This is a genomic window from Sphingobacterium sp. B29, assembly GCF_001952815.1.
Taxonomy (GTDB): domain Bacteria; phylum Bacteroidota; class Bacteroidia; order Sphingobacteriales; family Sphingobacteriaceae; genus Sphingobacterium; species Sphingobacterium siyangense.
On the sequence record NZ_CP019158.1, the window covers coordinates 2710556 to 3171928 of the forward strand.

The 461373-nt window shown below is 39.3% G+C and carries 405 protein-coding genes, 1 tRNA gene and 7 pseudogenes (2 of these 413 only partly in view); 239 read left to right on the forward strand and 174 right to left on the reverse strand.

Annotation, left to right across the window (positions count from 1 at the left end):
• The 4 genes from pheT to rny all read left to right on the forward strand — a co-directional run.
• A protein-coding gene (gene pheT, locus BV902_RS11165) for a phenylalanine--tRNA ligase subunit beta (RefSeq protein ID WP_075994724.1) crosses the window boundary here: on the forward strand, positions 1-1396 show its 3' portion. The gene continues 1001 nt to the left of window position 1, outside the view; 1396 of the gene's 2397 nt are visible here — the last part of the coding sequence; its start codon lies off the left edge, out of view; the stop codon is at positions 1394-1396.
• Positions 1397-1436: 40 nt separating this feature from the next.
• Positions 1437-1742, forward strand: a complete 306-nt coding sequence (locus BV902_RS11170) for a hypothetical protein (protein WP_046675830.1) — start codon at positions 1437-1439, stop codon at positions 1740-1742.
• 54 nt (positions 1743-1796) lie between these two features.
• Positions 1797-2087, forward strand: coding sequence for a cell division protein ZapA (locus tag BV902_RS11175; protein WP_046675831.1), 291 nt, complete (start codon positions 1797-1799; stop codon positions 2085-2087).
• Between the two features lie 354 nt (positions 2088-2441).
• A complete protein-coding gene (rny, locus tag BV902_RS11180) occupies positions 2442-3995 on the forward strand; it encodes a ribonuclease Y (RefSeq protein WP_075991992.1) in 1554 nt (517 codons plus the stop codon).
• A gap of 119 nt (positions 3996-4114) precedes the next feature.
• On the opposite strand, the gene BV902_RS11185 is transcribed toward rny, so the two are convergent.
• On the reverse strand, positions 4115-4768 hold the full coding sequence (locus tag BV902_RS11185; RefSeq protein ID WP_075991993.1) for an HAD-IA family hydrolase: 654 nt from the start codon (positions 4766-4768) through the stop codon (positions 4115-4117).
• 141 nt (positions 4769-4909) lie between these two features.
• On the opposite strand from BV902_RS11185, the gene BV902_RS11190 reads away from it, so the two are divergent.
• On the forward strand, positions 4910-5437 hold the full coding sequence (locus BV902_RS11190) for an Mpo1-like protein (protein WP_075991994.1): 528 nt from the start codon (positions 4910-4912) through the stop codon (positions 5435-5437).
• A 237-nt stretch (positions 5438-5674) separates the two neighbouring features.
• Here the strand turns inward: BV902_RS11190 and BV902_RS11195 are convergent, their stop codons facing one another.
• Complete coding sequence (locus BV902_RS11195; RefSeq protein ID WP_075991995.1) at positions 5675-7000, reverse strand: ABC transporter permease; 1326 nt, start codon at positions 6998-7000, stop codon at positions 5675-5677.
• Complete coding sequence (locus BV902_RS11200) at positions 6993-7928, reverse strand: ABC transporter ATP-binding protein (RefSeq protein WP_075991996.1); 936 nt, start codon at positions 7926-7928, stop codon at positions 6993-6995. Before BV902_RS11200 ends, BV902_RS11195 begins: the two co-directional genes overlap by 8 nt.
• Before the next feature lie 305 nt (positions 7929-8233).
• On the opposite strand from BV902_RS11200, the gene yihA reads away from it, so the two are divergent.
• The 3 genes from yihA to BV902_RS11215 all read left to right on the forward strand — a co-directional run bounded on the left by yihA (position 8234) and on the right by BV902_RS11215 (position 11492).
• A complete protein-coding gene (gene yihA, locus BV902_RS11205; RefSeq protein ID WP_075991997.1) occupies positions 8234-8863 on the forward strand; it encodes a ribosome biogenesis GTP-binding protein YihA/YsxC in 630 nt (209 codons plus the stop codon).
• A 17-nt stretch (positions 8864-8880) separates the two neighbouring features.
• Complete coding sequence (locus tag BV902_RS11210; protein WP_075991998.1) at positions 8881-9735, forward strand: UbiA-like polyprenyltransferase; 855 nt, start codon at positions 8881-8883, stop codon at positions 9733-9735.
• An 80-nt stretch (positions 9736-9815) separates the two neighbouring features.
• Positions 9816-11492: a PNGase F N-terminal domain-containing protein gene (locus tag BV902_RS11215; RefSeq protein ID WP_075991999.1), complete on the forward strand. Its 1677-nt coding sequence runs from the start codon at positions 9816-9818 to the stop codon at positions 11490-11492.
• Between the two features lie 76 nt (positions 11493-11568).
• Here the strand turns inward: BV902_RS11215 and BV902_RS11220 are convergent, their stop codons facing one another.
• Positions 11569-12027 (reverse strand): Lrp/AsnC family transcriptional regulator, encoded by a 459-nt coding sequence (locus BV902_RS11220; protein ID WP_046675839.1) that lies wholly within the window; start codon positions 12025-12027, stop codon positions 11569-11571.
• A 160-nt stretch (positions 12028-12187) separates the two neighbouring features.
• Here BV902_RS11220 and BV902_RS11225 point away from each other — a divergent pair, with 160 nt between their 5' ends.
• The 3 genes and pseudogenes from BV902_RS11225 to BV902_RS11235 all read left to right on the forward strand — a co-directional run bounded on the left by BV902_RS11225 (position 12188) and on the right by BV902_RS11235 (position 15473).
• Entirely contained in the window at positions 12188-13255 is a 1068-nt protein-coding gene (locus BV902_RS11225; protein WP_075992000.1) for a PLP-dependent cysteine synthase family protein, read from the forward strand.
• 99 nt (positions 13256-13354) lie between these two features.
• Positions 13355-15041: pseudogene (locus BV902_RS11230) on the forward strand (protein-disulfide reductase DsbD family protein).
• A gap of 123 nt (positions 15042-15164) precedes the next feature.
• Positions 15165-15473, forward strand: a complete 309-nt coding sequence (locus BV902_RS11235) for a hypothetical protein (protein WP_075992001.1) — start codon at positions 15165-15167, stop codon at positions 15471-15473.
• Between the two features lie 69 nt (positions 15474-15542).
• Here the strand turns inward: BV902_RS11235 and BV902_RS11240 are convergent, their stop codons facing one another.
• Together BV902_RS11240 and BV902_RS11245 are read right to left on the reverse strand one after the other, a co-directional pair.
• Positions 15543-18140 (reverse strand): DUF5686 and carboxypeptidase-like regulatory domain-containing protein, encoded by a 2598-nt coding sequence (locus tag BV902_RS11240; RefSeq protein WP_075992002.1) that lies wholly within the window; start codon positions 18138-18140, stop codon positions 15543-15545.
• 301 nt (positions 18141-18441) lie between these two features.
• The gene (locus tag BV902_RS11245) at positions 18442-20121 is read right to left on the reverse strand and encodes an RluA family pseudouridine synthase (RefSeq protein WP_075992003.1); all 1680 of its coding nucleotides are present in this window, start codon (positions 20119-20121) and stop codon (positions 18442-18444) included.
• 338 nt (positions 20122-20459) lie between these two features.
• Here BV902_RS11245 and BV902_RS11250 point away from each other — a divergent pair, with 338 nt between their 5' ends.
• From BV902_RS11250 to BV902_RS11290, 9 genes are all read left to right on the forward strand, one after another.
• Positions 20460-20933: a Dps family protein gene (locus BV902_RS11250; RefSeq protein WP_075992004.1), complete on the forward strand. Its 474-nt coding sequence runs from the start codon at positions 20460-20462 to the stop codon at positions 20931-20933.
• A 149-nt stretch (positions 20934-21082) separates the two neighbouring features.
• Complete coding sequence (locus BV902_RS11255) at positions 21083-23542, forward strand: glycoside hydrolase family 31 protein (protein WP_075992005.1); 2460 nt, start codon at positions 21083-21085, stop codon at positions 23540-23542.
• 2 nt (positions 23543-23544) lie between these two features.
• Positions 23545-25503 (forward strand): 1,4-alpha-glucan branching protein GlgB, encoded by a 1959-nt coding sequence (glgB, locus tag BV902_RS11260; RefSeq protein ID WP_075992006.1) that lies wholly within the window; start codon positions 23545-23547, stop codon positions 25501-25503.
• A 153-nt stretch (positions 25504-25656) separates the two neighbouring features.
• Positions 25657-27069, forward strand: coding sequence for a glycogen synthase (locus tag BV902_RS11265; protein WP_075992007.1), 1413 nt, complete (start codon positions 25657-25659; stop codon positions 27067-27069).
• A gap of 6 nt (positions 27070-27075) precedes the next feature.
• Positions 27076-28359 (forward strand): glucose-1-phosphate adenylyltransferase, encoded by a 1284-nt coding sequence (locus BV902_RS11270; protein ID WP_075992008.1) that lies wholly within the window; start codon positions 27076-27078, stop codon positions 28357-28359.
• 168 nt (positions 28360-28527) lie between these two features.
• On the forward strand, positions 28528-29289 hold the full coding sequence (locus BV902_RS11275; RefSeq protein ID WP_075992009.1) for a hypothetical protein: 762 nt from the start codon (positions 28528-28530) through the stop codon (positions 29287-29289).
• Position 29290: 1 nt separating this feature from the next.
• A complete protein-coding gene (locus BV902_RS11280) occupies positions 29291-30073 on the forward strand; it encodes a zinc-dependent peptidase (RefSeq protein ID WP_075992010.1) in 783 nt (260 codons plus the stop codon).
• A gap of 154 nt (positions 30074-30227) precedes the next feature.
• A complete protein-coding gene (locus tag BV902_RS11285) occupies positions 30228-32009 on the forward strand; it encodes a DUF4091 domain-containing protein (protein ID WP_075992011.1) in 1782 nt (593 codons plus the stop codon).
• 301 nt (positions 32010-32310) lie between these two features.
• On the forward strand, positions 32311-34044 hold the full coding sequence (locus BV902_RS11290) for a thiamine pyrophosphate-dependent enzyme (protein WP_075992012.1): 1734 nt from the start codon (positions 32311-32313) through the stop codon (positions 34042-34044).
• 155 nt (positions 34045-34199) lie between these two features.
• Here the strand turns inward: BV902_RS11290 and BV902_RS11295 are convergent, their stop codons facing one another.
• Positions 34200-34388, reverse strand: a complete 189-nt coding sequence (locus tag BV902_RS11295; RefSeq protein WP_075992013.1) for a hypothetical protein — start codon at positions 34386-34388, stop codon at positions 34200-34202.
• A 265-nt stretch (positions 34389-34653) separates the two neighbouring features.
• Here BV902_RS11295 and BV902_RS11300 point away from each other — a divergent pair, with 265 nt between their 5' ends.
• Entirely contained in the window at positions 34654-35142 is a 489-nt protein-coding gene (locus tag BV902_RS11300) for a hypothetical protein (RefSeq protein WP_083663565.1), read from the forward strand.
• Here BV902_RS11300 and BV902_RS11305 read toward each other — a convergent pair.
• Entirely contained in the window at positions 35125-35508 is a 384-nt protein-coding gene (locus tag BV902_RS11305) for a diacylglycerol kinase (RefSeq protein ID WP_075992014.1), read from the reverse strand. The two genes, BV902_RS11300 and BV902_RS11305, sit on opposite strands and share 18 nt — an antisense overlap.
• Before the next feature lie 181 nt (positions 35509-35689).
• Between BV902_RS11305 and BV902_RS11310 the strand changes: the two genes are divergently transcribed.
• Positions 35690-36868, forward strand: coding sequence for a MalY/PatB family protein (locus tag BV902_RS11310; protein WP_075992015.1), 1179 nt, complete (start codon positions 35690-35692; stop codon positions 36866-36868).
• A 178-nt stretch (positions 36869-37046) separates the two neighbouring features.
• Here the strand turns inward: BV902_RS11310 and BV902_RS11315 are convergent, their stop codons facing one another.
• Positions 37047-39209: a S46 family peptidase gene (locus tag BV902_RS11315; RefSeq protein ID WP_075992016.1), complete on the reverse strand. Its 2163-nt coding sequence runs from the start codon at positions 39207-39209 to the stop codon at positions 37047-37049.
• Positions 39210-39435: 226 nt separating this feature from the next.
• On the opposite strand from BV902_RS11315, the gene BV902_RS11320 reads away from it, so the two are divergent.
• Both BV902_RS11320 and BV902_RS11325 read left to right on the forward strand, forming a co-directional pair.
• Positions 39436-40374 (forward strand): hydrogen peroxide-inducible genes activator, encoded by a 939-nt coding sequence (locus BV902_RS11320; RefSeq protein ID WP_075992017.1) that lies wholly within the window; start codon positions 39436-39438, stop codon positions 40372-40374.
• A 6-nt stretch (positions 40375-40380) separates the two neighbouring features.
• Positions 40381-42180 carry a chloride channel protein gene (locus BV902_RS11325; RefSeq protein WP_075992018.1) on the forward strand — a complete coding sequence of 600 codons (1800 nt, stop codon included), beginning with the start codon at positions 40381-40383 and terminating at the stop codon, positions 42178-42180.
• A 91-nt stretch (positions 42181-42271) separates the two neighbouring features.
• On the opposite strand, the gene BV902_RS11330 is transcribed toward BV902_RS11325, so the two are convergent.
• The 7 genes from BV902_RS11330 to BV902_RS11360 form a co-directional block, all read right to left on the reverse strand.
• Positions 42272-42862: a riboflavin synthase gene (locus BV902_RS11330; RefSeq protein ID WP_075994726.1), complete on the reverse strand. Its 591-nt coding sequence runs from the start codon at positions 42860-42862 to the stop codon at positions 42272-42274.
• A 675-nt stretch (positions 42863-43537) separates the two neighbouring features.
• A complete protein-coding gene (locus BV902_RS11335; RefSeq protein WP_075992019.1) occupies positions 43538-44131 on the reverse strand; it encodes an RNA polymerase sigma factor in 594 nt (197 codons plus the stop codon).
• 198 nt (positions 44132-44329) lie between these two features.
• Complete coding sequence (locus BV902_RS11340; RefSeq protein WP_216640462.1) at positions 44330-45808, reverse strand: arylsulfatase; 1479 nt, start codon at positions 45806-45808, stop codon at positions 44330-44332.
• Positions 45809-45817: 9 nt separating this feature from the next.
• The gene (locus tag BV902_RS11345; protein WP_075992020.1) at positions 45818-47341 is read right to left on the reverse strand and encodes a sulfatase-like hydrolase/transferase; all 1524 of its coding nucleotides are present in this window, start codon (positions 47339-47341) and stop codon (positions 45818-45820) included.
• 55 nt (positions 47342-47396) lie between these two features.
• The gene (locus BV902_RS11350) at positions 47397-49052 is read right to left on the reverse strand and encodes a RagB/SusD family nutrient uptake outer membrane protein (RefSeq protein WP_075992021.1); all 1656 of its coding nucleotides are present in this window, start codon (positions 49050-49052) and stop codon (positions 47397-47399) included.
• A 17-nt stretch (positions 49053-49069) separates the two neighbouring features.
• Positions 49070-52459, reverse strand: coding sequence for a SusC/RagA family TonB-linked outer membrane protein (locus BV902_RS11355; protein WP_172840665.1), 3390 nt, complete (start codon positions 52457-52459; stop codon positions 49070-49072).
• Between the two features lie 223 nt (positions 52460-52682).
• Complete coding sequence (locus tag BV902_RS11360; RefSeq protein ID WP_075992022.1) at positions 52683-53858, reverse strand: FecR family protein; 1176 nt, start codon at positions 53856-53858, stop codon at positions 52683-52685.
• 372 nt (positions 53859-54230) lie between these two features.
• On the opposite strand from BV902_RS11360, the gene BV902_RS11365 reads away from it, so the two are divergent.
• Positions 54231-54656, forward strand: coding sequence for a hypothetical protein (locus tag BV902_RS11365; protein ID WP_075992023.1), 426 nt, complete (start codon positions 54231-54233; stop codon positions 54654-54656).
• Here BV902_RS11365 and BV902_RS11370 read toward each other — a convergent pair.
• The 4 genes from BV902_RS11370 to BV902_RS11385 all read right to left on the reverse strand — a co-directional run bounded on the left by BV902_RS11370 (position 54637) and on the right by BV902_RS11385 (position 57745).
• Positions 54637-55509, reverse strand: coding sequence for an EamA family transporter (locus tag BV902_RS11370; RefSeq protein WP_075992024.1), 873 nt, complete (start codon positions 55507-55509; stop codon positions 54637-54639). The genes BV902_RS11365 and BV902_RS11370 overlap by 20 nt on opposite strands.
• The gene (locus BV902_RS11375) at positions 55496-56314 is read right to left on the reverse strand and encodes an alpha/beta hydrolase (protein ID WP_075992025.1); all 819 of its coding nucleotides are present in this window, start codon (positions 56312-56314) and stop codon (positions 55496-55498) included. The genes BV902_RS11370 and BV902_RS11375 overlap by 14 nt, the downstream gene beginning before the upstream one ends.
• 74 nt (positions 56315-56388) lie before the next feature.
• Complete coding sequence (locus BV902_RS11380; RefSeq protein ID WP_075992026.1) at positions 56389-56964, reverse strand: Crp/Fnr family transcriptional regulator; 576 nt, start codon at positions 56962-56964, stop codon at positions 56389-56391.
• A 112-nt stretch (positions 56965-57076) separates the two neighbouring features.
• Positions 57077-57745 (reverse strand): hypothetical protein, encoded by a 669-nt coding sequence (locus BV902_RS11385; protein WP_075992027.1) that lies wholly within the window; start codon positions 57743-57745, stop codon positions 57077-57079.
• Between the two features lie 463 nt (positions 57746-58208).
• On the opposite strand from BV902_RS11385, the gene BV902_RS11390 reads away from it, so the two are divergent.
• Genes BV902_RS11390 through BV902_RS28450 form a run of 3 tightly spaced genes read left to right on the forward strand, consistent with a single transcriptional unit; the run spans position 58209 to position 59381 of the window.
• Positions 58209-59048 carry a class I SAM-dependent methyltransferase gene (locus BV902_RS11390; RefSeq protein WP_075992028.1) on the forward strand — a complete coding sequence of 280 codons (840 nt, stop codon included), beginning with the start codon at positions 58209-58211 and terminating at the stop codon, positions 59046-59048.
• The gene (locus tag BV902_RS11395) at positions 59038-59250 is read left to right on the forward strand and encodes a hypothetical protein (RefSeq protein WP_075992029.1); all 213 of its coding nucleotides are present in this window, start codon (positions 59038-59040) and stop codon (positions 59248-59250) included. The genes BV902_RS11390 and BV902_RS11395 overlap by 11 nt, the downstream gene beginning before the upstream one ends.
• Positions 59250-59381 (forward strand): hypothetical protein, encoded by a 132-nt coding sequence (locus BV902_RS28450; RefSeq protein WP_257787019.1) that lies wholly within the window; start codon positions 59250-59252, stop codon positions 59379-59381. Before BV902_RS11395 ends, BV902_RS28450 begins: the two co-directional genes overlap by 1 nt.
• Before the next feature lie 93 nt (positions 59382-59474).
• On the opposite strand, the gene BV902_RS11400 is transcribed toward BV902_RS28450, so the two are convergent.
• The 4 genes from BV902_RS11400 to BV902_RS11415 all read right to left on the reverse strand — a co-directional run bounded on the left by BV902_RS11400 (position 59475) and on the right by BV902_RS11415 (position 63357).
• Positions 59475-59547, reverse strand: a tRNA-Lys gene (locus BV902_RS11400).
• A gap of 141 nt (positions 59548-59688) precedes the next feature.
• Complete coding sequence (locus BV902_RS11405) at positions 59689-59967, reverse strand: lipopolysaccharide assembly protein LapA domain-containing protein (RefSeq protein ID WP_075992030.1); 279 nt, start codon at positions 59965-59967, stop codon at positions 59689-59691.
• Positions 59968-60022: 55 nt separating this feature from the next.
• Positions 60023-62773, reverse strand: a complete 2751-nt coding sequence (locus tag BV902_RS11410) for a heavy metal translocating P-type ATPase (RefSeq protein WP_075992031.1) — start codon at positions 62771-62773, stop codon at positions 60023-60025.
• A gap of 257 nt (positions 62774-63030) precedes the next feature.
• On the reverse strand, positions 63031-63357 hold the full coding sequence (locus BV902_RS11415; protein ID WP_075992032.1) for a hypothetical protein: 327 nt from the start codon (positions 63355-63357) through the stop codon (positions 63031-63033).
• Positions 63358-63533: 176 nt separating this feature from the next.
• On the opposite strand from BV902_RS11415, the gene fbp reads away from it, so the two are divergent.
• Together fbp and BV902_RS11425 are read left to right on the forward strand one after the other, a co-directional pair.
• Complete coding sequence (gene fbp, locus BV902_RS11420; protein ID WP_075992033.1) at positions 63534-64544, forward strand: class 1 fructose-bisphosphatase; 1011 nt, start codon at positions 63534-63536, stop codon at positions 64542-64544.
• Positions 64545-64740: 196 nt separating this feature from the next.
• Positions 64741-66108, forward strand: a complete 1368-nt coding sequence (locus BV902_RS11425) for a L,D-transpeptidase family protein (RefSeq protein WP_075992034.1) — start codon at positions 64741-64743, stop codon at positions 66106-66108.
• A gap of 40 nt (positions 66109-66148) precedes the next feature.
• Here BV902_RS11425 and BV902_RS11430 read toward each other — a convergent pair whose 3' ends face one another.
• Positions 66149-67549, reverse strand: a complete 1401-nt coding sequence (locus tag BV902_RS11430) for a DUF3943 domain-containing protein (RefSeq protein WP_172840666.1) — start codon at positions 67547-67549, stop codon at positions 66149-66151.
• A 233-nt stretch (positions 67550-67782) separates the two neighbouring features.
• On the opposite strand from BV902_RS11430, the gene BV902_RS11435 reads away from it, so the two are divergent.
• Positions 67783-69315 carry a SulP family inorganic anion transporter gene (locus BV902_RS11435; RefSeq protein ID WP_075992036.1) on the forward strand — a complete coding sequence of 511 codons (1533 nt, stop codon included), beginning with the start codon at positions 67783-67785 and terminating at the stop codon, positions 69313-69315.
• Here the strand turns inward: BV902_RS11435 and BV902_RS11440 are convergent.
• Complete coding sequence (locus tag BV902_RS11440) at positions 69299-69907, reverse strand: methyltransferase domain-containing protein (protein WP_075992037.1); 609 nt, start codon at positions 69905-69907, stop codon at positions 69299-69301. The genes BV902_RS11435 and BV902_RS11440 overlap by 17 nt on opposite strands.
• A gap of 254 nt (positions 69908-70161) precedes the next feature.
• On the opposite strand from BV902_RS11440, the gene BV902_RS11445 reads away from it, so the two are divergent.
• The 5 genes from BV902_RS11445 to BV902_RS11465 all read left to right on the forward strand — a co-directional run bounded on the left by BV902_RS11445 (position 70162) and on the right by BV902_RS11465 (position 78519).
• Positions 70162-70620: a hypothetical protein gene (locus tag BV902_RS11445; RefSeq protein WP_075992038.1), complete on the forward strand. Its 459-nt coding sequence runs from the start codon at positions 70162-70164 to the stop codon at positions 70618-70620.
• Positions 70621-70871: 251 nt separating this feature from the next.
• Positions 70872-72143 carry a glucose-1-phosphate adenylyltransferase gene (locus BV902_RS11450; RefSeq protein WP_075992039.1) on the forward strand — a complete coding sequence of 424 codons (1272 nt, stop codon included), beginning with the start codon at positions 70872-70874 and terminating at the stop codon, positions 72141-72143.
• A gap of 232 nt (positions 72144-72375) precedes the next feature.
• Positions 72376-73116: a phosphatase PAP2 family protein gene (locus BV902_RS11455; RefSeq protein ID WP_075994728.1), complete on the forward strand. Its 741-nt coding sequence runs from the start codon at positions 72376-72378 to the stop codon at positions 73114-73116.
• 376 nt (positions 73117-73492) lie between these two features.
• Positions 73493-76738, forward strand: a complete 3246-nt coding sequence (locus BV902_RS11460; protein WP_083663568.1) for a SusC/RagA family TonB-linked outer membrane protein — start codon at positions 73493-73495, stop codon at positions 76736-76738.
• 11 nt (positions 76739-76749) lie between these two features.
• Entirely contained in the window at positions 76750-78519 is a 1770-nt protein-coding gene (locus BV902_RS11465) for a RagB/SusD family nutrient uptake outer membrane protein (protein ID WP_075992040.1), read from the forward strand.
• 119 nt (positions 78520-78638) lie between these two features.
• Here the strand turns inward: BV902_RS11465 and BV902_RS11470 are convergent, their stop codons facing one another.
• Complete coding sequence (locus BV902_RS11470; RefSeq protein WP_172840667.1) at positions 78639-79043, reverse strand: metallophosphoesterase; 405 nt, start codon at positions 79041-79043, stop codon at positions 78639-78641.
• 356 nt (positions 79044-79399) lie between these two features.
• Between BV902_RS11470 and BV902_RS11480 the strand changes: the two genes are divergently transcribed.
• The 8 genes from BV902_RS11480 (at position 79400) to BV902_RS11515 (ending at position 97129) form a co-directional block, all read left to right on the forward strand.
• A complete protein-coding gene (locus BV902_RS11480; protein ID WP_075992043.1) occupies positions 79400-79990 on the forward strand; it encodes a YdeI/OmpD-associated family protein in 591 nt (196 codons plus the stop codon).
• Between the two features lie 529 nt (positions 79991-80519).
• The gene (locus tag BV902_RS11485; protein ID WP_075992044.1) at positions 80520-84530 is read left to right on the forward strand and encodes a hybrid sensor histidine kinase/response regulator transcription factor; all 4011 of its coding nucleotides are present in this window, start codon (positions 80520-80522) and stop codon (positions 84528-84530) included.
• A 182-nt stretch (positions 84531-84712) separates the two neighbouring features.
• A complete protein-coding gene (locus BV902_RS11490; RefSeq protein ID WP_237242104.1) occupies positions 84713-87577 on the forward strand; it encodes a glycoside hydrolase family 31 protein in 2865 nt (954 codons plus the stop codon).
• A gap of 27 nt (positions 87578-87604) precedes the next feature.
• The gene (locus tag BV902_RS11495) at positions 87605-90742 is read left to right on the forward strand and encodes a SusC/RagA family TonB-linked outer membrane protein (protein ID WP_216640463.1); all 3138 of its coding nucleotides are present in this window, start codon (positions 87605-87607) and stop codon (positions 90740-90742) included.
• A 12-nt stretch (positions 90743-90754) separates the two neighbouring features.
• Complete coding sequence (locus BV902_RS11500; RefSeq protein ID WP_075992046.1) at positions 90755-92383, forward strand: RagB/SusD family nutrient uptake outer membrane protein; 1629 nt, start codon at positions 90755-90757, stop codon at positions 92381-92383.
• A gap of 49 nt (positions 92384-92432) precedes the next feature.
• Positions 92433-93368 carry a hypothetical protein gene (locus BV902_RS11505; protein ID WP_075992047.1) on the forward strand — a complete coding sequence of 312 codons (936 nt, stop codon included), beginning with the start codon at positions 92433-92435 and terminating at the stop codon, positions 93366-93368.
• Between the two features lie 4 nt (positions 93369-93372).
• Entirely contained in the window at positions 93373-95817 is a 2445-nt protein-coding gene (locus tag BV902_RS11510; protein WP_075994731.1) for a glycoside hydrolase family 2, read from the forward strand.
• Positions 95818-96373: 556 nt separating this feature from the next.
• Positions 96374-97129 (forward strand): copper resistance protein NlpE, encoded by a 756-nt coding sequence (locus BV902_RS11515; RefSeq protein ID WP_145327425.1) that lies wholly within the window; start codon positions 96374-96376, stop codon positions 97127-97129.
• Here BV902_RS11515 and BV902_RS28675 read toward each other — a convergent pair.
• Positions 97041-97547 (reverse strand): CPBP family glutamic-type intramembrane protease, encoded by a 507-nt coding sequence (locus BV902_RS28675; protein ID WP_083663570.1) that lies wholly within the window; start codon positions 97545-97547, stop codon positions 97041-97043. The two genes, BV902_RS11515 and BV902_RS28675, sit on opposite strands and share 89 nt — an antisense overlap.
• Positions 97548-97814: 267 nt before the next feature.
• On the reverse strand, positions 97815-99194 hold the full coding sequence (gene mnmE / locus BV902_RS11525; protein WP_075992050.1) for a tRNA uridine-5-carboxymethylaminomethyl(34) synthesis GTPase MnmE: 1380 nt from the start codon (positions 99192-99194) through the stop codon (positions 97815-97817).
• Between the two features lie 177 nt (positions 99195-99371).
• On the opposite strand from mnmE, the gene BV902_RS11530 reads away from it, so the two are divergent.
• Positions 99372-99857 (forward strand): hypothetical protein, encoded by a 486-nt coding sequence (locus tag BV902_RS11530; protein ID WP_120334634.1) that lies wholly within the window; start codon positions 99372-99374, stop codon positions 99855-99857.
• A 67-nt stretch (positions 99858-99924) separates the two neighbouring features.
• On the opposite strand, the gene xpt is transcribed toward BV902_RS11530, so the two are convergent.
• The 3 genes from xpt to BV902_RS11545 form a co-directional block, all read right to left on the reverse strand.
• Positions 99925-100500, reverse strand: coding sequence for a xanthine phosphoribosyltransferase (gene xpt, locus BV902_RS11535; RefSeq protein ID WP_075992052.1), 576 nt, complete (start codon positions 100498-100500; stop codon positions 99925-99927).
• Between the two features lie 53 nt (positions 100501-100553).
• Positions 100554-102332: an AMP-dependent synthetase/ligase gene (locus BV902_RS11540; RefSeq protein ID WP_075992053.1), complete on the reverse strand. Its 1779-nt coding sequence runs from the start codon at positions 102330-102332 to the stop codon at positions 100554-100556.
• A 265-nt stretch (positions 102333-102597) separates the two neighbouring features.
• Positions 102598-103791, reverse strand: coding sequence for a proline dehydrogenase family protein (locus BV902_RS11545; RefSeq protein WP_075992054.1), 1194 nt, complete (start codon positions 103789-103791; stop codon positions 102598-102600).
• 95 nt (positions 103792-103886) lie between these two features.
• On the opposite strand from BV902_RS11545, the gene BV902_RS11550 reads away from it, so the two are divergent.
• The 3 genes from BV902_RS11550 to BV902_RS11560 all read left to right on the forward strand — a co-directional run bounded on the left by BV902_RS11550 (position 103887) and on the right by BV902_RS11560 (position 106049).
• On the forward strand, positions 103887-104093 hold the full coding sequence (locus tag BV902_RS11550) for an RNA-binding S4 domain-containing protein (protein WP_075992055.1): 207 nt from the start codon (positions 103887-103889) through the stop codon (positions 104091-104093).
• A gap of 50 nt (positions 104094-104143) precedes the next feature.
• Positions 104144-105211, forward strand: a complete 1068-nt coding sequence (gene aroB / locus BV902_RS11555; RefSeq protein ID WP_075992056.1) for a 3-dehydroquinate synthase — start codon at positions 104144-104146, stop codon at positions 105209-105211.
• A gap of 121 nt (positions 105212-105332) precedes the next feature.
• Positions 105333-106049, forward strand: coding sequence for a ThuA domain-containing protein (locus BV902_RS11560; protein ID WP_075992057.1), 717 nt, complete (start codon positions 105333-105335; stop codon positions 106047-106049).
• 154 nt (positions 106050-106203) lie between these two features.
• Here BV902_RS11560 and BV902_RS11565 read toward each other — a convergent pair whose 3' ends face one another.
• Positions 106204-108090: a TonB-dependent receptor plug domain-containing protein gene (locus tag BV902_RS11565; RefSeq protein ID WP_075992058.1), complete on the reverse strand. Its 1887-nt coding sequence runs from the start codon at positions 108088-108090 to the stop codon at positions 106204-106206.
• A gap of 101 nt (positions 108091-108191) precedes the next feature.
• Entirely contained in the window at positions 108192-109103 is a 912-nt protein-coding gene (locus BV902_RS11570) for a zinc dependent phospholipase C family protein (RefSeq protein ID WP_232475749.1), read from the reverse strand.
• Between the two features lie 219 nt (positions 109104-109322).
• On the opposite strand from BV902_RS11570, the gene BV902_RS11575 reads away from it, so the two are divergent.
• The 3 genes from BV902_RS11575 to BV902_RS11585 are packed head-to-tail and all read left to right on the forward strand — an operon-like array spanning position 109323 to position 111939.
• The gene (locus tag BV902_RS11575; protein ID WP_075992060.1) at positions 109323-110309 is read left to right on the forward strand and encodes a glycosyltransferase family protein; all 987 of its coding nucleotides are present in this window, start codon (positions 109323-109325) and stop codon (positions 110307-110309) included.
• A 6-nt stretch (positions 110310-110315) separates the two neighbouring features.
• Positions 110316-111047 (forward strand): FKBP-type peptidyl-prolyl cis-trans isomerase, encoded by a 732-nt coding sequence (locus BV902_RS11580; protein WP_075992061.1) that lies wholly within the window; start codon positions 110316-110318, stop codon positions 111045-111047.
• On the forward strand, positions 111034-111939 hold the full coding sequence (locus BV902_RS11585; protein WP_075992062.1) for an aldo/keto reductase: 906 nt from the start codon (positions 111034-111036) through the stop codon (positions 111937-111939). The genes BV902_RS11580 and BV902_RS11585 overlap by 14 nt, the downstream gene beginning before the upstream one ends.
• A 6-nt stretch (positions 111940-111945) precedes the next feature.
• On the opposite strand, the gene kdsB is transcribed toward BV902_RS11585, so the two are convergent.
• From kdsB to mazG, 4 genes are all read right to left on the reverse strand, one after another.
• Complete coding sequence (gene kdsB / locus BV902_RS11590; RefSeq protein ID WP_075992063.1) at positions 111946-112689, reverse strand: 3-deoxy-manno-octulosonate cytidylyltransferase; 744 nt, start codon at positions 112687-112689, stop codon at positions 111946-111948.
• 88 nt (positions 112690-112777) lie between these two features.
• Positions 112778-113395 (reverse strand): deoxynucleoside kinase, encoded by a 618-nt coding sequence (locus BV902_RS11595; RefSeq protein WP_075992064.1) that lies wholly within the window; start codon positions 113393-113395, stop codon positions 112778-112780.
• A 12-nt stretch (positions 113396-113407) separates the two neighbouring features.
• Positions 113408-114406, reverse strand: coding sequence for a tryptophan--tRNA ligase (trpS, locus tag BV902_RS11600; protein WP_075992065.1), 999 nt, complete (start codon positions 114404-114406; stop codon positions 113408-113410).
• A gap of 75 nt (positions 114407-114481) precedes the next feature.
• Entirely contained in the window at positions 114482-115294 is an 813-nt protein-coding gene (mazG, locus tag BV902_RS11605) for a nucleoside triphosphate pyrophosphohydrolase (protein ID WP_075992066.1), read from the reverse strand.
• Positions 115295-115430: 136 nt separating this feature from the next.
• On the opposite strand from mazG, the gene BV902_RS11610 reads away from it, so the two are divergent.
• The 4 genes from BV902_RS11610 (at position 115431) to BV902_RS11625 (ending at position 117909) form a co-directional block, all read left to right on the forward strand.
• A complete protein-coding gene (locus BV902_RS11610; protein ID WP_075992067.1) occupies positions 115431-115730 on the forward strand; it encodes a hypothetical protein in 300 nt (99 codons plus the stop codon).
• 19 nt (positions 115731-115749) lie between these two features.
• Positions 115750-116259 carry a hypothetical protein gene (locus BV902_RS11615; protein ID WP_157626015.1) on the forward strand — a complete coding sequence of 170 codons (510 nt, stop codon included), beginning with the start codon at positions 115750-115752 and terminating at the stop codon, positions 116257-116259.
• A 107-nt stretch (positions 116260-116366) separates the two neighbouring features.
• A complete protein-coding gene (locus BV902_RS11620; RefSeq protein ID WP_075992069.1) occupies positions 116367-117050 on the forward strand; it encodes a hypothetical protein in 684 nt (227 codons plus the stop codon).
• A 109-nt stretch (positions 117051-117159) separates the two neighbouring features.
• The gene (locus BV902_RS11625) at positions 117160-117909 is read left to right on the forward strand and encodes an SDR family NAD(P)-dependent oxidoreductase (RefSeq protein WP_075992070.1); all 750 of its coding nucleotides are present in this window, start codon (positions 117160-117162) and stop codon (positions 117907-117909) included.
• Between the two features lie 58 nt (positions 117910-117967).
• Here BV902_RS11625 and BV902_RS11630 read toward each other — a convergent pair whose 3' ends face one another.
• From BV902_RS11630 to BV902_RS11650, 5 genes are all read right to left on the reverse strand, one after another.
• A complete protein-coding gene (locus BV902_RS11630; RefSeq protein WP_083663808.1) occupies positions 117968-119431 on the reverse strand; it encodes a sulfatase family protein in 1464 nt (487 codons plus the stop codon).
• A 13-nt stretch (positions 119432-119444) separates the two neighbouring features.
• On the reverse strand, positions 119445-121004 hold the full coding sequence (locus BV902_RS11635; protein ID WP_075992072.1) for a sulfatase family protein: 1560 nt from the start codon (positions 121002-121004) through the stop codon (positions 119445-119447).
• A gap of 152 nt (positions 121005-121156) precedes the next feature.
• On the reverse strand, positions 121157-121741 hold the full coding sequence (locus BV902_RS11640) for a YdeI/OmpD-associated family protein (RefSeq protein WP_232475750.1): 585 nt from the start codon (positions 121739-121741) through the stop codon (positions 121157-121159).
• Positions 121742-121749: 8 nt separating this feature from the next.
• Complete coding sequence (locus BV902_RS11645) at positions 121750-122214, reverse strand: SRPBCC family protein (RefSeq protein ID WP_075992073.1); 465 nt, start codon at positions 122212-122214, stop codon at positions 121750-121752.
• Position 122215: 1 nt separating this feature from the next.
• Positions 122216-122536: an ArsR/SmtB family transcription factor gene (locus BV902_RS11650; protein WP_075992074.1), complete on the reverse strand. Its 321-nt coding sequence runs from the start codon at positions 122534-122536 to the stop codon at positions 122216-122218.
• Between the two features lie 213 nt (positions 122537-122749).
• On the opposite strand from BV902_RS11650, the gene BV902_RS11655 reads away from it, so the two are divergent.
• The 9 genes from BV902_RS11655 (at position 122750) to BV902_RS11695 (ending at position 130840) form a co-directional block, all read left to right on the forward strand.
• Positions 122750-123382: a hypothetical protein gene (locus BV902_RS11655; protein ID WP_075992075.1), complete on the forward strand. Its 633-nt coding sequence runs from the start codon at positions 122750-122752 to the stop codon at positions 123380-123382.
• A gap of 148 nt (positions 123383-123530) precedes the next feature.
• Positions 123531-125177 carry a carboxylesterase/lipase family protein gene (locus BV902_RS11660; protein WP_237242106.1) on the forward strand — a complete coding sequence of 549 codons (1647 nt, stop codon included), beginning with the start codon at positions 123531-123533 and terminating at the stop codon, positions 125175-125177.
• A gap of 297 nt (positions 125178-125474) precedes the next feature.
• Positions 125475-126608, forward strand: a complete 1134-nt coding sequence (locus BV902_RS11665) for an NAD(P)/FAD-dependent oxidoreductase (protein WP_075992076.1) — start codon at positions 125475-125477, stop codon at positions 126606-126608.
• Positions 126599-127312 carry a methyltransferase domain-containing protein gene (locus tag BV902_RS11670; protein ID WP_075992077.1) on the forward strand — a complete coding sequence of 238 codons (714 nt, stop codon included), beginning with the start codon at positions 126599-126601 and terminating at the stop codon, positions 127310-127312. Before BV902_RS11665 ends, BV902_RS11670 begins: the two co-directional genes overlap by 10 nt.
• On the forward strand, positions 127309-128361 hold the full coding sequence (locus BV902_RS11675; RefSeq protein WP_075992078.1) for a type III polyketide synthase: 1053 nt from the start codon (positions 127309-127311) through the stop codon (positions 128359-128361). Before BV902_RS11670 ends, BV902_RS11675 begins: the two co-directional genes overlap by 4 nt.
• Positions 128362-128375: 14 nt before the next feature.
• On the forward strand, positions 128376-128816 hold the full coding sequence (locus BV902_RS11680) for a 3-hydroxyacyl-ACP dehydratase FabZ family protein (protein ID WP_237242108.1): 441 nt from the start codon (positions 128376-128378) through the stop codon (positions 128814-128816).
• Positions 128813-130084, forward strand: a complete 1272-nt coding sequence (locus BV902_RS11685) for a beta-ketoacyl-[acyl-carrier-protein] synthase family protein (RefSeq protein ID WP_075992080.1) — start codon at positions 128813-128815, stop codon at positions 130082-130084. The genes BV902_RS11680 and BV902_RS11685 overlap by 4 nt, the downstream gene beginning before the upstream one ends.
• A 4-nt stretch (positions 130085-130088) precedes the next feature.
• Positions 130089-130343, forward strand: a complete 255-nt coding sequence (locus tag BV902_RS11690; RefSeq protein WP_075992081.1) for an acyl carrier protein — start codon at positions 130089-130091, stop codon at positions 130341-130343.
• Positions 130340-130840: a 4'-phosphopantetheinyl transferase family protein gene (locus BV902_RS11695; RefSeq protein ID WP_075992082.1), complete on the forward strand. Its 501-nt coding sequence runs from the start codon at positions 130340-130342 to the stop codon at positions 130838-130840. Before BV902_RS11690 ends, BV902_RS11695 begins: the two co-directional genes overlap by 4 nt.
• Before the next feature lie 268 nt (positions 130841-131108).
• Here BV902_RS11695 and BV902_RS11700 read toward each other — a convergent pair whose 3' ends face one another.
• From BV902_RS11700 to BV902_RS11715, 4 genes are all read right to left on the reverse strand, one after another.
• Entirely contained in the window at positions 131109-132167 is a 1059-nt protein-coding gene (locus BV902_RS11700; RefSeq protein ID WP_075992083.1) for an alpha/beta hydrolase, read from the reverse strand.
• Positions 132168-132349: 182 nt separating this feature from the next.
• The gene (locus tag BV902_RS11705) at positions 132350-133573 is read right to left on the reverse strand and encodes a hypothetical protein (protein ID WP_075992084.1); all 1224 of its coding nucleotides are present in this window, start codon (positions 133571-133573) and stop codon (positions 132350-132352) included.
• 204 nt (positions 133574-133777) lie between these two features.
• Positions 133778-135085, reverse strand: coding sequence for a serine hydrolase domain-containing protein (locus BV902_RS11710; RefSeq protein ID WP_075992085.1), 1308 nt, complete (start codon positions 135083-135085; stop codon positions 133778-133780).
• Between the two features lie 74 nt (positions 135086-135159).
• Positions 135160-135984, reverse strand: coding sequence for a helix-turn-helix domain-containing protein (locus BV902_RS11715; RefSeq protein WP_157626017.1), 825 nt, complete (start codon positions 135982-135984; stop codon positions 135160-135162).
• A gap of 216 nt (positions 135985-136200) precedes the next feature.
• Between BV902_RS11715 and BV902_RS11720 the strand changes: the two genes are divergently transcribed.
• On the forward strand, positions 136201-137013 hold the full coding sequence (locus tag BV902_RS11720; protein WP_232475752.1) for a class I SAM-dependent methyltransferase: 813 nt from the start codon (positions 136201-136203) through the stop codon (positions 137011-137013).
• Positions 137014-137040: 27 nt separating this feature from the next.
• Here BV902_RS11720 and BV902_RS11725 read toward each other — a convergent pair whose 3' ends face one another.
• Positions 137041-137457, reverse strand: a complete 417-nt coding sequence (locus BV902_RS11725; protein WP_075992087.1) for a DUF1801 domain-containing protein — start codon at positions 137455-137457, stop codon at positions 137041-137043.
• Positions 137458-137694: 237 nt separating this feature from the next.
• On the opposite strand from BV902_RS11725, the gene BV902_RS11730 reads away from it, so the two are divergent.
• The 8 genes from BV902_RS11730 (at position 137695) to BV902_RS11765 (ending at position 150008) form a co-directional block, all read left to right on the forward strand.
• A complete protein-coding gene (locus BV902_RS11730; RefSeq protein WP_157626019.1) occupies positions 137695-138303 on the forward strand; it encodes an RNA polymerase sigma factor in 609 nt (202 codons plus the stop codon).
• Positions 138304-138369: 66 nt separating this feature from the next.
• On the forward strand, positions 138370-139497 hold the full coding sequence (locus BV902_RS11735) for a FecR family protein (RefSeq protein WP_075992089.1): 1128 nt from the start codon (positions 138370-138372) through the stop codon (positions 139495-139497).
• Between the two features lie 77 nt (positions 139498-139574).
• Positions 139575-142925 (forward strand): SusC/RagA family TonB-linked outer membrane protein, encoded by a 3351-nt coding sequence (locus BV902_RS11745; RefSeq protein ID WP_216640464.1) that lies wholly within the window; start codon positions 139575-139577, stop codon positions 142923-142925.
• A 14-nt stretch (positions 142926-142939) separates the two neighbouring features.
• Entirely contained in the window at positions 142940-144817 is a 1878-nt protein-coding gene (locus tag BV902_RS11750) for a RagB/SusD family nutrient uptake outer membrane protein (RefSeq protein WP_075992090.1), read from the forward strand.
• Between the two features lie 268 nt (positions 144818-145085).
• Positions 145086-147173: a CBM96 family carbohydrate-binding protein gene (locus BV902_RS11755; protein WP_075992091.1), complete on the forward strand. Its 2088-nt coding sequence runs from the start codon at positions 145086-145088 to the stop codon at positions 147171-147173.
• Between the two features lie 274 nt (positions 147174-147447).
• Complete coding sequence (locus BV902_RS11760) at positions 147448-148569, forward strand: vWA domain-containing protein (protein WP_075992092.1); 1122 nt, start codon at positions 147448-147450, stop codon at positions 148567-148569.
• Between the two features lie 6 nt (positions 148570-148575).
• Positions 148576-148965, forward strand: coding sequence for a hypothetical protein (locus BV902_RS28560; RefSeq protein ID WP_335682268.1), 390 nt, complete (start codon positions 148576-148578; stop codon positions 148963-148965).
• Positions 148962-150008 (forward strand): sigma 54-interacting transcriptional regulator, encoded by a 1047-nt coding sequence (locus BV902_RS11765; RefSeq protein ID WP_335682269.1) that lies wholly within the window; start codon positions 148962-148964, stop codon positions 150006-150008. The genes BV902_RS28560 and BV902_RS11765 overlap by 4 nt, the downstream gene beginning before the upstream one ends.
• Positions 150009-150098: 90 nt before the next feature.
• Here BV902_RS11765 and BV902_RS11770 read toward each other — a convergent pair whose 3' ends face one another.
• Positions 150099-150821 (reverse strand): DUF3667 domain-containing protein, encoded by a 723-nt coding sequence (locus BV902_RS11770; protein ID WP_075992093.1) that lies wholly within the window; start codon positions 150819-150821, stop codon positions 150099-150101.
• Between the two features lie 311 nt (positions 150822-151132).
• On the opposite strand from BV902_RS11770, the gene BV902_RS11775 reads away from it, so the two are divergent.
• The 14 genes from BV902_RS11775 to BV902_RS11850 all read left to right on the forward strand — a co-directional run bounded on the left by BV902_RS11775 (position 151133) and on the right by BV902_RS11850 (position 167288).
• Positions 151133-151549, forward strand: coding sequence for a MarR family winged helix-turn-helix transcriptional regulator (locus tag BV902_RS11775; protein ID WP_075992094.1), 417 nt, complete (start codon positions 151133-151135; stop codon positions 151547-151549).
• Between the two features lie 17 nt (positions 151550-151566).
• Positions 151567-151911: a GIY-YIG nuclease family protein gene (locus BV902_RS11780; RefSeq protein WP_075992095.1), complete on the forward strand. Its 345-nt coding sequence runs from the start codon at positions 151567-151569 to the stop codon at positions 151909-151911.
• A 1-nt stretch (position 151912) separates the two neighbouring features.
• Positions 151913-152338, forward strand: a complete 426-nt coding sequence (locus BV902_RS11785) for a DUF1330 domain-containing protein (RefSeq protein WP_075992096.1) — start codon at positions 151913-151915, stop codon at positions 152336-152338.
• A 255-nt stretch (positions 152339-152593) separates the two neighbouring features.
• Entirely contained in the window at positions 152594-154534 is a 1941-nt protein-coding gene (locus BV902_RS11790; RefSeq protein ID WP_083663571.1) for a family 43 glycosylhydrolase, read from the forward strand.
• A 599-nt stretch (positions 154535-155133) separates the two neighbouring features.
• Positions 155134-156045, forward strand: coding sequence for an AraC family transcriptional regulator (locus tag BV902_RS11800; RefSeq protein WP_075992098.1), 912 nt, complete (start codon positions 155134-155136; stop codon positions 156043-156045).
• Between the two features lie 277 nt (positions 156046-156322).
• Positions 156323-157462 (forward strand): efflux RND transporter periplasmic adaptor subunit, encoded by a 1140-nt coding sequence (locus BV902_RS11805; RefSeq protein WP_075992099.1) that lies wholly within the window; start codon positions 156323-156325, stop codon positions 157460-157462.
• 14 nt (positions 157463-157476) lie between these two features.
• On the forward strand, positions 157477-160617 hold the full coding sequence (locus BV902_RS11810) for an efflux RND transporter permease subunit (protein ID WP_075992100.1): 3141 nt from the start codon (positions 157477-157479) through the stop codon (positions 160615-160617).
• Between the two features lie 21 nt (positions 160618-160638).
• Positions 160639-162054 carry an efflux transporter outer membrane subunit gene (locus BV902_RS11815; protein ID WP_075992101.1) on the forward strand — a complete coding sequence of 472 codons (1416 nt, stop codon included), beginning with the start codon at positions 160639-160641 and terminating at the stop codon, positions 162052-162054.
• Positions 162055-162071: 17 nt separating this feature from the next.
• Complete coding sequence (locus BV902_RS11820; RefSeq protein ID WP_075992102.1) at positions 162072-162326, forward strand: hypothetical protein; 255 nt, start codon at positions 162072-162074, stop codon at positions 162324-162326.
• A gap of 25 nt (positions 162327-162351) precedes the next feature.
• Positions 162352-162615, forward strand: a complete 264-nt coding sequence (locus BV902_RS11825) for a hypothetical protein (protein WP_075992103.1) — start codon at positions 162352-162354, stop codon at positions 162613-162615.
• Between the two features lie 467 nt (positions 162616-163082).
• Positions 163083-164963, forward strand: a complete 1881-nt coding sequence (locus BV902_RS11830; protein ID WP_075992104.1) for an MGH1-like glycoside hydrolase domain-containing protein — start codon at positions 163083-163085, stop codon at positions 164961-164963.
• Between the two features lie 132 nt (positions 164964-165095).
• Positions 165096-165962, forward strand: coding sequence for an AraC family transcriptional regulator (locus BV902_RS11835; protein WP_232475753.1), 867 nt, complete (start codon positions 165096-165098; stop codon positions 165960-165962).
• A 259-nt stretch (positions 165963-166221) separates the two neighbouring features.
• Positions 166222-166746, forward strand: a complete 525-nt coding sequence (locus tag BV902_RS11845) for a hypothetical protein (protein ID WP_075992107.1) — start codon at positions 166222-166224, stop codon at positions 166744-166746.
• 188 nt (positions 166747-166934) lie between these two features.
• Positions 166935-167288: a YtxH domain-containing protein gene (locus BV902_RS11850; protein WP_075994736.1), complete on the forward strand. Its 354-nt coding sequence runs from the start codon at positions 166935-166937 to the stop codon at positions 167286-167288.
• 139 nt (positions 167289-167427) lie between these two features.
• Here the strand turns inward: BV902_RS11850 and BV902_RS11855 are convergent, their stop codons facing one another.
• The 5 genes from BV902_RS11855 to BV902_RS11875 form a co-directional block, all read right to left on the reverse strand.
• Complete coding sequence (locus BV902_RS11855; protein ID WP_075992108.1) at positions 167428-168351, reverse strand: helix-turn-helix domain-containing protein; 924 nt, start codon at positions 168349-168351, stop codon at positions 167428-167430.
• Between the two features lie 9 nt (positions 168352-168360).
• Positions 168361-169257, reverse strand: a complete 897-nt coding sequence (locus tag BV902_RS11860; protein WP_075992109.1) for an SDR family oxidoreductase — start codon at positions 169255-169257, stop codon at positions 168361-168363.
• A gap of 176 nt (positions 169258-169433) precedes the next feature.
• Positions 169434-171239 (reverse strand): ABC transporter ATP-binding protein, encoded by a 1806-nt coding sequence (locus BV902_RS11865; RefSeq protein WP_075992110.1) that lies wholly within the window; start codon positions 171237-171239, stop codon positions 169434-169436.
• Positions 171239-172981 (reverse strand): ABC transporter ATP-binding protein, encoded by a 1743-nt coding sequence (locus BV902_RS11870; RefSeq protein ID WP_075992111.1) that lies wholly within the window; start codon positions 172979-172981, stop codon positions 171239-171241. Before BV902_RS11870 ends, BV902_RS11865 begins: the two co-directional genes overlap by 1 nt.
• A gap of 24 nt (positions 172982-173005) precedes the next feature.
• The gene (locus tag BV902_RS11875; protein ID WP_075992112.1) at positions 173006-173827 is read right to left on the reverse strand and encodes a hypothetical protein; all 822 of its coding nucleotides are present in this window, start codon (positions 173825-173827) and stop codon (positions 173006-173008) included.
• Positions 173828-174314: 487 nt separating this feature from the next.
• Here BV902_RS11875 and BV902_RS11880 point away from each other — a divergent pair, with 487 nt between their 5' ends.
• Together BV902_RS11880 and BV902_RS11885 are read left to right on the forward strand one after the other, a co-directional pair.
• Positions 174315-175604 (forward strand): glycoside hydrolase family 71/99-like protein, encoded by a 1290-nt coding sequence (locus BV902_RS11880; RefSeq protein WP_075992113.1) that lies wholly within the window; start codon positions 174315-174317, stop codon positions 175602-175604.
• A 340-nt stretch (positions 175605-175944) separates the two neighbouring features.
• Entirely contained in the window at positions 175945-176517 is a 573-nt protein-coding gene (locus BV902_RS11885) for a glutathione peroxidase (RefSeq protein ID WP_083663810.1), read from the forward strand.
• An 11-nt stretch (positions 176518-176528) separates the two neighbouring features.
• Here the strand turns inward: BV902_RS11885 and BV902_RS11890 are convergent, their stop codons facing one another.
• Both BV902_RS11890 and BV902_RS11895 read right to left on the reverse strand, forming a co-directional pair.
• A complete protein-coding gene (locus BV902_RS11890; protein ID WP_075992114.1) occupies positions 176529-177071 on the reverse strand; it encodes an SMI1/KNR4 family protein in 543 nt (180 codons plus the stop codon).
• 74 nt (positions 177072-177145) lie between these two features.
• Positions 177146-179818 (reverse strand): DEAD/DEAH box helicase family protein, encoded by a 2673-nt coding sequence (locus tag BV902_RS11895; RefSeq protein WP_075992115.1) that lies wholly within the window; start codon positions 179816-179818, stop codon positions 177146-177148.
• 549 nt (positions 179819-180367) lie between these two features.
• Here BV902_RS11895 and BV902_RS11900 point away from each other — a divergent pair.
• Positions 180368-180826 (forward strand): hypothetical protein, encoded by a 459-nt coding sequence (locus tag BV902_RS11900; protein WP_075992116.1) that lies wholly within the window; start codon positions 180368-180370, stop codon positions 180824-180826.
• Between the two features lie 62 nt (positions 180827-180888).
• On the opposite strand, the gene BV902_RS11905 is transcribed toward BV902_RS11900, so the two are convergent.
• The 4 genes from BV902_RS11905 to BV902_RS11920 all read right to left on the reverse strand — a co-directional run bounded on the left by BV902_RS11905 (position 180889) and on the right by BV902_RS11920 (position 183928).
• Positions 180889-181455 carry a hypothetical protein gene (locus BV902_RS11905; protein ID WP_075992117.1) on the reverse strand — a complete coding sequence of 189 codons (567 nt, stop codon included), beginning with the start codon at positions 181453-181455 and terminating at the stop codon, positions 180889-180891.
• Between the two features lie 144 nt (positions 181456-181599).
• Entirely contained in the window at positions 181600-181998 is a 399-nt protein-coding gene (locus tag BV902_RS11910) for an STAS/SEC14 domain-containing protein (RefSeq protein WP_075992118.1), read from the reverse strand.
• 126 nt (positions 181999-182124) lie between these two features.
• The gene (locus tag BV902_RS11915) at positions 182125-182721 is read right to left on the reverse strand and encodes a DNA-3-methyladenine glycosylase (RefSeq protein WP_075992119.1); all 597 of its coding nucleotides are present in this window, start codon (positions 182719-182721) and stop codon (positions 182125-182127) included.
• Positions 182722-183109: 388 nt separating this feature from the next.
• Entirely contained in the window at positions 183110-183928 is an 819-nt protein-coding gene (locus BV902_RS11920) for an alpha/beta fold hydrolase (protein ID WP_237242111.1), read from the reverse strand.
• A 337-nt stretch (positions 183929-184265) separates the two neighbouring features.
• Between BV902_RS11920 and BV902_RS11925 the strand changes: the two genes are divergently transcribed.
• From BV902_RS11925 to BV902_RS11945, 4 genes are all read left to right on the forward strand, one after another.
• Positions 184266-185198, forward strand: coding sequence for an SPFH domain-containing protein (locus tag BV902_RS11925; RefSeq protein WP_075992121.1), 933 nt, complete (start codon positions 184266-184268; stop codon positions 185196-185198).
• Positions 185199-186286: 1088 nt separating this feature from the next.
• Positions 186287-186601, forward strand: coding sequence for a hypothetical protein (locus BV902_RS11935; RefSeq protein WP_145327383.1), 315 nt, complete (start codon positions 186287-186289; stop codon positions 186599-186601).
• Positions 186602-186668: 67 nt separating this feature from the next.
• Positions 186669-187445: a GLPGLI family protein gene (locus BV902_RS11940; protein WP_075992124.1), complete on the forward strand. Its 777-nt coding sequence runs from the start codon at positions 186669-186671 to the stop codon at positions 187443-187445.
• Entirely contained in the window at positions 187426-190116 is a 2691-nt protein-coding gene (locus tag BV902_RS11945) for a hypothetical protein (RefSeq protein ID WP_157626020.1), read from the forward strand. The genes BV902_RS11940 and BV902_RS11945 overlap by 20 nt, the downstream gene beginning before the upstream one ends.
• 184 nt (positions 190117-190300) lie before the next feature.
• On the opposite strand, the gene BV902_RS11950 is transcribed toward BV902_RS11945, so the two are convergent.
• Positions 190301-191110, reverse strand: coding sequence for an alpha/beta fold hydrolase (locus BV902_RS11950; protein WP_216640465.1), 810 nt, complete (start codon positions 191108-191110; stop codon positions 190301-190303).
• A 123-nt stretch (positions 191111-191233) separates the two neighbouring features.
• Here BV902_RS11950 and BV902_RS11955 point away from each other — a divergent pair, with 123 nt between their 5' ends.
• Positions 191234-191602 (forward strand): MerR family DNA-binding protein, encoded by a 369-nt coding sequence (locus tag BV902_RS11955; protein WP_075992126.1) that lies wholly within the window; start codon positions 191234-191236, stop codon positions 191600-191602.
• Between the two features lie 577 nt (positions 191603-192179).
• Here the strand turns inward: BV902_RS11955 and BV902_RS11965 are convergent.
• The 4 genes and pseudogenes from BV902_RS11965 to BV902_RS11975 form a co-directional block, all read right to left on the reverse strand.
• Entirely contained in the window at positions 192180-193721 is a 1542-nt protein-coding gene (locus BV902_RS11965) for a protein adenylyltransferase SelO (RefSeq protein ID WP_075992128.1), read from the reverse strand.
• Positions 193722-193891: 170 nt separating this feature from the next.
• A pseudogene (locus BV902_RS27310) lies at positions 193892-194110 on the reverse strand (luciferase domain-containing protein); the annotation flags it as partial.
• 12 nt (positions 194111-194122) lie between these two features.
• Positions 194123-194317, reverse strand: coding sequence for a hypothetical protein (locus BV902_RS27110; RefSeq protein ID WP_157626024.1), 195 nt, complete (start codon positions 194315-194317; stop codon positions 194123-194125).
• Between the two features lie 15 nt (positions 194318-194332).
• Complete coding sequence (locus BV902_RS11975) at positions 194333-195259, reverse strand: hypothetical protein (protein WP_075992129.1); 927 nt, start codon at positions 195257-195259, stop codon at positions 194333-194335.
• Between the two features lie 583 nt (positions 195260-195842).
• Between BV902_RS11975 and BV902_RS11985 the strand changes: the two genes are divergently transcribed.
• From BV902_RS11985 to BV902_RS12015, 7 genes are all read left to right on the forward strand, one after another.
• Entirely contained in the window at positions 195843-196883 is a 1041-nt protein-coding gene (locus BV902_RS11985; RefSeq protein WP_075992131.1) for an endonuclease/exonuclease/phosphatase family protein, read from the forward strand.
• Positions 196884-197037: 154 nt separating this feature from the next.
• Positions 197038-197697: a SanA/YdcF family protein gene (locus BV902_RS11990; RefSeq protein ID WP_216640466.1), complete on the forward strand. Its 660-nt coding sequence runs from the start codon at positions 197038-197040 to the stop codon at positions 197695-197697.
• Positions 197698-197786: 89 nt separating this feature from the next.
• Positions 197787-198386 (forward strand): hypothetical protein, encoded by a 600-nt coding sequence (locus tag BV902_RS11995; RefSeq protein ID WP_075992132.1) that lies wholly within the window; start codon positions 197787-197789, stop codon positions 198384-198386.
• A gap of 350 nt (positions 198387-198736) precedes the next feature.
• On the forward strand, positions 198737-200290 hold the full coding sequence (locus BV902_RS12000; RefSeq protein ID WP_075992133.1) for a serine hydrolase: 1554 nt from the start codon (positions 198737-198739) through the stop codon (positions 200288-200290).
• A 353-nt stretch (positions 200291-200643) separates the two neighbouring features.
• Complete coding sequence (locus BV902_RS12005; protein WP_075992134.1) at positions 200644-201024, forward strand: carboxypeptidase-like regulatory domain-containing protein; 381 nt, start codon at positions 200644-200646, stop codon at positions 201022-201024.
• 50 nt (positions 201025-201074) lie between these two features.
• Positions 201075-203069 (forward strand): outer membrane beta-barrel family protein, encoded by a 1995-nt coding sequence (locus BV902_RS12010; protein ID WP_335682277.1) that lies wholly within the window; start codon positions 201075-201077, stop codon positions 203067-203069.
• 101 nt (positions 203070-203170) lie between these two features.
• Positions 203171-203407, forward strand: a complete 237-nt coding sequence (locus BV902_RS12015; protein WP_075992136.1) for an endonuclease/exonuclease/phosphatase family protein — start codon at positions 203171-203173, stop codon at positions 203405-203407.
• Between the two features lie 180 nt (positions 203408-203587).
• Here the strand turns inward: BV902_RS12015 and BV902_RS12020 are convergent, their stop codons facing one another.
• From BV902_RS12020 to BV902_RS12035, 4 genes are all read right to left on the reverse strand, one after another.
• Positions 203588-203989: a (R)-mandelonitrile lyase gene (locus BV902_RS12020; RefSeq protein WP_083663811.1), complete on the reverse strand. Its 402-nt coding sequence runs from the start codon at positions 203987-203989 to the stop codon at positions 203588-203590.
• A gap of 132 nt (positions 203990-204121) precedes the next feature.
• Positions 204122-204700 carry a sugar O-acetyltransferase gene (locus BV902_RS12025; RefSeq protein ID WP_075992137.1) on the reverse strand — a complete coding sequence of 193 codons (579 nt, stop codon included), beginning with the start codon at positions 204698-204700 and terminating at the stop codon, positions 204122-204124.
• A gap of 46 nt (positions 204701-204746) precedes the next feature.
• On the reverse strand, positions 204747-205802 hold the full coding sequence (locus tag BV902_RS12030) for an alpha/beta hydrolase (RefSeq protein ID WP_075992138.1): 1056 nt from the start codon (positions 205800-205802) through the stop codon (positions 204747-204749).
• An 88-nt stretch (positions 205803-205890) separates the two neighbouring features.
• A complete protein-coding gene (locus BV902_RS12035) occupies positions 205891-206769 on the reverse strand; it encodes a helix-turn-helix domain-containing protein (protein WP_075992139.1) in 879 nt (292 codons plus the stop codon).
• A 471-nt stretch (positions 206770-207240) separates the two neighbouring features.
• On the opposite strand from BV902_RS12035, the gene BV902_RS12040 reads away from it, so the two are divergent.
• Both BV902_RS12040 and BV902_RS12045 read left to right on the forward strand, forming a co-directional pair.
• Positions 207241-208116, forward strand: a complete 876-nt coding sequence (locus BV902_RS12040; protein ID WP_172840670.1) for an AraC family transcriptional regulator — start codon at positions 207241-207243, stop codon at positions 208114-208116.
• 132 nt (positions 208117-208248) lie between these two features.
• Positions 208249-209400: an iron-containing alcohol dehydrogenase gene (locus BV902_RS12045; RefSeq protein ID WP_075992141.1), complete on the forward strand. Its 1152-nt coding sequence runs from the start codon at positions 208249-208251 to the stop codon at positions 209398-209400.
• A 153-nt stretch (positions 209401-209553) separates the two neighbouring features.
• On the opposite strand, the gene BV902_RS12050 is transcribed toward BV902_RS12045, so the two are convergent.
• Together BV902_RS12050 and BV902_RS12055 are read right to left on the reverse strand one after the other, a co-directional pair.
• Positions 209554-209967, reverse strand: coding sequence for a hypothetical protein (locus BV902_RS12050; RefSeq protein ID WP_075992142.1), 414 nt, complete (start codon positions 209965-209967; stop codon positions 209554-209556).
• Positions 209968-209979: 12 nt separating this feature from the next.
• Complete coding sequence (locus BV902_RS12055) at positions 209980-210759, reverse strand: AraC family transcriptional regulator (protein ID WP_075992143.1); 780 nt, start codon at positions 210757-210759, stop codon at positions 209980-209982.
• A 92-nt stretch (positions 210760-210851) separates the two neighbouring features.
• Here BV902_RS12055 and BV902_RS12060 point away from each other — a divergent pair, with 92 nt between their 5' ends.
• From BV902_RS12060 to BV902_RS12085, 6 genes are all read left to right on the forward strand, one after another.
• The gene (locus tag BV902_RS12060; protein ID WP_075992144.1) at positions 210852-211103 is read left to right on the forward strand and encodes a hypothetical protein; all 252 of its coding nucleotides are present in this window, start codon (positions 210852-210854) and stop codon (positions 211101-211103) included.
• Positions 211090-212424, forward strand: coding sequence for a TolC family protein (locus BV902_RS12065; protein WP_075992145.1), 1335 nt, complete (start codon positions 211090-211092; stop codon positions 212422-212424). Before BV902_RS12060 ends, BV902_RS12065 begins: the two co-directional genes overlap by 14 nt.
• Before the next feature lie 10 nt (positions 212425-212434).
• A complete protein-coding gene (locus tag BV902_RS12070) occupies positions 212435-213481 on the forward strand; it encodes an HlyD family secretion protein (protein WP_075992146.1) in 1047 nt (348 codons plus the stop codon).
• Positions 213482-213483: 2 nt separating this feature from the next.
• Positions 213484-215073, forward strand: a complete 1590-nt coding sequence (locus BV902_RS12075; protein ID WP_075992147.1) for an MFS transporter — start codon at positions 213484-213486, stop codon at positions 215071-215073.
• 274 nt (positions 215074-215347) lie between these two features.
• On the forward strand, positions 215348-215935 hold the full coding sequence (locus BV902_RS12080; protein ID WP_075992148.1) for a Crp/Fnr family transcriptional regulator: 588 nt from the start codon (positions 215348-215350) through the stop codon (positions 215933-215935).
• 54 nt (positions 215936-215989) lie between these two features.
• The gene (locus BV902_RS12085; RefSeq protein WP_075992149.1) at positions 215990-216700 is read left to right on the forward strand and encodes an MBL fold metallo-hydrolase; all 711 of its coding nucleotides are present in this window, start codon (positions 215990-215992) and stop codon (positions 216698-216700) included.
• A 284-nt stretch (positions 216701-216984) separates the two neighbouring features.
• Here BV902_RS12085 and BV902_RS28085 read toward each other — a convergent pair whose 3' ends face one another.
• Positions 216985-217254 (reverse strand): DinB family protein, encoded by a 270-nt coding sequence (locus tag BV902_RS28085; protein WP_237242113.1) that lies wholly within the window; start codon positions 217252-217254, stop codon positions 216985-216987.
• Positions 217255-217378: 124 nt separating this feature from the next.
• On the opposite strand from BV902_RS28085, the gene BV902_RS12095 reads away from it, so the two are divergent.
• Both BV902_RS12095 and BV902_RS12100 read left to right on the forward strand, forming a co-directional pair.
• Positions 217379-218521: a hypothetical protein gene (locus BV902_RS12095; protein ID WP_157626026.1), complete on the forward strand. Its 1143-nt coding sequence runs from the start codon at positions 217379-217381 to the stop codon at positions 218519-218521.
• Complete coding sequence (locus BV902_RS12100; RefSeq protein WP_157626028.1) at positions 218454-219020, forward strand: hypothetical protein; 567 nt, start codon at positions 218454-218456, stop codon at positions 219018-219020. The genes BV902_RS12095 and BV902_RS12100 overlap by 68 nt, the downstream gene beginning before the upstream one ends.
• Positions 219021-219207: 187 nt before the next feature.
• Here the strand turns inward: BV902_RS12100 and BV902_RS12105 are convergent, their stop codons facing one another.
• The 3 genes from BV902_RS12105 to BV902_RS12115 are packed head-to-tail and all read right to left on the reverse strand — an operon-like array spanning position 219208 to position 220639.
• Positions 219208-219741 (reverse strand): hypothetical protein, encoded by a 534-nt coding sequence (locus BV902_RS12105; RefSeq protein WP_075992152.1) that lies wholly within the window; start codon positions 219739-219741, stop codon positions 219208-219210.
• Complete coding sequence (locus BV902_RS12110; protein WP_075992153.1) at positions 219716-220150, reverse strand: hypothetical protein; 435 nt, start codon at positions 220148-220150, stop codon at positions 219716-219718. The genes BV902_RS12105 and BV902_RS12110 overlap by 26 nt, the downstream gene beginning before the upstream one ends.
• A 9-nt stretch (positions 220151-220159) precedes the next feature.
• The gene (locus BV902_RS12115) at positions 220160-220639 is read right to left on the reverse strand and encodes a hypothetical protein (RefSeq protein ID WP_075992154.1); all 480 of its coding nucleotides are present in this window, start codon (positions 220637-220639) and stop codon (positions 220160-220162) included.
• A gap of 274 nt (positions 220640-220913) precedes the next feature.
• On the opposite strand from BV902_RS12115, the gene BV902_RS12120 reads away from it, so the two are divergent.
• Together BV902_RS12120 and BV902_RS12125 are read left to right on the forward strand one after the other, a co-directional pair.
• Positions 220914-221660 carry a nucleotidyltransferase domain-containing protein gene (locus tag BV902_RS12120; RefSeq protein WP_075992155.1) on the forward strand — a complete coding sequence of 249 codons (747 nt, stop codon included), beginning with the start codon at positions 220914-220916 and terminating at the stop codon, positions 221658-221660.
• Positions 221657-222724: a DNA polymerase beta superfamily protein gene (locus BV902_RS12125; RefSeq protein ID WP_075992156.1), complete on the forward strand. Its 1068-nt coding sequence runs from the start codon at positions 221657-221659 to the stop codon at positions 222722-222724. Before BV902_RS12120 ends, BV902_RS12125 begins: the two co-directional genes overlap by 4 nt.
• Before the next feature lie 122 nt (positions 222725-222846).
• On the opposite strand, the gene BV902_RS12130 is transcribed toward BV902_RS12125, so the two are convergent.
• The 9 genes from BV902_RS12130 to BV902_RS12170 all read right to left on the reverse strand — a co-directional run bounded on the left by BV902_RS12130 (position 222847) and on the right by BV902_RS12170 (position 230486).
• Positions 222847-223611, reverse strand: a complete 765-nt coding sequence (locus tag BV902_RS12130; protein ID WP_075992157.1) for a LytR/AlgR family response regulator transcription factor — start codon at positions 223609-223611, stop codon at positions 222847-222849.
• Complete coding sequence (locus BV902_RS12135; protein ID WP_075992158.1) at positions 223592-224608, reverse strand: sensor histidine kinase; 1017 nt, start codon at positions 224606-224608, stop codon at positions 223592-223594. Before BV902_RS12135 ends, BV902_RS12130 begins: the two co-directional genes overlap by 20 nt.
• Before the next feature lie 120 nt (positions 224609-224728).
• Positions 224729-225127: a DoxX family protein gene (locus tag BV902_RS12140; protein ID WP_075992159.1), complete on the reverse strand. Its 399-nt coding sequence runs from the start codon at positions 225125-225127 to the stop codon at positions 224729-224731.
• A gap of 26 nt (positions 225128-225153) precedes the next feature.
• Positions 225154-226197 (reverse strand): alpha/beta hydrolase, encoded by a 1044-nt coding sequence (locus tag BV902_RS12145; RefSeq protein WP_075992160.1) that lies wholly within the window; start codon positions 226195-226197, stop codon positions 225154-225156.
• Between the two features lie 43 nt (positions 226198-226240).
• Entirely contained in the window at positions 226241-226681 is a 441-nt protein-coding gene (locus tag BV902_RS12150; RefSeq protein WP_075992161.1) for a hypothetical protein, read from the reverse strand.
• Positions 226678-227658: a heme-binding domain-containing protein gene (locus BV902_RS12155; protein ID WP_075992162.1), complete on the reverse strand. Its 981-nt coding sequence runs from the start codon at positions 227656-227658 to the stop codon at positions 226678-226680. Before BV902_RS12155 ends, BV902_RS12150 begins: the two co-directional genes overlap by 4 nt.
• Before the next feature lie 127 nt (positions 227659-227785).
• Positions 227786-228559: a DUF1223 domain-containing protein gene (locus BV902_RS12160; RefSeq protein ID WP_075992163.1), complete on the reverse strand. Its 774-nt coding sequence runs from the start codon at positions 228557-228559 to the stop codon at positions 227786-227788.
• 33 nt (positions 228560-228592) lie between these two features.
• Positions 228593-229051: a protein-disulfide reductase DsbD N-terminal domain-containing protein gene (locus BV902_RS12165; protein ID WP_075992164.1), complete on the reverse strand. Its 459-nt coding sequence runs from the start codon at positions 229049-229051 to the stop codon at positions 228593-228595.
• A 136-nt stretch (positions 229052-229187) separates the two neighbouring features.
• Positions 229188-230486 (reverse strand): epoxide hydrolase family protein, encoded by a 1299-nt coding sequence (locus tag BV902_RS12170; protein ID WP_075992165.1) that lies wholly within the window; start codon positions 230484-230486, stop codon positions 229188-229190.
• Positions 230487-230864: 378 nt separating this feature from the next.
• Here BV902_RS12170 and BV902_RS12175 point away from each other — a divergent pair, with 378 nt between their 5' ends.
• Positions 230865-231812: an alpha/beta fold hydrolase gene (locus BV902_RS12175; protein ID WP_083663576.1), complete on the forward strand. Its 948-nt coding sequence runs from the start codon at positions 230865-230867 to the stop codon at positions 231810-231812.
• A 417-nt stretch (positions 231813-232229) separates the two neighbouring features.
• On the opposite strand, the gene BV902_RS12180 is transcribed toward BV902_RS12175, so the two are convergent.
• The gene (locus BV902_RS12180; RefSeq protein WP_075992166.1) at positions 232230-232451 is read right to left on the reverse strand and encodes a hypothetical protein; all 222 of its coding nucleotides are present in this window, start codon (positions 232449-232451) and stop codon (positions 232230-232232) included.
• A gap of 314 nt (positions 232452-232765) precedes the next feature.
• Between BV902_RS12180 and BV902_RS12185 the strand changes: the two genes are divergently transcribed.
• Together BV902_RS12185 and BV902_RS12190 are read left to right on the forward strand one after the other, a co-directional pair.
• Entirely contained in the window at positions 232766-233623 is an 858-nt protein-coding gene (locus BV902_RS12185; protein WP_075992167.1) for an AraC family transcriptional regulator, read from the forward strand.
• Between the two features lie 76 nt (positions 233624-233699).
• Complete coding sequence (locus BV902_RS12190; protein ID WP_083663577.1) at positions 233700-234416, forward strand: FAD-binding oxidoreductase; 717 nt, start codon at positions 233700-233702, stop codon at positions 234414-234416.
• A gap of 193 nt (positions 234417-234609) precedes the next feature.
• Here BV902_RS12190 and BV902_RS12195 read toward each other — a convergent pair whose 3' ends face one another.
• The 5 genes and pseudogenes from BV902_RS12195 to BV902_RS12220 all read right to left on the reverse strand — a co-directional run bounded on the left by BV902_RS12195 (position 234610) and on the right by BV902_RS12220 (position 238231).
• Positions 234610-235455 (reverse strand): sialate O-acetylesterase, encoded by an 846-nt coding sequence (locus tag BV902_RS12195; RefSeq protein ID WP_157626030.1) that lies wholly within the window; start codon positions 235453-235455, stop codon positions 234610-234612.
• A gap of 14 nt (positions 235456-235469) precedes the next feature.
• Positions 235470-236027, reverse strand: a complete 558-nt coding sequence (locus tag BV902_RS12200; RefSeq protein WP_075992168.1) for a TetR/AcrR family transcriptional regulator — start codon at positions 236025-236027, stop codon at positions 235470-235472.
• Positions 236028-236620: 593 nt separating this feature from the next.
• A pseudogene (locus tag BV902_RS28680) lies at positions 236621-236824 on the reverse strand (tetratricopeptide repeat protein); the annotation flags it as partial.
• Positions 236825-237041: 217 nt separating this feature from the next.
• Entirely contained in the window at positions 237042-237782 is a 741-nt protein-coding gene (locus BV902_RS12215; protein WP_075992170.1) for a class I SAM-dependent methyltransferase, read from the reverse strand.
• Between the two features lie 89 nt (positions 237783-237871).
• Positions 237872-238231: a winged helix-turn-helix transcriptional regulator gene (locus BV902_RS12220; protein ID WP_075992171.1), complete on the reverse strand. Its 360-nt coding sequence runs from the start codon at positions 238229-238231 to the stop codon at positions 237872-237874.
• 107 nt (positions 238232-238338) lie between these two features.
• Between BV902_RS12220 and BV902_RS12225 the strand changes: the two genes are divergently transcribed.
• Both BV902_RS12225 and BV902_RS12230 read left to right on the forward strand, forming a co-directional pair.
• On the forward strand, positions 238339-239130 hold the full coding sequence (locus tag BV902_RS12225) for an MBL fold metallo-hydrolase (RefSeq protein ID WP_075992172.1): 792 nt from the start codon (positions 238339-238341) through the stop codon (positions 239128-239130).
• 235 nt (positions 239131-239365) lie between these two features.
• On the forward strand, positions 239366-239752 hold the full coding sequence (locus BV902_RS12230) for a hypothetical protein (RefSeq protein WP_075992173.1): 387 nt from the start codon (positions 239366-239368) through the stop codon (positions 239750-239752).
• Positions 239753-240042: 290 nt separating this feature from the next.
• Here the strand turns inward: BV902_RS12230 and BV902_RS12235 are convergent, their stop codons facing one another.
• The gene (locus tag BV902_RS12235; protein WP_157626032.1) at positions 240043-240972 is read right to left on the reverse strand and encodes a hypothetical protein; all 930 of its coding nucleotides are present in this window, start codon (positions 240970-240972) and stop codon (positions 240043-240045) included.
• A 192-nt stretch (positions 240973-241164) separates the two neighbouring features.
• Between BV902_RS12235 and BV902_RS12240 the strand changes: the two genes are divergently transcribed.
• From BV902_RS12240 to BV902_RS12345, 21 genes are all read left to right on the forward strand, one after another.
• On the forward strand, positions 241165-241482 hold the full coding sequence (locus tag BV902_RS12240) for a hypothetical protein (RefSeq protein WP_075992175.1): 318 nt from the start codon (positions 241165-241167) through the stop codon (positions 241480-241482).
• Between the two features lie 586 nt (positions 241483-242068).
• Positions 242069-243487 (forward strand): NADP-dependent phosphogluconate dehydrogenase, encoded by a 1419-nt coding sequence (gndA, locus tag BV902_RS12245; protein WP_075992176.1) that lies wholly within the window; start codon positions 242069-242071, stop codon positions 243485-243487.
• Between the two features lie 8 nt (positions 243488-243495).
• Positions 243496-244977, forward strand: a complete 1482-nt coding sequence (zwf, locus tag BV902_RS12250) for a glucose-6-phosphate dehydrogenase (protein ID WP_075992177.1) — start codon at positions 243496-243498, stop codon at positions 244975-244977.
• Positions 244978-244994: 17 nt separating this feature from the next.
• Entirely contained in the window at positions 244995-245705 is a 711-nt protein-coding gene (pgl, locus tag BV902_RS12255; RefSeq protein WP_075992178.1) for a 6-phosphogluconolactonase, read from the forward strand.
• Between the two features lie 132 nt (positions 245706-245837).
• On the forward strand, positions 245838-246956 hold the full coding sequence (locus BV902_RS27730) for a TlpA family protein disulfide reductase (RefSeq protein ID WP_083663578.1): 1119 nt from the start codon (positions 245838-245840) through the stop codon (positions 246954-246956).
• A gap of 202 nt (positions 246957-247158) precedes the next feature.
• A complete protein-coding gene (locus BV902_RS12270) occupies positions 247159-247401 on the forward strand; it encodes a hypothetical protein (protein WP_157626034.1) in 243 nt (80 codons plus the stop codon).
• Positions 247402-247432: 31 nt separating this feature from the next.
• A complete protein-coding gene (locus BV902_RS12275; RefSeq protein WP_075992180.1) occupies positions 247433-248224 on the forward strand; it encodes a hypothetical protein in 792 nt (263 codons plus the stop codon).
• 189 nt (positions 248225-248413) lie between these two features.
• Positions 248414-249007, forward strand: coding sequence for an RNA polymerase sigma factor (locus tag BV902_RS12280; RefSeq protein ID WP_075992181.1), 594 nt, complete (start codon positions 248414-248416; stop codon positions 249005-249007).
• 88 nt (positions 249008-249095) lie between these two features.
• Positions 249096-250178 (forward strand): FecR family protein, encoded by a 1083-nt coding sequence (locus BV902_RS12285; protein WP_075992182.1) that lies wholly within the window; start codon positions 249096-249098, stop codon positions 250176-250178.
• A gap of 67 nt (positions 250179-250245) precedes the next feature.
• On the forward strand, positions 250246-253287 hold the full coding sequence (locus tag BV902_RS12290; RefSeq protein ID WP_075992183.1) for a SusC/RagA family TonB-linked outer membrane protein: 3042 nt from the start codon (positions 250246-250248) through the stop codon (positions 253285-253287).
• A gap of 11 nt (positions 253288-253298) precedes the next feature.
• Positions 253299-254990 (forward strand): RagB/SusD family nutrient uptake outer membrane protein, encoded by a 1692-nt coding sequence (locus BV902_RS12295; protein WP_075992184.1) that lies wholly within the window; start codon positions 253299-253301, stop codon positions 254988-254990.
• A 6-nt stretch (positions 254991-254996) separates the two neighbouring features.
• The gene (locus tag BV902_RS12300; RefSeq protein WP_237242116.1) at positions 254997-257003 is read left to right on the forward strand and encodes an FAD-dependent oxidoreductase; all 2007 of its coding nucleotides are present in this window, start codon (positions 254997-254999) and stop codon (positions 257001-257003) included.
• Positions 257004-257009: 6 nt separating this feature from the next.
• Positions 257010-258659, forward strand: a complete 1650-nt coding sequence (locus tag BV902_RS12305) for an FAD-dependent oxidoreductase (protein WP_075992186.1) — start codon at positions 257010-257012, stop codon at positions 258657-258659.
• 31 nt (positions 258660-258690) lie between these two features.
• Positions 258691-260529 carry a carbon starvation CstA family protein gene (locus BV902_RS12310; protein WP_172840671.1) on the forward strand — a complete coding sequence of 613 codons (1839 nt, stop codon included), beginning with the start codon at positions 258691-258693 and terminating at the stop codon, positions 260527-260529.
• Positions 260530-260773: 244 nt separating this feature from the next.
• The gene (locus BV902_RS12315; RefSeq protein ID WP_075992187.1) at positions 260774-264760 is read left to right on the forward strand and encodes a hybrid sensor histidine kinase/response regulator transcription factor; all 3987 of its coding nucleotides are present in this window, start codon (positions 260774-260776) and stop codon (positions 264758-264760) included.
• Positions 264761-264929: 169 nt separating this feature from the next.
• Positions 264930-268058, forward strand: coding sequence for a SusC/RagA family TonB-linked outer membrane protein (locus BV902_RS12320; RefSeq protein WP_083663579.1), 3129 nt, complete (start codon positions 264930-264932; stop codon positions 268056-268058).
• Between the two features lie 4 nt (positions 268059-268062).
• The gene (locus BV902_RS12325; protein WP_075992188.1) at positions 268063-269640 is read left to right on the forward strand and encodes a RagB/SusD family nutrient uptake outer membrane protein; all 1578 of its coding nucleotides are present in this window, start codon (positions 268063-268065) and stop codon (positions 269638-269640) included.
• Between the two features lie 23 nt (positions 269641-269663).
• Positions 269664-270590, forward strand: coding sequence for a DUF5017 domain-containing protein (locus BV902_RS12330; protein WP_075994745.1), 927 nt, complete (start codon positions 269664-269666; stop codon positions 270588-270590).
• A gap of 83 nt (positions 270591-270673) precedes the next feature.
• Complete coding sequence (locus BV902_RS12335) at positions 270674-271942, forward strand: glycoside hydrolase family 88 protein (protein ID WP_075992189.1); 1269 nt, start codon at positions 270674-270676, stop codon at positions 271940-271942.
• A 1-nt stretch (position 271943) separates the two neighbouring features.
• Complete coding sequence (locus BV902_RS12340; RefSeq protein WP_172840672.1) at positions 271944-273353, forward strand: alpha-L-fucosidase; 1410 nt, start codon at positions 271944-271946, stop codon at positions 273351-273353.
• A gap of 59 nt (positions 273354-273412) precedes the next feature.
• Positions 273413-274654 carry a glycosyl hydrolase family 28-related protein gene (locus BV902_RS12345; protein ID WP_075992191.1) on the forward strand — a complete coding sequence of 414 codons (1242 nt, stop codon included), beginning with the start codon at positions 273413-273415 and terminating at the stop codon, positions 274652-274654.
• 194 nt (positions 274655-274848) lie between these two features.
• On the opposite strand, the gene BV902_RS12350 is transcribed toward BV902_RS12345, so the two are convergent.
• A complete protein-coding gene (locus BV902_RS12350; protein WP_075992192.1) occupies positions 274849-275916 on the reverse strand; it encodes an outer membrane beta-barrel protein in 1068 nt (355 codons plus the stop codon).
• A 289-nt stretch (positions 275917-276205) separates the two neighbouring features.
• Between BV902_RS12350 and BV902_RS12360 the strand changes: the two genes are divergently transcribed.
• The 11 genes from BV902_RS12360 to BV902_RS12410 all read left to right on the forward strand — a co-directional run bounded on the left by BV902_RS12360 (position 276206) and on the right by BV902_RS12410 (position 288703).
• Positions 276206-276739 (forward strand): helix-hairpin-helix domain-containing protein, encoded by a 534-nt coding sequence (locus BV902_RS12360; protein ID WP_157626036.1) that lies wholly within the window; start codon positions 276206-276208, stop codon positions 276737-276739.
• 73 nt (positions 276740-276812) lie between these two features.
• Positions 276813-277352, forward strand: a complete 540-nt coding sequence (locus tag BV902_RS12365; protein WP_157626038.1) for a hypothetical protein — start codon at positions 276813-276815, stop codon at positions 277350-277352.
• A 132-nt stretch (positions 277353-277484) separates the two neighbouring features.
• A complete protein-coding gene (locus BV902_RS12370; protein WP_075992196.1) occupies positions 277485-278435 on the forward strand; it encodes an Rpn family recombination-promoting nuclease/putative transposase in 951 nt (316 codons plus the stop codon).
• A 1012-nt stretch (positions 278436-279447) separates the two neighbouring features.
• The gene (locus BV902_RS12375) at positions 279448-282291 is read left to right on the forward strand and encodes a PAS domain-containing hybrid sensor histidine kinase/response regulator (RefSeq protein ID WP_172840673.1); all 2844 of its coding nucleotides are present in this window, start codon (positions 279448-279450) and stop codon (positions 282289-282291) included.
• Between the two features lie 138 nt (positions 282292-282429).
• Positions 282430-283389, forward strand: coding sequence for a helix-turn-helix domain-containing protein (locus BV902_RS12380; protein ID WP_075992198.1), 960 nt, complete (start codon positions 282430-282432; stop codon positions 283387-283389).
• A 90-nt stretch (positions 283390-283479) separates the two neighbouring features.
• The gene (locus tag BV902_RS12385; protein WP_075992199.1) at positions 283480-284673 is read left to right on the forward strand and encodes an MFS transporter; all 1194 of its coding nucleotides are present in this window, start codon (positions 283480-283482) and stop codon (positions 284671-284673) included.
• Positions 284674-284851: 178 nt separating this feature from the next.
• Complete coding sequence (locus BV902_RS12390; RefSeq protein WP_075992200.1) at positions 284852-285220, forward strand: nuclear transport factor 2 family protein; 369 nt, start codon at positions 284852-284854, stop codon at positions 285218-285220.
• Between the two features lie 133 nt (positions 285221-285353).
• A complete protein-coding gene (locus BV902_RS12395) occupies positions 285354-286109 on the forward strand; it encodes a helix-turn-helix domain-containing protein (RefSeq protein ID WP_075994746.1) in 756 nt (251 codons plus the stop codon).
• Between the two features lie 35 nt (positions 286110-286144).
• Entirely contained in the window at positions 286145-287296 is a 1152-nt protein-coding gene (locus tag BV902_RS12400; RefSeq protein WP_075992201.1) for an FAD-dependent oxidoreductase, read from the forward strand.
• A 355-nt stretch (positions 287297-287651) separates the two neighbouring features.
• Positions 287652-288230: a hypothetical protein gene (locus tag BV902_RS12405; protein ID WP_075992202.1), complete on the forward strand. Its 579-nt coding sequence runs from the start codon at positions 287652-287654 to the stop codon at positions 288228-288230.
• Positions 288230-288703 carry a DUF5694 domain-containing protein gene (locus BV902_RS12410; protein ID WP_075992203.1) on the forward strand — a complete coding sequence of 158 codons (474 nt, stop codon included), beginning with the start codon at positions 288230-288232 and terminating at the stop codon, positions 288701-288703. The genes BV902_RS12405 and BV902_RS12410 overlap by 1 nt, the downstream gene beginning before the upstream one ends.
• A gap of 349 nt (positions 288704-289052) precedes the next feature.
• Here BV902_RS12410 and BV902_RS12415 read toward each other — a convergent pair whose 3' ends face one another.
• Positions 289053-290195, reverse strand: coding sequence for a TlpA family protein disulfide reductase (locus BV902_RS12415; protein ID WP_075992204.1), 1143 nt, complete (start codon positions 290193-290195; stop codon positions 289053-289055).
• A gap of 180 nt (positions 290196-290375) precedes the next feature.
• Here BV902_RS12415 and BV902_RS12420 point away from each other — a divergent pair, with 180 nt between their 5' ends.
• Positions 290376-290549 carry a hypothetical protein gene (locus BV902_RS12420; protein ID WP_157626040.1) on the forward strand — a complete coding sequence of 58 codons (174 nt, stop codon included), beginning with the start codon at positions 290376-290378 and terminating at the stop codon, positions 290547-290549.
• Here the strand turns inward: BV902_RS12420 and BV902_RS12425 are convergent.
• The 8 genes from BV902_RS12425 to BV902_RS12455 all read right to left on the reverse strand — a co-directional run bounded on the left by BV902_RS12425 (position 290546) and on the right by BV902_RS12455 (position 294980).
• Complete coding sequence (locus BV902_RS12425) at positions 290546-291394, reverse strand: alpha/beta fold hydrolase (RefSeq protein WP_083663580.1); 849 nt, start codon at positions 291392-291394, stop codon at positions 290546-290548. The two genes, BV902_RS12420 and BV902_RS12425, sit on opposite strands and share 4 nt — an antisense overlap.
• Before the next feature lie 42 nt (positions 291395-291436).
• Entirely contained in the window at positions 291437-291910 is a 474-nt protein-coding gene (locus BV902_RS12430) for a PaaI family thioesterase (protein ID WP_075992207.1), read from the reverse strand.
• A 67-nt stretch (positions 291911-291977) separates the two neighbouring features.
• Positions 291978-292508 (reverse strand): DinB family protein, encoded by a 531-nt coding sequence (locus tag BV902_RS12435; protein ID WP_075992208.1) that lies wholly within the window; start codon positions 292506-292508, stop codon positions 291978-291980.
• Between the two features lie 10 nt (positions 292509-292518).
• Complete coding sequence (locus BV902_RS12440; RefSeq protein WP_157626042.1) at positions 292519-293058, reverse strand: alpha/beta hydrolase; 540 nt, start codon at positions 293056-293058, stop codon at positions 292519-292521.
• Between the two features lie 141 nt (positions 293059-293199).
• Positions 293200-293328, reverse strand: coding sequence for a hypothetical protein (locus BV902_RS28455; protein ID WP_257787021.1), 129 nt, complete (start codon positions 293326-293328; stop codon positions 293200-293202).
• Positions 293329-293343: 15 nt separating this feature from the next.
• Complete coding sequence (locus BV902_RS12445; protein ID WP_075992210.1) at positions 293344-293796, reverse strand: VOC family protein; 453 nt, start codon at positions 293794-293796, stop codon at positions 293344-293346.
• 52 nt (positions 293797-293848) lie between these two features.
• On the reverse strand, positions 293849-294283 hold the full coding sequence (locus BV902_RS12450; protein WP_075992211.1) for a GNAT family N-acetyltransferase: 435 nt from the start codon (positions 294281-294283) through the stop codon (positions 293849-293851).
• A gap of 100 nt (positions 294284-294383) precedes the next feature.
• Positions 294384-294980: a TetR/AcrR family transcriptional regulator gene (locus BV902_RS12455; protein WP_075992212.1), complete on the reverse strand. Its 597-nt coding sequence runs from the start codon at positions 294978-294980 to the stop codon at positions 294384-294386.
• A 208-nt stretch (positions 294981-295188) separates the two neighbouring features.
• Here BV902_RS12455 and BV902_RS12460 point away from each other — a divergent pair, with 208 nt between their 5' ends.
• Both BV902_RS12460 and BV902_RS12465 read left to right on the forward strand, forming a co-directional pair.
• Complete coding sequence (locus BV902_RS12460; protein WP_075992213.1) at positions 295189-295449, forward strand: hypothetical protein; 261 nt, start codon at positions 295189-295191, stop codon at positions 295447-295449.
• A 229-nt stretch (positions 295450-295678) separates the two neighbouring features.
• Positions 295679-297214, forward strand: coding sequence for a DHA2 family efflux MFS transporter permease subunit (locus BV902_RS12465; protein WP_075992214.1), 1536 nt, complete (start codon positions 295679-295681; stop codon positions 297212-297214).
• A gap of 223 nt (positions 297215-297437) precedes the next feature.
• On the opposite strand, the gene BV902_RS12470 is transcribed toward BV902_RS12465, so the two are convergent.
• The 3 genes from BV902_RS12470 to BV902_RS12475 all read right to left on the reverse strand — a co-directional run bounded on the left by BV902_RS12470 (position 297438) and on the right by BV902_RS12475 (position 298904).
• Positions 297438-298130: a DJ-1/PfpI family protein gene (locus tag BV902_RS12470; protein ID WP_237242118.1), complete on the reverse strand. Its 693-nt coding sequence runs from the start codon at positions 298128-298130 to the stop codon at positions 297438-297440.
• A 61-nt stretch (positions 298131-298191) separates the two neighbouring features.
• Positions 298192-298320 (reverse strand): hypothetical protein, encoded by a 129-nt coding sequence (locus tag BV902_RS28460; RefSeq protein WP_257787022.1) that lies wholly within the window; start codon positions 298318-298320, stop codon positions 298192-298194.
• A 305-nt stretch (positions 298321-298625) separates the two neighbouring features.
• On the reverse strand, positions 298626-298904 hold the full coding sequence (locus BV902_RS12475; protein WP_075992215.1) for a hypothetical protein: 279 nt from the start codon (positions 298902-298904) through the stop codon (positions 298626-298628).
• 383 nt (positions 298905-299287) lie between these two features.
• On the opposite strand from BV902_RS12475, the gene BV902_RS12480 reads away from it, so the two are divergent.
• The 6 genes from BV902_RS12480 (at position 299288) to BV902_RS12505 (ending at position 302965) form a co-directional block, all read left to right on the forward strand.
• Complete coding sequence (locus tag BV902_RS12480; protein WP_075992216.1) at positions 299288-299944, forward strand: response regulator transcription factor; 657 nt, start codon at positions 299288-299290, stop codon at positions 299942-299944.
• Between the two features lie 83 nt (positions 299945-300027).
• A complete protein-coding gene (locus BV902_RS12485; protein ID WP_075992217.1) occupies positions 300028-300513 on the forward strand; it encodes a CinA family protein in 486 nt (161 codons plus the stop codon).
• A 440-nt stretch (positions 300514-300953) separates the two neighbouring features.
• Complete coding sequence (locus BV902_RS12490; RefSeq protein ID WP_075992218.1) at positions 300954-301553, forward strand: DMP19 family protein; 600 nt, start codon at positions 300954-300956, stop codon at positions 301551-301553.
• A gap of 16 nt (positions 301554-301569) precedes the next feature.
• A complete protein-coding gene (locus BV902_RS12495) occupies positions 301570-302043 on the forward strand; it encodes a hypothetical protein (RefSeq protein WP_075992219.1) in 474 nt (157 codons plus the stop codon).
• Between the two features lie 143 nt (positions 302044-302186).
• On the forward strand, positions 302187-302600 hold the full coding sequence (locus tag BV902_RS12500; protein ID WP_443019324.1) for a nucleotidyl transferase AbiEii/AbiGii toxin family protein: 414 nt from the start codon (positions 302187-302189) through the stop codon (positions 302598-302600).
• A 2-nt stretch (positions 302601-302602) separates the two neighbouring features.
• Positions 302603-302965 (forward strand): hypothetical protein, encoded by a 363-nt coding sequence (locus BV902_RS12505; RefSeq protein ID WP_075992221.1) that lies wholly within the window; start codon positions 302603-302605, stop codon positions 302963-302965.
• Here BV902_RS12505 and BV902_RS12510 read toward each other — a convergent pair.
• Together BV902_RS12510 and BV902_RS12515 are read right to left on the reverse strand one after the other, a co-directional pair.
• Entirely contained in the window at positions 302943-304127 is a 1185-nt protein-coding gene (locus BV902_RS12510; protein WP_075992222.1) for an IS256 family transposase, read from the reverse strand. The two genes, BV902_RS12505 and BV902_RS12510, sit on opposite strands and share 23 nt — an antisense overlap.
• Positions 304128-304331: 204 nt before the next feature.
• The gene (locus tag BV902_RS12515) at positions 304332-305846 is read right to left on the reverse strand and encodes a TlpA family protein disulfide reductase (protein WP_083663581.1); all 1515 of its coding nucleotides are present in this window, start codon (positions 305844-305846) and stop codon (positions 304332-304334) included.
• Positions 305847-306119: 273 nt separating this feature from the next.
• On the opposite strand from BV902_RS12515, the gene BV902_RS12520 reads away from it, so the two are divergent.
• From BV902_RS12520 to BV902_RS12565, 9 genes are all read left to right on the forward strand, one after another.
• On the forward strand, positions 306120-306593 hold the full coding sequence (locus tag BV902_RS12520) for a hypothetical protein (RefSeq protein ID WP_075992224.1): 474 nt from the start codon (positions 306120-306122) through the stop codon (positions 306591-306593).
• A complete protein-coding gene (locus BV902_RS12525) occupies positions 306571-307083 on the forward strand; it encodes an SOS response-associated peptidase family protein (RefSeq protein ID WP_075992225.1) in 513 nt (170 codons plus the stop codon). Before BV902_RS12520 ends, BV902_RS12525 begins: the two co-directional genes overlap by 23 nt.
• A gap of 128 nt (positions 307084-307211) precedes the next feature.
• Positions 307212-307682 (forward strand): hypothetical protein, encoded by a 471-nt coding sequence (locus BV902_RS12530; RefSeq protein ID WP_075992226.1) that lies wholly within the window; start codon positions 307212-307214, stop codon positions 307680-307682.
• Between the two features lie 617 nt (positions 307683-308299).
• Complete coding sequence (locus tag BV902_RS12535) at positions 308300-308773, forward strand: hypothetical protein (RefSeq protein WP_075992227.1); 474 nt, start codon at positions 308300-308302, stop codon at positions 308771-308773.
• Positions 308774-309324: 551 nt separating this feature from the next.
• A complete protein-coding gene (locus tag BV902_RS12545; RefSeq protein WP_075992229.1) occupies positions 309325-310326 on the forward strand; it encodes an L-histidine N(alpha)-methyltransferase in 1002 nt (333 codons plus the stop codon).
• Between the two features lie 12 nt (positions 310327-310338).
• Positions 310339-311532, forward strand: coding sequence for an ergothioneine biosynthesis protein EgtB (gene egtB / locus BV902_RS12550; RefSeq protein ID WP_172840674.1), 1194 nt, complete (start codon positions 310339-310341; stop codon positions 311530-311532).
• A gap of 1 nt (position 311533) precedes the next feature.
• A complete protein-coding gene (locus BV902_RS12555) occupies positions 311534-312454 on the forward strand; it encodes an ABC transporter ATP-binding protein (RefSeq protein WP_075992230.1) in 921 nt (306 codons plus the stop codon).
• Positions 312451-314016: an ABC transporter permease/substrate-binding protein gene (locus BV902_RS12560; protein WP_075992231.1), complete on the forward strand. Its 1566-nt coding sequence runs from the start codon at positions 312451-312453 to the stop codon at positions 314014-314016. The genes BV902_RS12555 and BV902_RS12560 overlap by 4 nt, the downstream gene beginning before the upstream one ends.
• A 283-nt stretch (positions 314017-314299) precedes the next feature.
• The gene (locus tag BV902_RS12565) at positions 314300-314572 is read left to right on the forward strand and encodes a hypothetical protein (protein WP_075992232.1); all 273 of its coding nucleotides are present in this window, start codon (positions 314300-314302) and stop codon (positions 314570-314572) included.
• A gap of 67 nt (positions 314573-314639) precedes the next feature.
• On the opposite strand, the gene BV902_RS12570 is transcribed toward BV902_RS12565, so the two are convergent.
• From BV902_RS12570 to BV902_RS27545, 3 genes are all read right to left on the reverse strand, one after another.
• A complete protein-coding gene (locus BV902_RS12570) occupies positions 314640-315134 on the reverse strand; it encodes a hypothetical protein (protein ID WP_157626044.1) in 495 nt (164 codons plus the stop codon).
• Between the two features lie 199 nt (positions 315135-315333).
• Entirely contained in the window at positions 315334-316107 is a 774-nt protein-coding gene (locus BV902_RS12575) for an Fpg/Nei family DNA glycosylase (RefSeq protein WP_075992234.1), read from the reverse strand.
• Positions 316108-316160: 53 nt separating this feature from the next.
• Positions 316161-316319 carry a hypothetical protein gene (locus tag BV902_RS27545; protein WP_172840675.1) on the reverse strand — a complete coding sequence of 53 codons (159 nt, stop codon included), beginning with the start codon at positions 316317-316319 and terminating at the stop codon, positions 316161-316163.
• Between the two features lie 93 nt (positions 316320-316412).
• Between BV902_RS27545 and BV902_RS12580 the strand changes: the two genes are divergently transcribed.
• The 3 genes from BV902_RS12580 (at position 316413) to BV902_RS12590 (ending at position 317423) form a co-directional block, all read left to right on the forward strand.
• Complete coding sequence (locus BV902_RS12580) at positions 316413-316595, forward strand: DUF3606 domain-containing protein (protein WP_075992235.1); 183 nt, start codon at positions 316413-316415, stop codon at positions 316593-316595.
• 4 nt (positions 316596-316599) lie between these two features.
• The gene (locus BV902_RS12585; protein WP_075992236.1) at positions 316600-316857 is read left to right on the forward strand and encodes a hypothetical protein; all 258 of its coding nucleotides are present in this window, start codon (positions 316600-316602) and stop codon (positions 316855-316857) included.
• 119 nt (positions 316858-316976) lie between these two features.
• Positions 316977-317423: a hypothetical protein gene (locus tag BV902_RS12590; protein ID WP_075992237.1), complete on the forward strand. Its 447-nt coding sequence runs from the start codon at positions 316977-316979 to the stop codon at positions 317421-317423.
• A gap of 26 nt (positions 317424-317449) precedes the next feature.
• Here BV902_RS12590 and BV902_RS12595 read toward each other — a convergent pair whose 3' ends face one another.
• Complete coding sequence (locus BV902_RS12595; protein WP_075992238.1) at positions 317450-317917, reverse strand: hypothetical protein; 468 nt, start codon at positions 317915-317917, stop codon at positions 317450-317452.
• Positions 317918-318260: 343 nt separating this feature from the next.
• Between BV902_RS12595 and BV902_RS12600 the strand changes: the two genes are divergently transcribed.
• Both BV902_RS12600 and BV902_RS12605 read left to right on the forward strand, forming a co-directional pair.
• Positions 318261-318497 carry a hypothetical protein gene (locus BV902_RS12600; RefSeq protein ID WP_075992239.1) on the forward strand — a complete coding sequence of 79 codons (237 nt, stop codon included), beginning with the start codon at positions 318261-318263 and terminating at the stop codon, positions 318495-318497.
• Positions 318498-318644: 147 nt separating this feature from the next.
• Complete coding sequence (locus tag BV902_RS12605; RefSeq protein ID WP_145330417.1) at positions 318645-318902, forward strand: hypothetical protein; 258 nt, start codon at positions 318645-318647, stop codon at positions 318900-318902.
• Between the two features lie 5 nt (positions 318903-318907).
• Here the strand turns inward: BV902_RS12605 and BV902_RS12610 are convergent, their stop codons facing one another.
• A complete protein-coding gene (locus BV902_RS12610; protein WP_075992241.1) occupies positions 318908-319861 on the reverse strand; it encodes a helix-turn-helix domain-containing protein in 954 nt (317 codons plus the stop codon).
• A gap of 102 nt (positions 319862-319963) precedes the next feature.
• On the opposite strand from BV902_RS12610, the gene BV902_RS12615 reads away from it, so the two are divergent.
• Together BV902_RS12615 and BV902_RS12620 are read left to right on the forward strand one after the other, a co-directional pair.
• Positions 319964-321118, forward strand: coding sequence for an FAD-dependent monooxygenase (locus BV902_RS12615; protein ID WP_257787026.1), 1155 nt, complete (start codon positions 319964-319966; stop codon positions 321116-321118).
• Positions 321119-321121: 3 nt separating this feature from the next.
• Positions 321122-321517, forward strand: a complete 396-nt coding sequence (locus BV902_RS12620) for a hypothetical protein (protein ID WP_075992243.1) — start codon at positions 321122-321124, stop codon at positions 321515-321517.
• 284 nt (positions 321518-321801) lie between these two features.
• Here BV902_RS12620 and BV902_RS12625 read toward each other — a convergent pair whose 3' ends face one another.
• Positions 321802-326310, reverse strand: a complete 4509-nt coding sequence (locus tag BV902_RS12625; RefSeq protein ID WP_075992244.1) for an AAA domain-containing protein — start codon at positions 326308-326310, stop codon at positions 321802-321804.
• A 262-nt stretch (positions 326311-326572) separates the two neighbouring features.
• Between BV902_RS12625 and BV902_RS12630 the strand changes: the two genes are divergently transcribed.
• Positions 326573-327319 (forward strand): hypothetical protein, encoded by a 747-nt coding sequence (locus BV902_RS12630; protein WP_075992245.1) that lies wholly within the window; start codon positions 326573-326575, stop codon positions 327317-327319.
• Positions 327320-327400: 81 nt separating this feature from the next.
• Here the strand turns inward: BV902_RS12630 and BV902_RS12635 are convergent, their stop codons facing one another.
• Both BV902_RS12635 and BV902_RS12640 read right to left on the reverse strand, forming a co-directional pair.
• Positions 327401-327928: a DUF4468 domain-containing protein gene (locus BV902_RS12635; RefSeq protein WP_075992246.1), complete on the reverse strand. Its 528-nt coding sequence runs from the start codon at positions 327926-327928 to the stop codon at positions 327401-327403.
• A 152-nt stretch (positions 327929-328080) separates the two neighbouring features.
• A complete protein-coding gene (locus BV902_RS12640; protein WP_075992247.1) occupies positions 328081-328320 on the reverse strand; it encodes a hypothetical protein in 240 nt (79 codons plus the stop codon).
• 205 nt (positions 328321-328525) lie between these two features.
• Here BV902_RS12640 and dinB point away from each other — a divergent pair, with 205 nt between their 5' ends.
• The 6 genes from dinB (at position 328526) to arr (ending at position 336063) form a co-directional block, all read left to right on the forward strand.
• Entirely contained in the window at positions 328526-329707 is a 1182-nt protein-coding gene (dinB, locus tag BV902_RS12645) for a DNA polymerase IV (RefSeq protein WP_075992248.1), read from the forward strand.
• On the forward strand, positions 329688-332624 hold the full coding sequence (locus BV902_RS12650; RefSeq protein ID WP_075992249.1) for a DNA polymerase III subunit alpha: 2937 nt from the start codon (positions 329688-329690) through the stop codon (positions 332622-332624). The genes dinB and BV902_RS12650 overlap by 20 nt, the downstream gene beginning before the upstream one ends.
• 132 nt (positions 332625-332756) lie before the next feature.
• Positions 332757-333683 carry an Rpn family recombination-promoting nuclease/putative transposase gene (locus BV902_RS12655; protein ID WP_075992250.1) on the forward strand — a complete coding sequence of 309 codons (927 nt, stop codon included), beginning with the start codon at positions 332757-332759 and terminating at the stop codon, positions 333681-333683.
• 354 nt (positions 333684-334037) lie between these two features.
• On the forward strand, positions 334038-334511 hold the full coding sequence (locus BV902_RS12660; RefSeq protein ID WP_157626046.1) for a hypothetical protein: 474 nt from the start codon (positions 334038-334040) through the stop codon (positions 334509-334511).
• A 111-nt stretch (positions 334512-334622) separates the two neighbouring features.
• Positions 334623-335420: an SOS response-associated peptidase gene (locus tag BV902_RS12665; protein WP_075992252.1), complete on the forward strand. Its 798-nt coding sequence runs from the start codon at positions 334623-334625 to the stop codon at positions 335418-335420.
• 130 nt (positions 335421-335550) lie between these two features.
• Positions 335551-336063, forward strand: coding sequence for an NAD(+)--rifampin ADP-ribosyltransferase (arr, locus tag BV902_RS12670; RefSeq protein WP_216640467.1), 513 nt, complete (start codon positions 335551-335553; stop codon positions 336061-336063).
• A gap of 103 nt (positions 336064-336166) precedes the next feature.
• On the opposite strand, the gene BV902_RS12675 is transcribed toward arr, so the two are convergent.
• The 8 genes from BV902_RS12675 to BV902_RS12710 all read right to left on the reverse strand — a co-directional run bounded on the left by BV902_RS12675 (position 336167) and on the right by BV902_RS12710 (position 342628).
• Complete coding sequence (locus BV902_RS12675; protein WP_075992253.1) at positions 336167-336835, reverse strand: flavin reductase family protein; 669 nt, start codon at positions 336833-336835, stop codon at positions 336167-336169.
• 104 nt (positions 336836-336939) lie between these two features.
• Positions 336940-337368 carry a hypothetical protein gene (locus BV902_RS12680; protein WP_157626048.1) on the reverse strand — a complete coding sequence of 143 codons (429 nt, stop codon included), beginning with the start codon at positions 337366-337368 and terminating at the stop codon, positions 336940-336942.
• A gap of 11 nt (positions 337369-337379) precedes the next feature.
• Positions 337380-337910: a hypothetical protein gene (locus BV902_RS12685; protein WP_075992255.1), complete on the reverse strand. Its 531-nt coding sequence runs from the start codon at positions 337908-337910 to the stop codon at positions 337380-337382.
• Between the two features lie 98 nt (positions 337911-338008).
• Entirely contained in the window at positions 338009-338446 is a 438-nt protein-coding gene (locus BV902_RS12690; RefSeq protein WP_075992256.1) for a carboxymuconolactone decarboxylase family protein, read from the reverse strand.
• Positions 338447-338673: 227 nt separating this feature from the next.
• Complete coding sequence (locus BV902_RS12695; protein ID WP_075992257.1) at positions 338674-339309, reverse strand: hypothetical protein; 636 nt, start codon at positions 339307-339309, stop codon at positions 338674-338676.
• Positions 339310-339649: 340 nt separating this feature from the next.
• Positions 339650-340525, reverse strand: coding sequence for a helix-turn-helix domain-containing protein (locus BV902_RS12700; protein ID WP_075992258.1), 876 nt, complete (start codon positions 340523-340525; stop codon positions 339650-339652).
• 17 nt (positions 340526-340542) lie between these two features.
• On the reverse strand, positions 340543-341064 hold the full coding sequence (locus BV902_RS12705) for a GNAT family N-acetyltransferase (protein WP_083663584.1): 522 nt from the start codon (positions 341062-341064) through the stop codon (positions 340543-340545).
• Between the two features lie 469 nt (positions 341065-341533).
• The gene (locus tag BV902_RS12710) at positions 341534-342628 is read right to left on the reverse strand and encodes a cadherin repeat domain-containing protein (RefSeq protein WP_075992260.1); all 1095 of its coding nucleotides are present in this window, start codon (positions 342626-342628) and stop codon (positions 341534-341536) included.
• 148 nt (positions 342629-342776) lie between these two features.
• On the opposite strand from BV902_RS12710, the gene BV902_RS12715 reads away from it, so the two are divergent.
• On the forward strand, positions 342777-345125 hold the full coding sequence (locus tag BV902_RS12715) for a TonB-dependent receptor (protein WP_237242126.1): 2349 nt from the start codon (positions 342777-342779) through the stop codon (positions 345123-345125).
• An 816-nt stretch (positions 345126-345941) separates the two neighbouring features.
• On the opposite strand, the gene BV902_RS12720 is transcribed toward BV902_RS12715, so the two are convergent.
• Positions 345942-347093 (reverse strand): HlyD family secretion protein, encoded by a 1152-nt coding sequence (locus BV902_RS12720; RefSeq protein ID WP_075992261.1) that lies wholly within the window; start codon positions 347091-347093, stop codon positions 345942-345944.
• A 7-nt stretch (positions 347094-347100) separates the two neighbouring features.
• Positions 347101-349287, reverse strand: a complete 2187-nt coding sequence (locus BV902_RS12725; protein WP_257787023.1) for a peptidase domain-containing ABC transporter — start codon at positions 349285-349287, stop codon at positions 347101-347103.
• A 612-nt stretch (positions 349288-349899) separates the two neighbouring features.
• On the opposite strand from BV902_RS12725, the gene BV902_RS12730 reads away from it, so the two are divergent.
• The 5 genes from BV902_RS12730 to BV902_RS12750 all read left to right on the forward strand — a co-directional run bounded on the left by BV902_RS12730 (position 349900) and on the right by BV902_RS12750 (position 354396).
• On the forward strand, positions 349900-350643 hold the full coding sequence (locus BV902_RS12730) for a glycosyltransferase (RefSeq protein WP_075992262.1): 744 nt from the start codon (positions 349900-349902) through the stop codon (positions 350641-350643).
• A gap of 627 nt (positions 350644-351270) precedes the next feature.
• Positions 351271-351489: a hypothetical protein gene (locus BV902_RS12735; RefSeq protein WP_075992263.1), complete on the forward strand. Its 219-nt coding sequence runs from the start codon at positions 351271-351273 to the stop codon at positions 351487-351489.
• A gap of 56 nt (positions 351490-351545) precedes the next feature.
• Positions 351546-353024 (forward strand): TlpA family protein disulfide reductase, encoded by a 1479-nt coding sequence (locus BV902_RS12740; RefSeq protein WP_075992264.1) that lies wholly within the window; start codon positions 351546-351548, stop codon positions 353022-353024.
• A 50-nt stretch (positions 353025-353074) separates the two neighbouring features.
• Complete coding sequence (locus BV902_RS12745) at positions 353075-353722, forward strand: hypothetical protein (protein WP_075992265.1); 648 nt, start codon at positions 353075-353077, stop codon at positions 353720-353722.
• A gap of 5 nt (positions 353723-353727) precedes the next feature.
• Positions 353728-354396 (forward strand): hypothetical protein, encoded by a 669-nt coding sequence (locus tag BV902_RS12750; RefSeq protein ID WP_075992266.1) that lies wholly within the window; start codon positions 353728-353730, stop codon positions 354394-354396.
• A gap of 105 nt (positions 354397-354501) precedes the next feature.
• Here the strand turns inward: BV902_RS12750 and BV902_RS27735 are convergent, their stop codons facing one another.
• From BV902_RS27735 to BV902_RS12800, 9 genes are all read right to left on the reverse strand, one after another.
• Positions 354502-355620 (reverse strand): TlpA family protein disulfide reductase, encoded by a 1119-nt coding sequence (locus tag BV902_RS27735; protein WP_083663586.1) that lies wholly within the window; start codon positions 355618-355620, stop codon positions 354502-354504.
• 437 nt (positions 355621-356057) lie between these two features.
• A complete protein-coding gene (locus BV902_RS12765; RefSeq protein ID WP_075992267.1) occupies positions 356058-356834 on the reverse strand; it encodes a thioredoxin domain-containing protein in 777 nt (258 codons plus the stop codon).
• A complete protein-coding gene (locus BV902_RS12770) occupies positions 356818-357699 on the reverse strand; it encodes a vitamin K epoxide reductase family protein (RefSeq protein ID WP_075992268.1) in 882 nt (293 codons plus the stop codon). Before BV902_RS12770 ends, BV902_RS12765 begins: the two co-directional genes overlap by 17 nt.
• A 1252-nt stretch (positions 357700-358951) precedes the next feature.
• Positions 358952-359515 carry a hypothetical protein gene (locus BV902_RS12775; RefSeq protein WP_075992269.1) on the reverse strand — a complete coding sequence of 188 codons (564 nt, stop codon included), beginning with the start codon at positions 359513-359515 and terminating at the stop codon, positions 358952-358954.
• A gap of 155 nt (positions 359516-359670) precedes the next feature.
• Complete coding sequence (locus BV902_RS12780) at positions 359671-360054, reverse strand: hypothetical protein (protein WP_075992270.1); 384 nt, start codon at positions 360052-360054, stop codon at positions 359671-359673.
• 138 nt (positions 360055-360192) lie between these two features.
• Entirely contained in the window at positions 360193-360909 is a 717-nt protein-coding gene (gene istB, locus BV902_RS12785; RefSeq protein WP_201668617.1) for an IS21-like element helper ATPase IstB, read from the reverse strand.
• 48 nt (positions 360910-360957) lie between these two features.
• Positions 360958-362460 (reverse strand): IS21 family transposase, encoded by a 1503-nt coding sequence (gene istA, locus BV902_RS12790; RefSeq protein ID WP_216640387.1) that lies wholly within the window; start codon positions 362458-362460, stop codon positions 360958-360960.
• 882 nt (positions 362461-363342) lie between these two features.
• A complete protein-coding gene (locus BV902_RS28685; RefSeq protein WP_075992272.1) occupies positions 363343-363579 on the reverse strand; it encodes a PLDc N-terminal domain-containing protein in 237 nt (78 codons plus the stop codon).
• Between the two features lie 10 nt (positions 363580-363589).
• Positions 363590-364543: a hypothetical protein gene (locus tag BV902_RS12800; RefSeq protein ID WP_075992273.1), complete on the reverse strand. Its 954-nt coding sequence runs from the start codon at positions 364541-364543 to the stop codon at positions 363590-363592.
• A gap of 587 nt (positions 364544-365130) precedes the next feature.
• On the opposite strand from BV902_RS12800, the gene BV902_RS12810 reads away from it, so the two are divergent.
• Positions 365131-366033 (forward strand): glycosyltransferase family 2 protein, encoded by a 903-nt coding sequence (locus BV902_RS12810; RefSeq protein WP_172840676.1) that lies wholly within the window; start codon positions 365131-365133, stop codon positions 366031-366033.
• Positions 366034-366044: 11 nt separating this feature from the next.
• Here the strand turns inward: BV902_RS12810 and BV902_RS12815 are convergent, their stop codons facing one another.
• From BV902_RS12815 to BV902_RS12825, 3 genes are read right to left on the reverse strand one after another with little or no spacing between them, the layout of a single operon-like run.
• Entirely contained in the window at positions 366045-368327 is a 2283-nt protein-coding gene (locus BV902_RS12815) for a hypothetical protein (RefSeq protein WP_075992276.1), read from the reverse strand.
• 3 nt (positions 368328-368330) lie between these two features.
• On the reverse strand, positions 368331-369287 hold the full coding sequence (locus BV902_RS12820) for a hypothetical protein (RefSeq protein WP_075992277.1): 957 nt from the start codon (positions 369285-369287) through the stop codon (positions 368331-368333).
• 54 nt (positions 369288-369341) lie between these two features.
• The gene (locus BV902_RS12825) at positions 369342-370235 is read right to left on the reverse strand and encodes a hypothetical protein (RefSeq protein WP_075992278.1); all 894 of its coding nucleotides are present in this window, start codon (positions 370233-370235) and stop codon (positions 369342-369344) included.
• Positions 370236-370385: 150 nt separating this feature from the next.
• Here BV902_RS12825 and BV902_RS28090 point away from each other — a divergent pair, with 150 nt between their 5' ends.
• From BV902_RS28090 to BV902_RS12850, 6 genes are all read left to right on the forward strand, one after another.
• Entirely contained in the window at positions 370386-370748 is a 363-nt protein-coding gene (locus BV902_RS28090) for a cysteine peptidase family C39 domain-containing protein (protein ID WP_237242129.1), read from the forward strand.
• Entirely contained in the window at positions 370696-372603 is a 1908-nt protein-coding gene (locus BV902_RS12830; protein WP_443019314.1) for a peptidase domain-containing ABC transporter, read from the forward strand. The genes BV902_RS28090 and BV902_RS12830 overlap by 53 nt, the downstream gene beginning before the upstream one ends.
• A gap of 6 nt (positions 372604-372609) precedes the next feature.
• Entirely contained in the window at positions 372610-373932 is a 1323-nt protein-coding gene (locus BV902_RS12835; protein ID WP_075992279.1) for an HlyD family efflux transporter periplasmic adaptor subunit, read from the forward strand.
• Positions 373929-375242, forward strand: a complete 1314-nt coding sequence (locus BV902_RS12840) for a TolC family protein (protein ID WP_075992280.1) — start codon at positions 373929-373931, stop codon at positions 375240-375242. The genes BV902_RS12835 and BV902_RS12840 overlap by 4 nt, the downstream gene beginning before the upstream one ends.
• A gap of 225 nt (positions 375243-375467) precedes the next feature.
• On the forward strand, positions 375468-376073 hold the full coding sequence (locus BV902_RS12845) for an SOS response-associated peptidase (protein WP_075992281.1): 606 nt from the start codon (positions 375468-375470) through the stop codon (positions 376071-376073).
• Between the two features lie 11 nt (positions 376074-376084).
• Positions 376085-376453 carry a hypothetical protein gene (locus BV902_RS12850; RefSeq protein WP_075992282.1) on the forward strand — a complete coding sequence of 123 codons (369 nt, stop codon included), beginning with the start codon at positions 376085-376087 and terminating at the stop codon, positions 376451-376453.
• A 28-nt stretch (positions 376454-376481) separates the two neighbouring features.
• Here BV902_RS12850 and BV902_RS12855 read toward each other — a convergent pair whose 3' ends face one another.
• Together BV902_RS12855 and BV902_RS12860 are read right to left on the reverse strand one after the other, a co-directional pair.
• Positions 376482-376934 (reverse strand): hypothetical protein, encoded by a 453-nt coding sequence (locus tag BV902_RS12855; RefSeq protein ID WP_075992283.1) that lies wholly within the window; start codon positions 376932-376934, stop codon positions 376482-376484.
• 9 nt (positions 376935-376943) lie between these two features.
• Entirely contained in the window at positions 376944-377381 is a 438-nt protein-coding gene (locus BV902_RS12860; RefSeq protein WP_075992284.1) for a RidA family protein, read from the reverse strand.
• A 349-nt stretch (positions 377382-377730) separates the two neighbouring features.
• Between BV902_RS12860 and BV902_RS12865 the strand changes: the two genes are divergently transcribed.
• Positions 377731-379305, forward strand: a complete 1575-nt coding sequence (locus BV902_RS12865) for a hypothetical protein (RefSeq protein ID WP_075992285.1) — start codon at positions 377731-377733, stop codon at positions 379303-379305.
• 51 nt (positions 379306-379356) lie between these two features.
• Positions 379357-380649 (forward strand): hypothetical protein, encoded by a 1293-nt coding sequence (locus BV902_RS12870; protein WP_075992286.1) that lies wholly within the window; start codon positions 379357-379359, stop codon positions 380647-380649.
• Between the two features lie 169 nt (positions 380650-380818).
• Here BV902_RS12870 and BV902_RS12875 read toward each other — a convergent pair whose 3' ends face one another.
• The gene (locus BV902_RS12875) at positions 380819-381559 is read right to left on the reverse strand and encodes a hypothetical protein (RefSeq protein ID WP_075992287.1); all 741 of its coding nucleotides are present in this window, start codon (positions 381557-381559) and stop codon (positions 380819-380821) included.
• On the reverse strand, positions 381549-382277 hold the full coding sequence (locus tag BV902_RS12880; RefSeq protein WP_083663588.1) for an MAC/perforin domain-containing protein: 729 nt from the start codon (positions 382275-382277) through the stop codon (positions 381549-381551). Before BV902_RS12880 ends, BV902_RS12875 begins: the two co-directional genes overlap by 11 nt.
• Before the next feature lie 687 nt (positions 382278-382964).
• Here BV902_RS12880 and BV902_RS12885 point away from each other — a divergent pair.
• Both BV902_RS12885 and BV902_RS12890 read left to right on the forward strand, forming a co-directional pair.
• Positions 382965-384863: a hypothetical protein gene (locus BV902_RS12885; RefSeq protein WP_075992289.1), complete on the forward strand. Its 1899-nt coding sequence runs from the start codon at positions 382965-382967 to the stop codon at positions 384861-384863.
• Positions 384864-385290: 427 nt separating this feature from the next.
• Positions 385291-385776: a hypothetical protein gene (locus BV902_RS12890; protein WP_075992290.1), complete on the forward strand. Its 486-nt coding sequence runs from the start codon at positions 385291-385293 to the stop codon at positions 385774-385776.
• Between the two features lie 973 nt (positions 385777-386749).
• Here BV902_RS12890 and BV902_RS12905 read toward each other — a convergent pair.
• From BV902_RS12905 to BV902_RS12915, 3 genes are read right to left on the reverse strand one after another with little or no spacing between them, the layout of a single operon-like run.
• The gene (locus tag BV902_RS12905; protein WP_075992293.1) at positions 386750-387208 is read right to left on the reverse strand and encodes a hypothetical protein; all 459 of its coding nucleotides are present in this window, start codon (positions 387206-387208) and stop codon (positions 386750-386752) included.
• A gap of 48 nt (positions 387209-387256) precedes the next feature.
• Positions 387257-387658 (reverse strand): (deoxy)nucleoside triphosphate pyrophosphohydrolase, encoded by a 402-nt coding sequence (locus BV902_RS12910; RefSeq protein WP_075992294.1) that lies wholly within the window; start codon positions 387656-387658, stop codon positions 387257-387259.
• Between the two features lie 2 nt (positions 387659-387660).
• Positions 387661-388053: a hypothetical protein gene (locus tag BV902_RS12915; protein ID WP_157626050.1), complete on the reverse strand. Its 393-nt coding sequence runs from the start codon at positions 388051-388053 to the stop codon at positions 387661-387663.
• 96 nt (positions 388054-388149) lie between these two features.
• Between BV902_RS12915 and BV902_RS12920 the strand changes: the two genes are divergently transcribed.
• The gene (locus tag BV902_RS12920) at positions 388150-388464 is read left to right on the forward strand and encodes a hypothetical protein (protein ID WP_075992296.1); all 315 of its coding nucleotides are present in this window, start codon (positions 388150-388152) and stop codon (positions 388462-388464) included.
• Between the two features lie 4 nt (positions 388465-388468).
• Positions 388469-388897, forward strand: coding sequence for a hypothetical protein (locus BV902_RS12925; RefSeq protein WP_075992297.1), 429 nt, complete (start codon positions 388469-388471; stop codon positions 388895-388897).
• Positions 388898-389116: 219 nt separating this feature from the next.
• Here BV902_RS12925 and BV902_RS12930 read toward each other — a convergent pair whose 3' ends face one another.
• From BV902_RS12930 to BV902_RS12950, 5 genes are all read right to left on the reverse strand, one after another.
• Complete coding sequence (locus tag BV902_RS12930; RefSeq protein WP_083663589.1) at positions 389117-389647, reverse strand: hypothetical protein; 531 nt, start codon at positions 389645-389647, stop codon at positions 389117-389119.
• Positions 389648-389953: 306 nt separating this feature from the next.
• Positions 389954-390658: a LytR/AlgR family response regulator transcription factor gene (locus tag BV902_RS12935; protein WP_075992298.1), complete on the reverse strand. Its 705-nt coding sequence runs from the start codon at positions 390656-390658 to the stop codon at positions 389954-389956.
• Positions 390659-390761: 103 nt separating this feature from the next.
• Positions 390762-391013 carry a hypothetical protein gene (locus tag BV902_RS12940; RefSeq protein ID WP_075992299.1) on the reverse strand — a complete coding sequence of 84 codons (252 nt, stop codon included), beginning with the start codon at positions 391011-391013 and terminating at the stop codon, positions 390762-390764.
• On the reverse strand, positions 390991-391713 hold the full coding sequence (locus BV902_RS12945) for a histidine kinase (RefSeq protein WP_075992300.1): 723 nt from the start codon (positions 391711-391713) through the stop codon (positions 390991-390993). Before BV902_RS12945 ends, BV902_RS12940 begins: the two co-directional genes overlap by 23 nt.
• Before the next feature lie 346 nt (positions 391714-392059).
• A complete protein-coding gene (locus BV902_RS12950) occupies positions 392060-392353 on the reverse strand; it encodes a hypothetical protein (RefSeq protein WP_075992301.1) in 294 nt (97 codons plus the stop codon).
• A 1474-nt stretch (positions 392354-393827) separates the two neighbouring features.
• Here BV902_RS12950 and BV902_RS12960 point away from each other — a divergent pair.
• The 4 genes from BV902_RS12960 (at position 393828) to BV902_RS12980 (ending at position 396229) form a co-directional block, all read left to right on the forward strand.
• Entirely contained in the window at positions 393828-394244 is a 417-nt protein-coding gene (locus BV902_RS12960) for a hypothetical protein (RefSeq protein WP_075992303.1), read from the forward strand.
• A gap of 84 nt (positions 394245-394328) precedes the next feature.
• Positions 394329-395159 carry a hypothetical protein gene (locus BV902_RS12965; protein WP_157626054.1) on the forward strand — a complete coding sequence of 277 codons (831 nt, stop codon included), beginning with the start codon at positions 394329-394331 and terminating at the stop codon, positions 395157-395159.
• A 201-nt stretch (positions 395160-395360) separates the two neighbouring features.
• The gene (locus BV902_RS12970; RefSeq protein WP_075992305.1) at positions 395361-395756 is read left to right on the forward strand and encodes a hypothetical protein; all 396 of its coding nucleotides are present in this window, start codon (positions 395361-395363) and stop codon (positions 395754-395756) included.
• A 221-nt stretch (positions 395757-395977) separates the two neighbouring features.
• A complete protein-coding gene (locus BV902_RS12980) occupies positions 395978-396229 on the forward strand; it encodes a hypothetical protein (RefSeq protein WP_075992307.1) in 252 nt (83 codons plus the stop codon).
• A 421-nt stretch (positions 396230-396650) separates the two neighbouring features.
• Here the strand turns inward: BV902_RS12980 and BV902_RS12985 are convergent, their stop codons facing one another.
• The 7 genes and pseudogenes from BV902_RS12985 to BV902_RS28690 all read right to left on the reverse strand — a co-directional run bounded on the left by BV902_RS12985 (position 396651) and on the right by BV902_RS28690 (position 402131).
• A complete protein-coding gene (locus tag BV902_RS12985) occupies positions 396651-397076 on the reverse strand; it encodes a (deoxy)nucleoside triphosphate pyrophosphohydrolase (RefSeq protein ID WP_335682278.1) in 426 nt (141 codons plus the stop codon).
• A 30-nt stretch (positions 397077-397106) separates the two neighbouring features.
• Positions 397107-397700: pseudogene (locus BV902_RS12995) on the reverse strand (IS256 family transposase); the annotation flags it as partial.
• Between the two features lie 201 nt (positions 397701-397901).
• The gene (locus BV902_RS13000) at positions 397902-399224 is read right to left on the reverse strand and encodes a glycosyltransferase (RefSeq protein ID WP_172840677.1); all 1323 of its coding nucleotides are present in this window, start codon (positions 399222-399224) and stop codon (positions 397902-397904) included.
• Positions 399142-399630, reverse strand: coding sequence for a glycine-rich domain-containing protein (locus tag BV902_RS13005; protein ID WP_075992310.1), 489 nt, complete (start codon positions 399628-399630; stop codon positions 399142-399144). Before BV902_RS13005 ends, BV902_RS13000 begins: the two co-directional genes overlap by 83 nt.
• Before the next feature lie 209 nt (positions 399631-399839).
• Positions 399840-400556 (reverse strand): hypothetical protein, encoded by a 717-nt coding sequence (locus tag BV902_RS13010; protein WP_075992311.1) that lies wholly within the window; start codon positions 400554-400556, stop codon positions 399840-399842.
• Between the two features lie 184 nt (positions 400557-400740).
• Positions 400741-401280 carry a hypothetical protein gene (locus BV902_RS13015; protein ID WP_075992312.1) on the reverse strand — a complete coding sequence of 180 codons (540 nt, stop codon included), beginning with the start codon at positions 401278-401280 and terminating at the stop codon, positions 400741-400743.
• 317 nt (positions 401281-401597) lie between these two features.
• Positions 401598-402131, reverse strand: a complete 534-nt coding sequence (locus tag BV902_RS28690; RefSeq protein WP_443019317.1) for a DUF1896 family protein — start codon at positions 402129-402131, stop codon at positions 401598-401600.
• 209 nt (positions 402132-402340) lie between these two features.
• Between BV902_RS28690 and BV902_RS28695 the strand changes: the two genes are divergently transcribed.
• On the forward strand, positions 402341-402592 hold the full coding sequence (locus BV902_RS28695; RefSeq protein ID WP_075992313.1) for a transposase family protein: 252 nt from the start codon (positions 402341-402343) through the stop codon (positions 402590-402592).
• A 22-nt stretch (positions 402593-402614) separates the two neighbouring features.
• On the opposite strand, the gene BV902_RS13030 is transcribed toward BV902_RS28695, so the two are convergent.
• Both BV902_RS13030 and BV902_RS27740 read right to left on the reverse strand, forming a co-directional pair.
• A complete protein-coding gene (locus BV902_RS13030) occupies positions 402615-403325 on the reverse strand; it encodes a transposase (RefSeq protein ID WP_216640468.1) in 711 nt (236 codons plus the stop codon).
• Entirely contained in the window at positions 403322-403579 is a 258-nt protein-coding gene (locus BV902_RS27740) for an IS110 family transposase (RefSeq protein ID WP_216640469.1), read from the reverse strand. Before BV902_RS27740 ends, BV902_RS13030 begins: the two co-directional genes overlap by 4 nt.
• A 252-nt stretch (positions 403580-403831) precedes the next feature.
• On the opposite strand from BV902_RS27740, the gene tnpA reads away from it, so the two are divergent.
• Complete coding sequence (tnpA, locus tag BV902_RS13035) at positions 403832-404119, forward strand: IS66 family insertion sequence element accessory protein TnpA (RefSeq protein ID WP_237242131.1); 288 nt, start codon at positions 403832-403834, stop codon at positions 404117-404119.
• Complete coding sequence (tnpB, locus tag BV902_RS28700; protein ID WP_075992314.1) at positions 404119-404451, forward strand: IS66 family insertion sequence element accessory protein TnpB; 333 nt, start codon at positions 404119-404121, stop codon at positions 404449-404451. The genes tnpA and tnpB overlap by 1 nt, the downstream gene beginning before the upstream one ends.
• Positions 404452-404466: 15 nt before the next feature.
• On the opposite strand, the gene BV902_RS13045 is transcribed toward tnpB, so the two are convergent.
• Positions 404467-404832 carry a helix-turn-helix domain-containing protein gene (locus BV902_RS13045; protein WP_075992315.1) on the reverse strand — a complete coding sequence of 122 codons (366 nt, stop codon included), beginning with the start codon at positions 404830-404832 and terminating at the stop codon, positions 404467-404469.
• A 169-nt stretch (positions 404833-405001) separates the two neighbouring features.
• Here BV902_RS13045 and BV902_RS28705 point away from each other — a divergent pair.
• From BV902_RS28705 to BV902_RS13090, 10 genes and pseudogenes are all read left to right on the forward strand, one after another.
• Positions 405002-405226: pseudogene (locus BV902_RS28705) on the forward strand (transposase family protein); the annotation flags it as partial.
• Between the two features lie 52 nt (positions 405227-405278).
• On the forward strand, positions 405279-406628 hold the full coding sequence (locus BV902_RS13055) for an ISL3 family transposase (RefSeq protein ID WP_237242134.1): 1350 nt from the start codon (positions 405279-405281) through the stop codon (positions 406626-406628).
• A 69-nt stretch (positions 406629-406697) separates the two neighbouring features.
• Positions 406698-406937, forward strand: a pseudogene (locus BV902_RS13060) (DUF3408 domain-containing protein); the annotation flags it as partial.
• An 11-nt stretch (positions 406938-406948) separates the two neighbouring features.
• Positions 406949-407581: a conjugal transfer protein TraD gene (locus BV902_RS13065; RefSeq protein WP_075992318.1), complete on the forward strand. Its 633-nt coding sequence runs from the start codon at positions 406949-406951 to the stop codon at positions 407579-407581.
• Between the two features lie 156 nt (positions 407582-407737).
• Positions 407738-408031: a helix-turn-helix domain-containing protein gene (locus tag BV902_RS13070; protein WP_075992319.1), complete on the forward strand. Its 294-nt coding sequence runs from the start codon at positions 407738-407740 to the stop codon at positions 408029-408031.
• 4 nt (positions 408032-408035) lie between these two features.
• The gene (locus tag BV902_RS27125) at positions 408036-408854 is read left to right on the forward strand and encodes a site-specific DNA-methyltransferase (protein WP_083663595.1); all 819 of its coding nucleotides are present in this window, start codon (positions 408036-408038) and stop codon (positions 408852-408854) included.
• Between the two features lie 223 nt (positions 408855-409077).
• Positions 409078-410085: a DNA methyltransferase gene (locus BV902_RS27130; protein ID WP_083663596.1), complete on the forward strand. Its 1008-nt coding sequence runs from the start codon at positions 409078-409080 to the stop codon at positions 410083-410085.
• Positions 410086-410087: 2 nt separating this feature from the next.
• Positions 410088-410852, forward strand: a complete 765-nt coding sequence (locus BV902_RS13080; RefSeq protein ID WP_075992320.1) for a hypothetical protein — start codon at positions 410088-410090, stop codon at positions 410850-410852.
• A gap of 7 nt (positions 410853-410859) precedes the next feature.
• Positions 410860-413619, forward strand: a complete 2760-nt coding sequence (locus BV902_RS13085) for a restriction endonuclease (RefSeq protein WP_075992321.1) — start codon at positions 410860-410862, stop codon at positions 413617-413619.
• A 20-nt stretch (positions 413620-413639) separates the two neighbouring features.
• Positions 413640-418487 carry a DEAD/DEAH box helicase gene (locus BV902_RS13090; RefSeq protein WP_075992322.1) on the forward strand — a complete coding sequence of 1616 codons (4848 nt, stop codon included), beginning with the start codon at positions 413640-413642 and terminating at the stop codon, positions 418485-418487.
• 265 nt (positions 418488-418752) lie between these two features.
• On the opposite strand, the gene BV902_RS13095 is transcribed toward BV902_RS13090, so the two are convergent.
• The 13 genes from BV902_RS13095 to BV902_RS13165 form a co-directional block, all read right to left on the reverse strand.
• Positions 418753-419301 (reverse strand): LuxR C-terminal-related transcriptional regulator, encoded by a 549-nt coding sequence (locus BV902_RS13095; RefSeq protein WP_237242136.1) that lies wholly within the window; start codon positions 419299-419301, stop codon positions 418753-418755.
• Between the two features lie 554 nt (positions 419302-419855).
• Positions 419856-420647 carry a hypothetical protein gene (locus tag BV902_RS13100; RefSeq protein WP_157626056.1) on the reverse strand — a complete coding sequence of 264 codons (792 nt, stop codon included), beginning with the start codon at positions 420645-420647 and terminating at the stop codon, positions 419856-419858.
• A 162-nt stretch (positions 420648-420809) separates the two neighbouring features.
• Positions 420810-422657 (reverse strand): ORC-CDC6 family AAA ATPase, encoded by a 1848-nt coding sequence (locus BV902_RS13110; RefSeq protein ID WP_075992325.1) that lies wholly within the window; start codon positions 422655-422657, stop codon positions 420810-420812.
• Positions 422650-423810, reverse strand: a complete 1161-nt coding sequence (locus BV902_RS13115) for a metallophosphoesterase family protein (RefSeq protein WP_075992326.1) — start codon at positions 423808-423810, stop codon at positions 422650-422652. Before BV902_RS13115 ends, BV902_RS13110 begins: the two co-directional genes overlap by 8 nt.
• A complete protein-coding gene (locus BV902_RS13120) occupies positions 423807-424607 on the reverse strand; it encodes a DNA adenine methylase (RefSeq protein WP_075992327.1) in 801 nt (266 codons plus the stop codon). Before BV902_RS13120 ends, BV902_RS13115 begins: the two co-directional genes overlap by 4 nt.
• A 64-nt stretch (positions 424608-424671) precedes the next feature.
• The gene (locus tag BV902_RS13125) at positions 424672-425157 is read right to left on the reverse strand and encodes a hypothetical protein (RefSeq protein WP_075992328.1); all 486 of its coding nucleotides are present in this window, start codon (positions 425155-425157) and stop codon (positions 424672-424674) included.
• A gap of 593 nt (positions 425158-425750) precedes the next feature.
• On the reverse strand, positions 425751-428573 hold the full coding sequence (locus tag BV902_RS13130; protein ID WP_172840680.1) for a UvrD-helicase domain-containing protein: 2823 nt from the start codon (positions 428571-428573) through the stop codon (positions 425751-425753).
• 158 nt (positions 428574-428731) lie between these two features.
• Positions 428732-429130 carry a (deoxy)nucleoside triphosphate pyrophosphohydrolase gene (locus tag BV902_RS13135; protein ID WP_075992330.1) on the reverse strand — a complete coding sequence of 133 codons (399 nt, stop codon included), beginning with the start codon at positions 429128-429130 and terminating at the stop codon, positions 428732-428734.
• A gap of 6 nt (positions 429131-429136) precedes the next feature.
• The gene (locus BV902_RS13140; RefSeq protein ID WP_075992331.1) at positions 429137-429928 is read right to left on the reverse strand and encodes an HNH endonuclease; all 792 of its coding nucleotides are present in this window, start codon (positions 429926-429928) and stop codon (positions 429137-429139) included.
• A gap of 273 nt (positions 429929-430201) precedes the next feature.
• Entirely contained in the window at positions 430202-430573 is a 372-nt protein-coding gene (locus BV902_RS13150) for a hypothetical protein (protein ID WP_075992333.1), read from the reverse strand.
• A 12-nt stretch (positions 430574-430585) separates the two neighbouring features.
• Positions 430586-430981: a nuclear transport factor 2 family protein gene (locus BV902_RS13155; protein WP_075992334.1), complete on the reverse strand. Its 396-nt coding sequence runs from the start codon at positions 430979-430981 to the stop codon at positions 430586-430588.
• A gap of 173 nt (positions 430982-431154) precedes the next feature.
• Entirely contained in the window at positions 431155-431664 is a 510-nt protein-coding gene (locus BV902_RS13160) for a hypothetical protein (protein ID WP_075992335.1), read from the reverse strand.
• Positions 431665-431697: 33 nt separating this feature from the next.
• A complete protein-coding gene (locus tag BV902_RS13165; RefSeq protein WP_075992336.1) occupies positions 431698-432177 on the reverse strand; it encodes a hypothetical protein in 480 nt (159 codons plus the stop codon).
• A gap of 977 nt (positions 432178-433154) precedes the next feature.
• Here BV902_RS13165 and BV902_RS13170 point away from each other — a divergent pair.
• The 4 genes from BV902_RS13170 (at position 433155) to BV902_RS13185 (ending at position 439663) form a co-directional block, all read left to right on the forward strand.
• A complete protein-coding gene (locus BV902_RS13170; RefSeq protein WP_075992337.1) occupies positions 433155-433529 on the forward strand; it encodes a hypothetical protein in 375 nt (124 codons plus the stop codon).
• Between the two features lie 254 nt (positions 433530-433783).
• Positions 433784-434935: a TlpA family protein disulfide reductase gene (locus tag BV902_RS13175; RefSeq protein ID WP_172840681.1), complete on the forward strand. Its 1152-nt coding sequence runs from the start codon at positions 433784-433786 to the stop codon at positions 434933-434935.
• A 93-nt stretch (positions 434936-435028) separates the two neighbouring features.
• A complete protein-coding gene (locus BV902_RS13180) occupies positions 435029-438286 on the forward strand; it encodes a SusC/RagA family TonB-linked outer membrane protein (RefSeq protein WP_075992339.1) in 3258 nt (1085 codons plus the stop codon).
• A 15-nt stretch (positions 438287-438301) separates the two neighbouring features.
• Positions 438302-439663: a RagB/SusD family nutrient uptake outer membrane protein gene (locus BV902_RS13185; RefSeq protein ID WP_075992340.1), complete on the forward strand. Its 1362-nt coding sequence runs from the start codon at positions 438302-438304 to the stop codon at positions 439661-439663.
• A gap of 60 nt (positions 439664-439723) precedes the next feature.
• On the opposite strand, the gene BV902_RS13190 is transcribed toward BV902_RS13185, so the two are convergent.
• Positions 439724-440068 carry a hypothetical protein gene (locus BV902_RS13190; RefSeq protein ID WP_075992341.1) on the reverse strand — a complete coding sequence of 115 codons (345 nt, stop codon included), beginning with the start codon at positions 440066-440068 and terminating at the stop codon, positions 439724-439726.
• Between the two features lie 368 nt (positions 440069-440436).
• Positions 440437-440982 (reverse strand): cyclic nucleotide-binding domain-containing protein, encoded by a 546-nt coding sequence (locus BV902_RS13195; protein ID WP_157626058.1) that lies wholly within the window; start codon positions 440980-440982, stop codon positions 440437-440439.
• A gap of 538 nt (positions 440983-441520) precedes the next feature.
• Here BV902_RS13195 and BV902_RS13205 point away from each other — a divergent pair.
• From BV902_RS13205 to BV902_RS13220, 4 genes are read left to right on the forward strand one after another with little or no spacing between them, the layout of a single operon-like run.
• Entirely contained in the window at positions 441521-442429 is a 909-nt protein-coding gene (locus BV902_RS13205; RefSeq protein WP_075992344.1) for a hypothetical protein, read from the forward strand.
• Positions 442430-442476: 47 nt separating this feature from the next.
• Positions 442477-443487, forward strand: a complete 1011-nt coding sequence (locus BV902_RS13210; protein WP_075992345.1) for a hypothetical protein — start codon at positions 442477-442479, stop codon at positions 443485-443487.
• Position 443488: 1 nt separating this feature from the next.
• Complete coding sequence (locus tag BV902_RS13215; protein ID WP_075992346.1) at positions 443489-444202, forward strand: LytR/AlgR family response regulator transcription factor; 714 nt, start codon at positions 443489-443491, stop codon at positions 444200-444202.
• Positions 444203-444247: 45 nt separating this feature from the next.
• The gene (locus BV902_RS13220) at positions 444248-444562 is read left to right on the forward strand and encodes a MerR family transcriptional regulator (RefSeq protein ID WP_075992347.1); all 315 of its coding nucleotides are present in this window, start codon (positions 444248-444250) and stop codon (positions 444560-444562) included.
• A gap of 79 nt (positions 444563-444641) precedes the next feature.
• Here BV902_RS13220 and BV902_RS13225 read toward each other — a convergent pair whose 3' ends face one another.
• Positions 444642-445094: a GNAT family N-acetyltransferase gene (locus tag BV902_RS13225; RefSeq protein ID WP_075992348.1), complete on the reverse strand. Its 453-nt coding sequence runs from the start codon at positions 445092-445094 to the stop codon at positions 444642-444644.
• Positions 445095-445568: 474 nt separating this feature from the next.
• On the opposite strand from BV902_RS13225, the gene BV902_RS13230 reads away from it, so the two are divergent.
• From BV902_RS13230 to BV902_RS13280, 12 genes and pseudogenes are all read left to right on the forward strand, one after another.
• Positions 445569-447077 carry an alpha-L-fucosidase gene (locus BV902_RS13230; protein ID WP_075992349.1) on the forward strand — a complete coding sequence of 503 codons (1509 nt, stop codon included), beginning with the start codon at positions 445569-445571 and terminating at the stop codon, positions 447075-447077.
• A gap of 337 nt (positions 447078-447414) precedes the next feature.
• Complete coding sequence (locus BV902_RS13235; RefSeq protein ID WP_075992350.1) at positions 447415-448059, forward strand: DUF6266 family protein; 645 nt, start codon at positions 447415-447417, stop codon at positions 448057-448059.
• Between the two features lie 50 nt (positions 448060-448109).
• The gene (locus BV902_RS13240; protein WP_075992351.1) at positions 448110-448643 is read left to right on the forward strand and encodes a DUF6266 family protein; all 534 of its coding nucleotides are present in this window, start codon (positions 448110-448112) and stop codon (positions 448641-448643) included.
• On the forward strand, positions 448640-449044 hold the full coding sequence (locus tag BV902_RS13245; protein ID WP_075992352.1) for a DUF5675 family protein: 405 nt from the start codon (positions 448640-448642) through the stop codon (positions 449042-449044). The genes BV902_RS13240 and BV902_RS13245 overlap by 4 nt, the downstream gene beginning before the upstream one ends.
• Before the next feature lie 219 nt (positions 449045-449263).
• On the forward strand, positions 449264-449548 hold the full coding sequence (locus BV902_RS13250; protein ID WP_075992353.1) for a hypothetical protein: 285 nt from the start codon (positions 449264-449266) through the stop codon (positions 449546-449548).
• Positions 449535-449705 carry a hypothetical protein gene (locus BV902_RS27325; RefSeq protein WP_157626060.1) on the forward strand — a complete coding sequence of 57 codons (171 nt, stop codon included), beginning with the start codon at positions 449535-449537 and terminating at the stop codon, positions 449703-449705. Before BV902_RS13250 ends, BV902_RS27325 begins: the two co-directional genes overlap by 14 nt.
• 246 nt (positions 449706-449951) lie before the next feature.
• Entirely contained in the window at positions 449952-451571 is a 1620-nt protein-coding gene (locus BV902_RS13255; RefSeq protein ID WP_216640470.1) for a DUF6377 domain-containing protein, read from the forward strand.
• Between the two features lie 226 nt (positions 451572-451797).
• A complete protein-coding gene (locus BV902_RS13260) occupies positions 451798-453207 on the forward strand; it encodes an SGNH/GDSL hydrolase family protein (protein WP_075992354.1) in 1410 nt (469 codons plus the stop codon).
• Positions 453208-453211: 4 nt separating this feature from the next.
• Positions 453212-455704: a glycoside hydrolase family 38 C-terminal domain-containing protein gene (locus BV902_RS13265; RefSeq protein WP_216640471.1), complete on the forward strand. Its 2493-nt coding sequence runs from the start codon at positions 453212-453214 to the stop codon at positions 455702-455704.
• 103 nt (positions 455705-455807) lie between these two features.
• Positions 455808-458147: a GH92 family glycosyl hydrolase gene (locus BV902_RS13270; protein WP_075992355.1), complete on the forward strand. Its 2340-nt coding sequence runs from the start codon at positions 455808-455810 to the stop codon at positions 458145-458147.
• Positions 458144-460843, forward strand: a complete 2700-nt coding sequence (locus BV902_RS13275) for a glycoside hydrolase family 2 protein (protein WP_075992356.1) — start codon at positions 458144-458146, stop codon at positions 460841-460843. Before BV902_RS13270 ends, BV902_RS13275 begins: the two co-directional genes overlap by 4 nt.
• A gap of 64 nt (positions 460844-460907) precedes the next feature.
• Positions 460908-461373: pseudogene (locus tag BV902_RS13280) on the forward strand (GH92 family glycosyl hydrolase) (it continues 1768 nt past the right edge of the window).

Sequence of the window (461373 nt, forward strand, 5' to 3'; positions counted from 1 at the left end):
CGAAACGACCAATGTATTTTTGGAGTCAGCTTATTTTAATGCTGTTTCTGTACGGAAGACTTCCAAAAGACATGGTTTAAAAACAGATGCTTCTTTCCGTTTCGAACGGGGTACCGATCCAAATATTACGGTTGAAGCATTGAAGCGCGCTGCTTTATTGATTCAAGAAATTGCAGGTGGAACGATTTCATCTACCCTAAAGGATGAGTATCCTGTTGTGATTAAACCGTTTTCATTTCACGTGAGCTATGCGAATGTGGTTCGTTTGATCGGTCAGGCGATTCCAAATGAAGAAATTAAATCCATTATTGTCGCTCTTGGCATTGAAGTCACTTCAGAAACTGAAACGGGCCTTGATGTGTTGGTGCCGGCATATCGTGTCGATGTCACACGTGAGGTAGACGTTGTGGAGGAAGTGTTGCGTATTTATGGTTATAACAATATTGAGTTGAAGTCACAAATTAAGGCCTCTTTAAATACGGTTGAAAAGCCAGATAAGGAAGTTGTCTTAAATCAATTGGCAGATCTATTGATTGCAAATGGATTTCGTGAGATTCTGTCCAACTCCCTAACAAAGCTGGACTATGCGGATGATAGCGAAACGGCGGTTAAATTGTATAATCCATTGAGTTCGGATTTGGATACGATGCGTCAAAATATGGTTTTTTCTGTTTTGAGTGCGATTGAATATAACCAAAAACGAAGAAACTTTGATCTGAAATTCTTTGAATTCGGTAAGACATATGCGCTGGATGGTGAAGGCTATAAAGAAACGCAACACCTAGTTTTTGCTATGGCGGGTAAAAATGAAGCTGAGCAATGGAATAGCAAAAAAGACGCAGTTAATTTCTATAACCTAAAAGCAGCCGTAGATACTGTTATCAAAAGGCTGAAAATTGAAGGGGTTCAGATACAAGATGCTGCAAGTTCACATTTTGCCTATGGTTTGAACTATATGAAAGGGCAGAAATGTTTGGTTTCATTTGGTGCAATTGCAAACGCAGATTTGAAAAAAGCAGATGTTGAAGGTCAGGTTTTCTTTGCTGATTTTGACTGGGATGTTTTGATGAAAATCATTCGTAAGAATAGCATTCAATATAAAGAAGTTTCCAAATTCCCGGCTGTACGCAGAGATTTGTCGCTCTTGATCGACGAAAATGTAAGCTTCGATAAGTTACAATTTGTTGCTCAAAAGACCGAACGCAAGCTTTTAAAGGAGGTAAATGTGTTTGACGTGTATAAAGGTGATAAAATTCCGGAAGGGAAAAAGTCTTATGCTCTGAGCTTTATCTTGCAGGATGAAGAAAAAACACTTACTGATAAGCAAATTGATGCGATAGTTCAAAAATTAATTGTTAATTTTGAGAAGGAACTAGGCGCGGAAGTGCGTGGTTAATTAGAGATACAACATTAATTGGTAATATTCAATTTATATTATGGCAACATTGTCTTCACAAATGAATCTGATCGTTGAGAAAACGAAAAATTTAATTCAATTGTGCGAAGTCTTGCAAGAAGAAAATGATTTGCTTAAATTAGAGGTACAATCCTTAAAAGTGGCTTTCGATGCGAGCAACGATAAGAGCAAGCAATTGGAAGAGAAGGTCAAAGCGTTGGCAGTTGCCCGTACGTTAGATTCTGAAACGGATAAGGAAGCAATTAATGAAAAAATACTTGACACAAAACAAAAAATTAACGATTTTGTGCGGGAAATAGACAAGTGTATTAGTTTGTTGAAATAGTTGGGAGAAGTGTTATCGGATTCAAACTAATACAACGTTAAAAAGCTCAAAGAAATGGGAGAGATTTCCATAAAAATAAATATCGCAGATCGTGTTTATCCCCTTCGGGTGGAGAGCGCGGAAGAAGAAGTAATTCGACACGCTGCGAAATTGATAAATGAAAAAGTAAAGGAATTGCAGGAAAACTATACTGTGAGAGATAAGCAGGATTTGTTATCCATGTGTGTATTGCAATTTGCGACGCGTATGCTTAATGCAGAGCGGCAGTCTCAAAACCACGAAGTGGGTTTGGAAAATTCAGTACAGGAACTTGATCAGTTGTTGACGGATTTCTTTAAAAAATAAATTTACGTTCTTTATATTTAGAGCTTAAACGACGAATTTGCCGCAATTAAATTCGGGTTGTCACTATTTTAAACTTAACGCTTCAATATTACAGGCGCAAAAAGATATAGGCCATTTTGCGAAAGCCATCTGGGTCATAATCTAAGCCTAATTATGTAATCACGAAGTTTAATAATACATGAGACCTGTTTAAATTTAATTGCGGTTTTTTTTTGTCATGAAGTCCTGATGCACTTATCCGGATCGCTATTGAGTTGGCGCATACCAAAGGTAAGGGAAAAGGCTGATTGATGATTTTACTGGAATTTGAATATAATTAATAAAAACAAACATAAATAATACAATTATACATACATGGACATCGCAATTTATAGCATAATTTCTCTGATTGTTGGTGTTGTTATAGGTCGTTATCTATTGGTTCTGTTATTTAAGAAACAAGAGCAGGAAGCCAAGGATAAGGTAAATAGCATACTGAAAGATGCAGAGCAGGAAGGGGAACACATTAAAAAGAAACGCCTGTTAGAGGCCAAAGAAAAGTTCCTTCAATTAAAATCTGAACACGAAAAGGAAGTCAATCAACGTAATAATACCATCAACCAAAAGGAAAATACGTTAAGACAAAAAGAACAGTCAATTAACCAAAAGCTGGAAAACATCAATCGCGATAAGCAAGAGGTGGATACCAAAAAAAAGCAATTGGATAAGTTGGTTGAACTAAATGAAAAGAAATCTGAAGAAGTAGAAACGCTCAAATTACAACAGATTAAGCAATTGGAAAGTATCGCTGGCGTAACTGCTGACGAAGCAAAAAATCAATTGGTGGACTCGTTGCGCGAAGAAGCCCGCTCACAAGCGATGATTCAAATCAAAGATATTGTGGATGAGGCCAAATTGACGGCGACTAAAGAGGCGAAAAAGGTTGTTATTCAGACCATCCAACGCACTGCTACGGAATCTGCGATCGAAAATACCGTCTCAATTTTCAATATCGAAAATGATGAAATCAAAGGTCGTATTATTGGTCGCGAAGGTCGTAATATTCGTGCATTGGAAGCTGCAACAGGCGTAGAAATCATCGTAGACGATACACCTGAAGCAATTATCCTATCTGGTTTCGATCCCGTACGTCGCGAAATAGCGCGTTTGGCTTTACACCGTTTGGTAACAGATGGTCGTATTCACCCGGCACGTATTGAAGAGGTTGTTGCTAAGACGCGGACGCAAATAGAGGATGAAATCGTTGAAATTGGTGAACGTACCGCGATCGATTTGGGAATCCATGGTTTGCACCCTGAATTGATTCGTATGGTAGGGCGCATGCGTTACCGCTCGTCTTACGGACAGAATCTTTTACAACACTCGCGTGAGGTAGCTAATTTTGCAGCAACAATGGCGGCAGAACTAGGTCTGAATGTTAAACATGCGAAACGTGCTGGATTACTACACGATATAGGTAAAGTGCCTGATGATAATCCGGAGTTGCCACACGCTATTTTAGGTATGCAACTTGCCGAGAAATACAAGGAACACCCTGATGTATGTAATGCAATTGGTGCTCACCATGATGAGATCGAAATGACTGCCTTAATATCTCCGGTCGTTCAGGCTTGTGACGCGATCTCTGGTGCACGCCCGGGCGCACGTCGTGAGGTTGTGGAAAGTTATATCAAGCGCCTAAAAGAGTTGGAAGATTTGGCTTTATCGTATCCTGGGGTTGAGAAAACCTTCGCGATACAAGCTGGCCGTGAGCTACGTGTCATCGTTGAGAGTGAGAAGGTGTCTGATGCACAGTCGGAAATACTAGCTGCTGATATCTCTAACCGTATTCAAACGGAAATGACTTATCCAGGGCAAATTAAAGTAACTGTAATTCGTGAGACAAGGTCAGTGTCTTACGCAAAATAGATCCTAAGGATCTATTATAAAAAAAGCTCCAAACATTTTGTTTGGAGCTTTTTTTATGCAATTCTACACGTTTTTCCTTCAACTTGATCATTTCAGCCATTCCATTCTCCAAAGGAGACTTAATATCGGAAAAATTCCATCAGATCTGTCACTGTAGCCAATAGATAGGTCGGATCTTCCTGTTCTAGTTCGGCTTGGCTACCATAGCCATACAATACACCAACAGCATCCATGCCTGTTTCTCGGGCACCAATCAGATCATGTTTGCGATCTCCGATCATGAGGCAGTCTTGTGGACGTGTTAGCTTGGCCTGTTCCATGACATATTGGATGACACTGGTTTTGGTCGGTCTGGAATCGTCCAAAGCGCTTCCGCCCGCAAAATCAAAATAGGTATTTATTGCAAAGTGCTGTAATATCTTGTGGGCGAAAATTTCGGGTTTGGAGGTCGCAAGGTAGATACTGTATCCTTTTGTTTTCAGCAATGCTAAAAGCTCAGGTATGCGATCAAACAGGATATTCTCATATAGCCCTATGGTTGAAAAGCGTTCCCGATATTTTTCTACACAGGCAATTGCTTCGCTTTCCTCAAATCCAAAGGTATGTATGAAAGAATCTTTAAGGGGTGGGCCGATCAAGGGTTTGAGGCTATTCAGATCTGCTGTATGGATGCCTTTGGATTCCAAGGCATAGGCAATACATTTGGTAATCCCTTCTGCGGGGTCGGTCAGGGTTCCATCCAGATCAAATAAGATATGTTTGTAAGACTTCATGTTGCAATATTACGGAATAGAATAGGAGTAAGCGAGTTTGTATGCGCTGAAAGCATATAATGACGTGCAGCAGACCAAAAAATAAGGGATATTATCATTTTTAAGGCCTAAGGCATGCTCAATATTTGTTAAATTTGCCGAATGAAACAAAAGAAGAAAGTTCAAGAAGTCGAACCTTTACGTCCCGTAGATAAGTATTTTGCGGAGCTTGATGCTAATTTTCAGGATCCGACCAATCGTCTGATTCAAGCCATCTTTTTACCATTATTGTTTTTTGGTATCATGGGCTGCATCTGGATGATCCCATTTCCACAGTTCGAGTTCTTGGTCAAACTCAATTGGCATACTTTTTTGAATTGGGGGTCTTTCTTCATCGCTATTGTCATTTATTATTATTTAAAGCTGTCTGCAACGTTGTCCTATGCGATATTATTCTCTATCGGGGGGATGAGTTTCTTTATTGTGCAATTGGAATACGCGCAAAAGAATGGCGGCCCAGCTGTCATCTGGGTGTGTTTGGGGATCGCATTGCTAGCTATTGTCGCGCTGTTTATCGGTAAGGGAAAGGAAAAGAAGAAAATAACAGGACAGCAGTTTCTACAGTTTTTACTTGTAGGACCGATATGGTTGTGGCATTTTGTCTTTAAAAAATTGAATTTAAGATATTAACTGAGCTGTTTTTAGGTGCTTATCTTACTATTTATGATTGTAGCCTAATCGGGATGCTTGTATATAAAAGAAAAGGGGCTGTCCAAAAAAAAGGTTGGATAGCCCCTTGTTTCTTGATATTTTAACGTCTACCCATCCAGGAACTTTTCAAATATCCAATTCTCAGAGGTTTTTTTTACTTTTTAGACACCCCCTTTTTATGTTGTTGTCGTTATGTGCAGCTGGTTCAGAATACGACTAGCCTTTGTAATTGAACCATTTGATAATTTCTTTGAGACTTGCTTTTTTACCATAGATCAAAATACCGACACGGTAGATACGGGCAGCGACCCAGGTTACCAATAAGAAGGTTAGTATGAGCAAGGTTAACGAGGTCAGGATCTGCCATAGGGGTACACCAAAAGGTATGCGAACGAGCATAGCGATGGGTGAGGTGAATGGAATAAAGCTTAACCATGTTGCAATCGGTCCATTGGGATCATTGATAATGACGCCGAACGAGAGAATATAGGTCAATAGCAAGGGCATGGTAATAGGCATGGAAAACTGATTGGCCTCTGTTTCGTTGTCGACAGCTGAGCCTGCAGCGGCAAAAATAGCACTATACAACAGGTATCCGGCAATAAAAAACAGAAAGAAGAAAATGATGACCTCCGTGAAGTTAAAGCTTTGGATCGACGTAAGGATCGAAGCAGAATCATTCTGGGCCATTGCTTTTGATACGGTACTCATATTGCCCGCCCCAGGTTGGCTTGCGGCAACCTCCTGCATATCCTGAGGGTTGACAAATAGGAGCGTTGCTGTGATAAATAGGCCTCCTGTAAGCACGAGCCACATGACAAATTGTGTCAGTCCAACCATACCAATCCCAACAATTTTACCCATCATGAGCTGAAAGGGTTTGACCGAGGAAATAATGACTTCGATGATACGGTTGCTTTTTTCTTCGATAATACCACGCATTACCTGGGCACCATAGAGAAACAGCGATAGGTATACTAAGATAGCCAAAGCGACACCAAGACCCATTGCAATGGCTGTATTGCTGTTCTTTTCTTCACCGTCTGCTGTTATTTCTTTCGCATCGATGGTGACTTTGGGCTTAATGGACTGGATAATCTGCAGGTCGATTCCCTTGGCTTTATATTCCTTTTCACGGATGATTTCTTCCAACTGGCCGCTAATGATCTCCTGTGTGACAAAACTTGTCTTGCCGCCGGTAATCAGTTCGGCTCTTTCGCTTGTTAAAATATCTTTTGGAATATAAAGGATCGACTGTTTTCCTTCGCTTTGGGTAAGCTGCGCTTTTTGAGCCTGGAGGTCCAATTTGGATATGGTATAACTTACATTTTTATTGCTTTGGAGTTTGCTGGCAAAGTCGCCTTGCTCATCTAAAATAAAGACTTCGGTGTGCGAATCTTTGAAGCTCTTTTTTGTCAGATAAAACATGCCTGCATACAGTGCGAAAAAGAACAGGGGCACGGCAAAAGTCATGACAATAAAAGATTTTTTCTTGACACGTGATAGGTATTCCCGTTGGATGATAAGTAATATTTTATGCATGATCGTTAGCTGTAGGTGAGACTTGTGTGACTTTTTGGATGAAAATATCCGCCATGGAGGGAACGATTTCAATGAGTTGATTGAGCTGTATTTGGGGGATGAAACGCATTAATACATCATTGATATGACTGTTGTTATTTAGCTGAATTGTAGTGATGTATGTTTTTTCATGCTTTGTTGACGTGATGACCTCAAATAGGGTGTCGTCGGATAGAAGAAAATTATCTTCGCTAGCTGTATATTCCAATCGATAGGTTTGATTTCGGTATTCTTTTTTAATCGCTTGTACAGAACCATCCAGTATTTTTTTGGATCGATTGATGAGGGCAATATTATCGCAAAGCTCTTCCACAGTCTCCATGCGGTGTGTGGAAAATATAATGGTCGCACCTTCTTGATTTAAGCGGAGAATCTGTTCTTTTATGATATTGGCATTTACGGGATCAAATCCCGAAAAGGGCTCATCTAAGATAATCAATTGTGGTTGGTGGATGACTGTAGCGACAAATTGTACTTTTTGCTGCATCCCTTTACTGAGATCTTCTATCTTTTTGTCTAGCCAGGATGTGATGTCCAGGCGCTTGCACCAATCTCGGATGCGTGCTAAGGCTTCTCGCTTGGAAAGCCCCTTAAGCTGTGCCAAATACAACATTTGATCACCGATTTTCATTTTTTTGTACAAACCCCGCTCTTCGGGTAAATAGCCGATTTGAGCAATATGCTGTGGGCCCAACGCTTCGCCATTAAACAGAATTTCGCCGGAATCGGGGGCGGTAATTTGGTTAATAATACGGATAAGGGATGTTTTTCCCGCCCCGTTTGGCCCCAATAGCCCAAAAATCTTACCCTTTGGGATTTGAATGGATACATCGTCCAATGCACGGTGATTGGCGTAATCTTTGGTGACATGATTGATTTCGAGTAACATCTATTTTAAGGTTTAATTTATTCGTTCTTTGGGTTTTTAAGAACATTGCTTTTTTTCCAAAGACTGACGTTTATTTATGTAGTTAGTATCTTGTACAGCTGAATTGTTACAGCATCCCTGAAAAATTTTATGCATAACGCCACTTCGGAATACGCTTATTCGTTTGACTAATCGTTTGTAGTGAAAGTTAAAAATAATTAGGGACATTTTATTATCCTGCCCATAAAATCGGAAGTCAAGCTTTTTTATGGAATAGAAGCGGTACAAATCTTGTCAAAGGGATTCATTTAACGTACCTTTGTTCCATGGAAGTGAAAAAAGCCGAATTCGTGTGCAGTAACACGAGAGTTGACAAATTACCTGCACCCAATTTGCCGGAATATGCGTTTATCGGACGTTCAAATGTCGGTAAATCATCGTTGATCAATGCAATGACCAACAAGAAAGGACTTGCCAAGACCTCCCAAAAACCTGGTAAGACGCAGTTGATCAATCATTTTATCATCGACGATACATGGTATTTGGTGGATTTGCCAGGATATGGTTTTGCTAAGGCCTCTAAAACAAGTCGTAATGAATGGGAAAAGTTCATCCGTCGGTATCTTACCCATCGGGACAATTTGCAATGTGTTTTTGTGTTGGTGGATAGCCGTCATGAACCACAAAAGATTGATCTTGATTTTTGCTATTGGTTGGGCGAATGCGGTTTACCGTTTATGTTGGTTTTCACCAAGGCCGATAAGCAATCGACTGTTAAATCCGATGCGAATATTGCGAAATTTAAAAAATCATTGCTCCAATGGTTTGAGGAGGTGCCGCCGATTTTCCTAACGTCTGCGGAGAAGAAAATGGGGCATGAGCCTATTTTAGAAGCTATCGATGAAGTTAATGGCCGATTTGTTCGCCCCGAACTCGACGGAAATGAACAGTTTTAGCTAGATTTTAAGTTCAGATGAAAAAATACTTGTCCTTAGTTTTATTTGCCCATAGTGTATTTGCATTGCCATTTGCCTTTATTGGCTTCTTTTTGGCATTGCACACAACGGACTATGCCTTTTCGTGGAAATTATTGGTTTTGATGCTCGTTTGTATGGTGACGGCCCGTAATGCTGCCATGGCATTCAATCGTTATCTGGATAGAGATATTGATGCCATTAATCCAAGAACGGCCATGCGTGATATTCCTGCTGGAAAAATTTCCGCTAAAAATGCATTGGTTTTTACGCTGGTAAATTGCCTGATTTTTGTTGCAGCGACGTATTTTATCAATTCTCTTTGCTTTATGTTGTCGCCCATTGCACTTTTTGTTGTGCTTTTTTACTCCTATACAAAGCGCATAACGCCCTTATGTCATCTTGTATTGGGAGCAGGGCTAGGATTGGCTCCAATAGGCGCATATATGGTTATTACAGGACAATTTGCGACCGTTCCGGTACTTTATGGTTTCGCGGTGTTGACTTGGGTGAGTGGCTTCGATATTATTTACGCTTTGCAGGACGAAGCCTTTGATCGGGCAAATCATCTTAATTCTATACCCGTGTGGTTAGGAACGAAAGGAGCTATGCGCGTTTCGGAATGTCTGCATGTGCTTTCTTTTATATTTATTTTAATACCAGCATTTTTGATGCCTGTAGGTTGGATTTATTATTTAGGTGTGGTCTTTTATGGGGCGTTGCTGATTTACCAGCATACCCTGTTTTCATCGACTAATTTAAGTCGGGTCAATCGCGACTTTATGACAACCAATGGTTATGCCTCGGTGATTTTTGCGGTATTTTACCTCTTGGATATCTGGTTGATCAAATAAACGTTTTAGCATAAAATAAGAAAGGCTTTAGGAATTCCTAAAGCCTTTCTTATTTTTGCATCTAAACCAATACACATGCTATGAAGAAAAGTATTCTTTTCACGTCTATTTTATGTTTGTCATTGTCTTCGCAGGCGCAAAAGCTGTCGAATTATGTCATTCAATATAATCAAAGTTTCAATGGGAATACAGCTGCCAATCAAAATGCCATTCTGGTCTATGCCAATGAAAAGGAGACTTTTGTCAGTTCGGCGAAAGAAATGAACGGACAGTTGGCGCCGCCATACGAACGGGTTGTGGTGGAGCGTGTTGGAGGCAATGCCTTACTTAAAATTGCTAAACTCAAAGACGGATCAATCATTCTAACCAAAGATTCGCTCGCGCTTTCGAAGCAAAAATTTAACGCCACAAACGAGACTAAAACAATCTTGGGCTATCCCTGTAAAAAAGTGGAGACGAGCATCAATTCCAATAAAATAGAAGTTTGGTATACCGATAAATTAGGGGTCAAAGGTGCACCCACGGAACTTGGTCAGGACCTTGGTCTGGTGCTCGAGGTAATCCGCAATGGGAATACACGGACTTTTGCCACTAAAGTAGAAAAGGTAAAGACTATACCTAATCAACTGAGGCTAAAAGGAACTGAAAAACCTTACGACGAACTTTCTTACAAAGATCTCATCTGGAAGAACCGTTTTATTCAAATACCTGTTTTTCGGAAGGAAAAAATACGTTTTGCAGATGATGTAAAATCGGATTCTATTTTGCGTTTTGCTAATGGGACAGTTTTGGTAAAAAAGGTGAAAATCCCAAAAATAAAGACAAGCGACAATGTATTTGTGCAGTTGGTCGAACAATCGAAAGGTGATGCCTATGATCGTACTGGATCAGTTTTTATCATCCCCACCAACAAGGCGCAGAGCTTTTTGGATGGCATGAAAAATGGTATGGGTACCCTTCCTAAGTATGAAAATGGCAATGGTAAAGCCTATCAAGGGGTTGTAAAAACAGCATCCTTTGAGCCTATTGTTGAATTGATGCGTTTCTTTACACCATTTGGTGTTAAGCAGTTTAACTATCTTCAGTTAAAGGATAAGGTTTGGCAAGACTCGGTGCTTTACCGTCAGGACGTAACCGAATTGGCCGGTATGTTAAGCGAGCAGGAGGTCTATGTGGGTGCCTTCATTGGTAACTATGATAAAAATGGACATGAGGTGAGCGTTGAGCTGACGATACATCCGGGCTTCGATGCCGAGTCAAAAGGTAGTCTGAAAAAGACGATGTCTTTATTTACGACGACCAATGTCATGGAAATGGGCGGTCAGGAGTACGGATCTATGTTTGATAAGGAGAAAGGTCTTACTGTTTCATTTCATTTGGACCAGGATGCTAAAAACGTGCAATTACGCTACATTACCACAGGGCATGGAGGCTGGGGCAATGGTGATGAGTTTGTACCTAAAGAAAACCGCATTTTCCTAAACGATTCATTGCTTTTTAAATATACACCTTGGCGCAATGATTGCGGTTCGTATCGTTTATCGAACCCCGCTTCAGGCAATTTTGCTACAGGGCTGTCTTCATCCGATCTGAGTCGCTCCAATTGGTGTCCGGGTACAGTAACACCACCGATCTATATTGATCTAGGGGATTTAAAAGCTGGAGACCATACGATGCAGGTACAGATCCCACAGGGAGCGCCTGAAGGAACAAGTTTCAGTAGCTGGAATGTGACGGGTACCTTGTTATTCGATTAATTATTTTTTCATTGCTGTTATGTGCAATAATGCTATTGCACATAACAGCAATATTCCTTCGTTTTTAAGACAAAGATTAAAGAGGGTAAGCTGTCTCACTTTTTGTCTCCGATAATACAAAGTAGGTCTGTACGGTGTTTACTTGAGGTAATACGGCCAGTCGATGCCGCAGAAAAATATGATAAGCATCCATATCTTTGGTTGCTATACGTAACATAAAGTCGTAAGAGCCTGCCATTTGGTAACATTCCATCACCTCCGGGAATTTAGCCACCTCTTTTTCGAATTCATTCAATACTTCAAAAGTGTGCGCCTTGAGAAAAACCTGGGAAAATGAGATTAACCCAATGCCTATCTTGTGGCGGTCCAAAATTGCCACCGTTTTTTTGATGTAGCCCAGCCGCTTTAGCTTTCTAACACGTTCATGAACAGCTGCAATAGATTTGTTAAGTTCAAAGGATAGCGCTTTATTACTCATTGAGGCATCTTGCTGTAGGAGGCGCAATAATTTTACATCTATTTCATCCAATTCCATAATCTGAATATTTTCGGTACGAGTGTAAAAATACGCTATTGTTCTGGATTATTTATTGGTTTTTATGTCTTTTAATTTAATTTTTATTGAAATTATGATGATGTGTTGAATATTATCTTGTCAATGGTCAATTTTGCAACAGAATAATCATTTATAAGAAATGGCTGAACAAGAATTATTAAGTGCGTGTTTGTCACCTGCATTGGACAAGAGATTCAAACATCTGTGGCGATTGGTTGGAAATACGCCGATGTTGGAACTACAGTATACTTACAAAGGTAAACCTGGACGAATTTTCGTAAAATGTGAGAACTACAATCTGACCGGTAGCATTAAGGATAGAATGGCTCTTTATATTCTATACAAAGCGTATATGAATTGTCAGATCCGCCCGACTGATGTTGTTATTGAAGCCACAAGTGGAAACACGGGTATTGCTTTTTCAGCAATCGGCAAAGCGCTTGGTCATCAAGTAAAGATTATTATGCCCAACTGGCTGAGTAAGGAGCGTACCGATATTATTCGAAGTATGGGAGCGGATATTCAGTTGATAAGCAAAGAAGAAGGTGGTTTTTTAGGAAGTATTCGTTTAAGTGAAGAGCTTGCTGCAAAGGGCGGTGTTTTTCTTCCACGGCAATTTGAGAATCAATATAATGCCGAAGCGCATGAGAAAACTACAGGTTACGAGATTGTAAAGCAACTGGAAGAACAGGGCTTAGTTGCTGATGCTTTTGTTGCTGGTGTGGGAACTGGTGGTACGGTAATGGGTGTGGGTAGAAGCTTAAGAAAAGTAAACCCAAATGTTCGTGTACATCCGCTGGAGCCGGCAGAAAGTCCAACTTTGACTACAGGGCATAAAGTAGGTTCACACCGTATTCAGGGAATATCAGATGAGTTTATTCCTGCTATTGTGGATTTAGATGAACTCGATACAGTGGTTTGTGCGAATGATGGTGATTCCATTATTATGGCGCAGAAACTATCGCGCCAGTTGGGATTGGCTGTTGGTATCTCTTCCGGAGCAAATGTAATCGGAGCGATTAAATTACAACAGGAGCTGGGTGATGAGGCTATCGTGGTGACGCTACTTTGTGATGATAACAAAAAATACCTAAGTACTGATTTGGTGAAAGAGGAACCGGTAAAAGAAGGATATCTTTCTACAGACGTTGATTTTTCGGGTTTTCAACCTATTTGCAGATTGGCAAATCCAGTATTTGGAGCCTAAAAAGATTTAGTTTCATATGTTTATAGTTAACTCGGGGAGTCTCTAGCTCCTCGGGTTTCATTTATTCAAAAACCAATATATACCTAAGAATAACACAAAATGAAAGTCAATTTCAAATTATTTATCCTTCTCATGTTGCTGATAGCGCCTGTGTCCATGTTTGCCCAAGCAGATACAACAACAAACAAGTTGGAGGGGCTTGAGTTTACGGATGGTACGATCAGTCCCGATTCACTATCTTTTGAGGAATCTCCGGATACCGCTACCGTAAAGGCCGACTCGAACAAGACCACAGTAGCGGCAGTAGCAACAGGTGAAAAAGCTGCTGGGGCAGAAAAGAAATCATTGTGGAGTATCTTTATTGCAGGCCTTATAGGCGGTTTTGCAGCATTATTGATGCCTTGTATTTTTCCGATGCTACCCCTGACGGTGAGTTATTTTACGAAACAGTCGGGAAGTCGTGCCAGTGGTATCAGTAAAGCCCTGTTGTATGGATTATTTATTATTGTGATTTATGTTGCTTTGGGGATGATTATCACGATCGCATTCGGATCTGATGCACTCAATGCGCTTTCGACTAACGGTATATTCAACTTCATTTTCTTTTTGTTGTTGGTTGGATTTGCGGCATCTTTTTTTTGGTGCATTTGAAATTACTTTACCAAGCTCCTTTGTCAATAAAATGGATGCCAAATCAGATAAAGGTGGTTTGGTCGGCTTGTTCTTTATGGCCTTCAGCTTGTCATTGGTTTCATTTTCTTGTACAGGACCGATTATTGGGACGTTGTTGGTTGAGGCAGCTTCGAAAGGGGAAAGATTAGGTCCAGCAATTGGAATGTTGGGATTCTCCATTGCCCTGGCCATTCCTTTTGGTTTGTTCGCCATGTTTCCTTCCATGCTTAAATCCTTGCCGAAATCCGGTGGTTGGCTGAATAGTGTAAAAGTAGTATTGGGATTTTTGGAACTCGCTTTAGCATTGAAATTTTTATCCAATGTCGACTTAGCTTACCACTGGAATTGGTTGGATAGAGAGGTGTTCCTGTCGCTATGGATTGCTATTTTTGCTTTGATGGGTCTATACTTGATTGGCAAGATAAAGTTCTCCCATGACAGTGAGCTGAAATTCCTATCTGTTCCCAGAACGATCTTGGCAATTGTTGTTTTTTCTTTTGTGGTCTATATGGTGCCCGGTTTATGGGGAGCACCTTTAAAATCGATTTCTGCTTTTTTACCACCATCGGCAACACAAGACTTTGATCTTTCTTCGGGTGTAAGCTCTGGTGCTGCTGCACATTCAGACGGGAAGGTGAAAAAATATGCTGAAATTTTTCATGAAAGAGGCACGCCAAAAGGATTTGATCCTTATTATGATTACGACCAGGCATTAGCTACGGCTAAAGAATTAAACAAGCCCGTTTTAATCGATTTTACGGGTTGGAATTGTGTCAATTGTCGTAAAATGGAAGCGAATGTTTGGACAGACCAAGCGGTGGCCAAATTATTAAAAGAAGAGTTTGTTATGGCTGAACTTTTTGTGGACGATAAGACCGAGCTGGCTGCCAACGAACAATTTGTTTCCAAATATAGCGGCAAAAAGATCAATACAATCGGTAAGAAAAATAGCGATTTTCAAGCTGCCACATTCGATAGCAATTCACAGCCACTGTATGTAATTGTCGATCCGACGGGCAAAAAACTGGTGCCTCAGAGCGGTGCCAACTACAATGTAGAAGAGTACAAGGCATTCCTGCAAAGTGGTGTGGATGCATTTAAACATAAAAACTAACCATCGTCATATGCTAATTTTATCCTCCTTGTTATGTGCAAGGGGGATTTTTTTTGATAAAATATCGCTTTTTGTGTCTCCAGGGCTTATGCAGTGGGGCTGTCTTCGTATTGTCTTCGTATTGTGTTCGTACCAGCTTCGGACGGGGACAATCTTGCAACATATATTGACCAAACCCTGACCAGATATTTCCTGTTCGGGGTCTGTTCAACAACTGTACAGCACCTGTTCAATATCTGTTGCTTGTCCGAAGCAGGTACGAAGCAGGTACGAATCTTTCCCCGAACCCTACCTGAGGTGAATGTGCCGCCCCCACCAAGTAATCCAGGTTTTCAACCGTCACGGGATTCATATCCATCACTACCATTTTATCTTCCTACTTATCCTCCAGGTGGCGATGGTGGCGGGGGAGCCGATGTTGCGGAAGCATAAGGCAAAAAAAGAAGCCCTGTCATTTGTATGAACAGGGCTTCAAATTATACTATAAATTTATGGAAACTATTAGAAGTCAAATCTGACCCGTGCACGAATACCCCAGGCTGGTGCATCGACGTGATCAAGATAGTTTAGACGTTTTACGTAGTCTACACGTAAGATTTTAAAGATGTTGGATAAACCGATACTCGCTTCCATATAAGGTTCTGAACCGAACGTATAGGAGCTTTGTATGCCATCCGCGTTGTGCTGCCAAGTGAATACCTTTGAACCATAATTAGGGTCGTCAGGATTGTTTTCTTTACGCAGTCCACCGTATACCCCTTTGAAGCTAAATACTTCGCGTAATTTAAGTTTTTTGATCAACGGAATCTTGTTCAAAAGGAAGCCGTTCATATAATATTGCACGTTCAATGAGGCATTATGGTCACTCACAAACTCAAGGAAGTTCATCAAGTTATACGAGTTCAATTGATAAGCATAGGTCTGGTTGGCGCGGTGGATTGTCAAGAAAGGGAATGGGATCTCTTTCCCTGCAATATAGTTACCCTCAGCTGTCACGTCAGCAAATCCAAATTGACTAAAATAAAAGCGCTTGAATGCACCAACATTAAAGTTGTGGTAATTGTATTCACCCTTCGCTAATCCTTTGATTCCAGCGGTATAATTGAACGTGAAGATCGGATATTGGTTGAATATAGGTGTCCGGTAAATCTTTCCTTGATAAAACTCTTCATGTGGAGCATATCTGAAATTTACAGATACTTCGGTCGAGTTCAATTCATTGAACAGTCTACTTTCATTGTTGGCATCGACCATTTGGTAAGTCAGACTTCCTGCAGGTGTTTGTCTGTTGATATTGAAAGCAGCGCCAATAGCCAGGTGATTTAAAAATTCTTTTTTATACTCTAAGCCATAATTTGTCTCATAGATGTAACGGTCATTATCTCCGCGTTTGAAAGATAGCAAGAAGTTGTCTTCCTGAATAAATTCCAGTTTTTGTCCCGGAATCTTCGTATCCTTTTTATAAGAGGCCCTGATGTAGTGCATCGGGAAGGAGTATACTGATTTGTTGTTGAACGCATAGGTGCCGCTGAAAAAGTATTTCCACTTCTGATCTTTAAAACCATAGGCCGCATAAGTTTCAGCATAGAAGCGTTTGCTTAACGATTCTGTCGTACGTCCGCCGACACGTAAACGGAAACCTTCTACGGGATTAAAGCTATAGAATGTATTGACAGGGCCGATTTCAACTGGACCAGCCTGTTTGTATCCCGATAACAGCAACGCGGCGATATCCATGAAGGTACGGAATGAAGGAATCTTTTGTAATGTATCTATATTATGATAGATGTTCAGTTCGTTTTGTGCAAGGGCAAGCGGACGTTGTGTTTCAAATAAGGATTTTGTCGCTTTCTTATTTTCGACGTTATAGGCAATAACCGTGGACGGGCCGTCATAGATGCTGTCCGGTTGCTGGATGCCAACTTTGTAATTGTTGTAATCTACAGTTCGGCTACCGCGTATACCCATACCTTTCTCTGTTAAAGAAAAATCGATGCCTAGTGTACTTGTTTTTAGGTAGAATCGACTTTTGCTGTCTTTCTCAAATTTAAGCTGTATCTGAAGGTCACGGACAAAGTTTAGATTAATATCATCAGCAACAGTCATATTGGCGCCCTGCACGGCATAATTGCCGTCTAAAGTAACGTACAGTTGACCTTTGAATAACATGTCCGCTTTGTTGCGCGGAAAGAAGCTTAATTCGACCAACCAAGGTTGTACAGTCTTAATCGTATCCGTAATAAAAAACTTATAAAAAGTAGGAGCGGAGTTTGCAATCGGACTTAAAAACTGATTAGTAACCAATGAAATGTTGTTGTCATAGATATCAACTTGTTCGTACAGTTTATTGAAATAGGCTGTGAGACCATCGTTGTCAATAAATTTAGGGTCAAACTGTGCACGTTGGTCACCAAGGATATACTGTTTGGTTTTGCTTGGATCTTTACGGTAATATACCTTGGACATTTTTTCTTCAATGAAAGCAGGCAAAACATATTTGTTGGCAGTTTTAGCAGAGTCGTCCGTTTCAAAAAGAAATTGATAGTTTTTGAATATTTTTTTATTGACAAATTTCTCCGACAGATTGCTTAATCCTAAAGACATCTTCTCGTATTGGTCAAATTCAGCATATTGTTGCCCTGAAAGTCTGTTTTTTTCCTTATTCTCGATGACTTTTCGGATCAATGCGACAGCAGGATTATCTTTGTTGCTGTATTTTTTCTTTTTGGCCTTGACGACAACTTCTTCCAGCATGTTGTCCTGTTGATCCATCAGAATTTCTTTTGTTTGCGTGGCATCATTCGTAACAAAAGCGTCTTTGCTGTCATAACCAATGTAACTTGCTCTGATTTTTACATAAGATGTTGGAAAGACAAGTTTGTATTCACCATTTGCATTGGTCGATGTTGTGGTTCCAGCAGAAGCTGGTGCGCCAACAACGGCTACGGTAGCATAGGGTATAGGATTCTTGGTCTTTGCATCTCTAACTGTGCCGGTTACGGTTTTGTTTTGGGCAAAAGCCATGGAGACCGTTAGCACGAGCGTTATCGAAAAAAAGAGTTTAGTTATGAAGGTTGTTGCGTTTATTTTAGCTCTCATTATATTGCTATAATCTTGAAAATTCAAAATTGTTTTCCTGTTTCTACTTTATTTTTGACTTTATAGGTATTAAAATCAAAAAATCAGTGAACAAAGGAAACAAAAAATTAAGAATAATTAAAATTTTATTGTAATGTAATAAAGGAAAGTAATTGAATTATATTTCTTTGTAAATAGCTGTTTATTAGTTTTTTATGTTAAATTATTGATTTGGGTCAATAAATTTTACATTACATTTTGACTTGGGGATGATTTTCCGCCGCTTTATTTACTGACTTTTGTAACGATATAGTCAGCGCTATCAAAAATCTGGCTCGATTTCGAAGGTCATTTCTTGCTTGGAACGAGGATGAATAAAGGTAATTGAAGCTGCGTGGAGGTGTAATCTATTGGCTTTTCTGCCATAGAGATCGTCACCAACAATAGGTGTATTTAGGCCATTTGGATGAACGGCATGCATGCGAAGCTGGTGGGTGCGGCCAGTCAGGGGGTAAAACCTGACCCTCGTTTGATTATTCGCTATCGCAATTTTTTCCCATTTTGTCTGCGCTGGCTTGCCATAAGTGTAGCAGACCATTTGCCGGGGTCTATCATCCAGATCTACGCGAAGTGGGAGGTCGATCATACCTGATGCGGCTTCGATAATACCATCCAGTAAGGCAATGTATGTTTTTTTGATGGTATGTTGTATAAATTGATCTTGAATAAATTTATGGGCCTCTTTGTTTTTGGCAACAACCAACAAGCCGGATGTAGACATGTCGAGGCGGTGGATAATAATCGGTCCCGCATTTGGGTAGCGTTGAAGAATACGGTTGTAGACCGAATCCTTTACATATATTCCGGGGACAGACAGAAATTCGGCCGGTTTGTTGATGATAATAATATCCTCATCTTCGTAAATTTGAGGAAGTGCTATATCCAAAGTCATTTCCTGTTGCATTGGATTGGGATCTACGACCAAGCCTTCGAGCATATACCCTAAAATCGGTTCACATTTTTTGCGGCAGGCAGGGTAGTAGTTTTTGTGCCTGCGTATTTCAGATGCAGGTGAGCAGCCCCACCAAAATTCGGCCAAAGCAAGGGGTGTTAACTGGTTTTCATAAGCATATTGCAGCAATTTTGGCGCTGCGCATTCCCCCGATCCGGCAGGCGGTGTTGTGCGGTCAAATTCATCGAATATGCCGACTACATTTTTGTGTTGCCCTTTTGCATTGCGAAAATTATATTGTTCGAAAAGCTGTTTTTGAAGATTTCCCGAGCGCATTTTGCGTTCCTCTTTTAGCGCAGTAATCGTTGATAGCAACTGGTGTAAATGGTTACTTTCTGTCTCCAGGGCCAAATGCATTTCATATTGAAAACGTTGAAGCTGTTGTTTGTCTTTTAAACTCTGGCTCCGCATGTCTTCCATCAATAATTCATACTCCGCATCCGATAAACTGACCTTTAATTTTGTGCGGGTTTCTTTGCGTTCCTTCTTTTGAATTCTCAATTTCGATTTTAGCTCATCGAGTGATTTATCCCATCCGTTTTTTAATAGACCAAGATTACGTTGAGCATGTGCTAGCTCTTCACTTGTTTCAAGATTTTCTATTTTTCGGTTCAGCGCATTGAGATGCACCTCTTCGTTTAGGAAAAAACTGTTTTCTTCCAACATATCGAAGATGGGGGGTACAAAATGCCGGTGTTTGTTGCTCCCGGCCAGTTTTCCCGAAACAGCGGCAAGGTAGCCAAGCTCATTGTGTTGGTTTTTGACAACCAGAACACCGAACATTTTTCCAATAGCGAGTCCCTCCACGGCGGCGTCTAGGCCAAAATTGTGGGTCCAATCGTCTTGGGTTTCGATGTAGTGTTGGAGTTCTTGTGCGGCGGTGACGGCAAGGGGATGCGGTTCATAGCAAAATGGAAAAGTAAATCGTGTCGGAAGTTCAATAGCTGAAATATCCTGTTTGAATTGATGAAAATATGTATTGTTGTCCATTTTGTCCGCAGCGCTCCCTCAAAATAAAGATGTTCGCAAAAATACAACATTATGTGCTTTAAATAATAGCTTGATCGATTTTTGTTTAAAATGTTTCGTGCATAAGGCACTGTCTGGGTTTTATTGCGGTCAACAAAGATCAAGGTATGTGCAGCTTCGGTATTTTCATTTTTCGGCATAGCAAACCTTTTGCAGCTATACGAAATGCAAGTCGGTTTTGGTATAGTGAGTTGAGGTAATTATTGTGAATTTGAGTGGCTTTTTATTTGGTTTTTACTGCATTATTAGGTAAATTTAACTAAGCATTTAAAACATATAGTTAACAAAGGAATATACATATGAAAACTTCAATTGGAATTAAAGATGCAGACTTGAAAAAAGTTGCAAAGTTGCTAAATGTGCTGTTGGCAGATGAACACATTATCTACATGAAAACGCGCAACGCGCATTGGAATGTGGAAGGTGCGGATTTTCATGCTGCTCACTTATTTTTGGAATCACAATACGATGAACTAGCTGAAGTGATCGATGAAGTCGCAGAACGTGTACGTACTTTAGGGCATTATGCGGTAGGTACCTTTGATAAATATTTGAAATTGACTCGTTTAACGGAGTCTACTTCAGAAAAAACCGACAGTCAGTCCTATTATAAGGAATTGTTGGCTGATCATGAATCCATAGCGATGTCAATTCGCGCCGATCTTTCCTTAGTTGAAGGAACGGCGGATAATGGTACGGAGGACTTTTTGGTCGGATTATTAGAAAAGCATGAGAAGATGGCTTGGATGCTTCGTGCGCATTTCATTAAGTAAGCTGTAGAAGTTTATCCACAGGTATTGAAAAAAAATTCCGTCTATCCCAATAGGCGGGATTTTTTTTTGTGTTTTGTTGTCAGCGCAGGATTAATTTTCTATCTTAAAGAGGAATTAAGCCTTCAGAAACTTTTTAACATATTACAACTATGCTTGAAGACGACAACCTAAATCAAACCACACTAAATGAGGAGGAAAATGATGGTACTTTGGAGAGTATGCATCATGTGAATAATCCGGTATTGGATTTACCTAAAATTGAAAAGAAATACCTTGAAACCATAGTAGCCCACAATCAAAACGATAAGTCCTATTATTTTTCTGACGGCAAAGCCAAGGTAGAAATTAAGATCGTCACGGACGAGATCGTCAGGGTGCGGCTGGCTCCACAAGGAACTTTTTTGGAGGATTTTTCTTATGCCTTAGCCAAGAAAGATCACCGTGTTAGTATACATCAATGCAAGGAAGAGGCAGACCATTATCTGGTTCATACAAATACAATTTCTTGTAAGATCAATAAGAGTGACTTTTTGATTTCTTTTTCGGACCGTTCAGGGAAGCTATTTAACGCTGATTTGGCACCGATGCACTGGGAGGAAAATCCCGATTTTGGAGGTTACTATGTATACAACACGAAAGTGGCCTTTGAAAATGAAGCTTTTTATGGACTAGGGGACAAGGCCACTAAATTGAATCTGAGAGGTAAAAGACTTAAAAACTGGAATTCAGATACTTATGCTTTTGCTTACGATCAGGATCCACTTTATAAAACTATTCCGTTTTATATTGGTTTAAAAGATGGTGAAGCGTACGGCATATTCTTTGACAATACTTTTAAAACGTATTTTGATTTCGCTGCGGAAGATCCGGGAAAAACAAGCTTTTGGTCCGAAGGCGGGGAACTGCAGTACTACTATATACACGGGCCGCATATTATCGATGTTATCCGTCGTTATCATACGTTGACAGGTACGCATTACCTGCCACCCTTGTGGGCAATTGGTTACCACCAGTGTCGTTGGAGCTACTATCCCGAAGCGAATGTCCGCAAGGTTGCTGAGGAGTTTCGGAAGCGACAGATTCCATGTGATGCTATTTATCTTGATATCGATTATATGGAAGGATACCGCTGTTTTACCTGGAATAAGCAGTATTTCCCCAATCCTAAAAATATGATCAGCGATTTGGCCAATGATGGTTTTAAAACCGTGGTGATGATCGATCCGGGTATTAAGGTTGATGAGAACTACTGGGTGTTCAGGGAAGGGAAAGAAAATAGGTATTTTTGTCGTCGAGGGGACGATTATTTTATGGAAGGATTTGTGTGGCCCGGACGTTGTCAATTTCCTGATTTTACCAATCCGGAGGTTCGTCAATGGTGGGGTACATTATACCAGGGGCTTGTGGAAGATGGTGTTGCAGGCTTCTGGAACGATATGAATGAGCCGGCGGTATTTGGCCGCGGAACATTCCCCGACGATGTACGTCACCAGTACGATGGCCATCGGGGTTCACATCGCAAGGCACACAATGTTTATGGCATGCAGATGGTTCGGGCAACGTATGATGGCTTAAAGAAATTATATAAAAACAAGCGCCCATTCACCATTACCCGAGCGGCTTATGCGGGTACACAACGCTATTCTTCGGTTTGGACTGGCGACAATCTGGCGAGTTGGGAACACCTCAAGCTGGGGACCTTGCAATTACAGCGTCTATCCACTTCGGGTATGTCCTTCTGCGGCACGGATATCGGTGGATTTACGGGCGAACCGGACGGTGAATTATTTACGCGATGGATGCAATTTGGCGTTTTCTCGCCCTTTATGCGTGTGCATTCTGCCGGCGATACCCGCGATCGTGAGCCCTGGAGTTTTGGGGAGGATTGGGAAAAGATCAATCGGAAATTTATCGAACTCCGGTATAAGTTGTTGCCGTATATCTATACCTGTTTTTGGGAGCAGACCAAGTATGGTTTTCCAATATTACGTCCGATTTCCATGGTCGAGCAGCATATACCGACCAACTGGCAACGTGAGGAGGAATTCTGTTTTGGGGATAAAATATTGGTGTCGCCGGTATTGCAGCCAGGACAAAAAAGCAAGATTGTCTATCTACCTGAGGGAACTTGGTTCTATTATTTCAATAATGAAATCTACGTGGGCGGTAAGGAACATACCATCGCTACGCCGATTGATGAAATGCCGATTTTCATTCGCGGGGGATCTGTTATCCCTGAATATCCGGTGATGCAATATACTGGTGAAAAGAAAATTGAGGAGCTACAGCTCAATGTTTACTTCGCTGAAGGTGTAACCCGTTCGTATGTGTATTCAGATCATGGCGACACCTTTGCGTATGAACAAGATATCTATCTTGAAAAATGTTTTACGGTTTCAGGGCTCAAAGAATCCTTGTCGATCAAACAAACCAGAGATGGGCTTTTTACAGAGCGATACGAAGAATATAAACTACAGTTGATCGGCCTGCCTTTTCAAGTGAAGAAGGTGAAGACCGATGGTATTGATACAAAAGTACAAGTAGATGAAAAGGGGCGGTATTGGATTAATGTCGCACGAGAATTTGATAACATATTGATAGAAGGTTAAACATGGCCAATGAAGTAATTCCGCATAGTCTCTTTTCTGAATTTGATGTCGCCTTATTCCAGTCGGGTAAGCACTTCAAATTATACGAAAAGTTCGGTTCGCATGAACTGGAAGTCAACGGTGAAAAAGGCGTTTATTTTGCGGTTTGGGCTCCAAATGCAAAATCCGTCTCCGTAACCGGCAACTTCAATTTTTGGGATAAGGAGCATCACGCGCTCTTTGTGCGCTGGGATGGTAGCGGAATCTGGGAAGGGTTTATTCCGGGGCTTGGCAATGGAGAGACATATAAGTATGTTATCCAGACCTATACTGGTGAGCAACTCGAGAAAGGTGATCCTTTTGCCTTTCGGTGGGAAGTTGCCCCAAAGACTGCTTCCGTTGTTCATTCGACCTGGTATGAGTGGCAGGATAAGCAATGGATGCAGGAGCGTGCCGTTAAAAATAGGCTGGATCAACCCTGGTCGGTCTATGAGGTACATTTAGGGTCCTGGTCGCGGGATCCCGAAAGTCCGGATACGTTGCTCAACTACCGCGAAATCGCCGTGGCACTTGTATCTTACGTGAAGGAAATGAATTTCACGCATGTGGAGTTTATGCCTTTAATGGAGCATCCCTATTATCCTTCTTGGGGATATCAGATAACAGGTTATTTTGCGGCAAGTTCGCGTTATGGTTCGGCACAAGATCTCATGTATCTGATTGAGGAGCTGCATGCCGCCGGGATAGGCGTATTGTTGGATTGGGTTCCTTCGCATTTTCCGGGTGATGCACATGGTCTTTATCGTTTTGATGGGACGGGCTTATACGAGCATGAAGATCCCAGGAAAGGGTTTCATCCCGATTGGCAATCCTATATTTTTAACTATGGGCGAAATGAAGTACGTTCTTTTTTGATCAGTAATGCATTTTATTGGTTGGATCGTTTTCATATCGATGGACTTCGGGTCGATGCGGTAGCTTCTATGTTGTATTTGGATTATAGTCGAAATGCAGGCGAGTGGATTCCCAATGAATTTGGAGGAAATGAGAATCTCGAAGCGGTACAATTTTTAAAAGAGCTGAACGAAGCCGTTTACGGACATTTTCCACATGTGCAGACAATCGCCGAAGAATCTACTTCTTGGCCGAGTGTCAGTCGGCCAACGTATGCTGGTGGATTGGGCTTCGGAATGAAATGGATGATGGGCTGGATGCATGATACGTTGGATTACTTTAAAGAGGATCCGATTAACCGCAGTTATCATCATGATCGACTCACCTTTGCGACAGTATATGCTTTCCATGAAAATTTTATGCTGCCCTTGTCACATGATGAGGTCGTTTACGGAAAGCAGTCCCTAATTTATAAAATGCCAGGCGATGAATGGCAAAAGTTTGCCAACTTGCGCGCATTGTATCTCTTTATGTATACTTTTTCGGGAACAAAATTGCTGTTTATGGGCGGTGAATTTGGGCAGACTTCGGAGTGGAATGTAAACCAATCGCTTGATTGGCATCTTCTGGAGTTTGCGCCTCATCAGGGTATGAAAAGATTTGTAGCCGATCTGAACGCGGTTTATAAAGCTCAACCAAGTCTTTACCAAAAGGCTTTCGATGCTGCAGGTTTCGAATGGATAGATGCCGGTGATCGTGAAAATTCGATTGTGGTCTATTGGCGAAAGGGATTTGACTCCTGGGATGATACGGTTGTTGTACTTAACTTAACGCCTGTTGTTCGGGAACATTTCCGTATTGGTTTACCTTACGCCGGTGAATGGGAAGTGTTGCTGAATTCGGATGATTTGACCTATTTCGGTTCCGGAATACATAATCTGCATATCCATAGTGAGCACTTGCATTGGATGAACCAAGTACAGTCTGCACAACTTCATTTGCCTCCTCTAGGAGGCTATATCCTCAAAAGGAAGAAGGAACTAAAGGATGTAAATCCGGTGAAGCAGGGAGAACGTACACCTGTATAATATGTTTCTCGAAAATTTGATGATGCACAAGAATAAGTTGAGTTATAAAATATGGATCTGGCCTCAATTTTCAGGTTCGGTAAATTTGTTGTAATAAATAGTAGGAAGGTTGCTTTTTGCCTTTGAAAGAGATAAAATATAGAACTTATTCGAATGAAAGTATTTCACTTGAGTGTTGAATGTTATCCGGTCGCCAAAGTTGGTGGCCTTGCGGATGTCGTTGGGGCATTGCCCAAATATCAGACCAAACTCGGTTGGGAAGCGGCTGTTGTCATGCCCTGGTATGACCGACCATTTGTTCGGGACCATACTTTTACTGTCGTTCACGAGGGTACTTTTTATCAAGGATCTGAATTGTTGAACTATGTTGTTTATAAGGAAGCAGACAATATACTGGGATTTGAGCTTTATTTAGTCAAGATTCCAGGAAAACTCGATCGGCAGGAGGTGTATTGTTATCCCGATGAAGGTGAACAGTTTATCGCCTTTCAACATGCTGTATTGGCTTGGTTTAAGGATAAAGCTATAGTCCCCGATATTGTGCATTGCCATGACCATCATGTCGGTTTGATGCCTTTTTTGATGAAGTATAGCAATGACTATAATTTTCTTGCCGATGTTAAAACGGTAGCCACCGTGCACAATGGGCAATATCAGGGTTGGACACATTGGAGCAAAGCCATTCTGTTGCCTGCTTTCGATAGCTGGAAATGGGGATTATTGGACTGGGATGGTTTAATTAACCCACTTGCGGCCCTAATTAAATGTTGCGATGCTTACACAACCGTATCCGAAGGCTATCTGGAAGAGCTTTATGTGGAAGCAAATGGCTTACAGCATCTATTTTATGATGAGCGAAATAAATCTGTCGGTATTGTCAATGGAATTGACTGGGAAATCTGGGATCCCAACATTGATTATACCTTGTTCGAAAACTATGATGTTGTACAAGCTTTTTCCGGCAAATTGAAAAATAAGGAGGCTTTGGCGAAGCAGTATAAAATCAATCCAGATCGACCACTGCTTGTTTTTATAGGCCGATTTGCAACAGAAAAAGGAGCGGATTTACTACCGGAGATAATTTTGGATTTGACGGAGAAATATCGCGATAGATTAAGTATATTTATACTGGGTGCCGGAGACCCAGCGATCCAGTCGCGTGTGAAATCACTCGTCGATGATGGAATTGATAATTTTGATGTGTTCTTTGGTTATGATGAAAGCCTTGCCCATTGGCTTTATGCCAGTGCGGATTTTCTTTTAATGCCTTCCCGCGTTGAGCCCTGTGGCCTTAATCAGCTCTATGCGATGAAGTACGGTACATTGCCGATCGTGCATCAGGTGGGGGGATTGAAAGATACGGTAATCGATCTGAAAAATGATGGCTACGGTATAGGTTTTGATAGTTTGACAACCACTGAAATTAGTGCAGCGATTGTTCGGGCTATAAATTTTTACGACAGTAAAAAGCAGTTTGAGGAGAATCAACGTAAAATGATGCAGTTGGATTTTTCTTGGGATAAATCTGCAGCGAAGTATATAAGTCTATATAACCAAATAATGTAATTTGATATGTCACGTCATAATGTAGTAGCTATCGTCTTGGGCGGAGGAAGGGGCTCACGTCTGTATCCATTGACCGATCAACGGTCTAAGCCGGCGGTTCCCATTGCCGGGAAATATCGCTTGGTGGACATTCCCATCTCGAATTGTCTTAATTCGGGTTTTAACAAGATTTTTGTGTTGACACAATTCAATTCTTCGTCACTCAACTCCCACATTAAGAATACCTACAACTTTAGTATTTTTAGTAAGGGCTTTGTTGATATCCTGGCTGCCGAACAGACCAATGATGGCGATAAATGGTTCGAAGGTACGGCAGATGCCGTACGGCGATCGTTTCGGAAGCTGGCTAGTATTGATTATGACTATGTACTGATTTTATCGGGGGATCAGCTGTATCAAATGGATTTTGATGCACTGGTTGACTTTCATGTCGAAAACGAAGGCGACCTGACCATTGCGACTATTCCAGTAAACGCCAAAGATGCCACTGGTTTTGGAATACTGAAATCAGATGAAAAGAATCACATTACCTCTTTTATTGAGAAGCCGAATAGTGAGCAGCTGGTAGACTGGAGTTCAGAAGTGAGCGACCATTTAAAGGGTGAGGGTAGGGAATACCTGGCTTCTATGGGTATTTATGTTTTTTCAAAAGGCGTCCTGAAACGTATGCTGGAAGAGAATCGCGGAATGGATTTTGGAAAAGAAATTATTCCCGATGCAATTGATACGAATAGGGTGCTTAGCTATCAATTTGAGGGCTATTGGACAGATATCGGAACCATAGGTTCTTTCTATGAGGCCAACATTGGTTTGACTGATAATATTCCGGCCTTTAATCTGTTTGATAAAAATACGGTTTTCACCCGTCCAAGGATGTTGCCGCCTTCTAAAATTTCGGGTACAACATTGATCAATTCTGTCATTTCGGATGGCTGCATTATCCAAGCGGATAAAATAGACCGTTCCGTCGTGGGAGTTCGTTCGCGGATTGGTACAGGATCTGTGGTGCGCGGGACATATATGATGGGGTCTGACTATTATGAGGATCTCGTCGATATGGAGGATGCAAAGCGGAAAAATATACCTGTGGTGGGTGTTGGAGAACGCTGTTATATTGAGAATGCTATTTTGGATAAAAATTGTCGTATCGGTAACGATGTCCGGATCAATGGCGGACCTCATTTGCTGAATGCCAATCATCCTACCTATACCATTTGTGACGGCATTGTTGTTATCAAAAAAAATGCGGTTATTCCAAACGGAACAACAATAGGATTGACAAGCCTATAAAATTTATAGAACAAGGGAGATAATATATTGTTATCATTGCAAGTTATTCTAATGGAAGTACCGGGAAATACGGCTAATCTACAGGTTCAATTTACGGGTAGGTAGTAAAATAATTGTTTCATGGTACTGTCTTTGCTGGCAAAGAGCATTTTAATATAAAAAAATCGTATGCAATTGAGACAGGTTATCTCCCTTTTTTTTATACTGTTTGTCTTTGTAGGTTGTGATACCTCATTGATGGTTCAAGGTAGTGGTGTCTTACGTGATGCCTCGCGTAGATTTGAACTTCGTAACGGCAATCGAACAGTCGTTTACATTCCAATGCGGCATCTGGGTACACGTGTGTACTATGATCAAATCCAGCGTGCTGTAGATTCTCTTCAACATTTGGGCTATGTTGTTTTTTATGAAAGCATCGCTTATCAGGTGGATAGTGCGGCACAACGTGATCTATATGACCGCAAATTTAGAAAGCTTACAGGGAATCGGCTAGGGTTGCAGCAATGTATTGAAATACCGGGCGATACCTCCCGGGTTCTTCGGGCGCCCATGTACCGTAAACTGGGGCAGCGAATCATTAGTCAGCCCGATTATTCCTTTTTTCTGGTGAATTATGAAACGGCGGTAAATGCGGATATTCCCAAAAATAAATTGCTTGACGAGTTTGAATACCTGTATGGTGCGATCAACCTGGATGATTGTGATTACAAAACACCGCTCCAGGAACCTTATTCCTGCAAACCTATAAAAGCGGCATTAAAAAACAAATTTGATAAAGAATTTGTCATGAAAAAAAGGGAAGAGAACCTGGCTTCGTTAGTTGCTGACGCTCCACAGCAAAAGATTTTAATCTTATTTGGAACCTCACATTTTAAAGGCTTTTTGCGTAATTTGCAGGCTCGGGATCCCAAATGGATACAGATCAAATAATATGCTAGGAAAACTATTCATTGTACTGCTTATACCAGTAACCATTTATGTTGTTTATTACCTGTTAAATCGTACGGCCAAAAATAGCAAAGCCATTAAACGTGTATTAAGCGACGAAGGCAAAGAAATTCTAGAAAAAGAAGTTGCCTATTACCGCAATCTGTCCACTGCGGACAAAGCGGAATTTGAAACCCGCTGTTTAAAATTTTTGGATACGGTCAAGATTGAAGGTGTGGGTGTAGCGGTTGAGCTGAAAGATTATATGATGATTGCCGCCAGTGCAATTATTCCAATATTTGCCTTTAAGAAATGGACTTATCCCAATTTGACCAATATTATGGTTTATCCTTCCCAATTCAATACAGCCTATGAATTTGAAGGCCATGCTGACCGCAATATTATGGGTATGGTGGGTGAGGGAGCCATGAATGGACAAATGATATTGTCTAAATCGGCACTGGAGTATGGCTTTAAGAATCCAAACGATGGACAGAATACAGCGATACACGAATTTGTGCACTTGATCGATAAAACCGATGGCACAGTGGATGGCATTCCCACACATTTGATGGATAAGGCTTCAGTCATTCCTTTTATGAATCTGATACGGGAAGAAATTACCAAGATAAAAGAAAATAAATCTGATATTGATGTATACGGCATGACCAATCCAGCTGAGTTTTTTGCGGTTGCCTCGGAGTATTTTTTTGAGAATCCAGAAAAATTTAAGCAGAATCATCCCGATCTCTATACCGCACTTTCTGAAATTTTTGAACAAAGTTAGTTATCGATAAATAAAATTTTAGTATTTTTAAGGCAAACAGAAGTTGTTTGCCTTTTTTCTTTGAGCACCCGCTCCTAGGCGGAAAAAAGAACGATGCGATTGTGAATCCATCGCTGCTGGCAGCTTCGCTAAAGTTTTGTTAATTATAACTGTTATGCCTAAAACTACAATTTATTCTTCTATTGCCCTGGCTTATATGCTATTTTGTGGCAGTAATCCGGGATTTTCCCAGCAGCGTTTTGCTACAGGGACAACATTTACTGAAATGGCCGATCCCACAAAGGATACTTTATCCAACTGGTCGAATGTTAAAGCCGGTCTACATGCTTCGTTTGTATCGATAGACAAACGTTATCCCAAATCTGTTAATCCAAATCTGACAACACAACGTACGGCGGCTGTGGATGCCTGGAAAGGTGAGCAAGTATCGGCACAAGTATTGTTATGGACCAGTGCTGCCGCAGCAGATGTTGCTGTATCGGCAAGTGAATTAAAGTCTACCACAGGCAAGGTGATCGGTAGCGATGCGGTACAAGCGCGTTTTGTTCGTTATGTCATGACTGATGAATTTGCAAGTGGTTGTGGCCATCGTAAACCAGAAGATTTTAAAGCTTCTCTGTCGGCAGATATGTTGGATGATCTGAAAAGCTATGACCTTGAAGCTAAGAAAGTCCGTCCTGTATGGATTACAGTAAAGGTTCCCAAGGAAGCTGCTGCTGGACAATATAAAACGACAATTTCAGTTAAGCAAAATGGTCAGGTAAAGGAACAGTTACAACTTACGGTCAATGTGCAAAATCATGTGCTGCCACCTGCATCCCAGTGGACTTATCATTTGGATCAATGGCAACACCCTTCGGCAGTTGCCCGCGTCAATAATGTGAAGATGTGGAGCGATGAGCATTTTGAAGCGTTGAAGCCTACCATGAAACAACTTGCAGCTGCAGGGCAAAAAGTGATTACTGCGACTTTAAATAAGGATGCCTGGAACGTACAGACCTATGATCCTTATGCGGATATGATTATCTGGAAGAAGGCAAAAGACGGTTCCTGGACCTATGATTATACTGTTTTTGATCGGTGGGTAAACTTTATGATGGATCTGGGGATCAACAAACAGATCAATTGCTATTCGCTTTTACCATGGAATAACGAGGTACATTATTTTGATGAAAGTAAAAATGAACTGGTCAATGTAATTGCTAAACCGGGAACGCCGATATTCGAAGAATTATGGACGCCTTTCCTAAAGGATTTTAGCAAACATGTCAACGCAAAGGGCTGGTTGAAGATTACCAATATCGCCATGGATGAAAGAGGTCGTGAAGAAATGGATCCAGCCATAGCATTGTTGGAAAAAGTAGCGCCTGAGTTTGGGGTTGCTTTTGCAGATAATCACAAAAGCTACCAACGTTATCATAAAAGTACCGATATCAGCGTTGCCGCCGGAGATCCATTTGACCAAAATGATTTGATTGAACGACGCAAAAAAGGATATATTACGACATTTTATGTTTGCTGTTCAGACGAATTCCCAAATCAATTCACGTTCTCGGATCCAGCAGAATCCACCTATATGGCTTGGTATGCGCTAGCGGCAGGCTTCGATGGAGCATTGCGTTGGGCATTTAACTCCTGGGTCAAAGATCCGCTGCATGATTCAAGGTTCCGTACCTGGCCAGCGGGAGATACTTATATTGTTTATCCACAAGGAAGAAGCTCTATCCGTTATGAACGTATGTTGGAAGGTATTCAAGATTATACCAAAGTCGGCATTCTTAAAGCAAAGTTGGAGAAGTCAAAAGATCAAGCTAACCTAGCGAAGCTAAATGCAAAAATTGCAAAATTGAATACCGCTAAGCGCTATGCGGACTGGAATAAAGATCTCAATGATGCAAAGCGTTTTGTCGATGAATTGTCGCGACAAATCAACTAAGGATTTATTAAGTCTATAATTTTAAAAAAGCTGCTTCAATCAATTTGAAGCGGCTTTTTTCTTGATTATAATCTTTTTCTATTTTAAGTGCAGCGGATTGTTGGCTGAAATTTTCGGCGCAGTGTATCCTTGCTTCCCGTTGAGGCTATCCTTGCACATGCGATCATTTTATATGCTTGGGTAATACAGTATTGTTCAGGTAATATCCCAAACCATTACGCTAAATTATTGTTGTTATTAAGTGGCGATAACATAATTTGCGTAGGGTCGCTGTCACAAAATCTTAAATTATAGTATAGGTATGAAAAATGTAGCACACCAGATTGTGGGTCTTTTAAAGGATGCGGGAATTCAGCGTATTTATGCCGTAACGGGCGATAGTTTAAATTTTTTCAACGAAGCTGTTCATGCAGATGGAACGATGCAATGGATCCATGTAAGACATGAGGAAGTGGGGGCATTTGCCGCAACGGCAGAGGCTGATTTGCACGGGATCGCCTGTTGTGCGGGAAGCAGTGGACCAGGACATGTGCATTTGATCAATGGTGTTTATGAAGCACACAAGACACGGGTACCCATGCTTGTGATCGCATCAACCTGTGCTACATACGAATTTGGAACCGATTATTTTCAAGAAACCAATCCAATCAAATTGTTTGATGATTGTTCTTGCTATAATCAAATGATCACTCGACCAGAGCAGGTGCAACGTATGGTGCAAAATGCATTACAACAGGCTATCTCTAAACGGGATGTGGCGGTTATCGGTTTGCCTGGTGATGTATCAGAAATGGAAGCGGTTCAAATGAATACCTCAACGAAGGTGTTTTTCACTGAACCTCAGGTGAGGCCTTCGGATATGGAAATCGGGCGCCTGGCGCAGTATATCAACCAGGCTGAAAAGATAACCTTGTTCTGTGGTGTGGGAGCCAAGAAAGCACAGGAGCAAATTGTAGCGTTATCACAAAAGATCCATGCGCCAGTAGGTTATTCATTTAAAGCAAAGTTGGATATTCAACGCGACAATCCCAATGAAATCGGTATGACCGGACTTTTGGGCATGGCGTCGGCATTTCAAAGCATGCATCATTCGGATCTTATTTTACTTTTGGGGACTGATTTCCCTTATAAAGATTTTATACCGACGAATAAAACCATTGTTCAGATTGATATTGAAGGCGAAAAGCTCGGGCGCAGATCTATCGTAGATTATGGGCTAGTGGGCGATATCAAGCATACCTTAAAAGCGGTATTGCCCTTTGTGGAAGCGCGTTCGGATACAAAATTTTTGGAGAAGCAGCTTGCATCCTATGCAAAAGTCAAGGAAGATCTCATGACTTATGTGGACGATTCGGGCAGCGAATGCGCGATACAGCCTGAATTTGTTGCGCATACCATTGATCAAAAAGCGAGTGATGATGCGATTTTTCTGCTTGATACAGGGATGTGCTGTGTGTGGGGAGCACGTTATATTAATCAGCGAAAGGATCGTATCATGCTGGGGTCTTTTAACCATGGGTCTATGGCTAATGCCATGCCAATGGCTATTGGAGCGGCATTGACACATCCTAAACGTCAGGTTATTGCTTTTTGTGGTGATGGGGGACTATCCATGTTGTTGGGGGATCTCGCAACAATAAAACAATATAACTTACCGATTAAAATCATCGTCTTTAACAACCGTGCACTTGGTATGGTTAAATTGGAAATGCAGGTGTCAGGTCTGAAAGATCAGGAAACCAATATGGTCAATCCAGATTTTGCGATGATCGCGCAAGCGATGGGAATACGCGCATTTACGGTGACTCAGCCCCAAGAAGTGGATGCTGTTATCACTGAAGCTCTTGGTATGACGGATGAGCCTGTCCTGATCGATATATATACCAATCCCAATGCATTGGCTATGCCGCCCAAGATATCCTTCAGTCAAATGAAAGGGATGACAGAAAGTATGGCAAAATTAATGTTGTCGGGTAATTTCGAAGAAGTATGGGATACCATTAAGTCGAACTATAAACATTTGAAATCGCTTTAATAACTTGTGATATTCGAATTGTTAAACATATTAAAAGCCCCTCGAAGCATAACAGCGGAGGGGCTTGTTTTGTGTTAAAAGTGACTTGAATGTGTGGCTGTCAGACCATAATATGCTGATCAGCGGATAGTCGAAATTTGGAGGAAAATGTTATCTCAACATTGACGTTGAACAAACCAAAGACTTTTAAGTAATTCTTCTTTACAGCGTCTGAGTTTTTCAACTTTGGATTCGGAAGAAATGGTAACTTGCTCTTTAACAATAATAGCCAAGTCTGTTTCAATGGACAATTTTGTGAGTGATGTACATCCACTATCAAATTTCTTAAAGCTTACATCTTTCATACTAATATTGGTTAAGAATTCCTGAATTTTATAGCGTACAATTTACTAATAAAAATTAGCTTTACAATAAGCTAGCAATAATTTTATTGTTACTAAATTGTTTATTTTTAATAGCTTATATCGTGCTAAAATAGCCGAGTGCTATCTAACTTATAAACAATATTTGCTTGCTTTTTGTTTTCTGAATTTTAAATTTTTAAAAGTTAGTTATTTAAAACAAAATTTCTTTTGAATTGCTATCTATTTTATCAAACAAAAAAACACGATGAGAATAATAAATTTTGGATTTATAGTGTTGCTGTGTTGTGCTGCTTGCCATCAGCAACAAAAAAAACAGGATGCTTCCACGAAACTCAATGACACTGTTCAGAGTACTCAACCTTTGGATGCTGAGAGGTTTCTTACTGGAAAGAGTACGTATCAATACCTTAAAAATGGCGATACCATTTCATTATCAATCACTGTTGATGGAGAAAAGGTAAAGGGTGATCTAAGCTATGCCTGGAAGGAAAAAGATCGTAATAAGGGACATATTGATGGTGTATTGAAGGGGAATATTTTAACTGCCGATTATACTTTTTCTTCTGAGGGACAGGAATCCGTCCGCCAGGTAATATTTAAATTATCCAAGGAGCGTGCACTGGAAGGTTATGGTGCGATGGAAGAGAAGGCTGGAAAAATGACTTTTGCCGATCCTAAAAAGATAGCTTTTGATGAGAAATTTGCCTTAGAAAATTTAACGAAGGGCCAATGAGATCAGCTTGGGAATAAAAATTAAGAGGCCGATCAATAGTGCAGTGATGCTGCTGATCATCACTGCCGCTGCGGCAATATCTTTAATTTTTTTTATGTTTGGATTATTTTCAGGACAGATAAAGTCGGCTATATTTTCCAATGCGGTATTTAACAATTCACAGACAAATACAAAACCAATGGAAAAGAGTATAGCAATCCATTCGTGGGTACTTATGTGAAGCACAAATGACAGGGTAATGGCAATAATGGCCGCTATACAATGCACCCTGAAATTATGTTCTTCCTGCCAGGCTGTTTTTAGCCCACTGAACGCATAGTGAAAACTCTTTAATCTAGCACGAAATGAAAAGTTATTTTTGACCATAGTTGTCCTACTATTTTCTGTAAAGATAGCGCTTTCTGCTTATCTAGGCATACTGGATTTTTTATTGTATTTAGTCTGAGCTATTCCTTGGCCATATCCATCTGATCCGCTTTCTTGTTCATCCTTTTTACTTTATGGGGCTTTTATTACAAATGCAGCCTAATTTTGAGTAAATTGCTGTATGATCTATAATTTTGATAAAACGATTGTTCGTCGTGGTACCGATTCGGTCAAATGGAATCAACATGATTATGGCGATTTGATTCCACTCTGGGTTGCGGATATGGACTTTCCAGCAGCACAACCTGTTGTGGATGCGCTTGCGCAGCGGGTTCAACATGCTGTATATGGGTATGCTACTATTCCAGTTACTTTTTACAGCGCGGTTATGAGCTGGTCTTCGCAGCGGCATAAATTTGTACTTCAGCCGGAATGGATACTTCCTGTTATCGGTGTGGTACCGGCGCTTTCAGCTTTGGTTAGCGCATTTACCTCACCGGGTGATAAGGTTTTGGTTCAAGAGCCTGTATATCATTGTTTTTTTTCCTCAATAGAACGCAATCAAGCCGAGGTGGTTTCCAATGACTTGATTTACCGCAATGGTGAGTATGCTATTGATTTTGAAGATTTTGAATATAAAGCAAGTGATCCGAAAGTCAAGTTATTTATTTTATGTAGTCCACATAATCCCGCTGGCCGTGTTTGGACTAGAGCTGAGCTTGAGCGTCTCGGTGAAATCTGTTTGCGGCATCAGGTCTTAGTCATTTCGGATGAAATTCATTGCGATCTGGTATTTGAGGGCCATACACATATTCCTTTTGGGAGCATCAGTGCAGCCTTTTTGGCGAATTCGATTACCTGTGTAGCACCGAGTAAAACCTTTAATTTGGCAGGACTCCAGGTCGCTACGGTCTTCGTAGCCGATCCTGAACTCAGAAGGAAAGTGCAGCAGGCTTTCTTAGCCAACGAGATAAGTAGCATAAGTCCCTTTGCCATTACAGGCCTGATCGCTGCGTATGAGTCGGGTGGGGAATGGTTGGATCAAGCTTTAAGCTACATTCGTGCGAATTATGTTTATTTGAAAGGCTTTATGGCTGAATACCTGCCTGCTTTGCATGTCCTTCCTTTGGAGGGTACTTATCTGGTATGGGTAGATTGCGCCGCTTTGGGGATTTCAAGTCGAAAATTGGGGCAGCTCTTATTGGACGAGGCACATGTACAGGTCAATGTCGGTGCGATGTATGGCAAGGAGAGTGACGCCTTTATTCGCCTCAACATTGCTTGTTCAAGGGAAGTCTTGACAACAGGCTTGTCGCGTTTGAAGATTGTTTTCTCCTCTTTACTGCAAGGAGCAAAATAGTATACGGATAAATTCTAAGTGAGGAGTTGAATAGGTTCTGATATACGGCGAGTTTTCGGCTCATAGTATCGTGGATCATAGTATCTTCCCGCTTAGCGAAAAGAAAATAGCGTAATGAACAAAAAATCCGCTGTATCTCTCGATGCAGCGGATTTTTTGAGGTTTGTTTTAGCCCCGATTAAATCCCCATTTCTTTCAGAATGAAATGCGCGTTGTCGATTTTATCGGCAACCCAGAGGACATAACGAATGTCGACTCCGATGGATCTGCTGTAACTCTCGTTCCAGGCGAAATCATTAATTGTTGCATCATAAGCACGGTCAAAATTTACACCGATTAATTCACCATTGGCATTCATTATTGGAGATCCTGAATTTCCACCTGTAGTATCCATATCATATAAGATATTGACCGGCACAGATCCCAGATCTTTTTGAAGATAAGGGCCAAAATTTTTATTGAGGTAAGCTGTCTTGATTTCTTGTGGATAGTCAAATTCTGCTAAACCAAGATTTCCTTTTTGAATGATTCCTTCGATTGTCGTGAATGGCTTCATATAAGTTGCATCAGCAGGAGAGTAGCCTTTGATGTGCCCATACGTCAGACGTAAGGTTGAGTTTGCATCAGGAATAAAGTTTTTGGCCTGAAAAATTTCCTTGACGGCGACATAATCGCCCATTAATTTGTTCAGTACCCCTTCACGTCTTTTTTGTTCAGCAGCGAACTGGACAATATCATTGTTCAATTTGCCCTGGAAATCCAATAATTTGTCGTCAAATTTCTGGAGTGCATCGGCATTGGCCAAGACAGTATTTAGTATGTAATTTTGATCGCCAAGTTTACTGTTCTGAATAATCTCTGTTGCAAATTCTTGTGCGGTACCCGTATTAAATTGCAATTTCTGAATGGAGGCCAATTGATTCTTACCTTGGAATGCAATGGCATCTTCCAACATTCGGGAGAAAATACGCTGATCAGCCTGCTTATTGTAGCTTTCGTAGGTTTCTTTAACAGCGGTTTTTAATTTTTCGATATTCAGATCGAAAAGCTGCTTGGCAGCTTGGGAAGATTTTTCCTTTGCCAAGTTGGTTTTCAGAACGTTTAGGTCGCGGGCTACTTTCAATAAGCTCGTACTATTGTAAATATTATTGATCCAAAGTTCTTTCAGGGCATCTTGATCGCTCAGCTGATAATAGGCATCAATATCAGTGAGTAGACTTCCATATTTGTTTTTCAATTCGGGTTTACTTAAGATAAAAGCCGCCAGTGCTTCGTCTTCTTGTTTTTTTGTCGATAGCAAGTCGATTCCTCGTAAGCCCTTGAGTTTACCACGATAGTTTTTCAATACATTCGCATTACGTTTTATGCGTGTTGCCAAGGACAAGGCGATATCGGTATTGTCTTTTCCTGCTTCCTCCATCTGTTTATTTTGGAAATCATACAGGTTGGATACGTAAGGCAAAAGATATTCCTGTTGATATTGAATATATTGTGCTGGTCTGTGTCGGAATGTTTTTCCGGGATAACCAAGGATAAAGGTGAAATCATTCTCCCGTACACCATTTGGATTGACTTTAAGGTGTTTTTTGGGCTGGTAAGGAACGTTATCTTTAGAATAAGGTGCAGATTTTCCGTTTTTGCCGACATAAGCTCTCAGAAAAGAATAATCTCCCGTGTGGCGTGGCCATACCCAGTTATCTGTCTCTCCACCAAATTCGCCGATGTTTTGACGTGGAATATAAACTAAACGAACGTCTTCGATTGTTTTATAACGGAATAGGACATAACTTTTACCGATAAACATTTCCGATACTTCAGCTTTAATCGTGGGATCTTCTTTTTCCGCTTGTTTAACCAGTTCCTGTTGTTTACGTTTGATCGTATTGATACGCTCTACCGGGTCACTGATGTTGGCGACAGCATTTAATATTTTAGCGGAAACATCCTCATAAGAATCGGTAATTCTTATTTTTAATCCTTTTGCCTCAATTTCCTGTTCTTGATTTTGGGCGACAAAACCGTTTTTTAGGTAATTGTTGATTGCTGTACTGGCAAGTTGAACGGCAGAAAAAGCGCAGTGGTGATTGGTAATGATCAAACCACGGTTTGAGACAAACGACCCAGTACATCCACTGACTTGAACCAGGGCATCTACCAGTCCGACCTGACCGGGATTGTAGATATCTTTCTCACTGATCTTTAACCCAGCTTTCTTCAATCCAGCTCTATTTAATTCACTCAATGGAAACATTCCCTCATCGGGATTTGCCTTGCTATAAGGACTGTTTGCCATGGTTAAGAATAGAGCTAGTGCAATTGTCGTGCGATTTATAAACTTCATAGGATTTTAACTATCAACTGTTGTAAATCTCCAAATTTAAGAAAAGCATTTTGATGAAATCGATTTTTTATGTGAACTAATGTAACAATAGTGGATATACTGGACCTTTTTGGCAAGGTATTTATTGTATAATCGGCAGGCCAAATACTCCTGTTGACTTTAATTATAAAGGATTTGACATTGGTTTACGACAGGATTCGTAATTTTGTGCTTTAAAGATAGTAAGATGACCTTAATCCAACTGGAATATATTATAGCTGTTGATACCTACCGAAGTTTTGTTGCAGCTGCAGAAAATTGTTTTGTCACGCAACCTACGTTGAGCATGCAAATACAAAAACTTGAAGAGTCTTTAGGAGCAAAAATCTTCGACCGGAGCCGTCAGCCTGTTGTTCCTACAGAAATCGGCGAGAAAATTATTCTTCAAGCTCGATTGGTATTGACGGAAAGCCGAAAGATCAATGAGATCGTACAGGATAAAAAAGGGGAAATTGAGGGTACACTACGGGTCGGTGTTATTCCGACAATCGCACCTTATTTACTTCCGAATGTGCTGACCACATTTATGGAGAAATATCCGAAACTACAATTGCAGATATGGGAATATACGACAGAACGGATTGTGCATGAATTGAAGGTCGGACTTCTGGACTGTGGTGTGCTATCTACTCCCTTAAATGACCCCGGGATTTTGGAATCACCCTTATTTTACGAAAATTTTGTCGCTTATATTTCAGCCAATAGTCCACTGTTTCCTAAAAAGATACTAAGTGGTGATGATATTGCCGATGATAAACTATGGTTGCTCAATGAGGGTCATTGTATGCGCGGGCAGGTGCTTAATATTTGTCATCATAAACATAATCAAGATCTTACAGGACGATTTGAGTATAATACGGGTAGCGTAGAGACCCTAAAACGTATGGTAGACATCAACGACGGAATCACGATATTGCCTGAGTTGTCGATTTGGGATTATTCCGATGAACAATTGGATAGGATCCGTTATTTCAAATCACCGGAACCAGTACGGGAGATATCATTGGTGACGACGCAAAATTATGTAAAGAGACATGCAATTCAGGCCTTAGAAAAAGAAATATTGGCCGTAGTACCCGATAAATTCAAAACAAAAAAGAAAAAGGAAGTGTTGAGCTTTCAATAGGACGATATGAGAAACCTCAAAAGACGTTTTTTTAAAAAAATAGACCAGATCAATCAATGGCGGATGAAGAAAGTTTCTAACCGGAACTTTATCATTATACTCGCATTTTTGGTTGGAATTGTTGGTGGTATTATGGCATCTGTGCTAAAAAGATTAACCCATTTTATTGCGACGACTATACAGGATGATATCGATTGGAAAGTAAAATACTCGGTTTACTTGATTTTTCCATTGATAGGGATTTTGCTCAGCGTGTTTTTTGTTCGCAAATTTTTGAAAGGGAAGAAGATGGAGCATGGGATTACCCCGATTATTTATGCCATCAGTCGGAAGGGCAGCCGATTGGATCCCAGCAATATTTATTCTCAGGTGGTGACATCGGCTATTACCGTTGGCTTTGGCGGGTCCTGTGGTTTGGAAGCTCCTGTTGCTTTGGGTGGTTCTTCGATCGGTTCTAATATCGCCCGTTTTTTTGGATTGCAGTATAAGGAAGTTACCATGTTATTGGCTTGTGGTGCAGCAGCAGGAATTTCAGGTGCTTTCAACAGCCCTTTGGCAGGAATGATTTTTGCTATCGAGATCTTGCTTCCCGAATTTTCCATTCCAGTGTTCATTCCTTTGCTGATCTCATCGGCATTGGCTTCTGTAGTCTCTCGGGTGCTTTATAATGAACCCTTATTCAGTACATTCAATTCCGATTGGCAAGTTTCGGCATTGTTGTTTTATTTGCTATTAGCTGTGCTGATTGGGCTTTATACGATTTACTTTGCACGTGTTTCTAGGAGTGTGGGGAAATGGTTTTCTAAGATTAAGAATCCCTATAATAAAGTGTGGGTCAGTGGTATCGCCTTAGGTCTGATGATTTTTGTATTCCCAGCGCTGTATGGTGAGGGCTATATTACCATTCAGCAGATTCTCAATGGTCAGTTTAACTCGATTGTTAAGAACAGTTTGTTCTCAGACTACAAGGATATGGGATTAGTAGTTTTGGGCTACACGATATTGACTTTATTTGGAAAATCCCTTGCTGCGTTATTTACATTAAATGGCGGTGGAAATGGTGGGGTATTTGGGCCAAGTTTAGTGATGGGAGGTCTGTTGGGCTTTGCATTTTCTTATGGTGTAAATTTGACCGGAATTGCCGAGCTAAATGTACCCAATTTTGTGGTAGCGGGGATGGCCGGTGCGTTGAGCGGCATTATGCACGCGCCATTGACAGGTATATTTTTGATTGCAGAAGTGACCGGAGGTTATACCTTGATGGTTCCATTGATGCTGGTTTGTTCCATTTCCTATTTGATTAATCGGTCGGTTTTAAAGCATTCCATTTACACCAAGGTATTGGCGGAGTCTGGCGATCTGATTTCCTATGAAGACAAGGATCGATCCGTGTTAAGTATGATGCGGATAAAATATGTATTGGAAACTAATTTTGTGATCTTACGCCCCGACGAAACACCAAAAGGTCGACAAACAGACATTATCCATAGTAAACGCAATATCTTTCCAGTGGTTGATTACGAAGGCAAATTTATGGGGCTTCTTTATAGCGAGTTTCTATTCTCCGTATTATTGGGTGAAGTGGATGGGGGGGATACGACTTTCGAAAAGTTAGCTCAGAAGCCAAATGATACGGTAGGTATCAATGAAAACATGGAAATCGTGATGGCTAAAATGAATAAGGACGACACGTGGATACTTCCAGTTTTGGGGGATGAAAATAAGTATATGGGCTTTGTTTCCAAATCGAGTGTTTTCAACAAATATCGCGCGTTATTGATACGTCAGGGACACTATTTGGAATAAACTGAGTATACATTGTTAGAACGCGAAACGAAGTGTGTTCGGATATGCTCCCTTGGGTCGGCTTTAAACCCGAGGAAGCATAGCAAATTTTTTAAGCGCGTAAAGCCATTATCTTTGTGACATATTTTCCGATAATATCAAACTCCAAGTTGACTGTGCTACCCACCTCAACTTGTTGTAAGTTGGTATGCTCTAGTGTATACGGAATGATAGCAACTGAAAACTGATCGTCTTTAGAGTCTACTACTGTCAAGCTGATACCATTTACGGTAATGGATCCTTTTTCTACGGTGATATTTTGTTTGGAAATATCATATTGAAAGGTAAAAATAAAACTACCATTTTCATCTTTCTTTTGGATACAACGCGCAGTCTGATCCACATGTCCCTGGACGATATGTCCATCAAATCTTCCTCCTGCCAAAGTACAACGTTCCAAATTGATCAGGTCGCCCATCCTTAATTGAGCGAGATTTGTCTTTTGCAAGGTTTCATCAATTGCCGTCACTTTATGCTGATCATTGTTCAATCCGACAACAGTAAGGCAAACGCCATTATGACTTACACTCTGGTCTATTTTAAGTTCATTGGAAATAGCAGAACTGACGTAAAAATGGATATTGCTTTTTTCCTGTTCGATATTTTCTATTTTTCCTAGGGTTTCTATGATTCCAGTAAACATGATATTTTTTTTGATTGATTCCAAAGTTACTAAATAATTAAATGAAATATCGATGTTTAGATCGCACAAATGTGGTAGATAAGAGCTCATGGTGATTACATCTGAAGTCAGACTTCACCACCAAATTAAGTTGAATGGCAAACTTGAAAGTTAAGGGGCAATCAACAATTGTGGTCTGTATTGACGTGTAGGGTATATTTATGGATGCAATTGAGTGCGTAAAGATAAAAGTGATAGATAAAATGAGGGCAGGAGATGACCGGTCATTCTGTTGTAAAGATAAATAATGCAAGGGTTAAATACTGTGGCTGGGACTAGTTGAGTGAAGCAACCAAAAAAATAATCTGTTGAAAAATGCAAAAAGATTGTAGTGTACATTGTACACTTACTATTCCTTTTGTGATTGCTATGCTAAAACAAATTTATGGGAGTTGAAAAAAAATATAACAAAATTTTTGTTTATATCATTTGAACCACTATCTTTGTCCTAGGTTTAGGTTGATTGCCTCTTACAAAGAGGTATTTATAAAAGCTTAGCAGGTCGCCCGACCGAATGCTAAGCTTTTTTTTGTGATCGTTTTTTTTTTGATTATTACTCCACTAAACACTTAATAACAAGCTGTTTACTTTCTTTTATAAATTTCTGGGAGGAGGATGAGGGCTGTGTGGTAGCCGTTAACTTTTGAAGGTATACCATGCTGTCAGCATTAGGATGGTGAGATATTCAAATTTTTTCGATTTGAAACGTTCTTTTAACGCATGCAATGCTTTGGATCTCGCATAATAGATGGTTGATGCGGTTGTGTTCAATGTTTCACAAATTTCATCTGTATTCAAGCCTTCCAAAAAACTGAGCTTGCAGATCTGAGCTTGTTGTTTGGGAAGCAAATTGATTTCAGCAAGTAACAACTCGCTGAGTTCTGTTCGGAATATTTTCTTGAGTACATCTTCATCCGGAACTGACATATGCTGCAGAATATCGAGTTCCTCTTTCCGTATTTTGAATTGAGTAGTTCTTTGCATATCGATACAGGCATTTTTAGTAGCGATAAAAAGAAAGGCTTTGAGGCTTTCATAATGCTCTACCTTTTGTCTATTATTCCAGAGTTTAACAAAAACATCTGAGACAATTTCCTCGGCATCGGTTTTGTTGCGGAGATAAGAAAAGGCAAAATAGCGTAAAGAATGACCAAAATGATCCATAAAAAAGCATAAGGCCATTTCATCACCTTCTTTCAGTGTATTGATGTATGATTCTATTTGCCGCATACTTGGTTATTGATCGTTTTACGTTGGCCTTCGGGATATGTTGTGCTCCTTATGGTCAATACATCATTCAATAGGTAAATTCACATTCGAGCCCCGCTATGGATTGCTTGGCTAAATTACATAAAAAACTTGGGTTGTCATGATTCAATCCGGACAACCCAAGTTTTTTAAGATTAAAAAATTAAGAAAGAAATCGATTTATTTTTTAATCATCTTATTCGCTACAATCTCCCATTCCTGTATATGAGCAGGCTGGTGTTCATTATTGACAATTTCATCGAAATGCTGCAGCATTTGTGGGTGCTGTGCCGCGATATCTTTTTCTTCCCAAGGGTCTGTTGCTAAATCATATAATTGCCATTTTGCTTTAGGGTTTTTCTTCAGATCGAGTTTGACGGCCTTCCAGCGTCCTTCGCGTATGGCGATCTGGCCACCCTTTTCTGGATATTCGAAATAGAGATATTGATGTTTTTGTTGGTTCTTTTGACCCAGCCAGGTTGGAAGGAGGGAGAGCCCATTGCTGTGGCCGGGGCTTTGTTGAACCAGCTGAGCGAAGGTAGCCATGAGATCGTATTGGGCCGAAATCAAGTCTGTTTCGGAATTCGCTTTGATGCGGTTGGGCCACCTGACAATTAACGGAACTTTGATACCGCCTTCAAAAACATCCATTTTCAATCCCCGAAGTGAATCGACACTGCGGAAAAAACGATAATCTATGCCCCCATTAAAGCCAGTTCCGTTGTCACTGGAGAATAGAATAATAGTATTGTCATCTATTCCCAATGATTTGATATGCTTCATAATCGTGCCGACCTGGTCATCCAGATAGGTGATCATACCGGCATAGGTTGCTCTTGGATAGGGGGTAGCCGTATAGCCGTCCTGTCCGTAATAAGGTTTGTCATGGAAGAGGTCCTTATATTTATCTACATATTCCTGTGGAACTTGTAGTGATAAGTGCGGCAATGTATAAGGAAGGTATAAGAAAAAAGGTTTGCGTTGGTTTTTGTCGATAAAAGCCAGTGCTTTCTCAGTCATTAGTTCAGGTGCATATTCCTTACCGTCAAACTGTTTGAAGTCCTCCGCCGTGGCCTTACTGGAATCTAAAGGAGAATGGACAAATTTTTCCTTGTTTTGAAGGGGATATTTTGTTTCATTTTCCCAAAGATGTGTTGGGTAATAATTGTGTGCCTGTTTTTGGTCCAGGTAACCGAAGAAATAGTCAAATCCCTGTTTATTGGGGCTTCCGGTGGAATTATTCATTCCAAGTCCCCACTTTCCAATGGCAGCGGTCTGATAACCGGCTTTTTTAAATAGGTGAGCCATGGTATACGTTCCTTCAGGTAGTGGCATCTGGCCACCCTCGAGACTATCTGCGAAACCGCCCAATTCATAATTTCCACGAATATAAGATTGGCCACCATGCTTGCCCGTTAATAACATGCAACGGGCTGGGGCGCATACTGGAGTACTTGTATAGTGGTTTATAAAGCGTAAACCTTCATGTGCCAGCTGCTGGATATGTGGTGTTTTGATCAATCGTTGTCCATAGGGCTCAGTTTCGGCATAACCTAAATCGTCTGCATAAAAAAAATATGATATTGGGCAATTTATGCTGCTTTTTCTTTTGTTGTGCAAAAAGAGTCCCCCATCCGAGGAGGATGAGGGAAAGTCCAACTTTTAGTTTCATTTTTTACGTTCTCCTTCCAATAATTGCTTGAGTTCAGCGACCTTTTCTGGATATTTTGAAGCCACATTATTCTTTTCGCCGATATCATTTTTAAGATCGTATAACTGATCTTCCGGAAGACTTCCTGTTTCTGTATCGGTTAATTTCATGTAGGGGGAACCTTTGCTTGGCGCAATATATTTCCATTCATCCTTTACGATGGCAAGTGTCTGTGCGTGCTGAACCATACTACTACGTCCCTTATTATCTTGACCGGTTAAGGTTTTCAAGAGCGGCGCGCTATCTTTTGCTTCATCTGCCTTTAGTGGAACATCCAATAATTGGGCACTTGTTGCCAAGAGATCTATTTGGCTGATCAATGCATTGGAAACTTTCCCCTGTGCAACACCTTTGCCGCTCACGATAAAGGGTACGCGAGTTCCACCCTCGAAGATACTATATTTACCACCGCGTAGTGGACCTGCAGGTAAATGACCATTTTGCAGGGCCACAGCGCCATCCATATACCCGTCGTCGAGAACGGGGCCGTTGTCGCTGCTGAAAATTATAATTGTGTTTTTGTCAAGTCCCAAAAGTTGCAATTGCTGTTGAATTTGTCCGACGGTCCAATCTAACTGCAGAATAGCATCGCCGCGGTAGCCGAGTTTGCTTTTACCTTTAAATTGTGTTGCTGGCATGCGAGGGACGTGTGGTTCTGTCAAGCAGAAGTAGAGAAAGAACGGTTTGTTTTGGTGTTGTGAAATAAAGTCCTGGGCTTTGTGAAGAAATGTTGTGGAAACTTCTTCGTCTACCCATCTGGCACGTGTTCCACCGCTCATGTAACCGATTCTTCCGATACCGTTGACAATAGTCTGATTATGTCCCTGGCCAGGTGAAGAATGCATTTTGAGCAGTTCGGGATGCTCTTTTCCTGTGGGGTCGTTACCTATTTTCTTTTCATAGTCGACCAGGATTGGATCATTGGCCTCTGCAGCCACGACCTGATCATTTTCAAGGAACACTGTTGGGACGCGATCTGCTGTTGCAGGAAAAATGAATGAATAGTCAAAACCTACATCGTTAGGCCCGGGTTTTATGGGGGCATTCCAGTCTTTTTGGACCTGATTTCCGAGTCCCATATGCCATTTGCCAACAATGGCAGTAGCGTAGCCCGCATGTTTAAATACTTTGGGTAAGGTGATTTTATCAGTAGGAACGATTAGCTTGGCATCTCCGGGCAGAATGCCTGTACCTTCCTGACGCCAGGGATACGTACCGGTCATCAATGCAAAACGGGAAGGGGTACAAGTTGCCGAAGTACTATGAGCATTGGTAAATCGTACGCCGCTTTGGGCGAGCTTATCCAGGTTGGGGGTTTCGATCTGTTTGGCACCATAGCTGCTTAAATCACCAAAACCAAGGTCGTCTGCATAAATATAGATCACATTTGGTTTACTAGCCTTTTGGGCAAAACTAACCGTGGGGAGCGCTGCGAAAAGGCTCGAGGAGAGTAATAACGTTAGGGATAGTGGCTTCTTCATATACGTTAAGTTTTGTTTAAAGGGTATCGTTTGACAATTGACGATACCCAAGATACTATTTTAAATTTGGATTGATATTAACTTCATTTTGCGGAATCGGCCAATGTTCATCTTGGCCAGCCCGGAAGGATTTGCTGGTCACATACCATCGGCTATAAGGGTCTTTACTTCCACCGGATTTTATTCGAAGATTTTTCGCATTTGGAAATGGGGCGCCATAAAAGTCACCTTTCAGTACATCCTTTGCGATACCCCAACGTAGTAAATCCCAATAACGAAGTCCTTCCAATGCGAGTTCCACACGTCTTTCGTTGCGTAACGTCGTGCGCAAGGAGGTACTACTTTGGACGTTAATGGCTGGCATATTAACGCTGCTTCTTTTTCTGACAGCGTTGATGGTTTTGTCGAGTAAGTCGCTGGTAATAGGATCTCCATTTTCGAGTTTGGCTTCAAGGTAACTCAGGAGAACTTCGGCGTAGCGTACAATAGGAACGTCGGCTCCAGAGTTTTGTAAGTTTCCACTAAACCCTTCGTCGTTGAACTTGCGTAATCCGTAGCCCGTACGAGTGGCCTGTTTTGTTGTGGTCAATTGGTCGATAGATAGGGTGGAGTCGGGGTGAGATGTATATTTAAGGTTTTTGAAACGATCACCATTCGTTATCACGGTGAAGGCTAAACGCGGATCCCGGTTTTTGCTGATGTCTTGCGGATTATAGCGCGCATCATCATACGAAAATGCCGTTCCATCGGTGAAACCATAGCTTTCTACAAGACTACCGAGCGGACAGTGAAGATGCCAGCCGCCTGCGATTGCCGGAAAATTGTGCTGAAACATACCGTTTCCGGCAAGATCAACCAAGTACTGCGTGGCAAAAATAATATCTTTACTCGTTTCGTTGGTTCCATTAAATAAGCCTGAATAGTTAGGATCTATGTTATTTTCATTGGCATTGATGATCTGCTCATAGCTTTTGATAGCGTCGGCGTAAGATTTTTCTGCCAGTTGGATGCGTCCAAGGAAAGCGAGGGCTGCCTGTTTGCTTGCGCGGCCCCTTTCTGCGGTCGTCAATTTGCCATAACTAGGTAAGTCGTTTGCCGCTTCCTGCAATTCACGCGCGACAAACGTAACCAATTTCTGTTTTTTCGCTTTGGAAACCTGATTCGCTTCACTGGGCGTTAAAGTTTTGGTAACTAAAGGGGCATCACCCCAGTATTGGGACAGGTAGAAATATTGGCAAGCACGAATAAACCGGGCTTCTGCTTTAAATCGTGCGAGTAGATCTGCTGAAATAGGAGTTTTATCTATATTTTCAAGAAAATAATTTACACGGGCGATTTTCTTGTAGGTATACATCCAATAATTGTCTAAGTTGCTATTATTGCTCGTTAAGGTGCCATCGGATAGTTTGTTGAAAACCGAATTATCACCACGTCTATCGTAGGCATTGTCCGAAGCAAACTCCAGGTAAAGCAGACCGTTATAGGACCACCAATCTGTGGGGCTGAATTCGGCTAGAGAGTTCATTTGTATTTCCGCTTTGTATAATCCTGTCAGCGCTGCTCGAGCATTCGTTTCGTTTGTCCAAAAGGTTTCGTTGGCAAATTTATCCAGTGGATTGGTTTCCAGTTGTTTTTTGCAACTGGTACTTAGGCTTGATGCAAAAAGAATGCATAAGGCCAATTTTATAGGTTTATATGAGATATGTATCATGGTTTTTTATCGATTGGTTAAAAACTAAGGTTAACCCCAAATGTAAAATTGCGCATAATAGGGTAGTAGGCTCCGCTTGAATTGATTTCGGGATCCCATCCTTTTCTATAGTTGCTTTTCGTGAATAGGTTTTCGGCATTTGCGTAAACCCTTAGACCCGACAATTTCCATTTGTTAAGGATGTGCTTAGGAATGGTATAACCCAATTGGATGTTCTTGAGCCGCAGGTAGCTTGCGTCCAGTAACCAGTAGTCCGATAGCAGGGTATTTGGTGTGCCGGTATTCGGCAATTGTTCAATTCTTGGATATATGGCATTTCGATCGGGATTGGCTGCAGTCCATCTGCCATCAGCTTGCCAGCGTTGGATATTGCCGTTTTGTGTCAGCGCAAATCCAGCATAATTGTCCAATAAGCCTTTAACACCGCTTACACCTTGGAGAAGTATTCCTATGTCAAACCCTTTGTAGTTCATTCCGATATTTATCCCGTAGGTGTATTTGGGGATGCGTGATCCAATCACAGTTCGGTCGTACGTAGCGTCTACTTTTCCATCAGGTACACCGTCGGGGCCACTGATGTCCTTGTATCGGATATCACCCGGTTGAGGTTTGGGGTTGATGCTGGTTTGATTGGCATAGCTTGCAATATCGGCTGCATCAATAAACAAGCCATCGGCCTGGTAGCCGTAGTAGGCTTGAATCGGGTAACCGATAAACAGGGTGGAACCATTTCCCACTAAGCCATTCGGTTGATTGATATTGCCGACACCCAAATCGACGACCCTATTTTTGACCGTAGAGAAGTTCAGATTTACGTTGTAAGAAAAATCATTTAATTTTTTTTGATGCCCTAGTGTAAATTCCCAGCCTGTATTTCGAAGTTTTCCAGAATTTTGTACACCTACTTCAAAACCCAAAATTTTGGAAACACTAGAACCTGGGCTCACCAAAATATCGTAAGTATATCGGTTGTAATAGGTACTGCTGAATGTCAGTAAATTTTTAAATAAAGCCACTTCCACGCCCGCATCTGCCGTTCGGGTCGATTCCCAGCGTAGCATAGGGTCAACAATTGTTGTTCGGGCGACCCCTGGAGAAATAGTGTTTCCAAAGGGGTAATTGTAACCCGGATTTAACACATCCTGGTATGGGTAGTTAGAGACAACGCGCTGTTGGACATTATTGACAATATTTTGGTTACCGAGAACTCCATAAGATCCTTTGATTTTCAATTCGTCTATCCAGCTATAGTGGTCCTTTATAAACGATTCTTCACTCAGTAGCCAACCTACTGCAATTGAAGGAAAAGTGGCATACTTTTTATCGGTTGGAAAACGGGAAGATCCATCGTATCGAACAACACCTTCGACCAGGTATTTCTTGGCATAGTTATATTGTATGCGTGCAAATAACGATTCCAATGCCCACTCAGTAGCTGTACCAGTATTTTGTTGTCCATCTGGTGAACCTACATTTAACTCGGTAAGATCATTGCTGGGAAAATTCTGGCGGTAAGCGCTTAAACCTTCGCTGTAGCCTTTCTCGAAAGAATAACCGCCCAATATTTTCAGGGAATGTTCCCCGATCGTTTTATTATAGTCTGCTAAGGCCTGAAACGTTTTATATGTTTCATAAGGAGCAGTTTGATTGAGGCTAGAAGGTCCGAGCGTAATGGAATTGTTGATCCGTTGTGATGCTCTAAAAAGTTTTGTGCGGCCATTCGTCTGCGTATAGCCCCCAATAGCGGACAAGGTCAGATCTGAAATCGGTTTCCAGTCGAGTCTTGCGTTTCCGGAGATATTAGACACTTTTTCTTTGTAGAAAGATTCGCTCTCGAGGAAAGATACTGGTGTCCCCTTCAGGTTATTCCCTGCGCCCCAGTCGCCGTTGCTCAGGCGGATCGGGTATATGGCGGGATAGCGAATCACCTGAGAAATGATATCCGTCATGCTGGAGAAGTCAAGCGTTGCCGGTGCTGCGGGTTCGTCTGTTTCGGTCTGAATTGCTGCTACCCGCGTCGTTAATTTGAGCTTGTCATTGAGGTTTGATATGAGATTGAGGCGGACATTGTATTTGTCAAAATTGTTTTTGATGACAATACCTTTTTGATTGAGAAAGCCCGCAGATAAGGTGTATTGTATTTTATCTGTGGTATTGGATATATTTAAGTTGTGGCCTGTTTGCGCCGCTTGGGACTTGAATGAACTGGTCAAGTAATTACTATTTGGGTAGTTGTCGGGATCCGAGCCATCTTTAAATTTTTGGATCTCCTCTGCGGTGTAGCCTCCGCCGCCACTTGTGGTTTCATTGAGCAAGGAAGCGTACTCCCAAGAGTTGACAAATTCGGGGAACGCTGTTGGTTTCTGGATACCGTAATAGCCATTGTAATTGACCGTTAATTTTCCACCTGTTGCCCCGGTTTTTGTTGTAACCAGAATAACACCGTTGGCGGCTCTAGCTCCATATATCGCAGCGGAGGAAGCGTCTTTCAGTACCGAGATAGATGCAACATCATTTGGATCGATATCATTGAAGGAATTGGTGGGTATACCGTCGACTAAAATAAGCGCGTCGGTACTTGCACCGAACGAACCCACACCACGGATCTGTATGGTATTGTTTGCTGCACCAGGCTGACCAGATCGCTGTATGACGGTCACACCGGGCATTTGACCTGTGAGGGCTTGCGCAAGCTGGGGAACGGAGCGTTTGGCTAGTTGTTTCCCATCAACTTGGGAAACCGAACCGATTAATTCTTTCTTTTTTGTCGTACCGTAGCCTACGACGACGACTTCTTCCAAAGCATCGACCTGTTGGCTAAGTTCAATATTCAGGTAAAGCTGGTTGGATAATGGGATTTCTTTGGTTTGGTAGCCGATCATTTTAATCACGAGTACGGCATTATTATTTGCTTCGATCTGAAAGTTACCACTTTCATCTGTCGTGGTTGCCCTTGTCGAACCTTTTATTATAATCGTCGCGCCCTGAAGCATTGTTCCTTTGCTATCGTGAACATTTCCTTTGAATGTGCGGGTTTGTTGTACTAACGTGTAGTTATTTGGAAGCTCATAAGTCGGATAATTTGTTTTTAACTTCGTTACGACAAGCATATTGTCCTGAAAACTCCAATCGACAGGTTGGTCTTTTAAGAGAACCTGTATGGCTTTTTCTAAAGGCATATTACGAACCTGCGCCTCAATTTTAATGTCGGCAAGTTCTTTACCATTCAACAGAAAGGGGACGCCACTCTGTTTTTGGATGGTACGTAATACCTGCACCAAAGACATTTTTTTGGCGTTAATAGTAATTGATTGTGCGTAGCTAGCTGCAGACAGCTTAACAACACATGCAAGGGTAAAAAAGGCACTAAGCTTCATTTTGGTCTTCCATTGCTTGGGTATGTTCACAGCAATTCGATTTCTATGAACAAGAAAATTAAAATTCATAAATTTGTTGAATTAGGGATATAATCTATTATTAAACTGATTGGGTAAATCGGTCAAAAATGGAGATCGCTATTATGGCCGATTAATGTTCGTAGCATTGGTCGGCTTTTTTAGTATCTCGTTTGGTCTCGTTAGGTTGGTTTTCTCATAATTGTTGTTTTTGGGTTATTTCATGGATAATTGGTTAGTTTGAAACAAAGAGTTTACGAACTCCATTTTCTTGTATCAAGTCAAATTTAATATGGCTACGCTCCAGGATCTTTAGGACTGCCGCGAGACTTTTCGTGCGTTTAATTTCGCCATATAAAAGTGTTTCTTTTATCGGTTGCGTGTAGATGATTTGCAGGTCATACCATTGGCCGATCAGTTGTAGAGCAGTATGGAGGTCCGTTTCATTAAAATAGAATTTATTGTCGAGCCATGCGATGTAATTAGCGGGATCGACCACTTTTTTAGATAGTTGACCCGAAGCTAAGAGCGCTTGCTGATTGGGCTTGAGCTGTAACGTTTGCCCTTGCGCCGATAGATTGATACTCCCCTCTATAAGCGTTGTACTACTTTGGGATTTTGAATAGGTATTTACGTTGAATTCAGTGCCCGTGACTTCAATTTGTTGCCCGTTGGAAAGAACATGGAAGGGTACCTTTTTATTTTTTGCAATTTTAAAATAGGCTTCACCGTCCACTTCAACAACACGTTTGTTTTTTGCAAAATGAAGCGGGTATTTGAGTGTTGTTTTTGCATTGAGCGTAATCTCCGATCCATCTTCCAGTTGGAGTTGCAGCATCGTGCCAGCAGGGGTGTTGACGGTGGCCATCAGATCTCCTTTTAAAGATGCGTTTTGAAGGATAGTACCGTCTTCGTAGGTTAAATTGTCTCCTGAAACCAAGGCTCCTTTCTGACTCGATACCTGGAGCACTTTGCCGTTCGAAAGCCGTATTTCTGCCTGGTTGCTCTGTGCTTCTACGTCATTTAAGACGATTCGATTACTGACCGGTGCAACTTGTTTTCTAACCATGAAATACATCAAACCTCCTAAGATTATGCTTATTAAAGCTGCTGCGTAGGGAAGCAGGTGTTTTATGTTTCTGATAGGAGATGGTTTAACGGCAGAGGTCCGAATAGTTTCTAGGGTCTTTGCTTTTAACCTTTCGTTCCAATCCATTGTATCTGAAGCCTGAAGCTCGCTCCATTGATTCAGGTCGTTTATCAAATCATGGTTATCCAGGAGGTCTTCAAAAAAAACACGATGTTCTGCTGATTCATCCATCCATAACTTTAAATCGGTCTTTTCATCGGACGTTAAGTTGTCGCCGATGTACTTTATGATTAGTTGCTTGATATCATCAGTCAATCTCATGGTATATAATTTTAGATAGATACGGAACAGGGAGGATAAACCTTAGTAAAAAAGTAAAAAAATAATCAGGTGTAGCACGTCGACAAATATTAAGCTCCAACAGACCAATATCGTCAATACCACGTCCAATATAGCTTTGGCATTTATCTTAACGAATTAATTCGCATCTTTAAAGAAGATTATTGTTTTTACTTAAAGCTTGATGGTTAAAGGGATTTATCAGCTGTAACTTGTAAAAGGTCGGCGTTGAAATCAGTTTTGGGATTGCCGCTCCCCGCAGGAACTGGTCGAAATGTATTAAAGGGAATAGGAGGGAACGAGGAGTTCAGGCCTATTCGCCGCTTTGTTTATTTATTTTAAAATATTGTGCTGATGAAAAGGAAGCTAAGTTTTATTTTCCTGCGAATTATAGGGTTTAGTGTATTGACTACCTTTGTCCTTACAGCCATACTTCAGGCAAATAATGCGGCTGCAAAAAGAGCACGTTGCTACATGCCCTTTTTTACAGAATTGTTGCTTTCATTCGTGGCACTTTGTATTGCGATTGGTACGATATCTATTTTTCTAAATCTAAATAAGCAATTCAGAAGCAGTAGGCTCGCACGGGTACTATCCTTTGTTTTATTGCCCGCCGCTATTAGCCTATTGTTTTCGTCCTTTCTGATCCAAGCTGGCGGAGCATCCAATATATTTGAAATGCTCCACATGGCTGCAACCATAGTTCCGGTATGGGGACTGATCTTATGGCAATATAATAGATCTAATCATTGGCTGACTACTACGGCTTACCAACATTAATTATAATGACAGCCATTAAAATCAGGAGTATGCCAAACCATTGGAATCCCGATACAACTTCCTGTAGAACCAACATGGCAGATAAGGTTGAAACAGGGATCTCCAGACTTAAAATAATATTTCCCATCGCTATGCCGGTTTTTGGGATTCCTTTTGTAAATAGTAAGGGTGGAAGAATCGTTCCAAAAATGGCAATCAATAATCCCCACGCTAATGCATTAGGTTGCATATACCGAATAATATCAATGTTCCAAAATGCGACGATGAGCAGCAGTCCGCCTAAGACCAAGAATTGGCTACGTATCGGACTCGGCAGCTCTTTTTCCACTGTGCTTGAAGCATAAATTGCCAGCGCATAACTTATTCCCGCTCCGAAACCCAGTATTATTCCTCTGTAGTCAAGGTCATTATTGTTTTGGAAGAGATTGGTTGCTAAGGTCGTGCCGAGCAAAACAATAATAACTCCTGTTATCTTGCCTTTTGACGGAAACTTTTTCAACAGCACTGCTTCTGCAACCAAACTTATCCAAATGGATTGCATCAGTAAAATAATTCCAACGGATACAGGGATATATTGGATGGAGAGATAGTAAAGTGTTGTTGTTAGACCAAGGGAAATGCCCCAGACCATCAGTTTAATTTTTGATGAAAATTTGATGGCGTTATGTTCTTCTACATTACGCTTTGACAACAGATTAAAGGCCAACAGAAAGAGAAAACCAAACATAAACTGCAGAAAGGTCAACAGACTTGTATGTATCCCTAAATGGTTTGCATATTTCACAATTGTTGCGAGCAGTCCATAGCTGCAAGCGCCGGCAGCAACATAGAGCGTCGATTTATAGTCCTTCATGTTGAAAGTAGTTTTGAAATAAAGCCAACTGTTGTGATAGTGATTTGCTCCAATAAGCAGTGTCGTGTCCTCCTTTTGATTCGATGTAAAGATGCTCGATGTTTTTGTTGGTCAGATGCTTGTGGAATGTACGGTTCATTTCCAGCATTTGCAGGTCTTCAGTTCCACAATCGAGGATATAGCGTTGTTTATTGTGCTTCATTTTATCTTCGTTGCTGTAGATGCGGTCTACATCGTTCAGATTTTTGAAATCGCCTAATACCTTGTCTACCTGATATTGCTGGTAAGCTTGTCCGAAGCGGTCGAAATCAAGAGCACCGCATGAACTCCCGACGATCGAAAATGTCTGTGGATAGGCTATGCCGATGTGCAATGCTCCGTAGCCACCCATGCTCCAGCCCAGTATTCCGCGCGCATTTCGGTTTTGTTGCGTCGGGTAGTGATGATCGATGTAACTTACTAGTTCATTTCCTATAAAAGTGGTGTATTGTGCATGTGGATCGATGGGACTATCTACGTACCAAGAATTGAAATTTCCATCTGGTAGTACATAGATCGTCTGAAATGTTTTTGCTTTTTGGATTAAGTCCGGAATGTCTTCTTGCACGGTACGGGTGGGGTTGCCGCTATAACCATGGAGAATAAAAACTGTTTTATAATTGATCCCGTCTTGCATGTCGGGCGTAATTATAATGGTTTCAATGTTTTTGTCCATTTTGGCACTATGGATTTTTGTCTTAACGACTTTTTGTGCCGCCAGTGGTAGGCTAAGGGCAGAAAATAGGAGTGTGCATACTGTTTTCATAGCTTAAAATTTTGTCTCTATAAGGCAAAATTCAACAGTATAATCTTTAAAAACGTATACACATGTTGATGGAATTATTCTTTTAATTCCTTACGGATGCGACTTAATTGCGTGGGAGTTACACCAAGATAGGAGGCGATATGATGCTGCTTGAGGCGTTTGAAAAGCACCTGATTCTTATGAAGTTCAAGATAACGTTCCTTTGCAGATTCCCACTTGAGCTCGATTTCAAGTGGTTCTTTTTTGACCACCCAATTCTTTTCCAGGTAGGCTATCTGAAAGAGCGCCAAATCATGCTTTGTGCGGACAAGCTCACGGAAAGCCTTGGCTGAATATTGAATTAACTCCACATCTTCGAGTGCAATGATGTTGAAGGTGCTCGGTGTTTCTTCAATGATGGCGGCGGTGGAAGCACAAAAGCTATTTTCTTCAAAAAACATTTTGTAGATAATATTGCCATCAGCGTTTGATTTATAATAACCTAATAATCCTTTGCATATAAAATAATAGTACTTAGCATATTCTCCAGCACGTAGAATATGTTCATTTTTTTTGAACTGCTTGACCTGAAAGATAGTTTTCAAAATTTCTGTCGTAGCTGGGCTAAGCGCAGCATAAGTATTCATTTCGAAGAGGAGTTTTTCTATCATCAGTAGGTAACTGTTTTGTAAATGACCGATCTATCTATTTAACAAAGTTAGTGAAATGATCGCTTCAATTGTACTTTAACGGATTGTAACTTGGAAACTAACGATTTTTACACTAGTCTTTGATGTAGTACTCGGTTCCATTCAGACCGACAAATATTTCCTTGTCGAGGTCACCGCGATAGCCAATAAACAGCGGATACTGCTGTTCACGTAATGGATTATTATAAAGCTCCTCAATATTTGCATATTTTGCTTTTACAATGATTTGATTGGTCTCACTATTTTTTATTCCCTTCAACAAAGTGTGCTCACTGGTAAAATCTACGTAAGGTATTTCTTTTCTTTTGGGGCGGAAAATCAATTTAACTCCTTCCTCAATCAACGCCTTATTTTTTATGCGAAATTCCTCAATGGATTGCTCTTCCGGAAATATTTGTTTTCCGCTCTGGTTGTCTTTGATATGTTGAAAGAGTGTGTTTTGATCTATGCTGTCGCTATAATAAACAGTTGAATTTTTGTACAGATAAATTGTTGTTTCACCTGTTTTAAAATCGGCGGCATTGTATTTATATACTCGTGTTCCCTTTTTATCGATACGGTAGCGTTCGCCATTGAATAGTACCCAAGCATAGTCTTCTGTTCCATATTTAATGATCTCGGGATTATTTACATGGAAAAGTTGGAAATTGTAATCAGCTTCGAATAGTTCTGCTTTTTCAAAAAGTGCCTTTATTTTAACGTTTAGTGATTTGTCACAGTAGCCAAATAAGCTGTTCTGCATGAGTGTCGGAATTAAATCAGGATACACCAAATCCGTTAAAGCTAATTTATCTTGGGCATGAGTAGGTATACTTAAGAAGGTTAAAAGTAGTAAAACAAAATTTCATCCGTTGTGCTATTTAATGTGCATAACAAAACTATCAAATTAGATCTGTTAAAAAATCAATGAAAATAGTGATTTTTAATCGGGGGAATATTAGTGCCAATTCCTCGTTAAAAATTAATCCAAATTTTCTATCTTTGTGGTCTGTTATACTATATCTAACATATTATCTAGTCTTACTCGAAAGACAACTCTAAAAACAGAGTGATTAATGCATTGAAATCTTGTGGTTTTTAATGTACAGATAATCCTATCGACTTATTTCTTAATCTTAAACAAAACAAACGATTATCAAATCGATTGCATTATCACTTTTGCGGTGTATTCAACATTTCAAAATGTGGTGACATGATGAATAAAAATGAATAGTAAACAGTTAATAAGTAGAGATATAGAGCTATTTTACAATAGAGCATCCGAAGAAACTCGACTTGACAAAGGAATGGGCATATTTGAATTTGAAAGAATTAAATCACTCGTAGAAAAATATATACCAACTTCATCTTCAAAAATAATAGACATTGGTGGTGGTACGGGAAAGTATTCGGAATGGCTTGCTAAAAAAGGACATCAAGTTCATTTGGTAGAGCCAGTTGCAAAACATATACAAATAGCCCAAAACAGAGCGAATAGATTAAAGAACAGGTTTTCTGTACATTTAGGAGAAGCTCGAAAATTGGAATTTCCAGATAATTATGCGGACCTAATAATACTGCACGGCCCTCTTTATCATCTTCAAAAAAAGGAGGATAGAGATTTAGCCATTTGCGAAGCTAAACGTATTTTAAAGAATGATGGGATTATTTTGGGATTTGCCATCAATTATACGGCATCAACATTGGTTGGTCTTTTAAACGGCTTAATTCACAAAAAGCCATTTTTTGACATGTGCAAAGAAGAATTAATAAGGGGGATGCACAATCCGCCCGATGATTTCCCTTGGCTTTTAGCAGAAGCATTTTATCATAAGCCACAACAGCTAAAAGATGAATTTATAAATCAAGGCTTAGCCTATCTAAATACTTATGCGGTTGAGGGTATGGCATGGTTGGATAAAGAATACTTTGCCAATATGCTGAATAATAAAAAGCGAAGAACATTAATGGAACTTATTCAAGTTACTGAAAACGACAGCTATCTTTTACCCTTTAGTCCACACATGATGATAGCTGTGCAAAAAAAATATAATTATGGAAAATAAAGAAAAATATTACATAGCATTAATAGAAAATGACGGTCAACTCAATGAAATTGACCTCGGGAAAAAAATAGGACTTAATGAAGATGAAACAAACGAAATAATTGTACAGCTTCTAGCTGAACATAAAATTGAATATGCAGAAAAAAGAGCGTGTAATTATAGTCTAATGAAAAGGGTAAGAAAGAAAAATAACAGTAGGTAATGATAGCTAAATTTTACAATGAAACATTGTCTAAACTGGAAACGGCAATCAACGAATTGGAAATTGAAACCGATTGCGCTGTACAACGGATGGAGGCTGTTATACACTTTATCCTTGAAGCACAGCCCTGAGCTTCCATTGGATCGAACCCGGCCGCCCCTTCTTTCGAATCCTAATAGCTTTAAAACAAGAAAAGCTAATCTTTCGATTAGCTCTTTTCTTTGTGATCCCGCTGGGATTCGAACCCAGGACCCATACATTAAAAGTGTATTGCTCTACCAGCTGAGCTACGGAATCTTACTTCTTTGTTTTTGAACTACCGTTCCTTGTTTGAAGTGATGCAAAGATAGGGTTAATCCCTATTCCACGCAAGTATTTGTGCGATAAAAATGCGCTACGGCCGTTTAGCGCTTCATTTTTAGTGATTTATTTTTTTATTTAGGATAGAAATTCCCGGTCTTCATCCGATAATTGGGACTTTCTGTCGCTGTTTTCTTCTTCCGATTCGTCTATTTCTTCCTCTTCATACGCCCGCTGTTTCTTTTTTCCGATTTTCAATAGAGATACAAATACAATTCCCGCGATAAAAAAGGCCAATAGTAGCTTCCATAGTGCCACCTGTGATTCCCCGAGAAAATTGAGCTGCACCGATTGCGGATTTTTGACACACACCACTGTGATGATAACCGTTATCAAGACTAAAAAGATATTACGCATGTTACTGTAAACTATATGTCGTTATTCTAACAGCGAATATAGGGAATATCTGTTTTTAATCGATATCGATCTTTGCACGATTTAAGCGTAAAGAATTCAAGATAACCGAAACGGAGCTGAAACTCATTGCAGCGGCAGCAATCATCGGGGACAGGAGAATTCCGAAAGAAGGATATAGAAGTCCGGCAGCCAATGGAATCCCGAGTATATTATAGACGAAAGCAAAACCCAGGTTCTCCTTAATATTACGGAGCAGTTTTTGGCTCAGTACCTTTGCTTTGGCTATTCCGATAAGGTCTCCTTTCAGCAAAGTGAGTGAAGCACTTTGTATGGCAACATCGGTACCTGTGCCCATGGCAATGCCAATATCTGCTTGAGCAAGGGCAGGGGCATCATTGATACCATCACCAGCCATCGCTACCACATGACCTTTTTGCTGTAATGTATGAATTTCCTCCAACTTATCTTTGGGCAAGGCATTGGCTTTGAAATGCTTGATGCCAACTTGATCCGCCACAGCCCTTGCCGTATGGATATTATCTCCCGTCAGCATAACGACATCGACTTTATGCTGTATAAGATATTGGATTGCACGCTTCGAAGAGGCTTTTATTTGATCTGAAATACTAAAATACCCCAATAAGCTACTGGCTTTTGCCAGGAAGGATACTGTCTTTCCATGGGATTGGGCGGTTTCGGCCATCTGTTTCATATCATGAGGGATTGCTATGCCGATAGACTCCATCAACAATTGATTGCCCAGTGCTATGCTATGTCCAGCTATGTTTCCCTTGATTCCTTGGCCGGCAACATTTTCAAAATCGGAAACTGCAAGGTCCGTTTTACTATTTTCCTTTTTTGCCCTTTCAATAATAGCATGGCCCAAAGGATGTGTGCTATTGGCGTTTAAAGCGGCAGCCAAAGACAATATCTCGTCTTTGCTGCTTGACGAGTTTGGCTGAATATCATCAACGGTGGGTTTTCCTTCGGTGATGGTACCTGTTTTGTCTGTTAGTACCACATCTACTTGGTTCATTTTTTCCAGCGCACTTGCATCTTTGATCAGGATCCCATGTTTGGCTCCCTTGCCGACGCCCACCATGACAGACATCGGCGTAGCAAGTCCCAAGGCACAGGGGCAGGCGACAATAAGTACGGCAAGTGCGTTCGCAAAGCCGAATGCTAAGGAAGCGGAAGGAACCCAAAGCCACCAGGTAAGAAATGTCAAAATTGCAATGATTATGACAATCGGGACAAATATCTCGGATACTTTATCCGTTAATCGTTGAATGGGTGCCTTGCTTCTGCTCGCATCATTGACGAGTTGAATGATCTGAGCCAAAAGTGTGTCCGAACCGATACGTTCTGCCTTCATGAGGAAACTGCGGTCGCCATTGATTGTTCCTGAACTGACATGATCTCCTGTTTGCTTTTCTACGGGAATAGGTTCACCCGTCAGCATGGATTCATCAATGTTACTGTTGCCATCCGTAATCTGCCCGTCAACGGGGATTTTGTCCCCGGGTTTTACTTTGAGTATATCTCCGAGTTGAATTTGATCTATGCCGATCTTTTTATCTATTCCATTTTCTACGCGTGTAGCTTCGGAAGGGCTCAGCTTGATCAGCTCTTTGATTGCCGAATTGGTTTTGGAATGTGCTTTGGCCTCCATCACCTGGCCTAATAATACCAAAGTCAATATGACGGTAACGGATTCGAAGTAAAGTGCAATGTAGCCATGGTGATTTTTTAATTCAGCAGGGAACACCTGCGGAAAAAATAGGCCAACCAAACTATAGACAAACGCAGCTCCGGCACCAAGTGCAATCAGGCTAAACATATTAAGGCGCCAGGTTTTGAAAGATACCCAGCCCCGTTGAAAAAAAGACCAACAGGTATAAAAAACAACCGGCAGGGATAAAGCCAGCTGAATCCAGCCAGACCAACTCGGCGAAATGATCTTACCTATTGGATTACCGGGAAGCATTTCGCCCATGGAAAGTATAAAGATCGGGACCGTAAATAGGATAGAGACCCATAATTTCATGCGTAGATCACGATAGGTATGATCGTCGCCCTCATCATTCCCATTGGCTATAGGCACAAGGTCCATACCACATATAGGGCAATTTCCAGGATGATCTTGTACAATCTCAGGATGCATAGGACAGGTATATTGATGGTCTGTCTTTAACATGGGGACCTTTTCCAGGTTCATGCCGCATACCGGACAGTTTCCGGGTTCGTTATAGCGTTTGTCGCCCTCACAATGCATCGGACAATCGTATTGATCAGCGGACGTATGACCATGTGCTTTGTCAGGTGTAGATATTGTCTGTGATTGATGTACCGTGGCATTTGACTGAGCGGAATGATTGTGTTGCTGTTCGTGTTGGATATGCGAGGTCGCTGCATGCTCAGTTTGTAGCTTATTTTTAATTGCTGTTTCTGCATCGAGCTTCACCAAATGCATACCACAGATCGGACAGTTTCCTGGTTGGCTGTACGTTTTTTCACCTTCGCAATGCATGGGACAGCCATATCTCTCCGAAGCTTGTGCTACAGTGTGTTGATCGGACTGTAAATTACCCTGATGCTTATGTATTTCGCTGAGCTGATAAGGACCTAATTTTGATATGATTTCCTGTAATTGCTGTAACGGAATATGTTTCTGGGATGTTACTGTCATGCTTGGCGGGTTTAAAGTTACCTCGGCATGAACCCCAGGAAGCTCATTCAATGCATGTTCGATTGTGGTTCTACATCCATCACAGGACATTCCCGAAAGTGTATAGTGGTGTTGCATAGCGTTGTCTTTGTTGCCTAAAGTTAAACGTTATATCGAGGTGATTTTTACACTTTTACCGGGTTTTCTTGTAAAATTTCCCGTTGATAATATGTGCTTCCGGTTTGCTCTCATTTTCTAGGTCGAACCAGCGTTATAGTCTTCCGGAAACGAAATATGGTGTAAAAAAAACAGCGAAACTACGCTATGGTAAACACAACCGAACTATGTTTTGTTTGCTCTGGGGATAGGTATGGGATAGGGGAATTTCCCTTTGATTAAGCCAGTAGCATTACTTGGGGATGTTTTATCAATGTATTGATGGTTACTTGTTCTTTCAGAACTGCTTCGTGAAAAGGCGCCGGGATCATCAATTTAAATATTTTTCGGGCGGTTTTTACTAGGAAAAGAGCACCGTGAATCACTTGCTTATCGTCGATGATCAACGTGTGCTGTGTTGCCGGCTGATTGCCTAATTTTTCCTTTTCGATGAGTTGTATTAGTTGTTGCATTGTATCAGAATATTTAGCCAAAATTACCAAATACTTAGCATTTATTGTTTTTTTTCTAATCGTTGCTATTTGAAATTTATCCACTGCTTTCAACCTTTTTTTATTTTTTTAATAGCTAATAATCGTTTTAGCAAAGAAGAGATTTCAAAACATAGCGCAATCGATTGCGTATTTATTCTGCTAAAATGCTAAATATGAGAAGGATGTATTTGCTAAAGTTTGTTTAACTTTTTTAGCTTTGTGCAACAAATATCCAATAAAACAACATTATGAGTGGTATAACTACACTAGGTCAATTTATCATTGAAAAACAGGCCGATTTTCCGTATGCTAAAGGGGAGCTTTCCAGACTACTGCGCGATATTGGAATCGCAGCAAAAATTGTAAATAGAGAGGTTAATAAAGCGGGATTGGTTGATATTTTAGGCGATGCAGGACAGGTCAATGTGCAGGGCGAGGGACAAAAGAAACTGGATGTTTATGCCGATGAGCAGTTTATCAAAGCGCTTCAAAGTGGGGGAGAATGCTGTGTAGTTGCCTCAGAGGAACATGAAAATCCAGTGTATATCCAATCAGGGGTTTCCAAAAATGCGAAATATATTGTGTGTATTGACCCGCTGGATGGCTCAAGCAATATCGATGTTAATGTATCTGTGGGGACGATTTTTTCCATTTATCGACGAATTTCTGATACGGGTGTTTCTTGTAATAGCAATGATATTTTACAGCATGGAACGAAACAGGTCGCTGCAGGTTATGTAATCTATGGTAGTTCAACTATGTTGGTGTACACAACAGGAAAGGGCGTAAACGGATTCACATTGGATCCTTCGATCGGCGAGTTTTGTTTATCCCATCCCGATATGAAAATTCCGGCTTCGGGTCAAATTTATTCGATTAACGAAGGAAATTATTCCAAATTTCCAAACGGCGTTAAGCAATATATCAAATATTGCCAAATGGAGGACAGTGCAACGCAACGCCCCTATGCATCGCGGTATATCGGCTCAATGGTCGCCGATATACACCGCAATCTCCTCAAAGGGGGCATCTTTCTTTATCCAACGACTTCTGCGCACCCTAATGGTAAACTAAGATTGATGTATGAGTGCAATCCAATTGCCTTCATCATTGAGCAGGCAGGGGGTAAAGCTTCGAATGGATCTCAGCGTATACTAGATATTGAGCCAAAAACTTTGCATCAGCGATCAGCAGCTTTTTTGGGTAATACCGATATGGTGGAATTGCTGGAAGATTTCCTGGAAAAATACAGTGATTGATTCTGTAGTGATTCAATGACAGGTAAGATTCTTTAGACAATAAGAATTATTTATCTTTGTCCTCAGAAAATGGCTTCATTATTGCGAAGCCATTTCTTTTTCACGATTTGTAATATGTTACGATTTTTAGTTTTTATTTCATTTGTTTCAGTAGTATTTTTTTTCTTGTAAAGATAATCCTCCGACTTATGGCGATGTGTTGGCGAAAGAGTTTGAAAATAAGTCCTATAAGGATTTTGACACAGCAGCTTATGTAAAAGTCTTCCGTGAAGTGTATGGCAAGGAAAAACCTCAATTGGTTAATCCGAGCTGGATGAAGGAATTATCGGATTCTACTGAAGGGATGACTTTAATTGCCGAACACCTTTTTGACGGTAGTATCGACACCATGTTAACGTACTTTGAACGAAGCGATGCGCATGGTATTCGAACTAGTTATTTCCATACGGCTGCGATTAAGGAAACATTATCTTCGCTTCGAAAACTGAAAACCAAAGATGTTGCTGAAGTTTATCCCTTATTGGCCAAACTTGACTTATTGAGTACTGATGGGCTGGTGGCTTATATTAGCAGCATAAAATATGGTGTGGTCAACCCCAAACGCCTTTATGGACGATATTTCGTTCCTCAAAAGCGTATGAGCTATGGCAAAGTTGTACAAATGCTGGATAGTGTAAAAATTGGAACTGTGTTGACCGATATCCAACCTAAAAATCAGTATTACACCAGGTTTCAGGATCTATTGGAAAACGGGAACCTAAACAGTGCACAACGAAGCCAGGTGTTAATGGTATTGGAAAAATTGCGCTGGATGGGAGATGCTTTTCCGGAGAAATATGTATTTGTGAACATACCTGAACAACGGTTACATATTATGGAAGAAGGGAAGACAAGTCAACTGATGAATGTGTGTGTAGGTGAAACTGATAATCCCGCCTATACGCGGAAAGGTGAGAATCACGAGACGCCTGTCATGCAAGGGGTGTTGGATGCCATGCAAGTAAATCCTGTATGGAATATTCCAAGCAGTATTGTCAAGAAAGAGTTATTGTCAAGCGTTCGAAATAATCCAAACTATCTGGCATCGCGCAATATGGTGGCTTATTACAAAGGAAAACAAGTGGACCCTGCAACGGTCAACTGGAATTCGGATTCTGTGGAGAATTTTCGTTTTAAACAAAATCCTGGTTCGGATAATTCATTGGGGAATGTGAAGTTTTTGTTTGAGAACCCCTATTCCATTTACCTTCACGATACGCCTGCAAAACAAATGTTTGGGCAGAGCAATCGCGCCGTCAGCCACGGTTGTGTGCGTGTTGAAAAACCCGTTGATTTGGCGTCATACCTTGTCAATAATGAAAAACAGGCCGAAAAAATTGCAAAAGAAATTACCACAGATTCGATCTCAAAATCACGTTGGGTAACACTTAAACGGCAGATGCCAGTTTATATCACCTACTATACAACCTGGTTGGATGACGAAGGGAAAATCGTTACTTATCCGGATATATATGGTTATGATCCGCGTTTGAAGGAAGCGTTAAAGAAATATTGGACAAATTAATCAAAAAGGCTTAACTCATTTAGTTAAGCCTTTTTTATCGCTAGTATTCAGAGTTGTAGGCTAGTGCTATCCGGACAAAAGGATAGTCTTTGTTGACATTGTTATGGTCTTGATAATGACCTTCCAATCTAAAGTAACCGGAGTAAAGATTGACACCGAAATTTTTCCAGATACGCATTGAAGCACTCGTGGATGCCGTATGTAGAAAATGGTGGGATTTGTTGCCACTGATTGTGACAAAATATCCGCCACGATAATCTACACCAAATTTAAAGCGGTTTAATGTGCTCAATGTGGCTGAAGCCCTAACATCGGCTCCGGGGCCATAATCGTATGTGCGGCTTTCACCAAAATGGAGATAAGGATCGGGTACAGCGGCCAGTACCACTGGACCACCACCAAGGATGGTTGTCAGCTTGGTACGGCTACCAATATTGAAGTTTGAAAAGACATTGTAATTGATACTCTGTGACCCATAGTAAAAGGCTTCATTGCGTAGAAAGTCGAAATGCGCAGACACGATACCACGATGACGTCCTGTCAAATTGGATAAAATACGGTTACCGTATAACGAGGCATACACATTGACCGCATTGACGATGGAACTATCATCTGATCCAAGTTCCAAATTGAGGAAGAAGTCATCAAAGGGTTTCTTTTTGTCTAGATCATCGTTGGTGTAAATCAGTTTGATACGCGCATAGATGTCATTCTTTCCTTTATTCAAGATGTCATGTTCCTTGGCATCAAACCGTCTTAGCCCCAATTCAACTTCGGTGTGTACTAAAGAACTGTCGACCACCGCACCTTTTACCTTATCTCCCCAGCGCCCGTCGAGCAGACGGTTGAGTCCGTTTATCGGATTGATCAGCATGGCCAATAGTTCTTTTTTATTACGTTGTCCTTTGGTCAGACTCGGGCGCGAAAGAATATGATGCGATAGTCTATGGGTCATTTCACCTAAAATAGTACCACCAAAACTTGTGTTGATGATATCATTGATGGATGGTGGTTCTGTTTCACCTGCAGTTTCCCAGATATAGCTACCAGCTACGGTTGCTGCTGTCGATTGTAGAAAACTATAGTTGTTGGATCGGAACGAATTGAAATAAAACTGACCGTGATAAGGGTGCGCCATTTGATTTGTGGCAAAGAGATTGTCGTCCCAGGTCCAGGCAGACAGTTTTAAATGGCTAAAGAAGTTTTTAAAGGAAATATGCGAAACAGGATCTTTTCGAATGAAGTAATTAACCGACGCAGGAATAGCTTGGATGGAAAACCACTCAATTCCCGCCCTTAAGAAGTTCTTCTTTTGGTAGTCGAATAGACTGTCTGTTTGTTTTACGTTGATAAGATGATTGTTCCAAAGTCGTGGTTGCTTATCGTGGTACATGGGATATTTTTCGACAGGTTTCGCTCGAAATAGGCTATCTGAAGTCATTAAGGAATCTCTAGCTGGTAGGAATGCAGCCTTACTAGGTTCTATACTCCCGAGCTGGACAAGCAACAAAAAGATACATATTAATAGACTATAATGACGTTGGTTAATGCATTGTTTGATCGAAATGAACATACTGTTTTGCGATAAAATTTGTAAAGAATAACAAATATAGGGGAAAAGTGTTTGTGTGATTAGTACCTTTGCGGCAATTATCCTGTTCTAGTAATTTAAAAATGAACCATACCTTTGAAATATTCAATATAAAATCGATTAATCTTAAGAATGAGTTGTTTGCAGGATTAACGGTCGCAATGACAATGATTCCGGAATCACTCTCATTTGCAATTTTAGCCGGGCTACCACCCTTGACCGGACTTTACGCAGCATTTTTAATGGGTTTGATCACTTCCGTTTTGGGAGGTAGGCCAGGGATGGTCTCGGGAGGTGCTGGCGCAACAGTAATTGTATTGATGGCCCTGGCGGCAAGTCACGGTATTGATTACCTGTTTGCTGCTGTCGTCTTGGCGGGGCTCCTGCAATTTTTAGTCGGGCTTTTTAAATGGGGGAAATTTGTACGCTTGATTCCACAGCCTGTTATGTACGGTTTTTTAAATGGACTGGCCATTATCATTTTTATGGCTCAAGTAGTCCAATTTAAGGTGAATACCGGGCAGGGGGCGGAGTGGATGTCGGGAAGTACCTTATACATCATGGGGGGATTGACTCTGCTGACGATGTTGATTGTGATTGTATTTCCTCGGATAACGAAGGCTGTTCCGGCCTCTTTAATCGCTATTCTGGTTGTATTTGGTCTGGTTTCTCTTTTAGGTATTGATACCAAAAAAGTAGTAGATATTGCCTCTGTTAGTGGGACATTACCCCATCTACATTTACCTAATGTACCCCTGAGCTGGGAAACATTGCAACTGATTTTTCCGTATTCTATGGTGATGGCCGGAGTAGGGTTGGTGGAATCGCTCCTGACACTGAACATGGTGGACGAAATAACGGCGAGTAAGGGAAATGCAAACCGCGAATCCATGGCGCAGGGGATAGCCAATACAATCAATGGATTTTTTGGGGGAATGGGTGGCTGTGCCATGGTTGCTCAAACACTGGTCAATTTAAACGCTGGTGCACGCACGCGACTTTCTTCTTTTATAGGAGCGATGACCATCTTAGTGATTATTTTGGTAGGTGCTCCTTTTATTGAGCAGATACCCATGGCCGCGCTGGTCGGTGTGATGATGATGGTGGCCATTGGAACCTTCCAATGGGTGAGCTTGCGGATTGTCAATAAATTTCCCAAATCAGATATTTTCGTTGGGATTATTGTCGCCGGAATTACCGTGGTTTTACATAATTTGGCGCTTGCGGTGCTGATTGGTGTAGTGGTATCCGCACTTGTATTTGCCTGGGATAATGCGAAGCGCATTCGGGCAAGAAAATATTTGGATGCCGAGGGCATCAAGCATTATGAAATCTATGGACCTCTTTTCTTTGGTTCGACAGCTAATTTTTTGGATAAATTTGATGTTTTGGAAGATCCTGAGCGCGTGATTTTAGATTTTAAGGAAAGTCGTGTGGTGGATATGTCCGCCGTGGATGCACTCAACAAAATTACCGAACGCTACGCTGCACAAGGGAAAAAAATCGAATTGAGGCACCTCAGTGAAGATTGTCGCTCTTTGTTAAAAAATGCTGCGGGCATTGTGAAGGTCAATATCATGGAAGATCCAACCTATCGGGTCATGCCGGGCAAGTAGACTCTTTTTTGCGCAGCTCAAAAAAAAGTTCATTTCCCTGTCTTTGGGGAATACTGTTGGTTGAATCTGTCAGCTGTAAAATGTCAAATTGCGATGCGAATAATTGTTGATATTCCGTTTGATCTCCACCGAAAGGTGGTCCTTGTTGCGCAAAATCCCGTTTGAACAATAAACCCGTCAGAATACCCTGCTGCTTGAGCAAAGTATGCATTTGTTGTACGTAGCTGGGGCGTAATGAAGGATCCAGTGCACAAAAAAATGTTTGCTCAATTATATAGTCGTACTGACCCAGGTGCTGGAAAAAATCTTGACATACAATTTGGATCTGAGGGGTATTGGCGAACTCCTTTCTTACCTTCGCAACGAGGGTCGGAGCGATATCAAGTAAGGTAATTTGATGGAACCCCATGTCAAGTAGAGCCTTTGCTTCATAAGCATTTCCACAACCGGGAATTAGAATAGAGGCATCTTTCGCAATAGACTCCGCTGCATAGTTGATAATAGCAGGAGAGGCATAACCAATATCCCAGCCTGTTGCTTTGTTCTTATAACGTTCATCCCAATAGTTTCCATCCAATAGTGAAGAATTCATAGCTGTTTTGTTCTATATGCTTTAGCAATTTACATAAATATTAGGTTAATAGGGTGCTTCTCTTTGCTGAAAATTGCTTTTAGCTACCCGCTCGGAAGTTGATTTTATTTAGTTGATTTGGACTATTGTGGTCAAAGTTCGATTGGCAAGATGTCGTATTGGAGAGAAATCTTGAAATTCACTTGTATTCCATACGATATTAAAATTTATAGCGTTCAATTACTCTAGTAGGGATAATCCCCTCATGTTTTTAGATGAATTATATTAAAGTAGTTTTATTTATTGTTTTATTTCTAATTGTTGGTCTTGCCTACGCTAATCAAGATTGGAATGGTTTGGAGAGCGCGCATCACTATATCGGTTATTTGTTGTTATCACTCTATATATCGGGCTCAACACTGTTTATGTATAAACCTCTTAAAGGGGATCGAAAACTAAAACGACATTTTTTTATTCGATTTTCTGTAGTCTGTATCGCCTTTCTGCTACTTCTTGTCCCATATTTGATTCTTAAACAACAAAATGATGCTTTGGGGGCTGGATATTTACTCTATTTTATGACCGTCAGTCTTGCAGCACCGTTGTCCATTTATGCCTTTATTGAGATCCTATGGTTATTTACCCAAAAGAAATATCCGCAAATAGGTGTTAACCTATTACTTGTTGGCTATATCTACTGCCTTTTTTTATTCAGTGGTCTATTTGGATATTAAACCTATGGGAGACACGGACTTGTCATCATCGCCTTTTAATCGGTTAAAATTAAGCATGTTTCTGCTCGTTTTTCTAGAATTACTTTTTTGTGAAAAGAATCATTGATTAAAATTGTTGTTTGCTTCTTATCCGGAAAATTGCTAATTTAATAAGGATTCTTAAACCTGAATTTAAAGAATTTCGAGACTAAACCTGATCAGGTCCTTGTTCTTGAAGATAACAATTTTATAACCAATTAATGGATTGAGGTATGATACACAAAGTAGTTTCCCTTGTATTGGGAGGAGGTCGAGGGTCGCGCCTTTTCCCATTGACACAGCAACGGTCGAAACCAGCGGTTCCAATAGCTGGAAAATATCGTTTGGTCGATATTCCGATTTCGAACTGTTTGAATTCTGGCTATAATAAGATCTTCGTACTGACGCAGTTCAATTCAGCCTCTTTGAACACACACATCAAAAATTCTTACAATTTCAGTATTTTCAGTAAGGGCTTTGTTGACATCTTGGCTGCTGAACAGACCAATGAGGGCGATCGTTGGTTTGAGGGCACGGCTGATGCTGTTAGGCGAACGCAGAAACATCTCCTGAATGTAGATTACGACTACATTCTTGTCTTGTCTGGTGATCAGTTATACCAAATGGATTATTCGAAGCTGATTGACTTCCATGTTGAAAATGGGGGTGATGTTACCATTGCGACTATACCGGTCAATGGTAAGGATGCTACAGGATTTGGTATTTTAAAAGCGAATGAAGCGAATGAAATTACCGCTTTTGTCGAAAAGCCCGATAAGGACGAAGTATTAAATTGGACCTCAGAGGTCTCCGAGGTTTTGCATAAGCAGGGAAGGCATTATTTGGCATCTATGGGGATCTATGTTTTCTCAAAAAACATCTTGCGCAACCTTTTAATTGCCAACCCGGGGATGGATTTTGGCAAGGAAATTATACCGGATGCCATTGAAGCACTTCGGGTATTGAGCTACCAATTTGAGGGGTATTGGACCGATATCGGGACCATCAAATCTTTTTTTGATGCCAATATCGGATTAACCGATGACATTCCGGATTTCAACTTGTTTAATGAGACCGTATATACACGTGCGCGGATGCTTCCGCCTTCGAAAATTTCAGGAACGACTTTAAATAATACGGTAATTGCCGATGGATGTATTTTAAATGGAGATAAACTGGAAAGGTCTGTTATTGGGATACGCTCCCGTATTGGTGAAGGGACGGTTATTAAATCGACCTACATGATGGGAACAGATTACTATGAGCAATTGGAAGAAGTACTGGAATTGGGAAATACACAAAAACCACCACCAGTAGGCGTCGGTAAACGTTGTTATATTGAAAATGCAATCCTGGATAAGAACTGCCGTATTGGAGATGACGTTCGTATCATTGGTGGACCGGGCTTGAATGATGGCGATTTTGATACGCATATGATCTGTGACGGTATCGTTGTTGTTAAAAAAGATGCTATCATTGCCAACGGTGTTACGATAGGATTTTGATCATTTGTATATGTTGAAGTTAAAGTCTGCTGTTTATATAAATTGCGTAAACAGCAGACTTTCGTTGCTTTCTCCTTTGTTTTAATGATAAAATGGAGATTGATGCCCAATATTGTCGTGCTGTATGGAGTAATACTGTCAAAGAGCTAGTTTATAAATATTATCTTTGCGCATTATAAAATTTTTTAAGGCTAAAATGATCGATTACAGGAAACAGATTGTTTTTTATTGTATGCTGGTTTTACTTTTTGTAATGCCGGTTACCTCATTTGCGCAGATCCAGTTGGAACAACCTTCGGATTCGAGCAGCGGATCTCATTTTTTTAAGAAAATTCCTTACAAAGAACTGGCTGTTCCTGTAGGATTGATCACCTATGGTATCGTTGCCAAAGGGAATCCCTTTTTAAAAGGGATAGATGAAGACATTAGAGACGGCGTTTCGAGAGGGAACAATCAAAAAATTAAGTTGGACGATTTCACCCGTTTTGCTGGAACTGCCGGAGTTTTTGTGCTGGATGCGGTTGGGGTACCTGCGAAACATAACCTTAAACAACGCCTGTTCACAACAACAGTTTCCAATATTATCATGACTTCAACCGTGAGAATTATGAAATCGACCATTCCTGTATGGCGACCGGATAGTTCAGCGAACAATTCCTTTCCTTCAGGGCATGCTGCCACTGCATTTGTTGGTGCGGAACTGCTTTGGCAGGAATACAGACAGGAGTCAATTTGGTACGGAATAGCGGGGTATGCTGTTGCCGCAGGTACCGGTTATCTGCGGATGCACAATGATAAGCACTGGTTCTCGGATATCGCTATGGGAGCTGGAGTTGGTATCTTAAGTACTAAAATCGCCTATTGGTTGCTACCGCTGGTAGACAGTCGATTGCAGAATTCAAAAAAGAGTTATGTGGTATTACCAACCTATAATGGGCGGCAATTTTGTCTAAATGCCAGCTTACAGTTTTAGGCTCTTATTTTTAAGCCCCATTAGGAGCCTCTACATTGCTCGTACTCGGCTCACCTGAAAATAAAATTTCCTAGATATTATTCGTACAGGGATATAAATCCACTTTAAATCCCTGTGTTTACTACAGTTTTTAGGTGTTCAACCTGAAGATCGGGACTGCTATGTCCGGCATTTCCATTCCTTATTTAAGCATGTAACGTTTCTGTGAATTTTAGATTAAAAAATCATATTAATTTCGTTAATATGATTTTGTTTTTTAAATTTAATAGGCAATCTAATCCACTTTTGCTGTTTTTTATAAAAAGAGAGGCATGCAAAGTCAATAAACCAAAGTTGAACCCCACGGTTCTTTATTATTTTAAACCAATTTGTAATTATGATGAGAAATTTTTTTCTTCATGGAAAGGCGAGACCCATTAGCCTTTTGGGGCTCTGCCTGCTGTTTAGTCAGCCTGATTCTTACGCGCTGAATCTGGATCCGATCAATGCTATTGTCGATCAAGATCAGGTTACAGGGATCATCAAAGATGAGAAAGGTCAGGTATTAGCCGGTGCTACCATCACCGTCAAAGGAACATCCGTTCAAACGTCCTCCAATCAACAAGGTGTTTTTTCTATTCGCGCAAAGCGCGGTGATGTTTTGGTCGTGAACTACCAAGGGTTTACAAAACAGGAGGTGGCCGTTTCCACAGGTAATGTGAACGTGGTCATGGTATCGAGTGATCAAGCACTTGAAGAGGTCGTGATCATTGGCTATGGTAAGCAGCGGAAAGGGAATATTACCGGTTCGGTGGCTACCGTCAATGCAGAACAGTTAAAAAACATCCCCAGTTCAAATCTTTCCAATTCACTCGCCGGTAGAGCCGCGGGTGTCAACGTAACCAATACTTCGGGGATGGCCGGGGCATCGTCGAGCTTACGTATACGGGGGAGTTTTGCCGAGCCACTCTATGTAATTGATGGCGTGGTTCGTGATAAAGCTGCATTCGATGTGCTTGAAGCGAACGAGGTTGACCAAATGACCTTCTTAAAAGATGCTGCAACTGCCGCAGTGTATGGCACCCGGGCCGGTAATGGTGTAGTGGTGGTAACGACAAAAAAAGGAACAGCGCAAGCACCAGTTTTTAATGTACAAAGTAATTATACTTTCAATACACCAACACAGGAGCTCCTAGCTAACTTAACCACTGCGAAAGATGAACTCACCTATCAAAACCGGGTCGCTGAATTTCGTGGTCTTTCCATCCCAAATGGACAAAAAGAGTTTGATTATTTCAAGGACAAAAATTACAATGCCAATGACGTTATCTGGCGCAATCCGTTTACACATCGACAATCGATATCGGTTAATGGGGGTGGCGACAAAATTACTTATTATAGCTTGCTGAGCTACCGTAAAGAAAATGGATCGTATAAATCTTTGGATCATGAGAAATTTAACCTACGGAGCAATATCTCCGCGCAGATTACCGAAGATTTTAGCATGGATTTTAATATTTCAGCCAACCAGACGAATTCGAAGCGCTTTTTTTGGCCCTTTAGCACATCTTCCAATGATGATGATTTTGATGTATCCGATTTCTACCGTGTTACATTCAACTGGCCAAAGATGTATCCTTTTTACCTGAATGCAGATGGAACGCCAAGCAATACACCAACGGCTTTTCCTGTACAGACCCCTATGGGAAGCTGGCAGGCGTGGAATGTGATCGATCAGGTCATCGGAGATCGCTATATAGACCGTAAAGTGCGGCAGGTCAATCCTATTATGACCCTAAACTTGAAGCTGGATAAATTGGTACAGGGCCTTTCGACAAAAGTTGTAGGAAGTTACATTGCTCAAGACTATATGCGCAAGCGTTATATGAGTTTTCAAAAGAACTATACCTTTACCTCTTTAAACCCGAATGACAACCGCTTTATACCAGCTCCGCCATCAGAAGCTAATATTAATATTTTTACTTTTAGTCAGAGCCAGCCTTTCATGGATTACAGTCCACAACGATTGTGGGAATATCAGGTAAACTGGTTTTTAAACTATAACCGCAAGTTTGGTAAACATGCCGTAGACGGAACATTGGTGTATGAACAGTCCAAAAAAGGAGGGACTTATGTCACTTCACGGGCAGAAAATCCAATTACAGCCCTGGATCAAATGTTTATTTATCCTACAGATCGCAACTTCAGGTCGACAACGGCCAATGAAACGATCGATTCGAGACGTGGTATCATCGGGCGTGCCAACTACAATTATGCTGATAAATATATTGCGGAGTTTTCTTTTCGTTATGATGGTTCACCATTATTCCCGACAGATAAGCGCTGGGGATTTTTTCCTTCAGTATCAGCAGCCTGGCGTGTGTCGGACGAAAACTTCTTTACGGATATAAAAAATACGATATCGGATTTGAAGTTCAGAGCTTCTTATGGTACAACGGGTAACGATTTGGATGTCAATGCCAATCGAATCGGGCAATTTGGTTATTTAGAAAAGTATACCACCTCGGGCGGCTATATGTTTGGTGACCGCTATTATAATGGTATTGCGTATGGTGCAACCCCAACACAAAATCTAACCTGGACAACCTCTAAGAGTGTCAACTTGGGTTTGGATTTTGGATTTGTTAATAATAAGCTGACCGGTAGCCTTGATCTGTTTTCACGCAAGGAAACCAATATTCTTGGCCCAAGATCGCTGAAGGTCCCTGACAATTACGGTCGTGCACTTGCTCCTGAAAACTATGCGGCGAGAAGTTATAAAGGCGGCGAGATTTCTTTTAACTGGAATGACAAGGTTGGTGAAGTGGCTTATGGTCTCAATGCCAATCTGGGGTATGCCAAAGACCGTTGGGACATCATTGACGAAGAACCATCTTATGCATCGGGCCAGCCGCAGAACTTTCGCTCGAGAATTGGACGACCTGAGAATAGAATTATCGGCTTAGAATCCCTTGGTTTGGTTAGGACACAGGCTGAAGCTGATGCGTTGAAAGCAAAAGGATTTAAGACCTACGGAAGGGATCCCTTTCCTGGGATGATCTTATATAAAGATATTCAGGGAGCGAACTACTCCGGTGGTCCGGATGGGAAAATTGATGATAACGATTTGCAGTTATTGTCGGACAATAATTCTCCGCGCATCAATTATGGATTTGGATTCAATGCAAGCTGGAAGGGCTTTTATGTCTCGGCCTTATTTCAGGGAGTTCTTGCTTATGATCGCATGATCAGTAATCAAGAAGGCGGCGGAATGCGCCAGCACGGTGATACCTTCCGTCCATATTATCCAATTTGGGCTTCCGATGTTTGGACACCGGATAATACCGACGCCAAATATCCGCGGCCAACAGGATACTCTGGCTGGGCCGAATCCGGTGCAGCCCCTTCGTCATTCTGGATAAGAAATGGAGCCTATTTGCGCTTACGTGACATTAATGTTTCTTATCGATTGCCGAAAAGCATGACAGAGAAATTGCGTGTGAAAGATGTCAATCTGTTTTTTAATGGGACCAATTTGTTTGTTTTTTCGCCAATGAAAGAGTTTCATGATCCCGAACAAAAGCTGTATGATTCTTATCCAGTCATGAAAACCTTTACGTTCGGACTTGATGTTAAATTTTAAATGAAAAAAAGATGAAAAAAATATATTATCCTTTAATTGCATTGGCCTTGTGCATGTCCTCCTGTAAAAATGTATTGGACATTGAGGACCTCAATTCGCTGGATGAGGCTAAGGTATGGGCTGATCCAAATCTAGTGAACGGCTATCTTGCCAATTTATATCCACTATTTGGTAACTGGAATTCTGGTGCGGACGGAAATTCGGAACAACTAATCGGGATCGCTTTTCCATTGGATGCGGTTACCGTCAACAATGGTTCTTACAAATCATGGGATTATACAGTCATCCGGAAAATCAATACGGCTATACAGAAAGTCAATGAAAGTAGTTCGTTAAAAGATGATTTTAAAAAAACGGTGATTGGCCAAGCGTTGTTTATGCGTGCCTTTATGTATTTTAACATGGTCAGGATCCACGGCGGTGTTCCTTATATTACTGTGCCGCAAGACCTAAAAAATGATGATCTTAATGTCCCCCGCAATTCGACAAAAGAATGTTTTGAGCTGATCGTTAAAGATCTGGATCAGGCTATTTCACAATTGCCAAAAACAATTGCAAAAGGAACGGCAGATTATGGGAAAATTGATGGTGATTTTGCAGCCGCTTTTAAAGCAAAGGTATTGTTGTATAAGGCTTCTCCACAGTTTAACCCTTCCAATCCTTATGGAAATGCCTATTGGCAGGAGGCCAATACCGCAAATAAATTAGCTTATGATCAGCTGAAGACGGATGGCTATAGTTTGACTTCAGATTATTCCAACATTGCCCTGGTAGAAAAGGGTCCAGAGGTTGTTTTTGCTGTGATTAATACCTATCCAAATAAAGTTGCCAATTGGGATAATGGTGTACGTCCGGGATCCGAAAGTAGGGGGCCGGCAGGTTCCGTTCCATCCTGGGAATTTGTAAAAGCTTTTCCAATGAAAGATGGAAAGTTATATTCCGATCAAACGGGTAAATACCATAAGACAGAAGAACAATTTTTACAATCCTATTGGGAAAACCGCGATCCGCGTTTTGACAAATCTATTGTGTGGAATGCCAAAATCTATGAAGTTTCCGGCAAGACCGGCAAAAGACAATATACTTCTGTCGGTATTGCTCCGGCTTTAGATGACTTTGGCATTAACCCGAACGCAAAAACTCCATCGTCCAATTTGGATCGATATAGCGGGTTTTTTATCTTAAAAAATTCTAAACTGTCATTAAAGCAAACCGAAGTGGAAACTCAGTATGATGTCGACTTTGTGTTGATGCGCTATGCCGAGGTCCTATTGAATTATGCTGAAACGGCAAATGAAACAGGAGATTTTGCGACGGCCTTAGACCTGGTTACGCAAATTAGGAAAAGAGCGGGAATCGAGCCGGGCGCAGACAATAAATATGGCATAACGGCAACCACGAAGGAGCAAATGCGTGAAGCTATTTTGGCAGAGCGTAATATTGAGTTCTGCTTTGAGGGACATCGTTTTTGGGATTTAAGAAGGTTACGTAAGCTCAATATACTGAACAATACAACCAAACATGGAGTTGAAGCGATAGCAATAAATTCAAATGGAACTGAGATGAATCTGGATGATGCCAATGCATTGGCCAAAACATACACATTGAAAGAAAATCAGTTCAAATATAGCGTCTTGCAGGTGCCAAGTACAGGAAACAAAGTGAATTTGGTACCCGATACCTATTATTTCTTTCCAGTCGCGCAGTCGGTCATTGACAAGAACCCAAATATCAAGCAGAATAAAGATTGGGGTGGAACATTTAATCCAACGATGGAATAGTATTTTCGCCTAGACCCATTCAATAAAAAACACCCGCAACGGCTTTAGCTGCTGCGGGTGTTTTATTTAAATCTCATTTATGGTGAGTTTATTAATCATCCGACTGAGCCCTATTTGGATTATAATTTAAAAACTCTTGAACTGAGTCTACCTTGGCCTTTGATTCTGATTTCTTTCGGATAGAGTTCCAAAAGTCCATAGGCATTGCTGGTAACTGTTTCGATCATGCCTTCCATGGTTACAAAAGGAATATTATTTGTCATTACATAATTGCCTTTATGATTATGACCGGAAAGTACCAGCTTAACTTCGGGGAATTTGTATAGTATATCAAGAACCGCCCGGTTATTGAGTGTTTCATAGCCGTTTTCTGGCAATAAAGGATGATGTGTCAATAGGATCACATGCTCTTTGTTTTTCCGCGCTTGGGCAAGTTCGTTTTGTAACCATTTGAGTTGTTTACGGTCAACCCCGCCATTCCAGGGTTGCGTATTTTTCCTTCCGCTTGTCTGTAGGCTATCCACCAGGATTTTCCATTCACTTCTGTGTTGATTGTAATTTTTTAAGGACTTATTATTTGAAACGAAATGCAAAAATAAATACGTATGATAAAGAAAATCCTGATTAGCTTGACTTTAATTACCATTATTGGCTGTTGCTGTTTTTTTTACGCTATTCGACGCTATCGACTTGGCGCCTACGAAAAATAATCATTTGGCGAGTGAGGAAAAATGGAAAATAGAGCAGCGGGCTGATATTGTCAATAGGACAAGCTGGTCGTTGTTGTTCTGCAAAACATGGATGACTAGTATTCAGAAAAAACGTATTTTCACAAAAGACAAATTTTATCCATACCAGTAAGGACTAAAAAACTATATCAATGATCAAACGGAATTCTGCGGAGAGAATCACTATTTACCTGAATACAAAGGAAGAGTGGCGATTTTGGCTTGAAAACAATCATCACATAACACAATCAATTTGGGTGATCTGTAATACTAAAAAATCAAATTTACCGGTGGTCAACTGGACAGAACTTGTGGATGAAGCTTTGTGTTTTGGCTGGATTGATAGCACGAGGAGGCCGATTGATCCCTATTCATTTATGCAGCTATTTAGTAGAAGAAAGCCAAATAGTACATGGTCTAAAATCAATAAAGAAAAAGTTAAAAAACTAATCGATGCGAATCTGATGACTCCAGCGGGGTATGAGGTTATAAAAATTGCACAAGAAAATGGTTCTTGGTCAATTTTGGACAGTGTGGAAGAATTAATTATTCCACAGGATTTGGATGAAGCATTTCAACATTACGCTGGTTCAAAAGATTATTTTCTTGCATTGAGTAAATCCGTCAAAAAAATGATGTTGCAATGGATTGTTCTCGCCAAAAGACCAGAGACCCGCAAAAAACGCATTGATGAGATTGCCGCAAGAGCAGCAGAAAAAGACAGGCCTAAGCAATTTCAGTAAGTTTCCAGTATTTTGAACTGCTATTTCGAGTGGTAAATAAAGAATTTTTAGTCAGATCTAAACATCTGGTTTTAGCAATTCTATTGCCTGATAGGGCTGTTTAAATAGTGCTATTTTCATGGCTATTTAATAGCAATCTTTTGGAAGCGCTTCATTGTAAAACTGATTTTCAATTTTTCCTACAAAACGTATTAATTAATTTATACCAGTTCTACTATTAGCAGGGGTTTAACAAGGGGATAACAGGGGGTTAACAGGGGTAAACCCTTGCTACCCCCCTGTAACCCCCTGTAAAAATGGTATTATTCCGATTTAACTTACGAACGTGATCGCAATATGGTAACTTGGTTAGCGGATAAAGAATAGCTGTCTCAATAATGCCATTTTTTATATTGGAAATATGATAAGAGGTGATAGTGCGTGTTGTATAATGATGAAACGATCAAAAAACCATGTTAAAGCTTATATTAATAGCAACTTGATTTGCTGTATTTGCTCAATTTTTGTATCATTGGGGAGATGATAACCAATGCAGCAGCTTAAGTCTTTTTTATACGCGTATCTCCAACTCTTTCTTCTCCTTTTCTTAGGGCCATCTTCAGTTTGGAGCCAGGTCAATACATATGCGTTTAAAACCTTAACTTCTGACCAGGGCCTGGTCCATAATCATGTCAATTGCGCACTCCGGGATAAGTACAATTACCTCTGGTTTGGTACCGAATCTGGCCTGAGCCGATTTGATGGGGCGCAATTCACAAATTTTCGCTATTCCGCCAATAAACGTACCGGGCTGAGTGGAAATTCGATTTCCGCAATCTTTGAGGGACCAGAAGGCAATGTATGGATCCGTACCAGCAACCGGATGAATGTCTATGATCAGCATTCAGGCATTATCGTCCAGCAGCTTGATTCCATACTGACTCGCTTAAAGTTGCCCGTCAAAGACGTACATACGATAAGACCGCTGGAAGGGCAGACCTTTGCACTATTGTATAGCGATCGTTCGCTGATCTTGTACGATAGCCTAAAGAAAACCTATCGTACTGTACCGCAGTTGACCAAGAACAACCGAATCGCCGATGTGATAGCTGGGCAAGGCCAGACGATCTGGGTAATCTACGAAAATGGTCTGCTGGGCCACATTGATACGAAATCACTGCGAAGTACCAAAACTAGCTTATTGCCGATCAGCAATAAGCTGGTAAATTATAATCTATTTGCCGATCAGGATGGGGCGATATGGATCTTCTCAAAGGATATTCCAATCGGTGTATACTGGTTTGCCCCGAAAGATGGATCAATTCAACATCTCCAAAAAGAACTATCCAATCCTTTTGTAGGCAATATCGTGCAAGATGATAAAGGGCACCTCTGGCTAGGAACTGACCATGGCGGGATCAATGTTTATGATAAAAAAACAAAAAGTGTACAAATCATCGGTAACGATAAATATGATTTACGAAGTCTACCTTACAATAGCATAACGGCTTTATATCGGGATAAGTCAGGTATTATCTGGACGGGAACATACAAAGGCGGCATCAGTTATTATCATCCCAACTTGTTATTATTCTCCTTAGTCAAGAACTATCCTGGACTTCCCAAATCACTTCCCTTTGACGATGTCAATAAGTTTGTACAGGATCGAAAGGGTAATCTCTGGATTGGGACAAATGGTGGGGGATTGCTCTATTATGATATCAGTCAGAAAACCTTTACGCAATACCTGCATGATCCTCAGGATCCCAATAGTTTGAGCAGCAACGTGATTGTTTCCTTATTGCTGGATGCGGAAGACAGGCTGTGGATAGGAACTTATCGAGGTGGTATGTGTCGATTTGACGGCAAAAGTTTTAAGGTTTTCCACCGTGACTCGGCTCCCGGAAAATTGAATGACGATAGTGTATGGGAGATCTATGAAGATAGTCAACATCGTTTTTGGATAGGAACGCTAAGTACCGGCCTGTACCTTTTTGATAAAAAAACAGAACAGTTTTCGAAAACATATACACGGCAGGGCCAAACCATCAACAGCAATTATATCTCTGTCTTATTTGAGGATTCAAAAAAACGTCTCTGGATCGGCACAGCTACAGGATTGGCATTGTTGGCCCCCGACGACAAGGTTACTTATATCAATACATCCAGTTCGCCTATGAAACTCATGAATGATTTAATTTATGATATCAAAGAGGACAAAACTGGTCGTATTTGGGTAGCGACACAAGAGGGACTGCATGTAATTGATGGTGCAAAAATAAGCTATCTTACACAGCAAGATGGGCTTAGCGACGATGCAATCCTGGCGCTCTTGGTAGATGATCAAGGTGATATTTGGGCTTCCACAAACAAAGGCCTGTCGGCGATTGTCGGTACAGGGCAGGCAGAGAAGTTTATCATCCGCAATTTTACGCAGGAATTGGGCCTTCAGGGGAATGTATTCAATGAAAACGCTGCTTTAAAAATGCAGGACGGAAGACTTGTCTTTGGCGGGCCAAAGGGGTTCAATTTTATTGATCCTGCGAAAATTAGCCGCGAAAGTGAACTGATCTTGCCGCTTTTGTCGAATCTCTATTTATTCAACAAGCGGGTCGCCGTAGGTGAAGAATTTTCGGGCCGGGTCATTTACGATCAAGCCCTGAATAATCTTAAGGAACTGAGGCTTCCGTACAACCTCAATGCCATTTCGCTGGAGTTCTCAACCTTTGACTACCTACAGCAACATAATGGACTCTACCAATATCAGCTTGCTGGTCTAAGTGATGAATGGTTTGATTTTGAACCGGGAACCATGCGGGCCAGTTTTACCAATCTAGACACCCGCAGCTACAGCTTGTATATTCGGCATGCTATCGATTCAAGTAGCTGGTCAGATGGTGTACTACTTTTGACAATCGATATACAGCCACCGTTTTGGCGTTCAACAATGGCCTTTCTTTTTTATGCCTGTTTGATACTAGTCGTCCTATGGGCTTATTTTTATTTGACAAAACTGCGTGTCAGGACGCGCAATCAACTTTACCTCGCTCAGGAACAGGCTGCACAGGCAAAGGAACTGGATGCGTTGAAAACACGTTTCTTTACCAATATAAGCCATGAATTCAGGACTCCGATCAGCTTGATTCTAACTCCAGCGCAGCAGCTGCTGGATGAAGAACAGCATCCGGAAAAAAAAGCCGACCTAAACTTAATCAAGAAGAATGCAGACCGTCTGCTTAAATTGGTCAACCAGCTGCTGGACTTTAGAAAATTGGAGAAAAGTGAACTTGAACTGAACGAAGAATATGGGGACCTCATGGGATTTATCCGCGAACAGCTTGATGCCTTTGCCGGGATAGCTCAAAGCAATCAGATCTCGCTGCAGCTCAATATCGCTCCAGACACATATCTGTCCTGGTTTGACAAAAACAAATTGGAAAGCATTATTTTCAATCTGATGTCAAATGCGGTCAAATTTAGCCCAGTATCCGGTATTGTGACATTCAATGCCGAAATCACTGAACAAGAAACAGAAAAGATACTGTGTATTGAAGTTCAAAATCAGGGTATAGCGATTCCCGAAAATTTACAAGCTCGCGTTTTTGAACGTTACATACAACTGGATGTGCCAAATGGAAAACTGAATCAGGGTACAGGCATCGGGCTTTCTATTGTCAAAGACTATGTCGAATTCTTGAGTGGAAATATCAGGCTGAGTAGTAATGCGCGCTGGACGACATTTAATGTTCAGTTGCCCATAAATAAGGCCGTAACGAGCGCCGATCCCGTCGAAAGCAGTAAGCAGGATAAACCCGCTATTTTATTGGTGGAAGATGATATTGACTTCCTTCATTACTTGGAGCGAACCCTGAGTTCGGTCTACCTAATTCACGCTGCACAAAGTATTAATGATGCAAAATTGATCCTAAGCAAGCAGCAGGTCGATCTTGTCATCACCGATCTCAGCCTGCCAGGAGAGAGCGGACTGGATTTTTGCCGCTTTATAAAAGCCCAGGCTAAGTTGGTTCATATCCCTGTGCTGATTGTAACTGCGGTAGTCAATCAGAAGATTGAACTGGAGGCCTTACAGGCAGGTGCAACAGATTATATAAACAAACCTTTTAATATCAGTCTACTGCGTTCAAAATTGGCGCAGATACTCCATCAGCAGCAGACGTTGGTAAAACGGTATAAAAAACAGATCAACGTTAATCTGGCGCAGCCCGATATCGTATCTGCTGATGAACAGTTTATCTGTTTGCTTGTAAAGGAAATTGAACAGGACCTCAGTGACTCTTCGCTTTCTGTCGAACTGCTAGCCAAAAGAATGAACCTCACCCGCGTAGGGCTTTATAAAAAGGTGCTTGCCATCACAGGCTATTCACCGATGGAATACATCCGGCATATTCGGCTCAAGCGCGCCATGCATCTGGTTCAAAACTCGAAATTATCGATGGCTGAAATCGCTTATGAAGTTGGATTCGGAAATCCGAAACAATTTAGCAAATATTTTAAATCTGCATTTGGTAACCTGCCGTCTTTTTATCGAAAAAGCTTGTAAATAAGTGAATTGTCGATAGTGTTTCCCGCGAGTATTCCCGCATAAGTTAACAAAATAACCCCTAAAAGTTAACAAAACATACCCCTTATACAACCGGTTGCATTCTATATTTGATCTGTTCTTTCAATAGGAAAGGACGCGTAATAACCAAGGGAATATAGTAACCAATAAATCTTATTTAAATGCGCAACTTAACGTACGCTTTAAGTGGTTTGATGCTCTTAGCAATCGTGCAGCAGGGATTTAGCCAAGCCAATAAAGCTCATTATGAAAAAATGCCTTCCGGTATTAAGGTCAGCTTCAAAAATTCGGAGACCTCCATTGATCAGGATATTTATTTGGATGTCGTAACCGACAAGATTGTGCGTGTCACAGCTGTTCCGGCTGGTGCAGTCTTACCGGGACAAACAAGCTTAGTGATCGTTGATTCACTGCGCCGGCAAGTAAAATCACTCGCGGTAAGCTCGACAGACTCGACGGTAAATGTACAAACGGCCAATATGCAGGCAGTGGTTTCCTTGATGAATGGTAAAGTGGAATTTTTTGATCTTAAGGGGCAATCCATCCTTAAAGAAGCAAAGCGGAATTCAAGTTCTTTCTTAGCCAATAGTTATCAAGGTGATGCATTTTATCACATTAACCAAGACTTTATTGTCAATGCTGAAGAAGGGATCTATGGACTCGGCCAACATCAGAATGCGGTGATGAATTATAACCGCGGAAAACAGGTTTCGTTACTGCAATATAATACAGAAATCGGAATACCCTTTTTACTGTCCACCAATAACTATGGTATTTTATGGCACAATTACTCCATCACAAAAGCGGGCGACGTGAGACCGTTATTGCCCTTAAATGCTTTTAAGCTGCAATCAAAAGAAGGTGAACCGGGCTGGCTCACAGCAACCTATGTAAACCGGAACAAGGGCGAAGAGGTTTATCTATCCCGACCGGAATCGATCATTGACTATGGCTACCTAACAGATCAGCACAAGTTTCCAAAAGGCGTAAATCTGTCCGAAAGCAAAGTCATCTATGCCGGAAGTTTCTCTTCGCCCTACACAGGCAAACATGTGCTGCATTTTAAATATTCGGGTTATATGAAAGTCTGGATTGATGGGGAGCTGGTCGCCGACCGCTGGCGGCAATCCTGGAATGCAGGTACCTTTGAGATTGAGAGAAACCTCCAGAAAGATAAGACCCACCAGATCCGCATGGAATGGATACCAGATGGAGGGGAGTCTTATTTTACCTTAAACTGGCAGAGTCCTATCCCGGAAGCGCGTAAAAACGTATTTTCCTTTAATTCGGAAGCTGGCGATGCCATAGATTATTACTTTGTTCATGGCGCATCAATGGATGAGGTCATTGCAGGTTATCGCCACTTGTCCGGTAAGGCACCGATTATGCCGCTTTGGAGCTTCGGATTTTGGCAGAGCAGAGAACGCTACAAGACGCAAGCGGAAATTGAAGCGGTCGCAGCTGAATTTCGCAAACGTAAGATTCCAATCGACAATATTGTGCAGGATTGGTCTTACTGGGCTGAAAATGACTGGGGGAGCCAGAAATTTGATGTAAAGCGTTTCCCAGATCCTCAGGCCATGGTGAAGAAGCTGCATGATCAGCACTTTAAGATCATGATTTCGGCCTGGCCCAAAATCAATGAAGAGTCTTTCGTATACCAAGAATTTAAGGCTAACAAATGGATTTATCCACGAAATATTTATGATGGCAGAAAAGATTGGATCGGAAAGGGCTATACCTCGACATTTTATGATCCTTTCAACAAAGCGGCACGCGATGGGTTCTGGAAATTGTTGAACAACAACCTCTTCAAGATTGGGATCGATGCTTGGTGGATGGATGCCAGCGAACCAGATATTCACTCCAATATTGATCTGGACGAGCGTAAATCGGTTTTTCAGCCGAGTATAGGGTCATCTGTTCGCTACTATAATGCGTTCCCATTGCAAAATGCCAAGGGTATCTATGAGGGCCAGCGTGAAACAGATCCTAACAAACGGGTATTTATTCTGACGCGATCTTTTTTTGCAGGGCAGCAGCGCTATGCGGCGGCGGCCTGGAGCGGCGATATTGCTTCGAGATGGCATGACATGAAAGATCAGATTGCCGGGGGCATCAATTTCTCGATGTCCGGGACACCTTATTGGACCATGGATGCGGGTGGCTTTTTGGTTGAAAATAGGTTTCACAAACCTAATGCGGCGGACTTGGAGGAGTGGCGCGAGCTGAATAGCCGCTGGTACCAATACGGGGCATTCTTGCCTTTGTTCAGGGCGCATGGACAATATCCCTACCGCGAACCGTACAATATCGCTCCTGTGGATCATCCGGCCTATAAAAGCATGACTTATGCGATCAATCTGCGGTATAAATTACTGGCCTATAATTACAGTCTTGCCGCAAAGACTTTTTTTGAGGACTATTCGATGATACGTGGACTTGCCATGGATTTCCCGAAGGACAAAGATGGATTCGACAGCAACGACCAATACCTTTGGGGGCCATCCTTGCTCGTCAGTCCAGTCACAGAAAAAGGAGCAACCTCACGCAAGATACACTTTCCAAAAGGAGCCAGCTGGTATGATCTATACAGTGGCAAGATGGTAGCAGGCGGGCAGGATCTGCTTATTGCAGCACCATACGAACGTATCCCTGTTTATGTCAGAGCCGGAGCAATCGTGCCCATTGGGCCGGTCATGCAGTATACGGCCGAGAAAAAGCCGGATGTACTGGATATTTATATCTATGCCGGAGCAGACGGTCAGTTTTCACTCTATGAAGACGAAGGGAGCAATTATAATTATGAAAAAGGGAAATATAGCCGCATTGATTTCAGCTACGACAATTCTGCACAGACGCTGTCTTTGGCCAGCCGTCAGGGAGATTTCGACGGCATGCTGACCAAAAGAAAGTTCAATATCATTTTTGTCAGCGACAGGAATGCCGTCGGACTGGATGTTTCATCAGCAAAATCTACAGTGGTAACCTATGCAAGTAAAGCCTTGCAGGTCAAATTAAAATAATAAAAACCAATTTATAAATCAAGACATATGATAAGCAAACAATTGTTGAGCAGGGGCATGGCCGTCGTTGTCATGACCAGCGTGACCTCTTTGGTCTGGGCACAATCCTTCACCGGATCGGTTGTTTCGGCTGATTCAGGATTGCCGATCGGGGGTGCGAGTATCAGCGTAAAGAATCAGAAGATTTCAACGAGCAGCGATGAATCGGGCAAGTTTTCTCTTGCAGCCAGCACAGGGACTGTATTGACCATTACTTACGTAGGGTACAAAACGGAGGAAGTTAAAATTACTGGTCCCAATATGGTGATCCGCCTACAGCCGCAAGCTTCCGATCTCGAAGAGGTGGTAGTCATTGGCTACGGTGTACAAAAGAAAAAACTGAATACAGGAGCCAATTTGAAGGTGGAGGGTGAAGAACTGCAGAAGCGCAATCAATTGAACCCGCTGCAGTCGCTTCAGGGACAAGCACCGGGTGTATCCATTACATCAACTTCCGGTCAGCCGGGAGCAGATATGAAGGTCGTCGTCCGGGGGTTGGGAACAATCGGTAATTCGGGCCCCTTGTACGTCATCGACGGCGTTCCGGGAGGGGATATTTCGGTCTTGAATGCGGCCGATATCCAATCTATCGACGTACTGAAAGACGCAGCTTCGGCCGCCATCTATGGTTCGCAGGCTGCCAACGGGGTTATCCTGGTCACCACCAAAATGGGCGCTGCGGGAAAAAACGTGCTGTCGTTTGATGGCTATACGGGCATTCAGAACGTTTCGCGTAAAGCAAAATTGCTGGATGCAGATCAGTACAAGCTGATCATGAATGAGCAATCGCTGAATTCGGGGGCCGCGCTGATTGATTTTAACGGCATGGACGGTCTAGCCAATACCAATTGGATGGATTATATGTTCAAGGATAATGCAAAAATGGACAATTACAATGTTGCCCTGACTGGCGGCAGTGAAAAATCCACCTACGCCTTATCGATGAATTATATTGGTCAGGAGGGGATTGTCGGTGGTAAAGACGTTTCCAACTATCAGCGTTATGGTTTCCGGACGAATTCGGAACATAAACTCTTCGATAACTTTGTGAAAATAGGTCAGCACCTCAACTTTAACTACATCAAAAATCGAGGCATCAGTGTAGGCAATCAGTACAGCAATACGCTGCGTGGTGCGTTTGCCACTTCGCCCTTGTCACCGGTGTATTCGGACAATGGCTTGTACAGAAGTCCTTTCAATGATACTTCCAATTCACCTTGGTACAATGGGGACAGCAATCCATATGGGGTGATGATGACCAATTCGAACAACGCCAATGATGGCCAAAAACTATTAGCCGATATCTTTGCGGAAATCGAACCGATCAAAGGCTTGAAGGTCCGCTCATTGCTGGGATTCAACTATTATGCTTCAGAATACAGAAGTTTTACGCCCTTATACCGCTTTTCCATCTACACCTACAACCAAGATCATACAACAACCTCGCAGAATATGAGCAAAGGTCATACGCTGACTTGGACAAATACAGCTTCTTATGACTTTGATATCAATACGGATCATCGCTTTTCGGCCATGGTCGGTATGGAATCGCTACGTTACCAGGGAACTTACCTTTCGGGGTCCAACTGGAATCTGCTTTCGCAGTTCAATGATTTTGCACATGCTTACCTAGACAATACTACAGGCCAGGCACACCTGGATGAAAAAGGAAACGTCGTCGAAACGCGTACGGTGTCAGGAAAACCTGAGAACATCACCCGTAGGGTCTCGTACTTTGGACGGCTGGGCTACAATTATAAGGAAAAGTACCTGTTGAATGCTACATTGCGTGCAGATGGATCCTCTAAATTTTCGCGCAGCAACCGTTGGGGATATTTCCCTTCGGTATCGGCAGGCTGGGTAATTTCTTCGGAAGAGTTTTTTAAAGAACATTTAGCGGCTGTAAACTTCTTTAAACTCCGCGCTTCATGGGGGCAAGTGGGTAATCAGGATATCGCTGATTTTCAATATGCGGCACCCATCAGTACCTCAACAGGCATTACATCGTCCAACCCCGGCGCACATTATGTCTTTGGAACGAGCAACAATAATATTGCCGGGGCTTATCCGAGCCGCTTATCCAATCCGAATCTGACCTGGGAAACTTCCGAACAGACCAATATCGGATTTGATGCCAAATTTGCGAACAGCCGTCTGGATGTTGTTGCCGACTTTTATGTCAAAAAAACGAAAAACTGGCTGGTTACAGCGCCTGTTTTGGCGACAACCGGAACGTTGCCCCCTTTTATCAATGGCGGTGACGTGAAGAATACAGGGGGGGAACTGGGGCTAAATTGGGCGGATAAGATCAATGAAGTCAAGTATCGCATTGGGGTAAATGGAGCCTATAACAAAAATAAGGTGGGACAGATACCAACTGAAGATGGTATTATCCACGGACAGACAGCCATGTTATACGATAACTCGGAAGAATTTTACCGTGCCGCAAACGGCCTGCCCATTGGCTACTTCTGGGGGTATAAAACATACGGGCTATTCCAGAACCAAGCCGAGATCGACGCCTGGAAAACAGCTGGAAAAGGTATCCTTCAAGCGGATGTAAAACCGGGCGATGTAAAATATGTAGATCAGAATAACGATGGTATTATCAATGCCTCGGATAAGACAAATCTAGGTGTTGGCATGCCTAATTTTACCTATGGATTTAATATTGGACTGGATTATAAAGGATTTGATTTCTCGGTGAATGCCTATGGTTCCCTTGGAAACAAAATTGTACAGTCTTACCGCAATCATGCCAATAAACAAGCAAACTATACCACACGAATATTAGACCGATGGACCGGGGAAGGTACTTCCAGTACGATCCCCCGTGTTACGGAAACTAATGTCAATTGGCAGTTTTCAGACCTTTATATTCAGGATGGAGACTTTCTTCGGATCAGCAATGTGACCTTAGGTTATGATCTGTCGAAACTGATCAAATGGAAGTATGCTAATCAGATCCGCTTCTACGTACAAGGTCAAAACCTGTTTACGTTCACCAAATATGATGGGATGGATCCCGAGATCGGTTATGGAACAGATGGTTGGGTATCGGGTATCGACCTCGGTTACTATCCAAGACCAAGGACTGTATTATTTGGCCTAAATGTTAAATTCTAAACACAAGAAATCATGAAAAAAACGAGCTATATCTATCATTCCATGTTATTTGGATCCTTAATCTTAGGATCATGTTCATCCAGTTTTTTGGATGTCGAACCGATGACAAGCGTTTTGGAAAGCAATTTTTATAAAACCGTAGCCGATGCTGACATGGCTCTGGTCGGCTGTTATGATGGTTATCAACGGACGACCTCCAATGGGAGCCAGTCTTTCTATCTGACAGCAGAGGTGGCCGCCGACAATTGTTTTGGCGGAACAGGTACAACAGACGGTCGCTCATTTCAGGCAATAGACCGTTTTGATATTGCGCAGTCCCAATCGGACAATAATATCTTTGATGGTACCTGGTCTGATTACTACGCGGGAATTTTTCGCTGCAATACACTTTTGGAAAAATTGGACGGCACTGATTTTTCAGGCAACACTACAGCGCGGGCACGTATCGAAGGGGAAACGAAATTCCTGCGGGCCACCATGTACTTTGATCTCGTCCGTCTATTCGAAAACATCCCTTTGCTAACGAGCCCGACCAATGAGAATATTCCACAGTCGGACCCCAAAGCGATTTATCAACTGATTGTTTCAGACCTTAAATTTGCGGCTGCCAATATCCCAGCAACAGCTTACCCCAAGTCAGCTGCGGCAACCAATGATGGTCGGGCAACTCCATTTGCTGCTAAAGCGCTACTGGCCCGTGTTTATCTATTTTATGCAGGCTATTATGGCGGCGAAGATATCGGTGTCTCCAAGGCTGAAGCCCTGGCGGGACTCGAAGAAGTTATCAGCAGCGGCCAGTTTGCACTGGTGGCAGATTTCAAAAATCTGTGGCCGGCAGCGAGTTATATCCCCAATGCAAGCAATAATACGCTAGATATTTCCAAATATGCCGGTAAGGGAAATCCTGAGGTTGTATTTGCACAGAAATTCAACAATACATCGAACTACAACGGTTATGTTGATGGCAACCGCTGGGTCGTCTTTCTGGGCTTGCGCGGTAAAAATTGGTCGCCTTATGGCCAAGGATGGGGGGCATGTACGGTAAGCAAAAAGTTCTTCAATGAGTTTGACAACATGGATACACGCAAAACTGCCTCAATTATTGATATCGATGGCGAGAATATCACGGGATTTGACCTGAAAGACCAGCGTGAGTATACAGGTTACACCATAAAAAAATACGCCCCCACGGCATTGCCGGACGGCACCACTAATACCGGAGGGGATAAGGATATGCAACTGTCCCAAGACCAGGATTACTTTGTCATCCGCTATGCTGATGTCTTGCTTATGGCGGCAGAACTCGGTTCCGCAAACGCACAGAAATACTTTGACGAGGTAAGGAAAAGAGCGTATAAGACCAATTTTGTGTCGCTAGCAGTTTCAAAAAACAATATTCTGAAGGAAAGAAAATTTGAATTTGCGTTTGAAGGTATCCGCTATTGGGATGTATTGCGGCAGGGGCTGAATAATGCCGCCGCTACACTGGAAACAACCGAAGATGTGCTCAGTGGATCTGTACCGGAGAAGGTCACTGTGACTAAAGAGCGTTTTTTGACCACGAAAGGATTTATGCAAATACCTAACAAGCAGATTACCTTATCCAATGGTGTACTGAAACAAAATGCTGGATGGAACTAAACACAGGTATACTAGGACTTACTATTGGTTGAATTATAACAAGACAAACATGAAAAAGATATTCACATATGCCATCTGCTTTTTTGCGGCGATGGTACTCTTTGGAGCCTGTTCTCCCGAGAATTATACACTGGGAGACATCGATGTCACTTCGGCGCAGTTGGAGAAGGGAAAGGCCTTTACTGTTGAACATGATGCCAGCAATCCCAATATTGTGTATTTAACCAGCTTGATGGATTCAAAATACACCCCATTGTGGGAACATCCACAAGGACGGAGTCAGGAGAAAAAGGTAACCCTGAAAATGCCTTTTCCCGGTGAGTACACCGTTAAATTTGGTGTCGAGACGCGTGGTGGTATTGTCTATGGCGAGCCTGTGACATTTAAAATCGATCAGATGTATGCCGAGTTTATAAGTGACGAGACCTGGAGCTTATTGACGGGCGGGGCAGGGGAAGAGAAAACCTGGTACCTCGATCTGGATGCTGAGGGTATTTCCCGCTACTTTAAAGGTCCAATGTATTTTTACGGCACCGGTGACTGGTGGGGAAGCATCAATAAAACAGCCGCGCCTTTAAATAGCGATAGCTGGAGCTGGGAACCCGATTGGAAAGGCAATAGCTGGCTTATGCCTGCCGGTGATTATGGAAGTATGACTTTTGATCTGAAAGGCGGTGCAAACATCAATGTGAATCATGCTATGCTGGGGAAAGTCCAGAAGGGGACTTTTAATATCGATACCGAAAAGAAAACCATCCGTATGACCGGCGCTTCGCCTTTACATGGAAAGCCACAAGATGGGATCGTTGTCGACTGGGGCGATGTCCGTATTATGTCGCTGACCGAGAATACGATGCAACTGGCGGTATTGCGGGATCCTGTGCTTTCGAACGACGGAGCAGCTATGCTGACCTTTAATTTTATCAGCAAGGCCTACAAGGAGAGTTTGACCGAAAATGCCTCGGATACCAATAAGACTAAATAAGCCTATGTTGAAGCGACTATTTCACACAGGATATAGCCGAATGATGATCCTGCTCTTCCTGTTATTGGGGGCGACGGTCTCCTTAAGGGGACAGTCCAGAAAGGTTATTGATTTTAATGGGGGCTGGTGGTTTAAACTGGACAGCAGCCAGCAATATAGCAATGGACGAAAAGGAGAGGGCTGGCGAAAGCTCGATCTACCCCATGACTGGAGTATCGAAATGCCATTTAGAGAAAACAGCCCCGCAGGTAGCGGGGCTGCTTACCTCGATGGTGGCGTAGGATGGTATCAAAAAACGTTTAAGCTGGCTCAGGCTGAGTACGGGCAACGGATATTTATTGCATTCGAAGGTGTGTACGAAAACAGTGAAGTCTGGATCAATGGGCATTTTTTAGGAAAAAGACCCAATGGTTATATCGGATTTGAATATGAGCTTTCCCCTTATTTATACTGGGATGGTAGAGACAACCTGCTTTCAGTAAAAGTAAACAATAAGAATCAGCCCAACTCGCGTTTCTATTCGGGGTCGGGGATCTATCGGGATGTCAAATTAATCAGCCGGAATCCAGTCAGCATAGGAACGAACAGTACCTTCATAAGAGCTGGGCAGCTCAGTGAGAAACGTGCTGTCGTGGATCTCTCTCTGGAAATTGAGTATAACCTTGAGGAATCAAAAAAGATTACGCTTCTGACAGAGGTTCTTTCGGCTCAAGGTGCTGTTGTCGCAAGCAAACGTACCACCTTGAGCGCTGTCAAAGCAGGTCTGCACTCCACCGCTCAGCAGATAGTCCTCGAAAATCCCGTCTTATGGGGTATTGAAAATCCCTATCAATATACTGCAAAAATTAAACTTATTGTTGATGGTCGGGTTTTAGATGAACAGCTTACGAAATTTGGCTTACGTAATTTTAGCTTCGATCAGCAACGGGGCTTTATACTGAATGGGAGGCAGCTTAAAATCCGGGGTGTCTGTTTACATAGTGATCTCGGCGCTTTGGGCATGGCATTCAATACGTCGGCAGCATTACGTCAGCTCCGCATCATGAAAGCAATGGGGGTCAATGGGATACGCACCTCACACAACCCTGCGGCTCCAGCGTTTTTGGACCTTTGCGACAGCTTGGGTTTTGTCGTGATGAGTGAAACTTTCGATGTCTGGAAAGGGCATAAAAACCCTTATGACTATCATTTATACTGGGACGAATGGTACAAGCGGGACTTTGTTGACCATGTCAAAAGGGATCGGAATCATCCGTCGCTGTTTATTTGGTGCCTGGGCAATGAAGCGCAGGAGCAATGGCATTCCAAAGCTGATGGTACAGCGATTCCGATCGCGCTGGCAGCAATCGTCGATAGTCTAGATGGCACACGTCCGACCACCATTGCTAATAATGAGCTTTCCAAAGCAAATCCGGTGCTGATGAGTTCGGCGGTAGATCTGATTGGCTACAACTATAACCATAAGAAATGGGCAAGCTTCCCACAGGATCACCCCGGAAAGAAGTTTATCGTAACGGAAAGCACTTCGGCGTTGGAAAGCCGCGGAACGTATGATTTGGTTCCTTATGATTCTAGCCGCATGTGGCCTGAACGATGGGATATTCCTTTTTCTGGCGGGAATGAAGACAGGAACATATCGGCTTACGACAATGTATTCACACCATGGGGTTCAAATCATCAGACAAGCTTGAGGTTGATGGAAAGGTATGACCATATTGCTGGGATGTATGTATGGACGGGATTTGATTATCTCGGCGAACCCACACCGTACACCTGGCCGGCACGAAGTTCGTACTTTGGTATTGTGGATCTAGCCGGGTTTCCGAAAGATGTCTACTATCTGTATCAAAGCGTATGGACAGAAAAGCCGATCTTACATGTATTGCCTCATTGGAATTGGAAGCAAGGTGACCGGGTAGATATCGTCGTGTATTTTAATCAGGCTGACCGGGTGGAGCTTTATCTGAACGGTAAAAAGATAGGGGAGCAGTCCAGAGACCCAGACCGGTACGACCTTGTATTTAAGGCCGTTGAATTTGAACCAGGGGAGATTGAAGTAATATCGTTTCAAGGTGGCAAGAAACTGCTAAGTAAAACGATCCGTACGGCAGCAAAAGCGCATCGTATACAATTGTCTTCAGAAAACCTGACTTTCAATTCGGCAAACAAAGAACTTTCCTTTGTGCATGCCTATATCGTGGACGAGTTTGGTACGATCGTTCCTGATGCAGACGATAAAATCGAATTTGAGGTGAAGGGAGACGGTGCAAAAATTGTGGCGACAGACAATGGCAATACGACGGATCTGACAAGCTTCCAATCAGCTTCTCGCAATGCTTTTCATGGTAAAGCCTTGGCGATTGTCACGAGCAAAAACAAAGGTGAAATACGGGTAAGGGCAAAAGGTGAAGGACTAATTTCGGGGGTTATTCAGCTTGAAGCCAACTAGCTATTGCCCCCGTTCTGCGCCGGATCTGTATGTTTTTTGTTCACTAATAAGAGCAAGGTTTTACCATGGTAGGACCTTGTCTTTTTGTTGTATCGTGCTATCGGCAATTTGTTAAAGACGTTGTTTCTCCATTATTACCGATAAAAGACTGTGGTAAGTACAATATATCCTAAAAAGGAAATAATTTGATAAATGTTCGTGAAGATATTTATATTTGATCAGAAGCCATTATTAGCAAATGATACCTGTATCGCTGACACAACAAGAAAACTTACAAGGTATTATTAAGTATTTTATCATAGGATCTTAATTAAAAATAGCATGAAAGAAAAAGAATTAAGCGAACTATCGGACCAAGAATTATTAAAAAAACGGAAAGATTTGCTGATCTTCAAAAGGTTCTCTGTAATATTAACCGTATTGTGCCTTCCGGTTGTGGTTTATAGTATTGTGAAAAAATAACTTTTCCTGTTTAAGAAGAACAAAGAGTAAATTAGGTGAACATTTTGTGATATATTTGTATTCTATCCCTAACAAAGCAAAGGAAAAATGGATTATGATCAAAGTATTGTTGTCAGCACTTCTTTATTTTTCACTAGTATTCTCCGTATTTGCTCAAAAAGCTTCTAAACCGATCTTCGGTACGTATGGGGAATATTCGACCCGTCTGACTCTAAATCTAGATAGCACATTTGAGCTTATTGAAGCAGATCCTATTTTCCCCTATACATTTGAATCCTATACGAATAGAGGAGATTGGGAAGTAAAGGGAGATACAGTAATTTTAAATCCACACCTGGAAAAAAGATTACCCAGGGTATCGGTACGGGAAAAGTCAGTCCAAAAAGATAACGATTCTATTTCAGTAACGATCAACTATTATTTGGAAACTTATGAGAAAAACGAGATGAGCAGTAGAACTCCGTTTTACTTCGAATTACTTTCCATATATATTAACAAAAAGAAAAATTATCGAAATATTGTCCATGTTCCGCAATATAGACATTGCATGTTTTCTTCCAGACTAAGAAAACAAATCGTTATTGATTCAACGAAAACATTTAATTTTCCGAGACAGGACGTTTACAAGTTAGGTGTATATTCGTACGGCTTTGAAAAAGCTATCGAAATTAAAGTCAATAATACCCAGGCCAACCATTACGAGATCACTGTTATACAACCCGTGGACAAAGAGCGGATGCCTAGGAGCAAGAAGGTTATTATCAAAAGGAGGCAAGCCTACTACTATGAATGGAATGGAAAGATCTCCAGTGGAATTTTCTCTTTGTCTCCTTTGGAGCGTTTAAATTAGTCTGTAAGAATAAATGTAAGTAACCAGTAAGGTTGTCAAAATCACTCCCGTGCTTTAATTTATCCATTTTAGGTACATAAAAACCACTAAATGCATTATTGTAATTGAATCTATAACTAGAGAAGTTATTTAAAGTATATTTGACCGATAAAAGGAAGTTATATAGTATATGCAGTAAGCAACTGTAAATAAATCCATATGGAGCTCTAGCATATTCTAGGATCCAACCCCTTGAAAAATAGAAAGCCAATAAAAATGGGATTAATAATAGGTTTTCAAAAGTCATATTGTAGCGCTTATAGTGAAGTATTGCAAAGATTATCGCAGACAAAATGAATATTCTACGTTGATTATATGTCCAAAATTTATTTAATGCATCCTGATTTTTAGAGTATGCGATACCGTAATAAAAATTAATATCGAAAAAAGTGAATCTTCAATAGTTGTTTTTTATAATCATAGCACTACGGCAAGTCCAGTCCATGTAGCTGTGAGAAATTCTAATGGACAGTATAGCTGGAAAGTAGGTGGGTTTAATTTTGAAGAAAACCAGGACTATTCAGTTTTATTTGAGCGGTAATACATTTTAAAGATAAACATTAATAATAAAAAAAATCACTTAAAATGTTTATTTTAAGTGATTTATAATCAATGATGGTTATTGTTTATTATCGTTAATTAAGATTTACTTTCCGATGCAAAACTTGGAAAAGATATTATCCAATAAATCGTCTGTAGAAACACTTCCGGTGATTTCACCAAGATGATATAAGGCTTGGCGTATATCCATCGCTAGGAAATCAGAAGTGACAGGATTGTCAATCCCATATATTACGCGTTCCAGTGAATCTGCTGTTTTTTGTAGCGCTTCTACGTGACGGATGTTGGTGACCATGACATCGTCGGTATTTAAATTTCCTAAATGTACACGATTGATCAATTCGTCTTTCAGTTCCTCGACACCGATTTGTTCTTTCGCTGAAATGTAAAGCGGATTAAGGACATTGTAAACCTCTTTTTGCGACTCAGAAAGCAAATCTGATTTATTGATAATGGTGACAAATGGAATTTGTAGGCGCTCGATTTCTGGTATTTGCGCTTGTACTTCTTCAACTTTGTCCTGTGTAGGGTCAAATAGGTAAATGATCAATCGCGCTTGTTTCATCTTTTCACGGGTACGCTCAACACCTTTTGCTTCAATAACATCCGCCGTCTCACGTATACCTGCTGTGTCAATAAATCGGAATGTGACGCCATGAATATTAATCTCATCTTCAATGGTATCGCGCGTTGTTCCTGCAATATCAGAAACAATGGCACGTTCTTCGTTTAAGAAAGCGTTCAATAGCGTTGATTTTCCTACATTAGGTTTCCCGGCAATGACAACAGGAACACCATTTTTTAGGACGTTACCCTGTTCAAAAGATTGCACTAATTTTTGAACAATAACCTGTATTTTATTGATTAGATTTTTTAGCTGATCCCTGTTGGCAAATTCCACATCTTCTTCCGAAAAATCAAGCTCTAATTCAATCAGTGAAGCAAAGTGAATGAGATCTTCACGAAGGGATTTAAGCTGATTGGAAAAGCCTCCACGCATCTGCTGCATGGCTACTTGATGTGAGGCGGCAGAATTGGATGCAATTAAATCGGCAACTGCTTCTGCTTGGGATAAATCCATTCCGCCATTGAGAAATGCACGTAGGGTAAATTCTCCCGGACGGGCAGCACGTGCTCCCTTTCTAATGAGTAAATTTACAACGCGCTCAATAATATATTTGGAGTTATGTGTTGATATTTCCACCGAATTTTCTCTCGTATAGGAGTTCGGGGCTACAAATAAGGAGACCAATACTTCGTCAATGATCTCTTCGCCATCGCGTATGGTTCCAAAATGGATGGTATGTGATGGTTGTTGAAGTAGGTTCTTTCCTTTAAATATTTCGTTCGTAATTTTTATGGCATTTTGGCCCGAAACGCGTATGACAGCAATAGCGCCATTTGTTCCGGAAGATGTCGCTAATGCAACAATGGTATCTTCAGTGATATATCCTGTATTTGACATGGTACAAAGATACGTTAAATTGAAGTAATGGATTCTATATATTGCGGCACAAATTAAATTCATCTTGATCGATTAAACCTTTGTTCAAACATTGAAGTCATACCCATAGAAACGCTTGTAAAAAAGAATGGAACACAGGCGGAGTGGAATTGATTTTTAAATTTAAATTATACTGTTATGAGAAAGATGATATACTTCGCGTTGGCAATTGGAGGACTGGTTTTAATCGCTCCTCAACAATCTTCGGCTCAACATCGTGGACATGAACGTGAATGGAAACAGGACAAAGAGCGTAGAAAATATGAAGAGAAAAGGGATAAGGAATATCGAAAATATTTAGAAAAACGCGAAAAAGAAGACCGTAAATATCATAAAGAAGTAGCTAAGTCATACCGAAAAGGATACCGTCATGGAGCACCAGCCTGGGCAAGTGCACATCGTTACGATAGTAGACACCATGTATACTTTAGAGATTACAAAACATTCTACGATCCTTACAGAGGAGGTTACGTGTATATGCGCAATGGTCGTTGGAATTTTTCAGCAAATGTACCTTCATTTATGTTAAATGTCAACTTGGGAGCAGCCAATATCCGGATTGTAAAAGATGTTGCAATTAGCAGACATCCTGAAGATTTTTACAACGACTACCGTTGGGATTAGAAAGAATTTATCTTGTTGTTTGAATAAAAAAGCCTCAATCTTTAGGAAGATGAGGCTTTTCTTTTTGCTAGTCTTCTTCGAAACTGACTTTATTCACTTCAAGCGACTTTATCCGCGCTAACGATTCAATTCTTAAATCGGGCAATTCTCTTAATCTTTTGCCACCTTCCTGGAAGGATTTTTCGATAATAAATCCCATGCCCAATACTGAAGCTCCCGATTGTTTAACAAGATCGAGCATACCAAAAGCGGCATTCCCATTGGCCAAAAAATCGTCTATAAAAAGAACATTGTCGCTCGGCGTAAGAAACTCTTTGCTGACACAGATGTCATAGGTTCGGTTCTTGGTAAATGAATGCACCTGGCTTACATACATATCAGCCATGGTGGTCGGTTTTGCTTTTTTTACAAATACAACCGGTAATTCCAAAAGGTAGCCAAGCATGATCGCTGGGGCTATTCCGCTTGCTTCAATTGTAATGATTTTATTGATCGGGAGGTCTGCAAAACGACGGACAAATTCCACCGCAATAGATTTCATCAATACGGGGTCCATCTGGTGATTGATGAAGTTGTCTACTTTAAGTATGCCTCCTGCAAGACTTTTACCGTCATGAAGGATTCTATCCTTTAATAATTTCATGTTTTACTCGTATAAATATAGTGCGCTATGTCAAAATTTTGATTTGTTAATCCTTAATCCATCTCCATTTGATAGAGGTTATTGAACTCTTCTTGATGATGTTCGAGAATTACCTTTCGTTTCATTTTCAAGGTTGGTGTTAACTCTCCATTTTCAATAGTAAATTCATCTGTTAAAATAATTGGTTTCTTAATCTGCTCCCAGTTACCAAAGTGCTGGTTCGCACGACGCACCTCCTGATTGACTTTTTTTACAATGGCAGGGTCAGTCAGAAAATCATCCTTTGTCATGGTTGCAAGTTCAGGAGCATCTGTTCTGGCCCAATCCAACAAATGGGCATAGTTTGGTACAATAAAGGCAGAAGCAAACTTCATCCCGTCACCGATAACCATTGCCTGTTCAATAAATTTAGATTCAACGAGCTTTGTTTCTATTGGCTGTGGTATGACGTACTTCCCGCCCGAAATTTTGAACATCTCTTTTTTTCGGTCAATGATTTTCAAGAATTTTTCATCTTCCCACTTTCCAATATCTCCGGTATGCAGCCATCCATCAATGATTGTTTTATCCGTTTCGGCCTTGTTCTTATAGTATCCCATCATGACATTAGGGCCTTTTACTAATATTTCTCCGTCTTCAGCAAGTTTTATTTCAACAAAACGGACAGGAAGGCCAACAGTACCTATGCGTATTCCTTTGATATAATGATTGACCGAAATGAGTGGGGAGGCTTCGGTCATGCCGTAACCCTCATATAATGGAATTCCTGCAGCTAAGAAGGCACGTGTCAACTTGCTGTGAAGAGAGGCTGATCCAGAAGCAACGGTAAGTAATTCGCCACCCAATGCTTCATACCATTTGTTAAGGACAAGTTTCTTGGCAAGCTTTAGTTTGAGATTATAGGATAGACTTCTTTTCTCAGGATTTGGATCATATTCTTCTGCAACTGAAACAGCCCAATCAAATACTTTGCGTTTGAAACCACTGAGATCATGACCTGTTTTCATGATTTTCTCATAGACTTTTTCAAGAATACGTGGGACAACGGTCATGATATGAGGTTTTACTTCCTTCAGATTATCACCAATCTTGTCAAAAGATTCTGCGATATAGATCGTAAAGCCAAGATACATATAGGTATATAAAACCATACGCTCGTAGGCGTGACAAGGAGGGAGGAAGGTCAGTCCGCGGTCATAAGCTTTACAAGGGGTAATTTCTGCTGCGCCCAATACATTGGAAAAGATATTATTGTGTGACAGCATTACGCCTTTTGGTTTGCCCGTTGTACCGGATGTGTAAATCAGGGTAGCGAGATCTTCAGGTTTAACCTGGTCACGTAGTGCTGCTAGTTTTTCTAGGGAGCAATTGGAGCCTATATCATTCAGTTCTTTCCAGCTACGTGTGCCTTCCTGATCTGCGATACAAAAAATATACTTCAATGTATAGATTGAGTCGGTTAGATTCATCAGGCGATCGTACAGGCTTTTGTTACTGACGATGCAAACCCTGATTTCGGCATCATTAAAGATATATTGATAGTCTGTATCCGTAATATTTGGATAGATGGCCACCACCACTGCACCAATTTGCTGGATTGCAAAGTCAATCAAATGCCATTCCATACTGCTGCCGGCAATGAGACCAACTTTTTCGTTGGGTTTCACGCCAAGTTCAATCAGCCCTTTGGAGAGGCTGTCTACTTGTTCAAGAAAATCTGCTGTTTTGATATAATTCCACTTGCCGTCCACTTTGTGTGCAAACATATCAAGATCGGGGTATTTGCCCATCTGTTGACGTGCAAGATCAAATAATCTAAGTTTTTCTTCCATTTCAAATCGTATTCTTTTAAGCTCCGGGGGAGCACCCTTCCAGTATGAACTTTGTTTTAAGGGAAAAGTTTGCAAACATAAATAATAGTTTCAAGAATATGGAATGATTTTGTAATTAGCTTGTTTCAAAAGGATGAAGGGGAGGCGAGTGATAGGTAAAGTGCTTTTGTGCTTTTCAAAAGTAGGGTGTTTCTTGGAGACCATTTGAGCATAGTTCCTTGAGTAGATGGACTTGATGCCCGCCAATTATAAAAAAAGCTAGTCGTTATCGACTAGCTTTTCTTCTTTGTTTTTCTTTGATCAAAAGCCCGAGCTCCCGACCTGTCGCTCCTGCGACGGAAGTATTTTCTTGTGCTCTACGGAAAAGATATGGCATCACCGCTTTAACCGGTCCATAAGGCATGTATTTAGCAACATTATAGCCATGTGCCGCTAAGTTAAAGCTCAGGTTGTCAGACATACCTAATAATTGCGCAAAGAAGATGCGATCGGTGGATCTATCGATACCACGTCTGTCAATTTCCTTCGCCAATAACATACTACTGTCCTCGTTATGTGTACCCGCCATTAGCCCAAAGTTGTCCAGGTGGTCCAAGATAAATTCAATAGCTTCATTATAATCTCTATCGGAAGCTTCTTTATTTGGCTGGATGGGATCGGAATAACCTTTTTGTGCAGCACGAGCACGTTCGATCTCCATGTAGGCACCACGAACGATCTTAGCACCCATGTGAAAGCCTCTAACTTTTGCGTATTCAAAGTCGGCTTTCAAAGATGCCAACTTATCACTACGGTACAATTGATAAGTATTATATACAATTGGTTTCTCCATATTGTATTTTTCCATCATTTCACGTGCAATATCATCGATCGCATCTTGAATCCATGAATGTTCAGCATCCACTAAAACTTTTACACCGGCGGCATGACATGCTTTACAGATACGGTCAGTACGATCCAACATGCGTTGGTATTCTCCTTGTTCTGCTTCTGTTAAAGTTTCTTTGGCGTTGACCTTTTCAAATAACTCAAAACGTCCTAATCCAGTTGGTTTAAATACTGAAAATGGAATGTACTTGTTTTTACTGGCCGCAACTACGGTACGTAATACCTCTTCGCAGCAGGCGTCAAATGCACTTTCTGTTTCTTCTCCTTCAACGGAATAATCCAAAATCGTCCCTACACCATTCTCTCCCAATTCGTTGATTGCTGCTTCGCAACCCGCGATGGTCTCTCCACCACAAAAATGTTTGAAGATTGTTTTACGGATGATGCCTTGGATAGGCAGTCCTATGTTCAGGGCAAAGTTGGTCATTGACGGACCTACTTTTGTCAAGAAGTTATTCGCTATTATTTTGAATAACCAATACGCTCTTTCCAAATCCTTATCGCTTTTACTTTTAAAAGCAATCTCTGTATTATCAAAGGATAATGTCTTGGGCTCAGAATTCTCAATCATAATCTTTATTTGCAATAAGGCAAATGTAGCAATTTAGTAAGCATTAAAACGATGATAATTCTTGTATTCCTCAGTGAAACCACTATTTTTGTGAAATGCAAGAATTTAAAATCGAGGGCGAATATATCCAGCTTATACAGTTACTTAAAGCTTTAAATTGGGTAGAGCATGGTGCTATGGCTCAATGGGTTGTGGCAGAAGGGTGTGTGAAGTATAATGGGCAGGTTGATTACCGGAAAAGACTCAAATTAAGACCAGGAGATGTTGTTGAATTTGATGGGATGGAAATAAAATTGGTGTAATATTAAACAATATTGGTAAATAGAAAACTTAAACCTTAAAGAATCATAGAATGGAAGTCATAGAAAGTTTGGGCTATCAGGTATATTTTGATGATACGTTGGCCTCTTTAGAGGCGTTTTTAGCTGAGCGCAATTACTCAAAGATCATCGTATTGGTGGATACCAATACTTTGGATAATTGTTTGCCGCTATTTCAGCAAGCTTTACCCAATTTAGCGAATTATGATGTGATAGAAGTAGATCCGGGCGAAGAAAATAAAAATATTGATTTCTGTATTGGTGTATGGCATAATATGCTCGATTTCGGAGCTGATAGACATTCATTGATGATCAATCTTGGCGGTGGTGTGGTGACTGATATGGGGGGATTTGCCGCATCGACTTTCAAAAGAGGGATGGATTTTATTCAAATTCCGACGACTTTACTTTCCCAGGTAGATGCATCAGTAGGGGGTAAAACCGGTATTGATATGGGAAGTGTGAAAAATATTATTGGAACTTTTGCACAACCCCAGGCTGTTTTTATTTCAAGCCAGTTTTTGAAAACCTTAGATCAACGTCAGTTAATCTCAGGCTTTGCTGAAGTAATCAAGCATGGACTGATCTTCGATCGGGCTTATTATGAGCGAGTGAAAACATTGGAGATTGATCAAATCGACAATTCTTTGGTCAAACATTCTGTTTCGATCAAAAACCGTGTTATCCTTGAGGATCCGAAAGAAAAAGGACTGCGTAAAATTTTAAACTTTGGCCATACAATTGGTCATGCTATTGAGGGATACTCTTTGTTGAACGATGCTTCACCTTTATTACATGGAGAAGCTATTGCAGTAGGGATGATTTGTGAGGGGTATCTATCGCATAAATTGAATGGTTTGCCTTTGGATGAATTAAACGATTTGATCCAAACCTTCAGAAAATATTTCAACGATTACACATTTGATTCATCCATTGATACAGCCTTGTTGGATCTGATGCGAAATGATAAGAAAAACCTGTCCAATCAGATCGGTTTTGCATTGCTTGACCAAATTGGCAGTTGTCAATATGATATCTACGTTTCTGAGGAAGATATTATTGAAAGTCTTGATTTTTACCGTGAGCTAATCACACAATAATAAAACAGAAAAGCCGTGTATCAGGAGAATGCGCGGCATTTCTGTACAGCTATTTTTATCGCGATTTCGTTGCGGAAAATAGTAAACCTAAACTTAAATCATCATAATAACCATTTATATCATGAATAGAATCTTCATTTTTCTGTTTCTCCTGTTGGGGATATCAGCTGCTGTTCAGGCACAAAGGCAAGTATTGATCTTTAGCAAGACAAAAGGGTTTAGACACGGAAGCATCGAAAAGGGCGCACAGGTACTTAAACAATTGCTAGATAAAGAAAAGATAAAATCTGATCATTCGGAGGATGCTGCTCTGTTTACAGATCAGGGATTGAAAAAATATGACGCTGTTATCTTTCTGAGTACAACTGGCGATATTCTCGATATTGCGCAACAGGAAGCTTTTGTGAGGTATATCCAATCAGGAAAAGGGTTTGTGGGTATCCATGCCGCGACGGATACTGAGTTTGATTGGCCCTGGTATAACGGCCTTGTAGGGGCATATTTTGCGTCCCATCCTGCCGTACAAAAAGCCAAAATTGACGTATTGGACAGAAAACATGCGGCCACCAAGCACCTCGATCCGATCTGGTGGCACAAAGATGAATGGTATAATTTCAAGGACGTGAAGGACGGATTGCATGTGTTGATGAATTTGGATGAAAAAAGCTACCAAGGTGGAAAAATGGGGGATCAACATCCAATCTCCTGGGCCCAGACCTACGACGGAGGGAAAGTCTTCTATACCGGGCTTGGACATACCGATGAGTCCTATGACGAACCCGAGTTCCAAAAACATTTAATTGGGGGAATTTTATCTGTACTTCCCAAGAAAAAGTAACTTATTTTATAGTTGGCGTTTTCTTAACTAGGGCATGGTACATGCTTCTATGTGTCAATAGCACAATGAAAAGTCCCAAATGGTCATTCCATTTGGGACTTTTTTATAATTGATGGGAAAAGGGAAGAGAACCGATTTTGCCATTTGATCGGGTTTAATAGTTCAGTTTATATTTTGCGCCGATACTAAACCAACGACCGGGCATTGGAACGGCGGCAGCTTCTATATAACTCTTGTCAAATATATTCTGAACATCCACAAAGATGTTTAAGTCGTGGAGTTGGTACGATCCTCTTACGTCAGCGATGAAATAAGATTTGTAACTGATACGCTCATTAAAGCGGTTTGCAGAAGTTAACATCCAGTTCTTGTGGTTTATGGTAAAGTTGGCAATAACTTGATGCCTTAAGCTTTCAATAGCATATTTGGATAGTATCCCGTCTGCTAATGTTATGCTTGGGTTGAGATAATTATAACTTAGCGTTGTAAAGTATCGTGTCGTTGCGCTGGGATCATTGATATTATATCGGAATGAAGCATTGAATCCATCAATTTTATTTTTTCCAATATTTATTGGTTTCCAGGGAATGACCGTTCCGCTTCCTGTAGTGGCATCCTCTTTTTGCCAGTCTATGAAATCGCTTATCCTTCGATGGAAATAGCCCGCTTGAGCAATAATCCGATTGGATAAGTATTTTATACCACTTTCGATCTGATAGGCATTTTCAGAGCTCAGTGTGGGGTTTCCGACGTTGGCTGTCTGATTGGTGTAAAGATCCGTAAAGGAAGGGATCCGCTGGCTAGAACCTGCGTTGACTACAATCTTCCAATGTTCGGTAATATCATATCCCAAATCTAGACCCGGGAATACCTGCCAGCCAAATTTTGAGTTGTAATTGATGTAGGCACCAGAGTTGATCATCAGTTTTTTGATCGCCTCTGTTTTGAATTCAAGGTAGCCGCCGTAATTCTCCCGGTTATGGTCGCCAATACTGGTGCTATTGATGCGTTCAAATCGACTTTCTAATCCTAAGCCAAATGTACCATAACTTTGCTCCAATGTAGCATTGATTTCTGCTCCGAAGACGTTGCTGTAATGTTTGGATCTACCTTTGGTTGTTTCTCTGCCTAAATACCAATATTCATCTTCGTTGTAGCGATTACTGAGACGTGGACTGATGGAAAATGCCTGTGTTAATTGATGCTTGGACTGTAGGGAAGCGAAAGCTGTCTTAACCTGTTCATAAGCTTCCTTGTCACTCGGTGCAGCATAGTAACCATTGGCTCCAAATTGATTGTTGATATAGCCAACATTGGCTTTTATCATATTGGCTGTATTCGGTTGATATGTAGCGTCATAATAGAGTTTATTATTGTTGGAGGCTGTATTATAGCGTTGTCCATTCGAATCTTCGTGGCCAAAATATAAACCGTGGCTTGTTTGCTTGGTTAAGAACTGTGAGCCAAGCTGAACACCTTTACCATAATACTTGCCTGCACTTGTCTGCTCATTATCTTTGAATGAAGAACCACTATATACCTGGGCGCTAATTTGATTTGATTCAATTTTCTTTGTTACGATGTTAATGGCACCGGTTAGTGCATTAATACCGAAAATCCGTGAAGCCGGCCCCCGAATTATTTCGATACGCTCGATGGCCTCTAGAGGAACCGGAAGGTTCATATTGTGATGGGCACTCTGTGGATCGGTGATTTTAACACCATTGAGTAGGATCGCCGTCTGTTCAAAAGACCCACCGTCGATACTTATATCTGCCTGCGAACCAAATGGTCCACGTTGGCGAATATCAACGCCTGGGATATTGCTAAGCAACTCGTTGATTGATCGATTTGGTAGTCTCTGTATATCTTCCTGCGTCAATATTTGGATATTTTTGCTCTGTTTTGAAAAAGGGATCTGTAAGCGATTTTGATTAATGATGACTTCGCCCAAAGTGGTTGTGTCTTTAATCTGAGCAGTCGCAGCTCCAATACTCAGCACTAATGCAAGGTTTGTTAACGTAATATTCTTATTCAACATGCTTTCCTAGATTTTACGCTGCAAAAGTAGCTTAGCTGACTAAAAAATAAATAGTCCGGCGTGAATAATACTGGTAGTCCGGATAATATTTTGTAACCTTCTTACATCCATTCTTCTCGGCCGATACGCTTTTTCCCCGTTATATCGATGTGATCTTGCTTGTCGCTGCTTTTTATTTTTTCGATGTTAGTCAAGTCGGGTTGGCCGGATTCGAGCCAGGCTGAATACCAATAGGAAGCAACGCGTAAAATGGTTTTTTGCATTCTCCTTTCAACCATACCGTTCATGGCTTCATGATAAGCTCTAGCATAACTGTCGGAATAGGTCCATACCAATTGATTGTTTCGCTCAATAAAAGATTTTTTTTGAGATGCCTTAAATTGACGATTAAGCCGGGCTTCAATGCTCAATACAGAATCCACAAGGCGATTGCTTTCACGGACGATACCCCAGGCTTCCGCTAAGGGATCTTTGATATAGTTGGCTTTTCCAACGCGAAGGTTGTATTTTTCTGAAAACATTTCCGGTAAGCGGCTCTCCCAGAATGCGTGTATACCGAGTTGATTCGTCAGCTGTCCATTATAATTTTTAGTCGTGTGCAATGGAACATGGGCATCAGCAATATAATGGCCGAGTTCTGCTGAGTGTTTGATGATCCGTTTATAATCTTTTGCTTGAAAGGCCTTAACAAGCTTTTGATAAGTAAGATTGATTTGCCAGGGCACAATACCATTTTTTAACAATTGCCTTTCTTGAAATTTCTCTTTGGCCTGTGACCAATGTATCGGCATGGAGTCAACTGTACTTTCCTTGCGGTAGTCCTCTAAATCTATAAAATGTCTTGGGCCTTCAGCGCTGTCTGTGAAGCAGCGTTTATCTGGATCAACAGCTTTTTCGGTAATAAGGTCAATATTGGATTTATAAAACTTAGCCAACTGAGCAGGGAGCGCAAAGACGGCATAATGATTAATTTTTTTATGAGCAAAAAATCCCCACGATGTTAAAATTAGCATGGAGACTATGCAAAGCATTCTATAAAATAGAGACTTCATGGGGTATCAAACTGGCTATTAATTAATTGTTGATATTAAATATACGTAAAGGAAAATTAAAAATGGATTAACAACTTTTTTTATTGATGTTAATTTATATTTTCTTAACATAACTAAACAATAAAATAATATTGATACTCGTTAAAATTGATTAATTTGCCGACACAAAATACAGTCGTTATGAAGATATTGTATGCCGTACAAGGGACAGGAAATGGACATCTGAGCCGGGCAATGGATATTGTCCCCTGTTTGAGGGAGTTAGGGGAAGTCGATGTTTTGGTTAGTGGAATTCAAGCAGATCTATCATTACCTTTCGAAGTGAAATACCGTTTTCACGGGTTGAGTTTTATCTTTGGAAAATCCGGCGGAGTAGATCTGTGGAAAACATTTATGAGTTCGACGATCCGTAAATTTACGAATGAAATTAAGAGCTTGCCCATAGAAAACTATGATTTGGTGATCAATGATTTTGAACCGATTTCTGCTTGGGCTTGTCATTCAAAAGATTTGGACTGCATTGGGTTGAGCCATCAGATTGCTGCCTTAGATCCATCGAGTCCTAAGCCAGAAGATAGTGATATGCTGGGCAAATTTATTATGAAAAATTATGCCCCGTCTACCCATTCCTATGGTTTCCATTTTAAGCGGTACGCCAAGAATATTTACCAACCGGTTATCCGTAATGCTGTTCGTGAATTGAATGTGACAGAGCAGGGACATTATACGGTTTACCTCCCGGCATATGACGATGCGCATCTTTTAAAGCATTTGATGAAGTTTCCAGATGTGAAGTGGGATGTTTTTAGCAAACATAATTCGAAGGCATTTGACATGAAAAATGTAACGATAAGACCGATCAATAACCAATCTTTTATTGATAGTATGGCATCTTCTTCTGGAGTTTTATGTGGGGCAGGTTTTGAAACACCGGCAGAAGCGTTATATTTGAAAAAGAAACTGTTAGTTATCCCGATGAAAAACCAATATGAGCAGCATTTGAATGCAGCGTCATTGGAGGAGATGGGGGTGCCTGTAATTTCGAGCTTAAAACAGAAAAACATGCTGGCGATAGAAGCCTGGCTCAACAGTAAATCTAGGGTTGAAGTTGATTACCCTAATATCACGCAGGAAATTATAAATGAAATCGTGCAGAAGCACCGTTAAACAAACATGAAGTATATTGCATTAGCCCTATTATCCTTGACAACAGTCACAGGATTTGCCCAACAAAAAAAAACGAACATGACGGCGAAGAAGAAGGTCGTCACAACTAAATCAAGTACAACAAATCAACTGAAAACGAAGGCCGATTCTGTGTCTTATGCGTTTGGTGCCGATATCGGAAATTCATTAAAATCTATTGAGATCGATTACTTGAAGTCAGATGTTATTGCAAAAGCAATTTCGGATGTCTTGAAAGGGGAGAAATCGCTATTGGAAGAAGGCCAAGGAAGAGCTGTTATCCAGCAGGCGATCATGGATGTTCGTGCTAAAAAAGAGGCTGCTAGCCGTGCTGAAGAAGATAAATTTTTTGCCGAAAATGCAAAGGTTGTTGGGATGAAATCTACAGCTGAAGGAATTCAATATCTTGTTCTAAATGAGGCGGAAGGTCCAAAACCAAAAAGTGACGATGAGGTAACAGTGCATTATAAAGGTACCTTACTCAATGGAAAGCAATTTGATAGCTCATACGACCGTAAGGAGCCATTGAAACTATCCTTGGGTCAGGTGATCAAGGGTTGGCAGATTGGAATCCCGTTAATGTCGAAAGGTGCAAAGTATAAATTTTTTATACCTAGTAGATTAGCCTATGGCGAACGGGCAACAGGTGAAATTCCTGCAAACAGCACATTGGTATTTGAGGTAGAATTGCTTGATATTGGTGCAGATGGAACAACGTAAATTAGGTAATACAAGCTTAATCGTTTCGGAAATAGGTTTGGGCTGTATGTCTTTAAAAAGCAATCAGTCCAAACAATCCAAAGATATTATCCAAAAAGCTTACGAGAAAGGGATCACTTTCTTCGATACCGCTGATCTCTACGATAAAGGCCTAAACGAGATGATCGTCGGGGAGAGTGTGCAAAGCTTTCGCAAGCATATTGTTTTGGCGTCGAAAGTTGGTAACCTTTGGCGTGCAGATGGATCCGGTTGGGATTGGAAGGCTTCGAAGGACTATATTATCAAGGCTGTGGAAGGTTCGTTGTCACGTTTAAAAACGGATTACATCGACCTCTATCAGTTACATGGTGGTACAATAGAAGATCCGATAGAGGAGATTGTTGAAGCGTTTGAGTTGTTGAAGAAACAAGGGAAAATCCGTGCTTATGGCCTTTCATCAATTCGCCCAAACGTTATCAAGGCATTTTTGTCCAAATCTGACATTGCCTCAGTAATGATGCAATACAGTCTATTGGATAGAAGACCAGAAGAAGAAATCAGTGGCTTGTTGGAAGAACGGGGTGTAAGTATCGTCGTACGCGGTGTATTAGCCAAAGGTGTTCTCATCAACAAACCTATTGAACCTTTTCTTCAGTATAGTTCGGGAGAGGTGGCCCATATCGTGAGAAACTTGGCAAATCTTTCCAAACGTATCGGAAAAGACAATATGATTGTTGCACTATCTTATGTGCTTTCTAACGCAGCTGTTGGTACAGCACTCGTTGGTGTGAGTACCAAATTGCAATTTGATGAATTGATCAGAGCAAAAGCGCAGATGATCAAATTAAGTGATTCGGATAAGCAGGTACTATTGGAAGGTGTCCGGTCGTTATGCTATACCGAACACCGGTAAGCTTTACTATTTATTAAAAAATAGTTTTAATATTTTAGCGAGATCTTCTTTTGTATCCACGGCGACCGTTTCATGCGTTGTAATTGCCGTTTGAATGGCGTAACCGTTTTCTAACCAGCGCAGCTGTTCCAATGCCTCTGCTTCTTCTAGCATAGAAATGGGAAGTTGTGTCAGGGCTTTTAATGTATCTACCTGGTAAGCATATATTCCGATATGTTTATAGAATGTTTGCTTTTGTAACCATTGGTCTTTTTCCACACCTCTTAAAAAAGGAATGGTCTGCCTACTAAAGTAGATTGCTTCTCCTTTGCTGTTTCGGACAACTTTAGGGATGTTTACATTGAATAGTTCCTCCTCCGCTGTAATTTCTTTGACTAGGGTCGCTATCTGCGTAGTGGTGTCTTCAAAACAATGTGCTAAAAGATCAATTTGCGCGGGGTCAATAAAGGGTTCGTCACCCTGTATATTGATGGCAACATCATAACCTTCTATATCCGTTATAACTTCGGCGCAACGATCTGTGCCCGATTGGTGGTGCTCTGCTGTCATGACGACTTTGCCACCAAAGGAAAGTACAGTTTGTGCTATGCGTTGATCGTCGGTTGCGACAACCACTTCGTTTAATTTTGTTGATTTTTTGACCTGTTCGTAGACACGCTGGATCATCGTTTTTCCTTCGATGTCGATCAGGGGTTTTCCAGGGAATCTGCTCGATGCATATCGAGCAGGGATAATACCTAAAAATTTCATCTTTTATTTTTTATCAATGGATGGGCAATTGGAAGTTATCAAAAAGCCTGTAAAATAACGTTATTTTACAGGCTTTTTAATTCGCTGATTATTCGAACAATCCGAATAATTCGGCTTCGATCTTTTGAATGATATCGCCGAGGTCTTCTGGGTTTTTGGTGAAGTCCAGATTGTCCTTGTCCAGAATCATTACCTTACCTTCTTTGTAATTATTGATCCATTTATCGTATTTATCGTTCAGCTTCGACAGATAATCCAAGCGAATTGCAGATTCATAGTCACGGCCTCTTTTTTGGATATTATTCACCAGGGTAGGGACAGAGGCTTTGAGGTAAATCAATAAATCTGGAGGTTTGATATAGTGGATAATGCTTTGAAAAATATTACTATAGTTTTCAAAATCACGTGCGCTCATTAAACCCATATCATACAAGTTTTCGGCAAAGATATAAGCATCTTCATAAATGGTACGATCCTGAATCATATCAATGCCAGTTTCCTGCAATTTTACAATATGTCTAAAGCGACTGTTGAGGAAAAAAATCTGAAGATTGAATGCCCAGCGTTTCATGTCCGAATAAAAATCTTCCAGATAAGGATTGTTGTCTACAGCTTCAAACTGAGGTTCAAATTTAAAGTGACTGGCCAACATTTCGGTCAACGTTGTTTTGCCGGCACCTATATTTCCAACGATAGCTATGTGCATATTATTTCTAGCTTAATAAAATCTTTTAATACCAATAATCTCACGAACCTCTTTCAGTGTCTTGTGCGCAGATTCGCTTGCTTTTTCAGCGCCCATTTTTGCAACTTTAGCAATGTATGCATCATCGTTTGATATATCCTCAATACGGGAGCGTACATCGTTGGTTGCAAGTACCATATCTTCTGCCAATTGTTTTTTGAAATCACCATAACGAATTTCACATTTGTTATAGAGTTCATCAAAATGCTGTAACGTATCTGCAGTAGATACGACCTTCATTAAATCAAAAAGATTTTGGATAGCTTCAGGCTTAGGCTGGTTCATTTCCGTCGGACCAGAATCGGATACAGCGCGCATCACTTTTTTACGAATTACGGTTTCACTGTCCGATAGATAAATACAATCTGCTTCACCATTGGATTTACCCATTTTTCCCTGGCCTGAAAGTCCGGGAACTTTCACCAATTTGTCAGCGTAGGAGAACGCAAACGCTTCTTTAAAATAATCTACGTTGTATAAGCGATTGAAGCGATTGCCAAAAGTCCGCGTCATCTCCAAATGTTGTTCCTGATCTTTTCCTACTGGAACTTTTGTGCCATGGTGAATCAATATATCACAGGCCATCAAGACCGGATAGGTCAATAAACCTGCGTTAACATTGTCGGGATTGCTTCTAACTTTATCCTTAAATGCTGTAGCACGTTCAAGCTCGCCGAGATAGGCGTTCATATTCATGTATAGATAGAGTTCCGCAACTTCTGGAACATCTGATTGAACGTAAATAGTCGATTTTTCGGGGTCTATTCCTGCAGCTAAATATTCAACAATAACTTGACGAACCGTTCCCTGAAGTCCATGAGGAGTGGGGTGGGTCGTTAGTGAATGTAAATCCGCAATGAAAAAAAAGCAATTATATTCGTTTTGCATTTTCACAAAATTGCTCAATGCGCCGTAGTAATTTCCTAAATGTAATTTTCCGGTACTTCTGATACCGCTAACAACTGTTTCCATATTCCTGCGAATTTACGCATAAATTTGACAAAGTCGAATTAAATTCGGTCCGTGACTCCCTTTTTAGGGATTGCGTTATTTTTTTAATTTTTTAGCTTCATTCCAATAAACGTCCATTTCTTCTAGACTCATTTCCTGCAGTTGTTGCTTATTTTCAGCGGCTTTTTGTTCTAAATAGGTAAACCGTTCAATGAATTTTTTGTTGGTGCGTTCAAGTGCATTTTCAGGGTTTATGCCAATATGCCGTGCATAATTTATTAAGGAGAATAAAAGGTCGCCAAATTCCCCTTCTGCTTTTTCCTGATCCATTGGAAGCGCTGTCTCCAGATTAAATTCGGCTTTAAATTCGGCAAGCTCTTCCTCTACTTTTTCCCATACTTGTTTCTTATCTTCCCAGTCAAAGCCGACACCGCGAACTTTATCTTGGATACGATAGGCCTTTACCAAAGCGGGTAGGCCTTTTGGGACACCAGCAAGAACAGATGTATTGCCTTCTTTGAGCTTGATTGTTTCCCAATTGGACTTGACTTGATCTTCTGTATCAGCACTGGTGTCGCCATAGATGTGGGGATGGCGCGTAATCAATTTATCACAGATTGCATTGAGTACATCTACGATGTTGAAATGTCCTTCTTCTTCGGCAATGCGGGTATAGAATACCAGATGCATCAAGACGTCACCAAGTTCTTTTTTGATTTCTGGATAATCTTTTTCCAAAATGACGTCGGTTAATTCATACATTTCCTCCATAGTCAAATGTCGAAGGGATTCCATAGTCTGTTTTTTATCCCAGGGACATTCAACCCGTAAGGTATATAAGACATCGAGTAATCGTTGAAAAGCGAGTTGAGGTGTATGCTGATACGCTGGTGCTGCTAGATTTGCCATATTTCATCGTGTTTGGTAGCACAAAAGTAGAAATATGATTTTGAATAAACTATTTCAAATTGCGGAAAACAAAACCCTTTTGTCAATCGTTTTATAATAAAAATTAGAATTTAGATCGGATTTAGAACAATCAACTATGGAAAGAATGCATGGGTACTCCTCTGCAAGTGTTGCTTTGGAAAAGTTAAACGACTTAGGCTATACAATAGACTATAATATTGAATTTGACGATTTGTTGGCTGATGCAGATCAGTACAGAATTGACTATTTATTTCGCTACGAAGGTGCATCAGATCCTGACGATGAATCATCAGTGTATGGTATTAGCAAAAATTCGGGACAGAAAGGTGTTTTTGTTGCGGGCAATTTGTCTTTAATCGAAGGTAAGAAACGGGATATTCTATTGCAATTGGAACTCAAAGAGCGGCAGCGATAGTCTTATGGAAAAAAATGGAATGGAAACAACAGAACGGCTTGAGGAGCTTAAGCTTTGGGCCTTGAAACGTGATGGTAAAGAGGTAGAGACGGAATATCATGATCTAGCTTCGGATCGTTGGTTGCAGGTTTATAGAAATGAAGCATTAAACCTCATGAAAGCGGGGTTCTACAATAAAGTTTCGGCTTTGTTTGAGTCTTATGTTGAGGTTCATTATCCACATGAACTGGAAAAATTGATTGGCAAATTGGAACGTAGTTATGACAGTTTACAGCGTTTTAGTCCGGGATTGCTTGAAGATGGTTTTTATAATCTCGTTTTAGGCGATATCCCTTTGCTCATGGCTGGTACGATCGTTGTTTTGCTTAGGGCCAAAGAGTCTGATTTTCCATCCATTTACAATAATGATGCGGATGCCGACATGCGAAGCTCTCCAAATTGGCTTATACAGCAGTCAAACAATGATATTTGGGTTGATATGCACCAGACTGCTTTAAATAATATTCACTACCCGGATAAAATTCTTTAGTCTGGCAAAATTTTTGTAGTCGATCGTACCAGAAAGAGGAAACCTGAATAGGTTGTTCACTTTTTGGACTTTTTATTGAATTATAAACCCATTCTAAATTTTATTTTATGATGTTGTACATTGGTATTTTTGCCGTTATCGTTGTGGCTTGCGTATTCATTTCTCTTATGATGATGAAAAAGCAAAAGGAGACGGCCAAAAAGTATGAAGGTGAATCCGGGATTGCCTTAGCTCCTGCCGTAAAGGGTGAATTGTTGAATGATGAATTTAGTGAATTAAGAAAACAATTGAACGGTGCTCCAATTGATGCCTTTACGCAATGTGCGTATATAGCAACGGTGGGGGACAAAGTTGCTTCAGCTGCAGCTACGGCAGCCAAGACTGTTGCCTGGGCGGCTGTAGGTGTAAAGGCTCGTTATAATGAGCGGGATAACGCTTCTTATCTGGTGCTGAGCAACAACGAGTTGCATTACATATTTTTCGATGATGGGGAGGTGAGAGACCATTTGGTTTTTGATCATGAAACCTTGCTCGATGCGCGAACTGCGCAGATTACTAATTCTGAAAAAGTAACACGCATGGGCTCTGTCATGGGCTTGAAACCTAAGAAAATGCATCTTGACGTCAATGGAAATGGGCTCGATATTATTTATTATGGTACTGTTCAGCGTATGCCACATGGTATTATTTCTCCAGGTTCAGGTATGTTTGAAACACAGGCGAGGCTTCAGTTGATGGGGCGTTTGTTTTTGGACAGATTATATAAAAAATATCCACAGCTGCAGGGTTAACTTTTCAAGTAATGTCATTTTAGTTTCGTTTTAATTGAAGTAAATGGCCTTTTTGACTTGATTCCGCATTGCTTTTAGTAAATTGTCTGTATCATAAAATTTATATCATATGAAAATTTTAGCAGATAAAGTAGCTTTAGTAACAGGTGCGGGTTCGGGGATCGGACTGGCAGTTGCATTGGCTTATGGTAAAGAAGGTGCAAAGGTCGTTGTCTCGGATATCAACGAGCAAGCGGGGAATGAAACCGTAAAACAAATTGAATCTCTAGGAGGAGAAGCTGTGTTTTTCAAAGCAGATAGCTCATCTCCCGCTGACAATGAGGCCTTGGTTGGTTACGCCGTCAAGACATTTGGCCGCCTTGATATTGCATGCAATAATGCTGGTATTGGTGGAGAGGCTGCACTAACGGGAGATTACAGTCTCGATGGATGGAAAAAAGTAATTGATATTAATTTCAATGGCGTATTTTATGGATGTAAATATCAAATAGAAGCCATGGAGAGGAATGGAGGCGGTGTTATTGTCAATATGGCTTCCATTCATGGTACCGTGGCTGCGCCTATGTCAAGTGCTTACACTTCAGCCAAACATGCTGTAGTGGGACTGACAAAGAACATCGGCGCAGAGTATGGTCAAAAAAATATTCGTTGTAATGCGGTTGGACCTGGTTATATTGATACGCCGTTATTGGCGAAGTTGGATAAAGAGCATATCAATGCGTTAATCAGTAAACACCCTATTGGACGTTTGGGAAAGGCAGAGGAAGTCGCTGAGCTGGTTCTTTTTCTAAGTTCGGATAAATCGTCTTTTATGACCGGTGGGTATTACCTAGTTGATGGTGGTTATACTGCTGTTTAATAGATCAGTTTAAGAAAAAAGGGATCCAAATGTGTCGTGTTGGATCCCTTTTTTTGCACTATAACTGAGCTGCTGGACGTATTTCAGTCCCTTCCATGTTATTTAATCCGTCACCCAACGTGCGACGATATTTATCTGCTACCTGTTGGAGTTGTTTGACAATTTCGGGATATTGATCTTTTAGGTCTCTATCTTCACCGGGATCAATTGCAAGATTATATAATGCCAACCGGACTTTTACTGTAGCATATTTTCCTGGATACCGATCGCCGCCAATGGTTGCAGGTGCTTCGTATGTTTCGGTTTCAGCAGGAAAAACAAGCTTCCATTTTCCTTTCCGGATTGCTTTCAAATTGTTTTTATTATGATAATAAGCGAGTTCATCTCGTGGAGTACTTTGGGGATTACCCAATAGAAGCTCTGTAAAATCAATCCCATCGATTTTCTTTGTTGGCTTGGCTGCCTGGGTAATATTGACAATCGTTGGTAGTAAGTCCATATTGGTCAAAAGCTGGTTACTTACAGTTGCAGGTTTAACATGACCGGGCCAGCTTATAATGCAAGGTACTTTTAATCCACCATCAAATATAGTTGCTTTACCCTCTCTGAGCCCTCCTGTCGAACCGGCGTGGTTTCCAAACGTGAGCCATGGACCATTGTCACTCGTGAAAATAACAATAGTGTTTTCGAGCAGATGATTTTGTTCCAATGTCTTCATCACTTCGCCTACGGACCAGTCTACTTCTTCCATAATATCCCCAAACATACCGGCACCGCTTTTGCCTTTAAATTTTTCGGAAACGCCAAGTGGGACATGAACCATGGCATGGGCTAAATAGAGAAAGAAAGGGTTGTTTTTATTACGTTTGATAAAAGAGACCGCTCGGTTTGTATAATCGGTGGTCAATTGATCCTGACCATCAAAAGAATCGATAATTTTAACTGTTTTGTTGCCTTCTATTAAAGGAAGTGGGGGGTATTGGGCCCGCCAAAAAGTTGAATCTTGCCATTTTTTTCCTTCATAATCGTAGGCCCACATGTCATTGGAGTAGGGAAGTCCATAGAACTCGTCAAAGCCATTTTGAAGGGGAAGGTAAGGCTCTTTATGTCCAAGATGCCATTTTCCGACCATGCCGGTTTTATATCCTTTGCTTTTCAATAGTTCGGCGATCGTTTGTTCATCGGGGTTAAGTGCAAATTTGGCGTTATGGTCAATCGCGCCGCTAATGCCAATTCGCGTAGGGTAACAGCCAGTTAATAGGGCACTTCGGGAAGCTGTACAGATCGGCTGCGCGGCATAAAAATCGGTGAAACGAAGACCTTGTGCTGCGAGTTTATCGATATTTGGCGTTTGGTAGGGGCCACCACCATAGCAGACTGGGTCGGCATAGCCCATATCATCCATTAAAATTATAATGATGTTTGGGAGTGGAGCTGGTTTATTCTCATCCGTAATAGAAGATGCTGAAGCTCCAAGGGTAAATAAGAATGGTATAAAAGAAAATATATACTTCAAATCCATCGTTTGCATTTAATTATTTAACGATTAAGTTTTCTTGTTTGAGAACCTGCTGAAAAGCTGGTCTTGTTGCATCATCATCGCCCGCTTCAGCTTTAAGTATAGCCAACTTTTTCTTCAACCTGGCAATTTCTTTGATATATTTTTTGTCTAGAATGGCATTGTGTGTTTCCATGGGATCTTGCTGCAAGTCATAGAATTCCCAAGCAGGAGCTGTTGTTTTAGAGTCGCTGCCCGTCATTTCTAATGGCTGTCCATAGAAGTAGATCAGTTTGTAGCGTTCATCACGGACTCCAAGATGCGCCGGGCGTATTGGTGCATGTTGCCAGTAACGGTAATACATGGCAGACCGCCATGCTTTGGATGTATTTCCTTTGAGGTTATTCCGAAAGCTTTCGCCTTGGATGTAGGCGGGTTTTTTGATGCCGGCATAATCTGCAAATAGTGCAGCGAAATCGATATTTAGAATCATGTCATCTAATCGACTACCAGCTTTGATTTCTTTGGGGTAGCTGATCACAAAAGGCATGCGCAGTGATTCTTCGTACATCAATCGTTTATCCATAAAATTGTGTTCTCCTAAGAAGTATCCTTGGTCGGAAGCCAGGATCACAACGGTATTTTCGTCCAAATTTGCCGTTGTAAGATAGCGCATAATTTTCCCTAGATTATCATCGATTCCAGCGACGCAACGCAGATAATCTTTGAGGAACTTTTGGTAGATCTTTTTGCGGGCTTCCAAAGGGTCCATTCCTTTTGTTGAAAACGGAAGCTCAGGATAAGATGTCCAAAAGGGGCCTACCGAAGCTTGCTCATAACGGCGGCCAAGCTCTTCCAAGGGCTGCCCTTCGAAAGAGCGTCCAGTTGTGATTGCTCCTGAATCCAAAAATGTCGGGGGATAAGGAAACTCCACATCTTTGTAGTAATCTTTGAATCGTTCGGCAAAATCAAAGGGTTCATGCGTCGCTTTGTAATGACACATTAAGAAGAAGGGTTTATCGGGGTTGCGTGATTTTAACCAGTCCAAACTCATCGTTGTGGTGATATCATCTACATAGCCTTCGTAGGGTGTACCAGCCTCTTCCTTATCATTCCAGTTGTCTTTAGAGAGGTAAGTCGGGTTATGATAAACACCATGTCCAGGAAGAACTTTAAAATCGTCAAATCCACTTGGCCTTTTTTTCAGATGCCATTTCCCAAACACAGCAGTTTGGTAGCCCGCATTGCGCAGATCCTTGGCGATATTTTCCTTATCGGGATCCAACGCATCTTCCAGTGTGTAGACTTGGTTTTTATTACTGTACTGTCCTGTCAGTATGGTTGCACGGCTAGGGGTGCAAATTGAATTGGTACAGAATGTATTATTGAGTACCGCCCCCTGACTGGCTAATTTTTCAATATTCGGATTTTTGACAAAATCTTTTAAAATACCGCCATATACGCCCCATGCTTGGGCTGTGAAATCGTCCGTCAGGATAAAGACAATATTGGGGCGTTGTGTTGCGTTGTTCTTTTTCTGTGCTTGTGAAAAAATGGGCAATAGGCCGCAGATGAGCAATACAAATTTTTTATTCATGTGAATTCAGCTATATATTAGTCGACGAATTGACTATATCGGATTGCAATAATAGTTATAATCGTTCGTCTTGGTCTGGTTCTGTCCATTTGATTGTAGACAAATCTACTCTTTATAGACAAATATATAACGGATAAACTGTAATAAATATGTTAGTCATCAATACCTTTTCCATCTAGAATATGCTGATAGTATTTTTCGATTCTCGCCGCTCGTGTTTTCTCTTGTTTTGCCTGGTTAAAGTAGAATAGATACCCTTTTTGTCGACCTGGTGTAAGTGATTGAAAAGCTTTTTGAAGTAAAGGGTCTTCAAGTAAGGCACGCTTAAATTCTTCCGGTACAGGGTAATCGGCAGCTTTCCGCATGTCAACTTTCTTGCCTGATTTTTCAATTTCGATGGCCTCCTGAATATAAGCCGATATCACTTCTCGCAATGATTCTATCTGCTCAATAGTGGTGAATCTAAGCTGTCTGGCTGACTGAACATTTTCGGTTTGCTGGATCAGTATATTTTTGGGATCTTTTAATAATGCACCTTTATGGAATAGCAGCGCACAGTATTCTTTAAACCCGTGTATCAATACGACATTTTTACCTTCAAATGTATAACAAGGATGCATCCATTTATAATCCTCTTGCAGTGTTTTATTGCCACGGACAATTTCTCTCAACAGATTGAATTCTTCATTCCATCTTGTCGCATTTTCAAAAAAATGTTCAATTTTTAGATTCATCATGTAGTGCTTTAGGTAAGTTTAGCAAGAATTTCTTGTAATCTTTTGTGCGCCATATTGATTCCTTGCGCAAAGGGCATCTGTAACAGCTGGTTCCGAAATGCGACCGACTGAAATATTATATGGATGTGAAGCCTGCTGCGTTCTGCACTTATTTTTTCAAATGTTAAATATTCCAACTGCACAGGAAATGCGCTGTTTTCCATTTCAAAAGTCCGTGTGATGCGTTGATTGGGGAGGAATTCATGTATCGTTCCATTTGCTTTGAACATGACCTGGCCATTGTGCGAAGTTTCAAAGGCATAGGAGCCATGCTTTTTATTTTCCAATTTCAGGACTTTAGTTCCCATCCACTGTTCGAAAATTTCGGAATCCTCGTATGCTTTGAAGAGCAGTTCAACAGGCAAATCGAATTCCCTTGTAATGATAATCTCCTGTTTATTATCCTCAGCCTGGACGTTAGTTTTTGACTCCATATTATTTGTTCTTGTAGTTTTGCATAATAGTTTCCAATTTATCGAATCTGTCGTCCCACATTTGACGGAAAGGTTCAATAAAATCCGCAATTTCTTTCATCTTTGGTGGGTTCAATTGGTAGTATATCTCACGTCCATTTTGTTGAGACTTTAATAATTCACATTCCGTCAATATTTGCAAATGTTTTGAAACGGTCGGTCTTGCTGTATTGAAATTGGCTGCAATTGCACCAGCAGTCATGGCTTGTGAGGTTAGAAGAAGTAAAATTGCTCTTCTGGTTGGGTCTGCTATAGCTTGGAAAACATCTCGTCTTAAGTTCATATTGATCTATTTGATTACTAATATAAGTGTAGTTATTTGACTACGCAAATTTTTTATAAATTATTTATAACGGAATAGATGGGGGTGGAGCTAACGTGGATCAACGAATAAAAATTTTTTCCTAGCGAATTTAAAATGAAAGCGATCGGGAATTAAACCTAGGGATCAATGTTTGGTGAATAATGCTAAATTAGCGTAATTAATTATAGCAGGATGAAAACACAGTTATCGTATTTAAAAAAATTAAGCGTATTAGGGACGAAAACCTTAGTCAAATATTATTTGCTGGCTATTGTTTCGACTTTACTGTATTTGGTGGTTGGCAGTTTTCAGTTTAAGGCTAGTCATGAAGCTTTCTTTTCGACGGTTAGTCCTGCGCAAGCCGCAGCTAAATTCATTTGGCTGATTGGACTGATCCTGCTACCTGTACTACTTTTTATTTTTAGCAACAAATATGTGTTTTCAAAGATTGCAAGTCTTGTTGTAGAAGAAAGGCAGGATGATCTCATTCTTCCGGCATTTGACAAAGTATTATTAATTTTTCAATCGAATCAGCCCGATGTAATACAAAATGTCGCTGATTATTCTTTTGCAAAACTTAAATTGATCAATGACGTGAAAAATAATAAAATCGAGAGCCCTTGGGTGCGACGCATTGTCATTTTTGGTCTGAATAAAGTGAGATTTGATGCCCTCGATTTAGACAAGAACGATAGCTTTTATGCGATCGTACGATCGAAGTTTATCCATGTACTCGAAATCTTAACAGAACCAAGTAGCAAACCATTTTGGCTATGTATTCTTGCGCAATGGCTTATTCTACTTTTTGTCTGGCTGGCCAACTAAATGTGTTGATCACTGCAAGCAAGCAAGCAAGCAAGCAAGCAAGCAAGCAAGCAAGCAAGTGCTGAAATAACAGAATATCACGACGGTATAAGTTTTATTTTGTATTTTAACTGTAAGAAAAAAAAACATAGATTTTTAAATGGATGTTATGATGAAAAATATTTTTTTTACTGTTGTTCAGCTTTTGGTTGCATCATTTGTTTTCGCACAAATGCCTCAGGTAAAGGTTGAAGAGGGGATATTAGAAGGAATTACTTTGTCAAGTGGGGTAGAGTCCTTTCGAGGGATTCCTTTTGCAAAACCGCCAGTAGGTGACCTGAGGTGGAAAGAACCGCAAGCTGCTGAACATTGGTCTGGCATCCGTAAAGCAGATCATTTTGGTTATTCTCCGATGCAGAAACCGATCTATGGGGACATGCGATTTCGGTCACCAGGCATCAGCGAAGACTGTCTCTACCTGAATGTATGGCGTCCAAAGAATCTTGGTTCAGGTAAACTTCCTGTTTTAGTTTATTTTTACGGCGGAGGTTTCAATGCTGGTGATGGATCGGAAAATCGCTATGATGGTGAAAGTTTTGCCAAAGAAGGTCTTATTGTCGTTACTGTCAACTATCGCCTTGGTATCTTTGGCTTTTTTGCGCATCCGGCATTAACCGAGGAATCTCCGAAACATGCTTCCGGAAATTATGGACTGCTGGATCAACATGCAGCTTTGGTTTGGGTCAAGAAAAATATTGCTGCATTTGGTGGGGATCCCGATGCCGTCACCATCGGTGGTGAGTCGGCAGGGAGTATGTCGGTTTCTGCCCAGATGACGAGTCCGTTGTCCAAAGGACTATTTAAACGTGCTATCGGTCAGAGCGGAAGTGTTTTTAACTTGCGGTATGGCACTGCCTCTATTACGGAGCAAGAGCAACAGGGGACTGCGTTTGCAACGCGCATAAATGCCGAAGGGCTTGATCAACTGCGTAAAATTCCTGCGGCCGAACTCCTTGATAAAGCCAGCGAGCCAGGGGCCTTTGCGACCCGTTTGATTGTTGACGGCTATTTTCTGCCTAAATCTCCTTTGGCTATTTTTGAGGCAGGGGAACAGTCTAAAGTCCCGCTACTTGCAGGCTGGACGTCTACGGAAGCCCCATATACCGCCTACATGGGTAAATTGTATCCATCTCCGGAGAATTATGAAAAGTTGGTAAGAGCACAATATGGCGTTCAGGCTGACGAAGTGCTCACGCTTTATCCAGGAAAGACAGAGGCGGAAGTCATTCGGTCAGCAACTGCCTTAGGTAGCGATAATTTTATCGTTTATAGTACCTGGAAATGGCTTGATTTGCAACGAAGAAATAGCGGTCAGCCAGTCTTCGTTTATATATTCGGTAAACCGCGACCACCCATGCAACCTGCATATCGCGATGCACAAACCGGGCTTGCCGGAGGAATTAGCAAGAAATCTGCACAGGAAGCCAAGGAAAAAAGTCCAAAGCCCCTGCCGGGTGCTTTCCATGCAAGTGATATTGAATATTTATTGGGAAATCTGCAGAGTAATGATGTTTTTGCCTGGACTGAAGATGATTACAAGGTGTCAAAACTTGGTCAGCGGTACTTTGTTAATTTTATCAAGACGGGCGATCCAAATGGAAAAGGGCTGTCAACATGGCCGAAAACAACAGCACAAGATAAGCGCATGAATATTCTGAATTTGAATATCGAGGTAAAAGCATCTGCTGAAGAATTTCGGAACAGATATCTTTTTCTGGATAAATTGTTTGTCGACCGTGAATATAAATCCAGATAAACGCCTTATTTATTCAACTTATAGCAGTGGTTAAGTCGTTTATCTATCAGGTAAATTAAAGTGCTTTTTTATTTTACGGCCAAATAAAAACTATTTATTGCCAAGGGCTGTTATCAGATAGACTTTTTATGAAAGCGTATGGGCGATATTGTCCTGTATAGGGGGATTTTAGACAGTGGATAGATTTATCAAGAATCTTTTATTGAATAGTGGGGGGCAACCAATTTAGGAAACTGAAGTACGATTTATGGCGTTGATTTTTTGTAGATGATACTCATATAGAGCAAACTTGGATATATGACAATAAATCCTGATGTGATTATTATAGGCGGTGGTTTGGCTGGACTTACAGGTGCATTGCATCTGTCTAAACAAGGATTCAACGTAACGTTAATCGAAAAACATGTTTTTCCTCGTCATAAGGTTTGCGGCGAATATGTTTCGAACGAAATTTTGGCCTACCTTCATTGGCTGAAAGTGGATGTTGAATCGCTATGCCCAACACATATTCAGGAGCTTGAGTTCACGACAGAAGATGGACAGATGAATAGGGTCAGGTTACCCTTGGGTGGGATTGGTATCAGTCGTTACGCGTTGGATGATCTGTTATATCAGCAAGCAAAAAGTAATGGCTGTACAATTGTTATTGCGACTGTAACGGGTATATCCTTTAGCGCTGATACATTTACTGTTTCGTTTCAAGATCAGGTATTAAGATCAAAAATTGTACTGGGCGCGTATGGAAAACGCAGCAATATCGATCAGCTCTTATCCCGTGATTTTATAACGAAAACCTCTCCTTGGATGGCTGTTAAGGCACACTATTCGGGCGATTTTCCGAATGACTTAATTGCCTTGCATCATTTTGAAGGAGGCTATTGTGGGATTTCCAAGGTCGAAGATGACCGGATAAATTTATGTTATCTGGCCGATGTAAAAACGTTCAAGAGATACAAAAACATAGTTGATTATCAGAAGTATGTTTTGTCTAAAAACAGACATCTTAAGTATTTTTTTGAGCACAATAGGCTACTTTTTGAAAAACCGCTCACGATCAGTCAATTTTCATTTGATAAGAAATCAACGGTAGAAAACCATATTCTTATGATTGGTGATACAGCCGGTCTTATTCATCCATTCTGCGGAAATGGGATGGCGATGGCGATACACAGTGCAAAAATAGCTTCTGAGCTTGTCCTGGAATATTATCGGGGCCATATTCATTCACGAAAGCAATTGGAAAAGGCTTATGTCAAGCAATGGAATCGAACGTTTAAAAGACGCCTCTTATTCGGTCGACTTCTGTCGCGGCTGTTAAGCTATAAAATAGGGACCGCAGTTTTGATGAAGACTACCTCATTTTTTCCGAAAATGCTCAGCTGGATTATTAAACAAACTCATGGAAATGCAAGGTCAATAAAATGGGAATAAACACAAAACAGAGAACATCGGAGAATGAGATCATGGACGATTTTCTGCTCGAAGGAGAAGAACTTCGGACCACATTAGACAGGATAGCAAAGATTAATCGTTTTTTAGGCGGAAATAACATTACGCTGAACGGTGTAAAAAAATTACTTTCAACCAGCTGCAAGAATGAAACAATAACGATTGTGGATATCGGTTGTGGCAATGGGGACATGCTTCGCATGTTGAGCGATTATGGCAATAGACATCATATTAAGCTTTCAATGCTCGGTATAGATGCCAACCCCTATACAATAAATTATGCGGGGGATTTGTCTAAAGATTATACCAATATATCCTATTTGTGTGCGGATATCTTTGAAGAAAATTTTGAAGATGTCAAGTATGACATTGTTCTGTGTACGCTTACCATACATCATTTTGACGATGAAGAGATCCTTCGTTTGCTAGGTAGTCTGGTCAACGTATCAAAATTGGGGGTCGTCATTAATGATTTACAAAGGAGTAAAATGGCTTACCGGCTTTTTCAAACCATTGCTGTTCTTTTTAGGTTAAATAGAATGACAAAAGTGGACGGGCTTGTTTCTATACTGCGTGGGTTTAAAAAAGAGGAACTTACTCAATTCTCCAATAAACTGAAATTAGAAAATTATAGCATCCAATGGAAATGGGCCTTTCGTTACCAGTGGATAATTTCCAATATATGAATGTTAAAATAATAACTGTTGCGAAGCAACTCCCTAGATACTCTTGTGCTACCGTTGATATCCTTCCGCTATTGGATATTTGGCTCCATGGACAAGAGCCTCGCTTTATTAAGAAGATCAAGAAACTTTTCGAAGGCTCCGCTGTGGAAAGACGATATGCAATTATGGATCCGAGAGAGGTCTTCACTGCGACGTCTTTTGAAGAAAAAAATAATGTGTACTGCCGGGAGGCAACGGTCTTAGGGGAGCAAGCACTTCGTAAGGCCCTTGAACAGACGGGATGGGATCCGCAGTCTCTGGATTATATCATTACAGTGAGTTGTACTGGAATTATGATCCCCTCCCTAGACGCGTATCTCATCAATAAGATGAAACTCCGACAGGATATTGTGCGGTTACCAGTTACCGAAATGGGCTGTGTTGCCGGTGTTTCAGGTATTATTTATGCTAAAAATTTTCTTCAGGCTAATCCAGGCAAACGTGCTGCGGTCATAGCCGTCGAAGCGCCAACAGCAACTTTTCAGCTGGAAGATTTCTCCATGTCAAATATGGTCAGTGCCGCAATATTTGGTGATGGTGCAGCTTGCTGTCTGCTTTCCTCCGACGAGTCAGACAATGGTCCGATGATTCTCGATCAGGAGATGTACCATTTTTACGATGCGGAAGATATTATGGGATTTAAGCTGACAAACAGCGGTATGCAGATGATACTGGATGTTGAAGTGCCGAATGTGATCGCGTCTCATTTTGACGCTGTTATACATCCATTTTTGAAGAAGAACCAGCTTAAAATTAAAGATATTGATTACATGATTTTTCATCCAGGTGGAAAAAAGATTATAGCTACAATCGAAGATATTTTTGCTGAATTTGATAAAGATATTGAGGATACTAAGGCTGTGCTGGCACAGTATGGTAATATGTCGAGCGCTACGGTGTTATATGTCCTCGAACGTATTATGAAACGTAGTCCTCAGGTCGGTGAATTAGGGCTGATGCTGAGTTTCGGTCCTGGATTTTCGGCGCAGCGCGTTTTATTACAGTGGTAACCTACAAAATTTGAATGATGGATCTGAATTCTATACTAGCGAAATTGCCTTACAGTGCCCCGTTTTTATTTGTCGATGCGTTGACCCATGTCGATGAGGAAGGTGTTGCAGGTACCTATACCTTTGATGAAAATTTGGATTTTTATAGAGGACATTTTAATGAAAAAGCGATCACTCCAGGAGTTATTCTGATTGAAACGATGGCCCAAATAGGTTTAGCTTGTTTGGGAATTTTTCTGCTCAATAAAGACTTGAAAAAGGGTTCTTCTATTGCGTTGACTTCTACTGAAATACAATTTTTAAAACCCGTGTATCCGAAGGAGAAAGTTACGGTAATTTCAAAAAAAATATATTTTAGGTTTGGAAAGTTAAAGTGTACAGTTACAATGAAAAATGAAGCTGGCCAGGAGGTTTGTAAGGGAATATTGGTAGGTATGATTACTGAGGAGCTATGAAGAGAGTTGTTATTACTGGATTAGGGGTCGTTGCACCCAATGGAGTGGGAGTACCGGCCTTTACACAGGCGCTAAAAGAGGGTGTCTCCGGTGTTAGACATGATGTGCAGTTGGAAAAATTGCAATTTTCCTGTCAGATTGCTGGAATGCCACAAGTATCGGATGATCTCAAAAGACAATATTTCACGGAACTTGAGCTCAGGGGTTTTAACAGTACAGGCATATTATATGGTGTCATAGCAGGAATGGAGGCTTGGACAAATGCAGGTTTTCCTATTGCCTTAAATTCGGTCCCCGATTGGGATAGCGGAACAGTATTTGGTTCAGGCACCTCAGGTATCGATAAGTTTCGGGAGAGTATTTATAAAATTGATGAGCTGCAAACACGTAGGCTAGGCAGTACAGTCGTTGCCCAAACGATGAACAGCGGTGTCAGTGCATATTTAGGTGGGAAATTAGGGCTCGGAAATCAGGTAACCACCAATTCCTCTGCCTGTGCTACCGGAACCGAAGCAATTCTAATGGCATATGACCGGATTAGGTCCGGAAGAGCAAAGCGCATGCTAGCAGGTAGTACTGGAGATAGTGGACCTTATATTTGGGGTGGTTTTGATGCACTGCGTGTCTGTAGTTCGCAACATAATGACCGCCCTTCGGAAGGTTCTCGCCCAATGAGTGCAACAGCCGCAGGATTGGTCCCGGGTAGTGGAGCTGGAGCCCTGCTATTGGAGGATTTGGAAAGTGCCTTAGAACGCAAGGCCATGATATATGGCGAATTATTGGGCGGTCAAGTAAATTCTGGAGGGCAACGGGGAACGGGCAGTATGACAGCTCCAAATGCTGATGCTGTACGCCGATGCATTGCGGAAGCCCTAAAAAATTCGGGTGTCTCCGGATGGGATGTCGATGCCATAAACGGTCATTTAACGGCAACGGCCAAAGATGCTTTTGAAATAGAAAACTGGACTGAGGCCCTTGGACGTACAGGGAAAGATTTTCCATTGATAAACTCGCTAAAAGGAATGACTGGGCATTGTCTCAGTGCGGCAGGTAGCATAGAATGCGTGGCCACAGTTTTGCAGTTATATCATGGATTTGTATTTGGAAACAGTAATTGTACTGATTTACATCCTGAGATTGCAGCAATGATTGATCCATCAAGGGTACCATTACATCAAGTTGATGTCAAACCTCATATTATAGCCAAAGCGAGTTTCGGATTTGGGGATGTAAATGCCTGTTTAATATTTAAAAAATTTGATAACTAAACCTATGAACAGAGAAGAATTGATCGGTGCTTTAAAGCCAATTATAGCACCTTATACAACAAACGAAGAAGCATTTGGAAAGCTTACTGAAAAGACTGATTTTATGCGTGATCTACAAATCAATTCAGCAAATTTGGTTGATATTGTCCTGGATATCGAAGATCAATTTGGGATCGTTATTGAAAATTCCGATATGGAACGTATGCTTAATGTCGGAGCTGCAGTCGAAATAATCGAAAGCAAGTTACAAGAAAAATGATTGGTAATGACGTTATCGACCTGGTTCAGTCTAGAAAAGATAGTAATTGGAGACGTAGGGGCTTTGTTTCAAAGCTATTTAATGAGCATGAACAACTGTTGATTGTGAACAGTCCAGATCCAGAAATTGTTGTTTGGCTCTTATGGAGCATGAAAGAGGCTGCCTATAAAATATGGAATAGACAGACAGGAATTCGGAAATATATACCTAAAGGGTTGCTATGTTCAGTTACTGAACGGTCTTCTTGCAACGCAACGGGAGAAGTCATCTGTGAAGGGAAGAGGTATTACACTAAGACCATTGTTTGCCCTGATTTTATACATACCATCGCAGTTGGCGAATTGGTTCATTTAGGCAATATTGTAGAAATCGAAAAAGGTGAAATTGTTAAAGATGCTCAGGGGATACCAAGCATCATTCTGAAAGATAGCGGCACACACTTACCCGTTTCTGTAAGTAACCATGGCCGTTTTGAGAGAATAGTTGCGATTACATGAAAAAGTCAGTATCATTAACCTTTATGTTTTATGTAACTATATGTCATTAGTTGTACTATTCCAATTTATATGTTTAATGTTTTTTTTAATAGCGGCATTATACGATTGAGTTTTTTCCTGCAGCCTCCTAGTTGCATTGCATATAACTAGGAGAGCCTGATGACAGCAGCTACTTTTCAATTCATAAGATAGCTAGCAGGAGTAGATCTGAACGAAAAATTCCAAGAACCACGTATAGCTTATCAACTTATTCAGACGAGCAAACACCTTATTGCACTTGGATTGATTCTTCCCGAAGCATCTGTTTGAATTTGGGATCTCGTATATAACGACTAAAATCATGGCTTGACATTCCTGTGAAATCAGTCATAGAAAAGATGCTGTAATTTTTCTTAAGGGCGTTATAACTTTCCTCTTTGTATCCAAGATCAGTTGGATTAAGTTTGTTCGATAAGAATCCAAAAAACTTCTTCAACATCTTGTCAGTTCCGTTGATAGTAATGTGTATTTTCTTGACTTGTGAGCTGAGATTCACAAATTTTTTTGTGTTACTTGCCGTATCCGTATATTGAAACTCGGAAAGTCCTATCGCTGGAGCCAGCATAATGCAGGTAATTCTATTTTTGTTTTCTAACAATGGCTTTGCCCGCTCGATATCAACATTGTGAACGTCTTTTGCTTGAGCAGAAAATGAGCTATTGTATTCAGGATTTGAAATAGCGCTCATAACCACAGATGCTCCACGACTATGTGATATGATGAAGACATCCTTATCGGCCATATTGTTCAGTATACGTCTTAATCCAAATTCACCGGCCATCTGGCTAAAAGAGGCCGCTGAAAACCAGTTTTTGGCGGAACGAAAAGGGGAGGTAGATCGTAGACCATCCCAATAAAATCGAATGATTTCATCGGTTTTAGGGTTTGTAACGATATGATCGGAAATATATTTATATTGTTTTACAACAGATTCTTCATCAGCATTGAAGCCATGGACTAAAATAAACACACGTTTTTTTGGGGCAATACGTTTAGACAAACGCAGCATGTTACCGCGTTCAAAAGCGAGTAATTGTTCGCGATCCCCTCTGTCGGTGGCAATTTTCATAAGCGAATAAGGATCTCGAGCAGCTTTATTGGAAGGAATGCCATAATTTTTCTTCCAATTGTCGGGGTAGAAATTACCATTTTGATCCACAAATGAATACCATAGGTTAGGATCTACACCGGTATTGGGGGTAGCCGAATCGGGAAGATTATGGATAAGGCCACACGAAGTGAACAAGCTGATAACGATGATAATATAGAAAAAATACCTTTTGTTCATATGATTTATTTTCTACTATTCCTGAATTTAATTTTTAACTAGGATCCAATGGCTACTAAATTGGATATATTTTCACAAAAAAGCGATTTGTTGTAATATAGTCATTATTTTGGATAGCGAAAAGTAGGCTTGTATTTTGAACCGTTAATGTTTGCTGAAATTTAGCGGTACCAAGCTACAAATCATTTCTTTGTGATTAAATAAAGTTTGTTGCGTTGGTTGGTGAAAAGTTGATAATTTAAAGCTGGATTCGTATAAAAACCATAGGCATTAAATTGGTCGGTATTCTCAAAGGTTAGTGTGCCGATGTTTTTATTGTTGATATCGACTTGAGACCAATGCCATTTTTCGTCCAAATATAAGCTGTCTTTAAATCTTAAGGTGTCATTTTCGACAATAAGCTGTGAGAATAGGCAGCCTTGCCAAAGATCTCCTTTTTCATATTTCCCCGTTTTGACGTCATGTCTATTGCGAACACGTTTGATTTTCTGGTAATAAACTGATCTAATGTTAGGGGGAGTAGTATTCGTTACCCATTCATTCTTATCCCAGTGACCGAAAAGATCATTTACGGTACGGCCCTTAGATGAGCTTTGTGGGTCTAAATTATTATCATCCGATATGTTTTCGTTGAATACATACCATTTATCGTCCATAAAATAAGTTCGCTTTGTATAGCTTTTCGAATTGCTTTGATCGAAATGATAGATTTTCTCTGACAGCAGATAGGTGGCTTTACTTTTAATATCATTTAGTTTTTGGTCTTGTTTATCTGTGGACCAATTTAGATTTGCGTTGAATACTTCAATTGTTTTTTTTGTAGTATCTCCATTCAATGGCCAGCTGCGAAAGTAATGTTTGGAAACGTTGATCAAATACCCTTCAAATAAAACTTCTGAATCCTCATCCTTGTCCTGTTTAAAGGAGTATTCATCAATCTGCTTACCATCTTTATCCAGTCTATAGCATGTATGAATAACTGTTGATGGACTATCAGTGTCGATTGCACCGGTTAAACAATGAATGATTAATTCATTGTTTTTGGTCAAAAACTGATCTATAGGGTGGTCACTTGCCTTGAAGAGTATGATTTCATGTTTCCCAAACTGGTTTTTTAGCTTGTTAATGTCATCATATTTGCTGTATTCATTTGGCAGTTTTGAGGAGTGGAAAAAGTTTTGAAGCCTAATATCGATATCAAAAATACCATTTGTATAAATAATAGTGCATGCGATCAGGGCACATCCCAGTAAGTAGTACTTCAAATTGCGTGTATCCTTTACCAGCAAAAAGAAATGGAAAAATATCCAGCTCAGTAAGCAAACAAGAGGTGAAAAAATAATATAACTCAACTTTTCACTGCTGCTTAGATCAAAAACGAAAAAACTGATGAGATATGCCGTCATAAAGATTAGGCATAATATAAAAGACTTCAATAACAGTTTCTTTTTGGCTTTCTTCGGTTCCTGATCTATCTGTTGCAATATCTTATAATTTAGTATACGCTATATCCGATCTAACGCTGGACCGATATAGGTGTAATTTAACTTTTTTCTTTAAGGTTTCAAATAATAGATTAAAATCGTTATTCTAGCAGCATCCATAGCGTTTCATTCATTTCTATTGGATCTTGGGAAAACTTCCTTAACTCCACCTTTTGTTAAAATAATGGAATTATAGCCATCTGTTTTGTCTTCAACAAACTCGATCGTTCTGTCGTTGTCGTCTGCTCTGAAAAATTTTGTTTTAGACTCGGGAATGAGTTCAATATCCGCATCATTATAATAGAGTTTGCCATCAATTTTTAATATCCGTATTTTTCCATACTCACCCACATAGTTATTGTATATGGTCGTATCTATTTTGGCGCGACGATGTTTGTAGGGCATTTCTACTTCTTTACCAAAGGCAATTGCTGAAAGTCCGTAACCTATGATATGGGAGGCTGAGCCGTTATTAGAAAGGACAGTGACAAAGAGTTTGTCGTCAGTAAATCGATTAAAAGAAGTCATTGTCCCAAAGAATCCGCCGTCATGTGCAATCAAATAATGTCCGTGATTATAAAATGGATTGATGATGAATCCATAGCCCCAATTTTCGGAGTTATATGGTGTAAACATTTTTTCCTTCATTGCGGCTGATAGAATCGTTGTTCCATAAAGTGCTTGGTCCCAAATGGCTAGATCTTCCACGGTTGAATAAATACCGTCGTGACCTAGGTTGATCTCCCAGTTGATATAGGGGTTATGGATAAAACCTTCGTCATTATGATAATATACTTTTGCTTTTTTCGGCACGATGGATTCATTGTTACTAACTCCGGTGTTATTCATCCCAGCTTTATCAAATATATTTTTCTTTAAAAAAGTAGCGTAATGCTCACCGGAGACTTTTTCAATAATCTTTGCTAACAAATAATAACCGATATTACTATAGACGCTATTTGTTCCCGGTGAGAATTCGAAAGGAATTTTCTTGATGGCGGCATAAGCAGAATCGCGACTTATGCTGCTTAACGCGATTTCTTTGAAGCCCATAGCAAGTCCGGAGCTGTGTGACAGTAACATGTGGATGCTGATACTATCGGCTTTTGGATAATCGGGGAAAAATTTACTGAGTTTATCATTTAGGGATAACCGCCCACTGTCGACGAGCTGTAAAATAGCGGCTGCGGTAAATTGTTTTGTGACCGATGCCAACTGGAATTTAGTGTCTAACGTGTTTTTTATATTCCATTCATAATCTGCCAAACCGTAGGCTTTTTTTAATAAAATAGTGCCATTTTTCATGACAAGAACTGTTCCACTAAAATTATTTACATCAGCTTGTGCCTGCATATAGGCTGCAAGTTTGGCTGATGTTTTTTCTTGGGCCACAAGAAAAACTGGACAAAGCATAAGTAGGATTAAAAGCTTCATAACGTATTGCATAAATAATTATGGAGCAATGTTACTGTTTAATAAAATAGTGTGATTGTATTTTTGTAAACCTGCTAAATAAAAATCCATTTTATCTGGCTCCGTTCGAGATTAGCTATTTTGGAAAAGAAAACTTTTGGCGTAAATCCTGTTAATTTTTTAAAATCTCTAATCATGTGGGACTGATCGAAATAATCCAGGTTATAAGACAGACCTATTTTGTTTCTATCTTCGAGGTGGCTTTGAATTGCAGCTCGAAATCTGATGATTTTTTTGAATTGGGAAGGGGTTTTACAGATATGTTGATCAAATTGCTTATTTATGGTTGTTCTCGATCTTCTTGTTTTTAGCGAAAATTCTGACATCGATTGATTGACGTTGCTTGTATCTAACATTTCGGTAATTATGTTTTCGAGCAACGCATTTTTAAATGGCCAAAATTTTGATATCCAATAGTGTTCTAATGCCTTGATTCGCCCGTCCTGGTCATCTATGGACAGGATGGATCTCATAGCATCTTTATAATCCAGGTGTGGGTTAAAATCGGGAAATGTTCCGCTGTTATAATCGCTTAAATCATTGGGTATAAAAGCATTTATCCCAAGAGGTTTGAAGTAAGTGGTAATTTCATTTATTTTCCCCTCGTAACACACTAAAACAGGTTCATTAAAATTGCATACAAGGTTTGTTTCTATCGAATTGGATGGAAAATGCTTCGTAATCACCTTATTTGGGCTTACCATCGTTTGGGTCTGCTCACTTATCGTCACAATGGTGTAAATACTCGGAAACGTAAAATATGCCGTCGCTTTTTCTTCGTCAGTTTTCTCAAGTATATAGAAGCATTCAATATATTTTTTTAGGAGTAAGCTCTCTGGTCTATATATTTTTATCGTCATCTCTTTTCTTCATGTAAGTAGGCGTTGTTCTTGCCTCATCCTTTTAAACTTGGAAGTATTTGATAATCGATTTAAATATAGAGAACCTTTATGATAATTTTCACCAAGCTTTATTTCTTAAAACATTTATTTTTAGATTGAGGAAACGATGAATCCGATAGAGATTAATTTTTATTGTAATTTAGTAGCTAATTAACCATTTAATTAAAAAACAAAATGAACGATTTGAACCCGGAAGAGAATTACATCGCAATAAACAAACACTCGTGGAATAACAGAACGGATACGCATTTAAAATCAGATTTTTACAATCTAACAGGATTTTTAAAAGGGGAGACTTCATTAAATTCAATTGAATTAGCATTATTGGGTGATATCAGTGGGAAAAAAATATTACACCTACAATGTCATTTCGGACAGGATACAATTTCTTTGAGTAGACTTGGCGCAAAAGTTACTGGTGTTGACCTATCTGACAAGGCTATAGAAAGCGCCCGCGAAATTGCGAAAGATATGCATGCTGATGTGCAGTTTATCTGTTGTGATCTGTATGAGCTTGAAAATCATCTTGATGAACAATTTGATCTAGTCTTTACAAGTTACGGAACGATTACTTGGTTACCTGATTTAGATAAATGGGCGAAAATAATTTCACGTTTCTTGAAACCGAAAGGGAAGTTTATTTTTGTCGAGTTTCATCCAGTTGTTTGGATGTTCGACGACAATTTTGATAAAATTGGCTATAACTATTTTAATATTGCTCCAATTGTTGAAACAGAGCAGGGAACCTATGCCGATAAAGATGCCGCTATTTCGCAGTCCTATGTCACCTGGAATCATAGTATGAGTGAGGTCGTTGGTGCTTTACTTCATAATGGGCTGAACATTCAAGACCTGAACGAATTTGACTATTCACCTTATCCCATTTTTAAAAACATGACAGAGCTAGATCCTAAAAAATTCAGAATAGCCCATTTGGGAAATAAGATTCCGATGGTCTATGCTATTGTTGCGCGTAAAAGTGAATAAATAAAATTCTGGGAATCGACCTGGTACTTATTTCTTTTTCAAATAACGATTTATCATGGGGCTAAAATCTATTTTGGATGAAACCTGAATATGTTCTGCCAATACTGAGGCGGGAAATTCATCCAAAGTTTTGAAATTAATACAACCTTTTTGAAACTTGGCCTTTGGTATTTTTAATTTTAGTTCTTCCATTAATTCGGGGTTAGTATAGATGACCAAGGAATGGAATGAAATATAATTCTTGGCAACTGTTAACCCGTATTTAAATACACCTTGTTCATTAAAGCTGATTGCATTAGGGTTTGACATGAATTTTCCAAAGCTTTCCGAAACGGTATTGTCATTTTCTGATATCGCTTTCCGAAATTGACGAATTATTTGTTGCTCAGTGTCTGAAAGTGTATCAATATATTGATCTATTTCCATTAATTTTTTATTGTCCATAAGGGCTGTAGTTGTTCGCTAAAAATATTAAATTTTCTTTTATATCGATGTAGACCAGCATAAAAAGATTCGACGGGTTATGGCTAAGGATTGCTTAAAAGAAATTATTCAGGATTTTCTCGCGTTGGTATGATTCTGTGGCTACCCTAATATCGTGTTGTGAACGTATTTTGTATCGATTCGGACCTATTGTTGTACTATGACACTTAGTAGGAAGTTCCGTTTAGATTTTATATATTGCATCTATCAATTTTAAACCAACATTTAATTTCTCAACAATATAAATCTTCAGTTATGTGCAATAGTAGTCTTGAGGATCTTTTTCTTTTGGTGAAAGAGTCGAATGAAGATGCATTTGACGAACTTTATCATCGAACTTGGAAAAAATTGTATGAAATTGCTCTCAGACGCCTGCAACATGAAAACACAGCAAAAGAAGTTATTCAGGATCTTTACATTGATTTATGGGAGAAGCGGCATCGCAAAACAATTCAAGATGTCGATCATTACCTTTGCCAAGCCGTCCGTTTTAAAGTGATTGACAGGTTTCGAAAGGAAAAGAGGTATTTTGAAGAATTAGAAACAATGGTTGAAGAGCTAAGCGATGGATCAACCGCCGATGGCAACTATATTCAAACTGAATTAGAATCTATGCTGCATAACTGGATTGCACGTATGCCACAAAAACGCAGAGAAATATTCTTGCTTCGCTACAATGAGGATAAAACTGTTAAGGAAATTGCTAAATTATTAGGGTTGTCGACGAAAACTGTTCAAAATCAATTGCTTAATACAACAAATGCACTTAAGCTTCTAATCCAAAAAATTCTTTTTATGTTTTTTTAATTTTTTTTGGGAATTATCATTAGTCACAACGACATATAAGAAAGGAACCAATATAAACCATCTTATATGTCTGAAAGGAAACGTCATGTTCGCACAGTTTTAAAAGATCTTCTCGATCGGTATATTTCGGGAGATACCAATCCTGAAGAACGACAATTTGTTGAATACCTGTACGATGCAATGGACAGGGAGGGAGAGGTGCAAAATGATATGGACCGCATCGGAGAGGAGATTAAAGAAAAGGTTCATCATCGTATTAAAAAGCGTACTTTAAGTTTTCATATACCCAAAATAGGGTATGCTGCAGCAAGCATTATGATCCTTTTTGGGATATTTATATCCTATAGGCTCATCGATAATTCAAAAACAAGCGAAAAAGTTCTTCATGTCACTAATCATAATCCGTCGTTAATAATCGGGAAAGAGAAACGGTTTGATTTGTTAGATACCTTGCCACAAGGAGCTCATTACACAACCATCAATGATGAAAAAGTACTAGCATTAAGTTCGGTTGCCAATGGGACAGATTTAGGGAAACTGCGCATAGAAAATCCTTCGAGAAATGTATTTTCTGTTTTACTGAACGATAGCACACAAGTATGGCTTAATTACTTGGCAACAATTGAACTTGAACCTGATTTTAATAAGAATAACCGTTCTGTCCATATTACTGGGGAGGTTTATTTTGATGTTCATAAACAATATTCTGCAGGTAAAAGGATTCCGTTTTCAGTCCGCTCTGCCTTGCAGACCATTGAGGTATTGGGAACAAAATTCAATGTAAATACATCTGGCAATTCCGAAGAAAATGTATTGCTTACAGAAGGGAGTATTCGTCTTACGCATAATCGCTATGGAACACAGGTGCTTATTAAGCCGGGACAGCAGGCTTTTCTGGAAAAAGATAAACCTAAAATCTTACTTATTCAATCTGAAAATATCGAAAAAGCAAATGCCTGGCGTAAAGGTTTGTTTTATTTTGATAATGAGAAGCTCGCTGAAGTTGCTCTCGAATTTGAACAATGGTACGGAATTCCAATTGTTATAGATTCAAAAATTGCAGGACTTCCCATTACAGGAATGATCAGCAGATATGAAAATATCAGCGAGGTTTTGGCGATCATTAAGATGACCAATAATATAAACTATATAGAAAGGAAAGGAACAATATATGTAACAGAAGCAAATCCATAAAAAATTAGGAATGCTGCTACATTCCTAATCGCGCCTTAACGGCTTTTGGTAATGATCAATTATTAATCAATTTTCAAATGTATAAATTACTTATGACATCCCGCAAACAAAATAAGTTTGCACGCAATTTTTTGTGCCTTTTTTTTGGCAGCCTTGTCTGGTTATTTAGTTCGGCCAAGCCAATCTTTGATGTACAGAAAAACATAACAATCGATTTTAATAATATTCCGGTTAAGCAGGTCTTTAAAGAGTTAAATAGTAAAACCGGTTTAAAATTTATTTATTCCCCAAATGACATCGACGACTCGAAACGTATATCCATGACATTTAGAGAGCAGCCGATAAAGACTGTTCTAGATAAGATTTTTTCAAGTTTAAAGATTTCTTACACGTTAAATGACAATACAATTATTGTGAAGCGTGGCCTTCAACAAGCTTCAATACAAGAAGGCCGCGTCATTACGGGTCGGGTTCTTAATAAGCGACAGACGGCCCTGGCAAATGCTACTGTCGCGACAGGCCTTGGCAAGAATAGCACATCGACAGATGACCAAGGTCAGTTTACACTCAAGCTAGACCCGCAGGACAGTTATTTCATGGTTAGTCTTATCGGTTATGTAAGTCAGCGTGTACCACTTAAGACAAACGGAGAATATACGGTGATATTAGCTGATAGTATCAGCGCACTGGACGAGGTCGTTGTTGTCGGTTTTGGTACCCAAAGGCGTGCCTCTGTAGTAGGTGCGATCACGACGATCGAACCCAAACGCTTGCAAATAGGAACATCTCGCTCTATGAGTAACAATCTTGCGGGACAGCTTGCAGGTATTATTGCCGTACAGCGATCTGGAGAACCGGGGTACGATAATTCAAACTTTTGGATACGTGGTATCAGTACTTTCGGTGGAAGCAGAAGCCCATTGATTCTTGTGGACGGCGTTGAGCGATCTTTGGATAATATGGATCCCGAAGAAATCGAGTCGTTTTCGATATTGAAGGACGCGGCAGCGAGTGCAGTTTATGGTGTAAGGGGGGCAAACGGAGTGATTTTGATCAATACAAAGAGAGGAAAGGTGGGTAAGCCCAATGTTTCTGCTCGTTTTGAGCAGGGGATCACATCACCAGTACAGCTGCCTAAATTTGTTGGTGCAGCAGATTATTTGGAGGTAATGAATAATATTCGGGAGGAACGTGGGGAGCAAGGTTTATATTCGAAAGAGCGGATCGAAAACATCCGTAATCATACGGACCCAGACCTTTATCCTGATGTCAATTGGTTGGATGCAGTACTTCGGGACCAAGCTGGAAATTCACGGGCGAATGTTAGTGTCAATGGAGGATCTGATATTTTGCGTTATTCCTTAGTAACTTCATATTATCGGGAAGGTGGGTTGATTGAACGCGATGAAAAACAGGCTTGGAATTCATCTTCACGGTTAAACCGTTATAATGTACGTTCCAATGTAGATATCAATGTTAGTCCAACCACTCTCTTCCGGTTGAATATTGGCGGATATCTCCAGGATAGGACAAGAGCTCCCCAAAGTGTTGATGAACTATTTCAGGAGGCTTTCACTATTCCTCCCTATGTACATCCTACCATCTATTCCTCTGGTGAAATACCTAGGACACCCCAGCGGACAAACCCCTGGGCATTAGCGACTCAACGCGGATATGAACGTATTAGCGCAAGTAAAATCGAATCTTTATTTGCGGTAGAACAGGACTTATCGTTTTGGTTGAAGGGATTAAAGGCTCGTGGGCTGTTTTCCTTTGATAGATACTCTAATACGTCTGTCGTTAGGAGTAAAAGCCCAGATTACTATAATCCAGCTATCGGAAGGGACGAAAATGGAAAATTAAAGTTAGTCATTGATAGTTATGGACAGGAATTCTTAGGCTATGAAAAAAATTCAGACTGGGGCGATAAAAGCATGTATCTTGAGGGAGCGATTAATTATGTTCAATCTTTTGGTGGCCATAACGTAGAGGGAATGTTTTTATACAATCAGCGAAATTATGATAATGGAGATCTTTTGCCTTATCGGAATCAAGGAATCGCAGGTAGATTTTCATACAATTATAGCAACAGATATATTGGGGAATTTAATTTTGGTTATAATGGATCCGAAAACTTTGCTCCAGGAAAACGTTATGGGTTCTTTCCTTCCTTTGCATTAGGCTGGTATATTTCCGAAGAGCCTTTTATGGAACATCTAAAAAGTACATTTTCCAAAATCAAACTGCGCGGATCTTATGGATTGGTGGGGAACGATAAGTTAGATGGTCGTCGGTTTGCCTATATCACAACCATTAATGAGACCGGTGGATATTCATGGGGCTTAAATAACGATTTTAAACGTAGTGGTCGTATGGAAGGTGATCAAGGTAATAGTGGACTTACTTGGGAAACAGTTGCTAAATCCAATATCGGTTTCGAATTAGGCTTATGGAAAACGCTGGAATTTCAGCTTGACCTATTTAATGAGGACCGGAAAAATATATTTATGCAACGTCGTTCTATACCCGGTTCGAGTGGTTTTACCAATGCGCCCTGGGCAAATTTTGGACGCGTAAACAATAAAGGCATCGATATGTCGCTTGAATTGAACCGGCAATTAAATCCAAACCTATTTCTTTCTGTTCGTAGCACATTTACTTATGCCCTAAACAAGATTTTAGAACAGGACGAACCTAGCGCAGTGATCGGTACCTCAAGGTCTTCTACCGGAAAGCCGATCGGACAATTGTTTGGCTTTATTGACGAGGGCCTATTTACGGACGCAGATTTTTCAGATATTGCTAACGGTACTCTTCGATCAGATATACCAAGACATACTTTTGGACCGGTGCGTCCAGGTGATATCAGATATCGGGATTTGAATGGTGATGGTGTGGTAGATGCCCTCGATAGAACTGCTATCGGTGGAACGGAAGATCCACAGATTGTATTTGGCTTCGGATCCAACCTAAGGTACAAAGCTGTTGATTTCGGTTTCTTTTTTCAGGGTGTCTCTCGTACATACAGGATCATTGGTGGTTCAAATTTTATTCCCGGAAGTGCCAATGGAGCAATGGGAAATATTTTCGACAATGTTTCCGATCGATGGACCTTGGATAATCCTAGGCAGGACGTCTTCTATCCGCGGCTTTCTGATTATCAAAGTGCGAATAATAATTTGGCCTCCACTTGGTGGCTTAGGGACATGAGTTTTATAAGACTACGTAATATTGAATTGGGCTATAGCTTACCATCAAAAATTCTTGATCATCTCGCTATCCGTAATTTTAGAATATTTCTGCGTGGTAATAACCTGCTAACAGTGAGTGATTTTAAGCTTTGGGATCCAGAGCTTGGGGTTAATAATGGTATGCGCTATCCGATCATGAAATCTGTTTCTATGGGATTGGAATTGAATTTTAAATAGAAATAACCTATACAATGAAGACTATAAAATATAATGTTACCCGTATATTACTACTTGTTGCGCTGGGTTCCACAGTGACCTCTTGTTCGAAATATTTGGACAAGAGCCCTGATGATCAGCTTACTTTAGATATGATTTTTAAAGACAAAACCAGAACAGAGGACTGGCTGGCAGGAATATACAGCAATGTACCAGATCCATATTGGGGAAATACGCGAACACTTGGCTGGGATCCACTTTCGGATGATATGGCACCGTCTACGGGCTGGGAGCAATTTGGCTGGTCAGTTATAGGGATGCAGACCGGCAATTGGAATCCCAGTACCTCATGGGATCCTAATTATTGGGTAGAACTTCCCAAACGTATTCGTTCAGCTTATATTTTTCTGGACAATGTAAAACCAAACCCTGCGCAGTTGGTGACCGAGGAGGAGGTAAATCTTATGAAAGCTGAGGCTCGCTTTATGATCGCTTATTATTATACACTTCTGCTGGAAACCTATGGTGCTATACCGTTCCATCTTGGATTGACCGATCCGAATGCATCGGCCGAAGAATTGATGATTGGACAGACACCATTTGATCAGGTCGTGCAATGGGCAGAAAAGGAGCTATTGGATTTGTCTGCTATTTTACCCGTTAAATATAGTGCCGCTCAGAAATATGGTCGGGCGACGTCTATTATGTGCTTGGCAGTCAGAGCTCGTCTTCTACTATTTGCTGCAAGCCCATTAGTCAATGGTAATACCGCATACACCGGTTTTGTAAATAATAAGGGTGAAACCATATTCAATGGGAACTATAGTGTAGATAAATGGAAAACTGCGGCAGCGGCCTCAAAATTACTATTGGAAAAAGCTGAATCAGCTGGTCATAAATTATATATTGAATATAATGCTGATGGGTCTATAGATCCGTTTCTCTCGTATCAAAATATGTTGTTTAGACGACCTCAAGATGGGAATGATGAGATTCTTTTTGCTCGCCCTGATTGCAATATCTGGGAATATGATAGGCACGCACAACCAAGAGGTACTGGAGGAAACGGAGGACTGGGAATTACACAATCTTTAGTGGATGCCTTTTTCATGGAGAATGGCCGGAGGATTGATGACCCGTTATCTGGATATCAGGAAAAAGGATTCTCAAAGACGGCAGAAGTGCGAAATACACGCTGGACAGAATCTCAGGGAAATGGAAAGGTGACTTTGGAAGGTACCTATAATATGTATACCCATCGTGAACCACGATTTTATATTTCGGTTTTGTATAATGGTGCTTGGTATAGAAGAGAAAATCGGACAACCGAATTTTATAGTGGTAACTGGGATGGGGGACCTACACATGACGCCCCGCAAAATGGGTATCTTGTACGTAAGAAAGTCCATCCAGATCACGACCCCCGCAATGGAACAAATCCCTATAGACCAGGAATACTTTATCGGCTTGGCGAAGTGTATCTGAACTACGCCGAAGCACTAAATGAGTCCGACGCTAATCATCCTGATATATTAAAGTATGTCAATTTGATAAGGGTACGCGCAGGTGTACCACAATATGGTGTGGGAAAAGATGCTTTACCTGTGCCATCTTCGCAGGAGGGGATGCGCAAAGCAATCCGAGACGAGCGTCGGGTAGAACTAAATAATGAGGGTATCCGGTATCGTGATGTGCGACGCTGGAAAATTGGTGAAGCTGTGTTAAATGGGAATTTCTATGGAATGAATTTTTCTGGTACAGAAAAGGATGACAATGAATCTAACCCCAAAGCATTTTTCAAACGCTCAGTTTATCAAAAGCGTATATTTACAGCAAAGAATTACTGGTTTCCAATTCCACAAACGGAGATAGATAAGAATCCAAATTTGGTCCAAAATCCGGGCTGGAAATAAGTATTAAAAACCAATCCAGTTTCAATACTTATTGAATATGCTGCTTAGTTTTTTTGCTACGCGGCATATTCTTTTATAAAGAATATGTTGAATTTCTATTTCAGGTTCTAATTTAAAATTTTACCCCTCTTTATTTGTGATTTTACCCCTTGTGGTTGATAAGTTATTTATAATTTAATGTTATTAATCAAATTATAAAATTCGTATTCGTCGGAATTAAAATACGTCTGTAAAAATTATAACAAATTATAAAACTAAAAACAACATTATGAGAAAATTTATGATGGTGATTTCTATTGGAGTCATTGGGCTACTGAGCTGCCAAAAGTCTGTTCAACTAGATTCTCCGACATCCCTAAAAACAAAAGCGAAGGCGAATCTGGCAAGTGTGGGCAATACTTACTACATAGATCCCAGCGGAAACGATGATAGCACAGGAATGAGCACAACTACAGCATGGAGAACGTTGGCCAAAATTAATACATCGGTTTTTGGCCCCGGCGACCGTATCTTATTCAAGAGCGGTGGCGTATGGAATGACACTTTGCATATGAAAAATTCGGGAACGGCTGAAGCTCCCATTATCATAGATAAATATGGCGGTGATGTTCGTCCGATTATCAACGGCGGTGGAAAGAGGAATGGATCAAATGCGCTATACCTTAATAAAGTATCTTATTTTGAAGTAAATAACCTCGAACTGACGAATACAATCCCAAGCGGGACAAGTTATGCTGCCACGGGAATCCGCGTGATTGGAGGTAGTTCTGCAGGAACAGCAATCAGCAATGTCTCCATTAGAAATTGTTATGTTCATGACGTCAATGGTGCTATCGATGGACAGACCAATTATAACAAAAGCTCTGGCGGGATTATCTTAGACGGTAAAATATACGGGGCTTTGGTACAAAGTTGTCATGTCGCCAACTGTTCCGTTGAAGGGATAAGGACCACTGGCGATAGGGCTATGGCAGCAAGATCAAAAGATATTATTATCGATAACAATTTGATTGAATATATCTACGGCGACGGTATCGTTATGTCTGGCGTGACGGGAGGAAGTAAAATTACACACAATACGGTCTATAAGGCATGTATGAACACAGGCTCTGAAAATTATGCGGGTATTTGGACAATTGGCAGTTTGAATACGCTGGTGGCTTATAATGAGGTTTACGGTATGACAGGCGGAGGGGCCAACGATGGAGTCGCGTTCGATGCCGATGGTTATGATACCAATTCAGTAACCGATGGAGATATCTTCGAATACAATTATTCGCATGATAATAACGGCGGATTTATGCTTTTTATGAACCAGTCTAAGAATATTAAAGTCCGCTACAACGTTTCTGTCAACGATATCGGTACAACAAGGTTAAAGAAGCTCTTTTTGATCGAAAAAACAACATACGATTCCCGTGAGATTTATAATAATGTATTCTACATCAAAAATCCAACCGCCAGCCTGTTTAACGTCATGAATGGCGTGAGTTCAGGAAAGCCTTATGCAACATTTTCAAATAATATTTTTTACACAACCTCGACCATTAGTAGTCTGTCTACTCAGGCCGATAACGGACTGAAGTTTAACAATAATTGTTTATTTCCGTCAAGTACATTTACGTCATTGAACTGGGGAACTACCGTGCGGAATAACAATTTCTATGAAGATCCGGTATTTGTCAATCCAATTGGTGGAAACGGCCTTGACGCTGCAAAAGGTTATGATGTCGGTTCCGGTTCGGCTGCCCTTAATGCTGGTATATTTATAAGTAACAATGGGGGTGTGGATTTCGCTGGAAATGCGTTGCCATTGGGTAATCCAGACGTTGGAGCGTTTCAGCATGCTGTTGTAGCCAATGCCGGAAGTTCTCTTGCCGATGCCTATGTCCGTAACGGTATCTATGCGAGTACAAATTATGGAACTACAGCTGATCTTGTCATCAAATCCGACGCTACATCTTACGCGCGTAAAGCATACGCTAAATTTGATATTGCGATGATTACTACACCTAAAGTGAGTTCGGCAAAATTAAAAATGTATGTTGCAGGAGTGAATACAGCACCACAACGGACTATTAATATTTATACAACCTCCACGACATCTTGGTTGGAAAATAGCATTAATTGGAACAATGCACCAATGGATACTGTACTTGTCGGTAAGATTTCTGTTTCAGGGATAGGTTTACAGACCGTCGACGTCACTTCGGCCATTAACAGATTGCTTACCGGTACTGATCGTAAAGTATCCTTTCTATTTTTAAATACAGCTGTGGCTTCTTCTACAAATGATATGTCTTTTAGTAGCAGGGAAGCAACCGCCAATAAGCCAACGTTGGAACTGCTTTATTAACGGGTACTTATTTCAGGGGTAATTCTCTTGTATTTAGAATAACTGGATTAAAAAGCCGCAAGGAATACCAATTCTTTGCGGCTTTTGACTGGGAGAGCGTAAAAGTCTGAAACTAATTCCTAATTGAAAGTTGTCGCTCGTGCGTCATACTATAGCCAGTTTTTAAAGTTAAATGGACATACGGTGCTCACAAAAATTATTATTTCGTAAATTCATACTATGAAGTATCCGATACACTATTTGGATAGCTTCCTCATACTAATAAAAGGAATGCATGAAAAGCACGAAACGAAGTAAAGGTTTTCTCTTCAAACAATATGAAGAGCCGTTTCAAACGCCTTTTGATAAATTATTTGACATTTTCAAAGAACTGATTACCCATACCTCTGGTGATTTTGATGAAGCCATTGACTGGCTTAGGCAATTGGATAAAGAGTTTAAACTGACGACTCCAGCCTATACGATAGACGATTTCATTGCGGATCTGAAAGATAAAGGTTATATCAGAGAAAAAGTGGAGTTTGGTGGTGAAGGCGGCGTAGATATTACCTCAAAGCTGGAGAAAGCCTTACGTCAGCATGCCTTGGACCAGATTTTTGGGAAAATGAGGAAAGGGAAATCAGGCAATCATAAAACCAATCACCAGGGACGGAGTGACGAAAATATGGGCGATTTCAGAAACTATCAGTACGGAGATGGCTTGGAGAAAATAGTTTTGACAGAGAGCTTGAAAAACGCACAGATCAATCATGGGATAGGCGAGTTTGCCTTATCAGAAAATGATCTCGTCGTAGAAGATACACAGTTTAAGTCGCAGATGAGTACAGTGTTGATGATCGATATCAGCCACAGTATGATTTTATACGGCGAGGATCGAATCACTCCTGCAAAAAAAGTAGCGATGGCTTTATCAGAACTTATTTTGACCCGATATCCGAAAGATTCACTTGACGTCATTGTTTTCGGAAACGATGCATGGCCTATCGCGATAAAAGACTTGCCTTATTTGCAAGTTGGACCATTTCATACCAATACGGTCGCAGGCTTAAAGCTAGCGATGGACTTGCTAAGGCGAAAACGGCATGCGAATAAGCAAATATTTATGATAACCGATGGAAAACCGAGCTGTTTAAATATGCCAGACGGTACCTATTATAAAAATCCTATAGGTTTGGATCCTTTTATCACTAGCAAGTGCTATAGTATGGCTGCGCAAGCCCGAAAGCTGGGAATACCAATTACAACCTTTATGATTGCTTCAGATCCTTATCTACAGCAATTTGTCGACGAGTTTACAGCTTCAAACCAAGGGAAGGCCTATTACACTGGACTTGGGGATCTAGGTGAAATGATTTTTGAGGATTACGAAGAAAATCGAAAAAAAAGAATACGATAAGAATATATGGATTACACGAAGATTACAACATTTGGTGCATTAAAAACTTCGGGTTATAAACCTAAAACAATAAAAGAAGAATTGCGTCAAAATCTGATTACAAAAATAAAGGCGGGTGAAACCGTGTTTAATGGAGTATATGGTTATGAAGATACCGTTATTCCAGAACTTGAGAGAGCAATTCTTTCCAAACACAACATTAATTTCTTGGGCCTTCGCGGTCAGGCGAAAACACGTCTAGCTAGGCTCATGGTCAACTTATTGGATGAATATGTGCCTGTGGTTCAAGGTTCAGAGATTAATGATGATCCGTTTAACCCCATATCGCGTTATGCGCTAGAACTTCTGCAGGAGAAAGGCGATGAAACACCGATAAGCTGGCTACGCCAGATGTGACGGTCGCTGATTTGATTGGTGATGTAGATCCCATCAAAGCCGCAAACTTAAAACTGAGCTATGCAGACGATCGCGTGATTCACTTTGGTATGATTCCTCGGGCAAACCGTTCTATATTTGTCATTAATGAGCTGCCTGATCTTCAAGCTAGAATCCAGGTAGCTCTCTTCAATATATTGCAGGAGGGAGATATTCAGATCCGTGGTTTTAAGTTACGCTTACCGTTAGATGTACAATTTATATTTACTGCAAATCCGGAGGATTATACCAATAGAGGAAGTATTGTGACGCCACTGAAAGATCGCATAGGATCGCAGATACTCACACATTACCCTGCATCGGTTGAGATAGCAAAGGCAATTACAGCGCAGGAGGCGAACTTGGAAGCGGCCCAGAAGGAGCAGATATACGTTCCTGAGCTGGCTAGGGAACTGATTGAGCAGATAAGCTTTGAAGCACGAAATAGTGAATATGTTGATGAAAAGAGTGGCGTAAGTGCGCGTATGAGCATTACAGCATTTCAGAACTTATTAAGCACCGCTGAATTGCGCATGCTCAGAAGTGGGGCGCAAGCAACTACAGTACGGCTGAGTGATTTTATGGGTATTGTGCCTGCGATAACCGGTAAAGTTGAGCTCGTTTATGAAGGCGAACAGGAGGGAGCGGGTATCGTCGCATTGCAGCTGATAGAAAACGCGATTAAAAACCTTTTTCCGATTTTATTCCCAAAAATTGAGAAACTGGAAAGAGAAAACGAACGTTATCCCTACGACGATATTGTTCGTTGGTTTTCAGAATCAGAGGGGATCGAATTATCTGATGAACTCAACGATTCAACGTATGAGCAGGTTTTGGATCAAGTGAAACCTATACACGCTTTAATTCAGCAATACCAGCCGGAAACGAAGCCCGAAGATCTCCATTTTCTGACCGAATTTGTATTATGGGGACTTACGCTCAACAATAAATTAAGTAAACATAGGTTGGGGATTGGCCTTCAGTTTCAAGATAACTTTCAGGGATATCTGAGAAATAATCTGTAACAGGCAACTAGTAACATGGTGGGTAAGTTTACAGCGCAAACTTACCCACCTGGTTTTTAATTAGGTCTCACAAGGAAAAAGGGTGGATAACTATCTTTTCATTAAAATTAAGTCAATCGATAGGCCAATAATAACGACGACGACAGTAAATGACAGATACCCTAAAATATAAACTGCGAGCGCTTTTAAATAACTGGGTATTTTGTAGGGATCGAAAAATTGTCCAATAGCCCAGACGCTATATAACATAGCGACGATGCTAGCTTGCACCATAACGCTTGTATGCGTTACACCTTCTACTAATGCAAAAATAGTATAGATCAACATCGTCATTCCTAAAATAAAACACAGCAGGATGACAATTTCAAAAAGATTAAAACCGTATTTATTAAAAAATAGTTTAGCCCAGAAAGCGATAAACAATCCTATCATGATATTAGCGTAACCATAGTGGTCTTGGATCCAGAGATATATCGAACCCGTGGTAGAATGCTGGGATTCGTAATAACTCACATATTTGTCGTTTACATGAAAAAAATGGCTTACTATAGAGTATATCAGTGAGGTGATGATGATAAAAATAATGGGTTTTACCAGGCGGCTTCGGTTTTCGGCAATATATTTTTTTACATTTTTTCCTGGTGTGGTAATAAGTTCACGAATCGTATATAAGATTCCGCGTTCGAAATGAAGGACATGTTCAACTTCGTGGACGATATAATGCGCATCAATTCTTTTAAGGACCGCTGGCTGCCCACATTTCGGACAGAAATTCAGTGTTATATCAGTCCCACAGTTTTTGCAATTTGTCATGTTTATACTATGCTATAGGTAATAAATTTGTTAATATTTGAGGATTCTATCCTTATCATGTTATGTAGATCGTTGGCTCTTGCTTCTTATAGATTAGAATTTGTCCAAAAATATTATAGATTATGTCAATCAATGCTACACCTAAGTGTAGTTTTATACAAACCTCCTTCTCCCGTGAAGAAAATAGAATTAATGAGCTTTAGTGTAACCACCCCGTTCGCAGAATCTTTTGTTTATTTTGTTCAACCATTTAAATAAAACTATTATATTTGCAAAATACTTGAGTAATCAAGTATTTTGCAAATAATAATATGACCGCAATTAATACGATTTTGAACATTATAAAAGTTCAATCTGTCATCACCAAAAAGTTTGATGGGTTGAGCTTGCATGGACTAAGTCTGACAGACTTTATGATCCTACATATTTTAAGTCAGACTTCCGGGAACCGGTTACGGCGAATTGATCTGGCTGAAAGTACCGGTTTAACGGCCTCAGGGATTACACGGATTATTTCACCTATGGAAAAGATGGGGCTAGTTGTAAAAGAGCACAATGATAGAGATGCCCGGGTCAGTTATGTGAAGCTTACGGCGGCTGGTGATCGAATTTTTAAAGAGGCTACTGTTACAGCTGAGCACATCGCCAATAAGCTATTGGACGGAATGGCCGTAACAGATCTCCTTATTTTTGCTGCGCAATTGAAATCATTGGGTGGTGATTTATAATTTTAATTTAAAAGCACATGAACAAAATAGATAAAAAACAATTGAAAGCCGAATTCTTGGAAAGTAAACCATTGATGGGAGTTTTAACAATTTACAACAGGGCCGAAAATAAAATACATATCGCTGATAGCATGAATTTAACGGCTCTTTCTAACAGAATCAGATTTATGTTAAACATGGGGCAATTTGACAACAAAAACTTGCAGGCGGATTGGAACCGATTGGGTGAGGGAAATTTCCTGTTTGAAAATACAGTTATTATTCCATTTGAAAACGACAAAATCATTGATTATAAAAAAGTCGTACTTCACGCCGCAACTGAGTTGAAGAGTAAAGTGAGTGAAACAACAAGTATCTATTGATATGACAAGAAAGACGTATTTGTATCCCGGTTATGAAGCAGGAAGGAATCTGGCATTGAAAAATATCCAAGGCCCTATTGTAAACCTCAATTTAATTCAGTTGAGGAAAATCGCGGACTATACTAATTTTCCGGAGATTGCACCAATCAAAGAAATTTCGGGATACGATGCTTTTATGAATTATATAAAGCTAGCCAAGCCTTTTGTGGAAGAAAGCGGCGGTGAGCTACTTTTTGTTGGGCATGGTGACCGGTTTCTGATAGGGCCCGATCAGGAACAGTGGGATATCTGTATGCTGATTAAACAGAAAAGTGTGTCCGATTTTTTTTCATTTGAACAAAATTCAGCTTATATGAAGATTATAGGGCATCGGATTGCAGCTATCTCGGATTCAAGACTTTTACCCTTGGAAAATGTCCCGTTTTAAACGATACTTGTCATAAAAAATGCCGCCTATTTGAATAATAAATGTATATTTGACATTAATAAAAGTAAGCCTCGTATCGTATTCTTCTACAGCTTCGTGGAAAAGTGTTTTTGAGCAAATTTAAATTCGTGTTGAATATCCTTTCGAGATCAAGATAATTTGGAATTTGTGCATTAAACAATCCATGGTTAAGTTTTAATAAAGAAGGTTTGCTTGACAAATGAACATTTAGAAAAACCTAAAAATTGATCAAACATGAAACTAAAACAAATGGGGGTATTGAGTATTGCATTAATGAGTTTTACCAATGTCATAGCGCAAAAAATATACAATGCAGATAAGGCGGCGGGTTATCTTTTTGCTTATTTTGAGGGTTCGGGGGATAAAAATACACAAGAGCAATTGCGATTTGCAGTGAGTCAGGATGCGCAAAACTGGGTTGCATTAAATAACAATAAACCTATTTTGTCATCCGCAGATATATCCCAAACGGGAGGGATTCGTGATCCGCACATCCTTAGGGGAGAGGACAAAAAGTCATTTTATATGGTCGCAACTGATATGTTTACCGCCAAGAATGGTTGGGGAAGTAATCCTGGTATTATTCTGATGCGATCTGATAACCTGACGGATTGGAAACACAATACTGTTGATCTGGCAAAATTATACCCTAAAAAATTTAAAAACGTAAAATGGGTATGGGCACCACAGACGATCTATGATCCAGTTGCGAAAAAATACCTTGTGTATTTTACGGTGAAATCATATGAGAACGATAAGCTTGATTTTTATGCAGCCTATGCGAATAAAGATTTTAGCGGATTTGAAAGGGAACCTACCTTATTGTTTAGTCCAAAATTTGGCGGTATTGATGGCGACATCGTCTATAAAGATGGCTTATACCATTTTTTCTTTAAGGGCAATACAAAAGATGGTGCGGGCAAAGAAGTGAAAAATGGGATTCAGCAGGCGACAAGTAAATCCCTAAAAGGACCATGGAAAGAAGACTTCCGGTATCTCGATGCCTATGCAGACACTTCTGTTGTTGTCGAAGGATCGAGTCTTTTTAAGCTGAACGGAACAGACGATTATATCTTGATGTATGATCTGTATGCGAATGGAAGATATGAATTCCAGCGCACAGATGATCTCTTTAATTTCTCCTCGAAACCTGAGGCTTTGCGTAAAAATTTTAACCCGCGACATGGAAGTGTGATTTCAATTAGCAAGGAAGAGTCTCGTCTTCTGAATAGTAAATGGGGTGGTGTACCCGGTGAATTACTATCTCCAGAGGATGTGGATGACAGGTATCGTTTTACCGCAAAGGGAAATCCGATTATTAAGCATCATTTTACGGCTGATCCAGCAGCAATGGTCAAGGGGGATACACTTTGGTTGTATGCAGGCCATGATTTTGCAGGTGGTCAGCAAGGCTATAAGATGAAAGACTGGATTGTTTATTCTACAACGGATTTAAAAAATTGGACGGAATATCCAGTGTCTTTGAGAATAAGTAATTTTACCTGGGCAAAAAGCGGCGATGCATTTGCGGGACACGTTACCGAACGTAATGGAAAATATTACTGGTACATCAGCTCTAATTGGTCCGGAATAGGTGTTGCTGTCGCAGATAGACCCGAAGGTCCCTTTAGAGATGCATTGGGGAAACCGTTATTGACCAATAAGGACTGTTTTGCTTCTTCCCATTCTTGGGCCTGTATCGACCCGGCTGTTTTTATTGATGACGATGGCCAAGCCTGGATTTTCTGGGGTAACCGTGAGTGCTACTACGCAAAGCTCAAGGAAAATATGGTTGAGATTGATGGCGAAGTAAAGCAATTGAATTTTGAAGGACTGGCTTTTACGGAAGCACCGTGGGTTCACAAGCACAATGGAAAATATTATTTGAGTTATGCCACGGAATTTCCGGAGAAGATCGCTTATGCCATGGCCGATAAGATCGAAGGTCCCTATGTGTATAAAGGGATTCTGAATGAAATAGCAGGCAATAGCAATACGAACCATCAAGCAATTGTCCCTTTTAAAAACCAATGGTATTTCATTTACCATAATGGGGGGATTAACCCAGATGGAGGCAGTTTTAGCCGTTCGATTTGCATAGATACCCTAAATTACCGTGCAGACGGTACAATCCATAAAATTGAAATGACAACGGAAGGAACTACCGGGGACTAAAGTATGAAAAAGACGGCGAGCAAGCTAAAGTGGCTGTCGTAGAAGGTTGGGGGGAAACCGATTTAATAGATTAAAAATGTGGAACGACAGCATCGTTCCACAAAATGTTTTTCAGTGTAGTATTGTAGGATTCTTTTTACAGTATTCTTATCGAATCAATTCAGAAATTTAAAATGATGAGATAGGCATCTCCATTCATTTCAGCAATTACTTCTTTTGAGTCAAGTTTACTTATGAGGCAAATGTAACTTAGAATAGCAGTAGAAAGAATATGAAAAAGATACTTTTTTATGTGAAAATGGGAATATTTATTTTTTGCAAAAAAAATACCATCCTCTTTCATAATATTTTAGGCTCAAGCCCGGAATATCGAAAAATTTATCCAGGAAAAATCCTAACGAGACCAGCCGAAAAAGTAGCTTATATAGGGTGCCCTTAAGGTCATCTGAAAGAAATATTTCTTTTTTAACTCAAAAAAAGAGCAGCCTATTGGTTAATTTAGCTCCGCTATTTTCCTCTTTCACTTATCCCGTTTCAAGAATGTAATCTGGTCTATTACGAATCAAATGGGATCTCTAATTTATTGGTATAAGCATCTTATGGGAACAAAATTTGTTGATCTAAAAACCGTAACGTTAATGCAGTTAAGTAATGCATTAGGGACCTCCTTGTTTCCGGTAAAAAACAACCATTATTTAGTCGCCGAGGAAGATGCGGCAAATTTTTCGCTGTACCTTGATTTCTATTACCGTTCAGAATATTATGCGCTGATTTTGATCAAACGGGGGACCGTTGAGTTTAGTGTTGGCGCGCGGAAATTCGTAGCCTCAGCTGGAGATGTTTTATTCTGCGGTCCTATGGAGGCTTTTGTAATCCACACCATATCACCGGATATGCAGATGAAAAGTATTTATTTTACACAGAAATTGATCGAGGAGGCAGGCTTCAATTATAAAACCAACGATATTCTGAAAAGTTTCTCCAGTACGCCGTTTTATATCTTATCAAAACAGGAAAAGATCTTCTTTAGAATCGACTACCATATCACCCAGCTCGGGTTCCTGAATGTTAGTCGCGACCGGATTGACTATTCCAACGATATGATATGGCACCATTTTTCACTGTTGATGTATGAAGTGCAGAATTTTAACAGGTATCTTGAACAGCAAAGTCATATTTCCCCTCGACTTGAAGCTATTACAGCAGATTTCTTTAATCTGGTCAATGAGCACTACGTTAACAATCACGATGTACAATTCTATGCCGATAAGCTGGCAATCAGCAGAAAGTATTTAACTAAGGTGCTGAATACAACCTTGACCAAAAGCCCCAAGGAGATTATCAATAATGTGCTGCTTATCGAGGCGAAGGTACTGTTGAAAAATAATAAGTTCAGCGTTAAAGATGTCGCCGTGAAGCTTTCATTCGCAGATCAGGCTACGTTCAGCAAATTCTTTAAAAAACTGACGGGCAAAAATCCGAGCTGCTATAAAGTAAGTGCAGAGTTTTAAATTTATGTACTTAATATTAATTAATAAGATTTATTATTTCTTTGTTATTTTCTTGCTGTTTTCTAATTATTAATGCTCGCTTTCATTTTATAAAAAATTAAAAATGTCATTTTAGTGTCTTTAATGGTCGGTATTGTAAGAATTTTTTAGCGCATTCGGAAATTCAGATGTTTCACTGTTGTCTTTTTGACAAGAAATGGAGTCTTAACGTTAAGTTATATAGTTTTAATTTTCAGTAATTTTGTAAACACTGAATAAATAAAGCAATAATATACTTATGAAGCGAAATTTCGTTGTTAAATCATCGACACTCTATCTTGTGCCCCTGCTGTTCATGTCATGCAGCAATCGACCTGGTGAAGGTGGGTATCCAGGGGGACCGACGGAGGTCAACTTTGCTGCTGTTAAAACTGGCGATGCAGAGGTGAAAAATGAATATACCTGTGCCATTGAAGGCCGCTCAAATATTGAGATTAGGCCACAAGTGACCGGTTACCTGAGTAAAATTTATATAGATGAGGGGGCTTATGTAAAAGCTGGGCAGCCACTTTTTAAGGTGGAAGACCGCGTATATCGAGAACAGCTAAACAATGCGAAAGCCTCTTTGCAGTCTGCTTCAGCAAGTCTGATAACTGCCAAGATAGAACTGGACCGAAAAATAGAACTTGTTCGCAATAAAATTGTGTCAGAACTGCAAGTGCAGGAAGCAAATGCGGTCTATCTTGGAGCCAAAGCAGCCGTGGCACAAGCTGAATCTGCCATTCAATCGGCACAGATCAACATTGACTTTGCGTTGATTAAAGCACCTGTCAGTGGTTATGTGGGGAGGTTTAATTATCGTTTAGGAAGTTTATTGTCCCCAACAAATCAACAGGCCCTGACCGTAATTTCGGATAATCAACAGGTCTATGCTTACTTCAGCCTCAGTGAAAATGATTTTGTGGCCTTCCAAAATCAGCATCCGGGAAATTCGATCGCAGAGAAGCTAGAGGGTACAAGCCCAGTTACTTTATTGCTATCGGATGGTCGTCCTTATGATTTGAAAGGGAAAATTGATGCCGTAGAAGGGCAGTTTAATAAATCAACAGGTTCAATAACCCTACGGGCTAAATTTGATAATCCGAAGGATATCCTGCGCAGCGGAAATACCGGCAAAGTTCTTTTGGAGCGAAATATTATGCAGGTTCCATTATTACCAATTGCCTCCACAGTAACCTATCAAGACAAAATTTTTGTCTATACGGCAGACAAAGACGGAAAAGTAGTGCAATTGCCTGTCGCGGTCTCTGGCAAGTCCGGCGATAACTTTATCCTATCCAGTGGGCTGAAAGCAGGGGATAGGTACATTGCTCAAGGTTTTGAACGTTTACAGGCAGGAATGCCAGTCGTCGAAAAGTCCCCGATTGAACACAAATAAACTAGTCGATTTTCATGTTAAAACAAATTATAAAACGTCCCGTATTGGCGACGGTGATCTCCGTATTGCTTGTTATCTTGGGGGTTGTGGGAATGCTGAGCCTTCCCATTACCAAATTTCCTGACATTGCACCACCGACAGTGACTGTAACAGCTGTTTATCCCGGTGCAAATGCTGAAACGATCGGCCGCTCCGTGGCGCCACCATTGGAAAATGCGATCAATGGGGTTGAAAATATGGATTACATAAGCTCTGTGGCCAGTAATGATGGTACGCTGACCATTACTGTGATTTTTAAATTGGGTACAGATCCGGATCAGGCGGCCATCAATGTGCAAAATAGGGTTTCCCAGGTGACCAACCAACTACCAGCAGAAGTTATACAGAGTGGTATAACGACCATAAAGAGACAGAATAGTATGATTGCAATGGTAACGCTGACCAGCGAGGATGGTAGCATGGACGATCTATTTCTGGAAAACTATACTAAAATCAATATTGTACCCGAATTAAAACGTATCAAGGGCGTTGGAGATGCCATGGTCTATGGAAACAAAGACTACTCGATGCGGATATGGTTAGATCCAGATAAACTAAATGCCTACAATTTGACTCCCAACGATGTTTCGGCAGCGATACAGGCGCAAAATTTAGAGGCTGCTCCGGGGCGGTTTGGCGAACAGTCTACCGAGGTGAAAGAATATGTCATGCGGTATAAAGGGAAGTTTACGGAGCCGGAGCAATATGAGAACATCATTGTGAAAGCACAGCATGATGGTTCAGTTCTTCGGCTTAAGGACCTAGCGAGGGTTGAATTTGCTGCCTACAGTTACACTGTACAGTCCAACTACAATACAAAGCCCTCGGTCACCATGGCGATATTTCAGATGAGTGGTTCAAATGCTAATGAGGTTCAGATCGCCTTGCAAAATCGGATGGAAGAACTTTCAAAATCTTTTCCGGGCAAAATGGAGTATAAAATTCCGTATGCCACGAAAGAGTCCTTGGATCAGTCTATCAAGCAGGTGATAAAGACACTAATTGAGGCGTTTATTCTGGTCTTTATCGTTGTCTTTATTTTTTTACAGGATTTTCGTTCGACGTTGATTCCTGCAATCGCCGTTCCGGTATCCATTGTGGGAACATTTTTCTTTATGCATATTTTTGGGTTCTCCATCAATATTCTGACCCTATTTGCTTTGGTGCTGGCCATTGGTATTGTTGTCGATGATGCTATTGTCGTTGTCGAGGCTGTGCATGCGAAGATGGAACGCCGCAAGCTGGGGCCCAAGGCGGCTACGGTATCCGCTATGGGAGAAATCTCCGGAGCAATTGTATCGATTACTTTGGTGATGTCGGCTGTGTTTGTTCCAGTTGCCTTTATGGAGGGATCAACTGGGTTATTTTATAAACAGTTCGCATTGACCCTGGCGATCGCCATTGTTATCTCAGCAGTGAATGCATTGACGCTTAGTCCAGCTTTGTGTGCCTTGTTGCTTAAGAGCCATGACGGTCATGCCCAGGAGAAACTGAACTTTAAACAGCGTTTCTTTACCGCTTTCAATGCTGGGTTCGATAAACTGACTTTCCGCTATGGCAAATCAGTACTCTTTCTGATCAAGAAAAAATGGATTGGCATAGGAATATTGCTCGCCTTTGCAGGTCTGTTTGCCTGGTTTTCTTTGCGGACACCAAAGGGCTTTATACCTGATGAAGACCAGTCTTTTATTATCGTGACGGCCAATCTGGCTGCTGGTACATCCAAGGATCGTACGACCAAACTGATGTCCGATACAGAACATAAGCTCGTTGCACATCCCGCTGTTCGGGAGGTTATTTCGGTGAATGGTCTGAGCTTATTCTCCGGTGCAATGTCTTCCGCAGCCGGCACATTTTTTATTCGGTTAAAAGATGTAAAAGAACGGGGAGAAATTAAGGATTTGGGCGCTGTCATGGGGCAATTGCAGGGCATGCTTTCGGGAGATAAACGGGCGAATTTTCTGGTGCTGAATACCCCAACGGTAGAGGGGTTCGGTAATTCTAGTGGCATGGAGCTCGTTTTACAGGACCGCACCAATGCGTCTTTACAAAACTTGGGAAATATCTCCTACGGCATGATGGGAGCCTTGATGCAGCGACCGGAGATTGCCGTTGCTTTTACGACTTTTGATGTCTCTTATCCACAATATGAAGTGGTGGTAGACGAAGCAAAAGCTGCACAGCTTGGTTTAGCTGTACGCGATGTTCTTCAGGTGATGCAAGGCTATTACGGAAGTATTCAGGCTTCGGATTTCAATCGCTTTGGGAAGTATTACAGAGTGCTTGTCCAGGCAACGCCTGATACACGTGCGGATGAAAAGTCGCTGAATAGCATCTTTGTCAAAAATGCCAACCAAGAGATGGTTCCTGTCAATACGGTGGTGACGCTAAAGGCCATTACAGGGCCAGAAGTGGTGGAGCGTTTTAATCTGTTTAACGCTTCAAATCTGACCGTTATGCCGGCTCCCGGATTTAGTACTGGACAAGCTATGCAAGCCATTAAGGAAGTTGGTCAACAGGTGCTGCCTCCAGGTTATACCTATGATTATAAAGGAATGAGCCGAGAAGAAAGTACGTCTACCGCACAGTCAACCATCATTTTTATCCTGTGCATCGTTTTTGTTTACTTTCTGTTATCTGCGCAGTATGAAAGTTATATCCTCCCATTTGCCGTATTGCTAGCTATTCCCGTTGGACTGTCAGGCGTATTCCTCGGAATAGGCTTTGCAGGAATTGCGAATAATATCTATGTGCAGATCGCTATGGTGATGCTGATTGGTCTGTTGGCTAAAAATGGAATCCTGATAGTAGAGTTCGCCTCACAACGACGTCAGGCGGGCAAAAGTTTGGTGGCAGCGGCGGTGGAAGGAGCAAAGGCTCGTTTTCGCCCGATCTTGATGACTTCACTTGCCTTTATGACAGGGATTGTACCCTTGATATTTGTGACGGGACCATCAGCCATGGGGAATCATTCCATTGGTTATGCAGCAATCTTCGGCATGTTGGTTGGTACCTGCTTAGGCTTGTTCTTGACTCCTTTGCTTTTTGTTATCTTCCAATTCTTCCAGGAAAAAATGAGTGGTAAAGTGAAAGACGACACAGAATGGGAATTTTAAAAATTAGTGTGAATGTATACAATGAAACAAATAAAATTGATGCCCCTTGCTGCCTTGCTGTCAATTGTTCTGCTTGATTCATGTGCGGTGCAGCAAGCTAAAAAAACGGATCTGGCACTGCCCGAGTCTTTTTACAATAACTTTGTTCCGGCAGATAGCAGTGTGGCTAAAATGACTTATAGGGATTTCTTCAAGGATCCCGTGCTTGTCGAATTAATAGATTTGGGTATGGCCAAAAACAATGATCTTCAAGTCGCGATAAAACAGATTGCTATTGCTTCCGAGGGGTTTAAGCAGTCGAAATGGGTTTATGCGCCGGTTGTGAATGCCAGTTTGGTAAATGCCAGTATTAATAGACCATCCAATAATAGTATGAACGGCATGATGGCGTCCCAGTTTATGGGGCAGCATTATACGACCGATTACACCAGTGCGGTCAATATTTCTTGGGAACTGGATATCTGGGGCAAGCTCAAAGCTCAGAAGCAGGATGCCGTTATCGAGCTGTTAAAAACGAAGGAAGCAGCCAATGCGGTAAAAACTAGACTAGTCGCCGAGATTGTGCAGGCTTACTATAATCTCCTCATGCTCGATAAGCAACTGGCCATAACGAAGGAAAATTTATCTTTTGCCGACAGTACTTGGCAGATATTAGTGAAACAACAGCATCTCGGGATGACAACGGCCTTGGCCGTACAGCAGCAGTTTTTGGTGAAAGAGCAGGTATCCAAGCGGATACCGGATATTGAAGGCGCAATTGCGATACAGGAAAATGCGCTTAATGTACTTGTGGGAAATTATCCGCGGCGCATTGAAAGGGAAAAAGGCTTGGATGAAGTTTATGTACCCAATCAGCTTGCTGCGGGCATTCCCGCTGCATTGTTGAGCTTTAGACCTGATGTGCGTTCGAAAGAACTGGATCTTCGAAAGAGTTATCTCGGAGTTCACTTTGCGCGGGTGAGCATGTATCCGGGATTGAACATCACAGCGCAGGGGGGCCTTAACTCTTTTAAAGCAAGTAATTGGTTTACTATTCCTGGTGCGCTTTTTGGAACTGCGGCGGGTGCGATTACGCAGCCAATATTTAATGGTCGCCAACTAAAGACAAAATATGAACAATCCAAGATCATGGCAGAACAGGCTGAAATCCAGTTTAAACAAGCTGTACTCTTGGGTGTGGCCGAGGTTTCCGACGCATTGGTGAAAATTCAAAAATTGGATGAACAGCGTTTAATTGCTGCGGATGTTATCAAACAGTCTCGGGAAATTGTTGACAAGTCACTGCTGCTTTATAAATATAATGAAGGTACTTATCTGGAAGTGATTATTGCACAAACGAACCGACTGCAGGCAGAAATTGATCTAGCAACAGTCCAAGCTCAAAAACTTAATAGCATAGCCATACTGTATCGCTCTTTGGGCGGAGGCTGGTTATAAAATGAACGCTTGATAGGATGAAAAAGAGTATTTGTATTTTGATAAATCCAAGCACCAGACCACCGGAGCTTACGATAAGACATGAGTTTATTGGAAAATATCAGGAGTTTGTGCTCGTCGATGCAAATTTGGATTTTTTAGATCATCTGGCACTTCAACTTGAAAATATGGACAAATCAGTCATGATCATCGATCGGCTAGATGAACTTTATCGGTATGTCTGCCATAGCAGGGCAGACATACAGGATTCAATCGAATTTAGGTTTTTTTAATTAAAGAGAATAATAAAAAAATAAGATGAGCCATTTTGTACATACATTTTCGATCAGTAGTACGGTACTGACGAAGAAGAAAGAAGTTTTGGATTACCTGAACCTAAGGGTTCCCGGAATTATATTTACTGCGATTTATCTGGACGATCATTTAACTTATTTGTTCGTGAAGACTAAAGGCAGGGTCAGCGATTTGATTCTACTCCTTCTTGTGCAAAAAGGAATCGTGACCCAGCTACTCAATTCAGACGTTTCCAACGGAAACGTCGATATTCCGATCATCGTCTGATCAAAATATTACCCTTAATTTCATGGAAAGCCCGACAACTTGTCGGGCTTTTTTTGCGTAGATGCACTCCATTTTTATGCTTGTCCAACCCAATTCATTGCTTATACTATCAAGCTGATGGCTGGATTGCTGCTAAAGACTTTTTAAGGGGGGCAGATTTACATGTATTGTTATCTATTTTGAACGATAAAGTATGAGCTCAAATTGGTACAATATGATACATTGTATCAATTTTACGCCGATTTGTTCCACCATGCTGAATTGTCATAAAAATTCTGTTGATTAGTCCTTTGTTTGTTATTGCTTTGGATTAGATCTTGTATTTAACTTCATCAAGAATTGCCCTGTAGAAAATTACTGCGATGAAAGCCGATCAATCTCCTGTTGATTCCTTCGGATGGACGTTAATGCTAATTTTTTAAGTTATAGCAGATCAACTATAAATTCGTTCTATTCCATATAGCCACATGAAAAGACAACATCGCTCCGTTTTTCTAAAATCTATTGTTTTAAGCAGCACAGCCTTTTTGGTTCTAGGTGTTCTTTTTTCCTGTTCGAGTAATCGAGGATTTTCGGGTAAGCAGGAATCGATATATCGCCATGAACTTGATCGTTTAAAGGAAGTGGCAAAAAATAACCTAACAGACAATATAAAGGAGTTCAATGCTTACGAGCACCGGCCAAAATCGGACGGTGCTTTTGACGAATCCAACAACAAAGAATTCTTGGTCAATAACATTCCGTATTTTGAGAGTTCCAACGATACCCTAAGTCGCGTGTATAATTATCGTTGGTGGATGATCAGCAAGCATCTTCGGGATTATTACGATCCACATGATTCAAAGAAATATTGGGTTATAACAGAATTTTTCGGGTATCCCGCCTGGGGATCCTTGAGTGGAGCGATTACCTGCCCAACAGCGCATCAGTTTTACGATGTACGTTGGCTTCGTGATCCAAAATACCTTCGATCTTATGCCGAATATTTTATGCTTGGATCAGCTTCCAAAATAAATCAACGGGAAAACGGTAATTTTTTGACCCATTTGAGCAGGCCCGAAAGTGTTCATTTTTCCAGCTGGATGGTCGATGGTATTGAATCATTTTTAAAAATTCATCCCGATCAGGCCTGGACGCAAAAGATGCTTCCCGCAATGGAGACCCATCAGCACCTTTTGGATAGCCTATTCACTGTAAAAAATCCAAATGCGAAGACCGACGGCATGTACAAAATTCTGGATCTGTACGATGGTATGGAATTCAGCCTTTCGGCGGTACTTGGCTTAATTGAAAGTAAAGGACCTTATGCTATTTATACCGATAGTACATGGAGAGATCTCTATTTAGGTTGGGGGACGACAGACAAGGCGGCAAATACGACTGCAGCGAGGGACTTTCCATTAGCCTTTACCAAAGGTTATCCTGATTTTTATTTGGTGCGCCCATCCGTTGGAAGTTATTCCTTTGGAAATAACAACGCATTGTACAATCTCTATAGACTGGAACAGCAACAACATCCTTCGATTAAGAATAAGGCGAAAGCAGATTACTATAAGGTCAGAAGCCAGGAAATACAGCAGAAATTTCTCCGGACACTTTGGAATTCAGATGATGGTTTTTTTAATACCTTGACTGCCGGTGACAACGCCTATGGTGTACGGGATTACGAAGCGCGGGTGCGGGAATCCGTTGGTTATACCCCCTGGTATTTCAAGATGATACCGCCTGAGGACAATAAAAAGTATGAAGTAGCTTGGGCGATGTTTACTTCTGAAAAAGGTTTCAATAACCACGAAGGAATGACCACGGCCGAAAGGCAACACCCCTATTACAATGAGCAGGCTTATGCCTGGAACGGCAGAGGATGGCCTTTTCAAAACTCGGTCGTCTATAAAGCATACAGCAACTATTTAAGAAATTATAAGAATCAAATCACTGCGCAGGACAAAGAGACACTGTACGAACAAATTATGAAGCTTACCCGACTTCACGGTTATACCCACCCAAATATCGGTGAATGGTATATACCAAGTGATGGCGAGCAATTTGGTGGACAGAATGATTATTTTCATTCAACCTATCCAGACATGATCATAGCAGATCTCATTGGCTTTAAGGCTACCCATCACAACAGCTTTCAGCTTCAGCCGCTGATACCTGCGGGCAAAATGGATTATTTTTACCTCGGAAACTTAGAATATCATGGGAAAACGATCGACATTGTCTGGAAAGAAGACTGGGATCAAAACAAACCAGGAAAACAGCCTATGTTATGCATTTGGGTAGATCATGTTTTAAAGGCAAGCAGCAAAGATCTTGGTGTCAAAATAGACGTAAATTTAGACTAATATCAACAGGTGTTTAACCAATTTAAAATACATCGATTGGATGAATCTATTTTAACGGAAATTTAGAAAATAAGACTCTATTGCACAACCATCATTTTAATTATACGGAACTCAATTGTTAAATTTGAGAAATTGAGCGGCACAATGGTAAATGATTACAAAAAGTATGAGCTATTTGGAAGACCGATGATGCAAAAAATTGCTTTGAAGGCACCATTTACATTTGAATTTCCAGTAGCGGAACAGGCTTGCTTCCTCTATGTGCTGGAAGGGGAGATGCAATACCAAGCAAATGACGAAGAGCTAACTATTGTGAAGCATTATTCCTTATTGCTGAATTGTATTAATTCTGGAAAGCGAATCCAAGATGTGAATCCAACGCAAGATTGTCAGCTGTTAATCGTCACTTTTTATCCAGATACCTTGAAGAAAGTTTACGATAGAGAGTTACCCTCGTTGCTGCTTGAACCCGAAAATATCATTTCAAACCAATCAAAAGAAAAAATTGACAATGATTTCCTGATCCAGAAATATGTGGAAGGCTTGCTGTTCTATTTTGAAAATCCTTCATTGATCAATGAAGATATACTGGTGCTCAAATTAAAAGAAATTATATTGCTCCTGTCCCAAACGAGAAACGCGTCGGTCATACGGGTGATATTATCACAGCTTTTTTCTTCAAGTACCTATTCGTTTAAACAGATCATTGAAGCCAATCTCTTTTCTCAATTGACCATTGAGCAGCTTGCGGAACAGAATAATCTGAGTGTTTCTTCATTTAAAAGAGAGTTTGCCAAATTATATCATGATACACCTGCCAGCTACATCAAAAATAAGAAGCTCGAAAAGGCGGCAGAGCTCCTTTTGGTTTCCAATCAGCGTGTTTCCGAAATTGCCTTTAACTGTGGATTTAACGACCTCGCAACATTTACAAAGAGTTTTAGTGACAAATACCACATATCGCCAACAAATTATCGTCGACAGCTTAAAAGCAACTAAAAACCAATGGTCATTTGTATATGGTATTCCATTTTTATCGAGGGGACCAAGTTTTCTCCAATAAGATTGTAGTCCTGTTATTTGAACTAAAATATCAAATCTTTGAACGAAATCAAAAAACCATTTTTCTTATTCTATTGCAACTTTGTAGTGTTCCATTAAAGGGTTGTTATTCCATGGATTGTGCCGTGAAAGCCTGACAACGACCTTACATTACAGGAACATTTTTTTGAAATTATCAACATTAAAAATAGAAAAAATGAATTTATCAGGTTTAGGAGTTTTCCACACAGTTATTGGTCTTACAGCACTTTTAGTCGCTGTATTAGGTTTTATCAGCTATGGCAAGATCAATCTTAAAGTATTATCGGGGAAGTTATATTTTTATGCGACAGCCATCACTTCTCTTACGGCATTAGGAATTTCGAAACAGGGTGGCTTCAATGCCGGGCATGTTTTTTCACTCTTCATCTTGGTTCTTGTCACGGTGGCCTATTGGCTGCACGCAACAAAGAAAAGTAGTACGAAGGCCCGGTATTTTGAGAATTTTCTATGGTCATTCAGTTTTTTCTTGTCGCTGGTGCCTGCTGTTAATGAGACCTTTACCAGAGTTCCAGTCGGACGTCCCTTGGCAACGGATATAAATGATCCAATTATTGGACAGACCCTTCTTTTCCTTTTTGTGCTTTTTATTATTGCAGTCATTTTTCAATACTTCAAACAAAAGAAAATCAACACTGAATTGGGGGCAGAACAAAAAGTCGAATCCAGTAGATCTATTTGATCCAAGCCGTTCTCGCACGCTCATCTTTAGCGCCTTTCGATTCATGTGATGCTGTAATCTAATTTGTTGTACATTATTTAAAATATGACAAACTAATCTTTTGCTTTTATTGTTAGAATTTGTAAGAGTTTAACAACATAATCATTTTGAAATATATGCTTAATTACGATTGTTTAAAAAAATTAAAGATGTGCGGCGGAAAAAATAATTCAACGGGATTACTCCTGGCAATGGTGGCGGGAGCGGCACTTGGTACATTGGTAGGGGTATTGGTGGCACCGAATAGTGGAAGAAAAACGCGAAAGAAAATCAAGGCAAAGACAAGGGATCTCAAAGAGCAGGCAAAACATACATACGAAGAAGTAGCCGATAAAGTGAAAGAAGAGTATGATCATGTGTCATCCTCAATTAGCGAGACAGTAGGCCATGTGGCTGATAAGGTCTCTGATGAATTTGATAAGTATAAAGGTCAAATAAGTGCTAAGACTGCCGAAGAGACAAAAGCGATTAAGGATGCAGTTAAAGATCAAAAAGAAAAATAACTTTTGATTCAAACAGCAGAACTGGCAATAGACATTGTGCGGTCTGCTGTTTCTTTTTTGATCTTCACCTCTTAAATTATAATGTCCATGACCAGATGGATCATTTCTCCCATATCCAATGGTCATTCGATGGTTTTCGTTAGTGAAATCCGGCTCGAAATTCCAGAGGCGAAAGTTTGGTTTTTGTTTTAAACAATTTGCTGAATGACTGTGAATGTTCAAAGCCTAATTCATAGGCGATTTGACTAACAGAAAGTGCCGTTGTTGACAATTTCTCCTTTGCTTTTTCAATCAGTTTTTCGTGAATATGCTGTTGGGTACTTTGCCCCGTTAATACTTTAAGCAAACTGCTGAGATACTTAGAGGAAATATTTAAGCTATCTGCGATATATTGAACGGATGGAAGACCCTTTGAGACCAAACCATCTGCAGAAAAATAAGCATTCAGCAGTTCTTCCAGGCGATTTAAAACCTGATGATTGGCTTTCTCTCGCGTCAGGAATTGTCGGTTGTAAAAACGCTCCGAATAATTCAGCAATGTTTCGAGGTTTGATACAATAATGTTCTTGCTGAATTTGTCCATATTTGCTCGATATTCCCGTTGGATATTTCCAATAATATCGTTTAGTGTTTTCTCTTCACTTTCTGAAAGAAATAAAGCTTCATTTGCCGAATAATCGAAGAATTCATGCTCTTTAATGGTTTTCGCCAATGTGGTATTCCATAAAAAGTCCGGATGAATAAGCAACATCCACCCGCTTCGGTTTACGTTGGCAACAGCGTCATTTTCTTCCAGTTTCAGCAATTGATTGGGCGACATAAAGCCGAGTACACCGTTGTCAAAATCAAAGAGCTGCTGCCCATAGCGCATTTTGCCTGTGATGCCTCTTTTATTGGAAATGACATAAAAATCAAACAATAAGGCCGAAGCATCATCCAAAGGAGAACGTTTCATCTTTGAATAGTCCACAACACTGAGCAATGGATGCTTAGGCTGTGGTAAACCTCTTAATTGATGAAATTCACTGATCGTTTTTATACGCTGTGTTCGACTTTGTGGCATATAACAAATTTATAAATAATTCTGATGAACATCTTCCAATAAACCGATATGCGTAGGCGACCAATCTAATTGCTGCTGTGTCTCAAAACTTGTCGCCGGGCTATCGAAGGTGATGAAATGGCTCAGCCATTGGAAATGTTTGACAATATCTTCACCCCGTAATGAAGTAACAGGCAAATGTAATTTCGTGCCGATCAGTTCAGCAATTGCACTGATTTTAATGCCAGTTTCACCAATAGCGTTGTACAATGCCCCAATTTCGGCTTTCTCGGCCACCTTGCAGAAAACTTTTGCAGCGTCTAAGCGATGAACTGCTGGCCAACGGTTGTCCCCATTTAAGGGATAGGTCGAAACGCCATGATTGCGCGCAAATTGGATCAGACTTGTTGTGAAGCCTGCCATAAAGCCAAGATCACTGCTGCCGTGAACAGAGGGTGGTAAGCGAACCACTGAAGCATGGACACCTTTTGCTGCCAGGGCCATTGCCGCAGGTTCTGAACCTCTCGGTGAATTTAGGAGTGTACTTTCCTCTGTGACGAACCCGTTGATAAGTGGTAGACCCAAGGTTCCAGCTGTAACGACAAGCGGTTTTTGTGTACCGAGCAGCACTTCGCCCATGGTATTGATCGCATTGATATCAATTTCGGCAGCTTTTGCATATTCATTTGCAAACATCAGATCGTGGGAAAACCCGGTATGGATGACGGCGTCGGCGTTTGAAGCGGCTTGTTTTAATATATCCAAGTGTTGAAGATCGCCACGGATTACCTTAGCACCCAAATTGGCGATTATCTCTGCTGATTTTTCTGAGCGTGCTAAACCAGTTACTTGATGTCCCGCATCGATCATTTCTTGAACGACTGCTGAACCGATGAAGCCCGAAGCTCCAGTTATAAATACTTTCATAATCTTTTTTTTCTTGAGACAAAGTTCGATGTAAAGTTGCCCGCAGATGTATCCAAATGTCAGAATGTTGTAGCCATCTTTCAGAAAATCGATGAACTTGTATTTCGTAAGCTGCAGTATTTTTCAAAACAAGGCTTCTTTCATGAAAGGAGTATCGTATTAAAACCTCGAAATGATCAGTCAAACTGTCCCATATACAAACGATAATATTTACCTTTTTGCTTTAAGAGTTCTGCATGCGAACCGAACTCGGCGATTCTCCCTTTTTCGATCAGACAGATTACGTCGGCATTCCTTATGGTCGAGAGTCTATGGGCAATGACGAAGCTTGTTTTGTCTTGCATTAACCGGTCAATACCTTCCTGAATAGCAATTTCAGTGCGTGTATCGATTGAGCTGGTCGCCTCATCCAATATTAAGATTGGCGTGTTGGCCACAGTTGCCCGGGCGATGTTAATTAACTGCCGCTGTCCCTGACTCAGATTGGCCCCGTCATTGGTCAATTCGGTTTTATACCCTTGTGGCAGTTGCATGATAAAGCTATCTGCGGCAGCAAGCTTTGCTGCCGCTATCACTTCATCATCCGTTGCGGTGAGCCTGCCATAACGGATGTTTTCCATGACCGTATCGGTAAACAAATGGGTGTCCTGAAATACGATAGACAGTTTTTTACGCAGTTCATTGCGATCCAACTTAAAAATCGATGTCTTGTCTAAAAGAATATCCCCGGATAGCAAAGGGTAAAAGCGAGGTAGCAAATTGATAATTGTCGACTTGCCGGCGCCGGTCTCACCCACGAAAGCGATCTTTTGTCCTGGTTTTACATCGATGTCAATATCAAATAAAACCTGTTTTTCGGGTACATAGCCAAAATTTACATGCGATAGTGTCACTTGGCCCTGAATCGGGACCGGCATTGGCAATGGATCTATCGTTTCACTTTCAGGAGCAGTGTCAATAACGGCAAAAATACGTTCTGCGCCCGCAAGAGCTGCCTGTAAGCTGTTATATTGGCTGGAAATCTCGTTTACAGGTCGTCCAAATTGCCGTGCATACTGTAAAAATGCAGTTAACCCCCCTAAATCAAATCCACGAGTGATCACTAGAATACCACCTGCGATGGTAGTCAGCGCGTAGTTAATGGTGCTCATATTCGCCATCAAAGGCATCATCATTCCGGAATAAAACTGGGCCTTTGTTGCTTTTTCTCGCAGTACCTGATTAAGCTGCTCAAATTGTTCGATGGCGGCGTTTTCGTGTCCAAAAACCTTCACTACCTTTTGTCCGCTGATCATTTCCTCCACATAGCCATTGGCATTACCGAGCGCAGCTTGGTTGGCGGCAAAAAAACTCTTGCTTTTGTTGATGATCAGTTTCGCCAGATATAACATCAGCGGAATCATGATTAATGCAATAATCGATAGGATAGGGCTGATATACAGCATGAGGGCGAGTGTCCCCAACAAAGTAATTGAGCTGATTAAAAGCTGTGTGATACTATTATTCAGGGCATCGCTTACTGTATCCATGTCATTGGTGAAGCGACTCATCAGATCGCCATGCTGATGGGTATCGTAAAATTGCAAAGGGAGGTACTGCATGCGGTCGAATAGATCATTTCGGAGGTTAGAAATCGTTTTCTGTGCCACTTTTATGGTCAGTCGGTATTGCAACATGTTGAAAATTCCTGTAGCGATATAAATTCCGATCATGACTAGGGCAATTTGTCCTAGACCAACAATATCTTTTTTGAGGACATAATTGTTGATAGCAGGCCGTAAAAGGTAGTTGCCTGCCAGTGTTCCCGCAGTTCCCAGCAAAAGTGAAATTAAAATCAGCAGGAGCATCAGTCGTTGCGAAGAAAGGTAGCGCATCAATCGCCATAAAGCCTTAAATCCCTGTTGAGGCTTTTCATTTTTAATGCGTCTTGAACTACCGGGGCCAGGTAAACTCACGGGAATGGATTTGTTTGAGGTACTCATTAGGCTTCTTCTTTTTGCAGGTGTTGTGACTGATAAATTTCCTGATAGCTGGTATTTGTTTGCAGAAGTACATCGTGTGATCCAGAACCGACAATGCGGCCTTCTTCCATGACCAATATTTGGTCGGCATGCATGACGCTCGAAATACGCTGCGCGATAATCAATAGTGTGGTGTTCTGCAGATAATTTTTTAAACCTTCACGTATTTTTCGATCGGTATCGATGTCCACAGCACTTGTACTGTCGTCCATAATCAAGATTTTAGGTTTCTTCAATAAAGCCCTGGCAATACATATGCGTTGTTTTTGTCCTCCTGAAACATTGACGCCTCCTTGTCCCAGTAGTGTTTGATAGCCGCTGGGAAAGGAGCGTATAAAATCGTCTGCACAAGCAATCCCGGCAGCGGCATAAATATCCTCTTCTGTTGCCTGCTCATTTCCCCATTTGAGATTTTCTAAAATAGTTCCTGAAAAAAGTTGGTTCTGCTGCAACACAATCGCAATCTGGCTGCGCAGTTCCTGGAGTTGGTAATTTCTGACATCGATGCCATCTACTAAAACGGCACCTTCAGACACATCATATAGTCGTGGAATTAATTGTACCAAAGTGCTCTTTCCCGAACCTGTGCCACCTATGATTGCTAGGATAGTCGCAGGCTTTACTTCGAAGCTAATATTGTCAAGGTTGGGTTTTTCACTTTGTGTGTTGTAACGGAAAGTGACTTGCTTAAATGCGATCCGTCCCGCTGTGATGGCATATCTATTTTGGAGGCCTTCCGCAGTATCCGTTAAGGAGGGTTGTTTCTCTAAAACTTCTTCAATTCTATCGCCAGAAGCGATTGCCCTTGAAATCATCATGAAAGTCAATGAAAGCAGCATCAAAGAAATAAGGATTTGCGTGATATAACTTAGAAATGACATCAATCCACCCAGCGCAAGCGTTCCGGTCATTACTTTCTGTCCGCCAAACCAGGTCACGGCAACAAGCGACAAACCCATCACCAATTGCATGACAGGCATGATAAGGACAACGATGCTCGAAGCTTTGGTGGCAACATCCATCAGATCGAAATTCACTTTGTCGAATTTCTTTTTCTCAAAATCCTGTCGTACAAAAGCTTTTACTACCCGCACATTGAGTAGATTTTCCTGCACAACACTATTGACACGGTCAACTGCCTGCTGCATCTTGATAAAAAAGGGGAGTCCTTTGCGTAATAAAATAAAAATACTTAAGGCCAATATAGGCAATGCAATGGCCATCACGATGGACAGATCCTTATTAATAGAAACTGCAAAGATGATAGCAAAAACCATCATAAGGGGTGCTCTTAGAAGCATACGCAAGCACATCATCATGACTTGCTGCATCATATTGGTATCGTTGGTGAGCCGTGTTGTAAGCGAGGCCGAACTGAAATAATCGGTATCCGCAAAAGCAAAGGATTGTATTTTTCGAAACAAGGCCGTCCGGAGATTCGTCGCAAAACCCACCGACGCGTGTGCAGAGTAATAGATGTTGCATAAATTGGCAACGATAGCAACGATCGCTAATCCGATCATGGCCAATCCAATTTTCAAAATGTAGTTGATATCTTTATGCAAGATTCCGTCGTCGACAATGATAGACATCAGACGGGGTTGTACAATCTCGCAAAATACATCGATCACAACGAAAAAAGGAATAATCAAAAAAGCCTTTCTAAATGACTTGGTATAAGGGGTAAACGTGGAAAGCTTCATCTGCCTGTATATCCATTAAATCATCTAGTCCAGTTTGTAAGCCTGAACGCTGTTACTCCTAACGGTAGGCACATACAGCATACCTGAAGATTTGTCGTATCCGATATCGGCAGCGTTTATCTTTTTGTCACGTGTGTCAAGTAATATAGCATTGGAGCCGTCAGGTTTGACATGGTAGATCAGTCCTTGCCAGCCAGAAACTACAAATTCGTTGGGTTTAATTTGTACGACACCGTCCAATCCGCCTTCCATACCTTTCGATATTACGGTAGTTTTTTTATCCTGATCTATTTTAACAAGCGCGCCATCCGATAGCACATACAAGTCTTTGCCGACAGCCAGCAACCCATTTGCACCTTTTAGGTTTTCAGCATACAGCATAGGAGAGTCGTTTTCAATGCGATAGATTTTTCCAAGTCGCGTATCACTTACATAAACGATACCCTTTGAGTCAACAGTAATGTCATTGAGCAGCTCAGCACCATCAATGGTAATTCTTTTGACGATGCTTGCTTTATCTATATCGATGACGGCAATGGATTTAGAGAATGCTTCAGCCGCGTAGAGCCGGTTTTTGTGGATTCCTATACCCAAAACAGCATTGAGTCCTGTAACCCAATCTCTTTTGATAAATTTTCCGTCCATATCCAGTTTACTGATGAATGCCGTAGTATTAGGTTCGAAGGCGATCGTATTTGAAACATAGAGTACTTTGTTTTTTGCATCTACCCAAACGGACTCTGGAGATCTTAGGGTGGTGTCCGATTGCCATTGAGGCGTTAAAGACTTCTGTCCAAATAGGACTTGTACAAACATGATAAGGGTTAATGTTAACGTAATTTTCATAGAAAATCGGATTGAGATTTATATTAGTTTAATTTATTCGAATTAAATAACGATTACCCAAGGGAACTTTGGTCTTCCGCTAAAGAAGAAATAGTTGTAGTCAAGAAAAAAATCGACCATTGAGTTCATTTAATATACAGAATTTAGAACGTATTGTTTTCTTTTTTCGAAAGAAAACCTCATCGGATCGCTCAGATCAATTACTTCTTTATAAATAAACTGGTGCAGCATTTGTTTTCAATACACAGCAAAATTACTGTACGCACATTAAACGTATTTATAAATAATTTTTCATTTTATACAGATTTATGGAAGCTATTAATTTCTTGTTAATAGTTCATTAATGGTACATAATAACTTTGATTTCAAGAATAACCCCAGTAAAAATTTAGCCTTCCGGAACAGCGAGGCAGTATGGGAACTAGCATTGAAATAAACCAATATGTATAAACCAGTCTTCAACCATTTATAAAAAAATCACTTAATTATGAGTATTAAACAGCAGAAAAAAGTATGTATAATCTTCTTGTTGATCGCTTTGATGATGTCCTGTTCAAAGAGCGAAAAGAAGATTGAAGAATCTATCCCGAAAGAGGAGGCCAAAAAAGCGAATGGCAACAATGGGCTTTCCGCGACAGGCGATGTCGTTGGGCAGATTACCGTGGGATACCAGGGCTGGTTTTCCTGTGCGGGTGACAATTCACCCATGGGAACACATTGGTGGCACTGGACTGAGGCTTGGCAACAGACGCCGAGCCAGGGTAATTTCCATATTACTTCTTGGCCTGACAACAGCGAATACAAAAAAAAATACAATACCAATTTACCGGCATTGGGCAATGGTTCGCCTGCATCTCTGTTTTCTTCATTTGACGATCAGACAGTCAATGTCCAATTTAAATGGATGAAGGATTACGGTATCCACACGGCGGCATTGCAGCGATTTAATCCCACAGGGATAGAAGGTCCTATTCGTAATGCGATTACGGCTAAAGTTAAAACTGCCGCCGAGCAACATGGTATCAAATTCTATATCATGTATGATGTGTCTGCCTGGGTTAATATGCAGGCTGAGATAAAAAATGATTGGCTAAATCTGATGAAACAATATACCCAGTCTACTGCCTATGCCAAACAGAACGGCAAGCCTGTGGTCGGTATTTGGGGATTCGGTTTTAATGACAACAACCATCCCTGGTCAGCAGCCGTTTGTCTGGAGGTTATTCAGTGGTTTCGCGATCAAGGCTGCTATGTCATGGGCGGTACGCCAACACACTGGAGGTTGGCACAAACAGGAGGAGATTCGAGACAAGGCTATATCGATGTCTACAAATCATTTGATATGTTGTCACCTTGGATGGTAGGCCGCATCGGAACCATTGCAGACGTGGACCATTATGCGCAGCATATCCAAAATGCTGATCTACAGTTTTGCAATTTAAATAACATAGACTATCAGCCCTGTGTATTGCCGGGGTCACTGCAGGAGGGGCAACGAAAACATGGTGATTTTATGTGGCGACAACTCTATAATTTGACCGCGCTTGGTGTCAAGAGCATTTATGTGTCCATGTTTGATGAGTACAACGAATCCAATCAGATAGCGAAGACAGCTGCAACTCAACATGATGTTCCTGTTGGGCTGGGGATTAAATCTATGGATGAAGATGGGACTGTTTGCTCTTCAGATTATTATCTCCGGATCACAATGGATGGTGGAAAGATGCTAAAGGGACAGATAGGGCTAAGCCCAAATAGACCAACATCCCCTCAATAAGTCAACTTTAACGTACACAATTGGTTTATATAGTTTAATAGTGTAGCCGAATCTTTGTCATGAAGATTCGGTTTTTTATACTGTTTATTATCCGATCAGAAAAGCATTTTTCATTTCCAATTCAGACTTTCTTTAGTAACTTTAATCCATTGTAAACGCTGAACTCATCGTTTATAAGACTTTGCAGAATACGTTTTGCCTTGTACAACGTTGATCGGCAAGGTTGTTATGTATCGTCCTTGGTCGCAAGTCCAAGGGTGTTCATCGACCTAAGTAAAGACGATTCTGGGATGGTTTCGTGCATATATCGATTGTCATGTTTCAAAAAAAAATAAAAAAAATGCTCTTTATAATTTTATTCATTGTTGCGGTAGTCGCCGCAGGTGTGGCCTATTATTTATTCACCAATGGTAACGTTAAAGTAGATATGGCTTTGAAATCAGCTACTCTATATGGATTTAAAGTTAAGGGGTTGGACGGCTCGTCCATCGATTTCGCGCAATTTAAAGGTAAAAAGATACTCATTGTAAACACCGCTTCTAAATGCGGGTTTACACCTCAGTACGAGGGGCTTGAACGCTTATATAAAAGATTCAGTGATAAGTTGGTTATTATAGGTTTTCCTTCAAATGATTTTTTAGACCAAGAACCTGGTAAGGATGCCGAAATAGCTGCTTTTTGTCAACGGAATTACGGCGTAACTTTTCCGATGGCAGCAAAAATTGATGTTAAAGGAAAACGGCAGGCGCCTATTTATCAGTGGTTGACCAACAAAAGCTTGAACGGCGTAGAAAGTTCTGCTGTCTTGTGGAATTTTCAGAAATATCTAATCGATGAAAATGGCAGGCTTATGAAGCATTTTCCTCCAAAAATAGATCCCGAGGATCCTGCAATTGTAGCGTTGCTCGAGTAATTAGATAGCGCTCATTCAACTTTCTTTAAACATTTGAAAGTCCGCGGTAGTGGATGGCTGCAGAATGGGAGAAATTCTTTAATAGAACCGCCAGTCAAATTACTAATGAGTTCATCGATTGATTTGCCAGCTTTTCTAAATCCTGTACCCTTAAAATCTGTTATATAAATATCCAGTTCGCCTGCTGCATCAATTTCATAGTCCCAAAAGAGATAGTGGCCATTGTCGCTGGAAGCGAAGGGAAACAATCGCTTTACGATTGGCAGCGAGCAGTCAGGACCTATTTCAAACCAGATATCATCATTTTTAACATCATCAATATAGGTACTTCTAATTTCATCGGATCTAACAGTTAATGAATCTCCATAGTTGCCCATCGGAATATAAATATGAAATTCACCTAATGCTAACCCGTATCCATAGTTTTTTACAAAGGATTTGTATGATTTAGGAAAAGCTTTTCCATTTGGGAATCTAAAATTCTCAAGAATTGACTGATCCCCAAATTCAGAAGGTGTACCTTCTATTTGCAGATCAAAGGTATTATTTAGCATAACGTTTTTATAAAAATTCGCATATTACGATTCAAAATTTCCTGCCTATTGTTGATTTTTTTTGACTTATTTCTTTACCGCCACTTACTTACCTGCAGTACGTTTTCATCCAGTTGTGCCGCTAATGATTTCGCCCGTGCTTTTAAGATCAATTTTCTGCCAGTAATTGTTCGGGTAAAGATTAAATCACAATTCCCAACGTGTGCTTCCCACTGATTGCTAAAATATTCGGCGAACTCTTTTTTGCGTGCCAACAGTTCCGGAACAGCATGATAATCTTCCTGCTTGACAAAAAAAGCAAATTTGTTTTTCCTGACAATCACATAACGCGGATTATTGATCGGCGCAATAATCTCCTGTAGTGCATTGATAAATGTTGATTTGTCGTATGTTGTGCCTCCTTCTAAATGGCAGTAAACGGAACCCGAGCGATCAACTTGCGTTTCTATTCTTACTTCGTTTCGATCAGTCCGTATGATATGAGCTTTTAGCAAGCCATTTAAGAGTGCATAACTCACTTGGTTGAGATCTTTGGAAATATCTCGGTATTTCAAATATAGTCTGAGTGACCTGACTGTATTTCTACCGAAAAGTAGCATTCCGACTGCACTCAAGCTGGCCATGTAAATATAAAAATCTTTTAGGCTTTGCATATTTTTTAATGCTCTAAAAAATCCCTGTACATTGTCAAGCCCAAAACTAAGCCAGGCAGCGCCCACTGTCGCGAGTACGTTTCTAATTGTTTTGTTGAGATACAACGATTTTACACGTTGATAATCTTGTTCTTCCGCAAAAGGTATCTTGATCTCCTCGACGAGATTCACTCCTTTGCTAAGCGCATCATTCCACCGCTGTCTGAGGTTCTCTCGGTCGGCAGCAAATAACAACATTTCCGCATTTTTCCGTGAAATTTCCCCAACGTTGTTTATGTTTTCGGGTAGATCAAAACGGCCTATACCATTTTCAATTTCAGGTTCTTGTCGCAGCGAGACGCCGACAAAACTTTTGAACCGTCGCTTTAATAATTTAAGGTCATCACCGCCCGTTGCGGAAGTGGAGTCGGCACATACCAAATGCCAGATATTTGCCGTTTTGTCCTTATTGCCCTGTTGCGCTCTGATAGCCCGACCCCGCATCTGATTGGAAAGTACAAATGAGCCGACAAAGCTCGCTAAAATCAGGGCATTGATTGCCGGAGCGTCCCAGCCTTCACCTAACAATGACTTGGTCCCCAGTAGGACTTCAATTTCTCCAGTCTGAAATAGCTGTGTGACGATGTGAACGATATCGTGTTTAAGTCCCTCTGTCTGGTTTATTAAAAGGTAATTTGTATCAAAAGGAACAGGGCTCGCAGCGTTGTCATAAATATCATACTTAGCAGCAGTGGTTTGAAATGCAGCGTAAGTGCTAGCCGGAATAATGATCATGGATCCTGTAAGTACAGCGATTTTCTTATTATTCTTATTTTCCCGTCTCAATTTTTCGAAAATAGGGATAACACCTATTTTGTTCAATTCAAGCGTATTATGGTCGGTGCTTACATAGAATTCTTTTCGGATAAAATCCGAAAGGACTACCAGCCGTAGGTTTCTACCCAATCTTTCATATTCAAAATCCACAATCGCTGTAATAGCGTCCATTTTACTGATACTGGATGTCAAATATTGTCGGACACGGCTATTTTGGGAAAAGTTAACCCGTTTTCTTTCCGTGGCACCATGCCTTTGTAATCTATTTTCTAGCATGTTGCGGTGTTCTTCAAACGCATTGAAATGTACCTTTTCCTGGTACAGATAAAATTCAAGTAGAATTTCGAGCCATTCATAATCCAGGCGAGGTATTTTAAAATCTTTGCCACCGATGATCTCCATATGGAGCTCGGGAATTGGAATTTGGTTGGCATGGAGAAAAATTAAGCATGCTGAGTAATATTTCAGGTTATTATAGACCCAGTCGAGATCATCCATCGGGTTTAACCATATCGGATGATTTTGGACCGCCTGAAGTACGATTTTGTCGCTGCTTACCTCCTTAAACAGTTTAAGCATGCCATCCCTATAATCGGCAATAAACTGTCTTTCCTTTTGGCTAGGATTGGTGAAATAGATATAATCCTGATGTGGACATAGATCACCCTCAATGACAAGTTCGGGGACGGAAATTTCTGCATCTATGGGGCCATTGAGGTCCATGTAGCGCTGCCATTCTGTTGGAGTGACGTCGTAAGGTGGAGTTGCTGTTAGACCAACAACCGTCGGCTTCAGCTTTTTCTTTATATGGGTTAATGTATGCCACCATTCATTTTTAAGATGGTGTGCTTCGTCGACGACAATCGTACCGATTTTTTGCGATTTCAATCCCTTTAGGATAAGCTCAAGGTTTGACCCGAGCTCCGGTGCATCCTGATCATTGCAGGCAGCATGCAGCCCCTGATAGGTTACTACGGTGAAAAATTTCGGATTCCGGATATCCCTGGAGATCCAGTCCTGCACGGTGTCCGTTTGAAGAAAAAGTTCACAGAACCGTTGTATCCATTGGTTACGGATTGCACGTGTCGGTGCGAGAATTAGTGTTGGTTTATTGATGCGTATAGCGACTTCAAGCCCCAAAACTGTCTTACCTGAACCAGGTGGTGCCACCACATGTAAATGACCATCTTTAAGATGCTCTTGTAATTCTTCAAGTACCCGAAGTTGGTACTTGCGCCATGAATATTTGAATTTAATTGCTTTAGGGTATTCAGTCAATAGATCCGGATAATTTAAAATTTACACTATATTGTAGTGCAATATACCAATTTTGGTTGCAAATACGATTTGCCGTAGAAGACTTGTGTAATTCCTTCTATTGACCTCGAATATAAGTGGTATATTAAAACTATATTTCTTTTAAGTTAAATATTGTATATGCTTACCGAAGGGAAAAAAATAGCCGTTTTATCCAACACGGAGGTGCCTCCTAAGTACGTTTAAAGCATTTTTAAAGCACTAGTCCCTTGTGCCTGATCAGTGTTATATCCGTGCTTGATCTGTGCTTGATCCGTACACCCTCCAAAAACGGGCTAGTTTCAAGCGATTAATTTTAGCAGTTGGTTAATTTTTGATTAATTCTGGGCGAGCGGGATTTGGCATCGTTTCATCCTCCGTTAGGCTTATTGGACAGCGGAACAATTATTATTCGCGGAGACAGAATTTATATTCGTACATCACTCCCGGAAAATAACTTGATATCTTTGTAAGCGTACTTGAAAGTGTTATCGATGAATAGACAACAGTAATTATAAAAATACGGGTAATATGGGAAAAATTATATTCAGATTTTGGTTGGTTAATGTAGTGATAAGTGTCGCGCTATTTATCCTATACCGACTTGTTATCGCAGAGACGAATACGGCTGCTACAGGATTTCTGGAGACGATTATAGTTATACTGGACATTGTTGTCAATTTAGGTTTTTCAACAATTTATCTTTTCGTAGTGATTTTATGTTCTTTACTATTTTTTCTAAATCACATCGAAAAAATTCGCCGAAATAAAGTATTATCGTTTCTGACATTTTCGGGAATACCTGCTGTTTGTCTGGTTTTACTGATTATTTATATTTTGGTTGGAGTTTATAAATATAATATGGTTCTCGACCCGTTAAAAATGCTGCTCCTGTTTTCTGTTGTTTATCTAGCCAGCACCGTCTTAGAGTTTGTCCTGTTCAGAAAAATAATCGAAAAACAGCAGGCTGCTCCGAAAGTTAAGCAATAAAACTGCATCATTGTCGTCTGTCTCACTATTTGTTTAATCAAATTAATCAAAATTGGCTGAGTTCAGATACCCCGTGATCTTAATGTTTCTAAGATGTAATTCGCTTCAGCTTGATCCATATCATTCGCGAATTTTATTGTTTTAAAACCATATTCAAATCGAATAGTCCCTCTATTTTTAAACAACGACAAATCATTCCTGCGGCCCAAAAAAACGAATTCAAAGGGCTCCTCTTCGATATGAAAATTCTTTACTTCCCGTAGATCAAATATCTTATTTCTGAAGAATATATCATTTTTTCTGGCGATGCTGATCTGCTCACGATCTATCACGATGATTTCTTTTCCAATTAAGTACCACGATAATGTTTTAATCACAAATAAGCCCCCCAGGGTCCAGCCAATCAACCAGATTACTTGAAACAACCGATCAAATTCTAATCCGCTATTTCCGTTATTAAAAAAGTCCTTTACGAACGAGCCTCCAACAAAATTTAATCCAATAAACCAAGCGACCAGCCACAAACTAAGGAATGCTATGACAGGCATATGTTTTTTTGCTGGGATGGTAATTTGGTATCCATTTGACGTTTGGTCAATATTTGCAATACCATCATAAGGTCTTTCCATGGTGATAATTTGTTACTCGTTCAAAATTGGTTAATTTAACAGGGACTAATATGCGAAAAGTCAAAGAATAAAAAACTATTTTTTATCATTAAATTATATTAATTTTTTCAGGATAAGCCATTTGATTTATGCGTAATTCGCAGATCAAATTTTTTTATTGCTGTTCTCGATGAATTCTAATGCTTCCTCTAACTGATTTTCATCAAAATATCGCTCTTCTAAAGCCGAGTTAAATAAATGGAGTATCTTGTTTTCAATATTGACTATTGACTTCATGAAATCAGAATGGGATACAATTGCACTGCGTCCGATTTTTCCGAAATGTTTAATTCCCCATAATTCCCCTTCAAAAAATGCTTTTAATTTCATGTCTTTCATCACAGACATGTCTTTAACCTTAATCAATATGTTGACATGCGCATAACCTTTATTCAATTTTTCTTCGAAAAGTTGTTCTATCAAAAGCGCGTCAGTTTCTGTAAATGATCCCATTAATTCCAGCGCAAGCGCATTGCCTTTAAATTTTTTTATTTGATTGATCATGTTGGTTTGTCGGTTTTATTGTTTTGCATGTCATCTGTATAGTAAAGTTAAAAAATATGGAACGTAATTGAAATTGAGTTACGAACATGAATTGAAACCCAATTGCGGGGGCTGACGAATGAATGGTCACTTTCTGGCATATTTACTTTCCTTTACAAAAAAACGTAGGGGTAGAGCCGCGTGTTCCTGAGCATAGGCGATACCGATTCGTGCTGCTTTTCCGATTTGTGCGGGATTGTATTTTAATCCCTGATCTTCAATCCAAATGCGGTCGTCGGTCAATAGCGCATCATTAAATGACGCGTCAATTCCCAAAGCTTTGGCCGCAGAACCCGGTCCGTTGGAAAATGAGGGTTTTTCTGGCAACACGTGTCTCCTTAAAGCCATCACGTCAATGCCAACGAGTGGTTCAATACTCCTGATTAAAACGCATTGAGGATCCGCTGCACCAGAGGTAACAATATTCAACAGATGGTGAATCCCATAACATAGATATACATAGGCCACACCACCTTCACGATACATCGGCTCAGTCCTGGAGGTTCTCTTTCCGTTAAATGCATGAGATGCTTTATCCATAACGCCAAAGTAAGCTTCAGTTTCGACAATTCTACCCCCTGTTAGCAGGCCGTCTTTTTGCGTATAGAGTACCTTTCCTAACAGATCTTCTGCCAGGAATAAAGTATCGGTATTGTTGTAATAAGATTTAGGCAGTTTACTCATCCTTTATACAAAAAATTGACTTATTTATCATTCGTATGGTACTCGTATCAGTAGAGGTATTCAATCCTTCTCTAAGCACAGTTTTGTTTATCCCTATTTCCCAGTTCTTTTTCTCCTAGGTTACATCGTATGTGTTCTCCAAGATTAGCCAATCCAAATCTCAAAGCAATACCATGCCATAACTGGCAACATCAATAACCTTACCCATAATCATCTATGAATCAAATTGTCAACGATTATGTCCATCGTCTAACGTTGAATAAATATAGGGAAAATCACCATTTTATCGCTAACGAATAGTAGTTAAGCAAATGATTTTCAAACTCACCTTATAGGGCGGATAAAAAGTCTACTTATGTTAATTTTCCTGTGGGCCTAGTAGCTGACTTTATTTTAAAAATCCATTCAGGAAATCTAAAATGATACTTGTTTGGCTCATCAGGCTGACATGGCCCTGTCCTGGGATTATGGCTAATTGGGATTTCGGCATTTGTCCAAAGTCACCGACTACCGCACCACCCAATAACTGATATGTTTTTGCAAGCTCGATCTTATCCAGACCATCGTTGTCTCCGGCAATTATTAATACAGGTGAAGATATTTTGGCAATATTAGCATCCCCCAGATCAAATGGATGTTGCGCCAAAGAGATCATCTGTTCTAAAAATTTCGTCCACTTTGTTTTGTCTGGAGCAACTGCGTCATAGGCTTGCTGCATCGGACTATTTTCAAACATTGCTGGTTTCATGTTCTTGAAGGCGTTGTTAATTTCCGGCATCCATCCATTGCTTTTATAGGTGGCAGAAATAATGGCCAATCCATTTAAGCGCTTCGGATACTGAATGGCAAATTGATAAGCCACGGCACCTCCAAAGCTATAGCCGAGCACTGCAGCATGTTCAATTCTCAGATAATCCATCAGTCCAGCAATATCATCTGCCAGTATTGCATGATCGAATTTTCTATCGGAATAGGGAGAATGACCATGTCCTTGCAATTCAATAGCGATGACTTTTCTGGTTTTTGCCAATTCAGGAATTAGCTGGCTCCAGTTGGAGTTGATCGTCATAAAAGCGCCATGTAATAGGATAATTGGCTTTCCAGTGCCATAAATTTCATAATAGACCTTGCTGTCCTTAAGGGATACCAAGCCTTGGGCCGAAGGTTTAACATGTTGGCCATGTGATTGCATAACAGTAGTTATCATAATAATACAGAGTAATGATTTAAAAATAATATTGGTTTTAATAAGTGTGTTCATAACAGATTGATATCAAATGTACATAACAAATATCAGAACGATTCCGCAGGAAGAAACTGTAGAAATACGACAAATAAAGGGGCGATTGCGTCAAAGTGGGACAGATCTTATAGAGCCCCCATAAAATACTTCGGTGCGTTGCGAAGGGATACGTTACGTTTCACTGGCTGACTGCGGTTTAAAGAAAGAAGTAACTGATTTTCATTGAAAAATGAAGAAATTGATATAAGAATGACAATGTAAAGATGTAAGTTTGTATATCACCAATATTAAATTTAAGGTTATGCTATATTTAGGAATTCTGGTCTTTTTTGGACTTATTACATTATTTGCTTCATTTTATACGGTAAAACAAGAATCTGCAGCTGTGATAGAAAGGCTGGGTAAATTTTTAAAAGTGAGTCATGCTGGTTTGCATTTAAAAATTCCATTTTTGGATCAAATATCTAAACGTCTGAATCTTAGAATAAAGCAATTGGATGTCATAATTGATACCAAAACACTGGATAATGTTTTCATCAAGATGAAAGTTTCTGTCCAGTATCAGGTAATCAGAGACAACGTAAAAGATGCTTATTATCGTTTGGAGAATCCCGAAAATCAGATCACATCGTATGTTTTTGATGTTGTGCGTGCTGAAGTTCCAAAAACAAAATTAGATGACGTTTTCGTAAGAAAAGATGATATTGCCATTGCCGTAAAAAGTGAATTGCAGGATGCGATGCAAAGTTACGGTTACGATATTATTAAAGCATTAGTGACAGATATTGATCCTGATGAACAGGTCAAACATGCTATGAACAGAATCAACGCTGCTGAACGCGAAAAAACAGCCGCAGAATATGAGTCTGAGGCTCAGAGAATACGAATTGTTGCTGTAGCAAAAGCTGAGGCAGAATCTAAAAAACTACAGGGACAGGGTATCGCAGATCAGCGAAGAGAGATAGCGAAGGGACTGGAAGAATCTGTAAAAATGCTGAATGCTGCCAATATCAATGCACAGGAAGCCTCTGCGTTAATCGTGGTTACGCAACATTATGATACACTGAATGCTATCGGCGCCAATAGCAGAAGTAATTTGGTTTTGCTTCCTAACTCGCCGACAGCAGCAAGCTCTATGCTGAATGATTTGGTTGTTTCAATTGCAGCGGCACAGAAGATTGATGGACATAATAGTGCGCAATTGCCTGATCTTCCTAAAGATGGCGGTCTTTAGGAATAGAAATCCAAAGAAGCTCTTCCATAGACGTATTATCTAAATGTTGATGTAACTGAATTCTTCAAAAGCAGGATATGGGATAAGATTACCAAGGGTACCACCAGGTTGGGCAATAAAGCATATGGAAACTGTAACATAGCAATATTTGGCTGATCATAAGCGATCAATTGTATAGGAATTGGGGATGACAGTATTCCTAGAAGAACAACAATGAGAACTGAGCAAATACCGAATATGTTCCATAATCTGAAAATCTGGAAATTGAAAATTTTACGAAAGAATATGCCCGTTATCAAAAATATTAAGGCAGTAATTCCGAAAACTATATCATAATTGCAGCCAATAAAAGTCATTTCTCGCGGCAGCATTTTAGCTTTGAATAAAGCATAGAGAATAAATTCTACTGGAATACGCAACATATGGATCGCCAAAAGCAAATACATATTTATTTTTGTATTAACCAATAGTATCGAACAACAGACGATTGTTATAACTGTACCCAATAGCGTTAAGGCGAAAGATGGGGGAAATTGTATAAAGAACCCTGCAACAGCGGCAAATGATATGAAGAGCGACCAAATGATATAAACTCGCGTAGAAAGTTTGTGGCGTACAGCGAACCAAAATAATACAAAACAACTTATTGTAATAGCTATAAATAGATTCTGCATGATTAAAAAGCATATATCTTATAAAACTAAAGCATAAAAGGCCTAAAATACTTGCCTTAAGGCAAGTATTTTAGTGACAGGAATTCCTCGCTATATGCTTTTGACCAAAATGAGAATATTATAACGACAGATGCTCCAAGCATTGGTCATTATCGAGAAAATTTTATTTAGCTTCCCTCAACAGGTATTTAGGAGAGCATTTTACTGCGTTACCTCAAAACGATTTGCTCCATAATTCGAATTATTCAGTGATGAGCCCATTGCGAATAGTAACTAATAAGCTACGAATTCTAAGTGACCATTTACAGATATTTAATCATCATTTAAATAATTAAATGTGTCTTTATTTTTACTGCCATATACAAGGGTATGTCTTCAAAACATACCATGGTTTAACAAGTAAATTTAAAGACAATGAAAAGATTAATGATGAGTTTGGTAGCAATGGTGATGCTATCATCTGTTGCTTCGGCCAAGACAGCCGCAACAACAGTCAACGGAAATGCATCTGTGAAAACAACTTCCCAGCGCCTGGCCAACAATACGGTTAGGGTTACCGAGGCAAATACGGAAACGAATGCGGCATTCGTACGCTGTAATTTTAAAGTAAGTATTTATAGCTGTGATGGTGTTTTACTAGGCAGCGCTGTCTACACAGATTATGCTTCTTCAGCTGGCGGCTGTGCTAATTTCTTTGCAGCAATGCATGACTGGGTTGCAAACAACTAAACTTTTATTCATTCTTACACAAAAACAAAAGCGGGGCTTTGACCCCGTCTTTCTAAACTAAATTATCATGCGTAAATATTATATATTCTTTTTATTTCTATTCCTTTCTAGATTATCTTTTGCACAGCGGCTTCATGCGATATATGAATACATCCCATCAGCCATGGCTACTTTTAAAGAAGATGTTTATTATGATGGAACAGTGAAGATTGCAGTTCGTGATTCGATGCCAATACGCAAGCAGGAGCTCAACAAAGATGGCGATGATGAAGTAGCTTCCTCATTTTCGATAACAATCGGATCTGGCAAGAGGTATAACAGGGTCGTGATCCATCAAAATAAGGCTGACCAACAGCTAGAAACCCGTTCCATTCAAGGTGTTAACTATTTGGTGACGGACAAATTTCCGGCATTGGTCTGGAATACCGATTACACCGATGTGGATACGTTAGGCAAACATGTATGCCACAAAGCAACGGCCTCTTATCGTGGAACTACTTTGGTCGCTTATTATACCAATGATATTCCCGTACCTGTGGGACCATCGAAATTTGGTGGCTTGCCGGGCCTTATTGTGATGCTGTATAACGAAAGCGCCAATCCGAACTATTGGTACCTGAAGGAGGTAAATTATCCCTATGCGGGAAATATTCCCGTAAATGATAAATATATCCAGTCTTTACCCAAATTGAGCCTGGAAGAATTTGTCAAGAAAGACGACCAAATCAATGAAGAACAAATGCGTATTATGTACAGCAAAATGCCAATGATAGAAGGTGTAAGCGTTGATAAGCAAAAAGTTAGAGGCAGTGTAGAGCAAGTGTATGAATGGGAACATCAATAAGCGGATAGCGGCCTTATTCAGCTTTTGTCTGTTGTTTATGGTCGTACATGGACAGGTTGCTATCCATGGAAGCGTTAGTACTGAGGGAAAAGCGTTAGGAGGGGTACGTATTGATTTACGGCGTGATAGCGATAACAAAATGTTGGCTTATACGTTTAGCGACGGCCAAGGCAAATATCATGTGCAAACGGCCCAAAGTGGACCATTTACGTTGCTATTCAAGGCGCTTAGCTTTAAGCCAGTTTCCCTTTCGATTACACCTACGCAGGCCGACACGCTAATTGATGTACAGTTGTCAGCTGGAGGGGTGGAGCAATTGCAGGAAGTGATTGTCCATTCCAAAGGCCCCTACCGCCGGGGCAGAGATACCATTGAGCTTGCTGTGAAATCCTTTTTGCAGGGTGACGAGCGTACGGTAGAGGATCTTCTCCGAAAGATTCCCGGCATTCAGGTGGGGGCCGATGGGAGTATCAAAATAGGCAATAAAGAAGTAGAAAAAGTGATGGTGGAAGGGGACGATTTTTTTGAAAAGGGCTATCGCCTGCTGACACAAAGTATGTCCGTTCGTCCCTTGGGAAAAATTCAGATATTGCAGCGGTATTCTAATAATAAACAGCTGAAAGGTATCGAAAATTCGGACAAAATTGCACTAAATCTGCAACTTAAGGAGGAAAGCAGGGCACAGTGGCTTGGCTCGGTGGATGCGCAGGTGGTTCCCATAGGTTCAAAATATTATCAGGCCAATGCGAACTTGATGAATTTTGGAAAAAAGAACAAATATTACCTATTAGGTGCTGCTAACAATAATGGAGTCGATGCCGTAAGCAGTATTAACCACCTGATCCAGTCTGGTTCTCCTGATGAACCAGGTCAGATTGGTGTCGGAATAACAACACCTACTTTGATAGATAATACGCCAAATTTGCCCAGTTTTGATTATAAAAGAACGAATTTCAATAACGATAAGCTGTTGTCCTTGAATACCATTTTAAATCCGACCCCACAGTTAAAGATCAAATGGCTGGGTTTTGCAAATCCTACTAAAAAATCATTTTATCGAAATACCGTGCAGAACTATCATTTGGAGGATATTCAATTTACCAATACCGAAGATTATCAGTTTACCAGAAACATCGATAACTACTTCACGAAACTGGAACTGCAGTTGGAGCCCAATAAGCGTACACTGTTGAGCTATTCAGGTACACTAGGTTCTCTGAGAAAAAATGATTTGGGTGCATTACTGTTTAGTGGTGTTCAAAGTGAGGAACTGACCAAAAGTAAAGGATATTTGACCAACCATAGTCTGAGTTATAGCTACAAATTTTCGGAGCGGGATGTACTGGTCAGCTCACTACGTTGGATAAAGCAGCAGTCACCATTGGACTACAGTATCAATCAATACTATTATGAAGACTTATTTGGAGGTAAAGATATCCATGCGGTAAAACAACATATCGAAAATAATCTGCAGTACCTGGGCGCCACTACACACTATGTAAGCCGAAAGAAAAATGGTGATTTTTTTGAGGTGGCCTTCAATATGGCCTACCAGCAGCAACAGCTCAACACCGAATTGAAGTTGTTATCAAATCCAGACGAGTTGGGTGGGACAGCAGTATCTCCTTCGGGATTTTCCAATGCGATGGACTTAAACGTGTTTCAGACGAACCTTATTTCCAAGTATACCTTTAAACGAAATAAATGGGAATTGACACCTCGCTTGCAGGCAGGTCTTGTACAGAACAGGTTGACAGATTTTGGGAAACCCAAACATAAAAATAACCTGTTGCTTTCTCCAGGACTATCGGGGAAATGGGTTATCCATCCAAAAGGGCGACTTGAAACAGATCTCTATTTTCAGCAACAGAATACCTCACTCACCGAGCTAATTCCCCATTATTATACGACAGGGGTTCGAAACTTTATTCGAGGAATGGATAATCTAGCGACCTTAAGTAGTTCTGGTGGCACGCTGATGTACACCTATGGCAGTATGACAGATCGTTTTTTTGCGAACCTTTCGGCCGGACATCAGATTTTGTTTGATTATGTGGGTACAGAAAGCAGTTTAGACCCCAATTTTAGCCTTGTGCAACAAGTATTGCTTAAAAACAAAAAGAGCAGCAATTACAAGGCAGATCTCAATTATTACCTGAAAGTTGTAGGTGGAAATTTCCGTCTGGACTTAGGTGCAAACACGGCAGATTACGAAACATTGGTGGTGGGCGTGGGCAATCGTCAAATTCATACAGAGACATATGATTATGGACTATCGTTTAGAAGTGCATGGAAATCCAGGTTGAATATTTACACAGGTTATGCCCTGCAGTCGGTTACTTATCGCTCAGATAGCAAAACTACACTCAATAATAGCCGCGGATTTCTGAATGTATTTTTGAATATGGGAAAAAATATACAGTGTAATCTAAAGAATGAATCCTATCGCTTTGGCAGTTTCCTTGGGCAGGATTCCAAGACCTATTATTTTTCGGATTTCTCCCTATCTTATGAATTGCGGCAACATAGGACAAGATTTACCATGACAGCAAAAAATATTTTTAATACTCGCTTTTTCAGAAATGCTGAATTGACAGACCTTTATAATACCAGTACCGAATATAAACTTTTGCCGGGTTATATCAGTTTTGGGGTAGATTACAGCTTTTAAGTTTTTATCTTGAAACCAGGACAGAACATATCGTCGAAGATGAAAAATTCTTTCAGGATAGGCCTGCAACCGTTGCTTTTTATTACAAGTTGATTTCATCCGAAATTAGATTGTCAATAAAAACGCTTTGATCAATTCGGCGGTTTCAATAGGTTTTTCCGCAAGAATAAAATGGCCACAGTTTTCAATTTTTTTTAAGTGTTAGATTACGGGTGATTTCCGGTAATGAATGAAGCAGTAGGTCATAGCCACTTGCACCAATCGCCAGGACTGGCATTTCTAATTTACTGTAGCTCGCGTAATCTTTAATATCCTGTGGAAAGGCTTGATACCATGCATTGGAACAACGAATAGCATCTTTATTATCATAAGCTTCACTATAAACAGATTTATCAAATTGGCTTATGCTATCTTTATTAATCAGCAGGTTGTCAAATAACCAAGAGATGACGATTGACATGCGTCCCTCAAGTAACCTTTCTGGTAATTCTTTTACTTGATTAAAAGCTAGCCACCATGGATATAGATAAGTTCCCCCCAAAACAGGTAACATAGGAAGCTGATACATGCTTGGGTCTGGATGTGGTGTATCCAGCAGTATCAATTTGCTAGTTGCTTGAGGATAATTACAAGCAAAACTAAAAGCAACATGTGCACCGATATCGTGACCTGCAATAAAAACGTTGTCCAAGCCTAAATGCTTTACTAATTTGTAGATATCCTTGGCGATGTTCTTTTTGTCGTAACCATTTTCCGGTTTATCCGAGCTACCCATTCCTCTAATTTCAACTACAAATACTTGGTTGCTTTCTGCTAATATAGGCATTACATGATGATAGGCCCACCATGTTTCTGGATAACCCGGAATAAGAATTATGGGGTCTCCTTTGCCTCCGTGAACATAATGGATTGAAATGTCATTTATTACGATAAAATTGCTTGTGAAGCCGGGTACAAGTTTAATAAGTTCTTTGTCGGAATATGCTGTTTTCATGATAAAAAGATATTTATAGCGACCATTGATTTTCTATAGACAAATTTAAACTGTATTTTTACAACCAACAAGTATGAAGTATACTTTATACTTGTGATATTTTTTTAAACTATTGATTATCAAGTGAAATTAATTAGTCAACTAGCGAGGGAAGCGAACATTCCTATTGGAACTATACGTTTTTATGAAAAGAGTGGACTCATTTCTGGCAAGACAAAAAAGGATATAACTTCCAATAACTACGTTTATTACGATGATGAAGTAACCGAAAAACTGAGGTTCATAAAGATGGCAAAAGCTGTAGGTTTTACGTTAGCTGAAATTAAGCAGGTTATTGATGCATGGTATCAAAAAGAGCTAACTCAGACAAGTAAAATGGAAGTGCTCGATCTTAAATTGGAACAGATAGATGCTAAGATAAGGGAACTTAAAGTAATGAAAAAGCAAATCGAACAATGTAAAAGCAATATCCAAAATGGTTTAAGTCGATAACCTATGTTTCCGGCTTTACCTACTCCCAGCTCATTGAAATGAAAAAGATGAAAGAATACAAAATTGCTATTGGATTGTCAACCGTATTGTGTCTAATTGCCTTTTTTATTAGAGATCGGTTTTTAATGTTTTTTACAACCGAAATTATAGGTGAAAGCCCCTTGTTTAAGGATAGCTGGCGTCTACCTGGCCAGGTTTTACCAACACTGATTTTTATTTTCTCTTTTGGAATTCTCCCTTTTCTGTATCTGTCAGTCAAAAATTATTGTAAAGTATCTTCGTTAAGAAATCAACGGCTTTCCCTTCTAATTATCAGTACTTCGGGACTTATATTGTGTTGGGTGCGCTTGGTTTATTTAAAATTTAAAGTTGCTCAGATACGAGACCTGTTAAGAAGGGCCGAGTTTACTTCGGATGGTGATATACCCAGCGTTCGGTTTCAAGATATGCATCTAGAGTCTTATCTCTTAGTAGGCTTACTTGTTGGCTGGCTACTAAGTATTATTATTTTTAGAAAATCTACAAATCCTAAACTTTAATTCTCCCCCTGAATGCGTAACGAGAGGGGGATCTCGTACTATGAACTGCATGAGAGTGTAGAACATCCTGCGGTGTTGTCATAGCTAGAAGGACGTTTGACGGAAAATTCCGGAAATAATTCTTGGTATGGATTTTCTAATGCTTGCGTTAGTTTCATTAACATTGCTGTTTTTCCAGCATTAATTTCTTCAATGCATTGGTAAAGCAGATAGTTCCGCAGTATAAATTTGGGGTTTGTTTTTTTCATTAAATCCAGGGACTCAGCTTTTGAAATTGAATTTGAATGCAAGCGGGATTGATAATGTTCCATGAAGTCTTTAAGTCGGCTAAGCTTTTCTTCATTTAACACAGCGTAAGCTACTGGGCTAAAATGTTCATGTAAATCAGTTTCTGGAGTTATTTTTTCCAATTTATTGAAGAATAAGGTATGATCCAATGCGAGTTCTTGCATTAAACCTTGCCAGTTGTTAAAAAACACCTCATCTTCCTTTTTTAGCCCATCAAATCCGAATTTTTTGCAAAGCATTTTGTCATGAGCTTCCCAAAAATAAACGCCAAAATTATTTAGGGTGTTTTCAAGGAATTTTTCATCGTTGATGATAGGTTGGAGGGCATTCGCAAGTTTCCATAAATTCCAGTTTGCAATCTGTGCCTGCTTTCCAAATGCATATCTCCTTCCTGGTAGATCCGTCGTATTGGGCGTGAAATTTAAATTATATTCATCCATCATTGAATAGGGACCATAATCGATCGTTAGGCCTAAGATCGACATATTGTCTGTGTTCATTACCCCATGCACAAAACCTACTCTAAACCACTCTACCATTAAGTCTGCCGTGCGGTTACATACATTTTCAAAAAAATCTTTATATTTCTGCTGATCGGATGAAACAATTTCAGGGAAGTAATTTTCAATCGTAAAATCAAGCAGATCCTGTAATAAGCTGTGCTCCCCCTGAGCAAACATCAGTTCAAAATGTCCAAAGCGAAGGAAGCTTTCGGCGGTTCTGATTACCACGGCTCCTTTTTCGTATTGTGGGTTGCCGTTGTACATGATATCCCGAAGAACATCTTCTCCCGTAAAGGCCAGGCTTAAGGCTCTGGTAGTAGGTATGCCCAAGTGATACATGGCTTCACTCATCAGGTATTCACGTACAGAAGACCGCAATACGGCTCTTCCGTCCGCACGTCTTGAATAGGGCGTTGCACCAGCTCCTTTCCATTGAATTTCGGTCTTCTTACCCGCGGCATTGGTAATTTCTCCTGCAAGAATAGCCCTACCATCGCCCAGTTGTCCGGCCCAGTTACCAAATTGATGTCCCGCATAAGCTGTAGCGTAGGTCTGAATATTGTCGGGTAGGTGAGATCCTACCAAAAAGTTAAGATCCTTTTCTTCAAATTTACCCAGCCCTATTTCCTCAGAAAGAGCCTCGTTGAAAGCAATCAGTTGAGGCTGTTCAAACCCAGCAGGTTCGATCGTAGCAAATAACACTTTTGGCGTGCCTCGCTGTGTAGGATTATTGGAAAAATCTCCAGGGAATTTTTTGAGGAAAGGTTGTTTGATCTGTTCAATATTCATACGGCAAAGATATTAATTATAAAAGATATAGACTTTCCAAATTATGGAAAGTTCCTGCATATGGTCAAAGCGTTTTCAGAATGACCATGTTGAGAGAAAAATCAGTTGCTGTCGGACTAGGCTCGCTAATTATTGCAGTGACTGAACAATTCATGAAGATCAAAGCCTGTCTAACAGAATACAGAATTCTGTTTTTCTCTAGCACGGTCGTAAGCCTTTTGCAAGAGGTAACAGGCATAGGCAACATCTTGCTTATTGTGAAGGTAAAAACTGATCCATCCTGAATTTTTAAATAGATGATGGTCCTTGATTTTTCCGTCTATCATTAATGATTTTTTTAGCTCTTTATTTAATAAAATATCCACTAAACCATTGCTATGTACATGTGCGAATTCCTTTCCCTAATAATTGAACGCAGTCCCGCCATATTTATGTATCCCAACCGTCGTCCCGGGCATACCTTCGACATTTTCTTCCAGGTCATCGATCCAATGTAGCAGTTCGGGCTTCGCAATGAACATCCAAAGTCTCATAAGACTATCAAATAGGATGGCTAATAAAGGGATATCCTTTAAAAAGCCAAGTTTTCTTACCACAAAAGAAAACATAGGTTATCGCTCGCTTAATAGTTTAATATGCTCCATTACTCGGAAATGGACATTCCTAGTGATACTTTCTGCCCAAAGGTCATAATACCAAGTAGGGAAGACATGGAGATTATACCAACTGTTCCCGATAAGGGTGGTGGTACCATTTCCATTGTTTTTCAACATAAATTGACCTCTTTTGATATCTATATGTCCCATAATTTCAGGGTCTTTGGGTTGATCAATGATATCAAAAACTAAGTTTTCATTGACGTCAAATTTTACAATCTTCTCATCGAAAATATATCCGTTGCTGAAAATGCATTTTCGGTTTGCGCCCAGTTTATGCTCACTTACCGTTGTGGCCATTGGGCTCAGCATTCCTATATTAAAGAGCCAATAGCTTTCCTTCTGAGATATCGGATCGAAGGCGACCACGTGCTCCCATACTTGTGCTGGACTCGCATGAATCAAGATCTCATCGGAGACCATATTTTCGTGATGATGATCACTCAGGGAGTCAACAATAAAAATTCCAAGTAACAGGCTAACAATGCTTATATTCAATTTTTGATTACTCTTTTTAAACATTGACCTTCCAATAAAGGCGCCTGCGATAACAAAACCAAAAATAAGAGGGGAAACAATTAAGAGGCAAATAATGCCTTCACCTAAGAATATAAAGCTCAGTAAGATAGCCATGAGACTACCCAAGATAGAGCATGCCGTTATTTGTGTTCCTCTCATGTTGGTATCTTTCCAACACCAAGCCATAATAATACCCATCAACAGTGGAATAATCACAAACTCAGAAAAGACAAGTACACACACATCCTTGGGCAGCAATGAAGATTGCATACCAATAATTAGAAATGCAAAAATGTTGGCTATTAGAATGCCCTGAACTATTTTAGAACTTCGTACTTTATAAAACGTTTGTTTCAAACTCATCGTATTTGATTGTTAGGCTTCCCGACTCAGGCTGATCTGATTTTAGCCGCATATTCACACACTGCTTAAAGGCGTTTAAGTGAAAAAGCGATATCGAAGCTAATGCTTTTTTAATTGTTAATGACCAGTGGTGTCTGAATATTTATTTCGGTATTTTGTGCCTTTACTCAGGGACCAGCATAATAGTTCCATTCATCATTCGGGCGACAATTTATGAATATGCCACCCACTTTTGGCTTGCCATCCGTTATGCTAAAACTTTGTATGGCTAAGATATTAAATAATTCGCTATTTAATAAATTTTGGAATGTTGCTAAATATAATGCTATTCAATTGAAGCTGATCAAAATGTTACAAATACGGAAATGCCTTTGCGTTGGATGTATCCTACTTCTGAATTCGATACAAATCGGGAAAAAGTTGATGAAGCAAGTCTACGACAATGGGGTGGAGTTGATAATGTGGATAAAATTATTTGGTTATTACAGAAATAAGTAAGAAACTCGCTTATAAGATAATGGTAGAAACCGCATTTCGATAAGAACGTTGTGGTAATACTTGTTCATAGAAATAGACAACTCCAATGAAATTAAGAAAAATTATATTGCTTTTGGTGATAACCCTTTTAGGGCATATGCTCTTCGCTCAGGCAAAAAATGAGGTAAAGGTACTGCAAATCAATATCTGGCAGGAGGGGACTGTCGTGCCGAATGGGTTTCCTGCGATTGCAGACGAAATTATTGCCAAGCATGCAGATGTCGTTCTCTTTAGTGAAGTCCGCAATTACAAGGGAACAGACTTTATTCAGCGTATACTAACGGAACTCAAAGCTAAGGGGGCTATATATTTTGGCCAGTCCAGTGACGCAAAACTGGATGTCGGTTTTATTTCCAAATATCCGATTGAATCACAGCATATGCTTTATGAAAAAGATAGTACTATGGGCGGTGTTTTAAAAAGTAAGATCAAGATTGGAAAGCGTTCTTTTGTATGTTATTCTTTACACTTGGACTACACGAATTATGCCTGCTATTTACCACGTGGTTATGATGGTGTGACCTGGAAAAAGTTAGATCGTCCTGTATCAGACGTAGGTACCATTATTGAGGCTAATCGTAAAAGCAAACGTGATGAAGCTATCCAGGATATCCTGAGCGATGTAGAGAAAGAGGATCAATCACAAACGTTTATTATTGCAGGTGATTTTAATGAGCCTTCGCATTTGGATTGGACATTGGCAACAAAAGATCTTTTTGACCATCGTGGGGCAGTGGTTCCCTGGGACTGTTCGGTTTTATTAGAAAAAGCCGGATTTATAGATAGCTTCCGTCAATTATATCCCAATCCGGTCAGTCATCCTGGTTTTACTTACCCTGCTTTTAACAAGGATGTTCCTATTGAGAAATTGGCATGGGCACCCACAGCGGATGATCGGGATCGGATCGATTACGTTTATTACCGCAGCAAAAAGCCGTTGAAGGCAGTAAAAGCTAACATTGTCGGTCCTGTGGAAACCGTAAAGTATGGGCAGAAGCAGGAAAAAGATAGTAAAGATAATTTCCTGCTACCCGAAGGCGTGTGGCCAACCGATCATAAAGCGATGTTGGTTATGTTTGAATTCTAGTGCATCAATAGCCATATGAAATATACCGAAAAGCCCGTAAGTGCCTACGAATGATAATTTATCTTCAGCGAATTATAATTGGTTCGATTTTTAATAGGTTGTACTGTTAAATTTGTGTTTAAAATGATAAGTTTATCATGAACAAATCAAGCTAATGAAAAAGATTAAAAGGTTCATTTTAGTGGTCGTCGCTCTATGTGTAGTAGCCCTGGTTGTTGTGGTGATAACCAATAGCAATGTAACGGCTAAAACAGATTCGGTGATTTTCACGGAACTTAAAGATGTGCCAAGAACCAAGGTCGCCATCATTTTTGGCGCTGGTATCAATGGTGATCAGCCAAGTAGGTATTTGAAAGATAGACTCGATGCCGGGATTTCGTTGTACAAAAACCACAAAGTGGATAAAATATTGTTGTCGGGAGACAACGGACGAGACGAGTACGATGAGCTTAGCGTAATGAAGTTGTACTGTCAGAAAAATGGCATCGATACCGCAAAAATTTATATTGACTATGCTGGGTTCGATAGCTACTCGACCATGTACCGGGCAAAATATATATTTAATGTTGATACGGCAATCTTGGTATCTCAGAAATATCATCTAAATAGATGTGTTTATCTGGGCGATAAATTGGGTATAAAATCATTCGGCTATAGTGCAGATCGAGGCGCTTACCCGGGGTATAAATATTATGCATTTAGAGAAAAACTATCGGTTACGAAAGCTGTTTTGGATGTAATGAGAAATAGAAAACCAAAGTATTTAGGTAAGCAGGTGGATGTAAACGGAAAGTCGAATTATACTAAAGAATAGGTTATTAGATTTTGTAGACGGACAGACCATTTATTATACCATAGTTGTTTGATAATGTAGATGTTCGTTTAATAGTGTGCCACAGACAAATGAGAGTTATTCTAAACATATTTTTATTTTTATTCGGGATTGGATTTTTAATTCTTTTTGTTGGTATCGGTTTGTTTATGGCTGGTTTTGGCGGTGTTGACAAAGATTATTCCGTAACGGAACTTAAAGAAAACTTTGAGGAAAAAAGAGCCGAGATTTATGAAGTCAAAAATTATATAAACAAAATAATTCTACCTAACAAATTAGTTCATATAGAATTTGAGAATAACAATATGGTAGGTATCTTTCATTTGGAGGTGGACGGCAAGTTTGAAAGTAACTGGGATGTGAAAATTAATTCGAATAAAGCAGACTCTTTATTGCAAAAACTTGGTTGGACAAGAGGGACTTTAAAGACTCTCAAAGAGAAGTTAGATAATGCAAATTGTATCGGTATTACAAGCGGAGAACCTTGTAATATTAGCTTTCAACGAAGCGGAATGGGAATGTATTCTTTTAATGTGTTTGATAAACCAATTGCCGATAGCTTAAAAACGGCTTATAATGACGGTTGTACTTACATTATGGTAAATGACAGGCTTGTGCTGGAATATGGTGGTGGCGCGATTGGAAGTCAATGCTTTTATAATTTAGAATAGGTAGAAAGCTTAGTCGCTAAAAAGAACACACCGTATGAAATTGACTATTAAACAATCTTATCATCAACCGAAGAGTTACTCTTGGGTACCTTAACCATTTATAATTCCTTCAATAAACAAAAATCGTCATGCAGAAGTTTAAAATCATTTTAAAACTTCTGAATTGTTTGACTTATAAGATCGCGGGATAAGAGTGAGCGCTAGAATTAACGAAGTTTAATCTTCTGTAGCGCCAGTATTCTTCTTTCTTTTACTAGGAGCATCCGGGGATAAAATAGCTAAAGCCAATGTCTTCAGGAGTTTGCGGGAATCAAGTTGAATAAGTATTTTCGTATAAATTCCAACTTGATATGAAATTCCTTTTAACCTTTATTTTTTGTTCCTGGTTTTCTTTTTCACTATTTTCTCAGGTTGGGAAAGTAGGCGGGCAGAAAGATCAATTTGAAGTAATTGATTCTGTTCTCGGCCAAGTTTTAAAAGATCATCATGTGGCGGGTTTTGCCGTTGCTATTGTGAAAGGTGATAAAATAATTTATAATAAGGGATTTGGTTATCGTGATTTCGCGAATAAAAAACCCGTCACACCCAATACGCTTTTTGCAATTGGTTCAAGCTCCAAAGCTTTTACTGCTTCATTGTTAGGTTTGTTGAGAGCAGATGGCAATCTAACATTTGAGGACCGAGCGGTATCTTTACTGCCAACGTTGCGGTTTTACAATGATGAGATGGATAATCAAATCGTTGTTAAAGACCTAATGGCGCATAGGACAGGCTTGTCCCGCTATGATTTATCTTGGTTTCTGTTCAATAGCAAAAATAGAGATAGTCTGATTTCGCGGGTCAGATTTATGAAACCCAGCTCAGGCCTGCGAATGAAATGGTTCTATAATAACTTCATGTACCTTGCTCAAGGAATGATTGTGGAGCGATTGAGTGGTAAGACATGGGAACAAAATATACAAGAAAAGTTTTTTACCCCCTTACAAATGACCCGTTCTAATACCGATCTCTTAGCATTTCAACGAGACAGCGATGCTTCTTTGCCCTATACACTTTCCAAAGATAACGCGATAAAACTGATTGATTATTATAATATTAGTGGTATGGGGCCAGCAGGAAGCATAAATAGCAGTGCTAATGACATGTCCAATTGGCTCAAGGTTTGGCTCAACCGAGGTTATTTCAATGGGAAAGAAATACTTCCTGCAAATTATATAAATGAGGCTGCGAGCTCCCAAATGGTGATGGATGCAGCTTTACCAGACAAACATAAAGATGTCTTCCTTTCCAATTATGGTTTAGGCTGGATGATTGGCTCCTATAGAGGACATTATCAAGTAGAACATGGTGGAAATATTAACGGATTTTCTGCGAATGTGGCATTTTTTCCAACAGATACACTCGGAATTGTCGTATTAACCAATCAAAACGTATCTAAAGTTCCTACGGTGGTCAGAAATTCTATAGCGGATATACTTCTTGGTTTGAATCCAATCGACTGGAATGGTGAAAAAAAGGCTGAAATCGACTCACTGCGCCATATTAAAAAAGAAGAAGAAGAAAAGTTGCCCGTTGCAGCGACTAAACCTTCCCATTCCTTAAAACAGTATACTGGTTCTTTTGAAAACCCTGCATATGGAATTATTGAGGTAAGGCTTAAGGATAACAAGTTATACAGTGAACTCGGTTATGAGAGGGTTGTTCTTATCCACCGACATTATGATGTTTTTGACCCACGGTCTATCGATAAAAATGGGGTAGCGGATACTGAACCAAGTAATCTTCTCTTTAACTTCTTTAGCGATGTGGACGGTCAGATTCAAGGTATAGGAATTCTATTGGACGGAAGTGAAAAACCAGTTATGTTTGATCGTAAACCCAATTCTGCTGCTACATCGCGGTAACAGAACAATCGTATGGACCAATAAGATGAAAAGGAAGGTGCCGATGACACGCTTAAGCCAGTTGCCACAGAAAGGATGAGGTGTCAAACTGTAATTGAATATACGAAAGCAGAAGATTGGATGGATTTTAGAATTGGCAACTTTAATGAATCTTAAGTATTATAGATTTTGTTATTGTTAATTTATAGACGCATTATGAGATATTCATCTGCAAAATTAATTGATTATCATTGGCATTTTGAAATAAAATAGCTTTTTTAAAGCATATTAGTTGGAGAATATGAACATTCATTCTAGGTCACAGGATATGATCTCGTAAACCCAAGTGAAAAAACGATTTTATTATAAACCGAATGACTTCTTTACCAAAATTCTTATTAATTGGGATATTCTTCTTATGGAGCGGAGCCCTTTATGGGCAGGCTATGGAAAATATCGTGCAGGGTAAGGTCGTCAATCCTGATCACGTACCTGTTTTCCTGGCTACAATAAGCTTATATAGTATTGATAGCAAACTGATAGCTAGTTCAATGACAGATAGCACGGGCTGTTTTCGGATTGCGCATAGACTAACGGGCAACTATTATTTGTTGATTAAGCACCTTGGTTATAAAGAGCTGAGGAGCAGTTCGTTTAATCCGTCCAATGGCAACGTTGGGACACTGCATCTTCTCCGACAGGAGAATACACTGGAAGCGGCAGAAGTCGAAGGTAAAAAGAAGTTGTTTCTGTAGATGGAGGTACAGTCGTCTATCATGTAGAGAATAGCATAGGCTCACAGGATATATCAGCTTTCGATGCTTTGAAGAGATCCCCTGGTGTGCAGATAGAAAACGATACAGACATTACACTCAATGGGAAAAGTGGGGTACAGATCCTCCTGGACGGAAAACAAACTTTTCTTTCAGGAAAAGAACTTAGTGACCTATTGAAATCGATGTCATCCAATAACCTCAAATCCATCGAAATTATCAATAATCCAAGTGCCAAATATGATGCCACTGGAGCTGCAGGTATAATCAATATCAAAACCAAAAAAAATCAGACAAAAGGATTAAATGGAAACATTTCCACGGCCTTTGCCTATGGTGTCAGTCCCAAACAATTGGAAAACCTTGCATTTAACTATCGGGTTAATAGGATTAATGTCTATGGAACTTACAATCATACATTGGGGTATTACAATTTCCTCTATGGTACGGATCGCCAGCAAAATGGAAAGTCGTATGACAGCCATACGATCGACGTGGACAAACGTCAGAAAATGGCGGCTCAAGTCGGGATCGACTATTTTATTGACGAAAAGAATACGGTCGGTTTTTTTGCAAATGGCAATTTTATCTTTGGAGGAGGTCTCACCAATACCGCTACAGCCATTACAACACCGCCTTCCACCACGGTTGAGGAAACGCTGGATGCCATTAACGATTATTACGGCCAGAATACGAAACGCTACAATTTTAACCTGAACTACAAATACGAAGATACAATAGGGCATAGTCTAAATATTGATGCCGATTACGGTCTCTTCGGTAAATGGAACAAAAACCTGCGGTCAAATATTTACCGTGACAATCAGTATGTAGTTACTGACGAAAATCTTTACCGTACTCTTAATGATATCGATATTGATCTAAAAGGATTAAAAATGGACTATGCAACACGGTTGTGGGGTGGGAAGTTGGAAACAGGTGCCAAATACTCCGCAGTAGGCTCGAAAAATAATGCAAACTTTTACCATGTCAAACAATCGGAAGATAGCCTAGACAATAGACGTTCAAATGATTTTCACTTCGATGAGCATATCAGCAGTGCGTATGTTGACTACAAACGGTCCATTGGTGCCTGGTCTCTACAGGGCGGACTGCGACTAGAATATGCTAGCTCCAATGGTACCCTACTTTATCAGGGGTATGGGGCAGATCTCAACGAACATATCAATAGAAAGTTTACTAACTTTTTCCCCTTTTTTTCCATTGCCACACAATTGACTGCTAAACAGACACTGTCTTTGTCTTATGCCAAACGTATAGAAAGACCAGCATATCAGGATCTCAATCCTTTTGTATATATGCTTGACGAGCTTTCATTCTGGAAAGGGAACCCCTTCCTGGTACCTTCATTGACCCAAAGGTTTTCGTTACTTTATTCCGGGAAAAATTCGACAATAATAGGCATAAACTATGCCTATACAGACCAATTGAATGCAAAAGTAACAGATACACTGGAACAGGATAAAATCATGATGATCAGTAAAAATGTGGGGACACAGCAACATTGGTCCCTGTCCCTGACGCAGACTTATTCGCCTAGGCCCTGGTGGGACATGACTTTCAATGGCCTGTTGTATTATATCCATAATGACGTTTCCTTTGACCAGTACCAAAATCTCAACTTGAGGCAAACTGCGGGACGTGCCGGTCTCCTTCAGACCTTCAAACTCCCCTTTCAGATGAGGGCAGAAGTTTCGGTGGTCTACAATTCAAAACGACTCGGTGGGGCCAATACCATCAGTAGACCGGTTAGTCAAGCGGACATTGCGTTCCAAAAATCTGTATTAAAAGACAAAGCAACAATACGACTGGCTATCACCGACATCTATAAAGGTAACCAAGTTAAATACACGCAAAATTTACCAGGACTGCTTTCATCAAGCTATGGCTACTACGAATCAAGACAGGTACGTCTGAGTTTCAACTATAGGTTCAGCAGTGGAGCGACTAAGGATCAACGTAATCGCAAATCGGCTCTCGAAAGCGAAAGCGGCCGGATACAATAAGATATCGGCACCGTTTGTATATATTTATTTTTTAATATTGGCCCTGCAATACATTGATGAATCTTCTAAATTTGAAATCTATAAATTAATAAAGACACGACATGAAGTTTACTATTTTCTTTTTAACATTAACATTTCTTTGCTTTAACTGCGAAGCCCAAAAGCAAGCTGAAATCTTCAAGGTGATGTCATGGAATATATTGCACGGAGCAAATGATAGTGAGGATGGCAAAGCCCATGCGGTACAGATTATAAGAGAAATAAATCCGGACGTCATATTGATGGTGGAAACTTACGGTTCCGGCAAAGAAATAGCCGATTCCTTAGGTTATATATAAACTAAGTTCTTTTATTTTTCGAAAAAAAAGATTGACATGATCAAGAATTTCGCTAAGCTAAAGTCACCCAATTAGTTTTCAAGGATTAGAAGTCGACTGTAGGTAACCATGAGCCTATCGATATCGAGCTATGGCGGAGTTCTGACAATAAAGCGCTGTTCAAAACAAGTACAGGCTTTATTATTTATTGGCCAAACTGAATTCTTCTTCTGTTACGGGATTTAGCCAAGTAACCTGAACATTTTCTTTAAAATTAGTGATGGCAACATGTACCATTTTCGTAGTAGCAGTTGCGCCGTGCCAGTGTTCTATATTCTCAGGAATATTGACAACATCACCTTTTTTGATTGCTTGTGCCGGTTTCCCTTTCTCCTGATAGAGTCCATTTCCTTCGATTACCAGTAAAACCTGGCCTTTAGGATGTGTATGCCAGTTTGTTCTCGCACCAGGTGCAAAAGTTACGCTACCTGCCGAGAAATCATTGTTTTTATCCTTTGCTACCAAAGGGGTTAAAAATGCATTTCCAGTAAACCATTCCTTAGGCAATGGTTCCCCTTTGGGAAATATTTCTGCTGTGTTCATTGTATGATCTGTTTTAGTGTTGCAGGCGAATAAACTTATCGCCATAATTGGGATAACGAATAACCCGTTCATATAGTTTGCAATTTGGTCTTCATAAAGACCATCCGATATAAAGATGATCTGAATTCTTTATTATATGTTTTTAATGATTTTTGCCGGAATTCCACCGACAACTGTATTATCCGGTACGTCCTTGCTGACAACGGAGCCAGCTGCTACCACAGCATTTTCTCCGATTGTAACACCGGGCAGGATTGTTGCATTTGCCCCGATCCAGGCATTCTTTTTGATATGGATCGTAGCCACATTTAACGATTGTCTGTTTTCAGCCTCAATTGGATGGCCTTCTGTTAATAAACTCACTTTGGGAGCGATTAACACATCATCTTCTATAATTATACCACCTAAATCCAAAAAAACACAGTCAAAGTTGATGAAGACATTTTTTCCTATCGTTGTATTCTTGCCATAGTTGATATATAATGGTGTAAATACAGTTGTACTTTCATCTATAGCTGAACCGGTAATCTGACTTAATAGATTTCTTATCTCATTGGGATCAGCCGAATTATTCATAGGCACCAATAATGCTTTTGTAGCAAAAGAAGCTTGCTTCAAACGGTATTCTTGGGGATCATCGGAAGAAATATTTTTATTCTTTTTCAATCGTTCAAAAATATCTTTCTGATAAGTATTATCTGATGTTTTCATGGAATAGCTAGTTAAATTTTATATGTAATTTAATGAAATAAGTACGTTATTTTAAATTAGCGATAAAGAATGCTGTCAGTTTATCGAATGGAATTTTGTCGAATTGATCATATAAGTCAACATGAACTGCATTGGGGATAATCATTAGCTCCTTTGGTTCGGTAGCAGCTTTATAAGCGTCTTCACTGAAATATCTTGAATGAGCATTTTCACCTGCAATGATTAGCATGGGGCGAGGTGCAATTTCCTTGATATAAGAGAGAATCGGCATATTCATAAACGACAGGGGGGAAGTTCCCGTCCATGAAGCATTTGAATTGATAGAACGAGGATGAAATCCACGAGCTGTTTTATAATAATCAAAATATTCCCTGACAAACTGAGGCTCACTGCCAGTCAATTTTTCCGGTAAATTGTTTGTTGAAGATGCGTAAGATCTACTTTCGGCATCTTTCCAGCGCTGCAGGCCTAATTGTTCCAATGTTTGTGTACGTTGCGCTGCAGTTACCACATCGTTATAGCCTTTTGACATGACGCGCGTCATATCGTACATACTGGTCGTTGCTACTGCTTTTATACGTTTGTCTACTGCCGTTGCATTTAATGCAAAGCCAGCAAATCCACAGATGCCAATGATTCCGATTTTGCTCCTGTCAATGTTTTTCTGCAGCCCTAGAAAGTCTACAGCTGCGCTGAAATCTTCGGTGTTGATATCTGGCGATGCTACGTTACGAGGTGAACCGCTGCTTTCACCAGTGTAGGAAGGGTCGAACGCCAAGGCAATAAATCCTCTTTCCGCCATTTGGTTGGCATACAATCCAGAAGATTGCTCTTTCACTGCACCAAAAGGGCCACTGATGGCAAGTGCAGATAACACTTTGTTGTCTGTGTTTTTAGGGATGTATAAATCGCCAGAAAGTGTGATGCCATAACGGTTTTTAAAACTTACTTTTTTGCGGGTTACCTTATCGCTTAATTGAAAAGTATAATGATCTGACGAACTATTCATCGGTTTTAAATTTTGGTTTGATTGTACATGCTGCGCGGAAGTCCTATCAGAAAACAGGAAAGACAAGACCAATAATGTTAATGCTATTTTCATATCTGTATTACATTAATTATTACAGATACAAAGGTAGATCAGTATAAAGGGGAGGTGTTAACGATTATCAAACTAAAACTTAAGAATTTCAAATCTCAGATTCCCGGAGCGATTTCGGGTTTGTTCCCGTCAGTTTTTTAAAGAAGTTATTGAAATAAGTAGGATATTCAAATCCCAGTGCGCGGGCTATTTCTGAAATATTCCAGTCTGTGTGCAACAGCAGGGCTTTAGCTTCTGTTAGGATTCTTTCTGAAATCAGCGTCGTTGTAGATTTGCCCGTAATTTCTTTTACAGCACGATTCAGATAGTTGACATGGATGTTGAGGTTTTGTGCATAATCTTGCGCTGTTCTCATTTTGAGCGGACTTGTAGGTGTTTCGATTGGAAATTGACGTTCTAATAGTTCCAAAAACACCGATGCGATACGTGCTGTACCATTCTTGGTAGGGGTATACACTTCTGACGGTTGAAGTTTAAGGGCTTCGTGAATGATCAAGTTGATGTAATTGCGTATGAGTTCGTCTTTAAACGAATAGTCACTTTCTTGCTCTTCGATCATCTTCTCGAAAAGTGTGTTAAGGAACAAGCGTTGATCCTCCGTGATTTTTAAGACCGGCGTACCTCCGATTTTAAAGAACGGCGATTGCTGCAAGCTTTCCGCGCGGTCGGCCTGTCTTAAAAAGTCTTCCGAAAACAAGCATGTATAACCTGCATAGGTCGTAGAAATGGTTTCCCAGGAATAGGGGATATGCGGGTTCCCAAAAAATAGTATCGTGCCTTCTTGTTCAAAGCTTTTATCTGCGTAATGAATCTTACTTTTACCAGTTGTAAGGCATATTTTAAAGAAATCTTTACGACTATAAACACGTGTAGCATTACTGTCATCCTCAATCTGAAATGCTTTAAAACCCTGCAATCTCAGTTCACTATTGAATTCAGAGACACTTCGGACTATTTTTGTTTCCATAGAACAAAGTTAAGAAATTCAAATATAACGTTGTATTTAGTGCAAAAACAACCTAAATAAACGGCTGTATTATCTCAGTGCTAAACTCGACCTTTTTTTATTTTTATCAAACCAATCACTTCAAGCATTTGTCTATTTATTGACGATCGATTCAATTTAGGAAGTTTAGTTTCGGTTGATTTAATTGTATGGTCAGGTTTAAGGCCTGGCCATTTTTAAGCTTAGGTTTAGGGATTGGGCTTTTAGAAAGTATACTCCGATCCATAAAGGATTCGTTTATAATTTAGTTAAGGGGCTAGTCGAAAGATTAGTCCTTTTTTTTTTAAAATTAAGGAACGATTCTCACTGGATAACGTTCATTGAAGAGCTTCGGATGTTCTGATGTGAAGGAGAAAATAGGTTTTCTATTCACGCTCGCTTGACGAAAAAGTAAATTTGACGAATTCAGAATAAATGCTTATCATGGCCTCTATGATAGTTTATCATCTAAAAGATATACAATATAAAGCTGAAAGGGCAATCACCCCTTTTCATATTTTTGATCTGGACAGGGAAGCCCTCGCCGCTTATAGAGAACCTCATACAAAAGACCATTTTTGCCTTTTTTTTGTTAAAAAAGGTCGGCTCAATCTGCAGGTGGAAGACCGCCGTTATACCGTCAATGCACCTCATATATGTGTCATCTTTCCCGGTCAGCTCTCCGCCAAAGAGTTGCTAAGCGACGACTTTGAAGGCAAATTGATCCTGTTTGACGAAGTACTATTCTGTTCGGATATCCTGAAAAACGAATTGAGTATTTACAACTACAATATCTCCGTAAAGCTCAATCATATTGAATTGCCCGAGGCAGAAACCTCAGAAATAGAGATGCTGCTGGAGCAGGTCGAAAAATCATATCAGGATTTAACATCGATCAAGAAGGAGCAAGCGCGTTTCTACATCAAAATCATCTTACTCAAATTGGTGGAATTTGTCCATACCAAATGGGGAAACAGCCAGCTTAGTAATGAAAACGCAAAGATCTATGGTAAATTTTTGGAATTGTTGGAAAGGCATTATAAGACGGAGCGTACCGTGGGCTGGTATGCAGAAAAATTACAGCTGTCTCCAAAAAAGTTAAATGAAATTACCCGCAAGATTGCAGGACTGACCTCTATAGAAACCATTCATGCGCGGATTATGAATGAAATCAAACAATTGCTGCTGTTATCCAACTACTCGCATAAGGAGATTGCCTTTGAACTCGGATTCAATTCACCTGCGGCACTGAACAAGTTTGTGCGCGCCAAACTGGACGAAACGCCAACCAATCTGCAGCAGCAATTGGCGCAAATGTATAAGACTTAAGTCTATTATGTGATTTGATGCGTTTCTATTCTGTGGTTGTTTTGGATCAAATGTATATCATATCGTAAGTAAAGTATAACATTTGCCTTCCCGGGCACAGTAACTTTGCATCAGAAATTTAATATAAAATATATGAGCAAGTTATTTGTTGCCAGCGAAGTATTCCACGGGGCTGGTACATTGTCGGAATTGAAAAATCTAACTGGAAAAAAAGCCATCATCGTAACTGGTGGTCAATCCATGAAAAAAAGCGGAACTTTGGACCGTGCCATAAGTTATTTGACCGAAGCAGGATTTGAAATTGCTGTTTTTGACGGTGTCGAAGAAGATCCATCATCAGCGACAAGCCTTCGAGGTGCTGCAGTGATGACTGATTTTCAGCCTGATTGGATTATTGGTCTAGGAGGTTGCTCGGCAATTGATGCGGCAAAGATGATGTGGGTGTTTTATGAATATCCCGATGCAAATTTTGAAGCGATGACCCAACCTTTTAACGTGCCAACATTGCGTCAAAAGGCTAAATTCATTGCCATTCCATCAACAAGCGGTACAGGTACGGAAACCACAGGATTGGCTGTGATCACTGATCGGGAAAAAGGGGTGAAGTATCCAATCGTATCGTATGAATTGACGCCGGATATCGCTATTGTCGATGGAGAGATTTGTGCCACGATGCCTGCACATATTACCTCCAATACTGGTTTAGATGCTCTTACACACTGTGTGGAAGCCTATGTGTCCAACATCGAAAATAACTATGCCGATGCCTTGGCTAAAGGGGGACTGGAAATTGTTTTCGAAAATCTGGAAGAGGCGGTCAATAACCCGACAAACATTAAAGCACGCCAAAATATGCACGATGCATCTTTTATGGGCGGACTGGCTTTCAACAATGCCTGGTTGGGTATTGTCCACTCTCTCTCGCATCAGGTAGGTGCACTCTACGGCGTCCCTCACGGAGCTTCCAATGCGATATTCTTGCCTAATGTGATCCGTTTTAATCAGACAGCTACAACAAGATATCCTGATTTGGCTAAACTTGTCGGTAGAGATTCGGCCGAAGGATTGGCACAGGAAATTGAAAAACTAAGAGCTGCGGTCAACAATATTGGCTCCCTTAAGGCATTTGGCATTTCCAAGGAAGACTGGGAAAAAAATCTGGATTATATGGCCCAAAATGCTTTGCAAGATCCATGTACTGGCTTTAACCCGCGTAAGCCTAGCCTACAAGACCTAAAAGACCTTTATAGCGCTTGCTACGAAGGTGTGATTTACGAGAATTAATCGAACAGACCACAGAAAGCGGTTGTAGCGAAAGTGCGCAATCGCTTTCTTCTGAATAAAAAGCACTGCTCCAGCTGAAACCGCAACCAATATCTTATAAACGAAACTAAGTTTCAATCGTTTAAAATAAAAGATGCTGTATCGATAAAGATGCTATCGATTGAGGATGATCGCCATTTTGTCTTCTTCGGGCATGGACATGACCAGTATTTGGGGAATAAAGCAATACGCTATTCCATCAATCTTCGAGATATCCATATCGACATAGTTAATCATGGAATCAATTTTAACCCCGTATTTTATAAGAGAAGAATAAAGTTCATTGGTCACCTTTGTTGCTTGCTCAATGCCGCCCATGCATTCAATTATACGGGGCGATGTTTGACTTAGAATACCTTCGATATCTCCGGAAATAGACGCTTTTGTCATGGTTGAAAGTGCTTCCCTAAACTGCGGATCTTTTTGAGCAGAGCTTATATGGTGAAAAATAGTAAATAATGTAATTAACAAAAATGTTCTTTTTCGCTGAATGTTTTTAAACTTGTTGAACCAATTGTTGCTTTGCATAATGGAAAGAGGCTATTTCGTTTTAAATTCCGTAGGTCTCATATTGGTGAGCAGATAAAAGTTATTGCTAAAAGCCGCTATATTTGAATAGCCAATCTCGTAGGCAATCTCAGTCATATTGAAATCTGTATCGTTGATTAATTCCATTGCCTTAATAATTCGTAGCATTTTTAAGTACTGAACAAATGTAATGTGCAATTTATGCTGGAATAATCTGGTGAGACTGCGAACACTCATTCCTGATTGCTGAGCAATCATCGCTAAACTTAGATTTTCATTTAACCGATTTCTAAAACTGTCGATTATGGTATTGAGCCTTTGATCGTCTGTTGTAGGAAGTTGTATGGAGAATTTTTTGAGATTTTCTTTTGATAATACGCCTTTCAGCGTATTTAAAAATTCATACTCCCACGAACCTTTGTAATAATCACCTTGCCACTTCTCACTAAATGAGAGCATTTCTGCCAGGAGCTTACTCACTGGATAAATGCCCAATTCCTCATAAAAATTACCAGCACTTTCTTCCGGAAAATAGATATTGATAATAAACAGGTCCTGCGTATTGAACATCAGGTTGTGCCGATAATTTTTTGGTATCCAAATATAATGATTTGAGGGAATATAGAAGTCCTTTTCGTCAGTCTGCAAGTAAGCAATCCCGCCATAAACTAATAACAACTGAGCTTTATTGTGCTGGTGAGCAGGCAAACGCTGCTCCGTTTGCTGTCGCATCACGAGGATTGAATCAGGGTTTTGATCAACAATATGTATTATTTGACTAAGAATTTCCATGTGGCCAAATTTAATAAATATTAGGCTAATTATATGAAACCATACTTCGCCATGCCGGATAATTTTGCCGTGTAAATAATAGTAAAGTCATTATGAAATATAAAATTATAACATCTCACAAAGATTTTAAACTTGAAACACAAGCTCAAAAATCTGATAATAAATCACATCATTCAGATGAAGAAATTGACAGTGCATATATCTTCTGGTTTGCTTATGGGTATAACTATGCTTTTATGCCAATGGTAGATTTAACTTTTGCCTTTGATGAATTGAAAAAGATCGTAAAACCATGGCTAGTAAAAGGAAAGAAATATATAAAGAAAACCGATGAAACAATATAGAACAGTCCCTATTTTGGGCATATTGTTAGCCCTATTTGTACAATCACTCTATGCCCAGCATATAGAAAATGCGCGGGTATTAAGTTTGGAAGAAATTTGGAAAGTAGCCGAAACAAATAACCGTCAACTGAAACTATCCGACCTACATCTCCAGCAGAGCAATTTAGAAATATTGGAAGCGAAAGACCGTTTGTTGCCGGAACTTTCGGTTGGTGGAGATGCAAAACTCAATTCCAAATTCCTGATCTATGACAATGGATTATTTTCTTCTCCACAGGATGTGCCTGTAAAAGGGTATGGTTATGGCGTGGGTTACAACCTGAACGTCAATCTTTACAATGGTGGTAAAGACAAAAGAAACATTGTCATGAAAAAGGAAGAAGCGGTACGCATACAATATGAAGTTGATCTGCAAAAGCACAGTGTAAAATATAATGTTGCAGCGGCTTACTTTGATCTATACAAGTTTCTGCATTTCCATGATTTTCTTGATGCAGAAATCGGCGCAGAAAAAAAACAACTGGCACTCGTAGAAAGCCTGCATAAAAACGGCACTGTGCTAAAGAGCGATGTATTGAGAACCTCCGTAAAATTAGCTCAACTGGAGCTCAGCCTTTCTGATGTTACGAAGAAGATTGAAATCGCTAAACAACAGGTCAATATCCTGATGGGGCGTGAAAATGATGCTGAGCTGACAATAAAATACCAAGATACAATCGAGTTAAGCGCTATCACTGAAGGTGACTATGAGGATTATGTAGACATCGCTTTTAACAAATCGCCGGCATACAAGATCGCCTATAGCACTGTCAAATTGAGCGAAATGAACATCAAGCAGGTAAAAGCGATGCTGTTACCTAAAGTCTCCTTGTATTCAACTTACAATTACACCTATCCGCAGATTTCATTCTATCCGTATTCTAATGATTTATGGGGATTTGGTCAGACAGGGGTTAAAGTCCAGTTTTCTATCGATAATCTATACAAAAGCAAGCATTCCATCGCTCATGCCCAAGTGGTCAGTAATGAGGCAAGAGAAAAAGCGAACATTAAAAAAGATGAAATCTATCTTCAGGTAAAAGAAGCTTATTTGCAGCGGCAACAGGCTTTGGAGAGTATGGAAACAGCGGAGCAAAATATCATTAAAACCGCCGAAACTGTTCGTGTTATCAGAAGTAGCTACATAAACCAGGAATCACTTCTTACCGATCTTCTAGAAGCCGAAAATGCTTTACTGGAAGCTAAGTTTAATCTGACAACGGCACAAACAAACGTCAAACTTACGCATATCAGGCTATTGGCAATTATCGGAATTCTTTAATACAAATATCATGAACAAAAATAAAACAGATAAAATTGTTGTAAGCTTAACCAAATGGTTTGGTATCACATTATTCGTAGGAATCATTATTTGGGCAGTAGCTTATTTTTTTGAGGGATATCGCTATGAACAGACCAACGACGCTCAGATTGATGCCTATCTTTCCCCGATAAACGCAAAAGTAGGGGGCTATATCCGTAAAATATATTATAAGGACAATCAGCAGATTAAAAAGGGCGATACACTTGTGGTGATTGAATTGGATGAGTACGGGCTGAAAAGAGATGCTGCGTCCGCAGAACTCATGAGCTCACAGGCAAAATTACCGATCTTGGCGGCAAGCGAAGGAACGCAGGTTAAAAGTATTGCAGTCATCAAAGCCCAATTGGGAGGTGCTAGAGCGCGATTGAATCAGCAGCAAAAAGAATTTGACCGGTATAAAAATCTACTGGCGGACGAATCGACCACACAACAAAAATTCGACAACATCAGTGCTACTTTATCCATCACCCAATCAGATTATGACCAGACAAAAGCTTCTTTACAGGTCGCCGAATCTAAACTAAACGATTTCAGGGTACAGCGCAATGCCATAGAGGCAGAGATAAAGATAAAAGAAGCACTTCTCGAAAGACAAGAATTGGACATTAGATATACCGTTATCACAGCACCTTTTGATGGACAAATTGGGAAGAAGACCATTCAGGCAGGACAACTGATACAGCCCGGACAGACTTTGGCATTCTTGGTGAACAGAGCCGAGGAAAAGTGGGTAATGGCAAATTTTAAGGAAACACAGATTGGGAAATTCAAAATCGGTCAAGCGGTATCTGTTGAAGTCGATGCTTTTCCAAATGAAAAATTCACAGGTACAATCGAATCCCTTTCGCCAACCACAGGCTCCCGTTATTCGTTGCTTCCGCCAGATAATGCTACCGGTAATTTTGTTAAAATCATCCAACGTATTCCTGTTCGGATTAAACTGACCGATATGTCCGAAAAATTAACTAAGCTTTCTGCCGGAATGAATGCGAATGTTTACGTTTTAAAAAACTAACGATGCAAGCACATAAAATACCAATTTTTAAATCCTGGGTATCAGAATGGATGGCAAGGTCCGTCATATTTGCTATTCTCATGAGCAGTCTGTTTAGTTTTGCCTTTTACGGAAGTCCGGTTGCTGCGATGGGCTTTTACGGAATACAAGCTACCGATGTACAATATGGTATGGTCGTTATTTATGGTTCTACCGTAGCCTTTCTGGCTCTGGATTTTAGAATCGTAAAATATTTCGCACCAAGGGAATATCTACTGCTGGCACTTGCGGTAAATGCACTATGTGCTGTGGTCTGTTTTTATTTCAGAGATTGGGCATTATTTGTTTTCTGTCAGTTTTTGCAGGGTATTACCTGTGCATTGATGTCGGGAATTGTGTTACAGCTTATTTTTCCACGGTTACAGTCTGTACGTGCCCGTGTGATTGCTTATAGTCTCCTTTATGGCAGTATACAAATCGCTGTACCATTTTACTCCATCTATATCAGTGTCGTCATTCATTTCTTTGATTTCAACTGGATATTCTACGGATTTATTATTGTAGTCATTATGCTGACAGGTGTTGTTTTACTTACCATGAACAGTAAGGCCCGGTTTACTAGAAAAATACCTCTGTATCAGGTGGACTGGATAGGCTATTTATTTTATGTGTCTTTTATCTTGATAGTTGGATACATCCTTGTGTACGGACGACAATTGGGATGGTTTGATAGTTCATTAATCAGTACACTTTGTTTAGTTAATTTAATTATTCTTTCTCTTTTTATTAGCAGAGAATTGAAACTTAAGCGACCATTAATCAATTTACAGATCTTTAGAACAAAGAATTTCGTTATTGGGCTTTTGCTTCTTTTTACCTTTTATATCTTTAAAGGAAGTACTGGGCTTGCCTATGGTTATCTTGAAGCGATTTTAGGAAACCATCCACTGAGTACCATTCCGATATGGATTGCCGTAATTGTTGGAACTGTTTTGAGTATGTTTATCATTTCCCGATTTGTCTTGATGGGCTATAACCTGATCCGGATGATTATTGTTGGTTTTGGGTTGATGGCAGTATATTATGCCTATATGATACTATTTGTTTCTGTACAGGGCGAAACAGCCGATTTCCTTCTGCCCATGTTTATTTATGGTGTGGCAACAGGTGTATTGTTTGTTCCGATTGTTTCATTTGCGGCATCGTCGGCGCCTTCCAAAATCGCCGTCCATGCCTCTCTGATTGGTATATTTTCAAGGTTCATAGGCTTTACAGCTAGTCTGGCACTTAATAATGAGCTTCAATTATTTGCAAAATCATCCGTAAGGGAAAAGGTGCGGGAATCGCTCACCGAAACCAGCCCTCAATTGCCTGTTACCTTACTGCATATTCAAAACCAGTACATAAATGCAGGCAGTGATATGTATACGTCAAAAACAGTATCTTCCGGCTATTTTAATCAAATGATCGGTCAGCAAATATTGGCTCGCGCTATCAGGGACTATTATGATCTGATGTTGACAGGTTTGATTTTTGTCATCATTATTCTGCTGCTTTTGCCTCAAATTCAACATGTTGTTTTGAGATTAAGAAAAGGAAATGTTCCTTATTAAGGTATTGTTATTTCAGAAATTATCAAAGCAAAGTATTATGTAATTCCAAGGCCGGGATCGAACACTTGGCGCATGAGCCTATAGGCTACAAGATTACGCAACCGATTTCGTTTGAAGGAAATTTTCTGATCCCAAATTTTATAAATAATTTGTCGTAATGACGCCTTTTTTAGCAGTCAAATGTGTTAATGCAATTATTCTTAATTTTGTATGCCGGATTTGGTATAGGCTCCAAATTTTTTAAGATCAGCAATAGAGGACAAAATAAGATGATATGACGGATGTGCTTGAAAAATATCTATTCTCGATAGGGATGTTGTCTGCTGACGAAATAAATTTTTCTGTTCAGTTCTTCAAATCACTTGGTTTGAAGAAGGGTGATTTTTTTATTCATATGGACGAACCCTGTCGTCATATTGGATTCATATCCTGTGGTGCGGTAAAAGCATATGCTATTGACAAGGAAGGTAAAGAAAATATAACCTGCTTTAAATTTGAAAATGAATTTGTAACCTCATTCCCTGAGTTTGTCGCTCAGGAAAAATCCAGAAGGAGCATCAGGGCTGTGGAAGATAGTATAATCCATAGGATAAGCTATACTGATTATCAATACCTGCTTGGTCAAGTGAATTCTTGGCACAAGGTTATACAAGCTGTGATGGAACGGGAATATAGCCAAAAGGGACAATATCTCCTGAATTACAATAATAAGTCAGCTCTGGATAAATATCACTATGTTCTTTCGAATGAACCCAAGCTTGTTCAGCGCATAGCGACACAGGACCTGGCATCCTATTTGGGCATTACACAGAGATCTCTTACACGGGCGAAGGGACAAATACACAGCCCCAAAGTATTATAGGACAAATGTCCTTATGTATTTCTGTTCAGTGATATAGATTTGCACAAAAAAGCTATGTTACATCAAATTGCCCAAGAAGTGTTCCATGTTCCATTGATGCCACGAAACAGTATCAACTGCTATATTGTAGAGGGTGTATTGGTTGATTGTGGGATACGAAGTTCATACAATGTGCTGAAGGATGCCCTTCAGAAAATACCTGTCCACCAACATGTACTTACGCATGCGCATGCAGACCATCAGGGCTGTAGCGATCAGCTCTGTGATGAGTTTGGAATACCTTTACTTTGCCATGGAAATGAAGTGGCTAGGACAGAAACAGGTATGGTAACCAATGACTACCCAAATCCCAAACATTGGATCGCAAAACTTCAACAAAAATACTGGGCAGGACAGGGTCACAAAGTCGACGGTACACTCGTTGAAAATGATAGCATCGGAAACTTTCGGGTCATAGAAACTCCAGGTCATTCAAGCGGTCATATTTCTTTATTTCGTGAGCGAGATGGTGTATTGATAATCGGGGATGCCGCTACAAATATGAACCTGCTCACAACAGTGACTGGCCTAGGGCTCCCTCCAAAAATATTCACGTCGGATCAACAGCACAATATTAGATCGCTTCAGAAGTTGGCAGGACTGAATCCCTCCATCATATGTTTCTTCGGTCATGGCCCGGTGATGCGAAATACGGACCGAAAGTTTGAGCAATTTGTAGCGGAATGCGTATCGTTGTTCAATTCGCGAACCACGGCCCCTGTATGAAAGTAAAAAACAAAATAAGAAGTTCCTTATTTCTTGAGATGCTCTAGTGAATTTTTCAAATTCAGAACTTTTATGAAAACTGGAAACATCTCATTGCATTAGAAGTTTTAAGTAAGTTAATATTATTCCGCTGTGCTCGGCTTCGTGAAAGTTAGCCGCTTGAAGCGCCTGGATGTGATTATTGATGGAGAAGCCAATTGGTAAGCTGAATGGTTGGTATTCAACAAATATACCCGATGCTAAATCTTTACTAAGTTGGTTTACTGTATAAAGCAATAGATGTTTTATTTCATCAAGGTATTTTTCCAAGTACGCGGTGCAGTTCCAATTTTGAACGTTTCCATAAAATCCTGTGATATATGCATTGGAAGTCCACTACGCATATACATATGTCGCTGTTGGGAAGTGATACAGTGACCAATTTGCCAAACGATATTATTGTTAAAGCTTTCTGGAATCTTAAATAATATGTTATTATCAACTGTTTCTATTAATTGTAATAACCTGGTTCTGCTAGCTTTTAAAATTTCAAATTCAAATAATTCATTCATCATAGTATTGGTTAATATTTTAAATTAATTTAATAAAATCATTGTGAATTTCGTCTGATATGCATATATTAACGAGTAAATATTCAAAGTCCTGTTAATAAATGTTCTAAACCAAAATCTTATAATTGTGATTCATCTCAAACTAAATATACACTGTAAGATTTTGGTATTTATTTTTTTTCTTTCTAGCTGTACACCTGTAAATAGACCAATAGCTAAATTAAATAAGTTTACTCAAGGGGGAATGAATCAATTGACAAATGATTCATTAGGACTAAAGATTGATTTCTATGGGAACGCAAACCTCGGATCTAAGTATATAGATTTAAAAGATGTCAGGTCTGTTTTTCGAAAGAGAAAAATAAAGTTTCCATCAAAGAATATTGTTTTGTGGGGTACATATGATGTGACAAGAAACCCGATGTATTTTGTGGGTAGTTTGGAAACTTTTTTAAATGTCTCAAAGTTCACTGCAGATACTTCTATGTATCATTGTATTTATTATCGAAGTATTCAGAAAAATAGAGATAATATAATAAGTAGTGTAGCGATCCCATATAAAAAAGATTCATTTCTTTTGATTAGCGAGGTTAGGACGGAAATCACCGATATGCAAGAAAGTGCTAAGGATGTTTTAAACAGCATAAAAACTTCATACAATTTTTTGGCTTACGGAGCAAAATTTGTCGAGCAAAAACCAGATGAAGAACCCGATTATTTTAGTATAGCTGAATCAGCTTTTAAAGATAGGGGATATGTTAACTATGTATATCCAAGAGATACCTTAGAAAAGCTTGTTCTGGAAAACGAAAACAGCCAATTTGCGAACGAATTATTTAAATCATATAGTTCGTTTCTTGGTGAAAGTGTTCAATATGATAGCGCGACTAAACAAGAACAACAAGCAGTCGAAAAAACGGCTGTTACAATCGACGAGATAGTCGAAAAAATTAAGGCACATCGAGTGCTTATGTTTAATGAGAATCATTTACAACCACGCTGCCGTTTGTTAATCAATCTTTTGCTACCAAAACTTTCCAAAGAAGGTTTTAATGTCCTGGCTTTAGAAAGTCTATCCGAAGATGAAGACCGGATTAATAGATTGGGATTCCCAAATGTTGAGAGTGGATTTTATACCAGGGACCCTAATATGGCGAATCTCATTAGAACAGCAAGAATTTATGGCTTAAAAGTGATTGGCTATGAAGATTTTGGCAATGCTAGTCAAAGAGATCTCCAACAAGCTAAGAATCTTATTCAAAAAAAGTGAAATCGCTACAAAAAATCAAGTTAAAGTTATTGTATTAGCTGGGGGAGGACATATTGACGAAGGGGATACTGGAGAAAATAAAAGTATGGCTCAATATTTTAAGAAACTGACTAAAATTGATCCCTATACGATAAATCAAGTTAAATTTTTAGCTATGCAAGAAATTAACGATTCAATATACGTTATGGATAACAAGGCGTTGAATAGTAATGACTTGTATTTATCAAATAATCTGAATAGCGATAAAATAGTGATTGGATCCAATGATTTAAATCGAAGATATCTTTTATTGAGTACTGATTCGACCAAATCAGGCAAATCTGCCATCTACATCTATCATGAAAAGGAATATCAATTGGATAAGACAGCGATCCCAGTTTACTTGTCACTTTCTCAAGAGGATTCATTACAGATAGAGCTTCCAAAGGGAATATATAGATATCTCAAGAGAGATTACTATGGGGCTATAATTCATCAAGAAATTATTGAAGTGGAATGATAAACTGATATGAGTTTTGGTCAGAAGAACTGGAAGCCGCAACTTATCGGTGTATTTTGGGAGCACTGTAAATTTTTTCTTGAAATACTTCTTCATTTAAATCATATCAATCTTGAAGGGTAATTCGAATAGATAACCAATAGTTAAACTTAGGAGTCCGCTTTTAAATTTAGGCATTAAAATTAAATTACTCAGCGATCATCACCTTTTCCTCCCTGATATTATTTAGAAAATCCGTGTATTTTATGGGTAGCTTTTTTCTGTGGTAATAAAAATAGAAGTCAAATGAGCCCCCGATGATTCCCTTATCCGGAGCATATACAAATCGATCAATTCCTCGCTCAAAATCATAATTATACTCATGTTGTGTCCAATCGACATAGGTCCAAAACTGATATCCCGTTCCATGCTGTGCTAAGGTGATTTTTTTGGATAGGTATTCTCTTCTGTCCCGGGACCAATCTAAAAAGGAGAGCGGGTCTTCACCTATCAGATATAAAGGGAATTGTAAACTAGGATAAGCGCCTTTAAAAATTTTTTCGAATTGAAGTACACTATAGGTCGAATCTTGGGTATTGATAGTCCCATAGACATTCGTAAAAGCTTGCGGACGATTGCGGACTGCATAAAACTGTAACAAACAATACTTTGGTGCATAGTAAGTATCTCCTTTTTTTATAATTAGCTTATACGCATTATAATACTTTGTTGTTTGCTTCACCGTGGTGTTGAAGTACGATAACGTATTTTTTTTTATGAAGCTCTTCCAGATCTTTAAAGTTAATCATTGAAGAACGAACAGTATCGGGGTTGATTTCATACCAATCTTCTGAACCATCTAAATCAGGTAGAATGGAAAATAGCATGATATTATAATCATGTTGTCCATTATATATACCCTTATTACCAATAAACGTCTGTACCCTACTCATTACATTAAAAAGATGCACTTCACGCTTGATCTTATATAGCGGATAGGTGTTTAACCTAAAGGATGACGTTACAAACTCTTTGGTATCTTCTTCAAAAAGGAAATATTTGGTCTGACTAAATCCTTCAGTATAGAATAATAGGTAGATAACGATCAACCAAATTTTATTGCACTTTGTTCTAAGCTTAACAATGTTCATTTTTGACTGTTATTTGAATTCACCATCCCATTTTAAAGTGATTCTGTTCCCTGCATTGGTCTCGAATTTTAAAATTTCTCTATTCCCATATTTTTTGGTTACCAATGTTCCCTTGGTAACGTTGATTCTGTCGGTTTGTCCGTAATCTTCCTCTAATTTATAGGATACATCTATAGCATTATTTTTCACAATCGTTGAGACAGAATTGATAAAATAGCTGCCAGAAGAAAGTTGATTGTTACGGGTAAAGAACAGTAATTTTATGCTATTTTTACTAGTCGCAGAGCTAAAAGTGTACAGATGATTTATTCCGTCTACTAGCTTACCATCAACAATTAGATTTCCGATCGATGTTTGTTTAGATCCCTTATCAAAGGCATAAATAGCTTTGTTTACTGTAATTGTACCTATGCCGTTTTCTTTTTCTTCGTTTTTTTTACATCCGGTAAAAAAAGAGACTATAAAGATGACTGGAAATAAAAATTTCATATATGGTTTTATTGGGAAACTCAAATCTATATATTATTGAGTATTAATGCAAGTCGGTGTTTTAGGTTTGACGAATGAAAGAGTTGCTACCTTATGTTACGCAATCTATCTGCGTACTTTTATATTCCTATGTAAGGTTCGATTTTTCATGGAAAATTATATGCCTGATATTGAGTGATCTCCTGTTGTTTTTATGCTCTTTTTTTAATGCGCAAAAAGGCTTCAGTATCGCAATCGATCTTTGTGTTAATGAAAAATTAAAAAACACGAAGAAATGAAAGCACATATCATCAAAAAGCTCATGGAAATAGAAGCGAGCGAAGGAATACGTATACTTTTCGCCTGTGAATCAGGAAGTCGGGGCTGGGGTTTCCCATCAATCGACAGTGATTACGACGTACGTTTTTTTTATGTGCGAAAAGCGGAGGACTACACCCGCTTGTTTCCGCTGGCGACCGAAATGCGATTTCCAATAATCGATGACCTCGATATGGTAGGTTGGGACCTCTTTAAAGTACTCACATTATTGTATAAGAGTAATGTGAGTCCATTTGAATGGATACAGTCGCCAGTCGTCTATTACGAGTTTAACGGATTCAAAACAAGTTTTAGGACAATGATCGGAAATTATTTTGACGCACGTAGGCACGCCCATCATTATTTAGGGATTGTCCGTAGCAAAATTGAAGATCTCCAACGAGAAACGAATAAGCTCAAGAGCTTATTTTATATCCTAAGATCTTTACTTGCAGCAGACTGGAATATCACCTATCGCAGTTATGCGCCTATGACATTGGCAGAACTATCCGTATTATTGCCTGATGTTGTAAAAATGGAAGTGTTGGAATTGCAGCTGTTGAAGAGTCAAGTAGATGAGGGGTTTATATACAACTGTTCGGCGACCATAAGCAATTATATTGAAACAAGGTTAATAGATTTAGAGCATCAAGTAAAACAGGTTCCCGTATCTGTATCGGATAAGGAAGGACTGGAGAATTACTTTAAAACCGTATTAAGATGACTATAGACGAACTTCGAGATAGCGGGCTGATCCTGTTTAAGGCCGTTGTCGGTAGCCGGGCATATGGATTGGCCACAGCATCTTCCGATACCGATATAAGGGGGGTGTTTTATCTGCCCCTGGAATATTACTTGGGCGGTCAATATATTGCGCAGGTTGCAAATGCAAGCAATGATGAAGTTTACTATGAGCTTGGGCGCTTTGTGGAGCTTCTTTCAAAGAGTAATCCTACTGTATTGGAGCTTTTGGCTAGTCCTACCGATTGCATACTATACAAAGATCCTCTGTTTGATCAATTTAAAATGCAGGATTTTATCACCCGAGAGGCCGCAATGACCTTTGCGCAATACGCCATGGAACAGGTGCGGAAGGCAAAAGGATTGAACAAGAAAATCAACAATCCGATGGATCGAGAACGTAAAAGTTTACTGGATTTCTGCTTTATCATAGCTGGTAATGGTAGTTTATCGTTAAGAGCCTGGTTAAGCAAGCAGTTGTGGAAACAGGAAAACTGTGGTTTAGCGAAGATCGAACATGCAAAGGGGATGTATGCCCTGTATTATGATGAGACTCAGACTTTGGGTTACAAAGGCATCGTTGCTACATCAGAGAGCACTGAGGTTTCCTGCAGTTCTATCCGTAAGGAAGAAACACTTTGTGCGTACCTCTTTGTTAATCACGAAGCTTACTCTTCGTATTGTAAGTCCTATAATGAATATTTTAGTTGGGTTTCAGAACGCAATGAAGCGCGCTTTCGAGGGACAATGAATCACGGGCAGGGCTATGATGCCAAAAATATGATGCATACCATACGTCTATTGCAACAGGCAAAAGAGATTTTGTCTAAAAGTGAACTACAGGTACAACGTTTCAATAGGGAAGAGCTCCTGCGCATCAAAAATGGTGCTTATAGCTATGATGAACTTTTTGTCTGGTCGCAAGAGCTCTTTCAGGAAGTGCAGGAACTCTGCTTGCACAGTTTACTTCCGGCAGTGCCAGATCAGGATAAGCTAATGCAGCAATTGGTTGACATGCGTAAGCAGCTTTATCAGATCAAGCTATAATTCCTAATGCAAGGATCTAATCTGTTATTCCAAATGATCTTACGAACTTTAAATTAGATCGAAGACCAAAACATGTTAACTTTTAAGTGGACATATTCAAGCATAAAGCGGACATTTGTATCTTAACGATCTTCCAGCCAACTGAGGAACTGGGCGGTCTTTTCTTTGCCTATAAGCAGCTTATGGTCTGTGTGGACAGTCAATTTGACATATAGCTTCCTGGCGAAATAATGTTCAACCTCTTTAACGGCCGAAAAACTGATTAAATACTGTCTGTTCAGCCGAAAAAAATCTTTGCCAGATAATTGGGTGGCCAGCTGATCCAGGGATTGACTGAGATCAAAATGCTCACCCTTAAAAGTCACCATGGTCGGAGAGGTGTAGTTAATATAGATAAAAGCAATATCTTCTGTCTTCACCGTCATGTACTTATTGTTTTTGAACACGAGAAAGCTCTTCTTTTTATTGTCTTCGCCACTGATCTTCTGGATCAGTTCAACAAGATTATTTTCGGTGGTTTTCTGAAAGAAATTCTTGAAATTATCTACCTTTTCAAAAGCGTTTTTTAAGTCTGTTTCTGAAAAGGGTTTAAGTAGATAATCAATTCCGTTCTCTTTTATAGCCTCCATTGCGTATTCACCAAATGCTGTGCAAAAGATGACAGGACATACAACCTTTACCGACTTGAATATATCAAAACTGATCCCGTCAGAAAGTTGTATATCCATAAAGATAAGATCCGGCGTGGCACTGTCAGAGAGGTAATCTATAGCTCCTTCAACGCTCTGGATCTTTGCCATGATCTTAGACTCTGGACGAAGTTTCGATATCAGGTTCTCGAGGGAACGGGCAGCTTTAATCTCGTCCTCAATTATTAGTATGTTCATATATAATGGGAAGTTTTATAGTAAATGTTTCAGTATCCATTAGGATACTGATCTCCTTTTCGGATAGATGAAGATAACGCTGGTTGATATTTTCAAGTCCTAAACCGGTAGAAGGTTCCGGTATTTTCCTGGGCTGTATATTATTGCTGACAATAAGGTAATCACCTTCCTGCCCAATGGATATATGTAGGGGTTTCTCAAGTGAAACTATATTATGTTTAATGCAGTTCTCTACCAAGAGCTGCAATGTAAAAGGAGGAATAAAACTTCCATAAATTTCACGTCCTAGATTCATTGAAACAACTAAACCTTCCTCAAAACGTGCTTTTAATAGGTAAATATAGGAGTCCATGATCTGTAGCTCCTCTCCGAGTGGAAGTAGGTTCAGTTTGAGGCTGCCCAAAGTAAATCTGTAAAAATCAGCAAGCTTGATGATAAATTCCGCTGACTGAGTGTCATTGCTTTCCACCATGTATTTTAACGTGTTGAGACTGTTGAACAGAAAATGCGGATTTACCTGCTGTTTTAAAAGCTCATACTGTGCTGCGAGGTTCGCGGACATCGAACGCTCAAGTTCCCGTACCACCTGCTGGTTGAGATAAGTCTGGTATAGGAGATGTATAAACATATAGAAAGTCAGGTTGATGAGTACACCTCTGACCTCATACATCAGCATTTTAGGTCCAAAATTGAGATGTGAAAGGATGTAATACTGTATTGAGGAAAGTAGGAACATCAATACCAAACCAACTCCTAAACCTCTGAAAAGTTGAGGTGATATCACATTTTTGCTGCCCGTTTTCTTTGTATAGGCTGGTATCGAATAGATATTGTAATACCAGATCAAAAGAGCAAAACCCGTGGTTACACCAAAGTCCGCAATACCCTCAGAAAGAATAAAATTATGGTCCACAATCTTTGGGATAGATGTTAGTATACCCAATGATATTGAACTGATCCAGATTAGTTTATAGGATATATAAAAAGGTGTCTTCATATTTTGCTTACCGTTGTTAAGCTGATAATGTTTTATATAATTTGCTGGTATTTCGGGCTGTTTGAAATGCCAGCAAATTAGCGAAAAATGTTTTATATCTAAATACCTGATACTTGTAATTTAAGTATTTAGATCTTTTGCTGTATAAATGACATGATTTATCCTATTAAATGAAAAATAGGTCACTGAAAGTATAGTAATGGCAACGCATGTATCGATTACGGAAGAAGGTTCAAGAACAGCAATTTTTGAGAAGAACGCAAAAATAATATCAAAATACATACCTGCGAAAACCCATTCCTTAAGCCTTTTAAATCTATTCGGTATCAGTAATATAGTAACACCTAAAATTTTGAATACGCCGAGAATGTATATAAAATGCGCTGGATAGCCTAATTTTTGTGTGATGTCCCATACTGCAGGGTTATGTGTCAGTTCAAAAAAGCCGCTGAGCCCAAACCATATTGATATCAGGATACTTCCTGCAAAATAAATCTTTTTGTATGTTGAATTTTTCATAATATTTTTTGTGATTAATTTCTTTATTATTTAGAAAGTGAGTCGGCCTCAATAATGGCATCCGCAAATTCTTTGGGAGCTTCCTGTGGCAGGTTGTGTCCGATCCCACCCGTCAGGTTATGGTGTTTGTACTTTCCTTTATATTTGGAAGCATAGTTTTCAGGGAGTGGAAACGCCGCACCGTTGGCATCACCTTCCAGGGTCACGGTCGGTACGGTGATATCCGGTGATTTGGCGAGCTTTGCTTCAAGTTCGTCGTACTGTTTCTCTCCGGGAGCCTGCCCCAACCGCCAGCGATAATTATGGATCACGATAGCAACATGGTCAGGATTTTCAAACGATCTGGCCGAGCGCTGATAGGTTTCCTCATCAAAAGACCATTTCGGGGAGGCTGTTTTCCAAATTAGTTTGTTAAAAGCCGCTGTATGTGCTTTGTAACCTTTGTAACCCCGCTCCGTTGAGAAATAGTACTGGTACCACCACAAGAATTCAGCAGCCGGTGGAAGTGGGATTTCATTTGCTTTGGGGCTTCCGATCAGATACCCGCTTACAGCAACCAGCGCAGAAACACGCTCCGGCCAGAGGGCTGCCATGATATCGGCAGTCCTGGCGCCCCAGTCAAAGCCCCCAACAACAGCTTTATCTATTTTCAGGGCATCCATGAAGGCGATGATATCGAGCGCCACAGCGGACTGCTGTCCGTTACGTACAGTCTTTGGAGAAATAAAGGTTGTTGTTCCGTAACCCCGGAGATAGGGCACAAGTACTCGGTATCCTTTTGCTGCAAGCAATTCAGCGGATTTTTCAAAACTATGGATATCGTATGGCCATCCATGGAGCAGTATAACGGGCTTCGCGGTTTTTGGACCGACCTCTGCGTAGCCTATATCAAGCAGTCCTGCCCTTATTTTTTTTGTATGCTGGAATGCGGAGTCTACGGTGTTGTCAGCCTGTACATGTTTATCCTGAGAAAGCTGTTGGGCGTGGACTAATGATGCACCTGCTGTGGCAAGCAGGGATAACGAGAGGGTGAAAATCACCTTTTTGCCAAAATTTGCTATTGTATTCATTGGATCTGTTTTTTGTCGATTTTAAATTATTGAGTTGAAGCTATCATTGTGGAAAATTTACGGGATCAGTATCCATTATGTCGGCAATACGCTGCTCTCTGGATTCCCCGGAGGGCATTTCACCATATTCTGTGGTATAGTCCAGTTTGCCATCGCCGCCGGCTTTTACCGTCTCTACACGCAAGAGTTCACCATTTACTTTACTCCCAAAATATTGCGGATCTTCCATCATTTTATAGGTAACAAGCTTGAGGGAAACGCGGTCGTGACTATGTCGGGCTCCTTCCAGGAGGGACAGGGCTTCCTTATTCCCGTATAATGCCGACATCGTCTGCCTGTCCGTATTAAAAGATGATGAGATAAATTTCAGTTCGCCGGGTTCAAACATGAACCGTATTTTTCCATTCTCTTTATCTGATATGTTTTTGCTGCATGAGCCGAAGATTAAACTACTTAGAAATAGTACGGATAGGATCTTTTTCATTTTTGGACAGTTTTTAAATATTGCTGGATCATTCTTTTGGAGTTCACTTTCGGCGGAACATTGAACAGGTAACCCGTCGATTCTGCGAGCTGCCTATGACAGCTGATACAGGACTGTTGCGCAAACAGTGCGGTCTTTCCGGTGGGTTTTAAATCTTGACCATTGAATTTCGCAAAACCCCAGCCTTCGGTTTCCTTATATGTTTTTCCGTCTTTTACCATGTACTGCATGTTTACGAAATCTCCGGGCACGATATCTCCATTGGCTTTTCGGGTCTGTTTAAAAACCGCCTTGGCCACTGCACTGCCATTGGGCCAGGGGTGGAAGTTTTCCTCTTCGATAGCGCGGACTGCGATGTCATTTCCGTAAATCACGCGTAGTGTATTGTCGATAAGCGTGCTCATCCCGATCACTTTCCAGTTCTTAAAATCGGCATTGTACGGGATTCCGTTCGGTGATACCGGGGCAAGGGCAGCTGTTGTTTCTAGTACGTTCGCAATACCCTGATGTGCAGGTAGCAAACCATCTCTTGCGGATAGCGAAAGGGCATACTGTTTTATGGTCGCTACTTCAACAGCAGATAGTTTTGAGTCCGGATGTGTGAGCGCATAGGAAGGCAGGGGCATCTTACCCGCGTTTACCATATTGTAAATGGCATAAAATTTACCTTTCTGTTCCGCATCGGAGAGCTTATCCCACTCGGAAAAATTCATCACTTCCCGTGCACGGTCAATATCCCTGTTCACGATCCACGATACCGGGGCAATTTTATCAAAGAACGATAGTCGCTGCTCATTGGAATGGCAGTTGAAACAGGAACGTTCTAGGATAAGCTGAACCTGTTTGGGCACATTTCTGATATGTCCGGTTACGGCTTTTTGTTCAACGGTTCTATTGAAAAATTGGAGAGGGATAAGACCGACCACAATGCAGATGAATATGGTGGGTATCAGTTGGAGTCGTTTTAGGAGTTTCATGATCTTTGCTCTTGTGTTATGTTAAAATTAAGGTAAAGTACTACCCTAGGGAAGCTCAAAACAGTTGGACCGGACATATTGCATGTTGAATTCTTCTTTTGGATCCCCGAAATCGACAATCCATTTCCTAAAGGTTTATGCTTGTGGCAGCTAGTATTTCTCCGGATTTCTTGTTCTGCTCGAAAGCGATGATTTCCCATGCATGACCGGTTTCCGGAAGTTTAACAGAAAAACTGTCCTGGGCTTTAGTGCCCATGCTCTTCAGCTCGCGTACAACCTGCACATGGGAGAGGGCTTTTCCGGCGTTCTCTCCCGCAGATACCTGAGAGGAAGCGTGTTTCTGGACAAGAGCGACGAGAATGTCCGAATTTTTGGAGCTAGAGGATGATACATAAGCGATCTGGATATTTTTGCCTTCGGCTTTCAATACTTTTAAAGCAAGGGTTTCAGTATGTTGTTGCAGCATCGCGGACTGGATGCCGCTGATGACTTTGTCTGTTTCCGATCCGACCATTTCCTGTCTGCCATTGATGACCAATTGGGGGGTATATAAGGTACTTAGATTCATCCATGTGGCGTACTGTTTCTGTCTTTCGGTAAAACTGCTTTTGCTGAAGCGATCTTTCCATCCCTGATGATCCCAGTAATCGACATGAAAGGCCATGATATAAAGTTTTTTATTCAGGTTATCCTTCTCAAGTTTTGCAATAAGCTCATCTGCGGGAGGGCAACTCCAGCAACCTTCTGAAGTAAAGAGCTCGACCACGGCGAAGCTTTTGTCGGAGTTGCTGCTTTTGATCTTTTTGAGGTTTTTATCATCATTGATACCCTTGAAGGCCATGATCAGGGCAATGATCGAAGGCAGGCTCAAAACGTATAGTATTTCTTTTATTGATTTCATGATCTAAATTTTTAAGCTGTTTATAGTTTGTTGTTAGTTGAAGATTTTTAGGGAGAAGCCGAAATCCTGTGGCGGAACACATACCTGATCGCTGCACTGCATAAACTGAATGGTTCCCCGGATTGTTCCATTTTTGCCCTTTAATCTGATCTTCTGACCGAACTCGACCTCATTTTCAAAATAGGTAACTGGCATGCCTAGAAGTTTATCAAACTTCAACAGTGGGCTGGGCTGGCTCACATTTCCCACCAATTGGTAAGATCTGTCAGGCTCGAATTTAAAATTCATCTTGATCGGGCTCAGGGGGCTGTTGCCCAGTGCATACATATGCCATCCGGGGGCGATCCTGGCCTTCATCCGGATTTCGCCTTCTTCGGGGGATTTCCTTTTAAGCGTGCATTCCCATGTCACCTGACCAGATAAGGTCTGTCCTTTTGAGTGTGAGCAGAACATCATCAAAACTGTCACTACTAAAATTGCTAATCTCTTCATTTCTATATTTTTAATTATTAAACCTTAAATTCTTTGTACAAATAGACCGGAATTATGCTTTTGCTGCCACTGTAAACTGCTTGAAATAGACGTTTTAAGCCCTGAAATGGACAGTTTGGATCATAAAGGAAGATCATCACAGTTGATCCCGTAGCGTTTTAAAAGCGTTCCTCATTTCCTGCGTGAAGAGCTCCGGCTGTTCCCATGCCGCAAAGTGCCCACCTTTTGGTGCGATATGATAATAGTATAAAGAAGGATAAGCCGCTCTCGACCAGCTTTCTGGTGCTTGATAGATTTCATGCGGAAATACTGAAATAGCTACAGGAATTTTTATGCGCTTTGTTTGCTGATGTTCGGAACTGAAATTGTTGTTATTATTTTCCCAGTAAAAGCGGGACGAGGATGCTCCGGTATTGGTTAGCCAATACAATGTTATATCGTCAAGGATCGCATCGCGGCTAATTACTTTTTCTGGCCGGAGGTTACTTTCTGACCACTCAGCGATCTTTTCGTATAAAAACGCTGCTAGTGCAGTTGGAGAATCAGAAAGCAAATAGCCTGTAGTTTGTGGCCTAGTCACCATCATCCCGCCATACGCTGCGTTTCTGCCAAAGAAAGTGCGCATTGAATTATAAGCCTTTGTTTCTTCTGGAGAAAGGCTTGTCGGAGCGGGATCACCGGCGTTGATTGGTTTTATCAGGTCTGCAGGAATTGTGGCCGGCATAGTCAGGTGGATACCCAATAGCCCCGAAGGAGCCTGTCTGGCAAGCGCGTTGGAGATTACAGACCCATGGTCTCCACCTTGAGAAACATATTTTGTGTAGCCCAGACGTTTTACCAAAATATCCCAGGCTTTGGCAACACGCTCTGGGTTCCAGCCAAGTTCTTTAGGGATTTCGGAAAATCCATATCCTGGAATTGCGGGAATGATAACATCAAAGGCATCTTCAGCTTTACCACCGTATTTGACGGGATCTGTCAGTGGGCCTATAGCATCGATAAATTCCAAGGGTGACCCTGGCCACCCATGTGTAAGGATAAGGGGTAAGGCACCTTTTTCCTTTGAACGCACGTGGATAAACTGTATGTCAAGTCCATCAATCTTGGTGACAAACTGTGGCAGCGCGTTCAGTTTGTTTTCAAGCTTACGCCAGTCATAGCCATTTCCCCAATAATTGATCAGTTCTTTTAACTGGGCTAGTTGTATGCCCTGTGATTCATCGTTTACCGTTTCGCTATCTGGAAACCGGGTCTCCGAAATACGTCTTTTCAGTTCATCAAGTTTAACCTGTGGAATATTGATCTTGTAAGGTCTGACACCAGTTTCTGCGTTTACGCTTCCCGTTTTTGCTATGGTGCGCTGTGCAATCGTAATTGTAGGAATACATAGTGCGCATGTCGCTACCATAAGGATTGTTGTTATTTTTGTCTTCATTTCTTTTTTGTTTTAGATTTTACGATCTGATTTCTTTTGTTGCAACAAATGTATGTGGGTCGGCGTGGGTGTTAAACGGAGAATAGGTTCAAGTGGACATATTCACAGGTGAGCTGGGAGTTTTAATGCTCGAACAGGAAGTTCCATTTTTATAAATCGGATTGAAAGTAAGATATCGGCAGATAAAAGAACCGGCTATGAAGGTTTTTGATAGAAAGCATTGTCCTTTAATGAACGTAGTGGTACTTTTCTATGAAACTATATGAGCCGCGGAATTGACTAATTCACTTACAAAATTGTCCGGTTCAACTGTTTTGGGTATGTAGTGCTTTGACGATCGTTTTAAGTTTGCTTCATAATCATTAAAACAATAATAAAATGAAGACAATCAGAAAATTTACTATCGCAGGCGTACTATGTTTAAGCCTTTTTTCCGCAGTATCGATTTCGTGTAGCGACGATAATGATTTACCAATAGAGCAGGAGACGACCATTGTAAATCACAAAAATGCGAAGACCAGCTTTATCAATGTGAAAGGAACAGATTTCGCTTACCGAAGTTGGGGTAAAGATGGAGGAATTCCGCTAGTATTACTACCTGGAACAGGTGGTTCTATGGATGATTGGGATCCTGCGGTGACCGACGGTCTAGCGAAAGAATATAAATTGATCATATTTGATAATAAAGGAGTGGCATCTTCCAAAGGAGCGACCCCCAATACTATCCAGGCAATGGCTAACGATGCCATTGATTTTATCAGAGCAATGAATTTGGGGAAGGTCAATATTATGGGATTTTCAATGGGCGGATTCGTGGCTCAAAGAATTGTTTTGACGGATCCCGAACTAATTAATAAAATAATTTTAGCTGATAGTGGGCCCAAGGGAGCTATTGGTCTTTCCAATCTTCCAAATATAATTGCTGGAAGTGCAGGACTTAGTCCCGAAGATTCCTACTTAAAATTCGGATTTACCGATTCACAGTCAAGTATTGCGTCTGGAAAATCATCTTATGCTAGAGTTCATCAACGGATAATTGATAGAGATCCAGTGCTTAGCGATGCTAGTTCGTCTGCTCAGTTTACAGCTGTACTAACCTGGGCACAGCCAGACCCCGGAGCACTGGATGAAATTAAGGCTATCAAAAAACCTGTTTTAATCGTACACGGTGATCAGGACCTTCCAATTTCCATTCAAAATGCCTACAATATGAAACAAAATTTAGAAAACGCTATGCTTTTAGAGTTTTCAGATTCGGGGCACGCCGCATTTTATCAAAATTATGAGACTTTTTTAACGAAGGCTATTGCATTTCTTGCTCAATAGGTTATCTGAAAAAAAATGATAAATAGCTAACAGGTTTTTCGTTTGAAACGATTATTAAACAGTAAATTGCAAAAGCACGTTATTTATTAATGGTTTTAAATTATGATAAAAATACTAAAAGTGAAGCCCCTTTTCTTAGGCTGCTTTACTTTTAGTATTATATAGCGCTTTCGTTTTTAATATTTTCAAAGAAGGATAATAAGGAGAGAAGTAGTTCGACCGAACTTCCTCTTTCCCCGCCAAGTGCGGAACTTTTTAAAATAGTGATTTTGAAAGAGATTCTGATAAGTAACGTTTCAAATGAAAAGAACATCGATGTTCTCCTGTATATACAGATCAAAATTTTATTTTGGCAATAGCATATATTCCTCCGCAACCACAGTGAAAGATGATATCTTGGATGGGAACTCCTGCCAATTAAGCTTCTAATTCTGTTATATTATTTTTGATACTCTTGAACATAATAATATAAGGCAAAAAGATGAGAATATAAATTAACAGCGGATTTATCCCTTTTTCTGTCACTTGTGTGTGTGCTGCCACAGCTCCGATTACCGATCCGTTTAAAAATAGACAAAAAGCGACAATAATAATGGCCTTAACCTTAATAATTATTTTTCCAATTTTTAAGTCTTTCATTTTACTTTAAATTTAAAAATGCTATTATCGAATGTTAGCATTCGATATACATTCGCAATTCATCAATCTTCAAAATTCGATGCATTAAGGCTAAATATACGATTTTGTGTAGATAATTTGCTGAAAGTGAACAGAAAAAAATAATTTAGCTTGAAATACGCAAAGTGTTCTGACCGAACTTGGTGGCTTAAAGACTAGGAAAATACTAACTTTGTGTCCCTACTGCAAAGCTTTTTTTGTGAATAAATAGATCGGTTGAACCGTTTATAGGGCATTTATTTTTTACATTTGTATTTAACCATAGTTTAAAATCTATGCAAAAACACAAGGCATCTATTCCTGTCAGAAGTTGGGACAGCGATTTTGGTAATGGAATAGCTGTTGTTCGTATAGCATCAGAAATTCCCGGGAGTAAAGAGTTTAATCATGCACATCGACACGACTATCACCTTTTCGTATTGCAGGAAAGTGGTATCTCGCATACCGAAATAGACTTTAAAAAATATTTGATAGATAAGCCAACTATACTATATCAATCGCCAAATCAGGTTCACAGAGCCTTGAAAGTCGAAAATATAAGTGGATTTATTTTAACAATATCCAATGAAAACTTAAATGCGGATTACCTAAAACTATTGCAGCGCAATACACCTATCGAGCCATTATCGTTATGCTCACGCACAGATTTAGCGATTATCCAAGCGTGTTTTCTTTTATGTAGAAACCTGTATGACAGAAAAGAAGACAAGTTATATCATTTGCAGCTGAAAGACAGTTGCAATACATTGGTTGCCCTATTTATGTCGCAGTTCCTCAAGCAGTCAAAACCAGCAGATAAATTGTCGCGTTTTGAAATAATTCAGAAGGCATTTTCAGAATTGCTCGAGCAAAATTTTGTGCATATGAAACGCCCCGCGGACTATGCCGAAGTATTAAACATCTCCGTTGCTTATCTAAATGAATGCGTACAGAACGTAACGGGTTTTTCTGTTTCACATCATATACAACAACGTATTATTTTAGAGGCAAAGCGCCTGCTATATCATTCCGATAAATCTGTAAAAGAGATTGCAGCTGAATTAGGTTACGATGACTATCCCTATTTTTCGCGACTGTTTGTGAAAGTTGCAGGAATTACCGCTTTGACATTTCGTAGCAAAAACCACGATTAATCCAATATCTACTCTTTTCCGTTCTATATTATAAGATTGATTCTATTGTACTTTGCTTCGAACAAAATATAATACTATGCCAAGTGCACCAAAATGGTTATTTGATACCTTAGAATTCTTAACGCCCAAGCTACCGTTGACAGAAGTTGTCGAAACGGTCTCTTTATCAAAATCTGTCAAGAAGATTTGCTTTAATGGGGATTTAAAAAATGTACAATTCGCTGTAGGTTCGTTCATCGACTTTAGAATTAATGCTACAGAAGCTCGAAGGTATACCGTTTCTTATGCAGATACTGAAAAGGGCTTGTTTGAATTTATTGTTTATTTGAATGGTAAAGGTTGCGGAAGTCGTTATATGGCAGATTTAAAAGTGGGCGACAACATCGTGATGTATAAGCCAAGAGGGTTAAGCAGATATTATGATAAAACGGTGCAAAGATTTGTCATCTTTGGCGATGAGACTTCATTAGCACTAGCTTGTTCTTTCCTTCCTATGTTAAAGAAGAATAAGCATCAATTTGTGTTCCTTTTTGAATTGGATGAAGAGAATAAAAACGTTCCAGAATTATTAGGCTTGGAAAATTGCCTGATATTCTCCAAAAACTTTTTGGTCAGCATGGAGGACTGGGCAGGCAAGCTACCAATGATCAATACGCCGGACTGGGAAGAGGCCAACTTCGTGTTGACGGGTAACGTAAAATCGGCTCAGCAGTTTAGAAAAATCATTAAAGCAAAAACCAATGGCCATGTTTTTTTACATGGCTATTGGTTAGCGGGTAAAAAAGGATTATAGGTCAATGCGATTAAACTGTGCGTATTTATTTGTATTTTTAGTCCTGTAGATGACACAGGTGATTGAACGATGTTTGTAATCCGTAATGCCAAGTGCGTAGCTGAATAAGGTTGATACCACCCATAACTGATTGTTAAGGTTTTTATATTCTTACTTTATTTTTTATGCTATTTGGATTAACATGAATCTTAAATTATTTATCGATCAATTTCAGTTGATGCTGGAATTCACTTAACGAGATTTTCCCGGATGCAAAGTTGACATCTAAAATAAACTTCTTTTCGTTGGGGGACAGTTCACGTCCATAAATCTTCCCTAGTAGTTCATCTTCGTCAGGTAAAGCTTCGGTTACATCTGCTGCATTTAAAAATGCCTGATAGTATCGTAGTCCGAACTTTCTAAGCGACGACGCGTTGAAATGAATTTGGTCTTCGTTTGCAGTTAACCCTTTTGCCGAAACGAAGTTACAATTGTTGTGCGATGCTGCATATTTTTGTAAGGCGCTATTGACCAAATGGTAATCATTGAAATGCGCTCCAAATAGACCATAAGGCAAAAAGTCGCCTATCGCGCCGATAATCAGGGGAACTTCAGGAGCCCCTAATTGCTTCCGTAGCTCATTGACTATACTATCAAACTTTTCACCGTATTTTGCGGCCAGTTCGGCGGAAGAATCATTTTCTCCCTGATGCCACAATATTCCTGTCAACTGGCTGCTACGTTGAGCAAGTTTAGCCTGAAAAATAGCGTGGTCAAAGAGCGCGCCACCAACCTGCCAGTCATTTAAGCTGGTACCGCCATCAGCACAAGGGATAAGGCCGATCTCCTCGCCAATGTGATCCGCATGCCAGGAGGCAGCAAATGATGATGCGAGCCCCACACCAGCCATAGGCCTGTCATTGTGTATGGGTTCGGCCATTATCTGCCAGCGTCCATTGCGAAGCATCTTTATTGATTCGTTGATGATAGGCGGCACTGAATCCGGAATTCCGCGGCCGGCCATATTTGATTGCCCTATTAGCAAAAAAGATTGTATCATAGTTGATTATATATTTAAGACTCCACAATTCCTATACTGCGGCTAAATGATAGCCAGGCAAATTTTTTAAGATCATTCGGAGCGACGTCACCAGAATTTAAAGCCTTCACACTTGCTCTTGCCACACTGGCAAAGAGATGTCTGATCCAAGCTGAGGACAAGCGATTGTCTATAATGTGTTTCGCCTGCAGCTGGGGAACTATAGCAAACCACTTTTCTTTTGCTTGTTCATAGGCAATAACTTTTTCTTTGTCCATCGCTGCCACATCAACCTGCCTCTCCTCAAGGGCGTGTAGGAAAATATATTTTACACCGCTGTCGATAGCTGCGTATAGCACTGCTTCCAATTGTTTGACCGGATCAGTATTGCTGTTAAATGCAGAAACCATAGTGATATACCAGGTTTCAAGCATATCTACATAGCAGGCAGTTATAAGTGCATCTCTATCCTTAAAATACCGATACAAAGTTCGCTTACTGATTTGTGCAACCTCGGCTACTCGCTCTAAAGGAGCATGAAAGTCTTCATTTAAAACTTTTACTGCACTATAAATTAGCTTTTCCCTATTCATTTGGCACAAATGTATGACAAATGTCCTATATATGTGTTAGTTTATTCCAACTGATCTTACGACCTTTGGGTTAGATCGAAGCCCAAAGCCGGTTAACATTGTAGTAAGCGAATTAATCATACCTTCTCAATCTTAAATAATATCCCAGTAATTATTGCAGCGATCGAATAATATATGGCCCACTCCATTGATCCCATTGTTAGTGCCATTGTCATTGCAATTCCAGCCAATGTAATCAGTATTAAAGTCATTTTGATCCAATTGAGTGTATTGCTCTTAAACCAGTAGAATGCCAGTGTACAACATATCAACGTAGGAATAGAATATATTGTACTATAGCAAAGCCAAAGTAGCGAAAAGAGGATCGTTTGACCAATACCCGAAAAATTTAATGGGTTAAATCCTGGGGATATAGTCACTAGTGTAGTACCCAATAGTAAGGTACCTATCCAGTGCTTAAAAATATAAGACCATCTTAGACTGTGTAACATAATCGGTGTCATAAGATCGAAAACTCAAAAACCACGTCAAGTGTGTGGTAGTTATTAAAACTGGTAAAGTTCATTCTAAATTATCTAAATATCCCGTTAAAGCTATTTCATAGGCCTCTGTTCGACTGAACGACTTTCTAAAGATGAATTAGCTATGTTTTCTCTCAAGAACTTCTGTGCTCGGACTTGCCCCAATTCAATTAATTGATTTAAGATCTCGATGGCTTTTTCGGTCTGACCCATTTCGTTATAAATGGCTACCATGTTGTATAATGCGTCAACATTTATTTTTGAAAGGTCAAAGCACTTTTTAAATAAAAATAATTGTAAGGCCGAACAGACGAACTCAACTTTTTTATAAAAAGATCAAACGAAAGCGAACTAACCATTGTTATACCAATACTTTCATAAATTAGGTTAATAACAGGTAGTAAAAACCTTGAGATCCCCCTCCTCAAGGTTTTTTTATTTTTTGAAACCGACTATCCCTTTATTGGGATCATAACTATATATCAGGGCTAGATTATTCCGGCCTTTTTTGTGCCGACACGATCAGCATCATAGGCCTTCTGAGTTCGTCTGCCATTCCGGCGACACTGTTAATCATTTCCATGTTTGGCTGTGGTTCAGTAACTAAATCGATCGCAAAGTTATTGGCAAGCAGGATTGTAAGATAAGTGGTAAGTGTTCTATGGTATTTTATTACATTGTTTTGTAAGAAATGTGTTTCCCGCTTTCCTTCTTCAAAGTAATGGTCCACGGGCCAATATAACTTGTTTCCGGCTGCATCGTAAATCCAGTCTTGGTCGGGTCTTGCAGTGAATATCGGATGCTCAACAGAAAACACAACACTGCCGCCCGGTTTTAGCCAACGGTTTATATGCATGCAGAGCGGATCAAAGTCTTTGATGTAATGGAAAGTAAGGGAACTGATGACGCAGTCGAACTCCTGCTCCTCAAACGTGATATCCTCCAATGCGCTTCTGATATAAGTGATGCCAGGGAGGTCATTGATTTCTTTCGCCTTATTGAGCATCCTTTCGGAAAGGTCGACACCTGTTACTGTTTTGGCCCCGTTTTCAATAGCATAGCGACAATGCCAGCCAAAGCCACAGCCCAGGTCCAGTACATTTTTGCCATCAAAGCTCGGAAGGATATTTTTTAACGCATGCCATTCTCCGGCTCCTTTAAGACCTTTAATAGATCTGTCCATGTTTTTATATTGATCGAAGAACTTTTGCTCGTCATATTTGTTCTGCTTCATAATCTGACAATAAATTTTAATAGGTTAAGATACATCTTTTTATCAGGGGACAGTATCAAAGACCCCTGTATTAAACCATTTACCATTTCCTATTTTTGCTTTTCTTTCATAGGGTCTAACTCGGTAGTATCCTGAAGTTGGTAATTTTCCATCCACGATTCAATATGAAGCAGCAATTGCTCTAGACTTTTACCCGTTTCAGATAAGCCATAATACACTTCCGGAGGAAAGGTGTTCACTTGCTTTCGAACCACAATTCCATCGTTTTCCATTTCTTTTAGTTGTTCTAATAATACTTTTTTGGAAACCTTGGGCATTTTACGCCACAATTCAATGAAGCGTTCATCACCCGTATAAAAAAAATGATGGAGTATCAGGGGCTTCCATTTCCCGGAAAATATTCTGAAAAAAAGATTTACGGAACAGTTTTCAAATTCCTTATAATTCATTAAGTAACAATTTTGTAACCGGGAAACCTCTGGGTAAATATCTTTCGTTAGCCGAAGGTTGTACCGAAATTTACCAGCTAATTTAGGAATTTAAATACGTTATCACTATGACAATACATCAAATACGTAACGCCACTATTATTATTGAATCGGAAGACAACTTTATATTGGTTGATCCTTTATTGGGAAAGTCAAAGACATTTGTTCCGCTAACCCTTTTCCGTTTCAAACGCCGTCGCAACCCTTTGGTTGATTTACCCATTGAAAGCGAAAAACTGTTGCAGAAAATCGATTATTGCCTGATTACACACCTGCATCCCGACCATATCGATGCGGTAGGAATCGAGTTTTTGCGTAGCCGTAAAATTCCCGTCCTGTGCGGTGAAAACCACGCCCGCCAATTAAAAAAATGGGGATTAAATGTACTGCAAGCGATTGATTATTGGGAGACAATCTCGTTTCTGAAAGGCAAACTTACTTCGACACCTGCAGTTCATGGCTATGGCTGGGTAAGAAAACCAATGGGGCATGTGTATGGATTCGTATGGCAGTCATCCGATGATGAATCGGTATATATAAGTGCAGATACCATTTATACCGATGACGTAAAAAAGGTGTTGGCTATCTACAAGCCCGACGTATCTGTGCTAGCTTGCGGTTCAGCACAATTCGATTTCGGCAGACCACTATTGATGACAATGGACGATATTGTAAAGTTTATCCGTGATGCGCCAGGCAAAGTATTGGCAAATCACATGGAAGCCATCAATCATTGTCCTACCACGCGCCTTGAGTTAAAGCAAAGATTGGAGAAGGAGGGATTGCTGCACAAGGCATTTATTCCGGCCGATGGAGAGCGTATTGAAGTTGTAAAACCATTGCATGAATCCGAGATATAATTTTAAGCATAGTTTTTCCATGGAACAAAATTGCCTGGTTTAGTGTTTAAAATAGGATAAGATCTTTATCAGGGCTGGATCCATCCAGCCTTTTTTCTGATATAAATGTTATCTTAGCGCTATGCTGAACAATCTCTTTGAACAAGTCAAGGTTATGAAGCTTTCGATATGGGAGGGATTGCCGCCATTGCGGAGTGATACGGCACAGACTTCGTTGTTTTAAATTAGCTATTTTATGGGAAGTTTAACAAAATATGTATCAAACGATCGTCCAGAATTCGCCGTACTTATCGAAGATGACGATAAGGTTTGTTATGCATACTTATTGAATGAGGAAAGAATAGTTGGAGATATTTGGTTATACAATAGCGTTCCTACTCCCAGAGAATCTGAATGGCATAAAAAGGAGAATCTACCGTTTTTAAATCCTGCTGAGTTTGTCAAAGAAAACCTTCAACCATTTGATGCGAGTTCGCCTGTTGTAGTGACCTGGGATTTTGGGGAAGAAACGGTGGCCAATATATTTCTAGCGTCCAGATTGATCGCAAAGCTAACTCTGGGATCTTGTCCGGGTTGGTCTAGTCTTGTCACTAAAGATGGGCCTTTGGCGCAGAAGATGTAACATTTTCATGAAACGAATTGGACGAAGATAGAAGAAATATACAAACACATAGACGAATAATGATGAAATACTTTTCAAGTCTTATCCTTTTGGCAGCAGTGATTTTTACAAAAGCCCAAATAAAGCTTGAACAGAAAGACTTCAATAATTTAATGGCTATAGGTGATCCCTTCTTTTGAGGTTATCCCTTACGTCAATGTGTTGTTAAATGCCGGGGCGCAAGGCTAATAAAAAAGGAGTGGATAATTAATTTGCACTAATTAACACTCAGTGATCGTTTTAACGCCTAGTTATCGTTGAAAAGTAAATGAAGAGCTAATTGTAAGTGTCATATCCCCAAATTTTAATTTTCTTTCTTCCTGAAGGGCGGATTTATCCGCTGTCAGATAGCCTGTTTTATAATACTTGAAAATTGAGCCAAAGCGATTATCGAGTATCCTGAATTTTTTTCCATGCTGCATGTAGGTTAATTGTAGGTAAAAATCATCCTTTTCTGGAAAATCAAATGTTGGGATAAAAATAGGATCGGTAATGGCGAATGCTATTTGAGATGCGCCCAATTTCAACGCTTTATTTACCTCTGTTTCTGCGATTGGTTTTTTGCTATTCTCAGCGTCTTCCAAAGAGTTGTATAACGATACAACGGCATCAAAGACTTCGTCTTCTTTAAAAGAAGAAGTCAGATATGGACTATGCGATGAGAGCTTATCAATCACAATTGAGTCAATGGATTTTATGGTTGAAATCTCCACGATCTTGGACGCCGAATCCAATGCCATATTCAGTGTTTCACTTTCTATTTCATTTTTGAAAATATATTGCGTTAGTCGGTATTTACCCACACTTGCAATATCGAGCTTAATATCCGACTCCGATTCCGTTTTTACAACCCTCTTATTATCCAAATCATATAATACCCATTTTACAACAGGAGTTCCCGAGTAATCCTGTTCTATTTTATTTCTTACTACTTTTATATCACTTTTGAAAGCTGCTCCTTCATAAGGGATATAAGCTATGTTGGCAGGCATAGCAGAGAGCTTGGGAGGAACAATAATAGTAGGGTCTTTTAGCTGTTTGCCTTCTGGATTTACATATACAAACCCCGCTTTCAATACCTCCTTACCTTGGGTAGGATCGATCTCTTTCTTACAACCTGTTAGCAATAGGGCGGAAATTAAAATAAGGTAATAGCGCATACTATAAATTAATTGGTTCAACAATCTAATATACTAAATATATTTGTTAATTTACGTTTGGAGAAATATTGAGGCCGATGTTTTTTATTAAAGAGAAAAATAGATTCAATCAAATATACGAGGAAACAGAATAGCTATAAATGAACGATGCGATGCTGTTTAATAAATAACCTCATAACCAACGATATATTAAAAGAAATTATACTGGTAAAAATGAAAAAAATACTTTTATGCGCTCTTTTGTCATTTTTCGGCTTAAGTTTAACCCATGGACAGCAATTGAAGCCTTTATATAGTAAAACGGATACTTTGCCTAAGGTTGTTTACAAAGATCTTGATGAAAGACCTTTGCCTAAGATAGAGATGCAAGGTAGAACCTACTTAGGCGATGCTATGCGATCATTAAAACCTGAAGAGGTTCAATCAATAGATGTTGACAAGACAAGGCAGGTAATGATCATTGAATTAAAGCCTGGATACCATCCTATTTTAATGAGCTTGTCGGATATTAAAAAAAATATACAAATCTAAAATCTGAACATGTCATATTCCGGATTGAAGATCACTTTGTACAGCACGATCCAAATGAAGTTCTTGTCGATGAAAGCAATATTATGTTAATTTCTATTTCTCCCATTAAGTTTATTGGTGACTTAGAAGATTTATTTATGGTGACATTAGTGTCGCGGACGGATAAGAATCTTAAAAAACTAAATGAAATCCGTATTCGCTAAGCATTATTACACTTAGCCAAAGCGACATCTAGCTAACATAGCCTCCCTTGACGGTCAATAAGGGCGGCTGTTTTAATTAGCTTGTCGAAGATGCGCGGGTTTTTATATTTTGCCGAATCTTGCAGAAGAAGGATATGGATAACTGTTTGGTTAAGTTAGCGTATGCTGGTACTAAAATAATTTTGAATTCGGATATGTTAAGTCTTGTATTGACTAGCCTTGTTTAAGGCACTCTTCTTTTATATTGGAAGCTCGTAACCAAATAACTAATGATATTTTCCAGTTGATGATAACTAAGTCAGAATTGAAAGAAAATTTTAGATAATTTTTTTGCTGGCATGCATTTCAGTAAATTTGATGCATAAACTAAACTTTAAGTAAGAATGGAAAAGTATAATTACGGGGTCATTGGTCTGGGTGTAATGGGAAGAAATCTGCTTTACAATATTGCCGATAATGGTTTCTCTGTCGTAGGATTCGATTTAGATGAAGAAAAGGTAATCGAACTTCGTAAAGGAGTTGCTTCAGGTACAAAGGTTGTTGGAACTGTTTCTCTAGAGGAATTTGTGTTAAGTTTAGACAGTCCGCGAAAAGTTATTTTGATGGTTCCTGCAGGTAAACCGGTTGATGCTGTTCTTGAAAGCATAACACCGCTTCTGAGTCCAAAAGATATTGTCGTTGATGCGGGAAATTCTTATTTCAAAGATACCGAGAGACGTATAGCTGATTTAGCTTCTAAAAACCTTCATTTTATGGGAATGGGAGTTTCTGGAGGAGAGCAGGGGGCAAGAAGAGGACCGAGTATTATGCCGGGCGGAGATTTGGAAGTTTTCAATTTGGTGAAGCCTATGCTGGAAGTTATTTCGGCAAAAGTAAAAGGGGAGCCCTGCACCGCTTATATGGGAAAAGGAGCTGCAGGGAATTACGTTAAAATGGTTCACAATGGTATTGAATATGCCATCATGCAATTAATCAGTGAAGCATACGATTTACTGAGAAAAGGAGCTAATCTTAACAATAACCAATTGTATGAAGTTTTCAAAAGTTGGAATGAAGGCGAGATGAATTCTTTCCTTATTGAAATAACAAGAGATATTTTCCAGCAAAAAGATGATGTAACAGACGGTTTTCTTGTCGACAAGATTTTAGATAAAGCAGGAGCAAAAGGAACCGGAAAATGGACCTCCCAGGAGGCTATGGAAGTTGGAGTGTCTATTCCAACCATCGATATTGCAGTAACATCAAGAATTTTATCCGCTTACAAAGATGAGCGCGTGAAAGCTTCGCAATTATATGCTAAAGAAGAAGTACAAACTCCTGAAAATATAGAATTGTTCATCAAAGAGGTGGGGGATGCTTTGTATTTATCTACTTTAATCAGTTATGCGCAAGGATTGGCATTATTGGTAAAAGCTTCTGAAGAATATCAGTTTGAAATTCCGTTAAAAGATGTTGTTAAAATCTGGAGGGGTGGATGTATCATCCGTTCGGTTTTATTGGAGAAATTTTATCTGGCTTATTCAAAATACGAGAACTTATCTAATATTTTATTGGATCAGGAAATTTCAGAAATTGTAAAAGATAAAATTTCTTCATTAAGAAAAACAGCTGCTTTTGCTGTATCAAACGGAATTCCAAGCTTAGGAATTCAGTCGGCTCTAGGGTATTTCGAAGCTTATACCACAGCATCTTTACCTGTAAACCTGCTTCAGGCGCAGCGTGATTATTTTGGTGCACACACTTACCAAAGAACTGACAGAGAAGGAGTCTTTCATACCTCATGGCAAAACCCAAATAACTGAATCTAACAATGAGTGACAATACAATCCTGCATCCAACAACGATCGTTATTTTTGGTGCAACAGGGGATTTGGCAAAAAGAAAGCTTTTTCCTGCCTTCTATAATTTATATATCGATGGCAGAATGCCAAAGGGGTTTAATATTTTAGCTTTAGGAAGAGCCGAAAATACGGATGAAAAATTCAGGGCTTATATTAAAGAAAATCTGGAGAGTTTTTCCCGGAAGGCTGTAATCAAGGAAGACTGGGCTGGTTTTCAGGCTCACATCAGCTATTTTCAGCATCAGCTTGATGAAGAAAGCTCTTATCAGGATTTATATCAGAAACTGGAAAATTTTGATAAGGTGTACGGAATGAGAGGCAACAGACTTTTCTATTTGTCCATTGCACCAAACTTTGTATCTGTAATTTCAAATCATCTTAAAAATACGTCAATAGCATCTGATCCTGCAACAGATCGAATTATTATCGAAAAACCTTTTGGTCACAATAAAGAATCTGCCATTGAGCTAAATAATCTTCTTTCACAAACTTTCCAGGAAGAACAGATTTATCGCATTGATCATTATCTAGGTAAAGAAACCGTTCAGAATATTTTGGCGTTCAGGTTCGGAAATTCAATTTTTGAACCTCTTTGGAATCACAGACATATAGAATCGGTACAGATTACGGTTGCCGAAGAAGTAGGTGTGGAAACAAGAGCCAGTTTTTATGAGCAGACAGGAGCTTTGCGCGATATGATTCAGAACCATCTTTTGCAAATTCTTTGTATGGTTGCTATGGAACCTCCGGCTTCACTTGAATCGGGTGAGATCAGGGATCGTAAAGTTGATGTTTTAAAATCCATCCGTAGGATTTCTCCCGAAAAAGTAGATCATTATGCGGTAAGAGGACAGTACGGACGAGGCAAAGTAAATGGGGTAAAAGTAAAAGGCTATCGCCAGGAAGAGGGAATTGCTCATGATTCCAATACGGAAACATTTGTCGCTATTAAGTTTTATCTGGATAATGAAAGATGGGAGGATGTTCCTTTTTATGTTCGTACCGGTAAGAAGATGAAAGAAAAGCATTCTTATATAACGATTCAGTTTAAGCCACTTCCAAATTCTACGTTTTCAGAAAGCAGCTCGCTTCTGTCGGCAAACCGATTGGTTATTAATATCCAGCCACAAATGGACATCAGATTGCAGTTTATGTCTAAAAAGCCAGGCTTGTCTTTAGAGCTTAAACCTGTGGAGATGATTTTCGATAATTTTGCCTGTCAGACCGATACGCCCGAAGCTTATGAAACTCTTTTATTGGAAGCACTCGTGGGAGACCTTACACTGTTTATGCGCTCTGATCAGGTACAAGAAGCTTGGGATGTGATAAAAACGATTCAGGAAACCTGGGAAAAAACCAAAGATCCATCGTTCCCAAATTATGCTTCAGGAAACTGGGGCCCTGATGACAGTGATGCACTGGTAGAGCGGCAGGGACATCAGTGGGTTTAAAATCTAATGAAAAGAGAATGAATATTACGATATTTAATAATCTGGATGCTTTATATAAAGAAGCAGCAGATACATTTGTTGAGCTTTCGAAAAAAGCGATTCAGAAGCATGATAAATTTGTGGTCGCGTTGAGTGGTGGCTCTTCACCGAAAGCCATTTTTAGTTTATTAGCTACTCCCGAATATGCAGATAAAATAATTTGGAACAAAATCTATTTTTTTTGGGTAGATGAAAGATGGGTTTCTCTTGAAGATGAGAAAAGTAATTTTAAGATGACTTTGGAAGTACTTTTGAATAAGGTTCCGGTAAATGAAAATCAGATTTTCCCCATGTATAAAGAGGGAATTGAGCCTGAAAATTACGCTAAAGCATACGAAGCTCAAATCAGAAATGTTTTAGGAGCTGACGGTATTTTTGATTTCATCCTTTTAGGAATGGGTGATGATGGCCACACAGCCTCTCTGTTTCCAGGAGAAAAGATCTTACAAGAAAAAGAAAAATGGGTTGATGCCTACTATCTAAAGCCACAGGCAATGTTCAGAATTACTTTGACTGAACCTATTATCAATAAAGCTGAAAATATTCTGATTGTTACATTTGGTAAATCCAAGAAAAACGCTTTGAATGAAGTTCTTAATGGTGTATATAATCCTGAACTATATCCGCTACAGTTAATTGAAAAAAAAGCAGGAGTCCAGATTTTTACCGATAAAGAAGCTGGAATTTAATATCATTTGACTATAGGGGACGTCTAGCCAAAAAGGCTCCCTTAACGATTGACAAGGGTGCTTAAGTACTCTTGTCAATACAGTTATAGCCCCTTAGGGAAATATTGGAACATTATTGCTAATAAATTTACAATGAGATTTTTGATTTTAATTTCGATTTTCTTTTCAATCTTATGCTCTGCAAAAGGTCAATCAAACAATAAATCAGTTATTAAGGGAGTGATAGATACTATTCCTCACACAATCTATTTTGTTAAATATAAAAATCAAGGAAATACGATCTCTGATACGGTAGCATTAGATGATAAAAGCAATTTTAAATATACAGCTATAATCTCAGAGCCGACAATTTTCAACATATCTATTAAAAATATTTATAATAAAAATTATATCGGTGATTTTGTAATCTATTCATTCTGGATAGAACCAGAAAAAACGATTGAATTTAATGGCTATAAAGGCTGGCTGATTAATGGCGCGAAGGGTTTAATTCCTATTTCTAATAAATTTGATATTAAAAATTCCTCTTTAGATAGTATTGAGAGATTATTCAACAAAAATAAATTAACAGCAATTAAAGCAAAAACAGAACAACTCGGCCGTAACCTGGCAAACAATGAGTTGATTGAAGTAATTCGCGAACTTTCCGATTCATTTATATCTAATCACCCGAATAACTATTACGGACTTTATTTGATAAGTAATTTCCCGGATAATACAAATAAACAACTAAATGATAGAAATAACATGTTCAAAAAGATTTCGAATGATTTACAGAAAACATATCTTGGCGAATCAATTCTCCAAAAAATAAAAATTAGTAAAATATTTGAAATTGGTGAAATGATGCCTGAGTTCGAACAAACAGATACGATATCGAAAGTCGTTAAATTATCCCAATTTAGAGGTAAATATGTGCTGGTTGACTTTTGGGCATCCTGGTGCGCGCCTTGTCGAAGAGAAAATCCTAATTTGGTTAAAGCCTATCAAAAATACAGAGGTAAAGGATTTGAGATTATAGGAATATCATTAGATGAAAATAAAGAAGAATGGCTAAAAGCTATACGCAATGACGGATTAAAATGGACGCAGTTATCAGATCTAAAATCTTTTAAAAATTCAGTCGCTCAACAGCTCTCTATTCAAGCTGTCCCTGATAATTTTCTAATTGATCCAAATGGAGTAATTCTTGCTAAAGGACTTAGGGGTGATGACTTGAGCAAAGAATTAGAACGAATTTTCAAATACTAAATCACTCAATATTTAGCATATGCTTTTGAATTGAGCCCAACAACTCAAAAACTCTATTTTATCATAATAAAAAGAGATAGAAAAGGGATTTTTCATCGAAGATGACGATAAGGTCTGCTATGCTTACCTTTGGAAAGAAGGCGAAAATATTATTGCCCATGTGTGGCTATACAATGTAACACCAACTCCGAGTGAGCCAGAATTGCAGATAGAAGAAAATCACCCCTTTTTAAATTCTGCGGAATTTGTTAGAGAGAATCTCGACCCATTCGACGCTTGGACGCCTGTTGAAGTCACTTGGGATTTTGCGGAAGAAATACTAGCTAAGATATTTTTATCAGAAAGATTGATCGCGAAACTTACCGTAGGGGCACGTCCGGGTTGGTCTAGTCTTGTAACAAAAGACGGACCGTTGGCGAAGAAGATGGCGGATTTTCAGCATTAAATCGTAATTTTATCTTTCAAATACACTGACAATGACATTTCTATACCAATATCTTCGTTTTTATGGGGTGTTAGCGGCCTTCATATTTTCCTTCAATGTTTCTGCACAAAAGCAATCCGGGGTGGACAGCGATGCATTGGCAATTCAGTTCGTTGATGGACAACTTCCTGAAGGCAACTATACCGCAGCGGTGTTGGGAATTCCCAGGCCGAATGCAGCACAGCTTGCAATTGTTGGGAAAATGAAACAAGCCATGAAAGCCAATGAAGATTGGTTTTTCAAAACCATGAAGGAGTTAAAACCCGGAGAGCCTATACCATATCACAAAAATCTAGGTATTAGCGAAGAAGAGTATGCTGCTTTTATGGAGTTCTCCCAATCTACCAAAATAGACAAAATAGGGGCGATGGAGCTCAAGATCATTCGCAAGGACAATAGTATCCATTTCGAGCCTAAAGACTTCGGCGATTATTTGAAATATCTAGTCATTGATTTGAAAGACCAGAGGGTTAGGGTTGATAGTCTGGGCTTGGAATATAAAGGACAGATCAGTTTGGATGCCAAACAGACAACATTGGTCGCAGGGCCTTGGGCAGGTTACTCCTGGCAACTCGAAGAATTTAAAAAAGACGGACAATTAATTTCAGATCCGAATAAAGTCGCTCCTGCAGAAATGGGAGAACTGGATATAAAGTCTATAAAAGTGTTAATAGGCAAACTCGATCGTATCGATCAATGTTTTCTTTATCTCAAGAGTAATATTGTCTATAAAGGCCATGTGCTGGCAAAACAGGATATTGCCCTTTTATTAACGAAAGAATAAGCCAATTTTTAATTAAGGAACTAGGGAAGATATGGCCCGAATTCTCTCCTTTTAAAATGTTATGTTTTGCGGTGGGGAGGTCAATTCGTATGAAATATAAAATTTTATTTGGGGTACCAATGATTTTGATTTAGTAAATTTATCACTATATTAAGTTCGTCGTTCGTACCAATTATATGAATTTGCCAAATGAAATCTCCTAAAGAAGCTGCTATACTGGAAAAACTTAAAAATGGAGACCTCAATTCGTTTAATGAAATCTATTTCCATTATTCTCCAAAGATCTATATTAGATTGATCAAACTGGTCAAAGATCAAACTATTGCGGAAGAAATCTTACAGGAAGTATTTACCAAAATATGGCTCCAACGTGAAAAGATTGACCCTAATAAGGGATTTGTCTCATTTCTCAATCATATTTCGGATAATTTGGCCATGGATTTTTTTCGAAAAGTGCAAAGAGACAAGGCACTTCAATTGGAAATATGGGCTTCAGCCATAGAACTGTATTATCATACCGAAGAAAAACTGTTTTTCAAAGATAAACAGCAGATGCTGAACAATGCAATCGACTCCCTGAGCCCCAAACGAAAGGAGATTCTGATGCTCAATAAATTTGAGGAAAAAAGTTACAAAGAAATAGCCGATTTACTGGGTATCTCAGTATCTACAGTGAGCAATCAATTGGTGAGCGCACTCAAGGATATCAAAAAATATATTCAGGAAAATTACCGAGATGAGTATATAATCAGTCTTTTTGCGGCCTTTTTATTTAAGCTATAAAAAAAATAAAAAAGCAATAGTGTGATTCTCTTTGCCAAACGTATAGAGTAACAAATACAGCAATGTATTGAACTAATTATAGAAAATTTTGAAAGAGCAATCCTTTAAAGATCAATTGTTGGCGTATATCCACAACCGCTTGGATGCGCAGTATTATGAGTCATTTTTTGACGAAATGGCCAAGATTGATACTGCAATTCTAGAGTTATGGATCACTGAGATGCTGGATCAGGATGAAGAACAAGCAGTACAACAAATTCCGTTACCAGATTTAAGCATGGTTCATCGGAAAGTGCTCGATCATATCTATGCCGTAGATCCGCCAAAACCTATGCTCATTCGTAGCATAAGCCCGTGGGCCTGGGCTTCCTGTGCCGCCGTGCTACTCTGCGTACTGTCGGTTCTCTTTTTGAAAAATTTCTCGACCTCAACAAAAGAACAGGTTACCTGGTATGAAAATAAAAATGCTTATACAATCAATGCTCAGCTTCCTGATAGCACGACCGTTATCCTTTATCCACATGCAAAAATCGGATTCGAATATACTGGCAGAGGCCACCGCGATGTACATCAGGCGCAAGGGCGAGTTATTTATAACGTGCGCAAAAACAAAAATGCACCTTTTCAAGTCAATTACAAAGGATATCTGACCACTGCCTTAGGGACAATATTTAGCGTAGATCCCAAGGATGCCGATCATGTACTGATAAAACTAATGGAGGGCAAAATCTCGGTCGGATCAGTGACAGCGGAAAGTCGAAACTTAATATATCTCAAACCAAAAGAGGAAGTATTGGTTAACTTAAAACTGCAGCAGATGATTAAGTTTTCGGAGCCCGAATTGACAAAATCTCAGCCAGCTCGTGTGGATAAGGAGCTAAGGAAACTTATACCACAGCTAACTGCCAATGTCGAATGGACCAATCAGTCTGTCAAATTTAACCAAACCAAAAACATTCAACTCTTAAGAGTAATCGAAAGCCTTTACGATGTTTCGATTATATGTGATAATCCTGATTTGCTCAACAGTTCATTTACAGGAAGTTTAAATAGCAAAGAATCGCTAGCTAATTTCTTGACCAGTTTCTGTCAATTGAACGATTGTACATTCCAAGTGAACAATGGTATTGTCAACATCAGCAATTCGAGAAGAAAGGAGGACGTACAGTAGGAGAGAATCAACCCAACGCGGAAAAATAAACCAATATATAAATCAGAATAACCAACTGTAAACAATTATGAAGCATATTCTAATCAAATTAATGCTCGTGGGATTGCTATTTCCATACTTTTCTGTAGGATTTGCGCAATCAAACCTGAAAGTAAATGGTAAAATAGTTGACAACGAAGGGAATACATTGCCCGGCGCAACTATTGATCTTGTCCACGAGAAGAGCAGTAAAAAACTCCACTTTGTGGCCGATAACAACGGATTGTTTGTTTTAACTCCACTTGTTGCTGGCGAAAATTATACGATCTATGCCCACCATCTCGGCTACGATACCGATTCTGTTAAGCATTTTGTGGCAACCGCTACCAGCAAAAACACCGTGCTTATCCGTCTGAAACCAAATACCGGAATGATAGACGAAGTTGTTGTCGTCGGCTATGGTGTTCAGAAAAAGGTGAATTTGACGGGCGCTGTTTCCGCCGTATCGGGAGAAGATCTGAACAATAGGCCCGCAGGGCAAACCTCTTCGGCCCTTCAAGGCATGGCCTCTGGAGTAACCGTCACACAGCGTTCTGGCAAGCCGGGAGCGGACGGTGCGGATATCCGTATCCGTGGTATCGGTACACTTGGCAACGCAGCACCTTTAGTGCTGATAGATGGAATCGAAGGCTCTATCAATAATATCGACCCCAATTTAATAGAGAATATTTCCATATTAAAAGATGCCGCCTCCGCATCGATCTACGGTTCGAGAGCTGCCAATGGTGTGATCTTGGTCACGACGAAAAGAGGAAGTTCTGATAAAGTCGCTATTGCCTACAATAATTATTTCGGTTGGCAGTCGGCGACCAATATGCCCAAAATCGTCAATGCCCTGGATCATATGCTGCTGACTAATGAAGCGTATACCAATGTTGGTGCGAGTCCATTATATCCAGAGGATATCATTGCCGCCTATCGAAGTCAGGGCAATGGTAGTTCGGACGAGTATCCCAATACCAATTGGCAAAAGGAATCGTTGCAGGGGAATGGATTTCAGCAAAGCCATTTTGTGACAGTAAATGCAGGCACAAATAAAGTAAAAATGCTGACTTCGGTCGGTTATTTCGACCAGAAGGGGTTGACACTGAATAGTTCGTTTAAGCGCTATACTATCCGCAACAACGTGGATGTTAAATTCTCAGATAAGCTCGCCGTTAAATTTGACTTTCAATACGTCAATCCGATTGTCACCTCACCCGCAGCGAGTATTGAAGAGCTTTTTCAGTGGATGAGCAGTATTCCCGCCAATCAATCCTTTAGGAATTCTAATGGTAGCTGGGGACTAGGTTGGAATGGTAATAATCCCGTCTCGGCGGCTGCAGATGGCGGTGTTGCGACCAACAAAAGTCCATTTGGTAGTATCAACGCATCATTGATCTACAGACCCAAGGAATGGTTGACTGCCGAGGTCAATTATGCACCGAAATATGCGACGCAGGTAAATAAGAATTTCCGAAAAGCAGTGCAGTCCTATTTTCCAGACGGTACGCCGAGCTTCTCGGTCCCTGTGCGTACAGCACTTACCCAGTACAATAGCCAGGAACTTTTTAATAATATGCGAGCGACCCTTACGCTAAACAGGGATTTTGGTCCACATCAGTTTAAAGCATTGATTGGTGGTTCGCGCGAAGACTACAAGATTGATTACACTCAGGGTTTTAGGGACACCTATGTTCTCCCTGACTATGAAGTGCTCAATGCTGGGTCGGCACTAAATCAGTCAGCGACAGGAAGTGCTTCCGAGTGGGCATTACAATCTTTATTTTCAAGGATCAATTACATTTTCAAAGATCGTTATCTTTTAGAACTCAATGCACGCTACGATGGTTCGTCCAGGTTTGCCAAAGGTAATCGCTATGGTTTTTTCCCGTCGGCATCCGCCGGATGGCGTTTTTCCGAGGAGCAGTTCCTAACCGCATCAAAGGGGTGGCTTACAGAGGGAAAAATCAGGGCTTCATGGGGTAAGTTGGGAAATCAGAATATCGGGACCTATCCAGCCGTGGCATCTTTAAACCTAGGTTCGTACACTTTGGGTAATGGCATCGTCAATACGGCAGCGCTAAATGATATGTCTAATCCCGATATTACATGGGAGTCTACCGAGGAGAAAAATATTGGTATCGATCTTACCTTATTTAAGCGATGGACTATTACGGCAGATTTTTACAATAGAAAAACCAGTGATATATTATTACAGCTGGATATCCCGCTCATTATTGGTTTAAATAAGCCTTATCAAAATGCAGGCGTCGTCGAGAATAAAGGTTGGGAGCTTTCCATGGGCTATCGGAGCGATCCGGCCAAAGACTTTAAATATAATTTTACACTCAACCTCTCTGATGTCAAAAACAAGGTGTTGGATATGCGCGGAATCAATCAGACTGGTCTAACGGTCAATCGGGAAGGCTATCCCATTAATTCGATCTTTGGCTATGTTTCCGATGGCTATTTCCAAACAGTGGAGGAGGTAAAAGCTCATGCCACACAGTTTGGTACCCTAGCGCCAGGTGATCTCAAATACCGTGATCAGAATGACGACGGAGTTATTAATGAGTCCGATAAGGTTATCATTGGTAGTACCATTCCACGATATACCTATTCGCTCAACTCCAATTTTAGTTTCAAGGGGTTCGACCTCAGTTTTCTTTTACAAGGTGTAGGCAAAGCCGATGGCTACCTATATGGGGCCGGTATTCAGCCCTTTACGACTACCGGGGCAATCGGTGGAACGATTCGTGAGGATAATAAAGATAGATGGACACCCGATAATACTACAGCGAAATATCCACGATTGGCTTTCGGACAGAATAACAACCAGCAGTCTTCCCAATTTTGGATGAAAAATGCCGCCTATCTTCGCCTGAAAAATTTGCAGCTCGGCTATACCTTTCAGGCTGAGCTACTAAAGTCCATCGGGTTGAATAAACTTCGGGTATTTGTTAATGGTTCAAACTTATTCAGCGTAGATAAATTTTGGGACGGTTATGACGTCGAAGCACCAGTAGGCTATGGTAACTTTTACCCGCAGGTAAAGGTGTATTCTTTTGGATTGGATATTACATTATAAACTTGGTTTGTATGAAAACTCTAAATAAACTCGCATTATATATGCTGTCGATTGCAGTTCTCCTTCTGGTGGGGGCATGCGAAAAATACCTGGACAGATCTCCCTTGGATGGTCCTTCGGACGAAAATTATTTCAAAAATCAGGATGAGCTGATATTGGTTGTCAATGGTTTGTACAGTGCCCTTGCATTTCATCCCATGGACGATATGCCTATCAACCTCACCCTTGATGATGCCACCGATATTGGGTGGGATCGTAATACTTCTGATTTACAAGCTGTGGGAAGGGGAGATCACGACAGCAACAATGGCTACATCCGGAATATCTGGACCAATTCCTATAAGGTCATTGGCAAATGTAATTTTATACTCGACAATATCCAGAAGTTGGATGGAAAGATGGATGCCAATCTTCAAAAGCGTTATAAAGCCGAGACACAGTTTATTCGGGCCTATGTCTACCAATATTTGATTGATTATTTCGGTGGAGTGCCTTTGGTCACGAGCGGTCTAAGCCTTGCTGATGCCAATGTTCCGAAAACATCTAAGGCTGAAATTGCGAGCTTTATCCTCAAAGAACTTGATGAAGCTGCTGCTATTTTACCGGTTAGCTATGGCTCGACCGATATTGGGCGTGCGACCAAAGGGGCAGCATTGGCCATACGCGCTCGGGCAGCACTCAATAATGGGCTGTGGGAAGAAGCAGCGCGTTCTGCCAAAGAAGTCATGGACCTGAAAGTATACGCCTTACACCCCGACTTCGGCCAATTGTTTACCTATGATGGAGAGGCATCCAAGGAGATTATTTTTGCTTTTCAATATCTACGATTACAAAAAACAAAGACCCACAGTGCTACGCGCGGATTTCTGTCACGCAACGCACAGGGAACTTCCAACAAAATTCCGTCACAATCCATTGTTGATAGTTATCTCTGTACCGACGGATTTGCCATTGATAAATCTTCCAGATTTGATCCTAAAAAACCATTTGCCAATCGGGACCCGCGTCTGGGTTATACCATTGCTCTTCCCGGCAGCACGTTTTTTGGTTTTCAGTTTGAGACCCATAAAGATAGCATAACCTGCTGGAACTACAGCTACAATACTTCTACGGCAGTACGCATCCAAAATCAGGACGCGATCAATGCCTATGCGACCTTTTCTGGTTATTGCTGGAAAAAATATGTCGATATCAAAGACAAGGACTTTACCATGGAATCGGAGTTAAATATTATTCAGAGCCGATATGCTGAAGTTTTGTTGATTTATGCCGAGGCGATGATCGAAAGCAATAAGATCGACCAAACGGTGTATGATGCGATCAACAGTATTCGGCAGCGTCCTAGCGTTGACATGCCAGTAATATCCAGCGGTAAAACGCAAATTGAGCTGCGCGAGATCGTACGCAAAGAAAGACTTTATGAATTGACCAATGAGGGCTTTCGTCTGGTCGATTTGAGGCGTTGGAAACTGGCCGATAAATTCATGAATTCAACATTCTATGGCCGCATTCCAAAAGGCTTGCTGGCCAATGCGCCGACGATCGATGAAGATAGTTACGTGAATTATAAAAACGTTGCTAATCAGAAAGACATGCGGGTTATCGAGTTACGCAAGTTCGATCCCAACAAGAATTACCTTTGGCCGATCCCGAATATTGAAATTGTAACCAATAAAAACCTGGAACAAAATCCAGGCTATTAAATTCCAATGATGATGAGAAAAACACTTTTAATGACCATTGGCCTTTTGACTATGTTTTGGCATGTAGTCAAAGGGCAGACCGACAGAAAGGTAGATCTATGTATCTATGGTGCCACTTCAGCCGGAGTAATAGCCGCCTACACCGCCTCACATGCCGGAAAATCAGTGTTACTGATTGATCCGGGCACACGGGTAGGTGGGCTCAGTTCTGGTGGATTGGGGCAGACGGATATCGGGAATAAATATGTCGTCACAGGGCTCGCCCTTGATTTTTACCGCAAAATGGGCAAGCACTATGGCAGTTTTGAACAATGGATTTTTGAACCGAAGGTTGCTGAATCTATTTTTAAGGACTATCTGGCACATGCTGGCACACAAACACTGATGGGGCATCGTTTGATAGGTGTAGAGACTGCGCATCGTTCCATCAAAAGCATAACTTTGCTTCCGAGTGAAAGCAGGGAAGGCAAAAATATAACGGTTACGGCCAACGTCTTTATGGACTGTAGCTATGAGGGGGATCTTATGGCCAAAGCTGGCGTGTCCTACCATGTGGGGCGGGAGTCGAATAGTACCTATGGTGAAACGATTAACGGAGTGCAATTGCTTGATGGTCATCAGTTTCCGGACGGTGTAGATCCCTATAAGATAAAAGGTGATCCCGGGAGCGGTGTTTTATGGGGGATCAATACGGGGCCCTTAAAAGAAAATGGAACGGGAGACGCCAAGGTTCAAGCCTATAATTATCGGATTACATTGACCAATGTCCCTGAAAACAGAATAGCAATCACCAAACCCCACAATTACGACGCAACCAAATATGAACTCTTAAAGCGGCAAAAGGAGATACAGCCCTGGAAGAGTATCCAAGACGTATTTATCTGGAGTCTTATGCCCAATGGAAAGACTGATATCAATAATAGAAATGGATTTTCAACAGATATGATTGGCATGAACTGGCATTACCCTGAAGCCGATTTTTTCGAACGGAAAGAGATTATTCAGGCCCATGAAGATTACACCAAAGGTCTTTTATATTTTGTCGCAAACGATCGTTCGGTGCCGGAGCCGATCCGAAGCGAATTCAAAAAATGGGGCTACCCCAAAGACGAATATCCTGACAATGGACATTGGTCACCGCAATTATATATCCGCGAAGCCAGAAGGATGATTGGTGATGTCGTCATGACCCAAGACCACTGTCAGGGCCGAAAAGTCGTGTCCGATGGGGTAGGCTATGCCGCATACACCATGGATTCGCACAATTGTGACCGAGTGATCGTCAATGGCATGGTCAAAAATGAAGGTAACGTTGAGGTTGGCGGATTTTCTCCTTTCCCGATTTCCTACAGAGCGATCGTCCCCAAAAAAGAAGAGATCAATAATCTTTTGGTCCCGGTGTGCTTGTCGGCAAGTCATATCGCCTTTGGTTCCATTCGCATGGAGCCAGTATTTATGGTGCTGGGGCAGTCCGCTGCTGTGGCAGCCTGCGAGGCAATTGACAACAAAACTGCCGTTCAGGATGTTGATATAAGACGCGTGCAAAAAATATTGCGTGACAACCCAAAGGCAGATGGCCGTAGGGCCGATTATATCATTCATGTAGACGATAAAGATCAGGTTATGTTGAAAGGAAATTGGCGTAAATCCGCAAAAAAAGGTTATGGCATGAGTTACCAGGAAGCCGACAGCAACCCCGGGGCCATGGCCCGTTTTACTCCCGGTAAAGATTTTTCCGGTGGAAAATATATGCTGTACAGTTATTTTCCTAGAACCGCCGAAAGCACCGAGAGCGGGACATTCATTATCCATACAGGGAAGACAAGGATCGAAAAAACAATAAATTTTAAGGAAGTCAATATCCTCGGACAGACCACAAGTACTTGGGTAGCGCTCGGCGAATATGTTTTTGAAAAGGGAAGAAGTAAGCCCTATGTTGAGATTACCTCGGACGCAAAAGGCATATTGGCTGCAAATGCCATCTTGTGGGTTCCCGTCTCAGACCAAAATTAAGTACATATGCAAAAGATAAAAATAGTGTTAAAATTAATGTTTGTCTTGGCTTTTCTGCAGGTTGAGGCCCAGCATTCGACCACGAAGGTAGACGTGGTCGTTTACGGCGGTACACCGGCAGCCATCACCGCTGCATTGCAAGTAAAACAGGCCGGCAAATCTGTGCTACTCTTATCACCAGATCAGCATTTGGGGGGTCTGAGTTCAGGCGGACTGGGTTATACCGATACTGGCAATAAAGCAGTTATTGGTGGTCTGGCCAAAAAATTCTACCAGGATGTATATAACCATTACTCCAGGGAATCGAGCTGGAATTGGCAATCCCGGGCCTCCTTTGGCAATCGTGGACAGGGCACCGTCGCGATGGATAGTGCGCATCGGACGATGTGGATTTTTGAACCCCATGTAGCCGAGGACATTTTTGATTCTTGGGTGCGGGATCATCAGATTGATGTTGTTCGTGGGGCATATTTAGATCGGCAGGAAAGTGCTATCGTTAAAGAAGGCACAACCATCAAGACCATTAAAACGGTAGACGGAAAGATCTATGAAGCGAAGATATTTATTGATGCCACTTATGAAGGTGATCTGATGGCGCTGGCCAAAGTCAGTTACACGATCGGGCGGGAGGCCAACCACACCTATGAGGAGCAGTGGAATGGTGTTCAGACCGGAGTCTTTCAGCACAGGCACCACTTTATCGCTCAGATCAGCCCCTACAAGCGCGAGGGAGATCCGAGCAGCGGCCTGGTATACGGCGTTTCAGCACAAGATCCTGGGCAATATGGCGCAGCAGATCAGAAGCTGCAAGCCTATTGCTTCCGCATGTGCCTGACCAATGATGCTCGCAATCGGAAGCCCTTTGCCAAACCTATTGCGTACGATCCGCAGCATTATGTCTTGTTACAGCGTTTATTTCGCGCGGGCTGGGACGAAGCCTTTCAAAAATTTGATCTGGTGCCCAACCATAAGACCGATGCCAATAACCATGGTCCGTTCAGCACAGATTTTATTGGGATGAATTATAATTATCCCGAAGCAAGCTATGCCGAACGCAAGTCCATTATCGAAGCCCATCGCCGGTATCAACAGGGCCTATATTATTTTATGGCCAATGATCCTTCCGTCCCAACAGCAATCAGGACAAAGATGGCCGAATGGGGGCTGGCAAAAGATGAATTTGAAGATAATGACAATTGGCCTTGGCAATTATATATACGAGAAGCCAGGCGGATGCTAGGACACTATGTGACGACCGAACACAATATTTTGGGCAAGCGCAAAGTAGAAGATCCGATTGGCATGGGCTCATATACCTTGGATTCGCACAATACCCAACGCTATGTGACCAAAGAAGGATTTGTCCAGAATGAGGGCGATATTGGTGTCCATGTGCCAGCACCTTACGCCATTTCCTATGGATCGATTATCCCAAGAAGCGATGAATGCAGCAATTTACTCGTTCCGGTCTGCCTCTCCAGTTCGCATATTGCCTTTGGTTCTATCCGTATGGAGCCCGTATTTATGGTATTGGGGCAGAGCGCAGGAGCTGCTGCGGTATTAGCGCTTGATAATGATGTGGTTGTGCAGCACGTGGATTACGGCATGTTAAAAAAACAACTGCTGGAGTCGGGCCAAGTATTGGAAAAAAAATAATATATTGAAATAGAATTATACTGGATATCGGATGGATTTAGATCATATGAATGCCCTTACACTGGTTTTTGCATCAATTTTAATTTTTGCAATCTCCTACCGTTTTTACGGGGTCTTTATGGCGCAGAAAGTACTCCGGCTCAACGATGCCATCACGACGCCAGCAGTCGAGTTTGCTGATGGCCATGATTATGTCAAGACAGACCGCAAGGTGTTGTTTGGACATCATTTTGCTGCCATAGCTGCTGCAGGGCCATTGGTAGGGCCAGTACTTGCGGCCCAGTTTGGCTATCTTCCCGGTGCACTCTGGATTTTGATTGGTTGTGTCCTGGGCGGAGGGGTGCACGATATGGTTGTGCTATTTGCTTCGGTAAGGCACAAAGGGCAGAGCCTGGCTACCATTGCGTCCAAGGAGATCGGTCCCGTTGTGGGCGGTATAGCCGGTATAGCCGTTCTGTTTATTCTGATTCTGACCTTGGCCGGACTGTCACTGGCCTGTATCAGCGCCATGCATGAGGCACCTTGGTCCTTATTTACTATTATTCTGACCATGCCAATTGCCATATTTATGGGACTATTGATGCGCTATAGAGCCAGATCCGTTACCTTGGCAAGTATATTAGGGGGAATATTATTGATCGTGGGAATCATTGCAGGCCATCGTTTGATGGAGATCCCGGTCATTTACAACCTTTTTGATTGGGATGTCAAGACCATTTCGATTGCGATTGCTATTTACGGGTTTTTGGCTTCGGTGCTACCCATCTGGCTGCTTCTTGTTCCAAGGGATTACCTTTCCACCTACCTCAAGATTGGCACGATTCTGATGCTGGCCGTGGGCATTGTCTTTGTGCATCCGATAATCCAAATGCCTGCGCTGACCAATTTTATTCATGGCGGCGGCCCTGTGATCGGCGGGCCTGTGCTTCCATTTATTTTTATCGTGATCGCCTGTGGGGCAATTTCGGGTTTCCATGCGATTATTGCCACAGGCACGACACCTAAGATGCTGGGCACCGAAAAAGAGATACTTTTTGTAGGCTACGGCGCGATGTTGGTGGAAGGATTTGTGGCCTTAATGGCCTTGATCGCAGCATGCACCCTGTTACCGGGCGACTATTTTGCGATCAACACACCAGTCAGCGACTACGCAAATTTTCTGGCACGGCATCCCGAATTAAAAGCCGTGGATCTACAGCATTTTTCAGATCGGATAGGAGTAGACCTCCATGGCCGTACAGGCGGAGCTGTTTCCCTTGCCGTGGGGATGGCCCATATTTTTGATAAGGTGCCTTTTATGGACAATGTGATGGCTTATTGGTATAATTTTGCCATAATGTTTGAAGCCGTGTTTATCCTTACAGCTATCGATGCCGGTACACGGGTCGGACGATTCTTTTTGCAGGAAATGCTGGGTGGTGTTTTTCCGGCTTTTAAAGACAAGGATTGGAAACCGGGCGTCTGGTTATGTAGCGCTATTTTCACTTTTTCATGGGGCTATCTTGTTTTTACGGGAAATGTAAGCAGTATTTGGCCGCTATTTGGAATCAGCAACCAGCTGTTAGCTGCCTGTGGGCTTATTGTCTGTACGACGATGCTTATTCGGATGAATCGGGGGAAATATGCCTTAATTACGGCAATTCCGGGCGTATTTATGGCCGGTATCACCTTTTGGGCTGGCTATCTACAGGTCACGGATATTTATTTGCCCAAAGGACAGCTGCTATTAGCGTTTTTAGCGATCTTGGCTATGCTCCTGATGCTGCTTGTCTTTATAGGCACGTTCCGAAAATGGTATCAGTTGTTTAAAATTGAGGCTAAATTTATCGACCAAAATGGAGAATCTGTAAAGGAATTGGTTGATCGTTAAGCTGAAAAATCTTCCATCGCGAAGACTACATCGACACAGACCGGAGGATCAGCCCGGAGGATATTACCTGCATTGCTTCAGAAGGCTAAATTTTTAGCCGCTTCATCAACAATCGATACCGGTACGCAAACCCCAAAATATACGCGATACATCTTTTATTTGTGGACCAACTAATGGCAGGTAATTTTTCATTCATTGCAGAGAAAATCGTATACTTGTCTCTACTACCAGTTGAAGGATCTAAATGACAAAAAGATATGTCCAATGCATTATTTATTTAACGCTAATCTGCTGTTTATTTGCACAACATGCCCAAGCCCAGTATCATTTCGGTAGTTTAACTTATGATAAAGGGCTCTCGAATAGCACCGTATTGAGTATATGCCGAGACAATGCAGGCTTTCTCTGGATCGGTACCAGGGACGGACTCAATAGATACGATGGTAACCGCATTAAACAGTACCGTTCGGATAATAGCGATGTTAACACCATTTCCACGAACAACTATATTTACACCATTGTTGAACATCCGCGCCAAAAGACCCTTTGGATCGGAACACAGCAGGGCCTAAATATTTATCAGCCTAAACAAGACCGCTTTCAGCGAATTAGCTTTGAGCATGTCAAACCTAAAAATAGCAACCATTTTGCGGTTTTAGCAATTTATTTTATTGAATCTAGCGTCTTACTCGGTACAAATAATGGTCTGATGTGCATTAAAAATGCCGATCATCCCAAGATAGAAAACGTGAATATTCTCCCCGGACTGGAAATCTACTCCTTATTACAGCTGGGAAGAAATATCTTGATCGGGACCAATAGAGGATTATATCTTTGGCGGGATCAAAAAACAATTGAACCAATTAAACTAAGTCATACAAATAGCTCAGCGATATCCGTGAAGGATATTAAGCGAGTGGCTACAGATAAAATCTGGATTGCCACGGATGGACATGGTCTTTTTGAATTGGACATCTTATTTCAGCAGATTGCGCATTATACAGGTAAAACGGGACTATCAAGTGATTATGTGCGAGCGATAGCGATAGATAAAGCCAAAAATATCTGGGTAGGGACAATGGAAGGGGCCAATTTGCTACAGCCCGACGGTAGTCAGATACAGCAGATAAAATCGAGTGCCAACAATCCCTTCAGTATCAATGATAATTCCATCAAGACGATTTATATTGATCGGCAGGGTATTGTTTGGATGGGGACAAATTTTGGCGGAATAAACTATCATCATCCGTCGGTATATCCCTTTAAGGTAGATCTTGCAGACGGCAATTTCAAACATCTGAGCGGAAATCTGGTCAGCGCCATTGCCGTTGACGATGATGAAAATACTTGGGTGGGAACAGAACGGGACGGGCTGAACGTTCGCAAAAAGGGTAGCGATGTCTATCGGAAAATAGAGCTTCGGTCCAATACGGTCAAATGCCTGCTCACAGATGATAAATATATTTACGTGGGTACGTTCGGCGCAGGGCTAGCTCGCATCAGCCGTCAAAATACCACAGATATTCGCTATTACAATATTACCGGTGAAAATGGCATTACGCTGCTCCAGAATTACATCAGCAGCATTAACCGGGATCGCCTCGGGAATATTTGGATCGGGACCGGTAACAAAGGCTTACAGATGATCAATAGTCAATTTACGACTGCTATTCAACCTACCAGCACTTTTACAAAAAATACCGCCAACAATTATATCAAGCATATTTTAGCCAGCCGAAACGGTAGTCTATTTATTGGAACGGCCCAGGGGCTTGGTCAACTCTGCAATAGTGCTGAACAACAAGGAATCTATCGTTCTGAGGAACTTATGAAAGATCATTATATCAATACGCTTTTTGAAGATAGGACTTCACAGATATGGATTGGGACGCAAGAAAAAGGGCTTTATAACTATAATCCGAAAACAGGAGTGGTAAACAGGGTGGAGTTATTTCCAACGCGTAGCTATTACCATGTGTTGGGGATTGCCGAAAACAAGGCCAACGAAATTATTATCTCCACAAATAATGGACTCGTGTTTTACAATAAGCTGACTGGAGCAAAACGCTATATGGATATTCAGGATGGTTTCCCAACAAATGAATTCTTACCAAATGCCATTTTTTGTCGGGATGGGCAGCTGCTCGTCGGTTCGCACAAAGGCTTAATCAGTCTCGATGTGTCTCATCACCAGTCAAATGCGGGGGTACCCAAATTGTTGATCTCGGGCTTCTCTATCAATGGTCTGAGCAGGACGAGAGTCGACAAAGTGTTGGGCTATCTAAATCCGGACCGGGCGGAGGAAATTGCACTGAAACATGACCAAAATACGTTTACGATCGACTTTAGTTCAGACAACCTTATCAATCCACAGAAAAACAGCTATGCCTATAAAATTGAAGAACTCGAAAAAGAATGGAATCTGACCGATCAGCCTTCCATAACTTATACCAATCTGAGCCCCGGACGATATACGCTTCGGTTAAAGACGGCAAATAATGACGGACTATGGAGTAACGTGAGCAAATCTGTGGTATTCAACATTGCTCCGCCTTTTTATAAATCTATCTGGGCCTATACTGGGTATACAGTGCTACTGATGGGCATTGTCTATTTTTTCTACCGCTATAACCTGGACAAAAAGCAGCTTAAAACAAAGTTATATTATGAAGAAAAACTGCATCAGGATCAAGCAGCACTGATGCAGTCAAAGCTTGATTTCTTCACCAAGATCAGCCATGAAATCCGCACGCCGCTGACCTTAATCCATGCCCCGATAGAGAAAATATTGCTGGATAAAAGGCTCGATAGTCAAGTGGATGTGCAGTTACAACAGGTGAGACGTAATATTAAGCGGCTGCTACATTTGACGCAAGAACTATTGTCTTTCAATAAAATGGATGCCCAAAAATTGACTTTGAATAAAGTTGTTATAGACGCAACAAGTTATTTTGAGAATATACATCAATCCTTTGTTGTTATAGCCGAAGAATCGGGTATAGGCTATGTCTTGGATAACCAATTTGAAGGTTCTTTTATGGCTGATCCCCAACAGCTGGAAAAAGTATTGCTCAACCTGCTTTCCAATGCCTTTAAATTTAGGAGCGAGCATGCTCCCAAGGTTCAACTTGTCATCCGTCAGCGGAACGAAAATCTGTTTATCCATGTGATGGATAATGGTCAAGGTATCAAAATGGAAGACCGGGAGCGCATATTCGATACCTTTTACCAAGCTGATACGGGAAAAGGGAAGGAAGGCTGGGGAATCGGATTGTCTTTCGCCAAAGAGCTCGTAGAACTTCATCAAGGAAATCTCTATCTTGACAATCCACTGCAGCTGGGCCAACAGGAGGGCACCGTATTCACCATATTGTTGCCGGCATGTATCCGGCAACAGCAAGGGATACCGACGGAAATTATTTCGGAGACAAGTACGGCTGAAAGTACCGCGGCCTGCATTCCGGACTCGACCCGGGATTATCAGCTGCTGATCGTGGAAGATAATGACGAACTCCGTTCTTTTCTGCTCAACCATCTGCAGACATGCTACAACGTAAGTGCTGCTGCCAATGGAAAGGAGGCGCTTGCGGCAATTGCCGATAGCATGCCCGATATGATTATAACAGATATCGCGATGCCCCAGATGGATGGCTACACGCTGGTGAAATCCATCAAAGCCGATCCGGATATAGCCCACATCCCCGTAATTATGCTGACAGCCAAAGGAGAGGAGCAGGATAGTATCATTGGTTATCAAAGTGGCATCATCAATTATGTAACTAAACCATTCAACTTACAGGTTTTAGATCTTCAGATTTTCAACACCATATCAGCATTAGAACTGGTTAAAGAACGTAACCGACGCTATTTGCTGTTATCGAAACGTGATGAAAACATTAGCAATGCTGCTGCGGCTTATTTGGATAAGTTAAGAACGATGGTCGAAGCACATATCGCCGAAGCTGAGTTTTCAGTTGCGACTTTAGCGGAAAATATGGGCCAGAGCCAAAGTGCGCTGTTGAAGAAGGTCAAAAGCCTGACAGGCCTCAGTGTTGCCGAATTGATTAAAGATATCCGTCTGAGTGTCGCTGCCAATCTCCTGATACAGTCTGATCAGGTCGCATCTGTTGCCTATTCCGTAGGATTCAACGATCGAAAGTATTTCAGTAAAGAATTTAAAAAGAAATTTGGTGTAAATCCCACTCAATATAGGGAAAATAGCTTACGCTAAGAGATTTTACCCCTATATTTCCGATTTTTTACCCCCTTATTTTCCATAAAGATCCAAATATTTGTCAAGCTTCTTTCTACGACAGAAAAAAGCTATGGGCAAATACTACCTCATGTCGGATTGCCCGAAAACCAATCATAAAGTGTAATCAATTTATTAAATGTAAAATATGATACCGCATCTAAAAACAATCGTATTGGGAGCGACCTGCCTGTTCCAAGTTCCGCAGCTCTATGCACAAAAGCAGCAGATCAGCGGAATAGTAACCGATATAGTTACCGGAAAGCCATTGCCCGGTGTAAGTATTTTGCAAAAGGGCTCCGGTACAAAAGGAACCACGGACCTTAATGGCCGCTTCTCTTTTCAGGTCTCGGACACTTCAGCTGTACTTATCTTTAGATTTATCGGTTATGATGAACAAGAAGTTGCTGTAAAAGAAGTTAAAGTGCTGAATATAAAACTCATACAGACCAATAAATCCTTAGATGAAGTTGTGGTAATCGGGTACGGTGAAGTGCAACGAAAAGACCTTACAGGTTCTGTGGGGTCAGTCAATATGCAGGATATCAAGAAGGCTCCCGTTGGTTCTGCATTGGAAGCATTGGCCGGTCGTGTAGCCGGCGTACAGGTCACCTCAGAAAGTGGTAAACCGGGCAGTGAGATGAACATTGTGATCCGCGGGGCCAATTCCCTGACACAAGATAATTCACCCCTGTATGTCATCGATGGTTTTCCAATAGAAAATGCGAACAGCAATGTCCTTAATCCGGATGAAATCGCTTCGATCGAAGTGCTGAAAGATGCATCTGCCACTGCGATATACGGTGCACGTGGTGCCAATGGTGTTATTTTGATCACGACAAAAAAGGGCGAAGCAGGAGCTCCTCAGATCAGTTATAATGGCTATATAGGATCGCAGCAGATCATCAATACCATGGATCTGATGAATGGCTATGAATTTGTCCGTTTGCAGGCGGAACGCGATCCTGTAGGCGCGCAGCTCACTTATTTTAACGATGGCAAGACATTAGAAGACTATAGGTCTGTACCGAGCAACGACTGGCAGGAGCATATTTTTAGGGATGGGGTGATGCACAACCACAGCCTCTCGGTGATGGGCGGGAACAGCAACACAAAATATTCCGTTTCAGGTAATATCTTTGGTCAGCAAGGTATTATCATTAATTCGGGATTTGACCGTAAACAAGGCAAGATCACGCTCGATCAGAGTTTTCAGAAACTAAAAGTCGGTATCAATGCCATGTATACCGGCACACTTACTGATGGTAGCAATCCCGCGGCTCCTGAATCGGCATTCTCCGCCATGAACTACCTGATGTACAGCGTATGGGGCTACCGGCCCATTGCTTTTGCCGATGAAGACCTTTTGAATGATCCAACAGACGATCTCGCCAATCCCACCAACGACTATCGGTTCAACCCCATACTTTCTGCTCAGAATGAGCTCCGCAAAAACTACAATAACCGGCTTATCGTGAACGGTTATGCAGAATATGCGTTCTCGCCGACACTAAAACTGCGGATTAATGGCGGTATTAACAATTCTGATACACGGTTGGACACATACAACAATTCACGCACCCGATATGGTTTTGCCGGAAGCACAAATGGCGTAAACGGTTCGATTCTATACACGCAGAGCAACACTTGGCTCAACGAAAACCTGTTGACCTACAACAAAAAATTTAAAGACCATACCCTGAATGCGGTTGTTGGGATCACTTTTCAGGGCAACAAGTACCATAGGTATGGCTTTTCCACCATTCATCTGCCCAACGAGATCAAGGGGCTGGCAGGCCTGAGTGAAGGGGTGCCCCAACCTGTCACCTCTCTGCAATCGGAATGGTCCATGCTCTCGTATCTGGGCCGTGTAAACTATAATTACAAAAGCCGCTACCTCCTGACCGCATCGTTTCGGGCAGATGGCTCATCCAAGTTTGTTAGCAATAACAGATATGGGTACTTTCCCTCTGCTGCATTCGCCTGGCGACTGATCAATGAACCCTTTATGAAAAATCAGCAACTTTTCTCGGATGCCAAACTGAGACTGGGTTATGGAATTACAGGAAATAACAGGGTGGGTGAATATGCTTCTTTTTCGCCTGTGTACTTTGAAAATACCAGTGTCAGCACCAACGGTTACTATTCCTGGGGAAATGAGCTTTTACAAGGGATGTACCTTGGTATCGGAACACCGGATCTGCGCTGGGAAAGTACGGCACAGCGCAATGCCGGCATCGATCTGGGGCTTTTTAAAAACAGGTTGATGCTGACGGCGGATTATTACCACAAGCGCACCTATGATCTCCTGCTCTATGCAGCATTACCCTCCACCACGGGCTATAGCAATGCCTTTAAAAATATAGGTGAAACGAGCAACAAGGGGATTGAATTAACCTTATCGGGAGATATCATCCAAAAAGCCAATTTTAGCTGGAATAGTTCCTTCAACATTTCCTTTAACCGAAATAAAGTGGTTGAACTTACCGAAAATCAGGAAAGCCTGACCACGGCACTGGTCTGGGATCAGGATTACAGAACTACTCCATTATATATTGCCAAAATCAATCAGCCACTCGGACAGATGTATGGATACCTCTGGGATGGTGTCTATCAATATGAAGACTTTGACCAACAGCCCAACGGCAGTTACCTCTTAAAACAGACGGTGGCGACCAATGGCAATACACGTAGCTCGATTCGCCCCGGCGACGTGAAGTATAAGGATCTCAATGGGGATCTGGTAGTGGATAATCTTGACAGAACAGTGATCGGACGTGGATATCCCATTCACCAGGGGGGATTTGCGAATACCTTTAAATACAAGAATTTTGATCTCCACTTATTTTTTCAATGGTCTTATGGAAACGATATTGTCAATGCCAATAGGCTGTTGTTTGAAAATGGCAGTAAAGCACATCTCAATCAATTTGCGAGCTATGCGGACCGCTGGACACCGGAAAACACCTCCTCTACCATGCCCCGTGTGGGTGGCCAAGGGCCTAATGTCTATTCGACCCGCATTATCGAAGACGGCTCATACCTGCGTCTGAAAACAGGATCTATAGGTTATACTTTTGATAAGGGGCTGTTGGACAAGTGGAAAATCAAAAGCCTGCGTATCTATGCCTCCGTACAGAATATATGGACACTTACCAATTACTCCGGATATGATCCCGAGGTTGCTGTGTACTACTCGGCGTTGACGCCCGGCTTTGACTATTCATCTTACCCAAGACCCAAAACCTTTGTATTTGGTATCAACCTTAATCTGTAATCTTATGAAACTAGCATTAACAAAAAAATATAAGCATTTAAGCTTTTTATGTTTAGTGGCATCGACTTCAATTTTTTCAGGATGTTCTAAATTTTTGGATAAGCAGCCCTTTGATGTGGTCAAGGAAAATTATTATCAGAATGAAAAAGAGGTGATGACCGGACTTGTTGGCGTATACGATATTCTCGGCAGGGAAGACTTTTACGGATCCACCTATTCGAGCTATCTGACCCTGGGTGATGAGGGGGCCTATTTTCGCTCGTCTTATCTCGCTGGACCAGAAATCTATAGTTACGATGCTTCTAATCCAAAAATCAATGATATCTGGCGATTTCTGTATGAGGGTATTGAGCGGGCCAATTTTTTTCTGAGCAAAATTGAGTCCGTACAGATGGCTGCCTCTGATAAACAGGCTGTGATAGGTGAAGTCAGGTTTTTGCGGGCCTATTACTATTTTATTTTGGTCAGCAACTGGGGGGATGTTCCTTTGAAAACAGCGCCTACAAGTTCGGTCAGTAATGTCAATATCGCACGTACGCCGCAGACGGAAGTTTATAACTTTATTGTGCAGGAGATGGAAGCAGCGGATTCCATGGTCAAGGACATTCAGGCGTATGGTCATGCTGGCCGCGTTTCAAAATCTGCCGTCCGGGGCATCTTGGCCCGGGTATACCTAAAAATGGCCGGAGCTCCGCTCAATGACGCATCCAAGTATCAAAAAGCATTGGAATGGTCAAGCAAACTGGTCTTTCCACAAGGGGAAGATTATAAACATAGCCTTGTCGCAGATTACAAAAAGATCTTTACAGATATGGCGGCAGACCGGTATAATATCAGCGAATCCATCTGGGAGGTAGAATTCTATGGCAATCGCAGCGGTGATTTTGAAGCTGGGCGCATTGGCAATCAAAGTGGCATACAGACCAGCGATGAGGGCAAGGGCTTTAGTTATGGTCTGTTGGCTGCCACGCGCAAGCTCTTTGAATCTTACGAACCCACAGATAAACGCCGGGACTGGAATATCGCCAGTTATCGGTACAACCATGCCAACAACTTGATCACAGACTCCATATTCTATACGGCAGCGGAAATTGAGCGTCGGCATGTCGCCAAATTTAGAAGAGATTACGAGACCTTAAAGCCTAAAAACAGGAATTATACGCCAATTAATTTCCCGCTATTACGTTATGCTGATGTCCTGTTGATGTTTGCTGAAGCCGAAAATGAAGTGAATGGCCCCACGGCCCGTGCCAAAAATGCACTTCAGGAAGTACGTGGCCGTGCACATGCTTCAAACCGGAATGATGAGCTAACCAATGAAAGCGAAATGCGAATAGCTATACGGGAGGAACGCTTTCGGGAATTATGCTACGAAGGGTTGCGGAAATTTGATCTCGTACGTTATGGTACTTTCATTGCCGAAATGAAACTCGTTGCCCAACAGTATAACCAGTTGGCACCGGCCGATTATCGGTACATGGCATTGGCTTTCAATAATGTCAGTGATCGGGATACGTATTTCCCTATTCCGATCAACGAGCTATCGCTGAATAACCTGATGACGCAAAATCCCGCATGGTAACACCAGATAATAATGTGAAAATTATGAAAAGATATATTTATATAGCATCGCTTCTCGTACTGCCGATCCTACAATCATGCGAGAAAAAAGAGGCCATCCCTTTGAACTTAGAAGTCCATACGGATAAAAATAGCTATAAAGTTGGTGAGCAAGTGTTGTTCCATATCAGTGGCAATCCCGACCAGCTGACGTTCTTCTCGGGTGAAGAAGGCCATAAGTACGTTTACCGGGAGCGTACAAAAGCTATTCCACAGGCTGTGACACTGGAGTTTTCGAGCAACCGCCGTTATGGTACGGATGCGCAACAGCCGAATTCTCTCCGCCTACTGGTATCGCAGCAATTTGCAGGAGTTTATCAGCCTGATGCGATCAAGGAGAGCGACTGGGTGGATATTACAGCCGCATTTACGTTATCTGGCATCCAGGCCAATGACGCTACCTACATATCCTCGGGACAAGTTGATCTGTCGAAATTAAGTGCGTCGGGTTTTAATCTGAATGCGAATACCATGGTTTATTTTGCTTTTAAATACACTGGGACTACCGGATCGACACAGCCCCGCTGGTGGATCAATCAGTTCAGCCTAAATACCGAAACAACAGAAGGCATCACCTTGCCGATAGCGGATCTGCAAGGTGCAGCCTGGACCTCAATCGGTCTGGAAAATTCTCCTGTCTCCTGGTTATTAAGCAGTGCGGGGCTACGCTTTCAAGGCGGCGGAGCAACAATAGGCTCCAATCAGGTGTGGGCTATCTCAAAACCGCTGGACCTAACCAGTGTGACACCGGACAAAGGGGTGGCGCTCAAAAATATGAGCACCCGGATGGATACCTATGCTTACACTTTCACAGCTCCCGGGACTTATGAAATTACTTTCGTTGGCAGTAATAGCAATGTGTACGGAGAATACCCTGTAGTAAAAACAGTCGAACTGGAAGTGACGGAATGAAACCGACGCATGCGGAAAAAATAATCCGACATTGCCCCAAAAATATAATATACAAGAATCAACAGCGCAGTAAATAAAATCTTATGAAGCAGACACATTATCCTTTTGGACTTAAAATGATATTCTTATTTCTTTTGACAACCCTCTTTTCCTGTGCGCAGCAGCGCACCAAGCAGAACAGTTCCGATTTTGTGGCTGCCGACTTTACGCGAGCCAGAGCGCAATATGACCTGCTCCTTGATAACAGCAACTTTCCTCGGACGTTGGATACAACAGGTCATGTGGTGGGAACCGATGAATGGGATTGGACAGGCGGCTTTTTCCCGGGCGGGCTTTGGTATATATACGAGTATACAAAAGACCCCCAGGTCAAAGCTCAGGCCACAGCATGGACCGAAAAACTGGAAAAGGCGAAGGATCTGACTCAACATCATGACATTGGTTTTGTGATGTACTGTTCGTATGGCAACGCTTTACGGCTGGAGGACGATTCTACAAAGATCAAAAAATACCAACAGCTCCTCATACATTCAGCAGAGTCTGCCCTGAAGCGCTTTGATCCGAAAGTTGGACTGATCAAATCCTGGAATGAAAAAGCTTCCTGGGACGGAAAAACGGTATGGAAATATCCGGTGATCATCGATAATCTGATGAATCTGGAGCTGTTGTTTTTTGCATCAACATTAACTGGAGACCCCAAATTCAAAAATGCCGCCATCAGTCATGCCGACCATACCCTGAAGAATCATTTCAGACCCGATTACAGCACTTACCATGTGGTGGACTATGATCCCAATACGGGAGCAGTCCTGCATCAGCAGACCAATCAGGGCTATGCCGACAATTCAACCTGGTCTAGAGGGCAGGGCTGGGCAATCTATGGCTATACGCTGCTCTACCGCGAAACCAAGGACAGTAAATATCTGGATGCAGCCAGGAAAGCGGCATATTTTTATATGAATCATCCCAATCTGCCAAAGGATAATGTTCCCTATTGGGATTTTAATGCTGGCCAGGAAGGATACCGACCGGATGTGGATTATGCAAGCCGAAAGTTGAACGATATACCACGGGATGCGTCGGCAGCGGCACTGGTCAGCGCAGCCTTGCTGGAATTGTCTACCTATACGACCGGAACAAATGCCAAACGCTATTATGACTTTGCCGAAAGCACGTTGAAATCGCTCTCCTCCAGCGAATACCTGGCTGAAAAGGGGACCAATGGCGGCTTCATCCTTAAGCACTCGACAGGAAGCATGCCACATAAAAGTGAAATTGATGTTCCGCTTATCTATGCAGATTACTACTTTTTAGAAGCGTTGCTACGTTACAGAAAACTAAATGGGGCCTAGTATGAAGATTAAAACGATACTATTGTCGTGCTTTTTGTTGGGCTGTTCGCTATGGTCGTTCGCCCAGCAACAGCCTATGGGCAGCTCCGATAAGATGGCCTGGTGGTCAGCATCCAGATTTGGACTGTTTATTCACTGGGGCCTATATTCTCAGACTGCCGGTGACTGGAATGGCAGGCCAACACGGGGCGGCGAACATTTTATGTTATATGAAAGGATCCCACTGCAACAGTATGCGCAGATCGCCAAGGATTTTAACCCTACTGCTTTTGATGCCGATACCTGGGCAAAGGCCGCCAAGGGGGCCGGCATGAAATACATTGTCGTTACAGCAAAACATCACGATGGGTTTGCCATGTTTAATTCCCCCAGTAGCGATTATAATATTGTCCAACAGACTCCCTGGCAGCGGGACCCAATGCGGGACCTGGCTGATGCCTGCAAACGTTATGATTTAAAACTTTGCTTTTACTATTCTTTGGGGCGGGACTGGGCAGATCCGGATGTCCCTACAAATTGGCCTAGTAAGGCCGGGCGAAGCAACTTCTGGGATTATCCGAATGAAGACGCCAAAGATTTATCAAAATATATCGAGCGAAAAGTAAAACCACAATTACACGAATTATTGACACAGTATGGCCCCGTTGGTATAATATGGTTCGATACGCCCGAACTCTTTACTAAAGAACAAAGCACAGAAATCCAACAGTTCATTCATGATTTACAGCCCAATTGCATCATCAATAGTCGTATCGGCAATCAGCTGGGCGACTACGAAGTCGTTGAGCAATCCCTAATGAATAAAGCAAAGGGCAAATGGGAGGCCTGCATCACAATGAGTCGCAATTGGGGTTTTAATAAGCATGATACAGTCTGGAAAAGTCCCGAAATATTGGTTAGAAATCTTGTGGAAGTTGTTAGTAAAGGTGGAAATCTGCTGCTGAATATCGGCCCGAAAGGGGATGGTACCTTTCCTGTGGAAAGTATGGCCCGATTACGGAGTATCGGAGATTGGATGAACCTTAATGCAGAGGCAATATACGGGGCAGGCGAATGGAAAATACAAAGCGAAGGAAAGCAATTACATGAGGAGGAAACCGAGATTGCGGGGCAACAAACGATCAAAGATGCCGAAAATGATGCAACCTCAAAAGAAATTGTGTCCGACATCCGTTTTACGACAAAGGATGGCTTTGTTTATGTGTTTGTACGAAGTCCAAAAACCGACTTTGCAGCGGTAAAAAGTCTGGCGGCAGGTCAGGCGCGAATAGCGAAAATTACGCTATTGGGAAGCAAGCAGAAAATCAAATGGAAACAGGACGCTACAGCATTACATCTTCCTGTTCCTTCGGCGACAGGCGGAGAGATACCTGTTTATGTTTTCAAGGTAACACTTGTTGGCCAGTCATAAGTCTATATAACACTATCCATAAAAGGAAAAAAAGGATATTCACAACCAAATTATAACAGATGAAAAAGATCATTTTCAGTTTTGCGGTACTCGGTCTGCTGCTAAATTCTTGTTCCAGCCCATTGGACGGACTCGATTCCACAACAGTGACCAATGTCTCCTTATACGGTAGTTCTGTAGCAAACGGCAGTATGTCCGGCTCTGGCCTGATTTCTGCCGGGATGACACTGGCAGAAATCAATGCTGTAATCGAACAGGCAAGTGCCGGCGATACCGTGTGGGTGGAAGCCGGTACTTATCTTATTGATGGTGCCCTGTTGATGAAGCCCGGTATTACGCTTATGAAAAGCGGAAATACAAACCCCATATTCGATGCCCGGGCATCGGACAGTCAGCTGCTTCGGCAGACCTACAGTGCGGCCAATGTTGCTGGCTGTACATTCTCAGGTATTACATTTTGGAATCTGACCTTCTACATCAATAATGCGTCTGACGTTACTTTTAAATGGTGTATTTTTGACTATGGTATTAAAAAAGCAGGTAGCAACAAATCGAATGATCTGCATGATGCTTACATTCGCCTGATCGGCACGGATAAAGCGACCGTTTCAAACTGTGTATTCTCCAGGAGGCAGGGAAACAGTGGAAGAGGGGTGTGGAACGGGTCGGGCAGTACAAATTCAAAGGTTATTGACAATACCTTTGGCAATGCCGGCACAACGGGCTACTTTATCACGGCGATCAATGATAATTCTCAAAGCAATAGCCTGATCAGTGGCAATACCATTTTACGCAATGTATCTTTCAATAATGAAGATGCCAATACCGATCATGGTATTTATGCGCATAGTTTTAACGGTCTGACGATACAGAACAATGTGATCAAAGGCTGGCCGGCGAATGGAAGCGGTGGTGCTATTAAAGCTCGGAACGGGCAGAACTTGGCTATCCTCAACAATGAATTCCATACTTCGGGGATTTTACTGTATATCTATATTGAACCTTCCTCGTACCAGTATCTTAAAAATGTACAGGTCACGAACAACAAGATTTACCTAGATTCATTGATCGGAGGCATGTATGGTGGAATCGGCTATTGGCGGCAGAGCGGCGTTACCGGGCAGGAAGAGTCAATTCTGATATCCGGCAACGAGATGCCAAATGGAGCAATTAGTATTTCGGGATCCAATGGCTTTAGTAGCGCGCAGTTTAATCTATCGGGTGGTGGGGTGTTCAACAATGATCTACACCTGCCTTTTCTTTCGCTTGCGGCAGGTGTAAGTCAATCGGGTAATTACTAACGCCAATAGCGACATCTTTGTACCATCGTAATTTACGGGAATCGCCTCCTTAGGATATTCTTTGACCTCGTAGTCTTGTTCCATTTTTTTAGTATAAATCCAGTACGTTTTAGCAGGGATCGCCTGGCTTATGGTTAATATTACCAAAACTGAAATAATATTTTAGTGTGAAAATGAGAGAGTTTACTTATCTTCTACTTATTACTATTTTTTCCAAACATACGTGGATAGTAAGCTAATGATAGCATGAAAAATCTTCCCATAGCATTTGTGCGCTGCTGTGATAAAGTATTTGCGATGTTCTTAACAGTAAAAAGTCTATTTTGGTTGAGAATATCATTACCAGAAAGGGAAGCCTCAAGATTGTTCTTTTTTAGCATTCTATAACTTACTTTAATATTGAAAATTGAATAATGTTGATTATCACCATAAAACTTATTATCGTAATAAGCGAAGTTGGAAATAAAGGAGAGCTGCCTGCTTACATTTATAAGAGTATTACCCTCGATCTTATGCCATTCACTTTTTATCTTTTCTGAATCATTATTCTGTCTGCTGGAGAGGTTCTTGTAAGTATAATTCAGCCCTAGATAAAAGATATCCAAATGACTAAATAGAGTATTAAATTCTATTCCCATCGAAGAATTTAAACTTTTTTCAAAGCTCTGCTGCCCTGCGATATATAATATATAAAAAGGAACCTCTGAGGCACTCCAGTACCCTTCCATTTTGAACTGGAGTTGATCCTTCTTAAATTTTATTGCCCTTGCCAAATTACCCCTAAATATAATTGATCTATTGCGATCTACATTTGTCGGTCTGATAATAGTGCGTCCGCTTGAATCAAACAGCATACTATATGAAATGTAGTTTTTGGTCATATTCATGCCAGTAGATAATCCATAAGAGAACGGGTTTTTATTGAGTCTCTTCTGTTTAAAATCCAGTAGAATCTCATTTTTTCGTGAAGGTTTAAGTTCTGGATTACCCAAATAAAGTGAATATATTTGGGTAGTATCGACGACGGGGAATAATTGATCTGTAGTAGGGAAATCGAAGCTTCGGTTATACTTCAAATCAAGTACATTTTCAAATTCGCCAAACTGTAGATTTCTATAATTAAAGGATATCTCCGGACTGAACAGTGTAAAGTAACGGTCAAAGTTTTGAAAATTACGATCTGATCTATTTCTCACATCATAAATATTGTACTTGGCTGCAGCTACGATCTTTGCCGTTTTCTGGTATCTGTCGCTCAACATTTTTAAGTATGTCGTTTCAAAACTTAAGCCGGCTATTCAGTTGATTATCCGTTCGTTACGATCATAAGATAGATCGTTGCTTTTTGATTCATGCCCAATTGAATCAATATCAAAAACTGTATTTCCTACTTTTCGATTAATGATGTTCAAATCACTGGTTAGAAACAAGTACTTATCAAAACCAGGAGTAGCCAATAGATTCCAAAAATTCCCCCATTTGCCAGCCAACCTTTGATTGGTTTCTTTTATAAAATATGGTATACGACGATTGGCAAAAAAATTTGATAATGTGTCAATTGAAGAAAAGAATATGTTGCTAATGAAGATCGCCAATGCCTATGGCGGACTCGATATGGCCGATGCCGATGTGCTCCGACGAATGATGTCGGGCAAATATCGCAGCAAAGACCACCTGATCGAAATTGAGGATAAGTTCTTTTCCAACTGTAAGGCGAAGGGCTACCCCGAAAAGATTAGCCGCGAGATCTGGCGGCAGATGGAAAGCTTTGCCGGTTATTCCTTTAACAAGGCGCATTCAGCATCTTTTGCCGTAGAGAGTTATCAGAGTCTTTTCCTCAAGACCTACTATCCTTTGGAGTTTATGGTTGCGGTGCTCAACAATTATGGCGGGTTTTACAATCGTAAGGTCTATGTCAATGAAGCACGAATTTCAGGGGGCAATATCTGCCTGCCCTGTGTCAATCAGTCGGGCTTTAATACCTCCATTCAGGATAAGGATATTTACCTGGGTTTTGACTGCCTGCTCAATTTAGAAGGTAAACTGGCTCATCGTATTATTGAGGAGCGTGAAGCCAATGGCTAGTACACGAGTCTAGGAAACTTTGTCAAACGGACACAGACGGGTATTGAGCAGGTCGTTATTTTGATTCGTGTGGGTGCCTTGCGTTTTACAGGGACGGGGGAAAAAGCAATTGCTGTGGCCAGCTCACCTGATGATGAGCAAGCATAAGCCTGTGGCAGCAGGTATGGCGCTCTTTGAGACCGAAAGTCGCAAGCCTATTCTTCCCCCTTTGGAAGAAGATATCTTGGAGGATTATTACGACGAGATGGAGCTGATTGGCTTTTGCGTAACGGGTACGCTATTCGAACTTACCAAAAGCGATTATCGGGGCGATATGCCTGCCAGGGAACTTCATCTGCACGAAGGGAAAATAATCCGCGTTGTGGGGGATTTTGTCTGTGAGAAATTTGTGAAGACCAAGCGTGGCGACCTGATGAAATTCGGAACCTTCCTTGATGCCGAGGGACGCTTTTTTGATACCGTCCATTTCCCGCAGAGCCTAGCCAAATATCCACTCCGTGGAGCAGGAGTCTATTTGGTTGAAGGCAAAGTTGTTCTGGAATACGGTTGCCCTTCCGTTGAGGTGATCCGCTGTGGCAAGATGCCGCTAAAACCCGATCCGAGGAGTGAATAGGACGAAAATGATCTTCATCGGGGAACTTGTTTTAATTCATATACATACTAACATTTTAATACTAAAAATATTAGTATTAAAATGTTTTTTTTCTTATATTTGTATTGTTAACCAATTTAAAAACAATGTATTATGAATGAGTTGAAACAGTCGAAATATATCGATATTACAACAGATTATGGATTTAAAAAAGTTTTCGGATCAGATACCAATAAAGATCTTCTGATCGCTTTCTTAAACGAACTGTTTAGAGGACGCAAGATTATTGCCGACCTGTATTATAACAAAAATGAGCATGTCGGGGATACAGAGGATATCGGTACCGTTATTTTTGATCTGACCTGTACGGCAGACAATGGCGAACGTTTTATTATTGAAGTGCAGCGCACGGCGCAGGATAATTTGAAAAAGCGCATGCTTTATTACAGCAGTAAATTGATAGCGGATCAGGCACCCAAAGGCAACCGAAGGGCTTGGAATTATGCAATTAGTGAAGTTTATATCATTGTACTGATGGATGGATTTGCAATGCCTGATGCGGGGGATGAGCAGTATTTTCTGCACGATATTTGTTTATGTTATCGAGATCATGGTAAAATATTTTATGACGATCTAGGCTTTATATATGTGGAATTGGTTAACTTTGTTAAAGCTGAGGCAGAGTTAGTTAATGATTTAGATCGTTGGCTTTATGTACTCAAAAATATGTCTTCGCTAAATGGACTTTCCACTTATTTGCGTAAGCCTATTTTTGAGAAGTTATTTCAGTTAGCAGAGTATAGCAAACTAAAACCGGAGGAACGAGAGATGTACAACGTAAGTTTAAGGAATAAATGGGATGCCGAGAGTATCCGAAGTAGTCAGGAGGAGCAATTGAAACGAGCGCGCGAAAAAGCAATGGCTGAGGGAAAAGCTGAAGGAAAAGCTGAAGGAAAAGCCGAAGGGAAAGCCGAAGGGAAGGCGGAAGTAATAAAAAATCTTTTGTCTTCGAATAAGTTTTCGATATCGGAGATAGCCGAATTAGCGGACGTCACTGTAGAGTTTGTAAAGCAGATCGAGGCAGAGAAGGCTAAAGGAAAATAAAACAGATTACAATATAAGATTTTAAGGTCACTTGGATACTGTCTAAGTGGCCTTTTTCTTTTTTATAGGTTAAGTTGGTCTTAGACAATACCATTTTGAATAAGCTCTCATTTAAATAAAATAATTGTGAAGCAGGGAATACGAACTCAACTTTTTTATAAAAAGATCAAACGAAGGCGAACTAACCATTGTTATAAGAGTACTTTCATAAATTAGGTTAATAACAGGTAGTAAAAACCTTGAGATCCCCTCCTCAAGGTTTTTTTATTTTTTTCAAACGAGTAAGACATTACAATTGTTTCTTATACGAAAAATGAGAAGATTGCTTTTGCTGGCTTGATTTGCACTTGTTAGGCCAGCATTTTTTGAAACCGACTACCCATTATTGGGATCATAACTATATATATCAGGGCTGGTTTATTCCGGCCTTTTTTGTGCCGACACAATCAGTATCATAGGGCTTTTGAGTTCGTCTGCCATTCAGGCAACATATGGTTAACCATCTCCATGTTAGGCTGTGGTCCAGTAACTAAGTTGATCGCAAAGTTATGGGCCAGCAGGGTTGTAAGGTATGTGGTAAGTGTCCTATGTTATTTTATTACATTGTTTTGTAAAAAGTGTGTTTCCCGCCTTGCTTCTCCAAAGTAATGGTCTACGGGCCAGTACAACTTGTTTGCGGCTGCATCGTAGATTCAGTCTTGGTCGGGTCTAGTAGTGAATATCGGATACTCAACAGAAAACACAAAACTGCCGCCCGGCTTTAGCCAACGGTTGATATGTATGCGGAGCAGATCAAAGTCTTTGATGTAATGGAATATAAGGGAACAGATGACGCATGATTCCGCGTATGCCTAGTTCTCCAAAATATTTTAATTTGAATTAATTCTTTTTTTATTAAAAAACTATTCAAATAAAATTGTTGTTTTGTTATAAACTTTAAATTTCTATAGCATATTACAACTTTATGCATAATCAAAAGTACCCCAAAAACGATAACAGTTACCACCTCATCATGGATAATGATTATAAGTTAGTAGCTGCCATGATTAAGAAAGATCTTTTTGGAGTGCTCCTTAAAGCGAAATTGATTTGTAATACGGAAATGGCGGTGTTGACTTTATTCGACAACAGTCAAAATTTTGTGCAGACCTATTTTCATGATGTCGATGGAAATATAAGTATCGATAAAGTATTTTTGGACTATGTGTTTGATGACAACGGCACGCTAGAATTTCCAGACCTTAGCAATGAATTTCCTTCGCAGCGCAATTCAGTGATTTTCCAGAATTTTGGAATACTGTATTATTATGAAGCACCACTCATCAATCACGAAGGAAAAATAGTTGGTTTTTTAAGCGTTATGGATAGTAGCTCAAACAAGCTTTCTGATAATCAACAGACTCTTTTTTCATTATTGTGCACAGAAGTTCTTGGCTTACTTCAAGAGAAAAACCAGCACCTCCAGTTAACTAGTAAATTGGAATATGCGAAATCTACACTAGACATGACCAGTCAGGTGGCCAGAGTGGGGAGCTGGGAGTATGATTTAGTTGATGATTATATCGATTGGTCTGAAATGACAAAGATTATTCATGGGGTTCCAAAGGATTATCGTCCAACTATTAAAACAGCAATTGAGTTTTATAAAAATCCTCAACATAGGATTAAAATTGTTCAGGCTATCAATAGTGCAATCGCTACAGGAGCTTCATGGGATCTTGAATTAGAAATTGATACCTATCAGGGTACAAACTTGTGGGTTAGAGCACTAGGGAAAGCAACTTTTGAAAAAGGGAAGTGCGTTCGACTATATGGCACTTTTCAGGATATTGATAAACGTAAACGTTCTGAGGCGGAATCGATTCGTTCTAAGAAATTGCTCGAAAATGTGTTGAATGCCACTACTGCAGTCGCTATCATAGCAACTGACGCAGAAGGGTTGATAACACTTTTCAACCGGGGCGCAGAAAATTTATTAGGGTATAAAGGTAATGAAGTGATCGGTAAAATTACGCCGACATTATTTCATAGCAGTAGGGAAGTTAAAGATCGAGCGAAGGAACTTGAAAGTAAATTTGGGTATCCGATTAGTGAATTTAGGGTGTTTGTCGAGATGGCAGAGCGCTACGGATCCGAGCAAAGAGAATGGACTTATATAAAAAAAGATTTTACGCGACTTTACGTATCTTTAGCAGTCACTGCAATGCGCGATATTTCTGGTCAGATTATAGGTTATCTTGGCATTGCCACAGACATCACGAAGATTGTTCTTCAAAGAGAAGAATTAGAGAAAGCTAAAAAGCTTGCTGATCAGGGGAGCGTGGCAAAGTCAGAGTTTCTCGCTAATATGAGTCATGAAATTCGTACACCTCTTAACGGAATTATAGGTTTTACGGATTTGATGAGTCGAACAAAACTAGACGATACACAAAAAGAATATGTTTCTATTGTCGATCAGTCTGCTAATCTTCTTTTGAGCATCATAAACGATATACTTGATTTTTCTAAAATTGAAGCCGGCAAATTGGAGCTTTCGATTGAAAAAAATGATTTGTATGAGATGTTTGCTCAGGTTACAAGTTTGATTGACTTTCAGTGGAAGGCCAAGAAATTGGATTTTCGGGTAAATTTATCAGAATCGCTACCGCATTATGTTTGGGTTGACTCACTTCGACTCAAACAGGTGCTCATGAATCTTCTAAGTAATGCAATAAAGTTTACGGACAAGGGAAGTGTTGAACTACATGTCGATGTACTATCCTCGGACGAAAACTCCACCACGCTGCGCTTCAGTGTAACGGACAGCGGAATAGGTATTAAACCAGAAAAACAGCAAAAAATATTTGAAGCATTTTCTCAAGAAGATGCTTCAATAAGCAAGAGATTTGGCGGAACAGGGCTTGGACTTAGTATTTCAAATCAATTGCTAAAAATGATGGATAGTAAACTAAAATTGGAGAGCGAATATGGGAAAGGGAGTCAATTTTATTTTGAAATAACATTAAGGTCGCAAAAGGGGGATGTGTATGAATGGAAACTTTTAGAATCCTTAAAGGTTATGATAGTTGCCCGACAAGATGCCGATCGAGCTAATATTGCATTGATGTTGTATTTGAAGAAAGTTAATGTCTCGTTGGCCGATAACGGATTTGAAGTTCTTCAAATGTTGGCCAAAGGTGAGCGGTATGATGCGATTATTATTGATAATGATCTACCTATAATGAACGGTATCGATACGATAAAAAAAATTAGGGAAAAGTCACTCTACAAAGGAGTTGGACAGCCCGTAGTTTTAATGTTATCCGTCCTTGAGACCAACCCAGCCCGTATTGCTGAAAGCAGCCATATTATTCATTGTATTAATAAACCAGTTAAAGTAGATCAACTGTATTCAACATTAGTTGCTGCATTACAGCAGGATGAAGAAACGATCAAATATGCCGAAAAAGAAACGGCCTTTTTGGAAAGAAAATACAAGATTTTAATTATTGAAGACAACAAATTTAATATGTTGCTTACTAGAACCATTGTACAGAATGTTCTTCCCAATGTGGAAATCATAGAGGCGGTCGATGGGGTAATGGGATTTGAATTGTTCAAGGAGAATAGGCCTGATTTGGTCTTCATGGATATACAGATGCCTGAAATGAATGGTTATGAGTTAACTGGATTGATTAGAAGAAATGAAGAGGGGAGGATACATACGCCAATTATAGCATTGACAGCCAGTAATATTAAGGACGAAAAGGAAAGGTGCATTTCGTGTGGAATGGATGATTTTGCTGTGAAGCCTTTTGTTAAAGAAACATTGCTGGAGCTTTTGAAAAAATGGTTGATAAATGACAGCAATAACTAGGTATGAAAGACTTGTATATGATTTAGTTAATAATCGCGATTCGGGTTAACGAGGTTTAAACTTTTCGCTAAGTCAAAGTTGATAATTTCTTTATTTTATAGCGCGCTATTGGCTAAATTTGATAGATTTCTTTAATGCATGAAAAACAAAAAGACACAGGCTTTAATTCCATGGCTCGATACCATTAGTCAATTTTTCGATACTTTTAGGATTGGCACACCTGTGAATGATTTATTTAACGTCATGCGGATTGAAGACCAGGCAAAAGGCAAATTGCTTTTCATGCCGCTTTTCCGAGGTAATTTTTTTCGTATTTTAATCTGCAAGACACAGGGGCCCAGATTCCTGCTTCCTGACGAAACCATCTATACTTCAGCTAACAGTATTTACTTCGCATATCCCGGTAAAATGGAAAGCTGGCAGCGTGAGGAAACGATTTATGGCTATCTCATTTGTTTTACGTCCGAATTTGCTGGAATAGACCCTCTAAAACCCAAATTTGAAAAAGATTACCCATTTTTTATGCGTGGGGCCAATTCACTTCTGAGGCTTTCGCAGCAAGATATGGACAAGGTATCGCATACAGCCGAAACGCTGCTTCTTGAAATGAAATCGGGACAGGAGGATAATTTTGAAATGATGCAAACTTTATTAAAGGTATTGCTTATCCAAATCCGTCGTCTGTATTATAAAGATAAGGAGGTAAAAACTCCTTTTCAGTTAAAACAGGCCTCCCTGATGGTCAAGTTTAGAAAAGTGCTCGATGCTTATGCTATTGACGCCCCCGATATACGAAAAGAAGGAAGGCCAACGGTTCGAAAAATCGCAGATGAACTGAATCTCACAGCTAGCCATTTGAATTTTTTAGTAAAAAAATATACCGGGCACACGGCGTTGTTTCATATTAATGAAAAGCTAGTGCTGGAAGCAAAAAGTCTTTTAACACACACCGATCTGCAGGTGTCAGAAATAGCTGATCTATTACAATTTAATGAAGCAAATTATTTTAACCGGTTTTTTAAAAAGATGACGGGTCTAACTCCTACAGCATACCGTCAAGACGCTTTGCAACTTATGAAAAGTCCACTTACTATTTAAATCGATAAAAAGTCCAATTATCGCCTCAATCCGTATAAGTCTTCTGCGGCGAACATTCTTGAAATTTGTATCATTTAACAAATAATAGAAATGTACAAATTAATTACAAATGACAGAACGGCCACAGACGTATCTATGTTTCCGGTTTATATTCTTTCTTTGGCAACTTTCATTGTTTTTTTTCAGGGATTCATGGTCGCGCCATTGCTTCCACTGCTATCCGAACAGTTTGGTACGACTACCCGGCATGTGAGTTTTATTGAACCATCTTACCTGCTCGGCTATGGATTGTTTACATTGGTATATGCGCCTCTAAGTGATCGCTTTGGCAGGTTCCGGATAATTACGCTGTGCCTAGTCATCTTTTCCGTATTGACATTACTGACCGCTTACGCCCATGGAATTAACCAGATGATTTTCCTTCGTTTGCTGACCGGCATCGGTGCCGCCGGTATTGCCCCCACAACCATTAGCTGGATCAGCGATCGGTACCCGTACGAAAAACGGGGGCACGCGCTTGGGATATTCTTTGGTAACATGGCAGGTGGCACAGCTTTCGGATCCAGCGCAGGCGCTTTGATCACATCGCTGGTCGGTTGGCAATGGCTTTTTATTGGCGTTGCGAGCATCGCGCTGCTTATTTTGCTGCTGATTGTCATGTATCAAAAGGACATATTTAAAGCAAATGAGATGATCCGTGGAGTTAAGGAGAACATTTTCCTCGTCTTCTGTAATATCCTGTCGAGCGGAAGAGCTAGGCATACCTATTTCTATGTTTTGTTTAACGGGATGTTCCATGGTGGTATTTTTGCCTGGCTGGCTTATTTTTTCTATAGAAACTATGGCCTCGACGAATTACAGATTGGGCTAGCCTTGTTGGGGTATGGTATTCCGGGCCTATTATTAGGTCCACTACTCGGAAAGCTTGCGGACCACTATGGAAGACAGAGAATAATACCTTTAGGTTTATTTTTGGGGGCACTTACCGTATTGCTGCTCAGCCAAAATCTAAATCTTGCAGCATCCTGTGTTTTAGTGGCTTTACTTTCACTCGGATTTGACCTCTCGCATCCTTTGTTTGCTGCTATTGTCACCACATTCAGTGCGCAAAAAGGAGCGGCGACAGGACTTTTTGCATTCTTTCTTTTCTCGGGTTATGGCCTTGGGAGCCTTTTACTGAGCCTGATTATCAATATCGGTCTGGAAAGCGCATTCCAGGTGTTCGGCGGGTGCCTTTTACTGGCAGCGATTTGCGCGATATTTGTTTTTAGGAAAGAGAAGTAGTTACTTAAATGCTGATCTCTGTAGTTCGTCATAGCATTGAATATATCTTATTTCATCGTTTAAAACAACTTGTTCCCCTGAGTGGTTTTATGAACGTAGCGGCGTATCATACTGATCACTATAACATTTAAAACGTGTGGACCGACAAAAATTGATGATTCAAAACAACTAGCTGAAAATGAAAAATATAACGATTTTACACACAGCCAATGAATTTATTGCCAAAGGAGATTATGAAAGCTTCTTAGCTTATTGTACTGCAGAGACGAAATGGGTTTTTATAGGTGAGCGTATTCTCCATGGGAAAGAAGAAGTTCGCGCTTATTTGAAAGAGTTCTATCAGGAACCGCCGGTTTTTGATGTGGAAAAATCTATTGAGGAAGGTGATTTTGTTATGGTGACCGGAGAAATTCGGTTGAGAAATAAGGACGGAAAATATGATCATTTCGATTATTGCGACATTTGGCGATTCGAAGATGGAAAAATGGCAGAGCTTAAAGCATTTGTCATTGAAAAACAAGGATTGCCGCTACCCTCATCCGAATAGGCTTAGTGTTTGATCTATTTCATATTTGATTATATAATAATCCTTAATTTTGATTGGAGGTGTGGGACTTTTAACCTGATGTGCCGTAATAAATTTTGAGAGGAAGGTTATGGCTTATAAACGGACTAAAACAATGGAAAATGAATTAAAATACCAAGCAATAAAACCTGACAAGTCGTTAGCGGATTTTGTTGAAAGCTTTTGGCTTTTACAAAACCAATCGGATTGTAATAGAGAGGTTGTAGTATTGCCAGACGGAAGAGTTGATCTATTTTTCACGCAATCTGCAACAGAGTCTTTCCACGTGACGCTTTTGGGTATCCAAACTCAGCCGGGGAAGGCTATCATTGCGCCTTTGCGACAGACTTACGCCATCAGTTTTAACCCGCTTGCAGTCCAATCTGTTTTTCAGACCAACATCGTCAACTTGGTGGATAGGGCAACTCTCTTGCCTCCCAATTTTTGGAACTTTAGTGCCGACGACCTGAATAACTTTGATTCGTTCTGTGCGAAAGCGACAAATAAAATACAGTCGCTTTTGCCGCTTGAAGTTGACAACAGGAAACGGACACTGTTCGACCTCATTTATGCATCAAACGGGGCGATTACAATTAAAGAACTTGCCGCGCAATCGTTTTGGAGTCGGCAACAAATCAACCGTTATTTCGATCAGCAGTTTGGACTTACGGCAAAAGCATATTGCAATATTATCCGCTTCCGTGCTTCCTTTCAGCATATCAAAGAAGGCAAATTGTTTCCACAACAAAACTTTGCCGATCAATCCCATTTTATTAAAGAAGTCAAGAAACTTGCTGGTGTTTCACCAAAAGAACTGTTGAAGAACCAAAATGAGCGTTTTATACAATTTTCAACGCTCAGGCCCACGTAATTTTGTTCAGTCAAAAAAAATAAATTTTACTGGATATGAAATTACAAGACAAGAAAGTTGCAGTTGTTGGCGGTGGTCCTGGCGGACTCACATTAGCCAAACTCTTACAATTAAAAGGAGTAAATGTAACCGTATATGAACGTGATAGCAATAAAGAAGTTCGCCAGCAGGGAGCCACACTGGATCTGCACGAAGAAAGTGGTTTGGAAGCTCTTCGAAGAGCAAATTTGATGAACGAATTTAAAGCTAGTTTTCGACCCGACGCGGGACGTTTAAGGGTGTTGGACGAGCAGGCCATTATCAAAATGGATGAGCACGAGCTTCAAGATAAGGATCAGGAAGATCGCCCTGAAATTGATCGTGCCCCTTTGCGTGATATTTTAATAAACGCACTGCATGAAGATACCATTGTTTGGGACAGTCAGTTTATTTCAATGGTAAAACAGGATCATGGCTGGCTGCTGCATTTCAAAAACGGAAAATCTTTTTACGCTGACCTTGTCATTGCAGCCGACGGTGCAAACTCAAAAATTCGCCCTTACCTAACCGATATTAAGCCGATTTATTCTGCCGTTACAATTGTTGAAGGAAATATCTACGAGGCCGAAAAAAACACACCGAAACTTTGGGAAATAACAAAAGGCGGAAAAGTCTTTGCGCTTGGAAACGGACAATCCATTATTTTAAGTGCAAAAGGAGAGGGCAGTTTATCGTTTTATACCGGTTGTAAAGTTCCCGAAAATTGGACGCAGGAAAGTGGCATTGACTTTAATAACAAGCAACAGGTTTTTGATTGGTTTAAAGTCGCGTTCTCCTACTGGAGCGAAAAATGGCATGAACTTTTTGCAAGTAATGAAATGTGGTTTATGCCGCGACCACAATACCACTTTCCGTTAGACCAGACTTGGACAACATTATCAAACTTGACCATGCTTGGTGACGCAGCTCATCGTATGCCGCCATATGCCGGTGAGGGTGTAAACCAGGCGATGCAGGATGCTTTTGAATTGGCCGAGAATCTGACATGCGACCATTTTCCGGATATTCAGACTGCAATTTCAAATTACGAAAGACAAATGCAGGCAAGGGCGGCAGCAATAACAAAAGATACGTTGCAAAACACTGAAATATTGCACGCTGAAGACGGACTTGATAATTTGCTAGCGATGTTTACCGAGCGGAGGTAAACATCGCTCTGCCATTTCGTAACAAAAACCACGATTAATCCAGTGGATAAGCAAGTTCCTAATGGTCAATACCCCGGATTGGCAAGAAGCTAACTTCGTGTTGACGGGTAACGCCAAATCGGCTCAGCTGCTTAGAAAAGTCATTAAACAAAAAACCAATGGCATGTTTTTTTACACGGCTACTGGTTAGCGGGTAAAAAAGGATTATAGGCCGATGCGGTTAAACTATACGTATTTATTTGTATTTTTAATTCTGTAGATGGCATAAGTGCTTGTAAGCTAATTTGTAAACCGTAATGCCAAGTGTGTAGCTGAATAAGGAAACATCCAATAACGAAACAAGAAGGCACAAAATATGAAGTATATCTTTTATTTATTTTTCTTAATCTCGATCAACGCAAAAGCACAGGATATTGAGGTTTTATTAATCGGTGTTTCCCATGATTATAGTAAATATCCTACCCAGGATTTTTCCAGCATCCATCATAAAATTAGAAAATTTAAGCCTGACGCCTTTTTTGGCGAGTTCCTGAGTAGCGAAGACGAGCGGTTGCTGATGGATTATTGGTGCAAACAACCGAATATAAACCGGCTAAACAAACTTAAGAACAATCGACCTATAAAAGAGGTATTACTGCAGCATACTATTGACAGCTTGAAGAAACGATCCAATCAGCAACCCAATGATTATCGTGTAAAAGTCGATTTAGCGCATGCCTATTATCTTGATCAAGATGTGGCAAATGGGCATTATCAATTTTGGCAAGTTTATAATTTCCTGCGGCATCAACCTAATGCTGAAATAGAACATGATATCGAAAAATTGCTTAGCCCTGGGGCAGATACCACTGGACGAAGTATGAGAAGGCTAAAAACTTCTGAGTATGCCTATATCGCCTTCCCGATGATGCAGGAGCTAGGCATCGAGGACTGATGGCTATGGATTGCCAGGACTATGATCTGAATTGGCAAGCATCGTGGGGAGCATTTGACGCGAAATTTGTCTTGTTCAGGAAAGATATGGCCGATTCCTCTAAAAATCAGTTAAAATCAGCCTTGATAGCTATTAACAAGGGTTTTGAGAAATATGCTCATGTCGAAGAGTCTTCAAATAGGGTAACGGAATGGTTGAATACGGATGAGGCCGCGGAGATTTCCGCCTCGGGAGATTTTTACTTGCCTGTTCTATATAATATGAATGGATTTCCCAAAGAAGAAATGCTGTCAAAAATACATTGGTGGATTATGAGAAATGAGGGCATGTGCCATAATGTTGTCAACAGGGCTAAGGTAGTAGGGGCGAAAAGAGTTGTAGTCCTAGCTGGGGCCAATCATCGAAAGTACATGCAGGACATTTTCAAGACGATGCCTGCTGTAAAAGTGAGCAACATCAATGAAGTTGACTAGTAGAAAAAAGAATAGGCTGGTATAGCGAAAAGGAAATCGACGAGAGCAGCACCATATTTAAGCAGCACCATTTTAATTTGTATTCTCTTTAATCCGCAAGAACTCTCATGAGCGGACTCTTCGAGCATCGCGCAGTGAAGGGCCGGATAAGGAGAGTGTGTTATTTTATTAGTTTTAGGGAATAGATCTTAGTACTACAATCGATATTTGTGTTAATGAAAACTTATAAAAGCATGAAGATATGAAAGCAAATATCATCAAGAGACCTTAAAAATATAAAAGACCTTCACGTGCACAACTTCAAGAAACCAACTGACCTATAGTTCGTCAGGCGGATACCATAGTATAGTTACAACGTATTTAATATGTCACGAAGTTGATCAATTTTAAAATTGGATCGGACAACCCTGTTTTCCTTTGTATTAACGATGACATAGCGTGGAAATGAATATATACCCAATTCCTTTTGAAGGTTGGGGTAATCTCTGTTCTCAAAAATGTAGTTTTCATAGGTATAAGGATGTTTTTCCAAATACTGCTTCCATGTTGTAAATTTGTCATTAACAGCTATGCCTAAAAATTTAAATTTTCCATTATCCTTATATTCATTCACGATGCGCTGTAGCTCAGGGTGCTGAGCTATACAGGGGCCGCACCATGTACCCCAAAAATCAATAACTAGGTATTCAGTACTATCGTAAAGTTCCCTGATATATTTTTTTTCTCCACGCGAGTTTATTATGGTAAAATTGGGGACAGGTACATTTTCTTTTGGTTTATATAATGTAACCATATCCTGATATTTTTTTAAAACCCGTTCACTGTCAAAATATGGAGAGTTTTCTTTCTTCAGCAGCTGAATGAGCTGATAAATCGAATCTTTATGTTGGAATACAGTACTAGAATTGTAAAAAGATAAGCTAGGGTATTCCAATAGAAATGTGAGATGCTCTTCGCTGAGCTTATTTGCCGAATATTTTGTAAAAATTTTCAGGAATTCGGTCATTCTATTGTTATCACCCTTAATCTGTTCCTCTAAAACTGGAATATTGGTTAAATCGAGCGTTTTTGCTGTGGTTTCAAATTCAGTAAATTGTTTGTTCAAATCGCTTCCATATACTTTTAATTGATGTGTGTTTATATTTATATCCATCGTTAGATCATTGGAATCAATAATAAAAGAATACAAGAAGTTTGGTGGGAAAATCTGGTGTCTACGGAAAAAACTGGAGAAATCCTCTCGGTTTGTGAATACACTGTCTGATAGGGCTAGTTGCGCAAAATTGAAATGACCTTTATCAAGAATCTTGTTTATTACAAACTCGCAAGTTCCACTTTTAACTTCCGTTTTAAAGACATCATTATTAATTAATACGTAACTATATGCTGGCAAGGTATCCGCATAGACTTTAAATTTTAAACGAATGTTTTGGCCATAATTATTGCTGATTGCCAAAAAGGTGAAAATGAGAACGAATAGGAACTTGGTCATAATTTCTTGTTTAAATTGAAGTTAAAGACAAAATATGAAAAATAGTGATAATAAGTGCTCTTTTTAATGTATCTATCCAGATTCTTCTAAAGAATTTGCAATCGTAAGGAAAGCATTAAGTATACCTTGTTGATTTGTATCCAATTCTTTAAGGTATTTTTCCTCTGAGGAATAATGGAAATGAAAGAACAACAGATGGCTCAACGATCCAATCGTTGGTTTTATCAACAGTTTCCGCCCATTCGATGGATAGCGAAATCCATCGGAAAGGATATAGATTTCCAGGTTATCAAATGGAATCTTGAGATGACTTTAGTTTATTTGCGTATTCATCAGAGTAGTGCAATTAATTAGTGTTTTGTTTTGTTTAAAAAAGGGAATATTCGTGGTACCAATCCAGTCAAGACATGTCCCATTTCCGGGATGACTATTATGGTAAAGTCTGTCACAATATTTTGCAATCTCCTGGCAATTTTCTGGGTAGAGCGTATTACATCCTGCTCTCCGCCGATGAATAACACTGGCATAGTCAAACGACTGAGTTCGTCATCTGAAAAAATGTATTCTTTTTCTATTCTCGCCTTAAAATTGGTTTGTATTAAATCCATAAATGAAATAATCTTATTATCTACACGCTGGCTTCCCAAGACCAGTCTATTGATCCTGATACGTCCAGTTGTTCCCAAAAGGGAATAGAGGATGGCTTTTATGATAAATGTTGTTTTGGTAGGAATTATTCCTGCAGGCGTCAGCAAAATCAGCCGGTCAACTAATTCAGGATAACTTGTTGCAAATCGCAATGACAACCATCCTCCTTGCGATAATCCGACTATATTTGCCTTGTTGATATTGAGGCTGTCGAAAATCTCTTTTAGCCATTCTGCGAAATCTATTGTTTCATAAGAAGGTCTGGTTTCTGCACTCTTTCCTGCCTCTCCGATAATGTCTATTGCTATGACTTTATATTGTTTTGAATATTCGGCTATGTCGGATAACCATGACGTTGCATTAGAAGACGCGCCATGCAGTAAGATGACGATTTCTTGGTGTTGACTTCCTGCCTCCAAAAAATGGGTGTCACCAAAAGTTGTTTTCAAGACATTGGCTTTCAAATTCAATGACGAATTTGTTATTGCATCGTCGTAAGCCCGGATAATTTTGTTTTTTGCTTCAGGGCTTTTAAAGACCGTTTTATTCATGAATATTTCTGTATATAATGTTGTTGTATAATAAGAACTGCATTACCGTCCTTTCGCTTTATCACCTCTTAAAGTCATGACTGTACTCGTTACCATAGCTGCTGTTTTGCCATCACTGCGAAAAATATCGCATCGGTAATGATTTAAGTTTTTTCCATTATGCAAAGGCGATGCTTTGGCAGTAAGTATATCCTCGAAAACTGGCCGGTAAAAATTGATTTTCAATTCTACGGATGTAAAAGTTTCGCCTTCCTGAATAAGAGTCGAATGTGCGGTTCCGATGGCTGCGTCAGCCAATTCGCAAAGCAGTCCTCCGTGAATGGTTCCCTGTTGGTTACTGTGCAGTTCTTTTGTAGTATTGATCTGAACGGTCGCTGTACCTAAACCAGCCTCTATAATGTTTATGCCCAATGTTTTTGATATTGGTGTCGGGTAATGCATATGCGTATGCATATCGCCGGTAATTTCACTTTTTATCAATTTATTTAGGTAATCTAGTATTGATAGTTTTGCCATATACGGAATTATTGTATTTATATAAATAAACCAGTCAGTCTTTTTTTTAATAAAAAATTATATTGTTTTACATGGTTCCTATTATTGACTTGATGGTGTGCAAATGGTGCAAATCATGCTCTGCAACAAAATGCATCAGGTCAATGATATTCATGGGTTGTTGTAACCTCGGATGCATACTTGTCTTCAATAAATCTTCTTCACTCAATTTCTGAAGCATTACAATTGTTTTTTCTCTTTCGCTGACTAGATCGTTAATAAGCTCTTCAACCACCATTTTGTTGAAAGAAGATTGATCAGTTGCTGTATTGCTTAAATCGGCAGTGGACATATCCGGTTTTCCTTTCATTATATCTCTAAAACGGATTCGCCATAGATCTTCTAAAAGGATTAAATGTCCTATATTCTCATTGACAGACCATTTATCTCCCATTTTGCGGGTTGAAACTTCTGTAGGACAACTTTTCAGCACTTGATTTAAAACAGCCGGAAAATCTTCAAGGAGTTTTAGAAATTCGTCAAAATATTCCGAGCCTGTGTTTGAATCAAATTGTCGATCGAACCATCTGACAAATGATTGTGGCTTTACTTCTTTCATTACTATAAATTTATAGGTTATTACTGCTTATCCATTCTTTGGCAGGTATTATCCACTCGTCTAATGCCCTGAATAGAAAACCGTGTTCCATACCTGTGTTGAGAGTAATTTCTTTAAAAGATTTTAAATCAGAATTTTTAAATCTAAGTTGCCTTGATAATAACTCAGCGTCAACATCGGTTTTTTCATTAATCGATAAAATCTTCCCGTAGAGCCTGAGCTTTTGATCTTTATTCATCGAATCATTTTTAAAGCTTGAGCCAATAAAAACAAATTTCAACGCTGGATTTTTGGCATAATAGGAGATATATTGAGCTATATAACCTCCCTGAGACGTTCCAACAATTGAAATATGGTCATAAGGAACTCCATCGCTGTGTAAGCTGTCAATTTTAAGAATCATTTTTTTTGCATATTTCTTGGGATTAGTGCCGGCCTTTCTTTTTTCAGATAGTATGACAGAATTTTTAGATTGAAGTTTTTCTAAAATAGCTGTATATGCCGCTGGTCCGTATTTAGGATGATGTGCATTTAACGGATTTTCTTCCAAAAATTTATTATGCAAAAAAAAATACATACCTATTTTGAGCATGAACAGCAAATGGAAGAAATGACAGATAAAGAATTATTAACCTGAAAAACATATAATTTGAAGAAATAGCTTATTTTAATTTAAGGACAATATAAAATTTTATTGCTCCGTATCTACAAGATTCTTTTTTGAGACATCCAGGTCATAAAAATCAGAATGGATATGAGCTTCTGTGCTGGTATTCCAAGATTCCCTGTTTATTTCCAAATAATCGTCTTCTGCATTCATATGGTATCTAATCTATTAAAGTGAATTGATTTTTTGCCATTCTTTGTAGCTAAGTACGCCAAGTTCTGGCTGACATTTACCTTTTAGAATATGGATAAATTCGAGTTGATTTCCGTCCGGATCGTCAAAATAAAGAGCAAGTGCGGGCATCCAGGCAAAAACCATTGGTTCATTGCTTCCATTTTTGAGAAAATTATAGGCTTTTAATCCGTTTTTATCTAAAAAAGTATTTGCGTTATTTAAAATAAAATCTTTGGAACAGCTGAATGCAAAATGTGTTTTATGGAGATCTCCTTGTTGTTCCCAAAGTCCGAGCATGGCCTTTTTATTTTCTCCGATCCAAAGAAACGCAATCGGCCGGGTTTCATCATAGTGCGCAAACTCAAGTCCCAATATTTGAGTATAGAACTGAACTGCGTTTTCCAAGTTGCTTACTTGAATGTGTGTCTCATATAATCCTTCAATCATTTTTATATATTTTATTATTAATAATTATAGTGTTGTCATAATTATGACCATTTCATCTTAGCATATGAATAATCGGATAATCTTTACCAGAGCCATCTTTTTCGGATCTCCCTGCTTCTCTGAACCCTAATTTTTCATAAAATCCTCTAGCCTGATAATTTTGCTCATTAACATCAACCTTTGTAATGCCTTGCGTTTCATCCATAAATTGAAATAGATGCTTTCCATATCCTTTGCTACGGTAGTCATTGTGAATAAAAAGCATTTCGAGGTTTCCTTCTGATACCGATGAAAATCCGATAGATTTCCCGTTTTCAATAAGGATAAATACTTCGAGGTTAGGGAGATAATCCTTTGGAATAGCTCGTTTAAAGAAGGAAAGATCTTCCTCAAGCAAAAAGTCGTGAGTTGCTCTTACAGCGGATTCCCAGATTTCCATGATTCCTGGATAATCTCCGGTTGTTGCGAGCCTGATTTGTGTTGGCATAACTTTAAGATGGTAATTTAGTTTTAATGATATTCTATTCGTTTTTTAGTATAATATTTATTGAAATAAACCGATCGGTCTTTTCATAAGCAAAAAAAAATTATGCTTTCAGATTCCTGATCATTCTCTCTAAATAGGACATTGCTATATTAAGCTCTGTCATATGCTTGTTGACCTTTGCCTGCATAAAAGCACCTTCGATCATCGAGATCATCACTACAGCAATTTCGGTAGGGTCGGTATCTGCTTTTATTTCATTTCTCTCTATGCCGCGTTTGATTTGATTTTCGATAGATGTTTTCCAAAATGCCAGGGCTTTTTGTACGCGTTTCTGCAGTGCCGGATGTGTATCATCAGCCTCCGTGGCAGTATTTAAAATAGGGCATCCTGCCTGTAAATACGGATACCTGAAATAGTTTTTATAGGTATGAGGATAAACCAACAACCTTTCAAGTGAATCTTTAGTTGCTAAAATACGTTCTTTCATATGCTGCGTTACCTTAGCAAAATTATAGTCAAATACGCTTAATGCAATCTCATCCTTATTCTCAAAATTACCATAAACGCAACCTTTCGAAAGACCAGTGGCGCTCATTACATCTTTTATGGATGTACCCGCATAGCCTTTCACATTAAAAACGGTCGAAGTTTTCTCTATGATCAGCTGTTTGGTATTTTCGGATTTTTGAGTTTTCATCAGTGATAATTCTTGCCCAGAACAAAGTTAATTAAAAAAAATAGAACGACCGGTCTTTTTTTTTTAAAAAGATTATTTGGATAATGCCTCAAATGTGGAGTCTTTAATATGTAACAAATCAATAAAAATAAGAAACAATATACCGAACGGTATTATATTTTTATATATTTGTACACGATTAAAGTTTTTGTCAATAGTAATTATCAAGATGCCAAAAGCAGAAAAAACAAGAGAAATTATCATTCAGAGATCAGCACAGGTATTCCATATTAAAGGATATGAAAATACGGCGTTAACTGATATTCAGGAAGTGACTAAACTGACTAAAGGACCGATATACGGTAATTTTTCCGAGCGGAATGAATCGGCAGTTGCAGTATTTCAGGGTAACATCTCGATTGTGTCCAACCGAATCAATAAATGTATAAATGATGCTTCAACTTTGTATGGCCACAAAATAATACGATAATAATTTATGAACAATCTCTTAAAATTAACGATCGAGGCACATGGAGGCCTTTAAAGTTGGAATATGTTTACTAATATATCTGCCCATCTACAAGTCGATGGGCTAACTTGGATTCGGAAACAACAGCCGGGGCAACAATACAAAAACAACCTTAACTATCTTAATGATTTTATTTAAACAATTATATACCGAATGGTATATAATTGTTTAAATAATTATAAATAAAAAAATGAATCGAATACTTTTGATCATCACCGTTATATCAGCGGCTATCATGGAATTGATTGATACGTCTATTGTCAATGTGGCAATCAATCATATGAGCGGAAGCTTGGGGGCAACATTGGAAGATACTTCTTGGGTGGTGACTTCTTACGGCATCGCAAACGTTATCATTATTCCGATGACGGGTTTTCTTGTGAATAACCTGGGGCGAAGAAACTACTATATCGGCTCCCTTGTACTGTTTACATTATGTTCTTTTATGTGTGGCAACGCTTCAGTTATATGGGAGCTGGTGGCTTTTCGCTTTTTTCAGGGTATCGGCGGAGGGGCATTGCTCTCTGTCTCTGCGACGGTGGTCTACGAATGCTTTCCAAAAGAAAAACAAAATATTGCGAGTGCCCTGTTTGGTATCGGTGTTTTTATCGGACCGACGATCGGGCCAACACTTGGTGGACACATAATTGATAACTTTTCCTGGGAATGGATTTTTTATATTAATATTCCTATCGGCATCATTACGGCTATTATCTGTTATCGGATTCTTCCGGAGTCGCCAACCAGAAAAAAGGTCAAAGAAATAGACTGGGCAGGAATCTTATTATTGATCGCAGGAATTGGTTCTTTACAGACCATTCTTGAACGTGGGGAAACAGAAGATTGGTTTGAAACCCGGTATATCATCATACTTGCAGTTATTGCATTTTTTTCACTTCTTCTTTTTGTTTACAGGGAACTTACCACAGCACAGCCTGTGGTGAAATTATCTATTTTAAGATCTCCTTCATTAAGTATTTCTGCGTTGCTCACTTTTATTACCGGTATGGGGATGTTTACTTCCATTTATCTGACCCCGGTATTTGCTCAGCGGCTTTTACAGTTTACCCCATCAATGGCTGGTTTAATGCTCCTTCCTGGATCTATTATAGCCGTGTTTGCGCTGATAATTACAGGGCGTGCGCTACAGAAAGGTGTACCACCTGCATTAGTTGTATTCATCGGCTTCTGTTGTTTCATCTATTTCAATTGGTCGATGTCCAGGGTAACTTTAGAAGTCCCGTTCACGACAATATCAGTTAATTTGATTTTCAGGGCACTGGGAATGGCTTTGCTGACGGTTCCCCTTTCTACACTTGCAATTTCGTCATTAAGATCCGAAGATATACCGCAGGGAACAGCCATAAATAATATGATGAGACAGCTGGGCGGGTCTTTTGGTATTTCTATCATCAATACGTTTATTGTCAGAAGAATGGCCCAGCACAGGTCAGATTTAGTTTCAAACATCACCTACACAAATAATTCAGTTGTAGAAAGACTGAATAAGTATACAGCTCTCTTTCAAACTAAAGGTTTTGGGCATGGTGATGCGCAGCATCGGGCCATCGGCCTAATGGATATGATTGTGCAAAAACAGGTTTTCATGTTAAGTTATATCGACGCTTATCTTTTCATCGGGGCGGCATTTGCACTATCTCTACCTCTGCTGTTATTTTTCTCCATGCGGAAAAGTAATAAAAAAAATTGTGGTCGCAGCAGCTGATCATTAGTAAAATTAATCTCAAAAAATAAGAATATGAACACAAAAACAACTCAGTTATTATTTCTGGCGGTACAGCCGGAATAGGTTTGGAGCTTGCCAAGCCATCTGTAGCATATGGAAATAAAGTGATTATCAAGAAGCAAAAGTTCAAGGGAGGATTTTGCATATTTGACACATGTGCTTTCAAAACAGAATATAGACCTTTTATTTGAAAAAAAGTCGCCTATCCATTTTCCACTTTTGATTTTTCATCGGCGAGAAGTTCATCTGCGCAGAGTTTCCCGAATTTATCAGCCGCTAACGGACTATCTGCAGTAATTAATTTTCTGTCAACGTGACAATCGCCGGCAATTTTTTTATTCAAAATTTCGATCCCAAGCTGTTTGAGTTTTTCGCCGTAAAACCAGGGCATCTCGCCGGGCTGGTATCCACTTTCTGGCAAAGTCTTATCCATTTCATCAGGAAACGAATTAATCTTATATCCCTTAAAAGGAAAATCAGCGTCTCCGCAATCTGCTACGCTTAAGAGCGCTGCGGGACCATGGCAGATTGCCAATAGATATTTATCTTCCGCTACTACCCATTTGATAAGTTCTTTGACATCATTATTTTCAGGTAGTCCGAGCATTGCGCCATGCCCACCTGGGATAAAAACGGCAACGTAATCAACATATCCTTTATTCGTGTCAGCTATAAAATCTCTCAGATTGTGCGGGTTTGAAAATTGCGTATTATACTTGTCGAGGATTTTACCGATGTTTTCATCTTCATACGGCATAGCCCACATCTCAAATTTTACAGGAGCACCTGTTGGTGTGTAGAAGTCAACATCAAATCCAGCCTGTTCGAAATGAAGAATCGGAACCAGTGTTTCGACCGGATGATTGCCTGTTGAAAACTTCTTTCCATTTTTCATGGTCATATACCGTTCTTCTGTGCAGAGCACCAGAATCTTTTTTCGGGTGTCCTTATTGCTATCACTGTACTTTTTTTTTACTGTAATTTGTCTTGGTCGTAACCATCGTCTTTCTTGAAAAAAAAGAAGGTTCGTAACCAATGCCGTCAAATACAGGCTCTTTGCTCAAATCGTTTGAAAATAATGACATAGTAATATTTTTTATTGTTTGTAATTCGTGCTATTGAAAAGCTTCGAATGTCAAACTTTCCACACTTTATAAATCTTTAAGAGATAACAATATCCAAACCCGTGCGGTTTCGCCTAAAAAATATTTGTAAGAAAACAGCCCCCAAACAAAGTCGTCAAACAGTCATGGTTGAAGAAAAAAAGGTAGTCTCGCAGGGTAAATTGAGTTGTCAGCAGATCTCAAAAATTATCATGGAATAGATGTCCAAAATAAAAGTTCCAGTACTTAAGCACATATTGATGCAGCTCGGGCCTGTGAGTTCAATTTTAAATGCTTCCATTGTTATCTAACTCTCTTTCGTCTTCTTCCTGTTCGTCAATTTCAGGAAATTCATTTTCTTCTTCGTTTCCTAGTTCTCCGTCGATGCCTAAATCATCCTGATCGGGCATTTCTGGAGTTTCATCGGATTCATTCTCTGATAATTCCTCTTCAGGATTATCTGGCACATCGTTCGGAAGATCCTCGGGGCCCTGTTGTGCGACAATTGCGAATGCAACGATAAGTATACCTTGATACCGATCCTGCGTAATTTGTTTTTTTTTCATCTTTTAATAAATATATAAAGTGAACCTTCTTGGGATCGGTTTCGTTAACTGATAAACTACGCAATATAAGTCATTTAATACTTGAAATCACTGTAATAGTCTGATGAAGAGTATTAACTGCGGAGATTAAGTTTGAGCAATGAGGATCTAAATGCATCGAAAGTTCATAATCCAATTTTAAGTGCGATGGAAACCTTTTATAAAAAATAGAAGGAAATGTTTATACGAGAAATTGCACTATATATTTCATGGAAGGTAATAATACCTGGTCTTATAAGTAATTATTACAAATTTTAAAATATAGATTTAAAACTTTCTGTTTATGTAAAAATGGCAGGCTAATTGTTCTGAAATATATATAACACACGATTTTCTCTACTACGATGTATAAAATATTACTTGTTGACGATCACACATTGGTAAGGAACGGCTTTAGGCTAATATTGGAGTCACATAAGCAGCTCTCCATTATTGGGGAGGCTGGAAATGGAGTTCAGGCGCTAGAATTCTTAGATAAAAGCGAGACACCTGATCTTATAATTACGGATCTCAAAATGGAAGAGATGAGTGGCATTACATTAATCCATAAAGTGAAGGCCAAATATCCTGAAATTGACGTTGCTGTTTTATCAATGATCGAGGATAATAATACCGTGGCTGAAGCATTTAGGGCGGGGGCAGTTGGCTTTTTATCGAAAAATTCGGATTATGACGAACTTGTTCAAGGTATATTCAACATATTACAGGGTAAAAGATATATTTCAATGGAAATAGGTCTATCCCTCCTCGATCATTTTCAGCTAAATAGTCCTATTTATATCGATAAAGAAGCTATTTTCCATCGCTACGATATTTCTGAAAGGGAATTAACGGTTTTGGAACTGATTTCACGTGGTTTTACAAACGCTGAAATAGCAGATCAGATATTTCTGAGCAAACGAACAGTTGAGGGGCACCGGCAGCAGCTGATTGATAAAACAAAAACAAAAAATACAGCTGATCTAGTGCGGTTCGCCTTTCAAAATAAACTGCTACAATAAATGCTTACGGTCAATAATGGATTTAAGATTCCGTGTAGATAAAAGGTCTGCTAAGGCTATAGTTTTAAATTAATAAGTATAAGATGGAACTCGATAAGGAAGTAATTCAACGTATTGGCAAGCTACTTGATCGTAAGACTGTCGCAACGGCCGAAAGTGTAACAGCTGGACAGCTTCAGTTTATGCTGTCCCAGATCGAAAATGCTGCAGTTAATTTTAAAGGTGGGATTACAGCTTACACGCTTGAAGAGAAAGTAAATTTATTGGGAATAGACGAGGATGAGGCCAGAGAAAGTGATTGCGTGTCGTCTCAGATCGCAGAAGATATGGCGCTGCAGGCATCACACTTGTTCAATGCTGATTTTGGTATAGGTGTTACCGGTTACGCAACTCCGGTGGAAGAGTCAAATTTTAAGTTGTATGCATATTTTGCAATATCCTATAACATGCAGATAATCGTTTCCGAAAAAACAGCATTGAATAAAAACTTCTTAGGTGCAAAAGCACAGCAGAAATATGGCGAAAATATTTTGGTCACCTTTGAAGGTATACTTGCAAAGCTATTTTAGTGATTTTTCCTCTCAAATTTATCGTAGGTGGTTTACAAAAAATAAAAAAAGGCCGGTGACATGAATCCCCGACCTTTATAACTACTAAAACAAACTAACTTAACCTGGTGAAGAACATAATTTTGATAGAACAGTTCATTATTTTTCAAAAAAAGGACTAACCTTTCGATTAGCCCCTTAACTAAATTATAGACAGATCCATTTAGGACCGGAAAATACGTTTAAAATGGCCAGGCGTAAAAGCCTGACCATACAATTAAATCAATCAATCTGAACTGATACGTAACGATCGACAATAAATGGACAATTCTTTTAAGAGCTTGGTTTGATAAAAATGAAAAAAGGCCGAGCCGCCGTAGCAACCATACTTTGGCGCGATACATAAAACACAAAAGTATGGCAAATCAATGTATATATTTGAGTAATAAAAAAATCTAAAGATGATAAAATCCATGCGAACAACGATTATTACCATTGGAATTATAATAATGATTTTAAATTTGTTTGGCTGTTCTGAACGTACGAAGCAAAATAATAAGCTATCAATTCAGACGCCATTAACCGAGCAAATTATTGATACGACTTCGGATGACATGTTATTGGAAGTCGTTTATGATAACCTCTTTCGTAAGTTATCGCCGGCATATGATAAAGAATACGAAATCGTCTTGTCTTGGAACAAATCTAGACAAGCAATTTATATGATCAGCCGATTAGAAGCAGAAGTCAATAATGGTGGTTATAATCAGTTTTATTTTAATTCAAGCGGCCAATTTGCTGCTGCGCTGCCAGAAGCGTTGAAATTAGTTGGCGCTACAAAATTTGCTGATCTGACCGAGCGAGCAAACAGCACATTTGAAAAGGATAAATCGAAAATAACCGAAGATCAGGATGGTACGGTAGAAGGTTTTAGTAAATCGTATGAGAATAATCCGTTAAACAAATTTGACGAGGAATTTTACAAACTTAATGACGTTGAAAACCTGCAGAAAATACAGGTTGACTACGTCCGAAAGAACAAGAAAGAGTTTACTGATTAAATCCTATCTTAGTCCTATGCTGTACAATCCCTTTGAACAAGTCACCAAAAGTTCGTTTCGCGAGCTCGTCGAGTCGGGCTATGCCGACTTTGTGCTGCAGCGCTTTGAGTGGCCCGATGTCAAGGAAAAGACAGGCTTCCTGCTCACGCCTTATGATGATAAGGAAGCTGCCGATCAGCATGCCCATCAACTGGGGGCAAAGGAAGGAAGAGCCTTGCAGTTGCCGCAGGATGCCGATAAGATCGAAAGCTTGTTGGAGACTGGATCAGGCTATCGGATCTTCCTCAATCGCTTCAAGGAGGAGAGCTGGGATAAGCGTATGCTTAAGCTCTACGAGAAAAATATTGTCAATTACCTGCGTACCAAGACCAGGTTTCAGCGCAAAAATCCGATCGATATCCTATTCTCCTTAGCATACGGTCGGGTAGTGGCTACCATTACCGATGGGCAGACCAAAAAGAAAGTATTTGCTATCGAGATCCTTCGGTAATCAGATCCGGTCCGAACCAGAAAGCAGCCATTTTCTTGTCGTAGGGCAATCCGTATTTACAGCACAAATTGCGTATATGCGTATCAAAGCCAAACAAGAAAGGATACAATTTTTTGAATTTACGTTTTTCGTACGTCGATCACTTGTCCAATATTGCTCCCGCTATGGGAAAGTCTTATACGATTGGAAATGATAAAAACAACAGCGTTAAATTGGACGTTTTCTATGCAGACCCGTTCATTCAAGAACTTATCGAAGAAGATAATATCCGTTTAGCCTCAATCGAAGAAATTATTGCCATGAAGATCGATGTGATTCAGCGAGGAGGACGTAAAAAAGATTTTTGGGATTTACACGAGTTATTAGATAAGTATTCGATTTCACAAATGGTTGCATTACATGAAGAGCGATATCCGTTTTCTCACGATGAGAAAACGATCTTGATTAACTTAATCAATTTTGAAAACGCTGATAATGACTTCGATCCTGTGTGTTTAAAAGGTAAATATTGGGAATTTATTAAAGCTGATTTTGAAGAAGTAATAGGTAAGATTTAGTTGTGGGATTCAGACTGGGGGCAAAGGAGGGAAGAGCTTTGCAGTTGCCGCAGGATGCCGATAAGATCGAAAGCTTGTTGGAAACAGGATCAGGCTATCGGATCTTTCTCAATCTTATCAAGGAGGAGAACTGGGACAAGCGTATGCTTAAGCTGTACGTGAAAAATATTGTCAATTACCTGCGTACCAAGACCAAGTTTCAGCGAAAGAATCCAATCGATATCTTATTCTCTTTAGAATATGGTTGGGTAGTGGCTACCATTACCGATGGGCAGACAAAAAAAAGTATTTGCTATCGAGATCCTTGGGAGTGTAACACCAACTGTGTCATAGGATTAAAACTTAAAAACCTCTTTCGAGTTTGAGTCTATCCCCAAATCTAATATAAAGTTGGGATATGGTCAAGCCCCAGTTATGCATTGGCATCGTCCATTTTTTTGCGATATCCTTTATGATCAGATACATCAATTTCATTAGTGCCTGTTCGGAGTTGAAGGCTCCTTTAGACTTAATGATTTTTCGTATCTGACGGTGCATTCCCTCGATCGGATTTGTGGTGTATATAATCTTGCGAACCTGATCCTCGTACTCAAAGAAAGCAGAAAGATTGGTCCAATTATCCATCCAGGATTTGGCAGCAAGTGGATATTTCTTGCCCCATTTTTCTTCAAAAGACAGTAGGTTTTCATAACCTATCTCTTCGTTCACAGCCTTATAGACCGGTTTTAGATCCTCCATTACAAACTTCTTATCTTTTTCGGTTACGTAACGCATACTTGTTCTGATCTGGTGAACAATACACAACTGGATCTTTGTTTTTGGAAAAATAGCTTCTATGGCCTCAGGAAACCCTTTTAGACCATCAATACAAGCAATAAGGATGTCTTCAACGCCACGTTGCTTTAGATCTGTAAGAACTGAAAGCCAGAACTTAGCTCCCTCATTTTCTGAGCTATAAAGACCGATCAGATCTTTTCTACCATCCATACCAACTCCCAGGATATTATAGATAGCCCTCGATTCAACAGTTCCATTCTGGCGAACCTTGATGTGCATACAGTCCAGGAATACAAAGGGGTAAACAGCTTCAAGAGGCCTGCTACGCCACTCATTTACCGCTGGAAGCACACTTTCTGTAATACGCGATATTTCTGTGGCAGAGATCTCCATTGCATACATTTCGCGTACAAACTCGCTTATCGCCCGTGTGCTCATTCCTTTGGCATACATGCTCAATACGTGTCCCTCAAGCTGTTCAGTGATGATTAATTGTCTCTTAGGTACTACTTTAGGCTCGAACGTTCCCGATCTATCCCGGCCTGTCTCCAGCTCAAAAGTTCCGGTATTGAGACCTCGGACTGTCTTTTTTGTCTTGCCATTTCGACGATTGCTATTGCCCGAAGCTTTCTCTTCGTTCAAGTGGTTTTCCAGTTCTCCATCCATCATTGATTCCAACAGATACTTCATTAACGGCGCTAGGACGCCATCATTGGGAGACAAACTTTTACCTTCGTAAAGACCTTGCATGGCTTCTGCCTTGAAGCGTTCAAAACGGCGAAGCCCTCTTGAGTTCCTTTAAAAACAAACACTAACGAAAAATCGAATGGGTCTTTTTCTTTCATGACCATGTCGTTTGAATAATTGAATATAAATAATCTTATTGAATTATTCCATTGACACAGTTCATGTTACAGTCTCACGCTTTAATGGTTTAGAGCTTATGAGTTCGAACTATATATCGTTAAGTTTACTTTCCATTACTTCAGGTCGCAGATGATTTCCTTTTTGCTTTATTAAACCATTTTTATCGATATAAATATAATAGGGAATACCAGGTATATTAAATATTTTAGATAGATCTATGCTTTGTTGGGAATTTAGAAAATAATGATCACCGCCCAATTGAAGCTTGTTCAGCGTCCGCATATACCTATCTTTATCAGAGAATACACAGATATAAACAAAGCTGATCGCTTTGTCCTTAAATTTTTGTTCTAATTTTTTGGAATTTGGCATCTCCTTTAAACATGGGCTACACCAAGGTGCCCAGATGTCGATATAGATTACCTTATTTTTATTTTTAGCGATGATTTGTTTAAAAATTTCTTCGATTCCCGAAGAAAACTGATGGACTTTTAGTGCTTCGTTTAGCGGAATTGGTGTTTCGATTTCAGTTTTAGTTTGTTTATAAATATTGAATAGCTGGTCTTTTAAGTATGGTTTTGTAATATACTTATCGATGATAGCGTAGTTGTTCTCGTATAAATTAACTGACTGTTTTGCAAGGCTTCTACTAAAAGCTGTCGTGAGCATAATCTCCCTTAATAGTGGATCTTCTACTATGTCGATGGTGCTGTTGATCATTAATGAATCGACCACCTTAGTTGGCCCCAATATTCCTCCATTCGGCATTTTATCAATATCCTTTGGAAGTTTGCCTTCTTTGGCCACGCGTTCATAAAGGTAAAAGTAAAAGATACTAGCTACGGCATTTAAGGTTTGTGTATTTTTTAATTGTTCTGTTGTGAGCGGTAACCATTCTTTTAATTGCTCGAAGTACTTGGCTGGTACTACCCAGGTCTTATCAAAGGGTAAAAGGTTGTTTTGCTCACGATGATTCATGGGGTAATGGCCTAGATCATCAAAATATTTGTTTTTTAGATCTGTCTTGATCCAAGATTTGCTTTCATCATTTGGGTGATAAGAAGCTTCAAAGGCTTGAAATACCTCTGTTGCAATTCTCAACCTATTTTGGATATGGCTTTTGTATTCTTCAATTTCCATTTCCTTGAAAGATTTTAATTGTTCTTCCCACATTTTAAACAGTCTTGCGTCAGAATAATAAATCTTGAAGAATGTGCTAATATCCTGATTTGTCTTCGCATGATCACCCGCATATTCAATAGATTCTAAGACTTTTGCCATGGAATTTTTATCGCCATCAAAGATAAGTTTTAGATTATCTTTTGGTTGCAATAAAATAACAAACGATGTTTTATAGACCAAGTATATCTCAGACAGTAAGTCAATGGGGATAGATTGAGAAAAAGTACCATTGGTATCCACATCAATATTCACCTGTAAACTCGGGAGCCCAAGCCGTTGTACATGGGCTGTAAAGGGTATGCTTTTATCGTAATTTTTTATTTTCCCCGATAATAATGCGGAACTCACCCTATCAGGTGTACCTTGACCCCAAGCGAAAAAGGTCATGCAAATGGCTATACATATTAAAATGTGTCTCATAATAATGGAATCATTTTGAAAAAAATCATAATTAAGGCTTAATAAATCTTTGATTTAATTAAATACAATATATTGTAAATTTTTTAAATAAAAAGATCTATTTTATTCAAAATTGTGACGAATAATCTCAGACAAGTTATATTTTACATAGCTTTTGTTCATTGTCCGTACTTTTAAACGAATTCAGTTACTTTATCTTCCGCGCCATCACCGTAATTGTACATGTTCAAATGGAATGAATAAAAACAAGATCGAGTTTTTGTATTAGGCCCTATGCTGTACAATCCCTTTGAACAAGTCACCAAAAGTTCGTTCCGCGAGCTCGTCGAGTCGGGCTATGCAGACTTCGTGCTACAGCGCTTTGAGTGGCCCGATGTCAAGGAAAAGACAGGCTTTCTGCTCACGCCGTATGATGATAAGGAAAACGCCGATCAGCATGCCCATCAACTGGGGGCAAAGGAAGGAAGAGCCTTGCAGTTGCCGCAGGATGCTGATAAGATCAAAAGCTTGTTGGAGACTGGATCAGGCTATCGGATCTTCCTCAATCGCTTCAAGGAGGAGAGCTGGGATAAGCGTATGCTTAAGCTCTACGAGAAAAATATTGTCAATTACCTGCGTACCAAGACCAGGTTTCAGCGCAAAAATCCGATCGATATCCTATTCTCCTTAGCATACGGTCGGGTAGTGGCTACCATTACCGATGGGCAGACCAAAAAGAAAGTATTTGCTATCGAGATCCTTCGGTAATCAGATCCGGTCCGAACCAGAAAGCAGCCATTTTCTTGTCGTAGGGCAATCAATATTTACAGCACAAATTGCGTATATTCGTATCAAAGCCAAACAAAAAAAGGATACCATTATGTGCTGGGATATTAGCCTCCATACCGATATTGAGATTATCAAATATACCTTTCCGCAATTGCGGGACGAGCGTCGTCAATTGGATTACAATTATGACTATCTGGAAAACGTCCAGGCCATTACCTTTCCCAAATATCCGATCCTTTATAAGGACAAGGACTCAAGCCAGCTGGCCTTGACCGAGATGGAGTGGGGGGTATTGCCTACCTATATTGACGATCCCAAACTGCAGGCCGATCGCAGGCGCAATATGATCAATGTGCGTAGCGAACGTATCCTGGAAGATAAAAAATCCTATTGGTACCGCTTGCGCAAGCAACGTTGCCTTATCCCGGTGAGTGGTACCTTTGAGCATCTTCGGAATAGAAACATTTGATAGAGATGTATATAAATATGGAGGAAGTATTGGAACTCCATTTTTTTATAGTATAATTCCAAATTTGATGTACAAAACAATAAAAAAGGTAAATACTGATTTACCAAGATCTTTAATTTTTAGAAGAAATGATAAATAGATGGTTTGTGATGCTATTTCTAGCATTTTTAGTTGGAGGATGCGACCTTGAGACTAATATCGTAGATCCTCAAGCTTCACATTCTATACAAGAATCTGCAAAGTCAAAAGTGCTGGTATCGATCGGACGCCCCACGAGTCACAATAGCAGGTTCATTAAAGAAATATGGATAGAAAGAGCATGGAAAAATTCTTTAAAGAATGGTAAACATTATAAGGAAATTTTCAATTCTAATCAAATTGTATTATCCCTTAATAAAAACCCACAATACAAAATAGAGGATTATGCTTTAATTTGGAAAATGTATGATTCTAAGGGCGATGTTTTTGGAAGTGGAAATGGGGCTTTGATTTTGGATGACATTGGAATAAGTGATTCAATTAACCTTACTTTATTTAATATAAGCGATTCTACAAGAACTGAAATAGGAAGCTTTAAGTTTATAAAAATCAACAATTGAATTTATGTCTAATCTAAATAGATAGGAAAGAAAATTGTTCTAATAAATGGCTAATGCTAATTTTAAACCCGTCGAATTCGACGGGTTTAATTTTGTATACCTGAGGCAAGAAAAATAGAGCATTTATCTGGCTCCTGATATCGATCCGAAAGAATAGATCGTTAACATCTTAATTTACACTGATCGATGTGTAATTATTTATATACAAAACAAGACGCTACAAAAGCCCATACGCTTATCAATTCCATTTTGAATAAGCGCTCATTCAAATAAAAATAATTGTAGGCGGGGAATAAGAACTCGGCTTTTTTATAAAAAGATCAAACGAAAGCGAATCAGCCATTGTTATACCTATACTTTCATAAATTAGTTAATAACAGGTAGTAAAAAACCTTGAGATCCCCTCCTCAAGGTTTTTTTTATTTTTTTTTAAACGAATATTATATTTCTATTGTCCTTTATACGAAAAATGAGAAGATTGCTTTTGCTGGCTTAATTTGCACTTGTTAGGCCAGCATTTTTTTGAAACCGACTATCCCATTATTGGGATCATAACTATATATATCAGGGCTGGTTTATTCCGGCCTTTTTTGTGATATAACTCCTATCTTAGCCCTATGCTGTACAATCCCTTTGAACAAGTTACCAAAAGTTCGTTTCGTGAGCTCGTCGAGTCCGGCTATGCCTACTTCGTGCTACAGCGCTTTGAGTGGCCCGATGTCAAGGAAAAGACAGGCTTTCTGCTCACGCCTTATGATGATAAGGAAGCCACCGATCAGCATGCCCATCAACTGGGAGCAAAGGAAGGAAGGGTCTTGCAGTTGCCGCAGGATGCCCATAAGATCGAAAGCTTGTTGAAAACAGGATCAGGCTATCGGATCTTCCTCAATCGCATCAAGGAGGAGAATTGGGATAAGCGTATGCTTAAGCTCTATGAGAAAAATATTGTCAATTACCTGCGTACCAAGACCAGGTTTCAGCGAAAGAATCCCATAGACATCCTATTCTCCTTAGCATATGGTCGGGTAGTGGCTACCATTAGCGATGGACAGACCCAAAAGAAAGTATTTGCTATCGAGATCCTTCGGTAATCAGATCCGGTCCGAACCAATAAGCAGCCATTTTCTTGCCGTAGGGCAATCGGTATTTAAAGTACAAATTGCGTATATTCGTATCAAAGCCAAACAAAAAAGGATACCATTAGGTGCTGGGATATTAGCCTCCATACCGATATTGAGATTATCAAAAATACCTTTCCGCAATTGCGGGACGAGCGCCGTCAATTGGATTACAATTATGACTATCTGGAAAACGTGCAGGCCATTACCTTTCCCAAATATCCGATCCTGTATAAGGATTGCCACCATTGGGAAGTGATACGACGCAGACTTCGTTGTTTTAACTAAAAATGTCGGAGAGATAATCTTTAGTGTGGTTCAGAAAGTTACTTTGTTAAAATTTTTTTAAAGAACGGAATTCTTTCAGCCAATGACTGTGCTGTGTAGTCGTGAAGTTCTACTCTTCTCATGTTCTTCTCTTGTCGTTAGAGATCGACTATTTCCACAGATTGGATTATTCTGAAACTATTCGCTCATTTTGCCTGTTATATTGCTGTATAAAAGACCGCAAAAACCATAGAGTTATGAGTTTACAATTAAATAATGTTCTACCGGTAAATAGTGCTGTACCTGAGATCGAAAAGTATGAAGGGATTTTTCACAAGGACGTGATAGAAGGTTTAAATACTTATCCAAAGAAATTATATTCAAAGTATTTTTATGATCCCATTGGCGATCGACTTTTCCAGGATATCATGCATATGCCCGAATATTACCTGACCGACTGCGAGCTCGAAATATTCCGCACAAAAACCTTTGAGCTAGCGGATTTAATCACTACTGATGAATCCGATTTCGACCTGATAGAACTCGGTGCAGGTGATGCCCTTAAATCAAGTCATCTATTACAACATCTCAGCGCAAATCACACCTCATACTCCTATATGCCTATCGATATATCGGGCAATATTCTTTCGTTATTAGTCGAAAAATTAGATCGTGACATCCCAAATTTAGACATTGTACCGCTTGAGGGAGAGTACTTTGAAATGCTTGACCAAGCGATGAAAATTTCCACACGGCGAAAAGTAGTATTATTTTTAGGCGGTAATATAGGTAATATGGATATGGACGAAGCCCAGCTTTTTTGTGCCGAAGTGCGCCGTAAACTAAGCCCCGGTGATATGATTATAATCGGTTTCGATCTCAAAAAGAATCCACACACCATTCTTTCTGCTTACAATGATAAAGCCGGAATCACGTCGGCCTTCAATATCAATTTATTGAATCGCATCAACAGTGAACTTGAAGCTGATTTCGATACCCAATATTTTCAGCATTATCAGTCCTACGATCCAATTTCTGGAGCCTGCCGCAGTTTCTTGGTCAGCCTAACCAATCAACACGTCCATATTAAGGGTGATTCCATATTTTTTAAGGAAAATGAATTGATTGACATGGAAATTTCTCAGAAATATGCTCCTGAGGAAATACAGCGTATGGCATCCTTAGCAGGATTTCAGCTGATCGCAAATATTGAAGACAGCAAAGGATGGTTTGTTGATTCGGTATGGAGGGTGTCCTAATACGTTTTATTTATGAAAAATATACAAACTGCGATTATTGAAATGTCGGAAAAGCAAAAATGGATCGATAGCTATCTTGCTATACGGGCATATTCCGAAGAAATTTGCCAACCGTTGGAAACCGAGGATTATGTGGTTCAGCCCATAGGAGATGTTAGTCCTCCAAAATGGCATCTTGGACATACCACTTGGTTTTTCGAAACATTTATTTTACTTCCGCATCTGCCAAACTACCAGCAATTCGACGCTGATTATAATTTTGTGTTTAATAGTTACTATGAAACAATAGGAGCAAGGGTGATTCGTACAGATCGAGGAAATCTGAGCAGACCGTCCGTGGCAGATATCTATAGATACCGCAAATGTGTGGACAAGTACATGATTGAGTTTGTGGATGGTGGATTTTTGACAAATGATCTTCTGGACATCTTCGTTCTAGGATTAAATCACGAACAGCAACATCAAGAATTGCTGCTTACAGATATCAAATATATACTTGGGCACAATCCACTTTTTCCTGCATACGGCAGTACAAAAGCCGCTATCAGTTATACTGCAGCTGAATCAGCGTATGTCAAATTCGATGCTGGGATTTATGAAATCGGATATGAAGGTGCGGGTTTCTGTTTTGACAATGAGAAAGGCAGACATAAGGTTTATCTGAATGACTTTGAAATTGCGAGTGATTTGGTGACAAATAAGGAATATATGGCTTTCATGGAAGCTGGTGGGTACGCTGATTTCAGGTATTGGCATGCCGAAGGTTGGGACTGGGTAAAACGGCGTCAGGCTCGGGCTCCCTTATACTGGCATTTGATGGATGGTCAATGGATGAATTATTCCTTAGCGGGGTTGATGGAAATAGACCATGAGGATGCAGTTTGCCATGTCAACTTTTATGAAGCTTCCGCATTTGCAGCATGGAGGGGAATGCGGCTTCCGACAGAGGCAGAGTGGGAAGTCGCGGCAGATTATGTCAATTGGGGACAGCGCTGGGAGTGGACCAATTCTGCATATCTACCTTACCCCGGATTTAAAAAGGAAGCTGGTGCCGTGGGCGAGTATAACGGAAAATTTATGGTTAACCAAATGGTCTTGCGTGGAGCCTCTATTGCAACACCTAAAGATCATAGCCGCAAAACGTACCGAAACTTTTTTCAGACGGCACTGCAATGGCAATTTACAGGTATTAGACTGGCGAGATAATATGATAGATATCGTCTCCATTTCAAAATTCTTCAATGGAAAGGTTGCAGTCGATCAGATTTCCCTTCAGGCCAAGGAAGGCGAAGTTCTTGTTCTGCTAGGGACCAGCGGTTGTGGAAAGACGACAACCCTAAAAATGATCAATAGACTTATCGAACCCGATAGGGGTCAGATTTTTATTGCTGGAAAAGATATCAGGGAAAAACAAGTCCAAGATTTACGTAGGCAAATTGGTTTTGTCATGCAGCATGCTGGTCTTTTTCCACATTATACGGTTGCACGCAATATTGCTGTAGTTCCAGAATTGCTGAAATGGGAAAAAAAGACAATAAGCCTGCGTACTGTGGAGCTACTTCACAAATTAAACTTAGGCGAAGACATCCTCCAACGTTATCCTCATGAACTAAGTGGAGGCCAACAACAGCGCGTAGGCATTGCTAGGGCACTGATAGCCGATTCACCAATTCTATTAATGGACGAGCCCTTCGGAGCGCTGGATACTATAACCAAAGCAGATATCCACGCAGAGTTTAGGTCTTTGGAGGAGATACGCAGTAAGACGATCATCCTTGTTACGCACGATGTGCCGGAGGCTTTTGAACTTGGGCAGCGGATCTGCTTAATGGACAAGGGGAAAATTGTGCAGATTGGAACCCCAAAAGAGCTGTTATATAGACCTGCAAGTGAATTTGTAGCCAATTTCTTTGCCGAAAACCGCCTCTTATTGGAGTATAAAGTGGCTACCTTACAAGAACTACAAGGTATTACCGCGATAGATCCTTTTATCTCACGTTATGGATTTACATTACGCACAGATTTATGGCATGCCACTCAAGTTCTGAGTATGCATACAGAAACGGCGCAAGCCTATGAAACGTTAGTGGAGGCATTTAACAACTATCGAAAACAACAAGTGGTATGAAAGCGCAAAGTCTTTGGCAATTTATGCTCGAACAACAGGACAAGCTATTTACCCAGATAGGCCAACATCTTGGGCTTACATTTTTATCTTTGGTATTTGCAATTCTTATCGGTGTGCCACTAGGAATACTGATCTCGAGAAAAAGAAAATTTGCTGCTATTATTTTAGGTTTTGCAGGTGTTTTGCAAACCGTTCCGAGTATTGCATTGTTGGGCTTTCTTATTCCGATCTTAGGTATCGGAGCCATTCCTGCCATTGTTGCACTATTTATCTATGCACTTTTACCCATCATTCGGAATACCTTTACAGGCATTACTGGAGTTGCCTCTAGTATCGTGGAGGCAGCCAAGGCGATGGGTATGACCACTTGGCAACTGCTTCTCAAAGTAGAGCTACCACTAGCCATGCCAGTGATTGTCGCAGGTGTACGCACAGCGGCAGTGATCAATGTTGGCGTAGCTACCTTGGCATCATTTGTTGCCGCCGGGGGCTTGGGTGAATTTATTTTTGGCGGTATATCCCTTAACAACTCCAACATGATCTTGGCCGGCGCTATTCCTGCAGCATTACTAGCAATCCTCTTGGACAAAGGCATAGCACTCATACAATATTCCTTGGCACATATCAGAAGCCGACAGACCTATATTATATTGGGCATATTCGCCGCTGTTTGCATTTTAAGTATGCTTTATATGGGTACGAAGTCTAATGACAGTCAGATCAAGGCGGGTTTTACACCAGAGTTTATGGGACGTCAAGATGGTGATCTGGGACTTCGCAGTAGCTATGGCCTTCAGGTCAACCCACTTGTTGTAAGCGACGCTATTATGTATAAAGCCGCTTATGAAAATGATCTTGATCTCATTAGCGGATACTCAACCGATGGGCGGATCAAGGCATACGACCTGTTTGTGCTAACAGATGATAAGAAAATTTTCCCACCTTATTTTGCAGCGCCAATTATAAAGACGGCAACACTTCAGAAATTCCCAAAGCTGGAAGAAACAATGAATCTGCTGGCAGATAAGTTCAATGATTCGGTCATGACGGATCTAAATTATAGAGCCGATTTTTTGAAGCAGACGCCAGAACATATTGCAAAGGACTTTCTACTGCACAACAACCTTTACAAACCACCTGGTTCAGGGGGCACTGGTACGATCAGGGTAGGGTCGAAAATTTTTGCGGAGCAATATATTTTAGCTGCGATATACAAAATGCTGATTGAAGGCCATACCAATTATAAAGTAGATACAAAGACGGGGTTAGGCGGGACCAAAATATGTTTTGATGCTTTGATGAGCGATGCGATTGATTGCTATGTAGAGTACACCGGAACAGGCCTTTTGGTGTTGTTAAAACCAAATCAGCAGGTATTAGGAAGCGTATCCAAAAGTCCTTCCGATACCTATAATTATGTGAACAATGAGTTTCAGAGGCTGTACGGCATCAAGTGGTTAAAACCTTTGGGATTTAATAATGCTTATGCGCTAATGATGCGGCGGTCTCAGGCCAGAGAACTTCATATTGAAAGAATTAGTGATTTGAAAAAATATTACTAAAAGTGGTATAAAAACTAAATCAGAAAGTCAAAAAATGATGTTCCGAAGCATTTCTCCTGTATGATTACACCTCATAAAACTCATACAGGACAGTTTTAATAGTTATATATAAAAAGGAGTAACCACCACGAGTCTCTTGATTCGGGAATGGATCCGATGCAAGCGATCAGTCAGATTTAGTACTATTAGGATCTGCCGCTAAGCACAAAAAGTTAATGACTTTTGAACCATATGGGTTGTATTTCTGTTCCAAAGTAAAGACAACCGTATATAGCTTTCGAAGATGAAATTTGTCAAAGTAAATCGAGTCGTATTAACCGCGCTGCGAGCGATGGGGTATAATGTCCTAATTTCACCTGTCAATGTCCAGGATCCACAAAATATTACCTGGAAGGCGATATGGGTGGATGACGTAGATACCTGGATCAGGAGTTTGTATTGTGGGCATGGAAGTACGGCTCGTCCTAATATTCTGGACGTTGATTATGTATTAGCCAATGTTCCCGAGTGCTATTTGTCGGGAAGTGTATTTATAGAAAGTGATAAGGTCCATTAGTCTATAAGTCCGCTTGGTTATTTGGCGTGAATATCTTCTGTTTAAAGATTATTGTGACTACATTTTTTTAAGAGATCCAGAGGTTAAAGAATCGTTGTATGATTACCCATTTACCATTCACTTTTTCAAGCAGAAATGCATCACCGTTTCCACATAAAGGGCCGCATATATAGTCAACCGGCACGTATGCTTTTTTGCGATTATACCCTATAATGGGAAGGTGAAAGTAATAAATGCTTTGGTTGCGGTCCATCCTGTATTTATCGGCGTCATCAACAGTGTACGCTGCTTTGATAGCGGCTGGAATCGGGATGATTGCCTTCCTTTCGTTCATCTGATTCAGCATATCCAGCGAATCTGTGAGCTGGTTATCCAGTATTTTCATCAGCTTCTGTGGATCGACGTTGTAAAAAACATAATTCCTGTCATGCAATGATGAGATAGAATCTCTCATAAACTTGTTATGAATGAACGCCCTTCGTTCTCCTTCACGTTGCAGTTTGATACCAGCTGAATCGTCAGACAAAATTGTTTCTAAAATGGAAATATAGTCTTGTTGCATTGAGCTGTCATTGTATATTTTGGACTTATTATTTTGTACCGGTGTCATTGTACTTTTACGCATTGTACAGCCCTGGAGAACTAAAAAAAAAGAAGATAATATATAGATTATTCATATGCAATTAGTTGCTATTATTTCCGTACCAGATCTGTGCCAAAAAACTTCACTGAGATAAGTAATTCTCTAGTCGTATCCTGTGCTATTCGAAAACTTTTTGTTGCTCTGTGTAATAAGTAGTTCTGCCGCTAATTTTGGTTTGCAATATTTCATGACCCTTACCATCAACCTTCGCATTTTTGTTATGAACTTTCATGAAATCCCTTATCTCACCGTTAATGATTTCACGATGCTCTTTTAGAATCTGCTGTTCGGCATTTTCCAGTACCTCCTTAATTGCTTTGGCAAGATGTTGAACCTTCTCTTCGGGGATTTTGTTTGAAATTGAAAGTGGTGATATCCCTGCTTCATACAGGATTTCGTCGGCGTAGGCATTTCCAATACCGCCAATGACGTTTTGGTCCATCAGGAGAGTTTTAATTTTGGCCTTGCTTGATTGCAGCAATCCGAAAAGTAATTTTGGATTTAGCTTTTCAGAAAGTGCATCCATCACGTTTGCATGTTCAGGATTCAATTCTATATATGCCATCCTCTGAAAGTCGGTAATGGATAGCGTGCCACCATCCTTAAACTTCATGGAAACTAATGCATACTTTGGGTTTTCGTCTTCAGAATATATCAGTTTCCCATGCAACATGAGATGAACCGACAAGGTAGCATCTTTGCCAAAATCAAAAAAAAGCCTTTTACCTTCCCGATAAACTTTGACGAGTTTTTTGCCCTCTAGAGTTTGCAGCTCATTCAGGCTGACTTTGGTTTTTTGTTTGTTGTGAATGGCAGCTTTTTCAAGCACTTTACCTTTAAGCATTTTTGTGAGATTTTTGCTGAAGGCCTGTAGGTCTGGTAATTCTGGCATAGTTGTCGATTTAATAATTTGTGTACTTCTTTCTACTCTCTTCTTTTACCTTTTTAAAATGCTCCCTCGCTTTTTTTTAGGCCGGTTGCTATGGCAATTCCTTCTTCGGCGCCTTCCTCAAGCAAAGCGTTTGCGATTTCAGTTTCTTTCTCCCGGATGTTGACCGGTTGATTTTTATATGATGGTGGATAATCTCCATTATACCAAGGCATAATTCCTCCTTTTTGTATTTAGAACAACATCAGAATAGTGATAGTTTTCAAACTCTATTGGCTGGCGGTTGTTCTATTCCAAAAACATTTATTATGACAGACAATAAAAATAAAAAAGATGCAAGGGACCGCAATCAGGTAGCTGGCGGTGAATCTTATGAGGTAGATTATTTGGCAAAAGAACTTGGCGTAACCCGGCAGCAAGTCGAAGAGGCCATCAAAAGCGTTGGCAATGGTCGTGAGGATGTTATTAATTATTTGAAAAATAAAAAATGAGAATATGGGAGCTATAGCAACATTCACTGGAATTCCGGTGACAAATAACATAGGAGTAGAAAAATACTGTGATTTTGAAGTAGGACAGGAGGGGCAAAACGGACCATATGCCCGAATTACGATGGATGGCTGCCAGATGATCTTAGATGAAGATTTTGGTTTTATAGAGGGCGATCTTGCGGAAGAATGGAGGGAACCCGCTATTGCCAAACTTCTTCTTTTACTGGAAGTAGACCGAAACCGAGATGGAACTTTGAGCTAGTTAATTTGTTCATTACTTTTCTCAAGTTTAATTATGATATTCAGGTTAAAAGGACTCTACAATATATTAGCGGGGATTTGACCGGGTATTCAGGATCGTATTGAAAGATAAAAATAAATATGACTGGTATTAAGAAATCCAAAAATGAGCTGTTAAAAGATGCACGATTGCAGGAGCTTGAAGGTAAAACTGAAGATGCCATCAAAAGCTATATCCTGGTTATAAGGAAAGCACCATTACAAGCAGGGGCATATAACAGATTAATGATTCTTTATCGAAAGCTCAAAGAATATAAGAAGGAGCTAGCCATTATTAAGCAGGCTATTGCTGCCTATGAGAAGGATTTTAAAGACGATCAACAGACCTGGAAGAAAGCAAACAGTAAGTCTGCACGTCTCAGTCTTAGTTTAGCTAAATCTATGGGGCTTCTCAACGATAAAGGCCTTCCCGTATATGAAGAATCTCAGATCATCAGCTGGAGAAAGCGCATGGAGGCCGTACAGAAAAAAATTAAGACACCAGCAAAGCCACAAAAAAAGAAACCGACAAAACGTTTAAAAAAGTAGCGTTAAACACACAAATAATCTCGAAATTATCTATTATCATCTTTTCTCCATTTTAGCTCCCCGTGTTGAATCATTCCGATGTATTTTTGTACCTGGTCGTCGGTCAGTAGGCTGTTGTCCTCAATATGATAATTGAAATTCTTAGTATACTTGTCGTGCTGGATGCTGCCTACATAAGCATTGTTCAGATAAATGTGCCAAAGACTGTATTTTTTCGCGCGTACCTCGACTACCTGGCGCACGCCATGGTGGTAAAATAGCTCCGGTACATCGGTATCGAATCGCAAGATCAGTGCATCGATACATGCTTCCTTTATATCATCTGCAAGTTCTCCAAACGCAAGTTCCCAAACTCCCTGAGACTTTCTGAAAACATAAAAAGCAAGCCCATTTTTGTTGTAAAGATGATAGTCTTTCATGCCCATGCTTTTATCATGCACAGTCATTTGGACATACATAACGCGATTACGGCAAAAGACTTCAAGAGGTTTCATGGATCAAAAATACTAATTAATTTAGTAAAAATAAATGATCAAATTGTGGTAATTGTATCTTTCAGTGTCACTACACTCCTTTGTACTTTATTTTTGTGATCTTTTTTTACAATTATAAATACTGCTAACAGAGAGATTTTCCTGCCTTGATACTGCTGTTGTGCATAAACCGTATATATCATGGTTCTAAATATTTAAGAAAGAACAAGAGCTGTGGCATATAGGTTTATCAATTGGTAAATAGTGGTGAGCCAGCAATTTTAACCGGCTAGCGTATACACACGAAGATCAAAATAAAAGTTGTAACCCTCCTTTTAGCCCACAAATTCCGATATACATCAGTATGCCTTTGTTCTTGCCGGATTTTGGCGAAGAAATAGTCGCTAAGATATTTTATGCGGACAATGGATTCGATTCTGACTTTTACAATGATATGGCTTGGAAGGGATTAACAGGTCCTAAAGCTTTTATGAAGCTCTCGGACACGAAAAGAAAACGTATAATAGATCGTATTAAAGCTGAACAGTATAAAGTAGAAAACAATGATACAGTTCAACACGGTCAACCTGCGGGATGTTAAAAATGTAATCTTATCTTTATTGTTTATAAAAGTAATTTTTTTATCGAGTCGATTTTAATGAACAGATTTTTTACAGTTTTATTATCTATAATTTTTATAACTATTGGTTGTTCTCGGAGAATGTATAATGAAGATCCGATTAGGAGAGTGCAACGATATAACAGCGGTGGATTTGAAGTGCAAGCTTACACAGATGTGAATGAAAGTAACATGTATGAAAACCTAATTGTATCGGGGGTAATTAGATTGGGTGACACTAATGAAAAAGCAAGCAATACATCTGTGAATTTTAAATCTGAAAAAGGGGAACTAATTGGAAGTACCGTTACCGACTCAGATGGCATATTTAAAATGGAGCTCTCAACCTCTGATTTCTCCGGTAAAGTAGAATTTGCAAAGGGATAAGGTATTTACATTCTATTTTTATCCTGCCACTTCTTTGGTTTTAATCCAAAGTGTTTTTCAAACAACCTTCCGAAATAACTCAGATTGCTAAATCCTACTTGATAGCCAACTTCTGAAACTGAAAGATTTTCCTGCTGTAATAGTCTTGCTGCTTTTTGCATACGAAGATGATTGTAATATTCGTACATTCCTTTTCCAAAAACTTGTGTAAAAATCCTTCTTAGTTTTAGCTCATTCATTCCACCTATTTTTACCAGTTCATCTTTAGATAGGGATTTTTCCAGATTTGATGCTATCGTATTCCGAACCAAATAAACCGCATCAATTTCAGCGTTGTTAAGATGGAAATAATCTGTTTTTTTTCTTTTTAATAAATTGCTGAAAAGCAGATAAATAAGTTCAAGTGCTTTTAACCGATAAAAAGCTTGCGGTAAAATGTTTTCTATTGAAAGGTCAGCTAATTGAGCAATTAAATCAGTCATTTCAGGTGACAAAAATTCTTCTATCCAAAAGGTTTTTTCTATATCAAAAAGATAAGACAATTTATCTGCATCATTTCCTACAAAATGTTTCAGGTATTCCAGCTCAACTAAAATGCTGATTTGCTGTACGTGGACATCTTTAGGAAATAACACTTCACTTTCCAAATGTGAAGGTATAATACGAACATGAGGCTGATTGTTCAAAGATCTTTTACTAATGGCATTTGCCGATTTTTTGTTAATAAGAATATTTTGAAACGAAATGAGTAGTCCTTTTTCTATTGTCCTGATTGGTTTTCTTTTATAAGCAAAAGTCTTGCTGGCAATTAAAGAGCGAACCATTATTAACATCTCGGGCATCAAGTCCACAATGTTCAATTCGTTGAAATTCAAAAATTTTATCTCATTTTCAATGGAAGATAAGGAGATGCCAAGTTTTTCAGCAAGTTTTCTCATTTTACGCTTTTCATCAAACATAATTTTTTGGACTATTATTAGTTTAATTTGGGCTATTTTATCTGTAAATATAGAAAGATATTTGCTGTATAAAAATGAAAAAAATGAAAAAAAAATATTATTATTTCAGGAGGTGGCATCGCTGGATTGACTGTTGCAAAACTGTTGAGCAAACAAGGGCATAAGGTGACTGTTTTGGAAAGAGCGGCATCATTCAGTAAGTCCGGATTTCTTATTTCGCTTAAGAGTTTTGGCGTTCGTATTATTGAAGAATTAGGATTAGCAGAACAATTACAACAAGCATCGTCACCCTCTGAATTTGTAAATTTCAGGGAGTCAGACGATTCAATTATACAAAGTCTTAGCTATGAGAAAATGAACGAGAATATTGAACGTTCCGTTCTGATAACGCGAGGCGGATTGCATCACGTTTTATACAACGAAGTAAAAAATGAAGTGAGTATTCATTTTTCATCTTCTGTTGAAAACGTAATGCATGATGAAGACAAAGTCCAAATATTACTCAACAACGGAACTGTGTTGGAGGCCGATCTCCTTATCGTTTCAGAAGGGTTACGCTCTACGACAAGACAAAATTATTTTCCGGAAAGTACGCTAGAGGATTTTAAATTTGTTTATATGGGTGGACGATTGAAAGAGCATCATTCTTATGAGGTTGGCAAATTCAATATCTATATTGATGTGAATAAGATGCTGTCTATTTATCCCATTGCTTCCGATGAAATAGCCATTCAGTGCTATTTACATAATACAGGAGATTTACCATCTGTTCAAAATAAAGCTAATGAAATACTCAAAACATCTTTTGCTGGGTATAATGAAGATATACAGCATTTGTTAGGTCGCTTCGCGGATAACGGTCTAATGTTTATTGATAAAATGGGGATGGTAAATTCATCCACTTTAGTAAATCGTAATGTGGTTTTATTGGGAGATGCGGGGTATTGTCCCACTGCGCTATCGGGAATGGGAGCATCATTATCAATTTATGGAGCAAAGGCGCTAGCTCATTTTATTCATCAAAATCCGAATGATTTAAAAACGGCTTGTTGCAATTATGATACCATGATGCAGCCAATAATTCAGAAATTTCAGGCTAATGCAAAAAATAATTCAGCATCATTTATCCCTGATAGTAAAGAAAAATTAAACTGTTTTGTCCATTCATTCAGAGCCGCCTCTGAGGCTGATGTGCAAAAAATAATGATTGATCCAATTGTATTAACGAAAGACCAGTTAAATTTTAAAATCAATTAGATAATGAATTTTAGAAAGATATTTTCCGTCATAGTTGGATTCGGAACGATAGGATTAATGAGTTCTGTTTTTGCAAAAATGCAAGGCTTGCTGTTCACGTCATCTTTAGAAATATTTACCAGTAAGGAAATCGCTGCCACCAATTTTTCCCAATTTATCATCAAACTTTTTTGTGTTTGGTTTAGTTGTGTGTTGGGTGGAATGGCTACTACGAGGATAGGGGGCAAGCCAAGAGAAAATCTTATAGTTGGTGGTTTAATAATACTGGTCGTGGGTTGGCTATGGTTGTCGTCTGAAAATCCTATATGGTTTTGGGTATTGCTGATTTTAGGTATTTTACCCTGTGTATTTTTAGGATATCGAGTAACTTCTATTATATGTAAATTTCATATCAAATGACCATGCGATTCTTAGTTGCAAATTGACCACCTGATTTTTTGGCGAAACTAGATTTAGTGCTGTAGGAGTAATGTCATCAAAAGCGATAATTAATATGCATCTTTTAAGTTATCAAGCCTGAACGTGAGATCAGACTTCGTCATTTGGTGTGAATAGCTCCCTTTTAAAGGTTATTGTGGTTACGATTGTTGCCTCGATAACCTTTAATAGGAGTCGGGAACCAATGAGATAACATTATTTGTGCTGGTTACCTGCGAATTATCGGTTCTATCAATGGCGATTCGCTAATTATCATTTATATTGATTTTCGTTCCCACATGCACGTGGTTGTTCAAATTTGCCTCTTCTTCATCCTGTTGACGAATAAAATCAAGTAGTCGCTTCAGCTCTCCATCGGCATCATCCCACCATTTAATTGACCATATCCTATGAAATACAAAACCATATCTTTCAAGTTGCTCCTGTCGGAAACTGTCCCAAGCATAAGCTTCCGGACTGTTATGATATTTCGCGCCATCACACTCTATTGCGATGAGTGGTTTGTGGCTTGTTTTTGATTTGACAACGATATCAATCCGGAAACCGCCTACGGAATGCTGCTGTTCTAAACGATCGGCACCGATATGCTGTGCAAGTTGTTCGAATACTTCATCTTCAAATGGAGACTCAGACCCCAAGCTAAATTCTGCTGGCTCATACAGTTTATCTGTACAATACTGACTCAATAGCTGGAGAATGCCCTTTCGCAATTCGTCATTACCCTCACTTACCGCTTTCGCATAGGTAAAGTAAGCGTACATAATACCACGGCCTTTATTGCCCTTCTGTTGGATAAGATTTGGGTACTGACCAACATACTCCTGCGGGAAAGAAGTACATACATATACCTTTGACCGCGCTCGAGTGATGATTACGTTCAACATACGATGTCCTTTACCTTGTATAATCGGACCAAAGTTTTGACTAAACGAACCGTCGGCTTTTCGCCCAAATGTTGTGGATAGAATGATAATATCCCGTTCGTCGCCCTGAATGTTTTCGAGATTTTTAACAAAGAATGAATCTCCCGCCTGCGCCATTAAACTGTCGAATGCAGGGTCATTCTGGCGAACTGCACTCAGTTCCTCAAGGATCAAGTTGCGTTGGTAAATATTGAAAGTAGCAACACCCACGCTTGGAATACTGTCTTTAGCTTCCTTCATGATCTGTTGTAACAATTCGACCACTCTCAATGCCTCTTGTTTATTTACTTGTCCTTCATACAATCCATCAATCTGTAAATATTCGATAGGAGTGTAGTGCTCCTTCGCCGGAACAGGCATCAACCTATTTCCGTAAAACGCATGATTAGAGAAGTCGATAAGATAAGGGTGTTTCGAGCGGTAATGGACTTTTAAATAAGACTCCACAAACCCTTTGTCTACAGCATAAGCTAGTAAGGATTCACTATCTGCAAGGTTAAGCTGAGCCGCTTGTAGCGCAGTCCGATCAGAAAATTCATCTTCGGAGTCTTCTATCTCATCATCGATCGGATCAAGTAGCGCTCCACTTCCTTCGAAGTAAGAGGAGGGAGCCATCTGGTGCTTATCACCGGAAACAATTTTTGCTTTTCCCCGGATCAGGGCCGCGTAAGTATCTTCGAGACGCAGCTGGCTGGCCTCATCGAATATGACCACATCAAAAATTCCTTCCTCCAGTGGTAGGATAGAACTGCAGACCGATGGATTGACCAATAATACTGGAAAAAAATTAGTAAATAGTTCAAATTCTCTGTTCACAATAGTGCGGAGTGAATTGCGACGCATTCCCTTAGCTCCCTTTTTGTTAAACAAACTATTTATGTTGTGTCCTCTGGCTTTAAAATGTCCGACGGCTTCCGCTTGTTTTTCTGTCCATAAGGCAATAACACTATTCAGCTGCGCATGGTTAAACTCTTGTTTTTGCTGTTGATATTGTTGTAGTTGGTAATCGCTTTTTGGCAATTCCTGTGGCTCATTTGTCGTGAGTATCCAATACAGATACCAGCATTCAAATGCTTTAGCCCAATGATCTTTAAGATGTATGGCGATTCTGGTAATAAGCCTTTGTTGCGCTTCGTCCACTGAAAGGAAAAATGATTTCCACTCATGATAGACACGGAAATCACTCATATGGTCACTGAACGATGTGATGGTATGCTTAATCTTATCACATAGTTCCTGTGCAGCCTGAAGACTTGTATACGATAAAAATACCCCGTTTGTTATATTTCCCGTTAACTGGTTACTTTCAATATCGTCAAACGAGCTTTGTAGACTTTTATAGGCATCAGCGCGTGCCGCGTAATAGTCACGAAAATTATTGTAATGCCTTAATTGAAAAGTTACTCTTTCAGTTAGATAAGGTACTGCCTCAATCAAGCTGTTGATATCGGTAACAGCTGTCGTTGGAACGATGTTATAATCAGCGATTAGCATTTGCTCTATACTATCCAATTTTTGAAGTAGGGGAGCTATTTGCCCTTTTAGTTCACTCAGTTCAGCATGAAAATGATGATCATTAATATTAGACAAATAGCTATTTATCGTATGCGGGTATTGCTCTTTCCAAGCAGCTGTCTTTTGTCTGAGTTCCTCAATATTGTTTAGATAAATGGATAAATCACTCGTTTCCAAGTGATCGTTATATTGATGTTCAATATAATTTTTCTGAATATGGGCTGATCTTACCTGCGCTATACGATTCTTTAATTCGATCCTCGCTTGTTTTATTTGTTTATGCTTTCCCGAGAATATGCTCAACAAACTTGTTTTGAATTTTGCACCACTACTATTATCCAATAAATTATTGCCATATTGCGCAATGCTTGACTCAGCGTAGGCGAGATAAGTTGATATTGCATTGCTTAGCGATGAATGATAGCTGCTATAATGTTGTTGCAAAGCATCTTCATATTGTTTGAAAAATTGTTCTGCTTTAATCCGTACTGTTTGTAATCCTAAGACAATTTCATTTATTCGCTGTTCTTGAGGAAAAGTGGATGGTAATAGCTCTTCTTTAACTGAATCTCCAATACAAAATGCTAAATAGGACTTAAAATCCTGCTGCATTATCGCGGGGATGCCACTCAAAAAATCATCAGCCCACTGCTTTCCACTCCTTTGAAGTTCAGCAATAAGCTGTTCAATAGGCGGTAGCTGTTTATGCGCGTATGCAATAAAATCTTCAATTCTTACACGCGATGGCCCAACCTGTTGATCTATAAATAGATCGTCTGCCAATGGTCTAAATATGGCATGAACCTGATGCGATTGCTTAAATAAATTATGGCTACGCTTTAGAACAACAAGTGTCCTTTCCAGTTCTGTATGATCCTGAGCAAAATTAAAATCCTCTTTCGGTATAATATTCTTAAGCGGTACTTGATTAAAGTGTTTTAATAAAGCCAAATACCGTCCGACGATCTGCGGCCAACTCTTATCGCCGTAGACCGTTTGAGCTAAGGCAGCATGCTGTGCATTGATTAGTTCAGCTGATTCTTTGAGTTTTGACTTTATCGCATCATATTGGTTTTGGGCTTGCCTTACTGAGATGTGAAACGGAACTCCGATCTGACGATCTCTGACGGAATCAACGATCGCTTCACGCGCATCGTTTACATCATCAATTACACCGACTAGCGCGCCGATCTGAGGATTCGTACGTTCGATATTTGCTTTAATGACATCAAGCGCTGTTTTCTTTTCGCAGACGACAAGACATTTCAGTCCATTGGCAAGTGCATTTGTTATCAGTGCAGTTAATGATTGACTCTTTCCCGTACCTGGGGGGCCTTGTATTATTTGATTCGGTTCATTTCCAAGAGCACTTATTATGGCCTGTTGGCTTGGGTCTGTATCTACGGCACTGAAAGGTGTTGTCGATAAGCTTTCCACTTTAAGCTCATCAAATTCAAAGGCATCGAAGCGATCCAATAAGCGGGAAATGTCGGTAATAATACTTTCTTTTTGCGCTCTGAACAAACCAAAAATACCACCAAAATGAATGTAAGCTTTGTTATTGGCGATAACATCTATCTGGGACGCTTCGGGTAATACATTGATAGCTGTTTCAAAGTTTTTGCTTAGCACCTCGAGTATCTGCTCTTTACTATTTGAATTGAGTGCTTCCAGTACTTCAGCACAAGCGTTCACTAATTCGTTGCTATCAATCAGTGCGTCATCTAAGGCCTCATTGGTCAGATTGGGGAGTGTGATGTCATCTTCACTTTTGATAAAAGAAAGGAGGACTTCATTGATACTGATCGGGTGAATATCTGAATCCACTATTTTTCCATTTGCTTGAACCACTTTATTGCGCAAAAACGACCATTCATTGACTTTGTTTTTAGATTTAACGGCCTCTAGTTGCCAAATAAATAATGGGGCTTTTATGATCTTAGCAGGGTCTTTTGAAGATCTTTTTATAAGTATCGGATAGCCGAACCCAAGGGTCTTCATCCCATGTTCTTTAAAATAGTCTTCATTTTCTATGATAATGGAGTTCATTCGTTTAGAAATGATGGTCAGTTTCTTTTGAGCCTCCGCATCTTTTTCATTGAGATCTATTTTATCAAATGATATCTTAAATTCAAAGTTTGCTTTGGTCAACAAGGTATCCAAAAATGATTTGGCGAGACCATCCTCAATGAGGTCGAGCTGCTGTAGGTCTAACCGTGTGGCCAACCTTCCTGGCAATGCATTTAAATGAATAGATCGGGCGTTACCGCCTTTTAATTTACTTTGTAAAGATTGCAGGAAAATCTTGGATGACATAATTGTAATATTTGTATTTAACCTAAGATACAAATATTCGGTATAATCAGCAATCGAATCAAATTACCTTATCAATGCCTGTCAGCATTTTAATTAGACACCCCAGCTTCATCGCAAAGATCCTACACGAGATGGTTCAGGTAGGCGTACGACATCAAATAAATTTATCTGTTTCTGTACTAATTAGTTAATTGACACAGGATTGTTACAGGAGGAATTTTTTCTTAATTTCGAACCGTTATAGTTATAATTCATTCCATTTATGCTGTTCATTTATACACGTTACGAGTACGTTTTAGGAAGTAAAAATATCACTGCAACATTAAAAAATGAGACCATACCGCAGAATTTCAGTCTTAGTATCATTACACCTGCGACCAAATTTTTAGGGTTTCCAGTTGGAGGAGGTTTGGTAAAAATGTCTCGTTTAGTCAATCAGTACGGGCAGGTCATCCACGCAAGAAATTATTCGCCTGAAATAAAAGAAGAGGTAAAGAAATTTAAGAAGACACTAGAAATTCCCTATTTCAAACTTTGGAAAGGGTATTTGATTATAGCATCGATAGCAATTATCGGATCTATTATTTATGGTATTAAACTGAACATGGATGGCAAGAAATATCGGAATGAAAAAGAAAGTCTTGCTAAGTCGGCTCAACAATTACAGGCAGGACAACTATATGGGGCAAGTTTCTTTACCGATGCTGAAGGAAATAACATCCAAGGTTTACCAGCAGGTTGGGTTAAGATTCTAAAGATAGAAGGAGATACAATTTTTGTCCAACGGTCTAAAAAAATATCGGATCGTGCGATGTTTGAAATGAAAGATTTGGAATCAATTAAGCCAACATCGGATGAAGACTGGAATAATAGGGTCGAAAAAATGAATTATACGCTATTTAAAGAAGCTGTGAACAATAAAAATTTATCCGGTATTGATTTATCTTATATTGGTGCAGATCACGATAAATATTCTGGCGTTATTATGTCTTTTAAAGGCGTTGAATGATATTATTTCTAGAATTAAAACTGGAAAAATGGGATGAAAGCTCGCAAGTTTATTGTCAGGAAGAGAAGAAATACATCGATATTACCAATTATCAATATTGGTTGATTTTTCAAGAATGGATTTGATCAGCCCATTAAAGTACGCGTTTACAAATTGATGTTTTTTCTCATTTTTGGGGCTACCGTTGCCTTTGAAATAAAATTTTTTCACGTTCATTTTATTCCAAGTACCGTTGTAATTCATAATTTGAGCACTGAAAGTTGGACTATTGATTCTTATTTTACCATCTTTAAACAAAAAAGACAAGGTATAATCGACATCATAATAAGCAATACCCGATGTTTTAAGTCCTCTTTGTTGGTAAGCTGCTAAAGTTATCGCCTGCCCGGGAACCAAAGTCAGGCCTTCTTTGGGATTGGAATACAAGCTATTGATCGACTTTAATACATTATCGTAAAGTTCTTGCTGTTTAACGCCAGGAACTTCTACTACTGTATAATCTAGATTCTCTTTAGAAACGAAACCTGTTGGAGCTAGGGTGAAATATTGTGAAAATGCTAAATTTGTGAACAGAAGCAAAAATATTCCGGTAATGATATAATTTTTCATATTAAATTGTTTTAAAGAGAATTAACTTAGCCAACTTTACAAAATAATTCGTTAGTCGCATCAATGTTTCTGCAATGTACTTCTTTGTAAAAGAAAATCCAAAATTAAAGGTTTGGAGAATTGAAATTTGTAGATCAAACAAGGGAGGCTTTTTATTTCCCCCTTTTGTGTTTTACCAGCACGATCCAATCATCTTGCACGCTTTCTGTACCTACCAGTAACAGCGCATCGTCTATTGACAATAAATCGTCCTCCCAAAGTGGTGTTGTGCAGGTTCGAGCGAGCAGTTGCTCAAGATTTCCTTTCATGGGTTTATAGGCATGCGCACCGGATTTCCGCCATAAGTAGGTGAATCCTTCACCCTTCAAATAGCTGAGTATCTTTTCGTTCATAGGTCCTGTTTTGTAATAAACAGAACAGCCATCAACTTGTTTAAGCCAATCCTTTACTATAAATTATATCGCTGACAATGAATGTGATAAAAATTAAATCATTTCTCGTTGTTGATTATTTGCTAATAATATTAGTAGTTTTGAACTGAGCAACTACCAAAAATCAAAGGGGACAATACAGTGCCTTTGATACAATTGAAAAAACATGGAGAGGAGTATAGTACATTGTGATCTCGATACATTTTTTGTATCTGTAGAGCGTTTGCAGAACAGCAAGCTCATCGGAGTACCTGTGCTCATAGGAGGAAGTAGTGACCGCGGGGTAGTTGCATCTTGTTCCTATGAAGCCCGCAAGTTTGGGGTGCATTCGGCCATGCCAATGCGGTTGGCGCTGCGCATGTGCCCAGAGGCGGTGGTCGTACGGGGCGATCACGATCGGTACAGTCATTATTCCGGTATCGTTACACAGATCATCGAAGAAGAAACACCTATTGTCGAAAAAGCTAGTATAGACGAACATTACCTTGATGTCTCCGGTATGGACCGCTTTTTTGGCTGTTGGAAATGGACACAGGAACTCCGCCAGCGTATTATCCGAGAGACCGGATTGCCCATTAGCTTTGGCCTGTCTGTCAACAAGACCGTCTCCAAGATTGCCACCGGTACTGCCAAACCCTGTGGCGAGAAGCAGGTACAAAATGGTACCGAAAAAGGTTTTCTGGCGCCGCTATCCATCCGGAAGATCCCCATGGTCGGCGAGAAGTCCTTTACCCTGCTCCGCAATATGGGGATCTCCAAAATCGGAACCCTACAGCAGATGGAGGTGTTCACTATGCAGAAGGTCCTCGGGGAAAACGGAATCAACATCTGGCGTAAAGCCAATGGGCTCGATGATTCCCTCGTGTTGCCTTTTCGGGAGCAAAAGTCCATGTCCAAAGAAAATACCTTTCAGCAGGATACCATCGATATGGATGTACTCCGTCGCACGCTGATCAGCATGGTCGATACACTCGCTTTCGACCTGCGCAAAGAGCAGAAGCTGACGAGTTGCGTCACCCTCAAGATCCGTTACAGCAACTTCGATACCCATACCCAGCAACTACAGATCGGCTATACCAATTCGGATCGAAAGCTTACCGATGTGGTACTTTCACTGTTCAAGAAACTCTATAGCCGCAGGATGCTGATACGGCTTATCGGGATCAAATTCTCTGGTCTGATCTATGGTTCCTATCAGACCGATCTCTTTGACGACAGTGCCGAGGAGGTCAACCTTATGCAGGCCATGGACAAGATCCGAAAACGCTATGGGGCTGAATTTCTGATGAAGGCCATCTGTGCACCGCTGCCGGAGAAAGGAGGGGAGCATGCTCTTAAATCTACATAGCTATTATAGCCTGCGTTTTGGCACCCTCAGCCTGCAGGATCTTGTCTCGGGCATGCTTGCTGGCGGTTATGATACCGCCGTGCTTACCGATATTAATAATAGTTCGGGTTCGCTGGACTTCATTAAACTGGGCCGCGCTGCCGGACTGAATCTACTCGCGGGAATGGAATTCCGCGCTGGCGAACAGATTTGTTTTGTCGCTATTGCCAAAAACGAACAGGGCTTTCGTGAGATCAATGAATACCGCACCAAACTCAATCTAGAAAATCGCGCTACACCAGAGCGTGCGCCCGAATTTGAGCATGTCTTTGTCATCTATCCCTTTAGCAAGCTCAATGGTTTTCCATTGCGGGATTTCGAATACATCGGTATCAGACCCAGCGAGCGTAAACGGGCCCAGCTGATGGACCGTAAGGTTCTCGATCGCTGTGTAATACTCGCACCAGTCAGTTTCCGAAAGGCCGATTATACCTTACATCGACAGTTGAGGGCGATTGATAACAACTTGCTGATCTCGCAGCTCGGCGATGAGCAGATAGCTGCCGAGGACGAGGTATTCATTACTCGTGTGAAGCTGATGCGCTTATTTTCCGACTTGCCCCAATTGCTGGCCAACACCAACTGTATACTAGGCCAATGTTCATTCAGCTTTGATTTTACCAGTGTCAAGAATAAAGCAACCTTTACCGGTAACCGCTACAACGATAAGCAGCTTTTGCACAAGTACTGCATGGATGGCTTTACCAGGCGCTATGGTCGCAATGACCGGGTCGCAACCGAACGCATCCAGCGCGAGCTCGAAATTATCGAAAACCTGCGTTTCTCCAGTTATTTCCTCATTACCGACGATATCTGCCGCTATGCACGGGGCCGCAATTTTCACTATGTAGGCCGTGGGTCGGGGGCCAATTCTGCTGTTGCTTATTGCTTAGGGATCACCGATGTAGACCCCATAGCACTCAAGCTTCCCTTTGAGCGTTTTCTCAATCCCAAGCGCAAGAGTCCGCCCGATTTTGATGTGGACTTTAGCTGGAATGAGCGCGACGAGATGTACGATTATATCTTTAACCGTTATCAGACAGGACATACGGCATTGATGGGAGCCATGAGCACCTTTCGCTCCCGGAGTATCTTGCGCGAGCTGGGTAAGGTGTATGGACTGCCCAAGGCCGAGATCGATCGTCTCGTGCATGAGCCCGAGCATATGCTCAACAAAAATGAAGTGACCAATACCATTCTGAGCGTTTACAACCGCATGGCCGATTTTCCCAATCAGCGCACCATCCATGCCAGCGGCGTGCTGATCTCAGAGGAACCATTGACCTGTTATTCGGCGATGGACAATCCGCCCAAAGGATTGCCTACTATGCAATTTGATATGTATGTGGCCGAAGATATCGGTTTTGAAAAGTTTGATATCCTTTCGCAGCGTGGTATTGGCCATATCAAAGATTGCCGTACCATTGTACGGGAAAACTTGGGGGTGGTCATTGATACCGATAACCCCAAGCGTTTCTTTCAGGATGCCCATATCGCAGCGCAATTAAAATCGGCCAATACCATCGGCTGTTTCTATATCGAGAGCCCAGCCATGCGGCAGTTGCTCACTAAGTTACGTTGCGATGATTATCTGACTTTGGTGGCCGCTTCATCCATTATTCGGCCAGGCGTGGCCAGTTCGGGCATGATGGGCGAGTATATCCGTCGGCACCACGACCCCACTACAGTCGTCTATCCGCATCCCGTATTCAAGGAGCAGCTCGAAGAGACCTACGGTGTGATGGTTTATCAGGAAGATGTGATGAAGATCGCCAATGCCTACGGCGGGCTCGATATGGCCGATGCCGATGTGCTCCGACGGATGATGTCGGGCAAATATCGCAGCAAAGACCATCTGATTGAAATTGAGGATAAGTTCTTTTCCAACTGTAAGGAGAAGGGCTACGACGAAAAGATTAGCCGCGAGATCTGGCGGCAGATGGAGAGTTTTGCTGGCTATTCGTTTAACAAGGCACATTCAGCATCTTTTGCCGTAGAGAGTTATCAGAGTCTTTTCCTCAAGACCTACTATCCTTTGGAGTTTATGGTTGCGGTGCTCAACAATTATGGCGGGTTTTACAATCGTAAGGTCTATGTGAATGAAGCGCGAATTTCAGGTGGCAATATCTGCCTGCCCTGTGTCAATCAGTCGGTCTTTAATACGTCCATTCAGGGTAAGGATATTTACCTGGGTTTTGACTGCCTGCTCAATTTGGAAGGTAAACTGGCCCATCGCATTATTGAGGAGCGTGAAGCCAATGGCAAGTACACCAGTCTAGAAAACTTTGTCAAACGGACACAGACGGGTATTGAGCAGGTCGTTATCCTAATTCGTGTGGGTGCCTTGCGTTTTACGGGGACGGGGAAAAAGCAATTGCTGTGGGCTGCTCATCTGATGATGAGCAAGCATAAGCCTGTCGCAGCAGGTATGGCGCTCTTTGAGACCGAAAGCCGCAAGCCTATTCTTCCGCCTTTGGAAGAAGATATCTTGGAGGATTATTACGACGAGATGGAGCTGATTGGCTTTTGCGTAACGGGTACGCTATTTGATCTTACCAAAAGCGATTACCGGGGCGATATGCCCGCTCGGGAACTCCATCTGCATGAAGGAAAGATAGTCCGCGTGGTGGGGGATTTTGTTTGTGAGAAATTTGTGAAGACCAAGCGTGGCGACCTGATGAAATTCGGAACCTTCCTTGATGCCGAGGGACGCTTTTTTGATACCGTCCATTTCCCGCAGAGCCTAGCCAAATATCCGCTCCGTGGGGCCGGAATCTATTTGGTTGAAGGCAAAGTTGTTCTGGAATACGGTTGCCCTTCCGTTGAGGTGATCCGCTGTGCCAAGATGCCACTAAAACCCGATCCGAGGAGTGAATAGGACGGAAATGATCTTCATCGGGGAACTTGTTTTAATTCATATACATACTAATATTTTTATGCTAAAAATATTAGTATTTAAATGTTTATTTACTTATATTTGCATTGTTAACCAATTTAAAAACAATGTATTATGAGTGAGTTGAAACAATCGAAATATATCGATATTACAACAGATTATGGATTTAAAAAAGTTTTCGGATCAGATACCAATAAAGATCTTCTGATCGCTTTCTTAAACGAACTGTTTAGAGGCCGCAAAATTATTGCCGACCTGTATTATAACAAAAATGAGCATGTCGGGGATACAGAGGATATCGGTACCGTTATTTTTGATCTGACCTGTACGGCAGACAATGGCGAACGTTTTATTATTGAAGTGCAGCGCACGGCGCAGGATAATTTGAAAAAGCGCATGCTTTATTACAGCAGTAAATTGATAGCGGATCAGGCACCCAAAGGCAACCGAAGGGCTTGGAATTATGCAATTAGTGAAGTTTATATCATTGTACTGATGGATGGATTTGCAATGCCTGATGCGGGGGATGAGCAGTATTTTCTGCACGATATTTGTTTATGTTATCGAGATCATGGTAAAATATTTTATGACGATCTAGGCTTTATATATGTGGAATTGGTTAACTTTGTTAAAGCTGAGGCAGAGTTAGTTAATGATTTAGATCGTTGGCTTTATGTACTCAAAAATATGTCTTCGCTAAATGGACTTTCCACTTATTTGCGTAAGCCTATTTTTGAGAAGTTATTTCAGTTAGCAGAGTATAGCAAACTAAAACCGGAGGAACGAGAGATGTACAACGTAAGTTTAAGGAATAAATGGGATGCCGAGAGTATCCGAAGTAGTCAGGAGGATCAATTGAAACGAGCGAGCGAAAAAGCAATGGCTGAGGGAAAAGCTGAAGGAAAAGCCGAAGGAAAGGCGGAAGTAATAAAAAATCTTTTGTCTTCGAATAAGTTTTCGATATCGGAGATAGCCGAATTAGCGGACGTCACTGTAGAGTTTGTAAAGCAGATCGAGGCAGAGAAGGCTAAAGGAAAATAAAACAGATTACAATATAAGATTCTAAGGCCACTGAGATAATGTCTAAGTGGCCTTTTTCTTTTTTATAGGTTAAGTTGGTCTTAGACAATACCGTTTTGAATAAGCTCTCATTTAAATAAAATAATTGTAAGGTCGAAGAGACGAACTCAACCTTTTTATAAAAAGATCAAACGAATTTTATATTTCTGTTGTTCTTTAGTCGAAAAATGAGAAGATTGCTTTTGCTGGCTTGATTTGCACTTGTTAGGCCAGCTTTTTTTTGAAACCGACTATCCCATTATTGGGATCATAACTATATATATCAGGGTTGGTTTATTCCGGCCTTTTTTAGGATATAAATCCTATCTTAGTCCTATGCTGTACAATCCCTTTGAACAAGTCACCAAAAGTTCGTTTCGCGAGCTCGTCGAGTCGGGCTACGCCGACTTTGTGCTGCAGCGCTTTGAGTGGCCCGATGTCAAGGAAAAGACAGGTTTTCTGCTCACGCCGTATGATGATAAAGAAGCCGCCGATCAGCATGCACATCAACTGGGGGCAAAGGAGGGAAGGGCTTTGCAGCTGCCGCAGGATGCCGATAAGATCGAAAGCTTGTTGGAAACAGGATCAGGCTATCGGATCTTCCTCAATCGCATCAAGGAGGAGAATTGGGATAAGCGTATGCTTAAGCTCTACGAGAAAAATATTGTCAATTACCTGCGTACCAAGACCAGGTTTCAGCGCAAGAATCCCATTGATATTTTATTCTCCCTAGAATATGGTCGGGTAGTGGCTACCATTAGCGATGGGCAGACCCAAAAGAAAGTATTTGCTATCGAGATCCTTCGCTAATCAGATCCGGTCCGAACCAAAAAGCAGCCATTTTCTTGTCGTAGGGCAATCCGTATTTACAGCACAAATTGCGTATATTCGTATCAAAGCCAAACAAAAAAGGATACCATTATGTGCTGGGATATTAGCCTCCATACCGATATTGAGATTATCAAAAATACCTTTCCGCAATTGCGGGACGAGCGCCGTCAATTGGATTACAATTATGACTATCTGGAAAACGTGCAGGCCATTACCTTTCCCAAATATCCGATCCTGTATAAGGACAAGGACTCAAGCCAGCTGGCCTTGACCGAGATGGAGTGGGGGGTATTGCCTACCTATATTGACGATCCCAAGCTGCAGGCCGATCGCCGTCGCAATATGATCAATGTTCGTAGCGAGCGTATCCTGGAGGATAAAAAATCCTATTGGTATCGCTTGCGCAAGCAACGTTGCCTTATCCCTGTGAGTGGCACCTTTGAGCATCGTGCCGTGAAGGGCTGGAAGAAGAAGGTGCCTTATTTCATTGGTGAAGCGGGGAGAGAGCTATTCTATTTACCAGGTTTGTACCAGTGGCATGAGACGGTGGATGAGGATGGCGTAGTTGAACGTGTAGGATCGTTTGGTATGCTCACGCGCGCAGCCAATGAAGTGATGGCCAATATCCATAATGACGGCCCCAACAAACATCGTATGCCTTTGTTCTTGCCGGAGGACCTCGAGCGTCAATGGATCGAGGATATTCAGGAGGATGATATGCCACCGATTTTCCGATTTGAAATGCCCAATGAAAAGTTGAAACATTATCCAGTGTATACCTTGAGAGGGTACCCAAACCGCCCCGACGGTAAGCATCGTTATGAGCAATTTGATTGGGAAGGATTGCCGCCATTAGGAAGTGATACGGCGCAGACTTCGTTGTTTTAAATCAGTGTCCAATGGGAACCCATTTTATGATAATGGACATACTTGGAAATATGATTTTGACATAACATATAGTCGGAAGTAGAAATGAGAAAAAGCTAACAATAGCATGAAGTAAAAACAGTGGGGCAGAATGCTACTGTGGAAAGTGCGCTTCCTTCTCTTTATACAAAAAATTGCAAAATGTTATGAAGAGCTGGGTAGCATTTCAAAGGCAAACGAAAACTATAAGCTAGCGATTTCGTTCAAAAATAACCCCTCAGATAAAGGTCCATTTTATCACGGAACTAAAGCAGATTTACAAATTGGCGATTTACTCATCCCGGGAGGAAATTCAAACTATAAATCTGATTTTAAAATGAATCATATTTATTTCACTGCACTTCTTAATGGAGCCGGTCTTGCTGCTGCATTAGCGAAAGGTGAAAGTAAAGAACGAATGTATATTATTGAACCTACAGGACACTTTGAAAACGATCCAAATCTTACGGACAAAAAATTCCCAGGCAACCCCACTCGTTCATATCGTTCAGATGCCCCTTTGAAAATTATTGGTGAAGTAGCAGATTGGATGAGGCCAAAGCCAAAAAACCTTAAAAAATTTCGTGAAAAATTGGAAAATAGCAAAGGAGATATTATCAATTGATGTTGACAAACACAAATACGAGCTCTTATCTATTGCATATCATACTTGCGCGCTATAGTAAAGACAAAGCAGCGAAAAGAGGATCGTTTGACTCAAATAATCATTAAACTTTTTCTTGAGTTGATTTCCTATCGTAGGTGTTGTATAAATTTTCAGGAATTTCTGCGAGAGTCGATTCATGTACTTTATTACCAAGTGTGTAAAACTCCTGAAAACTCATAATAAGAGGTTTCCATTTATCTGGATCAACCCGGTTTGGATGATTATCCATCGTAATTGATTTATCCAAAAATACCCTGTTTATCTTTAGTTCAAATGTGATAATCTTTCCCTGTTGTAACGGTTCGTCTTCGGCCAATTTATGGATGTCCATAACAACGGCTTCCATTTGTACAGGGCACTCGTTAATCCGGGAGGCATTGATGGTTTCGGCTGGGATTCCCGTCAATCCGGCTATTTCAAATTTATTTTTTTCAAAACGATAGCCCTTTAGTATTTTAGACGGAGGAACAGGATTAGACCCCGTGGTTTTAGCCAGTAAGTTCACTACCTTTGCTTCGTTTACCGATGGTAGGTTTAATACGGCCTCTTTGGTTACCAAAAGGTTTTTGGCCGTTTGAGATGAAGCCCCAAGCCCAATCACGCACCTCCAACCCAACCAGAAAATCGAAGATATAGGCGCAAGATTCGATGTACCATCTGGATTTTTAGTACTGATAAGTACTACCGGCGTGCCGAAGTATAGAATGGAGGGATAACTTTTAATATGCATGAGTAGTACCTTTTAATATTTTACTGATTTTTTATCTTTCTTTTAAAATTAACCACATCCGACATTTATTAAAATCCGTTTCTTGCGTAATTCACTCGTTACACTTACTCCACGACGACCTGATAAATATCCCTTTCCATCGTAATCCCATTTTGCTCTAAAAAGGTAGGCATATTAATCCTTGCCTTTTGCATCTCCGCCCGTATAACCAATCTGGCATTATCCATGTACTGCCGGTCTGACCAGGTGGCAACGGTAATTACCCGAAGGTCACCACGATCGCCTGTCTGTTGAAAGATTTCATATTTTACAAAGCCGGGCTGCTGCCTTAGTGTATTCCTGATGAAAATCGATTTTTCGGAATATGCCGCAATAGCTTTTTTAGGAATGCTGATTTTGTCAATGACGGCCACCTGTTCTTTGACAGTGCGATCTTCGCTGTTATTCTGTTCCATTTTGAATTGATTTTTATGTTGACCAAAAGTTTTCATCACCAAAAGCATAAGCATGATGATTTTTAATGTTTGTTTCATAAGATTTGTATTCATTGTTTCCAATTCAGTTTACCGCTTTTGTCAAACATTTCGATAGATGGGTTGCCTAGGCTATCAACTTTTAAAATAATCCTGGGTATTTCGTTGTTATCCTTCATAACTAAGGCCGCATTTCCATTTTCCGTAAGCAGGTTGATACGATTGATGTTATGGCCAGGTTTACCGGACAGGTCTTTGTCGTTAATCAATAGCCCGGCTCTGAAATAGTTGTCGTTTTTATTGTCCTGCGCGAGTATACCGATAGCATCGGCATTCTGATAGTCAAATGCGAGTGCGTTCAGGTTGGTATCCTCATTATCAGTTATGGCAAGACCGCCTCTTTCGTCACCGTTCCTGTCATAGAATATAAGACCTGCTGGTGCGTAAGCTCTTTTATAGGTTTTTCCAGCAATAATAGGTTGCGGAATATGGTCTGTGTTTGCAATAACAACACGATTTTTACCCGAGGCATCATTAATATTTATTCTTTTTGCGTTAAAATTTTGCCTGTTGTCCAAGTATAAGTACACTATACAAGCCATAAAAACAATATTGGAAAGTATAAGGGCGGATAATAATATCCTTAGCGGTTTAGAAATTGTTTGCATAATTTAGTCTCATTTTTCAGTTTATTATTCTTTTAATATACTGTTTTTCTGGCGCTTATTACAATTCGGTTCCATGCATTTATGGTAACAACTGCCATAATGATCTGTGCAATTTGATTTTCATCAAAAAATTGTTTGGCCAGTCTGTACGTTTGCTCGCTTAAACCGTTTTGACTGATTAAGGTTACTTCTTCAGTCATGGCTAAAATTGTTTTCTCTTCCTCAGTAAATAATCCGGTATCTTTCCAGGCGTTTAGTAGGAAAATTCGCTGTGCGGTTTCGCCTTGTTTTAATGCATCCGAAGCGTGCATATTGATACAAAAAGCACAACCGTTGATTTGTGATGCACGAATCTTAATTAGATAGAAATGCGTTTTAGAAAGCCGCGAATTTTGCAGGTAATTTTCCAGAGCGAACATTGCTTTGAATGCATCGGGCTCCAGCTGTTGTATATCAATTCTCTTTTCCATATTTAATTTATTCTTTTTTCTTTATTTAGCTTTTGAAAGTCTCATTTTTTATTACCAAAAAAAACAATTTACTGGACATGAATTATTATTAAGCCAAGCATACTCTGCGCTCCATGTGCAAACATAACGATGCCTATCGTCAGACGAATAACCAGACCTGTATAATCATTGTGTGTTTTTAAAAAATTCTGTTCCATGATTTCTTAATTATTTGATGATACAATTGTTCAAAATACTTTTCTCACGAAAAGTCCAAAGTTGCTGTAGTTTGTAGCAAGAGTTCCGTACTGATCAAAGTTTGCGGCCAGTCCAAATTGTATGCCTCGGGTATCGATCCCTGCTCTTGTATATTGATAGCTCCGGCTATGTCCGTTCCTATTCCATGTGGTCATATATTGAAATCGGGCATATAGATTTACAGGTCTGTTTACGGCTCCCTGATATTCAATAAAACCCATAAGTTCGAAATTGGGCACAGACCATGTATCCATCCTTGGGTAAATCAGCACAGATGTTGTTTTCCCTTTATGAAAATACTGGAAAAATACAGATGGTCTTACTCGGTTGACGGGAGTGAAGATAGTTCCAACTCCTGCTGTCCATCGTTTGCTCATTGTATAGGAAAGGTAAGACTGGCTCATAATTTCATTTCCACGGTTTTTATCATAAGGTATCAGAACAGAAGAGGTGTGAAAGAACCCGAGGGATTTTCCCGGATTGAACCTCGTAGCAAACGAATGCTGATAATAATATCCGGCATGTCCCGCACTGATTTCAACAGGTATTTGCGCCGGGCTATGCCAGTACCATATGCTAAAAAACAGGCAGGTTAGCACGTATTTTATCGTCGTTGTTTCTTTCATCGTTCCCTTCAGATTTCATTTTTTAAGCTATGCCTAGAAATGGTTGCAGCCAACCACTTTTTAAGTATTGATACATGAGATGCTGAAAACGTGACAACCTATTTAGGATATTTCGTTGCATAGCAGATTTGTCCTATCTTTTCGGAACGAAAGACACACTTATAAGCTGCTAAGCGGGCATTTGTGATAACATTTATCATCCCGCTGGAACAATCGTACCTAAACTTCGTCTTACGTTTTTTGTAACACGATACGAATATAGGAAGTAGAATGGCCGTCAATACCGTAAGTATGGCGGTAAAAAATGTAGTTTTTTCTGTTTTTGATGTAGAACCTGCGATTAGGTAGGATTTTCAACCGTATTTTTGAACTCAGTGGGGAGCTGACCTTCGTAGCTTCTGAATGCACGGGAAAAATGAGAAGAGTCTGTGTAGCCAAGTTGATAGGACACCTCCTTGACAGACATATTCAAAAAGCTCAACAGGTACTTTGCTTCCTGCATGACATGAAACTCAATCCATTTTTTCGCCGAAAGCCCGGTGTATTCAACTAATATTTCGCTCAGGTATTTTGGTGAAATATGCAACTGTTCCGCATAAAAAGCAACATCTTTATACTGCGAGAAATTCTTTGAAACTAATTCTCTAAACTTTACAACGATGTGTTCTTTACCGTTGAGTTCCTTTTTATTGCCCCGATAGAGGTTCCAGAAATATTTCTGTGAAATAATGAGGATTGAATATAGTATTCCCGATACTGCTTCGGGCTTATCAGCGATTGCCCGAAGTGTGTTGAAAAGCTGTTGCATTTCCATAAATTGCCTATCGGTGAGTTGCATGACACTCTTTTCATCGGGGCAAAAAAATTCGAGGGAATAGAAAAATAACCTGTTGAAATTATTTACAAAAATGTCATCATAAAAAAATAACGTATCATTTGAAGGGAAGCTCGTATTGAGCCATTGGCAGGTCATTCCTGGGCCGATCGTCAACAGGCTTCCCCGTTTTAAATCATAATCGGTAGTGCCTATCCTGATGCAGGCTCCTTCACCATAATATAAACCGATCGTATAAAAGTAGTTTTTAAAAGGCTTTGTGATTTTCAAGTATTCAAGACACGCTTTTGATGCTAAATAATAAGGCACTATATTGCCATCTTTTTTTTGAGACCTTAAATATCTGAGCAAATCAAAGTTGTCTGAATGTTTTTGTTTCATAAAGGAGATGTTTAAAATTAGTATATTCCTGGGAATGCTTCTCTGTCCAAAACCCGTTTTTCAAGAATGATGATATCGCCTTCATTACTGATCTCCTGAAAACCCAATTTTTTAGCAAATTTCAGTGCTTTAAGATTCGTTATTTCCGTCTTTGCTACCAACACATTTGCCTGATACTTTTCTTTTGCCACTGCTATCAACAACTTAAAAGCTGCAGACATTATTCCTTTCCCCCAATATTCGGGCAGTAGAGAACCACCTATCTCAATTTTCTTTTCTTCCTGATTCCAGTGATGTAAGGCGCAGTCTCCAATGAATGTATGCTCATTTTCTACGGTTCGTATACTGTAGAGTTCCTCACAGAGGGATAGAATATGTTCTGTAAACTGTATCGGATTCATTTGCTCCTTACCAGTTGTCTGAGCCTGAATGTTTGGTTCATCTCCATGATACAATCTGTAAAATGACTCAGCATCCTTTACAGAAATTTCTTTCAATATGATTTTTATATGGTCTCCATCCGATTTCATGACCTGCATAAATTATAATTTTTATGTTTATTTGTCAATAACTGCTGATCGCAGATCTTTCTGTTCCCTCAAAACGATATTCATAGAGTTTCACTGGCTGTAAAGGTATTTCATTTATCAGAAATTTTTTGACATACTATAGTCTACCGCGGTTATCAGCTTATCCGCTATGAAATCTCTGCTTCACCAATAGTCTGGAGCCTTCATGTAGCCACCATTTACGGCCTTTTGTTAAAACTGCTTTGCTGTAAATTGGGATTCGATTTGATATATAAATTTAGTAAAAACTTATCGTTTTAATGATAAGAACATGAGGTTGACCGATTTTAGAACAGCGGTATTGGTTGTCTGTCCGACATGTCGAAGGCAGGCTGTACCAAGCGTTGATTATTTCTCTAAAAAGCAAAATTGAAATAAATTCCCTCCAATAGAAAAAGGTTACAGCGATGAAATAATCACTGTAACCAGGGTATTCCGATTATCCTTCAGACATTGCTAAGGTGAGGTTAGCCGTAAATTCAAGCCCTGTGGTTGTCAGTGCCTTTACGCTTACCCTATAGCTGCCAGCTTTCAAACGATCACTTTTTTTTACGGAAACTATACCTGTTTGGGCATTTACGCTAAACAGCTTTTCGCTATCTGTAAATGCCTGTCCATCTTTTTGTATTGAAACCAGTTCAAATGCAGATTTATATTTTTCCGGATATAGTGTTGGTGCCGCAGAGACATAACCGTTTGAAAGACCGATATGTATCAGGCTAAAGTCGATTGTCAGGTTTAGATCGGGATAATATTGTCCAAACAAGAACTTAATTTGTGGAATCAGAATCACCCTAAAAGTCGTTGAAGCGACAGGGAAACCATCTTTCCTAAGTTCGGGAGTCAGCTCGAAAGACCTTTCAGCTTTTTTTTCCGGATCGCCGGCATCTTTTGATAACTTGATATGTGTATCTGCTATTGAAGCAATATTTTCCTGGCCATCCTTTTTTGCCAAGTGAAAACTAGCGCCAGTAATCGGTAGGCCAAGAGGATCTATTTCAAAATCAGAAGATTGGTCGCCGTACAATACATAGGAATAAGGTAACTCGCCGCCGCTTTTTAGACCTTTGATAGCGATTGTTCCAGCCGTTATCTTGATTGAAAAATTTTCTTTCCCTACCACTGTGCCATGCGATTCTTTGGCTATCACGGTGACTTTATAATCATCGGGAATGCGTGCGCTGCTCGATTGGGCTCCGTTTGGATAGAGTAGGGCACTGTTAATCTCTATGCTTTGTTTTTCGCTATCGTATTTGATGGCTTGGTTCAGTTTGTCACTGAGTTTACTACCGTTGCCCAAATTGATGTCTGCAGTCTGGGAAAAGTCAAAACTGAATGTCAGTCCTGTACTTGCAGGTAGGTCCTTCGGCAGATTAATTTCCTGTGATTCGCCGTAGCGAAGACTGACCTGCGATGGTAACGAAAGTGAGATTTCAGTGGGCGTAGGCGCTGTTTCCTTTTTACAGGATGATGCAGCTCCGAGCATCAGAATCAGCGCGCCCGCTAGAGCGATTTTTGTGTTGATGTACTTCATATGGTGTAAAATTTTGACGAAGGTAGTAATTGTAAATTATTAATGCAACATGATTGCATTTGTTGTTATCTTTTTTAATTTTGCAGCTCAAACAGAAATAGGCTACACAATGATACGGTATCAGAAAGAAGTTTTTTTAGCATCTCTAATGCTATTATCTAGCGCAAAAACTGCACATGCGCAGCGTAAACCATCCGTGGATACATTGCGAAGCTATACGCTTCCGACCGCGGAGACTACTGGCTTTGTACCGGGCCATGGGCAAAAAACGAGGCTGGATCGAAAGCAGCTGGATCGTATACAGGCACAAACCCTTGGTGAAACATTGAGCCATATCGCTGGGATACAAAATGCTTCTTTTGGTCCCAATTCTGGCATGCCCATGATCCGCAGTCTAAGTGGTAGTAGGGTAGGTGTTCTTTCCAATGGTCTTTCGGTCAATGATTTGTCGGGAATCAGTCCTAACCTAAATCCCAATTTCGATATGGACAATCTACGCGAAATAGAATTGTACAAGGGTGCTGCTACTGTGTTATTCGGAGGAAAAGCCATTGGTGGAGCGGTCAATCTTAAAGACAACACCATTCCTACGACCCGTCTACCCAATAAGATTGCAGGCCAGGCCAGTGCGGAGTTAGGAACCAATAGTGGCAATAGCCAGTCGCTGGCCTTCAATACAAACATTGGAAAGTACTGGGTGGGGCATATTGGTGCAATGAGGCTCAGGCACGGAAACCTAAGGATTCCGGGCAATACAAAGGCGGCTATTGCTTATGATCCTAAGATCGATCATTTGACCGCCGCCATGGCACAGGTAAATGTCGATCGCGAGACGATTCGAAATCTGACGCTATATCCCTATTTAAGCCAGTTTGTGCTCAATAATATGGGCGATCCAAAGTGGGGTTTATCGGAGGCCGACCTCTATACCTTTGAAGATTATTCTTTTATCAATGGAGCAAAAGTCCTAAACCCTTTAAATGACAAATATATCGCCGGACAGGATCCCAACACAGCATTGTACACCGAAGTCGTACATGGAATTACAGATTACGCACCGGTCAAGCGTGGCGTGATGCCCAATAGTCATGCCGAGAGAAGCGCTATCAATGCAGGAGCTAGCTATATAAGAGACAACTTTCGAGTAGGTCTAGGGCTTTATGCGCTTGAAAGCTATTATGGTATTCCCGGTTTTGCACAGCGCAACAAGCCTGTCCATAGCCACAGCACAGTTTGGACTCCCATATATGAGCCGATCAATACGCGCACTTATTCATATGCCTGGCAGTTAGAATCTGCTTTCAAGCCAAAAACACAATTGATCTCGGAGATTAAATTTAATTATAGAGGTGAGTTGTCGGACGACCGGGAGCTCTTGGGCAGGTATCGTGTCAATAAGTTCGATAGTGAGCGTCATGCGTTTCGATCGGAGATAACGCAGCAGTTTACCCGTTTTTGGTCTGGGACGAGTGGATTTGATTTTTCATTTGTGGCCTTAAAGGGCGAGGGTGATCGGCGGTATATCCCCAATAATCTGAGTCGGGAAGGAGGAATATTTACGTTGCAAACAATAGCACTTAATCCAGTTGCCCTTCATATGGGCTACCGGCATGACTGGGTTGCCCGACGTGCTTTGAGCGATCCTACCTACCAGCGGAGCCGGGGGATGGCCGGAGGTGATCTTTCGGCCCGGGATTTTAGCTTAAACCACTTTTCGGGAGATATCGTTTATTCGATTTTTGACATTGCCTATTTGCAGGCTACATTTTCACACGCAGAACGAGCACCGGGGGTCAATGAACTTTATGCTGGGAACGACCATTTTGCGATCCTGGTGGAAGAAAATGGAGATGATCGACTGAACAAGGAAAGCTCAAATTCCTATGAGTTATCCGGAGGGATAAAATATGGTGGATTAAAACTGTCAGCGACGCATTACCGCAGCCTCTTTAAAAATTATCTTTATTTGGCCCATACAGGTATTTCCCGTTCTGGTGGTTTTTTAGTCAAGGAATGGCGTGCTTCAGACACCAAGATCCAGGGTTGGGAGTTGGAAGGAGGTTATACCTATGCATGGGCACCCGATTGTCATTTCGCATTAAATGCGTTCGCTGATCTTGTCAAAAATATAAATACATCAGATGATAGTATGCGCAAATGGGCAGAAGGTGACTTTATGCCCAATCTACCGACCAGTAGATATGGAATATCCGCGTTACTTCAATATAAAAAGTTTTTTGGGAACGCCAATTTTGATCGGTATCTGAAACAGCGTTATTTAGGTAAAAATATCAATATTGAACTACCTATGCCGGCCTATTCCTTGCTATCTGGTCAATTAGGTTACAAGATGAATCAAAAAAAATATGAATTTGTCTATTTTATTTCCGGAAATAATTTATTGAATGTTGAAGCACGTCCGCAAAATTCCATACTCAAATATCTGGCCCCACTACCGGGGCGCAATATTTCTATTGGATTAAAGCTATTGCTCTAATGAAGAAAGGTGAGGATCTATTCATTTAAGTCATTTACATCCCGACATGTTTGGAAATAGGGATGAAACAAACTCCAAAAATTCTCTTGGTTTTAATAAGGGTAGAGGTACAATAACAGTACCGCAGACTAGCCAACTAATCTTGCGAACTATGATTTAGATCGAAGCCCAAAGCCGGTTAACATTAAGGTATGAATATTCCCAACCGCAGTGCTTTAGCATGTTAATTTACTATTTATTTAACATAATTTTTATCTAACTTACACTCCTTAATATTTATTAACACGAGTTGTTGTTAGCTTTGAATTGATAAAAAAAGTAGACTTATGTTAAGGAAAGTAATATTTTATGGAATGGTCCTGATGGTGGGAGCTCCATAACTTCATGTTCAAAAGATGAAAAAACACAATCGGAGTCAGGTGGAGATTTCGATTCTGTTGATCATCCGAATTCGAAAATTCATGACCATTTAATTTGGGAAATTTTCACCATTAAAATATTATGCTGAGAAGTTTAAAATCTATTTTATTTATTTTTATGGTCCTGTTTATAGTGGTCAATTTGCGTCGGAATCGCATGGTCCCGATGTCCGAAATCTCCAAGTTATTAAGAAAGATGGTTCTTGCTAAATCAGCCTAATTCACCAAAATTGATGAAGAACAAATTTACTCCGGAATATGCATTTGCTAATTTACCATTAAATTTTTAGTTAGATTGTTCCAAATACGTCTAAAAATAGACCTATCTTCTGTGATGATTTTTCCATTACCAAATAGTCCTGGTTTAAGCTGGATCAATGGATTAAGATTGGTAGTGTCAAGAGAAATAGTCGTAAAAAAAAACACTATCCTGAATCGGAATATCTGAAATATAATTCACCTTTCCATGTAGATAACCATATTCTTCGTAGGGATAGCCGTTCACTTTAATCAATACTTTTTGACCTTTCTTTACCTTAGCCGAAGCAATTTGGGGCAATAAAACTTCTCCATAGTATTTTTCGCTCTTAGGATTGATATAAAACAATTTTTGTCCGATTGTAACCTGTTGATTCGTTTGTAAGAATTCACCATAAATTAACTTTCCACCAACAGGACTAGTCATGACATATTGTTTCTTCCAATTTTCCGCTTCACTAATAAAGCTATTTAAGGCTTGAACAAATTTTTTATGTTCTTCTTCGATCTGGTTTTCTATTTCAGCGAGTTCTTTATTTTTTGACAGAATATTTCCTTCATAATTTATTAAGCTATTTTCCATTTGCGGAATCATCTGACGCTTAGCAAGCAACAAAGATTCCTTCTGCTGCAGCTCAGACGGACTGATCACTTTCTTTTGCGCCAAAAGCTTATATTTTTCATATTCGCGCTCAGCAAGTTCAAGTTGTTTCTTTTGTAACTCGTAAGATTCGCTATTCTTTTTAAACTGTTCATTGACGTTTGTAACCTCTTGATTAATGACGGACTTGCGCTTTTGATAGATTCCTTGATCACGCGCTGAAATATAACTTAAGTATGAAAGATAGAAATTCTGATAGGCTCCCTGTAGTTCTCCGAGATTGAGTTTATTGGGTTCGATCAATTCTTCTAAGTTATAGGTAGCATTGGGTTTTTGGCGTATTTGTTGCAACTTATTTAAGAGAATAATAATCTGATCGTGGTCTGCAGTGCTCTCGAGATAAGCAAGTGTGCTTCCTTCTTCCGCCCATTCACCCTCTTTCTTTAATATTTTAATCAGGCTGCCATTTACTTTAGCAGAAATAACTTTGGGAGCATCAGTAGTATTAAATTTAATCTTAGTTTCGACAGTTTCAGGGTAACGGATAAAGACAGACATACCCAAAATAATTAATACGGTCAATAAAATAAAAGTTATTCCCCATCGCAATAGCCATGAAGGTGGTTTTGCGATAATATCCTGTAAATCTTCTGAATGGATGTCTGATTCTATAATTAATGATTCTTTCATAAACGTGTCAATTTCCCAATTCCAGTTGGTTTTTTACTAGTTCGAAGTATTTTCCTTTTGATGCCGTGAGTTCTTGATGCGTTCCCTGTTCAACGACATCCCCCTTTTCCAATACAATAATATTATCCGCATTTTTGACAGTGCTCAATCTGTGAGCTACAACAATTACAGTTCTTTGCTGAAAGAAACGGTTAAGATTTTCGATAATAACTTTTTCATTATTAGCATCAAGTGAGTTAGTTGCTTCATCTAAAAATATAAAATCAGGGTCTTTATACACAGCCCGAGCTATCATCAGTCGTTGTCTTTGTCCCTGGCTGACACCTTTGCCAGCAGTTCCTATTTTGGTCGCCAAACCAAACGGTTGCTCTGCTATAAATTCATTCAAATTGGAAATCTCTATAGCAGCATCCAACCGTTGTTTATTGGAGAATTCCGCATTGACAGTAATATTACGCTCTATAGTATCGGCATATACATAATTGTCTTGTAAGACCGCGCCACATTTGTCTCTCCATAGGGTGAAGTCAAACTGTTCCAGTCGCTTTCCCCCAATGAGAATTTCTCCTTCTTCATATTCATAAAACCGTAATAATAATTTCAGAATTGTCGTTTTTCCACTTCCACTAGTCCCTACAATCGCAGTAGTTTTTCCGGCAGGAAAATACAAGTTTATTCGATTGAAAATAGGTTCATTTCCGGCTCCGTAGTAACGAAAGGTTAAATTACGGATTTCGATATCTTTATTTTCCGGCAAATCGTTCAAATAGTCCTTTTTGACATCCTCCTCGTCTTCGCTCTCATAAATTTCATTGAGCCGTTCCATACTAATCTTTGCGTCTTGATAAGTTTGCATAAAACCGATTAGTGATTCTACCGGACTACTGACCATCCCTACAATATATTGAACTGCCATCATTCCTCCAAGTGTCATATTGCCCTCTATTACTGCCTTTGCACTAATAAATGTGATAATAATACCTTTGATTTGATTAATAGCCATTGATCCAATAGATTGGTATTGGGAGAGGGCTAAGCTCTTCACTTTAAATTTAAAAAGCTTTGCTTGCAATGTTTCCCAGCCCCAGCGTCTTTGCTTCTGTGCATTGTTTAGCTTTATATCTTTGATACTTTGAATCATCTCGACCATATAGGTTTGATTCTCCGAAGATATTTTAAATCGCTTGTTGTCCAATTCCCGTCTGTACTTCATGAAAAATAATATCCATAAAGTATAAAATGTCGTCGCTGCAAAAAAAACTAAAAAAATAATTTTATTATAAATTATTAGAAGAGAACCGAAAATAAGCATATTTACTATCGAAAACAGAGTATTTAAAGTGTTTCCTGTCAGAAAGCTTTCAATCCGCTGTTGGTCGGCCATACGCTGCATTAGATCGCCATGTGTTTTTACATCAAAGAATTTCATTGGCAACTTCATGATTTTGATCAATAGATCCGTAAGAATGGAAATATTCACACGCGTGCTAATATGAAGTAGAATCCATGATCGAATAAATGACACAGCAGTACTCCCAATAAATAACATTAATTGGGCTATCAAAATCAAATTAATAAAGCTGATATTTTTGGTGTTAATACCAATATCAACCACAGACTGAGTTAGGAATGGAGTGATGAGTTGTAGAAGAGTCCCAAGCACCATTCCTAGTATTAACTGGATAAAAAGTCGCTTATACTTATAGAAATATTTAAGCATCTTACCCCATTTTAGAGTTAGGTCGGGTTCTTCCTCATCAAGCTGGTAAAACTCCGGGCCGGGGCCCAAGACCAATGAGAGCCCTAAATGCAGTTCCTTTGCTGAGTACCAATTTTTTGTAAATTCTTTACTATTGTAAGTAACAAGTCCGAGCGCAGGATCAGAAATATAATATTTATCCCTTTTAACTTTATACAATACAACAAAATGATTTTGATTCCAATGAAGGATACAGGGCAGTTCAATTTCCTGGAGCTGTTCCATTGTTAATCGAACACCATATGTCCTAAATCCAAGTTTCTCGGCCGCTTCACTTATACCCAATAAATTAACTCCTGTATCTTTTGTTTGGCAGAGTTTACGGATTTTATGAATAGATACTGACTGTCCATAATATTTAAATATAATGCGAAGGCAAGTTGCACCACAGTCCATCACATCCATCTGTTTATAATTGGGGAATTTTAAAATCACTCGTTTATTTTGGTTTAAATCATTAAAAGGTTTTAATTTGATTTTGTCGATAATTGACTATTACTTATGATAAACTATTGCAATTTAAATAAGCAAGATATGGCTTCAAACAAATAATCGATATTCAGATGCCAAAGTATTTATTTAAAGCAAAAATATTTAGAAATATCATCGTAAAACTTAATAAATATACAATATTTTGTTTGTTTAACAATAGTGCAAATTGAAGGAAGCGTAATTAATATTAATGAAAGTAAGTTTAATAAAATCCAAACTTTATCATATTTTATGTCTTAATTCATTTAAATATAAAGCTGAACACATAGTGTCATAATTTTACAATAAGTTTCGTGATAAGGTCTCGAATTGGGAGATAAAAAATTATAATCGTCTAGAACTTTCACCTTCGGCACAATTGGTGTACTTTCTTATATAAATTTTTGAAAAAATAAGAAATTAATGAGCCGTTTTAAAAATGAAATCGATATTTTTAATGTATTAGTTTAAACATTTCTAGCGCCTCAAATTGATTAGACGTTCTGTTAGTATTTTTAAGAGCATGTTTCTATTTTTAAATGCGTATATTGGTGTAACCATTATAAATTAATTATTATGCAAAATAAGATTATACAAGGTCTGTGGTTTGGTAGTGAAATATCTACGATTGAACAATTGTGCATTAAGTCGTTTTTAGATAACGGACATGAATTTCATTTGTATGTTTATGACTCACAAATAAAAGGTTGTCCACAAGGGACAACCATTAAAGATGCGAATGAAATTATAGACAAAGCACATCTGTTTAAAGATGTTGAGGGTAGCCTAACATCCTTTGCTAATTGGTTTCGATACGAATTACTCTATAGGAGAGGTGGATGGTGGGTGGATATGGACGTTGTTTGTTTGAAACCTTTCGACTTCAATGCTGAATATTGTTTCACGACGGAAATAATGTTTATTGAGAATAAACCTATAACGATTGTTAATAATGCAATTATCAAAGCTCCCAAAAATGCTGAATTTCTTCGTGATATCTTAGACCAGATGAAGGATATAAATTTAGTGTCAGAACCCTGGGGTAAGTACGGCTCCCGTTTTATAACTAAGATATTGGCGACCTACGAAAGCAAGGATTATATTCTTCAGCCTCATGTATTTTGCCCGATCAACTGGCACGAGATTGATCTCTTTTTTGCTGAGCAGATACAACAAACATTTGAAAGTTCATATGCAATCCATTTGTGGAACAATATGTGGAGAAGGCATAATATTAAGAAAGATATAACTTATCATCCAAACTCTTTAATTGAGAGATTGAAATCTAAATATTTAGGTAATCTTGAATTGAAGATGTAAATAGTGATATTGTAGTGTCGAGATGACTACTATGATACATAATGGTCATCTATTGGTGAATTGGTTTCATTTTCCCCGATATCCATAAGTTATTCAGCATCTTAAAATAGAAAATGGGAATTATCTTAAATGATAATGTTTTGGTTGTTTTCATATTGGGAAAAATGCTACACTTTTGTGTAGTATTTTTTTGATATTTATTTATAATATCAAAAAAACAGCTATATTACTTTTAATTTAATTATACATTCAACTTTAAATGTTTTTTATTTTTTAAATTTAAAAACGTACTAATTATAAACAATTATTTGTTCACTTATTTGTAAGAAGCGGTTTTGCTATTTTTATGTTAATATTTTTAATGTTTTAAAATAAATCATCTTCTTCTTTCTTGTTTGTGTATGCTAAGTATCTTTTGGGTAATATAGAACATATTATATTAGAATTTAACTATAAATAGTTTTCAATTATAGGTAATTATTTACCGCAAAGCGATAATAGAATTTTTCTAGAAAATCTTCGATCGGTTGCAAACGAATTGAGGAAACAGCATGCTCGCTGTCAAAACTGTGGCCTCCAATCAATGTCCTGGAGTGTAAGGATATTATAAACTTAAATAATACAAAAATGAAAAAGATCACGTTAAAATCAATTGAAAATCAGGAAATCCTCTCTCATGATGAATTGAAAAAAATAACCGGTGGAAGTGAAGGGAGTGGCGACGGAAGTGGTACAGATGCATGTGCTGGAAAAAAGGAATGGGAATCTTGCACACAATCTAACGGAAATACCGGAAAATGTCAATATTTGCCTTTCAATTCTGGCTTAGTTTGTTTTAAAAATTAGTGTATATTAAAAGTATAGCCAATAGTTGTCTATTGGCTATACAAATTGAAAATAGGATGAAAAATGCAATTCGTATCCAAGTAGTTTTTTGGTCTTTAATCTGCTCCATTATACTCAATGTAAACGCCCAAAAGAAGTTGGATAATATTGCCGAGAGTTTTGGAGAAGCTTATTTTAGGTTTGAAGTAAGAAATAGTGAAAATACGAAGACTTTATCACTCAAGTTAACCTTGACGAGCAATTTGACGAGCTATTATGATATAAATATTCCTATTCAGGGAAATTTAGATACCCTTTTAAAAATACCAACATTTAAGCTGACTTCAGCGATTTTAAAATTAGACAATATCGAGAGGTATATTTTTTTTTCGCCAAATGATACGACTAAAGTATTTTTTAAATTCGGTTCTAATGCAAATCCCGATATTCAATATAAAGGACCTTACGAGATGATATTTAGTGAAACAAAAGCAATCCAACATTTATTCACTAGTATATTCAACGAGGGAACATCATCAAATGATTATATATTCGAACCCAATTCTTATCGGGATCGCGCATTGACATCAATGAAAGAAAAGGTTGCTAAGATTAAAAATGCAACATTATCTACGGATTCAAAAATCTCGTTATGTAGGACATTTGAAGCAGTATACGCGAGAATGTTTTTATTAGATCCGAATAATGGAATGTATATTGATAACGTGAATGCGGGGATGGACAAAGAGAGAGCTAAAATAAAAAATAGGATTAATTTAGATTATTACACCTTTTTAAAAGATTTAGATCTCAATAATAAAGATTATCTACTATCAAATTATTATAATGAATTAACAAAGTCTTTACTGGCTGATAGCGTCCTAAACTTACCAAAAACAGATCAAATTTCATCAAAACATTGGATGAAAACAACAACTAGAATACTCGCACCGCTTTTGGGATATTCTCAGGGCTACTTTTATGATATTTTATTGGCAAATGCTTATCTGGATCAAATTGCTAGGGGTAAATTACTCTCAGATCGACAATCTAAAGATATTGTCAGATATTTTAATGATAAATCATTTTCTGATTATTTATTATATCAAAATAATATAAATAAAATTAGAATTACTAATGATAAAGGACGAGTTTATGATTGGTCTAATCTAGATAAGGATAATATACTCTCAGAAATCATACGAAAATATCCATCTAAAACTGTAGTCATAGACTTTTGGGCAACCTGGTGTGCACCCTGTATAGCTGCCATGGATAAAATTAAGCCAATAAAGGAAAAAAATGCTGATGTTGTTTTTGTCTATATTACAGATTTCTCATCTCCTAGAACTTTGTGGAATAATCATGTAAAAAATATAGCAGGAAATCATTTTTATCTTTCATCTAAACAAATGGAGGAGCTTCAAAAACAAATGAATTTTTCATCGATCCCAACCTATTTAATTTACAATAAGAAAGGTGAATTAATGAATCAAATGACAGGATTCCCTGGAGTAAAAAGATTTGAAGAAGTTCTGAGAGATACACAAAAGTAAACTTAATTAAAACTTGACTGACAGCTTTGTAGCTTATCATTTAGTGATTTATGGAGAAAAAGTATGACTTATTCATAATAAATTTAAAGGACAGAATAGATAGAAGGAAACACTGTCTGAATCAATTTAAAGACAAAACTGAATTCGGTGTCACTTTTGTTGACGCGATAAGACACGAAATTGGGGCGATAGGCCTTTGGCAAACCATGCGGGAGATTATAAAATCAGCAGATAACAAACAATTATCATATGTAATTATCTGTGAAGATGACCATTCATTCACTGACTTTTATAAATATGAATTTTTAGAAAGTTCCATCTCTGATGTCGAAAATCTTAATGGTGATCTTTTATTAGGGGGATTAAGTTATTTTGAAGATGCAGTGCAGATAAGTCAGAGTATCTTCTGGGTAAATAGGTTTACCGGTTTTCAGTTTGCAGTCATATTTAAACGTTTTTATAAACGATTTTTAGCATTGGAGTTGAGCGATGACGATAACATTGATATCCAGATGAAATGTATTAGTGATAAAATCTTCTGTGTGTATCCCTTTATTTCTATTCAAGCAGAATTTGGATACTCCGATGTGACTAAAAAGAATGAGGCAATTGGAATCGTCAATAGGTATTTTGAGCAATCTCAAGAACGATTTGATACTTTATTCCGTCTAAGGCGTTATTTTGATGATTTAAAATAGGTATTATGGACGATATTATCATTCCGACTTACATAATTAATGGTTCACAAAACGCTAATTGTTTTGAAACCATATTATCTCAATTTGAAGGTAAGGATGAATTTGATGTTAAGATTTTTAGTGTTGCAAAAGAGCAAACAGAAGATCTAATGTATTGGAAAGCCGTACGCAAAGTTATTGAGATTGCTATAAATAATGATGAAGATGTTATTCTAATTTGTGATGAAAACCACGTTTTTACATCCTTTTATGCAAAAGAACAGTTGATTTCTAGCATTTACGAAGCTCATCATCTCCAAGCGAGTATTCTTTTAGGAGGGGTAAACGGTGATTTTAGAAACTTACTTCCACTCAAATCAAGAATATCTTGGTTAGAGGCGTTTTCACAGAGTAATTTTATTATGATATTTCGGAGCCTTTATGGAAAATTTTTGAATGAATCATTTTGTTCTACTGATAATTTTTTTCAGAAATTGTCATCTTTGACTAGTAATAAGTTTGTTATGTTTCCACCAATTTCTCGTTTTAACCAGGATAATATCAAATATAAATATGAAGATGCAAGCTTGCAGCTCTTTTTGAGGAACTCCCTTGAGAGTTCGATTGCTAGAATAAATAAAATTCATGAAATTTATCACAATATTTGTTTGAATGGCGGTAAAATTAGCAGTTGATCTTTCAAATTGTATAAGAGTTGAAAGATTTTTTTCTATTATGATAAAATAGAGTTCTTGAGTTGTTGGGCTCAATTCTAAAGGATATGCTAAATATTGAGTGATTTAGTATTTGAAAATTCGTTCTAATTCTTTGCTCAAGTCATCACCCCTAAGTCCTTTAGCAAGAATTACTCCATTTGGATCAATGAGAAAATTATCAGGGACAGCTTGAATAGAGAGCTGTTGAGCGACTGAATTTTTAAAAGATTTTAGATCTGATAACTGCGTCCATTTTAATCCGTCATTGCTTATAGCTTTTAGCCATTCTTCTTTATTTTCATCTAATGATATTCCTATAATCTCAAATCCTTTACCTCTGTATTTTTGATAGGCTTTAACCAAATTAGGATTTTCTCTTCGACAAGGCGCGCACCAGGATGCCCAAAAGTCAACCAGCACATATTTACCTCTAAATTGGGATAATTTAACGACTTTCGATATCGTATCTGTTTGTTCGAACTCAGGCATCATTTCACCAATTTCAAATATTTTACTAATTTTTATTTTTTGGAGAATTGATTCGCCAAGATATGTTTTCTGTAAATCATTCGAAATCTTTTTGAACATGTTATTTCTATCATTTAGTTGTTTATTTGTATTATCCGGGAAATTACTTATCAAATAAAGTCCGTAATAGTTATTCGGGTGATTAGATATAAATGAATCGGAAAGTTCGCGAATTACTTCAATCAACTCATTGTTTGCCAGGTTACGGCCGAGTTGTTCTGTTTTTGCTTTAATTGCTGTTAATTTATTTTTGTTGAATAATCTCTCAATACTATCTAAAGAGGAATTTTTAATATCAAATTTATTAGAAATAGGAATTAAACCCTTCGCGCCATTAATCAGCCAGCCTTTATAGCCATTAAATTCAATCGTTTTTTCTGGTTCTATCCAGAATGAATAGATTACAAAATCACCGATATAATTTTTATTATAAATATTTTTAATAGATATGTTGAAAATTGTCGGCTCTGAGATTATAGCTGTATATTTAAAATTGCTTTTATCATCTAATGCTACCGTATCAGAGATCGTATTTCCTTGATTTTTATATTTAACAAAATAGATTGCGTGAGGAATAGTATCTATCAATCCCTTAATAACTGATTTATTGTTTGATTGACCTTTTGCGGAGCATAAGATTGAAAAGAAAATCGAAATTAAAATCAAAAATCTCATTGTAAATTTATTAGCACTAATGTTTTAAAAATTCCTGCTATGATTTAAGCAGGAATTAAAATTACTTATTCGGATTAATACTGTCCTGCCGTCCCGTCCCAATCACATATTCCTGCATAACCACGTCCATCTGAGTCGCAAGCCATACATCCTTGTGGCTTAGATGGATCTGTTGTTGTACAATCGTCTTTAGTATTACAGTTACATTTGTCGCCTGCAGGAGGTAATTCTCCTCCTTGTATGCCTTTCAATTGCTCACGAGATAGTTGTTCGAATTCTTGAATGTTTAGGTTCTTTAATGAAATCTTTTTGATAATTTTATTTTTTTAATTTAATGAATTTTGCTATTCACTAATTCCCGGATAGCATGGCAAGGCCTTTTACAGGGAGCCTTTCTGTTTGCCTGAGTACATTTCGAACTGGCTCAGGCATTTTTTCTAGAAAAAGTTTCTTAGTTCAGTGATTTTGTAACTTTCAGGCATTTCGGCACCATTAATGTAAATTGTTGGTGTAGCTCTTATTTTCATAATATTGCACCAGTTCCTCATTGCTACAATTTTATCTTTTTGTTGTTTTAGTTCTCCATTCATGGGGTATTTTCTTGCGAAAACCTCATAGTCTTTTACTTCTGCGAGATACCAATCATCTAAAGCACGTTGTACAGTTTCTTGTCCATCCTTTTCTTGAATCGCCAACAAGTGTTGCACGGGAATACTTAGGAAATCTCCATTTTCTCCAGAGGCTGTAAAAATGATGCGAACTTTGACATCTGAATTATTTTTGATAATATTTTCTAATTCGGGATGAGCCTTAGCGCATGGCCCACAGTAGGGATTGCAAACTTTGATGATCTCATTTTTTGCTTGCGGATTCCCAACTACAATACCAAGTTGATCTGTTGGAGACGTAATTCTTTCTGATTTGTCGAGGAGTGCCTTAAATATTTCAGGATTATATCGTAATTTTTTCCATCTTTTTTCCGTATTTCTGTTGTCGCGAGCATTTCTTAATATCGGGATCAACGTATATGCTGCAGTGATGAAAAAGAAAGCTAATAATAGTGTGATGAAGATTGAATAGCTTGAGATGGATGCTAGATTGATTCCTTTTTTGTAAATAAAGAAAATAACCGCTGCACTATTGATGATTAATACTCCTTGTACGGCAAGACAAAGTGGACACCATTGTTTTATAACTTTAGCTTGATAATACACCGAAAAGAATATATAGGGTGTAGCAATTAGTGAAATGATGGCACTTAAATACAGGAATGGCAAGTTTCCTGAAAAAAAAAACTTGAATGGAAAATAAAGTTGCCATAAATGCAAATCCCCATATCGCCCAGCTGATTCCCAAAAAAGACGATTGAGAGGAATTCAATACATCGTCACAGTTTGCTTTCTTGCCCTGTCCACCACAAACCTCTCGGATGAGGGGGTTGTGTGCATCTATTTCATGCCACAAAAGGAGGGATGAAACCGCTAATCCAATAAAACTGGTCATTGTTAATATGATATTAACCCATGATATTCCTGTTTGATAATGAAGAAAGGTATATCCTAAAGAGAGTACTAGTGTAATCAAGCTCAGGTAAATAGGCGTATTGCGCGCAATGATTTGATTGCGTTGCTCAATTAAATGAGCAGCGAGTTTTGATTCATCTTTTTTATTTGAATCATCCATTAGTAAGATAATTCCTTTGTCTATTTTCTCAAATTGAGAAAGTGGGATTTCTTTTAATTTGTTAGTTTGTGGATCAAGATAAGTAATATTGGTCTCGTCAACTTGAGATACTACAGTGAACCTTGCTTTATACCAATCTTCCTGTTGGATAGAGCAAATGAATGGGGGCTCAAAATCGTAGTAGTTGTAATCTGCCTTTCGAATAGCTGCCGATTCAACGCCATATTCAAATAAGGTATCCTTGATGCTCAATAGAGAAGAATTATCTACATGTTCTTCTAGTACTTTTTCAAGATGTAAATCACTGTATTTGATATTGTACGAATCAAATAGGTTTTTACACACTTGTTTTAGATCATTATCTTGTTTTGGCTTTAGCAAATTAAAGATCTTCATAATAGCTTATTATAATTGTTGTTTAAAGATAATGATAAAATATTTTAGTAGGGAAATTTTTTTTCATTAATTTTTAAATTGACTGTCAATTTATTGATTAGTTCCTGTAATTTAATTATTCTTGAGTTGTTAATTATTGCGTTACGAGTATGAAAAATAGGATAATGAGTAATTAAAACGCGAATTGGTGAGAAAGTTGAATTTAAATAACGAGAAAAAAATGAAATAAAGCGCAGCAAAATTTTAAATATGATGAACAGTAACAAACTTTGTGTCATTCCTAGGGCTCTATCCAGAATAAATAAATTACAAAATCACCGATATAATTTTTATTGTAAGTATTTTTAATAGATATGTTGAAAATAGTCGGCTCTGAGATTATAGCTGTATATTTAAAATGGCTTTGATCATCTAATGCTACCGTAACAGAGATCATATTTCCTTGATTTTTATATTTAACAAAATAGATTGTGTAAGGAATAGTGTCTATTCTATTACTCCCTTAATAACTGATTTATTATTTGATTGACCTTTTGCTGAGCAAAAGATTGAAAACAAAATCGAAATTAAAACTAAAAATATCATTGTAAATATATTTGCACTAATTTTAAAAATTCCTGCTGTGATCAAGCAAGAATTAAAATTATTTATTCAGATTAATACTGTCCTGCTGTTCCGTCCCAATCACATTTTCCTGCACAACCACCTCCGTCTGCGCAAGCCATACATTCTTGTGGCTTAGTTGGATCTGTTGTTATGCAATCGGCTGTAGTATGACAGTTACATTTGTCGCCTGCAGGAGGTAATTCTCCTCCTTGTATACCTTTCAATTGCTCACGAGATAGTTGTTCGAATTCTTGAATGTTTAGATTCTTTACTGAAATCTTTTTTATAACTTTATTTTTTTAATTTAATGAATTTTGCTATTCACTAATTCCCGGATAGCATGGGAAGGCCTTTTACAGCGAGCCTTCTGTTTACCTGATTACATTTCGAACTGGCTCAGGCATTCTTTCTAGAAAGAGTTTCTTAGTTCAGTGATTTTGTAACCGCAAGGAAGCAAGACTATCAATATGAAGATCGTTTCGGTATTCATTTCCATAATAGGTTAGCTATTTTTAAAAATTACGCCAAACTTCCTTTTACAAAGGTGCCGTCCAATTCGGTTATTTTATTGTTGCAATTCTAGTTTTCAATTTTTAGGCATTTCTTTACAGAAAAGGGCTCGAAAGACTAACCGACAATTTAATTGTTAGACCTGATATATTTCATTGCCCTCAGTAGCATAGGAGCCACTATAATTCAATTCAGCATTTAGCTCTATCGCAAAAGTTTTTGTGAGATATTCTAATTCTTCCATTAAAAAGGCCACTAAGACCGTTCGGATCTTTTCTATTTTATACTCTTTAGAATTTATAGATGCCACTAAGTACCTGTCTTTTGTTTCCTCCATTGGGGAAAGAGAGATACGATCGTTGTTGACTGAGTAGATTTCTATCCTGTCGTTGTCCGAATCTGTATTAAAAAACAAGTATCGACTCTCGTAAAAGGAGGCCGAGCCTACTTCATTTTTTAACTTCCCACATATCCGGAATGAAAAGTAGTCGGGCAAATTCCCGTCGGATTCATAGATAAGATCTAAATTCCGATTAGCTAACAGCAGCACAAGATAAGGTGAGCGAATTACTTTTTTTACCTCATTTAGAATAGTATAGAAGTCTTTTCTATAAAATGGTGCAAAAGCAATTCTAAATTCTGAAGGCTCATTACAGACCTGATGAAAGGTTTTTAGCTTGGCTTGAAGAGATTTATACATTGGGTATTTTGTTGATTTAGTTATATAATTTTAAGCTATTCATTATGACAATTAATTGAAAGCCCTGTCAAGATAATAATTCTACTGGAGAAATAAAATTATAAACTTTAAGACCGTCGGCGCAGAAGATGTAGTTCATTTATTAGCAAAAGTGGTCATCCCTTAAGTAGTTCATATTCATTTAAGGGGAAGTCATGTTTAGACCATTTTTTCTTATAACCTTCTATTCCTTCCTCATTCCGTATTCTAATCAAATTCTCCCTTACCAAGTTAATGTATTTTGTTAGGGTAGTAGTTCCCGAAAGTATAGTCTCAAAATGATCTTCACTTAATAAATTCCAACTCGCCCAGCCTTTGTACCATCTTAGTTCATAGATAATGCTTGTGACGTTTCTTTTTAGGACAAGTCTATGTTCGCCTGGCTCATCCATAAAAACCACTGATGTTTCATCTTTGGATCTTAATACAATTGCAGATAGTGCTAACTCTTTCAGCGAATCGTGAAAAAATGAAATGTTGAGAGTTACAGCTTTTTCCATGTGGCCAATTTCTAGTACGGCCCAACCGCCATTGAGTACTGTGTATTTGCATATTCCGGTGATGTTGACCCCTTTCCGGCGATACTGACCCCTCTGATTTTGGTTATCTGGGGGATTTTCACCAATAGCCTGACAATATTACCTTTTTTTTCTTAGACTTTCACCCTTAAGTTCAATTCGGTGTGAAGTATGTACAATCCGGTCCAATACGGCGTCGGCGATTGTATCTTCCCCAATCACATCATACCAGCTTGCTACGGGAAGCTGACTGGCTATAATGGTCGATGATCTGGCATGCCTATCTTCAATAATTTCCATCAGGTCCAGCCTTTGCTGCTGGTCTAGATTTACAAGACCAAAGTCATCCAGGATCAGCAGGTCAGCTTTTGCAATCCTGTCCAAAAGTTTGTGCATTGATCCTTCCAGTCTGGCAATCTTGGTTCGCTGGAGCAGCTTCTGTAGATTGAAGTATAAGACCTTTTTTCCCTGTGAGCATGCTTTTAAACCAAGGGCTGAGGCCAGAAAGCTTTTTCCGCACCCCGTCGCGCCCGATATCAGTAGCGGCTCACCTCTTTCAATGTACCCGCCAGTAATTAGGTCAGCGATCTGGGCTTTGTCCATACCGCGTTTGGGATCCATATTGAGCTCCTCAACCGATGCCTGATAGCGAAAGGCAGCATTCTTTTTTAGTCTGTCAAACCGTTTTTCTTCCCGGCTGTCCAGCTCCGACTGCAAGAGCAGCTGCAACCCATCCTCAAAGTTAAGTTCTGTCATACGACGGGTTTCCACCAGCGCTTTCCAGCTACGCTCCATGCCCAATAGCCGGAGACTTTTCATGTTGTGTTCAATGTTCACTGTAATTGATTTTTATGTTATGAATAATACCCCCGGTTCCTGATATTTTCATGCAGGGGAAGTTTTTTTTTCGATCTGTGCGCCCTGGTGCTCCGGAAAGTTTACCATGCCGGTTATTAAAAGGCCTTCAACAAACTTATACCGTAGCTGGCGATGAGTAATAGCCACCTGGCAGGCCTTTATAAACAGGTCGCTGTAGGTTCTTTGAAGCCTGAACAGTCCGTCACATGTCCTGTAAAGCTGTTCAGGATGGCGTTTCTGGTCAAAGATCATCTGTACCAGTTCACTGAATACCGGAGATATGGCATTTGCTCTTGTAAGGTAATGGGCAGGGTTCCTTTTTCTGAACTCACGGTACCTGGCATCCAGATGTTCCTCCAGGGTGGTGTAGGCATTCTGTTTTGGGCTCCTCTGATGCAGGGCAACCTGTTTTCCTCCAACAAAGATGTGCACGAGATTCTTGGTGTAGATAACCTGTGCTTTCTTTCCGATATAGCAACTCGGGGCACTATAGAAGTGTCTGTCCCTGCCAAGATAGACGTGCCCGTTTTCACCGATCTTAAGCTCCGCATAATATTTTAGTGCAAAGCGATGCTCGGGTAATGGTAACAGAAGATGTTTTTCACAGCTGAGGAACCGTTCCTGCCGACAATAACTCCTGTTCTGCATACGCGTCTGGTTCAGCTTCAATACACAGTCTTCAACGGCGCTGTTGAGGGCTGATAATGAGAAAAAGCTCCTGTTTCGAAGTTTGGCAAATACCTGCGTATAAATGATCTTTACATGGTTTTCTACGGCACTCTTGTCCCTGGGCTTTCCAGCGCGTGCAGGAACGATAACAGTACCGTAATAATTGGCCAGATCTTCCATACAGCGGTTGATTTCCGGTTCGTACCTGTCACTTTTTATAACCGCAGACTTAAGATTGTCCGGAACGATACATCTTGGCACCCCGCCAAGAAACTGTATACATTTATCCAGCGCGTCCAAAAAGTCGGGTGTCTTCTGGCTCGGCACAGCTGTGGCATAACAATAATTGGAAAAAGGAAGACAGGCTACAAATATCTCACAATTTATGATCTCACCGGTATTACCATCGATAAAATGAAGCTTCTTGCCGGAAAAGTCGATATAAAGTTTATCTGCTGGCGTATGTTCCATGACCATCGAGCTGCGCTTCTGTACTTTGAGATATTGTCCCAGGTGGAAACAGAACTGTGAAAGTTCATAGCCGTCCGACACGCTCTGCTTATATTCTTCCCAAAGAAGTTTACGGGTAACACCGGGACGGCCGAGTTCTTGCTGAAAATAGGAAAGCCGCTCTTTGAAATCCTCAAACCGGGCATCACGATAGGCTGGATTACCGGCATTCAGAAGCCCGTCGAGAATCGGATCCTCCAGTTCCAGCAGCTCGTTCATGTTGAGCTTTGCCTGACCGATCTTGAAAAGATAGGTCTTTACGGTGTTCTTACTCAGTGATAAACAACGTGCTATCGCTTTTATGGCATAGCCCTGCTGTTTCAATCTTATCAATTGTTTTATCTGACTCATGGGTCTTGATTTACCGGCCATTGGAATAACTCTTAAAAATCTTATCCCAAATAAATCAAAATAACCAAGGGGGGCAAGATGCTCCGGAATTAGACCCCATATTATTTTTGAGGGGTCAGTATGATCCGGAATAAATCCATCTAAATCTTATAGGGGGTCAACATCTGCCGGAATGGCATGCGATAACTCAATGGAATCGCGCATATACTCCAGTGCAAAGTGCCGGAATCATGGGGTCAATTTACTCCGGAATATGCAGTATTTAAGGCTGAAAGATGATTTCATTGATATCGAGCAAATTTCTTTCACAATTTAAAAAGAATATATTATATCTGTGGGATCTTGTATTTCAAAACTCGACTTTTCGGTATCTCCCGAGTACGCGTACCTACACCTTGTTTTCTCCAGATAGCCATGGTAGCAACCATACTTTTGTCATACACATAAAAACAAAAGAATATGGGAAATCAATTTTTCATTAAAGACACGATGGCAGCTATGCGAGGGATTTCTGCTGCTGCCTGTAATCGCCTGAATATGTAGAATGACTTTCACACGATTTCTACAGTGAACTCAAGTGATTTCATAAAAAAATAACTAATATTATTAGTATTTTTTTTATGAATTTCCGATTTAATGTTTTTCACTTTTTATGCAATCGGATGATTGCGCTATTTGGGTGAAATGAACAATGGCTATTTCAAATAATGTGCTTATTTTTTGTAAAGACAAACTACATATAGTTAACGGCTATGTAGACCAGCTCATTAGCCAAATAGCTTCCCTCTGCCGGTTAGAGGGAAGCTATTTTTGTTTTAGAGCTATTATATACGTATATAGCTGGCGTGAAGCCCATTATCGAGTAGTAATAACTTACATACTTTATTCTCTTCTAATCTTTTCATTATTTGATACACTATTATATCCATGTCTACCATAGAACCAATAAATAATCAATCCAATAAAAGAACCAAATATAAGTGCTAGTATCCAAAGTGACTTTTTTATAACATTTAGTTTTCTATTCGTCAATACATGGTAAATTGAATATAAAAATGGTGTGATTACACCGATGAGAAGAAACGTTTCTTGCCAAGTTATAAATATTGTAATTAGCATATTTTTGAATTTATAGTGGTTGGCACTGTGAGTAATTTGAGTTTATAAAAACACATTTGTTTCCCGGGGTACAAGCCGTTGGCCCCGTCCAAGTATTTCCACCGCACTGGCCCCATACCGGCGAAGTAGCTATAGGAGAACCATAGCCGCTACAGGATTTCGCAACAGCAGTGCATACAGCAAGGTAACTTCCTATAACTGTAGCACAATCACAGCCAATTATTGAGCAACAGCCTATACAGTACGCGTTGGAACAACAGCCAGAATTGACTTCAACTGTCGCATTTTCACATGCCATAATTTGTGAAAGGTGAAAGCTTTGTCCACTCCGACAGTAGTTATTGCAAGGAGGGGCATCTACAGCCATGAGTGTAGACTTCGATTGTCGTAATTTATTATTGAGGGCAAGTGATTTTGCTTTAATGAGTTTATCTGCATTTTGTAAATGAATTTTCCTTGGAGATTGAGGTATTAAATTGCCCTTATCCAAAACCGCATAAACCTCTGGAATTGTAAATAAATCTTGTTGATCTATCTTAAGATCTTTATACCATTCCTTATTAAAAGGTTGATCATCTTCTTTATTATAGAAAGCTCCGCTTTTGAAATAAAAATTTCTTTTTTCTCCAAACTCATCTTGATACTCGAACTCTTTTTTATCATTATCAAATCTCATTAGAAAACATGCACCGGTAATTTTTCGAATTTCCAATGACGCATTATCGGAGGTGGTGACCATCGCTTGTTGATTATCTCCCCAGTTCAGATAAACGGTATTATGTGAAAGAGCATAATTCATTTTAGTTTGAATTTTGAGAGGTAACTTTTTTAGGGTTGATGATAATAAAGGTTTGAATGTTAAATCTTTTGGGAAATTTTGCCCTTTTTCAAAATCGCTAGATTTTGAGCATCTTAAAAATATTGATAATAATGATATCAATAAAACAAATTTTAATACTTTCATAAATTTACGTTTTTATTTTTAGAACTTGAGAATGAACACAATTTAAGCCACTTGAATAGTTTGTTTTTTCGTCTAAAATCCGGTTAAGATCATTTCGAATTATCTAATTAAGTTACTTTACGAAATAGGTTATTAGCTATTCTGTTATTATATACAGCGCCGAATTAAAAAAGTACTAAAAGAGGGGAAAAAATATTTTTTGGAAGCGATAATTGCTATTATATAGATCAACAAAATCGTCCAGTTGCCATAGATTTTATACGTCTATAGCTTTACAGTTTTGGTCAAAAACGTAAAGGAAACTTGATGTTCAAATTATTCATAGATAGTATCGTAATTGAGCCTGATGAGTATTAAGATTTTGTCTCAGGAACTCATCTTCATAGTTTGGAACTCATTAAAGCCAAAATATTAGAATATTTATCCAGTTTGGATCAATTACCTAAAAAGGTGAAAGATTTTGACAAACAAAGGTTCAGAATAGATATGAAGAACTTACTTGAGCAAACAGATGACATAAATGTATCAATACGCGAAATAATAAGATACATTATTTATATTTACAAATGTCATTTAACTTAACTTTAATGAATAATATTCAGACTTCGATTCTAATACCCAGTTACAATTGTGAACCACTACTTTTGGAGTGTATAGGAAGTATTTTAAGACAAGAGTATAAGAGATATGAGATAATAATCATTGATGATTACAGCACAGATAATACTATGCAAGTTATTGATGGAATAAAAAAGATTACAGACAATATTTTTTATTTCAGAAATCCTGGCAAAAAGGGTCTTATTTATGCGCTTAATTATGGCATTTCAAAATGTAGGGGAAAATATATAGCTAGAATGGATGCCGACGACCTTATGGTTGGAAATCGTCTGACAGAACAGACCTTATTTTTAGAGAATAACCCAGATTATGTTGCTGTATGTTCCTCCATGCAGCTCATAGACAAAAATGGATTATTCCTCTCCAACAAGATATTATTTGAAGATGACAGTTTCAATATTTTTATGTTATTATTTTGTAATGTGTTTGTCCACGGTAGTATGACTATAAGAAAAGAAGTCCTCGAAGAGAATCCTTATGACGAAGAATTTATGTATTGTGAAGACTATGAACTTTGGACAAGGATTACTAAAGTTGATAAAATCAAATGTCTGAGTTCAATCCATCATCTTTATAGAATTTATGAAAGTTCAAGTAAGACAGCAGAGTCTATGAGGATTCAACGTGCAAATGTTTTGAAATTATATGCGTCAATTTTAAACAACTATGATATAGATTTTGATAAAGACGAATTACTGCTCCATTTTATGCTTTTTAATTCAAGTAGTAGTCTTATTCCCAAAGAACGAATTATATCTTGGTTAGATAAAATTCTCTATTCGCCAAATATTCACAAAGTTTTTGGAAAGGAATTTCTAAAAACTCAGCGAGATTATCTTCATAGGAGTTTATCCCTAACGACCAATTAAATGCTATATTTTTATTGATTTTTCAACTTCCACATTAATTCATCTTCAAGATTTTCCATATGGATCATTCGATCTTTTGTATTTTGGTAATCTCTGCTTTCTGAATTTAACATTTTAAGTTTGCCTAAAAATGGGGCCATCATGCCAACGTGTTCTGAAAGTGAATTTAAGTACTGTTCCAAACGCATGTCTTTATTGAAGCTCTTGGATAGTATTTTGCTGAACAACGATTTGTGTATCAAAAAAAATGGACTATTCGGAAGATATTCAACATGAAATAACCTAGCATTGATAATTGTTTCTTTTCCGTAATTTCTATCACTAATCGCCGATAGCATCTGTAGACCATAACGGCTCATTTCTTCTACGGTGCGCCAAAATATATCTATATTATACTTTTTAAAATCTAAATTTTCATTTATTAGAATTACAAAATCAAATTTAGAACGTTTACTCTTCGTTATAATTTGATTAAAAACAAGATGAAATGCATTACTATGATCTACCTCTATAGGTGTTATTGAAACGGGTTCCGATATTGACAATTCCTCCCGTGAATGTAGGATGTCAACATTTTCCTTGAGTGAGCATATTCCAAAAGATAAATTTTTTATGGTGGATTTCCTGCCGTACCCACGCGTTACACTATTGCTTCCGTGAGCTATACTTCGTTTTACATCATCAATGGTAGCTTTAGTTGCTCTTAAATATCTGTTCAAAGAGTTTTTTCGATATATTTCAATATTGAAATCCCAAAAAAACAGTTTAAATGCTGGCTTTCGTATCGTGATTATTGACATCCCCATAAGTCGGCATCGGGTCTGCCTTTCAAGATTGAATCCGTCTTCCTGATAGAAATGCCATTGAATGTTATTGCCGCCACATTTAAAAAATGATTGTTTACTCATAGCGAAACTTTCAATATAGTCAATTCGTTTTTTTTCTTGAGAATCGTCTCTTCTATCCAGCCCCCTCGCTAGTGTATCTCTAAAAAGATCGTATTGTGTGTTTGAAAGTTCGATTACTTGATCCATAGGCAGTACTATGCTATTACTATTTTTTTTGAGCATCTCGAAGCTTGATAATATATTTTCAATAGGTAGTAATATGTTTACATCGACATATATAAAAAACTCTTTTTTTATCCTTTTTAGAATAAATTGATCGATTTTTTCGTTATTAATAAATGCATACTTCGCCTTTCCCTTCGCTAAATTTTGATTAAATACGGGCCAGTCACCTCGCTCGACTATATGAATCTCAACGGTCAGATGCTTATGTAAATAATTTATATAGTTTTCAATTTTATCCTGCTGCTGGGAAGTTACCGCAGATCTTAAAAGAAGAATAATAGCACAATCATTAATGGCTGGTTTTTGCTTTTTTGTTGAAATGCGGTTAATTTGTTCAACATACACCATTGAGCACCTGTCTTTTTTAAGCTTTGAAAAGTCAAGGTGGTAGGGGTCTGTTACTTTAAACAATAACTTGCAAAAGTAGTTGGTTTTGTCACTGTCAAAAACACCTGAATTGTGTAATATCTTACTCTTATAGTATTGGGAAATATGCTCTTTTGGCCATGAGAAATTTAACTCATTATGTAATCTAACTTCTCGATTATGCTTCCATGCTGTCCAAAGTACTGCCCACATATCAGCACACCAAGCTTGGACTTTATTCGTGTTATTTCGGATAGATTTATTGAAATTTTCCATATAATCAAATATCACTTCCGAATAGTATTCTACCTCTGACCAGAATATTTCATCTACACCTTTCATAATGTGCTGTGCTCCACCAGAATGATCTTTATTTTTCTCGACTATCGCTGGATCTATATCCACAGCTGCACATAAATTAAATAAAAATTCCTTGCCATAGCGAGCTAGATAGTCGTAAGAAATATAATTTCTAGTGTCCCCGAAATACCAAAAAGGCGTACTCGACAGGAGCGATTCATTTAGTCGCTCCCTAAAGAGAATATCACTATCATGATAACAGATGACTTGTTGTGTTAAAATTGGGTGTTCCCTAAAATGTTGAACTAATATATGTGGCCGAATGGAAGAAAGATAATTTCTTTTCTTTCTATGGTCCGGATAAAAGAAGAATTGACCTTGATGATTTATTGTGGCGAAATTTCTAAAGTTATCGGGAATGCCAATTTCTGGATTGTACGCCAGTAAAACGTGAATATTTTCAGCTAAGATACCCATATCTTCAAAGTTTTGCAATTGTATCTCTAACTGCCACAAAAAATATTGTTCAGCCGGTTGTGCGGAAATATAAAACATAAATTAATAACGAGGAGTTAGGAGAATCTCATCCCAAGAACTGTATTCCTGATTTAAAAATGAATTTATTGTCAAAGACAGTAGGAAATGATTGGATGTGTAATTCTTATGTGTAAGTATTTTGGTAGAATTAATTAATTCTTGTTCGATAAGGCACTTCATTTTTAGATCGGATGTAAATCTGCTCCAGTGTAGTAGTGTATTAATGAGATAAAAATAATCTCTATTTATATCCTTAATTGTACGTTTCCAACTTAAAAGATGCTCCACGATAAGCGGTGTTATATTGAATTTTGTTTTTTTTGACAACGCTTTACAGAGAATGGGATAAGCCAAAAGATTCGCCAATGCTATCTCGGAAAACAAATTGCGGTGTTGTTTGATCATTAGTTCCATTTCCGATAAAATTCTATAAAGTGTCATTTCAATGGGAAAAGTATAAATCTCTAAATTGTACAATTGTATTAAGGCATAAAGATGATTGGCAATATTTAGTTGGCGCGTAGTGTCTTGAGCTAAATATGCGATTATCTTTTCGGCAGTTTGGCACATTGCGATACTGAATGTAGGATCAGCTGGGGTGGCGCTGCGACGTTGACGGTTTATAAGCAACTGCAGGTAAAAAGGTAAATCCTGTATTTCATGCCATCTGCTTTTGCTGAGATAGTCTATTAGTTTTTTATCATAATCGGTTAAAACTTCCCCTAAATCAGCATCAAAAAAATCATTTTTTTCCAGTATTTCTAAGGCAAGAATTAAGTCGGCACGATTTTGAGTAAAGCTGTATTCATCAAAATTGCATTTAGAATTTTTAATGATTTTAAAAGTTTCAAATGCAATTTTTTCGACCGTTGAATCACCTAATTTGCAATTATAGAATTTATGCAAAACAAAGCCGAATTCGATTTTTTCCGGCTTTGTTTGGATATACTTGAAATTATTAAGATAATTAGCGAGCATTATTAAGGTTATATTTTTTAGATAAGAAAAGATAACTTTTAACTTATTATTCGGCTAGTGCGGATTTCCAAAATACGTAGTTCCAGGATTGGTAACGGGTACCGAAACCGAAGACATGTCATCCGATGTTGTTCCATCAGTTGTTGATCCAGGCATCATATAAAGTTCGTTATACAATGAATCAAAATCGTTTGCATTTAGAAAATTAGAAAGGCCTACGATATCGACTTGGTATAATTTTACCGAAGCGTTTTGATTTGTATATCTTCCTTTATCCACGCTAATATCAGTTGTCACATCCTGTACACCATATCCGTTGTAAAATGATGTAAGCAATCCATCAGTCGTATTTGGATCATGATTGCCCTGCTTTTTTGTCGGAAGAATTAGGTTAGTAATAACCTCCTGCGCCCCAACCATATTAGTCTGCACATCAATTTGCATACCTTTGGCGCGAAAATAGTTTCTTAGCTCTTCTGCCGATCTAACAATCAAGTATTTTGTGCCTAAAGCTGTTGATCCATTGGTTCCAATATTTACTTCGTTAAACATGCTCCCAGCGTCTTCTTGCATTTTCTTTTGCTCCTGATCTTGCTCTAAATTAGACATTGGCTGCGGTGCAACAAATTTTTTTGCTCTTGAGACAAGATCCACAGACACAGCATAACTTTTGTAAGTTCTACCTAGACTACTATTAGGATCTTCGTATTTCTTTAAATAGGCCAGCTTTTCTTCCTTCGTTTCATTAATATTTCCTGGATATTTAAGATCAAACTCCATAAGCATGCTCCATTCCTGCGTGTCACGCATACTTTCGTAAAATCCAACATATGACACTTTTTCCTCTGCACTCATCACTCCACCTAATATGGTGGTTAACTTTTGATTTGTTAAAATGTCGAGCTCTTTCTCTAAGGATTTGAAATCCAGTTTAATTTTTGTTTTCATAATGTTAAAAGATTTATAATTTGTTATCTAATATAATTTAGAATGTGCGTTTAAAAAAAATACTTTTTTTTACGCAATCGATTGTTTTAATTTAAATGTTGTGTTTAATACTTGTATAATATATTTTAGTAATAATATATAGACTTAATTATGAACCTAAAATCATTTCCAATAGATCGTCAACTTGACGTAATGGATTGTGGACCGGCTTCGTTAAAGATGATCGCCAAGTATTATGGCAAGTATTATTCATTACAATATCTAAGGGATCTTTGTGGAAATACGAGAGAAGGGGTTTCGCTCGCAGGAATTTCTTATGGTGCAGAAGCCATTGGACTACGAACCTTGGCGGCGAACTGTACTGTTGATGAGCTAGTGCAAAAAATCCCATTGCCGGTGATCATCCATTGGGACAATAGTCATTTTGTTGTACTTTATGCTATTAAGGAAAATAAAAGAAATGCAATTTTTTTTTATTGCGGATCCGGCAAAAGGAAAACTATGTTATACTAGAGGTGAATTTGAGAAAAAGTGGATTAAGCAGAATGAAAATAAAAATTCAGGAATCGTGTTAATCTTGGAGCCACAGGCTGATTTCAAGCAGCGGCAGGCAGGAGAGAAAGCAGAACGAGGCCGTTATCTGGAAAATATTACGGGCTACTTTTTACCGTATAAAAAAAGCTTTTTGTATTTGGCTATGGTCATGTTACTTATCACGGGCATGCAGGCGATTCTTCCTTTTATTTCCAAAGCTGTTATAGATGTTGGTATACAGACTCAGGATGTAAGCTTTATAAATATTGTGCTGATAGCAAATTTGGCCCTTATTGTTAGTATAACTTTAAGTTCAGCAGCGCGTGACTGGATTCTGCAGCATATGTCTTCACGCATCAATATAGCTTTGATTTCGGATTATCTCATTAAGCTCATGAAATTACCTGTATCTTTTTTTGAGAATAAAATGCTTGGCGATATCCTTCAACGTGCCAATGACCATGAGCGGATCCGAAGTTTTATTATGAATAATTCGTTAAATCTAATTTTTTCAACTCTAACATTTTTGATTTTTAGTATTGTTCTCCTGATTTATAATACAACAATATTCTATATTTTTATTATTGGGAGTTTGCTTTATATTTTATGGATAATGGCTTTTTTGAGGCTGAGGAAAAAATTAGACTGGGATTATTTTGAGTTGACTGCAAAAAATCAAAGTTATTGGGTAGAAACAATTGGCGGCATTCAAGATATAAAAATAAATAACTACGAACAGGCTAAGCGATGGAAATGGGAAGGAATCCAGGCCCGACTCTTTAAAGTCAATTTAAGAATGCTGAGTATCAATAATATTCAGAATCTTGGTGCAAGTTTTATTGATAGTGTTAAGAATTTATTGATTACTTTTTTTTGTGCTAAGGCTGTCATTGCTGGTGATATTACTTTCGGAGTTATGATTTCCACTCAATTTATTATTGGCATGCTGAACGGGCCTGTTCAACAATTCATCATGTTTATGGTGAGTTTTCAATTCGCACAGATCAGTTTTCTACGCTTGAATGAGATTCAGGTATTAAAAGAAGAAGATGAGGGTACAGGAACCAATGACCTAGCATTAACAGCAGGTAGAGATATTGTCGTTGACAATGTGTCTTTCCAGTATACCAATGTTTCGCCCATAATCCTTAAAAAGATATATCTCGTGATTCCTGCTGGAAAAGTGACGGCAATTGTCGGTGACAGTGGTTCGGGTAAATCCACACTTCTAAAGCTGCTTCTGCGTCTTTATAAGCCAAGTTATGGTGAAATTTTGCTTGGAGGAATGAATATCAATAATATCGGTTTGCGTCAATGGAGGGATCGTTGCGGTGCCGTTATGCAGGATGGAAAAATCTTTAATGATACCATTTTAAATAATATTGTACTTGATAGTGAAAAGATTGACAATGAGCTTCTTCGTAAAGCGGTGACAGCTGCCAATATCGGGTATGAGATTGAACAACTACCACTGGGTTACCAGACTAAAATGGGAGAAGATGGCCGGGGCCTCAGCGGCGGGCAGAAACAACGTGTATTGATTGCACGTGCATTATATAAAAATCCCGATATCTTATTTTTTGATGAAGCGACCAATGCATTAGACACAATTAATGAACAAAAAATTACACAAGCTTTAGATGAGATTTTCAACGGAAAAACAGTTATTGTCGTTGCACATCGTCTGAGCACTATCCGAAAAGCAGATCAGATTATTGTCATGAAAGATGGAGAAGTTGTCGAAGTAGGTAATCATGATTCGTTAGTACAGCGTAATGGTCGATATAGTCAACTCGTAAATAGTCAAACTGAAATGAGGACTTTAGTAAGCTAATTAAAAATGGATGTACAGGAAAAAGAAATCAAATATCAGCGGACAGAAGAAGTTCGCGACATTATATCGAATATGCCTACCGCATTCGCTCGTACAATAGTCTACCTGGTACTGTTTATGGTTGGGCTCCTTCTGATTTTCGGTTATATTGTTAAATATCCCGATATTGTGAGCGGCGAGGTGACTGTATCGGCTCAGAACGCACCCGTACAAATTGTTTCTCCCCAAAGTGGAAGGCTGCGTCTTCGCGCGTTCAAATCGCAGGATAGGGTTAATTCAAAAGATATTCTAGCCTGGGTAGAAAATACGGTAGATCCTGAGCAGGTTATTTACATTAGGGGATATGTAGATTCCTTAAAGTTACCGTTTACTAACGCTCGTGAGATTTACAATCTACTCCCAAAAAATTTGAAATTGGGTGATCTTACAGTTCCCTATTCTACATTCTTATCGAGTCTACGTCAATTGGCCGATTATCAAGAACACAAATTGTACGACAAGCAAGATCTCTCGTTATCGAAGGTGCTTAATGAACAGAATATAGCTCTTAACACGCTTCAAGAGAAAGAGCGCTTAAGCAAAGAAAACCTTAAACTTTCGGATAAATTTTTAAAACGTGATTCCATTTTGTTCAGCAAAAGGTTAATCAGCGAAGCAGAGTATGAAGAATCTCTGGCAGGGCATCTAACTGCCGAAGATCAGGTAAAAAGTTCTTTACGCAATTCAGGGTCTGTACGGGAAGCAATAAGTAATACCGAAAATACCATGCAGCAAAATCGAATCACAAAGACCGAAAAAGAACTGCAGCTCGATCTTGACTTATTGACATCTTACAATAATCTTATTGATAAAATCAATATTTGGGAAAAGAAGTATCTTATCGTATCACCTATTTATGGTCATGCACAGTTTTTAAAATTTTGGACAGATAACCAGTTTATACAAGAGGGAGAGCCAATCTTTTCCATTGTCCCAAAGGAGGGTAAGACTATAGGTAAGGTAATGCTTCCTATCCAAGGTGCTGGTAAAGTAAAAGTTGGTCAAAGAGCAATTATCAAACTAGCTGACTACCCCTATATGGAGTACGGATATATCGAAGCCGAGGTTCAAAACATCGCGTTAGTTTCAAGTATTGTTAAAGCGGGAAATGGTACCTCAGTTGAATCTTATTTGGTAACATTAATATTTCCTAATGGTTTGAAAACTAACTATGGTACATCATTAGCTTTTAGATCTGAAGCAAAGGGCTTAGTGGAAATCGTCACCAAAGAGCGAAGATTGATTGAACGCTTTTTTGATAACCTCAAATATATAGGGTATACTAAATGAAAAGAATAATAGGAGTTTTTCTTTTACTGTATTTATTGTTACCAGAGGTAGTTATCGGGCAAAAGAAAATCAATTGGGAAATCGCGAAGTCTATCCTATATGCCAATAACATCAATTTGAAACAGAGCTTTTTAAAGGAAAAAATTGTAAAAAACAATATAAATATAGCTCGCGGAAATCTCTACCCAAGCCTTAGCTTTTCAGCTAATAATCAGCACACCATGGGATTAGTATTTGACCCTGTGTCAGGTAGATTGATCACTGGAAATCAATGGTCTAACTATGCCACAGGGAGCTTGGGTAGTAGTTTAGTCATTTTTCAAGGTGGACAAAAACAGAATGTACTAGAGTCGGAAAAAATTAATCTTGAATTGGCGCAGCTTGATACGGAAATGTTGCTTCAGGAATTGGAATTGCAGTTGCTTCAATTATTTACGCAATCGCTTATTAACAGAGATTTATGGCAAGCAGCGGGCAGTCAACAAGAATTGTCCAAGGAACAATTGAGACAAGAAGAAGAGCTTATGAAAAGTGGAAAACGCACACTGATCGATGTTGGACAGGCCAAAGCTAAGCATGCAACTGATAATTTAAATACGGTAAATGCAAAAAATGCTTATGAGATTAGTATTTTAAAATTACGGCAAATTCTAGATCTGAATGATTCTGAGGAGATTCAACTGCAATCAATAAGCCAAGATAGTTTGTCAGTAACGGGGGAATATAATATTCATAATGATGTATATATTAAGAAGATCGATAAACAACTTGCCCTTCAGGAAATCAGTATTAAGTTGGCTCGATCCACCTACTTTCCAACTTTGGTCTTTAATAGTAGTTATGGTACTAATTATTCATCGCAACGCATGGATGGTTTATCAGGTGAAACGATGGCCTTTTGGAGACAGATTAACCAAAATAGGACGCTATATGGAAATCTTGCTCTTACACTTCCACTATTCGACGGTAATCGAACCAAGAACAACTTAAATTCTGCCAAACTGACCAAACGTAATCTGCTTTATGAAAAAGAAAAACAATTTGTTGACCGAAAACAAAAATATGCACAGGCAGAATTAGAATATCGTTATTCTGAAGAAGAGTTAAAGGCTCTGCAATTAGCTTACGAAGTGAATAAAACTAACTACGAAGCAATAAATGAGCGCTACAAAATAGGTAAAAACTCGTCTATTGATCTTTATAAAGCTTTAACAGAATATAATATTTCGGAATACAAATTGATTAGTAGTCGCTATAGAGTGTTTTTTCAAAAAATTAATCTGCGAATTATTCGCAATATGGAAAATTAATTTTTTTCTAATTCATGTGCGCAAAATTTTCTCTACAAGTAAGTGAATCCTTTTCGCTTTGCCGATTATTTTTTCGTTCAAAGCCTTTTCCGCGTTGCGGGATGAGCGTCGTCAATTGGATTACAATAATGATTATCTGGAAAACGTCCAGGCTATTACCTTTCCCAAGTATCCGATACTGTATAAGGACAAGGATTCCAGTCAGCTTGCCTTGACCGAAATGGAGTGGGGGGATTGCCTACCTATATTGACGATCCGAAGGTGCAGGCCGATCGCCTGCGCAATATGATCAATGTACGTAGCGAGCGTATCCTGGAGGATAAAAAATCCTACTCGTATCGCTTGCGCAAGCAACGTTGCCTTATCCCTGTGAGTGGTACTTTTGAGCAGCGTGCGGTAAAGGGCTGGAAAAAGAAAGTGCCTTATTTCATCGGTGAAGCGGGGAGAGAGCTATTCTATTTACCAGGTCTGTATCAGTGGCATGAGACGGTGGATGAAGATGGTGTGGTTGAACGCGTGGGTTCCTTTGGAATGCTTACACGAGCAGCCAATGAAGTGATGGCCAATATCCATAATGATGGGCCCAATAAACATCGTATGCCTTTGTTCTTACCGGAAGATCTCGAGCGTCAATGGATCAAGGATATTCAGGCTGACGATATGCCGCCGATATTTCTGTTTGAAATGCCCAATGAAAAGCTGAAGCACTATCCGGTGTATACGTTGAGAGGATATCCAAACCGCCCGGATGGAAAGCATCGTTACGAAGCTTTTAATTGGGAGGGATTGCCATCATTGGGAAGTGATACGTCGCAGACTTCGTTGTTTTAAATCAGTGTCCAATGGGAAGTTTAACAAAATATGTATCAGATGATCGCCCTGAGTTCGCGGTGTTTATCGAAGATGACGATAAGGTTTGCTATGCTTACCTTTGGAAAGAAGGTGAACTATACAATGTAGCGCCCACTCCGAGTGAGCCAGAATTGCAAATAGAGGAGAATCATCCCTTTTTAAATTCTGCGGAATTTGTTAGCGAAAATCTTAAACCATTCGACGCTTGTGCGCCTGTTGAAGTCACTTGGGATTTTGGGGAAGAAATAGTAGCTAAGATATTTTTATCTGAAAGGTTGATCGCGAAACTAATCGTTGGGACAAGCCCTGGTTGGTCTAGTTTGGTCACTAAAGATGGACCTTTGGCGCAGAAGATGTAGGGCTTAAATATTACTCCAATAAAACTGATCATCCCTTAAGTAGTTCATATTCATTAAAGGGGAAGTCATGTTTAGACCATTTTTTCTTATAACCTTCTATTCCTTCCTCATTCATTATTCTGATTAGATTCTCCCTTACCAAGTTAATGTATTTTGGTAGGGTAGTAGTTCCCGAAAGTATAGTCTCAAAATGATCTTCACTTAATAAATTCCAATTAGCCCAGCCTTTGTACCATCTTAGTTCATAGATAATATTCGTACCGCTTCTTTTCAGTATAAGTTTATGCTCGCCTGGCTCATCCATAAAAACCACTGATGTTTCCTCTTTGGATCTTAATACAATTGCAGATTGTGCCAATTCTTTCAGCGAATCGTGAAAAAAGGAAATGTTGAGGGTTACAGCTTTTTCGATATCGCCAATTTCAAATACGGCCCAACCGCCATTATGTACCGTGTATTTAAGGTTGAAAGTTGATTTCATTTAGTTAGATCATTTAGGTAAATGTGCAATCAATTCAACTTCTAATTTAGCATCTGACATATACAATCGTTGTACTTGTATCCAGGTAGCGGCAGGAAAGTCATTATTGTAAAACTTTTTCCTGACATCATTATATTTCTTCATTGCTTCAATGTCTGTCGTGTACAAATTCTCTTTTACCACATGTTGAAATGTTGCTCCAAAACTGGCCAAAGACGCTTTTAAATCATTGTATACTGCTTGAATTCCTTTAGGGGAAAGATCCGTTGTTACAGCGCCCGATATATAAAGAACATTATCAACTTTTAAAACCTGACAATATCCTGCTGTTGTATCCTGTTTCATTTTGTTGTTATTCCAATGCCATTTTTCTTTTTTGATGTTCTTTTCCTGTGAAAAAGTATTGCTAAAAATTAATAGAAATGGAAGTAAAATAAGGTATTTCATAGCTTTTTGATCTTTATTTAAATAAATATCTTCATTGTTTAGTTATTTCCCTAAATTAAGGAATTTAGGAATTGGTTACATCTTTTCAGAAACTTCTATCGTAATTTCAAGATGAAGAATACTGGCTCCTCGTTAAAAAAGTTCGATTTTAATGTATTTCAGGCAGTATAAGACTCTTGCTACACACTAAAATGTCTTTTATCGGTCGCTTCATCTCAATTGAAGAAAAAAAATTATCCTTTAACAGACTTTTCGGTATCTCACATATACCGCTTACATACACATTGTTTACCTCAAATAGCCTACGCAGCAACCATACTTTTGCTATACACATAAAAACAAAAGAAATATGGCTAATCAATTTTTAATTAAGAACACGATGCAGGAGATGAAGGCTCTTGATTCTACGGAAATCAATGCATTGGAAAGTGGGACCTATGCAGGCGTCCAATTATTGGGTTATTATGAAAAAGGGGATACACCGGCGCCAATAGTTTACAATTATATTGATCTTCAAAATGCTGCCGACCCCGGTCCCGATAACGGCGGAAGTATTATCGTTCTAAATCTTGGAGAAAAACTGCTTCACAATTTTGATGTTGATGTAGATGTACGTTATTTTGGAGCAAAATCAAATCAGTTAACTGACAACTCCAATATTATACAGAAATGCATTAATACATTAACGTCTAAGGGTGGCAATATCCATATCCCTATTGGTTGTTATTTTTACTTAGATAAATTAGTTTTTACAATCAAAGTAAACCTTATTTTTTCTAAAACAGATGATCGAAGTAGACCGTCGATTGTCGCAAGTGGCACGAATGAAACAGTTTTGTTTTTGGCTAATGCGAATAACGGAGGAATCGTTAATGAATACCAGTTATCAGCTGCATTTCATCCAGGTCATGTAGTTGACGTAAGGGATGATATTACCGGACAGGATAATTGGTTAGGGGTTGATCAAGAGCGCGAAAATCCATCTAGAGCATCTTACAATATTAGAAGACAGGGCGTAAATAAATTTAGAATCGTATATCAACATTCTAAAGATCGCTCAAAAATTATCGGCAATGGGACAACATTTCAGCCATGGAGAAGCGAAGTAGTACTGAATGGAATTTCTCAATCATCTTTTATTAATACAATTGCAATAGGTGATATGGTAACTGGTAATACCTCCAAAGGATATGGAATAATTAAATCTATCGAGACATCAAGTATTGCTATTGTGTTAGAAGGATTTAAATTTATTGTCGGTGAATCTGTCGTAATAAATGGTGAAAACTCGTCGACGGTTATAACTGGTCAACTTATCAGTGCAAATATTCCTTTACAAGCAATGTCAGTTGATGATACAAAGGGGTATTGGGGATTTGGAACTGCTCCATATGAGAATAGAAGCTTGTTAAGTATAGCTGGTGAACTGACAGTTGCACCTACTAGATCTGCAGGTCAATATATAGAAGATAATTTAGTGAATTCTACAATTTCATTCATTCCGAGTGTAGCAAAAGATTCTTATAGTCCTAGTAATGGATTAAGTATTACGATGGATAATTCAAGACCTCAATCTTCAAGGAGGTTAACGCTAACAAAACGAAATTCGAACGGTGCTATAGGGCATATTGGTGCAGTTAGAGCATATGGAAATCTAAATACTTCCACTCTCGTAAATACATCATCTTTTAATGTTTCCTCAATTGTCAGAAATTCTTCTGGGGACTTTACTGTGCAGTTTACGACGCCTTTTGCAAGGGCTGATTACATTGTGGCGTTGTCTTCATCTAATCCAATGGAGCTACCTTATGTTTTTACCAAAACTATTGCATCTCTAAGAATTCGAATAGCAAATACTGGAAGCTCCAGTTTAGTTGAGCCAACTGGAGCTATTGGATTCATTTGTATCGGAGGCGATATTTAATAATATCTATTATAATCTATATATTAACTGTTATAAAAATTAATTTAAATCATGAAAATTTTAAGAAAAATCAGCTATTTAGCAAGTATTGCTCTAATCTTATTAACTTTTTATTCTTGTATAAAGCGGGAAATCGAGAAACATGGAAACTATAATGCCAGCATTGCGTCAGCAACAATAACATTGGAAGAAGCTTTTGATATGATTGGCCAAAAGGCGGGAATTAAAATCAAATCTAATTCGAGCAATTTTGAGAACACCAATACAAGCTTAACAACTAATGCCATAACTTGCCCAAGCTATCCATATACTGCATCTAGACAAAATGATATAAAGGTAACAAGTTATAGTAAAAATGAAGCGCCCTACACTGGTGCCGGGGTAGCTGTACCCTATAAATTTACCCAAGGCAGTACATACGTAATTGAAATTATGATCGGCAATGTTGCTTATGGAACTGAGGGAAGGACGCATGCGAGTCAAGATCGAAATCCATCTATGCAAGTAGGTTTGGCAAATACACAGAATTTTCCAGCAGAATGTAATGGATCTATAAATTTAGCACTTTTAGGCATTCCTTTCACAAATCTGGGAAAGTTACCAATACAAAAGTATCCTTATACATCGGCCGATTTTACTACAACTTACACAACTAAGGTAATGACTTTAACAGCTACAGAATGTTTCAACTATCTTTGGATTAACTTTATGCCTCCAGACGGAGGATATAAAAATGAACATCATATATCTTATATAAAAATCACTAGATCTGGACAAAACTTTTCTATTGAAGGCCCCTCAGACATTACGTCAGTCACTTCTGTATATAAGGTTAAATCTAATTCATTTTTGCTCGATCATCCATTTGTATGGAGAACAACAGGTAACATTGAAATTGTTGGTGACTCAATAGGGGCTAGCTTAACTGTGAAAAAATCGAACACAAGTCCGTTGCAGGGAACCATCTCGGCGCTTTTAGCAGGATGTGGCGAAATAGCTTTAAAGAAATTTAATGCTTGCGAGACTCAAAACTCGTTTGCAACCATTAATGGTCCCGAAATTATAAAAATCGGTCAGCAAAATAGAACCTACAGTTGGAACTTAACAGATAACAGATATACAAACTTAAACTGGAATATGAGTTCCTCTTATATTTCTGTTAATTCATCCACTCCAAATACATTACTTATATCCGTACCTCGAACTTATCAAATACTTGATCCATCGAATGGCGGAGATTTTGTGACTTTGACGTTAAGCGCTCAGGGGCCGTGTGGTATAGGTTATATCTATTTCCCTATCTTTATTTCTAACGGCAACCCGCCAATAAATCCTCAGCAATAGGTCATATATTAGTAGTTACCAATAAAAAAGTATCCTCTATCTTAAAAGGAAATTAGATAGGGGATACTTTTTACAAGATGTATATTTTTTTTGGCTTTTCGAATTTAACATAAAATGTTAGCCAAACTTGGCTAACATTTTATGTTAATGTAATTACATAGTGAATATTCTATTTGTATGTTTTGAAAGCCTCGCCGTGATTAACGAAATACGGTCCGAAATTTCCGCTTATGTTAGATGTGTAAGCATAGACGCCAGATTTCGTATTATACCATTGATTTATTGATACCAGTTCAGGATCGCTATTATTGCTTTTATAAGCGGAAAAGGCTGTTCCATGATTAACGTAGTTTGCACCAAAATTTCCACTTGGGTTAGTAGAGTAAGCATAAACGCCAGTTTTGGTATTATACCATTGATTAACTGGAACAGTTTCATTGGTTGCTTGTTTTGGAGTCCAGAATACTATACCATGATTTACATAATTTGCGCCGAAATTTCCATTGATATTCGCCGTGTACGCATAGATGCCGTTCCGAGTATTATACCATTGATAAATTGGGACTACTTCAAGAGATTGCAATTTATTCTTCTCTAGATATCTATTTACTGCTGCAACTATTTCAGCTTTTTTAGTTGCAAAAGAGGCCGGAATAAAATCGTAAATAGGATATGTATTGTCCCAATCGATTTTAACTAATCCAGCATTATTTACGTTTACAGATTTTTCCCAACTTCCCTTGTTTACTTGAGGAAATACAGCATCCTTTCCTTGGTTATAAGTAACATCAACACCTTCTCCGGCTTTATATTTAATATATAAATTTTGCTCCACATTTTGAGATGCCAACGTTTCATTTGTGGTAACAGTCTTATCTACATCCAATCCTAAACCAATTTTAGGTAACATTGCCTTGAAGCCGGCTTTTACAGTATTTTTTTTTATTTGTGGTGTTTGATTGATCTGTAGAAGAACTTTTGTACAACACACGTAGTGTACCCCCAAGAGTGATATCTGTTAATACATGGGTACCGTAGGCCGCTACAAACGCATCTGCGCTGAGTGTTTGTAAGTCTGTTATAAACTTAGATGTAACATAATTTGACATCACTGTAGGCGTTTCCTCAATTCGCATCGAGCTGACATATTTTAACACATCTATGGATGCAAAAGCGTATTTTGTGGAATAAGAATATTTAGTAGTTAACTCGCTATTGCTAGTTATATTTCCAGTAAAAAACTTCGGTAAAGCGCTAGTTCCTGGATCTACCTTAGCTGAAACATTTGTTTGTTTGATTATATCCTGCAAATAATCATTAGAAGAATAACCGTAATAATATAAATTAGTTCCTCCTGTTTCAGGGTTTACTATAACGGAATATTGCAAGTCATTCGAAAGCTTCTCAACATCAATAACAACCCTTCGGTAAGAGTCTTTATCTAAATATTCTTTGGTCGCGTCATAGCTAAATCCTAGCATACGATATTTTGAGTCCCCTACGGAAGTCTTCAAATTGGAATTAGCTTTGAGCACCTTATCTGCGGCGTTTTCGGGGGATTGTAATATATCCTTTTGGCAGCCTACGAAAAATAATGGCATAAATAGCCCGATGTACTTGTGTTTCATGAATTTTACGTTCTTTATTTGAAAGTTATCTGTTGTTAGTAGTGTTGGTGTTTCTTGCTAAGGTAATATTTTTTTTCGTGAGTAATGTTTTATTTTTATTTAATTATTGTTATTGTATAATTTCTTTTATTGATCTGTGTGATATTTTTGGTGATAATTTATTTTGTTTTGTATGGTCGGGTATACCTCCTAGATCCTTATTTTTCAGTATTGTTTATTTTCGCAATTCTGCTTTCAATTACGTTTATTAATGCTTAATTCTCTAATTATCAATAAATTATTTATGTAATAAGGCTTTGTTTAATTGTTATGCTTTAATAAAGGATATTTATACTTTTCCGGAGAGTTCCCACTGATGTGGGGGAAGTTATTTTTCTTTTACAGTTCTATTTTTTACCGTTATAAATATTAGCTTTTCGGTTCCATACCATTTAGACCGTTAGTTGCCTTAACCTAAGTGATCTATCTGCGTGCTTTTATAAGCCTGTGTAAGCTTCAATTTTTTATAAAAATTATCTACCTAATAATAATTGTCTGTCTGAAGATTAACTCGGTTGTGGTTTCCCCGAATCAATTGTTCTTTGAGACTTTTCGGTATCTCTCGCGTACCGCTTACATACACCTTGTTTTCCTCAGATCGCCATCGCAGCAATTATACTTTTGTCATACACATAAAAACAAAAGAATATGGCAAATCAATTTTTAATTAAAGAGACGATGGATGCAATGCGCAATCTGTCCGCAACTGAAATCGATGGATTAAAAGGGAACAATCCAATTTATGCGGGAGTAGAGCTATTAGGCTATTATGAAAAAGGTGACACACCGTCTCCGATTATCTATTATCTCGCTCCAACTACACCTGACCCCGGAATTGACGACGGCGGAAGTGTCATTGTTACCACGGTCGGGAGTAAACTGGTTCATCATTTCGATATAGTTTTCCCTGAATATTTTGGGGCAAAAGGAGATGGCCTGACAGATGATTCGACCGCTATTATTAAAGCAAATCGATATGCCGTAAAAAGCAAATCAACAGTCTTTGAATTTCTTCCTAAAACTTATAGTGTAGGAAAATTTTCAACGCCCAATAATATACTATTTGTGATGATATCTAATCTTACCGTAAATGGAAATGGGGCGATTTTGAAATTGCAGGACCATGTTTTGGACACTGCTGCGGCAAATGTAAAATTCATTTATGCAGAAGGCCCGATTAATAATTTTAAAGTTTTTAATTTGACTTTAGACTTTAATGGGGTCAATAACTTTGTGCCGGGAGTGAAAATGAATTTTTGTATTGCTATTGGATGTTTTTTTAACAGTGATGGAATCATAATTTCGGGAAATACAATTCTAAATAATCCAGCACGTCAAAGCCTTTTGTTTGGCGATGGAGTTCAGGGTAAGTTTGCGAATAATATTCTTATAACCGACAATGTCTTTAAGAACTTTGGGAATGCGATTAGTGGAAACAATTCCCAAGACGATCACTCTGTCATCTATTTGTGTGGGGAGAACCCGATAGTCACAAATAATAGTTTTATTAATGAAAGAGATTTTATTGCAGAAAGACTTATGCCATTGTCAACAGCGGTTGAATTGCATTCTTCAGCTTCGGTAGTGACAGGCAATGTTATAAAAAATTTCAAACAGGCATTTGTCATTGCCGCAATGAACGAAGATCAAAAAAGTTCGATATATGCTAATAATGTATGTAATAATATCGGCAGGCTGGCAGAAGTATGGTCAAAAAATAATTGCGTGTTGGATGATATATTGATTGCTGACAATATTGTCACTCAATCCTATTATTTACCTCTTATTGATGCCTATACCAATACGCTTACTCCAGTAGGTAAGATTGTTATCGAAAATAATATTGTCGAAAATACAAGAGAGCGATTAACGAGTCTTTCAAATCCCTCATTTTACGTTAAGAACGTTAAAAATGTTATCATACGAAACAACCAGCTAAAGAAAATTCCAGGCGGATTGGGGTTGTTTAATGGTAGTTCGGAGATTGATATCATCGTTGATATTTCTAATAACTCCTTTACAGATTGTGGTAATACCGATCATACTGCTGCTTATATGTCACATCGCGGGTTTCTTTTCAATTTGGGTAAATTTAAAGAGGTGCGTTTCTATGGTAACAATTTCTATAAAACCGAAATTAATAAGAGCTATATCGACTATATGTTTCAATCTGATTCAGCTGTTGATGTCTTACATGTAACAGAAAATATTTCTCGGAATATCAATGACATTCAAGTCCACTCGACAGCAGAATATAGCGAAATTGTGATTAAACATACTGGCAGTTTAGATCCGAGAAATATTCATCTTAGGGCATCATTTGGAAGTACTATAACGGATATTTCCTCCAATGTCAAATGGGAGAAAATAGGAGGAAGCCAGAGTTGGAACGGTTGGCGTAAAATTACCTATGCAGACAATGTGCCTACAAATGGAAATTATGTTGCCGGAGATTTGGTGTATAATAATTCAATTACAGCTGTAAATCCTGAATTAGGGTGGACTTGTATAACCAACGGTACTCCAGGCGTATGGAAGGCCATATAACTCGGATGTGCTAATAAAGATATCTTCTTTATTAGGTGATTTTTTCTTAAACTGTTAAGCTTCCCTTTGAAGAACTGAGGGAAGCTTAACAGTTTAATGGCTTTTTTCTTTATAACTAAAAGATTGATGAGTCAATCTATTTGTCCGCTTTAAACGTGAAATGTGGAAGTGAAAGAAGTTGATGACTAAAATTTTAATAAATTTTTTACTACTCTTTTTTACAGATAATTGATATTAAGTTATTCTAAATCGAATATCTAAAACCATCAGGGTTAAAAAAGCCAGTTAGAATCTTCTTCTTCCTTTTTCTACGTTTTCGAAATTCTTATTACATTCGAAAGTGTAAGCTAGAAGACATGGCATCTAGTGATCTTTTATGTAAATGAGGGGTAGTTTTTATTTAAATTTAAATCAGCCGTAATTATCTATGGATTTTAATATCGCTTTGACAATAGACTCCAGAGCAGGAGGTAAGTCCCATATTCTATCGAATCTTTCGATCTATTTGAAGAAGTCTTTTAAAGACAAGGATTATGGTGCTGATCTTCTAAATTATACTTTAGGGTTCACAAGTGTTCTAGCTCCGGAAGGATATGAGCATTTTTTTGAGAAGAAGAAGCCATTATATGTTTCGGATAGAACGACCAAGAATAGATTTACAGGTGAGCAACACCATATGTACAAACTTTTCATAGATAGTATAGTCATCGAGCCTGATCAGTATGAAGATTTTGTATCAGGAACTGACCTTCATAGTTTGGAAATTATTAAAGCGAAAATATTCGAATCTCTATCCAATTTGGATCGTCTACCTAAAAAGGTGAAAGATTTTGACAAAGAAAGGTTCAGAATAGATATGAGAAACCTATTAGCGCAAACAGATGACATGCAAATTATTTCTTCTCAACCTTAAACACCAGTCCGCAAACAAGTGCGACAAAGGAATAAGTCAATAACATCCCAAGGGGGATAGTTTTCGAAATAAGATAAGAAGTCAAACAAAAACCAATAACAGTAATAGATATAAAAATAGGTTTTACCCATTTAATGTTAATCCTGTAATAGTCAAGTAGTCTAAATGCTATTATATTAGCGAGTAATGTTGGGAAAGAGCTCCCCACCAGACCCATTAACAAGAATGGAAAAGCCACACGCAGTTCATAAAAAGCAGTTGCTGGGCTTACACCCCTCATAAGCCGATAGATGGGAAGTGTTATTAAGAATAGCAAAATAGTACTTCCAAAATACTTAAAAATATATGATCTGTTCATTTCTTACTTTAGGTCAGGTTTCCTAAATTTTAGAAGTATTCCTGTAACTACCGCTGATAGCGAATAATATATTGTAAGATTCTCTAACATGTCAGAGTCAATTATTGAAGTTGTCAAAGTAATTCCAGCAATTGTTACAGATATTAGAATTAACTTAATCCACTTTGAATCGATGTTACTATTAATAAGGCGGTAAAATACCAAGAGATATATTATCAATGTTGGAATAGAGTATATGGTACTAAATATTAAATAGATGGTAAACCATACTAGTGCATTACCAATTTCAGAAGGAGATAGAAATTTAAATCCGGAAACTAAAGTCAATATCGTAGTACCAAGTAATAAGGTACATCCCCAGTGCTTTAATATATATGACCATTTCATTTAATAATTTCCTGAAGAGTTTTTAATAACACTCATAAATAATATTATTAACCTTGGTTAAACTGCGCTTGTAGAAAGATACGTCTTTTTTCCTTTGTTGTGTCTGTTTGATTGATAATCTTTTCGGCAAGAGGGAGTTTATTTTCGATGTAGAACTCATTTCGGTTATATCTGTTTATTGGAAATTTTTAGACATATTGTTGTTTGTTGAGCTGATTAACTTATCCTCTATAAAATCTCTGCTTCACCAATAAGTTTAGGTCCTTCATGTAGCCACCATTTACGACCTTTTGTCAAATATTGCTCCAGCTCTTTTACAAGGAGAAAACGAACAGTCGTAATCCTTTCTTCACCGGGCATTAGATCCTCGCCCTCAAAATTTATATTACCTATATAATTCTCCTGTAATTTACCTTCTGACGCATATTCAAACACGTGATTGGGGCTATAACCTGAGATGATGCCTGTTTTTCGGCCGCCTTGCTCAGTAGGTATTAGCTTTATTCTTGCCTTGACTATCAATAATCCATATTGGTTGGTAAGCTCTTTTATGCTAGCAAGGGTGTATTTGTCATATGCCATTACGTCGAACACTTTTGACACGCCCGTATCCAACCATCGTTTGTAGATAAGTTTGCCATTCATGAACAAGTAGAGCTCATTTTCTGAAAAATCTTTAAATATCATTTTGGGCGTTTTTATATTTAGTGTCTTGGATTATTTCTAAAACTCTTTTCAATCTCTAGCCTTTAATTCTTCAATCAATTCTTTCGCAATAGGTATATCTGCCGGAGCAAGCTTCCAGCCTAATAGATCACTAACGTTTACCCACTCGAGTTGATCATGATCGGTAGACTCTGAAGCTATATTCTCGGTCTCACAAATGAACGAGATCAATTCGATAGCGCCATTATCGTACTGATGTACCGTATCGAAAAAGTGCTGTTTGATTTTTACTGTCAAATTTAATTCTTCGATCAATTCCCGAAGCAATGATTCTTCATTAGATTCACCATCCTCAACCTTACCGCCAGGAAACTCCCAATAGCCCCCTAAAGACTTTTCAGGTTTCCGTCGACAAATCAGAACAAGATCATCTTTGAATATAATCCCGCAAACAACTGTGATAAGATCCATAGTTATTGAGATTTTATTATTGTTAACTCGCCATCATCAAATCCCACCGTTATTGCTATCGCTTGGGCAAAAATTGAAGTTTTGAAATCTTCGGATTTTACATATGATTGAACTAACGATTCAGCATATTTTAAAATATCCTGCCAGTCTTTATCTTTTAAAAACTCATTACCGAATGAAAAATATTTCTGTTTAGGTTCAAAGTTCCTATTGGTAGCCCAATCGTCATCATCTTTATCGAAAACTTTGGAGCCAGTGAGATACATGGTGAAACCTTCTTCTGATTCGAAAAGCCCGAAATTGAACGCAATTATTGATTTATCAATCCTTTCAGTTTTGTTGATGTTATCCACCCATTCGTGAAATCTTTGATCGACTGGTTTAACTTTATGCATATAGCTCATCATGGTGCAGTAGGAGTCATGTCGTCAAAAATAAATAATTAATACCTATCTATTCTGGTTTTATTTTCAAGCTGAAAAGATGTTCGAGTGATTTTATTTCATCTCGGATTTGATATTTGGGCATTGCGTTATCAATATATAAAGAATGAAGCTCCTAGCATCCTTTCTTCCATGGTAAATGGGACAAGAGGAAAAAAATATGACTTTAAACGATATGATGGAGTCAGTGATGAGTTGCCAATTACATATCTTTATCTTGGCGTAGATTTTTTAGGGAAGATTGTTGTGCGAGAGATGTTGGAAATTACTCAGCGGGCTTTATTGCAGGCAGAAAGGGTATCTATTGGGCACAAACCAGGAATAAGTCTTTTTAGACAAAGAACTTTTATGTATGATAAGTAAATAAATGAAAACAATTATTAAAATCATTGGCGTTATTGCTCTTTTACTTCTAGTATTTGATCAGTCAAGGTCTATATATAGGCTTGATGATAGTCATTACATTACCGTTTGGAAAAGATTAGGTAATAAATGCATCATCACACTTGATAAACATTATTCAATTTTCAAGCCGTCTAACTATATTGAAACGACCAATGACAATTTTGTAACTATTGTTATTGACAAGCAACATGTAAATTCTGATTTCGCGCTATATTCGGGTCAAGATAAAGCTGTCAACATAGTTGGATATCAAAGTATAGTAATCTATAAAAATGATAAATATGATGAGTTTAAAAAGCAGTATTATGAGAATAACAGCTATAAAAGACACCACTTATATTTTTCTATCGATATCAAAGAAAAATTGATTTCAAAATTTAGTGGTGATTAAATGCTGTTATATCAATTTTTTTTCAATTTGTAATCTATACGGTCCCATCTGATGATTGGGCTGTGTGATTATTAGTTCTCAGTACTAGTTCTGCTATTTTAAGTTATTGAATACGTCTAAAGTTAACCTTTGAAGACTTTTCGGTATCTCCCGTGTACCGCTTACATATGCCTTGTTTGTCCTAGATAGCTACCGACACCGACTGAAGTAGGACGATCCTTACGTTTCAATCGTCGAGAACAATAGATGTTGTATCGATGGCGGATATTCACCATCAGCCTCGAAAATATCAACCTTTGTCTGTAGCAACGCTTTATCCCTTATCATCCGATGTTTTGGGAAGACATTTTTTACTTTATTTTCCAGTTTCTCAAATACCCGAGATTCGATAGCACTTATAGGATCAAAAGATTTATCAAGATTGGATATATTCATAATCCTGATTGCATAATATGGTAAAATTACACTAACAAATAAAGAGTACAAAATCTCTTTATCTTCTTCCTGGATAAAGGAAAAGTGATAACAGGGGCTTCCGCCTATAAAGGAGTAGTCCCAAATTTCAGTTGATAGATCAGATAAGGAATCCTTCAACAGATTCCATTCATTACGGTCGGACCATGCGCTATCGATATAGCTCTTCTTTTTCTTATAAGGTTCCGAATTAGCATAGGCAGCAATATCATCCAGTGAAATATCAGTCGGATAAAATTCCTTCAGTTGCTCTATTATTTGGTGTTTTTCTATCAAAACTAATTTACACCTAAGATTTCAGGCCTTTATTCCCGCAAAACTGCAATATTCGAGCCAAGCAGAATACTAATATAATCTTGTATTTCTATCTTCATATGGATCGGATTCTCTTTTACAAAGATTGTATATGTCAGATGCTAAATTAGAAGTCGAATTGATGAATTTCACATTTAAGTCACATTGACGAAGACATTCTTGCTGACGGACAGACCAGGGACAACTATCGTGTAAGTATTGCAGCTCTTATCAGGTTCACGCTAGTCTTTTGAAATAGCTGAGTTGAGTGGATCTTTTACCATATTATTAAGAACTTTTTTTTGTCATCCGGCTCATGAACGAATCTCGATAGGTCTGTCCGATAGGGACGGCATTTTTATAATGTTCTAATTGAACCATATTCCCATTGATCATTACAATAAATGGAATAGCAATGATAAAAGATTTATGGATTCGCACAAAGCGATCAGGCAGTAATATATTGTTTAAAGCACTTATGTTGAGCTGGACCATAATGCTTTTATTATCAGAGGTGTAAAAACATACATATTTTGCTTTTGCTTCAATATATACGATTTCGTTAAGCTTAATTTTGACCAGCTTCCCTTTATATTCTGTTTTGACAAATATAAATTCTTCCTCTTGTTTAGCGTCGATCGAAAGCTGTTGTTGCGCCCTTTCCACCGCTAGTAGAAAACGTGGAAAAAATATGGGTTTTAATAGGTAGTCCACAACATTCAGGTCAAATCCTTCAAGGGCATATTCTCTGTATGCGGTGGTGAGAATTACCTTATATCTTTCATTCAACATCTTCAAAAATTCCAATCCAGTTAATCCCGGCATTTGAATATCCAAAAACAACAGATTGACCTCCGTGTTGTTAAGTAACTGTAATGCAGCTATTGGATCGGCTGCAGTACCCACTAAATTTAAATAGGGAATCTGTTCAATATGTAGTGTCAGCAGTTCTATATTGTGTGGTTCGTCGTCAATTACGATACAATTTATCATATGTTAGATATTTATGACTATTTCGGTTATGTAATAATTTTCGTCTTCCTTAATTGTAAATGTGTGTGTGCTGCCATACATCAGATTCAGGCGTTGTTGCACATTATTTACGCCGATACCTTTTGATAATTCTTTTGGACCATTTCTTTTTTTTATTGCTTACCAAGAAGTTTATTTTGGAGTTTCTTGCCATAATTTCAATCGAGACCGGATTTTTTGCATCATGAAGTTCACCATGTTTAAATGCGTTTTCAACCAGCGTGACTAAAGTTAAGGTAGGGATTTTAGCGTCCTTAAGTAGAATATCTTCGCTGTAGCTTATTTTTATATTGTTATTGAACCGGATTTGGTTCATCTGAATAACTTTTTTTTATTTGCTCAGCTTCTAAAGCTAACGGTACAATTCCCTGTTCACCCCAATCCTCCAATGCGTAACTCATTATTTCGGATAGCAGATGAACTGCCTGTGACGCTTCAGGATTGCTCTTATAAGTTTTTGTGTAAATTAAGCTCAATGAATTAAAAAGGAAGTGAGGATTGATCTGATATTTTATTGCCGCCAATTCCGCTTTTAATTTTTCACGCTCCAACTGTTCTTTACTCCTGCGAATCACGTTTGAACAAATAGCTACGGCCACAAAATAGGATATAACGGTAGAGGCAATATTTAATATTGTTGTTGTGATAAAAAATGAATCCGGACTTAGGTTGCCGGCACTTCCTCGATCGCTTCTGTGCACGAAAAATGTCCAGTAATATTCATAAATAGTTAGCACGGTGAAGAAGGCGATGACCTGGACTGATACTTTTCCCCAGCGTCGATCCATAATCGCGGGTATCGCAAAATGATATATAAGCACGTAGAAAACTACTGTGCCTTTTAGGATTGTATGAGTAAAACTTACATAGAGATTAATTCCACCTTCAAATTGATCAACTGTTTTATCAAAGCCCTGAAGTTGTACCAGAAAGAGAAATACGGCGATACTCCATATTCCATAAATCAGTAAAATAACCAAAAACTCCTTCCACTTTATCCTGAATGCTAATGACATTTAAACCTTAAATAACTTATTGCTGTTCTTATTTTTAAACAAAATTAGTTGAAATGGATGATGATTGAAAGTTTTATCTATCGACAATAAGATTATAGGCATGAACGGTACTATTGGTTACATCAAAACGGACAAGCGATATCGGTCAGGTGGCTAGATGTCATTCAATGGTGATATTAATATAATAGTTTCCGGCCCGAAGTACAAGGACCGGAAATTGATACATTAGGAAATCATGTATTTGTTAAATTGTTGCACGCTCGGATATTAATTGAGTAACTAGAAAATTAATTGAAGACCTGACAGCTGTATTAGCAGGATGAGCATAAAATTACAGGGATGCGATTTATTTATATTTGACAAATGTGGCTACAATTTTTTTAACCTTGATATTATTTGTGATTGAACCGCCTGTATAAGTATTATTCTTTTTGCCGTTCTGTAGATTTCCAAAGTCTGATTTTGATGATCCCGTCACTTCCTCGGTGAGTTTCATGACCACAGCATCCGCACCTTTGGATTGGCCGAGTGTTATTACCTTTTGCTGCGCGGCCTCTATGGAGCCAAAACCTTTGCCTATATCCGTTGTTCCCATTACTTCGTATCCTTTTTTAATGTCATTTACATCAAAAAAAAACATCCACATGCTGGGTTGGAGCATAACTTTTCCCAAAGTAAGATGGAGCAGAACAAGAGGTGGCGGCTAAGGCAATCATTGCAACCGATTTGATCAATAAATTTTTCATTTGTTTAATTCTGTATGAGTGATTTTATTTTTTATTTCGTGCAATATTAGGGGAAAGATAAGTAGGTATAAAGTTTTAAGCATCAATAAAGGTATTCGTGGTATAAACACTATAATTTACTACATTAAATAGCTTAAGAATCATTTCAATTGGCGTAAGGTCTTATCACACTGGAAGCAATCTGTAAAGTATTGGAATGCCAGCCTTGAGACATTTTGGGATTTGTTGAAGGCTGAGGGCTTGATTTTGTTCAGATAAAATCTTGATGATCTGAACTTCTGAAAGTTTACTGTTTTTCATAGCCTTCCAAAATTCAAAAACTATATTTAAATGTTTCGGTTTTTCGGGAAGAGGTCACTTATAAAGATCATTTAAGTCTGCTACATCCTGACTTGTTTGAAAACAAGGGTGAAACCAAGTCCAAAAATTCTCCTGGTCTTTATAATGATCGGGTAGTGGTACAATCATAGTACCACGGAATAAATCTCCAGGATGTTCCTTATACCTGAAGTGTGTAAACTTTTCATTTAAATTTTTCATGACAGTCATTTGGTGCGAATGCCACAAATGCTGTTCCGGAATGAAAATTATGAATAGCCCTTAACTTTTGAACAACATTTTAGAAGAAATGAACAACTGTAATTCCAACTAATCTTACGACCTTTGATTTAGATCGAAGCCCAAAGCCGGTTAACATTTTGCCAAAGCGGACATCTAGCTAACATTGCCCCCCTTGACGGTTAACAAGGGGGGCTTTTATTTCTACTCTGTTTTCTTTCACAAGCACAATTCAGTCGTCTTATATGCTTTTGCGTGTCCAACAATAACAATGTATCATCGATTGACAATAAATCATCTTCCCAAAGCGGCGTTATGCAGATTCGTGCGAGCAAACAGTGCTTTCCAAATCTACAGGTACCTAAAGTCCACACCAGTTGTTTTGAGACAATGTCAGTTAATGTGTTTTCGGTTGTCAGTTCCATTTTTTCGTAAAAAATAAGATGGTAGACATTTTCGAAACTATCTTGATCAGTATCCTATTGAAGTATCTATATTTCGTCATCAACCCCGTGTTCCTGAGAAAAACTATTGAAGTACTGTTAAGCAAAGACAAAATGATCTTTTCCGAAATTGTTATATATTGTGGTTTTGAATTTTACAATAAGTTTTATTAAATTTATAGTGATAATAGCTGATCCTCTGATTAGTAATATCGTAAATTTTGCCATATTTACTGCCTTTTTATTACAATAGGCGGATAAACTTTTTTAACGAGAAACTGCCAATTTATCTTGATGTAGATTATTAAATAAGCCGTAACTACACGTTTTTAGTTTCCACCCTATTATTAACCAAAAACTAAATACCATGAGTAAAAAAGCATCAATTAAAGTAAACCCGTACTCATTTCATCTAGTCGTACATGCGATAGAGCAATTTGAAAAAGAAAACAAAGCTATCTTAGTAAACACTATTAGCTTGAGCAAGTTTCTGACTGCTCAGTCTATTGTAGGTAAAAGTTCCATTTCGATAGAAGTAAGGATCGTACTTCTAAGAGCATATGGTTACGAGCCAACAGAAGAAATGATCAAAAATCTTAAAGACACTAAGGAAATTAGCGACTTTGAGTTTTCTGATCTCGACATTCTTTCAATTACTAAGGAGCTCGATGATATTATAAAAAAGCACAACCCAAGTGTGAAGAAACTAACCGTTAATAAAGTTAAGAATTGTGATACGGTAGGTGATCTCGTAAAAATGTTAGAAGGAATTGCTTACCCTTAATAAACCTAATTATGAAAAAGTTAATAGTATTAATAATGGTTCTTTTAGTATGGAATATAGTCTATGGGCAGAAAGACACTCCAAATGACAAAGAAAAAAAAAGTAATGAGCAAGGCTGATTCTATTTGGAGTAGGTTCAGAATAGGGGAATCGATGGAAACTGCAGAACAAAAGGAAAGTCCAGCACAGCTGCAGATCACTTTGCCTAAGAAAGATAAATCTTCTTGGCTGATCAATGCTGGTGTATCCTATAGATTAGGTGATAATGCTACCAGCAGTATATCTAAGATAGCAACAGAATATCATAAAAATACACTGACGGACAAAGAACAAGATAATTTTAGCATTGGTTATGGCTTAACTCAGCTTATTAGTAAAAATGCGAGTAAAGGTTTCTTTATTAATGGCGATGCAAAATATGTCTACGACGGTGTTGAAAACAAAAATTCTATTGTCTCGAATATGCTACTTACCTATTATAAAAATAGAAATGGTGGGCCAGGTTTCAATTTCAATTCTAGAAATATTTGCAATGGTACCGCATTATTTGTATCTGCTTATACCGGATTACAATTGCAGGGTGCGTTCAAAGCCAGTGATAACGCTGACGAAGGTTTTATTTTGAGACCACAATTTAAGACAGCAATACATTTTGATATTAACAAGAAGGATGATCCAATCACACCGTCACCATTGCTCAGGTTTTCAGCTGATTATTCCGGAAGAGTTGACGCTATTAATACTACTGATAATAGGGAAAATTACACGCATCTAATAAAAACTGGCGCAGACATTTTTATTGCATATCAACCCATAAAGGTATCTATAGGCGGAAGCTTTAATTATGGCTCCAATCCCGTGGTCGGGCTGAAACAACAAGAGTTTTGGTTAGTCAGTCTAAATATCATGAAATAAAATAGAGTGAATTATTAGGGAAAATTAATTCGACGGCTTGAGTAAACAGTTGTTGAATAAATAAGCGTTTGGAAATCAATTTGTCTTTTGTGATAGACCTAACGAAAAATCAAAAAAGGGGAAGAACAAAAAAGTCAGAAATCTAATAATAAGTAGTTTACATATTTATCAATAAATCAGTTAATTATTAATCATTAAGTCATGAGCGAAAAATTAAATTTAAATGATCCAATTTTTAATGGAAAGTTCTTCGAAACCAATGAAGAAAACACAGAGCTAACTGCTCCTCCCGTCAGTTTTCAAGTAATAAAAGCAATAGAAGAGGTCGATTCTATTGATCAACAATGCAATTATAGCGGTTGTGGAAACCAAATTAAAATTTCAGAGGAAGGAAATTCTCAATATGCTTGGTATTATTTGAACAATAGTTCAAGTAAATATGCCGATGTTACTATTGAAAGAAGATGGATTTATGGTGGTAGTTGGAGGCGTGAAACAGTCGCACATAAACTCTATCCAGGGGAAAGGCGTGAAGTTTTCAGTTTTCCGAGAAATCAAAATCCATTATGCTGTATTGTAGCTTGCAATATTTTGTAGTTTGGTATTGATGAAGTTTATAAATGTCCTTTCCGGCCCTCGTCGTAAAGGACATTTCTGTTTCGTGGCAAAGCGTATAAAAGGTACAATTATTAATCTGGTGATTTATGGTTATAGTACTACTCTTGTTGAGCGAGAGAAGTGTCAAATTGTAAGACAACGAATTTCACATTTATATTATCTATTTGACTGGAATTTAAAATATACAAAACTAAATAAAAATGAAAAAGCACCCTGATTTAAGAAGATTAATCTCTAATTCATATAACGGAGATCACAAATTTGCAATTAACTATTCTAATATTGAAGCTGCACAAGGAGCCATTTTAGAGGCTTATAAAAATTTTGTGGGATTCAATGAATACTTAGATTTGCATATAGAGTACCTTATAATAGAGGGCTGTTCAGTCAATCATATAAATGAACAGCTTAGGAAAGTGAGTAATCTTTCATCTTATTTTATTAATGCCTAATCTAAAAAAGATTAGGCAACAGAACTGCCTATTTTAAACTTTAAGAATCAATAAACTATGGAAGTAAATCATCTAAATTTATGTGATGCTTGTAAAGCTCTTCTTGGAAAGGGAAGACATACTCCCCGCATAGAAACTTGCGACACCCGGTTTGAACCCTGGCGAGTACTGATTGATTCGAAGGAAAAGCTGTATCCGAACTTAAAGATTCAATTTCATCGCTCTTAATTTGGCGCTATTTTAAAAAGATTGCCTATTTCGCGTTTATGAATGCTGAACAAGTTCCTTACCTTAACGCCTTTAGCCATGTTGATAGAAAGAATACAAGAGATGGATTGTTACCACATAAGCTGATCTTGCTCTCGATTTTGGTTGAGCTATTGAAAAGGGTATCGTGGTCAATAATCGAATTGAAGTGGTTTCACTTCCTGAGATACCGTTGTGTTAAATATTCATCCACAATAGGTAAATCAGCCTCTGCCCAGTCGTAGTCTCTCAATTGATTCGCATCTACCCATATGGCTTGCGCATGTTCCAATGCTTTGACCTCACCATTTAACAAACTGCATACGAAGGGGTACAGTTGTATAGAAAAATCAGAATAATGATATTCAGCAGTTGAAAGTTTGTTATCAATCTCTATATCAATATCAATTTCTTCTTTTATTTCTCTGCGAAGACAGTCCTCTTTTGATTCGCCTGGTTCGATTTTTCCACCGGGGAATTCCCATTTTAAAGGTAATTTCATCGAAGTGGAACGTTGACAAATTAATATTTTATCGGCATGTTCTATAATTGCACAGGTTACTTGTAGCATAGTGATGTAAAGATAATCATTTACAAGCATGACCCAATTGAAATTTACTACGTATGGGTTAGCTCCCTCATTTTCTGAGCCATAAAGACCGATCAAATCTTTTCTACCACCCATACCAACTCCCAGTATGTTATAAATAGCTCTTGATTCAACAGTTCCATTCTGGCGAACTTTAATGTGCATGCAGTCCAGGAATACAAAGGGATAAACAGCTTCAAGAGGCCTACTTTACCATTCATTTACAGCTGGAAGTACACTTTCGGTAATACGCGATATTTCAGTGGCAGAGATTTCCATTGCATACATTTCGCGTATAAACTCGCTTATCGCCCGTGTGCTCATTCCTTTGGCATACATGCTCAGCACGTGTCCCTCAAGCTGTTCAGTGATGATTAATTGTCTTTTAGGCACTACATTAGGCTCGAATGTGCCGGATCTATCACGGCCTGTTTCCAGTTCAAATGTCCCAGTGTTACGGCCTCGGACAGTCTTTTTTGTCTTGCCATTTGGCCGGTTGCTATTGCCCGAAGCTTTCTCTTCGTTCAAATGGTTTTCCAGTTCTCCATCCATCATTGATTCCAACAGATGCTTCATTAACGGCGCTAGGACGCCATCATTGGGAGACAAACTTTTACCTTCGTAAAGACCTTGCATGGCTTCTGCCTTGAAGCGTTCAAAACGGCGAAGCCCACTTGAGTGCCTTAAAAAACAAACACTAACGAAAAATCGAATGGGTCTTTTTTTTTTTCATGACCGTGTCGTTTGAATAATTGAATATAAATAATCTTATTGAATTATTCCTCCGACACAGTTCATGTTACAGTCTCATCAAAAAAAAATATAATTATTATATTTTTACCCATTTAAAAAAGTTATTATTGATTTTCCGTGTCCACCTATAATACTAATTTTCTTTTTATCTTCAATTGCATCTTTAAGTTTATCAAAAAGATTATCTTGCGTAACCTTATCTATACAAATAAAGTTTTTTTGGTCAATCATTAACTTTTTGTAAGATAGATTTTCTAAAATATCCTTTGAAAGGAAAAGACATGTCCCTTGAGATAACACTTCTAAAGGGATTTGTGGCCTATGGATTTTAATTGGAAAATCATTTTCCAAGAAAACAACTACATCACATTTCTTAATAAATCCAGGAATTCGCCAATGTGGAATAAAGGGTAGAATATAGGAGTTCTCAGATAATTTTCTATGGGATAAAATACTCTCATAATAGGATAAAAGATTGAATTCCCTTCCGCCAGATACACTAATAAAATTAAATTTGCATATCTCCGATAATCGAGAAAGTGCCTTTATTAATTCACTGGTTCCTTTGTTTGAGCTTATTTTTCCATAGATACCAATTGTAAAATTTTCTATATCCAAAGATTTGCTATTCATTTTAATAATTGCACTTAAAAGATCGGGGAATTTGTTAAGCTGCTTAGAATAGTGAGTATTACTTAGTTCTAAATATTCTTTAAGATCGAATTTTGGTGGCTTTTTAAAGTAATTTGGTAGTTTGTTACCTTTATCTATTTGTATTTTATCATTATTAAAGTTAAAACTTGAAATAAGACTTTCTCTAGAGCTAGGTTTTGACATAATAGTATTACCATTATTTACCATCCACTCATAAGCTAGAAATAGATCCGGATGCGTAGACAATCTAGAAAGATCACTTCCAGCATGATAAATAGTGGATTTAATGTTATGAATTTTACTCAAGATACTTGCAAGTAATCCATATGGTTCAAAATACCAACCTATTATAAGATCAATAGGATTATCTACAATCACCTTACTTCCTAAACCAAAAAGTTTGGAAAAATAGGAATGTGAATAGGGGATATGAAAGTGCTTTTTTATTGAATGTGTATTATGAAGAATAATATTTGACCCAAGTAAAGTGCAAAAATAATCATAGTCTTCTGAAGTAAATGATTGACGAAAATTGAATTCAACCTCATCTGCATTAGTAACGACATGAATTTTGTATCCTTTACTAGCTAAGGCTAGAATATGATTGAACCCGCTAACGCTTTCCCCACCTTCAATAGGTGGGATTTTGCCAATAAATAGGATGTTCATTTTAATGTCCACATCTTGTGCATCCTGTACACCCATGACCACAACTAGAACACCCGTGTCCACATTTACTACAGCTCGTTCCACATGCTGCTCCTTTTAAGTTTGAACTTAAAATATCAGGCCAAATATGTTTTGGAGGCTCTTCATTAAATATTACTTGATAATCATCTAGCAAATCGAGATATGGCTGCGGATTTTTCTCTCCATCCTTTTTCTCTGGAACATGGTGAATATAGTTTCCGTTAATTATATTACAGAATTCAAAATAATCCTTTGTGAAAAAGATGAAGGTATGCCAAAGTTCATCTACCACACCAGCCATTCCGTATGATTTTTCTGGATTAATGGCACAAAGTGAAAGGAATCTTTTTAATTCTTTTTCGTGTTCTAATGCAACTTCCAAATTCAGGTCATTGTCGCTAGCATATCGTTCAACGATTTCAGACATATCATACGATATTGCTTTTTCAATAATTTCTTTTTGAGTCATAATTCTCGGTTAATTAGTTATGGTATCTTAAAGATAAAAAAAAAATACACATAACTCTTTATTTTGTAGTATTTTATTAGAGAGATTGAGACGGAGTATTGATTTTTTTCTAGACTATTTAAAGTAAGGTTGATTAAGTTTTGAACTTGTTAAAAAACACCTTTGTAATATTTACAAAGGTGTTTTTTTGTGGCTACATGCTATTAATTTTATTTAAATAAGGCTGTAAATGGTATACCAACATTTATTCCTATTACAGGCTTCTCTTTTTCTTCTTTATTACTATAATTGGTTATATCCTTTAATATAATCTGCGGTTCAATATTGATCGGTGTTGTTTTCCCTCTAAATCTTAAAGGAATTCCGAAACGTAAATTGGTCGCACTGAAATCACCCATGTTTTTTTCGATAAATGCACTGATTCCCGGAGTTACTAATTTCTCCTTACCATTTCTATCTGTGTTGGAAAGCGATAAAACAAATTGCAAATTTAAATTATTGGTGACAAATTCTTTGTATTCCCCAATATAGGCCTTATTGTTATCAAGAACCGCTAAATTACTTTTAGTAGTCTCAGGAAATTGAGAATATTGATAATAATCGACAGAAGTCATAAGGTCTGCGATAGCAGAGTTATTATGAAATATTTTCCAACCTAAAGAGGCATAAAATGAAACTTTGTTATTAGATTCCCAGATGCCATTTCCCTGGAGGTTTAGTTCCCATAGTTTTAACTTTTCCTTTTCAAAATTTACGGTATTGTTTACAGCAATGAAAGTTTTTCTTTCAGTTAGAGGAACAAATCCCCATACTGAAAACCAATAATTTTGGAAACAAGTATAGGAATCTCGTTTATACAGCCTTTCAACCTCAGCTGTAGAAATTTGGGTTTTATAATCTTCTAATGTAGGCAACTTATCGGCCACAGTATTAATTAACAGGTCCAGTTCAGTATTTCCATTACTAGTAAGTGAATCTAAATATTTCTTTGTTTTTTTATAAACTTCATCATTAGATTTACTAGCAGCTATTTTCTTAAGTTCTTCAATATTACTATAGATTTGCCCACTGGAAGTATTAATTTTTTCTGTTCTTACAGCCTCATCAGATTCAATTTTTTTTAAGAATTTTCGCTAATTCAAGGTTTCTAACAATAATTAAATTGGTCTCTTGATTACTTTTGAGATCCATTCCTTTATAGGTTATTTTACCCCATTTGAACAAAGTGAATTTTGCCCCAAATCTAATGTCAGATTGCCACTCACCTTTTTTATACAACGTTGTAAAATTTTTCTTGATATTACTCTCGAATAGAGGGGTAAGTAACCATTTTAGCTTTTTATCCTTTTCATCATTTTTGAAATTTATTCCGAAATTGAACTTGTCATTATCCGATGAATAAGTAGCATAATACCTTGAAAGGTTGATTTCAGAAACACCACTTAAATAATATGAGGTCTTCTTTTGTAGAAATAGATTAAAAGCCCTATCGGTAACAAGACTATTTTTAAAAGTTAAATCCGTATCAGTTACATAGTTTTTTAAATCATTTTTAAGATTGTTAATTTTTACTGTATCCGTTTTTGCTTGTCCCCATGCAAATACAGTTACAGGCAATAAAATGCCCGTAAGTAAAATTTTAGCTTTCATAGAATTAGTTTTTAGGTTAAGAATTTATTTATGGCATGTTGTAAATTTTTAGATTAATAAATTGAATAAAACTACTGGCTCAAATGAGCTAGTGGCTTAATATTTAATTATTATGGCTAATGGAACAAATGGCTAATATTTGTTTTTTATAAATATAATAAATTGTAGAATAGGTTACTAAAAATAAGTTGAATTATGGTTACAAGATTTAAATTGTCTTTTCTATTATTTTAATAGTGTACCCATTTGCATTTTGTTGTATGTTAGCAATGTTTTACTATCATTTAAAATTAAATGCAAATGGGCCGGGCTATGCGCTAGGATCTTTTTGTTACTTCATTCCAAAAAGGATTTCCGCTATTATCCCTTACGCAAAAAATTGAATAGTCTGGAATTGTTGATGATTTGAGTACTTCAACAGTCATATTAAAGTCCATGTTCTTCAATCCAAAGTGCAATAGTGGTTTTAATTTCCCCACAGAGTTTGTCATAATCATAAGTATAGGCAAAATCATCACTGAGCTTATAATTGTCAAATAGGGAATTACATCCTTTTGCATTTTTAATGCAAAAGGATGTAATTCTTCATTCATCATTAAACTACCAAATTCGTCGATGACAACATTGTACATCGTATCGAATTTTGAGAAATACAAATTCTCAAAAAGAATATAGTCAGCATATTGTTCACATTCTTCAACAGGGTTTCCGGCTTGAAAGGCAACCCCGAAGGCATTTTTAGCCCACTTTGATCGTTGATCTATAAAGTCTTTGTCATTAGCAAATTTTGGAAAGCTATTTTCCAATCGTTCTTGTAACCGTAATTTGAAATAAGAGATTTCTTTATCCATATGCTCTTAGTTTTATGTTTGTTAGATAAATCTAGGAGTGGTAAACGATCACATGACAAACTTGGTAGTCTTTGTCCAGAAGCAATCATCCTTTGGCATTAAGGAGGTAATATTATGTAATATCAGAAATGCCATGGTCAGTTTCCGGTTCTTCCCCACCTTTGGTGGTAATACCATCATATTTATCGTCCATTAGCGTTCATATTTTAATGAATGCATTAAAACTCGTTTTTTCGGACGATGGTGATAACTTCAGGATTATATCAGAAGATAACCAGCAAGATGTACTGGTAGTTTATGTTCAGAGTACTACCCAAAGTGCTGTCTGCCCAAACTGCTGCATCACTTCGAAAAGAATCCACAGCTATTACACCCGCAAGATCGCAGACCTTCCTGTCTTTGGTAAAACTTCCAGAATTATTCTTCGCTCTCGTAAATTTTATTGTCATCAAGACGAATGAATTCCAAATTTTTTATAACTATTTATTCTGTTGAACATGTATAATTGTCAATGTAATCCGTATTCGATATAATAACTGCAAAGGCCTCTCTTAATAGTTTATTTATAACGGCCATTAACGCCACCTTACTTGGTTTACCTTTAATTTTTAAACGTTCATATAATTCTCTACACGGGGTATTATATCGGATTGCAGACCAAGAGGCAACATAAAGTAGCGAGCGAAGTTCTGAATCGCCATGACGAGTAATGATTCCTTTAGTTTTAATTGATGTTCCCGACTGCTGATAGCTGGGACATACGCCAATGTATTTTGCGAATTTTTTGGCTGAATTAAAATACTCAAAACCACCAGTTGCCATTATAAGTTCAGTCGCAACTCCATTTCCTATCCCCTTAATAGATGTCAGGTGATCCAGCTGTTTTGAAAATTCATTACGGGTTACGGCGACTATATCAAGATTCAATTCTTGTATTTGCTTTTCAATGAAAGCAATAGTCTTTTTTAGAGCTTTGTTTGCCGTGTGGTCGACTTTTGGTAGCGCGAGAAATGATTCCTGAACATTTAAAAGCATACGTAATTGCTTCTTAAATTGTCGAAGTAAAGTCCGTTTTTGCCGAAGTCTTTGAATGTCCAAGCTTGGAATCTTATAAATATCAGGTTTCATTTTTTCTCCATACATAGCAATTAACTTAGCATCCAGATTATCAGTTTTTGTGACACTTAGCATCATCTTGGCAAGTGATTAATCTGTTTAGGATTTACCATGGACACAGCCATATGTGCTTCATGGATCAAATAGAGCAAAAGAGTGCTGTACGTTCCTGTAGCTTCCAGGACACATTGGTAATTGTCCTTCTGAAGTGTGGTGATAAACTGTTTAATACCTTTACAATCGTTCTTAAAGGTTTCCAAACGATAAGCGTTTTCTGCAGGGTAAGCAACCGTAAAACTGATTTTGCTTACATCAATTCCAATCCATTTCATAGCATTGATTTAATATAAAATAACATCTATAAAACTATCGTCGTAAATGCGGATTTTAAGATCCATCGAACTATCCAGTTTTGAGATGAAAGAAAGCGTGTGACGAAACGTCCTGAGCGGTATCCTGCTACCAACGAGACAGTTGCCTTAACCACGCTTTCTTCAAATCTAATAAACATATTATGAGATTAAATGTATCCGTCCTATGAAGTACATATTGCCTTAGATCGCATTAGGCTTTAGCTTTGCTGTATGAACAACTTAGAAGAAAAACGCGAGCGTATGCTGTCTATGATAGCAGAGTGGCATCGGAGCGGAAAAAGTAAGAAAGCTTACTGCGCGGAAAATGGGATCAACGAAGCGACCTTTTATTATTGGTTTTCGCGCAGTAAAGAAAATGACACAGCAGGCCTCGGAAGCTTTATAACAATTGATAAGGCGCGGGGAAAGAGCGATGTTGAGATTATTTATCCCAATGGTGTGCGTATCAAGATCGAAAACGATGTTGCCCTTGTGTCACAGCTGATCCGTCTATACTGATGTTTGCGCTTGGTTCATCGCACCGTTTTTACCTTTATGACGGTTTTTGCGACATGCGAAAATCATTCGACGGGCTCTGCGGACTGATCAGTTCAGGGATGCAACGTCAGGCAACCAGCGGTGAGGTTTTCGTGTTTTTGAACCGTAGCCGTACGCATATGAAGCTGCTTTACTGGGAAAAAGGAGGCTTTGTACTTTATTATAAGCGTCTGGAGAGCGGCACCTTCATGCCGCCGAACGTAAAAAATGGAGAATTGTCCTGGAGCGTGCATATTCCGCACTATACTACACCACTATTCTGCTCCAAACTGGTTCTTCATCAATTTTGGTGAAAGTATAATAAATAATTACACTTTAGATACTAGACCAAGTTTCTTTTCAAAGATAATTCCAACCTTGGCTAGCAAGTTATAAATTTGCGCCTTTTGATATACTAAACCATATTCTCTTTTAATCCACTGTATCAAAAGAGGTCCGGTCCACTTTTCTGATTGATATCCATGATTCAATGGCGTTTCTTTTATTACCTCTTTGATTCTTTCCAGCTGTTCTTCCGACAACCCGCTACGCCTCCCTCGTCCTTTCTTATCTTTTAATCCTTCTATACCTTCCTTTTCAAATCGGTGCACCCAATTTGTTATCTGCTTGAAACTGATACTGTGGAGTTCCGATAGCCGTCTGCTTGAATGTCCCAAGGCAACCAGATATACCAAATACAGTCTTACGCCGACAACGTAAGCATCATTTGTGTTTAATAATTTTTTTTATTTCTCCTGCCTCTGATCTTTGAATTTTTAAGACTGATTTTCCCACGATATTTCTTTTTGAAAACAAACAAATATATGGATAATAATGTGTAATTTATTATTATACTTTTATGTCATGATTCCACATTTTATCCTTCCTTCTAATTTACAGCTAAAAGCTCACACAATATATTCCTCTCCAGGAGAACTTTGTATTAATACATGTGCTTATCAAAAATATTCAGTTTGTCCTATTTGCAAAAAGAAGAGTATTAGGATCCACAGTAGGTATCTTAGGACTCTTTTAGATCTTCCTATTTCCGGACATATAACGAAAATCAAGCTGCGTGCTAGAAGGTATTTCTGTGACAATGTAGCCTGCCCAAGAAAGATTTTTACTGAACGCTTCCACTTTGAAATCAGGCCTTATTATAGAAGACTTACGCGCTCTAATGATCTTCTTTTTAAAATGGCACTCAAACTGGGCGGAAATAAATGGGCATCAATCAGCGGTTATGTTTGGACTACCTGTAAGCCCGTCCACTATTTTACTGGTGATCAAAAGAGTCAATATACAACCTAATTCATTAACATCTGGTGTAATTGGCGTAGATGACTGGGCTTTCAAAAAAGGAAGGACCTACGGAACCGTTATTGTTGATTTAAAAAGAAAAGAAGTTATCGACCTGCTGCCCAATCGTGAATCGGGCAGCCTCGCCGAATGGCTAAAAAAGCATCCGGAAATAAAAACAGTTTCCAGGGATCGATATGGACCATATGCTTTGGGCATAAAAGCGGGCGCCCCTCAAGCCAACCAGGTTGCAGATCGCTTTCACTTACTGTTGAACCTTGGAGAAGCAACCAAAAGGATTTTTCAATCAAAAGGAAAAGAACTAAGGGAGATATTTAAGCTTTATGATAATCCCAAAAGCGAACGATCTACATCAGCTGAGACTGAGCAGCCAGCTAAGAGAGTATTAGAAATCGTAGAGCCGAACATTTCGACGGCTAATATTAGTGTCGCTAGAAAGTATCTTTTTGACAAAGTTAAAGAGCTACACGGAAACGGTATTACGCTAAGACAGATTGCCAGAATTACGAAGCTCGCGCGTGGCACTGTTAGAAGATACGTTTTAATGGAGTCACTTACAAAAAGGCAATCCAGAAGTTCAACCAACCTGGACGCTTTTATTAACTTTCTCTTGATGGAAGAGAATCGAGGTAAAACATACCGCGAACTGCATGAAACAATTGTACAGATGGGTTCCAACGGGAAATACACACAGTTCTGCCACAAGATGAATGAAGTTTATCAAATGCAGCCATTCACTAGAACCAAAACAGTAACTCCCATAGTAGCAAAAACCTGGTCACCGGCGAGGCTCTCCTTGATGCTCTATATGGAATTAGAGCAAATTAAGGGAAATGATGACAAGGAATTTTTGAAATTACTGTTTGATAAATTTCCGCAGATAAAACAATTGGAGCAGCAGGTAAAGGGTTTTAAGCGATTGTTTCAGAGCAAACAGGACGGTCTGTTAAAAAATTGGATTGATGAGGCGATAAAATCAGAATGTGGTTTGAAAAACTTTGCTAAAAACCTCATAAAGGACTATCAGGCAGTTAATAATGCTGTCATAACATCCATAAGCAATGGTCAAGTTGAAGGCCAGGTAAACCGAATAAAAAACATCAAAAGGAAAATGTATGGGAAGGCAGGCTTTGAGTTATTAAGAAAAATGGTTCTTGCTAAATCAGCCTAATTCACCAAAATTGATGAAGAACCACTTTATTCCGAAATCAGGTGGTCAATATAAGAAACCTCCACTAAACGGACTAATGAAACTGATTATGAAAATACATTTTTCAAAAAATCGGAGACCAATGCCCGTGACGGAAAAACGGTCTATATCCGACCGGAGTTTCACGAAAAGCTGACACGTATTATACAAGTAATCGGTGAAGACAAAATCAGTATCTACGCTTATTTAGACAATCTGCTGGATTACCATTTTCAGGAATTTGCCGAGCAGATTACCAAAAGCTATAACGATAAATATAAACCCATTTAATCATAATAATTATGGAAATTGTAATAGTTATATGCCTCTTTATGGTCATCATTCTTTTAGTGAGTGAGAAAATCGTCATTAATAAGATTAGCTATAAAAAAGAAGATAAAGTATCTCCTGCACCCGATTTGCCAGAAATTATGGGTAAACCAAAGCCTGTAAAAAGCCTTTCGCAGCCAAACACCGCCAATGAAAGCCAAATTCAGGACGCTGAGATAAATCCTGATAATTTAGACATTGAATACGACGAAAACGAAGAAGTCAATATTCAAATTCCGCAGGAAGAGCTGGACGAAGTTTTCAGTAATATACCTGATTTGGAGGAAGAAGAAGAATGGAACAGGTACGGAATATCCGTCAGTGATAACGGTTATGCCCAAGGGGTTACCTTTGAAGAACTAAGCTCCGTGGGGTTGTTGCTCCAAAAAGAGAATTTGGAACCAGCCCAAAAGGAAACAGCGGTAGATATAGTTCAAAGATTACAAGGAACCGAATTATTTAGCTTGTTGGAAAGTTCAATGGAAGGTGCGTCTCGAACAATTGCCGAGCTTTTGGACACTACTCTTTCATCTGAAACAGATACCAGTTCTTCCACTTTGCGGAAAAGTGATTTGAATGATTTTGACATTGGGGAGTTTGTATAAATATACAAATCGATAATTATACAAAATGTCATTTTGAGAAAGTGCTAATTGAATGCAAATTTCAATTAGCACTTTTCTTTTTAGCAAATTAATAAAGACAAAGAGCTACATATCAGAAAAAACATTAAATTTGACATAAAGTGACAAGTCATTAAAATGGAACAAAGAGATTTTGGTATAAAGATCAGGCAATTGCGAGAGCATAAAGGATTATTGCTAAGGCAAATTGCTGCGGCTTTGGAGATTGATACTGCCCTTGTAAGCAAAATAGAGCGAGGCGAAAGGAAAGCTAGTAAAGAACAGGTTATGAAACTAGCTGGATTGTTAGAAATAAATCCTGACGAACTTTTGGTGATATGGCTTTCAGATAAAATTGTGGATATGTTGGAAGAAGAACCATTAGCATACAAAGCCCTTAAAAATTCAGAAAAACGATTAAAAAATAAATAGTGATATGGACGGCAAGTCATTGAATATAACAGAAGACCTTATCGGCAAGCTAAAGGAGATTATTCCTGCAGCTTTTACAGAAGATAAACTCAATATAGACCAGTTAAAACAACTGTTAGGCGAAGATATAACTAGCAACACAGAACCATATATATTAAATTGGGCAGGTAAACAAGAAGCTTATAAAGTTCTTCAAACTCCAACTTTTAAAACATTAAAGCCTGACTTTGAAAATTCAGTGAATTGGGATTCAGCTGAAAATATACTTATAGAGGGAGAAAATCTAGAAACACTTAAGGTCATTCAGAAGTCATATTATGGTAAGGTAAAACTTATTTTAATAGATCCTCCATACAATACCGGTTCTGACAGTTTTATTTATCCAGATAAGTTTTCAGAAACGAAAGAGGAATATCTAAAACGACTTGGAGAGAAAGACGATGAAGGTTATATGATAAAAGAAGGATTCTTTAGAGCAAACAAAAAAGAAAATGGGCAATTTCATTCAAATTGGCTATCAATGTTGCTTCCAAGACTATTTCTCGCTCGAAATCTCTTAAAAGATGATGGTGCAATTGTAGTTCATATTGATGAACACGAACAAGCAAACTTAACCTTATTATTAAATGAAGTTTTCGGAGAGAATAATTTGGTTGGCAACATCATTTGGGACAAAGGAAATCCAAAAGGTGATGCAAGTGGTATAGCATATCAACACGAATCCATTTTAGTTTATGCAAAAAATCGGGAATTATTCCTTAACAAAACTCAGTTAGTTAGAAAGAAAAGAAATGCTGAAAGAATCTTAAAAAAAAGCAAGTGATCTTTTTAATCGATTTGGTAAGACTGATATACCTGAAGATATAAAAAAACTTAATAAAACATATAAATTCCCTATTGAATATTTAGAAAGTATCAAAAAGCCAACAACTTTAGAAGATATTAATAGGCAGTTTAAGAGCTGGCTAAAAAAGCAAAATTTTACAGGCGGAGAATTAGCTTATAACAATATTGATTCAGAGGGAAACGTATATAGGTTAGTTTCTATGGCTTGGCCCAATAAGAAAAGAGCTCCTGAAGATTATTTCATTCCACTTTTTCACCCCACTACTCAAAAAGCTTGCCCCGTACCACAAAGAGGATGGCGTTTCCCTACGGCTACGATGAAGGAATTATTAGATAAAGGAGAAATCATATTTGGAGATGATGAAAGTGTTCAGCCTCAAAGAAAATATCTTTTAAAAAATAATCTATCTGAAAATATACCGTCTATACTTTTTTATGGAGGTAGTGATGACGATTTACTTAGGAAGTTAGAATTGGAATTTGAAAACCCGAAACCTGTCGAGTTTACTAAAGGTTTAGTAAATGCTTTCACATCAGCGAATAGTAACGATATAGTTCTTGATTTCTTCGCAGGTTCAGGGACAACTGCCCATGCAGTAATTGAAGCAAATAATGATGATAGAGGTAATAGAAAGTTTGTTTGTATTCAACTTCCTGAACCTTTGGATGAAAAATCAGAAATGTTTAAAAGAGGATTTCGATCAATAGCGGAACTTACCAAAAACCGTATTAAATCTATTGTCGATAAGTGCAATAGCGAATCTGAAAGTAAATTAAACTTTGAAAATAAATTATCTATAGGCTTAAGATGCTTCAATCTGAGCGAATCCAATTTCAAGATTTGGAGAGGAGATATAATTGAAAACGAATCAGATCTAGTTGCTCAAATGAACATATTTACGAAAGTTCAAAAAGAAAGTTCAAAAAGTGAAAATATCCTTTGGGAATTAATGATAAAAGGAGGGTTATCATTATCTGAAAAACCGCTTAAAGTTTTAAGTGAAAACGGAGATATTCTGTATGTATTACAAAATGGTCAAATCGCTTATTGCCTTGATGCTTTTAATGAAACAGTCCAATTAGAAATTCTTAAACTAAAGCCTAAAATTTCTATTTTTTTAGACGACTTATTCAATCGGGATGACTGTTCCAAAACAAATACTCAGTTAAAATTTCAAGACAACCAAATAGAATTTAAAACTATCTAAATATGGACTATTATAGAAGTAATGCTCTTTATGAATATCTAAGAGAAAAGAATATTCCAAACTACAAATTTGTTGTTGGCAATGCTTGGCAATTGATTTATGGAGACAATAATTGCAACCCGCTGTTATTAGTTTTTGCTGTTGGAGTACAAGCAGAAATACTTGATTCTCCGCCCACTCCTCAAGAAATGGAAGCTTTCAATTTGTTATTGCAGGCAGCAACAAAAGCTAACATTCCAATCAAGTATGTGAGATTCGCTAGTGATATTGACGTTATAGAAACTGTAAAAGTTTCTGACAGTAGTTTTGAATACACAACATTAACTATGAAGGAGCTATCTGAAATGTATGCAAGTTTTGGTTTGCGTGTTTCTAATACCCAAACAGCTAAATATTTAAATGATAAGACCTCAAGTGCATACCATAACTGGCAAAGGAATAGCCTTGGAGCAGCTTTAACTGTTTCAGACATAGACCTGTGGCGTGTTTCAAAAGACGGAAAGCCTGAAATTGTTTTTGAACTTAAACGCTCATATTATGACCTCAGTCGCTGGAAGCCCTTTACCGATGACTATAGAAATTTCAAACTCATTTCGAACTTATGTAATCAATCCGGCATGGCATTCAAGATTATATATAATCAAAGAATTAAAACACCTTTTCAGGATAAGATTGATCAATTAAAAATATACTCCATTGATTTCTCTAAAAATCCGCCAATTATAGAGGATGGTATAATTACATTAGACGAGTTTGAAAATCTATAATAGTATAATGAAATTAAAATTTGACTCAAAACAAGCTTATCAACTTGAAGCAATTCAATCCGTGATTGATTTGTTTGAAGGACAGCATTTAAATAACTCAGATTTTGAGTTTTCTTTTACTTCCGAAAACAGTGGCAGCATTAAGTTTACAGAAACGGGTGTAGGTAATAATTTTACACTTACCGAAGAAGAAATCTTATCTAATTTGATTAAAGTACAGAATGAAAACAATCTTAGGAATGATGAAGTTTCTGCTACTTTAGAGAAGCTTTGGTACAATGAAATTGCAGATAATAAAGGTAATATAACAGATACTGCTATAGCTACAACATTTCCTAACTTTTCGGTAGAAATGGAAACAGGTACCGGTAAAACGTATGTATACCTACGTTCTATTTATGAACTTAACAAAGTATATGGCTTCAAGAAATTTGTAATTGTAGTGCCTTCTGTAGCGATTCGTGAAGGAGTAATTAAAAGTCTGTCTATAACTTTTGACCATTTTCAAGGGTTGTATGAAAACCAACCTGCTGAATTTAAAGTTTATGATTCGAACCGTTTGGCAGATTTAGGAAATTTTGCTAAAAGTAATGCTATTCAAATTTTGGTGATTAATATTGACAGCTTTACTAAAGATGCCAACGTAATTAATCAAATAAGAGAAACAGGTATTAAGCCAATCGAATACTTACAAAAGTCCAGCCCGATAGTGATCATTGATGAGCCGCAAAATATGGAAACGGATATCCGTAAAAAAGCGATTGCTAATCTGAGTCCTTTATTTACGCTGAGATATTCTGCTACACATAAAAATCCATATAATCTAATCTATAAGTTAGACCCTGTAAAGGCATATGATTTAGGCTTGGTAAAACAGATTGAAGTAGATTCTGTAGTAACCAAAAACGATAGTTCAGGAGCGTTTGTAAGTATAGATAAATTTATATCAAAAAAACAATCTATAACTGCGAAGGTAACAATATTTGTAAGTGATAAAAGTGGTGTAACAAAAAAACAAGTTACAGTTAAAATTGGAGATGACTTATTTAAACTGTCTAAAGGTTGGGATATTTACAAAGATGGTTATGTAGTTAATGAATTAGATGTAGAGAATGGCTATATAGAATTTTCTAGCGGACAAATCGTGTATCAAGGCGAGGCTGTTGGAGGGTTAACAGACCAAATATTGAAGGAAATGATTGATGCCACTGTAGAAAACCATTTCAAGAAAGAAAAAGACTTAAAAGTAAAGGGTATAAAAGTATTATCCATTTTTTTCATAGACCGTGTGGCTAATTACAGAAGTTATGACGAGCAAGGAAACTCTGTAAAAGGTAAGTTTTCATTATGGTTTGAGGAAAGTTTTAATAAATGGAAGAATATGCCAGCATACAGAGGAATGTATGGTTTTGAAGCTGATAATGTTCATGATGGTTATTTTAGTCAGGATAAAGGAAAACTTAAGGATTCTAAAGAAGGAAAATCTACAAAGGCTGATGACGAAACCTTTAAACTCATCATGCAGGATAAAGAAAGACTATTGAATATAAACACACCATTACGTTTTATATTCAGCCACTCAGCTTTAAGAGAGGGCTGGGATAATCCTAATGTGTTTCAGATATGTACTTTAAATGAAACCAAATCAGAGATGAAAAAACGCCAGGAAATTGGTCGTGGTTTACGTCTATGTGTTGATCAAACGGGTGAACGTAATTTAGAACGTTCTGTCAATCGCCTGACTGTTATTGCTAATGAATCCTACGAAGCATTTTCCAAAGCATTACAATCAGAAATTGAAGAAGATACAGGTGTTAAATTTGATGGTAGAATAAAAAACGCCAGAGAGCGTAAAAAAGTACATCTAAAAGATAAATGGCTGGAAGATTCTCTATTTCTAGAATTGTGGGAGAAAATAAGATATTGTACAGAGTACAAGGTAAACTATAGTACAGAAGAGCTTATTAAAAATTGTGTAACAGCTTTAAAGAAAATGCCTTCTATAGAAAAGCCTGTTATATATCGGGAAAAAAATATTGCCAAGTTTATTAGAGATAAAGAAGGAAATTTAATAGAATTGGGCGGAGAACAAAAGGGCTCTAAAGAGAAGATAATCAAGGATACTCAATATGATATCCCTGATTTTGTGGCCTACATTCAATCCAAAACAGAGCTTACAAGAGACACTATAACCAAGGTTATTCTACAATCAAACCGTTTAGGTGAAATCTTTAATAATCCACAATTATTTATGGATACCGTAGTAAAGATAATCAAAGATGAATTTGACAGAATTAAAATTAATGGTATAGAATACGAGAAAATAGCTGGACAAACCTACGAAATGAAATTGTTTGAAGCGGCTGAAATAGAGCAATATTTAGACAATTTAATAGAGGTAAAGAAACAAGTAAAAACACTCTACAATTATGTTGTAATTGACTCCTTAAGTAGTCCAGAAAAACGTTTTGCAGAAGATTGTGAAACAAGAGATGATATTTTGTTTTACGTCAAACTACCTTCCAAGTTTCAAATCAAAACACCTATCGGACCATATAATCCAGACTGGGCATTGATTAAGAAAGAGGACGGGGAAGAAACCAAAATTTATTTTGTAGCCGAGACTAAAGATGTTAAAGCAGCAAAAGACAGGTCTTTATTAAGAGATAAAGAACGCATGAAAATAGAATGTGCAGAAAAGCACTTTAAGGTAATAGATAATGTACAATATCGTGTTGTAGGCTCAGTGAGTGATTTAAAAGTATAATAACCATATGCTCCTAAATAATGAATCAAAAATACTTCGCAACTTTAAAAGACATAAAAGAAACCGATGTAAAGGTTTTACTTAAAAAATCATATCGTGGAATTTGGGAAACAGCAATTAAAAAATATTCTGATTCTGCCCACTTTATTTATGAATTATTACAGAACGCAGATGATACTAAAGCTACCTGGGTAAAGTTTAAACTTAAAAAAGATGGTTTATGGTTTAAACATAACGGTTCTGTAAGATTCACAATTTCTGATCCAGAAAATGAAGAATTAGATTCTGAAAATGGAACATTAGGGCATATTAATTCAATAACTTCTATTGGAAATTCTACAAAGATAGATGATCAAAAAATTGGCAAATTTGGAATTGGGTTTAAAGCTGTTTTTGCTTATAGTGATACACCTCATATATATGACGACAATTTTACCTTTAGACTAGAGAATTATATAGTTCCGATTGAAGTTAATCCTAATGGAGAAGATAGGGTTAATGGAGAAACCTTATTCTTTTTTCCTTTTAATCACAAATCAAAAACTCCTGAAGATGCTTATAAAGAGATTGAAAACAAACTGGACAATCTATTTCAACCTATCCTATTTTTAAGTAATCTCGAAAAAATAGAATGGGAATCAGAAATTAAGAAAGGTGTTTATTCCAAAACAGAAAAAGAAGTCATTGATTTTGAAAATATTACTGCTCAACTTTTCGAGGTTGTAAGTAATGAAAACGGAAAAGTAGTGAGTGAGGAAATTTGGCTTTTCACTAAGCAAATTATTCAAACATCCACAAAAGCTAAGTTCAAAATTAGTACAGGTTTCTTCGTTTTAGAAAACAATTCTAAACTAGAAACAGGTTACAACTATGAAGCGTTTTGCTTTTTCCCTACTAAAGAAGATACAAAATTAGGTTTCATCGTTCAAGCACCGTTTTTATTAACCGATAGTCGAGAAGGAATTAAGACAAATGACAATTGGAATAACTCTCTTATTCAATTATTAGCAGAATTGTCAGGAGAATCTATTAGACTACTAAAAGATATTGGAGTTCGAAACGGTAGTAACCTAATTGATGATTCGCTTCTGGATATAATACCTTACAATTCACAAGCTTATAGCCAAACTGGAGTAAATAGTAGAATTTCATTCTTAGCATTTTATACCGAAGTAAGGAAAGCTTTCCTTAATCACCCTATATTACCTGGGAGATTTGGAAAATATTTCCCTAAAGCAAAAGCTTATTGGGCTGCCGATCCTGAACTGTCGGAATTATTCAGCAATGAGCAGATAAGCGATTTATTCAATAACCCTAATTCAGGTTGGGTATTTGTTTCAAAAGGTCAAAAACAATTGAATCAAGCGAATAAACCTTTAGAAAGCTATATAAATAATATTATTTCAGAATCAGTAGATGCTAAAAAACTAATAAGAAGATTTACAGCAGCTTTTATCGAAAAACAGACCGATGATTGGCTAATAAAGCTTTATGCTTATTTAGCAGATCATAAATACTTATGGAACGATAATGAAAAGCTCGCAATAAGGCAGCCGCTCTTATTAAATCAGAATAGAAAAGCTGTCGTTCCTTTTAATAAAGACTTGACTGCTCCGCAAATATTTCTGCCCTTAGAAAGAGCTTCCAGTTACGATACTATTTATCAGCCTTTAGCTGATAACAAAGATACCATGGCTTTTATAATCGCGATAGGTATAGGAAAGCCCGATGTACAAGCAGAAATTTTTAACGACATTATTCCACAATATGAAGCCTCATTTAATTATGATGATTCAGACTTGATTTTGCAGCATTTTGAAACATTTCTGAATTATTACGAAAACTGTTCCGCATTACATCAAATAGAACTGATTAATAAGCTTAAAGATATATCTTTTATTGCCTGTCGTAATTCGCAAAGAGAAGAAACAAGATTCTTTTCCAAGCCAGCAGATGTTTATTTTAATAATGTAGAATTAGTCAAATACCACGCAAATACAAATAATATTTATTTTGTTGATGACGATTTTTATATTGAATACTTAAGTGGAACTAAAGCCGAAACTACTAAAAAGCTATTTTTAGAATTAGGCGTTACCTTATACCCAAGACTTAAAAATAAAAATTTGGATGCCGATGTGGAAAATAAGGAAATGTTTGGTTTGGATAACGTACTGATTTCATATAAATATAACGAACATCAAAAATTAACTGATAAGGAATTAGAAGGGCTTAGCGATGCCGTAAGTAATATAACCCCTGAAGTTTCGATTATTATCTGGAATTATTTATTACATTTTGCCAAAGGGCAAACAGTATCATTACTTAAGGGAAAATTTTCCGGGAAATTTTATTACTATCCAAGAAACGGTTCATACCAGAGCAGTATGAACTTTACCTCTACTGCTGCATCTATACTTCAAAATGACAAATGGCTACTAAACAAAGATGAAGAGTTTGTATCTGCTAGTGAGCTTTCAATTGATAATCTGAATGAATGTTATAATCAAGATGATCCTTACATAAATGTTCTTTTAGAGTTTATCGGTATTATTAATCCAGATGCGGATTTAGATTTAACAGATGATCAAAAAAAAGCCTATGAATTAGGAAAAAAACTTTTAGCTGAAAATATAACTACTGAGGAGCTCAATGCTTTTATTGAAGAAATAGCTAGAAGGAAAAGTTCTGTCGAACCTATTACCACTCTCTTCCCGATTAATGAAATACCTATAACAGATAACGACTTTCAGAAAACATTATCTAATATCAATAAAGGAATTAAGAAAAATCGTAAGCAAAGATTAGAATCAGAGCAGAATCATCCTGAACAATCAAAAATTCAAATTCCTTCTCTGCCCGATATTGATTTGGTAGAACAAGAAGAGGCTCCGGTAGATCAGGATGACTATACGAAACCCTCTGTAAACCTACAGAAGAAAATAGAAAAGCTAAAACTGCAGGCAGAGGCTCAAGTAGAAGAATTAACGAGAATTGAGAAATTAACAGAATTAGCAAATACTTCTGAAAAGTATTCATTTGGTTGGTTCAAAGCTTTACTGGAATTAGAATATCTCAATAGTTCGGAATCTAATTCGTCAGGCAAGCAGATATCCATTCAATTTTCAAAAGTTGAGCAGGAAAAAGGAACCGAGAGAACTTTAGTTTTAAAACATCCGAATAGATATATCCCCCAATCAATAGAAGATATTGGAGATATGCAAATACGTCTATATGAAGGTGATGAAACAAAGAATGTAACCGTTGAAGTTGTAAGCGTCAAGGAATACACTCTTAGAGCAAAACTTAAAAAATCTGCCGATATTTCTAATATCGACTTAACAAAAGTTGGTCGGGCAGTAATTGATATAAAAAACCCGGTTTTTATTTTAGAAGAACTGAGAAAAGCTTTTTACCAACTCGGGTTTGAAGATAATTATAATTTACAGCAAAATATTACAGATCAGATACGATTTATCTTTGGTCCCCCTGGTACAGGAAAAACAACTTACTTGGCAACAAATGAAATTATACCCCTAATGCAAAGGGATGAAAATCTGAAAGTATTAGTACTAGCCCCTACAAATAAAGCCGCAGATGTGCTTACAAAGCGTATTGTCGAAAAAATGGAAGGAGACGAATCGTATTATAATTGGTTATTGAGATTTGGTACAACAAGCGATGTTGAATTGGAAAATAGTGGTCTTGTCATAGATAAAAGTTTCGACATTAGAACAAAGCCTAAAAATACTACAATAACAACTGTTGCAAGATTTGCATACGATTATTTTCATCCCGATGTTCTCGAAGAAAGGTTACATTTAAAATTCTTGGATTGGGACTACATAATTATTGATGAAGCATCAATGATAAACATTGCCAGTATTGCATATATACTTTATCAAAAATCCAATTCAAAATTTATTATCGCAGGAGATCCTTTTCAAATACAACCAATAACTCAAATAGATCAGTGGAAAGATTTGAACATTTATGAAATGGTACAACTTACTAAATTTATTAACCCAGTAACTATACCACATCAATTTGAAATCATAAATCTTGGTACACAATACCGTAGTTTACCGACAATCGGAGAGGTATTTAGTCAATTCACTTACAATGGCAGTTTGAGTCATCATAGGGAATTATCAAGTCAAAAGCCATTAAATATCTCGGGACTTGATTTTAAGGATGTAAATATTATTAAGTTCCCTGTACAGAAATATGAAAGTATTTATAAGCCAAATACACTAAATAAATCCAATTATCAGGTTTATTCGGCTTTATTTACAGTAGAATTTGTAATGCAGGTTGTAAATCAAATTCGTCTAAGTCATAGAGATAAATTCAGAATAGGAATTATCTGCCCTTATAAAGCTCAGGCTATGATGATCGAAAAACTGCTTGCTAGGTTGCATAATGATGACGAAAAGGCAGAGGTTTTAATAGGTACTATACATGGTTTTCAGGGAGATGAGTGTGATATTATAATTTCAGTATTCAATCCGCCTTATAGTATTGGAAGGTCACAAAATATGTTTTTAAATAAACAAAATGTTCTGAATGTTGCCATTAGTAGAGCAAGAGATTATCTATTTATTCTTATGCCCGATGATAGAACACAAGATGTGGATAACCTTTATCGCATCAAAAAAATAGAACGGCTAGCCAATCAGTATTCTGCAGGGAGAATATCTGTTTATGAAACCGATTTTGTCGAAGAAAAATTATTAGGATCAAGCACCTATGTGTATGACAATTCTTTTGCAACTACTCATCAATCAGTAAATGTATATTCAAAGCCTGAAAAAAAGTACGAAATACGATGCGAGGAAATAGCAGTAGATGTACAAATGAAACATTAACCAATACGGTAAAGCTATTTCAGGACAAGACACTTAATGCATATTCCGCACCATACTACACCACCATTCCGCTCCAAAGTACACCAGTGATTCCGCTGCAAAATACACCACTTTGGTGTAAATTTTTAGCAGCCTAATTATAAGTTGGCGGTCTTTTAGACTGTTCTAGAAAGACTGCCATTCCGACACAAAGTGCACCAATAATTCCGCGGCAAACTATACCACTGGATATTTAAGAAAAAAAGATTGCTAAGTTGGGCCTGTATTAGGCCTGGATATAGGTGTACTGGCTGCACGGCAGTATGGCCACAAATACTTCCACAGCGATAGCCTCTCCGGTATGTTTATCGATGATCTGCAGCTTCTTCCCGGCAAAGTCTACGAACATTTCTTCTCCCGCAATATGCTGAAGTTTCATTGAACCCTTTTCTTTTGGATATTTACGACGATAATGTTCGAGAAACTGCGTGTAGCTATATGGTTCTGCGGCCAGCTCAACATATTGCTGATAATGATACAGAAAGGTAAAGCCGGGATGATTCCGGGCCTTGTTGACCCCCTGAAAGTAAAGCATGAGTTCATTATGGCGGGTAGCGTCCAGCGTCGTATGGGATGAAAACAGTTCGGATAAAGCAGCGGTATCAAAGTCCAGAAGCTTCTTGAATGAGTAGCCGCTGCCTGCAAATAGCTGCATATAGGTATTGACTGTATTGCGGGAAATACCGAGAACGGAACCTATTTTACGGTTACTGTAACCGTCCAGATGTAATGTGAGTATTTGTTTTAAGTCCATCGGATCTAGTTTGTTGGCCATATCGCTGTATTTAAAGCGACAAGGTAATTCTTTCTTGATCTTTTTAAAGTGGCACGATTCAAACCGTAAAAAATACGGATGGATGAGCGAAAATTAAACCACTAAAGTGGCATCATTTGAACCGTAATAGCTGGCACCATCCGACCGAAATGACTGGCACAAATCAAACCGTAATATCCACCGCACACAGACTATCGCTACAGGGGAAGTCTTTGAGAAAGAAAAAAAATCATTAAGTTTGAAAAGTTAATACAATCCAGCTGTAAAATAGCTCGGGTTATTGGTCACTAAATCTGGTGTACTTTCGTCCGGAATCCGTGGTGTACTTTTGTCGGAATATTCACTTAAAGCATATTTTATATTTATTCACTGTTTGAAAAATGGTAAGTCTTCAAAAATGGTAAGTCTTCACTTTTTCTTTAATGACTTTTTCGTTTGAATAACTGAATACAAATAATCTTATTTGTTCCTCCGATATAATTCAAGTTACAGTCTCAAATTTAAAAATAAGGTGCTATTTCTTAACAAAAAATATATCTATATTTATTAAATTATTACTCTTGAAGATTTCTTTCATGATATACGAATTTAACTTTGTATAGAGATAATTTTCCTTCAGCTTGAAATGGTATCGCTTTACGATTATCTCCTTGACTTATCCTCCAGACATCTATTTCTCTAATTTTTAAGGATATTATCAAACTTATTAAAGTGAAAGGTTTTGGTCCAGTAGGTGCAATTATAATACGATACTCGTTTTGTAGATAACTACATAGGGAAAGCAATTGCCTTTCAGAAAACTCTAGATCATAAATTGGAAAAGAAAACTTATTTTCTTCAGCGATAACTTCTAAAAGTGATTGATTGATCGTTTCGATAGATGTATTAAAGCGGTTATCTATCGCATCATCGTTATAAAACACGAAAGTTTCACCATCGAAATATTCACTTAAACCGAAAGCCTTATTTTTTTCGTATCCTAAACCAATTAAAACTGCTGTAGGTTTATCTGGAATTGAAAAATACGAAAATCCATCAATTGGACTTACATATAAGTTTCTGTAATTCTCACTTGGTGGAGAGACAAATTTCGCAAAACTATATGCAAATGTTATTTCAACTTCTGTGAAATTATGCGGCGTATCTCTAAAATACGATAATATCTCACCGTACCATACTCTTGTCATTGAAGAATAATCGATTAGAATTCTGATACTTTCTAGAGAGCAATTTAATGCAAATGTATCCAAAATGTCATGAATTACATTTGAATCGTTTCCGTCAGCTAATTTTATTGTACAGTTGTTTTTTTTTAAAAAAAACATCGTTTTTAATTCTATGTACATTGTCTTGAAAGCTTTTGAATCCCAAAACAATATTCATGTCGCACTTTACATTTTTCGAAAAAATATGAGTTGAACGTGGCTCATAGCCAGACGAAAAAATACCCAAATCAAATTTTCGTTGTAATTCACTATCATCACAATAGCTGCTAAAGATCTTCATATTTATAATTCAAAAAGTAATTGAGATTGAATTTGATTGCTGCTGCCTTTATATAAGATACTTGAGAGATTAACACTCTTATATTCTCGCTTTGGAAAATCAAATATAGGATACAAAAGGTAACATAGTCGTAATCTTTTACCAAGTAATCCATTCTTACTAATTCCTTCGTCAGGATCTAGATAAATAATTGCGCCAAGATGCACTCCTAGTTCAATTAATGTAGAAATATGAGGAGATACCCGAGCATCTACAATAAATGAACCTACAGGGTCCATACTAAACTCATCCCTCAATAATTTATCTCTAAAATATTGTCCAATTTTTGTAATAATGTCACCTAAGTTAATTACTACACTAGTGTAAATTTCCCGATTTGCATCCGGATGTGCTCTGATGAGTTCGAGATATTTTTGAGATATATTCTTAATAATTAATGATTGTTTATTTATATCTAAATTAGATTTTTCATTATTCACAGTAGTATTTAAAAGTGAATCTAATAAATTCATCAAGAACCTTGGATTTCCGTCACATAATTCATAAATGAAAGGGACACCATAAAATAAGGAGGGATTTTTTCTTGATCGACGTCCAAAACTTTTGTTAAACTGATACCTAAAAATAACAATAGGTATTATTTTTCTAAAAATTTTATCCTTCTCCTCGATTGATTTAGGCGTAGGATTATTATATGATATATTTTTTCTATCTAAGAATTTTGCAAAACTAGAATCGATAATAGCCAATTCTTTAATTACTTGCCAATAGTATGATCCTTTATCATATTTTCCACTGATTTTGGGTTCAATTTTAAATGATAATTTTAGATTTCTTTCATACGCCGACATTCCAAAAAATTGGTCTGCAGTCGAATCAATGTTTATATTTTTAAGCTTATTTTCCGTCAAAATTCTAGAAAAATCATTCCATTTAGAAGTACAGGAATCGTCATAGTTCCAAGTGCGTATTATTTTATAATCTTCGCCTTCAGAGGCATTTATAGTTTCTGGCGTTAATTTATCAACCAAAGATATAATCGGGCTAGTAACTAGTTTAAAATAAAATCTTTGGTCAACGGATCTCAATTTATCTATTAGCTCAAACTGCAACCACTGTGGACTAATTTCTAACTCGTCAAAACAAAGAGCCCATTTTCTACTTTTACCTTCACAAAACACATTTTCAAAAGAAGTACAAGCTGCTGATAATAATTGATAATAATCATTAAAATAAAATTCAGGAATGTTATCGAGGTCATTTTCTTGTGCGAAACCGAATTTTAATTTATTTATTAATTTATTACAGTATTTAATCCGATTGTTAAGTGATTTTTGAATCGAAAGGAGATTTGGGCTAATACTCTGCTCTATGTCGAAATCTTCAATTAACAATTTACATAATTCAGCTTCTTTCTGTAAGCATAGATTTCTTGATAAGATTTTCTCTGGGAACTCAAACTCTATTAGATATCTAAAGGTGTTAATAGTACAATCTAAAATATTTGTAGTGACTAAAAAGCGAGAAATGATTTCTTTCTTTTCTTGACTTAACATTTCTTGTCTATAGAAATGATCCATTTGCTTTTTCCATTGAATATCTGAAGGGATATAAATTGCTGAAAAAGGTAGTGGTGGAATAGCCTTATTTTTTTGTTTCAAATAATAGTATCCTGGAGTTGTTAACATTTTTAATAGAGTAGTTTTTCCACTTCCTCTAGGACCCATCAAAAGCGAATGATTCATTCGCAATAATTCAGAAAACTGATCATTGCTAATAAATGTTTTCGCAATTTGATCGAAGTTAAGATATCTAGCGTTAAAGGAATCGTTAAAATTCTGGTTAATCATTCTTGGATATTTTTAGACCTATAATTTTTGGTGTATCTGGAAAACTTGGAGCTAATTCAGCATTTAACTCTTCTAAATATTTATTAAAAAGAATCTGTTCACTAGGTGTAAGAAAATCTAATTGTGGGAAGTCGCGTTTTAGGTCGTCAAAATGTAATAAATAAGATTCCTTGCTTTGAAGCCATGTTACACAATTTTGTGCTAAAGTTCGCATATCTATTTGAGCTCCAAATCCAGTAAAGCAAGGGAAATATGTCCCTGTCTTTTGAATCCAGCCTTTTTTTGGTATTAGTACCCAAGACTCAATTTTCCCCTTTGGTTGATTGGGCATTACTTCCATAATATGAAAAGTATTATCTATTCTTAAATCAAAGACATTTTGAGTAGAAGAAAGGCTGCCAGAGCAAAATACTGCGATAGAGTTTCTATAAGTTAGTTTTGGTTCATGTTTATGACCATGTATAACAACCTGAAAATCGAAAAACTCTAAGGTTTTAACCAAATCATCACCATTACTTATCAAATCACTATCAGGATTATCTAAATTCCCATGATTCAAAGGATGATGGTGACATAATGCTATTTTATAATCAAAGGATTTCAAATTAATACCCTTTAATTCTTCTTCAATTTTCCGTAATTGATCCTTTGTAACATTTGAAGATCGACTACTACCTTTGTTTCTATGTGAGTGACAGCTGTTAAAAACAAGAATCAATATGTTATCTTTTTGTACAATGCAAAAGTCATTCTGCCAAAACTGATTATGTAGTTCTAAGTATTCTGGAATAGGATAATCTTGCTCAAATTCCTTTAAAACACCAATTGGATCCTCCTCATCTTTGCACATTATATTGACATCATGATTGCCAACCGTAGCTATCAAAAGTTTAGCATTCATTGCTGATTGAATTTTCTCTAAATATTGCCAACCAGTTGCGAGGCCTTGTCGGTCCGCTTTATCAGCAATATCTCCAGGACATAAAATTATATCGCATTTGATTTGTTTATCTTTAATAAGTTTTTGCAATGCTTTTATAGGATTCATTAATGGACTTCCAGTTACATCATCAGTGTATAAAAGCGTTGATTTCGTCCCATTTTCTGAGCCTGAGTGTTTACAATGTAAGTCGCTTATGATTGCAATTCTCATTTTTCGATATTAGTTATTATAACTTCTTTTTCAACCTTTCGATGTTGCGCAAAGCCAGAGATATTTCTAGTGGTATTTACTACTTCAGAATTCCAGTCATCACTTAAATCCAAAGATTCGTCACAAAGTGCATAACTTAGCACAAATTTTGCACTTCTATAGTTGATTTCTGATAATAACTCCTTTAATCTTTTTATATCATTCGTCCCAAAACTATCTGGCCCATATTGATTGAAAATCCTCCGATTCTTAATAGCATACGGTGGGTCCAAATAAACAAAATCTCCTGCGTTGCAGTTCTCAAGAACTACGTTTTCAAAGTCACCTTTTATAAATACGGCTTTTTTTAAAAATTGAGAAATTTTTAGGAGAGTTTCTAAATCAATTATATGTCCACTACTAGGGGAATAAGGAACATTAAATTGGCCAGAGTTATTGGTTCTATAGAGGCCGTTAAAACAAAAAGTATTAAGATATAAAAAAAGAGCCGAATTATATATTCCAGTTTTTCCTTTATTATATTCTTTACGTATTTCATAATATTCATCTTTTCCACATGGGAATCCAGATAAAATTTCGTGAATTTCTTCTGGATTCTCTCTAATATGTTCATATGTTTTTATCAAATGAGCATTTGTATCCCCCAAAACTGCTGAATTAATTGGTAATTTAAAAAACAATTGTCCGGAGCCTACAAAAGGCTCTATATATGTTTTAATATCATTCGAAAAGTATTTTTCCAGCTCAGGCAAAAGTTTCTTTTTGCTACCTGCCCATCTAAGGAACGGTTTTGGCATTGTAAATTGAATTGTATGAAATGCGAAGATAATAATTAATATTCGTCAACAAAAAACCATTGAATTATCGGCTCCAATTCCATTCATTTGATTTTATTTGATTTAAATCAGATGATGAATGCCCGAGCCACTTTCCCTTAATTAGATTATTGTCGATAATTTTGAGCTCAAAAGCGCCATAATATCCAAATTCATTTTTTTTATCATACCATGTACCAAGTAAATTCATTCCTCTAATTTCACCAAAAACCGCATATTGTTCATCATTGTTAGAACGAAATTCTCCATAAAAGTACTTTCCAAATTGACTTATTTTTAATTCACTTTTCCTACTAACTTCTGGTACATACTTTTCACTGTCATTAATTTCCCAGAGTTGAATCCATAAACCACAGATATCTGGAGATTTAATTCTATAAATAGATCTAACTGGAATATGGCTCAATGTTTTTATTAAATGGGGCGCTAAATTTAAATCAAGTAATGTCTTTAGGAAAAAACCCATTATAAACGGTACTAAAGGAACAAAAATTGAAAAATCAAAATTCATAAAGTAAAAATATTTAATATAAAAAGCAATATAAAGGCTATTTCTATTATTATATCAACAAATATAAATATAATACACTTTCAATTTTTTGAGTTACGAGGCATATCTTAAATTTGCTATTTTATAAATTATCATAAGATATTATAATTTCCAAGATTAGATATTCTCAATAACTTTAAAAATGAATTTCTAAACTTATAAATTGAATAATTTAGAAAATGCGTTTTGCCAATTAAAATTGAAGAAGAGGTTAATAATATATCCAAAAACTTTTGAACGCCTTAAATCGCTAATATAATATTTATATTTTATAGTAGCAAATACTATTCTCAAAATTATACTTTATTAATTTAAAAATGGATAATTTTGTTATTTTGATGGTTAACGGAGGTTGTCATGTCAAGATAGTATTTTACGATATAATTTTTTTGCTTATTTATTATTCCAAGTACAAAATAACAATTGGAGTTGGGGATATGCTTAAACTGGAAAGAGGTTTTTAACCCTAAAACACAGATCAATTACCCGCCAGCTACTGCCGCAATCGTTGTTGGACAGCCCGGGGGGCGCAATTCCATTGAGCTCAGTCTCAGTTAAATTCCTAATACACTCATTGAATATCGTTGCTGATTATTGCCCTTTTCCGGTGTTGATTCGGAACTTGTGTCTTTTAAAAAGCATGTATAGTCACACCCATATTTATAGTTTCTACAACCAAACATTTGTGATATGCCGAACTTGTTCGAAATATTTTTGATGAACTGTAATTCACCATCGCATTTCTTGCATAGCAAAGTTTCCATCTGATAATCAACGTGCTCATTATATATTTCACGTACAAACTTAGATTGCCTATTCTTATCAGCTAAAAAATAGAACTTTTCTTTTGCTCTAGTAAGCGCCACATAGAACGCGCGACGTTCTTCGCCATTAGGATAATTATCATCACCGCTAAGTAATAGATTAAGTATTTTATCGTCACTTAATTCTGCTGGGAAACCGAATTTCCCAGTTTCACAATTGATTAAAATTACTATATCACTTTCTAAACCTTTAGCCTTGTGAACGGTTAGGTAATTTATATCTCTATCAAACAACAACTTATTATCTCTAATAATGTGACCTTCTATATCTATCTCCGAATCAATGAGTAATGTTTTAATATGTAGCTTTCCTTTTTCTTTAGCTATAAAAATCTCTTTACTTTCTTCTATCTGGTTAATATCGAAATTATATCTACCTAGGATCGTAATAGATTTAGATGTTAAATCTTTACCATATTCAATGTATAGCTCTTTTAAGATATTTAAGATATTCAAGTTAATTGGTTGTCCTTCACTTTTATTATAATCGAATCTTACATCCGTTTTGATTGATCTACCAGCTCGAAGTTTCTTTGCTCTCTGATTAGGGTTTTTCAAAACAAATTGAGAAGAAATACTGATCAATGGGTCAGCAAAACGATAAGTAGTTTCAATTCTTTTTGTAACTGTATGTCCAAAGAAATTTTCAAAGCGACTAAATAAGGTTAAGTCGCTACCTGTAAATCTGTAAATTGACTGCCAGTCATCACCTACAGCAAACAATTTGCAATACTTTTGTTTTTTTAAAGAATTTAATAGTTCATATCTATTTATAGAAATATCCTGGAACTCATCAACAATGATATATTGGTATTGGTGAATAAATGAATTATTTTCAACCTTTTTTTTAGCGTAATTGATTAAATCATTAAAATCTATTTTCTTTTTACGTTCTAATTCTTGTTGATAGGAAATGAATATTTTTTGAATGATATCAAGCAACTTTTCGTTTCTTTTAATTAAGCTATAGTCATAGCTAAACATCTCGATATTACTCGATATTATTTCCTCAAAAGATTTGTTGTTAGATTTATATAATCCAATAAAAGTCTTTATTAGAGTAATGACTGCATCAATTTCTTTTCCATAAGCTTCCTGTATAATTTCATAGACTTCTACATTAGATTTGGGTTTTAGTTTTATTCCATATGATATAAGGTTATTTATTAGATTTTCTTCTATAGAATTGTTCTTAAATTCATAACTATATGATTTTATGAGATTTGTATTGTATAAATTGTGAATTTCATCCTTCCATTCCATAATATTTTTATAATAGTCTCTGGAAGACATTCCATCTTTGGACTGAAAAAACTGCGGCGTATTTCCTTTTTCATCTATGCCATAATGTTCCAGGTAGATTATATTTTCGTTAGGATTCAAACATGATGATATCAGTGTTTCATTATAGCCGTTCATAAAAATAGCGAAATCTGGTCTGTATCGCTTTTTATGTTTGTCATAATTCACATCAGCGTCGATCTCCTCTTGATAAATGTAGGGGCTCTCATAACTATATTCCACACCATTAAGAAATAAGAAATTAGCTATGAAGCATTCTTCAGCGCTTTTTACATATTCATTATTTAAGGTTTTTTTTGTGCTATTTTTACTGAACCTTTTCTGGGATAGCATGCCCTTGATTGATTGGAATTCGCTATCTTTTAGATAATTCATGTAGTCTTTATAACTTTCAAATTCATTTTCATTTTTAATCTGTCTTAAATCATTGATTACAAAATCATTGAAAGATGATAAATAATCATTTTCAGCTGTTAATCGATGATGAATATCCACTATTAGTTGTTCAGATTCGTCAGGGGACATTATATCCACAGGTCGGTCATTTTCTTTTATAATTTGGTATGCAAGAGAATGAAACGTTCTGCATTCTACACCTAGATAACCTAACTTTTCCTTTAAATCATCTGCACTTTTTTTTGCAAAGGACAAAAGCAATATTTGATTTGAAGAGGTAAGATTGTTATTCAGCAAATAATTTACTTTTCCTTGTACGGTCGTTGTTTTTCCACATCCGGCGCCAGCTATTACAAGGATATTATCGTCATCATGTAGTATAGCATCAATTTGTTGTACATCTAGTGGATTTGAAAGAAGTTCATTAAAATAGTTTTGACATCTTAACCTTTCTTCTTCAATAAATGTAGTATTATGAGTATTACGTAAACTTTCTCCTTCTTTTAAAAATTCAAGTATCTTTTTATATGCAATATGAAGATCATTGTTTTGAACATAGTGTTTAGGTATAGATACGATTGGAACGGTCGATTTTATCTCATCGAATTTATTCAATAAATCAGTAAATGAACAGTACTTTTTTTTGAAGGTTAAAGTGTTGTAAACTAAAATGTTGATTTGATTTGCGTACAACGCTAAATGCTCATCATATTCTCTTTGTAATTTTTGTAATCTTTGTTTTTCAGCTACTATTTTTTGTTCATTAATCTTGGCTGTTTCTTTCTTTTTTATATATAGTAAGTAACCGTATATGCAAAAAAAAGCTAGGACTATAATTACAAAAATCATCTGCATATTCATGTGTTAATTTAAGGCTATTAATTGAGGAAATATACGATAATAAACTGTTGATCCAAAGGTAATAATAGCCAATATCTTCTAGGCCCACTTGCTTTTTGGAAGATGTTTCTAAATTCCTTATTTTTTGAATGTTATAATTTTATTCTTTCCTCCTAAAGATTGTAGAAGTTTTTATTCAAAGCATTTGCAATTGGAATATCTGCCGGAGCAAGCTTCCATTTCAATAGGTCATTAATTTTCACCCATTCAAGTTGGTCATGATCAGTGGACTCAGTTGCTATACTTTCAGTCTCGCAGATGAAAGAAATTAATTCGATAGCACCGTTATCGTAATGATGTACAGTATCGAAAAAGTACTGTTTGATTTCGACCTTCAAGTTGAGTTCTTCAATCAGTTCACGAAGCAAAGATTCTTCATAAGATTCACCATCTTCAACCTTGCCTCCAGGAAATTCCCAATAGCCACCTAAAGACTTTTCTGGTTTCCGTCGACAAATCAGAACGAGATCATCTTTAAATATAATTCCGCAAACAACTTTAGTTATAGCCATGATCAACTATTTGATAGTTTTAGTCTTTAATAATTGTAGTAATTCATCCAAACTCAATGTCTTATTTCGTCGTCTGTGAACCATGGAGTGGCAGTTGGGACAAAGTACGATCATATCCGTTAGGGGATTAACCACGCGTTCACCTTCACCATTAGATAATGGCTTGGTGTGATGTACATGTATAAAACCGGCTCCCCATTCGCCATAAGCTTTCTCGAAATTAAAGCCGCAGCCCATGCAATTTAATCCATGTATTTCTATGGCTTTTTCACGAAGCTTAATGTCTCTTTCATATTTTGTAGAGTAAACCAATTTAAGTTTGCCTTCTGAGTTGGTATAAGATTCAGAGATCTCTTGCTCACTATCATTAGTTGCGTTGAAATTATTTAGATCTGATAGAACGATTATGCTATTGAATGTTTCTTCATTGACCGGGCGAACGCCATCGCGCCAATAATTTTTAAGTCTTGAACTAGGAATTTTCTCAATAAATTGACCATGTTGTTTAGCAAGTACAGGATAGGAGAAAGGCTTAAAATTTATAATTTCAGCATAATAATCATTTTTCTTAGAATCATTATCCTGCTTAATTTCTCCAATCTCTGCAATTCCAAAATAATGAGGATCACGAGTCATTCGCTTTGAAGCGAATGAGGAATCCTTCATTCGACCTTTATAGTAAACGATAACAGCTCCTTTTGTTAAATATTTTAAATAACGTTTTGGGAAGTGATACTCTCTTCCTGTATTATCCTTCCATTGGGAAACGTCATTTTCAGTGATGACAACGTAATTCATTAAATATTAAATAAACTTAAATAGTAGTGGGAGGAGTATTGTCGTCGCTAGGCTTAAGAGATTTTATAATAACTCTTAAAATATCATTTTGCTCGCGTAAAGCCGCGGTGTGATCTCGTTTGGCGACGAGATATCTATCAAGAAGACTTGAAAGAACCAGGTACAGTCCGTAAAGACAGATTGCAATAAATCCTCCGTAAATAAGGTACATGAATAATCCGAATGAGAACATAATTTATAAGTTTAGTGGTTTAGAATTGTAAAAAATTATTACTAGGTAAAATCTATAGTACAGGTGTTACCATCGATTTTTACAACATTGTAAGGATCGTTATGTCTCAATCCAGCTGCGTAAGGAATTGCCATTTCTATTAGCTTGAAAGGATCTATATGCTTTAAAACAATTGTTTTTTTCTCCCCCAATTCCATTTTTGATAACAATTCCAGAATGTCATCGCTCTCTTGCCAACTTGCAGGCTTATAAGCTATTTTAACAGGGCTTTTATTCTTATTGAACAAAAGTAGATCACCGCTTTCTACCTCAATGCCGCCGATACAAACACCCTGACTTGTATTGTAAAGGTAAATGGACTCAATCCTTTGACCTTCAAATGCTTCTTTTACCCAGTCTATCGCTTTTTTCATATTTGTACTTTTTTAGATTATATCCGTTAACCTAATTATCTTACCATCGTCAGAAAACTCAAAGATCGACTCCCCATTCAAGCTTATCTCTTTACCTTTTTTCAATCCATTTGGAAAATCCATCGCCGCGATCGCTCTGTAGGTAATTGAGATATCGGTAGTACTATAATTATGAGTTATTGACTCAATGACTTGTTCTCTCTCGCTGAAATAGGAGAGCGCCTCAATAGCCTGTTTTTTAAATTCTTCAACACCTTGCAATTCCATCGTTTTCTCACCATTCATAACATTCTTGAAAATAATATCATCAGAAAAATCTGCTATCATATTTTTCGCATCCATCTGATTATAGGCCTCGACATATTTGAAAATCTTTTCCGTTCTTTCATTTAAGACGGATGCGCTCATAAGTTTTGGTAGTTGGTTTCCCATTTATTTGCTAGTAGGTGTTTACACTTTTTCCGTATGCGCTTTTCTATTCTAAATCTGAAAATATAGATCCAAAGCGAGTATTAGCTCATCTCGCTGCCATCCAGGATTACGCTTTTTTTTTCATTTGACTTTTCAATTTTGGCCCAATTTCATTCGGTATCATACCTATTCTGGATAAAACTGCATGTCTCAGCGAAAATGGTCGATACACGTGTATAAATGATTCCTTTAAGCATATCAGGTCTATTCATTTCTTGGTGAATTTTATTTAATTCATATTGCACTATATCGAATTCATCGTTGGTTAGCTTTATAACTGGAAATTGTTTCAAAAGATTAATGGCGGAAGAAGACAGAAATGGTATGTTATCAATAATGCTTTTGTCCATTATCAAATAATGGACAAAAGTTTTTTTCTTAAATTTCCATTGATATAACTGCCCGGTAAAAGCAAAACAAAGTTGAAATTCAGGTACCGCGCAACCAGAAGAATAAACGTCTTTATCTGAAGGGAATAAAAGGACATAACAAAAGTTGTCGATTTCATTATCTCCAACTAGTATTTCGTCGGTTTCCCAAATACCACTTGAAAATCCCTCTATTTTTCTATTTCCGAAAGCAATTTGTCTAATACTTACGTCAGATATTTTCTTTGTCATTTTATCCTCTATTTTGTTTTTCCTCAAATTCTTTTAGATCTTTGATCTGAAGTCAATTACTCCATAAAACTTCTTTAGAGTTACTAAGAGGTCTAATCCTAGATTATCAACAAAGTTTAGAACTTCTTCAATTGGGGCCTTCTTATTGTTGTCATTCATATACTTAGAAATTTTCCCTGCGGGTATATTCGTCTCGATTTCAACATCTTTTCTCTGGAAAGTATAATTTCCAAAAAGCTGAGCAGCAGGAGATAGGCCCTTTAGTTTGTTAATTAGACGATTTTTTGTTTTTCTTGGATATATTCGATCTATTGTTGAATTGAATTCATCTTCGGGTATGCCAGAAAGGTAATTGGCAACATAAACTATTGGAAATACTTCATCTGTATAAGGTATTGCCGTAGCTTCATGACTCAAGGCATTGATCCTATCTGTAGTAATTCCAGTAATGCTTGACAATCTTGATTTATTTATTTTAAGCTCATCTAAATAGGCCCCTAATGGTGTGTTCATAATTATTCTTATTTTTATACGATATTTGGTTTAAATATTTCCATTTATCGTATATATTCCTTATATTTGTGATAGTTATTATAGCGACATAATTGAGAGGCAATTGAGCTTCTCTTACGATTGTCACTCGTGAACGAAACCGTCAAATTCCACATGAGTAGATCGTGAGCTCGCTTTCTATTGGATTTTATTATCTTTGTATATATTTAGTTCAATAGAGCGATGCTCATGTAAGTCTTTTGTGGACCCATAATCTCGGTTATGGCGGCTCTTGACGGTGCCAGTTCAGAAGCTTTGGGTATCGCTCTTTTGGTTTTAATCCAATTTTGCTTTCCTGAACTTCTCCGAGTGTAATCGTTTTAATAAATAACTACTAACATTATGACAAAACGATTTAAACACCGTCAAAAATGCCAGGCTTACCTCAAGGACGTAAGTATTCGGTTTTCCAATTTAATTCTCATTAGTAAGATTATCCGGGCGCCAGAATAATCAGTTAAAAAATATAAAACCAAAATAGGGGATAGCGGCATCCGCTTAATAGCTTGTGCCGAAAAGGTGTAAACTAGAAAGGCCCTTAGACTAGGTTTTCCCGATCTGTATTCAATACACTACACCCTTAATTTTGTGTAATTAATAAAATTGCTCTTGCGAGACTTCTAACACCTTAAATGTAGCACTTTTATTCCTAAACAACAAAATTAAATACTATAATTTTGTATTGTTATTCTATACTAAATAGGTCGGGTTTTTATTTCTTTCCGAGAGGAAGCGCCATAATAACCCCTATAGATGACTTGTAACCAATTTGTGGGCGCTTTGCGGATCTGTTAATTTTTTCTTGTTGGACAAGCAGTATTAAAAAAAAAATCCTGCGAATGACAACCCTTTTTAATGCGATAAAATCGCAATTGGGGAAGCTATGCCCGTTTCAATTCATCGGGTAAGGCTCAAGTCATCTTTATTGAACCTATAAAATGAACCAAAAATATTCAAATGTGCTGGCTTTAGAACTTGCACTTTATGAAATCCATGATAAGGGATATGATCCTATCCAAAAAATAATTGACTTCTGGGAAAAGTATAACCTCATAAGTATTCAGAATACAATCAATCTGTTATTAAAAAATCACACGGATACGAACTATATGAACGAAATCTATGTAGTCAGCCATAAAAAGGTTTTTTCAGCTGACCTGTTTCGTTTATTAGTCGCCTATTTTATGGCGCATACCAATCCCGTTTCAATCGATAACATCGATATATCCGATGCGGAGACCACCCAGATCAGTAGGCAAGAACTCTCGATCACGAAAAGGATTCATGAGTTTTTTGGAAGAATAGCAGATTAACCTTAACAATAAGCAGATGAAATACAGATCAAATCTGATGGCTGCCTTATTGGATAAGGTAGCATATCAGGCATCTATTAAGGATGCCGAAAATAATAATTTAAAAAAAAATGCAATACGCATGGGATAAAAAGTACCTCTTTAATTGTATAGTATATAGCTTGAGGCAGATAATGTCGGCATGTACCCCTGTGCCGGTGCCAAAGAGCGTAAAGGGAATGTTTACCATAAGGACAATTCTAATCCTGTTCCTTATGATGTTCAGTTTTCATATGTTTAGTTTATCAGCTCAGACGCCCCGCAAGGACAGCGGGGCGGAAGGGTTGGCTAAAATTATCCCGCTCAAGATAGGAGATACCATACCTGAGGAGCTGTGGAATATGCCGCTCGAAATTATTAAACCTACAGCGCAAAATGCAACTGGTACATTAGCAGACTATAGAAATCAGAAATTATTAATCCTAGACTTTTGGAATACATGGTGCAAAAGCTGTATCAAACTGTTTCCAAAAGTGGATTCTTTGAATGCCGAATTCAATGGTAGGCTATCCATCGTGCCAGTAAGTAACGATCCTTCGAAAAAGGTAATTCCCTGGATGCACGATAAAGAGATCGTCTTAAAATCTACGAATGTGCTGGGAGACAATGATACGACTGCAATTGGCGCATATTTCCCTAGAGAGATTCTACCTCATGTCGTTATCATAGCTGATAATAAGGTAAAAGCAATCACTTTTCCGGAATATATCAATAGGAAAAATTTAAATGATATGCTACATGGTCGCGATGTGCTGATAAAAATGAAATATGACGACCTCAATTTTAACCCAAGGTATCCATTATTTGTCAATGATCTTAATGGCCCTGAGAACAACTTTAAAAGTAGATCCATCTTTTCTGGATTATTAGATGGGATACCTTCCATGTACTTATTGTCCCACGATAGTTTGAGAAACCGGATTATCCTAAAGATGGTAAATAATGTTTTTATGAATAGTTGGGTGGCTGTTTATCCGGAAGCAGCGATGTATGCCAATAACCAGATTATCTATCCTTCTGATCAACAAAAATTAATGGATTCGGTGCTTACCTATGAATTGATTTTTCCTGCCGATGCAGAGGGCAGGCTTCGTGCCAAAGTAAAGTCTGACTTAGAGTCTTATTTCGGCTGGACTGCAGATACCGCCATTCGCGATATACCGACACTTGTATTTGGTGAGACAACAGATGCCAGGAAAAATGCGACCCAAGATCTGGCATTTAATCACCCTGTGGTACTGGACAAGCAACGGATGTCACTTCGGGGATTGATCTATTCCATCAATATGGATCGCGAAAGAGGTATCTATGCGATGCCTGCAAAGACAAATGTTCTTTTTGATGAAAAAAAAAGAATGGCAGTTTAAATCGCTCAAAGAAATGAACCGCTGGCTTAAAAGGTATGGTATCACTGCAACCATCGAAATGAATAGGGTGAAACAACTAATTATCAGAAAACTATGAAAATTTTAAAACCGATTATAAACCTGATTTTGCTTTTTACCTTTTTGATCTTACCGCTTGCATTTGTGCAAGGGCAGCAAAATGTCTATATTTTTAAAGGGAAGGTGATCGACAGCCTTACAAAAAAGGGAATAGCAGCTGTATCCATTCGCGATATCGCTACCGGTCGGAATGCTACGACTGATCAAAAAGGGGAATTTCAGATCCAATACCAATCTGCTCCTAAAAAAGCTGTTGTTTTTAGTATACTGGGGTATGAAACAAAAGCCATCAACGACAATGGTGTTGGAAAGTACCTCACTGTTGAATTAGCACCAAAGGAACTAAGGCTTGAAGAAGCGACTGTTTCTACAGGCTACCAGATCAAACCGCGTGAACGGGTGACAGGCTCATTTGAACTTGTGGGGCGAAGTCAGATCGATCGCAGGATCCATCAGAACGTACTGGAACAGCTGAACGGTCGTGTGGCATCGATACGTTTCGATGTACCCAATGTCTCTTCAAACGTGACGCCGAAAATGAATATACGTGGGCGTAATACGATCTTTTCCAACGATCAGCCCTTGTATATATTGGATAATATGGCTTATGATGGCGATATTACCCTGATCAATTCGAATGATATTGAGAGCATTACAGTGTTGAAAGATGCTGCGGCATCTTCGATATGGGGGGCTAGGGCTGGGAATGGTGTTGTGGTCATTCGAACCAAATCAGGGAAAGCAAATGATCGTCCTACAGTCAGTTTCAATAGCTCTTTAGCCTATACACCAAAGCCAGACCTTTCTCGGTTAAAACGCATATCAAGCTCAGATTTTATTGATTTTGAAACGATGCTGTTCAACAAAGGATACTACGATAGTCAATTGACTCGGCCATATCCAGTCGCACAGACGCCTGTTGTTGAAACACTGGTTCTCCTACGGAATGGACTGATTGATGCCCAGACTGCATCCTCCCGGATAGATAAGTTAAGGAAAATAGACGTGCGTGATGATGTCGAAAGGTATCTTTATACCAATAAATTGGTTCAGCAATATGGTATAAATATTAAGGGTGGCAATAATGTACTCCGCTATTTCCTTTCGGCCAATTATGACCATAATAAGGAGGATAAGGTGAAGAATTCCAACAATCGCTTTTCCATTCGTTCTAATACGAGCTACCAATTGGGTAAAAAGTTGGAATTGACGAGTAATATTGTGTTTAGCCAGAAGACCCTAACCAATTTATATCCATCGACATTAAATGACTTAACAAGTTTCTCGCTGGGATCGGGTAAATTTTTATATCCCTATGCCGAGTTGGCCGCTGAGGATGGTGCTTACTTGTCATTACCCAATGGTCTTCGCGATACATTTAAGAAAAGTGCGATGGAGAAAGGGCTCTTGGATTGGACGTTCACACCTTTGGATGAGATTTATCATAATACAAGCAATGCTACAAATAAGTCTACGGAGTATTTATTTAATCCTTCGCTGCTGTACCGTCCCATCGAGGGAGTGTCTCTTGTTGCCAACTACCAGTATCAAAAACAGGTCGGTGATCAGCGGACGCTACGGGATCGAAATTCATACGATGTACGCAATTTGATCAACCGCTTTGCGCAGGTCAGTGCAACAGGCGTGGTCTCATTCCCAGTTCCTGTAGGCGATATTTTGCAGACCGAGGCAGACGAGCAAAGGAGCCAGCAAGGGCGCATACAGGCTAACTTTGAGCGTAGTTTTGATACAAACCATCATCTAGACGCCATGCTGGGTATGGAAGTGCGGGAGAATAAGATTGTCGACCATAGTAATATCGCCTATGGCTATGCGGAGCGAGGTCTAGTAAGTGTACCTGTGGATTATGTGACGCGTTATAAATATTATGATGCTAGCGGGAGTGGCAATATTCCTTATGGTGTCAGTATGACCTCCACGACGTCTCGATTCTTCTCGTATTTTGGCAATCTAGCATATACTTATAAAGGGAGGTATAGCCTTTCTGGTAGTGCTCGTGTCGATCAATCCAACTTATTTGGTGTTAAGACGAATAATCGAAAGGTACCGTTATGGTCAGTGGGTGGTTTATGGCATATTCATCAAGAGGACTGGTTCAAAACGGATTGGGTAAATAAATTGAGCTTAAGATCCACGTTCGGCTATAGTGGGAATGTTGGCGATGCGGTTGGAATTACAACCATTACGCTTTCGAATGCTTACCTCACCAATGCCCCAAGGGCCGATGTGCAGAATCCGCCCAATGAATCACTTCGTTGGGAAAAAAATAGACTGCTTAATTTTGGACTGGACTTTGGATTTTTTAAAAATCGACTTTCGGGATCGCTCGAGTATTATGCAAAACGGAATACCGATCTTTTGAGCAATAGCGATATCGACCCCACCACAGGGCTGGGAAACCTGTCGGGCAAAAGTGTCTTTCTTGGGAATGTTGCCACTACTACCGGTAATGGCGTGGACTTGACCTTAAATACGGTCAATATCCGTCAACCGAAATTTGGTTGGGAAAGTACAATTGTCTTTAGCGTCAACCACTCCAAAGTGAAAGAATATTATAGTCAGTCTACAACTGCGCAGAGTTACATCAACTCCAATAACGCCGTAACGCCATTGATCGGGTATCCGGTATATACGGTGTTCGGTTATCAATGGGCAGGGTTAGATCCTGAAAATGGAATGCCAAGGGGGTATCTTGACGGAGAAATTTCTAACGAGTATAGCAAAATAATGAATGCACCTGTCGGGACATTAGCCTATCATGGACCAGCAAAAGCGACGGTATTTGGTGCATTGACGAATACATTGCGGTACGGTGATCTGTCGCTGACTTTTAATCTTGACTATCGGTTTGGAAGTTATTTCAAACGCTCTAGTATATCTTATGGTATTATGGCAACAAGTTGGGCGGGGCATGCTGACTATGCCGATCGGTGGCAGCAACCTGGTGATGAAAAACGGACGGATGTACCCGTATTGGTATATCCATTCAATGGAAATGCAACATCTTTTTATATCGGTAGCTCAGCTTTGGCGGAGAAAGCAGATTATATCGCATTGCATGATGTTTATCTAGACTACACCGTACGACCTGAACTCCTGAAAAGGTATGGCATAAAGTCGCTAGTGTTGAAAGGCTATGTTTCTAACCTGGGATACCTATGGCTAGCCAATTCGAGAGGCTTGGATCCCTTTTATGAGAATGCAATCAGACCTCAAAAAAGCTTTACGCTGGGACTAAATCTAACTTTTTAACTTAATTAAAGAACGATGAAAAAATATCCTATTAACTTCAAGATCCTATTGATCTTTTTGCTTTTAGCATTAGCGAGCTGTAGCAAAGGTTTCTTTGAAGAAATCAATAATAACGGGCTTGTTGTTCCTGAAACAATCGAAGATATGCAGGCATTAATGGATAATACCGTGGTGATGAATGGGGCAACGGTAAGTGGCGGCGCACCGCTGCCCGTTCTCGGAGAATCTTCGACCGATGATTTTTATTTTCCCGATGACCGGGTGAACAGATTTCAACAGGTATTAAGAGACTTATATCTTTGGGCACCTGAATATATGGACGACGAACAGACAGTACTGAACTGGATGTTGCCCTATAAGACAGTCATGTATAGCAATATTGTATTGGATAACCTTAAGAAAATTGGGGCGCAACATACAGTTGCGGCCGATAATGTTGAGGGAAGCGCTCTTTTCTTTCGTGCCTACATCTATTTTCATCTTGCACAGATCTATGCTGTTCCGTATGGCTCAAACGCAGCATCCGATTTGGGACTTCCCATGCGTTTGACGAGTGATATCAGCTTACCTTTTATACGACCTAGCTTAGCGGAAACGTACAAAATGATCATTGAAGATGCGGAAAAAGCATCGGAACTATTGCCTAATATCCCGCTATACAAAACGAGGCCATCAAAGGCGGCTGCATATGCTTTATTGGCTAAGATACATCTGGTGATGGGAGCGTACGAAAAGGCAGGGGAGAATGCACGCAGATCAATAGCATTGAATAATAAAATATTGGACTTTAATGCCGTCGATAAGAAATTGGAGTATCCGATGCCGGTGCTAAATGATGAAGTTATTTTTCACATCAACATGATCAACAGCGTTGTCAACTGGGAGGGGATCGTTAGTGAAAATCTTTATGGATTATATCAGGATAGCGATCTCCGAAAGCAATTATACTTTTCGCCAAACGGAGCTTTTATTGGAAGCTATAGTGCTGGGAATGGACTATTCGGTGGTTTGACTACCGCGGAAAATCTGTTGATCGATGCAGAATGTAGTGCGAGAGAAGGGGGCTATGTACAGGCACGGCAGAGTTTGGAAAGATTGCGCATGAATCGGTTTGTGAAAGATCAATATAAAGCATTGGACATAGCGGACAATCAGCTGCTGTCAGAAATTATAAGTGAAAGGAGACGGGAACTCGTGCTAAGGGGCGTCACCTGGTCTGATCTAAGAAGGTTAAATCAAGATCCTAACTATGCTAGAACGATGTATCGTGATTTTAGTGATAAGAGGTATGAACTTAAACCCAATAGTTCCCGCTACACATTTCTGATCCCGACAGAAACACAATATTCTACGGGCACCCCGCAGAATAAACGATAAAAATAAAGCTCCTAGACAGTCGTATCTAGGAGCTCCATCTTGAAAATTCTAAAGCTGAAATTAATTGGAGTAACGTCTTATATCGTGTGGAGTAGCTGTAGATTTCGGAACCCAATCTCCGTTTGTATCTTGTTCAAGGTCAGACTCCGCGTAGCCTGAACTACATATCGGACCTGAAAGATTTGGACAATTATAAGGGTTACTGCCTTCCTCATGTTTATTTTGATCTGGATCAGCAATCGGCATCGGTTGGCCGGAGCTATCAAATTGAAAATAAACATATTCTACCAGCTTCTTGGCAGTTGGGGCTTCTTTTTTGTTCATTGCTTTAACGACGAAAAAAGCTCCTACAAATAATGCGAATAATGTGGCGACAAGTAGTCGCGTGTTTTTTAATGTAATCATAATTTTTTATGCACTTATGTGCTTTAAATAAGTAATTTGTGTTGTTGTTTCTTTTTGTTTGCTGCGGAACCGCCTGCCAATAACAGTTGGATTTCCTGGATAGTCTTGCTGCTTACCGACATCTCGGGAATAGGGCAAATTTTCTTTTGTGCTGTTTCATAACGTTGTTTTTTATTGGAGCATTTCAGATAGCAATTCACCTGTACATGTTACTTTCTTCGATTAAGCTTATTTACATTGTTCTGCTTTATCCGAGCTGCTATTACAAAGTTCTAGAGCAGCATCTTGTCAATATTGGGATTTTAAAGACTAAGTTTTGTGTTTACACCGACAAAAGATTTTGAAAGGATGTCCAAAAGATTGGGCCATTAGCAATCATGATCCCGCAATAGGCGGCGGAGTAATTCACTGCTTATTCCCATAAACCGGGCGAGTTCATGATGCTTCACATAGCTTCTGAGGTCGGGATATTTATTGAACACAAAGTCGAATTTATCTTGATTGTTTAACGATAACAGCTTATGCCGATAGTCCAAATAGGTCTGCTGTTTGTCTGTGAGATTGGCATAGAGGTAAAAAACTTTCGGGTTGTGCGCATTGATTTCCTCCAGTTGGCGGAGTGAGGTGCGGTAGGTGCGGCAATCACTCAGCGCGATAAACTGATAGCGGTGTTTATGATTGGGGATCATCAACGATTCGCCAGCTAGGGCATAGCGCACGGGACAGGTCTTCTCATATTTCCCAAAGATGCCATCAACGATCAGGTAGAGCTCGCCCCAGTCGTTGATGAGTCGTTCTCCTGGGCTAAAACGCTCTTCTTCAAATACAGCAGATAATTCAGGGATTTCATGTTGCCATTGGGGATCAATGTCCCTAAAAAAGGAATCGAGCAGGTAGTCTTTACTTTTCTTCATAATTAAGTATTTGGCAGTAATTGTTCGTTTAAAATAGGCCGACAATTTATTAAACTCAGCTGGCGATGTCAATTTTTGGGAAATAAAGGGTTTAACCAGGGATGAACGCTGCTGTTGCAGGGACAAATTTAGCTTTTACCATTTAATTGCAGTGCAAAATCCCTTTTATCCCATAGAAAGACTTTATTTCCCATTTATTTTTTGTTTAAAAGGCAATTTTCATCTTTGTCACGCTGGCCGGCAAATGGAATAAGAAATGCTCTTAAAGGGGCAACGGGAATGACCTGACCCGGATGGTTACAGGTCGACAAACTAAGGATAAAAATGGAAATAGAAACCGAAGTTGCGGAACCCATCGTCTTTGTCGGAAGCTCCATTATGGAATTCTTCTCCGAAGACCCGCCACTGATTGATCTGGGCGATGACAAATGTTGGCCCGAATCATTTTAAGCAGGTGGATATGCTAATCCTGCAGCAGGAAGGCCTACTGGCCTTCCTGATCTTAAAGTCTTCTTTTTAACTCCTTTAAATCAATCTTATGAATACCCAACAGACCAAAAACCTACACCGTCTCCTATGGCTGGCCAATGTACAGCAGTTTTTCCCGGATAAAGCACCTGAACAGTTATGGAAAGATTATACAAGCTGGCTTAAAAACAGAAATCAGTTTCAACACCTATATAGACGCTATCCTCTTCATCAATTGCCTGATTTCGGTCCTTTGCCAATGGACATAAAACCTGAAGGGGGTATACTCATTTCCTTTCATTATGGCCCTTACAGATTACTACCTAAGTTTCTGGTCAAGTGCGGTTATCAGATTACGCTGCTTGCCGCGGCAGCTATTCTGGAGCGCGAAGCTGAATACTATGATGCCGAGCTCCGTAATGCGGGGCTGTCTAGCGAAATGCTGCAATGTATTGATGCCAATAACTCCTATTCGCTCAGAAAGATTTTGTCGGCAGTAAAGGAAAAACGGCTTGTACTTGTTTTTATGGATGCCAATGAAGGGCAGCGTATCGATCACAGCGATAGCAATAAATTGCCCGTCCCTTTTGCTGCGCACTATTTCTGCTGGCGGACCAATATTTTAAAGCTCGCGACAAGATTCCGTATCCCGGTATACTGCACCTATATGGAACGCTGCAAAGAGGAGATACCCTGGGCTGTCCATCCATTTGTGCCTATTTTGACCGATACGAAACAACCTACTGCAGCGGAAATGATGCATGCTTTTTCAAGGCTTCAGCTCAGCTTTCAGCAGATGATGAACCAAGGGTGGATATATTGGGAAAATTGGGCTTTTATCCATCAGTACAATGGCGATAAAGCGAATACTAGCCGGGGGATAGCAGCGTCGGGGAGCTGGGTCTTGCCCCTGGAATATCAACAGCAAAAATATCTGTTCGACATTCGGAATAGACAGTTTTTTCAGATAAAAGCTTGATTTCTTTAAAGTTAATTGTTAATTTAGAAGGAATAAAATGTTAATATATGAAACCTAACCCTACTTTAAATGCGATTCATAATAGTTTATGGATGCGATCGGCTATGACCGCAGGGCTGATGATAATCGGTCTAACACTGATTAATGCCACAAAAATTCATCGTTTTACACCATTAAGCTACAGTGTGTTCTTATTTCCTTATTTGATTTATTTTTTACTGCTCTATTTAGGATATCGGACTGCCCTAGGGAAGCAGCGCCATCGCTGGCTCGGCTATGGGCTAATAATTCTTGCTGTTCTAACAGTCTATACCGTCGTTAAATTTTACTTTTATGGTCTGGTACCACAATTTATGGATGGTTTTTCGGCGCCATGGTTGCCCGCGCATAAACCGGTGCTGATCAGTAAGATCATTGGTGGACTGTTGTTTTTTGTCGCAATATACCTGACCGACTACCTCACCTGGGAAAGGTACTACACCGGCCTTAAATTTCGGCAGGCAGAAATGCAGATTAAAAATATATCGAATGTGCAATTGCTGTCGGGCCATTTTCTGGGCAACGTCTATGATCTGTTGCAGCATAGGAGCAAGCGCATCCGGAGCAGGAGCCTGGTGTTCTTCCAGTACGTTAGTAATAAAATCGCAAACCCAACGGTATTGGTACCTCTTGCGGAGGAATGGGCATACACGAAAATATTGATCTCTTATTCCAGCAACAGAAATTTTAAGATCGAAGGGGAGGAGCTTATGGATAAAAAGCTCTTGAACAGATCTGTCCCCACGCTCACCATCATGACCTGGATAGAGAATGCGGTGAAGTATAGTGCCGATGATCCACATGAATGGATCGAAGTAAAATGGATTAAGGTATCGGAAGGTATACAGCTGCAGATCCATAACCGTGTTGCGGCAGCTGATGTGAAAAAAGGAACGGGCAAGGGCCTGGAACTGGTCAACAGATTATTTGAATCGATGGAAAATCAGCTCATTGAGCTCGAGTATACGGTGGTATATCAGGAATATTTTATAGTGAAACTGACTTTCAAAAACCAATAATATGGCAAAATACGATGTGGTCATTATTGACGACAATGCATACGATATCCGTATGGCGGAAAGTGCATTTAGGGAAATCAGCCAGGTGGGAGATATCAGGAGTTTTACCAAGGCGATAGACGGCTTTAATAGTATTATTGATAATACGCCAGATGTGCTGCTATTGGATGTGGAGATGCCGCAGATGTCAGGACTGGATTTGTACCAGACGCTGCCCGGGGAGAAGCGCCCGCCCGTCATTTTGTATACCAAGTCTGCTCAATATGCGTACGAAGGGATCAAGATTGCCGTGGCCGACTACCTGATAAAACCGGTAAGCTTCTCGGATCTTTACCTGGCATTCAAGCGCGCCTTGGACCAGAAAAGTATCCACATTAAGATGGATTTCAATATTGAGCCCAGCGGAAAATGGTTTAGTTTCAAAAATATGGACAGGCTGGTCAAGTTTCGCGATATTGTGGCGGTATCTTCCTGTAAAAACTATGCGGTATTTCATTTGCGGCAGTCAGCAGAAGATTTCAATTACCGACTGACGATGGATGAGGCGGAGGCCATGCTTCCTCAAAGTACTTTTGTGCGGGTACACCGCGGTTTTATTGTCAATGTCAATTTCGCTACTACCGTTGTCGATCGTAAGATTTCTCTCCCAGACCGTACCGATCTGGAGATCAGTGTAAGTGATATGGGGCTGATACGCTTACGTCAATATTGTTGATTGACCTATTTTTATGAACTTTTTATAAACCCTAAATAAATATGTATGCGTAAAAATCAGTACCTCAGGGGCTTTTCCATAAGTCCCGGGCATTCCTTTGCCCAAAAATTGATCTTGCTGGAACTATTGGTAGTTAAGCGTCAGCTTGCCAATTATCTCGACCTGCGGGAGCAGCTGGAAGCGGAAAATGTACTATTGCGTGATGCCGAATATGTCAAATCGCATGTTGGCATCTCTACCGAAACACTTTATCGGCTGCAGCGGGACGGTTATATCTGCATCGCGAAGCGCGAGCGTAACAAACGCTTTTACCGTGATGTGGATGTAGAACGCCTGCGCAAGAGCTACCGCGGCCTTTAAACAGCTCGGTCAATCGATTTTTACCTGAATACGCATTACTTTCTTCGGGCGTCTCTCTAAATGGAGAGGCGTTTTTTTTTTATCTATTTTTTTGCATCACGTAGTTTGTGAGCTCCACGCCCTTTCGGCTGACCTGCTGCTCTTGGATGACCCGGTATCCACGGCGCTCAAAAAAGGGCTTTGCCGTAATCGAAGCATGGGTTGTAAATAGATCGCATGCGGCAGCATTTTCCAGTTTATTGCACAGTGCAGTGGCAATACCCTGTCTCTGATAGTCTTTGTGCACGTAAAGGCGGTCGAGGTAGCCTGCTGTAGTGATATCGCCAAATCCTACAAGCTGATTATTCACCACTGCAACGAAGGTATGGTGTGCCAAAAAGGACTCGTTCCAGGCCTTCAGGTCAAGCTGACCCGTTGCCCACACATCCAATTGCTCCTGGCTGTAATCTGCGGCATTGACCGTATGCACCGTATCGTAGAATAACTGACTGATCTGTGCCAGATCGGAGGGCTGATAGTGTCGTATTTCCATTGTTCTTTTTTAAGGGTTTCAAATTTAAGATTATTTGCACGATTGCCCAACTTTCTTCTCCCTTTCTCCCGACCAGCTCCTGCATTTGCAGCAATTTTCATCGAATTGGCATCGGATTCTATCGGGATAATCCGATCAACATCCGATGAAATCCCGATGAAAATACGATAAAAGCAGGGAGTTAATCGGGGATTAACTCCCCGCCAGTTAAAATATGACCAGGGTTGGCAGGTGAGGGTTGTTGTTGTTGTTGTTGTTGTTGTTGTTGTTGTTGTTGTTGCTATTTGGTTGATTAACAGCGTTTAGTTGTTCTTTTTACACTAAAACGTTTTCGGTAATCACACAACCGATTGCGTTTGGTTCTGATAAGATAATCTGGTTTTTTAACTGGATATTACAGCCGTCATTCAGTTTGGTCTGTTTGACCTGAGGGCGATAAATAACTTAATTTAAAATCTATACATTTTTTTCAAGATGAAAACCAGCAAACGTATATTTATTTTGATGGCTATTGCATTATTCCAGCAGGGGCTCGTAAAGGCCCAGTGGACAGGCAAAAGGGAAAAACCTGCTCACCCTATTGAAGTGAAATTTGGCGCCATTACCAAGCCAAACCGGACTGATCCGGCAATGGTCGCATTTCGAAATTATGGGCTAGGGCAATTTATCCACTGGGGTTTATATGCCATTCCGGGCAATGAATGGAATGGTGTAAGCGCCCGGAGCGGTGCACCGGCATCGGAGTGGATTCGAAAATGGGAAGGACCTACCGTACCTGAAAATTGGATAGAAACGTACGACAACCTGTACAAACAATTTAATCCAAAAAATTTCGATGCAAAACAATGGGCCAAGCGGGCCAAAGAAATGGGTGCGAAATATGTCATCTTTACAACAAAACACCACGATGGATTTTGCTTATGGCCTTCTAAATATTCGGATTATACCATAGCGAACAGCCCTTATAAAAAAGATATCGTGAAGCAGGTGGTGGATGCATATACGGAGCAGGGGATCGATGTGTTCTTATATTTTTCTGTAGAGGAATGGAACAACAAGGACTATGTCAAAAACATTCCGAAAACGCCTGATGAGATAGCTCCCTTTGATCGCTTTTTGAAATATACCAGAAACCAGCTGCTGGAATTACAGGCAAATTACCCCAAAATAAAAGGTTTTTGGTTTGATGGTACCTGGGATCCATCCTGGATAAATGCTTATGCGTTTACATACAACTTAGAGAAAGAGCTGAGAAATAACAATCCAAACCTCATCATCGGTTCGCGTTTTCGAAATGATGAGCATGAAAGCCGGCATTTTGATTCAAACGGTGTCCTATTGGGCGATTATGAACAGGGCTGGGAGCGGAAGATGCCTGCCAATATGGAATTGCTGGGCGGCAATGATTGGGACTGTGTGATGACAATACCGCCCAACGGCTGGGGGTACATAAAAAATACGGACGGAATGTATTTGAAAACAACAAATGACATCATCGATTTATTGATGAGATCTCGCGCCATGAACGGTAATTTTGTCCTTAATTTTGGTCCGGACCAAGATGGAAATATGAGTAAACACGAGAATGAACTGATTACAGCATTGGGAAAATGGACGAATACGAATGCTGAAGCCATCTATGATGTGAAAAACTTTCCCTTAGAAAGTAAATATGGTTACTACACCTTGAGCAAAACTGATCCGACCTCGTTATTCTTAACGGTAATCAATAGACCTGTAGATGGTATATTAAGACTTACTTTTCCTAGAAATGCCAAATTGGTTCCCGCATCGGCAGCTTTACTAGATCATGAGCGTGATCTGCTGCTGAAAAAAGCAAATATTGGTTTGGATAGAGATACAAATACGTATTTCGATATCATTATCCCTGAAAATTTGAAAACGAAAAGAGCTTTTGTAATTAAAATAAAACTAAATGCTCCAACAATTTCAGAAAATAAACTGATGGATGCGAAAATCTAAATAGTAATAATAACTGGTTGTAATAATACAGGCAGGAGTTAATAACGCATTAACTACCTGCCATACCAAATAATGTCATTATCCTAAGATGGTGATTTATCGATACTACTCCCCGTAATCAGTATCATCTGCCTTTTTACTTTTGATTTTTTGCCCATTTTTATCTTTTTGTCGGTTCCAAAAAGTATGAGGACAGGTCTATGATCGGTCAGTTTTCCGAGGCCTGTCGGTCAACGGTCGGTGTAACACTGAGTGTCTATTTGTTATTGATTTAAAGTGTTTTATGTTTGTTATGTCAATCAGGTGTACCGGTACGAAACAGGATTGATTTTAACACATGGGAACTATTGTAAATGGAGCAAATGGAGGCTTTAAGGGTAAAGCCGGCTCAGTAATCGGAAGTAGTTGGAAGAGCATCAACTACATCAAAGGGCTTTATAAAAAGAGATCTAAGCCCGCCTCAGAGGCACAGCTCATCCAGCAGGAAAAGTTCAGGACGCTGATGCGTTTTCTGCTACCGATCAATGTCTTTCTGAAAATCGGATTTGGCGGTAAAAACACCGAGAAAGTGACCCCGATGAATGCCGCATTTCAATTCAACCTCAAAAGAGCGATCACAGGGGCCTATCCCGATTTTTCGCTGGATTATTCCAACATCAGTATTTCGGATGGTGGCTTATATGGCGGTGGTACCGTCTCAGCCTCCTTTGACTCGGGTGAACTTATCTTTACCTGGTCGACAGGTGCCAGCGAAACGTTCGAAACCTTTGCGGATGACTTGGTCTACGTGCTGGCTTATCATCCCGAAAAAGATGAGTTTATTTCAACGCCGGCACCGAGCACGCGATCGTTGGGTGTGGTAACCTTTTTGGTGCCCGACCATCTGGCGAGCGGTTCAGTGCATACCTGGCTATTTTTATCCAATCGGTCCAAGACTAGGGTATCTAAAAGTGTGTATCTAGGCGAGATACAACTTATCTAATCAATTGTGGGCTGGGCCGATCGGGCTCAGCTCCTTTTTAACATTTTATTATGGCAAAAAAGACAATCAGCCCCGGGCAGCAGCGGGTGCGTGCGGCCTTTAAAGTGGGGGTGGCTTTTTTGAGGCCCTTAAATGGATTGGTCAAAAAGGGGTTTTCCGAGATGGCCAAACGGAAAAATAGCCTAGCAGGGGGATTGGCCCTCGGCTATTTGCTAAAGATAGCCATCAAGTATGAAAAGGGTGAACCCGTAGTAGATCCTGCCTTGGTACGCCTCAGTGAAGGGTCTCTGTCCGGTCTATATGGCATCAGCATAAATCGTTATACCGATTCTATTGAACTGACGCATGAGGTACGGTATTCGAGATTTCTTGAATCGGATGACCGGCTTATACTCTGTGCCTATCAGGTGGAAAAAGGCTATGCGTACGTCAATGAGCAAACTTGGCAACGCCGGGAAGGGCGCGTAATTGTGCCGATTCCGGAAGGATTCCGAGAGGATGGATTCCATCTTTATCTCTTGCTGTCAGATCGCAAGGGCGCAAAGTATTCAAGGTCAAAATATCTAGGTTATTCAACGTTATGAAAACAAAACATATCCTGCTGCTCCAACGCAAATATGGAGCAGAGGGAACCAACGGCACCATTATGTTTCAGGGTGAAGAAATCTGTCATACAATCGAGCTGCCCGACAGAAATAATATTCCACGGATAAGTTGTATCCCTATTGGGCAGTATAAACTGGAAAAGCGGCGTTACCCCAAGCATGGCGAGCAGATTGGCATTCCGATGGTGCTCGGCCGTGAAGCAATTCTGATCCATGCGGCCAACAATGCTTTAAAAGAGCTGCAAGGCTGCATTGCCCCGGTAACGACTTTAACGGGTGAAGGTACAGGGGATTACAGCGGTAAGGCCTTGGCAAAACTTAAGGCGCTGGTGTACAGTCTTTGGGATATGGGGGATGAAGTGTATTTGAATATTCGATAGCAATTCTTTGTCCTCCTATATTGCTCGAATAAAGAAGAGCGAAGGATTGGATGAGGGTCTACCGCTCTATTCCTTGGTGCAATTGCTTTTGTCCAATGGCTATATGAATTCAAACTCACTTCGTTCAGACAAGAATTCATTTTTAACGCCTTTGGACTTCATCAATTTGCAGTCGGAATATTAGGCTTTGACCGTTCATCCAATCTATTATAGATAATTATGAAAAAGATCTTAAACAAAATAGGAAAGGTGCTGCAAGTGGTTCTTGCGGCTCCCGTTAAATGGCCCGGAAAGGCGGGTAATATATTGAAGTATATTGCCGTAGGCCTGGGGATATTGGAAACAGTTATGGAAGAGGAGAAGCCGCCGCCTGAAAGTTCTACTGATGATGCCATTGGGCAAAAATCAAGCGACGAATCTTCCGCATTTTCGGATTCTCCGATCGAAAATTCCAAGGTGCAAAAGTTGCCCAAAGAAAGGAGCGAAGCTGATGCGATGGAATGATATTCGTATATCAGCCTTCGGGGGCACGATCTGTTCCATCTGGGCCAGTATCTCGCTGGGCGATGTGCTGCAAACGGCATTGACAGCCGCTTTAGGCACCTTGATCAGTTTTGCTACAAGTAGATTATTGGCGAAGTTAGGCAAACGAAAGCGGTGAACGAATGTAAATTAGGCGTATCTAGGGGTGCGCCTAACTTTTGTAAGGCTTCGACATATTGTACTGTTATCAATTTTGGTATTCGTTCGTGATCAGATGGAAACGAATTTTTGCATTATTACTGGCAGGTCGGCGGCAAAATTCAGCAGTTTATGAGGAAAAGAAAAAGTTAACGATATAAGCTTGGGTTTTTACCAATAAATTTTTGTCTATATTTGAGTGACGGTGATCAATTATAATAACCTAGTGAAAGCGAAACAACTTATTCTTCTATGCATTTTTGCGATAGCTTACTGTACACCATTACAGGCAAGCAAAATAGATTCCTTACTGCAAGCCTTGGATAAAGCTATAAATAATCGGACAGTTTATTTAGATACCAAGATTCGTCAGATTGATTCAATCAAAGATCGGTTGAGAAATCACTCAGCAGCCAAAGATCGCTATGAGATCCAAAATCAGCTAATTTTTGAATATCAAACCTTAAACTGTGATTCTTCGCTCGCCTATATCGGTCGCAATATTGCAATAGCCAAACAATTGAACGATCAGAAGCTCATGACCGAAAGCCAAGTCAAATTGGCTTTTGTTCTTTCCATCTCTGGATTGTTTACCCAGGCATGGGAGGTACTGAAGCAAATCGATTATGATGGGCTGCCTCAGCACCTCAAGGTCATCTACCACTGGAGCTATATCCGTTATTATGAAAACTTGATCAAATATACTGACCACGATAATTACAATAAGCAGTACGAAAGCGAAATCGCCAAATCTAGGAATAGCCTCATGGGACTGCTTGATCCAAAATCGGATATGTACCTCAAGGAGAAAGCATTTAAACTCAAAGCAGCCGGTATGTTTAAAGAGTCTAGGGATATTCAGTTGCATTTATTTAAAAAGGAAAAAAGTGATACACACGGTTATGGAATGGCTGCCATGGGTCTTGCTATGATTGCTAGAGAACTCGGCGAAATGCAGCTGGTAGAAGAATACCTGATCATGGCTGCAATAACAGATGTACGCTTGGCGATTAAGGAAAACGAGTCCTTATTGACTTTGGCGATTTACTTGAACAAAAAAGGGGATGTAAACAGAGCTTTTACCTATATTCAGGCTGCCCTGGACGATGCCAATTACTACAATTCGCGCTTCCGCAATACCGTGATTGCACGTACGCAGCCTATTATCGAAGCAACCTATCTGGCCAAAATCGATCAACAACGGAAAAACCTACGTCTGTATGCGATCGTAATCAGCATATTTGCGATTATTTTGATCCTCACACTCTATTTCTTATTTAAACAGATGAGGATCGTATCCCGTGCTCGAAAGAAACTCAATATGACCAATGAGCAACTGACGCTCGTCAACCATAAACTGGACGAGGCCAACCTCGTGCGTGAACGTTATATCGGCTATTACCTCAATCAGTGTGCGGTGTACCTAGACAAATTAGATGATTTCAGGAAAAATGTGTACCGTAAAGTCAAAAGCCGTCAGCTCGAGGACCTGCAGCAACTTACCTCCTCCAATGCATCACTTGAAAAATATGCGCAAGATCTTTATACTGATTTTGACCGTACGTTTCTAGAGGTATATCCCAATTTTGTCGATGAATTTAATAGCCTGCTCCGGCCAGATGAACAGTACCAGCTGAAAAAGGATAAACTCAATACCGAGCTCCGCATTTTTGCGCTGATTCGATTGGGAATATCTGATGTGAACCAGATCGCTATATTTCTACGTTATTCGATGCAAACCATCTATAACTATAAAAGCAAAGTAAAGAGTAAGGCGATCAATGATGCTGAACATTTCGAAGAAAAAGTACGAAAATTGGGTGCAGTATCCCCAAATCAATTCTAAATCATTTACCAAAATACTTTGCTTGCTTATTTGTAAATTTTTGTTTTTCAGTGTTTTAGTTTGATTTCTATGTTTTAATCGTTTACTAAGAGCCCCTACTTGCAGCTGCAAGTAGGGCTCTTGCGTTATACATTTGTTTCCAAGGGAATGCCGATAGAACCAATACCAATTTGATGAATCTATATTTACGTTTTACCTATCGTCAACCTGATACAATTTTAATCTTATGGGAAATTATTCTAGAAAAATCTTTTTGGCAGGATTCATCGTTCTCGTCTCTTTGGGAACAGCTCTCCGGACTGTTGCACAACAAATTTCGCCTTTTAAGGATGGCGATCGCGTGGTCTTTTTGGGAAATAGTATTACAGATGGTGGGCATTACCACGCCTATATCTGGCTGTATTACCTCACACGTTTTCCCGAAATGAAATTGAAGGTCTTCAACGCCGGAATCGGGGGCGATCGCGTGGTGGATATGCTCAGAAGATTGGATGGCGATGTTTTCAACAAGCAGCCTACGGTATTGATCACGACTTTCGGTATGAACGATTCAGGCTATTTTGAATATAACGGTGATCAGCCGGAGATTTTCGCCGATACCAAGGTAAAGGAGTCGTATGATGGGTACAAGGAAATGGAAAAAAGATACAAAGGGTTGGTCGATACCCGCCTGGTATTGCTTGGAAGCACGCCTTATGATGAAAATGTGGTGATCAAGGATAATAAGCCCTTTAAAAATAAAAATAAGGCTATGAAACGCATTGTAGATTTTCAGCGTGAATCGGCCAAAAGCAATGGCTGGGAATTCTATGATTTTAATCAGTCCATCAGCGCAATCAATGCGAATTTTCAGCAAAAGGATCCAACCTTCACCATATCTGGAAGCGACCGCGTGCACCCGGATAATAATGGGCATATGGTCATGGCTTATTTATTCTTAAAAGCACAGGGATTTGCCGGTCAAGGGGTAGCTACAGTGGGCATTGACGCCTCGAATCAACGTGTGACAGAAGCAAAGAACTGTACGGTTGAAAATGTCAAAAAAGCTGGAAATAACCTCAGTTTTGATTATCTCGCGGCGGCCTTGCCTTATCCTATGGATACAGTCGCAAGAGGCTGGGGAGCTAAATATAGTCAGCACGATGCCGTTAAGATCGTCCCTTTTATGGAAGAAATGAATCAGGAAGTCTTGCAGGTAAAGGGACTTAAAGGAAACTACACCTTATGGATTGACGATCAGGAAATCGGTGTATGGTCTGCTGCGGATCTCGACAAAGGGATCAATCTGGCGAATCAGACGCGTACACCACAATATCAGCAGGCCTTGAAAGTGATGTTTCTCAATGAAGAACGTTGGGAAATTGAACGCCGCTTCCGTGATCTAGCCTGGGTGCAGTATAATTTTTTCCTTCCAAAAGGATTGTTGAATGCGGACAATCGCAAGGCAATCGAGGTTATGGACCAACATGTCGCAACAGATGGTTGGTTGCGTGCAAAAAGAGATCTCTATGCCAAAGCGATGTATCCTGAAGTACGCGCGGCCTGGCAAAGCCAGATTGATGATCTACAGCAGCGCATGAATGAAGTAAACCAACCTGTTAAACGGTCTGTGCGTCTTGTGCAGCTGAAAAAATAATGGCATGACCGGGTTGAAAAAAATAGCAGTTATTTTGCTCATTGTGTTGTCGTCAGCAGCTGGACTAAAGGGACAACAGCAAGCTTATTTTGTCGATGGTTATCACGGCGGGGTTTACGGACACTACCCATTTTGGGTAACGACATTTATGCTCGACCATCTGGAAGCGTCACCAAGCTGGCGAATTGGACTTGAGATCGAACCGGAGACCTGGGATTCGGTCAAGGTTAAGGATCCTGCTGGCTATGCACGCATGAAGGAATGGGCGAAGGATCCACGTCTGGATTTCACAAATCCGACCTATGCGCAACCTTATCTGTATAATATCTCTGGTGAAAGTATCATCCGTCAATTTGCTTATGGCATGGCTAAATATCACGCGCATTTTCCAGAAATCAACTTTACAACTTATGCTGCGGAAGAACCTTGTTTTACAAGCAGTCTACCCCAGATCCTTCGGCAATTCGGATTTCAATATGCGGTACTTAAAACGCCAAATACCTGCTGGGGAGGCTACATCAGGGCACATGGTGGTCAATTTCTGAATTGGGAAGGGCCCGATGGTACGGCAATCCTTACGGTACCCCGTTATGCAAATGAGGCTTTTGAAAAAAACTCCACCTGGCAGACTACGGCTTGGGCCAATACTGCGGACTATTGGAAGAGTTGTTATGATGCTGCAATTATGAATCCTGTCGGTATGTGCTACCAGGATGCAGGTTGGAAAAATGGTCCGTGGATGGGAACGGGCGAACAGGTGAAAAATCAGGTGCTTTACACCACCTGGACGGAATATTTTCGGTCGGTCCCCGCCGGACGAGCTGTGCCCAGCTGGAAAATGGGGCAGGAGGATATTTTGGTTAACTTAATGTGGGGGAGCCAAGTGCTGCAACGTATTGCACAACAGGTGCGCAAAGCGGAAAACAGCATACTGCAAGCTGAAAAAATCGGGGCCATGGCTTTTATGGATCATGGTTTTGTACCAGATCATAAACGCCTTGACGAAGCTTGGCGAACCTTGATGATGGCCCAGCACCACGACTCGTGGATTGTGCCTTACAATAAGTTGCATCAGGACCAGACTTGGGCGCAGGCGATCGAGAAGTGGACAAACAATACCCTGAACATTGCGGACCAATTGATCCAGCAGGCAAATGCTTCTTATGCCTCTTCCACGCGGAGTACCAATTCGGAATTGGGCTATATCCGGGTTTATAATACGCTAGCCCGGCACCGAAAGGAATGGGTACAGGTGCGCTTACCTGCAGATGTGGATGATGTCACCGTGTGGACAGGAAAACAGCAGGTATTGCCTGTGCAGTGCCGTCAAACGGATCAGGGTAAGGTCGTGGAATTTGAAGCAGAGGTGAATGGCTTCGGCTATGCTACCTATCAGCTTAAGCCCGCTCAACCCATTAAGCCGGGACAATCTAAATCGCGTGAACGACGAAAAATCGTCCGCTTTGATACCGAAGGCAATTGTATTCTCGAAAATGAATTGTACAAGATTGTGCTGGATAAAAAGCAGGGTGGAACAATCAAGAGTCTGATTGCCAAATATGCAAATCATAAGGAATTCGCTGCACAAGACGAGGCTTATCGGATGGGAGAAATCGCAGGGCATTTTTATGAGCAGGAGAAATTTTATTCTTCCAAGGAAAGCCCTGTAGTGTTTACTATTGTACAGGATGATGGGCTGAAAACAACGGTGGAGGTAAAAGGGAATATCAATGGGCATCCCTTTGTTCAGTTGCTGTCTCTAGTGGCAGGTCAACAACGCATCGATATGAACCTGACCATCGATTGGAAAGGCAATGTGGGAATCGGTGAATATAAGCAACAAAAGAAATGGACTGATAACAGACGTGCTTTTACGGACGATCGCTATAAGTTGAAAGTCATGTTTCCTTCAACGTTGAAACAGGGGAAAATAGCCAAAAATGCACCTTTTGACGTCACCGAAAGTAGCTTAGAGGATACCTTTTTTGGCCAGTGGGATCAGATTAAGAACAACGTGGTGTTGAACTGGGTAGATCTCTATGATGAAAATAGCCAATATGGACTCGCCGTACTGACCGACCATGCGGGGTCATACGTCCATGGTAAAGCGTATCCATTGAGTCTGACGGCACAATACTCGGGTTTGGGATTGTGGGGGATGGATTATAAGATCACTGAACCATTACACATGCACTATGCATTGATACCACATGAAAATAACTGGAATACAGCGCGTATCGCAGATCGAAGCAATGCCTGGAACGAACCCTTGCTGGCTTTCTATCATCCCCATTTGGAACTTAGCGATCGTCAACTGATCACAATCTCGGATAATAACCTGGAAATCTCGGCCTTGCTGTTGGATCATGGACAACTTAGCTTACGCCTCTTTAATACGGGCAATAAACAGGCCACATCATCTGTCGCCATAAACTCTCCTGCGGCTTCGCTGCAGGAAGTTCTGCTAAATGGTGAGCAAAAGGGGAATATTCCCTGAGTAGGGTAGATGACAAGAGCAAGGCTTTTGTGGTGCAGCTGCCAAAATTCGGAATCAGAACCTTTCAGATTAATAAATAGAACCTAAGAAACGATAAATCAATATGAACAAATTATATGGACTGCTATCTTGTTTTGTTATCGCGCTAATCCTGTCTTCGACATCGTGTGCTAGTCGCCGATATCATCCTGTTCCCAGTTTAGCAGACTATGTCAATCCATTTATTGGTGCGAGTACAAGTGTGGGCGCCGCAGGCACGTATCATGGTTTGGGAAAGACTTTTCCGGGGGCGACGACACCCTATGGCATGGTACAGGTGAGCCCTAACACGATTACAGGCGGTGATAACAGTCCTGGGTATAGTTACGAGCATCGCAGTATGGAAGGTTTTGCTTTCACGCAGATGAGTGGAGTAGGCTGGTATGGCGATCTCGGAAATTTTCTGGTGATGCCTACCACCGGTAGGTTGCATACCATTGCGGGTAAGGAGGATGGTACCGTGACCGGTTATCGGTCTCCCTACAACAAGTCCACTGAGATCGCCCAGGCTGGCTACTATGCGGTTGATCTCGAACGGTATAACATACGGGTGGAGGCTACCGCTGCCCCACATAGCGGTATGCTTCGTTTTACCTTTCCGCAAAATAAGGAATCACGTATCCAGATCGACCTGGCACGTCGCGTTGGCGGCACTGCAATACAGCAATATGTCCGGAAAGTCGATGACTATAGTATTCAGGGATGGATGCACTGTGCGCCGGAGGGCGGTGGCTGGGGCGATGGCGATGGTAAGGCGGATTACACGGTTTACTTTTATGCACGCTTTGATAAACCCTTAAAAAAATATGGTATCTGGTCGGCAGAAATCCCCGACAACTGGACGCGTAAGCGTGAGGATGTACAGTCCATACCCTACCAAAATCGGATAGCCGAAGCGAAGGTATGGCCCGGAAAAAACGAAATGGAAGGCAAACACCTTGGCGTTTTCTCCGAATTTGAAACCCGACAGGGCGAGCAGGTCAATCTACAGGTCGGCATTTCTTTCGTCGATATGCAGGGCGCCGAAAATAATTTTAAAAAGGAAATCGCAGGCAAGAATTTCGATCGCGTCCGTCGGGAAGCCAGAGCAATGTGGAATACTCAGCTGTCCAAAATTGCGCTTGAAGGCGGTACCGAAGACCAGAAAACGATCTTTTATACCTCATTGTACCATACCATGATTGATCCACGCATCTTTACGGACGTAGACGGACGTTATACGGGTGGTGACAATAGAATACACCGTAATGAGAGCTTTACCAAACGGACCATTTTTAGTGGGTGGGATGTTTTTCGTTCACAATTTCCATTGCAAACATTGATTAACCCCAGCTTAGTAAATGATGAGCTCAATTCATTGATCAGTCTGGCTGATGAATCTGGAAAGGGTTATTTTGAACGCTGGGAATTATTAAATGCGTATTCAGGCTGCATGATCGGTAATCCTGCGCTATCGGTACTGGCAGATGCCCATGCGAAAGGAATACGCAATTACGACGCACACAAAGCATTAACTTTTGCAATCAATACCTCCAAAAGATTTGGCAATGATTCTTTAGGTTACAGCCCCGGAGCATTAAGCATCTCAAATACGCTGGAATATGCATACACCGACTGGTGCATAGCACAACTGGCGAAAGGATTGAACAAGACGGAAACAGAACACGTTTATTTGGCCAAAAGTCAAGCTTATCGGAAGATATTCGATCCGGAAAAAGGCTGGTTCAGACCAAGGAAAAATGATGGATCATGGGAAGAGTGGCCCGAAAATGCGCGAACCAAAGAATGGTATGGTACGATTGAAAGTAACCCATACCAGCAGGGTTGGTTTGTGCCACATGATATTCCAGGCATGATTCAGTTGATGGGCGGTAAAGAAAAGACCTTAGCTGATCTAACGGATTTTTTCGAGAAGACACCTGAAAATATGCGCTGGAACGATTATTATAATCACGCCAATGAGCCCGTGCATTTAGTTCCGTTTTTGTTCAATCATCTGGATGCGCCTTACCTTACCCAAAAATGGACCCGTTACATCTGCGATAAAGCGTATAGTAATACCGTAGAGGGAATTGTGGGAAATGAGGATGTAGGACAGATGTCGGCCTGGTATGTGCTGGCCGCCTCGGGGATACATCCCTCTTGTCCGGGGTCAACACGCTTTGAAATAACAAGTCCCATATTCCAGGAATTGTCTTTTCAGCTGGATCCTAATTATTTCTCGGGTAAAAGGTTTCGCATTGTCGCTCACGATAATACGGCGGATAATATATATATCCAGCGGGCAGTCCTAAACGGAAAGCCTTATGCTAAAAATTACATTGACTTTAAAGATATGGTGGCTGGGGCAACTTTGGAACTCTATATGGGGCCTAATCCAAACAAAGACTGGGGGATCAAATGAAAAAAAGACTAGTATATATACTGCTATTCCTACAGCTTGCTCTTGTTGGCTATGGTCAAGTACGCGAGATTTCGCTCAATAGTGATAATCCTACGATTCGTTGGGAAATAAAGCCGCAATCGGATCTGCCTTATTCAGGGCAGGAAATAGCACAACCCAATTTTCGGATGAAAGACCCTGTGCGCGGTATTGTTCCGGGGGTCGTCTTCACAGCTTATGTGGATCAAGGACTGGTACCAGATCCCAATTTTTCAGACAACATCTACCGCGTGGATGAACAGTTATTCAACCGTCCGTTCTGGTACCGTACTTCCTTTCGCCTGCCTGCAGACTATAAAAAAGGGCAACGTGTGTGGATTCATTTTGACAATACCAACCGTTATGCCGATTTTTTCTGCAATGGCGTGAAATTATCGGGTACAGCTGGCTCTACCAAAGATGTCAGTGGCCATATGTTGCGAAGCAAATTTGATATCACAGATCTCGTGCGTGTGGGGCAGGAAAATGCAATCGCGGTGTTGATTACTGATGCCGACCATAAAAAAACACGTATGGCAAAAGAACCTTTTGGCGTAACGGCAAGCCCCACGTACTTGGCTGCGGCTGGCTGGGACTGGATGCCTTATGTGCCGGGACGTTTGGCTGGGATTACTGGCAATGTATCGCTGCGCTTTGCTGGCGACGTCAGTATGGAAGATCCTTGGATGCGGTCCGACCTGGAAAGCAACGAGTTTGCCTACCTGGACTTTTCGACCGATCTAAAAAATGCAGGCGATCAGGCCAAAGAAATAACCCTGGAAGGAATCGTTATGCCCGGGGATATCCGATTTTCTAAAAAAGTGAGGGTCGAGGCACATAGCACCCAAAAGGTGTACATCACCCGCAAGGAAGTGAAGGAATTTTTGATCAAACAGCCGCTGCTATGGTGGCCAAATGGTTATGGCGATCCGAATCTGTACAGTTGTTCGCTTACCGCAAAAATTGGTGATGAGATCTCGGATCAGAAGCAGATCCAGTTTGGGATCCGTAAATATGAGTACCATTATGTACGCAATAAAGCGGGATGGCCAGTGCTGAATTTTTATGTCAACGGAAAAAAGATCTATCTCAAAGGTGGGAATTGGGGAATGAGCGAATACTTGCTCCGCTGCCAAGGGGAAGAGTACGGTCTCAAGATCAAGTTGCATAAGGATATGAACTATAATATGATCCGCTTGTGGACAGGCTCGATCACAGACGATGCTTTCTATGATTATTGCGATCGCTATGGGATGATGGTGTGGGACGATTTTTGGCTCTATGTGGCGTATAACGATGTGGCCAATGATGATGATTTTAAAGCAAATGCGCTCGATAAAGTAAAACGGTTGCGAAATCATGCCAGCATAGCGATCTGGTGCGGCGCCAATGAAACCCGTCCAAAACCTGAATTGGATAATTACCTGCGTGCTATTGTGGCGTCGGAAGACCACAATGATCGGCTGTATAAGTCCAGTTCCAATCAGGATGGTCTTTCGGGAAGCGGATGGTGGGGCAACCAGCCACCGCGGCACCATTTTGAAACTTCGGGAAGCAACCTAGCCTGGAACGATCCGCCTTACCCTTATAGCAGCGACTACGGTTATGGCCTACGTACGGAAATCGGAACGGCTACTTTTCCCAATTATGAAAGTATCGTGAAGTTTATCCCAAAGGACAAGCTCTGGCCATTACCTACGGACGAACAGCTCAAAACGGAAGATGACAATGTGTGGAATAGGCATTTTTTTGGTAAGGAAGCTGCTAACGCCAGTCCTATACAGTATAAAGATGCGGTCAATAAACAGTATGGCGAATCGATGGACCTATCTGCATTTGCTGAAAAGGCGCAATACCTTAACCTCGAAGTCATGAAGGGCATGTATGAAGCCTGGAACGACAAGCTCTGGAACGATGCAGCAGGTATGCTGATCTGGATGAGCCAATCGGCCTACCCTTCATTTGTATGGCAGACCTATGATTACTATTACGATGCAACGGGCGCCTATTGGGGAGCGAAAAAGGCCTGTGAGCCGGTACATATTCAATGGAATGCATCCAACAACAGTGTTAAGGTGATCAATACGAGCCTAAATAACCTTGATTCGGTATGGATTTCGGCGCAGATCTTCGACATGGGCGGTCAGGAGATCAAAAAATATGGCATGCAAACCAGTGCTACTGTACATGCTAATATGGCGAAGGAAATCTTCCGTCTAAATTTTGGCGGCGAACAAGAAGCTACAGCCTTGTCGGATCTACACTTCATCAAGCTTACCCTAAAGGATAGAAAGGGCGTTTTGCTGTCTGAAAACTTTTATTGGCGAAATGGACGAAAAGAGCTGGATTATACCAGCTTAACTAGTTTGCCGAAAGCCAAGCTTGAATTTGACTATAAAAAAGAAGCGGGGAGCGAAGGTATTATGCTTCGCATTGTTAACCGTGGAAAGTCAGTATCATTTGGTAATCGCTTACGCCTGGTGGATGCAGCAACTAATGAACGCATTTTGCCGCTCATGATTTCGGATAATTATTTTACCCTGATGCCGGGCGAGGAGAAGCATATTCGGCTTACGGAATCCCATGCACAGCAATTAAAAAATGCAAAGCTCTTATGGAAGCAATATGGTTATGCTGAAAAGGAAACATTGAAACTAAAGAACATTCTTCTAAGATGATAGAAAATTTAAATAACTGATTATGAAACAAAGATTATGTATTTATCTGACAGTGATTTTTGCGATGCTAAGCCAGGCGCAAGCGCAGCAAGTGGACCTGGTAAAGTACGTGAATACGCTTCAGGGAACCGATTCCGAATGGAGCCTGTCCTATGGAAATACTTATCCTACGGTAGGACTGCCATTTGCGGTGCATTTCTTTTCGGCACAAACGGGGAAAAATGGGGATGGCTGGAAATATCAATACAAAGCAAACAGCATACGCGGATTTCAGCAGGTTCACCAATGTAGTCCCTGGATGGGCGATTATATGGTTTTTTCGTTGATGCCGGGCCTTGGGAAGTTGGAGGTCAATGAGGAACGTCGCGCGTTATCCTTTAAACATGAAAATGAGATCGCCAAACCGCATTATTATGCCGTCAATTTTGATAACGGCATCAAGGCGGAACTGAGTCCAGTGGAAAGAGGGGCGCATATGCGCTTTAGCTTCCCGAAAAAGGAAAAAGCGTTCTTGCTATTGGATGGCTTTT

Excerpts from the sequence above, each read along its gene's own strand:
- BV902_RS12435 (WP_075992208.1), bottom strand. The coding sequence starts at position 292,508 with ATGAAAGAAGTAAAGCCACAATCATTTGTCAGATGGTTCGATCGACAA.
- BV902_RS12855 (WP_075992283.1), bottom strand. The coding sequence starts at position 376,934 with ATGAAATCAACTTTCAACCTTAAATACACGGTACATAATGGCGGTTGG.
- BV902_RS12370 (WP_075992196.1), top strand. The coding sequence starts at position 277,485 with ATGAATGAGTTGAAACAGTCGAAATATATCGATATTACAACAGATTAT.
- BV902_RS12565 (WP_075992232.1), top strand. The coding sequence starts at position 314,300 with ATGAAATTTGTCAAAGTAAATCGAGTCGTATTAACCGCGCTGCGAGCG.
- BV902_RS12720 (WP_075992261.1), bottom strand. The coding sequence starts at position 347,093 with ATGAAAGAATCATTAATTATAGAATCAGACATCCATTCAGAAGATTTA.
- BV902_RS12240 (WP_075992175.1), top strand. The coding sequence starts at position 241,165 with ATGAAAAAAATACTTTTATGCGCTCTTTTGTCATTTTTCGGCTTAAGT.
- BV902_RS13205 (WP_075992344.1), top strand. The coding sequence starts at position 441,521 with ATGAATACCCAACAGACCAAAAACCTACACCGTCTCCTATGGCTGGCC.
- rny (WP_075991992.1), top strand. The coding sequence starts at position 2,442 with ATGGACATCGCAATTTATAGCATAATTTCTCTGATTGTTGGTGTTGTT.
- BV902_RS11375 (WP_075992025.1), bottom strand. The coding sequence starts at position 56,314 with ATGAAAACAGTATGCACACTCCTATTTTCTGCCCTTAGCCTACCACTG.
- BV902_RS11985 (WP_075992131.1), top strand. The coding sequence starts at position 195,843 with ATGAAATTAAGAAAAATTATATTGCTTTTGGTGATAACCCTTTTAGGG.
- BV902_RS12305 (WP_075992186.1), top strand. The coding sequence starts at position 257,010 with ATGCAAAAGATAAAAATAGTGTTAAAATTAATGTTTGTCTTGGCTTTT.
- BV902_RS12590 (WP_075992237.1), top strand. The coding sequence starts at position 316,977 with ATGACTGGTATTAAGAAATCCAAAAATGAGCTGTTAAAAGATGCACGA.
- BV902_RS11585 (WP_075992062.1), top strand. The coding sequence starts at position 111,034 with ATGGAACAACGTAAATTAGGTAATACAAGCTTAATCGTTTCGGAAATA.
- BV902_RS28455 (WP_257787021.1), bottom strand. The coding sequence starts at position 293,328 with ATGAATGCAGAAGACGATTATTTGGAAATAAACAGGGAATCTTGGAAT.
- BV902_RS11950 (WP_216640465.1), bottom strand. The coding sequence starts at position 191,110 with ATGAAAACAGCATATTCCGACAAAGAACTTATTAAACTTGTACCCGGC.
- BV902_RS28460 (WP_257787022.1), bottom strand. The coding sequence starts at position 298,320 with ATGTCATTATTTTCAAACGATTTGAGCAAAGAGCCTGTATTTGACGGC.
- gndA (WP_075992176.1), top strand. The coding sequence starts at position 242,069 with ATGGAAAAGTATAATTACGGGGTCATTGGTCTGGGTGTAATGGGAAGA.
- BV902_RS11460 (WP_083663568.1), top strand. The coding sequence starts at position 73,493 with ATGATGAGAAATTTTTTTCTTCATGGAAAGGCGAGACCCATTAGCCTT.
- BV902_RS12000 (WP_075992133.1), top strand. The coding sequence starts at position 198,737 with ATGAAATTCCTTTTAACCTTTATTTTTTGTTCCTGGTTTTCTTTTTCA.
- BV902_RS12060 (WP_075992144.1), top strand. The coding sequence starts at position 210,852 with ATGAAATATAAAATTATAACATCTCACAAAGATTTTAAACTTGAAACA.
- BV902_RS12515 (WP_083663581.1), bottom strand. The coding sequence starts at position 305,846 with ATGAGACACATTTTAATATGTATAGCCATTTGCATGACCTTTTTCGCT.
- BV902_RS11815 (WP_075992101.1), top strand. The coding sequence starts at position 160,639 with ATGAAACAAATAAAATTGATGCCCCTTGCTGCCTTGCTGTCAATTGTT.
- BV902_RS12165 (WP_075992164.1), bottom strand. The coding sequence starts at position 229,051 with ATGAAGAGATTAGCAATTTTAGTAGTGACAGTTTTGATGATGTTCTGC.
- BV902_RS11455 (WP_075994728.1), top strand. The coding sequence starts at position 72,376 with ATGCTGGTTTTACTTTTTGTAATGCCGGTTACCTCATTTGCGCAGATC.
- BV902_RS11655 (WP_075992075.1), top strand. The coding sequence starts at position 122,750 with ATGAAAACACAGTTATCGTATTTAAAAAAATTAAGCGTATTAGGGACG.
- BV902_RS13115 (WP_075992326.1), bottom strand. The coding sequence starts at position 423,810 with ATGAGAATTGCAATCATAAGCGACTTACATTGTAAACACTCAGGCTCA.
- BV902_RS11385 (WP_075992027.1), bottom strand. The coding sequence starts at position 57,745 with ATGCAGAACAGCTTATTTGGCTACTGTGACAAATCACTAAACGTTAAA.
- BV902_RS11580 (WP_075992061.1), top strand. The coding sequence starts at position 110,316 with ATGAAGTATATTGCATTAGCCCTATTATCCTTGACAACAGTCACAGGA.
- BV902_RS12110 (WP_075992153.1), bottom strand. The coding sequence starts at position 220,150 with ATGAACATTGTTAAGCTTAGAACAAAGTGCAATAAAATTTGGTTGATC.
- aroB (WP_075992056.1), top strand. The coding sequence starts at position 104,144 with ATGGAAGTCATAGAAAGTTTGGGCTATCAGGTATATTTTGATGATACG.
- BV902_RS11195 (WP_075991995.1), bottom strand. The coding sequence starts at position 7,000 with ATGCATAAAATATTACTTATCATCCAACGGGAATACCTATCACGTGTC.
- BV902_RS13030 (WP_216640468.1), bottom strand. The coding sequence starts at position 403,325 with ATGATGCTAAGTGTCACAAAAACTGATAATCTGGATGCTAAGTTAATT.
- BV902_RS11995 (WP_075992132.1), top strand. The coding sequence starts at position 197,787 with ATGAGAGTTATTCTAAACATATTTTTATTTTTATTCGGGATTGGATTT.
- BV902_RS12675 (WP_075992253.1), bottom strand. The coding sequence starts at position 336,835 with ATGCATATTAAAAGTTATCCCTCCATTCTATACTTCGGCACGCCGGTA.
- BV902_RS11870 (WP_075992111.1), bottom strand. The coding sequence starts at position 172,981 with ATGAAGCTTTCCACGTTTACCCCTTATACCAAGTCATTTAGAAAGGCT.
- BV902_RS12660 (WP_157626046.1), top strand. The coding sequence starts at position 334,038 with ATGCTGTACAATCCCTTTGAACAAGTCACCAAAAGTTCGTTTCGCGAG.
- BV902_RS11630 (WP_083663808.1), bottom strand. The coding sequence starts at position 119,431 with ATGGATTTGAAGTATATATTTTCTTTTATACCATTCTTATTTACCCTT.
- BV902_RS12915 (WP_157626050.1), bottom strand. The coding sequence starts at position 388,053 with ATGCATAAAGTTAAACCAGTCGATCAAAGATTTCACGAATGGGTGGAT.
- arr (WP_216640467.1), top strand. The coding sequence starts at position 335,551 with ATGCTACTGTGGAAAGTGCGCTTCCTTCTCTTTATACAAAAAATTGCA.
- BV902_RS11680 (WP_237242108.1), top strand. The coding sequence starts at position 128,376 with ATGATGGATCTGAATTCTATACTAGCGAAATTGCCTTACAGTGCCCCG.
- BV902_RS11510 (WP_075994731.1), top strand. The coding sequence starts at position 93,373 with ATGTTGAAGCGACTATTTCACACAGGATATAGCCGAATGATGATCCTG.
- BV902_RS13175 (WP_172840681.1), top strand. The coding sequence starts at position 433,784 with ATGATGTTCAGTTTTCATATGTTTAGTTTATCAGCTCAGACGCCCCGC.
- BV902_RS28090 (WP_237242129.1), top strand. The coding sequence starts at position 370,386 with ATGAACCTAAAATCATTTCCAATAGATCGTCAACTTGACGTAATGGAT.
- BV902_RS11595 (WP_075992064.1), bottom strand. The coding sequence starts at position 113,395 with ATGCACATAGCTATCGTTGGAAATATAGGTGCCGGCAAAACAACGTTG.
- BV902_RS12695 (WP_075992257.1), bottom strand. The coding sequence starts at position 339,309 with ATGAAAGAAACAACGACGATAAAATACGTGCTAACCTGCCTGTTTTTT.
- BV902_RS12145 (WP_075992160.1), bottom strand. The coding sequence starts at position 226,197 with ATGAATACAATAGCAAATTTTGGCAAAAAGGTGATTTTCACCCTCTCG.
- tnpA (WP_237242131.1), top strand. The coding sequence starts at position 403,832 with ATGAACAACTTAGAAGAAAAACGCGAGCGTATGCTGTCTATGATAGCA.
- BV902_RS11365 (WP_075992023.1), top strand. The coding sequence starts at position 54,231 with ATGAAAAGGAAGCTAAGTTTTATTTTCCTGCGAATTATAGGGTTTAGT.
- BV902_RS11635 (WP_075992072.1), bottom strand. The coding sequence starts at position 121,004 with ATGAATAAAAAATTTGTATTGCTCATCTGCGGCCTATTGCCCATTTTT.
- BV902_RS11170 (WP_046675830.1), top strand. The coding sequence starts at position 1,437 with ATGGCAACATTGTCTTCACAAATGAATCTGATCGTTGAGAAAACGAAA.
- BV902_RS13275 (WP_075992356.1), top strand. The coding sequence starts at position 458,144 with ATGAAAAAAAGACTAGTATATATACTGCTATTCCTACAGCTTGCTCTT.
- BV902_RS11660 (WP_237242106.1), top strand. The coding sequence starts at position 123,531 with ATGATGAAAAATATTTTTTTTACTGTTGTTCAGCTTTTGGTTGCATCA.
- BV902_RS11905 (WP_075992117.1), bottom strand. The coding sequence starts at position 181,455 with ATGGAAAGACCTTATGATGGTATTGCAAATATTGACCAAACGTCAAAT.
- BV902_RS11500 (WP_075992046.1), top strand. The coding sequence starts at position 90,755 with ATGAAAAAAACGAGCTATATCTATCATTCCATGTTATTTGGATCCTTA.
- BV902_RS28085 (WP_237242113.1), bottom strand. The coding sequence starts at position 217,254 with ATGATGAATGAATTATTTGAATTTGAAATTTTAAAAGCTAGCAGAACC.
- BV902_RS12315 (WP_075992187.1), top strand. The coding sequence starts at position 260,774 with ATGACAAAAAGATATGTCCAATGCATTATTTATTTAACGCTAATCTGC.
- BV902_RS11830 (WP_075992104.1), top strand. The coding sequence starts at position 163,083 with ATGAAAAGACAACATCGCTCCGTTTTTCTAAAATCTATTGTTTTAAGC.
- BV902_RS12570 (WP_157626044.1), bottom strand. The coding sequence starts at position 315,134 with ATGCAACAAGACTATATTTCCATTTTAGAAACAATTTTGTCTGACGAT.
- BV902_RS11335 (WP_075992019.1), bottom strand. The coding sequence starts at position 44,131 with ATGCGGCAAATAGAATCATACATCAATACACTGAAAGAAGGTGATGAA.
- BV902_RS11860 (WP_075992109.1), bottom strand. The coding sequence starts at position 169,257 with ATGAAAGTATTTATAACTGGAGCTTCGGGCTTCATCGGTTCAGCAGTC.
- BV902_RS11380 (WP_075992026.1), bottom strand. The coding sequence starts at position 56,964 with ATGATAGAAAAACTCCTCTTCGAAATGAATACTTATGCTGCGCTTAGC.
- BV902_RS13130 (WP_172840680.1), bottom strand. The coding sequence starts at position 428,573 with ATGCAGATGATTTTTGTAATTATAGTCCTAGCTTTTTTTTGCATATAC.
- BV902_RS11780 (WP_075992095.1), top strand. The coding sequence starts at position 151,567 with ATGAACAAAATAGATAAAAAACAATTGAAAGCCGAATTCTTGGAAAGT.
- BV902_RS11850 (WP_075994736.1), top strand. The coding sequence starts at position 166,935 with ATGTGCGGCGGAAAAAATAATTCAACGGGATTACTCCTGGCAATGGTG.
- glgB (WP_075992006.1), top strand. The coding sequence starts at position 23,545 with ATGGCCAATGAAGTAATTCCGCATAGTCTCTTTTCTGAATTTGATGTC.
- pgl (WP_075992178.1), top strand. The coding sequence starts at position 244,995 with ATGAATATTACGATATTTAATAATCTGGATGCTTTATATAAAGAAGCA.
- BV902_RS12030 (WP_075992138.1), bottom strand. The coding sequence starts at position 205,802 with ATGAAAATAGCATTAACATTATTGGTCTTGTCTTTCCTGTTTTCTGAT.
- BV902_RS11750 (WP_075992090.1), top strand. The coding sequence starts at position 142,940 with ATGAAGACTATAAAATATAATGTTACCCGTATATTACTACTTGTTGCG.
- BV902_RS11200 (WP_075991996.1), bottom strand. The coding sequence starts at position 7,928 with ATGTTACTCGAAATCAATCATGTCACCAAAGATTACGCCAATCACCGT.
- istA (WP_216640387.1), bottom strand. The coding sequence starts at position 362,460 with ATGAGTCAGATAAAACAATTGATAAGATTGAAACAGCAGGGCTATGCC.
- BV902_RS12625 (WP_075992244.1), bottom strand. The coding sequence starts at position 326,310 with ATGTCATCCAAGATTTTCCTGCAATCTTTACAAAGTAAATTAAAAGGC.
- BV902_RS12875 (WP_075992287.1), bottom strand. The coding sequence starts at position 381,559 with ATGTTACCTAAAATTGGTTTAGGATTGGATGTAGATAAGACTGTTACC.
- BV902_RS13065 (WP_075992318.1), top strand. The coding sequence starts at position 406,949 with ATGGAAATTGTAATAGTTATATGCCTCTTTATGGTCATCATTCTTTTA.
- BV902_RS13085 (WP_075992321.1), top strand. The coding sequence starts at position 410,860 with ATGAAATTAAAATTTGACTCAAAACAAGCTTATCAACTTGAAGCAATT.
- BV902_RS12335 (WP_075992189.1), top strand. The coding sequence starts at position 270,674 with ATGAAGCAGACACATTATCCTTTTGGACTTAAAATGATATTCTTATTT.
- BV902_RS12640 (WP_075992247.1), bottom strand. The coding sequence starts at position 328,320 with ATGAACGAAAAGATACTCAGCTATTTGAAGGGTGAAGGATTCACCTAC.
- BV902_RS12015 (WP_075992136.1), top strand. The coding sequence starts at position 203,171 with ATGAAGTTTACTATTTTCTTTTTAACATTAACATTTCTTTGCTTTAAC.
- BV902_RS12040 (WP_172840670.1), top strand. The coding sequence starts at position 207,241 with ATGATAGTTTATCATCTAAAAGATATACAATATAAAGCTGAAAGGGCA.
- BV902_RS11215 (WP_075991999.1), top strand. The coding sequence starts at position 9,816 with ATGAAGAAAAGTATTCTTTTCACGTCTATTTTATGTTTGTCATTGTCT.
- BV902_RS12880 (WP_083663588.1), bottom strand. The coding sequence starts at position 382,277 with ATGAAACACAAGTACATCGGGCTATTTATGCCATTATTTTTCGTAGGC.
- BV902_RS12005 (WP_075992134.1), top strand. The coding sequence starts at position 200,644 with ATGACTTCTTTACCAAAATTCTTATTAATTGGGATATTCTTCTTATGG.
- BV902_RS12385 (WP_075992199.1), top strand. The coding sequence starts at position 283,480 with ATGTACAAATTAATTACAAATGACAGAACGGCCACAGACGTATCTATG.
- BV902_RS11410 (WP_075992031.1), bottom strand. The coding sequence starts at position 62,773 with ATGCAACACCACTATACACTTTCGGGAATGTCCTGTGATGGATGTAGA.
- BV902_RS12945 (WP_075992300.1), bottom strand. The coding sequence starts at position 391,713 with ATGTCATTAGCATTCAGGATAAAGTGGAAGGAGTTTTTGGTTATTTTA.
- BV902_RS11755 (WP_075992091.1), top strand. The coding sequence starts at position 145,086 with ATGAGAAAATTTATGATGGTGATTTCTATTGGAGTCATTGGGCTACTG.
- BV902_RS12130 (WP_075992157.1), bottom strand. The coding sequence starts at position 223,611 with ATGAACATACTAATAATTGAGGACGAGATTAAAGCTGCCCGTTCCCTC.
- BV902_RS11690 (WP_075992081.1), top strand. The coding sequence starts at position 130,089 with ATGAACAGAGAAGAATTGATCGGTGCTTTAAAGCCAATTATAGCACCT.
- BV902_RS12070 (WP_075992146.1), top strand. The coding sequence starts at position 212,435 with ATGAACAAAAATAAAACAGATAAAATTGTTGTAAGCTTAACCAAATGG.
- BV902_RS13070 (WP_075992319.1), top strand. The coding sequence starts at position 407,738 with ATGGAACAAAGAGATTTTGGTATAAAGATCAGGCAATTGCGAGAGCAT.
- BV902_RS12420 (WP_157626040.1), top strand. The coding sequence starts at position 290,376 with ATGAAAGAACAACAGATGGCTCAACGATCCAATCGTTGGTTTTATCAA.
- BV902_RS12815 (WP_075992276.1), bottom strand. The coding sequence starts at position 368,327 with ATGTTTTATATTTCCGCACAACCGGCTGAACAATATTTTTTGTGGCAG.
- BV902_RS11175 (WP_046675831.1), top strand. The coding sequence starts at position 1,797 with ATGGGAGAGATTTCCATAAAAATAAATATCGCAGATCGTGTTTATCCC.
- xpt (WP_075992052.1), bottom strand. The coding sequence starts at position 100,500 with ATGAAATTATTAAAGGATAGAATCCTTCATGACGGTAAAAGTCTTGCA.
- BV902_RS11810 (WP_075992100.1), top strand. The coding sequence starts at position 157,477 with ATGTTAAAACAAATTATAAAACGTCCCGTATTGGCGACGGTGATCTCC.
- BV902_RS11735 (WP_075992089.1), top strand. The coding sequence starts at position 138,370 with ATGTCTGAAAGGAAACGTCATGTTCGCACAGTTTTAAAAGATCTTCTC.
- BV902_RS11820 (WP_075992102.1), top strand. The coding sequence starts at position 162,072 with ATGAAAAAGAGTATTTGTATTTTGATAAATCCAAGCACCAGACCACCG.
- BV902_RS12115 (WP_075992154.1), bottom strand. The coding sequence starts at position 220,639 with ATGAAATTTTTATTTCCAGTCATCTTTATAGTCTCTTTTTTTACCGGA.
- BV902_RS11760 (WP_075992092.1), top strand. The coding sequence starts at position 147,448 with ATGAAAAGCACGAAACGAAGTAAAGGTTTTCTCTTCAAACAATATGAA.
- BV902_RS12730 (WP_075992262.1), top strand. The coding sequence starts at position 349,900 with ATGCAAAATAAGATTATACAAGGTCTGTGGTTTGGTAGTGAAATATCT.
- BV902_RS11360 (WP_075992022.1), bottom strand. The coding sequence starts at position 53,858 with ATGAGATTGACTGATGATATCAAGCAACTAATCATAAAGTACATCGGC.
- BV902_RS11305 (WP_075992014.1), bottom strand. The coding sequence starts at position 35,508 with ATGGTCAAAAATAACTTTTCATTTCGTGCTAGATTAAAGAGTTTTCAC.
- BV902_RS12140 (WP_075992159.1), bottom strand. The coding sequence starts at position 225,127 with ATGAAAAATTCAACATACAAAAAGATTTATTTTGCAGGAAGTATCCTG.
- BV902_RS13235 (WP_075992350.1), top strand. The coding sequence starts at position 447,415 with ATGGGAACTATTGTAAATGGAGCAAATGGAGGCTTTAAGGGTAAAGCC.
- BV902_RS12910 (WP_075992294.1), bottom strand. The coding sequence starts at position 387,658 with ATGGATCTTATCACAGTTGTTTGCGGGATTATATTCAAAGATGATCTT.
- BV902_RS11315 (WP_075992016.1), bottom strand. The coding sequence starts at position 39,209 with ATGAAGTTTATAAATCGCACGACAATTGCACTAGCTCTATTCTTAACC.
- BV902_RS12580 (WP_075992235.1), top strand. The coding sequence starts at position 316,413 with ATGACAGACAATAAAAATAAAAAAGATGCAAGGGACCGCAATCAGGTA.
- BV902_RS11565 (WP_075992058.1), bottom strand. The coding sequence starts at position 108,090 with ATGTTGAATAAGAATATTACGTTAACAAACCTTGCATTAGTGCTGAGT.
- BV902_RS11990 (WP_216640466.1), top strand. The coding sequence starts at position 197,038 with ATGAAAAAGATTAAAAGGTTCATTTTAGTGGTCGTCGCTCTATGTGTA.
- BV902_RS12275 (WP_075992180.1), top strand. The coding sequence starts at position 247,433 with ATGACATTTCTATACCAATATCTTCGTTTTTATGGGGTGTTAGCGGCC.
- BV902_RS12575 (WP_075992234.1), bottom strand. The coding sequence starts at position 316,107 with ATGCCAGAATTACCAGACCTACAGGCCTTCAGCAAAAATCTCACAAAA.
- BV902_RS12685 (WP_075992255.1), bottom strand. The coding sequence starts at position 337,910 with ATGGCTTGTATAGTGTACTTATACTTGGACAACAGGCAAAATTTTAAC.
- BV902_RS11225 (WP_075992000.1), top strand. The coding sequence starts at position 12,188 with ATGGCTGAACAAGAATTATTAAGTGCGTGTTTGTCACCTGCATTGGAC.
- BV902_RS12905 (WP_075992293.1), bottom strand. The coding sequence starts at position 387,208 with ATGATATTTAAAGATTTTTCAGAAAATGAGCTCTACTTGTTCATGAAT.
- BV902_RS13225 (WP_075992348.1), bottom strand. The coding sequence starts at position 445,094 with ATGGAAATACGACACTATCAGCCCTCCGATCTGGCACAGATCAGTCAG.
- BV902_RS12665 (WP_075992252.1), top strand. The coding sequence starts at position 334,623 with ATGTGCTGGGATATTAGCCTCCATACCGATATTGAGATTATCAAAAAT.
- BV902_RS13135 (WP_075992330.1), bottom strand. The coding sequence starts at position 429,130 with ATGGCTATAACTAAAGTTGTTTGCGGAATTATATTTAAAGATGATCTC.
- BV902_RS13220 (WP_075992347.1), top strand. The coding sequence starts at position 444,248 with ATGCGTAAAAATCAGTACCTCAGGGGCTTTTCCATAAGTCCCGGGCAT.
- BV902_RS11925 (WP_075992121.1), top strand. The coding sequence starts at position 184,266 with ATGCTATATTTAGGAATTCTGGTCTTTTTTGGACTTATTACATTATTT.
- BV902_RS12310 (WP_172840671.1), top strand. The coding sequence starts at position 258,691 with ATGGATTTAGATCATATGAATGCCCTTACACTGGTTTTTGCATCAATT.
- BV902_RS11570 (WP_232475749.1), bottom strand. The coding sequence starts at position 109,103 with ATGCTAATTTTAACATCGTGGGGATTTTTTGCTCATAAAAAAATTAAT.
- BV902_RS11965 (WP_075992128.1), bottom strand. The coding sequence starts at position 193,721 with ATGAATATTGAACAGATCAAACAACCTTTCCTCAAAAAATTCCCTGGA.
- BV902_RS12635 (WP_075992246.1), bottom strand. The coding sequence starts at position 327,928 with ATGAAAAATTATATCATTACCGGAATATTTTTGCTTCTGTTCACAAAT.
- BV902_RS12150 (WP_075992161.1), bottom strand. The coding sequence starts at position 226,681 with ATGAAAAAGATCCTATCCGTACTATTTCTAAGTAGTTTAATCTTCGGC.
- BV902_RS13230 (WP_075992349.1), top strand. The coding sequence starts at position 445,569 with ATGAAAACCAGCAAACGTATATTTATTTTGATGGCTATTGCATTATTC.
- BV902_RS11490 (WP_237242104.1), top strand. The coding sequence starts at position 84,713 with ATGCGCAACTTAACGTACGCTTTAAGTGGTTTGATGCTCTTAGCAATC.
- kdsB (WP_075992063.1), bottom strand. The coding sequence starts at position 112,689 with ATGAAATTTTTAGGTATTATCCCTGCTCGATATGCATCGAGCAGATTC.
- BV902_RS28685 (WP_075992272.1), bottom strand. The coding sequence starts at position 363,579 with ATGCTAATTACAATATTTATAACTTGGCAAGAAACGTTTCTTCTCATC.
- BV902_RS11370 (WP_075992024.1), bottom strand. The coding sequence starts at position 55,509 with ATGAAGGACTATAAATCGACGCTCTATGTTGCTGCCGGCGCTTGCAGC.
- BV902_RS12655 (WP_075992250.1), top strand. The coding sequence starts at position 332,757 with ATGAGTGAGTTGAAACAATCGAAATATATCGATATTACAACAGATTAT.
- BV902_RS12715 (WP_237242126.1), top strand. The coding sequence starts at position 342,777 with ATGCTATTATCTAGCGCAAAAACTGCACATGCGCAGCGTAAACCATCC.
- BV902_RS12300 (WP_237242116.1), top strand. The coding sequence starts at position 254,997 with ATGATGATGAGAAAAACACTTTTAATGACCATTGGCCTTTTGACTATG.
- BV902_RS13140 (WP_075992331.1), bottom strand. The coding sequence starts at position 429,928 with ATGAATTACGTTGTCATCACTGAAAATGACGTTTCCCAATGGAAGGAT.
- BV902_RS12890 (WP_075992290.1), top strand. The coding sequence starts at position 385,291 with ATGGATTTTAATATCGCTTTGACAATAGACTCCAGAGCAGGAGGTAAG.
- BV902_RS11265 (WP_075992007.1), top strand. The coding sequence starts at position 25,657 with ATGAAAGTATTTCACTTGAGTGTTGAATGTTATCCGGTCGCCAAAGTT.
- BV902_RS11310 (WP_075992015.1), top strand. The coding sequence starts at position 35,690 with ATGATCTATAATTTTGATAAAACGATTGTTCGTCGTGGTACCGATTCG.
- BV902_RS12400 (WP_075992201.1), top strand. The coding sequence starts at position 286,145 with ATGAAATTACAAGACAAGAAAGTTGCAGTTGTTGGCGGTGGTCCTGGC.
- BV902_RS13260 (WP_075992354.1), top strand. The coding sequence starts at position 451,798 with ATGGGAAATTATTCTAGAAAAATCTTTTTGGCAGGATTCATCGTTCTC.
- BV902_RS12620 (WP_075992243.1), top strand. The coding sequence starts at position 321,122 with ATGAATTTTAGAAAGATATTTTCCGTCATAGTTGGATTCGGAACGATA.
- BV902_RS11270 (WP_075992008.1), top strand. The coding sequence starts at position 27,076 with ATGTCACGTCATAATGTAGTAGCTATCGTCTTGGGCGGAGGAAGGGGC.
- BV902_RS12120 (WP_075992155.1), top strand. The coding sequence starts at position 220,914 with ATGAAAGCACATATCATCAAAAAGCTCATGGAAATAGAAGCGAGCGAA.
- BV902_RS12545 (WP_075992229.1), top strand. The coding sequence starts at position 309,325 with ATGAGTTTACAATTAAATAATGTTCTACCGGTAAATAGTGCTGTACCT.
- BV902_RS11240 (WP_075992002.1), bottom strand. The coding sequence starts at position 18,140 with ATGAGAGCTAAAATAAACGCAACAACCTTCATAACTAAACTCTTTTTT.
- BV902_RS12100 (WP_157626028.1), top strand. The coding sequence starts at position 218,454 with ATGAAGATTTTGGCAATGCTAGTCAAAGAGATCTCCAACAAGCTAAGA.
- BV902_RS11700 (WP_075992083.1), bottom strand. The coding sequence starts at position 132,167 with ATGAACAAAAGGTATTTTTTCTATATTATCATCGTTATCAGCTTGTTC.
- BV902_RS13180 (WP_075992339.1), top strand. The coding sequence starts at position 435,029 with ATGAAAATTTTAAAACCGATTATAAACCTGATTTTGCTTTTTACCTTT.
- BV902_RS12190 (WP_083663577.1), top strand. The coding sequence starts at position 233,700 with ATGCCAAGTGCACCAAAATGGTTATTTGATACCTTAGAATTCTTAACG.
- BV902_RS13150 (WP_075992333.1), bottom strand. The coding sequence starts at position 430,573 with ATGAAAAAAGCGATAGACTGGGTAAAAGAAGCATTTGAAGGTCAAAGG.
- BV902_RS12485 (WP_075992217.1), top strand. The coding sequence starts at position 300,028 with ATGGAACTCGATAAGGAAGTAATTCAACGTATTGGCAAGCTACTTGAT.
- BV902_RS11745 (WP_216640464.1), top strand. The coding sequence starts at position 139,575 with ATGTATAAATTACTTATGACATCCCGCAAACAAAATAAGTTTGCACGC.
- BV902_RS27125 (WP_083663595.1), top strand. The coding sequence starts at position 408,036 with ATGGACGGCAAGTCATTGAATATAACAGAAGACCTTATCGGCAAGCTA.
- BV902_RS11790 (WP_083663571.1), top strand. The coding sequence starts at position 152,594 with ATGAAACTAAAACAAATGGGGGTATTGAGTATTGCATTAATGAGTTTT.
- BV902_RS11865 (WP_075992110.1), bottom strand. The coding sequence starts at position 171,239 with ATGAGTACCTCAAACAAATCCATTCCCGTGAGTTTACCTGGCCCCGGT.
- BV902_RS12885 (WP_075992289.1), top strand. The coding sequence starts at position 382,965 with ATGGCAAATCAATTTTTAATTAAAGAGACGATGGATGCAATGCGCAAT.
- tnpB (WP_075992314.1), top strand. The coding sequence starts at position 404,119 with ATGTTTGCGCTTGGTTCATCGCACCGTTTTTACCTTTATGACGGTTTT.
- BV902_RS12290 (WP_075992183.1), top strand. The coding sequence starts at position 250,246 with ATGAAGCATATTCTAATCAAATTAATGCTCGTGGGATTGCTATTTCCA.
- BV902_RS12870 (WP_075992286.1), top strand. The coding sequence starts at position 379,357 with ATGAAAATTTTAAGAAAAATCAGCTATTTAGCAAGTATTGCTCTAATC.
- BV902_RS11705 (WP_075992084.1), bottom strand. The coding sequence starts at position 133,573 with ATGACGGCATATCTCATCAGTTTTTTCGTTTTTGATCTAAGCAGCAGT.
- BV902_RS11220 (WP_046675839.1), bottom strand. The coding sequence starts at position 12,027 with ATGGAATTGGATGAAATAGATGTAAAATTATTGCGCCTCCTACAGCAA.
- BV902_RS27730 (WP_083663578.1), top strand. The coding sequence starts at position 245,838 with ATGAGATTTTTGATTTTAATTTCGATTTTCTTTTCAATCTTATGCTCT.
- BV902_RS27740 (WP_216640469.1), bottom strand. The coding sequence starts at position 403,579 with ATGAAATGGATTGGAATTGATGTAAGCAAAATCAGTTTTACGGTTGCT.
- BV902_RS11550 (WP_075992055.1), top strand. The coding sequence starts at position 103,887 with ATGCAAGAATTTAAAATCGAGGGCGAATATATCCAGCTTATACAGTTA.
- BV902_RS11290 (WP_075992012.1), top strand. The coding sequence starts at position 32,311 with ATGAAAAATGTAGCACACCAGATTGTGGGTCTTTTAAAGGATGCGGGA.
- BV902_RS12455 (WP_075992212.1), bottom strand. The coding sequence starts at position 294,980 with ATGAAAACTCAAAAATCCGAAAATACCAAACAGCTGATCATAGAGAAA.
- BV902_RS12345 (WP_075992191.1), top strand. The coding sequence starts at position 273,413 with ATGAAAAAGATCATTTTCAGTTTTGCGGTACTCGGTCTGCTGCTAAAT.
- BV902_RS11845 (WP_075992107.1), top strand. The coding sequence starts at position 166,222 with ATGAATTTATCAGGTTTAGGAGTTTTCCACACAGTTATTGGTCTTACA.
- BV902_RS12865 (WP_075992285.1), top strand. The coding sequence starts at position 377,731 with ATGGCTAATCAATTTTTAATTAAGAACACGATGCAGGAGATGAAGGCT.
- BV902_RS13125 (WP_075992328.1), bottom strand. The coding sequence starts at position 425,157 with ATGAATTTTGATTTTTCAATTTTTGTTCCTTTAGTACCGTTTATAATG.
- BV902_RS12460 (WP_075992213.1), top strand. The coding sequence starts at position 295,189 with ATGCCAAAAGCAGAAAAAACAAGAGAAATTATCATTCAGAGATCAGCA.
- BV902_RS11875 (WP_075992112.1), bottom strand. The coding sequence starts at position 173,827 with ATGAAAATTACGTTAACATTAACCCTTATCATGTTTGTACAAGTCCTA.
- BV902_RS12780 (WP_075992270.1), bottom strand. The coding sequence starts at position 360,054 with ATGGAAAAAGCTGTAACTCTCAACATTTCATTTTTTCACGATTCGCTG.
- BV902_RS13165 (WP_075992336.1), bottom strand. The coding sequence starts at position 432,177 with ATGAACACACCATTAGGGGCCTATTTAGATGAGCTTAAAATAAATAAA.
- BV902_RS12705 (WP_083663584.1), bottom strand. The coding sequence starts at position 341,064 with ATGCAGGTCATGAAATCGGATGGAGACCATATAAAAATCATATTGAAA.
- BV902_RS12530 (WP_075992226.1), top strand. The coding sequence starts at position 307,212 with ATGATAAATAGATGGTTTGTGATGCTATTTCTAGCATTTTTAGTTGGA.
- BV902_RS27130 (WP_083663596.1), top strand. The coding sequence starts at position 409,078 with ATGGCTTGGCCCAATAAGAAAAGAGCTCCTGAAGATTATTTCATTCCA.
- BV902_RS12860 (WP_075992284.1), bottom strand. The coding sequence starts at position 377,381 with ATGAAATACCTTATTTTACTTCCATTTCTATTAATTTTTAGCAATACT.
- BV902_RS11825 (WP_075992103.1), top strand. The coding sequence starts at position 162,352 with ATGAGCCATTTTGTACATACATTTTCGATCAGTAGTACGGTACTGACG.
- BV902_RS12555 (WP_075992230.1), top strand. The coding sequence starts at position 311,534 with ATGATAGATATCGTCTCCATTTCAAAATTCTTCAATGGAAAGGTTGCA.
- BV902_RS13245 (WP_075992352.1), top strand. The coding sequence starts at position 448,640 with ATGAAAACAAAACATATCCTGCTGCTCCAACGCAAATATGGAGCAGAG.
- BV902_RS13270 (WP_075992355.1), top strand. The coding sequence starts at position 455,808 with ATGAACAAATTATATGGACTGCTATCTTGTTTTGTTATCGCGCTAATC.
- BV902_RS12375 (WP_172840673.1), top strand. The coding sequence starts at position 279,448 with ATGGATAATGATTATAAGTTAGTAGCTGCCATGATTAAGAAAGATCTT.
- BV902_RS11295 (WP_075992013.1), bottom strand. The coding sequence starts at position 34,388 with ATGAAAGATGTAAGCTTTAAGAAATTTGATAGTGGATGTACATCACTC.
- BV902_RS12800 (WP_075992273.1), bottom strand. The coding sequence starts at position 364,543 with ATGAAAGTATTAAAATTTGTTTTATTGATATCATTATTATCAATATTT.
- BV902_RS11910 (WP_075992118.1), bottom strand. The coding sequence starts at position 181,998 with ATGATCAATCAAATAAAAAAATTTAAAGGCAATGCGCTTGCGCTGGAA.
- BV902_RS12630 (WP_075992245.1), top strand. The coding sequence starts at position 326,573 with ATGCTGTTCATTTATACACGTTACGAGTACGTTTTAGGAAGTAAAAAT.
- BV902_RS11210 (WP_075991998.1), top strand. The coding sequence starts at position 8,881 with ATGAAAAAATACTTGTCCTTAGTTTTATTTGCCCATAGTGTATTTGCA.
- BV902_RS12965 (WP_157626054.1), top strand. The coding sequence starts at position 394,329 with ATGACAAAGAAAAAAAAAGTAATGAGCAAGGCTGATTCTATTTGGAGT.
- BV902_RS12770 (WP_075992268.1), bottom strand. The coding sequence starts at position 357,699 with ATGAAGATCTTTAATTTGCTAAAGCCAAAACAAGATAATGATCTAAAA.
- BV902_RS11575 (WP_075992060.1), top strand. The coding sequence starts at position 109,323 with ATGAAGATATTGTATGCCGTACAAGGGACAGGAAATGGACATCTGAGC.
- BV902_RS12430 (WP_075992207.1), bottom strand. The coding sequence starts at position 291,910 with ATGGCAAAACTATCAATACTAGATTACCTAAATAAATTGATAAAAAGT.
- BV902_RS11325 (WP_075992018.1), top strand. The coding sequence starts at position 40,381 with ATGAGAAACCTCAAAAGACGTTTTTTTAAAAAAATAGACCAGATCAAT.
- BV902_RS11345 (WP_075992020.1), bottom strand. The coding sequence starts at position 47,341 with ATGAAGAAGCCACTATCCCTAACGTTATTACTCTCCTCGAGCCTTTTC.
- BV902_RS11560 (WP_075992057.1), top strand. The coding sequence starts at position 105,333 with ATGAATAGAATCTTCATTTTTCTGTTTCTCCTGTTGGGGATATCAGCT.
- BV902_RS12125 (WP_075992156.1), top strand. The coding sequence starts at position 221,657 with ATGACTATAGACGAACTTCGAGATAGCGGGCTGATCCTGTTTAAGGCC.
- BV902_RS13215 (WP_075992346.1), top strand. The coding sequence starts at position 443,489 with ATGGCAAAATACGATGTGGTCATTATTGACGACAATGCATACGATATC.
- BV902_RS11900 (WP_075992116.1), top strand. The coding sequence starts at position 180,368 with ATGGGAAAAATTATATTCAGATTTTGGTTGGTTAATGTAGTGATAAGT.
- BV902_RS11275 (WP_075992009.1), top strand. The coding sequence starts at position 28,528 with ATGCAATTGAGACAGGTTATCTCCCTTTTTTTTATACTGTTTGTCTTT.
- BV902_RS11890 (WP_075992114.1), bottom strand. The coding sequence starts at position 177,071 with ATGCTAAATAATACCTTTGATCTGCAAATAGAAGGTACACCTTCTGAA.
- BV902_RS12445 (WP_075992210.1), bottom strand. The coding sequence starts at position 293,796 with ATGATTGAAGGATTATATGAGACACACATTCAAGTAAGCAACTTGGAA.
- mazG (WP_075992066.1), bottom strand. The coding sequence starts at position 115,294 with ATGGCAAATCTAGCAGCACCAGCGTATCAGCATACACCTCAACTCGCT.
- BV902_RS12495 (WP_075992219.1), top strand. The coding sequence starts at position 301,570 with ATGCTGTACAATCCCTTTGAACAAGTCACCAAAAGTTCGTTTCGCGAG.
- BV902_RS11320 (WP_075992017.1), top strand. The coding sequence starts at position 39,436 with ATGACCTTAATCCAACTGGAATATATTATAGCTGTTGATACCTACCGA.
- BV902_RS11485 (WP_075992044.1), top strand. The coding sequence starts at position 80,520 with ATGCAGCAGCTTAAGTCTTTTTTATACGCGTATCTCCAACTCTTTCTT.
- BV902_RS13080 (WP_075992320.1), top strand. The coding sequence starts at position 410,088 with ATGGACTATTATAGAAGTAATGCTCTTTATGAATATCTAAGAGAAAAG.
- BV902_RS11805 (WP_075992099.1), top strand. The coding sequence starts at position 156,323 with ATGAAGCGAAATTTCGTTGTTAAATCATCGACACTCTATCTTGTGCCC.
- BV902_RS12340 (WP_172840672.1), top strand. The coding sequence starts at position 271,944 with ATGAAGATTAAAACGATACTATTGTCGTGCTTTTTGTTGGGCTGTTCG.
- BV902_RS11445 (WP_075992038.1), top strand. The coding sequence starts at position 70,162 with ATGAATTATATTAAAGTAGTTTTATTTATTGTTTTATTTCTAATTGTT.
- BV902_RS12935 (WP_075992298.1), bottom strand. The coding sequence starts at position 390,658 with ATGATAAATTGTATCGTAATTGACGACGAACCACACAATATAGAACTG.
- BV902_RS11645 (WP_075992073.1), bottom strand. The coding sequence starts at position 122,214 with ATGGAGTCAAAAACTAACGTCCAGGCTGAGGATAATAAACAGGAGATT.
- BV902_RS12830 (WP_443019314.1), top strand. The coding sequence starts at position 370,696 with ATGCAATTTTTTTTTATTGCGGATCCGGCAAAAGGAAAACTATGTTAT.
- BV902_RS11450 (WP_075992039.1), top strand. The coding sequence starts at position 70,872 with ATGATACACAAAGTAGTTTCCCTTGTATTGGGAGGAGGTCGAGGGTCG.
- BV902_RS28450 (WP_257787019.1), top strand. The coding sequence starts at position 59,250 with ATGATAGCTAAATTTTACAATGAAACATTGTCTAAACTGGAAACGGCA.
- BV902_RS12835 (WP_075992279.1), top strand. The coding sequence starts at position 372,610 with ATGGATGTACAGGAAAAAGAAATCAAATATCAGCGGACAGAAGAAGTT.
- BV902_RS12775 (WP_075992269.1), bottom strand. The coding sequence starts at position 359,515 with ATGTATAAATCTCTTCAAGCCAAGCTAAAAACCTTTCATCAGGTCTGT.
- BV902_RS12230 (WP_075992173.1), top strand. The coding sequence starts at position 239,366 with ATGGGAAGTTTAACAAAATATGTATCAAACGATCGTCCAGAATTCGCC.
- BV902_RS12220 (WP_075992171.1), bottom strand. The coding sequence starts at position 238,231 with ATGAATTATAAGGAATTTGAAAACTGTTCCGTAAATCTTTTTTTCAGA.
- BV902_RS12280 (WP_075992181.1), top strand. The coding sequence starts at position 248,414 with ATGAAATCTCCTAAAGAAGCTGCTATACTGGAAAAACTTAAAAATGGA.
- BV902_RS12510 (WP_075992222.1), bottom strand. The coding sequence starts at position 304,127 with ATGCAAGGTCTTTACGAAGGTAAAAGTTTGTCTCCCAATGATGGCGTC.
- BV902_RS11670 (WP_075992077.1), top strand. The coding sequence starts at position 126,599 with ATGGGAATAAACACAAAACAGAGAACATCGGAGAATGAGATCATGGAC.
- BV902_RS13190 (WP_075992341.1), bottom strand. The coding sequence starts at position 440,068 with ATGATTACATTAAAAAACACGCGACTACTTGTCGCCACATTATTCGCA.
- BV902_RS12690 (WP_075992256.1), bottom strand. The coding sequence starts at position 338,446 with ATGGAAAAGAGAATTGATATACAACAGCTGGAGCCCGATGCATTCAAA.
- BV902_RS11430 (WP_172840666.1), bottom strand. The coding sequence starts at position 67,549 with ATGACTTCAGATAGCCTATTTCGAGCGAAACCTGTCGAAAAATATCCC.
- BV902_RS11515 (WP_145327425.1), top strand. The coding sequence starts at position 96,374 with ATGATCAAAGTATTGTTGTCAGCACTTCTTTATTTTTCACTAGTATTC.
- BV902_RS13170 (WP_075992337.1), top strand. The coding sequence starts at position 433,155 with ATGAACCAAAAATATTCAAATGTGCTGGCTTTAGAACTTGCACTTTAT.
- BV902_RS11280 (WP_075992010.1), top strand. The coding sequence starts at position 29,291 with ATGCTAGGAAAACTATTCATTGTACTGCTTATACCAGTAACCATTTAT.
- BV902_RS12475 (WP_075992215.1), bottom strand. The coding sequence starts at position 298,904 with ATGAAAAAAAAACAAATTACGCAGGATCGGTATCAAGGTATACTTATC.
- BV902_RS12050 (WP_075992142.1), bottom strand. The coding sequence starts at position 209,967 with ATGCAAAGCAACAATTGGTTCAACAAGTTTAAAAACATTCAGCGAAAA.
- BV902_RS11390 (WP_075992028.1), top strand. The coding sequence starts at position 58,209 with ATGAATAGTAAACAGTTAATAAGTAGAGATATAGAGCTATTTTACAAT.
- BV902_RS12215 (WP_075992170.1), bottom strand. The coding sequence starts at position 237,782 with ATGAAGCAGAACAAATATGACGAGCAAAAGTTCTTCGATCAATATAAA.
- BV902_RS12940 (WP_075992299.1), bottom strand. The coding sequence starts at position 391,013 with ATGAACCAAATCCGGTTCAATAACAATATAAAAATAAGCTACAGCGAA.
- BV902_RS11650 (WP_075992074.1), bottom strand. The coding sequence starts at position 122,536 with ATGAACTTAAGACGAGATGTTTTCCAAGCTATAGCAGACCCAACCAGA.
- BV902_RS12155 (WP_075992162.1), bottom strand. The coding sequence starts at position 227,658 with ATGAAACTCCTAAAACGACTCCAACTGATACCCACCATATTCATCTGC.
- BV902_RS11720 (WP_232475752.1), top strand. The coding sequence starts at position 136,201 with ATGAACGATTTGAACCCGGAAGAGAATTACATCGCAATAAACAAACAC.
- fbp (WP_075992033.1), top strand. The coding sequence starts at position 63,534 with ATGAGTGGTATAACTACACTAGGTCAATTTATCATTGAAAAACAGGCC.
- BV902_RS12085 (WP_075992149.1), top strand. The coding sequence starts at position 215,990 with ATGTTACATCAAATTGCCCAAGAAGTGTTCCATGTTCCATTGATGCCA.
- yihA (WP_075991997.1), top strand. The coding sequence starts at position 8,234 with ATGGAAGTGAAAAAAGCCGAATTCGTGTGCAGTAACACGAGAGTTGAC.
- mnmE (WP_075992050.1), bottom strand. The coding sequence starts at position 99,194 with ATGTCAAATACAGGATATATCACTGAAGATACCATTGTTGCATTAGCG.
- BV902_RS11480 (WP_075992043.1), top strand. The coding sequence starts at position 79,400 with ATGATCAAACGGAATTCTGCGGAGAGAATCACTATTTACCTGAATACA.
- BV902_RS11250 (WP_075992004.1), top strand. The coding sequence starts at position 20,460 with ATGAAAACTTCAATTGGAATTAAAGATGCAGACTTGAAAAAAGTTGCA.
- BV902_RS12740 (WP_075992264.1), top strand. The coding sequence starts at position 351,546 with ATGAAAAATGCAATTCGTATCCAAGTAGTTTTTTGGTCTTTAATCTGC.
- egtB (WP_172840674.1), top strand. The coding sequence starts at position 310,339 with ATGAAAAATATACAAACTGCGATTATTGAAATGTCGGAAAAGCAAAAA.
- BV902_RS12175 (WP_083663576.1), top strand. The coding sequence starts at position 230,865 with ATGAAGACAATCAGAAAATTTACTATCGCAGGCGTACTATGTTTAAGC.
- BV902_RS12840 (WP_075992280.1), top strand. The coding sequence starts at position 373,929 with ATGAAAAGAATAATAGGAGTTTTTCTTTTACTGTATTTATTGTTACCA.
- BV902_RS11880 (WP_075992113.1), top strand. The coding sequence starts at position 174,315 with ATGAGTATTAAACAGCAGAAAAAAGTATGTATAATCTTCTTGTTGATC.
- BV902_RS12410 (WP_075992203.1), top strand. The coding sequence starts at position 288,230 with ATGGCTATGGATTGCCAGGACTATGATCTGAATTGGCAAGCATCGTGG.
- BV902_RS11920 (WP_237242111.1), bottom strand. The coding sequence starts at position 183,928 with ATGATAACTACTGTTATGCAATCACATGGCCAACATGTTAAACCTTCG.
- BV902_RS11300 (WP_083663565.1), top strand. The coding sequence starts at position 34,654 with ATGAGAATAATAAATTTTGGATTTATAGTGTTGCTGTGTTGTGCTGCT.
- BV902_RS12560 (WP_075992231.1), top strand. The coding sequence starts at position 312,451 with ATGAAAGCGCAAAGTCTTTGGCAATTTATGCTCGAACAACAGGACAAG.
- dinB (WP_075992248.1), top strand. The coding sequence starts at position 328,526 with ATGGAGAGGAGTATAGTACATTGTGATCTCGATACATTTTTTGTATCT.
- BV902_RS11530 (WP_120334634.1), top strand. The coding sequence starts at position 99,372 with ATGAGAAAGATGATATACTTCGCGTTGGCAATTGGAGGACTGGTTTTA.
- BV902_RS12535 (WP_075992227.1), top strand. The coding sequence starts at position 308,300 with ATGCTGTACAATCCCTTTGAACAAGTTACCAAAAGTTCGTTTCGTGAG.
- BV902_RS11665 (WP_075992076.1), top strand. The coding sequence starts at position 125,475 with ATGACAATAAATCCTGATGTGATTATTATAGGCGGTGGTTTGGCTGGA.
- BV902_RS12170 (WP_075992165.1), bottom strand. The coding sequence starts at position 230,486 with ATGAAGACAAAAATAACAACAATCCTTATGGTAGCGACATGCGCACTA.
- BV902_RS12295 (WP_075992184.1), top strand. The coding sequence starts at position 253,299 with ATGAAAACTCTAAATAAACTCGCATTATATATGCTGTCGATTGCAGTT.
- BV902_RS13155 (WP_075992334.1), bottom strand. The coding sequence starts at position 430,981 with ATGAGCGCATCCGTCTTAAATGAAAGAACGGAAAAGATTTTCAAATAT.
- BV902_RS12520 (WP_075992224.1), top strand. The coding sequence starts at position 306,120 with ATGCTGTACAATCCCTTTGAACAAGTCACCAAAAGTTCGTTCCGCGAG.
- BV902_RS11620 (WP_075992069.1), top strand. The coding sequence starts at position 116,367 with ATGATGTTGTACATTGGTATTTTTGCCGTTATCGTTGTGGCTTGCGTA.
- BV902_RS12600 (WP_075992239.1), top strand. The coding sequence starts at position 318,261 with ATGCCTTTGTTCTTGCCGGATTTTGGCGAAGAAATAGTCGCTAAGATA.
- BV902_RS12470 (WP_237242118.1), bottom strand. The coding sequence starts at position 298,130 with ATGAAAAATGGAAAGAAGTTTTCAACAGGCAATCATCCGGTCGAAACA.
- BV902_RS12325 (WP_075992188.1), top strand. The coding sequence starts at position 268,063 with ATGAAACTAGCATTAACAAAAAAATATAAGCATTTAAGCTTTTTATGT.
- BV902_RS12195 (WP_157626030.1), bottom strand. The coding sequence starts at position 235,455 with ATGATACAATCTTTTTTGCTAATAGGGCAATCAAATATGGCCGGCCGC.
- BV902_RS11715 (WP_157626017.1), bottom strand. The coding sequence starts at position 135,984 with ATGACGATAAAAATATATAGACCAGAGAGCTTACTCCTAAAAAAATAT.
- BV902_RS12080 (WP_075992148.1), top strand. The coding sequence starts at position 215,348 with ATGACGGATGTGCTTGAAAAATATCTATTCTCGATAGGGATGTTGTCT.
- BV902_RS12595 (WP_075992238.1), bottom strand. The coding sequence starts at position 317,917 with ATGAAACCTCTTGAAGTCTTTTGCCGTAATCGCGTTATGTATGTCCAA.
- BV902_RS12985 (WP_335682278.1), bottom strand. The coding sequence starts at position 397,076 with ATGCTTGTAAATGATTATCTTTACATCACTATGCTACAAGTAACCTGT.
- BV902_RS12960 (WP_075992303.1), top strand. The coding sequence starts at position 393,828 with ATGAGTAAAAAAGCATCAATTAAAGTAAACCCGTACTCATTTCATCTA.
- BV902_RS13265 (WP_216640471.1), top strand. The coding sequence starts at position 453,212 with ATGACCGGGTTGAAAAAAATAGCAGTTATTTTGCTCATTGTGTTGTCG.
- BV902_RS27735 (WP_083663586.1), bottom strand. The coding sequence starts at position 355,620 with ATGAGATTTTTGATTTTAATTTCGATTTTCTTTTCAATCTTATGCTCC.
- BV902_RS12390 (WP_075992200.1), top strand. The coding sequence starts at position 284,852 with ATGAAAAATATAACGATTTTACACACAGCCAATGAATTTATTGCCAAA.
- BV902_RS13250 (WP_075992353.1), top strand. The coding sequence starts at position 449,264 with ATGAAAAAGATCTTAAACAAAATAGGAAAGGTGCTGCAAGTGGTTCTT.
- BV902_RS11395 (WP_075992029.1), top strand. The coding sequence starts at position 59,038 with ATGGAAAATAAAGAAAAATATTACATAGCATTAATAGAAAATGACGGT.
- BV902_RS27545 (WP_172840675.1), bottom strand. The coding sequence starts at position 316,319 with ATGCCTTGGTATAATGGAGATTATCCACCATCATATAAAAATCAACCG.
- BV902_RS12075 (WP_075992147.1), top strand. The coding sequence starts at position 213,484 with ATGCAAGCACATAAAATACCAATTTTTAAATCCTGGGTATCAGAATGG.
- BV902_RS11440 (WP_075992037.1), bottom strand. The coding sequence starts at position 69,907 with ATGAATTCTTCACTATTGGATGGAAACTATTGGGATGAACGTTATAAG.
- BV902_RS13210 (WP_075992345.1), top strand. The coding sequence starts at position 442,477 with ATGAAACCTAACCCTACTTTAAATGCGATTCATAATAGTTTATGGATG.
- BV902_RS11435 (WP_075992036.1), top strand. The coding sequence starts at position 67,783 with ATGAACCATACCTTTGAAATATTCAATATAAAATCGATTAATCTTAAG.
- BV902_RS11465 (WP_075992040.1), top strand. The coding sequence starts at position 76,750 with ATGAAAAAAATATATTATCCTTTAATTGCATTGGCCTTGTGCATGTCC.
- BV902_RS13240 (WP_075992351.1), top strand. The coding sequence starts at position 448,110 with ATGGCAAAAAAGACAATCAGCCCCGGGCAGCAGCGGGTGCGTGCGGCC.
- BV902_RS12025 (WP_075992137.1), bottom strand. The coding sequence starts at position 204,700 with ATGAAAACATCAGATAATACTTATCAGAAAGATATTTTTGAACGATTG.
- BV902_RS11800 (WP_075992098.1), top strand. The coding sequence starts at position 155,134 with ATGGGAACAAAATTTGTTGATCTAAAAACCGTAACGTTAATGCAGTTA.
- BV902_RS12490 (WP_075992218.1), top strand. The coding sequence starts at position 300,954 with ATGATAAAATCCATGCGAACAACGATTATTACCATTGGAATTATAATA.
- BV902_RS12035 (WP_075992139.1), bottom strand. The coding sequence starts at position 206,769 with ATGGAAACAAAAATAGTCCGAAGTGTCTCTGAATTCAATAGTGAACTG.
- BV902_RS12950 (WP_075992301.1), bottom strand. The coding sequence starts at position 392,353 with ATGTTTTTTTTTGATGTAAATGACATTAAAAAAGGATACGAAGTAATG.
- BV902_RS13120 (WP_075992327.1), bottom strand. The coding sequence starts at position 424,607 with ATGCCAAAACCGTTCCTTAGATGGGCAGGTAGCAAAAAGAAACTTTTG.
- BV902_RS11975 (WP_075992129.1), bottom strand. The coding sequence starts at position 195,259 with ATGAGTTTGAAACAAACGTTTTATAAAGTACGAAGTTCTAAAATAGTT.
- BV902_RS12610 (WP_075992241.1), bottom strand. The coding sequence starts at position 319,861 with ATGTTTGATGAAAAGCGTAAAATGAGAAAACTTGCTGAAAAACTTGGC.
- BV902_RS11255 (WP_075992005.1), top strand. The coding sequence starts at position 21,083 with ATGCTTGAAGACGACAACCTAAATCAAACCACACTAAATGAGGAGGAA.
- BV902_RS12045 (WP_075992141.1), top strand. The coding sequence starts at position 208,249 with ATGAGCAAGTTATTTGTTGCCAGCGAAGTATTCCACGGGGCTGGTACA.
- BV902_RS13005 (WP_075992310.1), bottom strand. The coding sequence starts at position 399,630 with ATGACTCAAAAAGAAATTATTGAAAAAGCAATATCGTATGATATGTCT.
- BV902_RS11610 (WP_075992067.1), top strand. The coding sequence starts at position 115,431 with ATGGAAAGAATGCATGGGTACTCCTCTGCAAGTGTTGCTTTGGAAAAG.
- BV902_RS11725 (WP_075992087.1), bottom strand. The coding sequence starts at position 137,457 with ATGGACAATAAAAAATTAATGGAAATAGATCAATATATTGATACACTT.
- BV902_RS13095 (WP_237242136.1), bottom strand. The coding sequence starts at position 419,301 with ATGGCCAACAAACTAGATCCGATGGACTTAAAACAAATACTCACATTA.
- BV902_RS12180 (WP_075992166.1), bottom strand. The coding sequence starts at position 232,451 with ATGAAAGACTTAAAAATTGGAAAAATAATTATTAAGGTTAAGGCCATT.
- trpS (WP_075992065.1), bottom strand. The coding sequence starts at position 114,406 with ATGGAAACAGTTGTTAGCGGTATCAGAAGTACCGGAAAATTACATTTA.
- BV902_RS11540 (WP_075992053.1), bottom strand. The coding sequence starts at position 102,332 with ATGGAAGAAAAACTTAGATTATTTGATCTTGCACGTCAACAGATGGGC.
- BV902_RS12465 (WP_075992214.1), top strand. The coding sequence starts at position 295,679 with ATGAATCGAATACTTTTGATCATCACCGTTATATCAGCGGCTATCATG.
- BV902_RS11330 (WP_075994726.1), bottom strand. The coding sequence starts at position 42,862 with ATGTTTACTGGAATCATAGAAACCCTAGGAAAAATAGAAAATATCGAA.
- BV902_RS11775 (WP_075992094.1), top strand. The coding sequence starts at position 151,133 with ATGACCGCAATTAATACGATTTTGAACATTATAAAAGTTCAATCTGTC.
- BV902_RS11285 (WP_075992011.1), top strand. The coding sequence starts at position 30,228 with ATGCCTAAAACTACAATTTATTCTTCTATTGCCCTGGCTTATATGCTA.
- BV902_RS12160 (WP_075992163.1), bottom strand. The coding sequence starts at position 228,559 with ATGAAATCAATAAAAGAAATACTATACGTTTTGAGCCTGCCTTCGATC.
- BV902_RS11495 (WP_216640463.1), top strand. The coding sequence starts at position 87,605 with ATGATAAGCAAACAATTGTTGAGCAGGGGCATGGCCGTCGTTGTCATG.
- BV902_RS12710 (WP_075992260.1), bottom strand. The coding sequence starts at position 342,628 with ATGAAGTACATCAACACAAAAATCGCTCTAGCGGGCGCGCTGATTCTG.
- BV902_RS11855 (WP_075992108.1), bottom strand. The coding sequence starts at position 168,351 with ATGCCACAAAGTCGAACACAGCGTATAAAAACGATCAGTGAATTTCAT.
- BV902_RS12200 (WP_075992168.1), bottom strand. The coding sequence starts at position 236,027 with ATGAATAGGGAAAAGCTAATTTATAGTGCAGTAAAAGTTTTAAATGAA.
- BV902_RS11190 (WP_075991994.1), top strand. The coding sequence starts at position 4,910 with ATGAAACAAAAGAAGAAAGTTCAAGAAGTCGAACCTTTACGTCCCGTA.
- BV902_RS12735 (WP_075992263.1), top strand. The coding sequence starts at position 351,271 with ATGAAAAAGATCACGTTAAAATCAATTGAAAATCAGGAAATCCTCTCT.
- BV902_RS11505 (WP_075992047.1), top strand. The coding sequence starts at position 92,433 with ATGAAAAAGATATTCACATATGCCATCTGCTTTTTTGCGGCGATGGTA.
- BV902_RS12925 (WP_075992297.1), top strand. The coding sequence starts at position 388,469 with ATGAAAACAATTATTAAAATCATTGGCGTTATTGCTCTTTTACTTCTA.
- BV902_RS11545 (WP_075992054.1), bottom strand. The coding sequence starts at position 103,791 with ATGATTGAGAATTCTGAGCCCAAGACATTATCCTTTGATAATACAGAG.
- BV902_RS28695 (WP_075992313.1), top strand. The coding sequence starts at position 402,341 with ATGAATGCATTAAAACTCGTTTTTTCGGACGATGGTGATAACTTCAGG.
- BV902_RS11685 (WP_075992080.1), top strand. The coding sequence starts at position 128,813 with ATGAAGAGAGTTGTTATTACTGGATTAGGGGTCGTTGCACCCAATGGA.
- BV902_RS12450 (WP_075992211.1), bottom strand. The coding sequence starts at position 294,283 with ATGCCAACACAAATCAGGCTCGCAACAACCGGAGATTATCCAGGAATC.
- BV902_RS11770 (WP_075992093.1), bottom strand. The coding sequence starts at position 150,821 with ATGACAAATTGCAAAAACTGTGGGACTGATATAACACTGAATTTCTGT.
- BV902_RS12405 (WP_075992202.1), top strand. The coding sequence starts at position 287,652 with ATGAAGTATATCTTTTATTTATTTTTCTTAATCTCGATCAACGCAAAA.
- BV902_RS11405 (WP_075992030.1), bottom strand. The coding sequence starts at position 59,967 with ATGCGTAATATCTTTTTAGTCTTGATAACGGTTATCATCACAGTGGTG.
- BV902_RS11245 (WP_075992003.1), bottom strand. The coding sequence starts at position 20,121 with ATGGACAACAATACATATTTTCATCAATTCAAACAGGATATTTCAGCT.
- BV902_RS28560 (WP_335682268.1), top strand. The coding sequence starts at position 148,576 with ATGGATTACACGAAGATTACAACATTTGGTGCATTAAAAACTTCGGGT.
- BV902_RS27325 (WP_157626060.1), top strand. The coding sequence starts at position 449,535 with ATGCGATGGAATGATATTCGTATATCAGCCTTCGGGGGCACGATCTGT.
- BV902_RS11785 (WP_075992096.1), top strand. The coding sequence starts at position 151,913 with ATGACAAGAAAGACGTATTTGTATCCCGGTTATGAAGCAGGAAGGAAT.
- BV902_RS12745 (WP_075992265.1), top strand. The coding sequence starts at position 353,075 with ATGGAGAAAAAGTATGACTTATTCATAATAAATTTAAAGGACAGAATA.
- BV902_RS11945 (WP_157626020.1), top strand. The coding sequence starts at position 187,426 with ATGAATGGGAACATCAATAAGCGGATAGCGGCCTTATTCAGCTTTTGT.
- BV902_RS11695 (WP_075992082.1), top strand. The coding sequence starts at position 130,340 with ATGATTGGTAATGACGTTATCGACCTGGTTCAGTCTAGAAAAGATAGT.
- BV902_RS12850 (WP_075992282.1), top strand. The coding sequence starts at position 376,085 with ATGGGAAGTTTAACAAAATATGTATCAGATGATCGCCCTGAGTTCGCG.
- BV902_RS12320 (WP_083663579.1), top strand. The coding sequence starts at position 264,930 with ATGATACCGCATCTAAAAACAATCGTATTGGGAGCGACCTGCCTGTTC.
- BV902_RS13160 (WP_075992335.1), bottom strand. The coding sequence starts at position 431,664 with ATGACAAAGAAAATATCTGACGTAAGTATTAGACAAATTGCTTTCGGA.
- BV902_RS12185 (WP_075992167.1), top strand. The coding sequence starts at position 232,766 with ATGCAAAAACACAAGGCATCTATTCCTGTCAGAAGTTGGGACAGCGAT.
- BV902_RS12750 (WP_075992266.1), top strand. The coding sequence starts at position 353,728 with ATGGACGATATTATCATTCCGACTTACATAATTAATGGTTCACAAAAC.
- BV902_RS11675 (WP_075992078.1), top strand. The coding sequence starts at position 127,309 with ATGAATGTTAAAATAATAACTGTTGCGAAGCAACTCCCTAGATACTCT.
- BV902_RS12425 (WP_083663580.1), bottom strand. The coding sequence starts at position 291,394 with ATGAATAAAACGGTCTTTAAAAGCCCTGAAGCAAAAAACAAAATTATC.
- BV902_RS12225 (WP_075992172.1), top strand. The coding sequence starts at position 238,339 with ATGACAATACATCAAATACGTAACGCCACTATTATTATTGAATCGGAA.
- BV902_RS12480 (WP_075992216.1), top strand. The coding sequence starts at position 299,288 with ATGTATAAAATATTACTTGTTGACGATCACACATTGGTAAGGAACGGC.
- BV902_RS11710 (WP_075992085.1), bottom strand. The coding sequence starts at position 135,085 with ATGAAGCTTTTAATCCTACTTATGCTTTGTCCAGTTTTTCTTGTGGCC.
- BV902_RS12820 (WP_075992277.1), bottom strand. The coding sequence starts at position 369,287 with ATGCTCGCTAATTATCTTAATAATTTCAAGTATATCCAAACAAAGCCG.
- BV902_RS12020 (WP_083663811.1), bottom strand. The coding sequence starts at position 203,989 with ATGAACACAGCAGAAATATTTCCCAAAGGGGAACCATTGCCTAAGGAA.
- BV902_RS13185 (WP_075992340.1), top strand. The coding sequence starts at position 438,302 with ATGAAAAAATATCCTATTAACTTCAAGATCCTATTGATCTTTTTGCTT.
- BV902_RS12825 (WP_075992278.1), bottom strand. The coding sequence starts at position 370,235 with ATGAAAACAAAAATTAAACTGGATTTCAAATCCTTAGAGAAAGAGCTC.
- BV902_RS11935 (WP_145327383.1), top strand. The coding sequence starts at position 186,287 with ATGAAAAGATTAATGATGAGTTTGGTAGCAATGGTGATGCTATCATCT.
- BV902_RS12650 (WP_075992249.1), top strand. The coding sequence starts at position 329,688 with ATGCTCTTAAATCTACATAGCTATTATAGCCTGCGTTTTGGCACCCTC.
- BV902_RS12700 (WP_075992258.1), bottom strand. The coding sequence starts at position 340,525 with ATGAAACAAAAACATTCAGACAACTTTGATTTGCTCAGATATTTAAGG.
- BV902_RS12065 (WP_075992145.1), top strand. The coding sequence starts at position 211,090 with ATGAAACAATATAGAACAGTCCCTATTTTGGGCATATTGTTAGCCCTA.
- BV902_RS13100 (WP_157626056.1), bottom strand. The coding sequence starts at position 420,647 with ATGTACATAGAATTAAAAACGATGTTTTTTTTAAAAAAAAACAACTGT.
- BV902_RS12380 (WP_075992198.1), top strand. The coding sequence starts at position 282,430 with ATGAAAAACAAAAAGACACAGGCTTTAATTCCATGGCTCGATACCATT.
- BV902_RS12330 (WP_075994745.1), top strand. The coding sequence starts at position 269,664 with ATGAAAAGATATATTTATATAGCATCGCTTCTCGTACTGCCGATCCTA.
- BV902_RS11885 (WP_083663810.1), top strand. The coding sequence starts at position 175,945 with ATGCTCTTTATAATTTTATTCATTGTTGCGGTAGTCGCCGCAGGTGTG.
- BV902_RS11625 (WP_075992070.1), top strand. The coding sequence starts at position 117,160 with ATGAAAATTTTAGCAGATAAAGTAGCTTTAGTAACAGGTGCGGGTTCG.
- BV902_RS13195 (WP_157626058.1), bottom strand. The coding sequence starts at position 440,982 with ATGAAGAAAAGTAAAGACTACCTGCTCGATTCCTTTTTTAGGGACATT.
- BV902_RS11350 (WP_075992021.1), bottom strand. The coding sequence starts at position 49,052 with ATGATACATATCTCATATAAACCTATAAAATTGGCCTTATGCATTCTT.
- BV902_RS12350 (WP_075992192.1), bottom strand. The coding sequence starts at position 275,916 with ATGTTGAGCGACAGATACCAGAAAACGGCAAAGATCGTAGCTGCAGCC.
- BV902_RS11615 (WP_157626015.1), top strand. The coding sequence starts at position 115,750 with ATGGAAACAACAGAACGGCTTGAGGAGCTTAAGCTTTGGGCCTTGAAA.
- BV902_RS13110 (WP_075992325.1), bottom strand. The coding sequence starts at position 422,657 with ATGATTAACCAGAATTTTAACGATTCCTTTAACGCTAGATATCTTAAC.
- BV902_RS12055 (WP_075992143.1), bottom strand. The coding sequence starts at position 210,759 with ATGGAAATTCTTAGTCAAATAATACATATTGTTGATCAAAACCCTGAT.
- BV902_RS12395 (WP_075994746.1), top strand. The coding sequence starts at position 285,354 with ATGGAAAATGAATTAAAATACCAAGCAATAAAACCTGACAAGTCGTTA.
- BV902_RS13090 (WP_075992322.1), top strand. The coding sequence starts at position 413,640 with ATGAATCAAAAATACTTCGCAACTTTAAAAGACATAAAAGAAACCGAT.
- zwf (WP_075992177.1), top strand. The coding sequence starts at position 243,496 with ATGAGTGACAATACAATCCTGCATCCAACAACGATCGTTATTTTTGGT.
- BV902_RS11640 (WP_232475750.1), bottom strand. The coding sequence starts at position 121,741 with ATGATGAATCTAAAAATTGAACATTTTTTTGAAAATGCGACAAGATGG.
- BV902_RS12970 (WP_075992305.1), top strand. The coding sequence starts at position 395,361 with ATGAGCGAAAAATTAAATTTAAATGATCCAATTTTTAATGGAAAGTTC.
- BV902_RS12810 (WP_172840676.1), top strand. The coding sequence starts at position 365,131 with ATGAATAATATTCAGACTTCGATTCTAATACCCAGTTACAATTGTGAA.
- BV902_RS12585 (WP_075992236.1), top strand. The coding sequence starts at position 316,600 with ATGGGAGCTATAGCAACATTCACTGGAATTCCGGTGACAAATAACATA.
- BV902_RS11185 (WP_075991993.1), bottom strand. The coding sequence starts at position 4,768 with ATGAAGTCTTACAAACATATCTTATTTGATCTGGATGGAACCCTGACC.
- BV902_RS11915 (WP_075992119.1), bottom strand. The coding sequence starts at position 182,721 with ATGAGTAAACTGCCTAAATCTTATTACAACAATACCGATACTTTATTC.
- BV902_RS11940 (WP_075992124.1), top strand. The coding sequence starts at position 186,669 with ATGCGTAAATATTATATATTCTTTTTATTTCTATTCCTTTCTAGATTA.
- BV902_RS12680 (WP_157626048.1), bottom strand. The coding sequence starts at position 337,368 with ATGAAACAAACATTAAAAATCATCATGCTTATGCTTTTGGTGATGAAA.
- BV902_RS12415 (WP_075992204.1), bottom strand. The coding sequence starts at position 290,195 with ATGACCAAGTTCCTATTCGTTCTCATTTTCACCTTTTTGGCAATCAGC.
- BV902_RS13015 (WP_075992312.1), bottom strand. The coding sequence starts at position 401,280 with ATGAAAGCTAAAATTTTACTTACGGGCATTTTATTGCCTGTAACTGTA.
- BV902_RS12135 (WP_075992158.1), bottom strand. The coding sequence starts at position 224,608 with ATGAAGACACCTTTTTATATATCCTATAAACTAATCTGGATCAGTTCA.
- BV902_RS28690 (WP_443019317.1), bottom strand. The coding sequence starts at position 402,131 with ATGGATAAAGAAATCTCTTATTTCAAATTACGGTTACAAGAACGATTG.
- BV902_RS12980 (WP_075992307.1), top strand. The coding sequence starts at position 395,978 with ATGAAAAAGCACCCTGATTTAAGAAGATTAATCTCTAATTCATATAAC.